The organism is Streptomyces sp. NPDC006529 (genome assembly GCF_040611795.1).
Taxonomy (GTDB): Bacteria; Actinomycetota; Actinomycetes; order Streptomycetales; family Streptomycetaceae; genus Streptomyces.
Window position 1 is genome coordinate 55,407 of record NZ_JBEXPB010000001.1, and the last position, 334,403, is coordinate 389,809.

At 71.8% G+C, this 334,403-nt stretch carries 298 protein-coding genes, 17 tRNA genes, 1 other RNA gene, 4 pseudogenes and 1 riboswitch (1 of these 321 only partly in view); of the genes and pseudogenes, 166 read left to right on the plus strand and 154 right to left on the minus strand.

The window, feature by feature from the left end:
- Both ABZY31_RS00265 and ABZY31_RS00270 read left to right on the plus strand, forming a co-directional pair.
- Positions 1-122, plus strand: partial view of a hypothetical protein gene (locus tag ABZY31_RS00265; RefSeq protein WP_356402896.1) — the 3' portion only. 202 nt of this gene lie to the left of the window's left edge; the window shows 122 of its 324 coding nt (coding positions 203-324); the start codon falls outside the window, past its left edge; the stop codon is at positions 120-122.
- A 56-nt stretch (positions 123-178) separates the two neighbouring features.
- Complete coding sequence (locus ABZY31_RS00270) at positions 179-343, plus strand: hypothetical protein (protein ID WP_356402899.1); 165 nt, start codon at positions 179-181, stop codon at positions 341-343.
- A 126-nt stretch (positions 344-469) separates the two neighbouring features.
- On the opposite strand, the gene ABZY31_RS00275 is transcribed toward ABZY31_RS00270, so the two are convergent.
- Positions 470-868, minus strand: coding sequence for a hypothetical protein (locus tag ABZY31_RS00275; RefSeq protein WP_356402902.1), 399 nt, complete (start codon positions 866-868; stop codon positions 470-472).
- A 231-nt stretch (positions 869-1,099) separates the two neighbouring features.
- On the opposite strand from ABZY31_RS00275, the gene ABZY31_RS00280 reads away from it, so the two are divergent.
- From ABZY31_RS00280 to ABZY31_RS00290, 3 genes are all read left to right on the plus strand, one after another.
- Positions 1,100-1,927 carry a hypothetical protein gene (locus ABZY31_RS00280; RefSeq protein ID WP_356402905.1) on the plus strand — a complete coding sequence of 276 codons (828 nt, stop codon included), beginning with the start codon at positions 1,100-1,102 and terminating at the stop codon, positions 1,925-1,927.
- Between the two features lie 72 nt (positions 1,928-1,999).
- On the plus strand, positions 2,000-3,988 hold the full coding sequence (locus ABZY31_RS00285; protein ID WP_356402908.1) for an FUSC family protein: 1,989 nt from the start codon (positions 2,000-2,002) through the stop codon (positions 3,986-3,988).
- Between the two features lie 332 nt (positions 3,989-4,320).
- Entirely contained in the window at positions 4,321-5,985 is a 1,665-nt protein-coding gene (locus ABZY31_RS00290) for a VWA domain-containing protein (protein ID WP_356402911.1), read from the plus strand.
- 101 nt (positions 5,986-6,086) lie between these two features.
- On the opposite strand, the gene aspS is transcribed toward ABZY31_RS00290, so the two are convergent.
- Positions 6,087-7,898, minus strand: a complete 1,812-nt coding sequence (gene aspS / locus ABZY31_RS00295) for an aspartate--tRNA ligase (protein WP_356402913.1) — start codon at positions 7,896-7,898, stop codon at positions 6,087-6,089.
- A 149-nt stretch (positions 7,899-8,047) separates the two neighbouring features.
- Between aspS and ABZY31_RS00300 the strand changes: the two genes are divergently transcribed.
- Positions 8,048-10,282 carry a SpoIIE family protein phosphatase gene (locus tag ABZY31_RS00300; protein WP_356402916.1) on the plus strand — a complete coding sequence of 745 codons (2,235 nt, stop codon included), beginning with the start codon at positions 8,048-8,050 and terminating at the stop codon, positions 10,280-10,282.
- Between the two features lie 49 nt (positions 10,283-10,331).
- On the opposite strand, the gene ABZY31_RS00305 is transcribed toward ABZY31_RS00300, so the two are convergent.
- The 5 genes from ABZY31_RS00305 to ABZY31_RS00325 form a co-directional block, all read right to left on the minus strand.
- Positions 10,332-11,291: a pirin family protein gene (locus ABZY31_RS00305; protein ID WP_356402919.1), complete on the minus strand. Its 960-nt coding sequence runs from the start codon at positions 11,289-11,291 to the stop codon at positions 10,332-10,334.
- 301 nt (positions 11,292-11,592) lie between these two features.
- Complete coding sequence (locus tag ABZY31_RS00310; RefSeq protein WP_356402922.1) at positions 11,593-12,561, minus strand: winged helix-turn-helix domain-containing protein; 969 nt, start codon at positions 12,559-12,561, stop codon at positions 11,593-11,595.
- Between the two features lie 27 nt (positions 12,562-12,588).
- Positions 12,589-13,053 carry an SseB family protein gene (locus ABZY31_RS00315; protein ID WP_356402924.1) on the minus strand — a complete coding sequence of 155 codons (465 nt, stop codon included), beginning with the start codon at positions 13,051-13,053 and terminating at the stop codon, positions 12,589-12,591.
- A gap of 48 nt (positions 13,054-13,101) precedes the next feature.
- A complete protein-coding gene (locus tag ABZY31_RS00320) occupies positions 13,102-13,305 on the minus strand; it encodes a DUF397 domain-containing protein (RefSeq protein ID WP_356402927.1) in 204 nt (67 codons plus the stop codon).
- Complete coding sequence (locus ABZY31_RS00325) at positions 13,286-14,143, minus strand: helix-turn-helix transcriptional regulator (RefSeq protein ID WP_356403652.1); 858 nt, start codon at positions 14,141-14,143, stop codon at positions 13,286-13,288. Before ABZY31_RS00325 ends, ABZY31_RS00320 begins: the two co-directional genes overlap by 20 nt.
- Positions 14,144-14,262: 119 nt before the next feature.
- Here ABZY31_RS00325 and ABZY31_RS00330 point away from each other — a divergent pair, with 119 nt between their 5' ends.
- The 8 genes from ABZY31_RS00330 (at position 14,263) to ABZY31_RS00365 (ending at position 22,183) form a co-directional block, all read left to right on the plus strand.
- The gene (locus tag ABZY31_RS00330) at positions 14,263-14,478 is read left to right on the plus strand and encodes a hypothetical protein (RefSeq protein ID WP_356402931.1); all 216 of its coding nucleotides are present in this window, start codon (positions 14,263-14,265) and stop codon (positions 14,476-14,478) included.
- Complete coding sequence (locus tag ABZY31_RS00335; RefSeq protein ID WP_356402934.1) at positions 14,475-14,873, plus strand: ATP-binding protein; 399 nt, start codon at positions 14,475-14,477, stop codon at positions 14,871-14,873. Before ABZY31_RS00330 ends, ABZY31_RS00335 begins: the two co-directional genes overlap by 4 nt.
- A gap of 73 nt (positions 14,874-14,946) precedes the next feature.
- Complete coding sequence (locus tag ABZY31_RS00340; protein ID WP_356402936.1) at positions 14,947-15,363, plus strand: hypothetical protein; 417 nt, start codon at positions 14,947-14,949, stop codon at positions 15,361-15,363.
- Entirely contained in the window at positions 15,363-17,429 is a 2,067-nt protein-coding gene (locus ABZY31_RS00345; RefSeq protein ID WP_356402939.1) for a hypothetical protein, read from the plus strand. Before ABZY31_RS00340 ends, ABZY31_RS00345 begins: the two co-directional genes overlap by 1 nt.
- Complete coding sequence (locus tag ABZY31_RS00350) at positions 17,426-17,956, plus strand: hypothetical protein (RefSeq protein WP_356402942.1); 531 nt, start codon at positions 17,426-17,428, stop codon at positions 17,954-17,956. Before ABZY31_RS00345 ends, ABZY31_RS00350 begins: the two co-directional genes overlap by 4 nt.
- A 145-nt stretch (positions 17,957-18,101) precedes the next feature.
- Entirely contained in the window at positions 18,102-19,928 is a 1,827-nt protein-coding gene (locus ABZY31_RS00355; protein ID WP_356402945.1) for an acyl-CoA dehydrogenase, read from the plus strand.
- 122 nt (positions 19,929-20,050) lie between these two features.
- On the plus strand, positions 20,051-20,779 hold the full coding sequence (locus tag ABZY31_RS00360; protein ID WP_356402948.1) for a hypothetical protein: 729 nt from the start codon (positions 20,051-20,053) through the stop codon (positions 20,777-20,779).
- 111 nt (positions 20,780-20,890) lie between these two features.
- Positions 20,891-22,183 carry a M18 family aminopeptidase gene (locus tag ABZY31_RS00365; RefSeq protein WP_356402950.1) on the plus strand — a complete coding sequence of 431 codons (1,293 nt, stop codon included), beginning with the start codon at positions 20,891-20,893 and terminating at the stop codon, positions 22,181-22,183.
- 109 nt (positions 22,184-22,292) lie between these two features.
- Here ABZY31_RS00365 and ABZY31_RS00370 read toward each other — a convergent pair whose 3' ends face one another.
- Together ABZY31_RS00370 and ABZY31_RS00375 are read right to left on the minus strand one after the other, a co-directional pair.
- The gene (locus tag ABZY31_RS00370; RefSeq protein ID WP_356402953.1) at positions 22,293-24,113 is read right to left on the minus strand and encodes an NHL domain-containing thioredoxin family protein; all 1,821 of its coding nucleotides are present in this window, start codon (positions 24,111-24,113) and stop codon (positions 22,293-22,295) included.
- A 15-nt stretch (positions 24,114-24,128) separates the two neighbouring features.
- Positions 24,129-24,980 carry a hypothetical protein gene (locus ABZY31_RS00375; protein WP_356402956.1) on the minus strand — a complete coding sequence of 284 codons (852 nt, stop codon included), beginning with the start codon at positions 24,978-24,980 and terminating at the stop codon, positions 24,129-24,131.
- A 31-nt stretch (positions 24,981-25,011) separates the two neighbouring features.
- On the opposite strand from ABZY31_RS00375, the gene ABZY31_RS00380 reads away from it, so the two are divergent.
- Complete coding sequence (locus ABZY31_RS00380; protein WP_356403655.1) at positions 25,012-25,530, plus strand: LURP-one-related family protein; 519 nt, start codon at positions 25,012-25,014, stop codon at positions 25,528-25,530.
- A gap of 73 nt (positions 25,531-25,603) precedes the next feature.
- Here ABZY31_RS00380 and ABZY31_RS00385 read toward each other — a convergent pair whose 3' ends face one another.
- Positions 25,604-26,419 carry a carbon-nitrogen family hydrolase gene (locus ABZY31_RS00385; RefSeq protein WP_356402959.1) on the minus strand — a complete coding sequence of 272 codons (816 nt, stop codon included), beginning with the start codon at positions 26,417-26,419 and terminating at the stop codon, positions 25,604-25,606.
- 160 nt (positions 26,420-26,579) lie between these two features.
- Here ABZY31_RS00385 and ABZY31_RS00390 point away from each other — a divergent pair, with 160 nt between their 5' ends.
- A complete protein-coding gene (locus tag ABZY31_RS00390) occupies positions 26,580-27,407 on the plus strand; it encodes a maleylpyruvate isomerase family mycothiol-dependent enzyme (RefSeq protein ID WP_356402962.1) in 828 nt (275 codons plus the stop codon).
- A 314-nt stretch (positions 27,408-27,721) separates the two neighbouring features.
- On the opposite strand, the gene ABZY31_RS00395 is transcribed toward ABZY31_RS00390, so the two are convergent.
- Entirely contained in the window at positions 27,722-29,188 is a 1,467-nt protein-coding gene (locus ABZY31_RS00395; protein WP_356402965.1) for an MFS transporter, read from the minus strand.
- The gene (locus ABZY31_RS00400) at positions 29,185-29,844 is read right to left on the minus strand and encodes a GntR family transcriptional regulator (protein ID WP_356402968.1); all 660 of its coding nucleotides are present in this window, start codon (positions 29,842-29,844) and stop codon (positions 29,185-29,187) included. The genes ABZY31_RS00395 and ABZY31_RS00400 overlap by 4 nt, the downstream gene beginning before the upstream one ends.
- Before the next feature lie 149 nt (positions 29,845-29,993).
- On the opposite strand from ABZY31_RS00400, the gene ABZY31_RS00405 reads away from it, so the two are divergent.
- A complete protein-coding gene (locus tag ABZY31_RS00405) occupies positions 29,994-31,199 on the plus strand; it encodes a DUF418 domain-containing protein (RefSeq protein ID WP_356402971.1) in 1,206 nt (401 codons plus the stop codon).
- A 94-nt stretch (positions 31,200-31,293) separates the two neighbouring features.
- Here ABZY31_RS00405 and ABZY31_RS00410 read toward each other — a convergent pair whose 3' ends face one another.
- The 9 genes from ABZY31_RS00410 to pdhA (ABZY31_RS00450) all read right to left on the minus strand — a co-directional run bounded on the left by ABZY31_RS00410 (position 31,294) and on the right by pdhA (ABZY31_RS00450) (position 43,043).
- Positions 31,294-32,019, minus strand: coding sequence for a hypothetical protein (locus ABZY31_RS00410; protein ID WP_356402973.1), 726 nt, complete (start codon positions 32,017-32,019; stop codon positions 31,294-31,296).
- A 229-nt stretch (positions 32,020-32,248) separates the two neighbouring features.
- Complete coding sequence (locus ABZY31_RS00415) at positions 32,249-33,013, minus strand: hypothetical protein (protein ID WP_356402976.1); 765 nt, start codon at positions 33,011-33,013, stop codon at positions 32,249-32,251.
- An 89-nt stretch (positions 33,014-33,102) separates the two neighbouring features.
- Positions 33,103-33,510: a hypothetical protein gene (locus tag ABZY31_RS00420; RefSeq protein ID WP_356402978.1), complete on the minus strand. Its 408-nt coding sequence runs from the start codon at positions 33,508-33,510 to the stop codon at positions 33,103-33,105.
- On the minus strand, positions 33,510-38,324 hold the full coding sequence (locus tag ABZY31_RS00425) for a putative T7SS-secreted protein (RefSeq protein ID WP_356402981.1): 4,815 nt from the start codon (positions 38,322-38,324) through the stop codon (positions 33,510-33,512). Before ABZY31_RS00425 ends, ABZY31_RS00420 begins: the two co-directional genes overlap by 1 nt.
- Entirely contained in the window at positions 38,324-38,890 is a 567-nt protein-coding gene (locus tag ABZY31_RS00430) for a hypothetical protein (protein ID WP_356402984.1), read from the minus strand. Before ABZY31_RS00430 ends, ABZY31_RS00425 begins: the two co-directional genes overlap by 1 nt.
- The gene (locus tag ABZY31_RS00435) at positions 38,887-39,261 is read right to left on the minus strand and encodes an SseB family protein (protein WP_356402987.1); all 375 of its coding nucleotides are present in this window, start codon (positions 39,259-39,261) and stop codon (positions 38,887-38,889) included. The genes ABZY31_RS00430 and ABZY31_RS00435 overlap by 4 nt, the downstream gene beginning before the upstream one ends.
- Positions 39,262-39,377: 116 nt before the next feature.
- On the minus strand, positions 39,378-40,820 hold the full coding sequence (locus tag ABZY31_RS00440; RefSeq protein WP_356403658.1) for a dihydrolipoamide acetyltransferase family protein: 1,443 nt from the start codon (positions 40,818-40,820) through the stop codon (positions 39,378-39,380).
- A gap of 31 nt (positions 40,821-40,851) precedes the next feature.
- The gene (locus ABZY31_RS00445; protein ID WP_356402990.1) at positions 40,852-41,832 is read right to left on the minus strand and encodes an alpha-ketoacid dehydrogenase subunit beta; all 981 of its coding nucleotides are present in this window, start codon (positions 41,830-41,832) and stop codon (positions 40,852-40,854) included.
- Positions 41,833-41,834: 2 nt separating this feature from the next.
- On the minus strand, positions 41,835-43,043 hold the full coding sequence (pdhA, locus tag ABZY31_RS00450) for a pyruvate dehydrogenase (acetyl-transferring) E1 component subunit alpha (RefSeq protein ID WP_356402993.1): 1,209 nt from the start codon (positions 43,041-43,043) through the stop codon (positions 41,835-41,837).
- A gap of 323 nt (positions 43,044-43,366) precedes the next feature.
- On the opposite strand from pdhA (ABZY31_RS00450), the gene ABZY31_RS00455 reads away from it, so the two are divergent.
- The gene (locus ABZY31_RS00455; protein WP_356402996.1) at positions 43,367-44,038 is read left to right on the plus strand and encodes a response regulator transcription factor; all 672 of its coding nucleotides are present in this window, start codon (positions 43,367-43,369) and stop codon (positions 44,036-44,038) included.
- 113 nt (positions 44,039-44,151) lie between these two features.
- Positions 44,152-44,568 carry a pyridoxamine 5'-phosphate oxidase family protein gene (locus tag ABZY31_RS00460; RefSeq protein WP_356402999.1) on the plus strand — a complete coding sequence of 139 codons (417 nt, stop codon included), beginning with the start codon at positions 44,152-44,154 and terminating at the stop codon, positions 44,566-44,568.
- Between the two features lie 77 nt (positions 44,569-44,645).
- On the opposite strand, the gene ABZY31_RS00465 is transcribed toward ABZY31_RS00460, so the two are convergent.
- The gene (locus ABZY31_RS00465; protein WP_356403002.1) at positions 44,646-46,211 is read right to left on the minus strand and encodes a protein kinase; all 1,566 of its coding nucleotides are present in this window, start codon (positions 46,209-46,211) and stop codon (positions 44,646-44,648) included.
- Between the two features lie 227 nt (positions 46,212-46,438).
- Here ABZY31_RS00465 and ABZY31_RS00470 point away from each other — a divergent pair, with 227 nt between their 5' ends.
- The 10 genes from ABZY31_RS00470 (at position 46,439) to ABZY31_RS00515 (ending at position 58,416) form a co-directional block, all read left to right on the plus strand.
- On the plus strand, positions 46,439-48,100 hold the full coding sequence (locus ABZY31_RS00470) for a protein kinase (RefSeq protein WP_356403004.1): 1,662 nt from the start codon (positions 46,439-46,441) through the stop codon (positions 48,098-48,100).
- 125 nt (positions 48,101-48,225) lie between these two features.
- Positions 48,226-48,729: a hypothetical protein gene (locus tag ABZY31_RS00475; protein WP_356403007.1), complete on the plus strand. Its 504-nt coding sequence runs from the start codon at positions 48,226-48,228 to the stop codon at positions 48,727-48,729.
- Between the two features lie 87 nt (positions 48,730-48,816).
- On the plus strand, positions 48,817-49,488 hold the full coding sequence (locus ABZY31_RS00480) for a PadR family transcriptional regulator (RefSeq protein ID WP_356403010.1): 672 nt from the start codon (positions 48,817-48,819) through the stop codon (positions 49,486-49,488).
- Positions 49,481-50,248 carry an ABC transporter ATP-binding protein gene (locus ABZY31_RS00485; protein WP_356403013.1) on the plus strand — a complete coding sequence of 256 codons (768 nt, stop codon included), beginning with the start codon at positions 49,481-49,483 and terminating at the stop codon, positions 50,246-50,248. Before ABZY31_RS00480 ends, ABZY31_RS00485 begins: the two co-directional genes overlap by 8 nt.
- Positions 50,245-53,100: an ABC transporter permease gene (locus ABZY31_RS00490; RefSeq protein WP_356403016.1), complete on the plus strand. Its 2,856-nt coding sequence runs from the start codon at positions 50,245-50,247 to the stop codon at positions 53,098-53,100. Before ABZY31_RS00485 ends, ABZY31_RS00490 begins: the two co-directional genes overlap by 4 nt.
- Positions 53,101-53,183: 83 nt before the next feature.
- Positions 53,184-53,723, plus strand: coding sequence for a bacterial proteasome activator family protein (locus ABZY31_RS00495; protein WP_356403019.1), 540 nt, complete (start codon positions 53,184-53,186; stop codon positions 53,721-53,723).
- Between the two features lie 98 nt (positions 53,724-53,821).
- Complete coding sequence (locus tag ABZY31_RS00500; RefSeq protein WP_356403022.1) at positions 53,822-54,706, plus strand: NTP transferase domain-containing protein; 885 nt, start codon at positions 53,822-53,824, stop codon at positions 54,704-54,706.
- Positions 54,703-56,334 carry a molybdopterin-binding protein gene (locus ABZY31_RS00505; RefSeq protein ID WP_356403025.1) on the plus strand — a complete coding sequence of 544 codons (1,632 nt, stop codon included), beginning with the start codon at positions 54,703-54,705 and terminating at the stop codon, positions 56,332-56,334. Before ABZY31_RS00500 ends, ABZY31_RS00505 begins: the two co-directional genes overlap by 4 nt.
- A complete protein-coding gene (locus ABZY31_RS00510) occupies positions 56,322-57,422 on the plus strand; it encodes a potassium channel family protein (protein ID WP_356403028.1) in 1,101 nt (366 codons plus the stop codon). The genes ABZY31_RS00505 and ABZY31_RS00510 overlap by 13 nt, the downstream gene beginning before the upstream one ends.
- Positions 57,423-57,432: 10 nt before the next feature.
- Positions 57,433-58,416, plus strand: coding sequence for an NAD(P)H-quinone oxidoreductase (locus ABZY31_RS00515; protein ID WP_356403031.1), 984 nt, complete (start codon positions 57,433-57,435; stop codon positions 58,414-58,416).
- 20 nt (positions 58,417-58,436) lie between these two features.
- Here ABZY31_RS00515 and ABZY31_RS00520 read toward each other — a convergent pair whose 3' ends face one another.
- From ABZY31_RS00520 to pdhA (ABZY31_RS00530), 3 genes are read right to left on the minus strand one after another with little or no spacing between them, the layout of a single operon-like run.
- Positions 58,437-59,783, minus strand: coding sequence for a dihydrolipoamide acetyltransferase family protein (locus tag ABZY31_RS00520; protein WP_356403033.1), 1,347 nt, complete (start codon positions 59,781-59,783; stop codon positions 58,437-58,439).
- The gene (locus ABZY31_RS00525; RefSeq protein WP_356403036.1) at positions 59,783-60,802 is read right to left on the minus strand and encodes an alpha-ketoacid dehydrogenase subunit beta; all 1,020 of its coding nucleotides are present in this window, start codon (positions 60,800-60,802) and stop codon (positions 59,783-59,785) included. Before ABZY31_RS00525 ends, ABZY31_RS00520 begins: the two co-directional genes overlap by 1 nt.
- Positions 60,799-61,932 carry a pyruvate dehydrogenase (acetyl-transferring) E1 component subunit alpha gene (gene pdhA, locus ABZY31_RS00530; RefSeq protein WP_356403039.1) on the minus strand — a complete coding sequence of 378 codons (1,134 nt, stop codon included), beginning with the start codon at positions 61,930-61,932 and terminating at the stop codon, positions 60,799-60,801. The genes ABZY31_RS00525 and pdhA (ABZY31_RS00530) overlap by 4 nt, the downstream gene beginning before the upstream one ends.
- Positions 61,933-62,111: 179 nt before the next feature.
- Between pdhA (ABZY31_RS00530) and ABZY31_RS00535 the strand changes: the two genes are divergently transcribed.
- The gene (locus ABZY31_RS00535) at positions 62,112-62,723 is read left to right on the plus strand and encodes an Lrp/AsnC family transcriptional regulator (protein WP_356403042.1); all 612 of its coding nucleotides are present in this window, start codon (positions 62,112-62,114) and stop codon (positions 62,721-62,723) included.
- Positions 62,724-62,748: 25 nt separating this feature from the next.
- On the opposite strand, the gene ABZY31_RS00540 is transcribed toward ABZY31_RS00535, so the two are convergent.
- Positions 62,749-63,336: a TetR/AcrR family transcriptional regulator gene (locus tag ABZY31_RS00540; protein WP_356403045.1), complete on the minus strand. Its 588-nt coding sequence runs from the start codon at positions 63,334-63,336 to the stop codon at positions 62,749-62,751.
- Positions 63,333-64,916, minus strand: a complete 1,584-nt coding sequence (locus tag ABZY31_RS00545) for a 3-hydroxyacyl-CoA dehydrogenase (RefSeq protein ID WP_356403048.1) — start codon at positions 64,914-64,916, stop codon at positions 63,333-63,335. The genes ABZY31_RS00540 and ABZY31_RS00545 overlap by 4 nt, the downstream gene beginning before the upstream one ends.
- Positions 64,917-65,097: 181 nt before the next feature.
- Here ABZY31_RS00545 and paaN point away from each other — a divergent pair, with 181 nt between their 5' ends.
- Positions 65,098-66,780: a phenylacetic acid degradation protein PaaN gene (gene paaN / locus ABZY31_RS00550; protein ID WP_356403051.1), complete on the plus strand. Its 1,683-nt coding sequence runs from the start codon at positions 65,098-65,100 to the stop codon at positions 66,778-66,780.
- Between the two features lie 14 nt (positions 66,781-66,794).
- Here the strand turns inward: paaN and ABZY31_RS00555 are convergent, their stop codons facing one another.
- From ABZY31_RS00555 to ABZY31_RS00565, 3 genes are all read right to left on the minus strand, one after another.
- Entirely contained in the window at positions 66,795-67,592 is a 798-nt protein-coding gene (locus ABZY31_RS00555; RefSeq protein ID WP_356403054.1) for an RNA methyltransferase, read from the minus strand.
- 10 nt (positions 67,593-67,602) lie between these two features.
- Positions 67,603-68,772: an HTTM domain-containing protein gene (locus ABZY31_RS00560; protein ID WP_356403661.1), complete on the minus strand. Its 1,170-nt coding sequence runs from the start codon at positions 68,770-68,772 to the stop codon at positions 67,603-67,605.
- 68 nt (positions 68,773-68,840) lie between these two features.
- Complete coding sequence (locus ABZY31_RS00565; RefSeq protein ID WP_356403664.1) at positions 68,841-69,506, minus strand: DUF5819 family protein; 666 nt, start codon at positions 69,504-69,506, stop codon at positions 68,841-68,843.
- A 156-nt stretch (positions 69,507-69,662) separates the two neighbouring features.
- Between ABZY31_RS00565 and paaA the strand changes: the two genes are divergently transcribed.
- The 6 genes from paaA (at position 69,663) to ABZY31_RS00595 (ending at position 74,492) form a co-directional block, all read left to right on the plus strand.
- On the plus strand, positions 69,663-70,625 hold the full coding sequence (paaA, locus tag ABZY31_RS00570; RefSeq protein WP_356403667.1) for a 1,2-phenylacetyl-CoA epoxidase subunit PaaA: 963 nt from the start codon (positions 69,663-69,665) through the stop codon (positions 70,623-70,625).
- Positions 70,622-70,906 (plus strand): 1,2-phenylacetyl-CoA epoxidase subunit PaaB, encoded by a 285-nt coding sequence (gene paaB, locus ABZY31_RS00575; RefSeq protein ID WP_356403057.1) that lies wholly within the window; start codon positions 70,622-70,624, stop codon positions 70,904-70,906. Before paaA ends, paaB begins: the two co-directional genes overlap by 4 nt.
- On the plus strand, positions 70,903-71,649 hold the full coding sequence (paaC, locus tag ABZY31_RS00580) for a 1,2-phenylacetyl-CoA epoxidase subunit PaaC (protein WP_356403060.1): 747 nt from the start codon (positions 70,903-70,905) through the stop codon (positions 71,647-71,649). Before paaB ends, paaC begins: the two co-directional genes overlap by 4 nt.
- Positions 71,643-72,137, plus strand: coding sequence for a 1,2-phenylacetyl-CoA epoxidase subunit PaaD (gene paaD / locus ABZY31_RS00585; protein ID WP_356403063.1), 495 nt, complete (start codon positions 71,643-71,645; stop codon positions 72,135-72,137). The genes paaC and paaD overlap by 7 nt, the downstream gene beginning before the upstream one ends.
- Positions 72,138-73,256: a 2Fe-2S iron-sulfur cluster-binding protein gene (locus ABZY31_RS00590; RefSeq protein WP_356403066.1), complete on the plus strand. Its 1,119-nt coding sequence runs from the start codon at positions 72,138-72,140 to the stop codon at positions 73,254-73,256.
- 87 nt (positions 73,257-73,343) lie between these two features.
- Positions 73,344-74,492, plus strand: coding sequence for an acyl-CoA dehydrogenase family protein (locus ABZY31_RS00595; RefSeq protein WP_356403069.1), 1,149 nt, complete (start codon positions 73,344-73,346; stop codon positions 74,490-74,492).
- Between the two features lie 22 nt (positions 74,493-74,514).
- Here the strand turns inward: ABZY31_RS00595 and ABZY31_RS00600 are convergent, their stop codons facing one another.
- The 6 genes from ABZY31_RS00600 to ABZY31_RS00625 all read right to left on the minus strand — a co-directional run bounded on the left by ABZY31_RS00600 (position 74,515) and on the right by ABZY31_RS00625 (position 80,193).
- Entirely contained in the window at positions 74,515-74,868 is a 354-nt protein-coding gene (locus tag ABZY31_RS00600) for a rhodanese-like domain-containing protein (RefSeq protein ID WP_356403072.1), read from the minus strand.
- Positions 74,869-74,922: 54 nt separating this feature from the next.
- Positions 74,923-75,711, minus strand: coding sequence for a hypothetical protein (locus tag ABZY31_RS00605; protein WP_356403670.1), 789 nt, complete (start codon positions 75,709-75,711; stop codon positions 74,923-74,925).
- 122 nt (positions 75,712-75,833) lie between these two features.
- Positions 75,834-77,366 (minus strand): DUF2252 domain-containing protein, encoded by a 1,533-nt coding sequence (locus ABZY31_RS00610; protein WP_356403074.1) that lies wholly within the window; start codon positions 77,364-77,366, stop codon positions 75,834-75,836.
- Between the two features lie 163 nt (positions 77,367-77,529).
- The gene (locus tag ABZY31_RS00615) at positions 77,530-78,177 is read right to left on the minus strand and encodes a response regulator transcription factor (RefSeq protein WP_356403673.1); all 648 of its coding nucleotides are present in this window, start codon (positions 78,175-78,177) and stop codon (positions 77,530-77,532) included.
- Between the two features lie 105 nt (positions 78,178-78,282).
- Positions 78,283-79,980, minus strand: a complete 1,698-nt coding sequence (locus ABZY31_RS00620) for a sensor histidine kinase (protein ID WP_356403077.1) — start codon at positions 79,978-79,980, stop codon at positions 78,283-78,285.
- A 130-nt stretch (positions 79,981-80,110) separates the two neighbouring features.
- Positions 80,111-80,193: transfer RNA gene (locus ABZY31_RS00625), tRNA-Leu, on the minus strand.
- A gap of 291 nt (positions 80,194-80,484) precedes the next feature.
- Here ABZY31_RS00625 and ABZY31_RS00630 point away from each other — a divergent pair.
- The 6 genes from ABZY31_RS00630 (at position 80,485) to pknB (ending at position 88,653) form a co-directional block, all read left to right on the plus strand.
- A complete protein-coding gene (locus ABZY31_RS00630) occupies positions 80,485-81,333 on the plus strand; it encodes a DUF3662 and FHA domain-containing protein (RefSeq protein ID WP_356403080.1) in 849 nt (282 codons plus the stop codon).
- A 10-nt stretch (positions 81,334-81,343) separates the two neighbouring features.
- Complete coding sequence (locus ABZY31_RS00635) at positions 81,344-81,850, plus strand: FHA domain-containing protein (RefSeq protein ID WP_356403083.1); 507 nt, start codon at positions 81,344-81,346, stop codon at positions 81,848-81,850.
- Positions 81,851-81,994: 144 nt separating this feature from the next.
- A complete protein-coding gene (locus ABZY31_RS00640) occupies positions 81,995-83,485 on the plus strand; it encodes a Stp1/IreP family PP2C-type Ser/Thr phosphatase (RefSeq protein WP_356403086.1) in 1,491 nt (496 codons plus the stop codon).
- A gap of 31 nt (positions 83,486-83,516) precedes the next feature.
- The gene (locus ABZY31_RS00645; protein WP_356403089.1) at positions 83,517-84,941 is read left to right on the plus strand and encodes an FtsW/RodA/SpoVE family cell cycle protein; all 1,425 of its coding nucleotides are present in this window, start codon (positions 83,517-83,519) and stop codon (positions 84,939-84,941) included.
- A complete protein-coding gene (locus tag ABZY31_RS00650) occupies positions 84,938-86,398 on the plus strand; it encodes a penicillin-binding transpeptidase domain-containing protein (protein WP_356403092.1) in 1,461 nt (486 codons plus the stop codon). The genes ABZY31_RS00645 and ABZY31_RS00650 overlap by 4 nt, the downstream gene beginning before the upstream one ends.
- A gap of 236 nt (positions 86,399-86,634) precedes the next feature.
- Positions 86,635-88,653 (plus strand): Stk1 family PASTA domain-containing Ser/Thr kinase, encoded by a 2,019-nt coding sequence (gene pknB / locus ABZY31_RS00655; protein WP_356403095.1) that lies wholly within the window; start codon positions 86,635-86,637, stop codon positions 88,651-88,653.
- A gap of 148 nt (positions 88,654-88,801) precedes the next feature.
- Here pknB and ABZY31_RS00660 read toward each other — a convergent pair whose 3' ends face one another.
- The 6 genes and pseudogenes from ABZY31_RS00660 to ABZY31_RS00685 form a co-directional block, all read right to left on the minus strand.
- Positions 88,802-89,530, minus strand: coding sequence for a class E sortase (locus ABZY31_RS00660; RefSeq protein WP_356403098.1), 729 nt, complete (start codon positions 89,528-89,530; stop codon positions 88,802-88,804).
- 80 nt (positions 89,531-89,610) lie between these two features.
- Positions 89,611-90,459, minus strand: a pseudogene (locus tag ABZY31_RS00665) (class E sortase); the annotation flags it as partial.
- 26 nt (positions 90,460-90,485) lie between these two features.
- Positions 90,486-91,124 carry an aminodeoxychorismate/anthranilate synthase component II gene (locus ABZY31_RS00670; protein WP_356403101.1) on the minus strand — a complete coding sequence of 213 codons (639 nt, stop codon included), beginning with the start codon at positions 91,122-91,124 and terminating at the stop codon, positions 90,486-90,488.
- Positions 91,121-91,297: a hypothetical protein gene (locus ABZY31_RS00675; protein WP_356403104.1), complete on the minus strand. Its 177-nt coding sequence runs from the start codon at positions 91,295-91,297 to the stop codon at positions 91,121-91,123. The genes ABZY31_RS00670 and ABZY31_RS00675 overlap by 4 nt, the downstream gene beginning before the upstream one ends.
- Before the next feature lie 79 nt (positions 91,298-91,376).
- Entirely contained in the window at positions 91,377-92,078 is a 702-nt protein-coding gene (locus tag ABZY31_RS00680; RefSeq protein WP_356403676.1) for a class E sortase, read from the minus strand.
- Positions 92,079-92,115: 37 nt separating this feature from the next.
- Positions 92,116-92,895 (minus strand): DUF881 domain-containing protein, encoded by a 780-nt coding sequence (locus ABZY31_RS00685; protein ID WP_356403106.1) that lies wholly within the window; start codon positions 92,893-92,895, stop codon positions 92,116-92,118.
- 91 nt (positions 92,896-92,986) lie between these two features.
- Between ABZY31_RS00685 and crgA the strand changes: the two genes are divergently transcribed.
- On the plus strand, positions 92,987-93,241 hold the full coding sequence (crgA, locus tag ABZY31_RS00690) for a cell division protein CrgA (RefSeq protein WP_214931340.1): 255 nt from the start codon (positions 92,987-92,989) through the stop codon (positions 93,239-93,241).
- A 200-nt stretch (positions 93,242-93,441) separates the two neighbouring features.
- On the opposite strand, the gene ABZY31_RS00695 is transcribed toward crgA, so the two are convergent.
- Together ABZY31_RS00695 and ABZY31_RS00700 are read right to left on the minus strand one after the other, a co-directional pair.
- Complete coding sequence (locus tag ABZY31_RS00695; RefSeq protein ID WP_356403109.1) at positions 93,442-94,338, minus strand: rhomboid family intramembrane serine protease; 897 nt, start codon at positions 94,336-94,338, stop codon at positions 93,442-93,444.
- Between the two features lie 42 nt (positions 94,339-94,380).
- Positions 94,381-94,908 (minus strand): peptidylprolyl isomerase, encoded by a 528-nt coding sequence (locus ABZY31_RS00700; RefSeq protein WP_356403111.1) that lies wholly within the window; start codon positions 94,906-94,908, stop codon positions 94,381-94,383.
- 190 nt (positions 94,909-95,098) lie between these two features.
- Between ABZY31_RS00700 and ABZY31_RS00705 the strand changes: the two genes are divergently transcribed.
- A complete protein-coding gene (locus tag ABZY31_RS00705) occupies positions 95,099-95,794 on the plus strand; it encodes a DUF5324 family protein (protein WP_356403114.1) in 696 nt (231 codons plus the stop codon).
- Between the two features lie 78 nt (positions 95,795-95,872).
- Here ABZY31_RS00705 and ABZY31_RS00710 read toward each other — a convergent pair whose 3' ends face one another.
- Both ABZY31_RS00710 and ABZY31_RS00715 read right to left on the minus strand, forming a co-directional pair.
- Positions 95,873-96,409 (minus strand): LysM domain-containing protein, encoded by a 537-nt coding sequence (locus ABZY31_RS00710; RefSeq protein WP_356403117.1) that lies wholly within the window; start codon positions 96,407-96,409, stop codon positions 95,873-95,875.
- Positions 96,410-96,745: 336 nt separating this feature from the next.
- Positions 96,746-96,818, minus strand: a tRNA-Ala gene (locus ABZY31_RS00715).
- A gap of 159 nt (positions 96,819-96,977) precedes the next feature.
- Here ABZY31_RS00715 and ABZY31_RS00720 point away from each other — a divergent pair.
- Together ABZY31_RS00720 and ABZY31_RS00725 are read left to right on the plus strand one after the other, a co-directional pair.
- Positions 96,978-97,526 carry a DNA-binding protein gene (locus tag ABZY31_RS00720; RefSeq protein ID WP_356403119.1) on the plus strand — a complete coding sequence of 183 codons (549 nt, stop codon included), beginning with the start codon at positions 96,978-96,980 and terminating at the stop codon, positions 97,524-97,526.
- A 55-nt stretch (positions 97,527-97,581) separates the two neighbouring features.
- A complete protein-coding gene (locus tag ABZY31_RS00725; RefSeq protein WP_356403121.1) occupies positions 97,582-98,718 on the plus strand; it encodes a serine/threonine-protein kinase in 1,137 nt (378 codons plus the stop codon).
- A gap of 14 nt (positions 98,719-98,732) precedes the next feature.
- Here the strand turns inward: ABZY31_RS00725 and ABZY31_RS00730 are convergent, their stop codons facing one another.
- The 11 genes from ABZY31_RS00730 to dnaA form a co-directional block, all read right to left on the minus strand.
- Positions 98,733-100,064: a hypothetical protein gene (locus tag ABZY31_RS00730; RefSeq protein WP_356403123.1), complete on the minus strand. Its 1,332-nt coding sequence runs from the start codon at positions 100,062-100,064 to the stop codon at positions 98,733-98,735.
- A gap of 114 nt (positions 100,065-100,178) precedes the next feature.
- A complete protein-coding gene (locus ABZY31_RS00735) occupies positions 100,179-100,313 on the minus strand; it encodes a DLW-39 family protein (RefSeq protein WP_208809277.1) in 135 nt (44 codons plus the stop codon).
- Between the two features lie 180 nt (positions 100,314-100,493).
- Positions 100,494-100,567 (minus strand) — tRNA-Ile (locus ABZY31_RS00740).
- Positions 100,568-100,661: 94 nt separating this feature from the next.
- Complete coding sequence (locus tag ABZY31_RS00745; RefSeq protein ID WP_356403126.1) at positions 100,662-101,282, minus strand: DUF3566 domain-containing protein; 621 nt, start codon at positions 101,280-101,282, stop codon at positions 100,662-100,664.
- Between the two features lie 2 nt (positions 101,283-101,284).
- The gene (gene gyrA / locus ABZY31_RS00750; RefSeq protein ID WP_356403128.1) at positions 101,285-103,879 is read right to left on the minus strand and encodes a DNA gyrase subunit A; all 2,595 of its coding nucleotides are present in this window, start codon (positions 103,877-103,879) and stop codon (positions 101,285-101,287) included.
- A 40-nt stretch (positions 103,880-103,919) separates the two neighbouring features.
- Positions 103,920-105,980 carry a DNA topoisomerase (ATP-hydrolyzing) subunit B gene (gene gyrB, locus ABZY31_RS00755; protein WP_356403131.1) on the minus strand — a complete coding sequence of 687 codons (2,061 nt, stop codon included), beginning with the start codon at positions 105,978-105,980 and terminating at the stop codon, positions 103,920-103,922.
- A gap of 324 nt (positions 105,981-106,304) precedes the next feature.
- A complete protein-coding gene (locus ABZY31_RS00760; RefSeq protein ID WP_356403134.1) occupies positions 106,305-106,850 on the minus strand; it encodes a DUF721 domain-containing protein in 546 nt (181 codons plus the stop codon).
- The gene (gene recF, locus ABZY31_RS00765) at positions 106,847-107,998 is read right to left on the minus strand and encodes a DNA replication/repair protein RecF (RefSeq protein ID WP_356403137.1); all 1,152 of its coding nucleotides are present in this window, start codon (positions 107,996-107,998) and stop codon (positions 106,847-106,849) included. The genes ABZY31_RS00760 and recF overlap by 4 nt, the downstream gene beginning before the upstream one ends.
- Positions 107,999-108,091: 93 nt before the next feature.
- Complete coding sequence (gene gnd, locus ABZY31_RS00770) at positions 108,092-108,967, minus strand: phosphogluconate dehydrogenase (NAD(+)-dependent, decarboxylating) (RefSeq protein WP_356403140.1); 876 nt, start codon at positions 108,965-108,967, stop codon at positions 108,092-108,094.
- A gap of 169 nt (positions 108,968-109,136) precedes the next feature.
- The gene (gene dnaN / locus ABZY31_RS00775) at positions 109,137-110,267 is read right to left on the minus strand and encodes a DNA polymerase III subunit beta (protein WP_356403142.1); all 1,131 of its coding nucleotides are present in this window, start codon (positions 110,265-110,267) and stop codon (positions 109,137-109,139) included.
- A gap of 843 nt (positions 110,268-111,110) precedes the next feature.
- On the minus strand, positions 111,111-112,958 hold the full coding sequence (dnaA, locus tag ABZY31_RS00780; RefSeq protein ID WP_356403145.1) for a chromosomal replication initiator protein DnaA: 1,848 nt from the start codon (positions 112,956-112,958) through the stop codon (positions 111,111-111,113).
- Positions 112,959-113,313: 355 nt separating this feature from the next.
- Here dnaA and rpmH point away from each other — a divergent pair, with 355 nt between their 5' ends.
- The 9 genes and pseudogenes from rpmH to ABZY31_RS00825 all read left to right on the plus strand — a co-directional run bounded on the left by rpmH (position 113,314) and on the right by ABZY31_RS00825 (position 119,721).
- Positions 113,314-113,451, plus strand: a complete 138-nt coding sequence (gene rpmH, locus ABZY31_RS00785) for a 50S ribosomal protein L34 (protein WP_356403148.1) — start codon at positions 113,314-113,316, stop codon at positions 113,449-113,451.
- Positions 113,452-113,475: 24 nt separating this feature from the next.
- Positions 113,476-113,850 (plus strand): ribonuclease P protein component, encoded by a 375-nt coding sequence (gene rnpA / locus ABZY31_RS00790; protein WP_356403151.1) that lies wholly within the window; start codon positions 113,476-113,478, stop codon positions 113,848-113,850.
- A pseudogene (yidD, locus tag ABZY31_RS00795) lies at positions 113,847-114,101 on the plus strand (membrane protein insertion efficiency factor YidD); the annotation flags it as partial. The gene rnpA and the pseudogene yidD, both read left to right, overlap by 4 nt.
- Before the next feature lie 30 nt (positions 114,102-114,131).
- Complete coding sequence (gene yidC / locus ABZY31_RS00800) at positions 114,132-115,241, plus strand: membrane protein insertase YidC (RefSeq protein ID WP_356403153.1); 1,110 nt, start codon at positions 114,132-114,134, stop codon at positions 115,239-115,241.
- Positions 115,242-115,256: 15 nt separating this feature from the next.
- Positions 115,257-115,772, plus strand: a complete 516-nt coding sequence (locus ABZY31_RS00805; RefSeq protein WP_356403156.1) for a R3H domain-containing nucleic acid-binding protein — start codon at positions 115,257-115,259, stop codon at positions 115,770-115,772.
- A 108-nt stretch (positions 115,773-115,880) separates the two neighbouring features.
- Positions 115,881-116,597 (plus strand): 16S rRNA (guanine(527)-N(7))-methyltransferase RsmG, encoded by a 717-nt coding sequence (rsmG, locus tag ABZY31_RS00810; protein WP_356403159.1) that lies wholly within the window; start codon positions 115,881-115,883, stop codon positions 116,595-116,597.
- A 184-nt stretch (positions 116,598-116,781) separates the two neighbouring features.
- The gene (locus ABZY31_RS00815) at positions 116,782-117,870 is read left to right on the plus strand and encodes a ParA family protein (RefSeq protein ID WP_356403162.1); all 1,089 of its coding nucleotides are present in this window, start codon (positions 116,782-116,784) and stop codon (positions 117,868-117,870) included.
- Positions 117,867-118,970, plus strand: coding sequence for a ParB/RepB/Spo0J family partition protein (locus tag ABZY31_RS00820; protein WP_356403165.1), 1,104 nt, complete (start codon positions 117,867-117,869; stop codon positions 118,968-118,970). Before ABZY31_RS00815 ends, ABZY31_RS00820 begins: the two co-directional genes overlap by 4 nt.
- A 133-nt stretch (positions 118,971-119,103) precedes the next feature.
- Positions 119,104-119,721: a GNAT family N-acetyltransferase gene (locus ABZY31_RS00825; RefSeq protein WP_356403168.1), complete on the plus strand. Its 618-nt coding sequence runs from the start codon at positions 119,104-119,106 to the stop codon at positions 119,719-119,721.
- Positions 119,722-119,796: 75 nt separating this feature from the next.
- Here ABZY31_RS00825 and trxA read toward each other — a convergent pair whose 3' ends face one another.
- From trxA to ABZY31_RS00860, 7 genes are all read right to left on the minus strand, one after another.
- Complete coding sequence (gene trxA / locus ABZY31_RS00830; protein WP_356403171.1) at positions 119,797-120,141, minus strand: thioredoxin; 345 nt, start codon at positions 120,139-120,141, stop codon at positions 119,797-119,799.
- A 58-nt stretch (positions 120,142-120,199) separates the two neighbouring features.
- A complete protein-coding gene (gene trxB / locus ABZY31_RS00835) occupies positions 120,200-121,159 on the minus strand; it encodes a thioredoxin-disulfide reductase (RefSeq protein ID WP_356403174.1) in 960 nt (319 codons plus the stop codon).
- A 124-nt stretch (positions 121,160-121,283) separates the two neighbouring features.
- Positions 121,284-122,234 carry a hypothetical protein gene (locus ABZY31_RS00840; RefSeq protein ID WP_356403177.1) on the minus strand — a complete coding sequence of 317 codons (951 nt, stop codon included), beginning with the start codon at positions 122,232-122,234 and terminating at the stop codon, positions 121,284-121,286.
- The gene (gene sigM / locus ABZY31_RS00845; RefSeq protein ID WP_356403179.1) at positions 122,231-122,926 is read right to left on the minus strand and encodes an RNA polymerase sigma factor SigM; all 696 of its coding nucleotides are present in this window, start codon (positions 122,924-122,926) and stop codon (positions 122,231-122,233) included. Before sigM ends, ABZY31_RS00840 begins: the two co-directional genes overlap by 4 nt.
- Before the next feature lie 26 nt (positions 122,927-122,952).
- Complete coding sequence (locus tag ABZY31_RS00850) at positions 122,953-124,695, minus strand: protein kinase family protein (RefSeq protein ID WP_356403182.1); 1,743 nt, start codon at positions 124,693-124,695, stop codon at positions 122,953-122,955.
- Between the two features lie 117 nt (positions 124,696-124,812).
- A complete protein-coding gene (murJ, locus tag ABZY31_RS00855) occupies positions 124,813-126,987 on the minus strand; it encodes a murein biosynthesis integral membrane protein MurJ (RefSeq protein ID WP_356403185.1) in 2,175 nt (724 codons plus the stop codon).
- 46 nt (positions 126,988-127,033) lie between these two features.
- Positions 127,034-129,310 (minus strand): DUF6049 family protein, encoded by a 2,277-nt coding sequence (locus tag ABZY31_RS00860; RefSeq protein WP_356403188.1) that lies wholly within the window; start codon positions 129,308-129,310, stop codon positions 127,034-127,036.
- A 184-nt stretch (positions 129,311-129,494) separates the two neighbouring features.
- Between ABZY31_RS00860 and ABZY31_RS00865 the strand changes: the two genes are divergently transcribed.
- The gene (locus ABZY31_RS00865; RefSeq protein ID WP_356403190.1) at positions 129,495-130,937 is read left to right on the plus strand and encodes a CCA tRNA nucleotidyltransferase; all 1,443 of its coding nucleotides are present in this window, start codon (positions 129,495-129,497) and stop codon (positions 130,935-130,937) included.
- A gap of 63 nt (positions 130,938-131,000) precedes the next feature.
- On the opposite strand, the gene ABZY31_RS00870 is transcribed toward ABZY31_RS00865, so the two are convergent.
- The 3 genes from ABZY31_RS00870 to ABZY31_RS00880 form a co-directional block, all read right to left on the minus strand.
- Positions 131,001-132,299: an MFS transporter gene (locus ABZY31_RS00870; protein WP_356403193.1), complete on the minus strand. Its 1,299-nt coding sequence runs from the start codon at positions 132,297-132,299 to the stop codon at positions 131,001-131,003.
- A 116-nt stretch (positions 132,300-132,415) separates the two neighbouring features.
- Positions 132,416-133,498 carry an inositol-3-phosphate synthase gene (locus ABZY31_RS00875; RefSeq protein ID WP_356403196.1) on the minus strand — a complete coding sequence of 361 codons (1,083 nt, stop codon included), beginning with the start codon at positions 133,496-133,498 and terminating at the stop codon, positions 132,416-132,418.
- A gap of 49 nt (positions 133,499-133,547) precedes the next feature.
- On the minus strand, positions 133,548-134,150 hold the full coding sequence (locus tag ABZY31_RS00880; RefSeq protein WP_356403199.1) for a PadR family transcriptional regulator: 603 nt from the start codon (positions 134,148-134,150) through the stop codon (positions 133,548-133,550).
- A gap of 267 nt (positions 134,151-134,417) precedes the next feature.
- Between ABZY31_RS00880 and ABZY31_RS00885 the strand changes: the two genes are divergently transcribed.
- Together ABZY31_RS00885 and ABZY31_RS00890 are read left to right on the plus strand one after the other, a co-directional pair.
- On the plus strand, positions 134,418-136,952 hold the full coding sequence (locus ABZY31_RS00885; RefSeq protein ID WP_356403202.1) for a transglycosylase domain-containing protein: 2,535 nt from the start codon (positions 134,418-134,420) through the stop codon (positions 136,950-136,952).
- A gap of 88 nt (positions 136,953-137,040) precedes the next feature.
- Entirely contained in the window at positions 137,041-138,501 is a 1,461-nt protein-coding gene (locus tag ABZY31_RS00890; RefSeq protein ID WP_356403205.1) for a glycosyltransferase 87 family protein, read from the plus strand.
- Between the two features lie 87 nt (positions 138,502-138,588).
- Here the strand turns inward: ABZY31_RS00890 and ABZY31_RS00895 are convergent, their stop codons facing one another.
- The 3 genes from ABZY31_RS00895 to ABZY31_RS00905 form a co-directional block, all read right to left on the minus strand.
- Complete coding sequence (locus ABZY31_RS00895; protein ID WP_356403208.1) at positions 138,589-139,620, minus strand: alanine racemase; 1,032 nt, start codon at positions 139,618-139,620, stop codon at positions 138,589-138,591.
- Between the two features lie 59 nt (positions 139,621-139,679).
- Entirely contained in the window at positions 139,680-140,798 is a 1,119-nt protein-coding gene (locus ABZY31_RS00900) for a peptidoglycan bridge formation glycyltransferase FemA/FemB family protein (protein ID WP_356403211.1), read from the minus strand.
- A 129-nt stretch (positions 140,799-140,927) separates the two neighbouring features.
- Positions 140,928-141,230 (minus strand): hypothetical protein, encoded by a 303-nt coding sequence (locus tag ABZY31_RS00905; RefSeq protein WP_356403214.1) that lies wholly within the window; start codon positions 141,228-141,230, stop codon positions 140,928-140,930.
- Positions 141,231-141,487: 257 nt separating this feature from the next.
- On the opposite strand from ABZY31_RS00905, the gene rpsF reads away from it, so the two are divergent.
- The 4 genes from rpsF (at position 141,488) to rplI (ending at position 143,198) form a co-directional block, all read left to right on the plus strand.
- Positions 141,488-141,778: a 30S ribosomal protein S6 gene (gene rpsF, locus ABZY31_RS00910; RefSeq protein WP_004950685.1), complete on the plus strand. Its 291-nt coding sequence runs from the start codon at positions 141,488-141,490 to the stop codon at positions 141,776-141,778.
- A 73-nt stretch (positions 141,779-141,851) separates the two neighbouring features.
- A complete protein-coding gene (locus ABZY31_RS00915) occupies positions 141,852-142,454 on the plus strand; it encodes a single-stranded DNA-binding protein (protein ID WP_356403217.1) in 603 nt (200 codons plus the stop codon).
- Positions 142,455-142,496: 42 nt separating this feature from the next.
- A complete protein-coding gene (gene rpsR / locus ABZY31_RS00920) occupies positions 142,497-142,733 on the plus strand; it encodes a 30S ribosomal protein S18 (protein ID WP_003956534.1) in 237 nt (78 codons plus the stop codon).
- Positions 142,734-142,751: 18 nt separating this feature from the next.
- A complete protein-coding gene (rplI, locus tag ABZY31_RS00925; protein ID WP_355408771.1) occupies positions 142,752-143,198 on the plus strand; it encodes a 50S ribosomal protein L9 in 447 nt (148 codons plus the stop codon).
- Positions 143,199-143,386: 188 nt separating this feature from the next.
- Here the strand turns inward: rplI and ABZY31_RS00930 are convergent, their stop codons facing one another.
- Positions 143,387-144,724 carry an MATE family efflux transporter gene (locus ABZY31_RS00930; protein ID WP_356403220.1) on the minus strand — a complete coding sequence of 446 codons (1,338 nt, stop codon included), beginning with the start codon at positions 144,722-144,724 and terminating at the stop codon, positions 143,387-143,389.
- 453 nt (positions 144,725-145,177) lie between these two features.
- Between ABZY31_RS00930 and dnaB the strand changes: the two genes are divergently transcribed.
- Positions 145,178-146,641: a replicative DNA helicase gene (dnaB, locus tag ABZY31_RS00935; protein WP_356403679.1), complete on the plus strand. Its 1,464-nt coding sequence runs from the start codon at positions 145,178-145,180 to the stop codon at positions 146,639-146,641.
- A gap of 9 nt (positions 146,642-146,650) precedes the next feature.
- On the plus strand, positions 146,651-148,078 hold the full coding sequence (locus ABZY31_RS00940) for a serine hydrolase domain-containing protein (RefSeq protein WP_356403223.1): 1,428 nt from the start codon (positions 146,651-146,653) through the stop codon (positions 148,076-148,078).
- Here the strand turns inward: ABZY31_RS00940 and ABZY31_RS00945 are convergent, their stop codons facing one another.
- From ABZY31_RS00945 to ABZY31_RS00955, 3 genes are all read right to left on the minus strand, one after another.
- Positions 148,079-149,254, minus strand: coding sequence for a winged helix DNA-binding domain-containing protein (locus tag ABZY31_RS00945; RefSeq protein ID WP_356403226.1), 1,176 nt, complete (start codon positions 149,252-149,254; stop codon positions 148,079-148,081).
- Between the two features lie 62 nt (positions 149,255-149,316).
- Positions 149,317-149,769, minus strand: coding sequence for a GNAT family N-acetyltransferase (locus ABZY31_RS00950; protein WP_356403682.1), 453 nt, complete (start codon positions 149,767-149,769; stop codon positions 149,317-149,319).
- A 23-nt stretch (positions 149,770-149,792) separates the two neighbouring features.
- Positions 149,793-150,680, minus strand: a complete 888-nt coding sequence (locus ABZY31_RS00955) for a GNAT family N-acetyltransferase (RefSeq protein ID WP_356403228.1) — start codon at positions 150,678-150,680, stop codon at positions 149,793-149,795.
- A gap of 152 nt (positions 150,681-150,832) precedes the next feature.
- Between ABZY31_RS00955 and ABZY31_RS00960 the strand changes: the two genes are divergently transcribed.
- Both ABZY31_RS00960 and ABZY31_RS00965 read left to right on the plus strand, forming a co-directional pair.
- On the plus strand, positions 150,833-151,510 hold the full coding sequence (locus ABZY31_RS00960) for a haloacid dehalogenase-like hydrolase (protein WP_356403231.1): 678 nt from the start codon (positions 150,833-150,835) through the stop codon (positions 151,508-151,510).
- 120 nt (positions 151,511-151,630) lie between these two features.
- Positions 151,631-152,839 (plus strand): globin domain-containing protein, encoded by a 1,209-nt coding sequence (locus ABZY31_RS00965; protein WP_356403234.1) that lies wholly within the window; start codon positions 151,631-151,633, stop codon positions 152,837-152,839.
- A 24-nt stretch (positions 152,840-152,863) separates the two neighbouring features.
- Here the strand turns inward: ABZY31_RS00965 and ABZY31_RS00970 are convergent, their stop codons facing one another.
- The 3 genes from ABZY31_RS00970 to ABZY31_RS00980 all read right to left on the minus strand — a co-directional run bounded on the left by ABZY31_RS00970 (position 152,864) and on the right by ABZY31_RS00980 (position 155,054).
- Positions 152,864-153,343, minus strand: coding sequence for an NUDIX hydrolase (locus ABZY31_RS00970; RefSeq protein WP_356403238.1), 480 nt, complete (start codon positions 153,341-153,343; stop codon positions 152,864-152,866).
- A 100-nt stretch (positions 153,344-153,443) separates the two neighbouring features.
- Positions 153,444-154,625: a cystathionine gamma-lyase gene (locus ABZY31_RS00975; protein ID WP_356403240.1), complete on the minus strand. Its 1,182-nt coding sequence runs from the start codon at positions 154,623-154,625 to the stop codon at positions 153,444-153,446.
- 48 nt (positions 154,626-154,673) lie between these two features.
- Complete coding sequence (locus tag ABZY31_RS00980) at positions 154,674-155,054, minus strand: phage holin family protein (RefSeq protein WP_356403243.1); 381 nt, start codon at positions 155,052-155,054, stop codon at positions 154,674-154,676.
- An 88-nt stretch (positions 155,055-155,142) separates the two neighbouring features.
- Here ABZY31_RS00980 and ABZY31_RS00985 point away from each other — a divergent pair, with 88 nt between their 5' ends.
- The 4 genes from ABZY31_RS00985 (at position 155,143) to ABZY31_RS01000 (ending at position 157,410) form a co-directional block, all read left to right on the plus strand.
- The gene (locus ABZY31_RS00985; protein WP_330331521.1) at positions 155,143-155,460 is read left to right on the plus strand and encodes a cupin domain-containing protein; all 318 of its coding nucleotides are present in this window, start codon (positions 155,143-155,145) and stop codon (positions 155,458-155,460) included.
- A gap of 162 nt (positions 155,461-155,622) precedes the next feature.
- Positions 155,623-155,847 (plus strand): DUF5326 family protein, encoded by a 225-nt coding sequence (locus ABZY31_RS00990; RefSeq protein WP_356403246.1) that lies wholly within the window; start codon positions 155,623-155,625, stop codon positions 155,845-155,847.
- Positions 155,848-156,125: 278 nt separating this feature from the next.
- Positions 156,126-156,863 (plus strand): helix-turn-helix domain-containing protein, encoded by a 738-nt coding sequence (locus tag ABZY31_RS00995; protein WP_356403685.1) that lies wholly within the window; start codon positions 156,126-156,128, stop codon positions 156,861-156,863.
- Positions 156,864-156,960: 97 nt separating this feature from the next.
- Positions 156,961-157,410 (plus strand): SsgA family sporulation/cell division regulator, encoded by a 450-nt coding sequence (locus ABZY31_RS01000; protein ID WP_356403249.1) that lies wholly within the window; start codon positions 156,961-156,963, stop codon positions 157,408-157,410.
- 16 nt (positions 157,411-157,426) lie between these two features.
- On the opposite strand, the gene ABZY31_RS01005 is transcribed toward ABZY31_RS01000, so the two are convergent.
- On the minus strand, positions 157,427-158,824 hold the full coding sequence (locus ABZY31_RS01005) for a YibE/F family protein (RefSeq protein ID WP_356403252.1): 1,398 nt from the start codon (positions 158,822-158,824) through the stop codon (positions 157,427-157,429).
- A 72-nt stretch (positions 158,825-158,896) separates the two neighbouring features.
- A riboswitch (TPP riboswitch) is annotated at positions 158,897-159,035 on the plus strand.
- Here ABZY31_RS01005 and thiC point away from each other — a divergent pair.
- Entirely contained in the window at positions 159,030-160,817 is a 1,788-nt protein-coding gene (gene thiC / locus ABZY31_RS01010; RefSeq protein WP_356403255.1) for a phosphomethylpyrimidine synthase ThiC, read from the plus strand. (Overlaps the previous riboswitch by 6 nt.)
- 123 nt (positions 160,818-160,940) lie before the next feature.
- Here thiC and ABZY31_RS01015 read toward each other — a convergent pair whose 3' ends face one another.
- The 3 genes from ABZY31_RS01015 to ABZY31_RS01025 form a co-directional block, all read right to left on the minus strand.
- The gene (locus ABZY31_RS01015) at positions 160,941-161,744 is read right to left on the minus strand and encodes a hypothetical protein (protein WP_356403258.1); all 804 of its coding nucleotides are present in this window, start codon (positions 161,742-161,744) and stop codon (positions 160,941-160,943) included.
- 146 nt (positions 161,745-161,890) lie between these two features.
- Complete coding sequence (locus ABZY31_RS01020; protein WP_356403688.1) at positions 161,891-163,150, minus strand: metallophosphoesterase; 1,260 nt, start codon at positions 163,148-163,150, stop codon at positions 161,891-161,893.
- A gap of 193 nt (positions 163,151-163,343) precedes the next feature.
- Positions 163,344-164,459, minus strand: coding sequence for a LacI family DNA-binding transcriptional regulator (locus ABZY31_RS01025; protein ID WP_356403261.1), 1,116 nt, complete (start codon positions 164,457-164,459; stop codon positions 163,344-163,346).
- A 350-nt stretch (positions 164,460-164,809) separates the two neighbouring features.
- On the opposite strand from ABZY31_RS01025, the gene hisC reads away from it, so the two are divergent.
- Positions 164,810-165,892 (plus strand): histidinol-phosphate transaminase, encoded by a 1,083-nt coding sequence (gene hisC / locus ABZY31_RS01030; protein ID WP_356403264.1) that lies wholly within the window; start codon positions 164,810-164,812, stop codon positions 165,890-165,892.
- Between the two features lie 67 nt (positions 165,893-165,959).
- On the opposite strand, the gene ABZY31_RS01035 is transcribed toward hisC, so the two are convergent.
- Positions 165,960-166,328: a cyclophilin-like fold protein gene (locus ABZY31_RS01035; protein WP_356403267.1), complete on the minus strand. Its 369-nt coding sequence runs from the start codon at positions 166,326-166,328 to the stop codon at positions 165,960-165,962.
- A gap of 187 nt (positions 166,329-166,515) precedes the next feature.
- Between ABZY31_RS01035 and ABZY31_RS01040 the strand changes: the two genes are divergently transcribed.
- The 4 genes from ABZY31_RS01040 (at position 166,516) to ABZY31_RS01055 (ending at position 174,547) form a co-directional block, all read left to right on the plus strand.
- Positions 166,516-168,021, plus strand: a complete 1,506-nt coding sequence (locus ABZY31_RS01040; RefSeq protein WP_356403270.1) for a cytochrome ubiquinol oxidase subunit I — start codon at positions 166,516-166,518, stop codon at positions 168,019-168,021.
- An 18-nt stretch (positions 168,022-168,039) separates the two neighbouring features.
- On the plus strand, positions 168,040-169,041 hold the full coding sequence (cydB, locus tag ABZY31_RS01045; RefSeq protein ID WP_356403273.1) for a cytochrome d ubiquinol oxidase subunit II: 1,002 nt from the start codon (positions 168,040-168,042) through the stop codon (positions 169,039-169,041).
- A gap of 53 nt (positions 169,042-169,094) precedes the next feature.
- A complete protein-coding gene (cydD, locus tag ABZY31_RS01050) occupies positions 169,095-172,718 on the plus strand; it encodes a thiol reductant ABC exporter subunit CydD (RefSeq protein ID WP_356403276.1) in 3,624 nt (1,207 codons plus the stop codon).
- Positions 172,719-172,822: 104 nt separating this feature from the next.
- Positions 172,823-174,547: a GAF domain-containing protein gene (locus tag ABZY31_RS01055; protein WP_356403279.1), complete on the plus strand. Its 1,725-nt coding sequence runs from the start codon at positions 172,823-172,825 to the stop codon at positions 174,545-174,547.
- 50 nt (positions 174,548-174,597) lie between these two features.
- On the opposite strand, the gene ABZY31_RS01060 is transcribed toward ABZY31_RS01055, so the two are convergent.
- On the minus strand, positions 174,598-175,479 hold the full coding sequence (locus ABZY31_RS01060) for a Cof-type HAD-IIB family hydrolase (protein ID WP_356403282.1): 882 nt from the start codon (positions 175,477-175,479) through the stop codon (positions 174,598-174,600).
- A gap of 54 nt (positions 175,480-175,533) precedes the next feature.
- Here ABZY31_RS01060 and ABZY31_RS01065 point away from each other — a divergent pair, with 54 nt between their 5' ends.
- On the plus strand, positions 175,534-176,436 hold the full coding sequence (locus ABZY31_RS01065; protein WP_356403285.1) for an LLM class flavin-dependent oxidoreductase: 903 nt from the start codon (positions 175,534-175,536) through the stop codon (positions 176,434-176,436).
- A 60-nt stretch (positions 176,437-176,496) separates the two neighbouring features.
- On the opposite strand, the gene ABZY31_RS01070 is transcribed toward ABZY31_RS01065, so the two are convergent.
- Positions 176,497-177,036, minus strand: a complete 540-nt coding sequence (locus ABZY31_RS01070) for an RNA 2'-phosphotransferase (protein ID WP_356403288.1) — start codon at positions 177,034-177,036, stop codon at positions 176,497-176,499.
- A gap of 131 nt (positions 177,037-177,167) precedes the next feature.
- Between ABZY31_RS01070 and ABZY31_RS01075 the strand changes: the two genes are divergently transcribed.
- Positions 177,168-178,019 carry an aquaporin gene (locus ABZY31_RS01075; RefSeq protein ID WP_356403291.1) on the plus strand — a complete coding sequence of 284 codons (852 nt, stop codon included), beginning with the start codon at positions 177,168-177,170 and terminating at the stop codon, positions 178,017-178,019.
- A gap of 94 nt (positions 178,020-178,113) precedes the next feature.
- Here ABZY31_RS01075 and ABZY31_RS01080 read toward each other — a convergent pair whose 3' ends face one another.
- The 3 genes from ABZY31_RS01080 to ABZY31_RS01090 form a co-directional block, all read right to left on the minus strand.
- Entirely contained in the window at positions 178,114-179,070 is a 957-nt protein-coding gene (locus ABZY31_RS01080) for a MerR family transcriptional regulator (RefSeq protein WP_356403294.1), read from the minus strand.
- Positions 179,071-179,180: 110 nt separating this feature from the next.
- The gene (locus ABZY31_RS01085; RefSeq protein WP_356403690.1) at positions 179,181-180,944 is read right to left on the minus strand and encodes an SDR family oxidoreductase; all 1,764 of its coding nucleotides are present in this window, start codon (positions 180,942-180,944) and stop codon (positions 179,181-179,183) included.
- A 5-nt stretch (positions 180,945-180,949) separates the two neighbouring features.
- The gene (locus tag ABZY31_RS01090) at positions 180,950-181,822 is read right to left on the minus strand and encodes a M24 family metallopeptidase (protein WP_356403297.1); all 873 of its coding nucleotides are present in this window, start codon (positions 181,820-181,822) and stop codon (positions 180,950-180,952) included.
- Positions 181,823-182,045: 223 nt separating this feature from the next.
- On the opposite strand from ABZY31_RS01090, the gene ABZY31_RS01095 reads away from it, so the two are divergent.
- The 5 genes from ABZY31_RS01095 (at position 182,046) to ABZY31_RS01115 (ending at position 186,322) form a co-directional block, all read left to right on the plus strand.
- Positions 182,046-183,017, plus strand: a complete 972-nt coding sequence (locus tag ABZY31_RS01095) for an ABC transporter ATP-binding protein (RefSeq protein ID WP_356403300.1) — start codon at positions 182,046-182,048, stop codon at positions 183,015-183,017.
- Entirely contained in the window at positions 183,007-183,894 is an 888-nt protein-coding gene (locus tag ABZY31_RS01100) for an ABC transporter permease subunit (RefSeq protein WP_356403303.1), read from the plus strand. The genes ABZY31_RS01095 and ABZY31_RS01100 overlap by 11 nt, the downstream gene beginning before the upstream one ends.
- Positions 183,891-184,802 carry an ABC transporter ATP-binding protein gene (locus ABZY31_RS01105; protein WP_356403306.1) on the plus strand — a complete coding sequence of 304 codons (912 nt, stop codon included), beginning with the start codon at positions 183,891-183,893 and terminating at the stop codon, positions 184,800-184,802. Before ABZY31_RS01100 ends, ABZY31_RS01105 begins: the two co-directional genes overlap by 4 nt.
- Positions 184,803-184,818: 16 nt before the next feature.
- A complete protein-coding gene (locus ABZY31_RS01110; protein ID WP_356403309.1) occupies positions 184,819-185,538 on the plus strand; it encodes an ABC transporter permease subunit in 720 nt (239 codons plus the stop codon).
- 82 nt (positions 185,539-185,620) lie between these two features.
- Positions 185,621-186,322, plus strand: a complete 702-nt coding sequence (locus tag ABZY31_RS01115; RefSeq protein ID WP_356403312.1) for a rhomboid-like protein — start codon at positions 185,621-185,623, stop codon at positions 186,320-186,322.
- A 166-nt stretch (positions 186,323-186,488) separates the two neighbouring features.
- Here ABZY31_RS01115 and ABZY31_RS01120 read toward each other — a convergent pair whose 3' ends face one another.
- From ABZY31_RS01120 to ABZY31_RS01160, 9 genes are all read right to left on the minus strand, one after another.
- Positions 186,489-187,301: an HAD family hydrolase gene (locus ABZY31_RS01120; protein WP_356403315.1), complete on the minus strand. Its 813-nt coding sequence runs from the start codon at positions 187,299-187,301 to the stop codon at positions 186,489-186,491.
- On the minus strand, positions 187,298-188,587 hold the full coding sequence (serS, locus tag ABZY31_RS01125; RefSeq protein ID WP_356403317.1) for a serine--tRNA ligase: 1,290 nt from the start codon (positions 188,585-188,587) through the stop codon (positions 187,298-187,300). The genes ABZY31_RS01120 and serS overlap by 4 nt, the downstream gene beginning before the upstream one ends.
- 557 nt (positions 188,588-189,144) lie before the next feature.
- Positions 189,145-190,080, minus strand: a complete 936-nt coding sequence (gene pheA / locus ABZY31_RS01130; protein WP_356403320.1) for a prephenate dehydratase — start codon at positions 190,078-190,080, stop codon at positions 189,145-189,147.
- Positions 190,081-190,122: 42 nt separating this feature from the next.
- Positions 190,123-191,394 carry an iron uptake transporter deferrochelatase/peroxidase subunit gene (gene efeB / locus ABZY31_RS01135; protein ID WP_356403323.1) on the minus strand — a complete coding sequence of 424 codons (1,272 nt, stop codon included), beginning with the start codon at positions 191,392-191,394 and terminating at the stop codon, positions 190,123-190,125.
- A gap of 5 nt (positions 191,395-191,399) precedes the next feature.
- Positions 191,400-193,328 carry a copper resistance protein CopC gene (locus tag ABZY31_RS01140; RefSeq protein ID WP_356403326.1) on the minus strand — a complete coding sequence of 643 codons (1,929 nt, stop codon included), beginning with the start codon at positions 193,326-193,328 and terminating at the stop codon, positions 191,400-191,402.
- A gap of 22 nt (positions 193,329-193,350) precedes the next feature.
- The gene (locus ABZY31_RS01145; protein ID WP_356403329.1) at positions 193,351-193,818 is read right to left on the minus strand and encodes a copper chaperone PCu(A)C; all 468 of its coding nucleotides are present in this window, start codon (positions 193,816-193,818) and stop codon (positions 193,351-193,353) included.
- Complete coding sequence (locus ABZY31_RS01150; RefSeq protein WP_356403331.1) at positions 193,815-194,465, minus strand: SCO family protein; 651 nt, start codon at positions 194,463-194,465, stop codon at positions 193,815-193,817. The genes ABZY31_RS01145 and ABZY31_RS01150 overlap by 4 nt, the downstream gene beginning before the upstream one ends.
- Before the next feature lie 48 nt (positions 194,466-194,513).
- Entirely contained in the window at positions 194,514-195,230 is a 717-nt protein-coding gene (locus ABZY31_RS01155; protein ID WP_356403334.1) for a YcnI family protein, read from the minus strand.
- A gap of 111 nt (positions 195,231-195,341) precedes the next feature.
- Positions 195,342-196,187: a hypothetical protein gene (locus ABZY31_RS01160; protein WP_356403337.1), complete on the minus strand. Its 846-nt coding sequence runs from the start codon at positions 196,185-196,187 to the stop codon at positions 195,342-195,344.
- A gap of 234 nt (positions 196,188-196,421) precedes the next feature.
- On the opposite strand from ABZY31_RS01160, the gene ABZY31_RS01165 reads away from it, so the two are divergent.
- Positions 196,422-196,913, plus strand: a complete 492-nt coding sequence (locus ABZY31_RS01165; protein ID WP_356403340.1) for an ATP-binding protein — start codon at positions 196,422-196,424, stop codon at positions 196,911-196,913.
- Positions 196,914-196,992: 79 nt separating this feature from the next.
- On the opposite strand, the gene ABZY31_RS01170 is transcribed toward ABZY31_RS01165, so the two are convergent.
- Together ABZY31_RS01170 and ABZY31_RS01175 are read right to left on the minus strand one after the other, a co-directional pair.
- Positions 196,993-198,459 carry an aminopeptidase P family protein gene (locus ABZY31_RS01170; RefSeq protein WP_356403343.1) on the minus strand — a complete coding sequence of 489 codons (1,467 nt, stop codon included), beginning with the start codon at positions 198,457-198,459 and terminating at the stop codon, positions 196,993-196,995.
- Positions 198,460-198,545: 86 nt separating this feature from the next.
- Entirely contained in the window at positions 198,546-200,120 is a 1,575-nt protein-coding gene (locus ABZY31_RS01175) for a PP2C family protein-serine/threonine phosphatase (RefSeq protein WP_356403346.1), read from the minus strand.
- Between the two features lie 599 nt (positions 200,121-200,719).
- Between ABZY31_RS01175 and ABZY31_RS01180 the strand changes: the two genes are divergently transcribed.
- Positions 200,720-201,313: a bifunctional DNA primase/polymerase gene (locus tag ABZY31_RS01180; RefSeq protein WP_356403349.1), complete on the plus strand. Its 594-nt coding sequence runs from the start codon at positions 200,720-200,722 to the stop codon at positions 201,311-201,313.
- A gap of 211 nt (positions 201,314-201,524) precedes the next feature.
- Positions 201,525-202,073 (plus strand): hypothetical protein, encoded by a 549-nt coding sequence (locus ABZY31_RS01185; RefSeq protein ID WP_356403352.1) that lies wholly within the window; start codon positions 201,525-201,527, stop codon positions 202,071-202,073.
- 279 nt (positions 202,074-202,352) lie between these two features.
- On the opposite strand, the gene ABZY31_RS01190 is transcribed toward ABZY31_RS01185, so the two are convergent.
- The 3 genes from ABZY31_RS01190 to ABZY31_RS01200 all read right to left on the minus strand — a co-directional run bounded on the left by ABZY31_RS01190 (position 202,353) and on the right by ABZY31_RS01200 (position 205,031).
- Entirely contained in the window at positions 202,353-203,327 is a 975-nt protein-coding gene (locus ABZY31_RS01190) for a DUF5926 family protein (protein WP_356403355.1), read from the minus strand.
- Positions 203,328-203,506: 179 nt separating this feature from the next.
- Positions 203,507-204,109: an ATP-binding protein gene (locus ABZY31_RS01195; RefSeq protein ID WP_356403358.1), complete on the minus strand. Its 603-nt coding sequence runs from the start codon at positions 204,107-204,109 to the stop codon at positions 203,507-203,509.
- 85 nt (positions 204,110-204,194) lie between these two features.
- Entirely contained in the window at positions 204,195-205,031 is an 837-nt protein-coding gene (locus tag ABZY31_RS01200; RefSeq protein ID WP_356403361.1) for a glycerophosphodiester phosphodiesterase, read from the minus strand.
- A gap of 241 nt (positions 205,032-205,272) precedes the next feature.
- Here ABZY31_RS01200 and ABZY31_RS01205 point away from each other — a divergent pair, with 241 nt between their 5' ends.
- The 14 genes from ABZY31_RS01205 (at position 205,273) to ABZY31_RS01270 (ending at position 218,893) form a co-directional block, all read left to right on the plus strand.
- A complete protein-coding gene (locus ABZY31_RS01205; protein WP_356403364.1) occupies positions 205,273-206,898 on the plus strand; it encodes a trypsin-like peptidase domain-containing protein in 1,626 nt (541 codons plus the stop codon).
- A 69-nt stretch (positions 206,899-206,967) separates the two neighbouring features.
- The gene (locus tag ABZY31_RS01210) at positions 206,968-207,873 is read left to right on the plus strand and encodes a LysR substrate-binding domain-containing protein (protein ID WP_356403367.1); all 906 of its coding nucleotides are present in this window, start codon (positions 206,968-206,970) and stop codon (positions 207,871-207,873) included.
- 121 nt (positions 207,874-207,994) lie between these two features.
- The gene (locus tag ABZY31_RS01215) at positions 207,995-208,549 is read left to right on the plus strand and encodes a cysteine dioxygenase family protein (RefSeq protein WP_356403370.1); all 555 of its coding nucleotides are present in this window, start codon (positions 207,995-207,997) and stop codon (positions 208,547-208,549) included.
- Positions 208,549-209,601: a putative sulfate exporter family transporter gene (locus ABZY31_RS01220; protein WP_356403372.1), complete on the plus strand. Its 1,053-nt coding sequence runs from the start codon at positions 208,549-208,551 to the stop codon at positions 209,599-209,601. Before ABZY31_RS01215 ends, ABZY31_RS01220 begins: the two co-directional genes overlap by 1 nt.
- 77 nt (positions 209,602-209,678) lie before the next feature.
- Positions 209,679-209,765, plus strand: a tRNA-Ser gene (locus ABZY31_RS01225).
- Positions 209,766-209,986: 221 nt separating this feature from the next.
- Positions 209,987-210,337, plus strand: coding sequence for a DUF6344 domain-containing protein (locus ABZY31_RS01230; protein ID WP_356403375.1), 351 nt, complete (start codon positions 209,987-209,989; stop codon positions 210,335-210,337).
- Between the two features lie 716 nt (positions 210,338-211,053).
- Positions 211,054-211,365, plus strand: a complete 312-nt coding sequence (locus tag ABZY31_RS01235) for a hypothetical protein (protein ID WP_356403378.1) — start codon at positions 211,054-211,056, stop codon at positions 211,363-211,365.
- A 176-nt stretch (positions 211,366-211,541) separates the two neighbouring features.
- Positions 211,542-212,699, plus strand: a complete 1,158-nt coding sequence (locus ABZY31_RS01240; RefSeq protein WP_356403381.1) for an acyl-CoA dehydrogenase family protein — start codon at positions 211,542-211,544, stop codon at positions 212,697-212,699.
- Positions 212,700-212,779: 80 nt separating this feature from the next.
- The gene (locus ABZY31_RS01245) at positions 212,780-213,718 is read left to right on the plus strand and encodes a bifunctional MaoC family dehydratase N-terminal/OB-fold nucleic acid binding domain-containing protein (protein ID WP_356403693.1); all 939 of its coding nucleotides are present in this window, start codon (positions 212,780-212,782) and stop codon (positions 213,716-213,718) included.
- Positions 213,718-214,782, plus strand: coding sequence for an acyl-CoA dehydrogenase family protein (locus ABZY31_RS01250; protein ID WP_356403384.1), 1,065 nt, complete (start codon positions 213,718-213,720; stop codon positions 214,780-214,782). Before ABZY31_RS01245 ends, ABZY31_RS01250 begins: the two co-directional genes overlap by 1 nt.
- Before the next feature lie 18 nt (positions 214,783-214,800).
- Positions 214,801-215,208 carry a MaoC family dehydratase gene (locus ABZY31_RS01255; protein WP_356403386.1) on the plus strand — a complete coding sequence of 136 codons (408 nt, stop codon included), beginning with the start codon at positions 214,801-214,803 and terminating at the stop codon, positions 215,206-215,208.
- Entirely contained in the window at positions 215,205-216,371 is a 1,167-nt protein-coding gene (locus ABZY31_RS01260) for a lipid-transfer protein (protein WP_356403389.1), read from the plus strand. Before ABZY31_RS01255 ends, ABZY31_RS01260 begins: the two co-directional genes overlap by 4 nt.
- Before the next feature lie 133 nt (positions 216,372-216,504).
- Complete coding sequence (locus tag ABZY31_RS01265; RefSeq protein ID WP_356403392.1) at positions 216,505-217,050, plus strand: SigE family RNA polymerase sigma factor; 546 nt, start codon at positions 216,505-216,507, stop codon at positions 217,048-217,050.
- A 193-nt stretch (positions 217,051-217,243) separates the two neighbouring features.
- The gene (locus tag ABZY31_RS01270; protein WP_356403395.1) at positions 217,244-218,893 is read left to right on the plus strand and encodes a long-chain fatty acid--CoA ligase; all 1,650 of its coding nucleotides are present in this window, start codon (positions 217,244-217,246) and stop codon (positions 218,891-218,893) included.
- Between the two features lie 32 nt (positions 218,894-218,925).
- Here ABZY31_RS01270 and ABZY31_RS01275 read toward each other — a convergent pair whose 3' ends face one another.
- From ABZY31_RS01275 to ABZY31_RS01285, 3 genes are all read right to left on the minus strand, one after another.
- The gene (locus tag ABZY31_RS01275; RefSeq protein ID WP_356403398.1) at positions 218,926-219,501 is read right to left on the minus strand and encodes an antibiotic biosynthesis monooxygenase; all 576 of its coding nucleotides are present in this window, start codon (positions 219,499-219,501) and stop codon (positions 218,926-218,928) included.
- Positions 219,502-219,514: 13 nt separating this feature from the next.
- Positions 219,515-222,829, minus strand: a complete 3,315-nt coding sequence (locus ABZY31_RS01280; protein WP_356403401.1) for a PAS domain-containing protein — start codon at positions 222,827-222,829, stop codon at positions 219,515-219,517.
- A 130-nt stretch (positions 222,830-222,959) separates the two neighbouring features.
- Positions 222,960-223,388 (minus strand): SSI family serine proteinase inhibitor, encoded by a 429-nt coding sequence (locus ABZY31_RS01285; RefSeq protein ID WP_356403404.1) that lies wholly within the window; start codon positions 223,386-223,388, stop codon positions 222,960-222,962.
- 191 nt (positions 223,389-223,579) lie between these two features.
- On the opposite strand from ABZY31_RS01285, the gene ABZY31_RS01290 reads away from it, so the two are divergent.
- The 10 genes from ABZY31_RS01290 (at position 223,580) to ABZY31_RS01335 (ending at position 232,833) form a co-directional block, all read left to right on the plus strand.
- A tRNA-Ser gene (locus ABZY31_RS01290) sits at positions 223,580-223,670 on the plus strand.
- 237 nt (positions 223,671-223,907) lie between these two features.
- Positions 223,908-223,980, plus strand: a tRNA-Arg gene (locus tag ABZY31_RS01295).
- Positions 223,981-224,090: 110 nt separating this feature from the next.
- Positions 224,091-224,456: a PH domain-containing protein gene (locus ABZY31_RS01300; protein WP_356403407.1), complete on the plus strand. Its 366-nt coding sequence runs from the start codon at positions 224,091-224,093 to the stop codon at positions 224,454-224,456.
- A 117-nt stretch (positions 224,457-224,573) separates the two neighbouring features.
- Positions 224,574-225,008, plus strand: a complete 435-nt coding sequence (locus ABZY31_RS01305; protein WP_356403410.1) for an Lrp/AsnC family transcriptional regulator — start codon at positions 224,574-224,576, stop codon at positions 225,006-225,008.
- A 17-nt stretch (positions 225,009-225,025) separates the two neighbouring features.
- Positions 225,026-225,901, plus strand: a complete 876-nt coding sequence (locus tag ABZY31_RS01310) for a DUF2797 domain-containing protein (protein ID WP_356403413.1) — start codon at positions 225,026-225,028, stop codon at positions 225,899-225,901.
- A gap of 87 nt (positions 225,902-225,988) precedes the next feature.
- Entirely contained in the window at positions 225,989-227,005 is a 1,017-nt protein-coding gene (locus tag ABZY31_RS01315) for an amidohydrolase family protein (protein ID WP_356403416.1), read from the plus strand.
- Positions 227,006-227,074: 69 nt separating this feature from the next.
- On the plus strand, positions 227,075-227,842 hold the full coding sequence (locus tag ABZY31_RS01320; protein WP_356403419.1) for a response regulator transcription factor: 768 nt from the start codon (positions 227,075-227,077) through the stop codon (positions 227,840-227,842).
- 11 nt (positions 227,843-227,853) lie between these two features.
- Positions 227,854-229,410: a HAMP domain-containing sensor histidine kinase gene (locus ABZY31_RS01325; RefSeq protein ID WP_356403422.1), complete on the plus strand. Its 1,557-nt coding sequence runs from the start codon at positions 227,854-227,856 to the stop codon at positions 229,408-229,410.
- A gap of 25 nt (positions 229,411-229,435) precedes the next feature.
- Positions 229,436-230,704 (plus strand): glycosyltransferase, encoded by a 1,269-nt coding sequence (locus tag ABZY31_RS01330; protein WP_356403425.1) that lies wholly within the window; start codon positions 229,436-229,438, stop codon positions 230,702-230,704.
- On the plus strand, positions 230,701-232,833 hold the full coding sequence (locus ABZY31_RS01335; RefSeq protein ID WP_356403428.1) for a glycosyltransferase family 39 protein: 2,133 nt from the start codon (positions 230,701-230,703) through the stop codon (positions 232,831-232,833). The genes ABZY31_RS01330 and ABZY31_RS01335 overlap by 4 nt, the downstream gene beginning before the upstream one ends.
- Before the next feature lie 95 nt (positions 232,834-232,928).
- Here the strand turns inward: ABZY31_RS01335 and ABZY31_RS01340 are convergent, their stop codons facing one another.
- Entirely contained in the window at positions 232,929-234,611 is a 1,683-nt protein-coding gene (locus ABZY31_RS01340) for an MDR family MFS transporter (RefSeq protein WP_356403431.1), read from the minus strand.
- A 14-nt stretch (positions 234,612-234,625) separates the two neighbouring features.
- Entirely contained in the window at positions 234,626-235,030 is a 405-nt protein-coding gene (locus ABZY31_RS01345) for a MarR family transcriptional regulator (RefSeq protein ID WP_356403696.1), read from the minus strand.
- A 156-nt stretch (positions 235,031-235,186) separates the two neighbouring features.
- Here ABZY31_RS01345 and ABZY31_RS01350 point away from each other — a divergent pair, with 156 nt between their 5' ends.
- The gene (locus ABZY31_RS01350; protein WP_356403434.1) at positions 235,187-235,405 is read left to right on the plus strand and encodes a hypothetical protein; all 219 of its coding nucleotides are present in this window, start codon (positions 235,187-235,189) and stop codon (positions 235,403-235,405) included.
- Positions 235,406-235,424: 19 nt separating this feature from the next.
- On the opposite strand, the gene ABZY31_RS01355 is transcribed toward ABZY31_RS01350, so the two are convergent.
- From ABZY31_RS01355 to ABZY31_RS01395, 9 genes are all read right to left on the minus strand, one after another.
- Complete coding sequence (locus ABZY31_RS01355) at positions 235,425-236,189, minus strand: hypothetical protein (RefSeq protein ID WP_356403437.1); 765 nt, start codon at positions 236,187-236,189, stop codon at positions 235,425-235,427.
- 120 nt (positions 236,190-236,309) lie between these two features.
- Positions 236,310-237,161 carry an RNA polymerase sigma factor SigF gene (locus ABZY31_RS01360; RefSeq protein ID WP_283456862.1) on the minus strand — a complete coding sequence of 284 codons (852 nt, stop codon included), beginning with the start codon at positions 237,159-237,161 and terminating at the stop codon, positions 236,310-236,312.
- Between the two features lie 219 nt (positions 237,162-237,380).
- Complete coding sequence (locus tag ABZY31_RS01365; protein ID WP_356403440.1) at positions 237,381-238,268, minus strand: RNA polymerase sigma factor SigF; 888 nt, start codon at positions 238,266-238,268, stop codon at positions 237,381-237,383.
- Between the two features lie 216 nt (positions 238,269-238,484).
- Entirely contained in the window at positions 238,485-238,646 is a 162-nt protein-coding gene (locus tag ABZY31_RS01370; protein ID WP_356403443.1) for a hypothetical protein, read from the minus strand.
- 372 nt (positions 238,647-239,018) lie between these two features.
- Positions 239,019-239,306, minus strand: coding sequence for a hypothetical protein (locus tag ABZY31_RS01375; protein ID WP_356403446.1), 288 nt, complete (start codon positions 239,304-239,306; stop codon positions 239,019-239,021).
- A gap of 174 nt (positions 239,307-239,480) precedes the next feature.
- Positions 239,481-239,567 (minus strand) — tRNA-Ser (locus ABZY31_RS01380).
- A gap of 123 nt (positions 239,568-239,690) precedes the next feature.
- Positions 239,691-240,119: a tRNA adenosine(34) deaminase TadA gene (gene tadA, locus ABZY31_RS01385; protein WP_356403699.1), complete on the minus strand. Its 429-nt coding sequence runs from the start codon at positions 240,117-240,119 to the stop codon at positions 239,691-239,693.
- Between the two features lie 89 nt (positions 240,120-240,208).
- Positions 240,209-240,775 (minus strand): hypothetical protein, encoded by a 567-nt coding sequence (locus ABZY31_RS01390; RefSeq protein ID WP_356403702.1) that lies wholly within the window; start codon positions 240,773-240,775, stop codon positions 240,209-240,211.
- Between the two features lie 324 nt (positions 240,776-241,099).
- The gene (locus tag ABZY31_RS01395; protein ID WP_356403449.1) at positions 241,100-241,297 is read right to left on the minus strand and encodes a hypothetical protein; all 198 of its coding nucleotides are present in this window, start codon (positions 241,295-241,297) and stop codon (positions 241,100-241,102) included.
- A gap of 211 nt (positions 241,298-241,508) precedes the next feature.
- Here ABZY31_RS01395 and upp point away from each other — a divergent pair, with 211 nt between their 5' ends.
- Positions 241,509-242,144 carry a uracil phosphoribosyltransferase gene (gene upp, locus ABZY31_RS01400; protein ID WP_356403452.1) on the plus strand — a complete coding sequence of 212 codons (636 nt, stop codon included), beginning with the start codon at positions 241,509-241,511 and terminating at the stop codon, positions 242,142-242,144.
- 102 nt (positions 242,145-242,246) lie between these two features.
- On the opposite strand, the gene ABZY31_RS01405 is transcribed toward upp, so the two are convergent.
- Both ABZY31_RS01405 and ABZY31_RS01410 read right to left on the minus strand, forming a co-directional pair.
- Positions 242,247-242,909, minus strand: coding sequence for a LytR C-terminal domain-containing protein (locus ABZY31_RS01405; protein ID WP_356403455.1), 663 nt, complete (start codon positions 242,907-242,909; stop codon positions 242,247-242,249).
- Between the two features lie 137 nt (positions 242,910-243,046).
- The gene (locus tag ABZY31_RS01410; RefSeq protein ID WP_330331599.1) at positions 243,047-243,343 is read right to left on the minus strand and encodes a type II toxin-antitoxin system VapB family antitoxin; all 297 of its coding nucleotides are present in this window, start codon (positions 243,341-243,343) and stop codon (positions 243,047-243,049) included.
- Positions 243,344-243,431: 88 nt separating this feature from the next.
- Here ABZY31_RS01410 and ABZY31_RS01415 point away from each other — a divergent pair, with 88 nt between their 5' ends.
- Together ABZY31_RS01415 and opcA are read left to right on the plus strand one after the other, a co-directional pair.
- On the plus strand, positions 243,432-245,030 hold the full coding sequence (locus ABZY31_RS01415; RefSeq protein ID WP_356403458.1) for a helicase HerA-like domain-containing protein: 1,599 nt from the start codon (positions 243,432-243,434) through the stop codon (positions 245,028-245,030).
- 106 nt (positions 245,031-245,136) lie between these two features.
- Positions 245,137-246,072, plus strand: coding sequence for a glucose-6-phosphate dehydrogenase assembly protein OpcA (gene opcA / locus ABZY31_RS01420; protein ID WP_356403460.1), 936 nt, complete (start codon positions 245,137-245,139; stop codon positions 246,070-246,072).
- Here opcA and ABZY31_RS01425 read toward each other — a convergent pair.
- Entirely contained in the window at positions 246,021-246,527 is a 507-nt protein-coding gene (locus ABZY31_RS01425; protein WP_356403463.1) for a cupin domain-containing protein, read from the minus strand. The genes opcA and ABZY31_RS01425 overlap by 52 nt on opposite strands.
- A 73-nt stretch (positions 246,528-246,600) precedes the next feature.
- Positions 246,601-247,194 carry an HhH-GPD-type base excision DNA repair protein gene (locus ABZY31_RS01430; protein ID WP_356403466.1) on the minus strand — a complete coding sequence of 198 codons (594 nt, stop codon included), beginning with the start codon at positions 247,192-247,194 and terminating at the stop codon, positions 246,601-246,603.
- A gap of 151 nt (positions 247,195-247,345) precedes the next feature.
- Here ABZY31_RS01430 and ABZY31_RS01435 point away from each other — a divergent pair, with 151 nt between their 5' ends.
- The gene (locus ABZY31_RS01435) at positions 247,346-248,158 is read left to right on the plus strand and encodes a VOC family protein (protein WP_356403469.1); all 813 of its coding nucleotides are present in this window, start codon (positions 247,346-247,348) and stop codon (positions 248,156-248,158) included.
- A gap of 5 nt (positions 248,159-248,163) precedes the next feature.
- Here the strand turns inward: ABZY31_RS01435 and ABZY31_RS01440 are convergent, their stop codons facing one another.
- Positions 248,164-248,679: an SRPBCC family protein gene (locus tag ABZY31_RS01440; protein ID WP_356403472.1), complete on the minus strand. Its 516-nt coding sequence runs from the start codon at positions 248,677-248,679 to the stop codon at positions 248,164-248,166.
- Positions 248,680-249,229: 550 nt separating this feature from the next.
- Between ABZY31_RS01440 and ABZY31_RS01445 the strand changes: the two genes are divergently transcribed.
- From ABZY31_RS01445 to ABZY31_RS01455, 3 genes and pseudogenes are all read left to right on the plus strand, one after another.
- Positions 249,230-249,433, plus strand: a complete 204-nt coding sequence (locus ABZY31_RS01445) for a cold-shock protein (protein ID WP_330331611.1) — start codon at positions 249,230-249,232, stop codon at positions 249,431-249,433.
- A 139-nt stretch (positions 249,434-249,572) separates the two neighbouring features.
- A pseudogene (locus ABZY31_RS01450) lies at positions 249,573-250,187 on the plus strand (DEAD/DEAH box helicase); the annotation flags it as partial.
- A 214-nt stretch (positions 250,188-250,401) separates the two neighbouring features.
- Positions 250,402-250,695 carry an SCO5918 family protein gene (locus ABZY31_RS01455; protein ID WP_356403474.1) on the plus strand — a complete coding sequence of 98 codons (294 nt, stop codon included), beginning with the start codon at positions 250,402-250,404 and terminating at the stop codon, positions 250,693-250,695.
- A gap of 85 nt (positions 250,696-250,780) precedes the next feature.
- On the opposite strand, the gene ABZY31_RS01460 is transcribed toward ABZY31_RS01455, so the two are convergent.
- The 4 genes from ABZY31_RS01460 to ABZY31_RS01475 all read right to left on the minus strand — a co-directional run bounded on the left by ABZY31_RS01460 (position 250,781) and on the right by ABZY31_RS01475 (position 256,932).
- On the minus strand, positions 250,781-253,207 hold the full coding sequence (locus tag ABZY31_RS01460; protein WP_356403477.1) for a helicase-associated domain-containing protein: 2,427 nt from the start codon (positions 253,205-253,207) through the stop codon (positions 250,781-250,783).
- A gap of 180 nt (positions 253,208-253,387) precedes the next feature.
- Positions 253,388-255,133 (minus strand): TnsA endonuclease N-terminal domain-containing protein, encoded by a 1,746-nt coding sequence (locus tag ABZY31_RS01465; RefSeq protein WP_356403480.1) that lies wholly within the window; start codon positions 255,131-255,133, stop codon positions 253,388-253,390.
- 324 nt (positions 255,134-255,457) lie between these two features.
- Entirely contained in the window at positions 255,458-255,814 is a 357-nt protein-coding gene (locus ABZY31_RS01470) for a hypothetical protein (protein WP_356403483.1), read from the minus strand.
- A gap of 353 nt (positions 255,815-256,167) precedes the next feature.
- Positions 256,168-256,932, minus strand: a complete 765-nt coding sequence (locus tag ABZY31_RS01475) for a GntR family transcriptional regulator (RefSeq protein ID WP_356403486.1) — start codon at positions 256,930-256,932, stop codon at positions 256,168-256,170.
- Between the two features lie 909 nt (positions 256,933-257,841).
- Here ABZY31_RS01475 and ABZY31_RS01480 point away from each other — a divergent pair.
- The 15 genes and pseudogenes from ABZY31_RS01480 to ABZY31_RS01550 all read left to right on the plus strand — a co-directional run bounded on the left by ABZY31_RS01480 (position 257,842) and on the right by ABZY31_RS01550 (position 268,536).
- Positions 257,842-258,111 (plus strand): DUF6284 family protein, encoded by a 270-nt coding sequence (locus ABZY31_RS01480; RefSeq protein WP_356403489.1) that lies wholly within the window; start codon positions 257,842-257,844, stop codon positions 258,109-258,111.
- Positions 258,108-258,434, plus strand: coding sequence for a DUF6303 family protein (locus ABZY31_RS01485; RefSeq protein ID WP_356403491.1), 327 nt, complete (start codon positions 258,108-258,110; stop codon positions 258,432-258,434). Before ABZY31_RS01480 ends, ABZY31_RS01485 begins: the two co-directional genes overlap by 4 nt.
- The gene (locus ABZY31_RS01490) at positions 258,431-259,426 is read left to right on the plus strand and encodes a DUF2637 domain-containing protein (RefSeq protein ID WP_356403494.1); all 996 of its coding nucleotides are present in this window, start codon (positions 258,431-258,433) and stop codon (positions 259,424-259,426) included. The genes ABZY31_RS01485 and ABZY31_RS01490 overlap by 4 nt, the downstream gene beginning before the upstream one ends.
- Positions 259,423-259,764 (plus strand): RRQRL motif-containing zinc-binding protein, encoded by a 342-nt coding sequence (locus ABZY31_RS01495; RefSeq protein ID WP_356403497.1) that lies wholly within the window; start codon positions 259,423-259,425, stop codon positions 259,762-259,764. The genes ABZY31_RS01490 and ABZY31_RS01495 overlap by 4 nt, the downstream gene beginning before the upstream one ends.
- A gap of 30 nt (positions 259,765-259,794) precedes the next feature.
- Positions 259,795-260,316, plus strand: coding sequence for a hypothetical protein (locus ABZY31_RS01500; RefSeq protein WP_356403500.1), 522 nt, complete (start codon positions 259,795-259,797; stop codon positions 260,314-260,316).
- Positions 260,316-260,900, plus strand: coding sequence for a plasmid transfer protein TraA (traA, locus tag ABZY31_RS01505; protein ID WP_356403502.1), 585 nt, complete (start codon positions 260,316-260,318; stop codon positions 260,898-260,900). Before ABZY31_RS01500 ends, traA begins: the two co-directional genes overlap by 1 nt.
- Positions 260,901-260,916: 16 nt before the next feature.
- On the plus strand, positions 260,917-262,956 hold the full coding sequence (gene traB / locus ABZY31_RS01510; RefSeq protein WP_356403505.1) for a plasmid transfer protein TraB: 2,040 nt from the start codon (positions 260,917-260,919) through the stop codon (positions 262,954-262,956).
- 168 nt (positions 262,957-263,124) lie between these two features.
- The gene (locus ABZY31_RS01515; protein WP_356403508.1) at positions 263,125-263,610 is read left to right on the plus strand and encodes a hypothetical protein; all 486 of its coding nucleotides are present in this window, start codon (positions 263,125-263,127) and stop codon (positions 263,608-263,610) included.
- A gap of 12 nt (positions 263,611-263,622) precedes the next feature.
- Entirely contained in the window at positions 263,623-263,802 is a 180-nt protein-coding gene (locus ABZY31_RS01520; protein WP_356403511.1) for a hypothetical protein, read from the plus strand.
- A 76-nt stretch (positions 263,803-263,878) separates the two neighbouring features.
- Positions 263,879-264,322, plus strand: a pseudogene (locus ABZY31_RS01525) (DNA methylase); the annotation flags it as partial.
- A 29-nt stretch (positions 264,323-264,351) separates the two neighbouring features.
- Positions 264,352-265,257 carry a bifunctional DNA primase/polymerase gene (locus ABZY31_RS01530; protein ID WP_356403514.1) on the plus strand — a complete coding sequence of 302 codons (906 nt, stop codon included), beginning with the start codon at positions 264,352-264,354 and terminating at the stop codon, positions 265,255-265,257.
- Positions 265,254-265,604 (plus strand): hypothetical protein, encoded by a 351-nt coding sequence (locus tag ABZY31_RS01535; RefSeq protein WP_356403517.1) that lies wholly within the window; start codon positions 265,254-265,256, stop codon positions 265,602-265,604. Before ABZY31_RS01530 ends, ABZY31_RS01535 begins: the two co-directional genes overlap by 4 nt.
- Positions 265,604-266,785, plus strand: a complete 1,182-nt coding sequence (locus ABZY31_RS01540; protein WP_356403519.1) for a DUF3631 domain-containing protein — start codon at positions 265,604-265,606, stop codon at positions 266,783-266,785. Before ABZY31_RS01535 ends, ABZY31_RS01540 begins: the two co-directional genes overlap by 1 nt.
- Positions 266,786-267,020: 235 nt before the next feature.
- On the plus strand, positions 267,021-267,245 hold the full coding sequence (locus ABZY31_RS01545; RefSeq protein WP_356403522.1) for an excisionase family DNA-binding protein: 225 nt from the start codon (positions 267,021-267,023) through the stop codon (positions 267,243-267,245).
- Between the two features lie 10 nt (positions 267,246-267,255).
- Entirely contained in the window at positions 267,256-268,536 is a 1,281-nt protein-coding gene (locus ABZY31_RS01550; RefSeq protein ID WP_356403525.1) for a site-specific integrase, read from the plus strand.
- A gap of 63 nt (positions 268,537-268,599) precedes the next feature.
- Here the strand turns inward: ABZY31_RS01550 and ABZY31_RS01555 are convergent.
- Positions 268,600-268,687 (minus strand) — tRNA-Ser (locus tag ABZY31_RS01555).
- A gap of 118 nt (positions 268,688-268,805) precedes the next feature.
- Between ABZY31_RS01555 and ffs the strand changes: the two genes are divergently transcribed.
- The 6 genes from ffs to ABZY31_RS01585 all read left to right on the plus strand — a co-directional run bounded on the left by ffs (position 268,806) and on the right by ABZY31_RS01585 (position 277,237).
- Positions 268,806-268,904: signal recognition particle sRNA small type (ffs, locus tag ABZY31_RS01560), an RNA gene on the plus strand.
- A gap of 156 nt (positions 268,905-269,060) precedes the next feature.
- Positions 269,061-271,238, plus strand: coding sequence for a DNA polymerase III subunit gamma and tau (locus ABZY31_RS01565; RefSeq protein WP_356403528.1), 2,178 nt, complete (start codon positions 269,061-269,063; stop codon positions 271,236-271,238).
- A 61-nt stretch (positions 271,239-271,299) separates the two neighbouring features.
- Positions 271,300-272,553 (plus strand): phosphoribosylamine--glycine ligase, encoded by a 1,254-nt coding sequence (gene purD / locus ABZY31_RS01570; RefSeq protein ID WP_356403531.1) that lies wholly within the window; start codon positions 271,300-271,302, stop codon positions 272,551-272,553.
- Between the two features lie 342 nt (positions 272,554-272,895).
- The gene (locus ABZY31_RS01575; RefSeq protein WP_356403705.1) at positions 272,896-274,539 is read left to right on the plus strand and encodes a hypothetical protein; all 1,644 of its coding nucleotides are present in this window, start codon (positions 272,896-272,898) and stop codon (positions 274,537-274,539) included.
- Positions 274,540-274,741: 202 nt separating this feature from the next.
- Positions 274,742-276,217, plus strand: coding sequence for a N,N-dimethylformamidase beta subunit family domain-containing protein (locus ABZY31_RS01580; RefSeq protein ID WP_356403534.1), 1,476 nt, complete (start codon positions 274,742-274,744; stop codon positions 276,215-276,217).
- 108 nt (positions 276,218-276,325) lie between these two features.
- Entirely contained in the window at positions 276,326-277,237 is a 912-nt protein-coding gene (locus tag ABZY31_RS01585; protein WP_356403537.1) for a phosphoribosylaminoimidazolesuccinocarboxamide synthase, read from the plus strand.
- Positions 277,238-277,352: 115 nt separating this feature from the next.
- Here the strand turns inward: ABZY31_RS01585 and ABZY31_RS01590 are convergent.
- The 4 genes from ABZY31_RS01590 to ABZY31_RS01605 form a co-directional block, all read right to left on the minus strand.
- Positions 277,353-277,425 (minus strand) — tRNA-Gly (locus ABZY31_RS01590).
- Positions 277,426-277,583: 158 nt separating this feature from the next.
- Positions 277,584-277,656, minus strand: a tRNA-Gly gene (locus tag ABZY31_RS01595).
- 92 nt (positions 277,657-277,748) lie between these two features.
- A tRNA-Gly gene (locus ABZY31_RS01600) sits at positions 277,749-277,820 on the minus strand.
- Positions 277,821-277,918: 98 nt separating this feature from the next.
- Positions 277,919-278,236: an Lsr2 family protein gene (locus ABZY31_RS01605; RefSeq protein WP_356403540.1), complete on the minus strand. Its 318-nt coding sequence runs from the start codon at positions 278,234-278,236 to the stop codon at positions 277,919-277,921.
- A gap of 327 nt (positions 278,237-278,563) precedes the next feature.
- Here ABZY31_RS01605 and purS point away from each other — a divergent pair, with 327 nt between their 5' ends.
- The 4 genes from purS to ABZY31_RS01625 all read left to right on the plus strand — a co-directional run bounded on the left by purS (position 278,564) and on the right by ABZY31_RS01625 (position 282,725).
- A complete protein-coding gene (gene purS, locus ABZY31_RS01610; protein WP_042801325.1) occupies positions 278,564-278,809 on the plus strand; it encodes a phosphoribosylformylglycinamidine synthase subunit PurS in 246 nt (81 codons plus the stop codon).
- A 2-nt stretch (positions 278,810-278,811) separates the two neighbouring features.
- Positions 278,812-279,492 carry a phosphoribosylformylglycinamidine synthase subunit PurQ gene (gene purQ / locus ABZY31_RS01615; RefSeq protein WP_356403543.1) on the plus strand — a complete coding sequence of 227 codons (681 nt, stop codon included), beginning with the start codon at positions 278,812-278,814 and terminating at the stop codon, positions 279,490-279,492.
- Positions 279,489-281,738, plus strand: coding sequence for a phosphoribosylformylglycinamidine synthase subunit PurL (gene purL, locus ABZY31_RS01620; protein ID WP_356403546.1), 2,250 nt, complete (start codon positions 279,489-279,491; stop codon positions 281,736-281,738). The genes purQ and purL overlap by 4 nt, the downstream gene beginning before the upstream one ends.
- A 195-nt stretch (positions 281,739-281,933) precedes the next feature.
- Positions 281,934-282,725 carry a sterol carrier family protein gene (locus ABZY31_RS01625; protein ID WP_356403549.1) on the plus strand — a complete coding sequence of 264 codons (792 nt, stop codon included), beginning with the start codon at positions 281,934-281,936 and terminating at the stop codon, positions 282,723-282,725.
- A gap of 27 nt (positions 282,726-282,752) precedes the next feature.
- Here the strand turns inward: ABZY31_RS01625 and ABZY31_RS01630 are convergent, their stop codons facing one another.
- Positions 282,753-284,249, minus strand: a complete 1,497-nt coding sequence (locus ABZY31_RS01630; protein WP_356403552.1) for a sulfatase-like hydrolase/transferase — start codon at positions 284,247-284,249, stop codon at positions 282,753-282,755.
- Between the two features lie 69 nt (positions 284,250-284,318).
- A complete protein-coding gene (locus ABZY31_RS01635; protein ID WP_356403555.1) occupies positions 284,319-284,414 on the minus strand; it encodes a putative leader peptide in 96 nt (31 codons plus the stop codon).
- 159 nt (positions 284,415-284,573) lie between these two features.
- Here ABZY31_RS01635 and purF point away from each other — a divergent pair, with 159 nt between their 5' ends.
- Together purF and purM are read left to right on the plus strand one after the other, a co-directional pair.
- Complete coding sequence (gene purF, locus ABZY31_RS01640) at positions 284,574-286,091, plus strand: amidophosphoribosyltransferase (RefSeq protein ID WP_356403558.1); 1,518 nt, start codon at positions 284,574-284,576, stop codon at positions 286,089-286,091.
- A 49-nt stretch (positions 286,092-286,140) separates the two neighbouring features.
- Complete coding sequence (gene purM, locus ABZY31_RS01645; protein ID WP_356403561.1) at positions 286,141-287,211, plus strand: phosphoribosylformylglycinamidine cyclo-ligase; 1,071 nt, start codon at positions 286,141-286,143, stop codon at positions 287,209-287,211.
- Positions 287,212-287,373: 162 nt separating this feature from the next.
- Here purM and ABZY31_RS01650 read toward each other — a convergent pair whose 3' ends face one another.
- Positions 287,374-287,637, minus strand: coding sequence for a DUF3073 domain-containing protein (locus ABZY31_RS01650; protein ID WP_356403564.1), 264 nt, complete (start codon positions 287,635-287,637; stop codon positions 287,374-287,376).
- A 335-nt stretch (positions 287,638-287,972) separates the two neighbouring features.
- Positions 287,973-289,082, minus strand: a complete 1,110-nt coding sequence (locus ABZY31_RS01655) for a Glu/Leu/Phe/Val dehydrogenase dimerization domain-containing protein (RefSeq protein ID WP_356403567.1) — start codon at positions 289,080-289,082, stop codon at positions 287,973-287,975.
- Positions 289,083-289,271: 189 nt separating this feature from the next.
- On the opposite strand from ABZY31_RS01655, the gene ABZY31_RS01660 reads away from it, so the two are divergent.
- Entirely contained in the window at positions 289,272-290,126 is an 855-nt protein-coding gene (locus ABZY31_RS01660; protein WP_356403570.1) for a hypothetical protein, read from the plus strand.
- A gap of 512 nt (positions 290,127-290,638) precedes the next feature.
- A complete protein-coding gene (gene bldC / locus ABZY31_RS01665) occupies positions 290,639-290,845 on the plus strand; it encodes a developmental transcriptional regulator BldC (RefSeq protein WP_003949541.1) in 207 nt (68 codons plus the stop codon).
- 344 nt (positions 290,846-291,189) lie between these two features.
- On the opposite strand, the gene ABZY31_RS01670 is transcribed toward bldC, so the two are convergent.
- From ABZY31_RS01670 to hrpA, 3 genes are all read right to left on the minus strand, one after another.
- Positions 291,190-291,345, minus strand: coding sequence for a DUF6274 family protein (locus ABZY31_RS01670; RefSeq protein ID WP_356403573.1), 156 nt, complete (start codon positions 291,343-291,345; stop codon positions 291,190-291,192).
- Positions 291,346-291,475: 130 nt separating this feature from the next.
- Positions 291,476-291,549 (minus strand) — tRNA-Asp (locus ABZY31_RS01675).
- Positions 291,550-291,628: 79 nt separating this feature from the next.
- Positions 291,629-295,567 carry an ATP-dependent RNA helicase HrpA gene (hrpA, locus tag ABZY31_RS01680; protein ID WP_356403576.1) on the minus strand — a complete coding sequence of 1,313 codons (3,939 nt, stop codon included), beginning with the start codon at positions 295,565-295,567 and terminating at the stop codon, positions 291,629-291,631.
- 118 nt (positions 295,568-295,685) lie between these two features.
- On the opposite strand from hrpA, the gene ABZY31_RS01685 reads away from it, so the two are divergent.
- From ABZY31_RS01685 to ABZY31_RS01695, 3 genes are read left to right on the plus strand one after another with little or no spacing between them, the layout of a single operon-like run.
- Positions 295,686-296,081 carry a hypothetical protein gene (locus tag ABZY31_RS01685; RefSeq protein WP_356403579.1) on the plus strand — a complete coding sequence of 132 codons (396 nt, stop codon included), beginning with the start codon at positions 295,686-295,688 and terminating at the stop codon, positions 296,079-296,081.
- Positions 296,082-296,141: 60 nt separating this feature from the next.
- Positions 296,142-296,867, plus strand: coding sequence for a thioredoxin domain-containing protein (locus ABZY31_RS01690; protein WP_356403582.1), 726 nt, complete (start codon positions 296,142-296,144; stop codon positions 296,865-296,867).
- Entirely contained in the window at positions 296,864-297,709 is an 846-nt protein-coding gene (locus ABZY31_RS01695) for a cytochrome c biogenesis CcdA family protein (RefSeq protein WP_356403585.1), read from the plus strand. Before ABZY31_RS01690 ends, ABZY31_RS01695 begins: the two co-directional genes overlap by 4 nt.
- A 36-nt stretch (positions 297,710-297,745) precedes the next feature.
- On the opposite strand, the gene ABZY31_RS01700 is transcribed toward ABZY31_RS01695, so the two are convergent.
- The 4 genes from ABZY31_RS01700 to ABZY31_RS01715 form a co-directional block, all read right to left on the minus strand.
- Positions 297,746-297,822: transfer RNA gene (locus ABZY31_RS01700), tRNA-Phe, on the minus strand.
- 22 nt (positions 297,823-297,844) lie between these two features.
- Positions 297,845-297,918: transfer RNA gene (locus ABZY31_RS01705), tRNA-Asp, on the minus strand.
- Positions 297,919-297,957: 39 nt separating this feature from the next.
- Positions 297,958-298,030, minus strand: a tRNA-Glu gene (locus ABZY31_RS01710).
- Between the two features lie 120 nt (positions 298,031-298,150).
- Positions 298,151-298,501: a metallopeptidase family protein gene (locus ABZY31_RS01715; RefSeq protein WP_330331644.1), complete on the minus strand. Its 351-nt coding sequence runs from the start codon at positions 298,499-298,501 to the stop codon at positions 298,151-298,153.
- A gap of 101 nt (positions 298,502-298,602) precedes the next feature.
- Here ABZY31_RS01715 and ABZY31_RS01720 point away from each other — a divergent pair, with 101 nt between their 5' ends.
- The 4 genes from ABZY31_RS01720 (at position 298,603) to ABZY31_RS01735 (ending at position 302,785) form a co-directional block, all read left to right on the plus strand.
- Positions 298,603-299,091, plus strand: coding sequence for a CrcB family protein (locus ABZY31_RS01720; RefSeq protein ID WP_356403708.1), 489 nt, complete (start codon positions 298,603-298,605; stop codon positions 299,089-299,091).
- Complete coding sequence (crcB, locus tag ABZY31_RS01725) at positions 299,088-299,465, plus strand: fluoride efflux transporter CrcB (RefSeq protein ID WP_356403588.1); 378 nt, start codon at positions 299,088-299,090, stop codon at positions 299,463-299,465. The genes ABZY31_RS01720 and crcB overlap by 4 nt, the downstream gene beginning before the upstream one ends.
- Before the next feature lie 114 nt (positions 299,466-299,579).
- Positions 299,580-300,128 (plus strand): hypothetical protein, encoded by a 549-nt coding sequence (locus tag ABZY31_RS01730; protein ID WP_356403591.1) that lies wholly within the window; start codon positions 299,580-299,582, stop codon positions 300,126-300,128.
- A 287-nt stretch (positions 300,129-300,415) separates the two neighbouring features.
- Entirely contained in the window at positions 300,416-302,785 is a 2,370-nt protein-coding gene (locus ABZY31_RS01735; protein ID WP_356403594.1) for a DEAD/DEAH box helicase, read from the plus strand.
- Positions 302,786-302,915: 130 nt separating this feature from the next.
- On the opposite strand, the gene ABZY31_RS01740 is transcribed toward ABZY31_RS01735, so the two are convergent.
- Both ABZY31_RS01740 and ABZY31_RS01745 read right to left on the minus strand, forming a co-directional pair.
- The gene (locus ABZY31_RS01740) at positions 302,916-303,551 is read right to left on the minus strand and encodes a S8 family peptidase (RefSeq protein WP_356403597.1); all 636 of its coding nucleotides are present in this window, start codon (positions 303,549-303,551) and stop codon (positions 302,916-302,918) included.
- The gene (locus ABZY31_RS01745) at positions 303,470-304,126 is read right to left on the minus strand and encodes a S8 family serine peptidase (protein WP_356403600.1); all 657 of its coding nucleotides are present in this window, start codon (positions 304,124-304,126) and stop codon (positions 303,470-303,472) included. The genes ABZY31_RS01740 and ABZY31_RS01745 overlap by 82 nt, the downstream gene beginning before the upstream one ends.
- A gap of 330 nt (positions 304,127-304,456) precedes the next feature.
- On the opposite strand from ABZY31_RS01745, the gene ABZY31_RS01750 reads away from it, so the two are divergent.
- Complete coding sequence (locus ABZY31_RS01750; protein WP_356403601.1) at positions 304,457-305,179, plus strand: hemolysin III family protein; 723 nt, start codon at positions 304,457-304,459, stop codon at positions 305,177-305,179.
- A 625-nt stretch (positions 305,180-305,804) separates the two neighbouring features.
- Positions 305,805-306,230: an ATP-binding protein gene (locus ABZY31_RS01755; RefSeq protein ID WP_356403604.1), complete on the plus strand. Its 426-nt coding sequence runs from the start codon at positions 305,805-305,807 to the stop codon at positions 306,228-306,230.
- 180 nt (positions 306,231-306,410) lie between these two features.
- Here the strand turns inward: ABZY31_RS01755 and ABZY31_RS01760 are convergent, their stop codons facing one another.
- The 6 genes from ABZY31_RS01760 to ABZY31_RS01785 form a co-directional block, all read right to left on the minus strand.
- Positions 306,411-306,725 (minus strand): SCO5918 family protein, encoded by a 315-nt coding sequence (locus ABZY31_RS01760; protein ID WP_356403607.1) that lies wholly within the window; start codon positions 306,723-306,725, stop codon positions 306,411-306,413.
- 49 nt (positions 306,726-306,774) lie between these two features.
- A complete protein-coding gene (locus tag ABZY31_RS01765) occupies positions 306,775-307,182 on the minus strand; it encodes a CBS domain-containing protein (RefSeq protein WP_356403711.1) in 408 nt (135 codons plus the stop codon).
- A 61-nt stretch (positions 307,183-307,243) separates the two neighbouring features.
- Complete coding sequence (locus tag ABZY31_RS01770; RefSeq protein ID WP_356403610.1) at positions 307,244-308,752, minus strand: DEAD/DEAH box helicase; 1,509 nt, start codon at positions 308,750-308,752, stop codon at positions 307,244-307,246.
- Between the two features lie 320 nt (positions 308,753-309,072).
- On the minus strand, positions 309,073-309,276 hold the full coding sequence (locus tag ABZY31_RS01775; RefSeq protein WP_008734853.1) for a cold-shock protein: 204 nt from the start codon (positions 309,274-309,276) through the stop codon (positions 309,073-309,075).
- A 606-nt stretch (positions 309,277-309,882) separates the two neighbouring features.
- Positions 309,883-309,955, minus strand: a tRNA-Lys gene (locus ABZY31_RS01780).
- A gap of 187 nt (positions 309,956-310,142) precedes the next feature.
- Positions 310,143-310,733 (minus strand): TetR-like C-terminal domain-containing protein, encoded by a 591-nt coding sequence (locus tag ABZY31_RS01785; RefSeq protein WP_356403613.1) that lies wholly within the window; start codon positions 310,731-310,733, stop codon positions 310,143-310,145.
- A gap of 86 nt (positions 310,734-310,819) precedes the next feature.
- Between ABZY31_RS01785 and ABZY31_RS01790 the strand changes: the two genes are divergently transcribed.
- The 4 genes from ABZY31_RS01790 (at position 310,820) to ABZY31_RS01805 (ending at position 314,251) form a co-directional block, all read left to right on the plus strand.
- On the plus strand, positions 310,820-311,314 hold the full coding sequence (locus ABZY31_RS01790; protein WP_356403615.1) for an FBP domain-containing protein: 495 nt from the start codon (positions 310,820-310,822) through the stop codon (positions 311,312-311,314).
- 95 nt (positions 311,315-311,409) lie between these two features.
- A tRNA-Met gene (locus ABZY31_RS01795) sits at positions 311,410-311,483 on the plus strand.
- 204 nt (positions 311,484-311,687) lie between these two features.
- Positions 311,688-312,854 carry a PP2C family protein-serine/threonine phosphatase gene (locus tag ABZY31_RS01800; RefSeq protein WP_356403714.1) on the plus strand — a complete coding sequence of 389 codons (1,167 nt, stop codon included), beginning with the start codon at positions 311,688-311,690 and terminating at the stop codon, positions 312,852-312,854.
- A 305-nt stretch (positions 312,855-313,159) separates the two neighbouring features.
- The gene (locus tag ABZY31_RS01805) at positions 313,160-314,251 is read left to right on the plus strand and encodes a M23 family metallopeptidase (protein WP_356403716.1); all 1,092 of its coding nucleotides are present in this window, start codon (positions 313,160-313,162) and stop codon (positions 314,249-314,251) included.
- Here ABZY31_RS01805 and ABZY31_RS01810 read toward each other — a convergent pair.
- The 3 genes from ABZY31_RS01810 to ABZY31_RS01820 all read right to left on the minus strand — a co-directional run bounded on the left by ABZY31_RS01810 (position 314,217) and on the right by ABZY31_RS01820 (position 318,258).
- Positions 314,217-315,542: a PrsW family intramembrane metalloprotease gene (locus ABZY31_RS01810; protein WP_356403618.1), complete on the minus strand. Its 1,326-nt coding sequence runs from the start codon at positions 315,540-315,542 to the stop codon at positions 314,217-314,219. The two genes, ABZY31_RS01805 and ABZY31_RS01810, sit on opposite strands and share 35 nt — an antisense overlap.
- A gap of 103 nt (positions 315,543-315,645) precedes the next feature.
- On the minus strand, positions 315,646-316,452 hold the full coding sequence (gene trmB, locus ABZY31_RS01815) for a tRNA (guanosine(46)-N7)-methyltransferase TrmB (protein ID WP_356403620.1): 807 nt from the start codon (positions 316,450-316,452) through the stop codon (positions 315,646-315,648).
- Positions 316,453-316,575: 123 nt separating this feature from the next.
- Positions 316,576-318,258 (minus strand): sporulation protein, encoded by a 1,683-nt coding sequence (locus ABZY31_RS01820; protein WP_356403623.1) that lies wholly within the window; start codon positions 318,256-318,258, stop codon positions 316,576-316,578.
- Between the two features lie 591 nt (positions 318,259-318,849).
- On the opposite strand from ABZY31_RS01820, the gene ABZY31_RS01825 reads away from it, so the two are divergent.
- Both ABZY31_RS01825 and ABZY31_RS01830 read left to right on the plus strand, forming a co-directional pair.
- Positions 318,850-321,108 carry an asparagine synthase-related protein gene (locus ABZY31_RS01825; RefSeq protein WP_356403626.1) on the plus strand — a complete coding sequence of 753 codons (2,259 nt, stop codon included), beginning with the start codon at positions 318,850-318,852 and terminating at the stop codon, positions 321,106-321,108.
- A 539-nt stretch (positions 321,109-321,647) separates the two neighbouring features.
- Positions 321,648-325,097: a BTAD domain-containing putative transcriptional regulator gene (locus ABZY31_RS01830; RefSeq protein WP_356403628.1), complete on the plus strand. Its 3,450-nt coding sequence runs from the start codon at positions 321,648-321,650 to the stop codon at positions 325,095-325,097.
- Here ABZY31_RS01830 and ABZY31_RS01835 read toward each other — a convergent pair.
- Positions 325,084-327,009: a sigma-70 family RNA polymerase sigma factor gene (locus ABZY31_RS01835; RefSeq protein WP_356403631.1), complete on the minus strand. Its 1,926-nt coding sequence runs from the start codon at positions 327,007-327,009 to the stop codon at positions 325,084-325,086. The genes ABZY31_RS01830 and ABZY31_RS01835 overlap by 14 nt on opposite strands.
- A 336-nt stretch (positions 327,010-327,345) precedes the next feature.
- A complete protein-coding gene (locus ABZY31_RS01840; RefSeq protein ID WP_356403634.1) occupies positions 327,346-328,128 on the minus strand; it encodes a helix-turn-helix domain-containing protein in 783 nt (260 codons plus the stop codon).
- A gap of 342 nt (positions 328,129-328,470) precedes the next feature.
- Here ABZY31_RS01840 and ABZY31_RS01845 point away from each other — a divergent pair, with 342 nt between their 5' ends.
- Together ABZY31_RS01845 and ABZY31_RS01850 are read left to right on the plus strand one after the other, a co-directional pair.
- Entirely contained in the window at positions 328,471-329,886 is a 1,416-nt protein-coding gene (locus ABZY31_RS01845; RefSeq protein WP_356403637.1) for an NAD(P)/FAD-dependent oxidoreductase, read from the plus strand.
- Positions 329,887-330,017: 131 nt separating this feature from the next.
- Positions 330,018-331,796 carry an ATP-binding SpoIIE family protein phosphatase gene (locus ABZY31_RS01850; RefSeq protein ID WP_356403719.1) on the plus strand — a complete coding sequence of 593 codons (1,779 nt, stop codon included), beginning with the start codon at positions 330,018-330,020 and terminating at the stop codon, positions 331,794-331,796.
- A 71-nt stretch (positions 331,797-331,867) separates the two neighbouring features.
- On the opposite strand, the gene ABZY31_RS01855 is transcribed toward ABZY31_RS01850, so the two are convergent.
- A complete protein-coding gene (locus tag ABZY31_RS01855; RefSeq protein ID WP_356403640.1) occupies positions 331,868-333,157 on the minus strand; it encodes an MFS transporter in 1,290 nt (429 codons plus the stop codon).
- Positions 333,158-333,281: 124 nt separating this feature from the next.
- Between ABZY31_RS01855 and ABZY31_RS01860 the strand changes: the two genes are divergently transcribed.
- On the plus strand, positions 333,282-333,809 hold the full coding sequence (locus ABZY31_RS01860) for a MarR family transcriptional regulator (protein WP_356403643.1): 528 nt from the start codon (positions 333,282-333,284) through the stop codon (positions 333,807-333,809).
- Positions 333,810-334,403: the final 594 nt, after the last annotated feature.

Sequence of the window (334,403 nt, forward strand, 5' to 3'; positions counted from 1 at the left end):
GCCGGACCCCCGCGCCGGGCGCGCCGGTGGCCGACGTACCCGCGGCGCGCGCGTCCCGGTACGGGAGCGGGGAGTCGGCGCACGGGCCCCGCACGGTGCGGAGTGTGGTCCTGCGCTGCTGAGCGGGCCGAGCAGCAGCGCACTCCCCCACTCCTGTCACCCCCTGTGAGGTTCCGCCATGCCCATCGACCCCTTTGCGGCCCTGAACGCCATGCTGCGCGCGGAAGCGGCCCGTTTCACCGTGCCGCCGCCGTCCCCGAAGCCCGCCCCGGAGCGGGCCGACCCCAGGGCCGACCCCAGGTCCGGCGCCGAAGCGCCGACGGAGCCGACGCCGGGCAGCTGAACGGCAGCGGTGTTTCACGTGAAACGAAGCCGGTCGTTCGCGGACGCGGTGTTTCACGTGAAACACCGCGATGCGCAAGCCGTCTGACGGCCTGAGCGCGAGCCCTGACCCGTCCCGCGGGACCGGTCAGGGCTCGCGCGTGTGGTATCGGTAGAACGCGGCCACCGCAACGCCCGCGCCCGCCGCCAGGGCGATGCCGCTGGACAGCAGCACGCTCTGGCCGCCGAGGCTGTACAGGTAGCCGAGCGCGATGCCGGTGAAGACGCCGTACGCCGCCGCCCGGACCTCCCGCGGCAGCCGCGGGCCGACGCGCGCCAGCGCGAACAGGCCGGCCGCGAAGAGCACGCCGCACAGGATCCCGTAGAAGACGTTGCCCGCGTCGACCGGGCCCGTCTGCCGCTTCATGAAGGCCGCGTAGACGCCGTAGACCAGCCCGAGCGCCAAGGGCACGGCCAGGGCGGCCCTGCCCGTCTGCTTGAGGTCCGCCGTGTACCGCGCGCGGGCCGTGGGTGCCGCATGTGCCATGACCGGGCTCCCTCTCTGGGATCGGAGCGGACCCCGGTGACGGATGCTTCCGTCGGAGCGCGGCCCGCTTCCTCACCCTCAAGGGCACACCCGCCATCCGGACCGGGCAACTGGATCACGCGGCGGGAACCGGTTCGGCCGCCACCGCACGGGTGACGTCGCCGCGACCGGGCCACCCGTGCGCAGCAATCCCGCTCGCGCCCCCGGCCCCACCTGGCATTCCCTGGTGACGTGCGCACCTTCCTCTCGGCCGTGCTCGTCGTGCTCGTGGCACTCCTCGTGCCGCTGGGCGCCGTCGCGTACTGGGCCGACCGCGACCTGGGCGACGCCGACCGCTACACCGCCGCCATGTCCCCGCTCGCCGGGAACCCGGACGTGCAGCACGTCGTCGTCACCCAGGCCGGCCGCGCGCTGGCCGGACAGATCGACGCGGGCCCCTTCCAGGGCGGCGTCGAGAACCTCCTCGGGGAGGCCCTGCGCTCCTTCACCGGCACCCCCGCCTACCGGACCGCCTGGGACGCGGCCAACCGCGCCGCCCACGCCGCGTTCCTCCAGGCGCTGACCACCGGCAAGGGCGACGCCCTGACCATCGACCTCGCGCCCATCGTCGAGCAGGTGAAGGGGGAACTGGTCGGCGACGGGGTCCCCCTCGCCGACCGGATCCCGGTCTCCCACCTCACGGTCAAGGTGATGGAGTACGACAACCTCGGCGCCCTCCGGAGGGGTTTTCGCATGCTCCAGATCGCGGGCGTCTGGCTCCCGCTCCTCACCCTGGTCCTCGCCGTCGCGGCGGTCGCCGTCGCCGCGCGCCGCCGCCGCGCCCTGATCGCCGTCGGCGCGGGTCTCGCCGTCGGGGCCGGACTGCTGTGGCTGGCCGTGCGGATCTGCCGCGGCCTCACCCTGGACGACCTGCCGCCCGATGTGGACCGGCCCGCGGCGGCGGCGGTCTTCGACGCCCTCACCGCCTTCCTGCGCACCACCACCTGGGCGCTCCTCGCCCTGGGACTCGCGGTGGCCCTCGCCGCCTGGCTGACCGGGCGGCTGCGCCGGACCCCATAAGCTCGGACTCGTACACAACGTCCCAGGAAAGCCCCAGAAGAGCCGATTCGCGAGGGGCGGTACGGAAGCGGCATGAGCAGCGAACAGATACCGTCCGGGCGGACCCGGCCCCATCCGCTCGCCCCGCCCGAATGGCTGCTCAAGGGGCTGCGGCCGAGCACCGCACCGGTCCCCTGGGCCGCCGCGGCGCGCGCCGGGATCGCGATGGCGGCTCCGCTCGCCGCCGGGTTCGCCCTGGGCGAGCCGGAGTACGGTGCCCTCGTCTCGATGGGCGCCCTGTCCGGGGTGATCGGCGACACCGCCGACGCCTACCGGATGCGGATCCTGAACATCGCCGTGCCGCAGGCCTTCGGCGCGGTCGGCGTGGCCCTGGGCACCCTGGTCTTCGGCCACGGCTGGCTCGCCGTCGGCGCGCTCACCCTGGTCGCGCTGGTCTCCGGGATGATCTCCTCGATCGGTACGATCGCCTCCGTCTCGGGTCTGCTGCTCCTGCTCAACGCCGTGGTCGGGGCCGGGCTGCCGATGCCCGAGCCCTGGTGGACGGCGCCGCTGCTGCTCGGCGCGGGCGGCCTGTTCGTCCTCGTCCTCACGCTGCTCGGATGGCCGCTGCGCGGGCGGCGCCCGGAGCGGGCGGCCGTCGCGGCCACCTACCGCTCGCTCGCGGAACTGCTGGAGAGCGCGGGCGGGCCGGAGTACGAGGAGCGGCGCCAGCAGGTCACCCAGGCGCTCAACCAGGCCTACGACCTGGTGCTGGCCCGGCGGGCCCGGGTGCACGGACGCAGCGGCTCCCTGGTGCGCATGCTGGCGCAGCTCAACGTGGTCATCCCGCTCGTCGAGGCGGCCCCCGCGGCCCACCTGCGCGGCCGCCCCCTGCCCCCGGAGGTCCCCGCCGCGGTGCGCTCGCTGGCGGCCGCCGTCGAGGAGGGCCGCACCGGAGCCGTCGTGCTCGACCTGCCCGAGCCGCACGGCCAGTCCGAGCGGGCGGTCGACTCCGCACTGCGGCACGCGGCGAAGATCGTGCACCTGGCCGAGCCGGAGCCGCACAACGTGGACGACCGGCTCGGCCGGCCGGCCGCGCTGGGCGTCCGGGCCCGGCGGGCGGTGCGCGACATGGCGCTCTCCAGCGCCTCCTGGCGGTACGGGCTGCGCCTCGCCCTGTGCATCGGACTGGCCCAGGCCCTGGTGTCGGTGGTGGAGATCGAGCGCTCGTACTGGGTGGCCCTGACCGTCACCTTCGTCCTGAAGCCCGACTTCGGCTCGGTGTTCTCCCGCGCCGTGCTGCGCGCGCTGGGCACCGCGGGCGGGCTGGTCGTCGCCGCCGCCGTCCTCTCCGAGGTGCCGCGCGGCTGGTGGGACGTCCCGGTGATGGTGCTGCTCGCCGCGCTGATCCCGGTCTTCTCCGCCAAGGGGTACGCCTTCCAGACCGCCGCCATCACGCCGGTGATCCTGCTGCTGTCGGACCTGCTCAACCACCAGGGCTTCGACCTGATCAGGCCCCGGCTGCTGGACAGCCTGATCGGCTGCGCCATCGCCCTGGTCGCGGGCTACCTGCTGTGGCCGGAGAGCTGGCACACCCGGATCGGTGACCGGCTCGCCGACACCGTGGACGACGCCGCGCGCTACGTCGAGCGGGCCTTCGGGCCGCACGACGGCACCGAGGCCGGGCTGCGGGCGGCCCGGACCGCCCGGCTCCAGGCCCGGCGCCGGATCTACCGCGACCTGTCCGGCGTGCGCAGCGAGTTCCAGCGGGCGCTGACCGAGCCGCCGCCCGTGGGGGCCCGGGCCGCGGCCTGGTGGCCGCTGGTCGTCGCCGTGGAGCGGATCGTGGACGCCACCACCGCCGCCCGGGTGCGGGTCAACCACGGCGCCGAGCCCCCGGGTCCCGCGGAGGTCGCCGCGGTCACCACCGGCTTGCGCGCCCTGGCCGCTGCCGTCCGCGCCTCCAGCACCCCGCCGCGGGTACGGGCTCCATGGCCGGACGCCGTGCCGGCGGGCTCCGTCCTCTCCCCGGTCCAGCAGGAACTGGCGGCGGCGCGCGCCATCGCCGCCCCGGCGTCGTAGGAAGATCACCGCGGCCTTCGCCAACGCGGCGGACGCGAGCGCGGTGACGGCGTCGCCGCCGCTCATCGGTGAGCCGGCGCCCGGCAGTTGACCGGACGGCGGCCGCGGGCACCGGCCGGTCCGCCGGTCCGCGGATGAACGGAAGGTGAACGGCGCTCTCCGGAAAGGGAGTTCGTCCTGGTGGGCGGCGTGCGGAGGCGTCGGACGACGCGAAGGGTGCCCCTGCCGAGGTTCCAGCCAAGGGGCCGATAACCTTACGTGTCCACTCTGGGCAGGGATCTTCCCCACAGCACGGACAAATGACGCACGCACTCATGTGAAAGGCCTCGCCCATGGGTATTCGGAGCTTGTTCCGCAAGGTGTTCGGCCGTTCCCCGGAGCCGGCCCCGGAGGCCTCGGCGGACACCGCCGCCGCCCCCCAGGCCGCCGTCCCCTCCCAGGGGGCCGAACGGACCCCCCTGGACGCGGCGGCGGAACTGGTGGCGGCGTCCTTCGACAGTCCTACGGTCCCCCCGCAGTCCACCCCGCGCGACGGTGGCGGCACGGTCATGACCGCCCCGACCCCGGCCCCCGCCCCCGCTGCGGACCCCACGGTCCCGGAGGCGCGCCGCCCTACCGCTGCCGCGGGGGCCCAGCCGGTGTCCGACCCCGGGTCGGAAACGGCACCGGCGGCCACCGCCGAGCCCGTGGCCGCCGCGACCGCGGCCGACCCCGCGCCGGAAGCGGAGCCCGTAGCCGCTGCGGCGGACCCGGCCCCCGAGGCGGAGCCCGTAGCCGCAGCGCCCGACCCGGCCCACGAGGCCGAGCCGGAGCCGGTGGCCGCGCACGCCGTCGAGCCCGAGCCGAAGGCCGTCGTCCCGGCGGCCGAGCCGCAGCCGGAGCCCGTGGTCCGGCCGGAGGAAACCCCCGCGCCCGAGCCGGTCGCCGCTGCGGCGCCCGAGGCCGAGCCGGAGCCGCAGCCGGAACCGGAGCCGGAGGCGCAGCCCGAACCCCTGGCCGCCGAGGCCACCGAGCCGGAGGTCGCCACCGCGGCCGACGAGCTCCCGGCGGAGCCCGTGGCCGACGTGACCCCGGACCCCGAACCGAAGCCCCTGGCCGACGTGACCCCGGACCCCGAACCGAAGCCCCTGGCCGAGGTGACCCCGGAGCCCGAGCCCGCCGCGGCAGTAGCGGCGCCGGAAGCCGAGGCCCCGCAGCCCGAGCCGGAGCCCCTGCCCGAGGCGCACCCCGAGCCGCAGCCCGCACCCCTGGCCGCCGCCCGCACCACCGAGCCCGCACCCGAGGCGCAGCCCGAGCCCCTCCCCACCGCACCCGACACCGCACCCGCCGCAGCCACCGCCACCGCCTCCGCCGTGCTCGGGGCCGCCGAGGTGCGGCGGCGGGCGCCCGCGCTCGGGGGTCCGTACAAGGCCGCCGCCCAGGTGCTCCGCGCCAAGGGGCAGACCGACGCCCGCGCCACCGTCTACCTCGTCCTCGACCGTTCCGGTTCGATGCGCCCGTTCTACAAGGACGGCAGCGCCCAGTACCTGGCCGACCACGTCCTGGCCCTGGCCACGCACCTCGACGCGGACGCCACCGTGCACACCGTGTTCTTCTCCACCGACATCGACGGCACCGCCGACCTCACCCTCGACGAGCACACCGGCTGGATCGACGCCCGGAACGCCGAACTCGGGCGCATGGGGCGGACCAGCTACCACCGGGCCGTCGAGCAGGTCGTCGAGCACTACCAGAAGAACGGCGGCGAGGGCCGCGCCCTGGTCGTCTTCCAGACGGACGGCGCCCCCGACAACCGCGTCCCGGCCCGCCAGGCGCTCGTCGAGGCCGCCGCGCACGACATCCACTGGCAGTTCGTGGCCTTCGGCGAGCACGACTCCAAGGCCTTCGACTTCCTGCGCAAGCTGGACGCGGGGAACGCCGGTTTCTTCCACGCCGGACCCGCTCCGCAGGAGCTGACCTCGGCCGCCCTCCTCAAGGGCATCCTGAACCACCTCTGAGCGCGCACGGCCACGCCGGACCACGCACCACCGCACACGGGGACGCCCCCGCCGGATCGGATCCGGCGGGGGCGTCCCCGTACCTGCGGCAGAAGCGGCGACTACTCCGCGGCGGACGGCGCGACCACCGTCTCGGCCGACGGCGCGGCCTTCGTCTCCACCGGCTTGCGCAGCGCGATGTTCAGCTCGCGCAGGCGGGCCTCCTCCAGCACCGTCGGCGCGCCCATCATCAGGTCCTGGGCGTTGCCGTTGAGCGGGAAGGCGATGGTCTCGCGGATGTTCGGCTCGTCGGCCAGCAGCATCACGATGCGGTCGACGCCCGGGGCGATGCCACCGTGCGGCGGGGCGCCCAGGCGGAACGCCCGCAGCATGCCGGCGAACTCGCGCTCGACGGTCTCGGCCTCGTAGCCCGCGATCTCGAAGGCCTTGAGCATCAGCTCGGGCTCGTGGTTGCGGATGGCGCCGGAGGACAGCTCGATGCCGTTGCAGACGATGTCGTACTGCCAGGCCAGGATGTCGAGCGGGTCCTTCTCCTCCAGGTCCTTCATGCCGCCCTGCGGCATGGAGAACGGGTTGTGCGAGAAGTCGATCTTCCCGGTCTCCTCGTCCTTCTCGTACATCGGGAAGTCGACGATCCAGCAGAAGCGGAAGACGTCCTCTTCGAACTGGCCCGCGCGCTTGGCGGCCTCGACGCGGACGCCCGACATGATCTTGGAGACCTCGTCGAACTCACCGGCGCCGAAGAACACCGCGTGGCCGGCCGCGAGGCCGAGCCGCTCGGTGAGGACCTTGACGTTCTCCTCGGTGAGGAACTTGGCGATCGGGCCGGTCAGGGCGCCGTCCTCGCCGACGCGGACCCAGGCCAGGCCCTTGGCGCCGAGCGAAATCGCGTACTCGCCCAGGCCGTCGAAGAACTTGCGCGGCTGCGCGGCGGTGTCCGGGACGGCCAGCGCGCGCACGTGCTTGCCCGCGAACGCCTTGAACTCGGAGGCTTCGAAGACGTCGGTGATGTCGACGAGTTCGAGCTTCGCGCGCAGGTCGGGCTTGTCGTTGCCGTACTTGACCATCGACTCGCGGAACGGGATCCGCGGGAACGGCGAGGTGACCGGGCGGCCCTTGCCGAACTCGGTGAAGATCTCCGTCATGAGCTTCTCGATGGGCTGGAAGACGTCTTCCTGCTCCACGAACGACATCTCGACGTCGAGCTGGTAGAACTCGCCCGGCGACCGGTCGGCGCGGGCGTCCTCGTCGCGGAAGCAGGGCGCGATCTGGAAGTACCGGTCGAAGCCGGAGATCATCAGCAGCTGCTTGAACTGCTGCGGCGCCTGCGGCAGGGCGTAGAACTTGCCCGGGTTCAGGCGGGAGGGCACCACGAAGTCGCGGGCGCCCTCGGGGGAGGTCGCCGTGAGGATCGGGGTCGCCATCTCGTTGAAGCCGAGGTTCACCATCTTGGAGCGGATGGAGGCGATGACGGCCGAGCGCAGCATGATGTTGCGGTGCATGCGCTCGCGGCGCAGGTCGAGGAAGCGGTACTCCAGGCGCCGCTCCTCGTTCACACCGTCGTCGGTGTTGATCGTGAAGGGCAGCGGGCCCGCGGCGCCGAGCAGTTCGACGTCGGTGACCTCGATCTCGATGTCACCGGTGCCCAGCTCGGGGTTGCGGTTGTCCTCGCCGCGCGAGACGACCTTGCCGTCGACGCGGACGACCGACTCCTTGGAGATGCTGGAGAGCACTTCGTTCGCGGGGGTGCCGGGCCGCACGACGAGCTGGACCAGACCGTAGTGGTCGCGCAGGTCGATGAAGAGGATGCCGCCCAGGTCACGACGATTGTGCACCCAGCCGCTCAGCCGGACGTCGGCACCGACGTCGGAAATGCGCAGCTCGCCGCAGCTGTGGGACCTGTACCGATGCATCGTTCATCCAGTTCTTCGCGATGGCAGGGTGGTAATCAACCCTGCCCAGGTTACCGCCAGGCCGGGCACCCCCGCGGGCCCGCATCGACGGCCCCCCGCGGGGCCGCCTGGACGGGCATCCCGGCGGCACGACCTGTAAAGATGACTAGATGCGCACCGAGGACGTCCTGGCGGCGATCGCGACCGGCCTGTGGCGCTGGGACAACGCCTCCGGAACGGTCACCCTCGACGGTGAGGCCGCCCGGCTGCTCGGCCTGCCCGCCGAGTCCGTCACCCTGCCCGAAGTGGCCGTCCGGTCCCGGTTCCACCCGGTGGACTGGAACGAGATCAACGGCATCGTGAACCTCGCCGTCGCCGAGGGCACCCTCGCCGAGGCCCGGCTGCGCATCATGGACGTCGACGGGCGGGTCCTGCGGACCGTGCGCAGCCGCTCCAAACCGGTGGCGAACATCACCGCGGAGGGGCGGACCGACTACGAGCTGATCGGCACCATCCAGGAGATCGCCGAGCCGCAGCCGGGCACCACGGCCGTCCACACGCCCATCACGGGCGACTGGCGGCGCTCCCGCGAGGCGTTCCTGCTGGACGCGGGCCGGGCGCTGGCCGAGGCGCGGTCGACGGCCGAGGTGCTGCGGGTGGCGGCCTCGCTGTCGATGCCCGGCTTCAGCCCGGACGGGCTGGCTGTCTTCGGGATGGCCGGGGACCGGCTCTCCATCATCGGGCACCACGGGCACGACGCCGGGGACGAGAGCCCGTTCGCGGACATGCCGATGGACACCGACTATCCGGCCGCGGAGGTCGTCCGTACCGGCCGGGCGATCTACCTCCCCACCCCGGAGGACTACAAACGGCGCTTTCCGGCCACCTGGCCGCTCGCCCAGCGCTTCGCCCGCACCTCCTGGGCCTTTCTCCCGCTGATCGTCGCCGGGCGCACCATGGGCGCCTGGATGGCGGCCTTCAAGCACCAGGTGTCCTTCTCCCCCGACGAGCGCTCGGTGCTCACCACGGTGGCGCGGATGCTCGCGCAGGCGCTCCAGCGCGCGGGCGTGGCCGAATCCGAGCGGGAACTCACGACGGGTCTCCAGCGGTCGATGATGCCGCAGCTCGGCCCCGAGATCCCGGGCATGACCATCGCCGCGCGCTACGTCCCGACCGGCGGCGGCCTCCAGGTCGGTGGCGACTGGTACGACATGATCCCGTTGCCGTCGGGCCGCTTCGCCCTGGTCATCGGCGACGTACAGGGCCACGACGTGCGGGCCGCGGGCCTGATGGGGCAGCTGCGGATCGCCGTACGGGCCTACGCGTCCGAGGGGCACCGTCCGGACGCCGTGCTCTCCCGGGCCTCCCGCTTCCTCGCGGGGCTGTGCTCGTCCGAGGGGCGGGCGGGCACCTACGGGGACGGCCGGGCGGACGCGGACGCGGAGGCGGACCACCTGAGCGCGCGCTTCGCGACCTGCCTCTACGTCGAGTGCGACCCGCGGTCGGGCCTGCTGGAGGTGGCCCGGGCCGGCCACCCCGACCCGGCGGTCCGGATGACGGACGGCACGGTGCTGATGCGGCCGACGGCGGGCGGGCTGCCGCTGGGGATCGTCGCGGACACCGACTATCCGACGACCCGGTTCACGCTGGAACCCGGCGAGACGATGATGCTGTGCACGGACGGCCTGATCGAGACCGGCGGGCACGACCTGGACACCGGCTGGGCGCGGCTGCGCGCGATCCTCGAATCGGACGCGCACTCCGCGGCGCAGGGGGGCGAGAACCTGGAGAAGCTCGCCGACCTGCTGGTCTCCGCCGTCCACGGGCCGTCCTCGCACCACACCACGGGCCCGCTCGCCGACCGGCGCGAGGACGACATAGCGGTGGTGCTGCTGTGCCGCGAGGGGCCGGGCCACGACTGCGGCGCCACGCTCACCCGCCCCGCCCGCCCGGTCCGGCGCACGCTGCTGACCGTGGCGCAGGCCGAGCCGGAACGCATCGCGGGCGCACGCCAGCAGATCCGCGAGCTGCTGCACGACTGGGCGGACCGGGACCAGCTGGACTCGGCGGTCCTGATGGTCTCGGAGATGGTCACCAACGTCCTGATGCACACGGACGGCGACGCCCTGCTCGTGGCGGAGGCCGTCGGCGAGCGCGGCGAACGGCGCCTGCGCGTCGAGGTGGCCGACTCCAGCGACGAGCTCCCGCACAAGCGCCACCCGGGCGAAATGGCCTCCAGCGGCCGGGGCGTCCTCCTGATGGAGATGCTGGCGGACAGCTGGGGCGTGGACCCGCGGGGCGAGGGCAAGTCGATCTGGTTCGAACTGAACGAGCAGTCGAAGCCGGACGGCCTCGACCGCGCCGAAGAACGGCCCGGCCCCGCCGGGGGCTCCGAAGGCGAGTGAGGCGCGGGGCCCGGGGCGGTGCCCCGGACCCCGGACCCCGCCGACGAGGTCAGGCGCGCGCGGTGGTGGGGATCCGCCCCAGCCGCCCGGCCTGGAAGTCGTCGAACGCCTGCTGGAGCTCGTGCTTGCTGTTCATGACGAACGGCCCGTAGTGCGCCATCGGCTCCCGGATCGGCAGCCCGCCGAGGAGCACGATCTCCAGGTCGGGGGCGTTGGAGTCCTGGGCCTCGTCCGCCCGCACCGTGAGCGAGCCGCCCTCGCCGAAGACCACCGTCTGCCCCGTGTGCACGGGCCGCCGGTCGACGCCGGCGCTGCCGCGCCCCGCCATGACGTACGCGAGGGCGTTGAAGTCCGAACGCCACGGGAGGGTGATCTGCGCGCCGGGGGTGATCGTCGCGTGGATCATCGTGATGGGCGTGTGGGTGATGCCGGGGCCCTGGTGACCGTCCAGCTCGCCGGCGATGACGCGCAGCAGCGCGCCGCCGTCGGGGGTGGAGAGCAGCTGGACCTGGCCGCCGCCGATGTCCTGGTAGCGCGGGGGCATCATCTTGTCGGTGGCCGGGAGGTTGACCCACAGCTGGAGGCCGTGGAACAGCCCGCCGGAGACGACGAGGGACTCCGGCGGAGCCTCGATGTGCAGGAGGCCCGAGCCGGCGGTCATCCACTGGGTGTCGCCGCCGTTGATGACTCCGCCGCCGCCGTTGCTGTCCTGGTGGACGAAGGTTCCGTCAATCAGGTAGGTGACGGTCTCGAAGCCGCGGTGCGGGTGCCAGGGGGTGCCCTTGGGCTCGCCCGGCGCGTACTCCACCTCGCCCATCTGGTCCATCATGATGAACGGGTCGAGGTGCTGGTAGTTGATCCCCGCGAACGCGCGCCGCACCGGGAATCCCTCGCCCTCGAAACCACCGGGAGCGGTCGTGACGGCCAGCACCTTGCGGGCGGTCGTCTCCTGGTCGGGCTCGGCGACGCGGGGGAGCGTCAACGGGTTCTCCACAGTCACTGCAGGCATGGTCGGGACCTCCTTCTGGCGTCGAGTTTAGTTGAAACTCGAACTTTCCGCCATGCCTGACAGAACAGAAGGGGCCCCGGGGTCATTCCCCCGGGGCCGAGGCCGAGGTCAGGGGGACGCCGCCGGGACCCCCGTACCCAGCGCCGCCGCGAGCCGCGTGCGGTCTACGTACGCGTCATTCCTGCCTCCTCGGTCGGGGCGGGAGGTCCCCCGTGGATCCCCCCGCTGCACCGATGCTGCGCCGCGCCGCGTCCGGCGGCGATGGTTTCGGTCCCCGCCGAAACGTCGGGCCGGCCGGCCGTCAGCCGCCGCTGTGCAGCAGGTCCACGCCCAGACCGGTCGCCGCGTGCAGGACCGCCTTGCCGTCGCGGCGGGTGGTGATCAGGCCCGCCGCGCGCAGGGTGCGGGTGTGCTCCGAGACGGAGGGCAGGCTGATGTCCAGGTCCCGCGCCAGTTCGCTGGTGGTCCGCTGCTGGACCAGCAGCGTCAGTACGGCCGCCCGCGTACGCCCGAGCAGGGCGTCCAGCGACCCTTCCGCCCGCCCCTCGGGCACCAGCGGCAGCGGCGTCATCGCCGGGTAGATCAGCAGGTGGGAGCCGTCGGGATGGCCCGCGAGCAAGGGCCGGCCCGTCCAGAACGGCGAGGGCATCAGGGTCAGCCCGCGACCCGCCAGCCGGATCTCGAAGTCGGGGGGCCGCGCGACCTCGAAGACCGTGCCCGACCAGCTCGCGGCCGGGTGCGTACTGGCCATGGCGGCCTTGATCCCGTGCGCGGCCAGCAGCCGGGTGCGCCAGGCGACGTCCGCCCGGAAGCACTGCCCGATCGCGGCCCACTGCGGGACGACCACCGCCCGGTGGGCCGCCCGCAGCGCACCCTCCAGCAGTTCCCAGGACTCGCGGTCCCCGTCCCGCAGCCCGCGCAGCCAGGGCGCGGTGGCCGGACCGCTGCGGCTGCGCGCCAGGATCCGGGTCAGCTCTTCGTCGCCGACGAGCGGCGCGGCCAGCCGTACGGCGTCCAGCGCCTCCTCGAAGTCCCGCAGCGGGGGCTCCACGAAGGCCGGGTTGTCGCCGTCCGGGCGGAGCAGTTCGAGCAGCGGCAGCGCGGCCCGGGGCAGCTCACGGCCCAGCCGGTGGCGCCAGCGCCCGAAGACCTCCGGCGCGTCCGTCCGCTGCGCGGCCACCAGGGACAGCGCCAGCTCGACGAGCGGCAGCGGCTCGGCGGCGAACCGGACGCCCAGCAGATCCTCGGCGGTCAAATGGACCCTGAGCACGCGCCCCCCAAGCAGCCGGACCCACCACTACCCGTACATGCGCCGCATCGCGTAGTCCACCATCTGCTCCACGGCCTTCGCGTCGAAGACCATCCGGTGGTCGCCCTCCATGTCGAGGACGAAGCCGTAGCCGGTGGGCAGCAGGTCGATCACCTCGGCGCCGGTGATGATGAAGTACTTGGACTCCTTGCCCGCGTACCGGCGCAGTTCCTTGAGCGTGGTGAACATCGGGATCACCGGCTGCTGCGTGTTGTGCAGCGCCAGGAAGCCGGGGGTGTCCCCGCGCGGGCAGTAGACCTTCGAGGTCGCGAAGATGTGCTGGAAGTCCTCGGCGGCGAGCTGACCGGTCGTGAAGGCGCGCACCGCGTCCGCGAGCGTCGGCGGCGAGGGCTCGGGGTACAGCGGCGGCTGCTGCCCGTAGCCCTGCTGGGGCGGGGGCTGCTGCGGCGCGTACTGCTGCCCCGCGCTCACGTTCTGGTCGTAGCCGTACATGGGCCGAAGCCTACCGAGGCCGGGGGCCGCCGCGGCGTCGAGTTCCGGTCAGTGGACCGCGAGGGCGGCGACGAAGGGTGCCCATGCGGTGGCCGAGACCACGAGGACCGGGCCGTCCTCGACCTTGGAGTCCCGGACGGGCACGACCCCGGCGAAGCCGTCGGCGACCTCGACGCACGTGCCTCCGTCGGTGTTGCTGTAGCTGCTCTTGCGCCAGCGGGCGCCGCTCAAGTCACGCTGCCGGTTTGGCATTTCGGAATTCCTCCGCGGCCGCCTCGATCAGGGCCAGGGACGCCTCTGGCGGTAGCGCAGCGGCCCTGAGCAGATCGTACGACCTTCGGTATCGCTTCACGATCGCCGGGTCATCGACCGTGACACCACTGTGCAGGGACTCCGTGTAGACGAGCGGCGGCGCGTCGCCGAAGGTCAGGATCAGGACCGTGCCCGCCGCCGTGAAGGGGTGCGCCCCAGCGTTCCACGGAAGGATCTGTGGAACGATCCGCTGCCGCCGCCCCAAGCCCGCGACCCGGGCGAGCTGTTCGGCCATTGCGTCCGGCGGAAGGACCGGTAGCCGTAGCAGGGATTCGTGGAGGATCACCCAGTACTCCGAGGCCCTGCGGTCGTCCTCGAAAAGACGGGCCCGGGCCAGTCGGGCGTTGACCTTCACATCGGTCTCGTCGGACGGTTCCAGCGGACGTTCCGCCCGGAACAGCGCCCGCGTGTACGCCTCGGTCTGCAGAACGCCCGGGAAGATGGTCGGGCACCACTCGTCAATCGTCTCCGCCCGCTCCTCGGCTTCCAGAACGCGCTCGGCGTACTTGGCGTGGCCGATGCTCCGGGCCTTCCGCACGTCCTCGCAGCAGCGTTCGAAGTACCCGTCCGTCCTCAGGACCCGGTCCGCGTGCCGCGCCAGATCCAGCGGCATGCGCCGCTGCCCGCGCTCGATCTCGCTCAGGTAGCTGACCCCGAAGTAGCTGCCCTCCACGGTCTGCTGCAACGTCAGACCCGCCGCCTCCCGTTTCCAGCGCAGCTCCTTGCCGTAGAACGCCGGAACGCTCGCCGAGCCGTCAAGGTCCTTACTCGCGGCCACCATCGCCCGCCTTCCACACTTCGCTCCGTGGACCGGAAACCCCTTCCCACGCTACGCCGCCCGACACCAACCTGTGAGGGATTCGTCACAGCCCGTACGCGACCGGAACGGAAGTCCCCATGAGCGACCACCACAGCGACGACACGGCCCGCGCCAGCATGATCCGGCTCCGGGAGGCGCTCGCGGCGCACGGGATCACGCTGCCCTCCCTCGGGCTCGACCTGCCGACCTTCGCCAGCGTCTACCTGACCCCGCCCCTGATCAGCCTCGGCAACTGCAACGTCACCACCGCGGACCGGCTGGCCGACGTCCTGCGCGCCGCGGCCGCCAGGTGACGGCCCTCACCCTCCGGCTCCTCGCCCTCCCGGCGGCGGTCGGCGCGGCCCGCCGGGCCGTCGCGGCGCACGGGCCCGACGTCACGCTCTGCGTCAGTGAGCTGCTGACCAACGTGATCACGCACGTCGGCGAAGGCACCCCGGTCACCCTCAGCATCACCGGCACGCCCGACGGGCGGACCCGGGTCGAGCTGACCGACCCCGACCCCCGCGTGTGGCCCGTACTCCGGCACGCGACCGACGCGGACGAAAGCGGGCGCGGCCTGGCCCTGCTGGCCGCCGTCTCGCTGCGGTGGGGTGTCCGGCAGGGCCCGGCCGGCAAGACCGTCTGGTGCGAGATTCCCCCAACTCCCGCTCCGCAAAAGGCCCTAGGGGTCGGGGGTGGCGCGTACTAGCCTGGCCGGGACCGATCCGATGACGTCACATCCACGGGGGAATCCGGTGTCGTTCGACCAGGAATGGGCACAAGTGCGCGCCTCGGTAGCCGAGCAGCAGCCCGCCATGCGCCTCAACCACGTCCCCGACGACGGCGGCGGCGGGCCCGCGCCGCAAGGGGATCTCGTCGTCACGCAGAAGGACCTGGCGGCCGTCGGCGACGCGGCGTTCGCCCTGCACCAGCGTCTCGACACCGACGGGGACCATGCCAAGGCCAGTACGTACGAGGCGGCCGGGTCCCTGAAGAAGGACTTCGCGCTCGGCGGCGCGCTGTCGACCGTCGCGGACGCGTGGAACGCGCAGGTGAACACCCTGCTGGAAGCCTGCGCGCACATCTCCAACCACCTCGACTACACGCAGAAGGCGCACGCCGAGGGCGAGCACTGGATCGCGACGCAGCTCAAGTACGAACAGCTGGACAAGGGCTTCGGGGAAAGGGCGCAGCACTGATGGACCTCGACGCACTCCGCTCCGCGGACTTCACGAAACTCGCCACCGCCGTGACCGACTGGTCGGCGATGGCCACCAAGCTCCAGCGGCTCGCCGAGGACGCCCGCACGGACCTCGGCGGGAAGGCCGCCAAGGCGGACTGGCGCGGCGTGAACGCCACCGTCACCCGGGAGTTCATCGGCAAGACCGCGAAGGAGTTCGCCGACGCGGCGACCGAGGCGGACAGCATCCGCAACATCCTGAGCGACACCCACGGCGAGCTGGTCGGCTACAAGAACGAGCTGAACACCACCATCGAGCAGGCGCTGGCGAGGAACCTGACCGTGGTGGGCACCGGCGACGGCGGCTTCACGGTCACCATGAACATCCACCCGGACCGCGCCGCCAAGGGCCACCCCGTGCCCCAGCACACCGAGGCCGACGCGATCGCCCTGCGCGACACGGTCCAGGGGATCCTGCAGCGCGCCACCGAGAGCGACACCACGGCGGCCCAGGCCCTGTCCATGCTGGTGAAGCAGAACCCGTACGGCTTCTCCGACGCGAGCTACTACAACCGCGACGTGGCCGCGGCGGCGATCAAGGACGCGGAGCGGATCGCGAACCTGCTCAAGAAGAAGGGCGACGACCTGACGCCCGAGGAGTTCGACCAGCTGAACCGGGACCTGGCCGCGCACAAGGACGACCGGCTCTTCCAGGAGGAGTTCGCGACCACGCTCGGCCCGCGCGGGCTGCTGGACTTCTGGGCGGACCTCACGGACCCCTCGGACGGCGGCACCCTCCAGCGGGCCCGCCTCGACGAGCTGGGCGACTTCCAGAAGAACCTCGCCTTCACGCTTGCCGGGGCGACCCAGTCGGACAGCCCCGCCATGCGCGGCTGGGAGGACGAGATGGTCAGGAACGGCGACCAGATGATCCAGACGCGCGGCACGCGGGTCTACGGCTTCCAGCTGATGAGCAACCTGATGCGGACCGGCGACTGGGACGACCGGTTCCTGAACGACTACGGGAACGCGCTCGTGGCCACCGAGAAGAAGATGAAGTTCCCGGAGAAGTACTGGAACGGCGGGGTCCCGCCGACGCCGAAGATGAACTTCATCGGCGAGGACTTCGGCCGCGACCCGATGACCGGCTTCATGACCGGCCTGGCCAACAGCCCCGAAGCGGCCACGCAGTTCTTCAACACGACGCAGCCGACGGACAACGCCCAGTACGTCCTGAAGGACCGGCACGTCTTCGACGACACCCCGCTGAACAGCCACGACGGCAACTCCGCTCGCGAGGCGACCGGCAACGCGCTGGTCGCGGCGGCGACCGGCCAGAACCCGCTGGACCCGAACGCCCGGCAGGTCGATCTCTCCCCCGACCACCGCAAGGTGCTGGACCGCTCGCTGACCTACCTCTCGCAGGCGGGCGACGACTTCCCGTCCGAGATGCGCGACGACATGGCGAAGGTCCTGTCCCGGCACAGCGACGTGGTCCACCACTCGGCGAGCGCCATGTCCGACGACCCGAACGACCCTCGCCTCGTCAACCGGAAGGACCTGCTGGAAGTGAGCAAACAGATCTCCCGCGACCAGACCTCTTACGGCATGCTCAACGAAGCCATGAACCGCGAGATCGTCAAGGACATCTACACGGACCATCCCAAAGACCCCAACGAGACCTTGCAGGACGGGGGCCGGACGATCGGATTCCTGGAGGAAGCCCGCTACCAGGCGCTCAAGACGGACAAGGAAGACCCCTCCTGGGAGGCGAGGTGGCTCTACCACGGCTTCGGCGCGGCGGCGAACGCGTTCATTCCCGTCGTGGGAGACGTCGCACAGCGCGGTGTCGACGTGCTCACCTACCAGTGGCAGCTCGACGAGCAGGCCCGCATCGACGCGGGGATCCAGGACCAGAATCGTGAGACGTTCCTGCACCGGGAGAACCAGCTGAGGGCCCTTTCGGAGGAATGGGCCAAGGCCAACCCCACAAACACCTACACTCCGCGCACCCTGGAGCAGGAAATCAACTCCGCCGCGCTCACCGGAAACGACCGCGCCAAGGGTCTGGCAGGCACCAAGTGAGGCGCCGGTACGGCGCTGCCGTCGCTGCGGCACTGCTCATCGGCGCGGCCGGCTGCACCCAGGACCGGGACTACGCCGTGCCGGGCGACGTCTGCGGCGTGCCCCTGGAGCCCGCCCTGCTGGAACCGCTGCTACCGCCCGGGAAGAAGCTGGAGCAGACGCCGTACGCGTCCCGGCCCGCCGCCCCGCGCTGCGACATCACCGTGGACAAGCAGGGCGGCCTGACCATCAGGGGCGATGTGACCGAGCCGGGACTGGACCTGATCAAGGAGCAGGGCGACCAGCTCAACCGCGCGGGCAACCCGCGGAAGATCGACGTCGGCGACCAGGGGTGGGTGTCAGACGCGATGGTCATCGCCGCCGCCCGGTGCACGTACCAGGGCAAGCCGAGCGCCTTCGTCGTCGAGGCCTTCCCGCCGGTCAAGACCGACGACCTCCCGAAGCGGCGCGAGGCCCTCACCGCCTTCATCAAGGGGTACCTCCCCGCCGCGCAGAAGGCGGTGGGCTGCACGGCCGGACCCTCTTGAGCGGCTCTCCAGCGTTTCTGGCTTGATGCTGGTCACAGTCGTCGAGCAAGGGTTGATTCTTATTACCCGCGGGTAGCATCATGACATTACCGATTGGTAAGTACGAGGAACCTGTCTCCCCGATCCTTAAAACGGAGCCGTAGCCATGGGGCACTACAAGTCGAATCTGCGCGACATCGAGTTCAACCTGTTCGAGGTGCTCGGCCGCGACAAGCTGTACGGCACCGGCCCGTTCGGGGAGATGGACACCGAGACCGCCAAGAGCGTCCTGTCGGAGCTGACCCGCCTCGCCGAGAACGAGCTGGCCGAGTCCTTCACGGACGCCGACCGCAACCCCCCGGTCTTCGACCCGGCCACCAACACCGCGCCCGTCCCGGCGTCCTTTAAGAAGAGCTACGAAGCCTTCATGGACTCCGAGTACTGGCGCCTGGGCCTGCCCGAGGAGATCGGCGGCACCACCTGCCCCCGCTCCCTGATCTGGGGCTACGCGGAGCTGCTGCTCGGCTCGAACCCGGCCATCTGGATGTACTCCTCGGGCCCGGCCTTCGCCGGCATCCTCCACGAGGAGGGCAACGAGGCGCAGAAGAAGGTCGCGCAGCTCGCCGTCGAGAAGCGCTGGGGCTCCACCATGGTCCTCACCGAGCCCGACGCGGGCTCGGACGTCGGCGCCGGCCGCACCAAGGCGATCGAGCAGGCCGACGGCTCCTGGCACATCGAGGGCGTCAAGCGCTTCATCACCTCGGGTGAGCACGACATGGAGGAGAACATCCTCCACTACGTCCTCGCGCGCCCCGAGGGCCACGGCCCGGGCACCAAGGGCCTGTCCCTCTTCCTGGTCCCGAAGTTCCACTTCGACTGGGAGACCGGCGAGCTGGGCGAGCGCAACGGCGTATACGCCACGAACGTCGAGCACAAGATGGGCCTCAAGGCCTCGAACACCTGCGAGATGACCTTCGGCGACCAGCACCCCGCCAAGGGCTGGCTGATCGGCGACAAGCACGACGGCATCCGCCAGATGTTCATGATCATCGAGTTCGCCCGGATGATGGTCGGCACGAAGGCCATCGCCACCCTCTCCACCGGCTACCTGAACGCCCTGGAGTACGCCAAGGAGCGCGTGCAGGGTCCGGACCTGGCGAACTTCATGGACAAGACCGCGCCGAAGGTCACCATCACGCACCACCCGGACGTGCGCCGCTCGCTCATGACGCAGAAGGCGTACGCCGAGGGCATGCGCGCCCTGGTCCTGTACACCGCGTCCATCCAGGACGAGATCCAGGTCAAGCAGGCCGCGGGCGAGGACGCCTCGTCCCTCGTCGGCCTGAACGACCTGCTCCTGCCGGTCGTGAAGGGCTACGGCTCCGAGAAGTCCTACGAGCAGCTCGCGCAGTCCCTGCAGACCTTCGGCGGCTCCGGCTACCTGCAGGAATACCCGATCGAGCAGTACATCCGGGACGCCAAGATCGACACCCTCTACGAGGGCACCACGGCGATCCAGGGCCAGGACTTCTTCTTCCGCAAGATCGTCCGCGACCAGGGCGCCTCGCTGAACGTCCTCACCGAGACGATCAAGAAGTTCCTCGCCGAGGCCGTCGGCGGCGAGGAGCTGGCCGGCGCCCGCGACGCGCTGGCCAAGGCCGCCGTGGACCTGGAGGCCATCGTCGGCCAGATGGTCACCGACCTCACCGCCACCGGCGAGGACGTCCGCAACATCTACAAGGTCGGCCAGAACACCACCCGCCTGCTGATGGCCTCCGGTGACGTGATCGTCGGATACCTGCTGCTCAAGGGCGCGGCCGTGGCCGCCGAGAAGCTCCCGAACGCCTCCGCCAAGGACGTCGCGTTCTACCAGGGCAAGATCGCCGCGGCGAAGTTCTTCGCCGGCCAGGTCCTGCCGGGCGTCGCGGTCCAGCGCCAGCTCGCCGAGGCCGTCGACAACACCCTGATGGACCTCGACGAGGCCGCCTTCTAGGACCCTCCCCGTCGATACCGAAGACGTACGCGGTGTACGCGCGCCGGCCGGACCCCCAGCTCACAGGGGGTCCGGCCGACCGCGTGCACGAGATGTCGGCGGTTCGTGGGACGCTCGTAGGCATGAGCGCACAGGAGCAGCACAGCAGGGGGTACTCCGTCCCGACCGGGCGGCCGTACGCCCTCAAGGAGCTGCACGGCAAGCTCGGCACCCTCGGCGACCGCATGCAGGACCTCTACGAGGGCTCGCACCCCGCCGAGTACGACGGCATCGCCGACGCCCTCCACACCGCCTTCCAGACGGCCGCGGCGCTGGCTCCCTCCAAGAGCTACACCGGCTGCCCCCAGCACCCCAACGGCGCCCTGGACCCCGAGGCCCCCGACGGCTGGGGCCGCTGCCTGCTCTGCAACGACCGGCGCCGGATGGGCCTGCGCGGCCGCGGCGCGGTCCCCGCCCCCGCTCCCCCCGGCGAACAGCGCCGGCTCGGCTACCCGGTGCCGGAGCCCCCGTACACCCTCGAAAAGCTCCGGCACTACCTGCGCACGCTCGACGACTCGCGCTTCCACCTGACCATCGGCTCACCGGACGAGGAGTTCGTCCGCGTCGCCGACGACCTGCACCGCGCCTTCATCGTGGCCCGCGAGCTGTCCCGCCCGCGCAACGCCTCGGGATGCTCCGAACATCCCGGCGCACCGATGGATCCCGACGCGCCGCCCGGTGAGGCCTGTATCTTCTGCGCCGGACGCAAGAGGCGCGAGCAGCGCTCCGCGCAGACCCCCGAGATGCTCCCGCGCATCCGCCGGGGCGAGCGCAGGCAGCTGCAGCGGCGCTTCGAGCGTCCGCCGGGCTGAGCCGACCGGGATCGCAGTTCACACACCACCGCGCCCTCGTTCCCCGGCTGTCCGTCGGCGATCCGCCACAGCCCGGCCATGACGAACACGACCGTCGTTAAGGTGAACCACATGAGCTCTCCCGCCCGCTTCGACCGCGGCCACACCGACGATCTGATGACCTACCTGGCGGCGAGCCCCTCGCCGTACCACGCCGTCGCCAACGCGGGCGAGCGGCTGGAAAAGGCCGGCTTCAGGCAGTTGTCGGAAACGGACGCCTGGGACTCGAGCGCGGGGGGCAAGTTCGTCCTGCGCGGCGGCGCGCTCATCGCCTGGTACGTCCCCGAGGGCGCGGCTGCGCACACGCCGTACCGCATCATCGGCGCGCACACCGACTCCCCCAACCTCCGCGTCAAGCCGCTGCCTGACACCGGCTCACAGGGCTGGCGGCAGATCGCCGTCGAGGTCTACGGCGGCACCCTGCTCAACACCTGGCTGGACCGGGACCTGGGCCTCGCGGGACGGCTCACCCTGCGCGACGGCACCGAGCGACTGGTCAACATCGACCGGGCACTGCTGCGCGTGCCGCAGCTCGCCGTGCACCTGGACCGGTCCGTCAACACCGACGGCCTCAAGCTGGACAAGCAGCGGCACATGCAGCCGATCTGGGGCCTGGGCGAGGCCCGCGAAGGCGATCTGATCGCGTTCCTGGAGGAGGAAGAGGGCCTGGCCCAGGGCTCGGTGGCGGGCTGGGACCTGATGGTCCACTCGATCGAGCCGCCCGCCTACCTGGGCCGCGACCGCGAACTGCTCGCCGGCCCGCGGATGGACAACCTGCTGTCCGTCCACGCGGGCATCGCCGCCCTGGCCGCGGTCTCCACCGCCGAACACCTGGACCACATCCCGGTGCTGGCCGCCTTCGACCACGAGGAGAACGGCTCGCAGTCCGACACGGGCGCCGACGGGCCGCTGCTGGGCAACGTGCTGGAACGTTCTGTCTTCGCGCGCGGCGGCAGCTACGAGGACCGCGCCCGCGCCTTCGCGGGCACCATCTGCCTCTCCTCGGACACCGGCCACGCGGTCCACCCCAACTACGGCGAGCGGCACGACCCGACGCACCACCCGCGCGCCAACGGCGGCCCGATCCTCAAGGTCAACGTCAACCAGCGGTACGCGACGGACGGCAGCGGGCGCGCGGTCTTCGCGGCGGCGTGCGAGCGCGCGGGCGTGCCGTGGCAGAGCTTCGTCTCCAACAACTCGATGCCCTGTGGCACGACGATCGGCCCGATCACGGCCGCCCGGCACGGCATCCAGACCGTCGACATCGGCGTCGCGATCCTCTCCATGCACAGCGCGCGCGAACTGTGCGGGGCGGACGACCCCTACCTGCTGGCCAACGCCCTGGTGTCGTTCCTGGAGGGCTGAGGGATGGCCGGCCCCGCCGGCGTTTGAGGCGCCCCCCGGAGGGCGGACCGAGCGGCGGGCGTCCACCGGGCGGTGCCACATCCGGCCCCGCCCGGTGGCCGACCGGCGGTCAGTCGTCCATACCTGCCAACACCAAGGGCAACCGCACCGCGCCCCCGGCGACGACCGTGAGCGGCACGCCCCAGTCCTGCTGGTGCATGTGGCAGGCCGGATACTCGTTCTCCGGATCGTCGTCGCAGGAGGCCGCCATCGCGGACACGTGCAGCACGCCCTCGGTGACGCCCTCCGCGAGCACCAGGTCCCGGAACAGGTCCGTCCCCTGGCCCGCCCCCTCGGCCAGCAGCTCCGGCGGCGTCGAGGAGACCTGGAGCCGGGTGGAGGGCCCGTAGCGGTCGTCCAGCTTCTGCCCGGCCGGAGCGCGGAAGACCACGTCCAGCCGCAGCGTGCCCGGGGCCACCTCGGTGGCCGCGCGCTTCGTGCGGTGGGCGACCGACTCCACGCGGACGGCCTCCTCCGGCAGCCGCAGCCGGGTCAGCCGGTGCCGCGCGGACTCCACGACCAGGATGTCGTCGCCCACCAGCACGGCGTCGCTGGGCTCGCGCAGGTCGGTGGCCAGCGTGCTGACCTCGCCGGTGGCGGGATCGTAGCGGCGCAGGGCGTGGTTGTACGTGTCGCAGACCGCGACCGAGCCGTCCGGCAGCGCGGTCACCCCGAGCGGGTGCTGGAGCAGGGCCTGGCCCGCCTCGCCGTCCCGGTGGCCGAAGTCGAACAGGCCGCTGCCGACGGCGGTCGCGATGACGTACCCGCCGTCCCCGTCCGGCTCCGCGTACCGCAGCGAGCTGGTCTCCGAGTCGGCGATCCACAGCCGGTCCCCGGCCGCCGCGAGCCCGGAGGGCTGCGCGAACCAGGCCTCGGCGGCGGGCCCGTCGACCAGCCCCTCGTTCGTGGTGCCGGCCGCCACCGCGACCGTGTCGGTCTCCGGGTCCCAGGTCCACAGCTGGTGCACGCCCGCCATCGCGATCCACACCCGGCCCCGCCACCAGGCCACGTCCCACGGCGAGGACAGGTCCACCTCGCGCGCGGGCCCGGCCGTCGGCGAGCCCTGCCACCACTGGCGGCCCGTCCCCGCGACGGTCTCCACGGCTCCGGTGGCCGGGTCGAAGACCCGCAGCGCGTGGTTGACCGTGTCCGCGACCGCGACCCGCCCGTCGGGCAGCAGGGCGAGGCCCTGCGGCTCGCTGAAGGCGTCGGGCCCGAAGCCGCGCACGCCCCCGCCGATCCGCCGCACGACGCTCTCGCCGTCGGCGGCGAGCTCCACCAGCTGGTGCCGGGTCGAGTCGGAGACCAGCACGTTCCCCGAGGGCAGGACGAGCGCCTTGCCGGGGAAGCGCAGGTCGGTCGCGACGGGCTCGGGCGCCACGTACGGGCCGTCTCCGCGCCGCAGCGTCCCCTTGGCCGCGTGCTCCGCCTCCAGCTCCTCGACGAGCCGCTCGATGGCGTGCGCGTGCCCCTCCCCGGCGTGCTGCGCCACGATGTACCCCTCGGGGTCGATCACGACGAGCGTGGGCCAGGCGCGGACGGCGTACTGCTTCCAGGTGGCCAGCTCGGGATCGTCGAGGACGGGGTGGTGGACCTCGTAGCGCTCGACGGCGTCGACGACGGCCTGGTGCTCGGCCTCGTGCACGAACTTCGGCGAGTGCACACCGATGATCACGACGGTGTCCCGGTGCTTCTCCTCCAGCTCCCGCAGCTCGTCGAGGACGTGCAGGCAGTTGATGCAGCAAAAAGTCCAGAAATCGAGGATGACGATCCGTCCTCGCAGGTCGGCGAGGGTGTAGGAGGTGTCACCGGTATTGAGCCAGCCGCCCTTGCCGATCAGCTCGGGGGCACGGACTCGGGCGCGACGGGGTGCGGGCGCGGCAGCATTCATGCGTCAAGGGTGCCATCAGCCCAGGAAGGACCGCAGGGAGGTCGTCAGGGCGTTCACGAAGGCGTCACGGACGGGCTCCGGGAGCAGGTCCAGGGACAGGTAGGGGTTCAGGTCCTCCAGCTCGACGAGGAGCAGGCCGCCGGAGGGCGCGCGGCAGGCGTCGACCCGCTGGATGCCGTGGGACAGGGTGTTCCAGGCGATGAAGGCGCGGGCGAAGTCCAGGTCGGCGGGGGTGGGGGCGTAGGGCTCCAGTTCCCAGCGGCGGGCCGGGTCGGGGGCGTACAGGGCGTACTGGAAGGCGTCGTCGACGAAGTAGAAGGACACCTCGTAGGCGAAGTCGATCCGCGGCTGGACCAGCAGTGCGCCCGGGGCGGCCGCTTCCCGCTGCCGCGCCGCCGCGAGGTGCGCGGCGGGGTCGGCGGTGAAGGCCAGGCCGATCGAGTCGGCGCCCTGGCGGGGTTTTACGGCGTACTCGGCCACCTGCGGCAGGAGGTGCAGGTCGGCGGGGTCGTCGACGGTGGGGATCACCGGGTACCCGGCGCGGGTGAGGTCCAGGAGGTACTGCTTGCCCGCCATGTCGGCGCGGCCGGTGAGCGGGTTGTAGACCCGGGCGCCGGTGGCGAGGGCATGGGCGCGGAAGGCGTCGTAGGCCTCCTGGTGGTGCAGGACGGGCCCGCTGTTGCGGACGACCACCGCGTCGAAGGCCGGCAGCAGGGCGCGGGCGTCGAGCGGGTGGCACAGGGCGAGGGCGAAGTCCCGGCGCAGCCGCGAGGTGAGGAATATGTCCTCGTCGCCGTAGCGGCGGCCGCGCGCCGGGTACGCCAGGTCGGTCACGTAGAGCAGGTGCGGGGCGGGGAGCGGAGGCATGGCCGCAACCTATCGCGGGCAGCGATACGGCATGAAATACCTGGTTCGGGACAAAGTGCTGGCCATCGGGGACGACTACTGGGTCGAGGACGAGGCGGGCCGGCCCGCCTTCCTGGTCGACGGGAAGGCCCTGCGCGTCCGCGACACCCTGGAGCTGAAGGACCCGGACGGCCGGATCCTGATCACGCTGCGGGAGAAGATGTTCAGCTTCCGCGACGCGATGACCCTGGAGCGGGACGGGCGCCAGCTCGCCGTCATCCGCAAGAAGCGGTTCTCGCTGCTGCGCAACCACTACCGCGTGACGCTGTCCGAGGGGACCGAACTGGACGTCAGCGGGCGGATCCTGGACCGCGAGTTCAAGGTCGAGTACGAGGGCGAGCTGCTGTCGCTGATCTCCCGCCAGTGGTACCGGGTCCGCGAGACGTACGCCATGGACGTGGTCCGGGAGGAGACGGACGCGGCGCTGCTGCTGGCGGTGGCCGTGTGCGTGATCCGGATGGCCGAGAAGGAGCGGGAGGAGCGGGACGAGGAGCGGGCGGAGGACGGGTGAGCTCCGGCGGGCGGCGCCCGGCGCTCACCCGACGGCCCGACGGCCCGCCGCCCGCTGGCCCGCTGGTCCGTGCCTAGGAGACGGTCCAGGAGCCCGGTACGGCCGGGGGACGGATGCCCAGCATCCGGTCCTTGAGCGCCGGGAACTGCTCCCGGGTGGCGGGGACCTTCGCCGGGTCGAGGTCCACGGTCAGCACCTCCTCGCCCGGGCCGGCCTCGGCGATCACCTCGCCCCACGGGTCCACCACCAGGCTGTGCCCCGCCTGCTCGACCCCGGCGTGCGTACCGGCGGTGCAGCAGGCCAGGACGTACGCCTGGTCCTCGACGGCGCGTGCCCGGTTCAGCAGGGTCCAGTGCGCGCGGCGGCGGGCGGGCCAGCCCGCGGCCACCACCAGGGTCTGCGCTCCCGCGTCGACCAGGCCGCGGAAGAGTTCGGGGAAGCGCAGGTCGTAGCAGGTGGCGATGCCGAGGACGGTCTGCGGCAGGGTCACGGTGGTCAGGGAGTCGCCCGCCGACATCAGCACGGCCTCGCCCTGGTCGAAGCCGAAGCGGTGGATCTTGCGGTACGTGGCCGCCAGCTCGCCCCCGGGGGTCAGCACGAGGGCGGTGTTGTAGAGGGATCCGTCGCCCGAGCGCTCCACGACCGAGCCCGCGTGCAGCCAGACACCGGCGTCGCGCGCCGCCTTCGACATGACCTCGAAGGTGGGCCCGTCCAGCGGTTCGGCCTCCGTCTCGAACTGCTCGTACGAGAAGGCGCCGACACCCCACAGTTCGGGCAGCACGACCAGGTCGGAGCCGCTCTGTTCGCGGACGAGGTCCGCGACGCGGGCACGTCGGGAAACCACCGACTCGCCCTCGTTCACCGCGATTTGGATCAGGGAGGCGCGCACACTACCACCGTTCTGGCGTTCAAGCCGTCAACTCGGGGCCTACGATCGTCACACGAAAGCACTGCCGGGGTGCTCACCGGCAGCGTAACTTTGACAGTGCCGCCGCCAGCCGGTCCCACCAGTCCACAACGCGCCACTGAACAGCACGCGAGGGGTCCCGTTGACCGTCCATCCCAGCCTTGAGCCCTATGTCGATGCGTGGACCCACTCCATCGAAGCGATATCCGAGCTGGTGCTTCCCCTGCCGGAGGCCGAATGGAACCGGGCGACCCCGTGCCCCGGCTGGTCGGTCCGTGACGTCGTGTCACACATCATCGGCATCGAATGCGAGCAGCTCGGCGACCCGCGCCCCATCCACACCCTCCCGCGGGACCTGCGCCACGTGGTGGACGAGTTCACCCGGTACATGGAGGTGCAGGTGGACATCCGGCGCCACCACACCGCCCCCGAGATGACCTCGGAACTGGAGTACACCGTCATCCGGCGGATGCGGCAGCTGCGCAACGAGAAGCGGGATCCTTCCACCACGATGGTGCGCGGGCCGCTGGGCGAGCAGACGACGCTGGAGCAGGCCCTGCGGCTGCGGGCCTTCGACGTGTGGATCCACGAGCAGGACCTGCGGACCGCCCTCGGGGTCCCGGGGAACTGGGACTCCCCCGGCGCGGCGGTGGCCCGGGACATGCTGCTGGCGGGGCTCCCGAAGGTCGTCGCGAAGAAGGCGGGCGCCCCGGCGGGGTCGGCGGTGGTGCTGGACGTGCACGGCGCGCTGGAGTTCATGCGCACGGTCCGCGTCGACGCCGCGGGCCGCGGCACGATGCACAGCGCCCCGTCCCTGGGCCCGGCGGTGACCCTCACCATGGACTGGGAAACCTACGTCCCCCTGGCCGCCGGCCGCGGCCGCCGCCGCCCCCTCGCGGACCGCGTGAAGGTGGAGGGCGACCAGAACCTGGCGGAAGCGATCCTGTCCCACTTCGCGGTCACGCCGTAGCGAAGCCGCACCAAATCCACCCGGGCAGGCACCCACCGCCCGCACCGAATCCAGCCCCGGCAACCCAGTCCGCCGCACGGGCAGGCGCCCACCGCCTGCACCACTTCCAGCCCCGCCGGCGTTTGAGGCGCCGCCGGAGGCAGCCGGCGGCGCACCAGCCTGCACCACACCGAGCCCGCCACACGGTCAGGCGCCCGCCACCCGCACCAAACCCAGCCCCGCCGGCGTTTGAGGCGCCGCCGGAGGCATACGAGCCGCCCGGCGATTGAGGGCCACCCAAGCACTCGCCGGGCGGCACGGCACGGACGGCCCCGTCAGGCCTCGACCGTGGCCGAAGACCCGGAAACCGGAGCGGGCCCGGGCCCGGTGGCAGGTCCAGGCCCGGTGGCGGGCCCGGGCCCCGGAACCACCCCCGCCCCGGAACCAACGGCCCCGCAGCCACTGCGCCCCCGCTCAACCCCCAGCGCCCGCCCCCTCAACCGCAGGATCTGCGACACCCCCAGCACCTCCAGCACGAACACCGACGAGAACGCGATCCGGAAATCGTCCCCGGTGGCATCCAGCAGCACCCCCACCACCAGCAGCGTCGTCATCGAAGCGATGAACCCGCCCATGTTCGTGATCCCGGACGCCGTCCCCTGCCGCGCGGCCGGATTCGCCGGCCGGGCGAAGTCGAAGCCGATCATCGACGCGGGCCCGCACGTCCCCAGCACCACGCACAGCGCGACCAGCAGCCACATCGGCGCCCGCCCCGGATACACCAGCACCGCCGCCCACAGCAGCGCCGTCACCCCCACCGTGCCGAGCGCCAGCGGAATCCGCGCGGACTGCCGCCGCCCCACCAGCTGCCCGTAGACCAGCCCGAACCCCATGTTCGCGACCACGATCAGCGTCAGCAGCCCACCGGCGCCCCCGCGCGACAGCCCCTGCGCCTCGACCAGGAACGGCATTCCCCACAGCAGCAGGAACACCATCGCCGGGAACTGCGTCGTGAAGTGCACCCACAGCCCGAGCCGGGTCCCGGGCTCGCGCCAGGATTCGGCGATCTGACGGCGTACGTAGCCCCCCTCGCCCCGCACCACCGGCGCCGGCGCGTGCCCCTCGGGGTGGTCGCGCAGGAACAGCACCAGCGGCACCAGGACCACCAGCCCCGCCACCGCGCTGCCCGCGAAGGCCGGCACCCAGCCCACCCCGTGCAGGACCGGCGCCAGCACCAGCGTGGAGACGAGGTTGCCCGCCATGCCGACCAGCCCGGCCAGCTGCGCCATCACCGGCGCCTGCCGGGCCGGGAACCACCGGGTGCCCAGCCGCAGGACCGAGATGAAGGTCATCGCGTCACCGCAGCCCAGCAGGGCGCGCGCGGCGAGCGCGGTCCCGTAGGACGGGGAGAGCGCGAAGCCGACCTGTCCGGCGGTGAAGAGCATCGCGCCGAGCATGAGCACCTTCTTGGTGCCGAGCCGGTCCACCATCAGGCCGACGGGTATCTGCATGCCCGCGTACACGAGCAGCTGGAGCAGCGAGAAGGTGGACAGCGCCGAGGCGCTGACGTGGAAGCGGGCCGCGGCATCCAGGCCCGCGACGCCCAGGCTGGTGCGGAAGATGACGGCGACGAAGTAGACGGCGACGCCGATGGACCAGACGAAGACGGCCCGGCGGCCGCCCGGCGGATCCTTCGGCGGGTGCGCCGGCTCGACGGCGGCGGGGACCGCGGGGAGGGCGGCCGCGGCGACGGCGTCGGGCGCGGGGGCGGGCACGGCCGAGGCCCCGGCGGGGCCGCTCATCGCGCGTCGCCCCGGACCAGGGCGGCGACCCGCCCGACGTGCCCGCGTACCGCCGCGGCCGCGCCGTCGGCGTCCCCGGCGCGCAGCGCGTCGAGGATCTCCGTGTGCTCGGCGAGGGTCTTCTCGATCCGTTCGGGGTGCGCGTGCAGCAGCCGGGCGCCCATCCGCAGCTGCCGGTCGCGCAGTTGGTCGTAGAGCCGGGAGAGGATCCGGTTGCCGGCGCTGCGCACGATCTCGGCGTGGAAGCAGCGGTCGGCGGCGATCAGCGCGGAAAGGTCGCCGTCCGCGGCGTGCCGGCGCTGTTCGTCGATGAGGTCCGCGAGCCGCGCCAGCAGGGCGGGTGCGGCCGGGACGGCCCGCCGGACGGTGAACTCCTCGACCAGCAGCCGGGTTTCGACGACGTCCGCGATCTCCTGCGCGGAGACGGCCAGGACCAGTGCGCCCTTCTTCGGGTAGAGCGTGATGAGCCCTTCCGTCTCCAGGCGAAGCAGCGCTTCGCGCACGGGGGTGCGCGACACCCCGACCGCGTCGGCGAGTTCGCCCTCGGTGAGCAGGGTGCCGCCTTCGTAGCGGCGGTCGAGCACGCCGTTCTTGACGTGCTGGTAGACCCGTTCGGCGGCCGTGGGCGCGAGGGTCGCGGAGCTGGCTGATGGCATGCGCACAGGATAGATACAAGACAGGTGCAAAGCGGCCGGTCGTCCGCGATGTGGACGACCGGCCGCATCCTCCGCTGCACCGAAGGATGTACGCCGGTCTCGTCCGGCCGCACGACGTGCCCCGCCCGGCCCGCCGGAACGCTGGAACCATGACCCACGACGCGCCGGTCGACACCCGGCTCCCCGCGACCCGGCTCCCGCTGCTCGACGTCCTGCGCGGGGCCGCGATCCTCGGCACGCTGATGACCAACGTGTGGATCTTCACCGCCCCCGGCTCGGAGGCGAGCGTCCTCCAGGGCGCCATGGTGGCCCCCGACCCGTTCTCCGAGCCGGGCGGCCCCTCGGTCGCCGGGATCGCCGAAACCCTCTTCCGCTTCCTCTCGGACGGCAAGTTCCTGTCCCTGCTGACCGTCCTGTTCGGGGTCGGCCTGGCCATCCAGTACGAGTCCGCCGCCCGCCGCGGCGCCCCCTGGCCCGGCCGCTACGGGCGGCGGGCCGCCTTCCTCTTCCTGGAGGGCACCGTCCACTTCGTCCTGGTCTTCGCGTGGGACGTGCTGATGGGGTACGCCGTCACCGCGCTCCTCACCGCCTGGCTGCTGGCCCGCTCCGAGCGGGTGCGGCGCCGGGTGATGTGGGCCGCGGGCGCGGTGCACGTGGCGCTGATCTCGCTGGTCACCCTGGCCGCGCTGGGCCGCCCGGACGACGCCCCGGTGGAACCGGATCCCGCGCTCGTGGACCTGTACGCCCGAGGCGGCTGGGGCGACCAGATCGGCTACCGGCTCGGCCATGCCGCCGGGCTGCGCGTCGAGCCCGTCTTCACCTTCGGGCTGCTGGTCTTCCTCTTCCTCCTCGGGGTCCGGCTGTACCGCGCGGGGGCGTTCGCCCCGCCCCCCGGCGGCCACCGGCTGCGGGTGCGGATGGCCCGCTGGGGCCTGGGCCTCGGGATGCCGCTGGGCGCCGCTGCCGCGCTCGGGGGACCCGACTTCTTCGTCCTGGGCCGCTACGGCATCGTCCCGCTGATCGCGATCGGCTACCTGGGCCTCCTGGGCTGCGCCCTGGACCGGGCACGGCTGCCGCGGCCGCTGGTCGGCGGGCTCGCCTCGGTCGGCCGGACCGCCCTGTCCTGCTACGTCGGCCAGAACCTGCTCTGCGTCCTGCTCTGCTACGGGACCGGGCTGGGCCTCGCGCAGCGGCTGGGGGCCGGGCCCTGGTGGGTGATGGGCCTGTGGGCGGGCGTGAGTCTGCTCCTGGTCGCCGGGTCGGGGTGGTGGCTGCGCCGCTTCCCGCGCGGCCCGCTGGAGGCCGTACAGCACCGGGTGGTGGGCGGCCCGGCCGCGCTCACGGCGCCGCGGTGACCACGGCGTCCTCGACCGCCGCCACGACCCGTCGGCGGTCCGGTCCCCGGTGGTCCGCGGGACGGCGGAGGACACCGGGGACCCGGCCGGCGGCCTACTCCGTGGGCAGGGCGGGCAGGCCGGCCCCGGTCAGGAGCGCCGTGAGCAGGGCGAGCAGGGAGGACACGACGTCGGTGGACTTGCTCGTGGCGTCGGTCGAGCAGCCGCAGGGCCCCGAGGCCTTGAGCACTCCGTCGACGGCCTTCTTGAGGTTCTCCACGGCGGGCCCGACCGCGTCCACCGGACCGTCCTTCCCCGCCCCTGCTCTCGCGGCCCCCGGCAGGGCGGCGGGCAGCTTGGGCGCGGCGGCCGGAAGCTTCGGGGCATCCGCCGGGAGCCTCGGAGCGTCCGCGGGAAGCTTCGGGGCATCCGCGGGCAGCTTGGGCGCATCCGCGGGAAGCTTGTCCGCGGGAAGCTTCGGGGCGTCCGCCGGGAGCTTGGGCGCGTCAGCCGGAAGCTTCGGAGCGTCCGCCGGGGGCTTGGGTACGTCCGCCGGGGGCTTCGGCAGCTTGGCGACGGCGTCGTCGACTGCCTTCTTCAGCTTGGCCGCGTCCGCCTCCGGGAGCTTGCCGTCGGGGGCCTTGAGCACGGCGCCGACCAGATCGGTGACCGGAGTGATGACCCCGCCGACGGCGCCGAGGGACTGGACCTGCGCGAGCAGGGCGTCCGTCCCCGGGATGGCACCGGCAGCGGGGACCGCGGGCCGGGGCGCGGCCGGGGAGGCCGCTCCCGCGAGGCCGGGGGACACGGCCAGCAGGGAGGCACAGAGGACAGCGGGCACGGTGTATCGGGTGAAGCGGTGCAACGTTCTCTCCTGTCGGGGCGCGGTGACGGCATGGGACGTGCCGCCGCCACCCACTCACCGACACCCCGTCAGCTCCCGCAACCCGGAGCCCCGCAGCCCCCGCCGGGACACGCCGCGCAACTGGCGTACCCGCCTCCGTGACCAGCGGTGACGCCATCACCCTCGCGATGTGCTGCACCCTCGTGAAGCCGCGCGGACCACCGCCTCAGGGAAGCCGCGGCCGGACCTCCGACCACGCGTCCACGGACGCGCCCAGCGGGTCCTGCGGCTCCAGGTGGGGCCGGGCCAGCGCCAGCCAGGGCAGCAGGTTCTTGATCCGGCGCAGATGCAGGATGCGGGCCTTGGGCAGGTCCCGCCAGGACCGGGCCTCGCGGGCCGCCTCCTCGGGGGTCAGGTCGATGAGCGCCAGCAGGTCCCGGCAGAGCGCCGCGGGGTCGCCACCGGGTCCGGGGCCGAACTGCTGGAGGAGGTAGCCGCGTACGGCCGCCTCCTCCGCCGCGGCCGCCAGCACGTCCTCCCCCGTCCAGGCCGCCTTGCGCCGGCTCGCGGTCACGGCCACCCGCCCCCAGCGCAGCCGCACCTCGTCCGGCAGCCAGTCGGCCTGTACGCGGCCCACGGCCAGGGTGCGCAGCTCCAGCGGGCGGGGCTCGTCCTCCAGCGGCGGATCGGTGGCCAGCCAGGCCTCCAGTTCACCGAGCGCGTGCCCGTCGGGCGGCACCGAGGTCAGCACCTGCCCCCGGGTGAGCAGGGCGACCACGGCCCCCGTCAGGTGCACCTTCGCCACGTTCCCCGCGGCGAAGAAGCCCACGGTGCGGCCGTAGCGCTCGATCCGCCGCAGCCCGAGCCGCAACTCCCCGGCCGCGTAGACCTGTCCGGCGCGCGCGACGCCCCCTATGCAGCGCACCACGCACACGCCGCCGGACACGTCCGCCTCTTCGACGGAGTACACCTGCAACTCGGCGATCGACACCCCGGCCCCCTTCCCCCGGCGGCACGCTACCGCGTCACCGCCCGAGTCCGGCCCGGACGCGGGCGGCCTCCAGCGCCGCCGACGGAGTGTCAGCGCCAGGTACGGGCGTCCCGGACCACACCCGCCGCCAGGTCCAGACGGCCCTGGAAGTCGCCCGAGCGGGTGGCGATGACCAGGAGCGGCCGGCCTTCGGAGTCCGGGAAGCCGCTGTAGAACCCGAGCACCGCGTTCGGATCGGACAACAGGTCCGCGGGCGGGCTCAGCCGGAGGCGCTCCGAGCCGTCCGCCCGGTAGACGACGGCGTTGTCCTTCGGGGTGAAGGGCCGGGTGTCCAGCGCCTCGACCACCAGGACGAGCGTCTCGCCGTCCTGCGTCCAGGCCATGACGGACTGCGGCGGCTTGGCGTGCTCCTTGGCCACGGTGGCGGCGCCGTCGTTCCAGCGCACCGTGGTCTCACCGGCGGTCCACTCGACCGCCACGTCCGGTTCCTGCGTCATTACTTGGGGATCTCCACGGGAGGGCCGACTGGGATCAGCCGGGCTCGGTCTTCGTAGTTCAGGATCTCCAGCTGGCTGACCCCGCCGGGCAGATGGCCCAGTTTGGGGTCCGTCTGGGGCCCGATGATGCTCTCCTGGATCCGGATGGGGTCGCCGGTGTCCGGGAAGCGGTACCGCTGGAGCATGGAGACGTCGTCCTTCCAGTCGGTACGAATGGCCAGCTGGTCACGTACGTACTGCTGGTTGGGCACCCCCTCGAACGTACCGAAGCCGCCGGGGCTGGTGGCCGGCTGCCCCTTGGACAGCACCATGTTGAACTCCTCGCCCGGCTGCGCCAGCCGCGAGGTGATCGGCGTCCCGTACATGTTCGGCGGTTCCCGCTCGGCCTTGGGCAGCGCCAACTGCTCCTTGCCTGCCGCCGGGCAGCCGCTCAGGCCCAGCGGGTCGGCCCACACCAGCGGGTTGGTGACGTACGCGACCGGGTTGGACGAGGGCGTCAGGCCCAGGGGGTCCGAGGTCAGGTAGCGGGCCGTCTCCGGGTCGTAGGTCCGGAAGTGGTTGTGGTGGAGACCGGTCTCGGGGTCGTAGTACTGGCCGGGGAAGCGCAGCGGTGTGTAGGCCGTGGCGTCCCGGTTCCAGCTCGTCGCTCCCCACACGGTGGAACGGGTGTGCCAGGCCAGCGCGCCCTGCTCGTCGATCATCTCCGTCGGCGTGCCGACCAGGTCCGTGACGATGGCGAAGAACCGGCTGTCGATCTCCGCTTGTGACGGCTCCCGGGGTGCCCGCGGCTCCCCCGGGACGGCGGCGGCCCGGATGGACTCCACTTGGGTGAGCGGGTGCAGGCCGGCATGGGTCCAGCTGAGCGTGACCTCGTGCGGGCTGTCCCGTACGTGGGTCGTCTGCTCGGCCAGAGTGGTGCCGTCCCAGGTGAAGAGGGTCTCCTCGACCACCTCCCACTCGGTCTCCTGCGGCGTTGTTTCACGTGAAACGTCGGTTTCACGTGAAACACCCGTTGTTTCACGTGAAACAACGGCGCCCGGAGCCGGGGCAAGACGCTGTTTCGCGACGCGGCGCCCCAGTCCGTCGTACCGGTAGCGCCAGCGGGTGCCGTCCGGGGTGGTCACCTCGGTCAGCCGGTCGTCCGCGTCCCAGACGTAGAGCCAGGTGTCGGGCTTGCGGGAGAGCCGGGTCTTCTGCCGCAGGACCACCCGGCCCTGGACGTCGTGCTCGTAGCGGACCCGGCCCGCCCGGGTGATCCGGGTGCCGCTGTACTCGCGCGCTCCGACGGCGTCCGCACCGGGGTGGGCCTGCGGCCAGTCGGCGGACGTCTGGTTGCCCGCCTCGTCGTAGGCGTACCGCTCCGACCAGGAGGCCGCGTCCACCCCGGTCACCCGGGCCGCGGCGTCCAGGGTGAAGCGGCGCGGGCCGCTCGTCTCGTCGTCGATCTCCAGCAGGTTGCCGTCGGCCCGGTAGGTATAGCCGCGGCGTTGGAGGGTCCGCTGGTCCGAGCCCGTGATGTGGCGGGTGGTGAGCCGCCCCACGGGGTCGAAGGTGTGGTGCAGGGCCGTGCTCTCCCCGATGTGCCGGGTCAGTTCCCGCCCTGCGGCGTCCCGCTCGAACGTCAGGGTCCGGCCGGAGGCGTTCAGCGCGGTGCAGTGGCCGGCCTCGTCGTAGGTCCACTGCGCTCGCGCCCCGCTGGGCAGGGTCCGGGTCACCGGACGGCTCAGCTCGTCGTAGGCGTAGCGGACCGAACGGCCGTCCACGCGTTCCTCGGCCAGGCGCCCGTGCCGGTCGCGGAGGCGGACCAGGGTGGTGCCGTCGGCCGAGGTCACCGCCGCGGGCAGGTCGAAGACGTCGTACTCGAAGGTCGCCGTGCCCGCCGGGGAGGTCTTGCGGACGATCCGGCCGAGCACGTCCCGCTCGTAGGCGATCTCCTCGCCCGCGGCGTTCACCCGGGAGGCGAGCCGCCCGTTCGCGTCGTAGGTGTACCGCAGGGTCCGGCCGTCGAAGTCCGCCTCCGAGGTCAGCCGGCCCGCCGCGTCGTAGGTGTACTCCCAGTTCAGACCCTGGGGGTTGCGGACGCCGGTCAGCCGCAGCGCCGCGTCGTAGGTGTACGCGTACCGCACCCCGTCGGGCCCGGTCCGGGCGGCGAGGAGGTCGAAGTGGGTGTACTCGAAGCGGGTCACCCCGCCCGAGGGGTCGGTGAAGGCGGTGCAGTTGCCCTCGCCGTCGTAGACCCAGCGCCGCTCGCTGCCGTCCGGATCCACCCGGCGGGCGGGCCGGCCCTCCGTGGTCCACTCCATGACGGTCACCCCGCCGAGCGGGTCGGTGACCCTGACCGGGCGGCCGAAGACGTCCCGCTCGAAGCGGGTGACGGCGCCCAGCGGATCGGTGGTGGTGAGGGGGAGGCCCGCCGCGTCACAGGTCGTGCGGGTGACGGCGCCGAGCGGGTTGGTGACCGCCGTGAGGTGACCCCGCTCGTCGTAGGCGAAGGTGGTCACCGCGCCCGCCGAGGTCGTGAGCGAGGTGCGGTTGCCGCGCTCGTCGTAGGTCTGGCGGACGACCGTGCCGTCGGCGTTCGCCACCCGTACCGGCAGGCCCAACCGGTCGTACTCGGTCCCGGCCGCCCGGCCGTCGGGGCGGACGGAGCGGATGATCCGGCCCGCCTCGTCGTACTCCTGGTGGGAGGTCGCGCCCAGGGCGTCGGTGCGGGAGGTCGGGCGGCCGTGCCGGTCGTAGGTGTAGCGCGTGACGGCGCCGAGCGGGTCGATGTCGGCGACCACCCGGCAGCGCTCGTCGATCAGGTAGCGGCGGGTGTCCCCGGCCGCGGTGGTGACGCTGGTGACCCGGTGGCCGGTGGCCGGGTCGAACCCGTCGTAGTCGAGGGTGAGGGCGAGGTGCCCGCCGCTGCCGCCCTCGGCGACGCAGCGGTCCCGGTCGTCGTAGGCGTAGTCGTAGCGGCTGTCGTTGGTGTCGGTCCAGGAGGTGATCCGGCCGCGTTCGTCGTAGGTGAAGCGCAGGGGCAGGCCGGAGGAGTTGGTGACCTCGGTCAGATGTCCGTCGGTGTAGCCGTACGCCAGGATCCGCGGGCCACCGGTCAGGTGCAGGGCGGTTATACGGCCCCCGGCCGTCTCGAAGCGCAGGTGGTAGCCGCCGCTGTGGGCGATGCCGACCGGGGTGCCCTCGGCGTCGTACTCGAAGGAGATCGTGTTCCCGTTGCGGTCCGAGAGCTCCGCGATCGGCGCCACACCGTCCCCGTCCGGTGACAGCCCGGGCTCGGTGAAGCGGCGGACGTGACCGGTCGCCGGGTCCGTGAGCGTGTAGTCGCCGTCGGGGGTCCGTTCCAGCGGCCGGGCCGGGCCCCTCGCGGGCAGCACCGGGACGCCGGGCGCCGGGTGCGGGTAGCCGATGAGGAGGCCGTCCTCCGCGACCAGGACCACGCCCTCGGCGTCGATCTCCAGGTGCTGGTCGACCGTACTGCTCCAGGAGGGCCCGAACCAGCGCCCCGCCGTGTAGCCGGACTCCGCCCGGCGCGTGAAGACCAGGGGCAGCGCCCCCGGCAGCACCACATCGGTCTGCGGGAGGTACATCCGGCCGGTGGCGAGGTCCACGGGGTCCGTGCCGCCCGTGGTCCGCTCCCCGTCCGGCGTCTTGTGCAGCTCCGGGCCGTCACCGGTGAGTGCCTTGCGGCCGGGCCCCGTCGGGATGTCGTCCGCGAGCTTGGCGACGGTGCCGGCCTTCTTCGCCAGTCCCAGACCCTTCGTCCCGATGAGTTCGGGGAGCATCTTGCCGATGCCCTCGGACGGGTCCTTCATGAACTGGTCGAGCATCTGCTTGCCCGCGCCCATGGGGTCGTTGACCGCGGTCACGAGCCCGGCGACGGTGGAGTTCAGGCTGGTCGCGTACTCGGCCGGGTGCGTCAGGTTGTACGGGTCCATCGGATTGACCGAGCGGACGAAGTTGAGCAGGCCCGCCGTGCCCTTGATGACACCGCCGGTCAGGTGCGTCTTGGCGATGTCCAGGTACTGCATGCCGTCACCGAACTGCTCGCCGTACGAGGGCTTCGGCGGGGCCGCGTCCCGGGCCGCGCGGACCGCCGTCCTGGCCGTCTCCGCCACCTCGTTGCGCTGCTTGCGCGCCCCGTCGAGCTTGTCCTGCGCGGCACTCGCCAGCGCCACGCCCGGATCGGTGAAGGCACCCGGCTTGGGCGGCAGCGTGTCCTTCTTCGCGTCGATGGCGTCGTTGTAGGTGTCGACCTGCTTGTTGTAGGCGTCGCGGGCGTCCGTCGAGGCCTTCTTGGCCGCGTTGTAGTCGGCCAGCGCCTCCTTGGCCTGCCCCTGCGCCCACTCCACCGTCTCGGCGAATCCCCCCATGGCCACGGCGGCCTTGCCGAAGGCCTCGGCCGCCTTGAACCAGCGGGGCGGCTCCTTGGCGACGGATTCCCGGAAGGCGTCCGCCGTCTTGCCCTTCAGGCCGTCCGAGTCCAGGCCCTTGAGGCCGTTGCCGACCTTGTCGAAGGCGGCCTTGAAGTCCTGGAGGTGGGCGGCCTGAGCACGGATCTTGGAGACGCTGCCGTAGACGAGCTTGGTGGGGTCCTCGGTCTGGCCGAGTTCCAGCTCGGCCACGTCGGCGCCCAGTTGGTTGGCGGCCGAGCGGCTCTTGTCGCGGATCCAGTCGCCCGCGTCCTCCAGCCCCACCTTGTCGGCCAGTCCGGCGACCTTGTCGCCGGTCCACTCGATGGCGTCGCCGACGTCCTCGGTACGGTCCTCGACCCAGTCCTCGACGGAGTCCGGAATGAAGTCGCCGAGCCCCATTACTTACCGTCCCCGTCACCCGTGGCCTGATCGACCAGATCTTTCAGCGAGCCGATCTTCCCGGTGCTCGTCAGCTTCTCCCCGGTCTGCGACCAGGTGTTCTTGATGTCCTCACCGCTCTTCTGGAAGGACTCCGCACTGAAATCGGGCTTGTACACATCCGCCCGGAAGATGTCCCCCCACTCCTTCTCCTCGATCTCGTCCTCACTCGCGTGCGGATTCCCGTACGCCGAGTTCGCCGCGACCTTCAGCGCCCCCTGGACGTAGTGGTCCTCCTCCCACAACGTCCCCGCCGAAATCCCCAGCGCCTGCGCCAGCGTGCTCGCATCCTGAATCAGCGAGCGCACCCCCCACTCCCACTTCTCACAGAAATCCTCGAAATCCGTCGCCAGACCCGCATGACCGGCCTCCATGCCCGTCATCGACAACGAACTGAACCCCGCCCCCATCGACGCCCCACCGGCATCCGCACCGGACTCCCGCAGCTCACCCACCGCCGCACGCAAACCGTCCTGGATCTTCTTGACCGCTTCCGGCGCAACCGCCAGATCCTTCTCACCGCTCACGCCGTCACCGCCACCGCGTCCGGGACGATCCCCACCACCGGCGGGAACAACATCGCCCCCTCACCGTCCGCCACGTTCACGGCGACACCCGCCGGACCCGGCACGTCGGGGATCACCGCATCCACCAGCCGGGCCCCCAGAATCGCGAGGTACTCCCACTCGCGATCCCCGGCCCCGCGCGCCGACGCGAAACGGGCCAGCGCCTCCTCGTCCGTGAAGGCGTAGATCCACCGCACCCCACCCCGCTCACCCGACATCACCGCGCCGTCGGCGAGCGGCACGAGCAGCGCGGCCCGCCGGAATTCGCCCAGCAAACGCTGCGGATGTCCCGATCCGCCGCGCATGGCGGATATTTCCTCGGTCAGTCCCATGATCCGTGTCCCCGTTCGCGGAGGCGCTGGGTCGCCCCCGATTCGCACACGTTACTCAGCACCGATGGCCGGCCACCCATGGGGGTGGCCGGCCATCGGCAGGGTTCAGCAGCCCGTCAGGCCCAGGTGACCAGGCGCTTCGGGTGCTCCAGGACCGCCGCGATGTCCGCGAGGAACCGGGAGCCCAGCTCACCGTCGATGAGACGGTGGTCGAAGGACAGCGCCAGGGTGGTGACCTGACGCGCCTTCACCTTGCCCTTGTGCACCCACGGCTGGAGCTTGATCGCCCCGACCGCGAGGATCGCGGACTCGCCGGGGTTCAGGATGGGCGTACCGGTGTCGACGCCGAAGACGCCCACGTTGGTGATGGTGATGGTGCCGCCCTGCATGTCCGACGGGGACGTCTTGCCCTCGCGGGCGGTGGCCACCAGGTCGGACAGGCCCTGCGACAGCTCCGCCAGCGTCTTGGCGTGCGCGTCCTTCACGTTCGGCACGATCAGACCGCGCGGGGTGGCCGCCGCGATGCCCAGGTTCACGTAGTGCTTGAGCACGATCTCCTGGGCCGCCTCGTCCCAGGACGCGTTGACGTCCGGGTTCCGGCGGATGGCGATGAGCACGGCCTTGGCGATGAGCAGCAGCGGGTTGATCCGCAGCCCCGCCATGTCCGGGTCGTCCTTCAGCTCCTGGACGAGCTTCATCGTGCGCGTCACGTCGAGCGTGATGAACTCGGTGACGTGCGGCGCGGTGAAGGCCGAGGCGACCATGGCCTGGGCCGTGACCTTGCGGACGCCCTTGACCGGGATACGGGTCTCCCGCGCACCCGGCGCCGCCGGAGCCGCCGCGGCCGGGGCCCCGGTCCGCACGGCGGGAGCGGCGGCGGGGGCGGACTCGGGTGCGACCGGCTGCGGAGCCGACGCGGCGGTGGCCGCCGCGTGCACGTCCTCGCGGGTCACGACGCCGCCCTCGCCGGTGGGCACGATGGCCGCCAGGTCGATGCCGAGGTCCTTGGCCAGCTTGCGCACGGGCGGCTTGGCCAGCGGGCGCTCGGCGCCCGCCTGCCCGTGACCGCCGCCGTACCCGTGGCCGCCGTTCCCGTTCAGCGCCGCGGCCGCGGCCGGCGGAGCCGCCGGGGCCGGCACGACCGGGGCGGCCGGAGCCGCCGGGGCGGACACGGCCGCCGCCGGCGCCGCCTTGCGGGGGCGGCGCTTGGTGGACGCGGTGGAAACGCCGTAGCCGACGAGGACGGCCTGGCGCGCGGCGGGCGCGGCCTCCGCCTCGGGAGCAGCCGCGGCCGGGGCGGGGGCAACGGCTTCGGCCGGAGCCGCCGCTGCGTCATCGCCGCCGGTCCGCACCGAGATGATCACCTCGCCGACGTCGACCGTCGTCCCCTCGGCGAAGCGCAGTTCGTGGACCACGCCGTCGAAGGGGATCGGCAGCTCGACGGCCGCCTTCGCCGTCTCGACCTCGCAGACCACCTGGCCGTCCGTGACCGTGTCCCCGGGCTGGACGAACCACTTGAGGATCTCGGCCTCGGTGAGCCCCTCGCCCACGTCGGGCATCTTGAATTCGCTGATCGTCACGAAAATCTCCTCAGTACGCCAGCGAGCGGTCGACGGCGTCGAGCACCCGGTCCAGGCCGGGCAGGTACTCGTCCTCCAGGCGGGCCGGCGGGTACGGCGCGTGGAATCCGCCCACGCGCAGCACCGGCGCCTCCAGGTGGTAGAAGCACCGCTCCGTGATCCGCGCGGCGATCTCCGAGCCGACGCCCAGGAACACGGGCGCCTCGTGCACGACGACCAGGCGGCGGGTCTTTTCCGCCGAGGCCTGGATGCCGTCGAAGTCCACCGGGGACATCGACCGCAGGTCCAGGACCTCGACCGACTTGCCCTCCTCGGCGGCGGCCGCGGCCGCTTCCAGGCACACCTTGACCATCGGGCCGTACGCGGCCAGGGTCACGTCCGACCCCTCCTGCGCGACCCGCGCCTTGTGCAGCTCGCCGGGGATCGCCTCGACGTCGACTTCGCCCTTGTCCCAGTAGCGGCGCTTCGGCTCGAAGAAGATCACCGGGTCGTCGCTCTGGATCGCCTGCTGGAGCATCCAGTAGGCGTCCGCCGCGTTCGAGGGCGAGACCACCTTCAGGCCCGCCACGTGCGCGAACAGCGCCTCGGGGGACTCGGAGTGGTGCTCGACCGCGCCGATGCCGCCCGCGTACGGGATCCGGATGACGATCGGCATCTTGATCGTGCCCAGCGAACGCGCGTGCATCTTCGCGAGCTGCGTGACGATCTGGTCGTAGGCGGGGAAGACGAAACCGTCGAACTGGATCTCCACCACGGGCCGGTAGCCGCGCAGCGCGAGCCCGATCGCGGTGCCGACGATGCCCGATTCGGCGAGCGGGGTGTCGATGACCCGCTCCTCGCCGAAGTCCTTCTGCAGGCCGTCGGTGATCCGGAAGACGCCGCCGAGCTTGCCGACGTCCTCGCCCATGATGAGGACCTTGGGGTCGGTCTCCAGAGCCTTGCGCAGCGAGTCGTTGAGCGCCTTGGCGATGGTCAGTTTCTGTACCGGCATGGTCACTCCCCACCCTCGAAGGACGCGAGGTAGGCGGCGAACTGGGCGCGCTCCTCGTCGACGAGCGCGTGCCCGTCGGCATAGACGTTCTCGAAGATCGCCATGGTGTCCGGGTCGGGCATGGCCCGCACGACCTCGCGGACGTGCTTGCCGAGGGCCTCGCTCTCGGTCTCCAGCTCCTCGAAGAACGCCTCGTCGGCGAACCCGCTCGCGAGCAGGTGGGTCTTCAGGCGCAGGATCGGGTCCTTGACCTCCCAGGCCGCGCGCTCCTCGTCCCGCCGGTACTTCGTCGGGTCGTCCGAGGTGGTGTGGGCGCCCATGCGGTACGTGAACGCCTCGACCAGCGTCGGGCCCTCGCCGCGGCGGGCGCGGTCCAGGGCCCAGCGGGTCACGGCCAGGCAGGCCAGGACGTCGTTGCCGTCGACCCGTACGCCGGGGAAGCCGAAGCCCTGGGCGCGCTGGTAGAGCGGTACGCGCATCTGGCGCTCGGTGGGCTCGGAGATGGCCCACTGGTTGTTCTGGCAGAAGAACACCACGGGGGCGTTGTAGACGGCCGAGAAGGTGAACGCCTCGGCCACGTCGCCCTGGCTGGAGGCGCCGTCGCCGAAGTACGCGATGACCGCGGAGTCGGCGCCGTCCTTGGCCACACCCATGGCGTAACCGGTCGCGTGCAGCGTCTGCGAGCCGATCACGATCGTGTACAGGTGGAAGTTGTTGAGGTTCGGATCCCAGCCGCCGTGGTTCACACCGCGGAACATGCCCAGCAGGTTCGTCGGGTCGACTCCCCGGCACCACGCCACACCGTGCTCGCGGTAGGTGGGAAAGACGTAGTCCTCGTCGTTCAGCGCGCGGGCGCTGCCGATCTGGGCGGCTTCCTGGCCCAGCAGGGAGGCCCACAGGCCCAGCTCGCCCTGGCGCTGGAGCGCGGTGGCCTCGCCGTCGAAACGGCGCGTGAGGACCATGTCGCGGTAGAGACCGCGCAGGTCGTCTCCCGTGATGTCCTCGACGAAGGCCAGGAATTCCGCGTTCTCGGGATGGTCCGCGGCCGAGACCCGGGTCCCCTCGGGCGTCAGCAGCTGTACCAGCTGCGGCTCGGCACTCTGGGCGGCGGCTGCGGCAGCGGCGTTCTTGCCGGCGCTCGCGGCGCCGGCCGCTCGCTTGGTGCCGCTGCTGCGTCGCGGCTTGCGCGCGGCAGTGCTCTCCACGGTCACGTGTGCTCCTCCGTCGGTCCGGCACCCGGGTTCTCCGGGGACCAGTGCGGCTCGCCGAAATCCGTGCGCGCGCACGGGGTGGGTGCGTCGCGGTGGGGATTCCGGCGTGACAGGTGCCCCGGCGAGTGCCCTGCGCAATGCACGTTACCCAGTGGGCCGCATATCTGCGAAACCCCGTTTGACCTGCGATTTTGCTTGGATTTCCAAGTAAATCCGAGGATCCGGGAACAACCACTGGTCACAGCCTTGCAGGGGGCCGGAACAACGGCACGTTATCCCGGCGTCTTGCGGCAGGGAAGGGGTGAGTGTGTGAAACTGAATCCGTGCGCGAAGACGGAAAAATCAAGGTATTCCTCCTGGACGACCACGAAGTGGTACGGCGAGGGGTCTATGAGCTCTTGTCGGTCGAAGAGGACATCGAGATCGTCGGCGAAGCCGGTACTGCGGCGGACGCGCTGGTGCGGATCCCGGCCACCCGGCCCGACGTCGCCGTGCTCGACGTGCGCCTGCCCGACGGCAGCGGAGTCGAGGTCTGCCGCGAGGTGCGCTCCCAGGACGAGGACATCAAGTGCCTGATGCTGACCTCGTTCGCCGATGACGAGGCACTGTTCGACGCAATCATGGCCGGGGCCTCCGGATACGTCCTGAAGGCCATCCGCGGCAACGAGCTGCTGCACGCCGTCCGCGACGTGGCGGCGGGCAAGTCGCTGCTGGACCCCGTCGCCACGGCGCGGGTGCTGGAGCGGCTGCGCGACGGCAAGAACGGGAAGGGCGACGACCGCCTCTCGAACCTCACCGACCAGGAACGCAAGATCCTGGACCTGATCGGCGAGGGTCTGACGAACCGCGTGATCGGCGAGCGGCTGCACCTGGCCGAGAAGACGATCAAGAACTACGTCTCCAGTCTGCTGTCCAAGCTGGGCATGGAGCGCCGGTCCCAGGCCGCCGCCTACGTGGCGCGCCTGCAGGCCGAGAAGCGTCAGGGCGTGCGGTAACGGCCCTGCCCCGGATTCCACGGGGCGGCCCGTCCGACTCGGGACCAAGGTCCCCGATGGTGGGGGCGGGCTCCTCTTTTCCGGCGCCGCGCCGGTACCGGACAGTGGACGGCATGTCCCCTGAGGAACGCCACGCCATCGAACTCCTGCGCCGGGTGCCGTACGGCCGTGTCGCCACGAGCATGCGCGCGCTGCCCTTCCTCGCCCTCGCCCGCCACATCGTGGTCGACGGCCGGGTGGTGCTGAGGATGCACGCGGGCTTCGGCTACCACCACGCCTGCAACGGCAGCGTGGTGGCCTACGGGGCGGACAACTTCAACAGCGGGGACCCCCGGCTGTGGTCGGTGCAGTTCACGGGAACGGCCCGGGTCGTCGAGCCGGCCACCGCCGAGCTGGAACTCTTCGGTCCGGCTCCGCATTTCATGGACGGCGCGGTCTTCGAACCCGTCTACATGCGCATCGAGCCGCAGTTCGTAACGGTCCACGCCCTGGTCGGAAATCCAGATCGGGCCTACCAGCACGCACGCTGACCAGCTATTTCGCACCGCAGCACGCAACGTTTACGGGCCCGGCGGAAGCAATTGCGCCGGGCCCGTAAAGGTGTTCTCTACTCCTCGAAGCCGTTGTTGCGCCCGTCCCCGGTCGTCGGAGTGCTCGACGGCGGCTTCGACGCGTGCGTCTTCGTCGGCGTCGGGCTCGGCGTGTCCGACGGCTCGCTCGACGACTCCGTGGCGGTCGGCGTCGGCGACGCGCTGTAGCTCGACGATGTCCGCGGACGGCTCGGTGTCGACGAGTAGCTCTCGCGCGGGCCGTAGGTTTCCGGCGAGTCCGACGGGGTGGTCTCGGGGCTGCTCGGCGTGGACTGCGCGCTGCTCTGCGGGCTCTGCGAGCTGCTCTGCTCGGGCTTGCCGGCGCCGCCGCCCTTGTCACCCGTCTTGTCCAGGGCGAAGACCACGCCGGCCGCGATGGCGACCACCGCGAGGACCGCGAACAGGACCATCTTCCAGCGGCCGCCGCCGTTGCCGCCCTGCCCCTGCCCGTGACCCTGGCCGCCGTCGTGGTAGCCACCGCCGCCGGGGAAGGCCGAACCGTCGTCCGGGTTCAGCGGCGGCACCATCGGCTGCTGGAACTGCGAGGTCGTGGAGTGCGAGGGGTACCCGCCGTTGTTGCCCATCGGCATGGCCGCGGTCGCGGCGCCGCCCCGGCCGTTCGGCAGCGCCATGGTGACCGGCCCGGTGTTCCAGGTGCCCGTGTTGGCGCCCTGTTCCTGGAGCATCTGGAGGGCGTAGCCGACCAGGCCGCGCATCTCCTCGGCGCTCTGGAACCGGTCGTCCGGGTCCTTGGCGAGGGACCGCATGACCAGTCCGTCGAGTTCCTGCGGGATCGTGTGGCCCTCGGGCAGCTGGGAGGGCGGTACGGGCGCGTCCTGCACGTGCTGGTAGACCACCGACAGCGGGGTCTCGCCGGTGAAGGGGGGCCGCAGTGCGAGCAGTTCGTACAGCAGGCAGCCGGTGGCGTACAGGTCCGAGCGGTGGTCGACGGCCTTGCCGAGGGCCTGCTCCGGGGAGAGGTACTGCGGGGTGCCCATGACCATGCCGGTCTGCGTCATCGTCGACTGCACGCCGTGCAGGGCGCGCGCGATGCCGAAGTCCATCACCTTCACCGCGCCGGTGTTGGTGATGATGACGTTGGCGGGCTTGATGTCGCGGTGCACGATGCCGTGCTGGTGCGAGTAGGCCAGGGCCTCCAGCACGCCGGACACGATGATGAGCGCCTGCTCGGGGCCCGGGGCGTCGGCGCTGATCAGCAGGTCGCGGATGGTCCGGCCCTCGACCAGCTCCATCACGATGTACGGGACGACGTTCGGGCCGACGCGGTCCTCGCCGGAGTCGTACACGGCGACGACGGCGTGGTGGTTGAGGCCCGCGACCGACTGTGCCTCGCGGGTGAAGCGGGCCTTGGAGACCGGGTCCTCGGCGAGGTCCGCGCGCAGCAGCTTCACGGCGACGGTCCGCCCGAGGCGCACGTCCTCGGCGGCGAACACCTCCGCCATGCCGCCGCGGCCCAGACGGTGGGTCAGCCGGTACCGGCCGTCACCCACGATCCCGCCGGCGCCCCAGTGCTCAGGACCATCAGCCATCCCGGCGCCGTTTCCCTCGGGTTCGGGTGCCATCAGTCCTCGCCGTCGTCTCTCTCGGCCGCACGAGCGGCGGGCCTTGTTCGGAGTGCTCCGATGAACGCTACAGCCTCCGCGCGACTCGCCGACCGGGTCGAGCGCCCTGTCCCCGTGTGGTCACGGAACGGGCACCTGGCTTGACGTGGGCTTGCCCTCCGGCAGACTAGGCGCGATATGCGCTGTGCCAGACGCGCACGCACGCCGCCCGAGGGGAAGCAACAGTCATGAGCCAGGACGGTACTGAGGGCCGGTACGCAGGCGGGTCCTTGGCCGGTGGCCGTTACCAGCTGCGGGACTTGCTCGGCGAGGGCGGCATGGCGTCCGTCTACCTCGCCTACGACTCGGCGCTCGACCGGCAGGTCGCGATCAAGACGCTCCACAGCGAGCTGGGCCGCGAGCAGTCCTTCCGCGAGCGCTTCCGCCGCGAGGCGCAGGCTGTAGCCAAACTGTCGCACACCAACATCGTCTCGGTGTTCGATACCGGCGAGGGTGACCTGGACGGCATGCTCATGCCGTACATCGTCATGGAGTACGTCGAGGGGCAGCCGCTCGGCGCGGCCCTCCAGTCGGACGTCACGCAGTACGGCGCGATGCCCGCCGACAAGGCGCTGAAGGTGACCGGCGACGTGCTGGCCGCCCTGGAGACCAGCCACGAGATGGGCCTGGTCCACCGGGACATCAAGCCGGGCAACGTGATGATGACCAAGCGCGGCGTGGTCAAGGTGATGGACTTCGGCATCGCGCGCGCCATGCAGTCCGGGGTCACCTCGATGACCCAGACCGGCATGGTCGTGGGCACCCCTCAGTACCTCTCCCCCGAGCAGGCGCTCGGCCGGGCCGTCGACGCCCGCTCCGACCTCTACTCGGTCGGCATCATGCTCTTCCAGCTGCTGACGGGCCGGCTGCCGTTCGAGGCGGACTCGCCGCTGGCGATCGCGTACGCGCACGTGCAGGAGGAGCCGGTCATGCCGTCCTCCATCAACCGCGCCGTGACGCCCGCCATGGACTCGCTCGTCGCCCGCGCACTGAAGAAGAACCCGAACGAGCGCTTCCCCACGGCCGCCGCCATGCGCGACGAGGTGCTGCGGGTGCTGTCCGCGGGGCAGACCGGGGCTCCTTCGATCGTCCCGGGTGCGCCCGTGAGCAGCGGCGCGGGCGTGTCCTCGGCGGTCTTCCCGCCGGTGGACTCCGGCTTCCAGTCCCCGCCGCACCAGTCCGTGCAGCAGCCCTACCAGCCCTCGCCGTACGCGCCCGCGCCGCAGCACCAGCAGACGCCGCCGCCGCACGGGTACGCCTACCCGCCGCCGCAGCACACGCCGCCGCCGGTGCCGCAGCAGCACGGTCAGTACGCGCCGCACGCGCCGCAGACCCCGCCCCCCTTCACCATCTCCCCGGTGACCGGTAGCGGCTCCGCGAGCGGTGGCGGCGCCGGTGCGGGCAACGGCCGGAACACCCCGGTGATCGTGGGCGCGATCGTGGTGGCCCTGCTCGCCATCGGCGGTCTGATCACGGCCATCTCCCTGAACTCGGACGACAAGGGCGGGGACTCCCCGTCCTCGGCCTCCTCGGCCAGTGGCTCGCCGTCCGCCAAGGCCGGTCACAAGGGCCCGGACACCACCCGCACCATCGACGTGGCGAAGTGCAAGGAAGCGTCCAAGTCGTACAAGGACGCGGCCAAGGTCAACGCCCCGGACTTCCGGTACAAGAACCTCCGCTCGGTGAAGGAGTGCATCCAGGCCGCGGGGTGGAAGTTCACCATTCAGACCCGCGACGAGGCGGTGTACGGCCAGGACACGGTGCTGGAGCAGCTGCCGGCGGCGAACACCGACGTGCCGAAGGAGGGCGCCGAGTTCACGCTGGTCGTCTCCACCGGAGACCCCCAGTAACGGCGCCTGCGCAGGACGCTCCCGCATCCCGGGCCACCCTGATGGGGTGCCCGGGATGCCGCTTTTGCCCCACCGTGTAAATCTGAGCGGGACATCTCGGTCGCTCGGGACGGGAGGGGCTCCCCGTGACGCAGTACCTCCGCCGCCTCGCCGGGACCGCGCCCGCCTTCGCCGCGCTGGCCTTCACCGTCCTGGTGCCCGCATCCCTGGCCCTGGCCGCGGCGCCGGCCAGTGCCTCCCCCCTCGTCGCCCTTCCCGCCCGGCACGACGCCCCCGTTCCCGCGCACTACCTGCTGCCGGGTTTCGAGGGGCCCGGGGACGACGAACTCGCGGGCAGCGCCGCGGGCGCCGGACGCGAGCACCCCGGCCGGCCCGCCACCGAGCCCGCCGACCCGGAGGCAGTCCTGGCCTCGCGGCCACTCCCTCTGCGACCGCGCACCGCAGAGCAGGTGGCGCCGCCGCCGCGCACCGAACCGAGTCCGCCGCCCCCGCCGCGGGCCCGGGCCATGGGCACCGGAGTCAACGAGCGGGCCGCCGATCTGGCGGCGCACATACTGCCGCTCGGCACGGGGTTCGCCCTGATGGGAGTGGGTCTGGGGTACATGGGCGTGCGGTTGCGCCGGGGCTGATCCGGCCCCCTTCCGGGCGCCCTCCCCCTCAGGACGTACGACTCAAGGCGGTTGTCCCGCCGAACATACTCGGTATACATACTGAGTATGTCTATCCGCCATGGCCTCCTCGCCCTCCTGGAACGGGGACCTCGGTACGGCTCACAGCTGCGCACCGAGTTCGAATCCCGTACCGGCTCCACCTGGCCGCTGAACGTCGGGCAGGTCTACACGACCCTCGCCCGGCTGGAGCGCGACGGTCTCGTCGCGCCCGGCGGCGAGGACGCCGCGGGCCACACCCTCTACGCCATCACCGCTACCGGACGCGAGGAACTGCGCGACTGGTACGAGCGGCCCGTCGACCGCGCCAACCCGCCCCGCGACGAGCTGTCGATCAAGCTCGCCATGGCCGTGGGCACGCCCGGCGTGGACATCCGCGCCGTCATCCAGGCCCAGCGCCACGCCACGATCCGGGCCATGCAGGACTACACCCGGCTCAAGGCCCGGGCGCTCGCCGCCATCGAGAGCGGAATGTCCGAGGAACGCGACGACGTGGCCTGGCTGCTCGTCGTGGAGCAGCTGATCTTCCAGACCGAGGCCGAGGCCCGCTGGCTCGACCACTCCGAATCGCGGCTGGTGCGGCTCTCCGTCCTGGCCGAGCGGGGAGCCGTGCCGCCCGCACCACCGACGGCCTCCCCGGCGCCCGGACCGCCTCCGGCCGCCGCCGCCTCCCTCACCTCCACCGCACAGCCGTCCCAAGGGGGACTCCCGCATGCATGACCAGCACCCGTACCCCAGCCGTCCCGCCCGGCAGCAGCAGCCCGTCCTCCAGCTCGACCAGCTCGTCCGCACGCACGGAAGCGGCGCCACCGAGGTGCACGCCCTGCGCGGCATCAACCTCTCCGTGTACCCGGGCGAACTCGTCGCCGTCATGGGCCCCTCCGGCTCCGGCAAATCCACCCTGCTGACCCTCGCGGGCGGTCTCGACACCCCCACCAGCGGCCGGGTCGTCGTCGAGGGAACCGACATCACCACGGCGAGCCGCAAGCAGCTGGCCGCCCTGCGCCGGCGCAGCATCGGCTACGTCTTCCAGGACTACAACCTCATACCGGCCCTCACCGCCGCCGAGAACGTGTCCCTGCCCCGCGAGCTGGACGGCACCTCCGCCCGCAAGGCCCGGATCTCCGCCCTGGCCGCCCTGGAGGAGATGGGCCTGGGCCATCTCGCCGACCGGTTCCCCGACGAGATGTCCGGGGGCCAGCAGCAGCGCGTGGCCATCGCCCGGGCCCTGGTCGGCGACCGGCGCCTGGTCCTGGCCGACGAACCGACGGGCGCCCTGGACTCCGAGACCGGCGAGTCCGTCCTCGGACTGCTGCGCTCCCGCTGCGAAGCGGGAGCCGCGGGGATCCTGGTCACCCACGAACCGCGCTTCGCGGCCTGGGCGGACCGGGTGGTCTTCCTGCGCGACGGCCGCGTGGTCGACGAGACCATGCGTTCCCAGGCCGACTCCCTCCTGTCCGGACTGGGGCCCGCCCTGTGAGGACCTGGTACCACTCCTGGATCGCCGCCCTGCGGATCGCGCGCCGCGACGCCTGGCGCGCCAAGGGCCGCAGCGTCCTGGTCCTCTCCATGCTGGCCCTGCCCATCATCGGGGTGAGCGCCGCCGACCTGACCCTGCGCAGCGCCGCGCTCTCCCCCGGCCAGGCGCTGGACCGCAAGCTCGGCACCGCCGACGCCGAGCTGCGCTCCACGGGCATGGGCACCCCCATCTACCAGCAGCCCGACGGCGAGAACTACGCGCCGGTGGGCGGCTACAAGGACTACACCCCGCCCAAGGACGCCGAGGAGCAGGACAACGCCAAGGCCGCGATCCCGGCGGGCGCCGAAAGCGTCAAGAACAGCCTCGGTCACGGCAAGATGCGCACCACGCACGGCCTGCTGAGCACCCAGCTGCGCGAAATAGACCCGGCAAGCCCGCTGGTCAAGGGCATGTTCACGCTGGACGGCGGGCGGCTGCCGCAGCAGCCCGGGGAGATCCTCGCCACCCACGCGTTCCTGTCCGAAGCCGGGTACTCCATCGGCTCCGAGGTCACCCCGCGCGGCATGCAGACCTCGTACCGGATCGTCGGCGCGTACGAACTGCCCAACTCCCTCAAGACCACGGAGATCCTCGCCCCGCCCGGGACGCTGATCGACCCGCTCGCCCGCGCCCTCACCGAGGCCGGACTGTTCCCGCTCCGGGCCACCGACACCTACTTCGTGAAGGTCGGCGGCGATGGTTTCACGTGGAACATGGTCAAGGAGGCCAACACCAAGGGCGCGACGGTCCTCTCCCGCGCGGTGACGCTGAAGCCTCCGGCCGACTCCGAGGTGCCGCTGTTCCAGCAGGAGAGCCGGAACGCCTTCCCCGACCTGAACGACCGGTCGACCGAGCTGGCCATCGCCGCGACCGTGGTCGGCCTCGCCATGCTGGAGATCTGCCTGCTGGCCGGTCCCGCCTTCGCGGTCGGCGCCCGCCGCTCGCGCCGCCAGCTCGGCCTGGTCGGCGCCAACGGCGGCGACCGGCGGCACATCCGGTCGATCGTGCTCTCGGGCGGCCTGGTGCTCGGCGCCACCGCCGCCGTCATCGGCACCGGCATCGGCGTGGCGCTCACCGTCGCCCTGCGGCCGCTGCTGGAGGAACAGCTCGGCGTCCGCTTCGCCGGCTTCGACCTCAGGCCGCTGGAACTCGCCGGGATCGCCCTGCTGGCCGTGCTGACCGGCGTCCTGGCCGCGATCGTGCCGGCCGTCACCGCCTCGCGGCAGACCGTCCTCGCCTCGCTCACCGGCCGCCGCGGGGTCCGCAGGTCCAACCGGATCCTGCCGTTCCTCGGCCTGCTCGCCCTCCTCGGGGGCGCGGCCATCATCCTCTTCGGCACGGTGTCCGGCAGGGGCTTCGCGGTCGTCGCGGGCGGCAGCGCCATCGCCGAGCTGGGCCTCGTCGCCATGACCCCCATGCTGGTCGGCCTGTTCGGCCGGGCCGGGCGCTGGCTGCCGCTCTCCCCGCGGCTCGCGCTGCGCGACGCGGTGCGCAACCGCGGGCGCACGGCCCCCGCGGTGGCCGCCGTCCTGGCCGCCGTGGCCGGCACGGTCGCCGTGGCGACGTACCAGCACAGCAAGGACGTGCAGGCGGCTCACGAGTACGTCGCCAAGCTCCCCGCCGGATCCGGCACCGTCATCGTCAACGAGGAGGGCGCCTACCGCGACGTGCCCGCCGTCCGCGAGGCCCTGTCCCGGCAGTTCCCGCTCTCCGTCCGGGCCGACGTGGACCGGCTCGTCGTCGGCAAGGCCGGCTGCGAGCGCTCCGGCAGCGGCAGCGCTGCGGGCTGCGGCCGCGCCGAAGTCGTCGTGCCCAAGGAACAGCGCTGCCCGCTGGACGACGCGGAGCACGGCCCCGCGTCCTTCAGCCCGGAAAAGAAGAAGGAGCTCCGCGGCGACTGGCGTTGCGCACAGAGCGAGCACTTCGCCCGGTACACGACCGTCGTCGCCGACCAGAAGCTGCTGACCGCGCTCGCCGTCACCGACCCGGGCACGGTGTCGGCCCTCGCCTCGGGCCGCGCCGTCTCCTTCGACAAGCGCAACGTCAAGGACGGCAAGGTCACCATCCGGCTGATCACCGACATGGCGAAGGCCGACGCCGCGGTGTCCCAGCACAAGGAGATACCGGGCGAGGACCGTGTCTTCCCCGTCCACCAGGCCCCGGACTCCGCCGAGGCGTACGGGATCCAGCTGATCCTGCCGCCCGCCGCGGTACAGGCGGCCAAGATCGCCACCGCTCCGTTCGGCTCGTACTTCGCCCTCGACGGCACGGCGACCTCCGTCCAGCGGCAGAAGCTCGACGGAGACCTCGACCGGATGGGTGCGGACGCCGAGGTGTCCGTCGAGGCGGGCTTCCACCCCACCTCCGACCTGACCCTGCTGGCCCTGACCCTGTTCGCCGGTCTCGTCACCATCGGTGCGGCCGGCATCGCCACCGGACTCGCCCAGGCGGACTCGGAGGCCGACCTGAAGACCCTCACCGCGGTCGGCGCTCCCCCGCGGGTGCGGCGCACGCTGAGCGGTTTCCAGTGCGGGGTGGTCGCCCTGATGGGTGTGGTGCTCGGATCCGCCTCGGGCATCCTGCCCGCCGCCGGGCTCCGGCTCGTCCAGCGGCGCGAGGTGACGCGCCTCTACGAGTACGGCGTGGCCCACGGCAACTGGAGCGCCGCCGAGGGCGGGCCGCCCTGGGTGCCCATCGTGGTGCCGTGGCAGACGCTCGTCGAGCTGCTGGTCGTGGTACCGCTCGGGGCGGCCCTGCTCGCCGCGCTGGTCACCCGCTCCAGCGGCGCGCTGGCCCGCCGGGCCACGGGCTGATCCCGGTGCCCCCGGACAGGGTGGATCACGCCTGTCCGGGGGCACACCGTGTGAGTACGAAGGTGTGGGAGACAATGGTCGGCATGGAGATGCCGAGTGGTGAACGGTCGCAGGACAGCCCCCCTCACGTCCTGATCCTGGGACAGGACGGGACGGCGGTCGGCGGCGCCGACGACGAGTCTCGCGAGGTCCCGGTGACGGAGATGGTCGAACAACCCGCCAAGGTCATGCGGATCGGCAGCATGATCAAGCAGCTCCTGGAAGAGGTCCGCGCCGCCCCTCTCGACGAGGCCAGCCGCGTCCGCCTCAAGGACATCCACGCGGCATCGGTCAAGGAGCTGGAAGACGGCCTGGCCCCCGAGCTGGTCGAGGAACTGGAGCGGCTCTCACTGCCGTTCACCGAGGAGGCCATTCCCTCCGAGGCGGAACTGCGCATCGCGCAAGCCCAGTTGGTGGGCTGGCTGGAGGGCCTCTTCCACGGCATCCAGACCGCCCTGTTCGCCCAGCAGATGGCCGCCCGGGCCCAGTTGGAGCAGATGCGCCGCGCGCTGCCGCCCGGCTCCGGACACGAGGACGACGAGGACGGCGGCCACGGGGCCATCCGCTCCGGGCCGTACCTGTAGGCCCGTAGGGCCGCGGAACGCACGCCCCGTCGCCGTCCGCGCATCGTGACGCCCCGCCACCCCCGCAAGGGGCGGCGGGGCGCCCGCATACTCGGGACATGACGTACCACGCGATCGTGTTGGCCGGCGGCGCCGCGCGACGGCTCGGCGGCGCCGACAAGCCCGCCCTGAGCGTCGGGGGGCGGTCCCTGCTCGACCGGGTGCTCGACGCCTGCGCCGACGCGACCGCCACCGTGGTGGTCGGCGGCCGCCGCCCCACGTCCCGTCCCGTGCGCTGGGCCCGCGAGGAGCCCCCCGGGGGCGGCCCGCTGGCCGCTCTGGCCGCCGGCCTGCGGTCCACCGACAGCGAGCTGGTCCTCGTGCTCTCCGCGGACCTGCCGTTCCTGGACCGCGAGACCGTACGGTCACTGCTCGCCGCCGCCACGGGGACCGGACCGGCGGGCACCCCCGTGGACGGAGCCCTGCTGCGCGACGCCGACGGACGGGACCAGCCGCTCGTCGCCGCCTACCGGAGCGAATCGCTGCGCCGCGAGAGCTCCCTGCTGGCCGCCGAGCACGGCAGCCTCACCGGGCTGCCGCTGCGGGCGCTGACCGCCGAACTGGACCTGGCCCGGGTGAGCGCGGCCGGACCCCTCGCCTCCTTCGACTGCGACACCTGGGACGATCTCGCGGCCGCGCGTGCCCGGATCAGGGAGCATGGGTCCGTGCTGGACGAATGGATCACCGCCGTCAAGAACGAGCTGGGCATCGACGTCACCGTCGACACCAAGACCCTGCTCGACCTCGCCCGTGACGCCGCCCACGGCGTCGCCCGTCCCGCCGCTCCGCTGACCACCTTCCTGGTCGGCTACGCGGCGGCGCATGCCGAAGCCACCGGGGCCGACCCGGCCGAAGCGGTCGCCGAAGCCTCCCGCAAGGCCGCCGCCCTGGCGCTGCGGTGGGCGGCCGAAGCGGACCCCGCCGACGGGACGGGCACGGGATGACCCCCGCCGACGCCACCGATGCCGAGCGCGCCCTGGACGAAGCCCTGGCCGCGCTGACGGGTCCCGCGTCCCCCACCGCCCGGCACGACCCGGCCCCCCGCCACGACCCCGCCCCGGCCCCGTCCGCCGGATCCGGCGCGGGACCCTCCGCCGACCCGGCGCACGCCGACGCGGGGCACCGCACCGACGCCGGGAGCCCCGCCGACGCGGGCCCTGCGGACCCGGGGCCGGCCGCGGTGCCGACGCCGACCGCGCCGTCCGCCGAGCCGGTGGCACCGGAGGCCCCCGGCACCGGTCCCGCGGAAGCGGCCGGTGCCCCCGCGCACGGGGGCCTGGAGCGGGACCTCGACCAGGCGCTCGCCCTGGTCAGCCGCGCCCCGTCGGCCCCGCACGCGGGCGGGCACCGGGCCACCGCCTGGGCCCGCGCCATGGACGGCGCGGCGCGCGCGGGGGCCCAGACCCCCGTCCGCACCCACCACGTCCCGCTCGCCGAAGCCCTCGGCGAGGTCCTCGTGACCCCGCTGGACGCGCTGACCGACCTGCCGTCCTTCGACACCTCGGCCATGGACGGCTGGGCCGTCTCCGGACCGGGGCCCTGGACGGTCCGCAGCGGCAGCGGGGTCCTGGCGGGCTCCGACCGCCCGCTGCCCCTCGACTGCGGCGAGGCCGTACGGATCGCCACCGGCGCCCGGGTCCCGGCCGACGCCACCGCCGTGATCCGCAGCGAGCACGCCCACACCGACACCACGACGGGCCGCCTGCACGCCGACCGGGCGGTGGTGACCGGCCAGGACATCCGCCCACGCGCTCAGGAGTGCCGTTCCGGAGACCTGCTGCTGCCCGCCGGCGCCCTGGTCACCCCGGCCGTCCTGGGCCTGGCCGCCGCCGCCGGGTACGACCGGCTGCACACCCGGCCCCGGCCCCGCGTGGAGATCCTGGTGCTGGGCGACGAGCTGCTCACCGAGGGCCGCCCGCACGACGGACTGATCCGGGACGCCCTGAGCCCCATGCTCGGCCCCTGGCTCACCCGGCTCGGCGCCGAGGTCATCGCCACCCGGCGCCTCGGTGACGACCCCGAGGGCGCCGAAGCCCTCCACCGGGCCGTCACCGGCTCCGCCGCCGACGTGGTCGTCACCACCGGCGGCACCGCCTCCGGCCCCGTCGACCACGTCCACCCCGTGCTGACCCGGGCGGGCGCCGAGCTGCTGGTGGACGGGGTCGCCGTACGCCCCGGACACCCCATGCTCCTGGCCCGCCTGGCCGACCGCGCCCCCGACCAGAAGGCCGCCCGCCACCTGGTGGGGCTGCCCGGCAACCCCCTGGCCGCCGTCTCCGGCCTGCTCACCCTCGCCGAACCGCTGCTGCGCGCCCTCGCCGGGCGCCCGCCCCGCCACCGCTACACCGCGCCCGCGCGGGACGACGTACCCGGCCACCCCTACGACACCCGGCTCGTCCCGGTCCTGCTCACCGCCGACCACGCGGTGCCGCTGCACTACAACGGTCCGGCGATGCTGCGCGGCATCGCCGCCTCGGACGCGCTGATCGTCGTACCGCCGGGCGGGGTGCGGGCCGGACAGGACGTGGAAGTCCTCGACCTGCCCTGGGCCGCGGGGGGATGTTTCACGTGAAACTTCACGGCCACGACGCGATGGCCCGCCAAGCGGACGAGAAACTCGTCTCCCGGCGGATCAAACTGCCCACGCGCGAGGTCACCAAGCCCCTGCGGCAGGTCACACGGCGGCTGCTGATGGCCCTGTTCGTGCTGGCCCTCACGGTGCTCATCGTCTACATCGACCGCGAGGGCTACCACGACAACGCCGACGACCGGGTCGACTTCCTCGACTGCGTCTACTACGCCACGGTGACCCTCTCGACCACCGGCTACGGCGACATCGTCCCCTACAGCGACGGCGCGCGGCTGGCCAACATCCTGCTGATCACGCCGCTGCGCGTGGTGTTCCTGATCATCCTGGTCGGCACGACCCTCGAAGTCCTCACGGAGCGGACCCGGGAGGAGTGGCGGCTGAACCGCTGGAGGAAGAACTTGCGCGAGCACACGGTCGTCGTCGGCTTCGGCACCAAGGGCCGCTCGGCCCTGCAGACGCTGCTGGCCACCGGCCTCTCCAAGGACCAGGTGGTGATCGTCGACCCCAGCGCGAAGGTCATCGACATCGCCAACGCGGAGGGGCTCACGGGCGTGGTCGGCGACGCGACCCGTTCGGACGTGCTGCTGCGCGCCGAGCTCCAGAAGGCCCGTCAGGTGGTCATCGCCACCCAGCGCGACGACACGGCGGTCCTGGTGACCCTGACGGCCCGCCAGCTCAACCGCGGCGCGAAGATCGTGGCGGCGGTGCGCGAAGAGGAGAACGCCCCGCTGCTGCGGCAGTCCGGCGCCGACGCCGTCATCACCAGCGCGAGCGCGGCCGGACGGCTGCTGGGCCTGTCGGTGCTCAGCCCCAGCGCGGGCACCGTGATGGAGGACCTGATCCAGCAGGGCAGCGGCCTCGACCTGATCGAACGGCCCATCACCAGGGCCGAGGTGGGGAAGGGCGTCCGGGAGACCGGGGACCTCGTGGTCAGCGTGCTGCGGGGGCACCGGCTGCTCGCGTACGACGACCCGCACGCGAGCCCGCTCCAGCCGACGGACCGGGTGATCGCCATCGTCCGCGCGACGCCGCCCACGTCGCCCCCGGCGACACTGGGGCCCGCCGAGTAGGCTCCGGACCATGCATGCGATCACCATCCCGCAGCCCGGCGGCCCCGAGGCCCTGGTCTGGGCCGAGGTACCCGACCCGGTGGCGGCAGAGGGCGAGGTCCTCGTCGAGGTCTCGGCCGGCGCCGTGAACCGGGCGGACGTGCTCCAGCGGCAGGGTTTCTACGATCCGCCGCCCGGCGCCTCCCGCTACCCCGGCCTCGAATGCTCCGGCCGGATCATCGCGGTCGGGCCCCGGGTGTCCGGCTGGTCGGTGGGCGACGAGGTGTGCGCCCTGCTCGCGGGCGGCGGCTACGCCGAGCGCGTCGCCGTGCCGGCGGGCCAGTTGCTGCCCGTCCCGGCAGGCGTGGACCTGGTGACGGCCGCCGCGCTGCCCGAGGTCGTGTGCACGGTGTGGTCCAACGTGTTCATGGGTCCCGGCAGGCACCTGACCGCGGGCGACACCCTCCTCGTGCACGGCGGTTCCAGCGGCATCGGCACCATGGCGATCCAGCTCGCGAAGGCGCTCGGCGCCCGCGTCGCGGTCACGGCGGGCGGCCCGGAGAAGCTGGCCCGCTGCGCCGAACTGGGCGCGGACATCCTGATCGACTACCGCGAGCAGGACTTCGCGGCCGAGGTCCGCGAGGCGACCGGCGGCGCCGGGGCCGACGTGATCCTGGACATCATCGGGGCGAAGTACCTGGCCAAGAACGTGGACGCGCTCGCGCGGGGCGGCCGTCTCGCCGTCATCGGTCTCCAGGGCGGGGCGAAGGCCGAACTGAACCTCGGCGCACTGCTCTCGAAGCGGGCGAGCATCAGCGCGACCTCGCTGCGGGCCCGCCCGCTGGACGAGAAGGCGGCCATCGTCGCGTCCGTCCGCGAACACGTGTGGCCCCTGGTCGCGGACGGCCGGGTGCGCCCGGTGGTGCACGCCACCCATCCGATGCGCGAGGCCGCCGAGGCCCACCGGGTCATGGAGTCCAGCGCCCACGTGGGCAAACTCCTGCTGACCCGCTGAGCCCCGGCGGCCCGTATGCCCTAGAGCCCCCGCAACAGGACCGAGGGGGACTCGACGCAGTCGGCGACGTAGCGCAGGAAGCCGCCCGCCGTACCGCCGTCGCACACCCGGTGGTCGAAGGTGAGGGAGAGCTGGACCACCTTGCGGACGGCCAGCTCGCCCTCGTGCACCCACGGCTTCGCGATGATCCGGCCCACGCCGAGCATGGCCGCCTCCGGGTGGTTGATGATCGGCGTGGAGCCGTCCACCCCGAAGACGCCGTAGTTGTTCAGCGTGAAGGTGCCGCCGGTCAGGTCGGAGGGGGCCAGCTTCCCCGCCCGGGCCAGCTCGGTGAGCCGCCCGAACTCCGCCGACAGCGCCTCGGCGTTCATCGCCTGCGCGTCCTTGACCACCGGGACCATGAGGCCGCGCTCCGTCTGGGCGGCGAAGCCCAGGTGGACCTGCGGCAGCCGGACGATCTCGTTCGCCTCCAGGTCCACCCGGGAGTTCAGCTCCGGGTGGCGGGCGAGCGCGGCCGTGCAGATCCGGGCCAGCAGGGCCAGTACCGAGATCTTCGGCCCGCCCACCGCGTTCATCGCGGCCCGGGCCGCCATCAGTTCGGTGGCGTCCGCGTCCACCCAGCAGGTGGCGTCCGGGATCTCCCGGCGGCTGCGCGAGAGCTTCTCGGCCACCAGGCCGCGCAGCCCCTTGAGCGGGATCCGCTCGCCCGCGACCGGAAGCCCGGAGGCAGGAGCCACGGGGGCCGCGACCGGCTCCGGCGCCCGCAGCGCCGCTTCCACGTCGGCCCGCAGGATCAGCCCCTCGGGACCCGACCCGTGTAGGGCGCGCAGGTCGACCCCGTTGTCCCGGGCCAGCTTGCGCACCAGGGGCGAGATCACCGCGACCGGGCCGGAGGCCGCGGGAGCGGTCGGCGCGGGAGCCGGCGCCGCAGCCGCCACCGGGGCCACCGGGGCCGCCGCCATCGAGGCGCTCACGGGCGTCACCACCGGGCGGACCCGGCGGCGCCGGGCCTGGCGCGAGTGGTCCGTCCCGTACCCGACCAGCACGTTCCCGGACCCCGACGGCTCGGCGACGGCCTCCGGGGCGGCGGCCTCCGCCCCGGAGGGGGCCGAAGCACCGCCCGAGCCGACCGCCACCGTGATCAACGGCGCTCCGACGGGCAGTTCGGTGCCCTCCTCGCCGAACCGGGCCGTCACCACGCCCCCGTAGGGACAGGGCACCTCGACCATCGCCTTGGCCGTCTCGACCTCGACGACCGGCTGGTCGACGGCGACCACGTCGCCCACCGCCACCAGCCAGCGCACGATCTCGGCCTCGGTCAGCCCCTCACCGAGGTCGGGCAGCTTGAACTCCAGTACCTGGGGCATCAGTTCTCCCACTGAAGGCGGGCCACGGTGTCCAGGATGCGGTCCACTCCCGGCAGGTGGTGCTTCTCCAGCATCGGCGGCGGGTAGGGGATGTCGAAGCCCGTCACCCGCAGCACCGGCGCCTCCAGGTGGTGGAAGCAGCGCTCCATGATCCGGGCCGCGATCTCCGCGCCGGGTCCGCCGAAGCCGTTCGCCTCGTGGACCACCACCGCGCGGCCGGTCCGGCGCACCGCCGCGACCACCGTCTCCTCGTCGAAGGGCACCAGCGAGCGCAGGTCCAGCACCTCCAGGTCCCAGCCCTCCTCGCGGGCCGCCTCGGCCGCCTCCAGGCACACCGGCAGCGAGGGCCCGTAGGTGATCAGGGTGGCGCTCGTGCCCGCCCGGCGGACCACGGCCTTTCCGATGCCCGGAACCGCCGCGGGCGCCTCCGGCGACCAGTCGGCCTTCGACCAGTAGAGCCGCTTGGGCTCCAGGAAGACCACCGGGTCGTCGCTGGCGATCGCCGCCCGCATCAGCCCGTAGGCGTCCTCCACCGTCGCCGGGGTCACCACGTGCAGCCCCGGCGTGGCCAGGTAGTACGCCTCGGAGGAGTCGCTGTGGTGCTCGACGCCGCCGATCCCGCCGCCGTACGGCACCCGGATGGTGATCGGCATCGGCATCGCGCCGCGCGTGCGGTTGCGCATCTTCGACACGTGCGAGATCAGCTGCTCGAACGCCGGGTACGCGAAGGCGTCGAACTGCATCTCGACCACCGGCCGCAGCCCGTACATCGCCATGCCCACCGCGGCGCCCAGGATCCCGGCCTCCGCGAGCGGGGTGTCCGTACAGCGGTCCTCGCCGAACTCCTTCGCGAGGCCGTCCGTGATCCGGAAGACGCCGCCCAGCGCGCCGACGTCCTCGCCCATGACGTGCACCGTCGGGTCCTCGGCCATCGCGTCGCGCAGCGCCCGGCCCAGGGCCTGCGCCATGGTCGCGGGCTTCGCCTCCCTGCTCACCGGCTTCGCCGCCACCGTGGTCATCCTTCCGCCCCCGCTTCCAGTTCGGCGCGCAGCATCTGCGCCTGTTCCCGCAGCCGGTCGGTCTGCTCCGCGTAGACGTGCGCGAAGAGGTCCATGGGGTCCAGGACCGGATCGGCGTTCATCCCCTCGCGCAGCGCCGCCGCCATCTCCTCGGCCGCCTCCTTGGCCTGCCGGATGCCCTCGTCGTCCAGCAGACCGCGCTCCGTCAGCTCGCGCTCCAGCAGCTCGACCGGGTCGTACGCCTTCCAGGCCGCCACCTCGGCGTCCTCCCGGTAGCGGGTCGCGTCGTCGGCGTTGGTGTGCGCGTCGATCCGGTAGGTGACCGCCTCGACCAGGGTCGGGCCGCCGCCCGCGCGGGCCCTGCGGACCGCCTCGGACAGCACCTCGTGCACGGCCGCGATGTCGTTGCCGTCGACCAGCCGGCCCGGCATCCCGTACCCCACGGCCTTGTGGGCCAGCGTCGGGGCGGCGGTCTGCTTGGCCAGCGGGACGGAGATCGCGAAGCCGTTGTTCTGGACGAGGAAGACCACCGGGGCCTGCCAGACGGCCGCGAAGTTCAGCGCCTCGTGGAAGTCGCCCTCGCTGGTGCCGCCGTCACCGACCATCGCCAGCGCCACCACGTCGTCGCCGCGCAGCCGCGCCGCGTGCGCCAGGCCCACCGCGTGCGGCAGCTGGGTGGCGAGCGGGGTGCACAGCGGCGCTATGCGGTGCTCGCGCGGGTCGTACCCGGTGTGCCAGTCGCCGCGCAGCAGCGTCAGCGCCTGGACGGGGTCGAGCCCGCGGGCGACGGCCGCCAGGGTGTCGCGGTAGCTGGGGAAGAGCCAGTCCCGCTCCTCCAGGACCAGCGCGGCCGCGATCTCGCAGGCCTCCTGGCCCACGGTCGACGGGTACACCGCGAGTCGGCCCTGCCGGGTCAGCGCGGTGGCCTGCGCGTTGTAGCGGCGGCCGCGCACCAGTTCGGCGTAGCACCGGCGCATCAGCTCCGGGTCCAGCTTCTGCGCCGCCGGGGTGCCCAGCACCCGGTACGGCTCGGGGTCCGGGAGCAGCGGGGCGGCATCCGTACGGGGCCTCCAGGCGGGCGGGGTGGGACGGTGGGACGCACCGGCACCGGGCAGCTCTTGGACCGTCATGGCGGCGTACACCTCCTCGTGGGAAGCGGGGCAGGGAGAGCCCCGGGTGTGAGGCGCCTCACCTACCGATTGTTCGGTTTGCCGCGCAATTTGGCTACAGGCAGCGCCAGGCTGTGGACAAAGTGGCGCCGGGGGCCTGGGATGGGTGCAGGACGTCCAGGAGAGGGAGGCATCGGGCAATGCCGGATGAACAAATGGCCGGAGCGGGCTGCGCACCGGCCGCCCCCGGGGGTGCGGCCGCGCCGGCGGCGCAGGCCACGGGGCCCTCACCGGCGCCGTCCGGCGACCGGGCGGCGGCGCCGCCGCGCCCGCTGGACCCGATCGACCGTTCGATCCTGCGACTGCTCCAATCGGACGGCCGCGCCTCGATACGGTCGGTGGCCGAGCAGGTCCACGTCTCGCGCGCGAACGCCTACGCGCGGATCAACCGGCTGATCGACGACGGGGTCATCCGCGGCTTCACGGCGCGCGTGGACCACGAGCGGGCCGGTCAGGGCGCCTCCGCCTACATCACGCTCAAGATCGTCCAGAACTCCTGGCGGACGGTCCGCGAGCAGCTGCGCGAGCTGCCGGGCGCCGTGCACATCGCCCTGGTCAGCGGCGACTTCGACGTGCTCCTGCTGGTGCACACGCCCGACAACCGCACCCTGCGCGAACTGGTCCTGACCCGGCTCCAGGCCATCCCCGAGGTGCTGTCGACGCGCACCCTGCTGGTGTTCGAGGAAACGGACCTGCTGGCCCCGGACGCGGGCCCGGACCAGGACGTTCCGGTGCTCGCACCGGAGGAGTGACGGGGGCGGCGTCCTAGGCGCGCGCCTAGGACAGGGTGCGCAGTCCGCCGAAGGCCATCCGGACGACCGCGTCCGCCAGCTGGTCGCCGTCCCCGCCGGAGTGCGGGCGGTACCACTCGACCAGCGAGTTCACCATGCCGAAGAGCAGCCGCGTGGCGAGCCGCGTGTCCACGTCGGCGCGCAGGTCCCCGTCGGCGGCGGCGGCCTTCAGCAGGTCGGCGACCCGGTGGTCGAACTCGCGGCGCCGCTCCAGCGCCCAGCGCTCGGTGCGGGTGTTGCCGCGCACCCGCAGCAGCAGGGTGACGTACGGCAGTTCCGCGACCAGGACCTCCACCGTGCGCCGGGTGACGTACTCGACCCGCTCCACGGCCCGCCCGCGCACCGCGCCCTGCTCCTCCAGCACGGCGAACAGGCCGTCCAGGGCCCGGCTGACGGCCCGGCGCAGCAGCTCCTCCTTGCCCGCCACGTGGTGGTAGATGGAGGACTTCGAGATGCCGGCGGCCTTGGACAGGTGCTCCATGGAAGTGCCGTCGTAGCCGCGCTCGTTGAAGACCTGCACGGCGACCGTCAGCAGGGTCTCCGGTGTGTACGTGTCCCGCCTGGCGGTGGTCACGCGCCGCCCTCCGCGCCGGTGGTGTCCTGCGGGTCGGCGCCTTCCGGACGGGTGTCCTCGGCGTCGGCACCTTCCTGGTCCTCGGCGGCGTAGCCCAGGCGGTAGAGGGCGAGCGAGGGCGCGTAGCGGCCGCCGGGGCAGCGCTCGTCGAGGTGGTGCAGGAGGTCGTACGCCCAGTCCTGGCCGAGTTTCGCGTGCCACTGCGAGGGCCCGAGCGGGTAGTTGACGCCGAGCCGCATCGCGGTGTCGATGTCCTCGGCGGTGGCCACGCCGCGCGCGACGGCGTCGGCGGTGAGGTCGATGAGCATCGCGACGGTGCGGGCGACGATCATTCCCGGCACGTCGCCGATGACGGAGACCTTCTTGCCCAGCTTCTGGAAGAGGCCGATGGCCTCGGCGAGGGTCTGCTCGGAGGTGTCCTCGCTGGCGGAGAGCGCGATCCGGGTCGCTCCCCGGTAGTCGAGGGCGAGGTCGAAGTAGACGACGTCGGCGAACTCGACCGAGGTCTTGCCGTCGGCCGGGACAAGCTGTCCCTCACCTGGGAGCTGGAGGTACGGGCCCCCGGTCTCGGTGACGGTGACCGTGATCCCGGCCTCCTCCATGAGGTCGAGCAGCTCGGCCGCGGGACCGAGGTCCCCGACGACGCGCACCGTGTCGGGCGCCTTCTCGGGACCGGCGGTGTGCGGCCGCGGCGCGTCCTGCGGGTCACCGGTCTCGCCGTACGGGAACCAGCCGTGCCCGGACTTGCGGCCGAGGCGGCCCGACTGGACGAGCCGGCGCTGGGCGAGGGAGGGCGTGAACTTCGGACTGCGGAAGAAGGACTCCCACACGGAGCGGGTGACGGCCTCGTTGACGTCCTGGCCGATCAGGTCGGTCAGTTCGAAGGGGCCCATCCGGAAGCCGCCGCTCTCGCGCAGCACGGCGTCGATCGTGGCCGGGTCGGCGCCGCGCTCCTCGTACACCGCGAAGGCCTCGGCGTAGAAGGGGCGGGCGATCCGGTTGACGATGAAGCCGGGGGTGTCCGAGCAGCGGACGGGGGTCTTGCCCCAGCCGAGGACGGTGTCGTAGGCGTGCCCGGCGGCCTCCGGGTCGGTCGCGAAGCCGCTGACGACCTCGACCAGCGGGAGCAGCGGCGCGGGGTTGAAGAAGTGCAGGCCGAGGAAGCGGCCGGGGCGGGCGAGCCCCGCCGCGAGCTCGGTGACGGAGAGGGAGGAGGTGTTGGTGGCCAGCAGCGCGTCCGGCCCGACCACCTCTTCGAGTGAACCGAACAGCGCTCGCTTGACGCTGACGTCCTCGACGACGGCCTCGATCACCAGGGCCGCCCCGGCGAGGTCGGCGAGGGCGTGGGCCGACCCGATCCGGCCGATCGCGGCGTCGGCCCCGGCTCGATCCAGCCGCCCCTTGGCGGCCATGCGCTCGATCCGGTCCTGGACCGCCGCGCGGCCCGCGCGGGCGGCCGCCTCGTCGATGTCGTAGATCAGCACCGGGTGACCTGCGAGAAGGGCGACCTGGGCGATGCCCTGGCCCATGGTGCCGGCACCGACGACCGCCACTGTGCGGGAGCGCTCGATTGCTGTCATGACCCGATCCTCCCGCACCGACTTATCCACAGGCCCGCCGGGCCCTCTTGTCCCGACCGATCGTTCGGTTACTCTAACTCCAGTCTGCTCTTCCCCGCCCTTCCCCGCCCGATCCACGTGCCGATCCGCCCATGCGATCCGCTCACCGATCCCGCCCGGCTCAACGAGGAGTTGGTCCCAGATGGCCGCCGCGCTCACCGTCCCCCAGCTGTCCGAGAAGCACCGGACCACCCTCGACCAGGCGCTGGCGGCCATCCGTAGCCGTGCCTACTGGTCCCCGCACCCCGAACACCCCAAGGCCTACGGCGAGAACGCCGCCGCCGAGGGCCTCGCGGCCTTCGAGGCCGTCCGCGGGACCCGCTTCGAGCTGGACCAGCCCGGCACCGACGGCTGGGCGGGCGCGGAGGTGTCGCCCTTCGGACCGGAGCTCGGTGTCGAGTACCCGCACGCCGACCCGGACGTGCTGCTGCCCGCCATGAAGGCGGGCATGGGCGCCTGGCGGGACGCGGGACCGGAGGCGCGCGCCCTCGTCTGCATCGAGATCCTCGCCCGGATCAGCGCCCGGACGCACGAGTTCGCACACGCGGTCATGCACACCAGCGGCCAGGCCTTCATGATGGCGTTCCAGGCGGGCGGCCCGCACGCGCAGGACCGCGGCCTGGAAGCCGTGGCCTACGCGTACGAGGAGCAGACCCGCGTCCCGGGCAGCGCCGACTGGTCCAAGCCGCAGGGCAAGAAGGACCCCCTGGAGCTGGGCAAGACCTTCACCGCCGTACCGCGCGGCATCGGCCTGGTCATCGGCTGCAACACCTTCCCCACCTGGAACGGCTACCCGGGCCTCTTCGCCTCCCTGGCCACCGGCAACCCCGTGCTGGTCAAGCCGCACCCGCGGGCCGTGCTGCCGCTGGCGCTCACCGTCCGGGTGGCGCGCGAGATCCTCGCCGAGGCGGGCTTCGACCCCAACCTGGTGGCGCTGGCCGTCGAGAACCCGGGTGAGGGCATCGCCAAGACGCTCGCGCTCCGGCCCGAGATCAAGCTGATCGACTACACCGGCTCCACGGAGTTCGGCGACTGGCTGGAGACCCACGCCCGCCAGGCCCAGGTGTACACGGAGAAGGCCGGCGTCAACACCGTCGTCCTCGACTCCACCGACAACTACAAGGGGATGCTGGGCAACCTCGCCTTCTCGCTCTCCCTCTACAGCGGCCAGATGTGCACCACCCCGCAGAACCTGCTGATCCCGCGCGACGGCATCGCGACGGACGCAGGCCACAAGTCCTACGACGAGGTCGTGGCCGACCTGGCCCGCCAGGTCGAGGGGCTGCTGGGCGACGACGCCCGGGCCAACGCGCTGCTCGGCGCGCTGGTCAACCCGGACGTGAAGGCGCGGCTGGAGGCGGCGGCCGGCCTCGGCGAGGTCGCGCTGGCCTCGCGCGAGGTGGCCAACGCGGAGTTCCCGGACGCGGTGGTCCGTACGCCGGTGATGGTCAAGCTGGACGCCGCCAAGGACGACCCGGAGGCCGCGTACCTCTCCGAGTGCTTCGGCCCGGTCTCCTTCGCGGTGGCCGTCGACTCGACGGCCGACGCGCTGGAGCTGCTGCGGCGCACGGTGCGGGAGAAGGGCGCCATGACGGTCGGCGCCTACACGTCCTCGGCCGACACCGAACGCGCCATCGAGGAGGTCTGCCTGGAGGAGTCCGCGCAGCTCTCGTTGAACCTGACCGGCGGGGTCTTCGTCAACCAGACCGCCGCCTTCTCCGATTTCCACGGCTCGGGTGGCAACCCGGCCGCTAACGCCGCTCTGTGCGACGGGGCGTTCGTGGCCAACCGCTTCCGGGTGGTGGAGGTGCGCCGCCAGGCCTAGGCGGCTGCCACTGGTCAGGCCTTCGGGCCGCCCCAGTGGAAGAGGGCCATGGCCACGCTGGTGGCGAGGTTGTAGCTGGAGACCTGCGGACGCATCGGCAGGGACACCAGGTGATCCGCCCGGGCGCGCAGCTCGGGCGAGATCCCGTGGCGTTCCGAGCCGAAGGCGAGCAGGGCGTCGTCCGGGAGGGTGAGGGCGCGGATGTCCTCGCCCTCCGGGTCGAGCGCGTAGAGCGGCCCGGGCGGCAGCTCCTCCAGCTCCAGCCGGGCCACCGCGGTGGCGTAGTGCAGCCCTGCGCCCGCCCGGACCACGTGCGGGTGCCAGGGATCCAGATCGCCCCGCGTCACCACCCCGGTGGCGCCGAAGCCCGCCGCGAGGCGGACGACGGCGCCGACGTTGCCGAGGTTGCGGGGGTTGTCCAGCACCACCACGGGCGCGCTGCGGGGCGTGCGGCCCAGCGCTGCGAGCAGGGTCTCCCGGTCCGGGCGCACGGCCAGCGCCGCGACCCCGGTCGGGTGCACGCGCGCCACCAGCTCGCGCAGCGGTGCCTCGCGCACGAGGCCGTCCAGCGCGTCCCGGACGTCCGGAGCCAGCTCGTCGGCCAGCTCCAGCAGCGCCCCGCGGTCCTGGGCGACGGCCACGGCGACGTCCGCGCCGAAGCGCAGCGCGTGCTTGAGGGCGTGGAAGCCGTCGAGGAGCACCAGCTCCTCCCGCCCGGCCGCCTCCCGCCACCGCCGTACCGCCCGGGCCGCCGTGTCCGTCCCCCCGGTCGTGTCCGCCCGGGCCGTGCCCGCCGTTTCCGCGCTGCTCATGCGGACGACCTTACGGCGCGGGCGTGGGCGCGTACGCCGCCGGTTCCTCGGCCGGTACGGACGCCCCCGGGTGCGCGGCCGACGCCGCGGGTGCGCCCCGGCGGCCGCCCGGGCTCCGGGCCCGCGCCCCCACCCACACCAGGAAGACCGTCGGCAGGAACACCGCGTCCGCGGCGATCATCGCCAGCGAGAAGAACGGCAGCCCCAGCAGCACCGCGATCCCGGCGTGCTCCATCATCATCACGCAGAGCAGCAGGTTCTTGATCCGCCGGTTGAACAGCGTGAACGGGAAGGCGACCTGGACCACGACGGTCCCGTAGGTCAGCAGCATCACCAGCGTCCCGCTGGCCGCGAGCAGCCCCGACAGGCCGGGCCAGGGCGTGAAGTAGTCGAGCCCCAGCGGGTAGAACAGTGCGGTGCCGTCCTGCCAGCGCGACCCCTGGATCTTGTACCAGCCCGCGGTGGCGTAGATCAGGCAGACCTCCACCATGATCACCAGCAGCCCCGCGTTGTGCAGCAGGTTGGCGATCACGTCCAGGGTGGCGCGGCCCTCGCCCTCCGGCTCGTACCGCTCGACCATCCACCACAGCCCCTGGACCACCCACAGCGCCGCGAAGGCCGTCAGCCAGCCGGCGCTCACCGCCTCCGCGAAGGCGGCGTACGGCAGCACCGCCCCCAGCAGCCCCCACAACACCGGCCCGGCGCCCCCGGTGGCCGCGGACCCGGTCCGGGCGGCGCGCCGCGCGTCCAGCGACCACACCCGCGCGCACCGGGTGAGCACCAGGTAGAGCGCCATCAGGTGGATGACGTTGTCCCCGCCGTCCCCCATGAACACGCTGCGGTTCTGCAGGGAGAGCACCCCCACCATGAACAGCACGGACATCGCCCGGGTGCGCCAGCCGACCAGCAGCAGCGCGGCCGAGCCGAGCGCGAGCGCGTAGACGGCCTCGAACCAGAGGGCCGAGTCCGACCACATCAGCACCGTGAAGGCGTGGTTCGAGTCGATCAGCCGCTCGGCCAGCTGCCGGCTCCACGGCCCGTCGGGACCGTACAGCTCCCGCCGGTTCGGGAACTCGCGCAGCAGGAAGAGCAGCCAGGTCGCGGAGAAACCGATCCGGATCACGGCGCTCTGGTACGGGCCCAGCGCCTCGCCGGTGACCTTCGCCAGCCCCCGGCCCACGGCAGCCCGTACCGCGCCGGCCCGTACGACGGCGGTCCGTACGACGGCGGTCCGTACCGCGGCGGGGCTCACACGCTCGGCACGGTCCACCACGGCAGCTCCCGGTAGTAGGTCTGGGTGTCGGTCTTCTCCGCGCTCCACGGCGGCGCCGCCACCGAGGTGGTCGCCGAGCGCAGCTGGATCCGCAGGATCCGGTCACCGTTGCCGCCCAGCCGGGCGACCGCGATGCGCTGGAGGTAGGCCTCGGAGAGCGCGCCCCGGTCGCCGTTCGCCTTGTTGTCCTCGTCGTGCGAGCCGGTGAAGAAGTCCCAGGCCCGGCGCAGCTCGTTCTGCTGCGTGTGGCTGGGGAGCGGGTTGTGCCGGATCGCCGCCGCGTCCTCGGCGGACAGGTCGCGCCAGCCGGTGGTGGTCAGCTGCCCGGCCGCGGTGCGGACCTGGGCGCGCGCCTCGACGGCGATGTTCTGCTGGAGCGGGTTCGGCGCGAAGAGCTTCCAGTTCTGTTCGAACTCGGGGTAGATCCAGTCGTCCACCGTGCGCGCGTGCCGTTTGCTGACCGTGTTCGACGGCGCCACGTGCAGGAACACCATCGCCAGGTGCCAGCAGGCGGTGACCGCGACGGCGCCCAGCGCGAGGGCCGCGACGATCCGGTACGGGGTGGACAGACCGGCGATTCCGGGCGCCCGCGGGCGGCGCACGGGGGGCTGCTGCGCGGCTTCACGGTCCTTCGAAACCATCCCGCCCCGATCATCGGCCATCCACAGAGGTTGACACCCTACGGGCCGCCGTCTCACCATTGAAGAGAACGAACCGAACGATCGGTCGGTCGGGCGGCAGGACGACATCGGCAGGGGGCCGTGATGGTGGCAGTGACCCCGGAGACGGGGCAGGGCATGGCCCTCGCGGCAGGCCTGACGGAGCAGCTCGTGGCGGCCTTCGAGGCGGCCGTCGCGGCGGAGGAGCGGGTCGAGCCCCGGGACTGGATGCCCGAGGAGTACCGCGCCTCGCTGGTCCGCCAGATGGCCCAGCACGCCCACTCGGAAATCATCGGGATGCAGCCCGAGGCCAACTGGATCACCCGCGCGCCTTCGCTGCGCCGCAAGGCGATCCTGATGGCCAAGGTGCAGGACGAGGCCGGGCACGGCCTCTACCTGTACAGCGCCGCGGAGACCCTCGGAACCAGCCGGGACGAGCTGCTCGACAAGCTCCACGCCGGCAAGCAGAAGTACTCCTCGATCTTCAACTATCCGACCCTGACCTGGGCCGACGTCGGCGCGATCGGCTGGCTTGTGGACGGGGCGGCGATCACCAACCAGGTCCCCATCTGCCGCTGCTCCTACGGTCCGTACGCCCGCGCCATGGTCCGGATCTGCAAGGAGGAGTCCTTCCACCAGCGCCAGGGGTACGAGCTGCTGCTCGCCCTCTCACAGGGCACCGAGGCGCAGCACGCCATGGCGCAGGACGCGGTCGACCGCTGGTGGTGGCCCTCCCTGATGATGTTCGGCCCGCCCGACGACGAGTCGGCGCACTCCGCCCAGTCGATGGCCTGGCGGATCAAGCGGCACACCAATGACGAGCTGCGGCAGCGGTTCGTGGACATCGCCGTCCCGCAGGCCGAGTCGCTGGGCCTGACCCTGCCCGACCCGGACCTGAAGTGGAACGAGGAGCGCGGGCACCACGACTTCGGCGCGATCGACTGGTCGGAGTTCTGGGCCGTGCTCAAGGGCAACGGGCCCTGCAACGAACAGCGCATCGGCCAGCGCCGGCAGGCGCACGAGGACGGCGCCTGGGTCCGCGACGCGGCCGCGGCGTACGCCTCGAAGCACACCGCACCGAACGAGGAGGCACGGGTATGACGCAGAACTGGCCGCTGTGGGAGGTGTTCGTGCGTTCGCGCCGCGGACTCTCGCACACGCACGCGGGGAGCCTGCACGCCCCCGACGCGGAGATGGCGCTGCGCAATGCCCGCGACCTGTACACCCGGCGCGGCGAGGGCATCTCGATCTGGGTGGTCCCCTCGTCGGCGGTGACCGCTTCCTCGCCGGACGAGCGGGACCCGTTCTTCGCCTCGGCCGGGGACAAGCCGTACCGCCACCCCACCTTCTACGACATCCCGGAGGGGGTGCGTCACCTGTGACCACCACGTCGCGGACCGACGCGCCCGAAACCCGGGAGCTGCACGCCGCCGCGCTCGCCCTGGGCGACGACGCGCTGATCCTCTCCCACCGCCTCGGCGAGTGGGCGGGCCACGCGCCCGTCCTGGAGGAGGAGGTCGCCCTCGCGAACATCGCCCTGGACCTGCTCGGCCAGGCCCGCGTGCTGCTGTCCATGGTGGGTGACGAGGACGAGCTGGCGTTCCTGCGCGAGGAGCGCGCCTTCCGCAACCTCCAGCTGACCGAGCAGCCCAACGGCGACTTCGCCCACACGATCGCCCGCCAGCTCTTCTTCTCCCTGCACCAGCAGCTGCTCTTCACCGAACTGGCGGCCGGGGAAGGGCCCTTCGCGCCGCTGGCCGCCAAGGCCGTGAAGGAGACCGCCTACCACCTCGACCACGCCGAGCAGTGGACGCTGCGGCTCGGTGACGGCACGGAGGAGAGCACGCGCAGGATGCGGACCGCCCTGGGCTCCCTGTGGAAGTTCACGGGTGAGATGTTCCAGCCGGTGCCCGGCCTGGAGGTCGACTGGGCCGTGCTGGAGGAGCGCTGGCTGAGCGCGCTGGGCGCGGTGCTGGAGCGGGCGGGACTCGCGCTGCCCGACGGCCCGCGCACGGGGGCCTGGGCCGCCGGAGCCGGGCGCCAGGGGCTGCACACCGAGTCCTTCGGGCGGATGCTCGCCGAGATGCAGCACCTGCACCGCAGCCACCCGGGGGCGTCGTGGTGACCGCGACCCGGCTGGAGGAGGAGCTGGCGGCGCTCGCCGGCTCCGTGCCCGACCCCGAGCTGCCGGTGCTCACCCTGGCCGAGCTGGGCGTGATGCGCGGCGTGCGCATCGGCGAGGACGGCAGCGCCGAGGTCACCCTCACCCCGACCTACACCGGCTGCCCGGCCATCGAGGCCATGGCCGCCGACATCGAGCGGGTGCTGCACGACCACGGCATCGCCGAGGTGAGCGTGCGGACCGTGCTCTCCCCCGCCTGGTCCACCGACGACATCAACGCGGAAGGCCGCCGCAAGCTCGCCGAGTTCGGGATCGCCCCGCCCCGGCCGCACGCGGCGGGCGGCCCGGTGCCGCTCAGCCTGTCGGTGCGCTGCCCGCAGTGCGGGTCCACCGACACCGAGCTGCTCAGCCGCTTCTCCTCCACCGCGTGCAAGGCCCTGCGCCGCTGCGTCTCCTGCCGCGAGCCGTTCGACCACTTCAAGGAGCTGTAGATGACCGCGGCCCGGCACGGCGCGTTCCACCCGCTGACGGTGATGGAGGTCGAGAGGCTGACCGACGACTCGGTCGCGCTCACCCTGCGGGTGCCGCCGGAGCTGCGCGAGGAGTACCGGCACGCCCCGGGCCAGCACCTGACCCTGCGCCGCGGCGCGGCCGGGGGCCCGGAGGTCCGGCGTACGTATTCGATCTGCTCCGCGGCCCCGGCCGCCGACGGTCCGGGCCCGGGGTGGTTGCGGGTCGGCGTGCGGCTGGTGGAGGGCGGCGAGTTCTCCACCTACGCGCACAAGGAGATCGCCGCCGGGGACGTCCTGGACGTGATGGTCCCGGCCGGCCGGTTCGTGCTGGACCCCGCGGCCGCCCCCGCTTGCGCGCACTACGCGGCCGTCGTCGGCGGCAGCGGAATCACCCCGGTGCTCTCCATCGCCTCGACCCTGCTCGCCGCCCGGCCCGATGCCCGGTTCTGCCTGGTGCGCAGCGACCGGACGGCGGCGTCGACGATGTTCCTGGACGAGGTCGCGGACCTCAAGGACCGCTACCCCGAGCGGTTCCAGCTGGTCACCGTCCTGTCCCGGGAGGAGCAGGAGGCCGGGCTGCCCTCCGGCCGGCTCGACGAGGAGCGGCTGACGGGTCTGCTGCCCGCGCTGCTGCCCGTCGGCGAGGTCGCGGGCTGGTTCCTGTGCGGTCCCTACGGCCTGGTCCAGGGCGCCGGGCGGGCCCTGCGCGCGCTCGGCGTCGTACGGACCCGGATCCACGAGGAGATCTTCCACGTCGAGGACGCCGCCGCCACGGCGGCGCCCGCCTCCGTGGGCGCGGGCGCCCCGGCCGGGCCGGGCGCGCTCAGCCGGGTCACGGCCCGGCTCGACGGCCGCTCCGGCACCTGGCCCGTCCAGGAGGGCGAGTCTCTGCTGGACGCGGTGCTGCGCAACCGCGCGGACGCCCCGTACGCCTGCAAGGGCGGGGTGTGCGGCACGTGCCGGGCGTTCCTCGTGACCGGCGAGGTCCGCATGGACCGGAACTTCGCGCTGGAGGACGAGGAGACGGAGGCCGGATTCGTGCTGGCCTGCCAGTCGCATCCGATGACGGAGGAAGTGGAGATCGACTTCGACCGCTGACCCGCGACTCCTGTGCTTTTTCAGGAACGTGTTCTATCTTGACGGCCCGTCAGGCAGAACCGTCCGGTGCGCGCGGGAGGACAGGCAGTGGACTTCACCTTCACCGAGGAGCAGCAGGCCGCGGTCGAGGCGGCGAAGGCCGTCTTCGCGGACGTCGCACCCGACGGGGTGCCCAGCCCCGCCCTCACCCCGGGCGCGGTGGCGGACGAGTTCGACCGGCCGCTGTGGGCCAGGCTCGCCGCGTCCGACCTGGTCGGCCTGGTCCTGGACCCGGAGCACGGCGGAGCGGGCCTCGACGCCATCGCCCTGTGCCTGGTGCTGCGGGAGGCCGCGCGGGTCCTGGCCAGGGTGCCGCTGCTGGAGCACTGCGCCACCGCCATGGCCGTCCAGGCCCACGGCGGCCCCGAGCTGCGGGCCGCCCTGCTCCCCGGGGCGGCACGGGGCGAGCACGTGCTGACCGTCGCCGCCCACGGCCGCTCCGGCCACGACCCGGCCGACCTGGCGGTCACCGCCCGCCCGGACGCGGACGGCGACGGCTGGACCCTGGACGGCGTCCAGACGGCGGTGCCCTGGGCGCACAGCGCCGACTGGATCGCCGTCCCCGCCCACACCGGCGAGGCGGACGCCGTCCTCGCGCTGGTCCCGCGCACCGCCGAGGGGCTCGCCCTCGCCGACCAGTTCTCCACCAGCGGGGAAAAGATGGCGCAACTGTCCCTGGACGGCGTACGGGTCCCCGCGAGCCACCTCATCGACGCCCCCGGCGCCTGGGAAGGGCTGCGCCTGCTGCTGGCCACCGGCACCTGCGCCCTCGCCCTCGGGCTCGGCGAGAGCGTCCTCGCCATGACCAGCCAGTACACGAGCAAGCGGGAGCAGTTCGGCTTCCCCGTCGCCACCTTCCAGGCGGTCGCGGTCCAGGCCGCCGACCGCTACATCGACCTGCGCGCCATGGAGGTCACCCTCTGGCAAGCTGCCTGGCGGCTGGACGCGGCGACCGGCGGGGCCGGCGGCCCGCTGCCGAGCGCCGGGGACGTCGCCGTCGCGAAGATCTGGGCCTCGGAAGGGGTCCGCCGGGTCGTCCAGACCGCCCAGCACCTGCACGGCGGCTTCGGCGCCGACACCGACTACTCCCTGCACCGCTACCACGCCTGGGCCAAGCAGCTGGAACTCCAGCTCGGCCCGGCCGCGGCCCACGAGGAGGCCCTGGGCGACCTGCTGGCCGCCCACCCCCTCGCCTGACCGCGCGCCGGCGCGCCCCGGCCTACAGGACGAAGGCCGGGGTCCCGTTGTCCGTCACCATCGGGCGCCCGGCGGCGTCCCAGGCCTGCATCCCGCCGTCGATGTTGACGGCGTCGATGTCCTGGCGCACCAGGTACTGGGTGACCTGCGCGGAGCGCCCGCCGACCCGGCACATCACGTGGACGCGCGGGCTGCCGCCCTGCGCGTCCATCGCCTCGGTCAGCTCACCGAAGCGCGCCACGAAGTCGCTCATCGGGATGTGCAGCGCACCTTCGACATGGCCGGCCGCCCATTCGTCGTCCTCGCGGACGTCGAGGACAAAGCCTTCGGAGGGCACCGCGGTGGCGTCCACCGAGGGAAGCGGTCCGAAGTTCATAGCTGTCGCCTTCTCTCGTAACAGGGGTGTTCAGAACCTATCCGAACCCACCGGTCACTCGGCGAGCGCCGCCAGCTCCGCCTCGCGCTCGGAGACCTGCCCGAGCAGCTGCTCGGCGATCTCCTCCAGCAGCCGGTCCGGGTCCTCCGGGGCCATCCGCAGCATCGAGCCGATCGCGCTCTCCTCCAGCTCGCGGGCCACCACGGCCAGCAGCTCCTTGCGGCGGGCGAGCCACTCCAGCCGGGCGTACAGCTCCTCGGTCTCCGAGGGCCGCTCCTGCTCGGGCGCGGGCCCGGCCGCCCACTCCTCGGCCAGCTCCCGCAGCAGCGTCTCGTCGCCGCGCCCGTAGGCGGCGTTCACCCGGGCGATGAACTCGTCCCGCCGGGCCCGCTCCGTGTCGTCCTGCGCGAGGTCGGGGTGCGCCTGGCGGACCAGCTCGCGGTAGAGACGGCGGACCTCCTCGGCCGGGCGGACCCGCTCCGGAGGCCGCACCGGCTGCTCGGTGAGCATCGCACCGGCGTCGTCGGAGATGCCGTCCGCGTCCAGCCAGTCGTGGAACAGCTCGTCCACCCCGGGCATCGGCATGACCAGCGCCCGCGCGTCGTGCGCCCTGCGCAGGTCCTCCGGGTCGCCGGTGCGGGCCGCCCGGGCCTCGGCGATCAGCGCGTCGAGTTCGTCCAGCCGCGAGTACATCGGGCCGAGCTTCTGGTGGTGCAGCCGGGAGAAGTTCTCGACCTCCACCCGGAAGGTCTCCACCGCGATCTCGAACTCGATCAGCGCCTGCTCGGCGGCCCGCACGGCCCGCTCCAGGCGCGCCTCGGGCCGCTCGTCGGCCGGTGCCACGGTCGCGCCGGAGCGCGCCTCGGACCGCTCGTCGTCGGAGGCCGAGGGGTCCCCGGCAGTCTGCTCGTTCACCCGGCCACCCTACGGCCCGCCCGGAAGCCGTGTTTCACGTGAAACATCGCTCAGACGCCCATCTCGGCCGGAATCCGCCCGGACCGCACCGCGACCAGCAGATCCGCGTGGTCGGCCTCACTGCGGTCGGCGTAGGCCACGGCGAAGGCGGCGATCGCCTCGTCCAGTTCCTCGTTCTTCCCGCAGTACCCGGCCAGCACCCGCGGATCGGCGCTGTGCGCGTGCGCCCGGGCCAGCAGCGCCCCGGTCATCCGGCCGTAGTCGTCGATCTGGTCCACGGCGAGCGCCGCCGGGTCCACGCTGCCCTTGCGGTTGCGGAACTGCCGCACCTGGAAGGGCCGGCCCTCGACCGTGGTCCAGCCGAGCAGCATGTCCGAGACGACCTGCATGCGCTTCTGCCCGGCCACCACCCGGCGGCCCTCGTGGTCCTCCGGCGCGCTGTCGAAGCCCAGCGCGGAGAGGTGCGGCAGCAGCACCGAGGGCCGCGCCTCCTTCACCTGGAGCACCAGCGGCTCACCGCGGTGGTCCAGCAGCAGCACCACGTAGGAGCGGGTGCCGACGCTGCCCGTGCCGACCACCCGGAAGGCCACGTCGTGGATGGCGTACCGGGCCAGCAGCGGCAGCCGGTCCCCCTGGAGCGTGTGCAGGTACGGACCGAGCGAGGCCGCGACCGCCGCCGCCTCCGCGTCCCCGACCCGCCGCAGCACCGGCAGCGCGTCCACGAAGCGGCGGCTCCCGTCGGGAGCGGCCTCGGTGGACTTGGCGGCGAACCGCGCGCTGGTGTTGTTGCGGGCCTTCTCCGACACCCGCTCCAGCGTGCCCAGCAGATCCCGGGCGTCGGTGTGCGAGACCAGTTCCTCGTCGGCGATCGCGTTCCAGGCGTCCAGCGCCGGAAGCTTGGCGAGCAGCCGCATCGTGCGCCGGTAGGCGCCGACGGTGTCCAGCGCGGCCGCCCGGCAGATGTCCTCGTCTGCGCCCGCCACCCGCCCGGCCAGCACCAGCGAGGTCGCCAGCCGCTTGAGGTCCCATTCCCAGGGCCCGAAGACCGTCTCGTCGAAGTCGTTGAGGTCGATGACGAGCCGGCCGCGGGCATCGCCGTACAGCCCGAAGTTGGCGGCGTGGGCGTCCCCGCAGATCTGCGCGCCCACCCCGGTCACCGGTGTGGCCGCCAGGTCGTGCGCCATCAGGCCCGCAGCCCCCCGCAGGAACGCGAAGGGGTTGGCGGCCATCCGCCCCACCCGGATCGGCGTCAGCTCGGCCACCCGGCCGACGTTGGACTCCTCCACCGCGCGTACCGCGTCCGGTCGCCCGGCCACGACCTCGAAGTGGGCGTGCGAGGCTCGCGGCACGGAGCCGCGCAGCGCCTTGCCCTCGGCCCGGCGCGACTGCGCGCCGGAAGCGTTCACACGCGCCGCGTACCCCGCTACCTCCGGTATCCGCTCGACGGGCACCGCCGCGGCCGCGGCCCTGGTGCGCGCCGTGCCTCCCGCCTTGGCGCGCGCGGTGCCCGCGGCCCTGGCGCCGACTGTGCCACGAGCCCTGCCGCCGGCCTTCGCCGTGCCCCGGTCCGGTACTGCCGCCATGTGTGCCGCCCCCGCTGGATCACGCGCCCGGCTGGACCACCGCACGTCTGGATCACGTTCGTTCGCATCAGGGATCGCCTGGACCACTGATCTGGATCACTGCCCGTCCGCGGATGACCGTACCGATCGGGACAGGGCCGGGGAAGGGGGGCCGGGAGGTACGTCAGAGTCCGGCGTCCCGCGCGAGCAGCGCCGCCTGTACCCGGTTCTCGCACTCCAGCTTCGCCAGGATCCGGCTGACGTACGTCTTCACCGTCGCCTCGCTCATGTGCAGCCGCCGCCCCGCGTCCGCGTTCGACAGTCCCTCGCCCAGCAGGGCCAGGACTCCGCGCTCCCGTTCGCTCAGCGCCGCGACCCGGCGGCGCGCGTCCTCGCCGCGCCCCGCCCGCTGCCCCGAGGCCAGCTGGTCCACGACGTGCCGGGTCGCCGCCGGGGACAGGTAGGCGTCACCGGCCGCCGCCGCCCGTACCGCCCCGATCAGCTCGGCCGGAGCGGAGTCCTTCAGCAGGAAGCCGGCGCTGCCGTGGGAGAGCGCCCGCAGGACGTTCTCCCGCTCCCCGAAGGTCGTCAGGATCAGCGCGTGCGCCGAGGGGGCCGCCCGCACCAGCTCCCCGAGCGCGCTCAGCCCGTCCATGACCGGCATCTGGATGTCCAGCAGCACCACATCGGGCGCGTGGGAGCGCGCCAGCTCCACGGCCTCCCGCCCGTTCGCCGCCTCGGCGACCACCTCGATGTCCGGCGCCGAGGTGAGGATCATCCTGATCCCGGCCCGGATGAGCGGCTCGTCGTCGGCGATCACCACCCTGATCACCGTCGCCCGCGTCCCCCCGGCCGACCCGGCCGCACCCGTCGTCCCCACCACGCCCGTCACCCGCCCTCCGCTCCCGCCGCCGTTACCAGCGCTGCTCGACCGCCGCTACTGCCCGACCTCGTACGCCTGCTTCTCCACGAGCCTGCCGTCCTTGAAGCAGAACCGGAAAACGCTGTCGGTGGTCAGGTCCGAGTTCCCGGCGGCCAAGAGTGCCATGCAGTGCGACCCCTCGGGCGCCGCCGGGCCCTTGTTCTCCAGTCCCTCTGTCAGCACGCTCCCCCCGCTCGGCAGCCGTCCCCGGACCGCGTCCTCCGGCTCCCCCACCCGCGCCGCGTCGAAGTCGGCCCGGCTGATCGTCACGTCGCTCGCGGAGCCCACCAGCATCGCCACGGCGGCGCCGAGCACGATGACCAGCACCACCAGCGCCGCGACCGCGATCCCGCAGCCCAGTGCGACGCCCCCGGTGCGGCTGCGACCCGGCGTCAGCTCCCGGTCGACCGCGGCCCAGTCCACCGGCACCGGAGCGCCCTTCGCCAGCGGCGCCCGCAGCTGCTGCCCGAAGTCGTCGGCCACCTCCTCCGCGCCCGTCTCCCGCGCACCCGCCGGTTCCGTGCCGTACGGCAGCACCCCGGCCACCCGGAAACCGCCGTCCGCCGTGGCCGCGGTGTGCACCATCCCGCCCACGAGCCGGGCCCGCTCCCGCAGCCCCGTCAGCCCCTGGCCGCCGGAGACCACCTCACCGGCGCCGGGGCCGGTCGCCGGGCCGTTGGCGATCTCCACCACCAGGGAGTCGTCCTCGTACCGCAGTTCCACCGTGATCGCCGCACCCGGCGCGTGCTTGTAGGCGTTGGTGAGCGACTCCTGCGTGATCCGGTACGCCGCGTGGTCGCAGGCCGCGACCAGCGGCCGCGGCCGCCCCGAGGTGGTCAGCCGTACGTCGGTCCCCGCACCGCGCGCCGCCTCCACGATCCCGGCGATCCCGGCCACCCCGCGCGCCGCGGGCCCCCCCGACTCCTCCACGGCCGCCGGCGCCTCGACCCCGTCGCGCAGGATGCCGACGACCTCGCGCAGCTCGTGCATGGCCGCGACCGAGGCCTGCCGCAGCACCCCGACCGCCTCGCGCTGCCGCTCGGTCAGCACCGGGTCGACCTCCAGCGCTCCCGTGTGCACCGAGATCAGGGCCAGTTGGTGCCCCAGGCTGTCGTGCATGTCCTGGGCGATCCGCTGCCGCTCGCGCAGCCGCGCCTGCCCGGCGACCATCGCCCGCTCGCGCATGAGCTGGGCGTTGCGCTCCTGGAGGGCGCGCAGCAGCGTCCGGCGCTGGGACCAGTAGCGGCTGGCGAGCGCGGGCATGACGGTCATCGCGAGGAACATCAGGGTGCCGAAGACGATCACCAGCACGATCCGGCCCTGGGACCAGTCCTTCAGCACGCTGAACCCGACGGAGGCGACGAGGGCCACCGTGAAGGCGCCGAAGGCCCGCACGACCCCGGACACCCGGCGCCCCGCCGACCAGCCCAGCAGGATCGTCACGAGGAAGGCCCCGGGCAGGTACGCGCCGAGCGCCGAGCCCACCACCAGCGTCAGCACCGGCAGTCGGCGCCGCAGCAGGGTGAGGACCAGCACGGCCACGGCGCCGCTCACCATCCGCGAGGAGGAGCCGTTGTCCAGTTCCTCCACGCCCAGGCCGAGCAACACCAGCACGGCCACGAGCACCAGATCGACCGCCAGCGTCCGCACGGTCCACGGTTCGGGACCCCTCAGCCAGTCCAGGCCCGCTCGCATCCTCGCCGTCACATCCACGCACCGACCCTAGACAGCGACCGCGCCGCCGGGCCGCTCTCTTTCGTCGCGCCCCGCACCGACGAAAGTCGCCCGGCGGCCGCGCACGAAAAAGCCCCGCAGATCAAATGATCTGCGGGGCTTCTCACAGTGGGCGAGGGGGGATTTGAACCCCCACGTCCCGAAGGACACTGGCACCTGAAGCCAGCGCGTCTGCCGTTCCGCCACTCGCCCGAGCAGCTCTCCAGCGGTTCTTCCCTTGCGGGCCGTTCCCCTGGCGACATCGGAACATTAGCACGTCGGACGGGGTGGATTCACATCGCTTTCCCCGACCGCCGGGCACGCTCCCGCCAGGCACTCCCGGACAGCGCTCCGGGTGCGGGACACTGTTCTCCGGGCGCCCCTACGATCCCTTGTGAGGACCAACACTCCTCGCTGCGGACCCGGAGGGGAACCAGCCGAATCCGCCACGCGTGGATACGATCAGTAAGCAGTACAGGGCGACAACGACGGAGGAGGTGCCCCATGGGAGTCCTGAAGCGGTTCGAGCAGCGACTCGAAGGTCTGGTGAACGGCACCTTCGCCAAGGTCTTCAAGTCCGAGGTCCAGCCGGTCGAGATCGCGGGCGCGCTCCAGCGCGAGTGCGACAACAACGCGACCATCTGGAACCGCGAGCGGACCGTCGTCCCCAACGACTTCATCGTGGAACTGAGCGCGGGCGACTACGACCGGCTGAGTCCCTACTCCGGACAGCTCGGCGACGAGTTGGCCGGCCTGGTCCGGGACTACGCCAAGCAGCAGCGCTACAGCTTCATGGGACCGATCAAGGTCCACCTGGAGAAGGCGGACGACCTCGACACCGGTCTGTACCGGGTCCGCAGTCGCACCCTCGCCTCCAGCACCTCCCAGCCGCAGGCCGACGCGGGTCAGGCGCAGGGCTCCGCCCCCGCGCACGGCCCGGGTCCGGGCCAGGGGCAGGGCCGCCCCGGCGGTTACGGGTATCCGCCCGTGGCCGCCCCGCCCATGCCCCACAACCCCCCGGGCGAGCCCCCGCGGCGCCCGGGCCCCGGTCCGCTGCCGGGTTCCGGCGGCGCCACCCGCTGCTGGATCGAGATCAACGGCACCCGCCACCAGATCTCGCGCGCCACGCTCGTACTCGGCCGAAGCACCGAAGCCGACGTGCGGATCGACGACCCCGGCGTCTCGCGCCGGCACTGTGAGATCCGGACCGGAACGCCTCCCTCGATCCAGGATCTCGGGTCCACCAACGGCATCGTGGTGGACGGGCAGCACACCACCCGCGCTACGCTCCGCGACGGCTCGCGGATCGTCGTGGGCAACACGACCATCATTTACAGGCAAGCCGAAGGGTGAAGCGGGGGCAATGTCAGAGCTGACCCTTACGGTCATGCGGTTGGGTTTCCTGGCCGTTCTGTGGCTGTTCGTCATCGTGGCCGTCCAGGTCATCCGCAGCGATCTCTTCGGAACGCGGGTGACGCAGCGCGGCTCCCGCCGCGGCGGCGACAACCGCGCGCCGCAGCAGCAGTCGGGCGGCGGCCGTCAGGCCGCGCCACCGCAGCAGCGCCAGCGCCGCGGTGCCCCGACCAAGCTCGTCGTCTCCGAAGGAACCCTCACCGGCACGACGGTCGCCCTCCAGGGCCAGACCATCACGCTGGGCCGGGCGCACGACTCCACCATCGTGCTGGACGACGACTACGCCTCCAGCCGCCATGCCAGGATCTACCCCGACCGTGACGGCCAGTGGATCGTCGAGGATCTCGGGTCCACCAACGGCACGTATCTCGACCGGACCCGGCTGACCACCCCGACGCCCATTCCTCCGGGCGCCCCGATCCGCATCGGCAAGACCGTCATCGAGCTGCGGAAGTAGTACGAGAATGAGCGAGCGGAGCGAGCGAGCCGCGGCGGTCCGTCCCCCTGGGGCGACGGACCCGCGCGCGCTCCCGACCGGAGGGTGGGCAGTGTGGCTCGAGACCGGTTGTACCCGGAGGCATCGTCGACTGGGCAGGTGCGCATGAGTCTGTCCCTGCGGTTCGCCGCCGGATCGCACAAGGGCATGATCCGCGAGGGCAACGAGGACTCCGGCTATGCCGGTCCCCGCCTGCTCGCGATCGCCGACGGCATGGGCGGCCAGGCGGCCGGCGAGGTCGCGAGTTCCGAGGTGATCTCCACCCTGGTCCAGCTCGACGACGACGTCCCGGGCTCCGACATCCTGACCTCGCTGGCCACGGCCGTGCAGCGGGCCAACGACCAGTTGCGCGTCATGGTCGAGGAGGACCCCCAGCTGGAGGGCATGGGCACCACGCTCACCGCCCTGCTGTGGACCGGTCAGCGGCTCGGGCTCGTCCACGTCGGCGACTCCCGCGCCTACTTGCTGCGCGACGGCCTGCTGACCCAGATCACCCAGGACCACACCTGGGTGCAACGGCTGGTCGACGAGGGCCGGATCACCGAAGAGGAAGCCACCACCCACCCCCAGCGCTCGCTCCTGATGAGAGCTCTGGGCAGCGGCGAGCACGTGGAACCCGACCTCTCGATCCGCGAGGTCAGGACCGGCGACCGCTACCTCATCTGCTCCGACGGCCTGTCCGGCGTGGTCTCCCACCAGACCCTGGAAGAGACCCTCGCCGACTACCACGGGCCGCACGAGACCGTGCAGGCGCTGATCCAGCTCGCCCTGCGCGGCGGCGGACCGGACAACATCACCTGCATCGTCGCGGATGTCCTCGACACCGACAGCGGCGACACCCTCGCCGCCCAGCTCAACGACACCCCGGTGGTCGTGGGCGCGGTCGCCGAGAACCAGCACCAGCTCTTCGACGGCGGCAACGCCATGCAGACCCCCGCGGGCCGCGCCTCCGGGCTCGGCCGCCGGGCCACCCCGCCGCCCGGCGCCTTCGGGCCCCCCGGCAGCGGTGAGGCCCCCGGCTACGGCGCGGCGCCCGACGCGGGCTACGGCGGCAACGGAGCGGGCGGCGGCGCGTACGGGAGCTTCGGCGAAGCCGACGGCTACGACGGCGACTCCTCCGCCTACGACGACACCTACGACCACCCGCGCAGGCGCCGCAGCAAAGGGCGCAAGTGGACGACCCGGACGCTGATGCTGCTGATCGCCGTGGGGCTGATCGGCGGCGGGCTCTACGCCGCCCACCGCTGGACGCAGACGCAGTACTACGTCGGCGTCAAGGACGAGCACGTGGCGCTCTACCGGGGCATCAGCCAGAACCTCGCCTGGATCAAGCTCTCCTCCGTCGAGACGGACCAGCCGGACATCGAGCTGAAGGACCTGCCGCCCTTCCAGCGCAAGCTCGTCGAGGGCACCATCAGCGAAGGCAGCCTCGACAGCGCCCGCAAGAAGATCGACGAACTCGCCGTGCAGGCCTCGGCCTGCAAGAAGGACGAAGCGCGCCGCAACGCCGAGGGGCAGCCCAACCAGACCCCGGCGCCCGGCGCCAGCCTGACTCCCGAGGAGCAGAAGCTGGTCGGACAGTGCGGGAAGCAGTAGACAGACGCGGGCGCAGGGGGCCTGCCACACCATGAGCGTTGTCACCAACACGACCACCATCGGCGCCATCGAGCTGCCGAGCCGGCGCAACACCGAGCTGTTCCTGCTCGGGTTCGCCGTGGTCATCCCGATCTTCGCCTACGCCAACGTGGGCCTCGCGGTGCACGGCAAGCTGCCTCCCGGCATGTTCGCGTACGGGCTCGGGCTCGGCCTCCTGGCCGGCCTGGCCCACCTCGTCGTGCGCCGGTACGCCAAGTACGCCGACCCGCTGCTGCTTCCACTGGGGACCCTGCTCAACGGGCTGGGCCTGGTGTTCATCTGGCGCCTGGACCAGTCCGAGCGGCTCCAGAGCCTGGCCAAGCGGCAGTTCGGCGGGTTCTCCCCCTCCGCGCCGAACCAGATGTTCTACACGGCCGTCGGCCTCGCGCTGTTCGCGGGCGTGCTGCTGCTGCTCAAGGACCACCGCACGCTCCAGCGGTTCACGTACATCTCCATGGCGGTCTCGCTCGTCCTGCTGATCCTGCCCGTGATCCCGGGCCTCGGCGCGGACGTCTACGGCGCCAAGATCTGGATCAGCCTGGCCGGGTTCTCCATCCAGCCCGGCGAGTTCGCGAAGATCATCATCGCGGTGTTCTTCGCCGGGTACCTGATGGTCAAGCGCGACGCCCTGGCCCTGGCCAGCCGCCGCTTCATGGGGCTCTACCTGCCGCGCGGCCGCGACCTCGGCCCCATCCTGATGATCTGGGGCGTGAGCCTGCTCGTCCTCGTCTTCGAGAACGACCTCGGCACCTCGCTCCTCTTCTTCGGCATGTTCGTGATCATGCTGTACGTCGCCACCGAGCGCACCAGCTGGATCGTCATCGGCCTGCTCATGAGCGTCGCGGGCGCCGTCGTGGTCGGCACCACCGCCAGCCACGTCAAGGTCCGCGTCACCGCCTGGCTCGACCCCTTCGCTTGCTACGCCACCTCCGGCGCCTGCGAGCAGGTCGGCCAGTCGCTGATGAGCTTCGGCTCCGGCGGGGTCCTCGGCACCGGCCTCGGCCAGGGCCACTCCGACCTGATCCTCTTCGCCGCCAACTCCGACTTCATCTTCTCCACCGTCGGCGAGGAACTCGGGCTCGCGGGCGTCATGGCCTTCCTGCTGCTCTACGGCCTGATCATCGAGCGCGGCGTCCGCACCGCGCTCGCCGCGCGAGACCCCTTCGGCAAGCTCTTCGCGATCGGCCTCTCGGGCGCCTTCGCCATCCAGGTCTTCGTCGTCGCGGGTGGCGTCATGGGCCTCATCCCGCTCACCGGCATGACCATGCCCTTCCTCGCCTCCGGCGGTTCCTCCGTCCTCGCGAACTGGGCCCTCATCGGGATCCTCATCCGGATCAGCGACACCGCACGCCGTCCCGCCCCGGCACCGGCTCCGTCCCCCGACTCCGAGATGACCCAGGTGGTCCGACCCTCATGAACAAGCCCCTGCGCCGCATCTCGATCTTCTGCGGGCTGCTCGTCCTCGCCCTGCTGCTGCGGACCAACTGGCTCCAGTACGTCAAGGCCGAGGACCTCAGCACCCGCAAGGAGAACCGCCGGGTCCAGATCGCCCAGTACGCCTCGGAGCGCGGCAACATCATCGTCGGCGGCCAGCCCATCACCGGCTCGGTCGTCACGAACGGCAGCGACTACAAGTTCAAGCGCACCTACCTCGACGGCCCCATGTGGGCGCCCGTCACCGGGTACGCCTCGCAGGCCTTCGGCTCCACGCAGCTCGAATCGCTGGAAGACGGCATCCTCACCGGCAACGACGACCGGCTGTTCTTCGACCGCACCATCGGCATGTTCACCGGCGAGAAGAAGCAGGGCGGCAACGTCGTCACCACGCTGAACGCCGCCGCCCAGAAGGCCGCCTTCACCTCGCTCGGCAACAAGAAGGGCGCGGTCGCCGCCATCGACCCGCGCACCGGCGCGATCCTGGCGCTGGCCAGCACCCCCTCGTACGACCCCTCCACCTTCGCCGGCAACTCCAAGGCCGACGAGAAGGCCTGGGTCGCCCTCAAGGACAGCGAAGACAAGAACCTGGTCAACCGCGCCCTGCGCGAGACCTACCCGCCCGGCTCCACCTTCAAGGTCGTCACCGCCGCCGCCGCGCTGGAGCACGGTGTGGTCAGCAACATCGACGCCCCCACGGACACCCCCGAGCCGTACATCCTGCCGGGCACCAAGACCCAGCTGCCCAACCACGCGAGCGGCTGCGAGAAGGCCACCCTGAAGTTCGCGCTGGAAGTCTCCTGCAACTCCGTCTTCGCCAACGTCGGCGACAAGGTGGGGCGCGACAAGATGCTGGAGACCGCCCAGAAGTTCGGCTTCAACAACGACAAGATCGACGTCCCGGTCCGCGCGTTCGCGAGCGTCTACGACAAGAACATGGGCCGCGACGGCAACGCGCAGAGCGCCATCGGCCAGTTCAACACCGCCGCCACCCCGCTCCAGATGACCATGGTCGCCGCCGCCGTCGCCAACGACGGCAAGCTGATGAAGCCGTACATGGTCGACAAGGTGACCGCCCCCAACCTGGACGTCCTGGAGAAGCACGAGCCGGAGGAGATGAGCCGCCCGCTCTCCCCCGCGAATGCGCAGAAGGTCCAGCAGATGATGGTCGACGTCGTCGAGAACGGCACCGGTACCGGCGCCAAGATCAACGGCGTCACCGTCGGCGGCAAGACCGGCACCGCGCAGCACGGCGAGAAGAACGCCAAGCGCCCCTACGCCTGGTTCATCTCCTACGCCAAGACCGACAAGGGCTCGCCCGTCGCCGTCGCCGTGGTGATCGAGGACTCCCAGGCCGACCGCGAGGACATCACCGGTGGCGGCCTCGCCGCGCCCGTCGCCCTCGCCGTCATGAACGCCGTGATCAAGAGCCAGGGCTGAGCCGCGGATGGCCCCGATACGACCGGCCCGCACCCCGGGCCCGCGCGGCTCCCGCGGGGGCCCGCGAGTGATCCGGATCACGGTCCCCGCGCACGTGGGAGCACACGGTACCGGTCCGGTATCGGCCTGTGGTCACGGGCCGATCAGCGACACGCGGCCGGTAGCCTTTGCGCGAACAGCGCACCGCCGGCCCTGCCACGGGCACGGTCGGGACTGACGGAGAGGGCTGGAACGTTATGGAAGAGCCGCGTCGCCTCGGCGGTCGGTACGAGCTGAGCCACGTGCTCGGCCGCGGTGGCATGGCCGAGGTCTACCTCGCCCACGACACCCGGCTCGGCCGTACCGTCGCCGTCAAGACACTGCGCGCCGACCTCGCCCGCGACCCGTCCTTCCAGGCACGGTTCCGGCGCGAGGCCCAGTCGGCCGCCTCGCTCAACCATCCCGCCATCGTCGCCGTGTACGACACCGGCGAGGACTACGTCGACAACATCTCCATCCCGTACATCGTGATGGAGTACGTCGACGGCTCCACCCTGCGCGAACTCCTGCACTCCGGGCGCAAGCTGCTGCCCGAGCGCACCCTGGAAATGACCATCGGCATCCTCCAGGCCCTGGAGTACTCGCACCGCGCCCAGATCGTCCACCGCGACATCAAGCCCGCGAACGTCATGCTGACGCGCACCGGGCAGGTCAAGGTGATGGACTTCGGCATCGCCCGCGCCATGGGCGACTCCGGCATGACCATGACGCAGACCGCCGCCGTCATCGGCACCGCCCAGTACCTCTCCCCGGAGCAGGCCAAGGGCGAGCAGGTCGACGCGCGCTCCGACCTCTACTCCGCGGGCTGCCTGCTGTACGAACTGCTCACGGTGCGGCCCCCGTTCATCGGCGACTCCCCGGTCGCCGTCGCGTACCAGCACGTGCGCGAGGAACCGCAGCCCCCGAGCAACTTCGACCCCGAGATCACGCCCGAGATGGACGCCATCGTCCTCAAGGCGCTGGTCAAGGACCCCGACTACCGCTACCAGTCCGCCGACGAGATGCGCGCCGACATCGAGGCGTGCCTCGACGGCCAGCCCGTCGCCGCGGCCGCCAACATGAGCGCGGGCTACGGCGCCTACGGCTACCCGGACCAGCACCACCACGGCTACGACCAGCCGACCACCGCGCTGCGCGCCGCCGACGCCGGCCAGACCTCGATGATGCCGCCGATGCCGCCCGGCGACGGCGGTTACGGGTACGGCGACCAGGGCCACGGCGGCTACGACCAGAACCCGCGCCGCCGCCAGAGCCAGAAGAAGAGCCGGGCCTCGACCATCCTGCTCGTGGCGGCCGGGGTCCTCGTCCTGGTCGGCGCGATCCTGATCGGGCGCTCCCTGTTCGACGGCAAGGCCGACAACCGGCCGACCGTGCCCAAGCTGGTCGGCGACAGCTTCGAGCGTGCGAGCAGCCGCGCGGCGAACGTCGGGCTGAAGATCGAGAAGGAAGCCGACGCGCCCTGCAACGAGCAGCCCAAGGGCAACGTCTGCTCGCAGAACCCCGCGCCCGACGTCAAGGTCGACAAGAACTCGGTCATCAAGGTGAAGGTGTCCACCGGCCCGGAGCAGGTGCAGGTCGTCGACGTCCTGCGGCTGCCGTTCGACCAGGCCGAGGCGACGCTCAAGGGCAAGGGCTTCCAGGTCGAGCGCAAGAACCAGGAGAACGACAGCACGCCGGGCACCGTGCTGGCCCAGGACCCGAAGGCCGGCGCCTCCGTCGAGAAGGGCGCGACCGTCACCCTGACCGTGGCCAAGGAGCCGTCGAAGTCGGTCGTGCCCGATCTGACCGGCAAGACCAGGGAGCAGGCGGTCAAGCTCCTGAACGACGCCAAGCTCAAGCTCGGCAGCACCACCGAGGCCGACTCGACCGCTCCGCCGAAGACGATCATCGGGCAGGCGCTGGACGCCGGTTCGTCCGTCGAGCCGGGGACCGCGGTCAACGTCACCATCGCCAAGGCCGCCCAGTCGACCACCGTGCCCTTCCTGGCCGGCCGGACGCTGGCCCAGGCGCGGCAGGAGCTGACGGCCCGCGGGCTGACCCTCGGCTCGGTTCTCTCCGGTCCCTCGGACGACACCGCGACGATCCTGAGCACCGACCCGGGCTTCGGTCAGCCGGTGGCCGCCGGTTCCGCGGTGAACGTCAACACGATGCCGGGACAGCAGGGCGGCAACAACCAGGGCACCGGGCTCCTCGGCGGGATCGGCAACCACCGCTGATCCGCGGCGACTCCGGGCGCGCACACGCCCCGTACACGGCATGACACAGGAAGCTCTGGCCCTAGGGCCAGAGCTTCCCGTGCGTGCGGGAGAGGGCCGCCCAGGGGCCGTCCCGGGCCACCCGCCACGGGGGCCGCGGTCGGTGGGGTCAGCGGAGCTCGGGCGGCGGGGTGCGCTTCGCGTCCACCGCGTCCGTACGGACCAGCTCGCCCCACACCACGTACCGGAACTTCGATGTGTAGACCGGCGTGCAGGTCGTGAGCGTGATGTAGCGGCCGGGCGCGGTCTTCCCCGACTCCTTGGGGACCGGGTTGATCACGTCGGTGTTGTACTTCGACGTCTGGCGCAGCTCGGCGAAGACCTTGTAGACGTACCAGCTGTCGCGGGTCTCGAAGACGACGGCGTCGCCCGTCTTGACCTTGTCGATGTTGTGGAACTTGGCCCCGTGCCCGTCGCGGTGCGCGGCCAGCGCGAAGTTGCCCCGCGCGTCCCACGGCAGCGCGGACTTCACCGGATCCGTGTAGTACCCGGCCACGCCGTCGTTGATGACCTCGGCCGACGTGCCGCGCTTGACCAGCACCTCGCCGTTCCTCATCGCCGGCACGTGCAGGAAGCCGATGCCGTCGCGGGTGTCGAGGGCGCCGGCCTGCGGGGTCGCCGAGGGCGGGTCCGCCTGCCACTGGCGGCGGACCGTGTCACCGCGCCGCGCGGCGTCCCGGTCGGCCAGGACGTTCGTCCACCACAGCGAGTACGCCACGAACAGGGCGAGCACCAGGCCCAGGGTGATCAGCAGTTCGCCCAGCAGGCTGAGGAAGCCGGCGAGCCGGCTCGGGCGGCCGGCCCCGGCGCGGGGATCGGCGCGGTGGGCACGTGACACTGCGGGTTCGTCCTCTGCGGTCGTGCGGGCGGTTCGGGAGCCGGGAGCCGGCGGACGGCGGGATCTGCGGACGGCGGCCGCTACCGCTGCGCGAGCGCGGCGGGAGCGCCCTTGGCGCGGGGGCGTTCGTCCACCATCTTCCCCCAGACGATCAACCGGTACGTGCTGGTGAATTCGGGGGTGCAGGTCGTCAGCGTGATGTACCGCCCGGGAGCCGTGAAGCCCGATCCCTCGGGCACCGGCTTGATCACGGAGACGTTCGTCGGCGGTGTCTGCGCCAGCGCCGAGGTCACCTCGTACGTGTAGTACGCGTCCCGGGTCTCCACCACGACCTTGTCCCCGGCTTCTAGGCGGTTGATGTAACGGAAGGGCTCGCCATGGGTGTTGCGGTGGCCCGCCAGTGCGAAGTTGCCCTGCTTGTCGGACGGCATCCCCGACTGCGGCGACCCCTCGCCGCCGTAGTGCCCGACCATGCCCCGGTCCAGCACCTTCGGCTTGCTGATCCCCTCGGCCACCGGGACCTTCAGGTCCAGCTTGGGGACGTACAGGATCGCGAAGCCCTGGCCGGGGGAGAAGGCCGGGGCCGGCGGCGCCGCCCCGTCGGTGTCCCAGTCACTGCGCAGGGAGCCCGCGGCGCCGTTCGCCTGCCGTTCGGCCAGGACGTTGGTGTACCAGAGCTGGTAGGTGACGAAGAGCAGCATCACCAGGCCGAGCGTGATGAACAGTTCCCCGGCGAGCCTGCTCGCGACCACCGCCGGTCCGCCGCCGGGCCGCCGCCGGGCCCGTCGGCGCGTACCGCTGCGGCCCGTCGCGACGCCGTCCGGGGCGCCACCGCCCGGGCCGCCCGCCGTCTTGCGGCGTCTGCCGCCGCGCCGGGAGGCGCGTTTGGCGGCTTCCTGAGCGGCCCTGCGCCGCGCGGCCCTGCCCCCGGGGGGCGCGGACGGCGCGAGGGAGGTCACGCGACGGCCTTGCCCACCACCGGGGCCAGCCCCACCGAGCGGGCCACGGCGCCCGCGTCACCGCAGCGCACCAGCCAGTTGGCGAGCATCTTGTGGCCCCACTCGGTCAGCACCGACTCGGGGTGGAACTGCACGCCCTCGACGTCGTGCTCGCGGTGGCGCAGCCCCATGATGATCCCGTCCTCGGTCCGCGCCGTGACCTCCAGCTCGGCCGGGAGCGTCAGCGGCTCGGCGGCGAGGGAGTGGTAGCGGGTCGCGGTGAAGGGCGACGGCAGTCCTGCGAAGACGCCCTGACCCTCGTGGACGACCGGGGAGGTCTTGCCGTGCAGCAGCTCGGGGGCGCGGCCGACGACCCCGCCGTACGCCACCGCCATCGACTGCATGCCGAGGCACACGCCGAAGACCGGTACGCCGGTGCCCGCGCAGTGGCGGACCATCTCGACGCAGACCCCGGCCTCCTCGGGCGTGCCGGGTCCCGGGGAGAGCAGGACGCCGTCGAAGCCGTCCTGGGCGTGGCCGAGGGCGACCTCGTCGTTGCGCACGACCTCGCACTCGGCGCCGAGCTGGTAGAGGTACTGGACCAGGTTGAAGACAAAGCTGTCGTAGTTGTCCACGACCAGAATGCGCGCGTTCACCCGGTGGCTCCCGATCCCTCGTCGACGGTCACATCGTTGAACGGAAGGAGCGGCTCGGCCCACGGGAAGACGTACTGGAAGAGCACGAACACCACCGCCAGGATCAGCACGAGGGAGATCAGCGCGCGTACCCACGCGTTGCCCGGCAGATTGCGCCAGATCCAGCCGTACATGCCGTCCGCGTCCCTTTCCCTCCGCGTACCGCGGGGGCGGTACCGCACCAGCCTAAAGCCACGGGGCGTGCCCGGTGGGTCAGCCGGGCAATCCCTGCGGCGGGCCCTGCGCGGCCGTCCTGGTCGCGGTGAGTTCCGCCCAGACGATCAGCCGGTGGCTGTGGCCCCATTCCGGATCACAGGTGGTCAGGGTGAGGTACCGGCCGGGCGAGGTGAAAGGGGACTTGCGGGGTACGGGATCGACCACCGCGACGTCGGTGGGCAGGGTCCGCAGCGGCTCGTTCCGGATGGTGTAGGTGTACCAGGCGGACGCGTCCTTGACTATCACCAGGTCGCCGGGGCGCAGGGCGGGGAAATCCTTGAAGGGGTCGCCGTACGTGCGCCGGTGCCCGGCGACCGAGAAGTTGCCCCCGGCGCCCGGGAGCGCGGTGTCCGCGTAGTGGCCGAGGCCCTTCTTCAGGACGTCGGTCCCGGTCCCCTCCAGCACCGGTTTGCGCCAGTCCGCTCCGAAGCGCGGGACGTACATCTCGGCGAAGGCCCGGCCCGCCTCGGGGGCCGGAGCGGGGGCCGGGGTCGGCGGGGCGGCAGGGGGCGTGGCGCTGGCGCCGGGCCCGGCCGCCGCCGCGGGGGCCGCCGCCGACCAGCGGTCGTGCAGCCGGGCGCTCTCGCCGTCCATGGCCCGGTCGGCCTTGACCCCGGTCCACAGCAGGACGTAGCCGACGAAGAGCACGATCACCGTGCCGGCGGTCAGGCACACCTCGCTGAACGTCCGCACCAGCAGCCGCAGTACGGCCTGGGCGGACGGCCGTCGTCCCGGCTCAGGACGCGGACGCGGACTCCACGGGCTTCGCATAGTGGAGGTCCACTGTGCCGGAGTAGCCCGGAAGTGTCAGCGCCTTCTGCTCCTCGACTTTCCAGCCCAGCCCGTAGGCGTTGACGTACAGCTGGTAGTTCTGGATGGCCGGAGAGGCGGCGAGCGCCTTGCGCAACGCGCCCGGGTCGCCGATCGCCGTGACCTTGTAGGGCGGCGAGTACACCCGGCCCTGCAGGATCAGGGTGTTGCCCACGCAGCGCACCGCACTGGTGGAGATCAGGCGCTGGTCCATGACCTCGATGCCGCGGGCGCCGCCCTGCCACAGGGCGTTGACCACGGCCTGGAGGTCCTGCTGGTGGATCACCAGGTCGTTGGGCTGCGGCTCGGGGACGTTGGGGATGCGGGCGGTGGCGTTCGGCGGGGCGTCGTTGAGGGTCACCGACACGGCCCTGCCGGAGAGCTCCTCGGTGCCGGCGGCGGCGCGCAGGGCCGCCAGTTTGGCGTCCTCCGCCTTGGTGCTGCCGTCGTCGCGGTCGGCCAGCGCATCGACCTCGCGGCGCACCTCGGCCGTGGAGGCGTCGAGTTCGGCGTTGTTCTGGCTGCGTTCGTGGATGAGGTCCGAGAGCTTCAGGAGCGAGCCGTCCGTGCGGATGTTCGTACCCTTGGACGTGTTGAAGCTGGTGACGAAGATCAGCCCGGCCAGGGCGAACACGGCGGCCGTCAGCAGCCGCACCGGTGCGACCCGGCGACGGGGACCCGCGGAGGAGTCGTCGGAATTGCTCAACGTACCCTTCTCCTTCAACGCCACGGACCCACTACGCTAACGGACGCCCGGGGGAGGCAAGGTCCCCAGCGCATCGACAGGAGAGACCCTCGTGCCGAAGTCACGTATCCGCAAGAAGGACGATTACACCCCGCCGCCGGCGAAGCAGGCGCAGACGATCAGGCTGACCAACCGCAGCTGGGTAGCCCCGGTGATGCTGGCGTTCTTCCTGATCGGTCTCGCCTGGATCGTCGTCTTTTATGTGACCGACACCCAGCTGCCGATCGAATCCCTCGGCAATTGGAACATCGTGGTCGGTTTCGGCTTCATCGCGGCAGGCTTCGGCGTCTCGACGCAGTGGAAGTGACCGCACGGTGACGCGGCCGCTTCCAGGCGGTAGCACAGCAGTAACCAGGGCCTGAAGCAAGCTCTCCCCATGAGTTATCCACAGCGTCATCCACACCTGAGGAAAAAGGCAGAAGATCTGTGGATAACTCTGTGGAGAGTTGACGCCGGTGTGACTTTTCCGGGGTGGCGGACGGGTGGTCGAGGGCCCGTAAAAGGGCCTCAGACCAGCTCTGATGTCCGCAGGAGCACGACGGCGACCGCCAGCAGGAGCACGGCCGCGCAGGTCCCCCACTGGACCAGCGCCCGCCGCTTCCCGGTCGAGGCCGCGGGCGCCAGCATGCCCAGACCGACCAGCGCGCCGGTCACCAGCCCGCCGATGTGGGCTTGCCAGGAGATCTCCCCGGTCCCTCCGATCGGGACGAAGGTCAGCAGCAGCATCAGCAGGACCATCACGGCGATCGGGCGCATGCTGTACCGCATCCGCCGCATCAGCACGACGGTGGCGCCCAGCAGCCCGAAGATCGCCCCGGACGCGCCCAGGGTCGGCATGTTCGGCGGGGTCAGCAGGTAGACCAGCGCGCTGCCGCCCAGCCCGGACAGCAGGTACACGGCGAGGTAGCGGGCCCGGCCGAGGGCCGCCTCCAGCGGGGCCCCGAGGAACCACAGGGCCGTCATGTTGCCGATGATGTGCCACCACTGCTCGTGCAGGAAGACCGAGGTCAGCAGCCGGTGGTACTGGCCGGTGGACACGCCTTCCAGCGGGCCGCCCAGATAGTCGACGTACCGGCCGATCAGCTCCAGCGGGGCCAGCACCGCGGGGGCGACGAGGGCCGCGAGGAACACCGCGACGTTGATCCCCACCAGGATCCGGGTCACCAGCGCGGTGTCCGCGGCCACGGCGCCGCCCGCGAGGGTGCGCGGGGTGTTCGCCGACGCGGAGTGGCCCGTACCGGAGCCGCCGCGGACGCATTCGGGGCACTGGAACCCCACCGAGGCGCTGATCATGCAGTCGGTGCAGATCGGGCGCTCGCATCGGGCGCACCTGATCCCGGTCTCCTGGCCGGGGTGCCGGTAGCAGCCCGGGACCCGTCCGGTGCCGGTGCGGTCGCTGTCCATCGGTTCCCTCCGTCGAACGCGGTCCCGTGCGTCGGGTGCGGGTCAGCGCTCCTCGATCACCACGGCCTTGATGATCACGTCCTCCACGGGACGGTCGGTGCGCGGGTTGGTCGCCCCGGAGGCGATGGCGCTGACGACGGCCTGGCTGGCCTTGTCGGTGATCTCGCCGAAGATCGTGTGCTTGCGGGTCAGCCAGGCGGTGGGCGCGACGGTGATGAAGAACTGGGAGCCGTTCGTGCCCGGCCCGGAGTTGGCCATGGCCAGCAGGAACGGCTTGGTGAAGGCCAGGTCGGGGTGGAACTCGTCGGCGAACTGGTACCCGGGACCCCCGGTGCCGTTCCCCAGCGGGTCACCGCCCTGGATCATGAAACCGCTGATCACCCGGTGGAAGACGGTGCCGTCGTAGAACGGTTCGGTGGTCTTCTGGCCGTCGGAGGGGCGGGTCCACTCGCGCTCGCCCTTGGCCAGTTCCACGAAGTTCCGGACGGTTTTCGGGGCATGGTTCGCCAGCAGCTCGATCTCGATGTCGCCCTGGTTCGTCTTGAGGGTGGCGAAAAGCTTCGCGGCCACGAATCTGCCTTCCATCGTCATCACTACTGGTCGGCCGAATCTTCCCACGGAGTGCCGCACGAGGAGGAAATAGGCCACTCGGATGCCCTGTCGCCATGCCGCGGTGCGGCATCACAGGCATGATCCGGGAAAGGGTGGAAAGGTGAACCGTGTCCGCCGAACCGTGTCCGCCACCAAGGAGGAGGATCCCGTGACCCGCAAGGACAGCGTGCACGCCGCGGCCGAGAGCGCGAGGGACAGCATGCGGCACGCAGCCGAGGTGGTGGCGCCGTACGCGGGAACCGCCAAGGACGCCGCCGCCCACTACGCCCACGAGGCGAACGTACGCCTGTCACCGAAGGTTGCGTACGCCGCCGGTGAAGCGGCCCGCCAGGCCCGCACGGCCTATGACAGCCATCTGCATCCCCGCGTGCTGTCGGCGCGCGCCCACGTGCCGCCGAACGTCGACCGGGCGGCGACCCGCGCCGTGGTCCAGACCCGCAAGGCCGCGCGGCAGGCGGCCGATTACACGGCGCCGAAGCTGGAGAGCGCGCTCGCGGCGGCGCAGCCGGTGGCCGAGGAGGCCGCTTCGCGGTCGACCGCCGCACTGGCCGCGCTGCGCGGGCAGGTGTCGGCCCAGGACGTGCAGAAGCTGGTCCGGCGCAACGAGCGCCGGGCGCGGCGCGGCCGCCTGTTCAAGGGCGTCGCGCTGGTCGGCCTGCTCGCCGGCGGGGCCTACGCCGCGTGGAAGTGGTGGGACCAGCAGTCGAACCCGGACTGGCTGGTGGAGCCGCCCGCCGCGACCGAGGTATCGGCGCGCGACGGCGAGGCGGCGGCGACCTTCGAGGAGGAGCTGGCGGCGAAGGAGCAGTCGGCGGCCGACGAGGAGCAGCAGCAGCAGCCGTAAGGGCGCGTGCGAGAACGGCGACGGGGCCCGGATCCGTGGGTGGATCCGGGCCCCGTCGTCATGTCACGCCGTCCGCGCTCAGTTGGGCAGGGTGAGCAGCATGCCCGGGCGGATCAGGTCGGGGTTGGAACCGACGACGCCCTTGTTCATGGCGTACAGCTCGCGCCAGCGGGCCTCGTTGCCCAGCTCGCGGCGGGCGATGGCGGAGAGGGAGTCCCCGGTCCGGACCGTGTAGGTGCGCTTCTTGGCCACGGGCCCGGGCTTGGCCGCCGCCGCGGCGGGCTGGTGGGGCGCGGCCGGCGCGGGCTTGGGTGCGGCCGCAGCGGGCTTCGGTGCGGCCGGCGCCGGTTTCGGTGTGGCCGTGCCCGGCTGCGGTGCGGGCGGCGCGGTCTTGGGCGGGGTGGCCGTCGGGGCGGCGGTGCGGGCCCGGTCCGCCATCCGGTCCGCGGCCTCCCTGGTCGCCGCGGCCGACGCGTCGCCGTACGTGGCGGTGCCCGCCGGGGCGCTCGACGCGGCTGCCCGGGCGGCGGCCTGCTGTTCGACCTGCTCCTTCACCTTCTCCGCGGCGTCGTGCGCCCTCTGCTTGTCGGACTTGAGGAAGTCGAAGATTCCCATGGTGTGAACGCCTCCGGCGTGGTGGGCCCCCCTGGCTCGATGCCCTCCCCACTCTCGGCCACGGCAGGCCGCCCGGCCGCGTGACTGGCCCGTCCGGGGGACGCCGGGAGCAGACACGAGAGCCCGCTCCCGGTGGCCGTCGCCCCGCTCCGACCCCGCCGCCGCCCGTGGGCCGCTCCCACAGCCGATGTTTCACGTGAAACGGCCGGTGTTTCACGTGAAACACCGGGCCGCTCGCACGGGTCCCGAAATCCCGTAGGCCCACAACCGGCCGCCCGCGCACAGCACGAAGCCCCCTTGACCGCGTTTACGCAGGTCAAGGGGGCTTCGTAAGGGTGGAGCCTAGGAGATTCGAACTCCTGACATCTGCCTTGCAAAGGCAGCGCTCTACCAACTGAGCTAAGGCCCCGGGAACGGACGTGGCTGTCCCCTCGAAAGGAGCAGCCGTTCCGCAGACCAGAGTACCGGGTGTACCCCCGTATCCCGCAAAATGATAGGGACTCCCGCCCCGCGACCACTCTCCGTAAGATGCACGCGAGGTTCGCACCAGCGAAGGGGAGTAGTAAGAGTGGACGCAGTACAGCAAGAGGCAACCGCCAGAGCCCGGGAACTTCAGCGCAGTTGGTACGGGGAGCCCCTCGGAGCGCTCTTCCGTCGGCTCATAGATGACCTCGGCTTGAACCAGGCCCGCCTCGCTGCCGTCCTCGGTCTGTCGGCGCCCATGCTGTCCCAGCTGATGAGCGGTCAGCGCGCCAAGATCGGGAACCCGGCCGTGGTGCAGCGCGTCCAGGCCCTCCAGGATCTCGCGGGCCAGGTGGCCGACGGCAGCGTCAGCGCGGCGGAGGCCACCGATCGGATGGACGAGATCAAAAAGACCCAGGGAGGCTCGGTCCTCAGCAACAGCGGTCAGACCGCGACCGGTTCGGGAGCCCCGACGGTCAAGCGGGTCGTCCGCGAGATCCAGTCGCTGCTGCGGTCGGTCTCCGCGGCCGGCGACATCATCGACGCGGCGGACACCCTCGCTCCCAGCCACCCGGAACTGGCAGAGTTCCTCCGGGTGTACGGAGCCGGACGCACGGCCGACGCCGTCGCCCACTACGAGGCGCACCAGAACTGAGACGCGCCGACGAGGAACCGACGGGCTGACGGATGACGGGGGGACGGGCGCAGCGATGGGTGAGGTCTTCGCCGGTCGGTACGAGCTGATCGACCCGATCGGCCGGGGAGCGGTCGGCGCCGTGTGGCGCGCCTGGGACCACAGGCGCCGCCGTTACGTCGCCGCCAAGGTCCTCCAGCAGAGCGACGCCCACACCCTGCTCCGCTTCGTGCGCGAGCAGGCCCTTCGCATCGACCATCCGCACGTACTGGCCCCGACGAGCTGGGCGGCCGACGACGACAAGGTCCTGTTCACCATGGACCTGGTCAGCGGCGGTTCCCTCGGCCACGTCATGGGCGACTACGGGCCCCTGCCGCCCCGCTTCACGTGCACCCTGCTCGACCAGCTCCTGTCGGGTCTGGCGGCGGTGCACGCCGAAGGTGTCGTCCACCGCGACATCAAACCGGCCAACATCCTGATGGAGGCCACCGGAACCGGACGGCCGCACCTGCGGCTGTCCGACTTCGGGATCTCCCTGCGCAAGGGCGAGCCCCGCCTGACGGCGACGGACCACGTGGTCGGCACCCCCGGCTACTTCGCGCCCGAGCAGCTCCTCGGCGCCGAACCCGATTTCTCCGCCGACCTGTTCGCCGTCGGACTGGTCGCCCTCTACCTGCTCCTGGGCCGCAAGCCCGACGCGCAGGCCCTGGTCGAACACTTCCTCGCCCACGGCACCCCGCACGCCCCGGAAGGGGTCCCCGCGGCCCTGTGGGACGTCATCGCCACTCTTCTGCAGCCGGACCCCGGAAACCGTTTCCGCACGGCCACAGGCGCTCGCAAGGCCCTTGCCGGGGCAGTGGAGTTGCTGCCCGCCCCCGCGCCCGACGAGGATCCGGTCGAGGTGTTCGACCAACTCGGCCCGCTCCCCGCCGGTTACGGCCCCCTCGGTCCGCACGACACGCCCCCGCCCCCGCCCCCGCCCGCCCCTTCGGCGACCGGCAGCTTCCACCTGCCCCCACCCCCGCACCCGCACGCGGACCCACCGGCCACCCCGCCCACGAACCCGACGGCCGCCCCGCACGCCCACCTCCCCGCGGCGCCCGCCCCCCGCGTCGGCCCGCTCCCCGCGCCCGGTCCGAAGGCCACCGCCACCCTGCTGCTGGCCGCCCTGGCGTGCTTCGCCGTGGGTCTCTGGGCCCTGACCCGGATCTAGGGCGCGCAATACGCCTAGGGCGTACGGGCGCCCCGCCGCGCCAGCAGCATCCATCCGCCCAGCACCGCCAGGAGCAGCGCCCCCGCCCCGAATCCGCCGGCGGCCACCGCCCGCATCGCCGAGCGGTTCCCGGCCGCGGCCCGCGCCTCCGGTGCCGTCAGCCCCTCGCGCGCCGCGCTCCGGTCATCGGCCCGGACCCCGAAGCCGCCCGCCGCCGGGTCCTGCGCGTACGGCGGCGCGGCCGCGGGGCCGCCCTGGACGGTCAGCCGCAGGGTCAGCGGCACGGGGGAGGCGTCCTCGGTGAACTCGCCGACCTTCCCGCTCATCGTCACGGCCAGGTAGTACCAGCCGGCCACCCGGACCGACCGCACCGACCGGTCGTCGGACAGCCGGTTCGCGTAGGCCACCGGCGGCGTCAACGCCAGTGCCGTGGCCGCCTGTCTGCCGTCGTACGGGGTGTCCTTGGCGCCGATCAGGCTCCGGTAGGGGCTGTAGAGGGAGACGCTCAGCCCGGCGTAGGCCGCCCCGTACTCCTTCGTCATCCGCGCGCCCGCCAGCTCCGCGCCGACCGCGAGCTGCCGGCCCCAGTCCAGGGGCACCCGGTACCAACGGGTCTGTCCCGGCCGCAGGTCGTCGCGCCAGACCCCCGCGCCGAGCGCCCGGGCGTCGTTGAAGCCGGTGCCGCCCGCCCGGGGCACCGGTTCGGTGCCGGGGACCGCGGGCGGGACCGACGGCCAGACCGAGGGCGCGGCCGTCGGCGCCGCGCCGGGGGCCAGGCCCGGTTCGCGCATGACCCGGAGTTCCACGGGCCACGGCGTCCGGTCGGCGTCCTTGGCTGCGGTCCGGGTCAGTTTCACGAAGTACACCCCGGCCGCCTGGCAGTCGGCGTCCTCGGCCTGCGTCCGGGAGCCCACCGCTGCGAGGGGCACGGGGTCGTCGCCGAAGGCGGCCCGGCCGGGGTTGCCGGGGCAGGCCTTCCCGGCGTTCGTCATGAGCGTGACCTCCACGCCGTCCGCGTACCCGACCTTCGCGCCGGCCGGGGGCCGCACGACGGCCGAGACGTACACGCTGGAGCCCGCGTCCAGCACCACCCGGTAGTAGCGCTCGCCGGGGGCCGCGGTGTCCTCGTACGTCGCCCCGGCGACCAGCGCCGGAGCGTCCGCCGTGGTCGCCGCGCCGGTGACCGCCTTCGCTCCGTCGGCGGGCCGGTACGCGGCCACCGCTCCCGGGCCGGCCGCCGCGCCGGCGGCGCCCACCGTTCCCACCAGGGCGGTTCCCGCCAGCAGCACAGCCGAGAACACCCGCACCATCACGCCCACCCACCCCGAGTTTGCCAGCGCAATCAACGATTTTGCATACCGCAACAGCCGGGGCCGGGGCAGCGCCGGACCGGCTCCGGAACAGCACGAAGCCCCGACCGCAGCGGCAGTCGGGGCTTCATGAGATCAATCTTCGGTCTCTCACACACCGGAACCAGAAGGCACGGAGTCAGTTGCCTCCGTCCACAGGTCCTGCTCGGCGCGGTCCGCCTGGATCTGGCGGTACACGAGGAGCCCGCCGATGGCGGCCAGTGCGACCAGGAGAAGCTTCTTCACCGCGCGACCTCGTCCTTCGTTGACGTTGGGGACTACTGGCGCCCGACTATACACACCGACCGATACCGATCGGTTACCTGGGAAGGCCCCCCGGCAGCCCAACGGCCGGACCCCGTCCGGGAGAAGACGGGAAACGAGAACGGTCCGGCGGAGAATCTCCGCCGGACCGAATCCGTACTGTGGGGCTAACAGGATTTGAACCTGTGGCCTCATCCTTATCAGGGATGCGCTCTAACCAACTGAGCTATAGCCCCTCCGCGCTGTGCGCTGACTTGATGAAGATTAGCGCACAGACCGGGTCAGTCCAAAATCCGCTGCGGGACGGCGTCCGCGCAGGTCATTCGCGGCTCATTCGTCCTCGGCGAGGGTCAGCTCGATGCCGCCCACGAAGCCCGCGGACAGGTTGTAGATGAAGGCCCCCAGCGTCGCCAGCGCCGTCGCGAGCACCACGTCGATGACCGCGATCACCGACGTGAAGATCAGGACCCGCGGCAGCGACAGGAACGACTGGAGGTCGAACCCGTTGCTCTCGTTGGACCCGGTGGCCTCGCTGATGGTGCCGCCGACCGTCGAGAAGACGCCCATGGCGTCCATGACCATCCACAGCACCACCGACGCCACGATCGTGCAGATGCCCAGCGCGATCGACAGCAGGAAGCTGACCTTCATCACCGACCACGGGTCGGCCTTGGCCACCCGCAGACGCGCCTTGCGCGTCCTGGGCGCAGTGCGCACGCCCGTCTGCGGCGGCCGCTGCGCCGCGCCGCGGGGAGCCCCCGGGCCCGAAGGCGCCGGGGGGACCTGCGACGGCTGGTGCTGCTGTGCGGGGCGGTTCTGCCCGCCCGCTGCGCCGGCCTGGGACTTCGGTCCTCGGGTGTCCGTCACGGTTCCCCCCTGGGAGTCCGCGGCGGGGCCACGGGCACCGTTCGCTCCGCTCTCGGCCGGTCCGGCGCCCGTGGCTCCACTCACGCTTACTCCTCGTGCTCCCCAGCCGAAGGCTGCGTGCCCTCGGCGGCCTCGGCGGCCTGTCCCTCGGCTTCCTCGGTCTCGTCGACCTCGTCAGCCTCCTGGCCCGCCTCGGCGTTACGAGCGATACCGACCACGGCATCGCGCTTGCCCAGGTTGATCAGCTGGACGCCCATGGTGTCACGGCCGGTCTCCCTGACTTCGTTGACGCGCGTACGGATCACACCACCGCTGAGGGTGATGGCGAGGATCTCGTCCGTGACGTCGACCACGAGCGCTCCGACGAGCGAACCGCGGTCTTCCACGATCTTGGCAGCCTTGATGCCCAGACCGCCACGTCCCTGGACACGGTATTCGTCCACGGGCGTCCGCTTGGCGTAGCCGCCGTCGGTCGCGGTGAAGACGAACGTACCGGGCCGGACCACGCTCATGGAGAGCAGTTCGTCGCCTTCACGGAAACTCATGCCCTTCACGCCCGAGGTCGCGCGGCCCATCGGGCGCAGCGCGTCGTCGGTCGCGGTGAAGCGGATCGACTGCGCCTTCTTGCTGATCAGCAGCAGATCGTCCTCGGCGGAGACCAGCTCGGCGCCGATCAGCTCGTCGTCGTTGCCGTCGCCCGTCTCCCGGAGGTTGATGGCGATGACACCACCCGAACGGGGGGAGTCGTAGTCCTTGAGCGCCGTCTTCTTCACCAGGCCGCCCTTGGTGGCCAGGATCAGGTACGGGGCGGCCTCGTAGTCGCGGATCGCGAGGATCTGCGCGATCTGCTCGTCCGGCTGGAAGGCCAGCAGGTTCGCCACGTGCTGGCCGCGGGCGTCGCGGCCGGCGTCCGGGAGCTCGTAGGCCTTCGCGCGGTAGACCCGGCCCTTGTTCGTGAAGAACAGCAGCCAGTGGTGCGTGGTGGAGACGAAGAAGTGGTCGACCAGGTCGTCCTGCTTCAGCTTCGTGCCGCGCACGCCCTTGCCGCCGCGCTTCTGCGAGCGGTAGTCCTCGGTCTTGGTGCGCTTGACGTAGCCGCCGTGCGTGATCGTGACGACGATGTCCTCTTCGGCGATCAGGTCCTCCATGGACATGTCGCCGTCGAAGGGCACCAGCTTGGAGCGCCGGTCGTCGCCGAACTTCTCGACGATCGCCGCCAGTTCCTCGCTGACGATCGAGCGCTGGCGCTGCTCCGAGGCCAGGATCGCGTTGTACTCGTTGATCTTGGCCTGGAGCTCGTCGTGCTCGGCGACGATCTTCTGCCGCTCCAGGGCCGCCAGGCGGCGGAGCTGCATCTCCAGGATCGCGTTCGCCTGGATCTCGTCGATCGACAGCAGGCCCATCAGGCCCTCGCGCGCGATCTCGACGGTGTTGCTGCGCCGGATCAGCGCGATGACCTCGTCGATCGCGTCCAGTGCCTTGAGCAGGCCGCGCAGGATGTGGGCGCGCTCCTCCGCCTTGCGCAGGCGGAAGCGCGTGCGCCGGACGATGACCTCGACCTGGTGCGTGACCCAGTGCCGGATGAACGCGTCGATCGACAGCGTGCGCGGCACCCCGTCGACCAGCGCCAGCATGTTCGCGCCGAAGTTCGTCTGGAGGTCGGTGTGCTTGTAGAGGTTGTTCAGCACGACCTTGGCCACGGCGTCGCGCTTGAGCACGATCACCAGGCGCTGGCCGGTGCGGGACGAGGTCTCGTCGCGGACGTCGGCGATGCCGCCGACCTTGCCGTCCTTGACCAGGTCGGCGATCTTCTGCGCGAGGTTGTCCGGGTTGGTCTGGTACGGGAGCTCCGTGACCACCAGGCACTGGCGGTTCTGGATCTCCTCGACCTCGACCACGGCGCGCATCGTGATGGAGCCGCGACCGGTGCGGTACGCCTCCTCGATGCCCTTGCGGCCCACGACCAGCGCGCCGGAGGGGAAGTCCGGGCCCTTGATCCGCTCAAGGAGCGCGTCCTGGAGCTCCTCGTGGGTGGCGTCGGGGTGCTCCAGCGCCCACTGCGCGCCGGCCGCGACCTCGCGGAGGTTGTGCGGCGGGATGTTGGTCGCCATGCCGACCGCGATGCCCGCGGAGCCGTTGACCAGGAGGTTCGGGAAGCGCGCCGGCAGGACCGTCGGCTCCTGGTTGCGGCCGTCGTAGTTGTCCTGGAAGTCGACGGTCTCCTCGTCGATGTCCCGGAGCATCTCCATGGCCAGCGGCATGAGCTTGCACTCGGTGTAGCGCATCGCGGCGGCCGGGTCGTTGCCCGGGGAACCGAAGTTGCCGTTGCTGTCCACGAGCGGCATGCGCATCGACCACGGCTGGGCCAGGCGGACCAGGGCGTCGTAGATCGAGCTGTCACCGTGCGGGTGGTAGGTGCCCATGACGTCACCGACGACGCGGGCGCACTTGTAGAAGCCCTTCTCGGGCCGGTAGCCGCCGTCGTACATCGCGTACAGCACGCGCCGGTGGACCGGCTTGAGGCCGTCCCGGACGTCGGGCAGGGCGCGCGAGACGATGACGGACATCGCGTAGTCGAGATAGGAGCGCTGCATCTCGGTCTCGAGCCCGACGGGCTCGATGCGCATGACGGGCTGCTCCTCCGCGGGGTTCGCCGCGGTGGGGGTGGTTTCGTCGGCCATTGCTGGTCAAAGATCCTTTCAGGCGGTCAGCTGAGCCGACTCAGATGTCGAGGAACCGGACGTCCTTGGCGTTGCGCTGGATGAAGGAGCGCCGGGCTTCGACGTCCTCGCCCATCAGCACCGAGAACAGGTCGTCGGCCTGCGCCGCGTCGTCCAGGGTGACCTGGCCGAGGACGCGGTGGTCCACGTCCATCGTGGTGATGCGCAGCTCCTCGGCGTTCATCTCGCCGAGACCCTTGAAGCGCTGGATCGAGTCTTCCTTGATCCGCTTGCCCTGGCTCTTGCCGAGTTCGACCAGGGCGTCGCGCTCGCGGTCCGAGTAGGCGTACTCGAAGTCGTCGCGACCCCACTTGATCTTGTACAGCGGCGGCCGGGAGAGGTACACGTGCCCCGCCTCGACCAGCGGCCGCATGAAGCGGAACAGGAAGGTCAGCAGCAGGGTGTTGATGTGCTGGCCGTCGACGTCGGCGTCCGCCATCAGAATGATCTTGTGATAGCGGAGCTTCTCGATGTCGAAGTCCTCGTGCACACCCGTACCGAAGGCGCTGATCAGCGCCTGGACCTCGGTGTTCTGGAGGATCTTGTCGATCCGCGCCTTCTCGACGTTCAGGATCTTGCCGCGGATCGGCAGGATGGCCTGGTACATCGGGTTGCGGCCCGACTTCGCGCTGCCACCGGCCGAGTCGCCCTCGACGATGAAGATCTCGCACTTCGCCGGGTCGTTGGACTGGCAGTCCGACAGCTTGCCCGGCAGCGAGGCCGACTCCAGCAGGCCCTTGCGGCGGGTCAGGTCGCGCGCCTTGCGCGCCGCGACGCGCGCCGTGGCGGCCTGGATCGCCTTGCGGATGATGTCCGCGGCCTCGTTCGGGTTCCGGTCGAACCAGTCGTTCAGGTGCTCGTGGACGACCTTCTGCACGAAGGTCTTGGCCTCCGTGTTGCCCAGCTTCGTCTTCGTCTGGCCCTCGAACTGCGGCTCGCCCAGCTTCACCGAGATGATCGCCGTCAGACCCTCGCGGATGTCCTCGCCCGCGAGGTTGTCGTCCTTCTCGCGCAGGAACTTCTTCTCGCGCGCGTAGCGGTTGACGAGACCCGTCATCGCCGCGCGGAAGCCCTCCTCGTGCGTGCCGCCCTCGTGCGTGTGGATCGTGTTCGCGAAGGAGTAGACCCCCTCCGTGTACTGCGAGTTCCACTGCATCGCGATCTCGACCGAGAGCATGCGCTCCTTGTCCTCGGCCTCGACGTCGATGACGGTCGGGTGGATCAGCTCGCCCTTGCGCGAGTTGAGGTACTTCACGAAGTCGACGATGCCGCCCTCGTAGTGGTACTTCACCGTGCGCGCCTGGGGCTCGGCCGCGTCCGCGTCCGGGTCGTCCGCGCCCGCCGTCGCCTTCGCCGACTCGCGCTCGTCCGTCAGCGAGAGCGTCAGGCCCTTGTTGAGAAAGGCCATCTCCTGGAAGCGGCGCGAGAGCGTCTCGAAGGAGTACTCGGTGGTCTCGAAGATGTCGCCGTCGGCCCAGAAGGTCACCGAGGTGCCCGTCTCGGACGTTTCCTCGTTCTTGGCGAGGGCGGCGGTCGGGACACCGAGCTTGTAGTCCTGGGTCCAGCGGTAGCCGTCGGTCTTGACCTCGACGGCGACCCTGGTCGACAGGGCGTTCACGACGGACACACCGACACCGTGCAGACCGCCGGAGACGGCGTAGCCGCCGCCTCCGAACTTGCCGCCCGCGTGCAGGACCGTCAGCACGACCTCGACGGCCGGCTTCCCCTCGGACGGCACGATGCCGACCGGGATACCGCGACCGTTGTCGACCACGCGCACGCCGCCGTCGGCGAGGATCGTCACGTCGATGGTGTCGGCGTGCCCGGCCAGGGCCTCGTCGACCGAGTTGTCGACGACCTCGTAGACGAGGTGGTGGAGCCCGCGCTCACCGGTGGAGCCGATGTACATGCCGGGCCGCTTGCGGACCGCGTCCAGACCCTCCAGGACCTGGATGGCACTGGCGTCGTACGAGGACGTGACCTCGCCGTTCTGGCCGACTGTGGACTGGTTGTCGTTGGGGTTGCCGGAATCGGCCACGAAGCGCCCTTTCTGGCACAGCACAGGCCGTACTCCGGGCCAGCAGTCATGCGAGCGGGAGCGGCTGCGTCAATCTGCGTTGTCAGCTTTTGTCGACTGGATCCCGCGAGGCGGCGGGATTCCCGTCAGTCTACCGGTACCACGGACATGAATGGGGGTTTGCCAGTACCTGAGTACGCATGTGCCGCCCTCAACCCTCACTCTCCGACTCCCCATATCCGGGCAGGGGCTCAAAGAGGCTCACACGGGCATCCAGCCCTTCGGGCTGTCAACCTCCCGCCACCGTGAGCGAGACCACTGGAAGGACCGCGCGGGGCGGCTTGCCACCACGCCCGCGCCTGCTCCCGCTCAGCCGTACGTGTCCCCGGGGCCGGTACTGCCCGGGGCCCGCAGCGGCCCGTACCGGCGGCCCCGGCCGCCCGGCCCCTGCACCTTGATCAGCCGGACCGTGCCCTGCCCGAGGTCCTCGTTGAGCCGGGCCACCAGCTGCGGGGCGAGCAGCTTCAGCTGGGCCGCCCACGCCGAGGAATCGCACCGCACGACCAGCTCACGGTCCTCGTAGCGCTCCGGTTCACAGTGCGCGGCCACTTCCGGCCCCACGATCTGCGCCCAGCGCTCCATCACGCCCGCGACCGCCATCGGCATCTCCCAGCCGCGCTCGGTGCGCAGCCGGTCCAGCGCCGCCATCAGCGGCATCGGGTCCCGGCCGTCCGCCCGGGCGCCCGAGCGCAGGCCCGGCTGGCCGTGGCGGGACTTCTTGGCGCCCGCCACGAGGCCGCGCGCCCGCGCCTGCTCCCGGGCCGCCGCCAGGGCCTGGCGGGCCAGGTCCACGCCCGACGGCTCCGGGGCCCTCGGGACCCCCGCAGCGCCGGGGCCGTTCACGTCGTCGTTCACCACCGCGTCACCTCACCGCCGGACACCCCGAACCGAGCCCCCGCCAGCACCCCCGGGACGTCGTCGTCCACGGCGGCCGTCACCAGTACCTGCTCCCCGTCGGCCACCAGCTCCGCCAGCCGTTCCCGGCGCCGCGCGTCCAGCTCGGCGAAGACGTCGTCCAGGACGAGCACCGGCTCGCTGCCCTCGGAGCGCAGCAGCTCGTAGGAGGCCAGCCGCAGCGCCAGGGCGTAAGACCAGGACTCGCCGTGGCTCGCGTAGCCCTTCGCGGGCAGTTCCCCGAGGCGCAGCAGCGCGTCGTCGCGGTGCGGGCCCACCAGGGTCACGCCGCGCTCGATCTCCTGCTTGCGCGCCCCGGCCAGGGCGCCCATGAGGACCTCGTACAGCGCTTCCCGGGTCCGCGCCGCGCCCGAGTCCACCGCCTCTCCCGCCTCCCCGGCCAGCGAGGTCGGCCGGTAGACGAGCCCGAGCGGGCCGCCGCCGGGCGCGAGCTGCTCGTACGCCTTGTCGGCCAGCGGCAGCAGGACGGAGATCAGGTCCAAGCGCTGGGCCAGCAGCTCGGCGCCGGTGCGGGCCAGGTGCTGGTCCCACACGTCCAGGGTGGAGAGGTCCATGGAGCGGCCGCCGTGGCGCCGGGCCATCGCGGCCGACTTGAGCAGGGTGTTGCGCTGCTTGAGCACCCGCTCGTAGTCGGAGCGGACCGCCGCCATCCGCGGCGAGCGCGCGGTGACCAGCTCGTCCAGGAAGCGGCGGCGCTCCCCGGGGTCGCCCTTGACCAGGGCCAGGTCCTCGGGCGCGAACAGCACCGTCCGTACGATCCCCAGCACGTCCCGCGGTCTGACCTGCGAGGACCGGTTGATGCGGGCCCGGTTGGCGCGGCCCGGGTTCAGCTCCAGCTCGACGAGCTGGCTGCGCTCGCCCTGGGTCACGGCCGCTCGGATCACCGCGCGCTCGGCGCCCATCCGCACGAGCGGGGCGTCGGAGGAGACGCGGTGGCTGCCGAGGGTGGCGAGGTAGCCGACGGCCTCGACCAGGTTGGTCTTGCCCTGGCCGTTGGGGCCCACGAAGGCCGTGACGCCCGGGTCGAGCGGAACCTCGACCCGGGCGTACGAGCGGAAGTCGGCCAACGACAGATGCGATACGTGCATGACGGCGCCGACCTCCCCCGGCCCTACTGCGTGGTACTGCTGGTGGTGCTGATGCTGCTGTGGTGCTGCCGGGTGGTGTGCGGCGGCTCCTCGCTACTTCTTCTCGACCGCGTGGCCGCCGAACTGGTTGCGCAGCGCGGCGATCATCTTCATCTGCGGGGAGTCCTCCTGGCGCGAGGCGAAGCGCGCGAACAGCGACGCGGTGATCGCCGGCAGCGGCACCGCGTTGTCGATCGCGGCCTCGACCGTCCAGCGGCCCTCGCCGGAGTCCTGGGCGTAGCCCTTGAGGCCTTCGAGGTGCTCGTCGTCGTCCAGTGCGTTCACCGCCAGGTCCAGCAGCCAGGAGCGGATGACCGTGCCCTCCTGCCAGGAGCGGAAGACCTCGCGGACGTCGGTGACCGAGTCCACCTTCTCCAGCAGCTCCCAGCCCTCGGCGTAGGCCTGCATCATGGCGTACTCGATGCCGTTGTGAACCATCTTCGCGAAGTGGCCCGCACCGATCTTGCCGGCGTGCACGGCGCCGTACTCGCCCTCGGGCTTGAGGGCGTCGAAGACGGGCTGGACGGTCGCGACGTGCTCGGGGGCGCCGCCGTACATCAGCGCGTAGCCGTTCTCCAGGCCCCAGACGCCGCCGGAGACGCCGCAGTCGACGAAGCCGATGCCCTTGGCGGCCAGCTCGGCGCCGTGCTTCTCGTCGTCCGTCCAGCGGGAGTTGCCGCCGTCGACCACGATGTCGCCGGGCGAGAGCAGTTCGCCCAGCTCGTCGACGGTGGACTGGGTGGCCTCGCCGGCCGGGACCATCACCCACACCACGCGGGGGGCCTGCAGTCTGTCCACAAGTTCGGACAGGCTGTGGACATCGGCGAGGTCGGGGTTGCGGTCGAATCCGATGACGGTGTGGCCTGCGCGGCGGATGCGCTCGCGCATGTTGCCACCCATTTTGCCGAGACCGACGAGACCGAGCTCCATCAGGTGGTTCCTTAAGCGTCTAGGCGATTTTTCCCGGGTTTTCCCGCGTCCGAGCCTACGCCGGGCCGCGCGGCCCGGCCCATCCGGCGCCGCGGGGGAAGGCGGCAGGCCCGGACCCGCGGGCGGCGGGACCGGGCCTGGGCGGCCTGCTGGCGGCGGACGGTCCGGGTCAGCCGGAGAGGCGCACCGGCATGATCAGGTACTTGTACGCCTCGTCGGCCTCGGCGTCGACGGCCGGGCGGCCGCTCAGCAGCGCGGGCTTCGTCGAGGTGGTGAAGCTCAGCTGGGCGGCGGGCGAGTCGATCGCGCTCAGGCCGTCGAGCAGGAAGGTCGGGTTGAAGGCGATCGAGATGTCGTCGCCCTCCAGCTTGGCGTCGACGCGCTCCACAGCCTGTGCATCGTCGCTGGAACCGGCTTCCAGGATCAGCACGCCCTGCTCGAAGCTCAGCCGGACCGGGGTGTTGCGCTCGGCGACCAGGGCCACGCGCTTGACGGCCTCGACGAAGGGGGCGGTCTCGATCACGGCGATGGAGTTGAACTCGGTCGGGAAGAGCGTGCGGTACTTCGGCAGGTCGCCTTCGAGCAGCCGGGTGGTGGTGCGGCGGCCCGCGCCCTCGAAGCCGATCAGGCCCTCGCCCTTGCCGGAGCCGGAGAGCGCCAGGGTGACCGTGTCACCGCTGGTCAGGGACTTGGCGGTGTCCAGGAGCGTCTTGGCGGGCACCAGGGCCACGGCCGAGGCCTCCGGGTCCTCCGGCTTCCACAGGAACTCGCGGACCGCGAAGCGGTAGCGGTCGGTGGAGGCCAGGGTGACGCGCTCGCCCTCGATCTCGATCCGCACACCGGTGAGCACCGGCAGGGTGTCGTCGCGGCCGGCGGCGATGGCCACCTGGGCCGCGGCGGAGGCGAAGACGTCACCGGGGACGGTGCCGGTCGCGGTCGGCATCTGCGGCAGCGCCGGGTATTCCTCCACAGGCAGGGTGTGGAGCGTGAACCGCGAGGAGCCACAGACCACGGTCGCCCGTACACCGTCTGTGGAAATCTCCACCGGCCGGTTGGGGAGGGCGCGGCAGATGTCGGCGAGCAGCCGGCCGGAGACGAGGACCGTGCCGTCCTCCTCGACGTCCGCCTCGACCGAGACGCGGGCCGAGACCTCGTAGTCGAAGCCGGAGAGGCTCAGGGTGCCCTCCTCGGCCTTCAGCAGCAGGCCCGCGAGAACGGGCACCGGCGGCCGGGCCGGGAGGCTACGGGCGGCCCAGGCCACCGCCTCCGCGAGTACGTCGCGCTCCACCCGGATCTTCACCGGAAACCGCCTCCTGCTGATTGCTGGCCTTCGTCGTCGGCTGGAGGCTCTCTGCCCCGATGCCGGAGACCAGTCTGACGCACACCGCCGACAGCCGTTGCTGTCGGCGGTCAAGTCGGGTGGGAGGTGTCGGGATGCCGGAAGCGGCGAGTTGTGCACAGGCCCTGCTTGAAAACCAGACCAGGCCTAACTGTCCATAGGGGTAGTAGTAGGGCCTGTGGATACAGTGGATAACTGCCTTTTCGCAGGTCAGCGCGCGTTTTTTATCCACCGGGCCTGTGGGCGGAGCCGGTGGATAACCCACGGTGTCTGTGGAGAACAAAAACTTCTGCACAGGCCGTCCCCAGGTGACCCCGGTTACTCCACAGGTGCGTCCCCAGGTTTCCCCCGGTACTCCACAACCCAAACGTCTACATCGGTGTGACCGCTTTCACTCGGGGTGGTGACAGGGGCCCCTCGGTTGCCGAACAGTGGACAAGGGTGTGGAGAAGCACCCCGATCCTGTGCACGGTGGATCCAAACCTGTGGGTTGCCGGTGGACAGAGCCGTGGACGAACCTGTGGACAAAAAGTTGTCCACAGCCTGTGGACAAAGGTTGCGCACAAATCCACAGGGTCATGACCTGGGCTGATGATCGCTCAGGACAGGCCCCTGTGGACAGATTGTGGGTGACGGTCCCGGTCCCCAGCCTGTGGACGACAGAAAGTCGCCCAATCTGTGGATGAGTTGGCCTCGCGGGGGCGTATTCGAACAACTTGGGGGCGCACGCACGACGAAGGGCGCCCCCGGTGTGCTCCGGAAGCGCCCTTTGGCGGTGCTCGCTGGCGGGCCCAAGGCCCGGAATCAGGCGTTCTTGATGCGGTTGGTCAGCTCCGTGACCTGGTTGTAGATGGACCGCCGTTCGGCCATCAGCGCGCGGATCTTGCGGTCCGCGTGCATGACGGTGGTGTGGTCCCGGCCGCCGAACTGCGCCCCGATCTTGGGCAGGGAGAGGTCCGTCAGCTCCCGGCAGAGGTACATGGCGATCTGGCGGGCCGTCACCAGCACCCGGCTGCGCGAGGAGCCGCACAGGTCGTCCACGGTCAGCCCGAAGTAGTCCGCCGTGGCGGCCATGATGTCCGCGGCCGTGATCTCCGGGGCCGCGTCCTCGCCGCCGGGGATCAGGTTCTTGAGGACGTCCTCGGTCAGCCCGAGGTCCACCGGCTGCCGGTTCAGGCTGGCGAAGGCCGTCACCCGGATCAGCGCCCCCTCCAGCTCGCGGATGTTGCGCGAGATCCGGGAGGCGATGAACTCCAGTACCTCCGGCGGGGCGTTGAGCTGCTCCTGGACCGCCTTCTTGCGCAGGATCGCGATCCGGGTCTCCAGCTCGGGCGGCTGGACGTCGGTGATCAGGCCCCACTCGAAGCGGTTGCGGAGCCGGTCCTCCAAGGTGACGAGCTGCTTGGGCGGCCGGTCGGAGGAGAGCACGATCTGCTTGTTCGCGTTGTGCAGCGTATTGAAGGTGTGGAAGAACTCCTCCTGCGTCGACTCCTTGCTCGCGAGGAACTGGATGTCGTCGACGAGCAGGATGTCCATCTCGCGGTAGCGCTTGCGGAACGCGTCGCCCTTGCCGTCGCGGATGGAGTTGATGAACTCGTTGGTGAACTCCTCGGAGCTCACGTACCGCACCCGGGTACCCGGGTAGAGGCTGCGCGCGTAGTGCCCGATGGCGTGCAGCAGGTGCGTCTTGCCGAGTCCCGACTCCCCGTAGATGAAGAGGGGGTTGTAGGCCTTGGCCGGCGCCTCGGCTACGGCGACCGCGGCGGCGTGCGCGAAGCGGTTGGAGGCGCCGATGACGAAGGTGTCGAAGAGGTACTTGGGGTTGAGGCGGGCCGTGGGCTCCAGCGGGCCCGAGGAGGAACCGCCCGAGCCGCCGGAGGAGCCCGACTGCCTGCCGGTGCCGCTCTGTCCGCCCGGGCCGCCGGGGCCGCCGGGGCCGGTGCGTCCGGGGGCGGGGCGCGGCGCGGGCTGCTCGTACTGCTGCTGCTCGTAGGAGGACTTGTCGTAGGACTGCTGCTCGTAGCCCTGCTGACGGTTCTGCTCGTACTGCTGCGGATCGTACGGCGGCTCGTAGCCCTGGGATTCGGACTGCTGGAGGTAGCCGGGCTGCGGGGAGGCGTACGGGTCGCGCTCCGGGTAGCCGCCGGGGCGCGGCTGCTGCCAGCCGTACTCGTCCTGCTGGCCGCCGCGGGGCCAGGCGCCGGGCTCGGGGCGCTGCTGCTGGTAGTCCGGGTAGGCGGGGCGGGCGGTGGGGCCCTGGTCTTCGGCGGGGCCGGTGTGCCCCGAGTGACCGGTGTGGCCTCCGGCGCGCTGGCCGGAGTAGGAACCGGACTCATAGGAGTCGCGCTGCGGCCCTTGGGACTGCGGAGCGGGCTCGCCGGCGGAGTCGTCCACGGTGATGGCGATCCGGATGGGGCGGCCGCATTCGCGGCTCAGCGCGTCACTGATCAGAGGGGCGAGCCGGCCCTCCAGGACGCGCTTGCCCCATTCGTTGGGGACGGCCAGCAGCGCGGTGTCGGCGACGAGGGCCAGCGGCTGGCAGCGTTCGACCCACTGCTTGTCCTTGGGCTCGATGCCCTGCTGACCTTCCCCGAGCAGCTTCTCGAGCACGCGCGGCCACACTGCGGCAAGATCGGCAGGTACGTCAGCCACAGAGCACGCTCTCTCACGGGGGTCCCACGAATGTGTGGTTCTTTGGGACGGTCGGGACAAAAAATCAGGGGTCGGGCAACGGTAGTCAGGCCGACGGGTACGGTTCAAGTCGTTGTCCACAGCCTGTGCACAGTGGACCACGTCGCCGCCTCGGTTTGACCGGATGGCGTAGCCGCGCGTACCGTAACGAGGTCGAGTTGTCGATGGCTGCTGCCGCCTGCCTACCGATGGGCGAAGATCACCCTTAGTGATCATGTAGCGGTGCCACTCGGGCGATCACGCGAGTTTCCTCGTGGGCGCACGGTGACAGCCAGGCGATGTCCCGCCACAACGATTCATTCTCTGGAGCCCCCGAGTGAGCAAGCGCACCTTCCAGCCGAACAACCGCCGTCGTGCCAAGACCCACGGCTTCCGTCTCCGGATGCGTACCCGTGCCGGTCGCGCGATCCTGGCCAACCGTCGTGGCAAGGGCCGTACCGCCCTCTCCGCGTAACCAACGCACACAGGTCGTGACGTCGTGCTGTCTCCCGAAAATCGGCTGAGGCGGCGCGAGGACTTCGCGAGCGCGGTACGCCGAGGTCGTCGGGCTGGTCGCCCGCTCCTCGTCGTACACCTACGTACCAGCGGTGCCACGGACCCGCACGAGCCGGGGGAGATCGATCCCTCGACGCGTGCGGGTTTCGTCGTCAGCAAGGCGGTAGGTGTCGCCGTCGTCCGCAGCCGGGTCAAGCGCAGGCTGCGCCATCTTGTCCGCGAGCGGCTCTCCGAGCTGCCCGCCGGTAGCCTGGTGGTGGTGCGTGCGTTGCCCGGAGCGGGCGAGGCCGACTATGACGATCTTGCCCGGGACCTGGACGCCGCACTGGCGCGGCTCCTGGGAGGCGTGGCTCGATGAAGTACCCGCTGCTCGCCCTGATCAAGCTGTACCAGTGGACGATCAGTCCGCTGCTCGGCCCGGTGTGCCGTTATTACCCGTCGTGCTCGCGCTACGGCTATGCGGCCATCGACCGGCATGGTGCGGTGAAGGGGACAGTACTGACCGCCTGGCGGATCCTGCGGTGCAACCCGTGGAGTCCTGGCGGTGTGGATCATGTCCCACCCCGTAAACGCCCGCGTTGGCACGAGCAGCTGCGCAGTGCGTTGCGTCGATCTCGCATTGCTCAAGGAGCCTGATTAGTGGACACGATTGCCAGTCTGTTCAGCTTTATCACCTATCCCGTCTCGTGGATCATCGTTCAGTTCCACCAGGTCTACGGCGCGGTCTTCGGTGCGGACAGTGGGTGGGCCTGGGGCCTGTCCATCGTGTCCCTGGTGATCCTGATCCGTATCTGCCTGATCCCGCTCTTCGTGAAGCAGATCAAGTCGACGCGGGGCATGCAGGCGCTCCAGCCGAAGATGAAGGCGATCCAGGAGCGCTACAAGAACGACAAGCAGCGTCAGTCCGAAGAGATGATGAAGCTGTACAAGGAGACGGGTACCAACCCGCTGTCCTCGTGCCTTCCCATCCTCGCGCAGTCGCCGTTCTTCTTCGCGCTCTACCACGTGCTGTCGAGCATCGCCAACGGCACGACCATCGGCGTCATCGACAAGCCGCTGCTGGAGAGCGCCCGTAACGCTCACATCTTCGGTGCCCCGCTGGCGTCCAAGTTCATGGACAGCGCGGACAAGGTCGCGAGCCTGAACGCCTCGATCGTCGACGTGCGGATCGTCACCGCCGTCATGATCGTCATGATGTCCTTCTCGCAGTTCTACACCCAGCGTCAGCTGATGCAGAAGAACGTCGACCTCTCGGTCAAGACGCCGTTCATGCAGCAGCAGAAGATGCTGATGTACATCTTCCCGCTGATCTTCGCGGTGATGGGAATCAACTTCCCCGTCGGTGTCCTCGTCTACTGGCTGACCACGAACGTGTGGACCATGGGCCAGCAGATGTACGTGATCAGCCAGAACCCGACTCCGGGCAGCAAGGCGCAGGACCAGTACCTCACCCGTCTGGTCAAGCACGTCGGTTCGCACGGCCAGATCAAGGGCCGGGGCAAGAAGAAGATCGTCGCGGCGATCGTGGCCAAGGGCCCGGACCGCAACGACAACGAGCGCAAGTTCATCACCACCCTGGCGAAGCAGGGCCTGGCCGCTCAGGCGGACGGTTCGGTGATCAAGAGTTCCGAGACCACGGCGGACGCGGACGCGGCGAGCGGTGGTGCCGCGAAGCGGCAGCAGCCCAAGCGGCAGTCGAAGTCGCAGCGGCAGTCGCCGCCCCCCGGCAAGCCCTCCACCAAGAAGTAAGAAGGAGTCCATCCCGTGACGGAAGGCACCATCTCCGCCGCCGCTGCCGAGGGTGGCGACACCCTGACCCGCCTGGAGCAGGAGGGCGAGATCGCGGCTGACTACCTTGAGGGTCTGCTGGACATCGCCGATCTGGACGGTGACATCGACATGGACGTCGAGGCCGACCGGGCCGCGGTGTCGATCGTCAGTGATTCGGCGAGCCGTGACCTGAGCAAGCTCGTGGGGCGCGACGGCGAGGTGCTGGAGGCTCTGCAGGAACTGACGCGCCTGGCCGTGCACCGGGAGACCGGCGACCGGAGCCGGCTGATGCTGGACATCGCGGGGTTCCGTGCCAGGAAGCGCGAGGAGCTGGCGGTCATCGGTGCGCAGGCTGCGGCGGACGCCAAGTCCTCGGGCGAGCCGGTCAAGCTTGCCCCGATGACTCCGTTCGAGCGCAAGGTCGTCCACGACGCCGTGGCGGCGGCCGGCCTGAGCAGCGAGTCCGAGGGCGAGGAGCCGCAGCGCTTCGTCGTTGTGCTCCCCGCCTGATCGCGAGCGCGAGTGTTCGGCCCCGTCTGTAGCGCAGGCGGGGCCGAAGTTTGTCAGCCTGACTGTTGAACTACACGATGTTGAGTGCGGTACGGAAGGACGGTCCCCGTGACGGAGACAGCGGAGCTTCCCCCGGCGCCCGAAGAAGCGCGCGCGGTATTCGGTGAGTACTTCCCGGAAGCTGTCCGCTACGCCGAGCTGCTGGCGGACGCGGGAGTGGAGCGGGGCCTGATCGGGCCCCGTGAGGTCCCACGGCTGTGGGAGCGGCACCTGCTGAACTGCGCGGTGCTGTCCGAGGTGGTGCCGGAGAACGTCACCGTGTGCGACGTGGGCTCCGGGGCGGGTCTGCCCGGCATCCCGCTGGCCCTGGTGCGGCGGGATCTGAAGATCACGTTGCTGGAGCCGCTGCTGCGGCGCACGAACTTCCTCCAGGAGGCCGTGGAGCTGCTGGGCCTCGACCACGTCACCGTGGTGCGCGGCCGCGCGGAGGAAGTCCTCGGCAAGGTGCAGCCGGTGCACGTGGTGACGGCGCGTGCCGTGGCTCCTCTGGACCGGCTGGCCGGCTGGGGTGTGCCGCTGCTGCGTCCGTACGGAGAGATGCTGGCGCTCAAGGGGGACACGGCCGAGGAGGAGCTGGTGGCGGCGAAGTCCGCGCTGGCGAAGCTCGGTGTGGTGAAGACCTCGGTGCTGCACGTCGGTGAGGGGATCGTGGATCCGCTCTCGACCGTGGTCCGGGTGGAAGTGGGAGAAAGCCCCGGCGGAGTGAGGTTTGCGGCCAAGCGGGCTAAGGCTGCACGGGTGTCACGGACGCGCCGCCGCCGCTGACCGGTGGACGCGGCGCATCGTGTTTCACGTGAAACGTCGCTCTCTGCTGCACGGAATCATCAGCCGCGGCCGCGCGGCCACCTCCCCGCGTGACCGCAAGGACAACCCGAGGGTGATCGAGTTGTCCACAACGGTGGAATCATCCACAGGAGTACGGGCCCCGCTGGTTCGCGACCCCGAAGGCATGGCAGGCTCTGTTCATCGCGAGCCTGATGTCGAGGAGAGTGAACCCGTGCGGTCTGACGCCAACCTCGCGGGGCCGTTGGCCGACCCGGTCCCCGGTCCCCGCTCAGAGTCGGCGGGCGACGATGTTTCACGTGAAACATCGTCTCCGCCCCTTGTGGACAATGACACCCCGATCGGCCGTGCCGCCCAGATGGCGGTAGAAGCGTTGGGCCGGGCCGGTGAAGGTCTGCCGCGCCCCGACCAGACGCGGATCATGGTGGTGGCCAACCAGAAGGGTGGCGTCGGCAAGACCACGACGACCGTCAACCTGGCTGCGTCGCTGGCACTGCACGGCGCCCGGGTCCTGGTGATCGACCTCGACCCGCAGGGCAACGCCTCCACGGCGCTTGGCATCGATCACCACGCCGATGTGCCGTCCATCTACGACGTCCTGGTGGAGAGCAGGCCCCTGCTGGAGGTCGTCCAGCCGGTGGCCGACGTGGAAGGTCTCTTCTGCGCTCCCGCCACGATCGACCTGGCGGGCGCCGAGATCGAGCTGGTGTCGCTGGTGGCCCGCGAGAGCCGGCTCCAGCGGGCGATCCAGGCGTACGAGCAGCCGCTCGACTACATCCTCATCGACTGCCCTCCCTCGCTGGGACTTCTGACGGTGAACGCTCTGGTCGCGGGCGCGGAGGTGCTGATCCCGATCCAGTGCGAGTACTACGCGCTGGAGGGGCTGGGACAGCTGCTGCGCAACGTCGACCTGGTGCGCGCCCACCTCAACCCGAACCTTCACGTCTCCACGATCCTGCTGACCATGTACGACGGCAGGACCCGGCTGGCCTCCCAGGTCGCCGAGGAGGTGCGCAGCCACTTCGGCAACGAGGTGCTGCGGACGAGCATCCCGCGGTCGGTGCGCATCTCGGAGGCCCCGAGCTACGGGCAGACGGTGCTCACCTACGACCCGGGTTCCAGTGGTTCCCTCTCCTACCTGGAGGCCGCGCGCGAGATCGCGCTGCGCGGGGTCGGAATCCGGTACGACGCCCGGCACGCCCATCTGGGCGCCGGTGTGAACAGCACGCAGAGCATGTCGGAGGGGATCCAGTGAGTGAGCGACGTAGGGGTCTGGGGCGGGGACTCGGTGCGCTGATTCCCGCGGCTCCGCAAGAGAGAAGCCCCTCGGTGGTGGGCGCGGGATCGACGTCGCCGTCGGCGGTTCCGGTCCTGCCCTCGGAGCGCGGGATCGCGGCGGCGAAGCTGGCTTCGCTGGCGCAGGCCGATGTTTCACGTGAAACCGATGTTTCACGTGAAACGGAGCGGGCGGCGGTCGAGCCGGAGGCGGCCGGGCTGCTCGCGGCGACCACGGTGGCAGGCGCGATGTTCGCCGAGCTTGCCATGGACGCGATCACGCCCAACCCGCGGCAGCCGCGTGAGGTGTTCGACGAGGACGCACTCGCGGAGCTGGTCACTTCCATCCAGGAGGTAGGTCTGCTCCAGCCGGTGGTGGTCCGGCAGTCCGGTCCCGGGCGCTACGAACTCATCATGGGCGAGCGGCGCTGGCGTGCCTGCCGCAAGGCCGGCCTGGAGCGGATTCCCGCGATCATCCGGGCGACCGATGACGAAAAGCTCCTGCTGGACGCGCTCCTGGAGAACCTGCACCGGGCGCAGCTGAACCCGCTGGAAGAGGCGGCCGCGTACGACCAGCTGCTCCAGGACTTCCACTGCACCCACGATCAACTGGCGGACCGGATCGGGCGTTCGCGGCCGCAGGTCTCCAACACGCTGCGGCTGCTGAAGCTCTCGCCAAGGGTTCAGCGCCGGGTGGCGGCGGGCGTCCTTTCGGCGGGGCACGCGCGGGCCCTGCTGTCGGTGGAGGACTCCGACGAGCAGGACCGACTGGCCCACCGGATCGTGGCGGAAGGCCTGTCGGTGCGGGCGATCGAGGAGATCGTCACGCTGATGGGGTCGCAGCCGACGAGTTCGGTGAAGCCGAAGGGCCCCCGGGCGGGGGCCCGGGTGGCTCCGGCGCTGAACGATCTGGCGTCGCGGCTCTCGGACCGGTTCGAGACGCGGGTGAAGGTGGATCTGGGTCAGAAGAAGGGCAAGATCACCGTCGAGTTCGCCTCGATGGAGGATCTGGAGCGCATCCTGGGCACGCTGGCCCCGGGTGAGGGACGGGTGCTGGAGCAGGGAATCGCCGGGGAGTGATCCCGGTCGCCTCGGGGCGGGTCGTGCCGGTGGGAACCGGTGCGGCCCGCCCTTTGCCGTGTTCCGCTCCTTTTGCCCGGCCCTTTGTCGTGCTCCGGTGTCGGAGCGGGGAGCCGGTGGATACGATGCGTCCATGGGTCGCAGGGTCGTACCGCTCACGCTGGACAACCTCCGGGACCTGCCCAGACGTTGCCGTTCCTGTGTGTTCTGGGAGCTGGATCCCGTCAGTGGCAATGCCGCGGTGAAGTCCGGGACCGCGGAGCAGGAGAAGGAAGCGTGGATCTCCGCGGTTCTGCTGGAATGGGGTTCCTGCGGCCGGTTGGTCTTCGTGGACGACGTCCCGGTGGGCTTCGTGCTGTACGCCCCGCCCGCCTATGTGCCGCGGGCGACCGCGTTCCCCACGAGTCCCGTGTCGCCGGATGCCGTCCAGCTGATCACGGCGTGGATCATGCCGGGCTATCAGGGCCAAGGCCTGGGGCGGGTGATGGTGCAGACGGTCGCCAAGGACCTGCTGCGGCGCGGGTTCCGCGCGATCGAGGCCTTCGGGGACGCGCGGTGGGAGGGACCGGCTTGTCTCCTGCCCGCGGATCACCTGTTGGCGGTGGGCTTCAAGACGGTCCGGCCGCATCCGGTGCACCCGAGGCTGCGCCTGGAGCTGCGCTCCACGCTGTCGTGGAAGGAAGACGTGGAGCTGGCCCTGGACCGGCTGCTGGGCGGCGCGCGCAAGGAGCCGGCCCTGCGCCCGCTCTGATCCGTCCCGGAGATGCGCGAACGGGGCCGCCCCAGCAGGGGCGGCCCCGTTCGCGTACCGGGTTCGACCGACGGCTCAGGCGACCGGCTTGATGGTCACGAAGCCGTCGAGGTCGCGCAGGATGGCGGCCTTCGGCTTGGCACCGACGATGGTCTTGACGACTTCGCCGCCCTTGTAGACGTTCAGCGTCGGGATGGACATGACGCCGTACTTGGCGGCGGTGTCCGGGTTCTGGTCGATGTTGAGCTTGACGATCTCGATCTCATCGCCGTACTCGGCCGCGATGGCCTCCAGGGACGGGGCGATCTGGCGGCACGGGCCGCACCATTCGGCCCAGAAGTCCACGAGGACGGGCTTGTCGCTGGCCAGGACGTCCGCGTCGAAGCTCGCGTCGGTCACAGTCTTCAGGGTGCCGGCCACAACGGCCTCCTTCTTCTTTACGGGGTGTGGGGTGTGGGGGTGGTGCCGGGGGGTGGGCTCAGACGGCCGCGGCGGCGTGCTCGGCGTCCGTGAGGGCGGCCAGGAAGCGCTCGGCGTCCAGGGCGGCGGAGCAGCCCGTGCCTGCGGCGGTGATGGCCTGGCGGTAGGTGTGGTCCACCACGTCGCCCGCGCCGAACACGCCGGTCAGGTTGGTGCGGGTGGAGGGGGCGTCGACCTTGAGGTAGCCCTCTGCATCCAGCTCCAGCTGGCCCTTGAAGAGTTCGGTCCGCGGGTCGTGGCCGACGGCGATGAAGAGACCCGTCACGGGAAGCTCGGAGGTCTCACCGGTCTTGGTGTTGCGCAGGGTCAGACCGGTCAGCTTCGGGTCACCGTGGATCGCGGCGACCTCGCTGTCCCAGGCGAACTTGATCTTCGGGTCGGCGAAGGCGCGGTCCTGCATCGTCTTGGAGGCGCGCAGGCTGTCACGCCGGTGGATGATCGTGACGGACTTGGCGAACCGGGAGAGGAAGGTCGCCTCCTCCATCGCGGTGTCGCCGCCACCGACGACGGCGATGTCCTGGTCCTTGAAGAAGAACCCGTCGCAGGTGGCGCACCAGGAGACACCCCGGCCGGAGAGCGCGTCCTCGTTGGGCAGGCCGAGCTTGCGGTGCTGGGAGCCCGTGGTGACGATGACGGCCTTGGCACGGTGCACGGTACCGGCGGTGTCGGTGACGGTCTTGATGTCACCGGTCAGGTCGACGGAGACGATGTCGTCCGGAACCAGCTCGGCGCCGAAGCGCTCGGCCTGGTCGCGCATGTTGTCCATGAGGTCGGGGCCCATGATGCCGTCACGGAAGCCGGGGAAGTTCTCGACCTCGGTGGTGTTCATGAGCGCACCGCCCGCGGTGACGGCGCCCTCGAAGACGAGGGGCTTGAGCGAGGCACGTGCGGTGTACAGGGCGGCCGTGTAACCGGCCGGCCCGGAGCCGATGATGATCACGTTTCGGACGTCGCTCACGGGTACTTTCCTCGTCTCTGCGGACTGCTTCTTGCCTACCGGGGGGCCGGTGCGGACCTTCACCCCACCCAACGGATCCTACGGCGCGAGCATTCCCGAGTTGTCCCCGTGGCGTCCGCGGGCTTCAGTGGCGCGGGTAGGTGCTGGTCAGCAGCACCGCGCCCGGGCCAGCCCCGGCGGCGTCCGCGCAGGCGGAGTCGACGAGGTAGGCGTCCACCAGAGCGGCATCTCCCGGGTGCGGCAGGACCACCAGGTGGACACGGGTGCCCTGGTAGCTGCCCTGCCCGCTCGCGAGCGGAGTATCCGCCCGCCCGGTGCCCTCTTGGACGCACTGCGGGACGGGACCCGCCGCCCGGCGGTCCTGGGGGGCGATCGCCCCGTCGGACGAGGTGTTCCCGTCGGGCGAGGTCTTCTGGAGCCCTGGGCTGCGTCCCTCCGGGGTTGACTGCCCGGCGACGCTCCCCTCGGCGAGCAGGTTCTGGACGGCGGAGCGCAGGTTCTGGGCGGAATACTCGCCCGCGGCCCTGGGCTCGGCCAGCGTGCTGGCGGCGTCCTTGCGGGCTGAGGTGCTCTGCGAGGACGAGTGCGGCAGGGCGGTGAAGAGGAAGACCCCGAGGGCGCAGGCCGCGGCTCCGGCCAGTCCGGTCAGCACGGCGATGCGCCTGCGGGCACGACGCCGTCCGGGGCCGGTCGGGCCTGTGGGGTGTCCCCCCGGCGCGCGGGCGGCGGGCGATGTTTCACGTGAAACATCCGGAGCAGCGGGGCGCACCGGGACGGGGCGGGGTTCCGGGGCAGGGCCCCGGGCGTCGAGCAGGGCTTCCGCCGCCAGTGCCGCGTCGATGCGGCCCGCGATGTCCACGGGCATCCGCGGCGGCCCGGGAAGCGTGCCGAGAAGCGAACGGATCTCGTCCAGGGAGGCGCGGACATCGGCGCACAGGGCGCATGCGGCCAGGTGGCGCCGTACCTCGGACGTCCGGGAAGGAGAGAGGAGACCCTCGGTCAGGTCGGAGATCTCCGAGACCTCCGGGTGCCGGATCGTGCCGGTCACACCGGTCGCGCCGGTCGTGGGGGTCATGTTCGTCCACCTCCGCCCTTCACCGAGCCTGGATCTGGATGTCTGGGCTCTGCCGCTGGTGGGACGGATGTCCCCTGCGTCCGGTTCCTTCCCCGCTCGGCGTCGGTGTTATCCACGGGATCGGCGCGCAGATGAGTGAGGCGCGGGGCGAGTTTCGCCCGGCCACGGGCACAGCGGCTCTTCACGGTCCCGGTGGGGACGTCCAGGATCCGGGCTGCTTCGGCCACGGGATAGCCCTGCATGTCGACCAGGACGAGGACGGCCCGCTGCTCGGGCGGCAGGGTGGCCAGAGCCGCCAGGAGCTGCCGGTGGAGGTCGTGGCGCTCGGCGGGGGCGTCGGCGGGCTCGTGCGGCTCCAGGAGCCGCTCCAGGCGCTCCGTGTCGTCGAGGGGCGCGGTCTTGCGCGAGGCGGCCTTGCGGGCCCGGTCCAGGCAGGCGTTCACGGTGATCCGGTGCAGCCAGGTGGTGACGGCCGACTCGCCCCGGAAGGTGTGGGCGGCCCGGTAGGCGGAGACCAGGGCGTCCTGGACGGCGTCGGCGGCCTCCTCGCGGTCGCCGAGTGTCCGCAGCGCAACGGCCCACAGCCGGTCGCGGTGGCGCCGCACGAGTTCACCGAACGCGTCGGGGTCTCCGGCGGCGTGCAGCGCCAGGAGTTCCTGGTCGCTGCGGCCGCCGGGTGCGGCGTCGTCCAACGGTGAGCCCCTCCCCTGCCGCGGCCTCAGCCGGAGAACTTCACGTCCGTGACGGCCTGCTTGTAGCCCGCGTCGCTGTACTGGTCGGGGCCGGACATGGGCATGGCGGTGATCCAGAGGACCACGTAGCGCGTCTTGACGGGCTTCTCCGCGGTCAGGGTCAGGCTGCTGTCCTTGGTGGTGCCCGCGGCGATCTTCTTCATGGAGCCGACCGGCCTGGACGAGGACATGGAGGTGGCGCCGTACAGCGTGGCCGTGGTGTGGTCGCCCGCGTACCGGAGCCCTATCGAGGCGGCGGTGACCTCCTGTTCGGAGCCGAGGTCGTAGACGAGGCCGACGCCTGCTTTGTAGCCGCCGGCCTTCATGTCCGGACCGTCGAGGAAGTTCTTGGTGCGCCAGTAGGTGGAGACGTCCCCGTCGTAGGTGCTCGCCACGTCCGCTGTGTCCTGGGGCTTGCCGTCGGGGTAGTACTCCGACGCGTCCTTGATGGCGAGGGCCACGGGCGCCTTCTTCGGCGGAGCGTCGTCGGCCTTGGGCTGCGGAGCCTGCTGGTTCCCGTCGCTCTGATTGCCGCGCAGAAGGGTGTCGGCCAGCTGCCAGCTGCCCAGGCCGAGAGCGGCGATGAGCAGCGCCGCGACGCCCCACTTGAGGACCCGGCCGGTCCGGCTCTGGAGCGGGGGCGGCGGCGGGACGGGCGCCAGGGGCGTGACGGTGGTGATGCCGTTGTGCACCGCCGGGCGGCCGTAGCTGCCTTGCTGGTACGTCGTGTGCTGGTACTCGGGCGGCGCGGTGAAGGCCGGCTCGGGCGGCCGGATGCGGGGCATCGCGGCGACGGCTTTGGACAGCTCTTCCGGGGTGGTACAGGCGGGCTCCTGGCGGGAGGCCGTGGCACCGTCGTTGGCGAGCGCGCGCATGGCGAGTTCGCCCAGGCCCCGGTGGACGCCCGCGCGGACCTGGTCGGGGGCGATCAAGCCGACGCCCTTGGGCAGGCCGGTGAGGCCGTAGGCGTCGTTCTCGTAGGGCCAGCGCTGGGTGAGGGCGGCGTACAGCAGTGCGCCGATCGCCTCGGTGTCCGCGCGCTGCGGGGTGTCACTGCTGATGCCGCGCAGGGCGGCGTTCACGGCGAGGCCGCGGATGCGGTACTGGCCGCTGGAGGTGCGCAGTATGGCGCTCGGCGTGAGCCGCAGGTGGGCCAGGCCCTCCCGGTGGGCCGCCGTCATCGCCTGGGAGACCTGGCTGACGAGCTGGTACGCCTCGTGCGGCTCCAGCGGGCCCGCGGCCAGCAGGGCCGTCAGTTCGGTGGCGTCGGGCAGCCATTCGTGGACGACGTAGACGAGGTCGTTCTCTTCCACGGCGTCAAGGACCTGGACGAACCGGGGGTCGCCGAGCAGGGCGGAGGAGCGGGCCGCTGCCAGCACGGAACGGGCTCGCGGGTGGTCGGCCGGCAGCAGGTGGACGCCCACCGCCCGGCGCAGCTTCTCGTCCATCGCGCGCCAGCTGCTGAATCCGTCCAGACGGGTGACGCACTCTTCGAGCCGGTAGCGCCGAGCCAGCTTGTGACCGCTGTGCAGCTCCGGTGCGGAAGGCGCGGAGCTCTGGGACTTCTTGGCGTTCCCGCGTTTTCCGTCCGGTTCGGGCATGGGTCCGTCCGAGGCTCGTGCGTCCTGGATCTCAGTCCCGTCGGCCGTGGCCTCGACCGCCTCGGCGGTCAGCGGCTCGTCGCCGCTGTTGTCGGCCACGTCGACGGCAGCCGTGCTACGTTCCGCCACCGTCGTTCCTGCCTCCCCATCCGTTACGCGCTGTCGGCCAGTCTGCGAAGCCGTGCCAATTGTGCCCACAGTCCGACGCTATGCACGACACGCTAGGGGGGCCGATGGTTGTGCGCATCAGCGCCCCAGACGTCCGCGCACCATGCCGACCATGGCGTTGAGTTCCTCGATCCTCATGCGCTTGGCCGCGATGAGGAACACCGCCGCCAGAGTGATGCCGCCGGCCACCAGGGAGGCCAGGGAACCGGTCACTCCGCTCCCGAGCAGCCGGGTGATGCCGAAGGCGACGCCACCTCCCACGACGGCCGCGGGCACGCAGGCTCCGGCGAGGCGGGCGTAGGTCCGCATCACGTGCGCCCCGTCCAGGTCGCCGCCCAGCCGGGTGCGCAGCCGTCGCCAGGCCACACCAACGCCGACCGCGTAGCCGAGACCGTAGGCGGCGGCCATGCCGACCACGGCCCACCGCGGGGGCAGCACCAGGAACGCGGCGATCGAGACCGCCGCGTTGACGCCCGCGACGATGCAGGTGTTGTAGAAGGGGGTGCGGGTGTCCTCGTAGGCGTAGAACCCGCGCAGGACGACGTACTGCACGGAGTACGGGATCAGCCCGAGGCCGAAGGCCATCAGCACGTAGCCGATGTTCTGGGCGCCGGCGCCGGAGCCCGCGTAGAGCAGGGTGGCCATCGGCACGCCGAGGGCGAGGAAGGCGAAGGCGCAGGGCACGATCGCGACCGCCGAGGTGCGCAGCCCGTAGGAGATGTCGTCACGGACCGCGGCGACGTCCCCGTCGTGGGCCGAACGGGAGATCCGCGGCAGGACCGCCGTCATGACGGACACCGTGATGATGGCCTGCGGCATCTGCCACAGCAGCAGCGCGTAGTTGTAGGCGGTGATGCCGGTACCGGGGTGGCCCTGCTTCTCGGCGACCGATCCGGCCCAGGTGGCCAGCTGGGTGACGACGACCAGACCGACCTGGTTCGCGAGGACGAAGAAGAACGTCCACTTGGCGAGCCCGGCGGCCTTGCCGAGGCCGTGGCCCTTCCAGTCGAAGCGCAGCTTCGGGGTGAAGCCCGCGTCCCGCAGGTACGGCAGCATCGCCAGGGCCTGGACGGTGAGGCCCAGCAGGGTGCCCAGACCGAGCAGCCGGACGCCGTCGGCCGTGACGGTGGCCGCGTTGACGCCGGAGGTGGTGAAGCCGCCGAAGGCCCAGATGAAGGCGCCGAAGGTGGAGATGACGACGATGTTGTTGAGGACCGGGGTCCACATCATGGCGCCGAACCGGCCGCGGGCGTTGAGGATCTGCCCGAGCACGACGTGCACGCCCATGAAGAACATGGTCGGCAGGCAGTAGCGGGCGAAGGCGACCGCGACGTCCATCTGCTCGGGGTTCGAGGCGATCTTCGGCGACATCATCGTGATGAACAGCGGCGCCGCGAGCACGCACACCGTGGTGATGCCCGCCAACAGGACCACGACCAGGGTCAGCAGCCGGTTGGCGTAGGCCTCGCCGCCGTCGTCGTCGTTCTTCATGGCGCGCACGAGCTGCGGGATGAAGACCGCGTTGAGGGCGCCGCCGCCGACGAGGACGTAGATCATCGTCGGCAGGGTGTTGGCGATCTGGTAGGTGTCGTTGAAGGTGCCGACACCGATCGCCCCGGCGATGACCAGCGTGCGCAGGAAGCCGGTGAGGCGGGAGACGATCGTGCCCGCCGCCATCAGGGCACTGGACTTCAGCAGGCTGGAAGCGCGTCCGGCGGGCTTGCCGGGCGCGGGCGCGGCGACGGGGGCTTCCTCGGTCGCGGTGTGGGGAGCGGCCTGCTGGTCCCGGTAGAGGTGCGCGAAGGCGTCCGGCTCCGCCTCCTGGTCGGTGGCCCGGGTGACGAGCGAGTCGACGCCGACGAACTGCGTGGTGGTCGCGCTGTCGCCGTACGGCAGGTGGCGGGAGGGGCCGTCCGGTTCAGGCGGCGGTGTCTGGGCCCAGACGCGCGGGTCCGGGGAGTAGGCGGGGGCCTCCGGGGCCGCGTAGAGCGGGCCGGGCTCCTGGTAGGTGCCGGGGGGCGGCGGCGGGTGTGCGGCCCGGTCGTAGAGGACCTCGGCCACCGGGTCCTGCGCGGACAGGTCCTGTGACCGGTACGGGTCGTAGTCGTAGGCATCCTGGACATACGGGTCGTGTTCCGGCGCGGCGGCAGGCGGAGGCACCTGCCCCGGTACCGGCGTGCCCGGGGCAGTGCCCTGGGCGGGCGCTGGACCGCCGGCGCCCTGCCCGCGGTCACCGTCGTACGGCGCGTTCATCGAAACCCCACCTCATCGTCCCCAGGCCGACCGGCCACGGCGTCGCTCAACGGTCCACTGTCTCACCTGGGCCGGACCCGCTCGTGCTTTGCGGTCCGGTGTCCGGGGTCTCGTCACTCTGCTGCGTGCTGTCTTCGCCGGCGGCACGCGCCGCGACGCGCTTGCGGCTGGCATACATCTTGATGCCGGCCACGACGAGGAGCAGCACCCCGCCCGCGATGACGAGCATGACGGTCGGAGTGATCTCCGTTGCCTCCACGGTGAACCGGCGTTCCTTGCCGTAGGGAACGCCGTCCCGGGTGTAGAGCTGTGCGGTGACCTCGACGGGACCACTGGCGCTGGCGTTGGCGTCGAACTTCAAGGTCAGGCTGTGCTCGGCCTGGACGGTGACGTCCTTCTCGTCCTCGCCGTCGTCGCCGAACATCAGGCGGGTCGGGTTGGCGGACTTGAGCCGCAGCACCAGCCCGCGCACGTCCTGGACGAGGCTGTTCTGGATCGTGACCGGGATCGTCGCGCTGTGGCCGGACAGGGTCGCGTCCGACTTGGGGATCAGCTGCACCTGCTCGGTGAGACCGATCAGGTACTGCTGAACCCCGTCGCGGTAGAGCGCGGCCTGCTCGGGCCGATCGCGCCAGGAGGCGGACATCTCCCGGTTGGTGGTGTTCCCGAAGGGGATCTCGACCCGGTCGGGGGCCGAAAGGATCACCTTGAAGTGATCCAGGGTGCTCTGGGTGGTACGGATCTTCTCGAACGCCGAGACCGGCAGCTCCTGCTTGCGCAGGCCCTCGGGGTACTGGCCGGCTCCCGGAACCTGCGTGGCGGCGCTCGGATCGGGCTTGGCGGCCGCTGCGGCTTCGAGGTCGACGGGCTGGCTCCAGCGGCCCGCCTGGAGGCCGCGCAGGGCGGTGGCCATCGTCTGGACCTGGCTGGCGGAGGGCATCCGCTGGGGGGCGACGACGAAGCTGCGCTGCTCGTCGGGACCCTGCTGGTTGAGTACGAGGGTCTGGGCGAGGAACTGCTGGACCGCGAGGACGGAGTTCCCGGCGCTGAGCATGTCGCCCTCGAAGGCGGTGGAGAGCCGGGCGTCGGCGACCACGGCGGTGGCCCCCGCCCCGATCGGGCGGGCAGCGGAGGGGATGTAGCCGAGGCCCGCGTTCTCCTGGAGGAAGTCACTGCGGGTGAGGACGTTGTGGGCGCCGGCCGACGTGGCGACATTGACGATGGCCGGGTCGATGGCACCGTCCACGGGCCAGGAGAAGTCGGTGGACGGAGTGACGTGCAGGACGGTCTCCACCGCCTGCTTCGCCTTGTCGGTGGCGGGGCGCAGCTGCCCCAGGGTGCCCGAGACGTCCTTGCCGCGGTGTGCGAGGGAGGCGAGGTCAGGATCGGCGAAGGGCAGCGCGACGACCTTCTTGCCCTGGACGGCCGCCTCCAAGGCGCTCAGCCAGCGCTCGGCGACCGCCTTGTTCCTGCCCGGCACCGGCTTCCCGCCGGGGACCCGGACGCGGTAGCCCTTGGTCATGGCGTCGACCGTGTACAGCAGGTCGGGGTCGATGACCCAGGTGATGGGCAGGTCCTTGCCGAGCGAGACCATCTGCTCCAGTCGTCCGCCGGGCCGCAGCTCGTCGGCCAGGGCGTCGTCCTCGAAGACGGGGGTCTGCAACTCGTCGGAACCGGTCTCGGCCGTGAGGTGGACGCGCGAGATCAGCGGCCACACGTAGCTGAGCTGCGCGCGCTTGGCGGCGGCCTCGGGCTGCCACGGCAGCACCGTCCGCTGCATGCCGAGGACCTGCTCGGTCGTCCGGCTCTCGCTCTCGCCCGACACCGAGACGCCGAGCTGGTAGACGCCGTCCTTGTCGAGCCCCAGCTTGTCGACCGGAATCCTCAGGGTGAACGGCTGGCTGTTCTTCGCGGGCAGAGCGGAGAGCTTCGCGGAGTAGGCGGCGTCGATCTCCGCGGGATCGCTGCCGGGCCGGTATCCGCTCTGTTCGGAGGCGTCACCGATCGCCTCCCGGTCACCGAGGACCGGGCCGACGCGCAGGCCGACGTGCGCCTCGGTGATCGTCTCGCGGCTGTTGTTGGTGACGGTGCCGGAGATGGTGAGGGTGTCGCCCTTGACCGGTGCGCTCGGGGTCAGCGTGTCCAGCTGGACGTCGACCGCCGTGGCGGCGGGGGCGTTCCCGGTGGCGTGCGCCGGTGGGGCGGGGGCATACACGAGGGCGGCGAGAACCGGTGTCCCGGTGAGCATGACGATCGCGCGCCGCAGCCAGCGGCGCCGGACAGGGGCGGGTGCCGTCCCCTGGATGTCTGCCGCCTCGGCCACGCGCCCGCCCGTCCTCGAAGTGTCAGTGGTCGTCGTTTGTGCGTCCACGCATGGTAACGAGGCCCGCTGTGCGCGAGTGCCGCGCCTTGCTCCACATGATCGGATCCGCCGGCCGGCCGCGCTGTGCCGGGGTGCCCGTAAAGAAGGAAGCTCCCGCCGGGCGGGGCACGTACCCTTTTCAGTTGTGCCGAACGCCAACGAAGACAACCCCAGTGCCCTGAGTCAGGTGCAGCACCGCGCGGTCAGTGAACTGCTGCGGGTCGCCCCTGTCGCCGATGATCTCGGCCGCCGTTTCCAGGAGGCGGGCTTCAGCCTGGCGCTGGTCGGCGGGTCCGTTCGTGACGCGCTGCTCGGGCGCCTCGGCAACGACCTCGACTTCACCACCGATGCCCGCCCCGAGGACGTACTGAAGATCGTCCGGCCGTGGGCCGACTCCGTCTGGGACGTCGGCATCGCCTTCGGCACGGTCGGAGCGCACAAGGGCGGCTTCCAGATCGAGGTGACCACCTACCGGTCCGAGGCCTACGACCGCACCTCGCGCAAGCCCGAGGTGTCCTACGGCGACTCCATCGAGCAGGACCTGGTCCGCCGGGACTTCACGGTCAACGCGATGGCTCTGGCCCTCCCGCAGCAGCGGTTCATCGATCCGCACGGCGGCCTGGAGGATCTGGAGGCCCGCGTGCTGCGGACCCCCGGCACCCCCGAGGACTCCTTCTCCGACGACCCGCTGCGCATGATGCGGGCCGCCCGTTTCGCCGCGCAGCTGGACTTCGAGGTCGCCCCCGAGGTCGTCGCCGCGATGAAGGCGATGTCCGACCGGATCGAGATCGTCTCGGCCGAGCGGGTGCAGGCGGAGCTGAACAAGCTGCTGCTGTCGGACCGGCCCCGTCAGGGGCTGGCTCTGCTGGTGGAAACGGGCCTGGCCGACCAGGTGCTGCCCGAGCTGCCCGCGCTGCGCTTGGAGAGCGATGAGCACCACCGGCACAAGGACGTCTACGACCACTCCCTGATCGTGTTGGAGCAGGCGATCGACCTGGAGGAGGACGGCCCCGACCTGGTGCTGAGGCTGGCCGCGCTGCTCCACGACATCGGCAAGCCCCGGACCCGCCGCTTCGAGAGCGACGGCCGGGTCTCCTTCCACCACCACGAGATGGTGGGTGCCAAGATGACCAAGAAGCGCATGACGGCGCTCAAGTACTCCAACGACATGGTGAAGGACGTCTCCCGGCTGGTGGAGCTGCACCTGCGCTTCCATGGCTACGGGGCGGGCGAGTGGACGGACTCGGCGGTCCGCCGGTACGTGCGGGACGCGGGGCCGCTGCTGTCGCGGCTGCACAAGCTGACCCGCTCCGACTGCACCACGCGCAACAAGCGCAAGGCCAACGCCCTCTCCCACGCCTACGACGGCCTGGAGGCGCGGATCGCACAGCTCCAGGAGCAGGAGGAGCTGGACTCGATCCGTCCCGACCTCGACGGCAACGAGATCATGCGGGTGCTCGACGTCGGACCCGGCCCGGTGATCGGGAAGGCTTACGCCTTCCTGCTGGAGCTGCGGCTGGAGAACGGCCCGATGGAGCGGGAAGCGGCCGTCGCGGCGCTCAAGGAGTGGTGGGCCGCCGAGAACTGAGCACCGCAGCCCGATGTTTCACGTGAAACGTCGCGGGCGGAGCGCGGGCATTCCAGCGGTCGTTCAGGGGCGATGTTTCACGTGAAACATCGCCCCTGAAGAGTCCGGCTCCCGCCGGATCAGCAGGGCGGCGGTCACCGCGTAGAGCGCGGCGACGCCCAAAATCAGGGGGACGGACTTCCCGTCGAGCGGCAGGATGAGCGAGGCCGCGGCGGCCGCACCGACGAAGGCGACGTTGAAGAGCACGTCGTAGACGGAGAAGATCCGGCCCCTGAACGCGTCGTCGGCCCGGGACTGCACCACCGTGTCGGTGGCGATCTTCGCCCCCTGGGTGGCCGTGCCCAGCACGAAGGCCGCCGCCAGCATCGGTCCGGGCGCGAAGAACAGGCCGAGGCCCGGTACCAGCACGGCCGCTATCGCCGCGCAGAGCATGATCCAGCCCCTGGTCCCGAGCCGCCCCACCCCCCAGGGTGTGATGACGGCAGCGGTGAAGAACCCGGCGCCGGATACCCCGACGGCCACCCCCAGCAGGGCGAGGCCGTCCGACTCGCTGTCCGACCACGCGTAACGGCAGAGGGTCAGCAGGGTCACCGTCAGCGCGCCGTAGCAGAAACGCATCAGGGTCATGGCGGTGAGCGCTCGGGCGGCGTCCCGGCGCTCGTACAGGTGGCGCAACCCCTGGACCATGCCGCGCGCCGTCAGGAGCACGTCCCGAGTCACCGTCGGCTGCCGGTGCACCGGGGTCAGGTCGGGGCCGAGGAGACGGATGTCCAGCCGTAGCGAGACGAGCGCCGCGCACAGGTAGAGCGCGGCGCCGAGGAGCACGACGACCGCGTTGGACTCGGCGGCGAGCAGGCGTACCAGGAAGGCCAGGCCCCCGCCGAGGGTGGCCGCGAGGGTACCGGCGGTCGGTGAGAGGGCGTTGGCGGTCACCAGCTGGTCGGCGCCGACGACCCGCGGCAGCGAGGCCGAGAGCCCGGCCAGGACGAAGCGGTTGACGGCCGTCACCGAGAGCGCGGAGGCGTAGAACAGCCAGTCGGGCACCTGCGCGACGATCAGCATCCCGGTGATGCAGGCGAGGAAGGCCCGCAGCAGGTTGCCGTAGAGGAAGACCTGACGGCGGGGCCAGCGGTCCAGCAGCACTCCGGCGAAGGGTCCGATGGCCGAGTAGGGCAGCAGCAGGACGGCCATGGCGGAGGCGATGGCCGCGGGCGAGGCCTGCTTCTCGGGGGAGAACACCACGTAGGTGGCGAGCGCGACCTGATAGACGCCGTCGGCAGCCTGGGACAACAGCCGCACGGCGAGCAGATTCCGGAAATCCCTCAGGCGCAGCAGTACGCGCAGATCACCTACGACAGGCATGTGGGCAAGGGTCACATACGCGGAGGGTCCCCGGGCACATTGCCTGGGGACCCTCCGCGGAAGAACAGTCGACGTCCAAGTGCCGGTGGCTCCTGGCGCATCGCGCTGTGTCCTGCCTAGCGCTCGACCTCGCCCTTGATGAACTTCTCGACGTTCGCGTAAGCCTCGTCGTCGAAGTACTGCACCGGCGGGGACTTCATGAAGTAGCTCGAAGCCGACAGGATCGGGCCACCGATGCCGCGGTCCTTGGCGATCTTCGCGGCGCGCACGGCGTCGATGATGACACCGGCGGAGTTCGGGGAGTCCCACACCTCGAGCTTGTACTCGAGGTTCAGCGGAACGTCACCGAAGGCGCGACCCTCGAGGCGGACGTAGGCCCACTTGCGGTCGTCGAGCCACGCGACGTAGTCCGACGGACCGATGTGGACGTTCTTCTCGCCCAGCTCGCGGTCGGGGATCTGCGAGGTGACGGCCTGCGTCTTCGAGATCTTCTTGGACTCGAGGCGGTCCCGCTCGAGCATGTTCTTGAAGTCCATGTTGCCGCCCACGTTGAGCTGCATCGTGCGCTCGAGGCGGACACCGCGGTCTTCGAACAGCTTCGCCATCACGCGGTGCGTGATGGTGGCGCCGACCTGCGACTTGATGTCGTCGCCGACGATCGGGACGCCCGCCTCGGTGAACTTGTCCGCCCACTCCTTGGTGCCGGCGATGAAGACCGGAAGGGCGTTGACGAACGCGACCTTGGCGTCGATGGCGCACTGCGCGTAGAACTTCGCGGCGGCCTCGGAACCGACGGGCAGGTAGCAGACCAGAACGTCGACCTGCTTGTCCTTGAGGACCTGGACGATGTCGACCGGCGCCTCGGCGGACTCCTCGATCGTCATCCGGTAGTACTTGCCCAGGCCGTCCAGGGTGTGGCCGCGCTGAACGGTCACGCCCTTGCTGGGGACGTCGCAGATCTTGATCGTGTTGTTCTCGCTGGCGCCGATGGCGTCCGAAAGGTCGAGGCCGACCTTCTTCGCGTCAACGTCGAAGGCGGCAACGAACTCGACGTCGCGGACGTGGTAGTCGCCGAACTGGACGTGCATCAGGCCGGGGACCTTGGCCGCCGGGTCGGCGTCCTTGTAGTACTCGACGCCCTGCACCAGCGAGGCGGCGCAGTTGCCTACGCCGACGATGGCTACGCGAACCGAACCCATTCCGGTTGCTCCCTGTTTGTTCTCGGACGAGGCCTGCGAATGCAGGGCCTCACTTTTCACTTTCACCGGACGGGTCGGATCGTCTGCGATCCCGGCCCGCCCGCTCGCTCGCGATCAGCTCGTTCAGCCAGCGCACTTCGCGCTCCACTGATTCCATACCGTGCCGCTGCAGCTCAAGCGTGTAGTCGTCGAGGCGCTCCCGCGTACGGGCGAGGGAGGTGCGCATCTTCTCCAGGCGCTCCTCCAGCCGGCTGCGGCGGCCCTCCAGCACCCGCATGCGCACGTCCCGTTCGGTCTGACCGAAGAACGCGAAGCGGGCGGCGAAGGACTCGTCCTCCCAGGTATCGGGGCCGGTGTGGGAGAGGAGCTCCTCGAAGTGCTCCTTCCCCTCCGCCGTCAACCGGTAGACGATCTTGGCGCGGCGCCCTGCGAGTGAAGCGGCGAGCGCGTCTTCCAGGGCATTGCCCGGTTCTTCGATCAACCACCCGTTGGCGACGAGCGTCTTGAGGCAGGGATAGAGCGTCCCGTAGCTGAACGCCCGGAACACCCCCAGCGAGGTATTGAGTCGTTTGCGCAGCTCATAGCCGTGCATGGGGGACTCGCGGAGCAGGCCGAGGACAGCGAACTCGAGAATGCCCGATCGCCGGCTCATCCGCCTGCTTCCTCCTCGCCCCTGAGTCTTTATGCCGAGCTGATGTATCGACTCGATACATCCAGACGATAGAACGGGCGGCCCGTTACGACAAGGGGAGGCGTGGTGACCGGCGTCACATCATCAATTCGTGGGAGGCAAGTTGCCTGATTTGGGGTGAACTTCGGCAGTGGTGAGGTTTTGAGCGTGCGTAGTCTGTGCGCCGGGGGAATCCGGAACACGCCTGCCGCTTCCAGGCCACTCGCCTGCCCGAGGAGTAGTCGTTCGATGAGCGAGCACCGCCGCAAACCGCCGCAGCAACAAGGTGGTGGGCGCGCTGCGGCCCGAAGGGCCGCCCAGCAGCGGCCCGGCCGGGGCGCCATGCCCGGGCGTGACGCCCCCACCGCATCGCCCGCGGGTCCGTACGCCGGACAGCCGGTCCACGACAGCCGTGCCGGAGCCCGCCAGGGCGCCCGGGGAGCCGGCGCGGGCCGCGGCGGCAAGGGGCCGGGCCGCAAGGACAAGCGGCTGATCAACTATCCGCGGTCCGACCGGGAGGGCTGGCAGCGCTTCCTGCCCTCCTGGAAGCTGGTCGGTGGCACGGCCCTCGGCTTCTTCGCCATCGTCACGGCCGGGTCGGGCATCGGCATCGCGATGGTGGGCACCCCTGACGCGAACAAGGCCGCCAAGGCCCAGAACAACGTCTTCTACTGGGCCGACGGCAGCCAGATGGTCGCGACCGGTGGTTCGACCAACCGGCAGATCGTGCCCATCGACACGATCCCGCGGTCGATGCGGAACGCCGTGATCGCGGCGGAGAACGAGTCCTTCGAGACGGACAAGGGCGTCGACCCGATGGGCATCGCCCGGGCCGTGGTCAACATGGCGAAGGGCGGCTCCACCCAGGGTGGCTCGACCATCACCCAGCAGTACGTGAAGAACACCTTCCTGGACTCCGACCAGACGCTGAAGCGGAAGGTCACGGAGCTGTTCATCTCGATCAAGCTGGGTGTGACCACGGAGAAGGACACGATCCTCGCGGGCTACCTGAACACGGCGTACTACGGCCGGGACGCCTATGGCATCCAGGCCGCGTCGCGCGCGTACTTCGACAAGGACTGCGACAAGCTGACCCCCTCCGAAAGCGCGTTCCTCGCCTCGGTCCTCAAGGGCCCCAACCTCTACAACCCGGACGGCGGCATCGGCTCCGCGGCCACGCCCGAGGCCAACACCAAGCGCGCGATGGCCCGCTGGGCGTGGGTGCTCGACCGTGAGGTCGCCGTGGGCCGGATGGACCAGGCCGAACGGGACAAGTACCGCGAGTTCCCCAAGCTGGTCGACTCCGCGCAGGCCCGTTCGCTCGGCGGCCAGACCGGCTACCTGGTCGAGACGGCCAAGCAGTACGTGATGAAGGCCCAGGGCATCACCGCCGAACAGATGGCCCTCGGCGGCTACCAGATCACCACCACCTTCCAGAAGCCCAAGGTGGACGCGCTGGTCAAGGCGGTCGAGGACACCCGCAACGGCTTCTTGGACGAGAAGGCGCGGCCCGACTACGACACCTTCGTGCAGTTCGGCGCGGCCTCGGTGGACGTGAAGACCGGCGCCGTCGTCGCCCTCTACGGAGGGCCCGGCTGGGACAAGAAGCACTTCACCAACAACGCCAACACCATCGGCGTCCCGGTCGGCTCCACCTGGAAGCCGTTCGTCCTGGCCGCGGCGCTCGAGTACGGCACCCAGAACTCGCACGGCGAGGGCCTCTCCGTCGACAGCAAGTACAACGGCAACGACCTGGCGGTCATCAACAACCGCGAGGGCAAGCCGCTGCGCTCCGCCGACGGCAAGCCCTTCAAGCAGAAGAACGAGAGCCCCACCCAGTACGGCTACGTGACCCTCAACGAGGCGATGGAGAAGTCCATCAACACGCCGTTCGCCCAGCTCGTCTTCGACGTCGGCCACGACAAGGTGCGCGCAGTGGCCCAGGCCTCCGGCATCCTCAAGGAGTCGATGGACCCGACCGACAACGCGTCGTTCGCCCTCGGTACCTCCACCCCCTCTGCCATCCGCATGGCCGACGCCTACGGCACCTTCGCCGACTCCGGTACCCACCACGAGCCCTTCTCGGTCACCAAGGTGCTCAAGAACGGTACGGAGCTGCCCGGCTTCGCGGCCCCCAAGGCCCAGCGAGCCATGGACAACTCCATCGCGGACAACATCACCAAGGTCCTGCGCAACGTCGTGGAGAACGGCACCGGCACCAAGGCCAAGAAGCTGGGCCGCCCCGCCGCGGGCAAGACCGGCACCACCGACCAGAACAAGTCAGCCTGGTTCGTCGGCTACACCCCGCAGCTGTCGACCGCCGTCACCCTGTTCCGCACCGACCCGAACTCGGCCGACAAGAAGCTGATGTCCATGAACAAGGTGGGCGGTGTCGACTCCATCCACGGTGGTGACATCCCCGCCGTGATCTGGACCGAGTACATGAAGGACGCGCTCAAGGGCGCACCCGAGAAGGACTTCCCCGAGGCCGAGGACATCGGTGTGGTGGCGGACGCCGCGGGCGCTCCGACCCCCACGCCCACCCCGCCCGTCTCGCCCTCCCCGACGGTGTCCCCGTCCCCGACCGTGTCGCCGTCCCCGACGCTCTCGCCCTCCCCGACGGCGGGCGGCAAGCCGAGCTGCAACCCGTGGAAGCTCTACTGCGACCCGGACCCCAGCGGTTCGCCCACCGGGAAGCCCACTCCCACCAAGATCAGGCCCACGCGGCCGGGCAACAGCATCTGGGGACCCTCGGGCGCCGAAACCGACCCCGACACCGGCTGATCCGTCCCGTCCCACCCGTCCGGGGGCCGTCGGATACCGATGCGGCGGCCCCCGGCGCGTGCACAGCCCCGTACGGCAGGATGAGCGCATGACGAAGGTGCACGAGGACCGCCCCGTACTGCCCACCCAGCAGGACGAGGTCGCAGCGGCCGGCAGCGAGCTGCTTGGCGGCCCGATGGGCAGGTACGCACGGCTCGGCGGCCACTGGCTGGGGCCGGTGCGCGTCATCGCCCTGATCGCGATCGGCATGTTCGCGCTCGGCATGGTCCAGAAGCTGCCCTGCTACGACTGGGCGTGGTTCCGCGGCGCGGGCTCGCAGTACACCCACGCGTGCTACTCGGACATCCCGCACCTGTACGTCGTACGCGGCTTCGCCGACGGCCTGACGCCCTACTTCGACCGGCTCACGGGCGATATGCAGTACCTCGAGTACCCCGTGCTCACCGGCCTCTTCATGCAGGTCGCCTCCTGGCTCACGCCCACGGGCGGCTCCATGCAGCACCGCGAGCAGATGTACTGGATGGTCAACGCCGGCATGCTGATGGCCTGCGCTGCCGTCATCGCGGTCTGTGTCGCCCGTACGCACCGCCGCCGCCCCTGGGACGCCCTGCTCTTCGCCCTCGCGCCCGCCTTCGCGCTGACGGCGACCATCAACTGGGACCTGCTCGCCATCGCGCTGACCGCCGCCGGGATGCTCATGTGGTCCCGCGGCCGGGCCCTGGCCTTCGGTGTCCTGATCGGCCTGGCCACCGCCGCCAAGCTCTACCCCGTGCTGCTGCTCGGTCCGTTGTTCGTCCTGTGCTGGCGTGCCGGCAAGTGGCGGGCCTTCGGCCTGGCACTGCTCGGCGCCGTCGCGTCCTGGCTCGTGGTGAACCTGCCCGTGATGCTCTACGCCTGGGACGGCTGGTCGAAGTTCTACACCTTCAGCCAGGAGAGGCCGATCGACTTCGGATCGGTGTGGCTGCTGATCTCCCAGCGCTCCGGATACCCCCTGGAGAACGCCAACACCTACGCGACCGGCCTGACCCTGCTGCTCTGCGGGGCCATCGGCCTCCTCGGCCTCACCGCCCCCCGGCGGCCCCGCTTCGCCCAGCTGGTCTTCCTGGTCGTCGCCGCCTTCATCCTCGTCAACAAGGTCTACTCGCCGCAGTACGTGCTGTGGCTCATCCCGCTGGCCGCCCTCGCCCGCCCGCGCTGGCGGGACATCCTCATCTGGCAGGCGTGCGAGGTCGCGTACTTCCTGGGGATCTGGTTCTACCTCGCCTACACGACCAGCGGCGAGAAGCACCAGGGGCTGCCCATCGAGGGCTACCAGCTGGCCATCGCCGCCCATCTGCTCGGCACGCTCTACCTCTGCGCCGTGATCGTCCGGGACGTCCTGCTGCCCGAACGGGACGTCGTACGCCGGGACGGCTCGGACGACCCCTCGGGCGGCGTCCTGGACGGGGCCGAGGACCGCTTCACGCTCACCCACGCCACGAGGGCGCCGCTCGCAGCGACGCCCTCGGAGGGACAGCGGGTGGTCGAGTGGGGGAGCCCCCGGGACTAGGGCGTGTTTTAAAAGTAGCGTCGGACGCCCGGAGGTCGCAGGCCAGGCGGGACTTTTAAAACACGCCCTAGGGGGCCCCGCCGCTCCTCAGGCGTCGAGCGCCCGGTCGAACTGGGTCGTGGTGTGCCGCAGGTGGGCCACCAGCTCGTCGCCCACGCGCGGCTCGGTCGCGTCCGACGGCACGAAGAGGATCGACACCTGCATGTGCGGGGGCTCCGCGAACCAGCGCTGCTTGCCCGCCCACACGAACGGGGACAGGTTCCTGTTCACGGTGGCCAGCCCCGCCCGTGCGACCCCCTTGGCGCGGGGCATCACCCCGTGCAGGGCCTTGGGAGCCTCCAGGCCCACCCCGTGCGAGGTGCCGCCCGCCACGACGACGAGCCAGCCGTCCGAGGCGGCCTTCTGCTGGCGGTAGCCGAAGCGGTCGCCCTTGGCGACGCGCGTGACGTCGAGGACGGCACCCCGGTACTGGGTCGCCTCGTGGTCGCCCAGCCACAGCCGGGTACCGATCCGGGCCCGGAACCGGGTCTGCGGGAACTGCTGGCGCAGCCGCGTCAGCTCCTCGGCCCGCAGGTGGCTGACGAACATCGTGTGCAGCGGCAGCCTGGCCGAGCGCAGCCGGTCCATCCACGAGATGACCTCCTCGACGGCGTCCGAGCCGTCGGGGCGGTCCAGCGGGAGGTGGAGCGCGAAGCCCTCCAGCCGTACGTCCTCGATCGCCGCGTGCAGCTGGCCCAGGTCGTGTTCGGAGATCCCGTGGCGGCGCATCGAGCTCATGCACTCGATGACGACGCGCGCGCCGACCAGCCCGCGCACCCCGTCCACCGAGGACACCGAGCGGATGACCCGGTCGGGCAGCGGCACGGGCTCCTCGCCGCGCCGGAACGGGGTCAGGACCAGCAGGTCGCCGCCGAACAGGTCCTTGATTGCGGCGGCCTCGTACGTCGTCCCTACGGCCAGGATGTCGGCGCCCATGCGGGTCGCCTCCTCGCACAGCCGCTCGTGGCCGAAGCCGTAGCCATTGCCCTTGCAGACCGGGATCAGTCCGGGGAACTGATCCTGGATCTGCTTCTGGTGCGCACGCCAGCGCGCGGTGTCGACGTAGAGCGTGAGCGCCATGCCCGTCCGGAACCTCTCTAGAAAAGAACTGCGCGGTGCAGCGGGGAGTGGGGTGGGGATCAGCGGCGGGACATGTAGATGTCCAGCGCCTTGTGCAGCATCTTGTTGAGCGGGAAGTCCCATTCGCCGACGTACTCGACGGCCTCGCCGCCCGTGCCGACCTTGAACTGGATCAGGCCGAACAGGTGGTCGTTCTCGTCCAGGGTGTCGCTGATGCCGCGCAGGTCGTAGACGCTCGCGCCGAGTGCGTACGCGTCGCGCAGCATGCGCCACTGCATCGCGTTCGACGGGCGGACCTCGCGCTTGTGGTTGGCGGATGCGCCGTAGGAGTACCAGACGTGCTGGCCGACGGTGAGCATCGTGGCGGCGGCCAGCGGCTCCCCCTCGTGCGTGGCGATGTACAGCCGCATCCGGTTCGGGTCCTCGGAGTTGAGGGCCGTCCACTGGCGCTGGAAGTAGCTGAGGGGACGCGGGCGGAACTTGTCGCGCTCGGCGGTGATCTCGTAGAGGTGCTGCCAGGTGGGCAGGTCCTCGTAGCCGCCCTGGACGACCTCGACGCCGGCCTTCTCGGCCTTCTTGATGTTGCGGCGCCACAGCTGGTTGAAGCCCTTGAGGACGTCGTCCAGGGAGCGTTCGGCGAGCGGCACCTGGAAGACGTAGCGCGGCTGGACGTCACCGAAACCGGCGCCGCCGTCCTCGGCCTGCTGCCAGCCCATGCGGCGCAGCTTGTCGGACACCTCGAAGGCACGCGGCTCGATGACCGAAGCCTCCACGTCGCGCAGGCGCTTGACGTCGGGGTCCTGGATGCCGGCCTTGATGGCCGTCGAGTTCCAGCGGCGGATGACGACGGGCGGGCCCATCTTCACGGTGAAGGCGCCCTGCTGCTTGAGGTGCGCCAGCATCGGCTGGAGCCATTCCTCGAGATTCGGGGCGTACCAGTTGATGACGGGGCCCTCGGGAAGGTACGCGAGGTAGCGCTTGACCTTGGGCAGCTGCCGGTACAACACCAGTGCGGCACCGACGAGTTCACCGGCGTTGTCGAACCAGCCGAGGTTCTCCGAACGCCACTCGTTCTTCACGTCGGCCCACGCCGGAACCTGGCAGTGGCTCGCCGAGGGCAGGCTCTGGAGGTATGCCAGATGCTGCTCTCGGCTGATGGTCCTCAGGGACAGGCTCATGCGGGGCGTCTCCTAGGCGGCTTCGCTGGCTATGGCGCGAAGCCTACTGCGACAAGGGCGCCACCCATCTGGGGGACGGACCCGGTCCGGGCCGGCGGTCGGCCGACGCCCCGTCGCGGAGGTGCCCGGCTACCCGAAGAGACCGCCGTGTGCCATGGCGAGATAGAACCCGACCGCAGCGGCTCCCAGGCCGACGATCAGTGCGAAGCGCTCGCGTGTCGTGGCCGAGATGAACTGTCCGTAGGCGCCGGTGAGGATGCCGATCAGTCCGGTCCACGAGCTGAGCAGGTGCAGGTTGTGGAAGAACGCCGTGACGAACGCCACGACGCCGAGGATCAGAGTGACCGCCACAAGGGTGTCCTGCAGCGGGTGGGGCTTCCCGTCGGTGGAGAACAGCGAGATGGACGACTGGGGCCGCATTGCCTGTGCCATCGGAAAGGCACCTCCTGGCTGACGCAGAGCGGTGCTGCGGCGTTGCCGTCCGGCGGAGCCGGGGGCATAGCACCGAGCACACCCGATGGGTACAGAGTGTGGCCTCCTGGTGCCGGATTTCAACCGGAAGGAGGTGAGCAGGTACTCTGTACGGTCTGCACCTGTGTCCGTTCACTCGGACGCGGTGCCGATACGCATCACGACCCTCCTGCCACGGAACGACCGTGGCCGCTGAGTCCAAAGGAGGTGGGTTCCACATGCGTCACTACGAAGTGATGGTCATCCTCGACCCCGATCTCGAGGAGCGCGCTGTCTCCCCGCTGATCGAGAACTTCCTTTCTGTCGTCCGTGAGGGCAACGGAAAGGTCGAGAAGGTCGACACCTGGGGCCGTCGTCGTCTCGCTTACGAGATCAAGAAGAAGCCCGAGGGCATCTACTCGGTCATCGACCTTCAGGCCGAGCCTGCGGTCGTCAAGGAGCTCGACCGACAGATGAACCTGAACGAGTCGGTCCTCCGGACCAAGGTCCTCCGTCCCGAGACCCACTGAACCTCCCAGTTCAGCGGTAATCGGGATTTCGAGTAGCACAAGCAGCCAGCAAAACCCGCCGAGAGGTTCATCCATGGCAGGCGAGACCGTCATCACGGTCGTCGGCAATCTCGTCGACGACCCCGAGCTGCGCTTCACCCCCTCGGGTGCGGCGGTCGCGAAGTTCCGTGTCGCGTCCACCCCCCGCACCTTCGACCGCCAGACCAATGAGTGGAAGGACGGCGAAAGCCTGTTCCTGACCTGCTCGGTGTGGCGGCAGGCGGCCGAGAACGTCGCGGAGTCCCTTCAGCGGGGCATGCGTGTCGTCGTTCAGGGCCGGCTGCGCCAGCGGTCCTACGAGGACCGTGAGGGTGTCAAGCGCACGGTCTACGAGCTGGACGTCGAGGAAGTCGGCCCCAGCCTGAAGAACGCCACGGCCAAGGTCACCAAGACCACGGGACGCGGCGGCCAGGGCGGCTACGGCGGCGGTGCCGGCGGTCAGCAGGGCGGCGGCGGTGGCAACTGGGGCGGAGCCCCCAGTGCGGCCCCTCAGGGCGGCGGAGCACCTTCCGACGACCCTTGGGCTTCCAGCGCACCGGCCGGCGGCCAGCCGCAGCAGGGCGGCGGCGGGGGCGGCTGGGGCGGAAGCTCCGGCGGCTCCAGCGGCGGTGGCTACTCGGACGAGCCGCCCTTCTAAGGGCAGCTCTACCCCACTTCTTGATCACACAGGAGAGACACAATGGCGAAGCCGCCTGTGCGCAAGCCTAAGAAGAAGGTCTGCGCGTTCTGCAAGGACAAGACCGTGTACGTGGACTACAAGGACACGAACATGCTGCGGAAGTTCATTTCCGACCGCGGCAAGATCCGTGCCCGCCGCGTCACCGGCAACTGCACGCAGCACCAGCGTGACGTCGCCACGGCAGTCAAGAACAGCCGTGAGATGGCGCTGCTGCCCTACACGTCCACCGCGCGATAAGGAAAGGGTGACCGAATAATGAAGATCATCCTGACCCACGAGGTCTCTGGCCTCGGAACGGCCGGCGACGTCGTAGACGTCAAGGACGGCTACGCTCGCAACTACCTGGTCCCGCGCGGTTTCGCGATCCGCTGGACCAAGGGTGGCGAGAAGGACGTGGCGCAGATCCGCCGCGCCCGCAAGATCCACGAGATCGCGACCATCGAGCAGGCCAACGAGTTCAAGGCCAAGCTCGAGGGCGTGAAGGTGCGTCTGGCCACCCGTTCGGGTGACACCGGCCGCCTCTTCGGCTCCGTAACCCCGGCCGACATCGCCACGGCGATCGAGGCTTCCGGTGGTCCCAAGGTCGACAAGCGCCGCGTTGAGCTGGCGTCCCCGATCAAGACCCTCGGTTCGTACCAGGTCTCCGTGCGTCTGCACGCCGAGGTCGTCGCGAACCTTGGTGTCGAGGTCGTCGCCGCCTAAGTGCCGCGCACGAAGGGCCGCACCCCTCGGGGTGCGGCCCTTCGTCGTTTCCAGGCGGAACGGGCGCCCTGCGGCGGCGTACGTTTCACGTGAAACACGCTGTTTCACGTGAAACGGAGCGTTTCACGTGAAACATCGGCGGTGCGGGGAGGCCCGAGTCGGCCGGGAAGGCCCGGCATGGGGAGCCGTCAGCGCGCGGCGCCCGTGACCAGCCAGCGGCCGGAGCGGGCCCGCAGCTGGAGGGTGACCATCCGGACCAGCATCATCAGCGTCATCGCCCACCAGAGGGTGGTGAGGCCCCCGCCGACGCGCGGGACGAGCAGGGCGGCCGGGGTGAAGACGGCCAGCGTGACGACCATGGCTCCGGCCAGGTAGCGGCCGTCGCCGGCGCCCATCAGGACTCCGTCGAGGACGAAGACGATGCCCGAGACCGGCTGTGAGAGGGCGACGACCAGCAGGGCGGGCAGCAGGGCGTCCTTGACCGTGGCGTCACCGGTGAAGAGCGGTACGAAGAGCGGTCGCGCCGCGATGACCAGGATGCCGAGGACCACTCCCGAGGCGACGCCCCACTGCACCATGCGGCGGCACACGGCCCTGGCCCCCTCGGTGTCCCCCGCGCCCAGGTAACGGCCGATGATGGCCTGCCCGGCGATGGCGATCGCGTCCAGCGCGAAGGCGAGCAGGCTCCACAGGGACAGCAGGATCTGGTGGGCCGCGATCTCGGCGTCGCCCAGTCGGGCCGCCACGGCGGTCGCGATCATCAGGACGGCCCGGAGCGACAGGGTCCGCACCAGGAGGGGCACACCGGCTTGTGCGCAGGCCCGGATGCCGGCGGCATCCGGCCGCAGGGAGGCGTGGTGGCGCCGGGCCCCCCGGACCACGACGATCAGGTACGCGGCGGCCATGGCGCACTGGGCGATGACCGTGCCCCAGGCGGATCCCGCGATGCCGAGCCCCGCTCCGTAGACCAGGGCGACGTTCAGGCCTCCGTTGAGGGCGAAGCCGCCGATGGCCACGTACAACGGGGTTCGCGTGTCCTGGAGTCCGCGGATCACGCCGGTGGCGGCCAGGACCATGAGCATGGCCGGGATGCCGAGGGCCGAGATGCGCAGATAGGTGACGGCGTAGGGGGCCACGGTGTCCGAGGCGCCGAAGAGGGAGATCAGCCAGGGAGCGGTGGGCAGGACGACCGCGACCACCACGGCGCCGAGCAGCAGGGCGAGCCAGATGCCGTCCATGCCCTGCCGGATGGCGGCCTGGAGGTCGCCCGCGCCGACCCGGCGCGCGACCGCCGCGGTGGTGGCGTAGGCCAGGAAGACGAAGACGCTCACGGCGGTCGTCAAGAGTGCGGCGGCGACCCCGAGACCGGCGAGCTGAGGGGTGCCGAGGTGCCCCACGATGGCACTGTCGGCCATGACGAAGAGGGGTTCGGCGACGAGGGCGCCGAAGGCGGGGAGCGCGAGTGCGAAGATCTCGCGGTCGTGCCCTCTCGGGGCAGCCTTCGGAGTCTCGGGGGCCTGTGTCATGGGCTCAATCTAATCTTCCACAGGTAATGGATGCAAGCCCCTACTGAGCCTTACTGACACGCTGACTTGGGCGTTCTTCCCACCCCTTTGGAGGCGATCTCGGAACGGAGGCGAAGAATTTTCTTCCCCGCAGGCCGTGAAAGATGAAAGGGCAGGTCAGATGGGGTCACGGGGTGGGTCGGGTGATTTTGTCCACAGCTCCGTCCCCCGGTCCGTACACAGCTTCCGGGGAGTTACCCACAGCATTGGGCCCGTCATCCACATCTCATCCACACAGCCTGTGGATAACAAGATTGGCTGACGTCGCCGGCGGCTCTACCGTGGTGCGTTGCCCGACGCGCCGAGAGCCGGTCCGGGCGCCCCAAATGTCAGAGCCGTGTCGTAGAAAGAGTCGGCACGGCAAGGTCCGCTTTGCGGACGGGAGGAGGCGGCCCGGTGAGCAGTCCCGAGCCCATGGACGACCCTTGGGCCGACAGCGGTCCAGGTGACCGTCTGCCCGCCCGTCCGCGCCGTGGTGGCGAAGGCCGCGGCCGCGGGGACGAGCAGCCCGAGCGGGGCCGCGAGGGCGGTTCCTGGGACGGTGGCGGCAGTGGCTTCGAGCGGGTCCCGCCCCAGGACCTCGACGCCGAGCAGTCGGTCCTCGGCGGCATGCTGCTTTCGAAGGACGCGATCGCCGATGTGGTCGAGGTGCTCAAGGGGCACGACTTCTACCGCCCCTCCCACGAGACGATCTACCAGGCGATCCTCGACCTGTACGCGAAGGGAGAGCCCGCCGACCCCATCACGGTCGGCGCGGAGCTGACCCGGCGCGGCGAGATCAGCAAGGTCGGCGGTGCCTCGTACCTCCACACGCTGGTCCAGTCCGTGCCGACGGCGGCCAACGCGGAGTACTACGCGGAGATCGTCCACGAGCGGGCCGTCCTGCGACGGCTCGTCGCGGCGGGCACGAAGATCACGCAGATGGGATACGCGGCCGACGGGGACGTCGACGAGATCGTCAACAGCGCCCAGGCCGAGATCTACGCCGTCACAGAGCAGCGGACCTCCGAGGACTACCTGCCGCTCGGCGACATCATGGAGGGCGCCCTCGACGAGATCGAGGCCATCGGCTCGCGCAGCGGGCAGATGTCCGGTGTGCCCACCGGCTTCACCGACCTGGACTCGCTGACGAACGGGCTGCACCCCGGCCAGATGATCGTCATCGCGGCACGCCCGGCCATGGGCAAGTCGACCCTGGCCCTGGACTTCGCCCGTGCCTGCTCCATCAAGAGCAACCTGCCCAGCGTGATCTTCTCCCTCGAAATGGGACGCAACGAGATCGCCATGCGCCTCCTCTCAGCGGAAGCCCGGGTCGCGCTCCACCACATGCGCTCGGGCACCATGACCGACGACGACTGGACCCGGCTGGCCCGCCGGATGCCGGACGTCTCCGCCGCCCCGCTGTACATCGACGACTCCCCCAACCTGTCGATGATGGAGATCCGTGCGAAGTGCCGCCGGCTCAAGCAGCGAAACGATCTGTCACTCGTCGTCATCGACTACCTGCAGCTCATGCAGTCCGGCGGCTCCCGGCGTCCCGAGAGCCGTCAGCAGGAGGTCTCGGACATGTCCCGAAACCTCAAGCTGCTGGCAAAGGAGCTGGAGGTGCCGGTGATCGCGCTGTCCCAGCTGAACCGTGGTCCCGAACAGCGCACCGACAAGAAGCCGATGGTCTCCGACCTGCGAGAGTCCGGCTCCATCGAGCAGGACGCCGACATGGTGATCCTGCTGCACCGCGAGGACGCCTACGAGAAGGAGTCCCCCCGGGCCGGAGAGGCGGACCTGATCGTGGCCAAGCACCGCAACGGTCCGACGGCGACGATCACAGTCGCTTTCCAGGGCCATTATTCGCGGTTCGTGGACATGGCCAACACCTAGAGTCGGATCATGACTTCCGCAGGTACAGCAGACACAGCAGGTCCGTTCGGCGCGGCAGGTACGTCCGACGAGCGGGACCTGCTCCCTTCGACCCGGCGGGCACTGCTGCACCGCATCGCCGTCGCCCAGAGCGAGGGACGGGTGCCGTCGCTCGTGGCCGCGGTGGTCCGCGGCGGCGAGATCGTGTGGGAGGGCTCCCGCAGTTGTGTGGACGGGCACGGGCCCGACGGTGACGTGCAGTACCGGGTGGGTTCGATCAGCAAGACCTTCACCGCCGTGCTCGTGCTGCGGCTGCGCGACGAAGGCCTGCTGAACCTCGAGGACCCGTTGGAGAAGCACCTCCCGGGCACGGGGGCGGGCGAGGTGACCATCGCTCAGCTGCTCGCCCACACGGGTGGGCTGGCGGCGGAAACTCCGGCTCCGTGGTGGGAGCGCACCCCGGGCGCGCTGCGGCCCGAGCTGGCGGACGTCCTGGGGGAGGAGCCGTTCCGGCACGTGCCCGGCCGGCGCCACCATTACTCCAACCCGGGGTACACCCTGCTCGGTTCGCTGGTGGAGGCGGTGCGCGGGAAGCCGTGGGCCGAGGTGCTCCACGACGAGGTGCTGCGGCCGCTGGGGCTGGAGCGGACCAGTGTGCATCCGCAGGCCCCGCACGCGGGCGGCTGGGCCGTGCACCCCTGGGCGGACGTGATGCTGCCGGAGCCCCTGGAAGACCTGGGGCTCATGGCGCCCGCCGGGCAGCTCTGGTCCACGGCCCGGGATCTGGCTCGGTTCGCCGTCTTCCTCACGCGGGGCGACGAGCGGGTGCTGGCCGCGGAGACGGTGCGCGAGATGCGGACGGCGGCCTCGCCGCCCGAGCCGGGCGTCGCGGAGGGCGGGTACGGCCTGGGCATGCAACTGACGGCTTCCGGCGGGCGCTCCCTGGCGGGGCACAGCGGCTCGCTCCCGGGCTTCGTCGCCTGCCTGTGGACGAGCGAGACGGACGACCTCGCCGTGGTCGCCCTGGCGAACGGCACCTCCGGCTTGCCGGTCTCCCTGCTCGCCGCCGAGCTGCTGGGCATCGTGGCAGACGCGGAGCCGCGGATCCCGGAGCCCTGGAAGCCCTTCCGGGAGGCCGATGAGGTGGCTCTGGAGCTGACCGGCCCCTGGTACTGGGGCACGGCCCCGCACGTGCTCCGGTTGAACGCGGACGGAAGTCTGGCGCTCGGTCCCGTGGCGGCGACCGGACGGGCGGCCCGCTTCCGGGCCGCCGGTGACGGGAACTGGATCGGAGTGAGCGGCTACCACGCCGGCGAGACCCTGCGCGCGGTGCGCCGGGCGGACGGATCGGTGAGCCACCTGGACATCGGGTCGTTCGTCTTCACGCGGGCGCCCTACGATCCGGCCGCGCCGGTCCCCGGGGGCGTCGACCCCCAGGGGTGGCGGGGCGTCGGCTGATCAGCCGACGAGTTCGCGTTCCAGTGGGGTGCGAAAGCGCGGGGTGACGCGTGCGTCGCCCACCCACCGGGCCAGCCTCTGCGCCTCGGCGGTGACCGCCCGCTCGGCCGCACGGCCCCGGTCCTCCAGCAGCTTCCAGACCACCTCTCCGTCCGCCCGCTGGGCCCAACCCCCCACGATCTCGCCGTTCCACCACACCGTGGGACCGATGTTCCCGGCGTAGTCGAAGAGGGCGGTGCGGTGGGCCGGATCGAGCTGGAAGCGGCGGTCGGCCCACCCCATGCCACTGGGGTCGAGCGCGGGCAGCAGGGCTGCCCAGGGCTCGGGCGCCGCCTTGGGCCCGGAGTCTGCGGCGGCGACGAGAGCGGTCCCACCGTCGTCGAGACGTACCTCTTCGGTCCCGGCGGCGGCCAGGGCCTTGCGCACGTCCGAGAGGTTCCACCCGGTCCACCACTTGAGGTCGGCCTCGGTGGCCGGTCCGTAGGCGTACAGCCAGCGCCGGGCCAGTTCGGCGCGTGCCTCGGCCGCGGGTACGGGCGCCCAGGGCTCCGTGTGGACCCAGCGGTACTGGCTGGACGTCCAGGAACCACGGGGCCGGTCCCGGCGGATGCGCCCGTCGGCGGCCAGCAGCCGGATCACCCGGGTGGTCACGCCGGTCTCCGCCTCGTACTTCTTTCCGCGTCCGACGGTGATCTTCTGGCGCAGGGCGGGCACCGCGGCGGAGAGTTGGCTTCCTGTCGAGGGGCCGTGGGCGTCCAGGGCGGCGAGGGCCGCGGCCTCCACATCGGCGAGCCACTCGGCGTCCAGTCCCTGGCCGTCCTCCGCGAGGTGCTTGAGCAGGCTGCGCCGCTCCTTGAGGGCGATCGCCCGCGCCGTGGAGGAGTCGACGTAGGGGGCGCACTCCCGCGAGACGGCGAAGAGCGTGTTGCGCATGCTGAGCAGGCGGACGAGGCTCACGTCCTCGTAGAGGGCCTGCTCGATGGTGTCGGGCCCGCAGTTGAGCAGGCGTGCGCGGGCGGAGAGGAAGACGGTCGCCGCGTCGGTGGCGTGCAGGGCGACCACGGCGTCCGCCGCTTCCGCCACCGTGGTGGCGCGGGTGGAGGGCGCGAGACGGTGCCGACGGCCGAGCCGGTGACGGCGGTCGGCGGTGGTGACGAGGGGGAGGCTGCGGCTCATCCTCGGGATGGTAGGCCGGGCCACCGACAGGGGCCCGGCCATCGGCCGTGTGCCGACCTCGGTCAGAGCTGGTACTTGAAGCCCACGTGCGAGGCGACGAAGCCGAGCCGCTCGTAGAACCGGTGCGCATCGGTACGGGTGACGTCGGAGGTGAGCTGCACGAGCTGGCAGTTCTCCGCCCGGGACTTCTCGATCGCCCATTCGATGAAGCGGGTGCCCAGTCCGCTGCCGCGTTCATCGGCGTGCACACGGACGCCTTCGATGATGGAACGGGTCGAACCCTTGCGGGACAGGCCCGGGATGACGGTCAGCTGGAGGGTGCCGACCACCCGCTCTCCGCGAACGGCGACCACCAGGTGCTGGTTCGGGTCGTCGGTGAGCCGTTTGAGGGCCGCGATGTACGGGCTGAGGTCGTCCGGGGATTCCCGGGTGGCTCCGAGCGGGTCGTCGGCGAGCATCGCGACGATGTCCGGGAGGTCGGCCTCGGTGGCGGGCCGGATGTCCAGTGCGGTCAGGTCGGTCATGGAGCAGTCCTCTCTCAGCCCGCGGCCACGGTGAGCGGGGCCCAGCGACGGGTCCAGTCTCCGGGCAGATCCGGGAGGCCCCGGGTCATGACGGTGTTGTAGGTGATGGAGTCGAGTCCGCGGTCCTTGAGCCAGTCGCGCAGTTCCTCGTGGCGCACGTCGATGTCCGTGCGCAGGGGGCGATCGGTGGTCGCCGCGAGGGCCGTGACGAGCGCCTGGGCACCGGAGGTGTCGCGCGCGATCAGAGGGCCGATGACGTGCGTCTCCATGTTCGGCCAGATGGCGGCGTACCCGACGAGTTCGCCGGTGTGGTCCTCGGCGACGGCGAGCCGGTCCGCGAAGGCGGGCAACCGGACGATGATGTGGGTCCGGTCGGCGCCGAAGATCTCCGCGTCCAGCCGCAGGATGCGCGGGAGGTCCTCCGCGGTGGCCGGACGGACCTGGTGGGCATCCGCGCCGGACGCTGCCGGGCCGGGCCGGAAGCTGCCCGCCAGCATCTCGCCCCGGCCGGTGGCGTCGAAGCCGAGCTCCTCGTAGAGGGGACGGCCGTACGGAGTGGCGTTCAGCGTGAGCGGGATGCCCTCGAGGACGTCGTCGCAGACGTACGTCATCAGGCGGCGGCCCAGGCCCTGACGGGAGTACCGCTCGGCGATGAGGACCATGCCGATGGCGGCCAGCTCCGCCGTGTCGTGCGTCTGTCCGTACCGGGTGACGACGCACGCGGCCGCGAGTCCCTGGCCGTCAGGGGCGTCGACCCCGTACCCGTCTCCCGCTGCGAGGAGCAGACCCCACTTGTGGTCCTCGCGGGGCCAGCCGCGGTCTTGGGAGAGGTCGGCGCAGTACCGGAGATCGTCCAGGGTCAGTGCGCGGATCGGTAGATCGATGAGCTGTGGTGGTGTCACCGACCCAGCGTGGATCACCGGACGGGGAGCGTCCAGAGGTTTTGGAGGCGGATGTTTCACGTGAAACCGGCCGTTGTTTCACGTGAAACGCGCTGTTTCACGTGAAACCAACAGCTGTTTCACGTGAAACCGACAGGCTAGCCTCGGCTCTCATGACACGTCTCCACCTCTTCGACCTCGACGGCACGCTGATGTTCGGCTCGGCGGCGCCCGTCGAGATCTCCCGGCAGCTCGGGCTCAGTGCTGAGATCGCCGAGCTGGAGCGCGCGTTCAGCGCGCGGGAGATCGGACCGCCGGAATTCGCGGTGGGCGTGCACGCCCTCTGGGCGGGACTGACCCCTGCTCACGTGCGGGCCGCATTCGACGGAGCGCCCTGGATCGAGGGCATCCGCGAGGTCTGGCAGGAGATCCGGGAGCGCGGGGAGTACTGCGCGGTCGTGTCCTTGTCACCGTCGTTCTTCGTGGAACTCCTGCTGGAGTGGGGCGCGCACGCCGCGCACGGTTCCGTCTTCCCCGAGGTGCCGTTCACCCGGGCCGTGGACGTGACGGGGATCCTGACCCCGGAGGGCAAGCTGGAGGTGGCGGACCGCCTCTGCGCGCAGTTCGGGGTGACCCGGAGCGACTGTGTCGTCTATGGGGACTCCATGACCGACGCGGTCCTGTTCGGGGTGTTACCGGTTTCGGTGGCGGTCAATGCGCGGCCCCACGTGGCCGCCCTCGCGACCCACGTCTACGAGGGCCGGGACCTTCGTGCGGCGTACCGGCTCGCCGGCGCGGCGCCGCTCGTCCCCGAAGTGGGGGCATCCTTGCCCGAAGTCGGGGCATCTTAAGGCGGGCGCCGGTTCGAACTGCGGAATTTCCGCATTTCTCCGCAAGCCGTTCTTTCGGCTGGCATGCTGCGAAGCCCGGAACCACGGATTCAAGGCCGTGGCGCGTGCACACCGTCCGAGATGTTCGAAGCGAGGCACCGCATGGACGCTCCGCCCACCAGATCGGCCAGATGGGGGACCGACGCAATACCCTCCGGGGGCGGCGTGACCGAGCCCTCCTCCGATGCCGTGCTCATCCGTCAGACCCTCACCGAGATCGGTCCCATAGCCGACAAGGTGACGTCGTACTTCTACGCCCTGGTCTTCACGGGTCATCCGGAGTTGCGGTCGATGTTCCCCGTGGCCATGGACCTGCAGCGGGACAGGCTGTTGAAGGCCCTGCTCACGGCGGCCGAGCACATCGACGATCCGCAGGTGCTCACCCCTTTTCTGAGCCGGCTGGGCGCCGGTCACCGCAAGTACGGCACCATGGCCGGGCACTATCCGATCATCGGCGAGGCGCTGATCGGCGCGCTGGCCCGGTACGCCGAGCGGAGCTGGGGCCCGGAGGCAGAAGCCGCCTGGGTGCGGGCGTACACCGCGATCTCCCAGATCATGATCGATGCCGCGGCGGACGACGAACGGAAGGCCCCCGCGTTCTGGCAGGCCGAAGTGGTCTCGCACGACCTGCGCACCCCGGACATCGCCGTACTGACGGTCCGTCCGGATCAGCCCTACACCTTCCTGGCGGGTCAGTACACGAGTCTGGAGACTCCCTGGTGGCCCCGGGTGTGGCGGCACTACTCCTTCGCGTCGGCGCCGCGCGCCGACGGGCTGCTGTCCTTCCACGTCAAGGCCGTCCCCGCGGGGTGGGTGTCCAACGCGCTGGTGCGCCACGCCCGTCCCGGCGATGTCCTGCGGCTGGGGCCGCCGACGGGCTCGATGGTGGTCGACCACTCCACCGACAACGGGATGTTGTGCCTGGGCGGTGGTACGGGAATCGCCCCGATCAAGGCGCTGATCGAGGACGTGGCGGGGCACGGCGAGCGGCGCCCGATGGAAGTGTTCTTCGGGGCGCGCAGCGACGACGACCTCTACGACAAGGACACGCTGCTGGGTCTGCAGCGCTCGCACCCGTGGCTGTCGGTGCGGCCCGTGGTGTGCGACGGGCTGGCCGGGCAGCTGCCGCAGGCGGCCGGTGAGCACGGGCCCTGGAATTCGTACGACGCCTTCATCTCCGGTCCGCCGGGGATGATCCGCAGTGGTGTGGACGCCCTGAAGCGGATAGGGATCCCGGGGGACCGGATCCGGTACGACTCGGTCGAGGAGCCGGTGGGGGTCTCCGGCTGAGCCGTGGGCCCCCACCGGAGCGGCTCAGCCCAGGTCGGCGGCGTGCATGGCGCGGACGCCCTCGATGTTGCCGTCGAGGTAGTGCCGCAGGGACAGCGGGACGAGATGGACGGCGGCGATGCCGACACGGCTGAACGGCACCCTGACGATCTCGTACTCGCCTTCGGGCTGATCGATCTCGGGTCCGTGACGCTGGCTGGGGTCCATCGATTCGAGGTGGCAGACGAAGAAGTGCTGCACCTTGACGCCGGTCACTCCTGCTTCGGCGATGTGTTCGACGGTGTCGACGAAACAGGGCACCACATCGGTGATCTTGGCTCCGAGTTCCTCGTGGACTTCGCGGTGCAGGGCGTCGACGACGGTGGCGTCCGTGGACTCCACTCCGCCGCCGGGGGTGAGCCAGTACGGATCGACGCCGGGCTTGGTGCGTTTGATCAGGATCAGATCGTCACCGTCGAGCAGGATCGCGCGGGCGGTGCGTTTGACCACAGGACGTTCGGTCATGGGTGAAGCGTGGCCCAGGACTCCGCTTTTGAAACGCCGCGGCGCCGAGCAGGTGGTCCGGGCCGCCGGGGGCGGCCCGGACCACCTGCACCCGGGTGGTTCAGACGTCGCGGTTCCCCGGGGTCCCGGTCCCGCCCGACCCGCCGGAAGCCGCGGTGTCCAGGGCCCGCAGCACGTCGGCGACCAGGTCATCGGTGTCCTCGGCCCCTGCGGAGAAGCGGATGAAGCCGTCGGGAACGGCGTCGCCGCCCCAGCGGCCGCGCCGCTCGGCCGTGGAGCGGACACCGCCGAAACTCGTGGCGTCCTCCACCAGGTGCAGGGCGCTCATGAAGCGTTCGGCGTGGCTCCGGTCGGCCAGGGTGAAGGAGACCACCGAGCCGTAACCCGACATCTGCCGGCCGGCCGTCGCGTGGGAGGCGTCGGCGGGCAGTCCCGGGTAGCGCAGGCCCGTGACATCGCCGCGGCCGGCCAGCGCCTCGGCGACGGCCAGTGCGTTGTCCCACTGGCGCAGGGTGCGCAGCTGGAGGGTGGCCAGGGAGCGGTGGGCCAGCCAGGCCTCCATGGGCCCCGGGATCGCGCCGACGACCTTGCGCCACTGGCGGACCCGGGCGGCGAGTTCGGGGTCGCGGCAGCTGACGTATCCGAGGAGGACGTCACCGTGGCCGGTCAGCCCCTTGGTGCCGCTGGCGACGGAGAAGTCCGCGCCGAGGGCCAGCGGCCGCTGGCCGAGCGGGGTGGCCAGGGTGTTGTCCACGGCGACCAGCGTGCCGCCGGCGTGGGCCGCCTCCGCCAGCCGCCGTACGTCACAGACGTCGAGCCCCGGGTTGGACGGGCTCTCGATCCAGAGCAGCCGGGCCCCGTCGAGCACCGCGAGCTGGGCCTCCCCGGCGGTCGGGGCGGTGCGCACGTGGACTCCGTACGCCTCCAGCTGGGCGCGGACGAGCGGCAGGGCCTGGTACCCGTCGTCCGGCAGGACGACGGTGTCCCCGGCGCGGGTCTGGGAGAGCAGGACGGCGGAGACCGCCGCCATGCCGGAGGCGAAGACGACCGTGTCCACTTCCTCGCCCGGCGCTTCCAGTTCCCCGATGGCGCGTTCGAGGAGGGTCCAGGTCGGGTTGGTGTCGCGGCCGTAGGTGTAGGGCCCTTCGACATCGCCGGGCAGGTGGAAGTGGGCCGCGAAGACTGGGCCCGGCAGCGTCGGTTCGTTCTTCGCGGGATCGGGCAGTCCGGCGCGTACGGCCCGGGTGCCGTCACCGAGGCCGGCTCGGTCGTGGGGGTTCACGGGGTGTGCTCCTTCAGCGCGGTACGGATGGCTGCCGGGCGAGCCCGCTCAGTCCTTGTCAGGGAGGACCAGGTTCACGGCCCAGGAGACGATGGAGATGATCAGAGCGCCGACCACGGCCGTCCAGAAGCCCTCGACGTGGAAGCTGAGGCCGAGCTTTCCGGCCAGCCAGGAGGTCAGCAGCAGCATCAGGGCGTTCACGACCAGGGTGAACAGGCCCAGCGTAAGGATGAACAGCGGCAGCGAGAACAGCTTCACCACCGGCTTGACGAGGAAGTTGACCAGGCCGAACACGAGGGCGACCAGGATCAGGGTGAGGGTCCGGTGACCCATGCTGCTGCCGTCGTTGAGCGTGATGTCCGCGACCAGCCAGATCGCCACGGCCAGGGCCGCGGCGTTGGCGAGCGTCTTGACTACGAAATTCGTCATGTGTCTGATCGTTGCAGAGAAGATCCGGCTGGGACATCAGCGCGACAGCGGATGACAGGCATGAAAGAGCACAAGGGGCGCAAGGACGATGAAGGCATTCCGGCTGGACGAACTCGAGGCCGAGCGACTGGCCAATGACGGCGCCTACCTCCAGTTCCTGCGCGAACGGAACATGTCCGTCGGGCTGTACGCGCTGGACGCCGGGCAGAGCGATCCCCAGCAGCCGCACGCCCAGGACGAGGTCTACTTCGTCGTCAGCGGGCGGGCGTCGATCACCGTCGGGGAGGAGACGACGACGGTCGCGCGCGGCGGCGTGGTCTACGTCCCGGCCGGGGTCCCGCACCGCTTCCACCACATCACCGAGGACCTGAAGGTGCTGGTGGTCTTCTCGCCGCCGGAGGGCTGAGCCGGCTCCGGGGCCGGGTGACCCCCGAGTACCCGGTGTTCCACGGGCCCGGAGCCCCTAGGGGGCGGGTCAGGGGACTCCAAGGGCTCAGCGGCCCCCGTTGCGTTCCCCCGGCTCCTAGCATCGGAGGCAGGAAGCAACGGACCAGGAAGAGGTTGGGACATGGACGGCATCCGGGAGACATTCGCAGGTATGCCCTGGTGGGTTAAGTGGGTCGCCGTTCCGCTGCTGGCGCTGTTCGTCTTCGGCGGTGTGGTCACCAGCATCCTGGGAACGCTGATCCACCTGCTCTTCAACGTGCTGCTCTTCGTCGGCCTGGTCGCGGGTCTGGTCTTCGTCGTCAAGAAGGTCACCGGCGGTTCCAAGTCCTCGTCGAGCGAGTGGTAGCAACCCGCCACGCGGCGGATTAACCCAGGTGAGGGACGGGAACCGGAACACCGCGCACACGCCGGGGCGTGGCGGATACAGTGAAAAATCCGTGCCGTTCCCTGGGCGCTGAAGCCGGTAATCCGCCCTGACCCGCGGTGATTTCACGTACAGCCGAGTGCGACCCCCAGGAAGCGCGGACACGCGGGGGCGGCCCCCGCGGGCGGGCCGCCCCCAAGGCCCGCCGCCACGCCTGGGGGTGAGCTTTGCCATCGGTTCACAATGCCGGTGTGCCGACACTGATCGGCTCGGTACAGCGTGCTCTGCGGCTGCTCGAAGCGGTGGGTTCCCACAGCGAGGGAGCTCCGGCGAAGCAACTGGCGCGCGAGGCCGGTCTCCCGCTCGCCACCGCCTACCACCTACTGCGGACCCTGACGCACGAGGGCTATCTGCGCCGGGAGGGCGGAGTGTTCGTCCTGGGGGAAGCCGTGGGGCGACTGGCTGGTGGCGGGCTTGAGCAGAAACGTCGCACCATGATCCTGGACTCGCTCGCGCATTTCCGCGAGACGGTCGGAGCCCCCGTCTACTTCGCGGTCTACCGCGACGGTGAGATCGAGGTCGTGGGTGTTTCGGACACCCCGGCCGGCCCCGCCTGCGAGGAGTGGGCCGCCTTCCGCGAGACAGGCCACGCGCACGCCATCGGCCAGTGCCTGCTGGCACAGCTCGACGAGAAGGCGCGCAAGGACCACTACGACCGCCATCCGGTCCAGCCCGTCACCCCGTACACGGTTTCGGACATGCACGCTCTCGAGCAGCGGATCGACTCGCTCGGCCGGATGCAGTCGGTTACGGAGCGTCAGGAGTATTCCCTCGGCACGGTGTGTGCGGCGATCCCGATCACAGCCGGAGACATCGCCGCGACCTTGGCGATTTCTCTTCCGTTGCACCTCGAAGGCCGGTTGCCCTATGCGCTCGCTCGGCTACGGAGTGAAGTAGGCGCGCTGTTGAGTAGCCTCTCGTTCTCTATCAGTATCTGAAAACTCACTCCTTGTGATCTGCAAGCGCTTACACCACTCTTGTCAAGAGGGCCTTGAGGGACCATTCCTGGCCACTTCCACGACAGCGGGGTAGGCAATGCGCGAATCGGTACAGGCAGAGGTCATGATGAGCTTCCTCGTTTCGGAGGAGCTCGCTTTCCGGATCCCGGTGGAGCTGCGGTACGAGGCGCGTGACCCCTACGCGGTGCGCCTGACGTTCCACCTCCCCGGCGACGCGCCCGTGACCTGGGCATTCGGCCGCGAACTGCTGCTGGACGGCATCAACAAGGCATGTGGTGACGGCGATGTGCACATCGCTCCGACCGAACCGGAGGAGCTGTCGGACGTGCACATCCGGCTCCAGGTCGGCGCCGACCGGGCCCTGTTCCGGGCGAGCGCGGCGCCGCTGGTGGCGTTCCTCGACCGCACGGACCGCATCGTGCCGCTCGGTCAGGAGCGCAACCTCGGTGATTTCGAGGAAAACCTGGAGGAGGCGCTGGAGAAGATCCTCGCCGAGGCCCGGCAGAACGAGCAGAACGCGGGCTGAATGCCATCACACAGTGTCACCGCTTACGTCGACGACCGCGCCCTCCGCGGCTCGGCCCCGAGGCCGCCGTGGCGGCCGGGGATCCCGACCGGTCGGCGGACACGACCAGTGCGGCCAGTGCCGTGGTCACCGGGACCGAGGCGACCAGACCGATCGAGCCCACGAGCGTCCGTACGATCTCCTCGGCCACCAGCTCGCTGTTGGCCACCGTTCCCACACTGCTGTTCGCGATGGAGAACAGCAGCAGCAGCGGCAACGCCGCGCCCGCGTAGGCGAGGACCAGAGTGTTGACCACGGACGCGATGTGGTCGCGCCCGATCCGGATCGCCGCCCGGTACAGCGCGCGGGGTCCCATCGTCGGGTCGGCCTGGTGGAGTTCCCAGACCGCGGACGTCTGAGTGACCGTCACGTCGTCGAGGACGCCCAGCGATCCGATGATCACCCCTGCGAGCAGCAGGCCGCTCATGTCGATGTGCGGATAGAGACCGTGGATCAGGCCGGTGTTGTCGTCGGTGTTGCCGCTGAGGAACGCCCAGCCGATGAACACCGAGCCCAGCAGCCCGATCAGCAGCAGTGAGACCAGGGTTCCGAGGACGGCGACCGAGGTCCTGGCGGTCAGGCCGTGGCACATGTAGAGCGCGATCAGCATGATGGCGCTGGCTCCGACGACGCCCACGACCAGCGGGTTCGAGCCCTGGAGGATGGCGGGCAGGATGAAGAGCGTCAGCACGGAGAAGCTGACGGCCAGCGCGATCAGCGCGAACAGCCCGCGCATCCGGCCGACCACCACGACCGCGAGGGCGAAGATGCCGGCCAGCAGCGCCAGCGGGAGTTTCCGGTTCACGTCGATGACGGAGTACTGCAGTTCGCGGGGGGCGGCCGGCGCGTAGGCGACCACGACTTCCTGGCCGTCCTCCAACTGCCGCGGCGCGCCCGGCTGGACGATCTCCACGAAGGTGCGTCCCTGATCGGGGCCGGTGGAGACCTTCACCGTCGCCTTCTTGCAGTCGCCTGCCCGAGCGGCCTCGGCCGCACCGCTCCGGGGGGCGTCGGAAGGGGGCGGGACCTGGGCGGCGTTGACGGACTTGCAGTCGACCCGCTCGATCGACACCACCGCGCCCTGCTGGGTCTGGCGGTCGAAGCCCACGCCGGTGCGCTCGTGGGCGGGGGCGCCGCCCGGCCACAGGACGACCATGCCGACCAGGACGGCGGCGGCGAAGGGGATCAGCACCGCCGCGATGACCTTGCGCAGGTGCTTCGAAACGGGAGCCGCCGGTCCGTGACCGTGGGAGTGGGAGTGCCCGTGGGACGGTCCGGGGGAGGCCTCGTGCGGCGACCCGTGGCGGGCGTGGGCGTGACCCGTGTGTTCCGTGGGTTCCGTGGGCTCGATGGGGGGCTGCGGCGAGGACGTCACCGACTGATCATCGCAAGAGATGAGGGGGCCCACTGTTCAGCACGCCAGGGATGACGCTAGCGTGGGGGCACCTTTGCACAACGCGGGAGCTCGGAGCACCGGGCTGAGAGGGCGCTGATCACCGTACGTGGACACGTACGGGAAGAGGCTGCGTCGACCGCCGAACCTGTTACCGGGTAATGCCGGCGTAGGGAGATCAGGTCTCATGACCATTCAGGACGCACACACGCCTGCCGTCAGCCAGGACAGCGACGGTCGGGAAGAGCGCCAGCCCGGCTGGCACAAGGGGTACGTCGCGGGTTCCCGCCCCGACCTCCGCGTGCCGGTCCGCCAGGTCCACCTCACCAACGGCAAGGACGTGACGCTCTACGACACGTCCGGCCCGTACACCGACCCGCAGATCGAGACCGACGTCCGCCGGGGTCTGGCACCGCTGCGCGAGAATTGGATCATCGGCCGCGGTGACACCGAGGAGTACGCGGGCCGTCCCGTGCGCCCCGAGGACGACGGCATCAAGCACACTTCGCCCCGCGGCGGCCTCAAGAACCTCGACGCCGTCTTCCCCGGCCGCCCCCGCCAGCCCCGCCGGGGCCGCGGCGGCCAGGCAGTGACCCAGCTCGCGTACGCCCGCCGCGGTGAGATCACCCCGGAGATGGAGTACGTGGCGATCCGCGAGAACGTCGCCCCCGAGGTCGTCCGCGAGGAGATCGCGGCAGGCCGCGCGGTCCTGCCCGCGAACGTGAACCACCCCGAGATCGAGCCGATGATCATCGGCAAGCGCTTCCTGGTGAAGGTCAACGCCAACATCGGGAACTCCGCCGTCACTTCCTCGATAGAGGAGGAGGTGGACAAGATGACCTGGGCCACCAAGTGGGGCGCCGACACGGTCATGGACCTCTCCACCGGCCGCAACATCCACACCACCCGCGAGTGGGTGCTGCGCAACTCCCCCGTCCCGATCGGCACCGTTCCGCTCTACCAGGCGCTGGAGAAGGTCGACGGCCGGGCCGAGGAGCTGACCTGGGAGATCTACAAGGACACGGTCATCGAGCAGGCCGAGCAGGGCGTCGACTACATGACAGTCCACGCGGGCGTGCTGCTGCCGTACGTGCCGCTGACCGCGCGCCGCAAGACGGGGATCGTCTCCCGCGGCGGCTCGATCATGGCCGCCTGGTGCCTCGCGCACCACAAGGAGAACTTCCTCTACACGAACTTCGAGGAACTCTGCGACATCCTGGCCGCGTACGACGTCACCTACTCGTTGGGTGACGGCCTGCGCCCCGGTTCCATCGCCGACGCCAACGACGCGGCGCAGTTCGCGGAGCTGAAGACGCTGGGCGAGCTGAACACCATCGCCAAGCGACACCACGTGCAGACCATGATCGAGGGCCCGGGTCACGTCCCGATGCACAAGATCAAGGAGAACATCGACCTCCAGCAGGAGATCTGCGAGGAGGCCCCCTTCTACACCCTGGGCCCGCTGACCACGGACGTCGCTCCCGCGTACGACCACATCACCTCGGGCATCGGCGCGGCGATGATCGCCTGGTGGGGCACCGCGATGCTCTGTTACGTGACGCCCAAGGAGCACCTGGGTCTGCCCAACCGTGACGACGTCAAGACCGGTGTCATCACGTACAAGATCGCCGCGCACGCCGCCGACCTGGCCAAGGGGCACCCCGGCGCTCAGGAATGGGACGACGCGCTGTCCGACGCGCGCTTCGAGTTCCGCTGGGAGGACCAGTTCAACCTGGCCCTCGACCCCGACACGGCGCGCGAGTTCCACGACGAGACCCTTCCGGCCGAGCCCGCGAAGACCGCGCACTTCTGCTCCATGTGCGGCCCGAAGTTCTGCTCGATGAAGATCTCGCAGGACATCCGTCGCGAACACGGCGGGGACCTGAAGGCGGACGAGATCCAGGCGGGCATGGCGGAGAAGTCCGCCGAGTTCGCCGCGGCGGGCAACCGCGTCTACCTGCCGCTGGCCGACTGACACGGGTGACCCGGCGTCGTCTCCGAGGTCGGTCCGCCTCGGGAACGGCGCCGGGCGCCGGGTGCCTGTCCTCCGTGTTCCACGCGCCGTCGTGTTTCACGTGAAACATCCACCCCTGCGGCGTCAGCTCGGCTCGTGCTCCGGTCCGCCGAAGTCGGGGCTCGTGAAGTCCGGTGGCGTATAGCCGGGATGGGTGCTCTCGGAATTCCCCGGGCTGCTGAAATCGGGAGCACTGTAGCCCAGTTGCGGGATGCGCCGGGGCCGGCGCCGCGGTATCGGGGAGCCGGCCCCGGCACTGGGATCCGCCAGCGCGTCCTGGAGGAACGGCATGATGCCCCGCTCCAGCAGTGCGTGCCGCCACGCCTCCCGGGCGCGCGAAACCTCGTCGGGGACGGTCTCCGCCACGTCCACCGTCACCTCGGTCGCGCTGTTGCGGACCGCGGTGACCAGCAGACCGATCGCGGCGATCAGGATCGCCGCCGCCGTGAGGGCGCCGAAGAGCCAACCCGCCGTCAGCATGGTTTCCGCAAAGGCCGGTTCGGGCTCGATCATCTTCAGGGTGTAGCCCACCAGCAGGAAAATGAGCATGGCGGTGCCGGCCAGCACCGGTGCCAGGACCGCGACCACGGCGCCCACCCCCGCGCCGCCACCGCTCGTGTCGTCGTCCGGCGCGTGTGCATGCGTGGCCGCCGTCTCGTCGCGCAGCTCACCGCGGATCTTCACGTAGTGGTCGTACTCGGCCGCGGCGGCGGCCGTCAGCAGCGCACTGGCATCGAGGGCCATGGTGCGCAACTGTTCGGCGTTCAGTCGTTCGCCGAGCGTCGCGAGTTCGGGCCGTTCGTGCGCGGTGCGCAGCGCCTCGTCGAGGAGCCGATCGAACTCCGGTCGGTCTTCGGTCAGCAGGTGCGGAGCGCTGGTCATGTGCATCCCCCGATGCTCCGTGGAGACCGGTGGGCCCGTGTGGACCGGGCACCGGCACAAACGGAGGAGAGCCTGCTACGGATAGTGCGATGGTAGAACGCCCCCGCCACGCGGTGACAGGGGCTTTCCGAAATACCCTGCTCCAGGAACCCTCAGTCGGTCAACGGGAGTTGTACGACCAGCAGTTTCCCTGCCATCGTGACCCCGCCGTCCATGGCGATGGCGAGGCCCTCCGCGTAGACGTGGGGGCCGTCGATGGTCTCCGGACCGTGGGTGCGCTCGCCGTCCTCGGTCCCCACTTCGCCCAGCAGGTACGGGATCGGACTGTGCCCGTGCACCACGCGCCCGCCGCCGTAGGTGCCGAGGAGCTCGCGCACGGCCTGGGGGCCGGTCTCCTGGTCGCGGAAGGCGAAGCGCTTGGTGAACTTGCGGAACAGGTCCCACGTCTCGTCCGCGTCGTGCTGGTTGAGCAGTTCGTGGACCTTGTCGTTGACGTCCTCGATGGAGTCGCCGTAGTCGAGGTAGGCGGTGGTGTCGGAGTGCAGCAGCAGGTGACCGTCCTCCAGGGCGGCCGCGTCCAGCCGCGACATCCACTGCAGGTGTACGTCTTGCAGGCGCTCCATGTCGGTGCGCTGGCCGCCGTTGAGCAGCCAGGCGGCCTGGAAGCTGGCGGTGCCCGCGCCGGACACGACCGGGGTGTCGCCGAACCGCTTGGCTCCGATGAGCAGGAGTTCGTGGTTGCCCATGAGGGCCTTGCAGTACCCGCCCGCGGCCGCGGCCTCGGCGGAGAGCCGCATGACGAGGTCGATCACGCCGATGCCGTCGGGACCGCGGTCCGTGAAGTCGCCGAGGAACCACAGGCGCGCGTTCCCGGCGGACCACCGGCCGTCGGCGTCGATCAGGTGCTGAGCGTGCAGTTCGGCGATCAGCTCGTCGAGGTAGCCGTGGACGTCGCCGACGACGTAGAGCGGCCCGGGCCCGTCGGCGGGGGCGTCCTGGGGGACGTACTGGACCTGGACGGTGTCGCCCGGTCCGCCGCGGCTGATGATCGGGAGGTCGCGCTGCGTGGGCGTGTAGTCCTCGGACTCCGCGGCCGGCTCGGAGGGACCGTGCTGTTCCGCGTGTACGGGCGCCGCCGTGCCGCCGGGCGGGCCCGCGTCCGGCGCGGGAGGCGGACCGGGAGCGTGCACCGGGGTGGGGGCGTAGGCGGGCCGCGGCGGCGGCACCGACGCGCCTTCGTCGTAGTACGCCGGGTACTCGCCGTAGACGGGCACCTCGCGGGGTACCGCGGGCGTGGGTGCGTCCGTGCCGTACGCGACGGGAGGGGCGGCCGGAACCCGGAAGTCCCGCAGCGTCTCCGTCCGCATCGCGGGTCCCTGACCGGCCCCCTGAGTCATCGACCCCTCCACCACCGTCGCGCTGCCGTACATCTGCGGACCCTCCTGACCTCCAGGATCGGAGGGTCCGTGATGTCGTGCGCCCATCATAGGAATGCGGCTCGCGCTCTGTGACGCACCAGGGGTGGTGAATCCTGGCCGGAGCCGACCCTTCCTACCGTTTTCAACCGATATGCGTGTTGCGGGATGGTGCGGAAATACCCGGAGGTCAGTCTCCGGACGGGGATCGGGGCGGACTGACGGTGGTGCGCGGCTGCCTGCGCTGTGACGAAGTTCTGACGATCAGTTCGGTCGGGACCACCTGTTCGACGGGTCGTCCGGTGTCGACGCCCTCGATCGCGTCGATGAGCAACTGCACGACGGCGGTGCCGATGCGACGCGGTTTGAGGGAGAGGGTGGTGATGGGGGGTTCGGTGGAGGCGTACACGGTGGACTCGCTGCAGCACACGAGCAGGAGGTCCTCGGGCACCCGCAGACCGTAGCGCCGCGCGGCGGCCAGCAGGTCGGTGCCGTTGGGGTCGAAGAGTCCGTAGACGGCGTCGGGGCGGTCGGGCCGGGCGAGCAGCCGGTCGGCCGCCACGGCTCCGGCGCACGGATCGTGGGCGGGGTAGGACTCGTAGACGGGGTCCTGGCCGACGCGCTCGCACCAGCTGAGGTAGGCGGTGGTGGAGAGCCGGGTGTAGGTGTCCGTGGTGGTGCCGGTGAGGAGTCCGATGCGCCGGGCTCCCGCGGCGGCGAGGTGGTCGAGCAGGTTGAGGACGGCGGCCTCGTGGTCGTTGTCGACCCAGGCCGTGACGGGGAGGGTGCCGGCGGGGCGGCCGTCGGAGACCACCGGCAGGCCCTGGCGGACCAGCTCGGTGACGACGGGGTCGTGGTCGGAGGGGTCGATGACGACGGTCCCGTCGAGCGCGACGTTCGACCACACGTCGTGCCGGGAGGTGGCGGGGAGGATGACCAGGGCGTAGCCGCGCGCGAGCGCGGCGGAGGTGGCGGCTCTGGCCATCTCGGCGAAATAGGCGAACTCGGTGAAGGTGAAAGGTTCATCCCCGTACGTCGTCACGGTCAGGCCGATGAGGCCGGACTTGCCGGTACGGAGGGTTCGGGCGGCGGCGGACGGGCGGTAGCCCAGCCGGTCGGCCACCTCGCGGACGTGGCGGCGGGTGGCGTCCGGGAGCCGCCCCTTGCCATTGAGCGCGTCGGAGACGGTCGTGATCGAGACGCCGGCCGCGGCGGCCACGTCCCTGATTCCCGCGCGGCCCGGACGGCCCGCGGTCCGCCGGGGGGTCTCGGTCCGGCTCACCTGATGCTTCCCTGCTGCTGTCATGGCGAGCCGATAGTAGGGCTCGGGGGCCTGGTTGGTCCGTATGCATATGCAGGCGTTGACAGGCACGTTTCTGCACGGTGCGCCACCCCAAATGACCTTGGAATACAAGGCATTTGGTAGCCGTAAGTGATCGTGGCGCTTGTCGTCGGGTCCGAGCATGCCAAAGTGGTGAGGTCTCGGACCGGTCTCAACTCACCTGCACGAGGGACGCGCGCCACGGCGCAGGCCACCGGCGCACGCATATATGCACGCGCTCCCCCTCTTTCCTGGCGCCCACCATTCTCGGGACGACGGAATCCTCATAAGGTGAGCAGTATTGAGTTGCACGGGATGGTCGAGGAGGACCTGCGGTGAGCGAGAAGAGCCCGAGGCTGCGCGCCGAGCTGGATGGCATTCCCACGTACAAGCCGGGGAAGCCCGCCGCCGCCGGAGGCCCGGTGGCGTACAAGCTGTCCTCCAACGAGAACCCCTACCCGCCGCTGCCGGGGGTGCTCGAAAGCGTCGTCGCGGCCGCCGGGGACTTCAACCGCTACCCCGACATGGCCTGCACGGCGCTCGTCAACGAGATCGCGGAGCGCTTCGGGGTACCGGTCGAGCACGTGGCGACGGGCACCGGGTCGGTCGGCGTGGCGCAGTCGCTGATCCAGGCGACCGCCGGTCCGGGCGACGAGGTCATCTACGCCTGGCGCTCCTTCGAGGCGTACCCGATCATCGTCCAGATCTCGGGCGCGACCTCGGTCCAGGTCCCGCTGACCCCGGGTGACGTGCACGACCTGGACGCGATGGCGGACGCGATCACCGAGCGCACCCGGCTGATCTTCCTGTGCAACCCCAACAACCCCACCGGCACCGTCGTGCGCCGTGCGGAGCTGGAGCGGTTCCTGGACCGGGTGCCCGCGGACGTCCTGGTGGTGCTGGACGAGGCCTACCGCGAGTTCGTGCGCGACACCGAGGTGCCGGACGGGATCGAGATCTACCGGAGCCGGCCGAACGTCGCGGTCCTGCGCACCTTCTCCAAGGCGTACGGCCTGGCCGGCCTGCGGGTCGGGTTCGCCGTGGCGCACGAGCCGGTGGCCGCCGCGCTGCGCAAGACGGCGGTTCCCTTCGGCGTGAGTCAGCTCGCGCAGGACGCGGCGGTCGCCTCGCTGCGGGCCGAGGACGAGCTGCTGGGCCGGGTGGGCTCGCTCCTCGGGGAGCGGACGCGGGTGTACGAGACGCTGATCGCCCAGGGCTGGTCGGTGGTTCCCGAGACCCAGGCCAATTTCGTGTGGATGCGGCTGGGCGAGCGCACCGCCGACTTCGCGGCGGCCTGCGAGAAGGCCGGTGTGGTGGTCCGGCCCTTCGCGGGTGAGGGCCTGCGGGTCACGATCGGTGAGACCGAGGCGAACGACCTGTTCCTGCACACGGCAGAGGCGTTCTTCAAGGAGCTGTAGGGCTGTAGGAGCTGTAGGAGCCCTGGATGCCGAGGTGGCCGAAGGGGCTGGTGGGGAGCGGCGCGGTTTACGCCAGTTCCACGCGGACGGGGTCGCCCTCGCGGACGGTGGCCAGCAGGCGGGGGTCGCCGTCGAACGAGCCCAGGATGTTGCACGGGCTCGCCAGGCGGCTCTCGCCTCCCCGTGAGATGGGCGTGGGGCCGTAGGGGAGCGCGAGCGCGTCGCCCTCGGTCCAGAAGGCGACCGTGCCCGGTTCGACGACCTGCCGGGCGTCCTCCTCGAGCGCGACGGAGACGCCGGTGTCGAAGTAGACCTCCTCGCCCCAGAGGTTGGCGGAGGCGGAAATCGGCAGGGCCTGCGTCAGGGCCTTGGCGGTCGGGGTGTCGTCGAGGGTCGCGGTGAGCTGGCCGGAGGGCCAGGAGATCCGTATCTGCATGGGCGGCATTCAACAATCTGTTGAAGATGTTGGCTAGAGGGACCCCCCTCGATGCGGTCCCACACCTGTGCGACATAATGCTTGTGAATGTGAACGCGTTCACAAGCGCATCCCCTTCCTCCCTGGATGGGTGGTTGTGAGACGCACACAGCAGCGGTGACCACGCCGACGCGAAGGAGAAGACGACGTGGACCTGGCTTTGGCACCGGAGACCCTGGCGCGGTGGCAGTTCGGCATCACCACCGTCTACCACTTCCTCTTCGTCCCCCTGACGATCTCGCTCGCCGCGCTCGTCGCGGTCCTGCAGACGGCATGGGTGCGAACGGACAAGGAGAAGTACCTCAAGGCCACCAAGTTCTGGGGCAAGCTCTTCCTGATCAACATCGCGATGGGTGTCGTCACCGGCATCGTCCAGGAGTTTCAGTTCGGCATGAACTGGTCCGACTACTCGCGGTTCGTGGGCGACGTCTTCGGCGCCCCGCTGGCCTTCGAGGCGCTCATCGCCTTCTTCTTCGAGTCGACCTTCATCGGTCTGTGGATCTTCGGCTGGGACAAGCTGCCCAAGAAGATCCACCTCGCCTGCATCTGGATGGTGTCGATCGGCACCATCCTGTCCGCCTACTTCATCCTCGCGGCCAACTCCTGGATGCAGCACCCCGTCGGGTACCGCTTCAACAAGGAGACCGGCCGCGCCGAGCTGACCGACTTCTGGCTCGTGCTGACTCAGAACACCGCGCTCAGTCAGGTCTTCCACACCCTGACGGCCGCCCTGCTGACCGGCGGCGCCTTCATGGTCGGCATCGCCGCCTTCCACCTGCTGCGCAAGAACCACATCCCCGTGATGCGGACCTCGCTGCGCCTCGGCCTGATCGCCGTCGTCATCGGGGGCCTGCTCACCGCGATCAGCGGCGACACCCTCGCGAAGGTGATGTTCAAGCAGCAGCCGATGAAGATGGCCGCCGCGGAGGCGCTGTGGGACGGGGAGCGGAGCGCGCCCTTCTCGATCTTCGCCTACGGGGACGTCGACAAGGGCCACAACAAGGTCGCCATAGAGGTCCCCGGCGTCCTGTCCTTCCTCGCCGACAACAACTTCGACTCGTTCGTCCCGGGCATCAACGACGTCAACAAGTCCGAGCAGGAGAAGTACGGTCCCGGTGACTACCGGCCCGCGATCCCCGTTGCGTACTGGGGCTTCCGCTGGATGATCGGCTTCGGCATGGCGTCCTTCGCCCTCGGCGCGGTGGGGCTCTGGCTGACCCGACGGAAGTTCATGCTCCCACCGGCCCTGCGGACCGGCGAGGACGAGCGGCCGCACCTGGTCCTCTTCAAGAGCGCCCTGAGCCCGCGGCTGACCCGTCTCTACTGGCTCGGTGCGGTCTGGACGCTCGGCTTCCCGCTGATCGCCAACTGCTGGGGCTGGATCTTCACCGAGATGGGCCGCCAGCCCTGGGCCGTCTACGGAGTCCTGCGCACCGCCGACGCCGTCTCGCCGACGGTCTCGCAGGGCGAGGTGATCACCTCGATGGCCGTCTTCACCGCGCTCTACGCCGTCCTCGCCGTGATCGAGGTCAAGCTCCTCGTGAAGTACGTCAAGGCCGGTCCGCCGGAGCTGACCGAGGCCGACCTCAACCCGCCCACCAGGATCGGCGGCGACCACGCCGACGCCGACCGGCCGATGGCCTTCTCGTACTGAGGCCGGGGAGACCACACCATGCAACTCCATGACGTCTGGTTCGTGCTCATCGCCGTCCTCTGGACCGGCTACTTCTTCCTGGAGGGCTTCGACTTCGGAGTCGGCGTCCTGACCAAGCTGCTGGCTCGCGACCGCACGGAGAAGCGGGTCCTGATCAATACGATCGGACCGGTCTGGGACGGCAACGAGGTCTGGCTCCTCACCGCCGGCGGTGCGACCTTCGCCGCCTTCCCGGACTGGTACGCCACCCTCTTCTCCGGCTTCTACCTGCCGCTGCTGCTCATCCTGCTCTGCCTGATCATCCGCGGCGTGGCCTTCGAGTACCGGCACAAGAGGCCCGAGGACCGGTGGCAGTCCAACTGGGAACACGCCATCTTCTGGACCTCCCTGATCCCCGCCTTCCTCTGGGGCGTCGCCTTCGCCAACATCACGCGCGGCGTGAAGATCGACGAGCACAAGGAATACGTCGGTACTGTCTTCGATCTGCTCAACGTCTACTCGATCCTCGGCGGCCTGGTCACCCTCACCCTGTTCACCTTCCACGGCGCGGTCTTCACCTCGCTCAAGACGGTGGGTGACATCCGGGACCGCTCGCGGAAGCTGGCCACCCGGCTCGGTGTGGTGACCGCGGTACTCGCGCTCGTCTTCCTGGTGTGGACCCAGGTCTCCCGGGGCGACACCGCGAGCCTGGTCGCGATGGCCGTCGCCGTGCTCGCGCTCCTCGGGGCGCTCGGCTGCAACCTGGCGGGCCGCGAAGGCTGGTCGTTCGCGCTGTCCGGGATCACCATCGCGGCCGCGGTCGCCATGCTGTTCCTGACGCTCTTCCCGAACGTCATGCCCTCCTCGCTGAACGATGCCTGGAGCCTCACGGTCACCAACGCCTCGTCCACGCCCTACACCCTCAAGATCATGACCTGGTGCGCGGGCGTGGCGACTCCCCTCGTCCTGCTCTACCAGAGCTGGACCTACTGGGTGTTCCGCAAGCGGATCGGTACGCAGCACATCGCCGATACGCACTGAGCCCGGGTCACCGGCCCGTCCGGCGACCCTCCTGCCCGACCCTGCCTTGGGGGATGTTTCACGTGAAACCGATCGACCCGCGCCTGCTCCGGTACGCCCGCTCCACCCGCCTCTTCCTGGGGGCGGTGGTGGCCCTCGGCCTCGCCGGAGCGGGGCTGGTCGTCGGCCAGGCCATGCTGATCGCCGAGATCGTGGTCGGTGCCTTCGAAAAGGGCCTCGACGGCCAGGCGTTGCGGACACCCCTGCTGCTCCTCGCGGCGGTGGCCCTGGGGCGGGCGCTGGTGGCCTGGCTCACCGAGCTGGCCGCCCACCGGGCCAGCGCCGCGGTCAAGTCGGAGCTGCGCGGCCGGCTGCTGGACCGGGCCGCGGACCTGGGACCGTCCTGGCTGTGCGGGCAGCGGACCGGTTCCCTGGTGGGCCTGGCCACCCGGGGCGTGGACGCGCTCGACGACTACTTCTCCCGGTACCTGCCGCAGCTCGGACTCGCGGTCGTGGTGCCCGTGGCGGTCCTCGCGCGGATCGTCACGGAGGACTGGGTCTCGGCGGCCATCATCACGGGCACGCTGCCGCTGATCCCCGTCTTCATGATCCTCATCGGCTGGGCCACCCAGTCCCGGATGGACCGCCAGTGGCGGCTGCTGTCCCGGCTCTCGGGGCACTTCCTCGACGTCGTCGCCGGGCTGCCGACGCTGAAGGTGTTCGGCCGGGCCAAGGCGCAGGCCGAGTCGATCCGTACCATCACCGACGACTACCGGCGGGCCACGATGCGCACCCTGCGCATCGCCTTCCTCTCGTCCTTCGCGCTCGAACTGCTCGCCACCCTCTCGGTGGCGCTGGTCGCCGTCACCATCGGCATGCGGCTCGTGCACGGTGACCTCGACCTGTACACGGGACTGGTCATCCTGATCCTGGCGCCCGAGGCCTACCTGCCGCTGCGCCAGGTGGGGGCGCAGTACCACGCGGCGGCCGAGGGGCTGGCGGCGGCGGAAGAGATCTTCGAGGTGCTGGAGACCCCGCTCGCGGTCACGGGCGGTACGGCCGCCCCGGCGCCCGCCGCCTCCGCCGAGCTCCGGTTCGAGGGCGTCGCGGTCCGCTACGAGGGCCGCGCGGCCTGCTCACCCGGCCCGGTCTCGCTGACCGTCGCGCCGGGAGAGTGCGTCGCGCTCACCGGTCCCAGCGGGGCGGGCAAGTCCACCCTCCTCCAGGTGCTGCTCGGATTCGTGGCGCCGAGCGAGGGGCGGGTGCTGATCGGGGGCGTGGACCTGGCCGGGCTGTCCCCGGAGCGGTGGCGCGAGCGGATCGCGTGGGTGCCGCAGCGCCCGCACCTGTTCGCCGGGACCATCGCCGAGAACGTACGCCTCGCCCGTCCGGACGCCTCGGACGCGGAGGTCGCGCGGGCGCTGCGGGACGCCGGGGCGCAGGAGTTCGTAGCGGCGCTGCCGAACGGGGCGGGGACCGCGCTGGGCGAGGGCGGGGCCGGCCTGTCCGCGGGCCAGCGCCAGCGGCTCGCGCTGGCCCGGGCCTTCCTGGCGGACCGGCCGGTGCTGCTCCTGGACGAGCCGACGGCCGCGCTGGACGGCGAGACCGAGGCCGCGGTGGTCGACGCCGTACGCCGGCTGGCCGCCGGGCGGACGGTCCTGCTCGTGGTCCACCGGCCGGCGCTGCTGGCCGTGGCGGACCGGGTGATGGCCGTGGGGGCCGTGGACGCCGCAGAGCCCCGGATCCCGGTGACGGATCCCGGCCCCGGTTCCGCGCTCCACGCGCCGAACGGGCCGCAAGGGGAAGCCGGGGGATGGATCCTCGGCGAGGCCGACGACGGCGCGGAGCGCCCCGGGGACACGGAGCGCCCCGGGTACGGGGAGCCGGACCGGCGGCGGACCGGTGTGAAGGCGCCCGTCCCGGCCGGTGGCCGCGGTCGGCATCCGCTCGCGCGGGTCCGGGCGGACGCCGCGCGGTGGCAGGGCCGGTTCCGGCTCGGGCTGTTCCTGGGGGCGCTGGCCGTCGGGTGCGGGGTCGGTCTGATGGCCGTATCCGGCTGGCTCATCTCCCGGGCGTCCGAGCACCCTCCCGTCCTCTACCTGATGGTGGCCGTCACCGCGACCCGGGCCTTCGGACTGGGGCGTGCCGTCTTCCGCTACGCGGAGCGGCTGGTCTCCCACGACGCGGTGCTGCGGATGCTCGCGGAGCTGCGGGTCTCCGTGTACCGGCGGTTGGAGCACATCGCGCCCGGAGGGCTGCGCGAGCGGCGGCGCGGCGATCTGCTGACCCGTCTGGTGGCGGACGCCGACGCCTTGCAGGACTACTGGCTGCGGTGGCTGCTGCCGGTCGGTACCGCCGTGCTCGTCGGGCTGGGCTCGGTCGGCTTCACCGCCTGGCTGCTGCCCGAGGCGGGGGCGGTCCTCGCGGTCGGGCTGCTCGCCGCCGGGGTCGGCGTGCCGCTGGTCAGCGGTGCCTGCACGCGACGGGCGGAACGCCGGCTGGCGCCCGCCCGGGGCGAACTGGCCACGCGGGTGACGGACCTGCTCTCGGGCACCGCCGAGCTGACCGTCGCCGGAGCGCTGGGCGGACGCAAGGAACGGGCGCGGGAGAGCGACCGGGTCCTCACCCGGATCGCCGCCCGCGGGGCCGCGGCCACCGGGATCGGCGGTGGGCTGGCCGCCCTGGTCTGCGGGCTGACCGTGGTGGCAGCCGCCGCCGTCGCCGCGGGCGCGGTGGCCGACGGCCGGCTCGGCGGGGTGGCGATGGCCGTCGCCGTGCTCACCCCGCTCGCCGCGTTCGAGGCGGTCAACGGACTCCCGCTGGCCGTCCGCTACCGCCAGCGGGTCCGGCGCAGCGCCGAGCGGGTGTACGAGGTGATCGACGCTCCGGCGCCGGTCGCCGAGCCGGAGCGGCCGGGCCCCGCGCCCGCGTCCCCGTTCCCGCTGCGGCTGGCCGGGCTCGGCGCCCGTCACCCCGGGCAGGAGCACGACGCGGTACGGGGGATCGACCTGACGCTCGACGCCGGCCGCCGGGTCGCCGTCGTGGGGCTCTCCGGTGCGGGCAAGACCACGCTGGCGCAGGTTCTGCTGCGCTTCCTGGACGTGCGCGAGGGCGCGTACACCGTCGCGGGCGTCGACGTACGGACGCTGGACGGGGACGACGTACGCCGGTTGGTCGGCCTGTGCGCGCAGGACGCGCACCTCTTCGACAGCTCGGTCCGGGAGAACCTGCGCCTCGCGCGGACCGGGGCGAACGAGGAAGAGCTGCGCGAGGCGCTCGCCGCCGCCCGGCTGCTGGAGTGGGCGGACGGGCTGCCCGACGGACTGGACACCCTCGTCGGCGAACACGGCGAACGGATCTCGGGCGGGCAGCGCCAGCGGCTGGCCCTTGCCCGCGCGCTGCTGGCCGACTTCCCGGTCCTGGTCCTGGACGAGCCGGCCGAGCACCTGGACGTGGCCACCGCGGACGCGCTGACCCGGGACCTGCTGCGCGCGACCGAGGGGCGGACCACGGTGCTGATCACGCACCGGCTGGCCGGGCTCGACGCGGTGGACGAGATCCTCGTGCTGGACGGCGGCCGGGTCGTGCAGCGCGGCCCGTACGACCTGCTCGTGGGCGTCGAGGGACCGTTGCGGCGGATGGTGGACCGGGAGCGGGAGGGTGACCTGGCCGCGGCGGGCCGCCGGGAAACGGCGTGATCGGGCGGTGGGACGGCCTGGACCGGCGATCCCCGGTGAGTCGGGCCGACTTTCCCCGTCGGCCCGACTTTCCCCGGCAAAAGGGACTAACTAGTCTCAAGGGCATGTCAGTGCAGGAGTCGCAGGAACCGCGGGACACGTCGGACCCGCTGGAGGCCGCCACCAAGGCCACCCGCAGTCTGCAGGGCCTGTCCACCGAGCTCACCGCCCGGGTGCCGCAGCTGCTGGAGGCGATGCGGTCGGTCGGCACCGGCCTCGAACTGCACTCCACGCTGGACCGCATCTGCGAGACCGCCGCGGAGCTCGCGGACGCCCGCTACGCGGCCATCGGCGTCGTGGACACGGAGGGCCGCGGCCTGTCCGATTTCGTCACCCACGGCGTCGGCCCCGAGACGGCCCGGCTCATCGGGCACCGCCCCGACGGCAAGCGGGGCCTGCTCGGTGCGCTGATCCGGCACCCGGACCCGGTCCGGCTGGCCGATCTGGCGGACGACCCGCGCGCGGCCGGGTTCCCGGCGGGCCACCCGCCGATGAAGACCTTCCTGGGCGTACCGATCCGGGTGCAGGGGGAGATCTTCGGCAATCTGTACCTCGCCGAGAAGAACGGCGGCGTCGAGTTCAACGACTACGACGTCCACATGGTCCGGGTGCTGGCGACCGAGGCGGGCATCGCGATCGGCAACGCGCGCCTGTACGAGGCGGCCACTCAGCGCGAACGCTGGATCGACGGCTCGGTGGCCGTCACCACCGCGCTCCTGTCGGGCGGGGACGCCGACGACGCGCTCGCCGTCGTCGCGGAACAGGCCCGCCGGCTGGCGGACTCGGCGGCCGGGATCGTGATGCTCCCCGCCGAGGAGGGCGGGATGGAGATCGTGGCGGTCTCCGCCGACCACCCCGGCACCTCGCTCGGCGTCCTCATCCCGGGGGAGAGCCCCGTGGTGGACAAGCTGCTCCGCGGCGAGCCGGTGTTCGTCGACGACGCGTCCTCGGATCCCCGCACGATGGGCCGCCTGACCAGCCAGTACGGGCCCTGCATGATGCTGCCGCTGCACAGCGGCGGGCGGGTGCTGGGTGCGCTCGTGACGCCGCGGGCGCGCGGGAAGCGGCCGTTCACCGAGGCCGAACGGACGCTCGCCACCCAGTTCGCCTCGCAGGCGGCGCTCGCGCTGATGATGGCCGAGGCGCAGCGCGACCGGGAGCGGCTCGCGGTCTTCGAGGACCGCGACCGGATCGCCCGTGACCTGCACGACCTGGTCATCCAGCGGCTGTTCGCCACCGGGATGATGCTGGAGGGCGCCCAGCGCCGCTCCATCGTTCCCGAGGTGCGCGACGGGGTCGGCAAGGCCGTCGACGAGCTGGACGTGACGATCCAGGAGATCCGCACCGCGATCTTCGCGCTCCATCAGGGCCCGGCGGAGGCCCCGTCCGGGCTGCGCACGCGGGTGCTGCGCGAGATCAACATGGCGGCCGTGCCACTGGGCTTCCAGCCCGCGCACCGCTTCGTCGGGCCGATCGACGCGGTGGTCGGCGAGCTGGTCGGCAAGAACCTGATCGCCGCGCTGCGCGAGGCGCTGTCGAACGCCTTCCGGCATTCCGAGGCGGAGCGGATCGAGGTGGTGCTGGACGCGACGATCACGCTGGCGGACGGCCGGCCCGGCGTCCGGCTGGAGGTCGCGGACGACGGGGTGGGCATCCCGGAGGGCGGTCGGCGCAGCGGGCTGCGGAACCTGCGGCGCCGGGCGGAGTCGCTGGGCGGCTCCAGCTCGTACGGCCCGGGGATCGGCGAGGACGGCGGCGGGACGACCCTGGTGTGGGAGGCCCCGCTGTAGTCGGTGTGCCCCGGACGCCGTACCCGCGCGCCGCCGGGGCCGTGCGCTCGTCAGTCCCGGCGGGGCAGGTCCGCCAGGATCCGCTCGATGACGAGGGCGACCCCGTCCTCGTTGTTGGCGACCGTACGTCCGGACGCGGCCGCGATCACGGCCGGGTGGGCGTTGCCCATCGCGTACGAGGTGCCCGCCCAGCTCAGCATCTCGACGTCATTGGGCATGTCCCCGAAGGCGACCACCTCGGCGGGGGAGATGCCGCGCTCGGCGCAGCAGTGTTCCAGGGTGCTGGCCTTGGAGACGCCGAGGCCGCTGATCTCCAGCAGCGCGGTCGGACTGGAGCGCGTGATCGCGCCGTGCTCCCCCGCGACGGCGCGCGCCAGGGTCAGGAACGCGTCCGGGGACAGCTCGGGGTGGTGGGAGAGCAGCTTGAGCACGGGCGCCGCCGCCGTGGACGGGTCCTCGTACAGCAGCTTCTCGGCCGTGGCGACCGTGGCCCCCGGGTCCTGGTAGAAGGGCGGGTACGTGGGCTCGTAGTGGATGCCGGTGGTCAGCTCGACGGCGAACGAGCTGCCGGGGGCGGCGGCGCGCAGCGCGTACACGACGGCCAGCGCGTCGGCCCGGGGCAACTCCCTGACCTGGACGAACTCCCGTCCCGCGTGCAGATCGACCACGGCCGCGCCGTTCGCGCAGATGGCCAGGCCGTGGCCGTGCACGTGCTCGGCGACGACGTCCATCCAGCGGGCCGGGCGGCCGGTGACGAAGAAGACCTCGATGCCCGCCGCTTCGGCGGCCGCGAGGGCGGCGACGGTCCGGTCGGACACGGACTTGTCGTCGCGCAGCAGGGTCCCGTCGAGGTCGGTGGCGATGAGGCGGGGCGTGGGGGTTGGCCCGTCCGGGCGCTGGGGAGCCGAGGTCACGGCTCCATCTTCGCCCATGGGCCCGTCCGGCCGGACCAGGGACGCCGGACGGATCCCCGTAGGCTCTCGGACATGAGCCTGCGTCTGAGCACTGTGATCCTTCCGGTACGTCCCTGGCACGACGGCGGCCGTGACCAGTGGCTGCGAGCCGAGGAACTCGGCTTCCACGCCGCCTACACCTACGACCACCTCACTTGGCGGACCTTCCGCGACGGTCCGTGGTTCGGTGCGGTGCCCACCCTGACCGCCGCGGCCGCCGCGACCGGGCGAATGCGGCTGGGCACCCTCGTGACCTCGCCGAACTTCCGGCACCCGGTGACCCTCGCCAAGGACCTCATGTCGCTGGACGACATCTCCGGCGGCCGGATCACCCTGGGCATCGGGGCGGGGGGCAACAGCTTCGACGCGACCGCGCTCGGGCAGGAGGCGTGGACCCCGCGCGAGCGGGCCGACCGGTTCGCCGAGTTCGTCCCGCTGCTGGACCGGCTGCTGTCCGAGGAGGCGGTGACGTACGAGGGCACCTTCTACTCCGCGAACGAGGCCCGCAGCATTCCCGGCTGCGTCCAGCGGCCCCGGCTGCCCTTCGCGGTGGCCGCGAACGGACCGCGCGGGCTGAAGCTGGCCGCCCGGCACGGGCAGGCATGGGTGACGACGGGCGATCCCAAGCTGTTCGAGACGGGCACGCCGGAGCAGTCGGTCGAGGCGCTCCGGGGCCAGATCGAGAAGCTGGGCAAGGCTTGCGCCGAGATCGGCCGGAACCCGGAGTCGGTGGAGAAGATCCTGCTGACCGGCTTCACCCCGGAGGCGAACACGATGCTGCGCTCGCTCGACGCGTTCGTCGACTTCGTGGGACGCCACCGTGAGCTGGGCTTCGACGAGCTGGTGATCCACGCGCCGATCCCGGACACCGAGTTCGCCGCCGACCAGGACGTCTTCGAGAAGATCGCCACCGAGGGGCTCGCGCAGCTGGGCTGAGGTGTGACGTGGCGGGGTGGGGCCGCGCTGGGGTGCGGATGACCGGCCAGGAGCGGGCAGCTAGGGCAGGCGCAGGAACTGCGGGGGGACGGCGTCCACCAGCCACACCCCGTTGGCGCTGATCCGGAACACGTACCCTGCCGCCCGCATTGCGCCCGCGTCCACGGCGAGGACGATCGGCCTGCCGCGCCGGGCGCCCACCCGGGTGGCTGTCTCACGGTCCGGGGACAGGTGGACGTGGTGGCGCCGCATGGGGCGCAGGCCCTCGGCGCGGATCGGGCCGAGGGCGGCGGCGACGGTGCCGTGGTAGAGGTACGCGGGCGGTTCGGCCTCGGGCAGCTCCAGGTCGACGTCGACGGTGTGGCCCTGGCTGGCCCGGATGCGGGTGCCCGCCACGGCGAAGCGCTGCTTGTCGTTGGCGGCGACGACGTGGTCGAGTTCCGCCCGGGTGAACGGGAAGCGGTGCTCCGCGGCCGCGCGCAGCAGGTCGTCGATCTCTACCCAGCCGTGGGCATCGAGCACCAGCCCGATCCGTTCCGGCTGGTGCCGCAGGTGTTTCGAGACGTACTTGGACACCTTCACGGCGCGTTTCTCGTCCATGGAGGTCAGGTTGCCCGGTGGAGGGCGCCCTGCCAAAGGCTTTACGTCCCCCGGGCTCCGCCGAGACGCCTCTTCCGTGTTTTCGGTATACGGAATAGTTTTTCCGTTGTACTCGACTCCCGGGAGACACCATGACCGCATCGGCGATCACCGCGCCAGCAGTGACCGCACCATCCGACGCCGCACCCGCCGCCACCGGATCCACCGTCGTCACGACAGCCTCGCTGTCGCGCCGCGCCGCAGCCGAGCTGATCGGAACCTGCGGGCTCCTCGTCGTCGTCATCGGTTCCGGCATACAGGCCGCGGCCCTCAGTCGGGACGCGGGCGTCGCCCTCGTCGCCAACTCGCTCGCCTCCGCGATCGGCCTCGGTCTGATCATCACCCTGCTGGGGCCGCTGTCCGGAGCGCACCTCAATCCCGTCGTCAGCCTCACCTCCTGGTGGGCGCGGCGCAGCGGGGGCGAGGGCCTGGCCGGGCGCGAGGCCCTCGTCTACACCGCGGCCCAGACCGCGGGCGCCGTCGGCGGCGCGGTGCTTGCCGAGGCGATGTTCGGGCGTGTGCCCGGCACCTTCGCCACGCAGGTCCGGGGCGGCGGGCACCTGCTGGTCGGCGAGGTCGTCGCCACCGCCGGGCTGGTCCTCGTCATCCAGGGGCTGGGGCGGATCGGGCGGCCGAAGCTGATCCCGGCCGCGGTGGCCGCGTACATCGCCGCCGCGATCTGGTTCACCTCCTCGGGCTCCTTCGCCAACCCGGCGGGCACGGTCGGGCGCGCCTTCAGCGACTCCTTCACCGGGATCGCGCCGCGGTCACTGCCCGGATTCGTCGCGGCGCAACTCGTCGGCGGGGCCCTGGGCCTGCTCGTGGCGAGCGTGCTCTACGGGCGCCGTACCGCGCCCGCCGCCGGCACCGGCCCGGCAGCCTCCGCCGCGCCCGCCGACGCCGCCGACGGCGCCACCACGAACGCCGGCGCACCCACCGGCTGAGCAGCCACCGGACGGGATGTCCACAGGGCGGACCCACTTGTCCACAGCCGTTTCGGCGGGTTTTGTCGGCAAACGGGTGACCCGCCTGTGGAAACTAACCGCCCCGCCGCGCCAGCTCGTTCATGGTCCGCGCCTGCAACTCCCGCTCCGTGGCGGCCCGGACGAAGGCCGCCACGTGGTCGGCCCCGACCAGCTCCTGGACCGCCCGTACGGTCTCGGCCGGCAGCACCACGGGAGCGGGCCCCGGCGGCTGCGGCGGGCCGGCCGCGCCCAGGTGCCGCTGGAGGTGCCGGGTCGCGAGCAGCCGCATGGCCCGGGCCAGCTCGGCGTCCACCGTCTGCTGGGCCAGGGGACGCAGCCTGCGCACCATCGCGGCGGCGGCGGTCGCCGCCGCGTCCGTCAGGGTCAGCTCGACCGCGCAGGCGGGGTCGACGGCGGCGGTGGCGTCGGTGTGGTGGCCGAGGTAGCGGGCGAAGACGTGCTCGGTGGTGAACTCCAGGAAGCGCGAGGCGATGTGCTCCACCTGGCCGCGCAGCTCCCGCAAGTGGCCGGTGATCGCCGGCAACGGCACCCCGGCCGAGTACAGCTCGGCGGCCACCGCGAGTTCCTGCGGCGACGGGACCAGGAACTCGTCCGCCCGTCCCGGGATCCGCTCCAGGACGCCCAGCTCACAGGCCTCGTCGACCGCCGTGTCGTCCGGCGTGCCGCCGAAGCGCTCGTCCAGTTCGGCCCGGCTGATCCGGGCCGCCTCCTCGTCCGTCCACGGACCGTGCACCTCGGCGACCAGGCCGAGTACGCCGCCCAGGCCGCGCCCGGCGTCCCAGGCCTCCAGCAGCTCCTTGATGGAGGCCAGGGTGTAGCCGCGGTCCAGCAGGTCGGCGATCTGGCGCAGCCGCGCCAGATGCGTGTCCCGGTACACGTTGGACCGCCCGCGCCGCTCCGGCTTCGGCAGCAGGCCGCGGTCCTGGTACGCCCGGATCGTGCGCACCGTCGCCCCGCTGTGGTGCGCCAGGTCCTCGATCCGGTACTCGGCTACCGCCTGATCGGACAATCCCACTCCCTACGACAGGCCCACGGGCAGTGAGCCCTCCTGCGAGGGATGGTACGACCGCCGGAAGGAGCGGGATACGGCTGCGCCCGGCTCTCTCCGGGTCGCCGCGCTCACAACCGGGGCTCCAGCTTCGCGAAGGCACGCAGCGCGCCGGGCGCGAAGCGGGACATCCACAGGGCGCCCTTGGACTCGGGCGTCACCGGCACGACCGCCTGGTTCCTGACCACGGCCAGCAGGATCGCGTCCGCGACCTTCTCCGGCGGGAAGTTGCGCAGCCCGTACAGCCGCGAGGATCGCTGCTGGCGGCGCTTCTCCTCCGCCGCGTCCACCCCGGTGAACCGGGAGGTGGCGGTGATGTTGGTGTTGACGATGCCGGGACAGATCGCCGAGACGCCGATCGACTTGTCCGCCAGTTCGGCGCGCAGGCACTCCGACAGCATCAGCACCGCCGCCTTCGAGGTGCTGTAGGCGGGCAGGCTCTTGGTGGGCAGATAGGCGGCTGCGGAGGCGGTGTTGACGATGTGACCGCCCTGCCCGCGGTCGGCCATCTGCTTGCCGAAGATCCGGCAGCCGTGGATGACGCCCCACAGGTTGACGTCGAGGACCTTCTTCCAGTCCTCCGAGCTGGTCTCCAGGAACGGCCCGGAGAGCCCGATGCCGGCGTTGTTGACCAGCACGTCGACGATGCCGTACTCGGCGGCGACCTTCTCCGCGAGCTTCTCCATCGCCTGCTCGTCGGCGACGTCCACGCATTCGCCCCAGGCCTGCGGGGCACCCACCAGACGGGCCATCTCGGCCGTCCGGGCGGCCCCTTCACCGTCGCGGTCGACGGCCACCACCCGGGCGCCCGCCTCGGCGAACGCGAAGGCAGTGGCCCGCCCGATGCCGCTGGCGGCGCCGGTGACCAGGACGAGCTGTCCGCCGAACCGGTCGGCATGCCTGCCCGGCGCCTTCTGCTCCGGCGCCCGGGTCGCGGGCTCTTCCCGGGAGGTGACGAACGCGCCGATCCAGGCCGCCAACTGGTCGGGCCGGGTCCGCGGCACCCAGTGCTTGGCCGGCAGGGTCCGGCGCAGCAGATCGGGCGCCCACTGCTCCAGGTCGTCGTAGAGCCGCTCGGACAGGAAAGCGTCGCCGGTCGGGGTGATCAGCTGGACCGGTACGTGCGCGTACGCGTCGGTACGCGGGCGGCGCATCCTCGGCCGGACGTTGTCCCGGTAGAGCCAGGCGCCGTGCGCCGCGTCGGAGGGCAGCGAGCCGGTCGGGTAGTCGCCCGCCGGTACCTTCTCCAGCCGCTCCAGGATCGCGGGCCACCGCTTGCCGAGCGGTCCGCGCCAGGCCAGCTCCGGCAGGAGCGGCGTGTGCAGCGCGTACACGTACCAGGACTTGGCGCCCTGGCCCAGCAGCTGCGCGGCCCGGCGGGGTGTGGGCCGGGACATGCGCTTCTTGATCCAGTGCCCGAAGTGGTCGAGCGAGGGACCCGACATCGAGGTGAACGAGGCGATCCGCCCCTCCGTGCGCCGCACGGTCGCGAACTCCCAGCCCTGTACGGACCCCCAGTCGTGCCCGACCAGGTGCACCGGCCGGTCCGGGCTGACCGCGTCCGCCACCGCCAGGAAGTCGTCGGTCAGCTTCTCCAGCGTGAAGCCGCCGCGCAGCGGCACGGGCGCGGTGGACCTGCCGTGTCCGCGCACGTCGTAGAGCACCACGTGGAAGTGCTCCGCCAGGCGCTCGGCGACTTCCGACCAGACCTCCTTGCTGTCCGGGTAGCCGTGCACCAGCACCACGGTCGGCCGGTCGGCGTCGCCCAGTTCCGCGACGCACAGCTCGACCCCGCCCGTGCGCACCCAGCGCTCCCGCGCTCCCGCCAGTCGCATCTCGCTCACGCCGCCTTCTCCTCCGCCCAACGCCGCACGTGCGGCAGATCGTCATCGAGCCAGAACGCGCTCTCTTCGGGGTCCCGCGAGTCGGTCACGACCAGGATCTCCTCGAACTTCGCGCCGGTGCCACGGAAGCCCAGGTGCGGCTCCACCGCCCACAGGCCCGGCTGCGGCGGGTGGTCGGAGAAGGAGTACGGGCTCCACAGCGGGGACCATCCTTCGCGGTGCCCGTGCAACGCGTCGCTCGCGAGCCCCTTCAGGGCCTGCGTGCCGAAGCCGAAGGCGGTCGGCGACCAGCGCCGCTCGGCGACCCGGTCCACCTTGTGCGCGATCACGCCGAAGGGATACGCGCGGTGCCGGTTGGCGTAGCCCTGGCGGACCATCAGCCGCTCGACGTCCTCGTAGATGTCGCGCAGCGAGCGGCGCTCGCGCACCTGCTCCAGGATCAGCTCGCGGTGCGCCCGCAGGTCCGAGAGCAGCAGGTCGTGCACCGGGTTGAGCCCCAGGCAGCCGGAGTAGCCGACATCGGCCGTGTACCCCTTGTAGACGGGAGCCATGTCGAGGATGAACGGCATCCCCGGTTCCAGCTTCCGGTGCGTGGGGAAGAACTGGAGCGGTATCCGGAAGTTCACGAAGGCGGTGCGGTCGCCGAACCAGGCGAAGGGCAGGTGGAACCAGTCCCGCACCCCGCGCTCGCGCAGCCAGTCGCGCTGCATCCGGGCCGCCTCGCGCTCGCTCACGCCGGGCCTCAGCTGCGCCGCGACCGCTTCGGCGCAGGCGTACGCCAGGCGCTGCACTTCCCTGAACCCGTCGAGATCGGTGGCCCGTGGTCCGGCCGCCCGCCCGGTGCTCCGCTGCTTGGTCTCCCCTGACATGCCAGCCGTCCGTCCGTGTAGCCCTACGCGTCCGTAACTTGACACTGATGAATGTGACAATGGTTGGAGACGACGTCAAGGGGCGTGCACGGACCTGTGGAAAAGTCCTGCGATGTGGACGACCCTGTCAGCCTTTCGGCACCTCGTGTACGCCTCAAGGCGGAGACGGGGTCCCGCTCCAAGGCTGACGTTCCGCGCCGACGCGCGCACTAACGTCACTCCCGTGACTGTCATCGCGACCGAAAGCCTGAGCAAGCGGTACCCCCGAGTGACCGCCCTCGACCGGCTCTCCCTGGACATCGGGCCCGGCGTAACCGGACTCGTGGGCGCCAACGGAGCCGGCAAGTCCACGCTGATCAAGATTCTGCTGGGACTGTCCCCCGCCACCGAGGGCCGCGCCGCCGTGCTCGGGCTCGACGTCGCCACGCATGGCAGCGCCATCCGTGAACGCGTCGGCTACATGCCCGAACACGACTGCCTGCCACCCGACGTCTCGGCCACCGAGTTCGTCGTCCACATGGCCCGCATGTCGGGGCTGCCGCCGACCGCCGCCCGCGAGCGGACCGCGGACACGCTGCGCCACGTCGGGCTCTACGAAGAGCGCTACCGCCCCATCGGCGGCTACTCCACCGGTATGAAGCAGCGCGTCAAGCTCGCCCAGGCGCTGGTCCACGACCCGCTGCTGGTCCTCCTCGACGAGCCCACCAACGGCCTCGACCCGGTCGGCCGCGACGAGATGCTCGACCTGATCCGCCGCGTCTACACCGACTTCGGGATCTCGGTCCTGGTCACCTCCCACCTGCTCGGCGAGCTGGAGCGGACCTGCGACCACGTCGTCGTCGTCGACGGCGGCAAGCTGCTGCGCTCCAGTTCCACCAGCGACTTCACCCAGACCACGACGACCCTCGCGGTCGAGGTCACCGACACCGACGCCCACCCCGACGGGACCTCCGCGCTGCGCAAGGCGCTCACCGAGGCGGGCCTCACCCTCCACGCGGGCGAGGAGCAGGGGCTGCCCGGCGCGGGCCACATCCTCCTCGTCGAGGCCGCCGGCGAGGAAACCAACGACACCATCCGCGACACCGTCGCCGCTCTGGGCCTCGGCCTGGTCCGCATGGAACAGCGCCGCCACCACATCGCGGAGGTCTTCCGCGACCACGACCAGCAGAAGGGAGCCGGTTCCGATGGCGCCTGACACCTCGACCCAGATCCACAACATCGGCTACCGGTCCTACGAGGGCTCCCGGCTCGGCCGCGCCTACGCGCGCACCTCGCTGTACTCGCAGTCCCTCCGCGGCTCCTACGGACTCGGCCGCTCAGCCAAGTCCAAGGTGCTCCCCATGATCCTCTTCGGCGTGATGTGCATCCCCGCGCTGATCATGGTCGCGGTGGCGATCGCGGTGCCGGGCAACACCGACCTGCCGATCAAGTACACGACGTACGCCGTCACCACGCAGGTGATCATCGGGCTGTACCTCGCCTCCCAGGCACCGCAGTCGGTCTCCCGTGACCTGCGCTTCAAGACGGTCCCGCTGTACTTCTCGCGGCCCATCGAGCGCGTCGACTACGTGCTCGCCAAATTCGCGGCGATGGCCTCCGCGCTCTTCATCCTCACCGCCACCCCGCTGCTGATCATGTTCGTCGGCGCGCTGCTGGCCAAGTTCGACTTCGCCCACCAGGCGAAGGGATTCGGGCAGGGACTGGTGTCGGTACTGCTGCTCTCGCTGCTCTTCTCCGGCCTCGGGCTGGTCGCCGCCGCGCTCACCCCGCGCCGCGGCTTCGGCGTCGCCGCCGTCATCGGCCTGTTGGTCATCCCCTACGGCGCCGTCTCCACCGTGCAGGCCGTCGCCTACAACACGGGGTCGGCCGACGCCGTCCAGTGGATGGGCCTGTTCTCCCCGATCACCCTCATCGACGGGGTCCAGACCGCCTTCCTCGGCGGCGCCTCCGCCTTCCCCGGCGGCGAAGGACCCTCGACCGGCGTCGGCATCGTCTATCTGCTGGTCGTACTCGGCCTCATCGTCGGCTCCTACGCCGCGCTGATGGCCCGCTACCGGAAGGCCGGGCTGTGAGCATCATCGACATCGACCACGCTTCGCGCTGGTTCGGGAACGTCGTCGCCGTGAACGACGTGACCATGCGGATCGGCCCCGGCGTGACCGGCCTGCTGGGCCCCAACGGCGCCGGGAAGTCCACCCTCATCAACATGATGGGCGGCTTCCTCGCCCCCTCCACCGGGACCGTCTCCCTCGACGGGGCGCCGATCTGGCGCAACGAGCAGATCTACAAGAGCGTGGGCGTCGTGCCCGAGCGCGAGGCCATGTACGACTTCCTCACCGGCCGGGAGTTCGTCGTCGCCAACGCCGAGCTCCACGGGCTCGACGACGCGGCCGCCCAGCGGGCGCTGGCCACAGTCGAGATGGAGTCCGCCCAGGACCGCAAGATCTCGACCTACTCCAAGGGCATGCGCCAGCGCGTGAAGATGGCCTCCGCCCTCGTCCACGACCCCTCCGTGCTGCTCCTCGACGAGCCCTTCAACGGCATGGACCCGCGCCAGCGCATGCAGCTCATGGAACTGCTGCGGCGCATGGGCGCCGAAGGCCGGACGGTCCTGTTCTCCTCCCACATCCTGGAGGAGGTCGAGCAACTGGCCTCCCACATCGAGGTGGTCGTCGCCGGACGGCACGCCGCTTCCGGGGACTTCCGCAAGATCCGCCGCCTGATGACGGATCGCCCGCACCGCTACCTGGTCCGCTCCTCCGACGACCGGGCGCTCGCCGCGGCCCTGATCGCCGACCCGTCGACCGCCGGGATCGAGGTCGACCTCAAGGAGGGCGTCCTGCGGATCCAGGCCGTCGACTTCGGGCGCTTCACCGAACTGCTCCCCCGGGTCGCCCGCGAGCACGGCATCCGGCTGACGACGGTCTCGCCCTCCGACGAGTCCCTCGAATCGGTCTTCTCCTACCTCGTCGCGGCCTGAAAGGAGCTGGCACACCATGTACAACCCCACCGTTGCCCGGCTCACCTACCGAGCCCTGCTCGGCCGCCGCCGCGCGCTGATCCTCTTCGCGCTGCCCGCGCTGCTGATCATCATCTCCATCGCGGTGCGCACCTTCACCGGCGTGGACGACAAGGTCGCCGCCGACCTGCTCGGCGGGTTCGCCCTCGCCACCATGGTCCCGCTGATCGGCGTCATCGCCGGTACGGGCGCCATCGGCCCGGAGATCGACGACGGCTCGATCGTCTACCTGCTCGCCAAGCCGGTGAAGCGGCCCACGATCATCATGACCAAGCTGATCGTGGCCGTCGCGGTCACCATGGCGTTCTCCGCGATCCCCACCCTTATCGCCGGGTTCATCCTGAACGGCAACGGCCAGCAGATCGCCGTCGCCTACACCGTCGCCGCGCTCGTCGCCTCGATCGCCTACAGCGCGCTGTTCCTGCTGCTCGGCACCGTCAGCCGGCACGCGGTCGTCTTCGGTCTGGTCTACGCCCTGATCTGGGAGTCGCTCTTCGGCAGCCTGGTCTCGGGCGCCAAGACCCTGAGCGTCCAGCAGTGGGCGCTCGCACTGGCCGAGCGCGTGGCCGGTCCCGGGTACGTCGACTCCTCGGTCGGACTGACCACGGCGGTGATCCTGCTCGCCGTCGTCACCGCGGGCGCCACCGTCTACGCCGGTCAGAAGCTGCGCCGCCTGACCCTGGCGGGCGAGGAGTAGAGCCCGCCGCCCGTCGCGCGACCTGTGCCCCGCCCGGCCCACGTGCCGGGCGGGGCACAGCTTCGCGCGTCATGATCGGGGCATGCAGCCGCACACCGAGCCCGAGCGATCCAGGCCCCTGCGGTCCTGGATCCGGGCCTCGCCGGGTACGCACGCCTGGCTGCTGATCATCGCCGTCACCAGCGTCATCGTGGCCGTCGCCCCCGAAGGCGTCGACCACTTCCTGTTCCACCGCAACAGCAGCAACATCCAGCAGCTCGTCAAGCACCCGTTCCAGGCCCTGGTCGGCAGCGCCTTCTGGATCGAGAACCCGGCCTCGCTGGCCCTCTACGCCGTGCTCTTCGAGGTGTTCCACGCGTCCGTGGAACGCTGGCTCGGGACCCTGCGCTGGCTGGCGATCGTCGCCACCGCCCACGTGGTCGCCACCCTGATCAGCCAGCAGCTCGTACTCACGGCGATCCGGGACCACCGCGCTCCGCGCAGCATGGCCCACGTCGTCGACATCGGGGTCAGCTACGGGCTGGCCGCTGCCGTGGGCGTCCTCACCTACCGGCTCCCGAATCCCTGGCGATGGCTCTACCTGGCCGGCGCCGTGGCCTTCTTCGGGCTCCCCCTGGCCACGGGCGGGACCTTCACGGACGCCGGGCACGCCATCGCGCTCTCCATCGGCCTGCTCGCCTGGCCGCTCACCCGGAACCCGCATCCGCACGGGCATGGGCACGAGCACGAGCATGGTCACTGGCACTCAGACGCGCACCCTTCTCATGTTTCACGTGAAACATGAGGAGGCTGACGCGGAGCCGGCCGGGTCCGACCCACGGTTATTCGCTGGTAGAAGCCACCGGCCGGGGGCAGAGTGACGGTGCGGGGAGCAACAAAAGGTCCGGGACGGCCACTTCGAGCGCGCCTCGCGGCGCGGGCCGTTCCGGACCTTCTCGCGGTCGTTCCGCTCAGGCGGCGCCGAGCAGGCGCTCCAGCACCACCGCGATGCCGTCGGCCTGGTTCGAGGTGGTCACCTCGTCGGCCACGGCCTTCAGCTCCGCGTGCGCGTTGGCCATCGCCACACCGTGCGCGGACCACGCGAACATGGGGATGTCGTTGGGCATGTCACCGAAGGCGATCGTCTCCGCCGCCTTCATCCCCAGCCGGCGGGCGGCCAGCGACAGGCCGGTGGCCTTGCTCAGACCGAGCGGCAGGATCTCCACGATGCCCGGACCGGCCATCACCACGTCCACGAGGCTGCCGACCGTCGCGCGGGCGACCCGGACCAGTTCGTCGTCGCCGAGGCCCGGGTGCTGGATGTACAGCTTGTTCAGCGGAGCCGTCCAGACCTCGGTGGTGTCCCGCAGGTACACCGCCGGAAGGCCTTCCTGCACATGGTAGCCCGGCCCGAACAGCACTTCGCCGTCCAGCCCGTCGCGGCTCGCCGCCAGGGCCAGGGGGCCCACCTCGGCTTCGAGCTTGGCGAGCGCCAGACCGGCCAGCTGCCGGTCCAGCGTCACCGAGGTGAGGAGCCTGCCCGCTCCGGCGTCGTACACCTGGGCACCCTGCCCGCACACCGCGATCCCCTTGTAGCCGAGATCGTCGAGCACGTGCCGGGTCCAGGGCACGGCCCGGCCGGTGACGATGATGTGCACCGCCCCCGCCGCGGTGGCTGCGACCAGTGCTTCGCGGGTGCGTTCCGAGACGGTGTCGTCGTCACGCAGCAGCGTGCCGTCGAGATCGGTCGCGACGAGCTTGTACGGGAACGGTGCCGGGCTCACTTGGCGATCGGCTCCAGGACTTCGCGACCGCCGAGGTACGGACGCAGGACCGGAGGCACCCGTACCGAGCCGTCGGCCTGCTGGTGGTTCTCCAGGATGGCCACGATGGTGCGGGGTACGGCGCACAGGGTGCCGTTGAGCGTGGACAGCGGGCGCATGGCCTTCTTGCCGTCCTTGGTCTCGCGCATGCGCACCGACAGGCGGCGGGCCTGGAAGCTGTCGCAGTTCGAGGCGGAGGTCAGCTCGCGGTACTTGCCCTGCGTCGGGATCCACGCCTCGCAGTCGAACTTGCGGGAGGCCGAGGACCCGAGGTCACCGGTGGCGACGTCGATGACCTGGAAGGGCAGTTCGAGAGCGGTGAGCCACTGCTTCTCCCAGCCCAGGAGACGCTGGTGCTCGGCCTCGGCATCCTCCGGTGCGACGTACGAGAACATCTCGACCTTGTCGAACTGGTGGACGCGGAAGATGCCGCGGGTGTCCTTGCCGTACGTACCGGCCTCGCGGCGGAAGCACGGCGAGAACCCGGCGTAGCGCAGCGGCAGCTGGTCCGCTTCCAGGATCTCGTCCATGTGGTACGCCGCCAGCGGTACCTCGGAGGTGCCGACGAGGTAGTAGTCGTCCTTCTCCAGGTGGTAAACGTTCTCCGCGGCCTGGCCGAGGAAGCCGGTGCCCTCCATGGCGCGCGGGCGGACCAGCGCGGGGGTGAGCATCGGGATGAAGCCGGCCTCGCCCGCCTGCGCGATCGCCGCGTTGACGAGAGCGAGCTCCAGCAGGGCGCCGACGCCGGTGAGGTAGTAGAAGCGCGAGCCGGAGACCTTCGCGCCGCGCTCGACGTCGATGGCGCCGAGGGACTCGCCGAGCTCCAGGTGGTCCTTGGGCTCGAAGCCCTCGGCGGCGAAGTCGCGGATCGTGCCGTGGGTCTCCAGGACGGTGAAGTCCTCTTCGCCGCCGACGGGGACGTCCGGGTGCACGATGTTGCCGAGCTGGAGCAGCAGCCTCCTGGCGGTCTCGTCCGCCTCGTTCTGCTCGGCCTCGGCGGACTTGACGTCGGTCTTGAGCTGTTCTGCCTTCTTCAGCAGCTCGGCGCGCTCGTCGGGCGAGGCCTTGGGGATGAGCTTGCCCAGGGACTTCTGCTCATTGCGCAGCTCGTCGAAGCGCGAGCCGGAGGACCTGCGGCGCTCGTCGGCGGAGAGCAGGGCGTCGACGAGGTCGACGTCTTCTCCACGGGCGCGCTGCGAGGCGCGGACACGGTCAGGGTCTTCACGGAGCAGCCGGAGGTCAATCACCCCACCAGGCTACCGGCCTGACTTCCGGGGCTTGAACCGATATAACGCTGCGTGTCGCTATGTCCTGAATGCCGCGAATGCAAAACTCCTGCCGTGTGGCCGGAAGCCGACCTTCCCACCGGGCCGGTCCCCGCCTGACGATGGGCCTGTAAACCGGCCCGAATCCCCGAAAAGGGGCGCCTCGCGCGGCTGTGGACGGGCGGCTGAACAGCGGCGAAGCGGCCTCTTGTCCACAGGAATTGCGTTCCGGGACGTCTTATCCACAGGCTGTGTGCCGTATCTGTGGACACGAAAGGAGATCGCTCCCGATCGTCGGCAAGCCGGAGCGAATCAGGGTTCAAACCCCCCTCACACACTCATTCGGGTGGGAATGGCTCGCCCCAAAGAGTTGATCAGTGATACGGAGGTGACGCCGTTCACCTTCCGCTCCCTAGCGCGAAACCTGAGCCCCCGACCGATTTGTCGACCTTGTCGTGCCGCACTGTCGACTTGTCCCCAGGTCTTCAGCGTCCCCTGTGGATAACTCTGTGGATAAAGCGCGTCTCGCTGTGAGCGGTCTACGCCCGGCCGTCGAGGCAGCGGGTCAGCCAATCGGAGGCGGCCGTGAAATCGCCATCCGAGGTGCCGGGCCGCGCATCGCGCACCTCACTCAGAGCGACGCCCGCGCGCGGGTAGGAGCCGAGGAAGCGTACCTGCGGGCACGTGCGCTTGAGCCCCATGAGGGCCTCGCTCACCCGCCGGTCGGAGATGTGGCCCTCGGCGTCGACGGCGAAGCAGTAGTTGCCGATGCCCTCGCCGGTGGGCCGGGACTGGATCAGCATCAGGTTGACCCCGCGGACGGCGAACTCCTGGAGGAGTTCGAGCAGGGCGCCGGGGTGGTCCTCGCCGAGCCAGAGCACGACGGAGGTCTTGTCCGCGCCGGTCGGAGCCGCGGGCCGAGCCGGGCGGCCGACGAGGACGAAGCGGGTTTCGGCGTTCTCCGCGTCGTGGATCTCGGTGACGAGCGGTTCCAGTCCGTAGGTGGCGGCGGCGAACTCACCGGCGAAGGCCGCGTCGAAGCGGCCCTCCTGGACGAGGCGGGCGCCGTCCGCGTTGGACGCGGCGGATTCCCACAGGGCGTCCGGCAGGTTCGCCCGCAGCCAGTTGCGCACCTGCGGCTGGGCGACCGGGTGCCCGGTGACGGTCTTGACGTCCGACAGCTTCGTCCCCGGCCGCACCAGCAGCGCGAAGGCGATGGGCAGCAGCACCTCGCGGTAGATCATCAGCGGCTCGCCGGAGGACAGCTCGTCGAGGGTGGCGGTGACCCCGCCCTCCACCGAGTTCTCGATCGGAACCAGCGCTGCCGCCGCCTCCCCGTTGCGTACGGCGTCGAGCGCCGCCGGGACCGACACCATGGGAACGAGTTCCCGGGTCGCGGCTTCCGGCAGTGTGCGCAGGGCGGCTTCGGTGAAGGTGCCCTCGGGACCGAGATACGTGAAGCGGGTGGCCGACATGTGATCAGCCTAATGCCGCGGCCCCCGGCCCCGGGGTGCTGTTCATCCTTCGAGCAGGGGCTGGCCCACATACTCCTCGGGCCGGGGGCCGCGCGGGACGGCGTACAGCCCGCTCGCCTCGTGGCGGATGAAGTCGGACAGGGCGTCACCCCGGTCGAGCTTGCGCTGGACCGGGACGAAGCCGCGCAGCGGGTCGGCCTGCCAGCAGATGAAGAGGAGGCCGGCGTCGGGAGTGCCGTCCGCGCCGATTCCGTCGTGGTAGGAGAAGGGGCGCCGGAGCATCGCCGCCCCGCCGTTCTGCGCGGGCGCGGAGATGCGGGCGTGGGCGTTGGAGGCAATGACCGGCTTTCCGTCCGGACCGATCTTGTCGAGGTCCGGCTTGGTGGTCTCCGTGCCACCGGTCAGCGGCGCCCCGTCGGCCTTCTTCCGACCGATGACCTGCTCCTGCTTGGCGAGCGACTGCTTGTCCCAGTCGTCGAGGAGCATTCGGATGCGCCGCACGACGGCGTACGACCCTCCCGCCATCCACGCGTGTTCGGCGGGACCGGGTCCCGTGCCGGGCACGAAGATCCGCCGCTCGAAGTCGGCGTCCGACGGCTTGGGATTGCCCGTGCCGTCGATCTGGCCCAGGAGGTTGCGGGCCGTCATCGCCTTGGCCGTGGCCCCGGGGGTGCGGTTGAAGCCGTTCATCTGCCAGCGGACGCGCGCGGCCTCCCCGGCGTCCTTCTGGAGGGTGCGCAGGGCGTGGAAGGCGACGAGCGCGTCATCGGCGCCGATCTGGATCCACAGATCGCCGTTGCCGCGCTGGGGGTCGAGCCGGTCCGCGGAGAACTCCGGCAGCGGGTCGAGCGCCACGGGCCGCCGGGCGGTGAGGCCGGTGCGGTCGAAGAAGGAGTGGCCGAAGCCGAAGGTGACGGTGAGGGAGCAGGGTCCGGCGTCCAGGGCGATCCCGGAATCGGCGGCCCCCGCTTCCTGACCGGCCATCAGCCGACGCGCGCTGTCGGACCAGCGGCGCATCAGCGCGACGGCCTCTTTGCGGCCCGCGCCGGGGGCCAGGTCGAAGGCCAGCACATGGCCCTTGGCCTGGAGCGGAGTGGTGATGCCCGCTTGGTGGTCGCCGTGAAAGGCGACCGCGGTGGCGCCGAGGGCGGCGGACGGGACGGCTGCGCCGCCGCTCCCTTCGGACCCGGCGAGCGCGGAATGCGCCAGGGCGCCACCGGTGGCGCCGAGTGCGAGACCGGCGGCGCCCGCGGCGCCCACGGTGCCCAGCAGGCGGCGTCGGGAGATCTCGATGTCGGGGTTGCTCTCGGTCACGCTGTTCAGCCGATCTTGACGGTCTTCTGGACGGTCGTCTGGTCGATGTCGGAGGTACGGACGCTCACGTCGATGCGCCATTCACCCGCCAGCGGCAGCTGGACGCCGGAAGCGCTCCAGTGTCCGGGGGCGGCGTGGTCGGGGGCGAGCGGCAGGGGTCCGATGTCCTTGGCGGGGAGGGTGAAGGCGACCTTCACCTCGGGGATGTCGAAGGGGCGGCCGTCGGGAGCGTCCACCCAGACGTGGAGGCTGTTGGCGCCGACCCGGCCCGGATCCAGCTCGATCCGGACGCTGCCCTTGCCGTTCTGGCCGCCGGTGTCGAAGGGCAGGGTGACCTTGACGGGCCGGTTGGGTACGGCGGTGACGGAGCGGCCGCTCTCCAGTTCGGCGGCCCTGCCGGGCTCCGTGCCCGTCAGCAGGGTGGCGACGGCCAGCAGCACGACGGCGACTGCGGCCTCGGCGAGCACGGAACGACGCAGACCCGCGCGGTCGGGGTCGGCCTCCCGGCGCTGCCTGTCCCGCGCGTTCTCGCGGGCGGCGCGCTGCCGGGCCAGCTGGGCGGCACGCTTGGCACTCGGCGGCACCGTGACCGAGGCCTCTGTTTCACGTGAAACATCGGCCGGGGCGAGGACCTGCGCGATGTGACCGCTCGTGTCGTCGGCCAGTCGGCCGGTCCACTTGCGGGACACGGAGGCGACGGCGACCAGGACGGCGACCAGGCCCACCTTGACGAGCAGGTACCGGCCGTACTCGGTCCCGGTCAGCGCGGACCAGCTGCCGAGCTGACGCCAGGACTGGTAGACGCCCGTGATGGTGAGGGCGAGGACGCTGACGAAGGCGACCCGGGAGAAGCGCCGGACCGCCGCGCGCTCGATGTCGGGGACCTTGTGCAGGGCGACCAGCAGGGCGGCCAGCCCGCCGAGCCAGGTGGCGACGGCCAGCAGGTGGACGATGTCCACCGGCATCGCGATGCCCGGCTGGATACCGGTGGAGGCGTGTTCGGACAGCGACCAGGTGGCGGCGATGCCACCGGCGACCACGGTCCCGCCGATGGCGAGGCCGAAGGTGAGGTCGCTGGTGTCCTTGGCGTTGCCGTCGCTCTCGTCGCCGCCCCGTACCGTGCGGGCGAAGGTGCCGAAGAGGACCGCCATGAAGAGGGCCACGGCGCCCAGCAGCAGGAGCCGCGACACCAGGGACGCCCCGGTCTTGGTCTCCAGGACGGCCTTGAGCCCGGCGAGGTCGAAGACGTCGGAGAAGTCGCCCGACCCGGTATAGGGGTTGCGCAGCACCAGCATGGCCAGCGTGGCTGCGGTCAGCGTGACCCAGGCGCGCAGGACGAGCTTCTGCAGCGGCCGCTCGGCGGCGCCCCGGCGCCAGCACAGCAGGATGAAGGCCGCGCCGCCGACGAGCACCGCGAAACCGCCGTAGGCGGCGTAGCGCGCGAGGCTGTAGGCGATGCCCACGGGGCCGCCGCCGGCCACCTGGGTGGGCAGCGAGACGCTGGTGGCGGAGGGGGCGCCGATGGAGAAGGTGAAGGCGCCGGAGACCGGGTGACTGTCGGCGGAGACCGCCTGCCAGGCCACCGTGTACGTGCCGTCGGGCAGTCCGACGTGCAACGCGGTGCCGTAACGGATCGTGGAGCCGCTGCACAGGTCGCGCAGTTCGCCGGTGTCGACCCGCTTACCCTGCGGGTCCATGACCCGGATCGAGTCGCCGTTCATGGCGACGGCTTCCGAGAACGAGAGCGTGACCTGGGCGGGGGCCGTGGCGACCACCGCCCCGTCCCGGGGATCGCTCGCGGTGAGCGCGGCATGCGCCGAGGCCGGTCCGGCCGCGGTGAACAGGGCCGCGACCAGGGCCGCGAGGACCAGCAGGAGCCGCGGCAGCCGGGCTGCCGCGGTCGTGCGGGCCGTGGAGGGGGCGGTGGCCGTCATGGCGTGTCAGTCCCTCGGTCCGTCAGCCGGCGTTCTGCGGGTTGTACGTGCGTTCCTTCACGTCCAGCTCGACCTTGACCGGGTCGGCCTTCTCGAAGCGCAGCTCGACGGTGACCTTGTCGCCGACCTTCGGCTGGTTCTTCAGGCCCATGAACATGACGTGGTCGCCACCGCGGGCCAGCTTCAGTTCGCCCTTGGCCGGTACGTCCAGGGCCTTAACCTGCTGCATCTTCTGGTTCTTGGTCTCGTGGATCGTCACGTCGCCGGAGAGGTCGCTCGTGACGGCGGTGAGCTTGTCCGCCGTCCCGGAGCCGTTCTTGATGACCATGAACGCGCCGGCCATCTGGGCGTCGACCGGTTCGGGCATGTAGCCGCCGCTCACGGACAGCTTCGGCTTGCCGTCGCCGGAGTCGGAGGAACAGCCGGATATGGCGAGGGCTGCCGACAGGGAGAGGGCGGCGGCGAGGGTGCGGGTGGTGCGGCGGTTCACGGGTTCTCTCCCTTGATGATCTTCGGCAGGTCCTTGGTGTAGTCCTCGACGGTGGCCGACTCCCCGTAGAGGACGTAGCCCTCGTCGGTCTTGGGGGAGAAGGCGATGACCTGCGCGCCGTGCATGGAGACGATGGCGCCGTCGGCCTCCTTCTTGGCGGCCTCGATGCCGATGCCGAGACTGCGGGCGCCTGCCTGGATGGTGGCGAAGTCCCCGGTGAGCCCGGTGAAGGCGGGGTCCTGGGCCTTGAGCCACTTGCCGAGGGACTCGGGAGTGTCCCGGTCGGGATCGGTGGTGACGAAGACGACCTGGAGGTTGTCCTGGTCGGCCTTGGGCAGCGCCTTCTTCGCGACGGCGAGGTTGCTCATCGTCAGCGGGCAGACGTCCGGGCAGTTGGTGTAGCCGAAGTAGATGAGCGTCGGCTTGCCCTTGGTCTGCTCGCGCAGGCTCCACGGCTTGCCGTTGGTGTCGGTCAGCACCAGGTCCGGCTTGGCGAAGGGGCGGTCGAGAACGGTGCCGGGCTTGCTCTTGGCGGGGGCGTTGACCTCCGCGAGCGACTTGCTCTTGCCGTTGTCACCGCCGCAGGCGGTGAGGGCGAGTGCGGCCGCCGCCACGAGGGCGGCGACCGTCACACGTGCGGTGCGCATGGGGTGGTCCCTGGGATCGGGGGTGGTTCGGATGGCTGCGTACGTCGGTCAGGACGTGCGGCGGCGCGAGGCGACGCCGAAGGCGACCCCGCCGAGGCCGACGACGATGCCGGCGATGCCGAGGGCGCGCGCGGTCGTGTCGGAGCCCGAGGCCGCGGAGTTCTCGGCGCCGTCGTGGTGCTCGGTGTTCTTGGCCTCGTCGGCCTTCTTGTCACCGTCGTGGTGGTCGGCCCCGGTGGCCGCGGCCGTCAGCTTCAGCACGGGCGCCGGGTTCTGCGGCTCGGCCGCGCCGTCCTTGGCCTCTTCGATCCACCGGACGACCTCGTTGTTGTCGTACGTCTGGACGGCCTTGAAGACGAGCTTGTCGACGTCCGTGGGGAGCTGGCCGACGGAGAGCGGGAACTGCTGGAACTTGCCGGGCTCGATCTTGCCGCCGGTCCAGGTCACCTTGGTCACGGCCTCGTTGATCTGCTTGCCGTGCACCGTGAGCGGCTTGTCGAGCTTGCTCTTCTCGACGCTGACCGTCCAGCCCGGGACGTCCTGCGGCATGACGGACGAGAGGGGGTGGTCGGTCGGGAAGCTCACTTCGAGCTTGTTGGTCGAGGCGGCGTCGCGCTCGTTCGGGACCTTGAAGTTGATCGTCGCGTAACCGCCCTTGGCGGCCTCGCCCGGCTGGACGCCGACATGGGCGAAGGCGGTGCCGGACAGGACGAGGACGGTACCGGCGGCGAGGGCGGCCGCGAAGGAGACGCGTGAGGTCTTCATGGCAGGAACACTCCGTGGGAAGCAGGGGTGACGGTGGCTCCGGCGCTCGGGCGCGCGCGGAGTTCGCGGCACCGGTGCTCCCCCGGGTGTCCCGGGGAGGGAGGTGCCGCGTCAGGCTGCGAGGGAGAGGGCCACGGGCGGGCCCCGCCTGATCACCGTGTGCTGGAGTGCCGTCCGGCCGGGTGCCAGGGCCCGGTCCGGGGTGGTGCGCGGCGCGCGGGGGATCCGTACGGACGTACCCGCGAGCCCGGCGCCGAGGGCGCGGACGAAGGCCAGGGCGGCGCGCAGGGCCCGGACCGGGGCGGTCGCCGCGGCGAGCCGGGAGAGTTCGACGAGCCGGAACAGGGCCGCGTCCCCGCGGCCCAGCAGCCAGCCCGCGGCCAGCGCGGCCAGCAGGTGGCCCAGCACCATCGGCAGGCTGAACAGCCCGGTCGAGGGGGCGGTGGCCGCCTGGGCCAGGTGCGCGTGGGCGTCGTGGCCCGCCGCACCGAGCGCGGCCGGGTTCAGCCCCGCGGTCTCCAGCACCTGCCGGGCGTCGGCCGGGCTGAGCGGTACGGAGTTGCCCCCGCAGATCAGCCGGGCGGCGAACGCCGCGAGCGAGGCGTCGGAGGCGGCCTGCGCGGAAGCGCCCGCGGTGTCGGCCGCGGCCGAAGCGGAGGCCGCGGACGCGGTGACGGAGGCGGCGCCGTGCTGGCCGAGGCCGAACAGCGTGTGCAGACCCAACTGGCCGACGGCGAGCGCGCCGACGAGGCCCGGCAGCGTGCGACGGCGTCCCGCCAGCGGAACGGCGATGGCGAAGACGGCCAGGAAGCCCGCGCAGAGCGTCCACCAGGGAACGGTGGCGCAGGAGGCGAGGGCGTGCCCGACGGCGGACAGCACGACGCAGACCGCGGTGAACACCGCGGCCCGCAGGGTCAGGAGCCCGGCTCCTGCACGCGTCGTGTGGGGGGCAGTCATGGCCGGGCCATCATCGCACTGTGCCGGGGCTTCCCATACGGCAGGTCCGGAAGGTCCCTTGAGTCCCCCTGGACGCGGTGCGCCCCGGGATGCTCCGGTGCGGGACGGCGCCGCGGGCCCGTGCTCGCACCCCCGCCGCATACAACGGTGTCCGGTCGGGTCGCATCGGCCGAACGAGCGCTCTGACGGGCCTTCGGGGCTTACCCGGTGCTGCGGACGGCAATAGGTAACGGTATGAGCATCTGGTGGTCCCTCCACTTGAGGCGCGAGGCCGCGAGCGTGCCGCTCGCCAGGCGGCTGTTGATCGGGACGATGGAGACCGCCGGGGTGGACCCCGACATCTCCTTCGACCTGTCGGTGGCGCTGAGCGAGGCGTGTGCGAACGCGGTGGAGCACGGCGGACCGGTGGCCGGGGCGGTGGCCGGCGGCCGCGCCGAAGGCGACGTGCCTGCTCCTCCCGCTCCGGCGGCCTGTGCGGCGTACCGCGTCACGGCCTTTCTCGACGGCGACCGCTGCCGGATCGAGGTGGCCGATTCGGGCCCGGGCTTCCCGCCCGCGACGGTGTCGCGCCGCAGACCCCCGTTGGCGGAGCACGGCCGGGGTCTGTCCCTGATCGCCGAACTGGCCGATCACGCCCGGTTCCGCAACCGCCCGGGCCGGGGAGCCGTCGTCAGTTTCGACAAGGTCCTCAAGTGGCGCGACGGAGCGCTGCTGGAGGCGTCCTGACCCGCCGATGGGCGGGGTCCCGGTACAGGGGACCCCGCCCATCGGCGGTGGTACGGGGGGCGGCGAAGGCCCGGGGGCGCTAGCCCTTCAGCGCCGCCATCCAGCTCTCGACCTCGTCGGACCGGCGCGGCAGGGCCGCCGACAGGTTCCGGTTGCCGTCCTCGGTGACCAGGATGTCGTCCTCGATCCGCACGCCGATGCCGCGGTACTCCTGCGGCACGGTCAGGTCGTCGGCCTGGAAGTACAGACCGGGCTCGACGGTGAGGCAGACACCCGGCTCCAGGGTGCCGTCGACGTAGGCCTCCGTGCGGGCGGCCGCGCAGTCGTGGACGTCCATGCCGAGCATGTGGCCCGTGCCGTGCAGCGTCCAGCGACGCTGCAGGCCCAGCTCCAGGACCCGCTCGACCGGGCCCTCGACCAGGCCCCACTCGACGAGCTTCTCGGCCAGCACGCGCTGCGCGGCGTCGTGGAAGTCGCGGAACTTGCCGCCGGGCTGCACGGCGGCGATCCCGGCCTCCTGGGCCTCGTACACCGCGTCGTAGATCTTGCGCTGGATGTCGGTGAAGCGGCCGTTGATCGGCAGGGTGCGCGTGACGTCGGCCGTGTACAGGGAGTGGGTCTCCACACCTGCGTCCAGCAGCAGCAGCTCGCCCGAGCGGACGGGGCCGTCGTTGCGGACCCAGTGCAGGGTGCAGGCGTGCGCGCCCGCGGCGCAGATCGAGCCGTAGCCGACGTCGTTGCCGTCGACGCGGGCGCGCAGGAAGAACGTGCCCTCGATGTACCGCTCGCTGGTCGCCTCCGCCTTGTCGAGGACCTTCACGCAGTCCTCGAAACCGCGGACGGTGGAGTCGACGGCCTTCTGCAGCTCGCCGATCTCGAAGGCGTCCTTGACCACGCGCGCCTCGGAGAGGTTCACGCGCAGCTCGCCGTCGCGCTCGGCGGTGACCTTGTCGGCCAGGGCCGCCTCGATGACCGCGTCGTGCCCGCGGACGACCCGGACGGGGCCGGTGGCCTCGGTCAGGGCGTCGGCCAGGGTGCGGACGTCCTTCGCGGGAATGCCCAGGAGCTGCTCGGCCTCGGCGAGGGAGTGGCGGCGGCCGACCCACAGCTCGCCCTGGCCGGACAGCCAGAACTCGCCGTTCTCGCGGTCGGAGCGCGGGAGCAGGTAGATGGTCGCCTGGTGGCCCGTCTCGCCGGTGGGCTCCAGGACCAGGACGCCGTTCTCGCTCTGGTCGCCGGTCAGGTACGCGTACTCGGTGGAGGCACGGAAGGGGTACTCCGTGTCGTTCGAGCGCGTCTTGAGGCGGCCGGCGGGGATGACGAGGCGCTCACCGGGGAAGCTCGCGGACAGCGCGTCGCGGCGTGCGGCCGTGTGCGCGGCCTGGGCGATGGGCTCCAGGCCGTGCAGCTCGGTGTCCGCCCAGCCGGTGCGCATGTTCTCGGCGAGTTCGTCGCTGAGCCCCGGGTACAGCCCGTTCTTGCGCTGCTTGTGCGTCTTCTTGGGCTGCTCTTCTTCCGGGGTCTCCGGGGTGAGCTCGTCAGCCACGTCATCTCCTCAGCTACGACAGGACCGGGTACGGACCCCATCCATCGTATGTGCGAGAGGAAGTGGCCCCGACGGGCTGTGATAAATCAGTCAAACCGGGCAGCCAGCAGGACGATGTCCTCACCGAGGCCGAGCCCGGGGCCGACTCTGGTCCCGCCCCCGTCCGCTGCGTCCGCCGCCCCGTCCCCCTCCGGCAGCACGCTCCGCAGGACGTGGTCCACGATCGCGGCCGGGTCCTCGCGCAGCGCCCGCGGCACCGAGGCGGCGGCCGCGTGCAGCCGGGCGTACGCGCGGTCCATGGGGTCACCGGTCCGGCGCAGCAGCCCGTCGGTGTACAGCAGCACCGTTTCTCCCGGTGCGGGCTCGATCTCCACGCTCGGGGCCTCCCAGCAGGCGAGCATGCCGAGCGGCGCGGACAGGGAGGTCTCCACGTACTCGGTCCGGTGCTCGCCGATGAGCAGCGGCGGGGCGTGTCCGGCGCCCGCCAGGACGATCTTGCGGGCACCCGGCTCGCAGTAGGCGAAGAGCGCCGTGGCCGAGCGTGCGGGTTCGGTGAGCCGCAGCAACAGCTCCAGATCGGAGAGGACCGCGACCGGGTCCTCGCCCTCCATCACGGCGTACGCGCGCAGCGAGGCCCGCATCCGGCCCATCGCGGCGATCGCACTGGGACCGGCGCCGGTGACCGAGCCGACGGCGAGCCCGAGGGCGCCCTCGGGCAGGGGCAGGGCGTCGTACCAGTCGCCGCCGCCGCGCGGACCGGTGTGGTGCAGTGCGGCGAGGTGGACCCCCGGCACCCGGGGCAGCCTGCTGGGCAGCAGTTCCTCAGCGATGTCGGCGAGCCGTTCCCGGGCCCGCTGGGACTCCAGCACCCGGGCCAGGTGCTCCGCCCCGTGCCGCACGTAGAGCCCGACGAGGTCGCGCTGGCGGTCGCTCGGCTCGACCTGTTCGTCGTACAGCCAGACGATGGCGCCGAGCAGGCCGGTGGCCTCGGCGGTCAGCGGCAGCGTGTAGCTCGCGGCGTACCCCAGACGCGCGGCGACCTCGCGGTGCCGGGGATCGACCGGGGTCGCGTACCCCCCGCTCCCGGGGATCGCGCCGACGTCGGGGAGGACTTCGGAGCCGCCGACGGCACCCGGCATCCCGTCGAGGATGCGGCCGTACGAGGTGGCACCGCGCGGCACGGTCTCGATGTGGCCGAGGTCCGCGCGGGCCAGACCGAGGCCGAGCGTGGTGGCGGGGCCGAGTCCGTCGGAGGGCTCCAGCACGATCAGCCCGCGACGGGCGCCGACCAGGGCGGCTCCGGCGCGCAGGAACTCCTGGAGGCAGACGTCGAGCCCGGCGGCCCGCGCGAGGCGTTCGGTCAGCTCGTTGAGGGTGGTCAGGTCGGAGACCATGCCCGCCAGCCGGTCCTGGATCAGGGTGCTGGGGGCAGGGGCGAGGGCCGGTGCGGGAGCGGTGCGCGGGGGCACGGGTGCCGCAGTGTGAGGGGAAGACGTAACTACTGAATCGATTCCAGCCACTTTCGGCGGATGCGGGGCGCTCATGGCGTCCGGCTTTCCACCTGGTGCGATTCGCCGAATAGCATCGCAAACCCCCAGATCGTTCTGCGCCGCCATCAATGGATCCACATCTACACGCACACGTGGAGCGATGTCCAGCATTGCCCAGGTGGGAATCCTGGTGTCCGTGGGACGACAACTCACCGTCCGGTCAAGGGTAAAACTTGGCCGGAAAAGGTTGGATGGGATGCCTTTTTGCGGTCGACTGGGCAGGCGTCACCGTCGGCGCGGGTACGTAAACGGTGGTGCACGGGGTGAGTTGACGCCATCCCGGACCCGCCGGGAACCACCCGGCACGGGCCGCCGTCCTTAACGGGGGCGGCCGGGCGCGGCCCGTCGGGGGCCGTGAACCGCCCTTGCCGGACGTTCCATGGACCCGTACGACGACTGCACGAACCGTGTGAACCTGCTTCTGGCGGACTAGTGACGCGAAACGTGTACGTGTGGTGAAACACCGCATACGTGGTGTGATGTGGCCCTCGGCGTTCAACGGAAAGGAACGAGCGCTCATGCGCGAGATCCTCGGAAGGCGTCTCCAGCGGCTCCGCAGCTCCCTCCAGTCCCTCCGGCCCCTGCCGTCTCTCTGGTCTCTCCCGACCCTCCCGGCCCTTCGGCCCCTCCAGTCCCTCCGGCTCGGCTCGCGAGCCGCGTCCCGGCCGGGTCCCGCCGCCCTCCACCCCGGGCCCCTCGACGCCGCATTGATGTGCGCCACCGCCTGGCGGTGGCCCGTCCTGCCCGGGGTGGGCCGGGTGGCCCCGGACAGCGCGCGCTGCGCCTGCCCCGATCCGGACTGCGTCGTTCCCGGTGCGCATCCTTTCGACCCGGGCCTCCTCGCGGCCACGACCGACCCGCGCATGGTGGGCTGGTGGTGGACCAACCGGCCCGCCGCGCCGCTGCTCCTGGCCACCGGCGGGCACGCTCCCTGCGCGGTGAGCCTGCCGGCCACGGCGGCCGCGCGGGCGCTGGTCCGCCTCGATCAGCGCGGCATGCGGCTGGGCCCGGTGGTCGCGACGCCGACTCGCTGGTCGCTGCTGGTGGCGCCGTACTCGCTGGAGCGGCTCGGTGAACTCCTGTACGCCAAGGACCACGTGCCCTCGTCACTGCGCTTCCACGGCGAGGGCGGCTACCTGCTCCTGCCGCCCTCCGCCGCGTCCTGCGGGGGGCAGGTGCGCTGGGAAAGGGAGCCCTCGGCGCAGGACGGGCCGCCCTGGCTGCCGGAGATCGAGGCGGTCGTGGACGCGCTGGTGGAGGCGAGCACCGGAGCCCCGGGCGGCGGCAGCCGACTGGCGTACTGACGGGCGCCCGCGGGGCGTTCGCCGGTCCGGGCTGCGTGCGCCGGGCGTTCGCAGCTCCGGCACCCGTCCACCGGCCGTCCGTACGTCGCGCGCTCGCCCTTCACTCCATCGGTTCGCCGGATCACTCGAACGGGTGCCACCGACGCCGGTTTCCACGGGAATTGGGCGCGGGGATCTCCGTGCCGCATTCCCGCATCGCTATCTTCGGCGAATGAATCTCCGCCTGATCGGTATCGGTGCCGGTGTGCTGATCATCTTGACGCTTCCGCTCGCGGGTGCGATCGCCGGACCGGACTTCACCGCTCGGGACGACGCAAAGGGCGGTGGACTGCTCACCACGTTGGGTCTGTCGGAGCCTTCCGGCAGGCCTTCCGCGGTGCGGGTCGCGCCACCCGGTCCGCCCGAGCAGCCCCGTACGGACGCGCACTGCGGGCCCGAACTCTCCTCTCCCCAGGGGGTCGAGGCGCAGACGTGCGTGCTGACCGGCGAGGGGCAGAGCTGGGGGCGCAGTTACTACCGCAACACGAGCGGGCGCGTCCTGGAATCCGTACTGACCCTGATGGGGCCGGCGGGCCGGACGGTGCAGATCCGCTGCGCGATCGGAGCGGGTGATGAGCCGGGGCTGTGCGAGACCCCGCACGAGAAGTCCCTGGGTCCGGCGGACCGGTACACGGCAGTAGCGGAGTTTGCAGTTCCGGATACTGAAGGGCCCCTGCTCCTGCGGTCCGGGAGCAACTCACCGGGACCGAGCGGCGGTTAGTACCACCGGAAACACAAGGGCCCGGTCGCTGGCGACGGGGGATGCACCAGCGACCGGGCTACAAGAACGGTAACAAGAGATCGCCTGTTCGCAAATTCGATCTCTGATATTCAGACAGCGATTTGCAGACGATTAGCGGGAGTTGTGACTCCGGTCACCGCCCGGGGCGGCCCCCCGGAGCGCCCGCGGGAGGCCGCTCCGGAGGGTCGGCGGAACGCTGACGGCCCGTCGGCGGACCCGCTGCCGGGTCCACCGCCGGGCCGCGGGGCCGGCCCCGGTTCAGCTGAGGGTCACCTGGCGGTTGGTGAGCCCGCCACGCGCCCGGCGCTCCTCCGTCGTCAGCGGCGCGTCCGTGGTCAGGGCCTTGGCGAGGCGCTCGGCGAGGCGGGCCGCCGGCTCCTCCACCTGGTCGGCGGTGACGCCGACGGGCAGGTCCCACACCGGGACCATCAGGCCGTGCGCGCGGAAGGACCCGACGAGCTTGGTGCCCTCGCCGAGGGTCGACTCGCCCGCCGCGGTCAGCCGCGCCAGTGCGTCGAGCAGCTGCTCCTCGGGGTGCGGCATGACCCAGCGCAGGTGGTTCTTCTCCGGGGTCTCGCACCAGTAGGCCGCGTCGACGCCGGTGAGCTTGACGGTCGGAATGGCGGCCGCGTTGGCGCGCTCCAGCGAGGCGGCGATCTCCGGAGAAGCGGCCTGGGCGCTCTCCGCATCCGGAATCCAGAATTCGAAACCGCTGTGGACAACCGGCTCGAAAACGCCGTCCGCGTCCAGGAGGTCCTGGAGCCGGGGCCCTTCGGCGGGAACGCGGCGGGCCGGAACCGGATTACCCGGTTCCGCGACGAGCGCGCGTTCCAGGGTGTCCGCCAGGTCCCGGGAGAGGTTGCCGCTGGACGACTCGTTCTGCAGGCCGAGCAGGACGGAACCGTCCTCGCGGCGCAGGGCGGGCCACGCCATGGGCAGCACGGTCACCAGCGTGACGGACGGGACGCCCTCGGGCAGGCCGCCCTTGAGGGTGAGCGGGATGGTGGCGGCTGGCACCAGTTCGCGCAGTGCCACCCAGTCGCATTCGGAGGGCAGTCCCTCGAAGGGGCGCTGCACCAGTTCGGTGACGGCGTGCGAGGCGGCGGCGCCGTGGCAGGCCTTGTAGCGGCGCCCGGATCCGCAGGGGCAGGGCTCGCGGGCGCCCACCACGGGGATCTCCCCGTCCTTGAGCTGCGGCTTTGCAGTCTTCGCTGCGGGGCGCTTCTTGGCCATCGTGGGTGTCTCCCGGTTGCGGCGGTGCGTCGTTACGTGACGGCGCGAGCCTAGCCGTTCGTACCGCCGCAACCGGGTGGGTGCGGCCGGGAGCGAGGTCGGCGTGCGCTCCCGGACGGCCGCCGACCGTTCGTGGCCGGACCCCTGCCGCGGCCGGTCTCCGCGTCGGGAACCAGAGTTCAGGGATCCAGATCGTCGAAGGGCCCGGTGAAGTCGATCGCGGGCGCAGCGACGCGCGTAGCGAAATCGTCGTGCCGGGGCCCGCACGCGACCGTCACCCATACGGTGACCTCGCCGCCCGCGCCGTCCCGGACGCCCCAGTCCTGGGCCAGGGCGCTGATGATGTTCAGCCCGCGGCCGCCGCGCGCGGTGACCGAGGGCGTGGCCGGAACGGGGCGGGTGGGGCCGCCCCCGTCCGTGACCTCGACCGTCAGCCGCCCCGCCTTGTCGACGCGCCACGCGGCACGTATCTCCCCGTCGCCGATCTCCCGCGCGCCCAGGGGCCTGCCGTGCCGGCAGGCGTTGCTGAGCAGTTCGGAAAGGATCAGGACGGCATCGTCCACGACTGAATCGGGCACTCCGCCGATACGCAATTGCTCACGCATGCGATGCCTCGCCGTACCCACGCCCGCAGGGCCATGGGGTACGGCCATGCACGACGACGTGGGCACCTCCTGTGCCACCACCAACGCCACCCCCGGAACCTCCTTAGCCCCACGCCAAGGTCTGGATGCCCCCTTGGCCTGGACCGGAAACCGCCGCGGCGAAGCCCCCTGACGCATTCATGACGACCGAATGCGGACCGGATGCGCCGGGGCACACCCTGTGACGAGAGGTGAAGGGGTGACGGGTGAGCAAATAGGGACGTCAGCGCCCAAGTTGGGACAGAACTTGGCGGGGGCGGTTCGTAATGATCGCTTCCACACCCAGATCAGCGCAGAGCTGAACGTCTTCGGGTTCGTTCACCGTCCACACGTGCACGGAGTGGCCCGCGGCCTGCAGTTTGCGGATGAAGCCGGGGTGGTTGCGGACGATCCGCATCCCCGGCCCCGCGATCCGCACCCCGGCGGGCAGCCGTCCGTCCCGCATCCGCGGCGAGACGAACTGCATCAGGTACACGGTCGGGATCGTCGGGGCGGCCGCGCGGACGCGGTGCAGCGAGCGGGCCGAGAAGCTCATGATCCGCACCGGGTGCGGGCCCTCGGCCGGCGGCGAATCCAGCCCGAAGCGCTTGAGGAGGAACAGCAGCCGCTCCTCCACCTGTCCGGCCCAGCGGGTCGGGTGCTTCGTCTCGATCGCGAGCTGTACCGGCCGCCCGGCGTCCGCGACCAGCTCCAGCAGCCGCTCCAGGGTGAGGACGGAGGTGCGCTCCGGATCGGGCTCCTTGCCGTACTCGCCGGCGGCGCCGGCGCCGGCGTCCCAGTCGGGGGACTCGTCGCGGTCCTTCCAGGAGCCGAAGTCGAGCGCGGTGAGGTGGGCCAGTTCCAGGGCCGAGACCGCGCCGCGGCCGTTGGACGTGCGGTTCACGCGCCGGTCGTGCACCAGCACGAGATGCCCGTCGGCGGTGAGCCGGACGTCGCATTCGAGGGCGTCGGCTCCGTCCTCGACGGCTTTGCGGTAGGCGGCCAGGGTGTGCTCGGGAGCGTCTTCCGAGGCGCCGCGGTGGGCGACGACCTGGATGGGGCGCGGCGTTGCGTGGGTCACCGGGTCATGGTGCCACCGCGCGCAACCCCGGCGCCGGGCGGGACCTTGGAGATGCGTCCGAAATGCCCGGGATAAAGGATGGGGGCGGGACGCACAGGTCCGGCTTACAGTGCTCTGACGGTTGATGGTAAAGGCTTTGCCCAGGAACTTGTATGACTGCTCGAACGTTCACCCGGACCGATGGTCCGCCGGATGTACCGTCCGAGATCCAGCAAGCCGTGTGTGACGAGGAGAGAGCGCTGTGAGCACCGAGAACGAGGGCACCGCGGCCCCGACGCCCCCCGCGGCCCCGTCCGCACCTCCCGTGCCGGTGGCCGCGCCGACCCCCGGGCCCGTGGCTCCGGCGGACGCGGCTCCGGCGGACGCGGCTCCGGCGGATCCGCGCCCCGTGGACGCGCCCCCCGTGGACATGGGCAAGACCCCGGCCGCCGCCGATCAGGGGTACGCCACCGGGCCCGTGCCGGGCGAGCACGCGACCCAGCAGTTGCCGACGACCCCGGCGGCCGACGCGCAGCTGCCGCCGACTCCCCCCGCGGACCCGTACGGGACCGCTCCCGCGGCCCCCGTGACCGCCGCGTCCGGGGACCCGTACGGCGCACCCGCCGCTCCCCCTGCCGCACACGGCGCCGGGGCCTGGCCGCCGCCCCCGCCGACCGCCGCGGGGTACGCAGCCACGGGCCATGGTGGTGGCAACGGCGCCGGTGTCTGGGGCGCTCCCCCGCTCGGCGGCGCTCCGCAGCCCAAGTCGAAGGGCCGGGGTGGCCTGATCGCGGCCGTGCTGGCGGCCGCCCTGCTCGCCGGCGGGGTGGGCGGCGGCATCGGTTACAAGCTCGCCGACGGCGGCCTCGACGGCGCCGGCTCCACCACGGTCAGCTCCTCCGGCGAGACGCCCAAGGACCTCAAGCGCGAGCCCGGCTCGATCGCGGGCCTGGCCGCCAAGGCGCTGCCCAGCGTGGTCACCATCGAGGCTCAGGGCGGCGATGGCGAGGGCGGCACGGGCACCGGCTTCGTCTACGACGAGCAGGGGCACATCCTCACCAACAACCACGTGGTGGCCTCCGCCGCCAACGGCGGCAAGCTCTCCGCCACCTTCTCCAACGGCAAGAAGTACGACGCCGAGGTCGTGGGCCGCGCCCAGGGCTACGACGTGGCCGTGCTGAAGCTGAAGAACCCGCCCGCGGGGCTCGTCCCGCTCGCGCTCGGCGACTCGGACAAGGTCGCGGTGGGAGACACGACCATCGCGATCGGCGCCCCCTTCGGCCTGTCGAACACCGTGACCACCGGCATCGTCAGCGCCAAGAACCGCCCGGTGGCCTCCGGCGACGGCGCGGGCAACAAGAACTCCTACATGAGCGCCCTCCAGACGGACGCCTCGATCAACCCGGGCAACTCCGGCGGTCCGCTGCTGGACGGACGCGGCGCGGTCATCGGCATCAACTCCGCCATCCAGTCGGCGGGCAACGGCGGCTTCGGCGGCGGCCAGGCCGGTTCGATCGGCCTCGGTTTCGCCATCCCGATCAACCAGGCGAAGAACGTCGCCCAGCAGCTCATCAAGACGGGCAAGCCGACCTACCCGGTGATCGGCGTCTCGGTGGACCTCCAGTCCAAGACGGACGGCGCCAAGATCTCCGAGCAGGGGGCCTCCGCCAACGAGCTGGTCGACCCGGCCGGTCCGGCGGGCAAGGCCGGCCTCAAGCCCGGCGACGTGATCACCCAGTTCGGTGACAAGCCGATCGACAGCGGCCCGACGCTCATCAGTGAGATCTGGACGTACAAGCCCGGCGACACGGTGAAGCTGACGTACCTGCGCGGCGGCAAGGCGACCACGGTCGACATCACGCTCGGATCGCGGGTGGGCGACAAGTAGTCCCGTCGGGAGGGGGCGGGGGCGGAATTCCGTCCGCGCCTCCTCCCAACATCCGCTTATGCTTCGGACGTGTTCGATTCGCGGCACATACGGACTTTTCACGAGGTGGTCGCCTCCGGGTCGTACTCGGCGGCCGCCCGCGTCCTGGGCTATACGCAACCCGCGATCACCCAGCAGATGAAGGCCCTCGAAAGAGCCGTCGGCACCCCTCTGTTCACCCGGGTGGGTCGCCGCATGCAGCTCACCGAGGCGGGGAACTCCCTGGTCCGGCACGCGGAATCGATCCTCGGCTGCCTCTCCGCCGCCGAGGCGCAGATGAAGGCCTACGCCCGGCTGCGCGCGGGGAGGGTGCGGCTGTGCGGATTTCCCAGCGCCAACGCCACTCTGGTCCCCGAGGCCTTGTGCGGGCTGGCCAAGGACCATCCCGGGGTCCAGGTCGAGCTGCTGGAGGGCGAGCCGCCCGACTCGCTGCGCAGGCTGGAGCGGGGGGAGTGCGACATCACGCTGGCCTTCACCTACCCCGGGCTGCACGAGGAGGTCCCGGAGGAGGTGGCCGAGGTCAGGCTGCTGGAGGACCAGCTGACGGTCCTGCTGCCGACCGGCCATCCGCTGGCCCGGCGCCGGGCCGTGCACCTGGCCGACCTGGCCGAGGAGCGGTGGATAGCGGGCTGTCCGCGCTGCCGGGCCAACCTGCTGCACGAGTGCGCCGAGCTGGGGTTCGTTCCCGACATCCGGTTCTCCACCGATGACAACCTGGTCGTGCAGAGCCTGGTGGCCCAGGGGCTCGGGGTCGCCATGATGCCCGCGCTGGTACTGCCGTCGCTCTCCCTGAACAAGGTGTGCGGACGGCCCCTGGCGCCGGTGGCCCGCCGCCACATAGCGGCCTACGTCTACCGGGACCACCTGCGCATACCGGCGACGGTCGCCGTCTTGGACGAACTGAAGCGCGTCGCCGCCAACCGCGTCGGCTGCTGACCGGCCCGGCGGCCCGCTGCCCCGCACCGCCCGCTCCACTCCCCCATTCATAAGCGCGCCTTGGGATTTCGGGTAAAAACTGTCGTTGGACGTGATGAATCGGCTGGCGGACGCTGCCGGTATGACCACCACCACGCCGGCCCGTACCACCGCGAGGATGGCCGCCCTCGTCGCTGAGATCCGTACGGTCGTGGACCGGGGGCTGGCCCCCGACCTCACCGCCTACCTCGTCGGTGAGCGCGTCGCGCCCCAGCTGGGGACGCCCGACCTGCTCACGCCGGAGCAGTGCGAGGGGCACCCGGACCGGTACCGGCAGCACGTCCTGCACGCGGAGCCGGACGGCAGTTTCTCGGTGGTGGCGCTGGTGTGGCTGCCCGGGCAGGAGACGACCATCCACGATCACGTCTCCTGGTGCGTGGCCGGGGTGCACGAGGGCGAGGAAAGCGAACTGCGTTACCGGCTCGTCCCGGCGACGGGAAGTCGGGGTGCCCGACTGGTGGCGACGGAGAAGGTGGTCAACGGCCCGGGCGACGTCTGCGGCTTCGCCCCTCCCGGCGACATCCACAAGGTGCGCAACTCCTGTCGCACCAAGGCGATATCCCTGCACGTCTACGGCGCCGACGTGGCCCGGCTGGGCAGCAGCGTCCGCCGCGTCTACACGCTCCCCATCGACTGATGGCGCTGCTGAACCGGCCCGCGCAGCGCGCCGGAGCGGTCCGGCCTGTTTCACGTGAAACATCCACCCCCTGGCCCGGGTTGGCGACCGCCGTGGCCGGGGCGGCGATCGCGTGGGGCGTGCACCGGATCCTGCCGGCCGTGCCCTGGCTCACCGCTTCCGTGGTGCTCGGCATTGCCGCCGCCCATCTCCCCCGGGCACGGACCTTCGTCCGCGGCACCGCCCGGCCGGGCCTGTCGCTCGCCGGACGGCGGCTGATGCGGATCGGCATCGTCCTGCTGGGTCTGGGGCTCGGTCTGGACGACGTGCTGGGGCTGGGCTGGGCCACGGTGGCGATGGTGGTCGCCGTGGTCGCGGCGACCTTCCTGGGCACGCTGTGGCTGGGCCGGCGGCTCGGGCTGCGCGGCGACCAGCCGCTGCTGATCGCGACCGGCTACTCGATCTGCGGGGCCTCGGCTATCGGCGCGGTCAGCGAGGTCTCCGGCAGCGACGAGGAGGACGTGGCCGCCTCGGTCGCGCTCGTCACCCTGTGTGGAACCCTCGCGATCGCGATACTCCCGCTGCTCCAGGGGCCGCTGGGCCTCACCGACCCGGAGTTCGGCCGCTGGGTGGGGGCCGGCGTGCACGACGTCGGCCAGGTCGTGGCCACCGCCCAGACCGCCGGGCCGGACGCCCTCGGGGAGGCCGTGCTCGTCAAGCTGATGCGCGTGGCCCTGCTGGCCCCGCTGGTGGCGGCCGTGGCCTTCTCGCTACGGGCCCGGCGGCGCGGGGTGCGGACCGCCTCGGGTCGGCGCACGACCCCGGTCCCGCTCTTCGTCGTGGGATTCCTGGCCGCGGCCGCGCTGCGCGCCACCGGCATCCTGCCCGGCGCCGCGCTGGAGGGGGCGCACGTGGCCCAGGAAGCCCTGCTGGCCGCCGCGCTGTTCGGCCTGGGGAGCGCCGTCCACCTGCCGACCCTGGCCCGGACCGGCGGCCGGGCCGCGGTGCTGGGGCTCAGCGCCTGGGTGGTGGTGGCGGGGGTCTCGTACGCGGGCGTGCTGCTCACGATGTAGCCCCGGCGCGCGGCGCTTGATCGATCCGCGCCCACGGCCTCCACCCGCCCCACCCGGCCGGTACTCTGTACGCGCCAGGTGGGTTGCCCGAGCGGCCTAAGGGAACGGTCTTGAAAACCGTCGTGGCAGCGATGTCACCGTGGGTTCAAATCCCACACCCACCGCAGGTGAACGGCCCCTGACCGGACTTCCGGTCAGGGGCCGTTGTGCGTGTGGTGGGGGTTCCGGTGCGGGTGCCGACGGGGTTCCGCAAGTGGTGATGGGCCGACCGAGTGGTGTTTGTCGGAAGATCGGCGCGGGTGTCGGACGCGCTGCGGTTGCGGTCACATCATGACGAATGTATTCAGATCCACCCGTCGGAACATCCTGGAATGAGGGGTTCGTCATGGCCGGCACCACCATCTTCACGTCGATCTGGACCAGTGTCCTCGCCGCACTCGTGGCGCTCTTCGCAGCCCTGGGGCTCGGTGGCAGCGCGGCTGCGCCGGCCGCCGCTTCGGTCTCCGCCCCCGCCGCTCCCGCCGTCCCGGCCGGATCCGTGGCGCGGACGATGGCGGCGCAGGCGCGGCGGAGCTGGCGGGCGATGATGCGGGGCGGATCGCTGCCGCCGACCATCGCCCAGCGGATCCGTGCCGAGGCCCACGGTTCGACGCCTTCCGTACGCCGCCGCTCCACGACCGCCGCGTCCCACGCCCAGTCGGACCGGTCGCTGGATGCGCTGGAGCTCGTCGCCTGACGTGGGGCAGGAGGAGCGGAAGCCGTCCAACCGGCTGGCAATTGAGCGGCCAGCATTGAGCGGTCGGTAGGCAGTTGCCTAGCAGGTAGCAGGTAGCAGGTAGCAGGTAGCAGGTAGCAGGCAGCAGGCAGCAGGCAGTAGCCGGTAGGCAAGTGGTCAGTGGGCCCGATGTGGTGGTGCGCCCGGTAGCGCGCACGGTCGGGCAGGGGCCTCGGCAGAGGCCTGGGTAACGGCGTAGGGCAGAGCCTCCAGCAGGCCGCCCGATGTGGCACGGCATTCGGCACGGACTTCGGACGGACATCAGGCCGGCGAGAGCGCCCACGGGGCGTACCGCTCGGCTGCCCCGGCGAGCACCGGGGGCGTGCAGGGGGCGCGCGAGCGCGCGTGCAGGACCGCAGACCCGGGAGACGGTGGGGTTCCCGGACGGAGCGGTCCTCTTTGGCATGCCCGGGGCCGGTGGAATTGGCGAAACGATTCGCCCCTTGTGTGCCGGGAGTTACGGATGGTGCGCCTGCTGTGTGCTGGGGCACCGGGGGCGCGAAGAGGGTTTATCCGATGTTGCTCATGCTTGCGGGGGAATCGTGGGCTCCGGGGTGGTTCGCCGGGGATTCGGTGGGCAACTCTGATCCAGCGACGTCGTCACCACACAGCGATCGAGGCGGTCGGCCAACTGCCTTGTTAACACACCCATTTCGGGTTCTCTGGAGGATAAAGACATGGCAAGCATCCGTACCGCCCGCGTCATCGCCACCGTCGCCGCGCTTCCCTTCGCCCTCGCCCTCTTCGGCGGGGTGGCGCAGGCCGACAACGGCGGCTTCGCGAACGACGGATCGAATGCGAGCGTCGCCAGCATCATCGGCAGCGGCGTCGGCGGGAACAACAATGGCAACTCCGCCACCACCCAGCAGATGGCCACCGGCGCCGGCGCGTCCAACCAGAACAACTCCGCACAGGTCAACGGCTCCGCCTTCACCGCCATCCATCAGTCGAACAGCAACGTCGCGGTCAACTTCCACCCCTGGTGGTAGAGGCCTGCTGAACGCTGAGGGCGCCCGTGCGACCGGACCGGCTGGGGTCCGGTAGTGCGGGCGCCCTCGCGCGCGCCGGGGGTCGTCCCGCGGTGCGTTCCCGACCTTGACATCAGCGGGGAATCTGACGGACAGTCAGGTTCCTCGATGATGTGTGATGCCGGGAGGCCCGCGCCGTGCACCTCGCCCCGACCGAAGAGCAGTTGCGGCTTCGTGCCGAACTGCGCTCGTACTTCCGGACCGTGATGCCGGACGGAGTCCCTCAGGATCCGGACGCTCAGCGCGCCCTGCTGCGCCGCATCGGCGCCGACGGGCTGCTCGGCCTCGGCTGGCACGTCGAGTACGGCGGTCAGGGGCGCGGCCCGGACGAGCAGTTCGTCTTCTTCGACGAGGCCTACCGGGCCGGGGCGCCCGTGTCCATGGTCACGCTCAACACCGTCGGTCCGACGCTGATGCGCTACGGAACCCAGGAGCAGAAGGACTTCTTCCTCCCCCGGATCCTCAAGGGAGAGATCGTCTTCGCGATCGGCTACTCCGAGCCCGCGGCCGGCACCGATCTGGCCTCCCTGCGCACCAAGGCCGTGCGCGACGACGACGCCGGCGAGTGGGTGATCGACGGACAGAAGATCTTCACGTCGAACGCGCAGCACGCCGACTGGATCTGGCTCGCCTGCCGCACCGACCCCGAGGCTCCCAAGCACAAGGGGATCTCCATCATCCTCGTCCCCACCGACGCCCCGGGCTTCTCGTGGACGCCCATCGACACCGTCGGCGGACTGACGACCACCTCCACCTACTACGACGGCATCCGCGTCCCCGCCGGAAACCTCGTCGGCCCCGAGCACGGCGGCTGGGGTCTCATCACCAACCAGCTGAACCACGAGCGCGTCGCCCTCGCCGCCATCGGCATGCAGGCGGAGGACTTCTACGACGCCGCCCTCGCCCACGCCCGCACCCCCGACCCGGCCACGGGCGATCGCCCGGCCGACCGCCCCTGGGTGCGGTCGCGGCTCGCCGAGGCACACGCGCGGCTGGCCGCCGTACGCCTCCTGAACTGGCGCCTCGTCCAGGACGTGGGCGAGGGCAGCCTGGCCCCCGGCGACGCGAGCGGCGTGAAGTTCCTCGGTACCGAGTCGACCGTCGAGGTGTACCGGATGTGCCAGGAGGTGGTGGGCGAGGAGGCGCTCGTACGCGGCCCCGACGCCTTCGCGGGCGGCGAGCTGGAGCGGATGAACCGGGCGGCCCAGATCAACACCTTCGGCGGCGGTGTGAGCGAGGTCCAGCGCGAGATCGTCGCCATGATGCGGCTCGGCATGAAGGGGAGGAAGCGGTGATCGCGACACCACGGAGCCAGGGCGGGGGAGGGGGCGGGAGCAGGGGCCCGGCCCCGCACCACGACGACGCGGAAGACCGGCTGCACCCGCTGCTGAAAGCCTTCGAAGGCCGTGCGGCGGCCACCTCGGGCCGGGGCAAGGACCCCGTCAACGAGCCGATGATCCGCCACTGGTGCGAGGCCATGGGCGACACCAGCCCCGCGTACACCGGCCCCGGCGCGACGGCCCCGCCCACGATGCTCCAGGCCTGGACGATGGGCGGGCTCTCCGGCCACACCGACCGCTCCTCCGCCTACGACGAGCTGTTCGTCCTCCTGGAGGGCGCCGGATACACCTCCGTGGTCGCCACCGACTGCGAGCAGGAGTACCTGCGGCCCCTGCGCCCCGGGAACACCATCACCTTCGACGCCGTGATCGAGTCCGTGTCCCCGCGCAAGAGCACCGCACTGGGCACCGGGTACTTCGTGACCACCCGGATGGACATACAGGCCGACGGCGAACTCGCCGGGACCCACCGCTTCCGCATCCTGAAGTACGCCCCCGCCACCACCGCCCCCGGGCCCACCACGCCAGCGGAGGACCGGTCGCGGGCACAAACGGACGCCAAGGCAAAGGCCAAGGCCCTGCGGCCCCGCCCCGTCGTCAACCGCGACAACCAGGGCTTCTGGGACGGAGTCAAGGAGCACCGGTTGCTCATCCAGCGCTGCGCCTCCTGCGCGGCCCTGCGTTTCCCCTGGCTCCCCGGCTGCAACGACTGCGCCTGCCTGGAGTGGGACACCGTCGAGGCGTCCGGCGCCGGGACGGTGTTCAGCTACGTGGTCATGCACCACCCGCCCTTCCCCGCCTTCGATCCTCCCTACGCGGTGGCGGTCGTCGAACTCGCCGAAGGCGTCCGGATGGTCAGCAACATCACCGGCCTCCCCTACGACAAGGTCCGCATCGGCATGCCCGTCCGACTGGAGTTCCTGCGCGTGGACGAGGAACTGGAACTGCCCGTCTTCCGGGGGAGTGAGGGCTGATGGACTTCCGGCCCACCGAGGAGCAGACCGCCGCCGTCGGTCTCGCCGCGCGGATCTTCCGCGATCTGTCCACCCATGAGCGCCTCGCTGCCGCGGGTACCGGCACGGACGCCGAGCTGTGGAAAGCGCTCGTGGGCTCCGGGCTGATCACCGCGGTCGAGGACATCGGGCTGCTGGGCCTGGTGCTGCTGCTGGAGGAGCAGGGGCGCACCACCGCCCAGGTCCCCTTCGCCGCCACCTGCGTGTACGGACTGCTCGCCGTCGCCGCCCACGGGAGCGAGGAGCAGCGCGCCCGCCTGCTCCCCGCCCTCGGCGCGGGTGACGTGGTGGTCACCGGGGCCTTCCCGGCACGCGGCCGCTTCACGGCGGACGCGCACGGCCGCCTCACCGGGGTGGCCCCGGCCGTGCCGTGGCTGCGCGATGCCACGCACGTCCTGGTCCCGGACGCCGACCGGGCGCTGTGGCTCGTACGGACGGACGCCCCCGGGGCGGGGACGGCGCGGGAGGAGACCACCGCCCCGTGGTCGGCCGGGCGGCTGACCCTGACCAGCGCCCGAGCCGAACGGCTCGGGGACGGCGCTCCACCGGTGGCCGGAGCGGAAGAAGGGCCCGGCGGGGCGTACGAGGCCGTGCTCGCGGGCGCGCGGACCGCGTTCGCGGGGCTCCAGGCGGGCGTCTGCGCGGGGTCGCTGGCCCGGGCCGTCGCGTACACGAGCGAACGCGAGCAGTTCGGCCGTCCGCTCTCCACCAACCAGGCGGTCATGCTGCGCGCCGCCGACGCGTACATGGACACCGAGGCCATCCGGGTGACGGCGTACGAGGCGGCCTGGCGGATCGACCAGGGGCTCCCGGCGCGCGAACACGCGCTGACCGCCGCCTGGTGGGCCTCGGAAGCGGGCAAGCGGGTCGTGCACGCCGGTCAGCACCTGCACGGCGGTATGGGCGCCGACCTGGACCACCCCGTCCACCGGCACTTCCTCTGGGGGCGCCAGCTGGACGCGTACCTCGGCTGTGGCAGCGAACTACTGGAAGAACTGGGCGCCGTCCTGGCGCGGGAGGTCTGAGGGATGGAAGCCGATGGGATGAGGGTGGGCGACCGCCTGCCGCCGCTGGAGATACCGGTCACGCGCACGCTGATCGTGGCGGGCGCGATCGCCTCCCGCGACTACCAGGACGTGCACCACGACGCGTCGCTGGCGCGGGAGAAGGGATCTCCGGACATCTTCATGAACATCCTGACGACCAACGGGCTGGTCGGCCGGTACATCACCGATCACCTCGGGCCGGGCGCCGTGCTGCGCAAGGTGGCGATCCGGCTGGGCGCGCCGAACTACCCCGGCGACACCATGACCCTCACCGGTACGGTCACCGCGGTGGCCGAGGACACCGTCGAGATCAAGGTGGTCGGCGCCAACGGCATCGGCCACCACGTCACCGGTACGGTCACCGCCACCCTGCCGTCCCCGACCGGGAAGGGGGCCGCGGCATGAGCGTCCGCACCCGGGATTCCCTCGGGGGCCGCGCCGCCATCGCCGGGATCGGCGCCACGGAGTTCTCCAAGGACTCCGGCCGCAGCGAACTGCGGCTCGCCGTCGAGGCCGTGCATGCTGCGCTCGACGACGCGGGTCTCAAGCCCGCCGATGTCGATGGCATGGTCACCTTCACGATGGACACCAGCCCCGAGATCACCGTCGCCCAGGCCGCCGGGATCGGTGACCTCTCCTTCTTCTCCCGCGTCCACTACGGCGGCGGGGCCGCTTGCGCCACCGTCCAGCAGGCGGCGCTGGCCGTTGCCACTGGCGTCGCCGAGGTCGTCGTCTGCTACCGCGCCTTCAACGAGCGCAGCGGCCGCCGCTTCGGCAGCGGAGTGCAGCAGCGCGAGCCGTCGGCGGAGGGCGCGGCCCTCGGCTGGTCCCTGCCCTGGGGCCTGCTCACCCCGGCCTCCTGGGTGGCCATGGCCGCGCAGCGCTACCTGCACGTCCACGGGCTGACCCCCGAGGCCTTCGGGCACGTGGCCGTCACCGGCCGCCGGTACGCCGCGACCAACCCGGCCGCCTGGTTCCACGGCAAGCCCATCACGCTCGCCGATCACGCCGCCTCCCGCTGGATCGTGGAACCGCTGCGGCTGCTGGACTGCTGCCAGGAGACGGACGGTGGCCAGGCGATCGTGGTCACCAGCGTGGAGCGGGCCCGGGAACTGCGGCAGGCGCCCGCCGTCATCACGGCCGCGGCCCAGGGTGCGGGGCGCCGCCAGGAGGCGATGACGAGCTTCTACCGGGACGACCTCGCCGGCCTTCCGGAGATGGACGTGGTCGCCCGCCAGCTGTGGCGCACCAGTGGGCTGCGCCCCTGCGACATCGACGTCGCCATCCTCTACGACCACTTCACGCCGTTCGTGCTGATGCAGCTGGAGGAGTTCGGCTTCTGCAAGCCGGGGGAGGCCGCCGATTTCGTCGCCGCCGACACGCTCCCGCTCAACACCCACGGCGGCCAGCTCGGCGAGGCGTACCTGCACGGCATGAACGGCATCGCCGAGGCGGTGCGCCAGCTCCGCGGCAGCGCGGTCAACCAGGTGGCGGGCGCATCCCACGCCCTGGTCACGGCCGGTACCGGGGTGCCCACCTCCGGTCTGATCCTGGGCACGGACGGCTAGCGGGGGGAGCTGCGACCCCCGCCTCCTCCACCTTCAGGAGGTGGGGGAAACCCCCGTCCTACAACCTGAGAGGGACCCGGCTTCGGCACCTGCGGGCGATCCCCGGGGCGGCCGCCGCTCTTAGCGTGGGGGCATGACCACGCCAGTGTGCACGTACGCATCGAACCAGTCGTCGCACCCGTCGTCGTACCCGTCCTTCTCGTCGTACGTGCGGACCCGCGGGACATCCCTGATGCGCACGGCGCGGTCGCTGACCGCCAACCCCTGCGACGCCGAGGACCTGCTGCAGACGGCCCTCGCCAAGACCTACCTCGCCTGGGACCGGATCGAGGACCACCGAGCCCTCGACGGCTATGTCCGCCGGACCCTCGTGAACACCCGCACCTCCCAGTGGCGCAAGCGCAAGGTGGACGAGTTCGCCTGTGAGGAGGTGCCGGAGACGGACGTGAGCCCGGCGGCCGATCCCGCCGAGGCGCAGGCGCTGCACGATGCGATGTGGCGTGCGGTGACCCGGCTGCCCGACCGGCAGCGGGCCATGGTCGTGCTCCGTTACTACGAGGACCTGAGCGAAGCGCAGACCGCCGAACTGCTCGGGGTTTCCGTCGGCACTGTCAAGAGCGCCGTCTCCCGCGCTCTGGTCAAGCTGCGCGAGGACCCGGAGCTGAGCCCGGTCCGCTGAGTCGCTCGCTCCGCCCGGCCTCGGCCGCCCTCCGGACAGCTGCATGTTTCACGTGAAACAGACCCAGCCGCGGCATGTTTCACGTGAAACAACGAGTCTCCCCCTCCGGGTAGTGACATGCCGAGCGGTACGTGAGCAGAATCGGCAGCATCTGTAGCCGTCGCAGCGCCGCAGCGCCCACCGGGAGGACGCTTTGCTGAGCACCATGCAGGACGTACCACTGCTCGTCAGCCGCATACTTCGACACGGGATGACGATCCACGGGAAGTCGCAGGTCACGACCTGGACCGGGGAGCCCGAGCCGCACCGGCGCAGCTTCGCCGAGATCGGTGTCCGTGCCACCCGCCTGGCCAACGCCCTGCGGGACGAGCTGGGCGTCCAGCAGGACGACCGCGTGGCGACGCTCATGTGGAACAACGCGGAGCACGTGGAGGCGTACTTCGCCATCCCCTCCATGGGCGCGATCCTGCACACGCTCAACCTGCGGCTCCCGCCGGAGCAGCTGGTCTTCATCGTGAACCACGCCGTGGACCGGGTCGTCCTGGTCAACGGCACCCTGCTGCCGCTCCTCGCGCCGCTGCTGCCGCACCTGCCCACCATCGACCACGTCGTGGTCGCGGGCATCGGCGACCGTTCGGTGCTGGAAGGGCTGGACGTCCGCGTGCACGAGTACGAGGACCTCCTGGCCGGACGCCCGGACACCTTCGACTGGCCCGAGCTGGACGAACGCCAGGCCGCCGCCATGTGCTACACCTCCGGCACCACCGGCGACCCCAAGGGCGTCATCTACTCCCACCGCTCCATCTACCTGCACTCGATGCAGGTCAACATGACCGAGTCGATGGGTCTGACCGACCGCGACACGAGCCTCGTCGTGGTGCCGCAGTTCCACGTCAACGCCTGGGGCCTGCCGCACGCCACCTTCATGACCGGCATCAACATGCTGATGCCGGACCGTTTCCTGCAGGCCGCCCCGCTCGCCGAGATGATCGAACGGGAGCGCCCCACCCACGCGGCGGCCGTCCCCACCATCTGGCAGGGACTGCTGGCCGAGGTCACCGCGAACCCCCGTGACCTGACCTCCATGAAGCAGGTGACCATCGGCGGCTCGGCCTGCCCGCCCTCCCTGATGGAGGCGTACGACAAGCTCGGCGTCCGCGTCTGTCACGCCTGGGGCATGACGGAGACCTCCCCGCTCGGCACCATGGCCCACCCGCCGGCCGGTCTGAGCGCCGAGGAGGAGTGGCCGTACCGCCTCACCCAGGGCCGCTTCCCGGCCGGCGTGGAACCGCGGCTGGTCGGGCCCGCGGGCGACGTGCTGCCCTGGGACGGCGAATCCGCGGGTGAGCTGGAAGTGCGCGGCACCTGGATCGCGGGCGCCTACTTCGGCGGCGCGGCGGGGGAGCCCCTGCGACCCGAGGACAAGTTCAGCGCCGACGGCTGGCTCAAGACCGGTGACGTCGGGGTCATCAGCCCGGACGGCTACCTGACGCTGACGGACCGGGCCAAGGACGTCATCAAGTCGGGTGGGGAGTGGATCTCCAGCGTGGAACTGGAGAACGCCCTCATGGCCCACCCGGAGGTCGCCGAGGCGGCGGTGGTGGCCGTCCCCGACGAAAAGTGGGGCGAGCGTCCGCTGGCCACGGTCGTCCTCAAGGAGGGCGCCACGGTGGACTACACCGGCCTGCGCGCCTTCCTCGCCCGGTCCGTCGCCAAGTGGCAGCTCCCGGAGCGCTGGACGGTCATCGAATCCGTGCCGAAGACGAGCGTCGGCAAGTTCGACAAGAAGGTGATCCGCAAGCAGTACGCGGAGGGCGCGCTGGACGTCACCACGCTCGACTAGCCACCCCGGACGGTCCCGCCCGGGCAGCGGGTTCAGCCGCGCGTGAGCCATGGCCGCAGCAGCTTGCTGACGGCGGGCATGGCCACGTAGGTCATCAGGGTGCTGAAGACGACGGCGAAGGCGGCCGTCCGCACGACGAAGTGCAGGTCGACCAGGTACGGCCCGAGCAGCGCGTTGCCGAGCAGCGAGATCGGGAAGATGGCCAGGCCCGAGCTGACCGCCATCTTCCACCGCGGCGGGGCGGGCCGGGTCGTCCCGGGCTTGGCGAACCACGTCTCCATGCCGTGCAGCTCGCGCCGGGCTATCTCGGTGTGGTGATGGCCGTGACAGTTGGCGAACCATTCGGCGCGCTCCGCCGAGTCCTGCCACCGCTGGAAGGCCGCGTGGTGGCGGAAGCGGTGGACGAGGAACCACGGGCCGCCCTCGGTCGCCGGGCGGAACAAGCCGTACCCCAGGTGGTCGGGGAAGGTCGCCGCGGTCTCCAGGATCCCGCGCGCCCACACCTCGAAGGCCTCCTCGTGGCCCGGCTCCACCTGCCGGGCGATCAGGAGGCTCACCTCTCCGTTGTCCGCGGGAACGGTGTGTTCGGTCGTATCGGTGATGGCCATCGGACCAGGGTCGCTAATTGGTTCCGATCTTGGCCAGCAGGTCCACGATGCGGCCCTGCGCCTCGGCGGTGGTCGAACGTTCCGCGAGGAACAGCACGCTCTCGCCGGAACCGAGCCCCGGCAGGTCGGCCGGTTCGATCCCCGCGGTCGTGTAGACGACCAGCGGGGTCCGGTTCAACTGCCCGTTGGCACGCAGCCAGTCCACGATCCCGGCCCGCCGCCGACGGACCTGCATCAGGTCCATGACCACGAGGTTGGGCCGCATCCGGCTGGCCAGCTCCACCGCGTCGGTGTCGGCGTCCGCCCGCGCCACCTGCATGCCGCGCCGTTCCAGGGCGGCGGTCAGCGCGGTGGCGATCTCGTCGTGCTGCTCGATCAGCAGGACGCGGGAGGGGTGCTGCTCGCTGTCGCGCGGGGCGAGGGCCTTGAGGAGGACGGCCGGGTCCGCGCCGTACGCCGCCTCGCGCGTCGCGTGTCCCAGGCCGGCGGTCACCAGCACGGGCACCTCGGCGGCCACCGCGGCCTGCCGCAGCGACTGCAGGGCGGTCCGGGTGATCGGGCCGGTCAGCGGGTCCACGAACAGCGCGGCAGGGAACGCGGCGATCTGCGCGTCCACCTCCTCGCGAGAATGCACGATCACCGGGCGGTAGCCGCGCTCGCTCAGCGCCTGCTCGGTCTGTACGTCCGGGGCGGGCCAGACCAGCAGCCGCCGCGGGTTGTCCAGCGGCTCGGGCGGCAGCTCGTCGTCCATGGGGCGAGGTGCGGGCCGGTTGACCACCTCGACGGCGCCACCGGGCCCGTCGAGCGGCTCGGGACCCTCCGCGGAACCGGCTTCGGGTGCTCCTATGGCGAAGGCCCGGCCCTGCGGGGCGGGTTCGGACAGTCGGCGCCTGCGGCCCGAAGGGGAATCCACGGAGATGCCCTGGCCGAGGGTGCTGCCGAGCGGGCGCACGCTGATCGGCTGGGCGGCCTGCGGAGCGGACGGGGCCGCGGTGTCCCGGGACTGCCGGGCGCCGGGCAGCGCCACCGGGGCTGCCGGGTCCTCCTCCTCGGGAGCGGTCCGCGCGGCCGGTACCGGCCAGGCGGGGGCGGCCGGCAGGCCGCGGCGCCGGCCGGTGGGCGACTCGGGCGACCCGGACCCCTCGGGCTCCGCCTCGACCGGCGGGTCGGCCGGAGCGGCCGCGGGCACGTGGGCAGCGGAAGCGGAGGGAGCGGGGACCTGCGGGCCGCCGAGCGCGCGCCGGACCCCGGCGCTGCTGGTCCCGGTACCGGGCCCGGGGGCCACGGGTGCCAGACCGGTGGCCGGTACGGGCTGCTGCGGCCGGTCCGCCGCCTCGGCCCCTCGCGCGGGACCCTGTGCGGACCCCTGCGCCGGACCCAGCGCGCGGCGTCGGCCCACGGGGGCCTCGCCGGGCGGGCCCTGTACGGGAACGGGCGGCAGGGCGGGCATGCCCTGCGGGGACACCGGCCGCCGGGCCGGAGCGCCTTCGGGACCGCCGTCCGCGCCGGCGCCCCCTTCGGGAGCACCGCTGTCGCCGTCACCGGCCCGGCCGCGCCTGCGGCCCGTACCGAGCCCGGCCGGGTTCACCGGGGACGCGGCCAGACCGCCGCCCGCGGGAGCATCGGCCGCCTCCGCCGCGTCACCCGCGCGGCGCCGCCCGGACGGCAGCGCGAGGGCGCTCCCGCCGGAACCGGAGGCCGCCGCGGGAGCCTGGCCGGGGCGGACCTCGTCGTCGAGGAAGGCGTCCACACCGCGCCGGGCGCGACGGCCTGCGGGGCCGTCCTTGGCGTCCTGGGCGTTCTTGGCATCGTCCGAGCCGCCGGCGGGCTCTGCCGGAGCGGGCTCGGGCGGCGGGTCGGGCAGGGTCACCGTGCCGGCCCCCGACCCCAGCGGCAGCTCCAGGACGAACGCGCCACCGGGCGCCCCGGGAACCTTCACGGTCTGCAGGACACCCCCGTGCGCGGCCACGATGCCCCGCACGATCGGCTCGTGCACCGCGTTGCCCCCGCTGTAGGGGCCCCGCACCTCGATCCGTACGACGTCCCCGCGCTGCGCGGCGGCGACCACGATCGTCGAGTCCGTGTAACCGCTGCCCTGGGGGGTCTTGCCGGTGGCGTCCACCCCGGCGACGTCCGCGATCAGGTGGGCCAGCGCGGTGGAGATCCGGGCGCCGTCCACTTCCGCCTCGATGGTCGGGGCGTGGACGGCGAACTGCGCGCGGCCCGGCCCGATCAGCTCGACCGCCCCGTCGACACCGGCCGTGACGACCCCGTCGATCAGCACCTTCTTCTTCGCGAGCTTCTCGGTGCCCGCGTCCAGCCGCTGGAAGCCCAGCACGTTGTCGACCAGGGTGGTCATCCGGGCGTAGCCCGCCGCCAGGTGGTGCAGCAGCTGGTTCGCCTCCGGCCACAGCTGCCCCGCGTCGTCCGCGGCCAGGGTGGCCAGCTCGCCCCGCAGTTCCTCCAGCGGCCCCCGCAGGGAGTCGCCGAGGACCGCCAGCAACTGCGCGTGGCGGGCAGCGAGGGCGTCGTAGGGCCGCCGGTCGGTGAAGGTCATCACGGCCCCGACCAGCAGCTCCCCGTCACGCACCGGTGAGGTCGTCAGGTCGACGGAGACGGGCTTGCCGTTCTTGTTCCACAGCACCTGCCCGCGCACCCGGTGCTTGCGGCCACTGCGCAGGGTGTCGGCGAGCGGGGACTCGTCGAAGGGGAAGGGGGAGCCGTCGGCGCGCGAGTGCTGGATCAGGCCGTGCAGTTCGCGGTTGCCGAGGTCGGTGGCGCGGTACCCGAGGATCTGCGCGGCGGCCGGGTTGACCAGCACCACGCGTCCGTCGGTGTCCGTGCCGACGACGCCCTCGGCGGCGGCGCGCAGGATCATCTCGGTCTGCCGCTGCGAGCGGGCCAGCTCGGCCTCGGTGTCGAGGGTGCCGGTCAGGTCGCGCACGACGAGCATCAGCAGCTCGTCGCCCGTGTAACCGGGGTACGGGTCGCGGTAGGCGTCGCGGCCGTCGAGGTTGGCGCTGGTGACCTCGACCGGGAACTCGCTGCCGTCGGTGCGGCGCGCGACCATCCGCATCGGCGTGGCGCGCTGTTCCTTGTCCTCGTCGGGACGGCGCATGGAACCCGGGATCAGCTTCGAGTCGAATCCGGGCAGGAGGTCGAGCACTCCGCGCCCCACGAGCCCCGTACCGGGACTCTCCAGCACCTCGAGCGCGATCGAATTGGCGTTGACGACTGTGCCGTTGGCGTTCACGAGCAACAGTGCGTCAGGAAGAGCGTCGAGTATTGCTGCGAGGCGAGCAGCGCCTCGGGATGGCCTGCTGCTCACGACGAGCTTCCTCCCTGACCACGACTACCGGCATGTCACGGGAGGAGTCTAAGGGCACCTCCCCTCGGCGGGGCGGCGGATGCGGTGCCCGAGTCGGTCATATCCCACTTCCGGGCCGCATCCTGCCTGGTCAGGAACGCGCACTCGGAAGCAGAGGTTCCAACTCGTTCCACCGGCTGATCTCGCAGCCGTTGCTGCGGTCGAACCGGGCGTTGACCTCGCGCCCGTGCCAGGTTCCGGTCACCCGCGCGGTCGCCGGCCCGCCGTCCTGGAAGGTGCAGATCTGCCGCTTGGAGACCGGGGCGAAGGGGTCCTTGTGCTGCCGGGCGAGTTCGTCCAGCCGCTCGCAGGCCTTCGCCGCCTGCGGGTGCGTACCGCTCGGCGGGGTGCCGCACTCCAGCCGGTACTCCCCGTCGGCTCGCGGGTTGCCGCTGGAGGACACGCCGACGGTGAGCCGGTCGGGCGATGCCAGCAGTCCCAGGGGCAGCGGTGGCAGCGGCCCGGCGGCCGCGGCGGCCAGGGCGGAGGTGGTGACGGCGAAGGCGGCGAGACGCAGCATGGGGCACTCCAGGTCGTCCGTACGTCGTACGCCTGCCCAACGACCCGCTCGCCCCGACGTTGCGCGGTCACTTCTCGTCGGCTTAAGGCTTTGCCCTCGGGGCTCGCCGCCTAGTACCGTGAGAGCGGATTGGTGAGGGGCCCTGCGCCTGTGTCATCATCTGCACGCACCTTCGTACGCGAAGGTGTGCTGGAGGCGTCGCCTAGTCCGGTCTATGGCGCCGCACTGCTAATGCGGTTTGGGGCTTACCCCCCATCGAGGGTTCAAATCCCTCCGCCTCCGCACCTCACCGAAGCCCCGGTCCTCTTGGACCGGGGCTTCGGTGCGTTCCGGGTACGCAAGCGCCACGGACCCGCGGGACCACGGCGGGGGAGGTGCGCCGACCTCTCGGGGAATCGCCTCTTCCAGGCCGTTTCCGCAGGTCAGGAGGTGTTTGCCTAATGGATTTCGCGTCCCGCCGAGGTCCATGTATTGTTGTTCTCGCAAGGCCAACGGGGCGCAAAACCCCGGGAAGCACAAGCACTCGTAGCTTAACGGATAGAGCATCTGACTACGGATCAGAAGGTTGCAGGTTCGAATCCTGCCGAGTGCACAGCCCAAGAGGCCCCCTGGAGAAATCCAGGGGGCCTCTTGCGTTGGACCCGGCGCGAGCCGGGCACTGAGCCAGTCAGTGAACCTGTCACCGGAATGAGGGGGGCCCTCATGGGTCTGTTCGGGAACGCGCACACGGTCGACCCCGTGTCGGCGCAGCGGGACTACGCGCGGCTGCTGGGGCACGGGGAGCAGGTGCACGCGGCGTACCTGCTGATACGCGACACGATCCTCTTCACCGACCGGCGTCTGGTGCTGATCGACAAGCAGGGGATCACCGGCAAGAAGGTGGAGTACCACTCGGTCCCCTACCGGAGCATCACGCACTTCTCCGTGGAGACGGCCGGCCACTTCGACCTGGACGCCGAGCTGAAGATCTGGATCTCGGGGACCGCGGCGCCGCTGCAGAAGACCTTCACCAAGGGCGTCGACATCTACGAGGTCCAGGCGATCCTGACCCAGTTCGTCGCTCGCTAGCCGAAGCGGGCCGAATGGGGTTTGGCCCGGTGGCGTTATCGCAGGATGCGATAGCGTCCCCGTACAGGATCGCCGGGATCGGCCGGGGTCCGCGGGACGGCGGGGCGGGAAGCACACGTGGACGACATCGACCGGGCGCTGGTCCTGCGGTTGCAGGAGGACGCCGGCCAGTCCTACGCCGCCCTCGGCGCTGCCGTCGGGCTCTCGGCCGGGGCCACCCACGAGCGCGTGCGCAAGCTGCGCGAGCGGGGGGTCATCCGGCGGACGACCGTCGACGTGGACCCCGCGGCCGTCGGCAGCGGGGTGCTCGCCTACGTGAACGTCGACTCCAACGCCTGGATGGGCGAGTCCGGGGCCGCCTTCGCCGCGATCCCCGAGATCCAGGAGGCCCACATCATCGCGGGCAGCGCCTCGGTCCTGGTCAAGGTCCGCACGGCGAGCACCGAGCAGCTCCAGGACGTGCTGCGCCGGCTCTACGCCATCGAGGGCGTGAGCGGCACCCAGGCGACCGTGGTCCTGGAGACGTTCTTCGAGCGGCCGCTCCCGCTGTGATCTGGCGGTGCACCGGCATGGGGTGGAGCGGTGGACAGCCCTCCATCGGCTGGTACGCCGAGGCCGCCGGGCCGGGGTCCGGCGAGCGCAGGAGCGTGCTCGAAGCCGGGCAGCGGCTGGCCTTCGAGGGCCGGGGCGAGCGGCGCTGCCTGGGCATCCGGCGGGCCGGGAAGCGGACCCCGTGCCCGACCGCCGCCGCGGTGCCGGGTCGCGCGGGCAACGCCCAGTGCCCCGAATGCGCCCGCCTGGACCGGTCCTTCTCGGTGGCCGCCGACACCAACGCCGCCGATCCGCGGACCTACCGCGTCTACCTCGCCTGGTTCGGGCCCGGCCTGGTCAAGGTCGGGATCACCGCCGAGGAGCGCGGCCCGGACCGGCTGCGGGAGCAGGGCGCGGTGACCTGGAGCTGGCTCGGACGGGGGCCGCTGATGGCGGCCCGCCGCACCGAGGAGCTGCTGCGGGCCGCGCTCGGGGTGCCCGACCGGATCGCGTACGCCCGCAAGCGCGCCGTACGGGCCGCTCTGCCGCCCGCCGCTGAGCGGGCCCGGGAGGTGGCCGAGCTGCACGCGCGGGCCACCGCGCTCGCCGGATGGCCCGAATCGCTGGAGCGCACGGCCTGCGAGGTCGCCGACCACGCCGGGCTGTTCCATCTCGACGAGCTGCCGGTCCCGGCCCGGGTGATCACGGAGATGACGGCCGGCGGGTCGGTCGAGGGCGTGCTGGTCGGGGCGGCCGGACCGGACCTGCACTTCGGCGACGGGCTCGTGGTGGACACCCGGTTGCTGGCCGGCTGGGCGCTGGCCGCACCGCAGGGGGCACTGCCGTCCACCCCGGCGCCGTGGAGGGACCTGTCGCCCGCGCTTCCCGCGGCCGAGCAGGACGGGCTCTTCTGACCCGAGCGGCAGCCGGTCCGGACCCGATCAGGACCGGACCGGCCGAACCGTGGACATCCGAGGGGGCCGCCGCCGAGGGTGGGTGCCATGAGCATCCAGACGAGCGGAGCCACCACGCCGCCCGGCACGCCCGGAACAGCCGAGACACCGGGAGCAGCGGAAACGCCCGGCACCGCCGAAACGCCCGGCACCGCCGAAACGGCCGCGGCCGTCCACGCCTTCCGTCGGCGGCTCGGGCTCCCCGGGCTGGTCGACGTCCACACGCACTTCATGCCCGCCCGCGTCCTGGCCAAGGTGTGGGACTACTTCGACGCCGCCGGGCCGCTGACCGGCATGCACTGGCCCATCACCTACCGGCACGAGGAGGAGCACCGGGTCGCCCTGCTGCGGGAGTTCGGGGTCCGCGCCTTCACGGCCATGCTGTACCCGCACAAGCCGGCCATGGCGGCCTGGCTCAACTCCTGGTCCGTGGAGTTCGCCGCCCGTACCCCCGACTGCCTGCACACCGCGACCTTCTTCCCCGAGGAAGCAGCCGAAAGGTACGTCCGCCAGGCCGTGGAGAACGGCGCCCGCGTTTTCAAGGCGCATCTCCAGGTCGGCGGCTACGACCCCAACGACGCGCTGCTCGACCCCGTCTGGGGTCTGCTCACCGAGGCCGGGATCCCCACGGTGATCCACTGCGGTTCCATGCCGGCCCCCGCCCGGTTCACCGGGCCCGGACCGGTGGCCCGGCTGCTCGCCCGGCACCCCCGGCTGCCGCTGATCATCGCCCACATGGGGATGCCGGAGTACGCCGAGTTCCTGGACCTCGCCGACCGCCACCCCGAGGTGCGCCTCGACACCACCATGGCCTTCACCGACTTCTCCGAGCGGACCAGTGCCTTCCCGGCAGCGGACCTCGGGCGGCTGGCGGCCCTCGGCGACCGGATCCTGCTCGGCACCGACTTCCCGAACATCCCCTACCCCTACGAACACCAGCTGGCCGCCCTGGAGCGGCTGGGCCTCGGGGACGACTGGCTGCGCGCCGTCTGCCACGACAACGCCGCCCGGCTCTTCGGACTCCCGAGCGGCCCCCACACGCCCGAGGCGGCCCCGCAGGCCTGAAACGGATTCTCAGGAGAATCACAGGAAGGGCCAAGGGGGCTTTCACCGGGGCGGGTCAGCGTGGTCGCCATGACTGCGACGACCACCTCCCACGCGTCCACGGCCACAGGCAACCCCATGGCCCTCGTCCGGCCCGACGGCGGCCCGTGCCGCGTGCTCGTCGTGGACGACGAGGCCTCGCTCTCCGAACTGCTGTCCATGGCCCTGCGCTACGAGGGCTGCGAAGTCCGCACCGCGGGCGACGGCGCGGGCGCGGTGCGCACGGCGGCGGAGTTCCGGCCCGATGTGGTGGTCCTCGACATCATGCTCCCGGACATGGACGGGCTGGCCGTCCTCGGCCAGCTGCGCCGTCGGCTGCCGCAGGTGCCCGTGCTCTTCCTCACCGCGAAGGACTCGGTCGAGGACCGCATCGCGGGGCTGACGGCGGGCGGCGACGACTACGTCACCAAGCCCTTCAGCCTGGAAGAGGTCGTGGCCCGGCTGCGCGGACTGGTCCGCCGCTCCGGGGCGGCCCAGGCCGCGCGCGGCGAGTCCGTACTGACCGTCGGCGATCTGCGGCTCGACGAGGACAGCCACGAGGTCAGCCGGGACGGCCGGGAGATCCACCTGACCGCCACCGAGTTCGAGCTGCTGCGCTACCTGATGCGCAACCCGCGCCGGGTGCTCAGCAAGGCCCAGATCCTGGACCGCGTGTGGTCGTACGACTTCGGCGGCCAGGCCAACGTGGTCGAGCTGTACATCTCCTACCTGCGGCGCAAGCTGGAGAGCGGCCCCGGGCTGCCCTCGATGATCCACACCCGGCGCGGCGCCGGGTACCTGATCAAGCCGAGCGAATAGTGCGGCCGCGGATGCCGGGCCGACGGCCCTGGTCCCTGCGGACCCGGCTCGTCGTCTCGGCCGTCGTCCTCATCGCCGTGGTGGGCACCACCATCGGCGCCGTCACCATCCTCGTCCTGCGCTCCTACCTCGTGAGCCAGCTCGATCACCAGCTCGCGACCTCCGTGAACATGGCCGTCCGCGGCCCCGGTGGTACAAAGCCGACCCGTGACCCCCTCGCCTTCGTCCTGGGACCCGGCAGCCCCTTCGGCGCCGCCGGGGTACGCCTCGACACGGACGGGAAGGTCATCGCGGCGGCCCGCAGCGAACCCGCCGAGGGCGCCACGCCGGACCACCGCCAGCCGCTCACCGAAGCCCAGACCAAGGCCCTCGTCGCCGCCGCCGGGTCAGCCCGCGCGGGCGAGGAGCGGCCGGTCGACGTACGCCTGCACGGCCTGGGCACCTACCGGGTGATCACCGCCGCCGACGGGAGCCTGGTCTTGGGCTTCCCCCTCGACGGGGTCGAATCCACCGTGAACACCCTGATCGTGGTGGAGGTCTGCGTCACCCTGGCCGGGCTGATCGCCGCCTCTCTGGCCGGACAGGCCCTCGTCGGCGTCGCCCTGCGTCCGCTGCGCCGGGTGGCCGCCACCGCAACCCGGGTCTCCGAACTCCGGCTGCACAGCGGCGAACCCGCCCTCGACGAGCGGGTTCCCGATGCGGAGGCGGACCCCCGGACCGAGGTCGGCCAGGTCGGCGCAGCCCTCAACCGGATGCTCGGCCACGTCTCCTCCGCGCTCACCGCACGACAGCAGAGCGAGACCCGCGTCCGGCAGTTCGTCGCCGACGCGAGCCACGAGCTGCGCACCCCGCTGGCCTCCATCCGCGGTTACGCCGAACTCACCCGCCGGGGCCGCGAGGAGACCGGCCCTGACACCCGCCACGCGCTGGGCCGGATCGAGTCCGAGGCGACCCGGATGACCGGCCTGGTCGAAGACCTGCTGCTGCTGGCCCGGCTCGACGCGGGCCGGCCGCTGTCCGCCGCCCCGACCGACCTGGCACCGCTGGTCGTGGACGCCGTCAGCGACGCCCGCGCGGCCGGTCCCGCACACCACTGGCGGCTCGAACTGCCCGCCGAGGCCGCGCCGGTGACCGCCGACGCCGCCCGGATCCAGCAGGTCCTGGTGAACCTGCTGGCCAATGCCCGCACACACACCCCGCCGGGGACCACCGTGACCGCCCGTGTTTCACGTGAAACATCCTCCGTCCGCGTGGAGATCGAGGACGACGGCCCCGGCATCCCGCCCGAGCTGCTGCCCCACGTCTTCGAGCGGTTCGCGCGCGGCGACGCCTCCCGCTCCCGCAACGCGGGCTCCACCGGTCTCGGCCTCGCCATCGTGCGGGCCGTGGTCTCGGCCCACGGCGGGACCGTCGGCGTACGCAGCGAGCCGAACCGGACCCGCTTCGAGGTCCGCCTGCCCCTCCACACCGAGCCGCCCCTCCACACCGAGCCGCCTCTCCACACCGAGCCCGGACAGGCGAAGCCGCGGTACTCACAGAGGGGCCACAGCCTCACCACACGGCCGTGACAGCCCGTCCCGCGAGAGTCGGAGCATGCCAACCGACGTCTTTCCCGGGACCGGCGCCCTGCCCGCCCGGGCGCCGCTCGCACCCGTGCCCGGCGAACCCGTACTCGACGTGGTCATCCCGGTCTTCAACGAGGAGGAGGACCTCGGCCCCTGCGTGCGCCGCCTGCACGAGCACCTGACCCGCACCTTCCCGTACGCCTTCCGCATCACCATCGCCGACAACGCGAGCACCGACCGCACCCCCGAGGTCGCGGCGGCCCTGGCCCGGTCGATCGGCGGCGTCCGCAGCACCCGCCTGGAGGAGAAGGGCCGCGGCAGGGCCCTGCGCACGGTCTGGGCCGCCTCCGACGCCCCGGTCCTCGCCTACATGGACGTGGACCTCTCCACCGACCTCAACGCGCTGCTGCCCCTGGTCGCCCCGCTGATCTCCGGGCACTCCGACCTCGCGATCGGCACCCGGCTCGCCCGCTCCTCCCGAGTGGTGCGCGGCGCCAAGCGCGAGTTTGTCTCCCGCGCCTACAACCTGCTCCTGCGCTCCTCGCTCGCCGCCCGCTTCAGCGACGCCCAGTGCGGATTCAAGGCCCTCCGGCGCGATGTCGCCGAGCGGCTGCTGCCCCTGGTGGAGGACTCCGGCTGGTTCTTCGACACCGAGCTGCTCGTCCTCGCCGAGCGTGCCGGGCTGCGCATCCACGAGGTGCCCGTCGACTGGGTGGACGACCCGGACTCCTCGGTCCACATCGTCCGCACCGCCACCGAGGACCTCAAAGGGGTCTGGCGGGTCGGCCGGGCCCTCGCCGTCGGCGCCCTCCCCCTCGACCGGATCGCCCGCCCCTTCGGAGACGACCCGCGCGACCGCGCGCTGAGCGGCGTCCCCCGGGGCCTCGCCCGCCAGCTCATCGGATTCTGCGCGGTCGGCCTGCTGAGCACCCTCCTCTACCTGGCGCTCTACTCCGTCTTCCGCTCGGGCGCCGGACCGCAGCTCGCCAACGCCGCGGCCCTGCTGCTCTCCGCCATCGCCAACACCGCCGCCAACCGCCGCCTGACCTTCGGTGTCCGGGGCCGGGACCGGGCCGTGCGCCATCAGGCCCAGGGCCTGGTGGTCTTCGCCATCGGGCTGGCCCTCACCAGCGGCTCCCTGGCCGCCCTCGGCGCGGCCACCACCACTCCCGCGCACGGCACGGAGCTGGCCGTCCTGGTGACCGCCAACCTCGCCGCGACCGTGCTGCGCTTCCTGCTCCTGCGCGCCTGGGTCTTCCCGGACCGCCCCGCTCCCACCAAGGACGACCTGCGATGACCACGGCCCTGCCCCTCCTGGACTCACCCTTCCCCGAACGCGCCCCCGCCGCCGCGGTCCCGCTGCGGCCCCGCTGGGAGCGCCCGGCGCTCGCCGTGCTCCTCCTGGCCACCGCCGTCCTCATGCTGTGGGGCCTCGGCGCCTCCGGCTACGCGAACTCCTTCTACTCCGCCGCGGTCCAGGCGGGCAGCGAGAGCTGGAAGGCCTTCTTCTTCGGCTCCTCCGACGCGGGGAACTCGATCACGGTCGACAAGCCCCCGGCCGCCCTGTGGCCGATGGCCCTGTCCGTACGGCTCTTCGGCCTCGGCGGCTGGCAGATCCTGGTCCCGCAGGCCCTCATGGGCGTCGGCACCACGGCGGTCCTGTACGCGGCCGTCCGCCGCCGGTTCGGGCCGGTGGCCGGACTGCTCAGCGGCACGGTCTTCGCGCTCACCCCGGTGGCCGCGCTGATGTTCCGCTTCAACAACCCCGACGCGCTGCTGGCCCTGCTGATGACCGTCACCGTCTACTGCGTGCTGCGCGCCCTCGAAGGCGCCCGCACGAAGTGGCTGGTCTGGGCGGGCGTCGCCGTCGGCTTCGCCTTCCTCACCAAGACCCTGCAGGCCTTCGTCATCCTGCCGCCGCTCACCCTCCTCTACGCCGTCTGCGCCCCCACCCGGCTGCGCCGCAGGCTGGGCCAGCTGTGCCTGGCCGGACTGGCCATGGTGGTCGCCGGCGGCTGGTGGGTGGCCGTCGTCGAGCTGTGGCCCGCCTCCTCGCGCCCGTACATCGGCGGCTCGCAGAACAACTCCTTCCTGGAGCTCACCCTCGGCTACAACGGTCTCGGCCGGATCAACGGCGACGAGACCGGCAGCGTCGGCGGTGGTGCGCGCGCCGGTGGCGGCCCGGGCGGCGGTGGTGGGGGCTGGGGCGAGACCGGGATCGACCGGCTCTTCTCGGCCAACATCGGCGGCCAGATCTCCTGGTTGCTCCCGGCGGCCCTGGTGCTGCTCGTCGCCGGTCTGGTGATCACCTGGCGGGCCCGGCGCGCGACCGACTCCCTGGAGAGCACGGCCAGGGCGTCCTTCCTGGCCTGGGGCGGCTCGCTGCTGGTCACCGCCCTGGTCTTCAGCTACATGCAGGGCATCTTCCACGAGTACTACACGGTGGCGCTGGCGCCCTACGTGGCCGCGCTGACCGGCATGGGCGCGGCCGTGCTGTGGGAGGAGCGGGGCGGCCGGGCCGCCGCGCTCACCCTGTCGGGCACCCTGGCGCTGACCGCGGTGTGGTCGTACGTCCTGCTCGGCCGGGCCGCGGGCTACCTGCCCTGGCTGCGCTGGACGGTGCTCGTGGCCGGACTGCTCGCCGCGGCGGGGCTCCTGGCGGGCGCCCGCTTCGGCCGCCGGGCCGTGCTCGGCGCGGCGGCGCTGGGCGTGGGCGCGGCACTGGCCGGCCCCCTCGCGTACACCCTCGACACGGTGGGCACCGCGCACACCGGCTCGATCGTGACGGCCGGTCCGGCGGTCGCGGGCGGTCGGGGCCCGGGCGGCACGGGCGCGGGCCCGCGGTTCGCCAGGGCGGAAGGCGGCCCCGGCCGGGGCGGCTTCCCGCGCGGGGTACCGCCGCAGGGTGCGGGCCGGGGCACCGGACCGGGCGCGACCGCGCCGGGCGGCCCCGCGGGCCAGGACGGTCCCGGAGCCGGCCGTCCCGGGGGCGGCGGGGGCATGGGCGGTCTGCTGGGCGGTACGAAGGCGAGCGCGGCGGCCACGGCGGCCCTGCGCGCGGACGCGGACCGCTACACCTGGGCGGCGGCGGCCATCGGCGCGCAGAACGCCGCGAGCTACCAGCTCGCCTCGGGCGAACCCGTCATGCCGATCGGCGGTTTCAACGGGAGCGATCCCTCGCCGACGCTGGCGCGGTTCCAGGAGTACGTGAAGGCCGGAAAGATCCACTACTTCATCGGCCAGGCCGCGGAAGCGGGAACGGGCACCGCAACCGCCGCGGGAGCGGGCGAGGGCGGCGGCCGGGGTGCGACCCGCGCCGGCGGCCCCGGCGGTGGCGCCAGCAGTGCCATCGAGGCCTGGGTGAAGGCCAACTACCGCTCCACCACGGTCGGGGGAGCCACCTTCTACGACCTCACCCCGTCCTGAACCGGGCCCCCGCAGCCGTACTTCCCGTACGGCTGCGGGGCCCGGCCCGGCGGGCGCCGGAGGACGGGAACGGGGCGCTCAGGTCACCGGGCGGTTCACGAGCCGTCTGCCGAGCGGTTCACCGGCCCGGCCGGGACCTGGGCCTCGGCGACGACGGGCGCGGCGGCGGTCGCGGTGGCCGGGGAGGCGGCCACCGGCGCGTCGGCCATCGGCTTCGAGCGCAGCGCGACCTCCTTGATGAAGACCACCAGCACCAGCGCGAGCAGCGCGGTCGGCGCGGCGTAGAGGAAGACGTCACCGACGCCGTGCCCGTACGCCGACTCGATGACCGTACGGAAGGGCTCGGGCAGCTCGTGCACGTCGGGGATGGACCCGCCGCCGGTGCCGCCGTGGCCCATGGCCGCCGCCTTCGGGCCGAGTGCGGACAGACCGTCCTTGACGTAGTGCGTCACCCGGTTCGCCATCACCGCGCCGAGCGCCGAGACGCCCACCGCGCCACCGAGCGAGCGGAAGAAGGTGACGACGGAGCTGGCCGCCCCGAGGTCCTCGGGGGCCACCTGGTTCTGGGTGGCGAGGACCAGGTTCTGCATCATCATGCCGAGCCCGAGACCGGTCAGCGCCATGTAGAGCGCGATGTGCCAGTACGGGGTGTCGTGGCGCAGGGTGCCGAGCAGGCCCAGTCCGGCCGTCAGCAGGACGCCGCCGGAGACCAGCCAGGCCTTCCACTTGCCGGTCTTGGTGATCACCTGACCGGAAACGGTGGAGGAGACGAACAGCCCGCCGATCATCGGAATCGTGAGGATTCCGGACATCGTCGGGGTCTCGCCCCGGGCCAACTGGAAGAACTGGCTGAAAAACACGGTGCCCGAGAACATCGCGACGCCGACGAACAGCGAGGCCGCCGAGGCCAGCGTGATGGTCTTGTTGCGGAACAGGCGCAGCGGAATGATCGGTTCGCTCGCCCGGGACTCGACGAGGACGAAGAGCAGGCCGAGGGCCACGGACCCGCCGGTCATCGCCCAGGTCTGCCAGGAGATCCAGTCGTACGAGGTGCCGGCCTGGGTGACCCAGATCAGCAGGGTGGAGACGGCGCCGCTGATGAGCAGCGCCCCGAGCCAGTCGACCTTGACGTCCCGGCGTACGACCGGGAGCCGGAGAGTCTTCTGCAGGACGATCAGCGCGATGACCGCGAAGGGGACGCCGACGTAGAAGCACCAGCGCCAGCCGAGCCACGCGGTGTCGGTGATGACGCCGCCGAGCAGCGGGCCGCCGACGGTGGCGACGGCGAAGACCGCGCCGAGGTAACCGGAGTACCGGCCGCGCTCGCGCGGGGAGATCATCGCGGCCATCACGATCTGGGCGAGGGCCGAGAGGCCGCCGACGCCGATGCCCTGGACCACGCGGCAGGCGATCAGCGTGCCGGTGTTCTGGGACAGACCCGCGACGACCGAGCCGAGGACGTAGATGACCAGGGATATCTGGACCAGCAGCTTCTTGCTGAAGAGGTCGGACAGCTTGCCCCACAGGGGGGTCGCGGCGGTCATCGACAGCAGGGCGGCCGTGACCACCCACGTGTAGGAGGACTGGGTGCCGCCGAGATCGCTGATGATCTGCGGCAGGGCGTTCGAGACGATCGTGGAGGACAGGATCGCCACGAACATGCCGAGCATCAGGCCGGACAGCGCCTTCATGATCTGCGGGTGCGTCATGGGTGCGCCGTCCGGCACGGGCTCCGGCCGGCCGCCTCCCCGCACACCGGTGGGTGTGGTCGTCGCCATGTGGTTCCTTAGGTCTAGAAGCTCGATCGGAGTCGGGCCAGCAGGGTGGTCAGGAGGGTGATGTCCTCGGCGGCCCAGTCGCCCAGCGTCCTCTTCAGGGCGGCCGTGGAGCGCGCGCCCAGTTCGAGGAGCAGGGCGCGGCCCGCCGGGGTGAGGCGCAGGATCCGGGACCGGCCGTCGCCGGGGTCCGCCTCGCGGGCGATCCAGCCGCGTTCGGCCACGTGAGCCACGTGACGACTGGTCACCGAGATGTCGATCGCCAGCAGTTCGGTGAGGCGGCTCAGCCGCATCTCACCGTGCCGGTCGAGGACGGCGAGGACGGCGGCGGATCCGGGCGGGCATTCGGGCGGGAGGGTGCGGGCGAGCTCGCGCTTGACGGCACCGATGGCGGTGAGCTGACGGGCCAGCTCCGCGTACAGCTCGTGCTGCTCGTGCTGCGTCTCTCGCGTGAGCACCGCGCTCCCCTCCTCATGTTGTTGCTTTGGGCAACCGTATAAGCGGATGGTTGCTACAGGCAAACGAATCGGGAGGAGGGGGCGGTAAAGGAATCGGAAAACCGGCTAGGGTCCTGAGCCATGGCTGCACACACCAACTCCCAGGGCCCCGAGGGCAACTACGACCCCGCGGGCAGCACCCAGATGTTCCGCGCCTTCGTCGACGAGGCGGAGACCGCCCGTCCGGCGGCCGCGGCCGCCTCGCACCGGCAGCAGGCCTCCAGGACGGGGCTGTGGCTGGCGCTCGCGGCCGCGCTCGTGGTCGTGATCGGCGCGGTCGCCTGGCTCGCGCTCGGCTGAACCCCGCCCTGCGGGGCGGTCAGTTCCAGGTGGCGGTGACCCGCTGGGTGTCGACGTGCATGCCCAGGGGGACCCGCCAGGACTCCACGCACACGGTGTACGTCTGCGTCTTCGCCGACCCGCCCGCGATCGGGGCGGGCAGGGGCTGGGCCGACGTGATCGTGGCCCAGTCGATGCCGAGCGCGCCGATGATGTGGGTGGAGAAGGTCACCGTGCCCGAACGGGCCGCCGTGCTGCCCGTGTTGGTGAAGGTGACGCCGACGCGCTCGCACCAGCGGTCCGCCGCCGCCGACCGTGCGGGGGCGCCGAGCACGAGCCGGGCCGGGGTGCTCGCCGGGGGCGTGGGCGCGCCCGTTCCGCCGGTCCCGTCGTTGCCGCCCGAGCCACCGGTCCCGCCCGAGGAGCCTGTCCCGGGGGAGCTGCCCGACCCGCCGGACGCGGGGGCGCTGCCCCGGGGGTTCGGGGCGGGTGTCGTCGGGCTGGTGCCCGGTCCGCCGGGCGGGGTGGATCCGGAGGCGCTCGCGAAGCCCGTGGGGGCGCCCGGGACGGCTCCGCCCGCGCCGGAGCCATCGGTCGCCGGGTTTCCCGGCGCACTGGGCGACGTACTCGTGGAGCGGGTGGCGGTGCCCGCGGCCGAGGGGTCGGCGAGGGACTGGTACTCGACCGCGCTCCGGGGGGCCACGATCTCCCCCGCACCCCGTTCGGGGCCCGGGGCGGCGGCGCCCACGGCCACGTAGCCGTCGCGCGGCGGACCGCCGCAGCCCGTCAGGGTCACGGCGGTCACACACACGGCAAGCAGGGTGAGCGGTCCCTTTCGCATCGCGCCAGTTTTCCTGACGGAGTGTCAATTGGGAAGCGCTCGCGGCATGGTTACCCGGCTCGCCCGGCGGGCCCGGTGGCCGGGTTACTCGCCGATCAGGCCCTGGCGCAGCTGGGCCAGGGTGCGGGTCAGCAGCCGGGAGACGTGCATCTGCGAGATGCCGACCTCCTCGCCGATCTGCGACTGGGTCATGTTGGCGAAGAAGCGCAGCATGATGATCTGCCGCTCCCGGGGCGGGAGCTTGGCGAGCAGCGGCTTGAGCGACTCGCGGTACTCGACGCCTTCGAGCGCGGTGTCCTCGTACCCCAGCCGGTCCGCGAGCGAGCCCTCGCCGCCCTCGTCCTCGGGCGAGGGCGAGTCGAGCGAGGAGGCGGTGTAGGCGTTGCCCACGGCGAGGCCGTCGACGACGTCCTCCTCCGAGACCCCGAGCACGGCGGCCAGCTCCGGCACGGTCGGCGAGCGGTCCAGCTTCTGGGCCAGCTCGTCGCTCGCCTTCGTCAGCGCGAGCCGCAGTTCCTGGAGCCGGCGCGGGACGCGGACGGACCAGGAGGTGTCGCGGAAGAAGCGCTTGATCTCCCCGACGACGGTCGGCATCGCGAACGTCGGGAACTCCACCCCGCGTTCGCAGTCGAACCGGTCGATCGCCTTGATCAGGCCGATCGTGCCGACCTGGACGATGTCTTCCATCGGCTCGTTGCGGCTGCGGAAGCGCGCGGCCGCATAGCGGACCAGCGGCAGGTTCAGCTCGATCAGGGTGTCGCGTACGTACGCCCGGTCGGGGCTGTCCGCGTCCAGGGCGGCGAGCCGGTGGAACAGGGAGCGGGAGAGCGAGCGGGTGTCATTGGGCGCTGGCGGGGCTTCCGTGCGGTCGGACACAGCGGGCGTCTCGCTCTTGACGAGCGTGAGCACCTTGGAGCTGCCCTGTTCTACGGACATGCCACCCCCTTGGGATCGCGGACGGTCGCGGTGGCGCGCCCGTCGGAGGAACGCAGCCTCCACCTGAATACCGGAGGCGGGGCTGCGGCAAACGCGGTTCCAGCAGAATGTCACATGTCGGCAACACGCTGTAGCGCCAAGTCGACATATAACTCCAGCGACAGAAGGGGTGTAGCCGGGCATGTCGGTAAAGCGTCCGGAGGCTTTCACCCGTACCGGCTACGCCTCGATCCTGTTTGCGGACCGCAGTCGCGCGAAGCTCCGGGCGAGCAGCCGGGAGACGTGCATCTGGGAGACGCCCAGCTCCGCGCTGATCTGCGACTGCGTCAGATTGCTGTAGTAGCGCAGGAGCAGGATCCGCTGCTCGCGCTCGGGCAGCTGGACGAGCAGGTGGCGGACCAGGTCGCGGTGCTCGACCCCGGTCAGCTCCGGGTCCTCGTAGCCGAGCCGGTCCAGCAGGCCGGGCATGCCGTCGCCCTCCTGGGCGGCTTCGAGCGAGGTCGCGTGGTAGGAGCGCCCCGCCTCGATGCAGGACAGCACCTCGTCCTCGCCGATGCGCAGCCGCTCGGCGATCTCGGAGGTCGTGGGCATGCGTCCGTGGAGCGTGGTGAGGTCCTCGGTGGCCGCGTTGACCTGGACCCACAGCTCGTGGAGGCGGCGCGGGACGTGGACGGTGCGGACGTTGTCGCGGAAGTACCGCTTGATCTCGCCCACGACGGTCGGCATCGCGAAGGTGGGGAACTGGACCCCGCGTTCCGGATCGAACCGGTCGATCGCGTTGATGAGCCCGATCGTGCCCACCTGGACCACGTCCTCCATCGGCTCGTTGCGGCTGCGGAAGCGGGCGGCCGCGTACCGGACGAGCGGGAGGTTCGCCTCGATGAGGGCCCCGCGGACCCTGCTGTGCTCGCTGGTGCCCGGTTCCAGGTCCTTGAGGCGCCCGAAGAGGACCTGCGTCAGGGCCCGGGTGTCGGCGCCACGGGTGCTCGGGGGGCGGCGGGCGAAGGCGACAGCCGTCGTGACGGCGCCGGCCGCGTCGGACGGTGGATCGGTCTGCGGGTCCTGCTGGGGTGGCACCTGAGGCGCAGTACTGGCCGGCACGGTCACGCCACCCCTTCAGTCAAGTCAACCAATCAGTCAAAAGCGGTCATAGCATCACAAGACATGTGCACTGTGCGCAAGCACCCTATCTAGCCGTGTTGAGGGCAAGTTGGGAATTTAGTGGGCATTAAGGGGCAATACGAATCGAACGGGAACGCAAAAAGCCCCCCACCCGTCGGAGTGGGGGGCCGGGAAATCCGGAAGCCGCAGCAGCGTACGGGTTCAGCGCACCAGTGCGGTCATGAACTCGCCGATGCCGGAAGCGGCGTCCGAGATGCCCTGGAAGCCGATCTGAACGAATTCAGCCGCTTTGACCGGTTGGGTGATGATCACATAAAGCACGAAGACGACGAGTCCGCCCACGACGACCTTCTTGATGTCCACGAGCGGGTTCGGCCTCCCCTGCCGGTCCTTGCAACGACGAGTGAGTCTAACCGGTCAGGTTCGATCACTCACCTGTCCTTTAAGGACCAATGACCCGGCGTTCCGGGCCCTTTGGCGCTGAGGAGGCGGTGGCGGGGGGAGCAGGATGGGGGGTGCGCCCACCGGTTCTGGCAGGAAACCGGGGGGTGAGGGACAGGGCCTCACTGCGGGGTCCGGCCGTGGGCTTCCCCCCTGACCGCGGCCGGTTCGGCAGGTCCCGTCCTCTTCGGGGGAAGTGACGTGTCCCCCCGATGTCACTTCCCCCGTCCCACCGTACGAAGGTCCCGGCTCCGGCCGGGGCCTTCGACGCGTTGGGCACGCGCCGGTGCGGCCCTACTCGATGCCGGTCACCAGATTGGCCACCGGCGCCACCGGGTCCACCACGGGCGAGAGCTGGTCGGGGAGGTTCATCAGCTGGTTGAGCTGGTTCAGTTCGTTGAGCTTCGCGCCGATCTCCTGCACCGACCCCGGAGTCGCGCCCGCGGGCATCCCGGGAGCGGCGACGGGCAGGTCCGGCAGGGTGATCGGGGCGGCGGAGGCGAGGGGGGCGGTGGCGGCGGCGAAACCGGCCGTGGCGCCCGCGAGGGCCAGGGCTGCGAGCATGCGCTGGGTCTTGGTCATGCCGTGTCAACGGCCGAGCACCCGGCCGGTCACGCCCGCCCCGCCCGACACGGCCGCGGGCTCACTGGTGCGGAGTACGCGCGCGGGGCCGCCGGCGCCTCCGGAACGGGCGGCGCATGCCCCCGGATACGCCGAGAGCCCCGACCCTTGCGGGGCGGGGCTCTCGGATCAGAGCGGTAGCGGTGGGATTTGAACCCACGGACAGCTTGCACCATCACACGCTTTCGAGGCGTGCTCCTTCGGCCGCTCGGACACGCTACCGAGAGAGAGCTTAGCCCAAGGTGGCCCGTGCTCTGAAATCGATTCCCCGGGACGCGCGGACGGCTCGCACCGGGCGTTGCGCCCCGCGGCTCGGGGGCCGGTGCCGGAACCGGAACCTGCGCCTCACAGGTTCCGGAAGAAGTCCGTCAGCTGCCGCGCGCACTCCTCGGCGAGCACGCCCGGGATCACCTCCGGCCGGTGGTTGAGCCTGCGGTCCCGTACGAGGTCCCAGAGCGACCCGGCGGCGCCCGCCTTCTCGTCGCTCGCGCCGTAGACGACGCGGGCGATCCGGGACTGTACGAGCGCGCCCGCGCACATCACGCACGGCTCCAGGGTCACCACGAGGGTGCACCCGGGCAGCCGCCATTCCCCGAGCCGCGCCGCGGCCCGGCGGATGGCGACCACTTCGGCGTGCGCCGTCGGATCGCCGGTCGCCTCGCGTTCGTTGTAGCCGGTCGAGAGCAGGCTGCCGTCCGGGCCGAGCACGACGGCGCCGACCGGCACGTCACCGGCCGGGACCGCCCGGGCGGCCTCCGACAGCGCCAGGCGCATGGAGGTCCGCCACGGGTCCCGGACCGGATCGGTCCCGCGGTCGTCGGGGTGGACGGGGGGATCGGGGACGGGGTGGTGCGCGGGGCCCACTAGCGGACGGCCTCCAGCACTTCGGTCGCGCCGAGCGATTCGGCGATCTGCGTGAGCGCGTCCCCGTCGAGGTCGAGCAGTTCCTTGTGGCCGACGCCGAGGTCGTCGAGGAGCCGGGGGTCGCCGAGCGGCCCCGCGGGCACCGGCTCCGCGCCGGCCCCCACCCCGTCGTCCACGTCGTCGACCGCGTCCTCGGTCGAGGTTCCCTGCTCGAACACGGCGACCACGTCCTCTTCGCCGTCCTCGGTGCCGTCGAGGTCCAGCACGTCGAGTTCGTCTTCCTCCTCGTCGCTGCCGAGCAGCTCGTCGGTGAGCATCGAGCCGTAGGAGCTGCGGGACGCCGCGGCGGCGTTCGAGACGAAGATCCGCGGGTCCTCCTCCCCGTCCACGCGGACGACGCCGAACCAGGCGTCCTCCTGCTCGATGAGGGCGACCACCGTGTCGTCGTCGACAGCGGTGGACCGGGCGAGATCGATCAGATCGGTCAGCGACTCGACGTTGTCGAGATCCGTGTCGCTCGCTTCCCACCCGTCTTCGGTGCGCGCGAGCAGTGCGGCGAAGTACACCGTGACTCTCCCACTGGTCATAGGCGTGCCGGTTGGAGGTCCCCCCGGCCGGAGGTTGGGGTGGAACGGCCGTCGTGCTCGCCGTACTGCCCCGCCCAATCGGCATCGTGGCAGAAACAGCGGCTTTGCGAGAGGTCTTCGGCGCTGCCGCGTGCCGCGCCGTGTCGCCGGTGGGCTGCTCGGGGGGTGTCCGGGGGCCGACCGGGGGGCGTGCGGGCGGGGCGCGGCGCGGACCGCGGGCGCGCACCGGGAACGCGGGACCGCCGGGGCGCGGATGCGTGCGGATGCCGTGCGGGCGCGGCCGGGACGCCGTACGGGCGCGGCTCACCAGCGGAACGTGCGCATCCGCATCTGCTGGCGCATCCGGGCCGCGCGGGCACGCCGGGGCTGCACCCGGTCGCGCAGCTCGCGGGCCTCGTTGAGGTCGCGCAGGAACTGCGCGCGTCGCGCCCTTCGCTGCGCGGCGCTCTCCGGCGCCTGCGGTACTTCCCGGTCCTCTTCGATCGGCTGAACGTCGGGCATCCGCCACCACCCCGGCTGGTCCGGTCGTCCTCCTCCGCGTCGCGAAGCAGACCCCCCGCCACTCACCTTCCCCCCGACCCCCGGGTTGATGCCAGGGCTCGGCGGCATTGTCCCGGCACAGTTCCGGCATTTCGGCAGGTCACGCGAGCGACGGAACGGGCCGGGCGGCCGGGCGGGGTCCGGGGCCGGTCCGCCCGGTTACTGTGGAGTCATGCGGATTCATGTCGTCGACCACCCGCTGGTGGCGCACAAACTCACCACTCTGCGCGACGCGCGCACGGACTCCCCGACCTTCCGGCGGCTCGCCGACGAGCTGGTGACCCTGCTCGCCTACGAGGCGACCCGGGACGTCCGCACCGAGCAGAGCGACATCGTCACTCCGGTCGGCCCGACGACGGGCGTCAAGCTCTCCCACCCGCGCCCGCTGGTGGTGCCGATCCTGCGCGCCGGTCTCGGCATGCTCGACGGCATGGTGCGGCTGCTGCCCACCGCCGAGGTCGGGTTCCTGGGCATGGTCCGCAACGAGGAGACCCTGGAGGCCTCCACGTACGCGACGCGCATGCCCGAGGACCTCTCCGGGCGCCAGGTCTACGTCGTGGACCCGATGCTGGCCACCGGCGGCACGCTGGTCGTGGCGATCCAGGAGCTGATCAAGCGCGGCGCCGACGACGTCACCGCCGTGGTGCTGCTGGCCGCGCCCGAGGGCGTCGAGCTCATGGAGCGCGAGCTGGCGGGCGCGCCGGTGACCGTCGTGACGGCCGCCGTGGACGAGCGCCTCAACGAGCAGGGCTACATCGTGCCGGGGCTGGGCGACGCGGGCGACCGCATGTACGGCTCGGCGGAGTAACCGGCGAAGCGGCCGAGAACAGACCGGACCGCCCCCGAGCCGACGCGGCTTCGGGGGCGGTCCGGCGTTTCCGGCGGCCGGGGCGGGGCCGGGGCGGCCCGGTCAGCAGGTTTTGGCGGCCGCGGGCCTGGGGTGGGCCAGGAGGGCCACCGTCTTGTCCGCGTCCTCCTTCTTGGTCAGCTCCGTGAAGGCGTCCCCGAGGATCAGGTCGATGTCCGCGCCCGCGCGGGTGTCGGTCTGCGGAGAGGCACCGGCCAGCTGCGCGCCGAGCACCGAGAAGGCGGCCTTGTCGGTCTTGGGCGAGCCGAGCAGTATCCCGGGGCCGGTGACCTTCTTGTCGAAGCCGGCGGGGGCGTTGCCGACGTTGGCGACGACGAACCCGCGTTTCTTCAGTTCCTCGCCGACGGCCTTGGCCAGGCCCGCGCGCGGGGTGGCGTTGTAGACGTTGACGGTGATCTGGCCGGGCTGCGGGAGCGCGGCGGCCGGTTTGCCCGCGGCGCCTCCCGCCGTGTCGGTCCTGGAGACGGGTTTCGCGCTCGCGGCGGCCTTCGCGCAATCCTTGGTCGCGGTCGTGCGCTTGCCGCCGTCGCCCCGGAAGACGCCGATGAGCTGCAGCCCCCCGTAGCCGAGCAGGGCGAGCGCGACGACCGCTCCGAGCACGGCGAACACGATCCGCCGGCGTCGCCGGGGACGGTGCATGCGGGGGTAGGCGGCTCCCGTGACGCGGTACTTTCCGCCCATGCCGGGGGGAGTGAGCATGCTCATGAGCGGCAGCGTAGTGCGGCCCGGTGGGGATGCCTACTCAATGATCTGTTCATAGGCCAAGGGAGACCCGAAAGGCGCAATCCAGGGGATACCCGACACCCGGTGCGGATGCCCGGACCGCTTCACGCGCCCGCGCGTCAGCCCATTTCGAGGACGCGGGCGTGCAGCACCTGGCGCTGCTGGAGCGCGGCGCGGACGGCGCGGTGCAGCCCGTCCTCCAGATAGAGGTCGCCCTGCCACTTCACGACGTGCGCGAAGAGGTCGCCGTAGAAGGTCGAGTCCTCGGCGAGCAGCGTTTCGAGGTCCAGCTGCCCCTTGGTGGTCACCAGCTGGTCCAGCCGGACCGGGCGCGGGGCGACGTCCGCCCACTGCCGGGTGGTTTCCCTGCCGTGGTCGGGGTACGGCCGCCCGCTTCCGATGCGCTTGAAGATCACACGGAAAGCCTACCGGTCAAGGGGCTGCGGGCGCAGCCTCGCCTTTGGGGTGCAAAAGTGTCAGATAGTGCTATTTCGGGAGTGATGCATGAGCGAGAGCAGCCACGAGAACGGCGACACGGCGGCCGGAGCCGCCGCCGACCGGATCGCCGCCGGGTACGCCTTCACCGGACCGGCACTCGACCTGGGGGCGCTGCTCTGGGACGGGAACTGCCTTCCGGACCACCAGATCCGCATCCCGCTGTCCATGCTCAACCGGCACGGGCTCGTCGCGGGCGCGACCGGCACCGGCAAGACCAAGACGCTCCAGCTGATCGCCGAGCAGCTCTCGGCGCACGGCGTGCCGGTCTTCCTCGCCGACATCAAGGGGGACGTCTCCGGCATCTCGGCGCCCGGTGCGCCGGGCGAGAAGGTGCGGGAGCGGGCCGAGGACGTCGGCCAGGACTGGCGGGCCACGGGCCACCCCGGCGAGTTCTACTCGCTCGGCGGCATCGGGCCCGGAATCCCGGTACGGGCGACCGTGACCAGTTTCGGGCCGGTGCTCATGTCGAAGGTGCTGCAGCTCAACCAGACCCAGGAGCAGTCGCTCGGCCTGATCTTCCACTACGCGGATGCCAAGGGCCTGGAACTCATCGACCTCAAGGACCTGCGGGCCACCGTCGCCTTCCTCGTCTCCGACCAGGGGAAGGCGGAGCTGAAGGGGATCGGCGGGCTCTCCACGGTCACCGCCGGGGTGATCCTGCGCGCGCTCACGGCGTTCGAACAGCAAGGGGCCGCGGAGTTCTTCGGGGAGCCGGAATTCGACACCGGCGAATTCCTCCGTACGGCGGCGGACGGGCGCGGCACCGTCTCCGTCCTGGAGCTGCCCGCGGTCCAGGACCGGCCGCAGCTCTTCTCCACCTTTCTGATGTGGCTGCTCGCGGACCTCTTCCACGACCTGCCGGAGGTCGGCGACCTGGAGCGGCCGAAGCTCGTCTTCTTCTTCGACGAGGCGCACCTCCTCTTCAACGGCGCGTCGAAGGCCTTCCTCGACTCCCTCACCCAGACCGTCCGGCTCATCCGTTCCAAGGGCGTGGGCATCTTCTTCGTGACGCAGACCCCGAAGGACGTGCCGGCCGACGTCCTCGCGCAGCTCGGCAACCGGGTGCAGCACGCGCTGCGTGCCTTCACCCCGGACGACGCGAAGGCGCTCAAGGCGACGGTCAGGACGTTCCCCACGTCGGAGTACGACCTGGAGGAACTGCTCACCGCACTGGGCACCGGCGAGGCCGTGGTCACCGTGCTCAGCGAGAAGGGCGCGCCGACGCCGGTGGCCGCGACCCGGCTGCGCGCCCCGCAGTCGCTGATGGGGCCGGTCGAACCGGCCGAGCTCGACCGGGCGGTGAAGGCCTCGCCGCTGTACGCGCGCTACGCCGAGCCCGTGGACCGCGAGTCGGCGTACGAGAAGATCAGCGCCGAGCAGGCGGCCGCGGAGGCCGCGGCGGAGGCGGCGGCCGCCCAGGCGCAGGCGGAGAAGGAGGCGAAGGAGGCCCGGAAGACGGCGGGCGGCGCCGCGAAGCCGGATCCCTCGCTGGCCGAACAGGTGGTGGGCAGCGGGCTGTTCCGCTCGCTGGCCCGCTCGATCGGGACCCAGCTGGGCCGGGAGATCTCCCGCTCGCTCTTCGGCACGGCGAAGCGGCGCCGCTGAGTGAGGTCCCGCCGGGGCGCGCACCCCGCCCGGACGTTCCGGGCCTCCAGGGGGAATCGAGCCATCCGGGTGACGTCCCCGTACCCGACGCTGAGAGACTCGTGGAATGCGGACCGAACTCACCGACACCACGTCCAGCCAGGTAAACCGGGCCCTGCTGGCGGCCCGGCGCGCCGTCGGCAGCCCGACCATGGGCCTCGTCCTGACCCTGGTGGTGGTCACCGACGAGGAGAACGCCTACGACGCCGTCCGCGCGGCCTCCGAGGCCTCGCGCGAGCACCCCTGCCGGATCATCGCCGTCATCAAGCGGACCGCGCGGGGCCCGCACAAGCTGCGCCAGACCCGGCTCGACGCCGAGCTGCGGGTCGGCGGCTCGGACGCCGGCAGCGGCGAGGTCGTGCTGCTGCGGCTGCACGGCGAACTGACCGGGCACCCGGGCCCCGTGGTGCTGCCGCTGCTGGTGCCGGACGCGCCCGTGGTGGCCTGGTGGCCCGCCGACGCCCCGGCCGATCCGGCCCGGGACCCGCTGGGCGCCCTGGCCAAGCGCCGGATCACCGACGCCCAGTCGGCGCTGGACCCGGTCGCGGTGCTGGACGAGCGGGCCGCGGTGTACGCCCCGGGGGACACCGATCTCGCGTGGACCCGGCTGACCCCCTGGCGGGCCCTGCTGGCCGCCGCCCTGGACCAGAAGCCGCTCCCGGTGACCGGCGGGTCCGTCGAGAGCGAGGGCGACAACCCGAGCGCCGAGCTGCTGGCCCGGTGGTTGGAGGACCGGCTCGGGGTGCCCTTCACCCGGGTGACCACCGAGGGCCCGGTCATCACCCGGGTCCGGCTGGAGACCACGGGCGGCGAGATCCGGGTGGACCGGCCCAAGGGGGCGCTGGCCACGCTGGTGCTGCCGGGGAGTCCGGACCGTACCGTCGCGCTGAAGATCCGCAGCAACGCCGAGCTGATCGCGGAGGAGCTGCGCCGCCTGGACGCCGACGAGACCTACGGCTCGGCGCTGCGCCGGCGGCCGCTCCAGGCGGCGCTCTCGGCGTAGTGGTTGTCGTAGAGGGGTGAGGAGTCCTTGATGTCCTGGACGCTCGCCCCGCCCGCGTGGACCCGGCCGAGCAGCCGGTAGTAGTCGAAGCGCCCCATGCCGGGCGTGAAGCCGACGAGCACCTCGGCGGTGTGCCCGGCGGCGGGCGCGAAGGCGTGCTTGACGCCGGGCGGCACGGCGAGGAAGTCGCCCGCGCCGAGCGTGCGGACCTCGTCGTCGACGAGGATGTCGAGCTGCCCGGAGGTCACGAAGAAGAACTCGGTCGCCTTGGTGTGGAAGTGCACCGGAGCACCCGCCGCGCCCTCGTCGAAGACCGCGGTGTTGCAGGTCAGCGCGCCGCCGGTGGTGTCCGAGTCGGCGAGCAGGGTGATCAGGCTGCCGGGGGCGTCAGAGATGGTCTCGGCGGTGGCGGCTCGGGTGAGGTACGGGGCGCTCTGCGCGGTCTCGGTGTTCATGTCCCTCAATCTAGGCGCCCTGTTGACCGGGGTCAGGGGCCAATCCCGCCCCTGATTACCCGGTCAATTCCGGTCAGTCGTTCTTCCCCCGGTCCGCCTTGGCCGCCGCCTTCTGCTCCTGCTTGTAGGCCCGTACCTTCGCCAGCGACTCCGGCCCGGTGATGTCGGCGGCGGAGCGGTACACCCCGGTGTCGCCGTACCCGCCCGCAGCCTCCCGCCACCCCTTCGGCCGCACGCCGAGCCGCTTGCCCAGCAGGGCCAGGAAGATCCGGGCCTTCTGGTCACCGAAGCCTGGCAGCGCACGCAGGCGTTCGAGCAGCTCGGCGCCGGTGGTGACGCCGGTCCACACGGCGGCCGCGTCCCCGTCGTAGTGCTCCACCAGATACGCGCACAGCTGCTGCACCCGCTTCGCCATGGCCGCCGGATAGCGGTGCACGGCCGGTTTCTCCGACAGCAGGGCCGCGAAGGCGTCCGGGTCGTGGGCGGCGATCGCGTGCGCGTCCAGATCCTGCGATCCCAGCCGCCGGGCGATCGTCCAGGGGCCGGCGAACGCCCACTCCATCGGCACCTGCTGGTCCAGCAGCATGCCGACGAGCGCGGCCAGGGGGCTGCGCGCGAGCAGCGCGTCGGCGTCCGGCTGCTGGGCCAGCCGCATCGTGATGTCCATGCCCCCAGCGTCCCGCGTGCCCGCGCTCCGCGCGCGGGCGGCACGACGCGCACCTAGCGTGAGAGGCGAACGTGGCGGGTCACGCCTCGCGCGGCCCCCGCAGGCCCCGCATGCCCCGCGGGCCGCCGTAACGACTCAGGAGCCGATGACCATGACCGATTTCCCGGAAGGCGCACCGTGCTGGGTGGACGCGATGTTCACCGACGTGGAGGGCGCCAAGGAGTTCTACGGCGCGGTGCTGGGCTGGACCTTCGGTGACTCGTCCAGCGAGTTCGGCAACTACACGCAGGCCTACGCCGACGGCAAGGCGGTGGCGGCCGTCGTCCCGCCGATGCCGGGGCAGGAGGGGACCTCGCAGTGGTGCCTGTACTTCGCCTCGCCCGACGCGGCCGCGACCGCCGGGAAGATCAGGGAGGCGGGCGGCGAGGTGCTGATGGAGCCGATGCAGGTCGGCAGCTTCGGCACCATGTCGCTCGCGAAGGAACCGAGCGGCGCGGTCTTCGGGATCTGGCAGCCGGGGGACCACAAGGGCTTCGAGAAGGTCGCGGAACCGGGCGCTTACTGCTGGGCGGAGCTCTTCACCCGGGACGCGCCCGCGGCGGACGCCTTCCTGCCGAAGGTCTTCCCCTACACCGCGCACCAGGTCGAGCTCGGCGACAGCCCCGAGGCTGCGGGCATGGACTTCAAGGTCTTCGCCCTGGGCGGCCCGGACAACCCGGTGCTGGGCCGGATGACCATGGGTTCCGAGTTCCCGCCGGAGATGCCCTCGTACGTACAGGTGTACTTCACGGTCCCGGACTGCGACGCGGCCCTGGCCCGGGCCACGGAACGCGGCGGGACGCTCCGCTTCGGACCGATGGACAGCCCCTTCGGCCGGTTCGCCGCCATCACGGACCCGCAGGGCGCCGCCCTCACCCTGATCGACGTCACGACGACCGTGGGCGAGATGCCGCAGCTGGGCTGAGGCCGCTAGCCCGCCGACGGACCGGCTTCCAGTGCCGACTTGAGGTTGCGCAGCGTCGTACGGATGTTGCGCCGCTGGAAGTCGGCGAAGGTGTGGCCGCGCGTCGCGAGCCGGTCGAAGGCGTGCGCCACCGGGTCGGGCCACGAGCGCCGGTCGTCCGTCCAGGTCTCGGTCACCAGGGTCTCGTTCCCGGCCGCCTCGAAGCGGTACTCCCAGGTGGCGATGGGCCCCGGCAGCAGCGGCCGCCTGAGCCCGATGGCGTGTACCCGGAAGCGGAAGAGCCGGTTCGGTTCGGCCGCGGTGACCGTGCAGCGCGTGGTCCAGCGGAAGGGGCCGCGCTTGTTGTGGCCGTCGAAGGTCATGCCGGCGTACGCGCCCTCCCGGCGCTCCCCGCGCAGGGTCGCACCCAGGTTCTCCGGGCTCCAACTTCCCATCAGCGCCGGGTCGGAGACCTGCCGGTAGGCGGTGGCCGGGCTGACGCCGATGCGGATGCTGTCGGACACGCTGAAGGTGCGGGGCATGACACTCCGGTCTCTCATGTCTCTCGGCCGTCTCGCGACTGCCGCTCGGCGTCACGCTATCGCCGGAGCTACCGTTCGGTAACCCCGCGGGCGGGAGAAGCGCCCGCCGATGCCCGGCGGATGCGTGGCCTGCGCTTCTCCGGAGTGGCCCGAGAATATCTACGACGGCCGCGGCAGACTTTATCCGGCAATGGCCGGGGTGCGGCGTCCGCCCGTGGGGAGAGCGGCCGGACGAAGCCCTGTACGGGGGCGGGGAGCCGCGGTGGACTGGCGAAATATCTGCTTTCGCGGATACAGAAACTGTGTTCAAGGAGCCGACTGTGCGGGCGAATTCGAATAACCGGCGCACAGCGGTGCCACTCAAGGCCGTGGTACTGTCGATTCAGTTGCAGTTGTGGTTCCCAAAAAACGACAAGCGCTTCCGACCTGGTGTTCTACCGGCGGACGCGCTTTTTGTTTCCGGTGCTTTCCGGTACGGGGCAATCATCGCGGCGACGCGGGGCTCGCACAGTGCGGCCTCCGGAACTGCCCCGTTACAAGGAGATTTGACATGGCTACTGGCACCGTGAAGTGGTTCAACGCTGAAAAGGGCTTCGGCTTCATCGCTCAGGACGGCGGCGGCGCCGACGTCTTCGCCCACTACTCGAACATCGCTTCCCAGGGCTTCCGCGAGCTCCAGGAGGGTCAGAAGGTTTCGTTCGACGTGACGCAGGGCCCGAAGGGCCCGCAGGCGGAGAACATCGTCACCGCCTGATCGCCGAGGCGACTTCGCCGGGGCCCGCACCTTGGGTGCGGGCCCCGGTTCGTTTACCGGCCGCTTTCCGCTCTTCCGCTCTCCGCGACGTGTCGTACCAGGAGGGTTCTTCATGGACCGCACCACGGACACGAACAGCACGTTCACGGCGCTCGGTCTGCCCGCGCCCCTCGTGGCCGCGCTGATCGCGAACCGCATCACCCTTCCCTTCCCGGTGCAGACGGCCACGCTGCCGGCCTCGCTCGCGGGCCGGGACGTACTCGGCCGGGAACGCGCCGACTCGGGCAACTCCCTTGCCTTCGGCCTGTCGTTGCTGGCGCGCACCGCCGGGCACCGGGCCGAAGCACGACGGCCACTGGCCCTCGTACTGGCCCCCACGAGAGACCTCGCCGACCAACTCGCGTCCGAACTCGCGCCCTACGCGCGGTCGCTGGAGCTCCGGCTCGCCACCGCCGTCGGCGGCGCCTCCTCGCGCCGCCAGGCCGCCACGCTGCGCGAAGGCGTGGAGATCGTCATTGCCACCCCGCAGCGGATGAGCGACCTCGTGCAGCGCGGGGACTGCCAACTGGACGCCGTACGCGTCGTCGTGCTCGACGGAGCCGACCGCATGGCGGACCTCGGCCTGCTGCCGCGGGTCAACTCCCTGCTGGACGCGGTGGGTCCGGACGCGCAGCGGATGCTGTTCTCCGCCGCACTGGACCACGGGGTCGACGAACTCGTACGCCGCTACTTGCGCGCCCCCGTGGAATACACCCCGGCGCCCCTGCCCGGCGGCTCCCCGCCGGTCCACCCGGTCCGCGGCCCCGCCCCGGACGCGGATGCGGACGCCGCCGCGGGCGCGGCCCACCGCCCGCCGACGGGCCGGGCCGCCTGAACCGCCGGCCGCACCGCACCACCCCCGCACCACCAGCACCACCCCTGGCCGGGAACGCCGGACAGGGTCGCTCCCGCCCCGAGGAGGTACCACCATGCGCCTTGTGATCGCCCGCTTCCCCTTCGACCTGAGCAAGAGCGAAGTGGAGGCATCCATGAAGGGCGTCGCACCGCAGCCGATCACCGTCGCCTCGGTCGCGTCGGTGACCATCGGCCGCCGGGTGTACCCGGTCAAGCAGGTCGGCCAGGTCATCACCCGCCAGGACCCGCGCGACTTCACCGCCAACGAGGTCGTCCGCGCGCTGACCCGGCTGGGCTTCACCTGCCAGCCCGCCCTCGCCCCGGAAGAGGCCGCTCCCCCGGCCGGCGACGGCATCAACCTCTGGTAGCCGTCTGCGACCCGTCAGACGCGACGAAGGGCCCCGCTGCTCGCAGCGGGGCCCTTCGTCCGTGGGCCCCGGGCGCCCGGCCGGCCTACGCGGGCATGACGCCGTGGATGCGGGAGAGCGTGAAGACGCGTTCGGCTTCCCGCAGATGACACCAGGCTTCCAGGAAGGGCGGGTCGAGTTCCAGGCCGCTCAGGGTGCGTACGGTGCGACTTCCCGATGACGCGACGTAGTCGACCGTGAGGGCGGTGCCGGCGTCGATGGCGTGGGCGAGCTGGCGGACATCGCTGTACGACAGCTGCTTCGCGTATCCGGCGACGATTTCCTCGGTGTCCGTCCCGTAGGGGACTCCGCCGCGCAGGGGGGCGGGTTCCGGCGCGGTGGGCGGTGCGGCCAGCAGCCGGAGGGCGAGAGCGTCGACATCGGCGCCGCTCGGCGGCTTCGCCGTGGGGGCGGCAGCGCTTCGCACGCCGCGTCCGTCGCCGGTCCGACGAGGGGCGGGCACCGGAGCGGTGGCCCGCAGGGGGCGGACCTTCTCGATCCGTACGGTTCCCCCGGCCGTCTCCGCCACGGGCGCGTAGCCCTCGGCACGGAGTGCGGCAAGGGTGGTGTCGAGCGGGCTGCCACTGACCAGAACGGTCGGCGCGAGCCGGCGCAGGCCGAGCCGGGAGAGCCCGCGGTGGGCGGCGAGTTCGGCGAGGAGCGCCGGCTCCTCGCCGTGGAGGACGCAGGCGGCCGGAGCGATGCGCACGCGTCCGTGGCCGCGTGCGGTGTCGGCGATGAGATAGGACAGCGGCTGGGGCAGCGGCCCGGCCGCGACGGAGGCCACGTCGGCTGCGATCTCCTCCGGGGTGCGGCCGGCGTCCAGGGCCCGTCGGATGCCGGCGGGACTGAACCGCCACACCGTGGCCGTGCCACTGGTCTCCCGGTCGGCGGTGGCGTCGAGGACCTCGGCGACCCGCGCGGCCGGTGTGCCGGCGACGACGGCGGTGAGGTCGCCGCCGATCCGGGCGGTCTCGGCGGCCGGGGGCAGCAGTCGTCGGCAGGTGGCGGTGAGTCCTTCCGCGTCGTGGGCGAACAGGTGGACGCCCAGGGCCGACAGGGCGCCCCGGGCGATCACCCCGACGATCTCCGCTTCGCGGATCACCGTGGCGAACGGGGTGATGTCCGCGGGCGAGGAGTCGGCGAGCGGGCGGTGCCAGGCCACCGCCGGCCCGAGATCGGCAGCGTCCTTCACACCCTGACCGGCCGGGAGCCGTGCCGCGGCGGCGACCAGCCCGTGGCGGGCCTCGCGGCAGCCGTCGCAGGGTGGTGCTCCCGCGAGGGCGGGCAGCGCCTTGTCGTTCTCGTCGCGCGCACGGGCGGCCGTGAGCGGCAGTTCGCGCCATGCCCGGAGCAGCGTGGCGAAACGCTCCGCGGGCTCCTGTTCCGCCCAGTCGTCGTACGCCCCGGTCGGTGCCACGCGGTCGCCGGCCGAAGCCAGCAGCCCTGCCTTGTGCGCGGCTTCCAGGGTGATGCGGACCACCGCGTCGTCGGCATGGGCGGCCTTGCCGATTCGGGCCAGCTCGCGCGCACCGATCCCACCGGACTTGAGCCGTGCGGGCGGAGCCGAGGAACAGGCCGAGAGGACCGAGGCGGCCTGGGCCGACCACGCCGCCGCCGCGGCCGCGGACTCCCGCTCCACCTCGGCGGGGGTGACGGCCACCAGCCGAGGGACGGGCGGAAGCGGGGTGAAGGGGGCGCGCCACGCGGGGCCGCGCAACGCGAGCGCGACTTCGACGGGCATGAGCACAGGACCGTACCGGCTGCGGTCCTCGATCAGCAGGCCCCGGTCGAGTGCCCAACGCGCCCCCGGTTCGAGGGCGGGGTCGTAGATCCCGTACACGTCGGCCCGCCGCCGCTCCGGTGCGGGTCCTGCCCAGTCCGTCAGCAGCTCCCGGGTGACCGCGGGCGCTCGCGCCACCACGTCGACGATGACCGCGGGGTCGCTGTGGTGGGCGACGAGCGCCGCCATACGCTGCTGCTTGGTGCCCGGCGCTCTGATGCCCAGTGCCGCCAGCAGGCAGTGCAGCTCGTCGGAGGTCGCGTCCGCCAGCAGCTCCGCCAGGGGCGCGTCCAGCCCGAGCGGCGCGTCCCACGCCTGCCGCAACGGCGCCGCGGCGTGGAGCCTTCCGTCGCGGTCCGGCCAGACCAGCGCGTGCCCGGCCAGGCCGTCCAGGACCGCTTCCAGTGCGAGGCCGGCCTCGCCTTCCGTCGCTCCCAGCAGCTCGGCCAGGGCCTCGCGCGACGCGGTCGCCCCGAGCGCCGCCACGGCCTCGGCCACCTGCAGTTCGGGCAGGGTGAGCGAGGGCAGTGCCCGTGCGACCGACCCCGGCCGCTGAAGGCGGTCCGCCAGCTCCCCCAGGGAGCGGGGCTCCGGAGGGGCCGTGGTGTCGCTCCGTGCCGCGAGCACCCGTGCCAGGCGCGGGCCGTCGAGACCGCTCAGCCAGGCTGTCAGCGTTGATCCGGACGCCATGGAAACCTCTCCTCCGGCCAGGAACGGGCCGCGGCCGCACCTCGGCCGGTCCGGCACCGGGATCAAGGATGGCGCATCCGACGGGTGTGGACGTGAGGAACCGAGAAGGGTCCCCCCGCCGGGGCACCGCGGATCGTCAGGCGTCACTCAACGCTCTGGTGAACGCCAGCCCGGGCCCCGTTACCCGGCAGCGCCGGAGGCAGGATCGCGCGCTTGAAGGCGATACGGGCGGGTGGACCACGACCAGCCGCGCTTCAGGATCAGGGCGGACATGGTCAGAGAATCCACCTCCAGGTCGCCCAGTGCCACACGTACCCCGGGCCATGTCAGTTCGCCGTGTGCCTCCAGTGCTGCGGTCAGCGCGCTGTCCACGCGCGGGTCGACGGGCCGGTTCTCAAGGAGGCTGAGCGTGCGGTTCCCGTCGGTGGCGATGAGCCCCCAGCCCCGGTCGCGGCAGAGGGCCCGGACCGCTCGGTACTTGGCGATGTTGACGGCCATCGCCATCTCGTAGACGGGCTTCACCTCGATGAGGACGCACCGGCCGTCGACCGTGGCCACCAGCAGATCGGGGTAGTAGGTGCGCTGCCGCCCGGCGAACCGGTAGCTGATCGCAAGGGGCTGTTCCTGGTAGTACGCGACCTGAGGGGCGAAGCTGAGCAGCTGGATCACCCGTAGTTCCGTGTCCGACTCGTAGGCCACCTCCCTGCCGAGCTTCGGGCAGTGCCACATCCCGAAGTCCCCGTGGCCGCCCTTCTCCCGGAGCCCTTCCAGCTCTTCACGCGCAGGCGCCGGCTCCGCCCTCCCGAACCAGTTCACGTCGGTGGACAGGGCGTTCCAGCGCCGGGCAGCACGGTCGACGCGCCCCTGCCGCGCCGCTTCGCGGCGAGCGGCCTCGTGGCGCAGCATGCGCACCGTGGCGGCCTCGGCTCCAAGATTGTCCGCACGTACCTTGTCGGCTCCGGCCAGACGGGCCAGCAGGGGCACCGCTTGTCGCGGAGCCACCGAGGGGAGCAGCGCGTCGGCCAGGTCGAGCAGACGTTCCGCAGCCGGCGGCCCCGAGTCCGGTGGCACATGGTCCACGCAGCTCAGCTCGGCCAGCACCGCGCGGATCTTCCGGGCCGCCGGGCCGACGGTGCGGGCCATGCTGCGGATGGCTCGTGTCTGCAGCTGCCGAACCCGCTCCCGGGAGATTCCGAGGGCTTCGCCGGCCTTCTCCAGCGTGTGAGCCGGCTGGTCGTGCAGACCGAGGCGCCGCGAGAGGACATCCCGGTCCCGCTCCCTGACGATCTCGCCCACGGCGGCAGCGAGCAGCTCCCGCAGGACCAGCAGCACGTCCGCATCCCGCTCGGCGATGCGGTCCCAGTCGGCCGTCACGCCCACAGCACCTGGACACACGCATTCCAGCAGCCAATCGTCCAGCAGCAGTCGCGCTCCGGCCTGCCACAGCCGCCGGGCCGCCGCTCGTCGCACGTCCGAGGTCACAGCCGCCAGGGAGAGCACCACTGAGCGAGCGAGGAAGGCTTCGCGGCGTTCGGGACGAAGGACGTGACCGGTCGCCTGCTCCCAGTCGGCCAGAACCTCGGCAGCTTCTGCCGCACTCGGCGGGCCGGCAGGGGCGGGGGCGCTCGCATCCCGGTCCCGGGCTTGCCGCTCGCGCTGCTCGCGGAGCCGGCGCTCGTCCAACACGCTGTGCCACGGGTACGCGGGGTCGACGGTCAGCCGAGCCCTCAACCACGCCAGCGGCTCGTCGACGGCCGGTTCGACAACCATCCGGTCCAGGCGCGCACGGATGGCACCTTCCGTACGGCCGTGCCGCTCGGCAAGTGCTCGAAGAGTGACTCCCTCCCGCACACCGCCGACGAGCCGGGCGTCCTCTGCCTCGCTCCACGCTTGACCGCGTCTTGATTCGGATGCCTGCTCCTGCACTCGCTCCCCCCACGGCTGCGCGACTGTCCGGGCAGTATGCCCATCTGCACCGAAGACCGGAACGGAGGCGGAGAACGAAGAAGGGCCCCGCTGCAAGCAGCGGGGCCCTTCGACGTATTGCCCGGTGAGAGCAATGGCGGAGGATACGAGATTCGAACTCGTGAGGGGTTGCCCCCAACACGCTTTCCAACTGTGCGCAAGGCCGTTCACGGGGGTTCGGGGGCGTACGCGCGCCTGCCTCGACGCGGTGCTCGTACGGCCGTGAACCGGGGTGACCGTTGGTGAACTGGACAAAGACCAGGACAACGAGTGGGGTCCGCCCGGCTAGTCAGTGGCATCGCTCGTCAGTAGCTCAAGCACCTGTGCCGGAGTCCAATTTCCAGCCGCGCCCGGGCAAGAGGACAGGTATTCAGCGATGTCCGACTCTGCCCAGGGACCGGACTCCAGCAGGCCACCGGCGAGGTATCGCAGGTATGCGGCAGACGGCATGAGCGGTTGGACATCTGCAAGGGTCCACGGGGCGGTGAAGGTCAGCAGGGGAATGCCTTCGATGGCCCCCGGGCAGATCAGCGTCTCGTACCTCCCCGGCCCCAGCTCGTCACGGCCCAAGCGCAGGACCCTGGTCAAGTCCAGGTCTAGCCCCGGTTGCTTGTACATCTCCTGCGCGGCGATGTCGGACATCTGGCTCACGGTCACTAGGTGAGCGCGCCCCCGCATGCGCCCGGGCGCCGTCGGGTCGTAGAAGCCCCTGCCCCCCGTCCACACGGGGGATTCGGTGGCGAAGTACAAGCATCCCTCAAGTTCGACGGCGATCGACCGCTCAGGCGCCCGATGGTCGCGGCACCCGGGATACGTGCGGGTAGCTCCAGGGGGCGTTCCGCCCGCGATGTAGGCGGCCAGCCGGTCCATGTGCATGTTGGAGCCATACGACGCGTACCAGACGCGCTCAGGAGTGCCAGCAGCTTCGGCGGTGAGAGGGACCGCGGTATGGACAGTCATGCTCTGGTCCTTGTGTGCGGGGGTAGAAGCCAGCATCAGTCCGCCAGTACGGAGTAACGGATCACATGGCGGTCGCCGGGCAGGGTCGTGACCATGACGCGAAGCGGCTTCCCGTCCTTGTCGTAGCCCGTGCGGGTGTGCACGGCGACAGGGGTGGCCGGTGGCAAATCCAGGCGCTCAGACTCTGACCGGGTGGGCATCCTGAACGTGATCTCATCCTCGTAGCGAGCTTGGATCAATCCGCTCTGTGCCAGCACGCCGCCGGGCGCAGAGACGTCCTCCGGCTTCATGAGGGGAGTGTCGCGAACCAGCTCCTCGGGGAAGTAGCTGTCTGCCAGCGCGTACGGCTCTTGATCAATGAAACGAACCCGCTCCCGGACGACCGTCATGGCGGTTTCGGGGTCAAGGCCTAGGTGCTGAGCCACGTCGGCAGGAGGCTGCCGGATGGACACGCGAACTTCCTGCCTCGGTTCGCGCCCACTTGCAGCCACGATGCTGGTCCACTGATCGCCCCCGTTCCCATCGGACTCGTGACGTGAGCGCGACTCCAGCACGCTCCAGTCCCAGACGGCCGGCAGGTGGGCTTTGCGCACGTAGCTGCCGCGCCCTTGACCCGAGATGATCAGCCCCTCATCAGTGAGCCGCCGAAGGGCCAGGCGAACCGTGTTCCGGCTCGCTTCGTACTGCGCCATCAGGTCGTGCTCCGTCGGGAGCTGTTGACCCGGTACCAGGTCCTGCCGCTCGATCCGTCCCCGGATGTCGTCGGCGATCCGGTGGTAGCGCGGCTTCTGCTCCGCCACGGTGGCCTCCACACTCACTTGGCTGACTTGTTCCAACAACATACGCCAGACCGCTTGACGTTCCCAGGGGGCGTGGGCAAACTCTCTTCCAGGCAAGCACTTGTTGGTACAACACCACCAACACCAGCAATGCCTATCTAGCTACAGCTTTGCCTGTTACCCGTTTCCGGCGTTGCTCCGTGTTCCACGGGAGGTCTTCAGGCCTACCGCGCACCGCCGGGAGCCGCTCATTGAGAATTGAACAGTGATCGTGCGGGGCTGACGCGAGTCGGCGGTCGCGGTAGGTGCCTAGGACGAGGGTCCAGGGGCAAACCGCCGTGATGGACGTCGACTCCCCCTATGCGCTTGGCAGGCGCCACCCGGACTCGGGTGTGGGGAAGAACAGCGAGGCTCCAACGCACGTGGCGGCAAGAGTGAGACCGCCCCCGTGGCGACCGGGTGAAGTCGTCGGCGGCACGCCATCCTGCACCGATTCGTGCAGGCCGCCCTGCTGGCGTCAGAGCAGTAACGATGACGCGCCCGACTCTCAGGCTCGGGACCGGATCGCCGTGGCAACGAGCATCCGGTGAAGCCTCGCCCCTCCGGATTTGGAGGCTGCTGTGTTCCACCGACATCTGCGGGCGCCAGCCGTACTGGACCGGTACGGCCGGCCGCGCCCTTCGCGTCACTGATCAACCGCTGTGCGGGCACCTTCGGCTCAGCCGACCTCGCCTCGCACAGCCCCTCAACCTCCGGGACGCCCCGGCGTTCCGTCGGCTGCCTCCTCCGCCTGTCCGGCGCCCTTTGGTGCTGTACGGGCGGGGTTGCAGGGAGCTGAGTGCATCCGCTCCACCTCCACACAGTGCAGCCCCCGGCGTGTCCGCGCCGGGGGCTGCTGAGTCCCGTTCCTCTGTAGAAGGAGCAAGACCCGTGAAGTCCATCGCTGCACCTCAGAACACTGTTACCCCGTGGTCGGATCGTCTGGAGCCGACCGACGCGGAATTGGCGGCCGTTGAGGCTGAGATGCCCGTCGTGCTGGCCGAGGTCGAGTTGCTGGACGCGCTGATCGTCCTCCTGGACCGGCCGGCGTCGGAGTTCGATGCCCGCCGGATCCGCCGCGCCCACCACCGGGTGTTGACCGCCCGCCGGGACGCGGCCAACCGCACCGCCGACACGATGCAGTCCGGGGATGCGGCATGAGCAAGCAGATCTTCGGCGCGCAGTTGTCGTTGCGCTGCTGCGGTACCACCGCCCCGGAACCGACGGCCGGACCGTGCTGGCAGCTGTTCGTGGCCATGACTGGTCTGGTCAACGAGTGGCCCACCTTCACCTGGCCGACGTCCACCGCGATTCCGAACGCCGAGGCACGGCAGGCGGCCCTGGCCTACCTGGGGTTCACGCTCGCCGCGGACGCCGAGTGGGAGTGGGTGGAAAGCACCAGCCCCGACTACCACGACCACCCGGCGTGGGTCCTCCTGCTGGGCACGGCAAAGGTCCGGCCGCTGGAAGGCGGTGCGGCATGAACAATGTTCACGTCGGTTCAGCAGAACGCGCGCTGGCTGTCGGTACGTGGTTGATCGTGGGCGGGGCGATGCTCTACTCCGTCCTCACGGTCACGCCGCTAATGGCCGCGCACACCGCCCCGGAGTGGGCGTGGACTGCACCGATTCTGCCGCTCGTCGTGGACGCGGCGGTGGTGATCGTGGTCCGTCTGGATTCGGTCCTGGCCCGTCTGGGCGGGCATGGCGGGGCGTGGCCGGTGGCCCTGCGCTGGATGACTGGCGCCATGACGCTCGCCCTGAACGTGGGCGCATCCGCCCTGGCCAAGGACTTGGTCGGGGTCGCCATCCACTCCGTCTCCCCCCTCCTCCTCATCGTCACGGCTGAGGCCGGACTCGCCTACCGGCGGGCCCTGACCGCTGCCGTCCGCGGGCTGGAAGCGCAGGCCCGCGCCGACCGTGAAGCCCGCGAGAAGGCGGCGCGGGAGCGGGAGGACGCCCGGCAGCAGCGGGTGCGTGAACGCCGCGATCACGAGGCGGCCATTGCCCGTGAACAGCGTGAACACGAGGCCCGCCTCGTGCGGGAAGAGGCCGAGCGGCAGGAGCGCGTCCGCAGGGAAGAACGGGACCGCGCCGACGCCGCCGCGAACGCGGAACGCGAGGCTCGTGAACGCCGTGAACGCGAGCGTGAACAGGCGAAGGCCGAGGCTGAACGCCTTGAACGCCAGGCCGCGCAGCAGCGCGAACTGGAGGCCCGCGAGCGGGCCGAGCGTGAACGCCGTGAACGCGAGCGTGAACAAGAACGCATCGCCCGTGAACGCGCCGAGCTGCTGGCCGCCGGATCGCCGCCGGAGAAGCTCTCCGAGGACCGGGCCCGCACCGTGGTGCGGTCGGCGTTCGCTGCCGGACTCGCCGTGCGGGTCGCCGCGGAGCTGACCGGCTGGTCCGTTGGCTGGGCCTCTGCCCGGTACCAGGAACTCCGCGACGCTGCCCTCTTCGAAGGCTCTACGCCGTGACCGGCACGCTGCCGGTCTACCGGTGGCACCTGGCCCCGGACGGCCTGGCCACCCGCCGTCAGCTTCGCGCCGCCGGGCTCCGGCCCGGCGGTCAGGACGTCGTGGCCGAGCTGGAGCGCCCGCGCCGCCGTCGCGGCCCGCTGATCGCCTACCTCTACCGGCTGGACCTCGCCCAGCCCGTCCGGCCGATGACCCCCGCCCGCCGGGCCGCGCTCGCCAAAGCGAACGCCGCCCGCCGGCACTGCCCCGCCTGCCGCCGCGATGCCGGATACGTCATCCCCGTCTCGCTCGGCATATGCGTGCCGTGCCACGACCGAACTGAACAGCGCGCCGCCTGACCCTCCCGTGCTCGTACGAAGGAGTTCGCCGTGTCCCGCCGCATCCGTACGACGGCCGCGCAGTCGGCCGCACCCCACACCGTTCACATCCCCCGCCAGCGCGGCAAGCAGGGCCCGCAGGTGATCGTGGTCGTCTCCGAGCCCCCGACCTTGACCGCCCGCGCGACCGCCGCTTCCGGCCGGTGGGTGTGGAAGCACCGCCGCGCATGGGCCCCGACCGGCCTCGCCGTCCTCGCGCTGATGGTGACCGGTGTGGTCCACCTGATCGAGCCCCGCACCGCCTGGGTTCTGGCCCCGCTCGCCCTAGCCCCCGTCGCGGTGTGGGCGTGGATCACCCGCCGCCGTCCGGCCACCTCACGCACCACGATGACGTGGCGGGCCCTGACCTCCGCCGGCGCGGCCGGGGTGGTCGCCTGGGTGCCGGTGGCCATCTGGTTCAGCCCGACCCACCCGGCCGTGGCCCTCTCCTGGGCCCTGCTGACGCTGGCCGCTCAGCTCGCCTGGTCCATCGCCGGCCGCCTGGCCACCACCCACCCGAAGGAGAGCTTCTGATGTCGGACAACACCTGGGTTCGGGGCAGCGGCGGCACCGACTGGAACACCGGCACCCCCCGTCCGTCGCGGCCCAGGCCTCGGCCGGGCGCGAACGGCTCGCAGACCAAGGTCAACAACAAGACGTTCTCCCCGGGCCTGAACCTCACCGTCAACAGCGGCGGCAGGGGCCGCGGCAACGGCGGTGGCGGGGGCTTCGCTGGCAACGGGTCCGGCGGTGGCAGGCAGGCACAGAACCTGCTGCCTGCGCCGGAGTTCACCTCCCCGGCTCAGGTCCGCCAGTACTGCAACAGCGTCCGCGCCGCCGGGGTCGCCCTCTCGATCGAGGTCGCCATGGCCGCCGAGATCCTCAAGGCCACGTTGGTGCAGGTCCCCGATCCGAACGGGCGGCTGGGGGGTTCGCGGGTCCGGGCGGCGAAGGTCGCCCGCAAGATGCAGCGCGCCGCTGACGCCCTGCGCGATGCGGCGAAGAACGCCGCCGCGACCTACGCACTGTTCCAGCAGGAGTACGAGGAAGAGATCAACCGCGTCCGTCACCGCGCCCGCCGCCCCTCACAGCCCCGCATGGACTGGGGCCAGCTCTAGAAGGGAGACCCACCTGATGGCCGAGCACAAGCACGTTGAGGAGCAGTACGAGGACCAGCTGCGCGGGGCTTCGGACGGATCCGGGATCACCGCCTACGTCCTGCACCGGGCCAAGCCCCACCTTCCGCCCTGGCTCGCCGTCGGCGGGCTGGGCGTCGCCGGGGCGTTGGGCAGCCTGCAGTGGCAGGGCAGTGCGGCGGCTGGGGTTGGCCTGACCCTGGCTTCCGTCGCGCTGACCGGGGTGACGTGGTGGGCGGGCAAGGCCACCGGGCAGCAGCGGCGCATGCACTCGGCGATCACGGTGGCCGCGGGCTCTGCGTGGCTGACCGGCGCCTGCCTGGCCGGGCCCCTCACCGGGCCGCTTCCGGACCTGTACTTGATGGGCGGGCCCGCGCTCGCCCTGTCGTGGAACATCCGGATGGTCCTGCGCCGCAACGTCGATGGCATGGCCACCGGCGGGGCGGACAAGGGGTTGCTGGAGAAGGTCGGCCTGGCCCGGGCGCAGATCGGGACGACGTCGGTGGAGCCGAACCGGGTCACGGCGAAGATGCTGCTGGAGGCCGGGGAGCAGACCAACGAGGACGTCTCCAAGGTCTTGCCGCGGCTCGCGTCCGCCCTGGACCTGCCGACCTCCGCCGTCCGCTACCTCGGCGATCCCGCCTCCGCCCGCCGCGGGGAACTGGTCATCGTCCCCGAGGACCAGCTCGCGCAGGTCGCCGACTGGCCCGGCCCGTCCGCTCTGGGTGCGAGCATCGCGGAGCCGCTGGTCATCGGCCGCTACGATGACGGCTCACCCCTGTTCCTGTGGCTGCCGGGCGACCCGGAAGCCAACCGCAACGCGACGCACGTCCTGATCGCGGGCGGCACCGGATCCGGGAAGGGCGAGACCGCCCTCAACCTGATGACGGAGATCCTCTCCCGCCGCGACGTCCTGCTGTTCGTCAGCGACCCGAAGATGTTCCAGGACTTCCGCCCGCTCCTGCCCGGCATGGACTGGGCCGCCGAGGGCGGCCCGGACACCGAAGTCATGGTCGAAGCCATCAAGGCGGTCATCCCGGCTCGGACGCGCTGGCTCGGCGCCCACGGTTACCGCCAGTGGGTACCCGAAGCCGCCCGGCAGCAGACCAGCCCCGACCACTCCTGCACGCCCGGCCGGGCCTGCGGCTGTGCGGGGATGCCGTACCTGGTCACGTGGATGGAAGAGGCAGCGAACACCCTGCGCCTGATGGGCGACGACGCGTTCACCGGCATCGCCCAGGAAGCCCGCTCCGCCGGCGTCTCCCTGATCATCTCGCTTCAACGGCCCTCCTACGACCAGATGTCCACCTCCACCCGGGCATCACTTCCGTCCGTCATCGCACTGGGCTGTGACCCCCGCGACGAGGGGTTCTCCCTCCCCGACACCGTCATCGACGCAGGCGCCCACCCCGGCGCCTGGGGCAACCGGCGCCCCGGCTACTGCTACGTCGTCTCGCCCGGCATCCCCGAGGACCGCTACCCCTCCCCGGGCCGCACCTTCGCCGTCCCCCACACCGCCATCCCCACCATGGAAGCCCTCGCCGCCTGGGCCCAACGCCACGGAGCCACCGCCGACCCCATCACCGCCGGCGCCGCGACCGCGGTCGCCGGACAGAACTACACCGGCCGCCCCACCCCGGGCACCCTCCCGGCCCCGCACCCGGCCACCGACGACGAGGGGCCCGGCATGGAAACGGAACGCTCCGGGATCCTGACCGACCCCGAGGACGCCGACATCGACCCCGAGGCCGAACTCCCCGAAGAGCACGACGGGGACGACACCCCGATGTGGGAGTCCCTGGGGCACAAGCCCACGCCTGCAGAGGCCCGCGAACTGTTCGCCCGGGCCCTGGACGACTTCGAGGACGCACAGCAGATGGTCGTCGGCCCGAAGGACTTCATGGACTGGTGCGACCGGCACAACCTCTCCCGCCCCTGGGTCTCCGAACGCCTCAAGGAAGCCGCCCTCGACGGCCGGCTGGAGCCGACCTCCGCCACCGGCCGGTGGCGCATCGTCCCCTCCCTGACAGCTGCCTGACACCTGACACCGTCACGGGGCCCTGACACCCAAACCCTTAGGCAAACCCGCTGTCAGAACCCGTGACACCCGCCCCTGACACCACCTGACACCTCACCCCTGACACCCCACCCGCGGGCCCGCGCCACCCACACGGCGGGGGCCCCACCCATACCCGGAGGCATCCCCATGCCCCACCCCTACACCCACCCGACCACCCCCGTACCGGTCCGGTACGGCGACGCAATCCTCCACCCGCCCGCCATCCCGGCTCCCCGGATGCTGGCCGCGGAGATCCCGCCCGGCGTCCAGTACGTCACCCTCCCCAACGGCACCTGCACCCTCGCCTACACCCAGCCCGCGGTGCCGGCGCCCGCGCCCACCGCGGCGCCGATACCGGCATGGGCCAAGACCACCGCGCTCCTCGCCCCCACCCTCGGCGCGGGCATCGCGGCGGCCGGATACGGAATCGCCTACGCCGCCCCGGGACTGATCGCCATGACCGACGCCCTCTGGGCCGCCATCGCCCTCATCGCCGCCGGAACCCTCGCCCCGTTCCTCCTCCGCGCTGGCCGCGGCGCGGGGCGGGGGGCTGCGCCGGTCCAGCACATCACCCAGCACGTGACCGCGTCCGGGATGTTCGGCCGCGCCACGGGAACCATCAACCACCGCTGACCGGGAGTTCCTATGGAACAGCAGTCCGAGTCCTTGGCCGACCGCGTCTCCGACGCCGTCGCTCTGCTCGTCGGCAAGCGCACCGTCCGCTGCCCCGAGGCCAAATGCCGTGTCTCCGTCCGGTACCGCGCCGTCACCCCCGCCGAAGCGAAGCGGCTCACCGACCTCGCCATCGACCACACCCGGCACTGACATGACGAGAGCGGCCCCCCACTCACGCCAATGAACCGGGGCCGCTCTCTTCCAGAACGAACTGGAGGAATCCAGCATGACCCACACGACCGACATCCGGCGAGAGGGCCAGCGGCCCGCCTTGCTGGATCTGTTCTGCTGCGCTGGCGGCGCGGGTACCGGCTACCACCGCGCCGGGTTCCGCGTCGAGGGCGTCGACATCGTCGACCGCTCCGCCCGCTACCCGTTCACCTTCCGCCAAGGCGACGCCCTCACCGTCTTGGCCGACCTGATCGAGTCAGGTGCGATCGCCGCCTACTCGGCGATCCACGCGTCCCCGCCGTGCCAGGGCAAGTGTGCCTTGACCGTCGGCACCAACCAGGCCATGGGCTGGGGCGGCATTCACACCGACCTCGTCGCCCCCACCCGCGAACTCCTCGACGCGTCCGGCCTGCCGTACGTGATCGAGCAGCCCGACGGAAAGGCCGACGTCCGCAAGGACATCACCCTGTGCGGCGAGATGTTCGGCCACGCTCTCCTGGCCCAGGTGAATGCCGGGGCGGTGGCCGCATGAGCGACCTCCTGAACGCCGCCCTGGCCACGGCCGCCCAATGCTGGCCGGTGTTCCCGCTCCGGCCCGGCTCCAAGGTCCCTGCCCTGCACCGGGAGACGCAGTGCCCACGGACCGGCCCCTGCACCGGCGGGCACGCCAAGCCCGAGCAGCGCGCCACCCTCGACCCCGACCGGATCCGCACCGCATGGGCGGACGGCCCGTACAACGTGGGCTTGGCCACCGGCCCCGCGGGCCTGGTCGTCATCGACCTCGACCCGCCGAAAGCGTCCGACCCGCCCGGCACCCTCAGCGGTGCCCAGATTCTTGAAAACCTCTGCCGCCACCTGGGCGAGGAACTCCCGGCGACGCGGACCGTGGCCACGCCGTCCGGGGGCCTGCACCTGTATTTCACCGCCCCGGCCGGAACCCAGATGCGCAACACGCAGGACACCCTGGGCCGGCACATCGACACCCGGGCCTGGGGCGGATACGTCGTCGCCCCCGGCAGCACCACCCCCACCGGCACGTACGCCGTGGCCGACGAGCGGCCCGTGGCCCCACTTCCGGCCTGGCTGCACGCCAAGCTCACCGAGCCGCCCCGCATCATCGCCCGCCCCCTGACCACCGCCGCCCCACGCCCGGGCGGCGGACGTAGGGCCGCCTACGTGGATGCGGCCCTGCGCAACGAGAAGAGGGCCGTCGCCGCCGCCGCCGAGGGACAGCGCAACCAGGTACTCGTCAGGGCCGCCCGCGCCCTGGGGCGGCTGATCGCATCCGGCGACCTCGACCGCGAGGAAGTCGAGGAGGCTCTTAACTGGGGGGCGGAATCGGCTGGGCTCAAGCCGTACGAGTACCGCTCCGCCATCACCAGCGCCCTCAACTGGTCCATCCGCAACAACCCCGGCAGCCGGCGGACGGCATGAGCGCCCAACACCCCCCAGCTAACAGCCCTGCCTCGACACCCACCGGCCCCCGCTCCGCCGAACCGGCCCCCACCCCGGACGGCAGTGGCGCGCCGAAGGTCGTCGCCGAAGGCGTCCTTTCATCCCTTCGCCCTGACCCGCACGGCGACGACGGGCGCCGCCCCATCGCCTGGCTCCACATCAGCGCCCCCGGTCGCGGCACCACCCCGACCGTCCGGTCCTGGTGCTCGTGCGGACGTGACCTCTTCGCCGCCGGACAGAGCCGCGCCCTGGCCCTGATCACCGATCACGTCCACCACCGCGCCCTATGCACGCTGCGCGTACCCCAGGAAGGGAAGGCCGCCTGATGAGCGACCAGAACCCCACGACCGCGGCACCCATCGACGGGGCCGCGCTGCTCGACGAGGTGGAGGCCTTCCACCGCCGCTTCAACATCTTCCCCAGGGAGGGTGCCTACGTTGCCGTAGCTCTGTGGGACGCCCACGCGCACCTGCTTGACGCGTTCGACTCCACCCCGCGCATTGCGTTCCTCTCCCCGGAACCCGGATCGGGCAAGTCCCGGGCGCTGGAGATCATGGAGACGCTCGTGCCGAACAAGATGGCCGCCGTGGACGCCTCGCCGTCCGCGCTGTTCCGGTCCGTCGCCGGGATCGAGGGCGAGCGGCCCACGATCCTCTACGACGAGATCGACACCGTGTTCGGGCCCAAGGCCGGAGACAACGAGCAGCTCCGAGGCTTCCTGAACGCCGGACACCGCCGCGGGCGCCTCATGTACCGGTGCGTCGGGGACGGAGCCAACCAGACCGTCCAGGGCTTCCCCTCCTACTGCGCCGTGGCCATGGCCGGACTCGGCGGACTGCCCGACACGATCCTGGACCGCTCCGTCATCATCCGCATGCGACGCCGCGCCCCCAACGAGAAGGTCGAGCCGTACCGACTCGGCACCCACGAGCCCCAGGGCAACGCCATCCGCGACCGCCTCGCGGCCTGGGCCGACCAGGTCCGCAACAAGGTCAAAGACGCGTGGCCCGCGATGCCCGAGGGCGTGACCGACCGCCCGGCCGACGTGTGGGAGCCGCTCCTCGCCGTCGCCGACGCCGCTGGCGGTGCCTGGCCCGAGCGGGCCCGCGCCGCCTGCGTCGAACTGATCAAGTCCTCCCAATCGAACGGCAAGGCATCGCTTGGGATCCGGCTGCTCACCGACCTGCGCGACCACGTCCTGATCGGCCTCGACAAGCTGCCGACCATCGCCGTCCTCGACCGGCTCAATGCCCTCGAAGACGCCCCCTGGGCCGACATCGACGGCAAGCCGCTCGACTCCCGAAGTCTCTCGAAGATGCTCAAGGAGTACCGGACCGGCACGGACGAGCCGATCGTCTCCCGCAACATCCGCACCGCCGGCGGAATCCTCAAGGGCTACTACGCCGTGGATCTCTACGACGCGTGGACCCGCTACTGCCCCCCGCCGCAGAACCCCGCTACAACCGCTACGCCGCTACAGCCCAGCTCACAGCCGGTGCTCGCGTAGCGGCAACCTCGGGTGTAGCGGCTACATCCCGCGTCTCCGCGCACCTGCCCGGAGAGCTTCCGGCGCGCCCGCGGGCCTCACCCGAGGACGCCGCGAAGCGGGATGTAGCCGCTACATCGCACCCATCCGCTACACCCACGCACCCGCTGACCTGCGATGTAGCGGCGTAGCGGATGTAGCGGACCCCTCAGGAGGGGGCCGGAGGAACCCGGACCCACTACGTCAAGGAGCACGCATGGACGCGGTCCTTTCCGCAGTGACGGCTGACGACTCAACGCTCGTACTACTCACGGTCGAGGAGGCGGCCTACCGCCTCCGGATCGGTCGCACTTACTGCTACCGCCTTATCAGCACCGGACAGCTGGAGTCCGTCCCTGTGGGCCGACTCCGTCGGGTTCCGGCTGACGCCGTCATCGAATTCGCCGCCAATCTTCGCCGAGCCCACCGGCCGGCCGCCTAAGAGGACCACCGTGAAAGATCAGAAGAAGCGGACCCGCCGCGCCAACGGCGAAACGGCCATCTACTTCGGCGAGGACGGGCGCTGGCACGCACGAGTGCCGATGGGCTACAAGGACAACGGCGAGCCATACCGCAGGCACATCACGCGCACGACGGAAGCTCTCCTGATGGCGGAGGTCAAGCGGCTGGAGAAGCAGCGCGACCAGGGGACTGCACAGCAGCCCGGGAAGCTGTGGACGGTCGAGAAGTGGCTCTGGCACTGGGTCGAGAACATCGCCAAGGAAGCCGTCAGCGAGAACACCTACGACGGCTACGAGGTGGCCGTCCGGGTGCACCTCGTCCCCGGCATCGGCAAGCACCGGATCGACCGCCTGGAGCCGGAGCACCTGGAGAGCCTCTACCGCCGGATGAAGGCGAAGGGCAGCAAGCCCGCCACCGCACACCAGGCCCACCGGACGGCACGCACCGCCCTGGGAGAGGCGGTGCGGCGCGGCCACGCGGCGAAGAACGCCGCCGCGTTGGCCAAGCCGCCGCGGGTGGAAGAGGCGGAGGACGAGATCGAGCCCTACTCGGTAGAGGAGATCCAAAGCTTGCTGATCGAGGTGAACAAGCGCCGCAACAGCGCCCGCTGGATGCTCGCCCTCGCGCTGGGCCTGCGGCAGGGGGAGACGCTGGGGCTTCGGTGGGCGGATGTGGATCTGGAGAATGAGTACCTGAAGCTGCGCCGGAACCGACTGCGACCGAAGTACGCGCACGGGTGCAAGGAAGCTGATCCGTGCGGCCGGAAGGCCGGGTACTGCCCCCTTCGTAGCGAGGTCCGGCGGGAGACGAAGAACACCAAATCGCGCGCGGGGCGCCGGGCCGTACCCCTTCCGGGTCCCCTGGTTCGGATGCTCCGGGCGCACAAGGAGGAGCAGGCCCGGGACCGGAAGGCCGCGGGCGACCAGTGGGCGGAGTCGGAGTACGTCTTCACCAAGCCGCTCGGCGGTCCGCTCATCCCCAACACGGACTACCACGACTGGAAGAAGCTGCTCGGAGACGCGGGGGTGCGGGACGCGCGCCTTCACGACGCTCGCCACACCGCCGCGACCGTGCTCATGCTCCTCGGCGTTCCCGACCGCGTGATCGACCAGATCATGGGGTGGGAACCGGGGACGTCGGCCCGGATGCGCGCGCGGTACCTGCACGTGCCCGACGCGATGTTGAAGGACGTGGCACAGAAGATCGCGGTAGCGATCTGGGGTCCCGCCGAAAAGGTCGCTGTGGACAAAGACCAGGACAACGAGACCTGAGGAACGAAGAAGGGCCCCACCGCAAGCGGTGGGGCCCTTCGACGTATTGCCCGGTGAGAGCAATGGCGGAGGATACGAGATTCGAACTCGTGAGGGGTTGCCCCCAACACGCTTTCCAAGCGTGCGCCCTAGGCCACTAGGCGAATCCTCCGCGACGAACAATACAAGACGTTGGGGGGTGCTCGCGAACGTGATCGTCGGGCGGAGGTCCGGGCGGGGGTGGTGGGGGGTCCGGCTCGATTCCGGGGGCATCCATCCGCTAGGGTGGGGCCAGCCCCTCACGTGGCGCTATCTCACCGAACTCCCCCAGGGCCGGAAGGCAGCAAGGGTAAGTGGGCTCTGGCGGGTGCGTGGGGGGCGCTTTGCGTTCCGGGGCGGGTACGCAGGGTTGGCCGTGTGGGCGCCGCGCAAGGGCCGGTGCGGGTGCACCGGCCGGTGCTGGGGTGACCGGCGGGCGGATGTTCCCCGGGTCCCGGCCGCTCGACTGCATCGCGTTGTCGGCGGGCCCGGATAACCTCGTAAGTGTGTCGTCCCTTGCGTTGTACCGCCGCTATCGCCCCGAGTCGTTCGCCGAGGTCATCGGGCAGGAGCATGTCACTGCCCCGCTGATGCAGGCCCTGCGCAACAACCGGGTCAATCACGCGTACCTGTTCAGCGGGCCGCGGGGGTGCGGCAAGACCACCAGCGCCCGCATCCTGGCGCGCTGTCTGAACTGCGAGCAGGGCCCCACGCCCACGCCCTGCGGGGAGTGCCAGTCCTGCCGGGACCTCGCGCGCAACGGGCCGGGGTCCATCGACGTCATCGAGATCGACGCCGCCTCCCACGGTGGTGTGGACGACGCCCGTGACCTGCGGGAGAAGGCCTTCTTCGGGCCCGCGTCGAGCCGGTACAAGATCTACATCATCGACGAGGCGCACATGGTCACCTCGGCGGGCTTCAACGCCCTGCTGAAGGTGGTCGAGGAGCCGCCGGAGCACCTCAAGTTCATCTTCGCGACCACCGAGCCCGAGAAGGTCATCGGGACGATCCGGTCGCGCACGCACCACTACCCCTTCCGGCTCGTGCCGCCCGGCACCCTGCGCGACTACCTCGGCGAGGTGTGCGGCCGCGAGGGCGCCACCGTCGAGGACGGGGTGCTGCCGCTGGTCGTGCGGGCCGGCGCCGGTTCGGTGCGTGACTCGATGTCCGTCATGGACCAGCTGCTCGCGGGCGCCGCCTCCGACGGTGTGACGTACGCCATGGCCACCTCCCTCCTCGGCTACACCGACGGCTCGCTGCTCGACTCCGTCGTCGACGCCTTCGCCGCCGGCGACGGCGCGGCCGCCTTCGAGGTCGTGGACCGGGTGGTCGAAGGGGGCAACGACCCGCGCCGGTTCGTCGCCGACCTGCTGGAGCGGCTGCGCGACCTGGTGATCCTGGCCGCCGTGCCCGACGCCGGCGAGAAGGGGCTCATCGACGCCCCGGCCGACGTGGTGGAGCGGATGCAGGCCCAGGCCTCCGTGTTCGGGGCCGCCGAACTGAGCCGCGCCGCCGACCTCGTCAACACCGGGCTGACGGAGATGCGCGGGGCGACCTCGCCGCGGCTCCAGCTGGAGCTGATCTGCGCTCGGGTGCTGCTGCCCGCCGCCTTCGACGACGAGCGGTCCTTCCAGGCCCGGCTCGACCGGCTGGAGCGCGGCGGAGCGGCCGCCCTGGCCGCCGCCGGCATCGGCGCGGGCGTCGCCGGGCCGGTCCCGCTGCCCGCCTCGGTGCCTCCGCCCGCCCACACCGCCCACGCCGCTCCCGCGCCCGCCGCGGCCCCGGTCGCGCAGCCCGCGCCCGCCGCACCGTCCATGGGCTACGTCGCAGGGCCCGAGGCGCACGCCATGGCGCCCGCCCCCGCCTCCGCGCCTCCCGCCTCCGCGCCCCCCGCCGCCCCGGCTCCCGCCGCGCCCCCGGCCCCCGCGCCCGGGGCCTGGCCGGGCGCCGCGCAGCCGGGGCGCGGGGCGTGGCCCAGCGCCGCCTCCCCGGGTTCCGCCTCTTCGGGCGCCGCTGCACCGGCGCCCGCAGCCGCCGTACCGCCGCCCGCCCACGCCGCCCCGACCGGGCCCGCCGCCCCCGCCGCCTCCGGTCCCGCGATGGCCGCCGGGGCCGGGCAGGTCCAGGCGATGTGGCCCGGGGTCCTGGAGGCGGTCAAGAACAAGCGCCGCTTCACCTGGATCCTGCTCAGCCAGAACGCCCAGGTGGCCGGCTTCGACGGCACCACCCTCCAGCTCGGCTTCCCCAACGCCGGAGCCCGCGACAACTTCGCGAGCAGCGGCAGCGAGGACGTCCTCAAGCAGGTCCTGTCCGAGCAGTTCCAGGTCAACTGGAAGATCGAGGCCGTGGTGGGCGGCGGCCAGCCCGCCCCCGTCTCCACCTCCTACGCGGCCCCGCCGCCGTCCTACGCGCCCCCGGCCCCGGCCCCCGCGTACCAGCCGTCGCAGCAGCCCCCGCCGCAGCAGTCCCCGGGCCCGGCGCAGCCGCAGCAGCAGTCCCCGGGCCACCGCCAGCAGCAGCCCCCGGCCGCGCCGGCGCCCGTACCGGCACGGGAGCCCGTACGCCCGGAGGACGACGTACCGGAAGAGGACGATCCGGACCTCGTGGACAGCGCGCTGACCGGCCACGAGCTGATCGTGCGCGAGCTGGGGGCCACCGTTGTGGAGGAATACACGAACGACTAGGGGGCCCGTCATCGGGTGGCCGCACGAAAGGCATTGGCGCAGGCGGGCTAGGCTGCACCCCGTGAAGGTCCTCGTCATCGGCGGCGGCGCCCGCGAACACGCCCTGTGCCGCTCTCTGTCCCTCGACCCCGACGTCAGTGCGCTCTACTGCGCCCCCGGCAACGCCGGCATCGCCGAGGTGGCGGAGCTGCGCCCGGTGGACGCCCTCGACGGCGACGCCGTGGCCCGGCTGGCCACCGAACTGGGGGCGGGCCTGGTCGTCGTCGGGCCCGAGGCGCCCTTGGTCGCCGGGGTCGCCGACGCCGTGCGCGCGGCCGGCATCCCGGTCTTCGGCCCGTCCGCCGAGGCGGCGCGGCTGGAGGGCTCCAAGGCCTTCGCCAAGGACGTGATGGCCGGAGCCGGTGTCCCGACCGCCCGGTCCTACGTCTGCACCACCCCCGCGGAGGTGGACGAGGCCCTCGACGCCTTCGGCGCCCCGTACGTCGTCAAGGACGACGGACTCGCCGCGGGCAAGGGCGTCGTGGTGACCGACGACCGCGCCGCGGCCCGCGCCCACGCGCTGGCCTGCGACCGGGTGGTCATCGAGGAGTTCCTCGACGGCCCCGAGGTCTCCCTCTTCGCCATCACCGACGGCGTCACCGTGCTCCCGCTCCAGCCCGCGCAGGACTTCAAGCGCGCGCTCGACGGCGACGAGGGCCCCAACACCGGCGGCATGGGCGCCTACTCGCCGCTGCCCTGGGCCGATCCCAAGCTCGTCGACGAGGTCATGGCGAGCGTGCTCCAGCCGACCGTGGACGAACTGCGCCGCCGCGGCACCCCCTTCTCCGGGCTGCTCTACGCCGGCCTGGCGATCACCTCGCGCGGCGTGCGCGTCATCGAGTTCAACGCGCGCTTCGGGGACCCCGAGACCCAGGTCGTCCTCGCCCGGCTGCGCACGCCGCTCGCGGGCGTCCTGCTGAACGCGGCCCTCGGCACCCTCGACGCCGAACCGCCGCTGTCCTGGCGCGAGGACGCGGCCGTCACCGTCGTGATCGCCTCCCACAACTACCCGGAGACCCCGCGCACCGGGGACCCCATCGAAGGTCTCGCCGAGGTCGCCGCCGAGGACGCCCCCGAGGCGTACGTCCTGCACGCGGGCACCCGCCGGGACGGCGACGCGGTCGTCAGCGCGGGCGGCCGCGTGCTGTCGGTGACGGCGACCGGTTCCGATCTGGCGCAGGCCCGCGAGAGGGCGTATAAGGCCGTCGCGCGGATCCGGCTGGCGGGCTCCCAGTACCGCACGGACATCGCGGCCCGGGCTGCCGAAGGCCGCTGATCGCGGGACCACGCCGCCCCACGGGGCGCTGACCGGCGGGGTCACTCCCCCACCACCTCGACGCGGGCCCGGAGCGCACACCACGCGCTCCGGGCCCGCGCGTGCGACTGCATCCGGCCGCGTTCGAACGCACCCAGCTTTACCCAAAGCCATTCCATCGGGTGATCGATGCCCGGTCCGCCTGACGGCCGCCCGGCCCCCAACTAGGGTGCGGCGGAAGCATTCCGGCACTTGGCCCACCGGCATTGCGATGTCGGTGGCGGGTGTCACAGTGGGGGAGTGACCAACACCGTCGCAGGGCAGAGGGGGTGACGTCCGGCCGTGTCCGGAACCGTTTCGACCATGCAGGTGGGCGCGCAGTCCGCGCGTTCCCGAGCCTTGGCCGTGCTGCGCGTGCGCAGCAGGGCACTGGCCCTCGCGCTGCTCCCGGCCGCCTTCGCGGTGGTCCTGGTGGCCGCGCGGACGACCGGGCGGCTCACCGGGGACTCCTGGGGCACCGCCACCCTCGTCGTGTGCGCCGTCGCGGCGCTCGTCCTGCTGGTCGCCGGCGTGTTCGGCGCGGTGGTGCTGCGAGCCGCCCCGGCCGTGACGCCGACGGTCGCGCTGACGGAGGCCGCGGCGCCCGACCTCTACCGGATGGTGCGGGACCTGGCCGACCGGATGCAGGTCCCGACGCCCTCCGCGATAGCACTGACACCCGACTGCGACAGCTGGCTGGAGGACCGTACGCACGCCGCGCACCGCCGGCGGGGCGCGGCCGCCGGCCCGCAGGCGGCCCCCGAGTCGGTTCCCGGCGCGGCTCCCGTCCTGGTGATCGGCTCGCCCTTCCTGTGGTGGATGCGGGTCGCCGAGCTGCGGGCGGTCCTCGCCCCGGTCGTCGCCGGGACGGGACCCTCCGCGCACCCCGACATAGCCGACGCCCGCCGCTTCGTGCGCGGGCTGGACGCGGCCGCCGACGTCGGCAACCGGCCCGGCCTCGGCTGGATCGGCCGGACGGCCCGGCTGCTGCTGCGGCTGTGCCGGACGGACGCGGCCGAGATGGAACGCGGGGTGGCGGCGGCGGCCTCCGACCGCGCACAGGATGTGGACTACGGGCTGCGCATCCTCGCCCAGGAGCAGGTCGGCCTCGCCTACGCGGGCTGGGACCGGCTGCTGACCCGGGTCGCGCTGCCCGCGTGGCGGATGGGCCGCTGGCCCGCGCACCTCGACACCGGGGTGGTCCGCGCGCTCACCGAGCTGTCCCGGCGCGACCGGCTGGCCGAGGGCTTCACCTCCCGGCTGGGCGAGCGGCCCGCCTGCGATCTGCTGGAGCAGCCCGGGGTGGTCGACGAGGCGGCCTCGCTGCTGGCCGCGCGGCTCTTCCACGGCGGTCCGGCCGAAGTGGGTCCGGACTGGTCGCCGGTGGAGTGGGCGGCGTATCCGGAGGAGGTCGTGGACCGCAAGTGGCGCACCGAGGCGGCCCGCCTGCACCGGTCGCTGGACGTCCTGGCCGGTGCAGCGCCGCAGGGCGCGGCGGCGGCCGTGGACCCGGTGGGCGCACCGACGCTGGAGCGGGTGCTGCGCCACCTCGCCTCCGGCGGGGACGACGGCGCCGCCGCGGACCTGCTGGCCGGGCGGCTGAGCGGGGACCTGGCGCGCGAGGAGCGCGCGGCGGCCGAGCGGGCCGGCGCGGGCGCCGCCGCCGGAGCGGCGAAGGGGCGCGGCACGGACGCGGTCCCGCTGTTCCCGCTGCAGGCCCCGCGCAGCGGCCGGGACCTGCTGGCCGACCACGTCATGGCGCTCGTGTGCTGCGCGGCCGTCGACTCGGCGGGCGGTGCGCCCGGCCTGGACTGGCTGGACGGGCCGGTGCTGCTGGTCGCCGGGACGCGCTGCGCGGACCTGGCGCCGCCGGTGCTGGCGCTCGTGGAGGACGGCGATCCGCTGCCGCTGCGCGGCTGGCTCGCGGCGCTCGGAGTCCGGCCGGAGAAGCCGGTCCGGCTGGGGTGACCGGGGGCGGCCCGTGCCGCCGTGGCCCCGCGCGTCCCCGCGCCCGTCGCACGCACAAGCGGATGTGAATGTTCCGCTCGCGTCGATTCGCGACGAACGGTGACGGAGTGCGTGCGTTATGTGATGTGCTGGGACCGGCTGCGGACATGGGCCGCGCCGGGACCGGGCATGTGTGTTCGGGGGAGCGAGGGAGGGGAACGGTATGGGTGCGGACCAGATCCGGCGTTGGGAGTCAGGTGCGCTCGCGCACGCGGTGACCGACCCCTTCGGCCAAGGACCCCTGCCCTGGTTCCGGGGCAGCGAGCTCTACATCGGCGACGCCGGTCAGGTGCTCCCCTGGTACGTCGACCCGTCCCTGGCCCCCGGCCAGATCCCCCGCGCCCGCACCAGCGGCCCCCGTACCGCCGACGACGTGCACCGCCAGATCAAGGGCTTCGCCTCCACCGGAGCCGTCGCCCCCGGCGAGGCCATCGACTTCCGCATCACCGTGGACCCGCCGCAGCAGTTCTCGGTCGACATCTACCGGATCGGTCACTACGGCGGCGACGGCGCCTCGAAGATCCACTCCAGTCCGCGGCTCTCCGGAATCGTCCAGCCCGCCCCGCTCGCCGCCGACCGCACCGTCTCCTGCCACCACTGGTGGCTGTCCTGGCGGCTCCAGGTCCCCTCGTACTGGAACCTCGGCGCCTACGTCGCCGTCCTGACCACCGACGACGGCTACCGCTCCCACATCCCCTTCACGGTCCGCGACGACCACCCCGCCGACCTGCTGCTCCTGCTGCCCGACATCACCTGGCAGGCCTACAACCTCTACCCGGAGGACGGGCGCACCGGCGCCAGCCTCTACCACGCCTGGGACGACGAGGGACGGCTGCTGGGCGAGGAGGACGCGGCCATCACCGTCTCCTACGACCGCCCCTACGCGGGCGCGGGCCTGCCCCTGCACGTCGGCCACGCCTACGACTTCATCCGCTGGGCCGAGCGCTACGGCTACGACCTGGCCTACGCCGACACCAGCGACTTGCACGCGGGCCGCGTCGACCCGACCCGCTACCGGGGCCTGGTCTTCCCCGGCCACGACGAGTACTGGTCGGTGCCCATGCGCCGGACCGTCGAGCGGGCCCGCGCGCACGGCACCTCCCTGGTCTTCCTCTCCGCCAACACCATGTACTGGCAGGTGGAGCTGTCCCCCTCGCCCTCCGGCACCCCCGACCGGCTGCTGACCTGCCGAAAACGCCGCGGCCCTGGTCGCCCCGCCCTCTGGCGCGAAGTGGACCGGCCGGAACAGCAGCTGCTGGGCATCCAGTACGCGGGCCGCGTCCCCGAACCCGCGCCGCTGATCGTGCGCAACGCCACCCACTGGCTCTGGGACTCCACCGGCGCCACGGAGAACGACGAACTGCCCGGCCTGGTCGCGGGCGAGGCCGACCGCTACTTCCCGCGCACCCAGCTGCCCGAGCACCAGGACCGGATCCTGCTCGCGCACTCCCCGTACGACGACACCGAGGGCCACCGGCGCCACCAGGAGACCTCCCTGTACCGGGCCCCCAGCGGCGCCCTCGTCTTCGCGTCCGGCACCTTCGCCTGGTCCCCGGCGCTCGACCGCCCCGGCCATGTCGACGAGCGGGTCCAGAAGGCCACCGCCAACCTCCTCGACCGGATCTGCAAGCGGGACTGAGGCCCGGGGGGCGACACGGGGGCGGCCGGACCCGGACCCCTGCGGCCGGGCAGCGTGCCCGGTGCGGGAGAATGGGCCTGCGCTCGTACAGAACCACAGGGAGAACCCGTGTCCGGATTCGTCGAAAAGCCCGAGCCGGTGCAGGTGCCGGGCCTCGTCCACCTCCACACCGGCAAGGTGCGCGACCTCTACCGCGACGGCGACGGCCGGCTCGTCATGGTCGCGAGCGACCGGATGTCCGCCTACGACTGGGTGCTGCCCACCGAGATCCCGGACAAGGGCCGCGTGCTGACCCAGCTGTCCCTGTGGTGGTTCGACCAGCTCGCGGACCTCGTGCCGAACCACGTGATCAGCACCGACCTGCCGGCCGGCGCCCCCGCCGACTGGGCCGGCCGCACGCTGGTCTGCCAGAGCCTCGACATGGTCGCGGTCGAGTGCGTGGCCCGCGGCTACCTGACGGGCTCGGGCCTCGCCGAGTACGAGCAGACCCGGACGGTGTGCGGACTCGCCCTCCCCGAGGGCCTCGTGGACGGCTCCGAACTGCCCGCCCCGATCTTCACCCCGGCGGCGAAGGCGGCCGTGGGCGAGCACGACGAGAACATCTCCTACGAGGAGGTCGCGCGCACCACCGGCCCCGAGACGGCGGCGCTGCTGCGCCAGACCACCCTGGCCGTGTACGGGCGGGCCCGCGACATCGCCCGGGAGCGCGGGATCATCCTGGCCGACACCAAGTTCGAGTTCGGGTTCGACGCGGACGGCGCCCTGATCGCCGCCGACGAGGTGCTGACCCCGGACTCCTCCCGGTTCTGGCCCGCCGAGGCGTGGGAGCCGGGCCGCCCCCAGGCCTCCTTCGACAAGCAGTACGTCCGCGACTGGCTGACCTCGCCGGCCTCCGGCTGGGACCGCCACGGCGAGCTGCCGCCGCCCGCGCTGCCGCAGGACGTGGTGGAGCGGACGCGCGCCAAGTACATCGAGGCGTACGAGCGGCTGAGCGGCCAGAGCTGGAAGAGCTGGGCCTGAGAGGCGCCTCCCGGGCCCGCCGCGCGGGCCCGGGAGGGCCCCGGCAGCAGCCGCGCGCACGCGCGGCGCACACGAAGAAACCCCCGGTCGCAGACCGGGGGTTTCTTCCTTACAGAGCGGACAACGCGACTCGAACGCGCGACATCCACCTTGGCAAGGTGGTGCTCTACCAACTGAGCTATGTCCGCAGGCGCCGTAAGGCGAGACCTACTATACCCAATCCCGGGCGTGCTCGGCACACGCCTTCCGGCGTCCGGTCCGCGATCACGCCGGGGCGGTCAGCGCCCGGCAACGCGGAAGGCCCCAGTCGATGACTGGGGCCTTCCGGTGAAACTCTTGGAACAAGAGCGGACGACGAGACTCGAACTCGCGACATCCACCTTGGCAAGGTGGTGCTCTACCAACTGAGCTACGTCCGCAAACTCGCGATGATCGCTTCCCGGGGGAAGCCACCAAGCGGTTGCGAGCATCACTCTACCCGATCCACCACAGTGGTCGGGAAAGCGTGCAGAGCGGGTGACAGGAATTGCACACTGCGCCTTCCTCCTGGAAGGAGGATGTTCTACTACTGAACTACACCCGCACGACCTTCGGGGCTCTGACCTGCGGTCTGGCCCCTCGGCGTGATCCACACACTAGCCGATCCCTGGGGGTGGATGGCAAATCGGGGTCGGGGCGGGGTCAGTGGGCGGCGTTGTACGCCTCGTAGACCTTCTTGGGGATGCGGCCGCGGGGCGGCACGTCGAGCTGGTTGGAGCGCGCCCAGGCGCGGACGACCGCCGGGTCGGGCGCGATCGCCGTGTGCTTGAAGGTCCGCCCGGAGCGGGACTGCCGGCGGCCGGCGGCCACGTAAGGGGCGAGGCCCTTGCGGAGCTTCTTTGCGTTGGCGACATTGAGGTCGATCTCGTACGACTTACCGTCCAGAGCGAAGACGACCGTTTCCGCCGCTTCTCCGCCGTCGATGTCGTCGGAGATCGTGACTACTACGCGCTGCGCCACGGATATCGGTCCCTTCGTGCGGCACCCGCGCCTGTTGACGTGCGGTGATGCCGACTGTGTGGATGCTTCGGAGCATTGCTTCTTTCCCCCGTTTTCACGAGGGATTCCTTTGTGCCGTGATTCGCGTTGTATAGCGAAGCCCAGTTAATTCGCTCCGCGTGTCCCGCCGCAATCCCGGGGGCGTGTTTTTCCGGTGGATTTTGCGAATCGTTGGTGAAGCCGAAACTGTGCAGAGCGTACCTCCAACCCGAATCTACCCGCGTAGAAATTTTGGCCGGGTACGCTGATGGAACCGCCTTCGCACCAACCACCTCATCGGGAGTGCCAGTGGCACGCGTCGTAGTCGACGTCATGCTCAAGCCGGAGATCCTCGACCCCCAGGGCCAGGCGGTGCAGCGTGCACTGCCGCGTCTGGGCTTCGACGGGATCGCCGACGTCCGCCAGGGGAAGCGCTTCGAGCTGGAAGTGGAGGGACCGGTCGACCAGGCCGCCCTCGACCGCATCCACAAGATGGCCGAAACGTTCCTCGCCAACACCGTCATCGAAGACTTCACCGTGAAGGTCGAGGCCTGACGGTGACCACTCGCATCGGAGTCGTCACGTTCCCCGGGACGCTCGACGACCGTGACTCACTGCGGGCCGTCCGCCTCGCGGGGGCGGAGCCCGTCTCGCTGTGGCACCGCGACAAGGACCTGCACCAGGTCGACGCGGTCGTCCTCGCGGGCGGGTTCAGCTACGGCGACTACCTGCGCGCCGGGGCCATCTCCCGGTTCTCGCCGGTGATGGAGACCATCATCGAGCAGGCCAGGGGCGGCATGCCCGTCCTCGGCATCTGCAACGGCTTCCAGGTCCTCACCGAGGCCCACCTGCTGCCGGGCGCGATGCTCCGCAACAACCACCTGCACTTCATCTGCCGCGACCAGAAGCTGCGCGTGGAGAACGCGGAGACCGCGTGGACCGGCGACTACACCGCCGGCCAGGAGATCTCCGTACCGCTGAAGAACATGGACGGCCGCTACACCGCCGACGAGCACACGCTCGACGCGCTGGAGGCCGAGGGCCGCGTGGCCTTCCGGTACCTCGACGGCAATCCGAACGGGTCGCTGCGGGACATCGCCGGCATCACGAACGCGGCGGGCAACGTCGTGGGCCTCATGCCGCACCCCGAGCACGCGGTCGAGCCGCTGATCGGGACCGGCCGCACCGACGGCCTGGGATTCTTCACCTCGATCCTGAAGAAGCTGGTCAGCGCATGAGCCTGGACACCGTCAAGCACGCCACCGACACCCCGGACGCCTCCCAGCCCTGGAAGGAACTCGGCCTCAAGGAGGACGAGTACGCCCGGATCCGCGAGATCCTCGGCCGCCGTCCCACCGGCGCCGAGCTCGCCATGTACTCGGTCATGTGGTCCGAGCACTGCTCGTACAAGAGCAGCAAGGTCCACCTGAAGCAGTTCGGCGAGAAGGCCCCCGAGAACACCGCGATGCTCGTCGGCATCGGCGAGAACGCGGGCGTCGTCGACGTCGGCCAGGGGTACGCGGTCACCTTCAAGGTCGAGTCGCACAACCACCCCTCGTACATCGAGCCCTACCAGGGCGCGGCCACCGGCGTCGGCGGCATCGTCCGCGACATCCTGGCCATGGGCGCCCGCCCGGTCGCGGTCGTGGACCCGCTGCGCTTCGGCGCGGCCGACCACCCCGACACCCGGCGCGTGCTGCCCGGCGTCGTCGCGGGCATCGGCGGCTACGGCAACTGCCTGGGCCTGCCCAACATCGGCGGCGAGGTCGTCTTCGACGCCTGCTACCAGGGCAACCCGCTGGTCAACGCCGGCTGCATCGGCGTGATGAAGCACGAGGACATCCACCTCGCCAAGGCCTCGGGCCCGGGCAACAAGGTCATCCTCTACGGCGCCCGCACCGGCGGCGACGGCATCGGCGGCGTCTCGGTCCTCGCGTCCGAGACCTTCGACGACACGAAGCCCACCAAGCGCCCCGCCGTGCAGGTCGGCGACCCCTTCCAGGAGAAGCTCCTCATCGAGTGCACCCTGGAGATCTTCAAGGAGAAGCTGGTCGCGGGCATCCAGGACCTCGGCGGCGCCGGGCTCTCCTGCGCCACCTCCGAGCTGGCCAGCGCCGGTTCCGGCGGCATGCGCGTCGAGCTGGACACCGTCCCGCTGCGCGACGCGACCCTCTCGCCCGAGGAAATCCTCATGAGCGAGTCGCAGGAGCGCATGTGCGCGATCGTCGAGCCGCAGCACGTCGCGCGGTTCATGGAGATCTGCGAGAAGTGGGACGTCATCGCCACCGTCATCGGTGAGGTCACCGAGGGCGAGCGCCTGGAGATCTTCTGGCACGGCGAGCAGATCGTGGACGTGCCCCCGGGCACCGTCGCCCACGAGGGCCCCGTCTACCACCGCCCGTACGCCCGCCCCGAGTGGCAGGACGCGCTCCAGGCGGACGACGCGAACAAGCTGGCGCGCCCGGCGACAGCGGCCGAGCTGCGCGAGCAGGTCCTCGCCCTGGTCTCCTCCCCGAACCAGGCCTCGAAGTCCTGGATCACCGACCAGTACGACCGGTTCGTGCAGGGCAACACCGTGCTCTCGCAGCCCGAGGACGCGGGCATGGTCCGCATCGACGAGGAGACCAACCTCGGCGTGGCCATGGCCACCGACGGCAACGGCCGCTTCGCCAAGCTCGACCCGTACACGGGCGCGCAGCTGGCGCTGGCCGAGGCCTACCGCAACGTCTCCGCGATCGGCGCCAAGCCGCTGGCCATCTCCGACTGCCTGAACTTCGGCTCCCCCGAGGACCCGGGCGTCATGTGGCAGTTCGCCGAGGCCTGCCGCGGTCTCGCGGACGGCTGCCTGGAGCTGGGCATCCCGGTGACCGGCGGCAACGTCTCGCTGTACAACCAGACGGGCGAGACCGCGATCCACCCGACGCCCGTCGTGGCGGTCCTCGGTGTGATCGACGACGTCAACCGCCGCACGCCGATGGCGTTCACGGAGCCCGGCCAGCTGCTGTACCTGCTGGGCGACACCGCCGAGGAACTGGGCGGCTCCGCCTGGTCCGAGGTCGTCCACCGGCACCTCGGCGGCATGCCGCCCAAGGTGGACCTCGCCCGTGAGCAGCTGCTCGGCGAGATCCTCATCTCGGGCTCGCGCGACGGCATGATCGACGCCGCGCACGACCTGTCCGACGGCGGCGTCATCCAGGCGCTCACCGAGTCCTGCCTGCGCGGCGGCAACGGCGCGCGGATCGTGGTCCCGGAGACCCTGGACGCCTTCACCTTCCTCTTCTCCGAGTCGGCGGGCCGGGCCGTCGTGGCCGTGCCGCGCAGCGAGGAGCTCCGCTTCACCGACATGTGCGGCGCGCGCGGTCTGCCCGCCACGCGGATCGGTGTCGTGGACGGCGAGGAGATCGAGATCCAGGGCGAGTTCAGCATCCCGCTGACCGAACTGCGCGCGGCCCACGAGGCGACGATCCCGGCCCTGCTGGCCTGATCCGCAGCCGGTCGTCGCCGTTCGCGGCGGTGCGGGCCCCCGTCCGGGACTTCCGGACGGGGGCCCGCCGCATGTGGGGGTCGCGGTCCCTTGCCGGTGATCACGGGGCGCTCGCGGCGCTGGCGCGCGGGGCGGCTCTGCGCACGGCGGCGAAGGCGGGCTGCGCGACCAGCCTGCCCGAGTAGGGTCGGCCGCATGCCGCCCGCCAAGAAGAAGCCGCGCACCTACGACTCCGCCCGGACCAGGGCCGCCGTCACGGCGCAGTTCGCGCACGTCGCGGACGCCGTGCGGACCCTGAGCGCGGAGCAGTCGGCCCGCCCCGCGCACCTCGGCACCTGGACCGTCGGCGAACTCGCCGCCCACATCGCCTGGATCGCGGATTCGCTCGCCGGCGGCCTGGCCCGGCCGCCCGCGCCGAAGGCCGTGCTCCGCGCCGCCGAGTGGCCCTTCGCGACCGCCCCGCTGGCCGGCCGGATCGCGCAGGCGGCGGCCGAGACCCTGGGCGGGGCGCCGCTGCCCGAGCTGTACGAACGGGCGGCGGACCGCATGGCCGCAGCGCTGGCCGCCCACCGCGACGACCGGGTGCTGGACCTGTGGATCGGGGCCATGACCCTGGGGGACTTCCTGGTCACCCGCACAGTGGAGCTGGTGGTCCACACCGACGACCTGAACCGGGCGGCGGGGCTGGACATCCCGGTGGACCGGCAGGCGCTGGCGGCGTGCGTCCGGCTGCTCGCCGACGCCCTCGCGGAGAAGGCCCCGGGCGGCTCGGTCGAGGTACGGATCCCCCCGTTCGCCGTGGTCCAGTGCGTCGAGGGGCCCCGGCACACCCGGGGCACCCCGCCCAACGTGGTGGAGACGGACCCGCTGACCTGGATCCGGCTGGCGACCGGCCGTACCGCGTGGGCCGAGGCCCTCGCCGACGCCCGGGTCAGCGCGAGCGGCGAACGGGCCGACCTGGCCGCCCTGCTCCCGCTGATGCGGTGACGCGCTGACGCGCGTCCGGCGGCGCGATCAGCGGGGGTACGGGAGCAGTCCCGCGGCCGTCGACTCCCAGGCCGCCCGCAGCTCCGCGAGGAGGGCCGGCTCCCGGGCCGCCTTGTCGGCCTGTTCGCGGATGTCCCCGGCCAGCCGGAACAGCTGGTCGCGGCCCGTCGTGCCGCGGTAGTACTTCCAGTCGCCGCGGCGCAGCGCCCGCTCCCCGCGGACCCGCCAGAACAGGTCGTGCTGCGGGGCCTTCTCGCCACGCAGCAGGTACCCGGCCAGGCTCCGGCCGTCGAGCGGGAAGGCGCGGTCGGGGCGCACCCCGGCCAGTTCCAGCAGGGTCGCCGTCCAGTCCGGGGTGACCACCGGCACGTGGCTGACCTGGCCGCCGTCGATCCGGGCGGGCCAGCGCAGGACGGTGGGGACGCGGATGCCGCCTTCGAGGAGGGAGGCCTTGTTGCCGCTGAGCGGCCAGTTGTGGGAGAACCGCTCGCCGCCGTTGTCGCTGGCGAAGAAGACCAGGGTGTCGTGGGCCTGCCCGGACCGGTCGAGCGCGGCGAGCACCTCGCCGACGGAGCGGTCGAGGTCCTCGACCATCTGCCGGTACTTCTCGACCGAGCCGCCGTCCTGGTGCCAGAGCGCCCGGGCGTCCCCCGCCTTGATCCGGCGGACGATCTCCCCGCTCTCGGCGGTGTCGCCTTCGGCGATCCAAGGCCAGTGCGGGGTGGTGAAGTTGAGGTTCAGCAGCCACGGCCGGTCGTGCCGGCGGCCGACGTACTCGCTCGCCCGCTCGGTCAGGATCCGGGTGTAGTAGCGCAGGTCCTTGTACGCGGCGTCGCCCTCGTAGAGGTCGTACTCGCCGCCGAGGCCCAGCTTGGAGTAGTACTCCAGCGCCCCGCCGAAGTTGCCGAAGAACTCGTCCCATCCCGACTTGGTGGGGCTGTAGTCGGGGAGGTAGCCGCAGTGCCACTTCCCGATCAGCGCCGTGGCGTACCCGCCGGCCCGCAGCAGCGAGGCCAGCGTGGGGTGGCGGGGGTCCAGGCCCACGGACGTGTCGGCGATCGGCTCGGCCAGTCCGCCCTCGGTGCGGCCCGGGTAGCGGCCGGTGTAGAGGCTGAAGCGGGTCGGCGAGCAGGTCGCCGACCCCGCGTAGGCGTCGGTGAACCGGACGCCCTGGCGCGCCAGCCGGTCCAGGTACGGGGTCCTGATGTGCGGGGCGCCGTACGAGGACAGGTCGGCCCAGCCCAGGTCGTCCCCCAGGATGAACAGGATGTTCGGGCGGCGGGCGGAGCGGCCCCGCGCGGCGGTGAACTCCCGCTCCTCGGGCCGCGCGTACTGCGCTCCGGTCGAGGACGCGGGCGGGGCGGCGGCGGCCGGGGCCGCCCCGGCGGGAGCGGCGGCAGCGAGTCCGGCCGCGGTGGCGGCCGTGGCGCCGACCGCACCGCCGAAGGCGCGCCGGGACAGCTCGGATCGGTTGGTGCTCACAGAGGTACTCCAGTCCAGGGCGGAGCCGCCGACGGACGTCATCCGGCCGGCCCAGACAGAAAAGACCCGGAAAGGGTCGGAAAAGGGAAAAGAACCGCGAAATGTGAGTGGTTACGCGGAACAGCGACAGATAGCGCTCGCGACACGGACCAGGTCTACGTGGCGGCGCTCGACAAGGGTGACGGAAGCGTCACCGAGGGGCTGCATGGCGTGGAGCTTGTGCGAACCCACAGGCCCCTGTCAACCACGCCATCCCGGATATCGAGACGGTCACCCTGCGTCCGGTTTACCCGACTGTCCGCACTGTGACCTTTTCCGGCCGTCCCCAATTCGGACCAGTGGTCGATCTCGCCTACACTCGGGAACGTGCCTCGTGGTGATGGACGACTCAACCACGACCTGCTCCCCGGTGAGAAGGGCCCCCAGGACGCTTGCGGCGTCTTCGGTGTCTGGGCTCCGGGTGAAGAGGTCGCCAAGCTCACCTACTTCGGACTGTATGCGCTGCAGCACCGTGGACAAGAGTCCGCGGGAATCGCTGTGAGCAACGGTTCCCAGATCCTCGTCTTCAAGGACATGGGCCTCGTGTCCCAGGTCTTCGACGAAACCTCTCTCGGATCCCTCCAAGGTCATATCGCGGTCGGTCACGCCCGCTACTCGACCACCGGAGCCTCCGTCTGGGAGAACGCTCAGCCCACCTTCCGCGCGACGGCCCACGGCTCCATTGCCCTGGGTCACAACGGGAACCTGGTGAACACCGCCGAGCTCGCCGAGATGGTCGCCGACCTTCCCCGGCAGGACGGCCGTGCCACCCAGGTGGCGGCGACCAACGACACCGATCTCGTGACGGCGCTGCTCGCCGGCCAGACGGACGACGACGGCAGGCCCCTGACCATCGAGGAGTCGGCCACCAAGGTCCTCCCGCAGGTCAAGGGAGCCTTCTCGCTCGTCTTCATGGACGAGGGAACCCTCTACACCGCCCGTGACCCGCAGGGCATCCGCCCGCTGGTCCTCGGCCGGCTGGAGCGCGGCTGGGTCGTCGCCAGCGAGACCGCCGCCCTCGACATCTGCGGCGCCAGCTTCGTCCGCGAGGTCGAACCGGGCGAGCTGATCGCGATCGACGAGAACGGTCTGCGCTCCAGCCGATTCGCGGAAGCGAAGCCCAAGGGCTGTGTCTTCGAGTACGTCTACCTGGCGCGCCCGGACACGGACATCGCCGGCCGCAACGTCTACCTCTCGCGTGTCGAGATGGGACGGCGCCTGGCCAAGGAAGCCCCGGCCGAGGCCGACCTGGTGATATCGACGCCGGAATCGGGCACGCCCGCCGCCGTCGGCTACGCCGAGGCCAGTGGGATCCCGTACGGCGTGGGCCTGGTCAAGAACGCCTACGTGGGCCGGACCTTCATCCAGCCCTCGCAGACGATCCGCCAGCTCGGCATCCGGTTGAAGCTCAACCCCCTCAAGGAAGTCATCCGGGGCAAGCGCCTGGTGGTCGTCGACGACTCGATCGTCCGCGGCAACACCCAGCGCGCCCTGGTCAAGATGCTCCGCGAGGCCGGTGCGGCCGAGGTCCACATCAGGATCTCCTCCCCGCCCGTGAAGTGGCCCTGCTTCTTCGGCATCGACTTCGCCACCCGCGCGGAGCTGATCGCCAACGGCATGACCGTCGACGAGATCGCCACCTCCATGGGCGCGGACTCCCTCTCGTACATCTCGCTCGACTCGATGATCGAGGCGACGACCATCCAGAAGCCCAACCTCTGCCGGGCCTGCTTCGACGGCGAGTACCCCATGGAGCTGCCCGACCCGCAGCTCCTGGGCAAGCAGCTCCTGGAGACCGAGCTGGCCGGCGGCAAGGACGCCGCCGACGCGCTCCGTCGTCCCTGATCACGCACCCGCAGTAACCGCAGTAACGACACGAAAGCTCATCCCTGTCATGACAGAGAAGACCACCGGTGCCAGCTACGCAGCCGCGGGCGTCGACATCGAAGCGGGCGACCGCGCCGTCGAGCTGATGAAGGAGTGGGTGAAGAAGACGCAGCGCCCCGAGGTCCTCGGCGGCCTCGGCGGTTTCGCCGGCCTCTTCGACGCCTCCGCCCTCAAGCGCTACGAGCGCCCGCTGCTGGCCTCGGCCACCGACGGCGTCGGCACCAAGGTGGACATCGCCCGCCGGCTCGGCGTGTACGACACGATCGGCCACGACCTGGTCGCGATGGTCATGGACGACATCGTCGTCTGCGGCGCCGAGCCGCTCTTCATGACGGACTACATCTGCGTCGGCAAGGTCCACCCCGAGCGCGTCGCGGCCATCGTCAAGGGCATCGCGGAGGGCTGCGTCCTGGCCGGCTGCGCCCTGGTGGGCGGCGAGACCGCCGAACACCCGGGTCTGCTGGGTCCGGACGACTTCGACGTCGCCGGCGCCGGTACGGGTGTCGTCGAGCACGACGCCCTCCTGGGCGCGGACCGCATCCGTACGGGGGACGCCGTCATCGCGATGGCGTCGTCCGGACTTCACTCGAACGGGTACTCGCTGGTCCGCCACGTCCTCTTCGACCAGGCCAAGATGGCACTGGAGAGCCACGTGGAGGAGCTCGGCCGGACCCTCGGCGAGGAGCTCCTGGAGCCGACCAGGATCTACTCGCTGGACTGCCTGGCCCTCACCCGCACCGCCGAGGTCCACGCCTTCTCGCACATCACGGGCGGCGGCCTCGCGGCCAACCTCGCCCGGGTCATCCCCGACCACCTGCACGCCGCGGTGGACCGCTCCACCTGGGCCCCCGGCGCCGTCTTCGACCTGGTCGGCCGCGCCGGCAAGGTCGAGCGCCTGGAGCTGGAGAAGACGCTGAACATGGGCGTCGGCATGATCGCCGTGGTGCCGCAGGAATCCGTGGACGTGGCCCTGACCACGCTGGCCGACCGGGGCGTCGACGCCTGGGTCGCGGGCGAGATCGAGGACCGCGGCGCGCACACCGAGGGCTCGACCCTCACCGGCGACTACGCCAACTGAGCGAGCCGACCGGCCGCGAAGGGCCCGGCGCACACCGCCGGGCCCGGGCCGTGGACCCCACGGAAACCCGGGCCGGAACGCACGGAAACCCGGTCCGGGGCTCAGCCCCGGACCGGGTTTCCGTATTGCATAGCTGCTGGTGCGGTGTGGACGCTGGATGCGTCAAGCGCCGCGACGCTGCGCGGAGGGGCCGGACTCTTCGTCCTCGTCCTCGTCATCGCCGTTGTACAACTTCGCGTACTTGGCGTACGGGTCGTCGTCGTCTTCCAGCTCGTCATCGACCTCGACCGGCACGCTGACAGGCAGCGGCTCCGCCGGCGATGCGCCCAGCTCATTGGCCAGACGCGAGAGGTCAGTCCCGCCGCTGTTGTACTTCAGCTGGCGGGCGACCTTTGTCTGCTTGGCCTTGGCCCGGCCGCGCCCCATGGCTCGACCCCCTCGGTGACGGGGCTCGACGGCCCCAGAGTCTGACACGCGTTCATGGTTCGGAGCGGGCTCTCCGTGGAGAGACCGTCCGTAGAGCTTTAACGGTACCTGCTTCCGCGGCCATACGGTACGCCGCCCGCATGACGTGCCCCGGCACAGTGCCTGCGAGACGCCCCGTACTCGCTGGTCAGCTGCGATTTTAACCCTATATTGGCGAGCGACCCGCCGAAGCGCAGTGAGTTCCGTCTCTCCGCAACCCCGGCGGGTGCAAACCCCCGCCGTACGGGGCCGGCGCCGGTTTCCCACCCGCGCCGGACCCCTGTGGCGGAACCCGGTTACGCGCCCCGCGCGGCGCGTCCCTCGGCCATCCGCTGCTCGGCGATCCGGTCGGCCGCCGCGGCGGGCGGAATCCCGTCCGACTTCGCACGTGCGAATATGGCCAGCGTGGTGTCGAAGATCTTCGTCGCCTTGGTCTTGCAGCGGTCGAAGTCGAAGCCGTGCAGCTCGTCGGCGACCTGGATGACCCCGCCCGCGTTCACCACGTAGTCCGGCGCGTAGAGGATGCCGCGGTCCGCGAGGTCCTTCTCGACGCCGGGGTGGGCGAGCTGGTTGTTCGCCGCGCCGCACACCACCTTCGCGGTCAGGGCCGGCACGGTGGCGTCGTCGAGGGCGCCGCCGAGCGCGCAGGGCGCGTAGATGTCCAGACCGGGCAGCCGGATCAGCGCGTCGGTGTCGGCGACCGCCGTCACCTTCCCGGGGTGCCGGTCCAGGATCCGCCGCACGGATTCGGCGCGGACATCGGTGATGACGACCTCCGCCCCGTCCTCCAGCAGGTGCTCCACCAGGTGGTGCCCGACCTTGCCGACGCCCGCGACGGCGACCTTGCGGCCGCGCAGGGTCGGGTCGCCCCAGAGGTGCTGGGCGCTGGCCCGCATGCCCTGGAAGACGCCGAAGGCGGTGAGGACCGAGGAGTCGCCGGCGCCGCCGTTCTCGGGGGAGCGGCCGGTGGCCCAGCGGGTCTCGCGGGCGACGACGTCCATGTCCGCGACGTAGGTGCCGACGTCGCAGGCGGTCACGTAGCGGCCGCCGAGGGAGTCCACGAACCGGCCGTAGGCCAGCAGCAGTTCCTCACTCTTCAGCGTGTCCGGGTCACCGATGATCACGGCCTTGCCGCCGCCGTGGTCGAGCCCGGCGAGGGCGTTCTTGTACGACATGCCGCGGGCGAGGTTGAGGGCGTCGAGGACGGCCTCCTCGTCCGAGGCGTACGCGTGGAAGCGCGTACCGCCGAGCGCGGGGCCCAGTGCGGTGGAGTGGAGGGCGATGACGGCCTTGAGGCCACTGGCGCGGTCCTGGCATAGCACGACCTGCTCGTGGCCGCCCTGTTCCGTGCGGAACAGGGTGTGCAGGACGCCGTCGGTCATTTCGGTCACGGTGGTGACTCCCATGGATGAGATGCGGCGGGAAGCGCCCTCCTGCGGGTGGGGAGGGCGGTGTTGGGAGCAGCGTAAGACCTGGGGGCCGCGCCGGACCGGCCTGTCCGGGGATCGGACCCCCGCTCGGACTTCTGACCGGATTTCTCCCCCTCGGGGGCGCGCGGCCGCGTACGGGCGCCCGGCGCGGGGGAGTACGAGAGCGTGAGCGAATCCCCCGAACCCCGGCTGCCCGCCGCGCGCCAGGTGCCGACCGTCCCCTACGCGTCCTACCTGCGCGTCTACGAACCCCTCGCGGCCTTCGCCGAGCCGGAGCGCGCGCACTGGGCGGACTACGCCCGGCGCGGGCACACGCCGACGGCCCAGGACGAACTGCGCCGGTCGCTGGCCGACCTGGTCCGCGTGCCGCCGGTGGGGGTGCCGGCGCACGAGAGCGCGGACGCCTTCACCGCGGAGGTGGACGGGGTGCTGCTGGTGTGCCCGTGGCGGACCCGGCTGCGCGGCTGGCTGGCGCTGCAGGAGCTGGTGGCGGACTTCCCGGCCCCGGTGCTGGACGCGGCGCTGCCGCCGGGGGTGCGCCGCCGGGCGGCCGATGAGTACGAGGCCTGGCGGGCGCGGAACCCGGACGCGCGCCCGTGGATCCGTACCGCGGTGTGGCAGGTGCCGCTGCGCTGGTTCGTGCTGGTGGCCGACGAGGAGCGGGAGTACGTGCCGGGGGAGGTGCTGCGCTACCGGACGCCGATGGTCCAGGCCCGGCGGCGGCTCGCGCGCGGGCTGCGGACCCTGCGCGAGGCGGAGGGGTACGGGGCGCTGGCGGACGGCCTGGTGGAGGTCGGCAGCTGGCTGGAGGAGTTCCATCCGCGCTCGATGGTCGAGCTGGACTACGGCGGGCTGGTGCACGGGCTGCCGGCGGCGGGGCTGGAGCAGGACCGGTCGGCGGCCGAACTGGCGGCGGGCATCGCGGCGCTGCGCGCGGGCGATTCTGACGGAGCCGTGGAGACGTACGTCATATTGGCCGACCGCTGGCGGGCCGTTCGGGAGAGACTGTTCGCCAACTAGCCCTTTGGTCCCAACGGTCACAAGCCGTGGCACTTCAGGACGATTCACTCATTGGGGTCTTAGTTCCAGGACCTACGTCCCGATCCGGGCCATTGGCTCAAGCGTGACGGACCGCACTTTCCACACCCTTGCGCCCTTCCCCTACCCTCGTGCCAAAATAGGACAAGGAGTCCGGGGAGGGTTCCGTCCGTCCAACTTTGGGCGGATTGCTCGACATTGCACGCTATGGGGGGTCTGGCGACTCCTGATCGCTCTGTGACTGATCGTCACAGTGGGGTGACTGTCCGTTATGGGCCAGTCCATCGGCTTCCGTCGCTGATGAACACCTCGGAGGGCAATTCCATCGGTTTGGCCGACGAGGCTGGACAGATGGTGTAGTTGTAGTGCCGAGGACAAGCCGTTCGTCCTATAACCGACTCGGCCTTCGTCTGTCCATTTCGGGCAACGAGGGCCAAGGTGCAGAATTTAGAGGAAAGAACCGAGATGGTTCGGTTCTCCCGAGGAGGCCGCTCATGACCGCTCGCACCCCTGATGCCGAGCCGCTGCTGACCCCGGCTGAGGTTGCCACGATGTTCCGCGTGGACCCGAAGACGGTCACTCGCTGGGCCAAGGCTGGCAAGCTCACGTCCATCCGCACCCTGGGTGGGCACCGCCGCTACCGCGAGGCCGAGGTTCGCGCACTGCTCGCGGGAATTCCGCAGCAGCGCAGCGAAGCCTGAGGTACCGCAGCACAACGTTTTACCGGGTAGAAATCGGATCCCCCAATCCGACGAAACCCACCGCGCTTCATACGGCCGGACCTGCCCCAACAGGTTCCCCAGCCGTCGGTCGCGCTGGACTCCGCCGGGTCCAGCGCGATCTTTTTTTATGCCCGGAAGGGGCGCGCGGGCCGCGGTCGACGCTCCCCTGCGGAGGGGGTGCCATTGCACATATTAAATCGAAGGTGCGTATGTGCGTGATAAATGTGGGAGTCCCAAAAACTCGTGTGGTGACTCCCGTCACAGCTAACAACTCTTGTACATCCGGCATTGCACCCCGTAATGGGGTCCTCCGGAGGCGGGCGTCAGCCGGCCGGGGGACCTTGGTCCCGTCGGCCCGCCTCCCGTGCGAGGCGCAGGAGCCGGTTGCAGACCAGGCAGTGACGCCTGAGGTGGCGGCGTCCGCGCGAGGCCGACAGATGGGCCTTCAGGAGCGCTCTGAGCTCGTCCCGGGCATTCATGAGGGGAAACCCGCCTCCTGTGCCTGTGGCGGCCGCAGGGGCCGCTGGGAGCCGCCACCGCGCCGGGCGTGTGTGCCGTGGAACGCGTCAGGGCCCGTATCCCTGGGGGATACGGGCCCTGACGTCACTGCGAACCTGACGGGACTTGAACCCGCGACCTCCACCTTGACAGGGTGGCGAGCTAACCAACTGCTCCACAGGTCCTCGTTCGCGGCCACTTGGTGGCTGCGAAACCGACTGTACAACAGCTCGGGGGGTGTGGTCTAACCCGATCACCGCGAGGTCACGGAACCAGGGCGTCGATCGCCTTCACGATGCGCTTGTCGGAGACCGGATGGGCCGTCCCGAGGGCGTGCGCGAAGTAGCTCACCCGCAGTTCCTCGATCATCCAGCGGATGTCCGTGACCGCCGTCGGCACCGGCCGCCCCTGGGGCAACTGCTCCAGCAGCCAGGCGTACTCGTCCTGCATCTCGTGCACCTTCTCCATGCGCGTGGTGTCGCGCTGGACGGAGGTCGGCATCTGCTGGAGCCGCCGGTCGGCCGCCACCAGATAGCGCATCAGGTCGGGCAGCCGCCGCAGCCCGGTGAGGGTCACGAAGCCGGCCGGCACCAGGGCCGCCAGCTGCTTCTGCACGTCCTGGACGTTGCGGAGCAGGGTGGGGCTGTTCGTCGCCTTCAGCCGCCGCTCGCAGGCCTGCCAGGCGGCCAGCACCTGCTGCACCTGGGTGACCGTGCGTACGGTCGTGTCCACCAGATCCGTACGCACGGCGTCGTAGAGCTTGCGGAAGCCCGCCTCGTCCCAGGCGGGCCCGCCGTGGTCGGCGATCAGCTTGTCGGCCGCCGCCGTGGCGCAGTCCTCGAAGAGCGCCTGGACGGAACCGTGCGGATTGCGGGACAGGGCCAGCTTCGCCTGGTTGCCGAGCTTGTCGGACGCGAACTTCGCGGGGTTCACCGCGATGTTGAGCAGGATCAGCTTCCGGGTCCCGCGCCACATCGCGAGCTGCTGCTCGGCCTCGGTGTCGAAGAGGCGTACGTCGACGCTCGCGCCGGCGTCCACCAGGGCCGGGTAGGCCTTCACCGGCTGGCCCGCCCGGCGGGTTTCGAAGACCTTGGTCAGGGTGCCGATCGTCCAGTCCGTCAGCCCGGTCCGCTCGATGGTCTCGCCGCCCGCGCGCTCGGCGGTCGCCGCGGCGGCCTGGGAGAGGGCCTGGCGGGCCTTGGGCCGCAGCCGCAGCCGCAGCGCCTCCAAGTCCTTGTCCTCGGCGATGTTCCTGCGGCGCTCGTCGACGATCCGGAAGGTGATCTTCAGGTGGTCGGCGATCCGGCTCAGGTCGAAGTCCTCGGCGGTGACCGGCACACCGACCATCCGCTTCAGCTCGCGCGCGAGCGTCACCGTCAGAGGCTCCTGGAGGGGCACGGCCGTGGCCAGGAAGCGGGTCGCGAAGTTCGGCGCGGGCACGTAGTGCCGGCGGATCGGCTTGGGCAGCGAGCGGATCAGCTCGGTGACGACCTCCTCGCGCAGCCCCGGGATCTGCCAGTCGAAGCCCTCGTCGGTGACCTGGTTCAGCACCGTCAGCGGGATGTGGACGGTCACGCCGTCCGCGTCCGCGCCCGGCTCGAACTGGTAGGTCACCCGGAACTTCAACGGCCCCTGGCGCCAGGAGTCCGGGTAGTCGTCCTTGGTGACCCCGGCGGCCTTCTCGGTGAGCAGCATCTCGCGCTCGAAGTCGAGCAGCTCCGGCTCGTCCCGCTTCTTGTGCTTCCACCAGGAGTCGAAGTGGGCGCCCGAGACCACGTGCTCGGGGATCCGCTGGTCGTAGAAGTCGAAGAGGGTCTCGTCGTCGACCAGGATGTCCCGGCGCCGGGCCCGGTGTTCCAGCTCCTCGACCTCGGTCAGCAGCTTGCGGTTGTCGGCGTAGAACTTGTGGTGCGTGCGCCAGTCGCCCTCGACCAGGGCGTTGCGGATGAACAGCTCGCGCGAGACCTCCGCGTCGATCCGGCCGTAGTTGATCTTCCGCTGGGCGACGATCGGGACGCCGTACAGCGTGACCTTCTCGTACGCCATCACCGCCGCCTGGTCCTTCTCCCAGTGCGGCTCGCTGTACGTGCGCTTGATCAGGTGCTGGGCCAGCGGCTCGACCCACTCGGGCTCGACCTTGGCGTTGACCCGAGCCCACAGCCGCGAGGTCTCCACCAGCTCCGCCGACATGACGAACTTCGGCTGCTTCTTGAAGAGCGCCGAACCGGGGAAGATCGCGAACTTCGCCGACCGCGCGCCGAGGTACTCGTTCTTGTCGGTGTCCTTGAGCCCGATGTGCGACAGCAGGCCCGCCAGCAGCGACACGTGGATGTGCTGCTCGGGGGCGTCCGCTTCGTTGACGTGGATGCCCATGGTCTTGGCGACCGTGCGCAGCTGCGAGTAGATGTCCTGCCACTCGCGGATCCGCAGGAAGTTCAGGTACTCCTGCTTGCACATCCGGCGGAAGGAGCTGGAGCCGCGCTCCTTCTGCTGCTCGCGGACGTAGCGCCACATGTTCAGGAACGAGAGGAAGTCGCTGGTCTCGTCCTTGAAGCGGGCGTGGTGCTGGTCGGCCTGGGTCTGCTTGTCCGAGGGCCGCTCGCGCGGGTCCTGGATCGAGAGGGCGGCCGCGATGACCATGACCTCGCGGACGCAGTTGTTCTTGTCCGCCTCGACCACCATGCGGGCCAGGCGCGGGTCCACGGGCAGCTGGGACAGCTGGCGGCCCATCGGCGTGAGCCGCTTCTTGCCACCCTCCTTGGACGCAGTCTTCTCCGCCGGGTCCAGCGCGCCCAGTTCCTGGAGCAGCTGCACGCCGTCGCGGATGTTGCGGTGGTCCGGCGGGTCGATGAAGGGGAACTTCTCGATCTCGCCGAGGCCCGCCGCGGTCATCTGGAGGATGACGGAGGCGAGGTTGGTGCGCAGGATCTCGGCGTCGGTGAACTCGGGCCGCGTGAGGAAGTCGTCCTCGGAGTACAGCCGGATGCAAATGCCGTCCGAGGTGCGGCCGCATCGGCCCTTGCGCTGGTTGGCGCTGGCCTGCGAGATCCGCTCGATGGGCAGCCGCTGGACCTTGGTGCGGTGGCTGTAGCGGGAGATCCGGGCGGTGCCCGGGTCGATCACGTACTTGATGCCCGGGACGGTCAGCGAGGTCTCGGCGACGTTGGTCGCGAGGACGATCCGGCGCCCGGTGTGCTGCTGGAAGACGCGGTGCTGCTCGGCGTGCGAGAGCCGCGCGTAGAGGGGGAGCACCTCGGTGAACCGCAGATTGCGCTTGTTGAGCGCGTCCGCCGTGTCGCGGATCTCGCGCTCGCCGGAGAGGAAGACCAGGATGTCGCCCGGGCCCTCGGACTGCAGCTCGTCCACGGCTTCGCAGATCGCGGTGATCTGGTCGCGGTCGCTGTCGTCGCCCTCCTCTTCGAGGAGCGGGCGGTAGCGCACCTCGACCGGGTACGTACGGCCGCTGACCTCGACGATCGGGGCGTCGCCGAAGTGCCGGGAGAACCGCTGGGGGTCGATCGTCGCCGAGGTGATGATCACCTTGAGGTCGGGGCGCTTCGGCAGCAGCGTCGCCAGGTAGCCGAGCAGGAAGTCGATGTTCAGCGACCGCTCGTGGGCCTCGTCGATGATGATCGTGTCGTACGCGCGCAGCTCGCGGTCCGTCTGGATCTCGGCGAGCAGGATGCCGTCCGTCATCAGCTTCACGAAGGTCGCGTCCTGGTCCACCTGGTCGGTGAACCGGACCTTCCAGCCGACCGTCTGGCCGATCTCGGACTTCAGCTCCTCGGCGATCCGCTCCGCGACGGTGCGCGCCGCGATCCGGCGGGGCTGGGTGTGGCCGATCATGCCCCGGACACCGCGCCCCAGCTCCATGCAGATCTTGGGGATCTGGGTGGTCTTGCCGGAGCCGGTCTCGCCCGCGACGATCACGACCTGGTGGTCGCGTATCGCCTCGGCGATCTCGTCCTTCTTCTGGCTGACCGGAAGGTTCTCGGGATAGGTGACCTCGGGCATCCGCGAGGCGCGCCCGGCCAGTCGCGCGGCGGCCTTCTCGGCCTCCGCGGCGATCTCGTCGAGTACGGCCTGCTTGGCCTCGGGCTTGCGGATACGGCGGGCGCCCTCGAGGCGGCGGCCGAGGCGGTGCGCGTCGCGGAGGGAGATCTCACCGAGAAGCGTCTGCAGGGCGGCGAAGGAAGTAGACATACCTGGTCGAGGATCTCACCCGTGGGCGTCGGGTGGCGAACGCATTTGTGGGGCGGCCCCGTACCATTTCCGGACGAGTCACCCCAAGAACCCCGGCCGAGTGAGTGAGAGGCCCGCCATGTCCCGCCCCGCCCCGCGCCCGTGGTGCCTGCTGGGCGCCGTGCTCGCGGTGCTGCTGGGGTGCCTGGCGCCGGTGGCGTCGGCGGCGCGGGCCGGATCCGGACCCGTGTACGGGTACGCCGCCGGGCCCGTCGCGTCGCCTCCCGCCCGGGCCGCGGCCGTCCCGGAGGCGGTGCCCGCCGAGCGCGGGCCCTCCTGCTCCCCGGCGGACGCGGACCAGGGGCGGGTTCCGGCGGTGCCGCAGCGCCCGACCGGGGACCACGGCCACCCGCCGCTCGCGCGGTGCCTGCCGGATCAGCCCTGGCACGGCAGGGGCGCGCCGCTGCGCGTGCTCGCGCGCGGACCGGACCGGGTGGCGCCGGGGCCGCTGGAGCTGTCCGTGATGCGGGTCTAGGAGGACCGGTCCCGCCGGTCCGCCCTTCCTCCCCTTCACCCACCACTCCGGAGCACCTCCATGCCTACTACCGCGCGTTCCGCCCGCAAGCCCCTGCTCATCTCCGCCGGGGTCGCGCTCGCCGCCGTCACCCTCGGCCTCGTCTCCTGGCAGGCCACCGCCCCGAAGGGCGCCACCGACTCCGGGTCCGCCCCGGCGTCCGCGCCCCGGGCCCCCGACGCCCGGGCCGAGCTGATGAAGCTGGCCCGCCGCGACGCGGCCGACAAGCTGACCACCGGCCGCGCCGACGCGCCCGTCGTCCTCATCGAGTACTCCGACTTCGCATGCGGTTACTGCGGCAAGTTCGCCCGCGACACCAAACCCGAACTGGTGAAGAAGTACGTCGAGGACGGCACCCTGCGCATCGAATGGCGCAACTTCCCGATCTTCGGCGCCGAGTCCGAGGCCGCCGCGAAGGCCGCGTGGGCCGCCGGACAGCAGGACCGGTTCGCCGCGTTCCACGCCGCCGCCTACGCCGAGGGCTCCAAGGAGAAGGGCTTCGGCTCGGCCCGCCTGCGGGAGATCGCCCGGCAGGCCGGGGTCCCGGACCTGGAGCGCTTCGCGCGGGACAGCGCCGGCGAGCGGGCCGCCGCAGCGGTGCGCACCGACCAGGAGGAGGGCTACCGCATCGGCGTCACCTCCACCCCGTCCTTCCTCGTCAACGGGCAGCCGATCGCGGGCGCCCAGCCGGTGGAGGCCTTCACCGAGGCCATCGCCAGGGCCCAGCGGGCGGCGGCCGCGAAGTGACCGGCATCGGATACCTGGCCGCCCTGCTGGGCGGCCTCCTCGCGCTGCTCAGCCCGTGCAGCGCGCTGCTGCTGCCCGCCTTCTTCGCCTACTCCATCGACTCCGCGTCCCGGCTGCTGGCCCGGACCGGGATCTTCTACGCGGGGCTCGCGACCACTTTGGTGCCGCTGGGCGCGGCCGGCTCGTACGCGGGCCGCTTCTTCCACGGCAACCGGGACGCCCTGGTCCTCTTCGGCGGCTGGCTGATCATCGCGCTGGGCCTGGCGCAGATCCTGGGCCTCGGCTTCGCCTCGCGGCGCCTCACCGGCCTGTCCGGCCGGATCCGTCCGACGACCGCCCTGTCGGTGTACGTGCTGGGCGCGGTCTACGGGCTGGCGGGCTTCTGCGCGGGGCCGATCCTCGGCAGCGTCCTGACCGTCGCGGCGGTGAGCGGCAGCCCCGTCTACGGCGGCCTGCTGCTGGCCGTGTACGCGCTGGGGATGGCCCTGCCGCTGTTCCTGCTGGCCCTGCTCTGGGAGCGGTTCGACCTCGGGCGGCGCCGCTGGCTGCGCGGCCGGGTGGTCCGGGCCGGCCGCTTCGAGCTGCACACGACCACGCTGGCGTCCGGCCTGTTCTTCATCGCGCTGGGCGCGATGTTCCTGGCGTACGACGGGGCGAGCGCGCTGCCGGGGCTGCTGGACGTGGACGACTCGTTCGCCGTGGAGGAGTGGGTGCGGTCCGTCGCCGGCGCAGTGCCGGACTGGGCGCTGCTCGGACTGATCGCGGCCGGGGCATCGGCCTTCGGCCTGGCGCGGTGGCGCCGCGCGGCCCGTACCGGTGAGGCGGCCGGGGGCGAGGGGTAAAGCAGAAGGCCCCGTCCGATGGACGGGGCCTTCTCGTGGTGGCTGGGGCCGGGGTCGAACCGGCGACCTATCGCTTTTCAGGCGATCGCTCGTACCAACTGAGCTACCCAGCCACGAAGCTCTCGCGAGCTTCAGCGAACCTGACGGGACTTGAACCCGCGACCTCCACCTTGACAGGGTGGCGAGCTAACCAACTGCTCCACAGGTCCTTGCTATGTGCGAGCGCAAGTCTCGCACATGGTGTTGCGTACCCCCAACGGGATTCGAACCCGTGCTACCGCCTTGAAAGGGCGGCGTCCTGGGCCACTAGACGATGAGGGCTAAAGGCCCGCCTAGGCACTTTCCAGCGCGTCGGGGACGTGAGAAGCATATGGGATCGGAGCGGCGATCGCCAAAACGGTTTCCCCCGGTCGGCGGCCGGGCCCCGCGGCGGGCGCGGCCTCAGCCCCAGCCCAGTTCGTGGAGGCGGTCGTCGTCGATGCCGAAGTGGTGGGCGATCTCGTGCACGACGGTCACGGCGACCTCGTGCACCACGTCGTCGGGCGCCTCGCAGTACCGCAGGGTCGGACCCATGTAGATCGAGATCCGGTCCGGCAGCACCCCGGCGTACCACTCGCCGCGCTCGGTGAGGGGCGTCCCCTCGTAGAGCCCGAGCAGTTCCGGGTCGTCCGCGGGGGGTTCGTCCTCCACGAACACGGCCACGTTGTCCATCACCCGGGTCAGCTCGGGCGGGATCCGGTCCAGGGCCTGGGCCACCAGCTCTTCGAAGTCGTCGCGCGTCATCTGCAGCACCCGCCCATTGTCCGGGAGGGACGCGCCCTCCGGGAGGGATGCGCCCCGGCGCGTGAGAATGGGCCCGTGGTGACAGTGGCGAAGTGCGCGGCGGGCGGCGGATGACCCGGCCGGCCGGGGGTTTCGAGGCGATCGACCCGGACGTTGACCTGCACGTGCCGGAGCAGCGCGGCGAGCCGCGGCTGCGCGTGCTCGCGGCGGTGGCGGCCGGCGGCGCGGCGGGCGCCTCGGCGCGCTACGGGGTCGGGCTGCTGTGGCCGGCGGCGCCCGGGGCCTTCCCGTGGGGGACGCTCTGGGTCAACGTGACGGGCTGCGCGCTCATCGGCGTCCTGATGGTGCTGATCAGCGAGGGCGGCCGGTCGGCGCACCCCCTCGTGCGGCCCTTCCTCGGGACCGGGGTGCTCGGCGGGTTCACCACTTTCTCCACCTACGCCGTGGACTTCGCCCGGCTGCTGGACGCCGGGGAGGCGGGGACCGCGCTGGCGTACGCCGGCCTCACGGTGGTGGCCGCGCTGGGCGCGGTGGCGGTGGCGGCCCGGGTGACGCGCCTCGCGGTGGCCGGCCGCGGCGCGGCCGGGGCGGTCCGGTGAACTGGCTCGCGGTGGTGCTGGGCGCGATGGTCGGCGCCCCGCTGCGCTACCTGGCCGACCGCGCGGTGCAGGCGCGCCACGATTCCGTCTTCCCCTGGGGGACCTTCGCGGTGAACGCGGGCGCCTGCCTCCTGCTGGGGGCGCTGACGGGGGCGGTGCTCGACGGGGCGGCGTCCTCGCGGCTGAGCCTGTTCCTCGGCACGGGGTTGTGCGGAGCGCTGAGCACCTACTCGACCTTCTCCTACGAGACGCTCCGGCTGGCGGAGCGGGGCCAGGGATTCCTGGCAGCGGCGAACGTGGCCGCGTCCGTGCTGGCCGGACTGGGCGCCGTACAGCTGGGCCTGCAGGTGGCGCGGGCGTACACCGGGGGCTGACCGAGGGGGCGCGCGAGCCGGTGGCGCCGGGGGCGTGTCTCTTACGGGGCAAAGAGAGTTGGGCACATTGACCCGTTCACCACGGAACCCCGCCCAGCCCCGGAGGTGCCACCCGTGCGCCACTTGCCCGCTTCCGTCCGACTGGCCGTCGCCACGCTCGCGCTCGCGGCCTCGGCGGGCTGCATGAGCGTCGGCGACGACGCCGCCAAGCCCGGCGCCACCTCCCCCGCGGACCACCAGGGAGCCGTCGCCGGATCCGCGGGCGCCTCCTCTGGGGGCAAGAACGGCGGGGGGCACGGCGGGGGGCACGACAAGAAGGACGCCGCGGGCGCCAAGGGCGCCGTCGTGGGCCCCGACGGAAAGGTTTTGCCACCGGGCGCCCCGGCCAGCCCGGGGGCCGTGGCGGCGGGCGTTCCCGGCGGTCCCTCGCCGTCCGCCGGGCCCGGGGCGTCCGCGGGCGGGGGCGCCGGCGGGCCGGTGGGACCGGGGCCCGGCCCCGGGACGCAGCTGCCGCCCTCCGCGGGCGGGACCACCGCCGGCTCGGGTGGGACGGGAGGGGGCACCGCGCCCTCTCCGGCGGCCAGTCCGTCCGATCCGGGTCCTGTGACTCCGCCCACTCCCTCCCCCTCCGCGGCGGACCCCTCGCCGTCGCCGGGGAGCTAGTCCGAAGCCCTCCTCCGGATGGCTGAACGGGAGTGCGGAGGCTCGTACGCCCGTTCGGCCGAATGGCATTCGGGCAGGTCAGAGGCCTTGTGGTCGAGGTGACTTGCCAGAGTGGGGGGAGGGTGCGTATGGTTATAGATCGTTTGATCCCATTGCCCGGCGCCGACTCCGAAGAGCGCCGCGTGGCGCGTACTCTCCCCTACCGTGGCTGACCGCATTGAGGCGGTCGATTTGCGATTCACGGAGTTTGGGCGCGTGCCGAGACTCCGGAAGGTTTCGCATTTCGCATGTCCATTTCCAGTTCTGACCGTGCCGTCATGCCCGAGAACGACTCCATCGAGGCCGTAGAGGCCGTCGGGAGCCCCGAAATCGTCGAGAGCACCGAGATCCTCGTGCTCGACGAGATCGTGACCGACTCCCTCGCCGCCGACATCGACGAAGCTTTTGAGGCCGAATTGACGACCGACCAGTCCATCGACGCCATCGCAGCCGACGAGGTTGCCGACGCCGAGCCCACGCTCACCTTCGGCGACCTCGGTCTGCCGGACGGCATCGTCCGCAAGCTCGCGCAGAACGGCGTCACCGCCCCCTTCCCGATCCAGGCCGCGACCATCCCGGACGCCCTGGCCGGCAAGGACATCCTCGGCCGTGGCCGCACCGGCTCCGGCAAGACCCTCTCCTTCGGTCTGCCGACCCTGGCCTCGCTGGCCGGCGGCACCACCGAGAAGAAGAAGCCCCGCGCGATCATCCTCACGCCGACCCGTGAGCTGGCCATGCAGGTCGCCGACGCGCTCCAGCCGTACGGCGACGTCCTCGGCCTGAAGCTCAAGGTCGTCTGCGGCGGTACCTCGATGGGCAACCAGATCTACGCCCTGGAGCGCGGCGTCGACGTCCTCGTCGCCACCCCGGGCCGTCTGCGCGACATCATCAACCGCGGCGCCTGCTCGCTGGAGAACGTCCAGGTCGCGGTCCTCGACGAGGCCGACCAGATGTCCGACCTGGGCTTCCTGCCCGAGGTCACCGAGCTGCTCGACCAGATCCCCGGCGGCGGCCAGCGCATGCTCTTCTCCGCCACCATGGAGAACGAGATCGGCACGCTCGTCAAGCGCTACCTGTCGAATCCGGTCACCCACGAGGTCGACAGCGCGCAGGGCAACGTCTCGACCATGACCCACCACGTCCTCGTCGTGAAGCCGAAGGACAAGGCGCCGGTCACGGCCGCGATCGCCGCCCGCAAGGGCCGCACGATCATCTTCGTCCGCACCCAGCTGGGCGCCGACCGCATCGCCGAGCAGCTCATCGAGTCCGGCGTGAAGGCCGACGCGCTGCACGGCGGCATGACGCAGGGTGCCCGCACCCGCGTCCTGGAAGACTTCAAGAAGGGCTACGTCAACGCGCTCGTCGCGACCGACGTCGCCGCCCGCGGCATCCACGTCGACGGCATCGACCTGGTCCTGAACGTGGACCCGGCCGGCGACCACAAGGACTACCTGCACCGCTCGGGCCGTACCGCCCGCGCCGGCAAGTCGGGCGTCGTGGTCTCGCTGTCGCTGCCGCACCAGCGCCGCCAGATCTTCCGGCTGATGGAGGACGCGGGCGTCGACGCCTCGCGCCACATCGTCGGCGGAGCCGGCGCGTTCGAGCCCGAGGTCGCCGAGATCACCGGCGCCCGCTCGCTCTCCGAGGTCCAGGCCGACTCCGCGAACAACGCCGCGAAGCAGGCCGAGCGCGAGGTCGCCGACCTCACCAAGCAGCTGGAGCGCGTCCAGCGCCGCGCCGTGGAGCTGCGCGAGGAGGCCGACCGCCTCGTCGCCCGTTCCGCCCGTGAGCGCGGCGAGGACCCGGAGGCCGCTGTGGCCGAGGTCGCCGAGGCTGCGGAGGCCGAGGTGGCGGCCGAGGCCGCGGCCGCGGCTGCCGCCGCCGAGGCGCAGGCCGTCCAGCGCCGTGACGACCGCGGCAACTTCGAGCGTCGCGACGACCGCGGCGAGCGCAGCGGCCGTGGCGGCTTCAACCGTGACGACCGCGGTGACCGCGGTGGTGACCGCGGCGGGTTCCGCTCCGGTGGCGACCGTCGTGACGAGCGTCCCTCGGGTGGTGGCTTCCGCCGCGACGACCGTCCGTCCGGTGGCTTCCGCTCCGGTGGCGACCGTCGTGACGAGCGTCCCTCGGGTGGTGGCTTCCGCCGCGACGACCGTCCCTCGGGCGGTTTCCGCTCCGGTGGCGACCGTCCCGCCGGTGGTGGCTTCCGTCGTGACGACCGTCCGTCCGGTTCCTTCCGCCGCGACGACCGCCCCTCGGGCGGCTTCAACCGTGACGACCGTGGCGGCGACCGCCCGGCCGGTGGCGGCTTCCGCCGCGACGACCGTCCCTCGGGCGGCTTCCGCTCGGGTGGCGACCGTCCGGCCGGTGGCGGCTTCCGCTCCGGTGGCGACCGTCCCGCCTCCGGTGGTTTCCGTCGCGACGACCGCCCCTCGGGTGGCTTCAACCGTGACGACCGCGGTGGCGACCGTCCCTCCGGCGGCTTCCGCTCCGGTGGCGGCGACCGCCCGTACGGCCGCCGTGACGACCACCGTCCGTCGGGCTCCGGCTCCGGCTCGTCCTTCGGCGGCGGCACCGCCCGTCGCGACGACAAGCCGCGCTGGAAGCGCAACGGCTGATCTTCGGCCCTAGTACCACCGGGCGCCTGATCCAGGCGTCCGCTCGGCCCCCACGGCACTCCGGTGCGGTGGGGGCCGTCTGCGTGCTGCGGGGTGGCTCACGCGCCCGCCGCGGTGTGCCGGGCGGGTGCTACAGGCCGCCGGTGTGGAGCAGCCGGTTGGGGCTGCCCGGGGAGACCCGGGTCAACACCCCCTCGGTGGACTCGCGCAGGAGGAATCCGGCCACCTCCTCGGGCAGCGCGTTCGGCCGGGCCTGCTCGTAGAGGGCGGCGACACCGGCGGCGTGCGGGGAGGCCATCGACGTACCGTCCAGTGCCTCGCTGCCGCCGCCGAGCCTCGCGGAGACGATGGCCTCGCCGGGCGCGTACAGCTCCACGCAGCGGCCGTGGTTGGAGAAGGCGCTCTCCTGGTCCCGCCGGTTCGAGGCCCCGACCGTGAAGGCGCGCTCCGCCGAGGCGGGGGAGGTCAGGCAGGCGTCGTCCGCGTCGTTGCCCGCGGCGATGACCGGCAGCACGCCCGCGTCCGCGAGGGCGTTGACCGCCTGGTTGAGGGCGTCGGAGTAGTCCCCGCCGAGCGAGCCGTTCAGGACGGCGGGGTGCCGGGCGTTCGCCGCCACCCAGTCGATGCCGGCGATCATCCCGGCGTAGGAGCCCCTGCCGTCGCAGCCCAGGACCCGGACGCTGATCAGGTCCGCCTTGGGCGCCACCCCGTAGGTCCTGCCGCCGACCGTGCCCGCGACGTGCGTGCCGTGGCCGTTGCAGTCCATGCCGGCGCCCCGTCGCCCACCGCGTCGAAGCCGAAGGTGGCGCGCCCGCCGTCGAACTCCTCGTGCGCGTAGTCGATTCCGGTGTCCAGGATGTAGGCGCTCACCCCGGCGCCGTCGTGCCGGGCGTCGTAGCGGCCGTCGCCCGTGCCCTGGTCCGCGTTCCAGTTCCGCTGGTCGATCCGGTCCAGGCCCCAGGAGGCGGCCGGTGCCCGGGTGCCCGGTTCGGTGACCGGCCGCGGCGGGCGCGTGACCTCGGCGTCCTGCTCGACGGCCTTCACGCCCGGGCTCACCCGGACGCTCTCCAGCTGGTCCGGGGTCAGCGTGACGGCGAAGCCGTTGAGGGCCTTGCGGTAGACGAACGCCGGCTTCACCCCCAGCTGCTCCGCGACCGCGGCCGGGTCCGCGCCCTTGTGCAGGATCACGATGTAGCTGCCGGGCACGGGATGCGGCGCGCTGGACAGGGGGGCCGGGGTCGGTTCGGGCGCGGCCGCGGACGGCGAGGCGGTCGCCGCCGGGGCGGCGAGTGCGAGCGCCGCGGCGACGGCGGCGAGCACGAGCGTGGTGCGAGTGGTCATGGCGGGCAGGGCATCATGCGCGAACGGTCATCGCCTACGACATTTTTCCGGTGTCCCCGCGAGGACCCGCAGCATCACCGCAATGCGCCCGGCCCACTGCTCCGGGCGGGTCTGCCCGGGCCGGCGCCCGGCCCTGGTGCGGTTCGCCCCCTGTCCCCGGGTCGAGCGGTGGGCGGCGGACCGCGAAGACGATGCGCAGAGAGGGCTTCGTGTCGGCGAACTCTCGCCACCGCACCGGACGGCCCCGTGACAAGTCGAAGCGTCCCACTCGTCTGTGGCTGCGGCAGACCTCGGGCACTGCCGCTCCGCACGGGCTCCTAGCATGGACTCATGGTTGCCAGCGATGCCCAGCACCACGTGTCAGGACGGGAAGCGGTGCCCCGGGACGCCGCCGACCTCGTCGAGCGAGCGGCCGATCTGGTGGAGCCGATCAAGCCGAAGCTACGGGGCTGGCTCCACGCCGGCATGGTCCCCGCGTCCCTGGCCGCGGGCATCGTCCTCATGTGTCTGGCAGGCACACCGCAGGCCATCGCGGCGTGCACCGTGTACGCCGTCACCGCCTGGCTGCTGTTCGGGACGAGCGCCGTCTACCACCTCGGCACGTGGGGACCGCTCGGCGAGGCCGTCCTGCGCCGCCTCGACCACGCCAACATCTTCCTGATCATCGCCGGCACCTGCACCCCGTTGGCCGTGCTCCTTCTCGCTCCTGGCCAGAGGTCCGTCCTCCTGTGGATCGTGTGGACGGGCGCTCTGGCCGGCATCGCCTTCCGCGTCCTGTGGATCGGCGCGCCCCGCTGGCTGTACACGCCCTGCTACCTGGCCCTGGGCTGGGCACCGGTGCGCTACCTGCCCGATTTCCTGCACAGCGGCGGCGCGGCCGTACTCACGCTGATCGTGACGGGCGGGCTGCTCTACAGCGCGGGCGCGGTCGTGTACGCCCTCCAGCGCCCCGATCCCTCACCCCGCTGGTTCGGCTACCACGAGGTGTTCCACGCCCTGACCGTGGCAGCCTTCACCGCGCACTACATCGCCGTCTTCCTCGTCGCCCACTGAGCACGGCGACGGGTCCGGTACAAGCCCGCCCGTTCAGAGACGGAGGGGCCCTGGTGCCTATGGCACCAGGGCCCCGAAGGAACTGCTACACCATCTGCCGACCTTGATACTGCGTCGGCCTTGCTGGCGGCCTGGCCCAGCGCCGCTCCGGCAGCCAGCCCCGTCGCCTGTCCTGCGTCCGCTCTGGCTTGGAACCCCACTGCCGGACTTCCTGATGGACGCGCCCGCACTCGACGCCTTCACCAAGGTGCTGCTCACTGACTTCACCGCTGGGTACTGCCTGTGGTGGCCCCTGATCACTGCGGGCCGCCCGGTCCGGTCGTCAGTCCCGTCGCCGTCCTGCACCAGCCCTGGCTTCGAAACTCCACCACCGCACCGTCCTGCGCACTGCAACTGCACACACTGGGTACTACTGCCAGGCAGTTCGTCTCTGCCCGGCCCTGCTGCTCTCTGGCTACGAGAGAAACCATAACCGTGCCACCACTTAATGTCTACTCCAGCCAAGATAGATTTTTGAGCGCGTGTTGCTGAGGTAATCGGGTTCCGTCAGGTTGAACGGTCGGGGGTCGGGGCACAACGACCGGGCAGGCCGGGCGGGATGCCGACAACAGAGCAGGAGCGCGCGATGACCACGATGAGCGCCGAGCGCACAGCACTTCGTCCTCTGGCCGCCGTCGCCGGGGCGCGCCGGGCTGCCCGGTCCTTCCTCGGAGCCCTCGGGCAGACGGCCATCGAACCGGAATGCGCCGACACCGTGATCCTGGTCGTCTCCGAGCTCGTCACCAACGCCCTGCGCCACGGCGGCGGCGCCCACACGCTCCGACTGGCCGCGCACCCCGACACCATCGAGGTTTCCGTCGAGGACTCCAGTCCCCACTGGCCGCGCATGCGTACCCCCGACCTGGTCGACGGCACCGGCGGGTTCGGCTGGCGCATGGTCAACGACCTCGCCCGCTCCATCGTGGTCACGCCCACGCCCGAAGGCGGCAAGACCGTACGCGCCCTCCTGCCCCGTCAAGCCTGCGGACAGCCGCGGCCCGCGGGCGGGTAGCCGATCCGGGGCCTTTCCGCGCCGCGTCGTGGCGGTCCTGATCACAGTCGGACCCGTGCGCCGGCACCACCGTCCGGCCCTGCGGATCGCCGATCACGGTGTAAGCGGAAGGGCCCGAGCGGCGTGTGCCGGTCGGGCCCTCTCTGCTGTGCGGGCGGCGGCATGTGCCGGGCCGACGGGTCAGGCGGTCACGGGCGTGCCGAGCATCACGGAGGCCCGTTGGAGGGGGCTGAGTACGCGTGTGGGCACGACGGCCCGGGGCAGGCTTCCGCGGACCGTGAAGCCGAGCTGGGTCATCGCGCGGACGACTTCGCCAATGCTGAAGTCGCGGCGGTCCTGGCGGGTGATGACCTGGCCGACCTGCTTGACGGGGTAGGTGCGGCGGCCGATGATCACGGACTCGCCGAGGACCTGCTCGGGCTTGATGCCCTTCATCGACTCCAGGACACCGCTTTTGGTCAGGTCGAACGGGAAGCGGGCGATGACACAGCGCATGTTGCCTCACAGAGAGAAGAGGGGAACGGTCCGACCACGGTGAGGTGGTTCAGCGGGCGAGGGCGAGGGCGAGGACGCCCAGAGCGCTGCCGTGTTCATCGACGACGGGCAGGGCGGCGAGCTCGCGGTAGCGCATCGCGTGCTCGGCCTCGGCCATCGTGGTCGTGGGCGAGGTGAACGGGCCACGGTCGCCGAGGACGTCGCGCAGGCGGAGCCGGTCCGTGTACGCCGTGCTGTCGCGGATGGCGGCGAGCTGCACGCGGGTGACCAGCCCGGTGCACAGGCCGTCCTCGTCGCAGACGAGCAGATGCTCCGTGCGGGAACCGGCCATGACGGCCAGGGCCACCTCGGCGGTCATGTCGTCGCAGACCTGCGGACCCGCCGCTTTCATGGCGTCGTCCACCGTCTGCCGGGTGAGGTCGGCACGGGCCTCGGCGGGCGCCGGGCGGGTCTGCATCCGGACCAGCGTCACAAGGTGCCTCCTGCAGTGGTGGGTCAGTTTCCGGATCAAGTGGCTCTCAGGCCGCCGCGTCGAAGGCGGACTGCCGTGCGCTCGTGCGCCGGGCGGCCGAGGCGGGCCCGCGGCGGCCACGGGAGGAGGTGCTGCGCCTGGGCCGCTCGGACACCGGGGCGGTGATGGTGACCGGGATGCCGGAGGGCGCCTGGGCGCCGGTGATGCGGTTCAGGGCCTCGTCGCCCGATCGGACCTGTGTGGTCTGCGGGGTGATGCCCGCGGCCGTCATCAGGCGGGCCATCTCGCGGCGCTGGTTGGGCGTGACGAGGGTGACGACGCTGCCGGACTCACCGGCGCGGGCGGTACGGCCGCCGCGGTGCAGGTAGTCCTTGGGGTCGGTCGGCGGGTCGACGTTCACGACGAGGTCCAGGTTGTCGACGTGGATGCCGCGCGCAGCCACGTTGGTCGCGACCAGGACGGTGACGTGGCCGGACTTGAACTGGGCCAGGGTCCGGGTTCGCTGCGGCTGGGACTTCCCGCCGTGCAGGGCCGCGGCGCGGACCCCGTTGTCGAGGAGGTCCTGGGTGAGGCGGTCCACGGCGTGCTTCGTGTCCAGGAACATGATCACCCGGCCGTCGCGGGCCGCGATCTCCGTCGTTGTCCGCTGCTTGTCGGCGCCGTGGACGTGCAGGACGTGGTGTTCCATCGTGGTGACGGCGCCGGCCGAGGGGTCGACGGAGTGCACGACCGGGTCGGTCAGGTAGCGGCGGACCAACAGGTCGACGTTGCGGTCGAGGGTGGCGGAGAACAGCATCCGCTGGCCTTCGGGGCGCACCTGGTCGAGCAGCGCGGTGACCTGGGGCATGAAGCCCATGTCAGCCATCTGGTCGGCCTCGTCGAGGACGGTGACGGCGACCTGGTTCAACCGGCAGTCACCACGGTCGATGAGGTCCTTGAGCCGGCCGGGGGTGGCGACGACCACTTCGGCTCCGGCGCGCAGCGCACCGGCCTGGCGGTGGATCGGCATGCCGCCGACGACGGTGGCCAGGCGCAGCTTGACCGCCCGGGCGTAAGGAGTGAGGGCGGCGGTGACCTGCTGGGCCAGCTCGCGCGTCGGTACGAGGACCAGGGCGAGGGGCTGACCCGGCTCGGCGCTCTGGCCGGCCGTACGGGCCAGCAGGGCGAGCCCGAAGGCCAGGGTCTTGCCCGAGCCGGTGCGGCCGCGGCCCAGGACGTCACGGCCGGCGAGGGTGTTGGGCAGCGTGGCGGCCTGGATCGGGAACGGGGTGGTCATGCCCTCGCGGCCGAGCGTGGCGAGCAGCGGGGCCGGCATGGCGAGGTCGGCGAAAGCCTCGACGGCGGGCAGCGCGGGGGTGATCGTCTTCGGCGGTGCGAACTCGCCCTGGACGGCGGCGGGCCGACGGCCGTATCCGCCCGAGCGGCTCGGGTTTCCGGAGCGGCTCGGGGCCGGCGAGCCGAATCGGCTGCCCCGGCCCGAACCGGCGCCGAAGGCGGGGCCGCCGGTGCGGCCGCGGGTGCGGGAAGAGCGCTCGTTCGTACGTGTGGGGTTCATGCGGAACCTTCCTTGACGCGGCACGTATCAAGGAATTCCCGCAGCGTAGGAGCGGCGCAGGGAATTGCGAGAACGGGCCGAATTTGATGCGAAAGCGGATCTGGCGGCCCGGGAATCCCTACGGGCTCAGACGCTGGAACAAGGTGGCGTCATATGGACGCAGCAACCAAAGCAATTGATTCGAGTGCGGCCCCGAGAGGGCCGGTCGGCCGAGTGTCTCAATGCTCAATACCGCGGGTGAACCCACCGCGGGAAATGCATGCAGCTGGGGCCCGCACCCCGAGGGATGCGGGCCCCAGCTACAGAACGCGTGTCAGCGCTTAGGCGGGAACGATGTTCTCGGCCGTCGGGCCCTTCTGGCCCTGCGCGATGTCGAAGGTGACCTTCTGGCCCTCGTTCAGCTCGCGGAAGCCCTGGGCGGCGATGTTCGAGTAGTGGGCGAACACGTCAGCGCCGCCACCGTCCTGCTCGATGAAGCCGAAACCCTTTTCCGCGTTGAACCACTTCACGGTACCAGCAGCCATGTCATATCTCCTTTGGGGCAATGCATCGGCGTCTGCACTGTGCGGACGCCGTGTCGCCGCGATGATGCCCCGCCCGGTAAATGACCGGGAAATACAAAGTGCTTCCGACCGAATGAATTCCGGCTGGAGGCGCTTGAAGTTCTTGGGTACCAAAACTGCAACCGAGATCGACAGTAGCACGATGCGGCGGCTTGTGTGCGCCGAACATTTCCGTCGACTGCGTTGAGGTAGAAACACTCCCCACCGGATCCATTAAATTCCTAGGTCGCGGCGACAGATATTGATTCGCACCGAGCGCAGCGTTCTTACGTGCTCGCCGTCGGCTCCGGGCCTCCAGCTCACCGTGACCCACCCTGAAGGGGACGGGACTCCCCACACGGATCGACCGCCGCCCCTCGGATGCCGTAGAGGCCATCGAGGCGGCGCCGGAGACACGGCCGGTACCGTGCGAGCCCGTCTCGTAGCGCCGGATGGCGCCCCGTGCCGGGCCGTCCGCTCACGCACCGCTCACGCAGGGGCCCGGAAACGACGGAGCGCCCCATCTGGCCGAAACCGGATGGGGCGCTCAGTGCCAGGCCGGAGAGGGTGTCCCCGGCCCGCGAGCAGTAGGCCATGTCGGACTCGAACCGACAACCAACGGATTAAAAGTCCGCTGCTCTGCCAATTGAGCTAATGGCCCGCAGAGTGCTCACCCCAGAGCATAGCCGCAGAGGGGCGCGGGACCGATCGGGTATCGCCCGGAGTGGCTCCGGCGGTTTCCTGCCACGGCCCGTGCCGGTGAAGGGGCGGGCGGGCGCGGCCGGTTCGGCGGCGTCGTGCAGCGCGGAGCCGGGGCCGGGTGCCAAACGCGGGGTGCCGGAGGCGAGTTAGGGCTGCCGCGCGGCCGGGTCCGTACGGGGCCAGTTGACCAGCAGGGTGTGCAGGGCTGCGGTGATCCGGGCCCAGGACCGCGGGACGGGGCGCGGGTGGCCGAAGGAGCCGGTGGCCTCCAGGGCGGCGAAGCCGTGGAAGGTGCTGCGCAGCAGCCGGACCGCGTCGGTGAGGTCGGGTTCGGGCAGCGCGTACGCGTGCAGCATCGACGTGGTGAGTTCGATCATCCGCAGGTGCCCGGGCGAGGCGGCGACCACCTCGGGCGGCAGCCGCAGCTGGGTGGCGGCGTACCCGCCGGGGTGTTCGAGGGCGTAGGCCCGGTAGGCGTCGGCGAAGGCGGTCAACGCCTGCTCCCCGGCCCGGCCGGCCAGTGCCTCGCCGAGCCGGTCGGCGAACTCGGCGGCGGAGCGCACGGCGAGACGGGCGCGCAGGTCGTCGAGGCCGCGGATGTGGGAGTACAGGCTGGCGTCCTTGACGCCGAAGCCGCGGGCGAGGGCGGAGACGGTGACCTGGTCGAGGCCCGCGGAGTCCGCGAGGGCGGCGGCCGCTTCGACGACGCGGTCGGGGGTGAGGCCTGCTCGGGACAACGGGGTGGCTCCTTGTGTTCCTCGGGCTCTGGCGAAAGCCGTTAATGATTTGCCTAGATGCTCTAGGCAACCCTAGCGTGGGTCCCATGAAGGCACTGACCGAGAAGGACATCCGGGGCTCGTTCGTGAACTGCTCCAAGGGCGAGGCGGCTCGCATACCGCTGCCCCGGGACCTCGCCGCCCGGCCGTGGGAGGACCTCGACTTCCTCGGCTGGCGCGACCTGTCCGCCCCCGACCGCAGCTACCTGGTCACCGGCGGCACCGACGGCGGCCGGCCCGTCGGGGTGACGCTGCGCTTCGCGACCGTCAAGCGCGGGGCGCTGCACCGCAGCATGTGCGGCCTGTGCCTGACCCTCCACCCGGGCGGCGGGGTCTCCCTGATGACGGCACGCAAGCGCGGCAAGGACGGCCGCGAGGGGAACTCGCTCGGCCTCTACATGTGCACCGACCTGGCCTGTTCGCTCTACGTGCGCGGCAAGAAGCTGCCGGAGGCGGGCGGGCGGTTCGAGGAGACCCTCACCGTCGAGGAGCAGATCGAGCGGATGACGGGCAATCTGACCGGGTTCCTGGACCGGCTGTGACAGGGGTGGTGACGGCGGCTCCGGGGGGCGTCCGGCGGCCCGGCCGTCAAGTGGTCGGAGGGCCGCCCCGGATGGCGTAGAGTTGGGTTTACCGACGCGGGGTGGAGCAGCTCGGTAGCTCGCTGGGCTCATAACCCAGAGGTCGTAGGTTCAAATCCTGCCCCCGCTACGAAAGCCCTCAGGGGCGATGACGAAGGCCCGGATCCTCACGGATCCGGGCCTTCGTCGTTCCCGGACCGCGTGGCCGCGCCCGCTTCACCCGGACGGCTCCGGCCGGTTCGCCGCCTGCTCCCGCGGCCCGCACCCTTGAGGGGCGGGGCGGTAGCGGCCCGCGCCCGTGTGAGGGAGCCGGCAGGAGAAGACCTTGGTGGGGCTGGGGCAGCGGGACGACACCCACGGCGCGGGAACCAACGGCGCGACCCGGCTGGCCGGGCGCTTCCTCCGCGTGCTCCCGGCGGTCCTGGTCGTCCTGGGTCTGGCCTTCGACGTGCTCACCCCGCCCAGCTACACCGGCTCGCCCTTCTTCTCCGCCGCCCCGCTGGTCGCGGCGCCGCTCTTCTCCCTCGGGACGACCCTGCTGACCGGCGCCCTCGCCTCGCTGTCGGTGGTCGCGCTGCACGTCTACAACGGCACCACCTGGCAGGGCGAGGCCCTCACCGAGCTGGTGACCGTCCTGACCGTCTCCGGATTCGCCCTGCTCATCAACCGGGTGGTCCGGCGCAGCGGGGCCCGGCTCGCCTCCGCGCGCGGAATCGCCGAGGCGGCGCAGCGCGCGGTCCTGCCCACCCCCGCCGAGTGGATCGGGGGGCTGCGCATCGCCGCCCGGTACGAGGCCGCGGAGGCCGACGCGTTCATCGGCGGGGACCTGTACGCCGTCCAGGACACCCCGTACGGCGTGCGGCTGGCCGTCGGTGACGTACGGGGCAAGGGGCTGGGCGCGGTGGAGGCGGTGGCGGTGGTCCTCGGCGCCTTCCGGGAGGCGGCCGAGCAGGAGCCCGCGCTGGAGGGGGTGGCCCGGCGGCTGGAGCGGGCGCTGGCCCGGGAGGGCGTGCGGCGCGACAGCCTGGACGCCTTCGAGGGGTTCACCACCTGTGTGCTGGCCGAGATCCCGCGAGGTACGGGGCTGCTGCGGATCGTGAACCGGGGTCACCCGGAGCCGCTGCTGCTGGGCCCCGACGGTTCCGCGGCGCCGCTGTACCCGGCGGAGGCGGCGATGCCGCTGGGCATGGGGCAGCTGGGCAGCTGGCCGGACCGGGCGGACGAGTGGGCCTTCCCGGTGGGCGCGACCCTGCTGCTGTACACCGACGGGCTGAGCGAGGCGCGTGACCGGGCGGGGGAGTTCTACGATCCGCCGGCCCGCTTGCGGGGGCGGGTCTTCCCGGGGCCCGAGGAGGTGCTGGACGCGCTCACCACCGATGTGCGCCGCCATACCGGGGGCGGGGCGACGGACGACATGGCGCTGCTGGCGGTGGCCCGGCCGGGCGGGGGCCGTCCGGGCCGACGGCGGACCGTACCGGCCGTTCCGCACGAGCGGGCCTGACGGTGCGTGAGGGGAAAGGGCGCTCTGCACCGGCAATTGACGGCCCGTCATGAGAAGTGGGTGGCTGGAGATGCGCGGGTGGGTGCACCCATTCGCCCGGTCTCGTCATGTATTGAGGGGGAAAGTCAAGGCCAAGGCTGCGCGGTGGGTGGCTGATTGGCGTGAACGATCAATCGCAACTGCTTGGAATCACTCCCCCGCGTCTATTACCGTTCGATAACGCAGCGCGGTCGCCACCGCCGTCGCAAGAGACGGCACAGTGCGCGTGCGCGGATTTCGAGGAGTGTGCCCCGGTGCCGTCCCAACTGCCCGCCCCCGACGGCGTCGACATCCAGGAGGCGCCCACCGCCGGTGCCTGGGGCGAGTGGAACCCGACCGAGGACTCGGCCCGCCCGGTGCGCGGAAAGCACCGCGTGGCGCGCCAGCGCGGCAGTCTGGCCCGCAGCTCCACCGTGCTCGGGGTCGGCGTCATCGCGGCCGTCGGCGCGGGCGGGATCGCCACCGCGCAGGACCGCCCACAGGTCGGGATCAGCATCCCGTCACTGAGCGACCTCGGCGACCTCGGCGGCCCCGGCGAGGCGTCGGAGCAGGCCGCGGAGGGCTCCGCGAACGGCATCGTCCAGAGCCGCGACCAGGCCGCGGGCCAGGGGCAACCGGCCGCAGGTCCGGGGCACGTCCGGCAGGCCGCCGGTTTCGACCCGGGCGAGGTGCTGCGCCACCGGATCCTCCAGCAGGCCGAATCCCAGCAGGACGCCGCCGCGGCCGCCGCGGGGGCGGAGAGCGAGCGGGCCGCGCGGCAGGCCGCCGCCGAGGAGGCCGGGCAGAAGCGGGCCGCCGCCGAGGAAGCCGCCCGCACCGCCGCGGAAGCGGAGGCCAAGGCCCGCGAAGAGGCGGAAGCGGCCGCCGGCGCGGCGGCACGGCGGGCGGCGGACGCCGCGCCGGCCGGTGCGCCCGCCTCCGCCGGTGCGCCCGCCCCGTCCGGCTCCGCGGCCCCGGCCACGGGCGGCTACGCCCTCCCGACCTCGGCCTACACCCTCACCTCCCACTACGGCGATGCCGGTTCCATGTGGTCCTCCGGGATGCACACCGGCCTCGACTTCGCCGCCCCGACCGGCACCCCCGTCAAGGCGGTGCACGGCGGCACGATCACCTCCGCGGGCTGGTCCGGCGCGTACGGCTACCGGATCGTGCTCCGCCTCGCCGACGGCACCGAGGTCTGGTACTGCCACCTTTCCTCGATGTCGGTGACCGCCGGCCAGGTGGCGACCGGCGACACGATCGGCCGGGTCGGCGCCACGGGCAACGTCACCGGCCCCCACCTCCACCTGGAAGTGCGTACGGACGGTCAGACGCGGGACCCGCTCACCTGGCTGCGGGGCAAGGGTCTGGCTGTCTAGGCCGCCGGGCAGCCGGAACGGGCACCGGCAGCGGTACCCGCACCTGAGCCGGCACCCGGACGAACGTGCGCCCCGCGCTCGTCGTCCGCAGCGGCGGCGCCGCGTACAGCTGCTCCATGACGGCCGCCCGGGCGAGGGCGGGCGCCGCGGCCGCCCGGCCCCGCAGCAGCCGCTCCAGCAACTCCCGCTCCCGGGCAGCGAAGTCCGCCGCCCGGCGCGGACCGCCGGTACGGGCCTCGTCGCGCAGCAGGGCGAGGGCCGCCGCGTCCGCCGTGTAGGCCGCGACCACCCGGGCCGCCGGCCGCCCTCCCGTACTGCGGGCCAGCGCGCGGGCCAGTGACCTCGCCGGGACCGACGCGAGCGCGGGCACCTCGGCCGGGCCCAGCCAGCCCGCCCCCGCGTACACCCTCAGCTCGCGGTCGACCGTACGCAGCTGCCCGCGCCGCAGCCGCACGGCCAGCCACACCAGCGCGGCGAAGGCGGGCACCATCACGGAGCCGTAGACGACGTAGAAGCCGTACGCACCCAGCTCGGACGAGCTGTTCCACAGGGCGTGCGCGGCCATGGCGAGGGCCAGCCCGAGCGGCGGCAGCCCGGCCCGCACCCCACGGCGGGTGCTGCGCGCGGCCGCGCCCAGGCCGAGCCCGGTCAGCGCGGTGAACAGCGGGTGGGCGAACGGCGACAGCATGATCCGGACGAAGAAGGTGGCCGCGGTCATGGAGTCGAGCACGCTGGTGCCGCTGCCGAGGTCCTCGCCGAAGGCGTTGCCGAGGTAGAGGATGTTCTCGGTGAAGGCGAAACCGGTGGCGGTGAACCCGGCGAGGACCAGGCCGTCCGCGGGACCGGTGAAGTGCCGTCTTCGGAAGACGAACACCAGCAGCGGGGCGGCGCCCTTCGCGCACTCCTCCACGACGGGGGCGATCGCCACCGAGCCGAGCTGGTCGGCGGCGGAGGGGTCGGTGGCCGCCGCGGCCATCCACTCGGTAGCGAAGTCGTTGGCCACTATGGCGATGAGGGCGGCCGTGCAGGCTCCCCACCCTGCGCAGAACAGCAGCCGCGACCAGGGCAGCGGCGCGGCCCGGCCCAGCCACCGGAACGCCGCCATGAGCGGGGCCACCGGCAGCAGGGCCAGGCCGAGGCCGACGAAGAACCCGGCGGTGCCCGTCTGTTCCCGGACGAGCTCCAGGATGGCCACGCCGGACAGCGCCACGCAGGAGAGCAGGACGACGAGCACGCACGTGCGGACCGCGCCCGACGGACGTGCGAGCACACCGGGGAGCGCTCGGAACACGTCATCACCCTAGCGAGCGGGTCCGACACGCGCAGTGACGTTCGCTGTTCTCCCCGTTACGGGGTACGGCCGCGCGGGGCAACCGGGGTGTGGGAGAGGGGTGTTACGGAACGCGGCGGAAGAGGAGGTCGCGGACGACGTGCCCCTTGTCCAGGCCCTGGCCCTCGAAGCGGGTCAGCGGCCGGAAGTCGGGGCGCGGCGCGAAGCCGCCGTCCGCGCGGGTGTTCTCGAACCGCGGGTGCGCGCCGAGGACTTCGAGCATCTGCTCGGCGTACGGCTCCCAGTCGGTCGCGCAGTGCAGTACGGCCCCGGGAGCGAGCCGGGTCGCCGCCAGGTCGAGGAACTCGGGCTGGATCAGCCGCCGCTTGTGGTGGCGGGCCTTGGGCCACGGGTCCGGGAAGTACACGCGCATCCCGGCGAGGGAGTCCGGCGGCAGCATCTCGCGCAGCAGGATGATCGCGTCGCCGTTGGCGACCCGGACGTTCTCCAGCCCGCCCCGCTCGGCGAGCGCGAGGAGGTTGCCCTGTCCGGGCGTGTGCACGTCAACGGCGAGGATCCCGGTGTCCGGGTCGGCGGCGGCCATCTGCGCGGTGGCCTCGCCCATGCCGAAGCCGATCTCCAGGACGACGGGGCGGCCGTCGAAGAGCCGACCGAGGTCGATGACCTCGTGCCCGTCGATGTCCAGCCCCCAGGTCGACCACTTCCGGCGCAGCGCCTCGCCCTGGCCGGTGGTCACCCGGCTGCGGCGCGGCTGGAAGCTGCGGATCCGCCGCTCGTGGTGCGAGCCCGCCGGGTCGGGCGCCGGCCCGTCGGGAAAACGGGGCTCCGTGCGCCAGCGCGGCGGAACGTGGGAAGCCGCCCCCTCGGGGGCGTCGGGGGTACCGGGCTGCGGATTCAGAGACTCAGACACAATGCCCCGATTCTACGGCCCGCCGCCCCCCGCCCGCCTCGGCACGACGCCGCGCGGGGGCGCTGGGGGGAGGTGCGGGGCGGTGACGGACCGGGGCGCCGGGGGCGCCGCCGCCCGGGGGCGCTACGCGGGCGTGACCAGCAGCGGCCGGGCCCGTTCGCGCAGCTCGGCGACGCGCGGCTCGTCCCCGTACGGTTCCAGCCGGTGCAGCAGGTCCCGTACGTACTCGGTGGTCCGCGCCGAGGAGATCCGGCCCGCGACTTCCACGGCCCGGGTCCCGGCCGCGCACGCCGCGTCGAGGTTGCCCGACTCCAGCTCGGCCACCGCGCTCACCACCAGCCGCAGCCCGTGCGAGCGCACGTACTCCTCGGTGGGGCGGGACAGCGCCTGCTCGGTGAACCGGCGCACCTGCCGGGGCAGTTTGAGGTCCCGGTAGCACTCCGCCGCGTCCGCCGCGAACCGGTCGTACGAGTAGAAGCCCAGCCACGTCGGATCCGGGTCCCCCTCCCGCGCCCGCTCCAGCCAGCCCTCCGCCGCCCGCAGCGCGGCGCCGGCCGCCACCGGATCGCCCGACTTGGCGTGCGCCCGGGCCTCCACCAGCCGGAAGAAGCTCATGGTGCGGGCGGTGGCCAGACCCCGGTTGCGTTCCACGGCGGCCTGCGCGAGGTCCACGCCCTCGTCCGGGAAGTCCCGGTAGGTGGCCTGGAGGGACATCGAGGCCAGGACGTACCCGCCGAGCGGCACGTCGGCGGCCGCCCGGGCCAGGCGCAGCGCCTGGATGTAGTAGCGCTGGGCGGCTTCCTGCTGGCCGGTGTCGAAGGCCATCCACCCGGCCAGCCGGGTCAGTTCGGCGGTCGCGCCGAACAGGGCCCGGCCCACCTCGTCCGTGTAGGAGCCCAGCAGCAGCGGGGCCGCGTCCACCCGCAGGCACTCCGGCACCATCGAGGAACGCCAGTCGCCGCCGCCGTACTTGGAGTCCCAGCGGCGCGCGTCCTCGGCCGCCTCGCGCAGCTTGGTCACATCGCTGTGGCCGACCCGCTGCGGGGTGGGGTCGGGGGCGTGCACGGCCGTCGACTGACCGGGGGCGCGGGGCGTTTCGGGGCCGGAGCGCGCGGGCACAAAGGAGGACGGTAACGCCGCGCCCGGGGCCGCCGGTCCGCCCGGAGCGCCATCCGCGGCGTCCGTGGAACCCGCAGCGCCCGCAGTGCTCCCGACGACCGCAGCGCCCCCGGCGCCGCCCGTAGGACCCGCGGCACCCGCCGTGCCCGTACCGCCAGTACCACCCGTACCGCCCGCCGTACCGCCCGAGAGAAGGGGGGCCGCCGTCGTGGACTCACGCGCGACCGAGCCGTCCGCCGGAGATATCAGCCAGCGCGAGGCGGGCGTCGCGTACGCCGCCACGGAGAAGGATCCGGCCAGGGACTGCCAGATACCGCCGCCCCCGCGCCGCCCCGCGAGGTCCAGCCGGTAGAGGTCGGTGGCCGAGCGCACCGCCGCCCCCACGTCGCGCGGGAAGGCCAGGCCCACCTCGGGCGCGGGGTCCGCGTCCGCCAGCCCGATCTCGTGCAGCGGTACCGGCCGCCCCAGCTTGGCGCCGATCGCGGCGGCGATCAGATGGGGCGCCGCGCCCTGCGGCACCATCCCCTTGGACACCCACCGGGCGACCGAGGTCTTGTCGTACCGGAGCGTCAGTCCGCGCTGCGCTCCCAGGTCGTTGACCCGCCGGGCCAGCCCCGCGTTGCTGATGCCCGCGAGGGCGAGGACGGCGCCGAGCTTCTCGTTCGGCTCACGGAGCTCCCTGGACATGCGCCACCCCTCGTCACACACGTGGAACGCAGACCGTCATCGGGGCATAGGCGCCCGGCAACGTAAACCCAGCGTAGTTCGCCGCATCCCAAGCGTTAAGGCCCCGCCTTCCGGATGGCGAGATTGTTGTCCGTGCGCACAGTCGTGGCCGGGGTCGTACCCGGGGCGCACGTGTCAGCGCGTGCTCCGCCCGTGTGGCCGTGCGCCCGCCCGTGCGCTCTGGCCCGCCCCGGGGTCCGGCGATTCGATGTGCGGTGCGTGGGTCGGCCCGGCGCGTGGATCCGGCGGGCCGTAAGACGCCGCCGCCCCAGTCCCCGCGGGCGTCGGTACGGTCCGGGAGGTGGACGCCGCTTCCCGGGCCGCGCTCGCGCCAAGGCGCCCGGGGCGGCTGAAGAATGGCTGAAACCGACCTATGGGGCGGGGGGCACGGAACGCCAAATACCGCGTGCGCGGGGCGTGTTCGTTTGCATGTGCGCCCCCCTTAACCCCTCTCGCACGCCTGTCTCGTGGCAGCATGGACCCGAGCCACCCGGGGTCCTGCCGTCCGGCCGTCCGGCCCCGGTCACGTGCCCACAGGCTGGGGAGACGGCTATGCGGTGGTTGGTGGGCTGGAGCAGTATCGCCGCAAGCTTCGGCACGGCCGGACGGGTCGGCGAGCCCGCCCGGGGGTCCGACGGGCCGCGCGGCGGCCTCGCGGACGCCCCGCGCGCCTCGTACGCCGCGCCGCCCCCTTACGGCTCGACGGGTTTCGACCGCGGCGCCTACCTCGACCAGGGCGCGTACGGCGCCTACGGCGAGCCCGACGAATACAGCGAACGCACCCTCCACCCCGTCGGAGCCCAACTCCTGTGGGGCGACCCCGACCCCCTGTGGGCGGTCGGCGACTGGCGCCCCGACGAGATCCGCACCATCACCGCCGACCCCGCCGACCCCTTCACCCGGCTCGCCGTCCTCGGCTGCTGCGGCGCCGGTGACGCCGAACTGCGCCGCGCCCTGTACGCCGCCCGCGGCGGCGCCCTGCGCCACCTCACCCAGTGGCCCGGCAGCTACACCGCCGTCGTCCAGGCCGGCCGCCGGATCACCGTCGTCGGCGACCTCGCGGGCGCCCGGCCCGTCTTCTACACCCCCTGGGCGGCCGGAACGGCGTACGCCACCGCGGCCCTCCCGCTCGCCGACCTGATCGAGGCCCAGCTCGACATCGGCCACCTCGCCGCGCTGCTGGCCTGCCCCGACAGCCCCGAGGCACTGGGCGACGGCACACCGTACGCGGGGGTCCGCCGGATCCCGCCCGGGCACGCCCTCATCCTGCGCGAGGGCTCCCGCGAGATCACCGGGTACGAGCCCGTCGCTTCCCTCGCCGTCGCCGCCCCCGAGATGGAACCGGGGGCCGCGACCGAGGGCGTACGGGAAGCACTGGTCGACGCGGTGCGCGCCCGGCTCACGGCGCCCCGCCATGCCCCCGACACCGTGCCCCACGACCCCGGACCGGTGCCCGGAATGGGCCCCGCCGACCGTCGGGCCGCCCGCGGCGCCCCCGCGCCCGGCGTGGGCGCCGACCTCTCCGGCGGCAGCGCCTCCGCGACCCTCGCCCTCCTCGCCGCAGGACTGCCCGGCGCCCCCGGCACGGTCCTCGGCCACGGCTCGGGCGCCGGTGAACGCCTGCTCGCCGTCACCTTCAACGACCTCGCCACCCCCCGGGGCCGCGAGGGCGACCTCGAACGCGCCCACGCCATCGCCGCCGACCCCCGCCTCCACCACGTCGTCGTGGCTGCCGCCGAAGAGGCCCTCCCGTACGCCGACCTCGACGGCCCGCTCACCGACGAACCCGGCCCCTCCCTCGTCCTCGCCGCCCGAGACCGGCGCCGGCTGGCGGCGGGCAGCGCCGACCACTTCGTCGGCCACGGCGCCCGCCAGGTCCTGGACGCGCACCCCGCCCGGCTGGCCGACCTCCTCATGGACCGCCGCAGACGCCACCTGCTGCGCCCGGTCGCAGCCCTGGCCCGCTCGGCCGGCGCGGAAGGCCGGTCCGTCGGCCCGTCCCTGCTGGTACCCCTGACCGTGTACGCCGCCGCCCGCCGCCTCGCCCGCACGCCCTACCGCGCGGGGATGGAAGAAGCCGCGGCCCGGCTCCGCGAAGGCCGCCTGCCCGGCGGCGCGGCCACCCCGCTCGACGCCTCCCTCGCCGCCCTCACCTGGTGCCGGCCCGGCCCCGCCGCGAGCTGGCTGACCGGCGAAGCCCTCGCCGAGGTCGCCGTCCGGCTCGCCACCGCCGCGGGCCGCCCCCCGCTCTCGCTGCGGCCCGGCGAGGCCCGCGCCCGCTCGGTCCTGGCCCGCCAAGCCGCCGACCACCGGGTCTTCGAACAGGCCGTGGAGGTCCGCAGCCAGCGCCTGCACGCCCCCTTCCTCGACAACCAGGTCGTCCGCGCCGCCCGCGCCCTCCCCGAATCCCTGCGCGTCCAGCCGGGCGCCCGTGCCGCGATCCTGCGCACCGTCCTCGCGGGTACGGGCGTACGCGCCCTCCCGCCCGGCTGGGGCGCCCCCGCCCACGCCGCGAACGAGAGCGCGGTCCGCCTCGGCCTGCGCGCCGCCCTGGACCCGCTGCTGGCCCTCTTCACCGCCCCGCTGCTGGCCGACGCGGGCCTGATCGAGGCCCGGGTCATCCAGCAGGCCCTCATCGACGCCGCCGACGGCCACCCGGTCCCGCTGGACGGCCTCGCGGAACTCGTCTCGGTCGAACTCTGGCTCCGCCGCCTCCTGTCCCGCCGCGGCACCTGCTGGACGGGCACCTCCTCCCCCCGCCGCCGAGCCGTCCCCACAGGCGTCCCCCTCCGCCGCCCGGCCTTGTCCTGACCCTGGCCTGCCGGCGCGCGCCTCGCCCGTGCCTCCGGCGGGCCCTCAAGCGCCGGGCGGGCTGGGTGTGGTTGGCCACGGCTTGCCCGCGACCGCGAACACCTCAGCCCCTCGCCCAGCGAAATCCAGCCCGTCCGGCGTTTGAGGACCGGGTCCGGGCGGAGCCCGGTTTCGGGAAGGGGCGGGTAGGGGACCAGCCCCGCGCAGCGACGGCCCACCCCCGACCCGCTCATCGCCCCGGCCCATCCCGCTGCACCGGGCCCGGTGCAGGGGCCGACCAGGGAGCCCGCACCCCCCGGGACACCCCGGCCCCGCACCCCCCGGGACACCCCGGCCCCGCACCCCGGCCCACCCCGCGGCCCCGGGTGGCCAGGGAGCCCGCACCCCGGGGCCAACATCCCGGCCCCGGCCCCGGACAGGGCCGACCAAGGCGCCCGCGCCCAAGGCCAACGCCCCGCCCCCGCGCAGCGGCCCACCCCGCGGCCCCCGCCCCGGGCCCACTCACCCACCCGCCCCACCGGCCAAGGCAAAATGACCCCGTGCGGTACCTGATCCTCGGCACCACCCAAGCCCGTGACGCATCCGGCGCCCCCCTCCCCGTCAACGGCGCCCGCCTCCGCGCCCTTCTCGCCGCCCTCGCGCTCCGGGCCGGTGGCCCCGCCGTCCCCGTATCGGTCCTCGTGGACGAGGTCTGGGGCGAGGACCCGCCCCAGGACGCCCCCGCCGCCCTGCAGGCCCTGGCCTCCCGGCTGCGCCGCGCACTCGGCGGCAAGGACACCGTCCAGGCCGACCCCACCGGCGGCTACCGCCTCGACGCCACCCCGGAGGACGTCGACCTGTACGTGTTCCAACGCCTCGCCCGCCAAGCCGCCCAGGCCCTCGCCACCCCCGCCCCCGCTCCCGACGCGTCGCCCGACCCCGCATCCCCCACCGGCCCCCCGGCCGCACACCCGGAACCGCGGACCACCACCGTCACCACCGCCACCACCCCCGCCCAAACCCTCCGCACCGCCCTCTCCCTCTGGCGCGGCCCCGCCCTCGCGGACCTCCCCGACCCCGCCACCCGCGCCACCCACGCCACCCGGCCGGAGGCCCAGCGCACCGCCGCCCTCCGCGACCTCATCGAGGCCGAACTCCGCACCCCCGCCACCGATCCGGCCACCCTCCTCCCGGAGATCGAGGCCCTGATCGCGGCCCACCCCTACGACGAGAAGCTGCGCGCCCAGCAACTCCGCGCCCTGCGCGGCGCGGGCCGCACCGCCGACGCCCTCGCCGCCTACGACCGCACCCGCCGCGCCCTCGCCGAAGGCCTCGGCACCGACCCCGGCCCGGAACTCACCGCCCTCCACGCCGACCTCCTGCGCCCCGATCCGGCCCCCGCCTCCCGGCACACCTCCGCGCCCCCGTCCCCCACCGACCGCCGCGGCAACCTCCGCCCCCGCCTCACCTCCTTCGTCGGCCGCGAGCCCGAACTCGCCGCCATCCAGGTCGACTTGGACCGTTCGCGCCTGGTCACCCTCACCGGCCCCGGCGGCTCCGGAAAGACCCGCCTCGCCGAACACGCCGCCGCCCAGCACGCAGCGCGCACCGCCCAGCACGTCGCCCGCACCGGCGAGGCCGCCCCCGCCGAACCGGCCTGGCTGGTCGAACTGGCCCGCCTGGACCACCCGGCAGCCGTCCCCGCCGCCGTCCTCAGCGCCCTCGGCCTGCGGGACACCGCCCTCGTCGGCCGCGACAAGCCCACGGTCCAGGACCCCACCACCCAGCTCCTGGACCACTGCGCCCAGCGCCGCCTCCTCCTCGTCCTCGACAACTGCGAACACGTCATCGGCGCCGCCGCCGAACTGGCCGAGCGGCTCCTCACCCACTGCCCGGGCGTCCGCATCCTGGCCACCAGCCGCGAACCCCTCGGTGTGCCCGGGGAGACCGTCCGCCCCGTCGAACCTCTGCCGCCCGACCCCGCGCACCGGCTCTTCGCCGACCGCGGGGCCGCCGCCCGGCCGGGCTTCGCCGTCGCCGACGATCCGGCCGCCGTCGCCGAGATCTGCCGTCGTCTGGACGGTCTGCCGCTGGCCATCGAGCTGGCGGCGGCGCGGTTGCGGCTGCTGACCCCGCGGCAGATCGCGGACCGGCTGGACAACCGTTTCCGCCTGCTGACCAGTGGGAGCCGTACGGTGCTGCCCCGCCAGCAGACCCTGCGGGCGGTGGTCGACTGGTCCTGGGACCTGCTGGACGCGTCGGAACGTACGGTCCTGGCCCGCCTGTCCGTCTTCGCCGGCGGCTGCGACCTCACCGCCGCCGAAGCCGTCTGCGCCCACGACGGCGCAACCGATGCCGCAGATATCCCCGACGTCGCCCACGTCCTCGGCGCCCTGGTCGACAAGTCCCTCGTCCTGGCCGAACCCGGCCCGGCACCCGCCACCATGCGCTACCGCATGCTGGAGACCATCCACGAGTACGCCGCCGAACGCGCCGCCGAGGACCCCGCCGATCGGGCCGCCACCGCGCGCCGCCACGCCGCCCACTTCACGGCCCTCGCGGAAGAAGCGGAACCCCGCCTGCGCTCCGCCGAGCAGCTGCCCTGGATCGCCCGGATGGAGACGGAACTCGACAACCTCCGCGCCGCCTTCACCACCGCTGTCTCGGGCCCCGCCCGGGCCACCGGCACCGGCCCCCGCCCCGACACCGAAACCGCCCAGCGGCTCGCCTTCGCCCTCGGCTGGTTCTGGTGGCTGCGCAACTACCGTTCCGAGGGCGGCGACTGGACCGCCCGGGTGATCGCCCTCGACCCCGTGGAGCCGGCGCCCGACACCCCCGCGTACTGGCGCTGGATGCGCCTCCAGCTGCTCCACGTGTTCCTCGTCGCGGAGACCCGTCCGCTCGCGGAGTTCCGTACGCCCGAACGCATCGCCCTCGCCGAGCGCCTCCAGCGGGCCTTCCGCCGCAGCGGCCCGGAGACCGCCCGCTTCCCCGGCATGATGTGGCCGCTCACCTGCTACCTCACCGGTGACGCCCTCGACTTCCACGCCGGACTCGACGAGACCGTCGCCAACTGCCGCCGGTACGGGGGCGAATGGGAACTGGGGGTGACCCTCATGCTCCGTACGCACGTCGCCGTCGACATCACCGGCGGGCTGCCGACCATCGACGCCGACCTCGCCGAACTGCACGAGATAGCCCGCCGCGTCGGTGACCGCTGGACCCGCGCGCAGGTCTCCAGCGCCGCGGGCGAGGTCGCGCTCTCCCGCGGCCAGTACGACTGGGCGCGCGCCGAGTACGAGGAGTGCCTGCGGCTCGCCCGGGAGGTCGGCACCGACTTCGAGGCGCCGTTCGCGCTCGCCCGGATCGCGGAGACCGCCTACTGCACGGGCGACGCGGCCGGCGCCGAGCGGCTGCTGGCGGAGGCGGAGGCCGGGGCGCGGGAGTCCGGCGTCACCGACGTGCACGCCTTCTCCCGGCTGCTGGCCGGGATGATCGCGCTGGACCAGGGCGATCCGGCCCGGGCGCGCGCCGCGTACGACCAGGCCCTGAGCGTGTCGCTCCGCTCGCCCGTACCGGCGCAGTTCTCCGCGGGCCTGGGCAACCTGGAGGCCCGCCTCAAGGGGCTGGAGGAGGGCCCGGCCGCCGGACTGGCCGTGCTCGCGCCGACCCTGGAAGCGGCGGTCACCGGGCACTGCGCGGAGCGGGTGCTGGCGGCGCTCGCGGAGACGGCCGCGTGGCTGCTGGCCGACGCGGGCCGGGCCGCCGAGTCCGTACGGGCGCTGGCGGCGGCCACCGCGTGGCGCGGCGGGTGGCCCCGGTCCGTACCCGAGGAGGCGTTCGTGCGCGGGCTGCCGGACCGCACCCGGGCGGTCCTGGGCGCGCAGGCCCACGACCGCGAGGCGGCGGCCGGGGCGGCCCTGTCCCCCCGGGCCGTCCTCAGCACGCTGCTCGAAGCGGCAGCACCCGACCCCGCGCCCCAGGAAGGTGCGGGCCTCACGAACAGCTGATCACCGCGTCCGCCCAGGAGGCGAGGGTCAGGTCCGTGTACCGGTCGGCGTGCTCCACGACCAGCCGCAGCGTCTTGCGGCCCCGCAGCCCGACCTCGACCGGCACCGCGGGGTCGCCGTAGGAGAGGGCGGCGGACCGCCATAGCCGCACCCCGTCGCCGTAGACGGAGAACCGCACGGCGCCGTCACCCGGCAGCGACAGCCCGTCCACCCCGGCCCGCGCCGAGAACGCGCTACACCTGCGGTTCAGGGTGATCTCCACCGAGGAAGGGGCGTTGACGGTGATCCCCTGCGCGAACCGCCGCTCGCCGACCACCAGCCCCCACCGCTGCCACACCCAGCTGCTGCGCCAGGTCTGCACCTCGGGGCCCGTGTGGTCGCCGAGTACGGACTGACCCAGCCGCACCAGCTGGTACCCGGCGGCCGGTGCGGGCGGCGGCGTCGGCAGGGGCCGGGAGGGACTCGGCGCCGGCCGCGCCGGTCCCGGCTTCGCGGGAGCCGCCTTGGACAGCGTGGGCGAGGCCCGCGGCGGGCGCGGGGCCGCGCTCCGCGGCGACGGTACGGGCTTCCGCGCGACCGGCGGCTCCGGCGCGGGCGCCGCGGGCTTCGGCGGGAGCGGAGCCGGAGCCTGCGGGACCACGGGCGCCACCGCGGGTGGCTTCGGCGCCACCCGGGCCTGCGGCTTCGCATCGTCCCCGGCCAGCGCGAACACCACCCCGGCCGCGGCGGCGACCACGACCCCGGCGGCGATCGCGGCCTTGGCGGGCAGGCCGAGCCCCTCGGAGGCCAGCGCCCCCGCACCCGACCCCGCCCCGGCCCCCGCACCCGCCGCACCGGCACCGGCCGTCGAACCACCCGCGGCAGCGGCGGCCGCGCCCGCGCCCCCGGCCGCCACGACCCCGCCGGCCACCACCCCGGCCGCCTTGACCGCGTACCCGGCGGCGAACCACCCGATGACCGCGACCGGAAGCAGCGCCGGGATCCCGGCATTGACGTCCTTCAGCTCACCGGCCACCAGCCGGCACTTCACGCACTCCTCCAGGTGCCCCCGCAACCCCCGCTCGGCCCGCATCCGCAGCCCGCCCCGGGCGTAGGCGCCGAGCCGGTCGGCGTAGCGGGCGCAGTCCCCGCCCTCGCTCAGCGCGGTGCTCACGTGGGCCTGGAGGTAGGCCTGCTTGAGCCCCTCCCGGGCCCGGCTGGCCAGCACCGCGGTGGCATTGGCGGTCAGCCCGAACAGCGGGGCGATCGCGCTCGGCGACGCCTCCTCGACGGTGGTGTGCCACAGCACGGCCTGCCACCGCTCGGGCAGGCTGCGGAAGGCCTGCATGGCCAGTGACTGCTCGGCCGCGTGCATGGCGCGGACGTCCGCGCCCAGTTCGAGGGCGTCGGCGCCGGGCGCCAGCCCCGTCCCGGCCTCGGCTCCCGTTCCGGCCTGCTCCGCGAACAGCGCGAAGTCCTCGACGAGTTGCTCGCGCCTGGCGGTCTTCGCCCAGGTCGCGGCGACCCTGCGGACGGTGGTGAGGAGGTAGGCGCGCACGGCCTGGTCGGGCCCGGCCCCGCCGCGCACCGCCTGGAGGGTCCGGGCGAACACCTCGGCGGTCAGGTCGTCAGCCGTGTGGCCGTCCCGGCAGCAGGAGCGGGCGTAGCGGCGTACGGAATCGGCGTGCCGACGGAACAGCTCCTCGTAGGACCCGTCGTCGCCGGCCCGCATCCGGGCGATCAACTCGGCGTCCGAGGGCGGTGGTTCCGTCCCGGAAGCGCTCAGGGAGCCGGAGCTGCGCCCGCCGCCCGGCTCGCGCTGGGCCGGGACCTGTTCGGCCGGGGACTGACGGGCCGCCGGCGCTGCCGCGTCGGCTTCGCCGCCGGGACCCGCGGCTCCGGAGACCGGATCTTCGCGCCCGTCAACGCTCATCGCGCAAGCCCCCGCAGGACACACTCAACCGGTACACCGTTCCAGCGTGTCACACGGCGACCACGCTCCGGGGCCGCTCCGGAGTTCATCCACTCATCCGGGCACGATCCGGCCCGTCCCCGTGTCCTGGCCCGTTCGTTCGAGTGAGGACCGTCCGAGGAGCCCCGCCCCGGAATCACCCGGGAAGCCGAGCGCGCGGACGGAGGATGTGCGGCGGGCCCTCCGGTCACCCGACGACCCCGCCGCACTCCTGTCACCCGACGAACTCGGCCGACTCGGCCGCACCCACCCGGCCGCAGCACCGCGGCCGCATCCGTACGGACGGCACGCGCCGACTCAGACGGTCCGCGACCGCAGCCCCTCCAGCAGGATGTCCAGCAGCCGGGCCGAAGCGGCCGCCTGCTGGGCCGGGTCCGGCAGCGCGGGCGCCGCCGTCGCTATGACCAGCAGGACATCGGCCACCGTCACGTCACGGCGCAACTCACCGGCCTCCCGGGCGCGGTCGACCAGCCGGCCGACGACCTCCAGGAGCGCACCGGAGCCCGAGTCCTCCGACGGCTCGTCGTCGAGCTGCGTACGCCCGCCCACGACCCGCAGGTCCGGCTGGCCGCCGACCACGGCGGCCTGCCGCTGCTGCGGCACCCGCGCCGTGTCCACGGCCTCCAGGACGTCCTGACCGTCCTCGTCGGCCGCGCCGACCCGCAGCACCTGCGGCGGCAGCAGCCGCCCGGCGCCCGAGGCGACGGAGGTGCGCAGGAAGCGCGACAGCGCCTGCCAGGGCTCCTCCTCCTGGCCGAGCGCGGCCCGTGCCTGCTCGGTCAGCCGGGAGGTCTCCTCCTCGGCTATGCGCCGGACCAGTACGTCCTTGCTCGGGAAGCGCCGGTAGACGGTGCCGACACCGACGCGGGCGCGCCGCGCGACGTCTTCCATCGGAGCCCCGTAGCCCAGCTCGCCGAACACCTCGCGCGCGGCGCGCAGGACGTGTTCGAGGTTGCGCTGTGCGTCGACCCGCAGGGGCGTGGAACGGCCCACGCCGTGCGAGGTGCCGCCGGCCATCACGCGACTGGCGCTCTCGGCCGAGAGCGCGGTCGCAGAGCCATGGAAATCGGAAATGTTCATATGTTTCCCCCGGTAATCATTTGTCTCCCCCCGGAGACAGTCCCCGCCTTCGTGTCGAGGGGGGCCACGGTCATGTGGGCCCGGTCGTAACTCCTCGACGGGCTACGAACATAGTTGAGCCAGACTCAATTCAGAAGAGGCAGCCCCGTACGGACCATCGCCCGATCGGAGCATCGACCCCCACTTTTCCGTTCCAAGCCCCCGGAATTACCCGTTCCGCAGTGCCTGACCTGCGCACCTCACCCCCCAACGGCACCTCCCGACCGGCCGCCCCCGGCCCCACCTCCGGTCACACAATGTGTCGGGCCTGTGGACAAACTCCCGGCCACGTTGCGTCATGGGATGGTGAAGGCTGCTAACTCCCGGGGCACGGCCCCCGGCACCCCGCCCCGGACACGCATCCTCGTCGTCGGCGGCGGGTACGTCGGCATGTACACGGCGCTCCGGCTCCAGCGAAGGCTGAGAGCCGACGAGGCCGAGGTCACGGTGGTCACCCCCGAGCCGTACATGACCTACCAGCCGTTCCTGCCCGAAGCGGCCGCCGGCTCCATCTCGCCCCGCCACGTCGTCGTACCGCTGCGCCGCGTGCTGAACCGCTGCCGCATCGTCATCGGCGAGGCCCGGAGCATCGACCACGCGAAACGGACCGCGACCGTCACCACCCTCGCCACCGACGAGGAGGGCACCGGCGCCATCGAGATCGAGTACGACGAGATCGTCATCGCCCCCGGCTCCGTGTCCCGCACCCTCCCCATCCCGGGACTCGCCGAGTACGCCATCGGCTTCAAGACCGTCGAAGAGGCCATCGGCCTGCGCAACCACGTCATCGAGCAGATGGACATCGCCTCCTCGACCCGCGATCCCGCCATCCGCGACGCCGCCCTCACCTTCGTCTTCGTCGGCGGCGGCTACGCGGGCGTCGAGGCACTCGCCGAGCTCGAGGACATGGCCCGCTACGCCGCCCGGTACTACCACAACGTCACACCCGAAGACATGAAATGGGTGCTGGTGGAAGCCAGCGACCGGATCCTCCCCGAAGTCGGCCCCGAAATGGGCAAATACACGATCAGGGAACTGCGCGCCCGCAACATCGACCTGCGCCTGGAGACCCGGCTCGAAGCCTGCGAGAACCGCGTCGCCGTCCTCAGCGACGGCGCCCGCTTCCCCACCCGCACCGTCGTGTGGACCGCCGGCGTCAAACCCCACCCCGTCCTCGCCGCATCGGACCTGCCCCGCACCGAGCGCGGCCGGCTCGACTGCACCGCCTTCCTCACCGTCGCGGGCGTCGAACACGCCTGGGCCGCCGGCGACGCGGCCGCCGTCCCCGACATCACCGCCGCCGCGGGCACCGAATGCGCCCCCAACGCGCAGCACGCCGTCCGCCAGGCCAAGGTCCTCGCCGACAACCTGGTGCACGCCCTGCGCGACGAAGTGCTCACCGAATACGCGCACAAGTACGCCGGCTCCGTCGCCTCCCTCGGCCTCCACAAGGGCGTCGCCCACGTCTACGGCCGCAAGCTCAAGGGCTACCCCGCTTGGCTGATGCACCGCGTCTACCACCTCAGCCGCGTCCCCACCTTCAACCGCAAGATGCGCGTCCTCGCCGAATGGACCCTCTCCGGGCTCTTCAAGCGTGAGATCGTCTCCCTCGGCTCCCTCGAACACCCCAGGGCCGAATTCGAACTCGCCGCGGGCGGCGGACCCAAGGCCCCGCCGCCCCCGTCCGCCCCCAACCCCCCGAAGGACGACCAGCGCTGACGTCGCCAGTGCGGTCGGCCACACGGGACGTGTGACCATAGGTGGGCTCACACCTGCACAGAGTGACGCCGCCCGGCGACCGAGCACGAGCGATGTAGCGACCAATAGCGACACCACGAGGCTTGAACGCAGTGAACTTCACGCGCTGGAGCGCCCGGTTTCCCGGAACGCAGCGCCGCGCCGCCGCCCGGACCGAACACGCCGCAGCCCAGGCCAAGCGGGGCGAAGGCTCCGTCCCGGCGGCCCGCGGTGGCCGCGCCGAGCCTCCGGGCACCGGCCCCGGCCCCGAACGGACCCCGTCCACCCCGGGCGGCGGACCCGCCGCCCCCGCCGCCCCCGCCGCCCCCGCGGACCCCACCGTCTGCGGAACGGGCACCGGCTCCGCCGCCGCGCTCGCCGCGGTGCCCTCCCTCGACCTGCTCTCCGTACGCGAGGTCCTCGGCTGCCTCCCGGCCCGCGTCGCCCTCGTCCACGGCCCCGAGCACCGCATCGCCTACGTCAACGACGCCTACACCACTGGCTTCGGGCCCCGGCCCACCGGCGCCGCGGCCCGCGAAGCCCTGCCCGAGATCGAAGAGCTGGGGCTGCTCCCGCTCCTCGACCAGGTCCTGCGCAGCGGCAAGCCCCGTACCGCCAAGAACCGCAGGGCACCCGGCGGCAGCTCCTACACCGCCACCTGCACCCCCGTGGAATTCCCCGAGACCGACGGCGCCGACCGAAGCGCCGGCGTCCTGATCCACCTCGCCGACGTCACCGACCACGCCGAAGCCGTCGACCGGCTGCGCACCGCCGAGCGCCGCCAGCGCGAAGCCGTCGTCACCCTCCAGCGCTCCCTGCTCCCCCAGGAGCTCGAACAGCCCGACGACCTGCGCATCGCCGCCACCTACCAGCCCGGCGGCACCGAAGCCGCCGTCGGCGGCGACTGGTACGACGTCATCACCCTCGGCGCCGGCCGCACCGCCCTCGTCATCGGCGACGTGATGGGCCGCGGCGTCCGCGCCGCCGCCGTCATGGGCCAGCTGCGCACCGCCGTCCGCGCCTACGCCCGGCTCGACCTGCCCCCGCACGAGGTGCTCCAGCTCCTCGACGGGCTCGCCGCCGAGATCGACGCCAGCCAGATCGCCACCTGCGTGTACGCCGTCCACGACCCCAGCGAAGGCCTGCTCGCCTACGCCTCCGCCGGCCACCTGCCCATCCTGGTCCGCGACGAGGACGGCACCGTCCGGCGCGCCGCCGACCCCACCGGGCCCCCGCTGGGCACCGGCGGCTGGCTGCACACCAGCGGCACCATCGCCCTCGGGCCCGGCTCCACCGCCGTCCTCTACACCGACGGCTTGGTCGAACGCCGGGGCGAGGACATCGACGAGGGCGTGGCCGCCCTGGAACGCGCCCTCTCCGGCGCCCTGGGCACCCCCGCCGTCATCTGCGACCGCCTGATGCGCGCGCTGGGCGTGGACGCCGACCACGACGACGACGTCGCCGTGATGGTCGTCCAGCAGCCCGCCCGCATCGGCACGGACGCGGAGCTGTTCCACAACGCTGCCCTGGAACTGCTGGGCGGCATCGAGGCGGCTCCCCGGGCCCGCGCCTTCGCCCAGGGCGTCCTCGCCTCCTGGCGCTTCCCGGTCGAACTGTGCGACCTCGGGGTGCTGGCCGCCAGCGAACTCGTGGCCAACTCCCTCCAGCACGGCACCCCGCCGATGCGCCTGCGGCTGCGCCGCACGGACCGCCGCCTGATCATCGAGGTCACCGACGGGGACGACCACCTCCCGCGCCGCCGCCGCGCCGAACCGGCCGACGAGAGCGGACGCGGCATCTCCATCGTCGCGACCATCGCCTCCTCGTGGGGCACCCGCCGCACCCCGGGCGGCAAGGCCGTCTGGTGCGAGTTCGCCCTGCCGGGCACGTAGTGCTGTAGCCGGACGAACGGAAGGCCCGGTCCACCGGACCGGGCCTTCCGTCGTACGCGCTCGCTCTCCCGCTACGCCGACACGGGCTCGGCGACGGGGACGGCCCGCGGGACCGGCACCGCGGCCGGCACACCCTTGAGCAGCGACGGGTTGTCCTGCACCGGCGTCAGCTTCCCGCCCAGCCGCAGCGCCAGCCAGGCGATCCCGAGCGAGACCACGACGAAGATCCCGATGTAGAGCATCGGCACGCCCGCGCCGACCGGCACGCCCAGCGGACCGAGGGCCAAGGCCATCTGCTTGACCAGGGCGAACGCCGAGTTGTACTGACCGACGGAACCCTCCGGCGCCAGGTCGGCCACCAGCGGAGCCAGCGTCGGCGACAGCATGGCCTCGCCGATGCCGAAGAGGGCGTAGGTCGCGATGAACGCGGCGGCGGCCATCATCGCGCTGCCGTGCCCCAGGCCCGAGAACCCGGCTATGAGCCAGGCACCCGTCCAGATCACACCGACCAGCGCGATGACCCGCGACCGGCGCCGCTTCTCGACCAGCCGCAGCACCACGAACTGCGCCACGACGATCGCACCGGTGTTGGCGGCCAGCGCGAAGCCGAGGGTCGAGGGGGATATCCCGGCGGCCTCGGTACCGAAGGCGGCCAGACCCGACTCGAACTGTCCGTAGCAAGCGAAGAAGATCACGAAGCCCAGCACGCAGAGCTGGACCATCGCCTTGTGCTCCAGCAGCCGCTTCCAGCCGCTCCCGCCGGACTGGGCGGGGTCCTTCGGCACCGCGTCCTTGATGCTCGGCGCGTGCGGCATCCGCACGGTGGCGATCACGCCCGCCAGCACCAGGAACATCACGGCCTCGATGCCGAACAGCAGGGTGAAGCTGCCGGGACGGTCCACGTCCACGATCTGGCCGCCGATGAGGCCGCCTATGCCCAGGCCCAGGTTCTGCATGAAGAACTGCAGGGCGAAGGCACGCGTACGCGTGCTCGGGGTGGAGCACCACACGATCATCGTGGCCAGCGCGGGCTGCATGACCGCCTGACCGGCACCCAGCGCCAGGGCCGAGACCAGGATCGGTACGACGCCGCTCGACAGCCCCAGCGACATCGCGCCCAGCGACGCGGCGACCGCGGCGCCCATGACCACGGGGACGGGCCCGCGCCGGTCGATGACCCGGCCGGTGAGGGGCAGTGCGAGCAGAGCGCCCAGCGCGAACGCCACGAAGGCGCACGTCGCGGTAGCCGCCCCGAGATCCCGCACCTGCGCCACGTAGATGTAGAGGAACGGAACCGTGAAGCCGATCCCGAACGCCGTCAGCGCGTTGCCGGCCTGGATCCGCCGCATCGCAGCGCCCATCACCCTGGTCACTTCTCACCTGCCTTCACTACTGAAGCCTGAAGACTTCATACCTAAAGTTCGACGCTTAACTCTACACATCGAAGGAGTTAGATGCCAATGGGCTCGTGCCATACTTCGGTCCATGGGTGACACCCCCGACGGAGCCACGCCCGTCCACGAGCCGAGCCTCGACGAGCAGATCGCCCGCTACCAGCGCGAATTCCAGGACCTCGACCCCCAGGTCGAGAAGGTCGTGTCGGCGCTGAGCCGCCTCAACCGCCGGATGAACGTCGCGTACGGACGCCAGACGGCGGCCCTGGGCATCAGCAACGCCGAGTGGGAGGTCCTCAAGGCCCTCGTGCTGGCGGGCGACCCGTACCGGATGGGCCCGAGCGAGCTGGCGAAGCAGCTGGGCCTCACGCCGGCCGCGATGACCCACCGGATCGACCGCATGACCGCGGACGGCCTGGTGACCCGCGAGCGCGACGAGTCCAACCGGGTCAGGGTGATCGTGGAGCTGACGAACGAGGGCCGCAGCAAGTGGCTCGACGCGATGCGCGCGGCCACGGTCTTCGAGGAGGATCTCCTCCAGGACCTCTCCACCCTGGAGCGCGCCCTCCTCGGCGACATCCTCACGCGCCTGCTGGACCGGGTCGAAGGCCTCCAGTAGCCCGCCGGACCGGCACGGGAAGCCGGTTTGACACCAAGCCCGTGGATCCGTAAGGTTCTTCGAGTTGTCCCGGAGCCGGAACGGTTCTGTGACAGCAGATCACGCCGCCTCGTAGCGGCACCCAACTCAGCACGATCTCCCACCGGGAACGAATTCGGCATGCCCGAATTCATTTCCAAGGCCCGATTATGAGCCGCCCGGGAAATCCGCTAGAGTTCGGGAGTCGGAACGGCCCAACAGCCGGAAAGACAAACCCCGCTGACCGGGGGTCAGGCCCGAAAGGATCTGATAGAGTCGGAAACGAAGAACGAAGCCCGGAGGAAAGCCCGAGAGGGTGAGTACGAAGGAAGCGTCCGTTCCTTGAGAACTCAACAGCGTGCCAAAAATCAACGCCAGAAGTTGATACCCCGTCCATTTCGGTGGATGAGGTTCCTTTGAAAAAGACCTGTGAGGCCTTCGGGTGCTTGCAGGCAACCACAACAGCGAGGACGCAGTGGACGGTCGGCCATATTCCGGCATGACTGTCCCGCTCAACGCGAGTGGGCACCCGATTACGGGTAAACATTCACGGAGAGTTTGATCCTGGCTCAGGAC

Coding starts and splice junctions, on each gene's coding strand:
- ABZY31_RS00270 (WP_356402899.1), top strand. CDS start 179: ATGCCCATCGACCCCTTTGCGGCCCTGAACGCCATGCTGCGCGCGGAA.
- ABZY31_RS00275 (WP_356402902.1), bottom strand. CDS start 868: ATGGCACATGCGGCACCCACGGCCCGCGCGCGGTACACGGCGGACCTC.
- ABZY31_RS00285 (WP_356402908.1), top strand. CDS start 2,000: ATGAGCAGCGAACAGATACCGTCCGGGCGGACCCGGCCCCATCCGCTC.
- ABZY31_RS00290 (WP_356402911.1), top strand. CDS start 4,321: ATGGGTATTCGGAGCTTGTTCCGCAAGGTGTTCGGCCGTTCCCCGGAG.
- aspS (WP_356402913.1), bottom strand. CDS start 7,898: ATGCATCGGTACAGGTCCCACAGCTGCGGCGAGCTGCGCATTTCCGAC.
- ABZY31_RS00300 (WP_356402916.1), top strand. CDS start 8,048: ATGCGCACCGAGGACGTCCTGGCGGCGATCGCGACCGGCCTGTGGCGC.
- ABZY31_RS00305 (WP_356402919.1), bottom strand. CDS start 11,291: ATGCCTGCAGTGACTGTGGAGAACCCGTTGACGCTCCCCCGCGTCGCC.
- ABZY31_RS00315 (WP_356402924.1), bottom strand. CDS start 13,053: ATGTACGGCTACGACCAGAACGTGAGCGCGGGGCAGCAGTACGCGCCG.
- ABZY31_RS00320 (WP_356402927.1), bottom strand. CDS start 13,305: ATGCCAAACCGGCAGCGTGACTTGAGCGGCGCCCGCTGGCGCAAGAGC.
- ABZY31_RS00330 (WP_356402931.1), top strand. CDS start 14,263: ATGAGCGACCACCACAGCGACGACACGGCCCGCGCCAGCATGATCCGG.
- ABZY31_RS00345 (WP_356402939.1), top strand. CDS start 15,363: ATGGACCTCGACGCACTCCGCTCCGCGGACTTCACGAAACTCGCCACC.
- ABZY31_RS00355 (WP_356402945.1), top strand. CDS start 18,102: ATGGGGCACTACAAGTCGAATCTGCGCGACATCGAGTTCAACCTGTTC.
- ABZY31_RS00360 (WP_356402948.1), top strand. CDS start 20,051: ATGAGCGCACAGGAGCAGCACAGCAGGGGGTACTCCGTCCCGACCGGG.
- ABZY31_RS00365 (WP_356402950.1), top strand. CDS start 20,891: ATGAGCTCTCCCGCCCGCTTCGACCGCGGCCACACCGACGATCTGATG.
- ABZY31_RS00370 (WP_356402953.1), bottom strand. CDS start 24,113: ATGAATGCTGCCGCGCCCGCACCCCGTCGCGCCCGAGTCCGTGCCCCC.
- ABZY31_RS00375 (WP_356402956.1), bottom strand. CDS start 24,980: ATGCCTCCGCTCCCCGCCCCGCACCTGCTCTACGTGACCGACCTGGCG.
- ABZY31_RS00380 (WP_356403655.1), top strand. CDS start 25,012: ATGAAATACCTGGTTCGGGACAAAGTGCTGGCCATCGGGGACGACTAC.
- ABZY31_RS00395 (WP_356402965.1), bottom strand. CDS start 29,188: ATGAGCGGCCCCGCCGGGGCCTCGGCCGTGCCCGCCCCCGCGCCCGAC.
- ABZY31_RS00400 (WP_356402968.1), bottom strand. CDS start 29,844: ATGCCATCAGCCAGCTCCGCGACCCTCGCGCCCACGGCCGCCGAACGG.
- ABZY31_RS00405 (WP_356402971.1), top strand. CDS start 29,994: ATGACCCACGACGCGCCGGTCGACACCCGGCTCCCCGCGACCCGGCTC.
- ABZY31_RS00420 (WP_356402978.1), bottom strand. CDS start 33,510: ATGACGCAGGAACCGGACGTGGCGGTCGAGTGGACCGCCGGTGAGACC.
- ABZY31_RS00425 (WP_356402981.1), bottom strand. CDS start 38,324: ATGGGGCTCGGCGACTTCATTCCGGACTCCGTCGAGGACTGGGTCGAG.
- ABZY31_RS00435 (WP_356402987.1), bottom strand. CDS start 39,261: ATGGGACTGACCGAGGAAATATCCGCCATGCGCGGCGGATCGGGACAT.
- ABZY31_RS00440 (WP_356403658.1), bottom strand. CDS start 40,820: ATGCCCGACGTGGGCGAGGGGCTCACCGAGGCCGAGATCCTCAAGTGG.
- ABZY31_RS00445 (WP_356402990.1), bottom strand. CDS start 41,832: ATGCCGGTACAGAAACTGACCATCGCCAAGGCGCTCAACGACTCGCTG.
- ABZY31_RS00460 (WP_356402999.1), top strand. CDS start 44,152: ATGTCCCCTGAGGAACGCCACGCCATCGAACTCCTGCGCCGGGTGCCG.
- ABZY31_RS00465 (WP_356403002.1), bottom strand. CDS start 46,211: ATGGCACCCGAACCCGAGGGAAACGGCGCCGGGATGGCTGATGGTCCT.
- ABZY31_RS00470 (WP_356403004.1), top strand. CDS start 46,439: ATGAGCCAGGACGGTACTGAGGGCCGGTACGCAGGCGGGTCCTTGGCC.
- ABZY31_RS00480 (WP_356403010.1), top strand. CDS start 48,817: ATGTCTATCCGCCATGGCCTCCTCGCCCTCCTGGAACGGGGACCTCGG.
- ABZY31_RS00485 (WP_356403013.1), top strand. CDS start 49,481: ATGCATGACCAGCACCCGTACCCCAGCCGTCCCGCCCGGCAGCAGCAG.
- ABZY31_RS00495 (WP_356403019.1), top strand. CDS start 53,184: ATGGAGATGCCGAGTGGTGAACGGTCGCAGGACAGCCCCCCTCACGTC.
- ABZY31_RS00500 (WP_356403022.1), top strand. CDS start 53,822: ATGACGTACCACGCGATCGTGTTGGCCGGCGGCGCCGCGCGACGGCTC.
- ABZY31_RS00505 (WP_356403025.1), top strand. CDS start 54,703: ATGACCCCCGCCGACGCCACCGATGCCGAGCGCGCCCTGGACGAAGCC.
- ABZY31_RS00510 (WP_356403028.1), top strand. CDS start 56,322: ATGTTTCACGTGAAACTTCACGGCCACGACGCGATGGCCCGCCAAGCG.
- ABZY31_RS00515 (WP_356403031.1), top strand. CDS start 57,433: ATGCATGCGATCACCATCCCGCAGCCCGGCGGCCCCGAGGCCCTGGTC.
- ABZY31_RS00520 (WP_356403033.1), bottom strand. CDS start 59,783: ATGCCCCAGGTACTGGAGTTCAAGCTGCCCGACCTCGGTGAGGGGCTG.
- ABZY31_RS00525 (WP_356403036.1), bottom strand. CDS start 60,802: ATGACCACGGTGGCGGCGAAGCCGGTGAGCAGGGAGGCGAAGCCCGCG.
- pdhA (WP_356403039.1), bottom strand. CDS start 61,932: ATGACGGTCCAAGAGCTGCCCGGTGCCGGTGCGTCCCACCGTCCCACC.
- ABZY31_RS00535 (WP_356403042.1), top strand. CDS start 62,112: ATGCCGGATGAACAAATGGCCGGAGCGGGCTGCGCACCGGCCGCCCCC.
- ABZY31_RS00545 (WP_356403048.1), bottom strand. CDS start 64,916: ATGACAGCAATCGAGCGCTCCCGCACAGTGGCGGTCGTCGGTGCCGGC.
- paaN (WP_356403051.1), top strand. CDS start 65,098: ATGGCCGCCGCGCTCACCGTCCCCCAGCTGTCCGAGAAGCACCGGACC.
- ABZY31_RS00555 (WP_356403054.1), bottom strand. CDS start 67,592: ATGAGCAGCGCGGAAACGGCGGGCACGGCCCGGGCGGACACGACCGGG.
- ABZY31_RS00565 (WP_356403664.1), bottom strand. CDS start 69,506: ATGGTTTCGAAGGACCGTGAAGCCGCGCAGCAGCCCCCCGTGCGCCGC.
- paaA (WP_356403667.1), top strand. CDS start 69,663: ATGGCCCTCGCGGCAGGCCTGACGGAGCAGCTCGTGGCGGCCTTCGAG.
- paaB (WP_356403057.1), top strand. CDS start 70,622: ATGACGCAGAACTGGCCGCTGTGGGAGGTGTTCGTGCGTTCGCGCCGC.
- ABZY31_RS00590 (WP_356403066.1), top strand. CDS start 72,138: ATGACCGCGGCCCGGCACGGCGCGTTCCACCCGCTGACGGTGATGGAG.
- ABZY31_RS00600 (WP_356403072.1), bottom strand. CDS start 74,868: ATGAACTTCGGACCGCTTCCCTCGGTGGACGCCACCGCGGTGCCCTCC.
- ABZY31_RS00610 (WP_356403074.1), bottom strand. CDS start 77,366: ATGGCGGCAGTACCGGACCGGGGCACGGCGAAGGCCGGCGGCAGGGCT.
- ABZY31_RS00630 (WP_356403080.1), top strand. CDS start 80,485: ATGGGAGTCCTGAAGCGGTTCGAGCAGCGACTCGAAGGTCTGGTGAAC.
- ABZY31_RS00635 (WP_356403083.1), top strand. CDS start 81,344: ATGTCAGAGCTGACCCTTACGGTCATGCGGTTGGGTTTCCTGGCCGTT.
- ABZY31_RS00640 (WP_356403086.1), top strand. CDS start 81,995: ATGAGTCTGTCCCTGCGGTTCGCCGCCGGATCGCACAAGGGCATGATC.
- ABZY31_RS00645 (WP_356403089.1), top strand. CDS start 83,517: ATGAGCGTTGTCACCAACACGACCACCATCGGCGCCATCGAGCTGCCG.
- ABZY31_RS00650 (WP_356403092.1), top strand. CDS start 84,938: ATGAACAAGCCCCTGCGCCGCATCTCGATCTTCTGCGGGCTGCTCGTC.
- pknB (WP_356403095.1), top strand. CDS start 86,635: ATGGAAGAGCCGCGTCGCCTCGGCGGTCGGTACGAGCTGAGCCACGTG.
- ABZY31_RS00675 (WP_356403104.1), bottom strand. CDS start 91,297: ATGTACGGCTGGATCTGGCGCAATCTGCCGGGCAACGCGTGGGTACGC.
- ABZY31_RS00695 (WP_356403109.1), bottom strand. CDS start 94,338: ATGGACAGCGACCGCACCGGCACCGGACGGGTCCCGGGCTGCTACCGG.
- ABZY31_RS00710 (WP_356403117.1), bottom strand. CDS start 96,409: ATGGGAATCTTCGACTTCCTCAAGTCCGACAAGCAGAGGGCGCACGAC.
- ABZY31_RS00725 (WP_356403121.1), top strand. CDS start 97,582: ATGGGTGAGGTCTTCGCCGGTCGGTACGAGCTGATCGACCCGATCGGC.
- gyrA (WP_356403128.1), bottom strand. CDS start 103,879: ATGGCCGACGAAACCACCCCCACCGCGGCGAACCCCGCGGAGGAGCAG.
- recF (WP_356403137.1), bottom strand. CDS start 107,998: ATGCACGTATCGCATCTGTCGTTGGCCGACTTCCGCTCGTACGCCCGG.
- gnd (WP_356403140.1), bottom strand. CDS start 108,967: ATGGAGCTCGGTCTCGTCGGTCTCGGCAAAATGGGTGGCAACATGCGC.
- ABZY31_RS00815 (WP_356403162.1), top strand. CDS start 116,782: ATGGCAGGCTCTGTTCATCGCGAGCCTGATGTCGAGGAGAGTGAACCC.
- ABZY31_RS00825 (WP_356403168.1), top strand. CDS start 119,104: ATGGGTCGCAGGGTCGTACCGCTCACGCTGGACAACCTCCGGGACCTG.
- ABZY31_RS00840 (WP_356403177.1), bottom strand. CDS start 122,234: ATGACCCCCACGACCGGCGCGACCGGTGTGACCGGCACGATCCGGCAC.
- murJ (WP_356403185.1), bottom strand. CDS start 126,987: ATGAACGCGCCGTACGACGGTGACCGCGGGCAGGGCGCCGGCGGTCCA.
- ABZY31_RS00870 (WP_356403193.1), bottom strand. CDS start 132,299: ATGCCTGTCGTAGGTGATCTGCGCGTACTGCTGCGCCTGAGGGATTTC.
- ABZY31_RS00875 (WP_356403196.1), bottom strand. CDS start 133,498: ATGGGTTCGGTTCGCGTAGCCATCGTCGGCGTAGGCAACTGCGCCGCC.
- ABZY31_RS00880 (WP_356403199.1), bottom strand. CDS start 134,150: ATGAGCCGGCGATCGGGCATTCTCGAGTTCGCTGTCCTCGGCCTGCTC.
- ABZY31_RS00885 (WP_356403202.1), top strand. CDS start 134,418: ATGAGCGAGCACCGCCGCAAACCGCCGCAGCAACAAGGTGGTGGGCGC.
- ABZY31_RS00890 (WP_356403205.1), top strand. CDS start 137,041: ATGACGAAGGTGCACGAGGACCGCCCCGTACTGCCCACCCAGCAGGAC.
- ABZY31_RS00895 (WP_356403208.1), bottom strand. CDS start 139,620: ATGGCGCTCACGCTCTACGTCGACACCGCGCGCTGGCGTGCGCACCAG.
- ABZY31_RS00900 (WP_356403211.1), bottom strand. CDS start 140,798: ATGAGCCTGTCCCTGAGGACCATCAGCCGAGAGCAGCATCTGGCATAC.
- ABZY31_RS00905 (WP_356403214.1), bottom strand. CDS start 141,230: ATGGCACAGGCAATGCGGCCCCAGTCGTCCATCTCGCTGTTCTCCACC.
- rpsF (WP_004950685.1), top strand. CDS start 141,488: ATGCGTCACTACGAAGTGATGGTCATCCTCGACCCCGATCTCGAGGAG.
- ABZY31_RS00915 (WP_356403217.1), top strand. CDS start 141,852: ATGGCAGGCGAGACCGTCATCACGGTCGTCGGCAATCTCGTCGACGAC.
- rpsR (WP_003956534.1), top strand. CDS start 142,497: ATGGCGAAGCCGCCTGTGCGCAAGCCTAAGAAGAAGGTCTGCGCGTTC.
- rplI (WP_355408771.1), top strand. CDS start 142,752: ATGAAGATCATCCTGACCCACGAGGTCTCTGGCCTCGGAACGGCCGGC.
- ABZY31_RS00930 (WP_356403220.1), bottom strand. CDS start 144,724: ATGACACAGGCCCCCGAGACTCCGAAGGCTGCCCCGAGAGGGCACGAC.
- dnaB (WP_356403679.1), top strand. CDS start 145,178: ATGGACGACCCTTGGGCCGACAGCGGTCCAGGTGACCGTCTGCCCGCC.
- ABZY31_RS00940 (WP_356403223.1), top strand. CDS start 146,651: ATGACTTCCGCAGGTACAGCAGACACAGCAGGTCCGTTCGGCGCGGCA.
- ABZY31_RS00945 (WP_356403226.1), bottom strand. CDS start 149,254: ATGAGCCGCAGCCTCCCCCTCGTCACCACCGCCGACCGCCGTCACCGG.
- ABZY31_RS00960 (WP_356403231.1), top strand. CDS start 150,833: ATGACACGTCTCCACCTCTTCGACCTCGACGGCACGCTGATGTTCGGC.
- ABZY31_RS00965 (WP_356403234.1), top strand. CDS start 151,631: ATGTTCGAAGCGAGGCACCGCATGGACGCTCCGCCCACCAGATCGGCC.
- ABZY31_RS00970 (WP_356403238.1), bottom strand. CDS start 153,343: ATGACCGAACGTCCTGTGGTCAAACGCACCGCCCGCGCGATCCTGCTC.
- ABZY31_RS00980 (WP_356403243.1), bottom strand. CDS start 155,054: ATGACGAATTTCGTAGTCAAGACGCTCGCCAACGCCGCGGCCCTGGCC.
- ABZY31_RS00985 (WP_330331521.1), top strand. CDS start 155,143: ATGAAGGCATTCCGGCTGGACGAACTCGAGGCCGAGCGACTGGCCAAT.
- ABZY31_RS00990 (WP_356403246.1), top strand. CDS start 155,623: ATGGACGGCATCCGGGAGACATTCGCAGGTATGCCCTGGTGGGTTAAG.
- ABZY31_RS01000 (WP_356403249.1), top strand. CDS start 156,961: ATGCGCGAATCGGTACAGGCAGAGGTCATGATGAGCTTCCTCGTTTCG.
- thiC (WP_356403255.1), top strand. CDS start 159,030: ATGACCATTCAGGACGCACACACGCCTGCCGTCAGCCAGGACAGCGAC.
- ABZY31_RS01015 (WP_356403258.1), bottom strand. CDS start 161,744: ATGCACATGACCAGCGCTCCGCACCTGCTGACCGAAGACCGACCGGAG.
- ABZY31_RS01025 (WP_356403261.1), bottom strand. CDS start 164,459: ATGACAGCAGCAGGGAAGCATCAGGTGAGCCGGACCGAGACCCCCCGG.
- ABZY31_RS01035 (WP_356403267.1), bottom strand. CDS start 166,328: ATGCAGATACGGATCTCCTGGCCCTCCGGCCAGCTCACCGCGACCCTC.
- cydB (WP_356403273.1), top strand. CDS start 168,040: ATGCAACTCCATGACGTCTGGTTCGTGCTCATCGCCGTCCTCTGGACC.
- cydD (WP_356403276.1), top strand. CDS start 169,095: ATGTTTCACGTGAAACCGATCGACCCGCGCCTGCTCCGGTACGCCCGC.
- ABZY31_RS01055 (WP_356403279.1), top strand. CDS start 172,823: ATGTCAGTGCAGGAGTCGCAGGAACCGCGGGACACGTCGGACCCGCTG.
- ABZY31_RS01060 (WP_356403282.1), bottom strand. CDS start 175,479: ATGGGCGAAGATGGAGCCGTGACCTCGGCTCCCCAGCGCCCGGACGGG.
- ABZY31_RS01065 (WP_356403285.1), top strand. CDS start 175,534: ATGAGCCTGCGTCTGAGCACTGTGATCCTTCCGGTACGTCCCTGGCAC.
- ABZY31_RS01070 (WP_356403288.1), bottom strand. CDS start 177,036: ATGGACGAGAAACGCGCCGTGAAGGTGTCCAAGTACGTCTCGAAACAC.
- ABZY31_RS01075 (WP_356403291.1), top strand. CDS start 177,168: ATGACCGCATCGGCGATCACCGCGCCAGCAGTGACCGCACCATCCGAC.
- ABZY31_RS01085 (WP_356403690.1), bottom strand. CDS start 180,944: ATGCGACTGGCGGGAGCGCGGGAGCGCTGGGTGCGCACGGGCGGGGTC.
- ABZY31_RS01090 (WP_356403297.1), bottom strand. CDS start 181,822: ATGTCAGGGGAGACCAAGCAGCGGAGCACCGGGCGGGCGGCCGGACCA.
- ABZY31_RS01100 (WP_356403303.1), top strand. CDS start 183,007: ATGGCGCCTGACACCTCGACCCAGATCCACAACATCGGCTACCGGTCC.
- ABZY31_RS01110 (WP_356403309.1), top strand. CDS start 184,819: ATGTACAACCCCACCGTTGCCCGGCTCACCTACCGAGCCCTGCTCGGC.
- ABZY31_RS01115 (WP_356403312.1), top strand. CDS start 185,621: ATGCAGCCGCACACCGAGCCCGAGCGATCCAGGCCCCTGCGGTCCTGG.
- pheA (WP_356403320.1), bottom strand. CDS start 190,080: ATGTCGGCCACCCGCTTCACGTATCTCGGTCCCGAGGGCACCTTCACC.
- ABZY31_RS01140 (WP_356403326.1), bottom strand. CDS start 193,328: ATGACGGCCACCGCCCCCTCCACGGCCCGCACGACCGCGGCAGCCCGG.
- ABZY31_RS01150 (WP_356403331.1), bottom strand. CDS start 194,465: ATGCGCACCGCACGTGTGACGGTCGCCGCCCTCGTGGCGGCGGCCGCA.
- ABZY31_RS01155 (WP_356403334.1), bottom strand. CDS start 195,230: ATGAAGACCTCACGCGTCTCCTTCGCGGCCGCCCTCGCCGCCGGTACC.
- ABZY31_RS01160 (WP_356403337.1), bottom strand. CDS start 196,187: ATGACTGCCCCCCACACGACGCGTGCAGGAGCCGGGCTCCTGACCCTG.
- ABZY31_RS01165 (WP_356403340.1), top strand. CDS start 196,422: ATGAGCATCTGGTGGTCCCTCCACTTGAGGCGCGAGGCCGCGAGCGTG.
- ABZY31_RS01175 (WP_356403346.1), bottom strand. CDS start 200,120: ATGCTGGACATCGCTCCACGTGTGCGTGTAGATGTGGATCCATTGATG.
- ABZY31_RS01180 (WP_356403349.1), top strand. CDS start 200,720: ATGTGCGCCACCGCCTGGCGGTGGCCCGTCCTGCCCGGGGTGGGCCGG.
- ABZY31_RS01185 (WP_356403352.1), top strand. CDS start 201,525: ATGAATCTCCGCCTGATCGGTATCGGTGCCGGTGTGCTGATCATCTTG.
- ABZY31_RS01190 (WP_356403355.1), bottom strand. CDS start 203,327: ATGGCCAAGAAGCGCCCCGCAGCGAAGACTGCAAAGCCGCAGCTCAAG.
- ABZY31_RS01195 (WP_356403358.1), bottom strand. CDS start 204,109: ATGCGTCAGGGGGCTTCGCCGCGGCGGTTTCCGGTCCAGGCCAAGGGG.
- ABZY31_RS01215 (WP_356403370.1), top strand. CDS start 207,995: ATGACCACCACCACGCCGGCCCGTACCACCGCGAGGATGGCCGCCCTC.
- ABZY31_RS01220 (WP_356403372.1), top strand. CDS start 208,549: ATGGCGCTGCTGAACCGGCCCGCGCAGCGCGCCGGAGCGGTCCGGCCT.
- ABZY31_RS01230 (WP_356403375.1), top strand. CDS start 209,987: ATGGCCGGCACCACCATCTTCACGTCGATCTGGACCAGTGTCCTCGCC.
- ABZY31_RS01235 (WP_356403378.1), top strand. CDS start 211,054: ATGGCAAGCATCCGTACCGCCCGCGTCATCGCCACCGTCGCCGCGCTT.
- ABZY31_RS01250 (WP_356403384.1), top strand. CDS start 213,718: ATGGACTTCCGGCCCACCGAGGAGCAGACCGCCGCCGTCGGTCTCGCC.
- ABZY31_RS01255 (WP_356403386.1), top strand. CDS start 214,801: ATGAGGGTGGGCGACCGCCTGCCGCCGCTGGAGATACCGGTCACGCGC.
- ABZY31_RS01260 (WP_356403389.1), top strand. CDS start 215,205: ATGAGCGTCCGCACCCGGGATTCCCTCGGGGGCCGCGCCGCCATCGCC.
- ABZY31_RS01265 (WP_356403392.1), top strand. CDS start 216,505: ATGACCACGCCAGTGTGCACGTACGCATCGAACCAGTCGTCGCACCCG.
- ABZY31_RS01275 (WP_356403398.1), bottom strand. CDS start 219,501: ATGGCCATCACCGATACGACCGAACACACCGTTCCCGCGGACAACGGA.
- ABZY31_RS01285 (WP_356403404.1), bottom strand. CDS start 223,388: ATGCTGCGTCTCGCCGCCTTCGCCGTCACCACCTCCGCCCTGGCCGCC.
- ABZY31_RS01300 (WP_356403407.1), top strand. CDS start 224,091: ATGGGTCTGTTCGGGAACGCGCACACGGTCGACCCCGTGTCGGCGCAG.
- ABZY31_RS01310 (WP_356403413.1), top strand. CDS start 225,026: ATGGGGTGGAGCGGTGGACAGCCCTCCATCGGCTGGTACGCCGAGGCC.
- ABZY31_RS01315 (WP_356403416.1), top strand. CDS start 225,989: ATGAGCATCCAGACGAGCGGAGCCACCACGCCGCCCGGCACGCCCGGA.
- ABZY31_RS01320 (WP_356403419.1), top strand. CDS start 227,075: ATGACTGCGACGACCACCTCCCACGCGTCCACGGCCACAGGCAACCCC.
- ABZY31_RS01325 (WP_356403422.1), top strand. CDS start 227,854: ATGCCGGGCCGACGGCCCTGGTCCCTGCGGACCCGGCTCGTCGTCTCG.
- ABZY31_RS01330 (WP_356403425.1), top strand. CDS start 229,436: ATGCCAACCGACGTCTTTCCCGGGACCGGCGCCCTGCCCGCCCGGGCG.
- ABZY31_RS01335 (WP_356403428.1), top strand. CDS start 230,701: ATGACCACGGCCCTGCCCCTCCTGGACTCACCCTTCCCCGAACGCGCC.
- ABZY31_RS01340 (WP_356403431.1), bottom strand. CDS start 234,611: ATGGCGACGACCACACCCACCGGTGTGCGGGGAGGCGGCCGGCCGGAG.
- ABZY31_RS01350 (WP_356403434.1), top strand. CDS start 235,187: ATGGCTGCACACACCAACTCCCAGGGCCCCGAGGGCAACTACGACCCC.
- ABZY31_RS01360 (WP_283456862.1), bottom strand. CDS start 237,161: ATGTCCGTAGAACAGGGCAGCTCCAAGGTGCTCACGCTCGTCAAGAGC.
- ABZY31_RS01375 (WP_356403446.1), bottom strand. CDS start 239,306: ATGACCAAGACCCAGCGCATGCTCGCAGCCCTGGCCCTCGCGGGCGCC.
- tadA (WP_356403699.1), bottom strand. CDS start 240,119: ATGCGCCTGGCGCTGTCGGAGGCCGCCCGGGCGGTCCCGGCCGGTGAC.
- ABZY31_RS01395 (WP_356403449.1), bottom strand. CDS start 241,297: ATGCCCGACGTTCAGCCGATCGAAGAGGACCGGGAAGTACCGCAGGCG.
- upp (WP_356403452.1), top strand. CDS start 241,509: ATGCGGATTCATGTCGTCGACCACCCGCTGGTGGCGCACAAACTCACC.
- ABZY31_RS01405 (WP_356403455.1), bottom strand. CDS start 242,909: ATGAGCATGCTCACTCCCCCCGGCATGGGCGGAAAGTACCGCGTCACG.
- ABZY31_RS01415 (WP_356403458.1), top strand. CDS start 243,432: ATGAGCGAGAGCAGCCACGAGAACGGCGACACGGCGGCCGGAGCCGCC.
- opcA (WP_356403460.1), top strand. CDS start 245,137: ATGCGGACCGAACTCACCGACACCACGTCCAGCCAGGTAAACCGGGCC.
- ABZY31_RS01425 (WP_356403463.1), bottom strand. CDS start 246,527: ATGAACACCGAGACCGCGCAGAGCGCCCCGTACCTCACCCGAGCCGCC.
- ABZY31_RS01430 (WP_356403466.1), bottom strand. CDS start 247,194: ATGGACATCACGATGCGGCTGGCCCAGCAGCCGGACGCCGACGCGCTG.
- ABZY31_RS01435 (WP_356403469.1), top strand. CDS start 247,346: ATGACCGATTTCCCGGAAGGCGCACCGTGCTGGGTGGACGCGATGTTC.
- ABZY31_RS01440 (WP_356403472.1), bottom strand. CDS start 248,679: ATGCCCCGCACCTTCAGCGTGTCCGACAGCATCCGCATCGGCGTCAGC.
- ABZY31_RS01445 (WP_330331611.1), top strand. CDS start 249,230: ATGGCTACTGGCACCGTGAAGTGGTTCAACGCTGAAAAGGGCTTCGGC.
- ABZY31_RS01455 (WP_356403474.1), top strand. CDS start 250,402: ATGCGCCTTGTGATCGCCCGCTTCCCCTTCGACCTGAGCAAGAGCGAA.
- ABZY31_RS01460 (WP_356403477.1), bottom strand. CDS start 253,207: ATGGCGTCCGGATCAACGCTGACAGCCTGGCTGAGCGGTCTCGACGGC.
- ABZY31_RS01470 (WP_356403483.1), bottom strand. CDS start 255,814: ATGTCCGACATCGCCGCGCAGGAGATGTACAAGCAACCGGGGCTAGAC.
- ABZY31_RS01485 (WP_356403491.1), top strand. CDS start 258,108: ATGAGCAAGCAGATCTTCGGCGCGCAGTTGTCGTTGCGCTGCTGCGGT.
- ABZY31_RS01490 (WP_356403494.1), top strand. CDS start 258,431: ATGAACAATGTTCACGTCGGTTCAGCAGAACGCGCGCTGGCTGTCGGT.
- traA (WP_356403502.1), top strand. CDS start 260,316: ATGTCGGACAACACCTGGGTTCGGGGCAGCGGCGGCACCGACTGGAAC.
- traB (WP_356403505.1), top strand. CDS start 260,917: ATGGCCGAGCACAAGCACGTTGAGGAGCAGTACGAGGACCAGCTGCGC.
- ABZY31_RS01515 (WP_356403508.1), top strand. CDS start 263,125: ATGCCCCACCCCTACACCCACCCGACCACCCCCGTACCGGTCCGGTAC.
- ABZY31_RS01520 (WP_356403511.1), top strand. CDS start 263,623: ATGGAACAGCAGTCCGAGTCCTTGGCCGACCGCGTCTCCGACGCCGTC.
- ABZY31_RS01530 (WP_356403514.1), top strand. CDS start 264,352: ATGAGCGACCTCCTGAACGCCGCCCTGGCCACGGCCGCCCAATGCTGG.
- ABZY31_RS01535 (WP_356403517.1), top strand. CDS start 265,254: ATGAGCGCCCAACACCCCCCAGCTAACAGCCCTGCCTCGACACCCACC.
- ABZY31_RS01540 (WP_356403519.1), top strand. CDS start 265,604: ATGAGCGACCAGAACCCCACGACCGCGGCACCCATCGACGGGGCCGCG.
- ABZY31_RS01545 (WP_356403522.1), top strand. CDS start 267,021: ATGGACGCGGTCCTTTCCGCAGTGACGGCTGACGACTCAACGCTCGTA.
- ABZY31_RS01575 (WP_356403705.1), top strand. CDS start 272,896: ATGCAGGTGGGCGCGCAGTCCGCGCGTTCCCGAGCCTTGGCCGTGCTG.
- ABZY31_RS01580 (WP_356403534.1), top strand. CDS start 274,742: ATGGGTGCGGACCAGATCCGGCGTTGGGAGTCAGGTGCGCTCGCGCAC.
- purL (WP_356403546.1), top strand. CDS start 279,489: ATGAGCCTGGACACCGTCAAGCACGCCACCGACACCCCGGACGCCTCC.
- ABZY31_RS01625 (WP_356403549.1), top strand. CDS start 281,934: ATGCCGCCCGCCAAGAAGAAGCCGCGCACCTACGACTCCGCCCGGACC.
- ABZY31_RS01630 (WP_356403552.1), bottom strand. CDS start 284,249: ATGACGTCCGTCGGCGGCTCCGCCCTGGACTGGAGTACCTCTGTGAGC.
- ABZY31_RS01635 (WP_356403555.1), bottom strand. CDS start 284,414: ATGCAGCCCCTCGGTGACGCTTCCGTCACCCTTGTCGAGCGCCGCCAC.
- purM (WP_356403561.1), top strand. CDS start 286,141: ATGACAGAGAAGACCACCGGTGCCAGCTACGCAGCCGCGGGCGTCGAC.
- ABZY31_RS01650 (WP_356403564.1), bottom strand. CDS start 287,637: ATGGGGCGCGGCCGGGCCAAGGCCAAGCAGACAAAGGTCGCCCGCCAG.
- ABZY31_RS01655 (WP_356403567.1), bottom strand. CDS start 289,082: ATGGGAGTCACCACCGTGACCGAAATGACCGACGGCGTCCTGCACACC.
- bldC (WP_003949541.1), top strand. CDS start 290,639: ATGACCGCTCGCACCCCTGATGCCGAGCCGCTGCTGACCCCGGCTGAG.
- ABZY31_RS01670 (WP_356403573.1), bottom strand. CDS start 291,345: ATGAATGCCCGGGACGAGCTCAGAGCGCTCCTGAAGGCCCATCTGTCG.
- hrpA (WP_356403576.1), bottom strand. CDS start 295,567: ATGTCTACTTCCTTCGCCGCCCTGCAGACGCTTCTCGGTGAGATCTCC.
- ABZY31_RS01685 (WP_356403579.1), top strand. CDS start 295,686: ATGTCCCGCCCCGCCCCGCGCCCGTGGTGCCTGCTGGGCGCCGTGCTC.
- ABZY31_RS01690 (WP_356403582.1), top strand. CDS start 296,142: ATGCCTACTACCGCGCGTTCCGCCCGCAAGCCCCTGCTCATCTCCGCC.
- ABZY31_RS01720 (WP_356403708.1), top strand. CDS start 298,603: ATGACCCGGCCGGCCGGGGGTTTCGAGGCGATCGACCCGGACGTTGAC.
- ABZY31_RS01735 (WP_356403594.1), top strand. CDS start 300,416: ATGTCCATTTCCAGTTCTGACCGTGCCGTCATGCCCGAGAACGACTCC.
- ABZY31_RS01740 (WP_356403597.1), bottom strand. CDS start 303,551: ATGGACTGCAACGGCCACGGCACGCACGTCGCGGGCACGGTCGGCGGC.
- ABZY31_RS01745 (WP_356403600.1), bottom strand. CDS start 304,126: ATGACCACTCGCACCACGCTCGTGCTCGCCGCCGTCGCCGCGGCGCTC.
- ABZY31_RS01750 (WP_356403601.1), top strand. CDS start 304,457: ATGGTTGCCAGCGATGCCCAGCACCACGTGTCAGGACGGGAAGCGGTG.
- ABZY31_RS01755 (WP_356403604.1), top strand. CDS start 305,805: ATGACCACGATGAGCGCCGAGCGCACAGCACTTCGTCCTCTGGCCGCC.
- ABZY31_RS01760 (WP_356403607.1), bottom strand. CDS start 306,725: ATGCGCTGTGTCATCGCCCGCTTCCCGTTCGACCTGACCAAAAGCGGT.
- ABZY31_RS01765 (WP_356403711.1), bottom strand. CDS start 307,182: ATGCAGACCCGCCCGGCGCCCGCCGAGGCCCGTGCCGACCTCACCCGG.
- ABZY31_RS01770 (WP_356403610.1), bottom strand. CDS start 308,752: ATGAACCCCACACGTACGAACGAGCGCTCTTCCCGCACCCGCGGCCGC.
- ABZY31_RS01775 (WP_008734853.1), bottom strand. CDS start 309,276: ATGGCTGCTGGTACCGTGAAGTGGTTCAACGCGGAAAAGGGTTTCGGC.
- ABZY31_RS01790 (WP_356403615.1), top strand. CDS start 310,820: ATGAAGGCACTGACCGAGAAGGACATCCGGGGCTCGTTCGTGAACTGC.
- ABZY31_RS01820 (WP_356403623.1), bottom strand. CDS start 318,258: ATGTCCAGGGAGCTCCGTGAGCCGAACGAGAAGCTCGGCGCCGTCCTC.
- ABZY31_RS01825 (WP_356403626.1), top strand. CDS start 318,850: ATGCGGTGGTTGGTGGGCTGGAGCAGTATCGCCGCAAGCTTCGGCACG.
- ABZY31_RS01835 (WP_356403631.1), bottom strand. CDS start 327,009: ATGAGCGTTGACGGGCGCGAAGATCCGGTCTCCGGAGCCGCGGGTCCC.
- ABZY31_RS01840 (WP_356403634.1), bottom strand. CDS start 328,128: ATGAACATTTCCGATTTCCATGGCTCTGCGACCGCGCTCTCGGCCGAG.
- ABZY31_RS01845 (WP_356403637.1), top strand. CDS start 328,471: ATGGTGAAGGCTGCTAACTCCCGGGGCACGGCCCCCGGCACCCCGCCC.
- ABZY31_RS01855 (WP_356403640.1), bottom strand. CDS start 333,157: ATGGGCGCTGCGATGCGGCGGATCCAGGCCGGCAACGCGCTGACGGCG.
- ABZY31_RS01860 (WP_356403643.1), top strand. CDS start 333,282: ATGGGTGACACCCCCGACGGAGCCACGCCCGTCCACGAGCCGAGCCTC.